The following is a 446,988-nucleotide window of genomic DNA, read 5'->3' as shown; positions in this document are numbered from 1 at the left end:
CGCCGATCGCGTCCGGTTCGCACGTTCCGGCCCTGGTGATCGGCACCGGGTACGGCGGGTCCGTCGCCGCGCTGCGGCTGGCGCAGGCGGGCGTCGACGTGCACATGGTCGAGATGGGCATGGCGTGGGACACGCCCGGGTCCGACGGGAAGATCTTCTCGGGGATGCTGAGCCCGGACCAGCGCGCCTACTGGCTGCGCACCAAGACCAAGCAGCCCCTCAGCAACTTCCTCGGCTTCCCGATCGACAAGACCATCCCCAAGTACACCGGGATCCTCGACGCCGAGGAGTTCAGCGGCATCACCGTCTACCAGGGCCGCGGCGTCGGCGGCGGTTCGCTGGTCAACGGAGGCATGGCCGTCACGCCCAACCGGGCGAACTTCGGCGGCATCCTCCCGTCGGTGGACGCGAACGAGATGTACGACGTCTACTACCCGCGCGCCAACGCGGGGCTCGGCGTCGCCAACGTCGACCCGGCCTGGTGGGAGAGCGCCGCCTGCTACCAGTACGCCCGGGTCGGCCGCAAGCACGCCCAGCGCTCCGGCTTCCCCTTCGTCTTCGTGCCCAACGTCTACGACTGGGACTACATGGAGCAGGAGGCGGCGGGAGCCGCCCCCAAGTCGGCGCTGGCCTCCGAGGTCATCTACGGCAACAACTACGGCAAGAAGACGCTGCAGCAGACCTACCTCGCCCAGGCCAAGGCGACCGGACGGGTGGCGATCTCGCCGCTGCACAAGGTCGCCTCGGTCGCACCCGCCGCAGGCGGCGGCTACACGGTGACCATCGAGCAGATCAACACCACCGGCGACACCGTCGCCACCAAGACGGTGACCGCCGACCGGGTGTTCTTCGCGGCCGGAAGCGTCGGCACCAGCAAGTTGCTGGTGAAGCTGAGGGCCACCGGCGCGCTGCCGAACCTCAACGGCGAGGTGGGCAAGGGCTGGGGCGACAACGGCAACGTCATGTGCGGCCGCGCCAACCACATGTGGGATCCGACCGGCAGCGTCCAGTCGTCCATGCCCACCGCCGGCATCGACAACTGGGCGGCCGGAGGGGCGTTCGCCGAGGTCGCGCCGATTCCCGCCGGCCTCGAGACCTACGCCTCGCTCTACCTGTCGATCACCAACAACCCCAACCGGGCGGAGTTCTCCTGGAACGCCGCCGCGGGCAGGGCCGACCTGAACTGGCAGACCGCCTGGAAGCAGCCGGGCATCACCATGGCCAAGACCATCTTCGACAAGATCAACTCCAAGGAGGGGACGATCTACCGGACCGACCTCTTCGGCACCTACAAGATCTGGGGCGACCACCTCACCTACCACCCGCTCGGCGGCGCCGTGCTGAACAAGGCCACCGACAACTACGGCCGCCTCCGCGGCTACTCCGGCCTGTACGTCATCGACGGCGCCCTCATCCCCGGCAACACCAGCGTCAATCCGTTCGTCACCATCACAGCGCTCGCGGAACGGAACATAGAGAAGATCATCGCCACGGACCTGTGACGATGACCTGAGGACGGAGCCGGCCGCGGGCGCGTGTGGCCGGCCTTTTCCATTCCCGGGAAGTCCCCGCGCGTTCAGCCCCGCGATCTCCCGCCGGCTGCAGCGCGCGTCATGCGGTGAGCCGGCCATTGTCCGCCTGTTCCGGCGGTCCGGCATCGGGGAGACCACCGGCCTCCACGCCCGGGGGCAGAGGTCTATGCCGGCGAACACCGAGCCGGGCCACACGCTGTTCCGCGGAACAGGGCTTTTCCACCGGGATCCTTTGAGAATGGCGGCGTCGCACTCCACCCCCCTCCAAAGGAGAGAACATGCGGCTTTTCCGCCTTCTCATGGGCACGGCCCTGGCGGGCCTGGCGTCCTCGCTCTTCCTCGCGCCCGCGCAGGCCTCGGCACCCGAGTACGTGGCGCTCGGCGACTCCTACTCGTCCGGGACGGGCGCGGGCTCGTACACGAACCTGCTGTGCACGCGCAGCGCCAACGCCTACCCGGCCCTGCTCGCGGCCGGCCGTCCCGGAACGACGTTCAAGTTCGTCGCGTGCGGTGGCGCCACCATCCCCGACGTCGTCGCCGACCAGCTCTCGGCGCTCAGCGCGAACACCACCCTGGTGACGATCAGCATCGGCGGCAACGACGCCGGTTTCGCCAACACCATGCTCTCCTGCAAGTACAGCACCACCACCCAGTGCCGGTCGGCCCTGGAGGAGGGCCAGGAGTTCGTCCGAGAGGAACTCCCCGCCAAGCTCGACTCGCTGTATTCCCAGATCCGCTCCCGCGCGCCCCAGGCCGAGGTGGTCGTCGTCGGTTATCCCCACCTCTACAAGCAGGGCGGCCTGTGCCTGGGCGGTCTCGGCTCCACCAAACGCGACATGATCAACGCGGCTTCCGACGTCCTGGCGGAGGTCCTGGCCTCCCGCGCCGCCGCGGCCGGCTTCACCTTCGCGGACGCCCGCCCCGGCTTCGCAGGGCACGAGATCTGCACCGCCGACGAGTGGATCGACGCCTCCAACGTCCACCCCACCGCCACCGGCCACGCCCGGGGCTACCTCCCGGTCGTCACCGCGGCCGAGGGCTGACGCCCGTCACGACGAGACGGCCGCCTCACCCGTGTCCCGGGTTCTGGGACACGGGTGAGGCGGCCGGCCTTTCTCATGCTCAGGGAGGCCGCTCACCGTTCCAGTTCGCGAACGACGTACTGGTGGGAGTTCGGCTGTACGGCCAGGTCGCCCTTGAACGGGTGGTTGAGCTGCACCATGAGGAACAGGTTGACGGCGATCACGGTCGTCACTCCGGCCACCATGAGGTAGTGCAGGCGGGCGTTCTCCAACCCGAAGAGCAGGCAGAACGCGAGGGTCGCCGAGCTGGAGATGAGCATCGCCACCCACAGCGACGTGTCGAGGTAACCTTCGCGGCCCCCGATGTCGAGCTCCTGGTGCGCGACGCTGACCTCCATGAGCTCGCGGGTGGCCTCTGCGACGAACGCCGCCTGCGTCGCGTTGGTCGGCTGGAGCCTCGAGATCTCGGTGAGCAGCCGGTCCAACGCGTGCAGGGGCGCCATGGGGCTTCCTTTGCCGGGAGGCCATGACTCGACCACCGCCTTCTCGTAGGCGAGCACGTGCTCGACGATCCGCTGCTGGGCGTCCTTCCCCATGACCTGGCTCGTCTGCGCGATGGCCATGAGCGAGAAGGCCTCGGAGCGCGCCGCGTTCTTCGCCTCGACGCGGTTCTCGTGCAGGTCGACCAGGATGAACCCGGCCGACACCGCGTAGATGACACCGATCACAGCGAGAAGGAATCCCGCGACGTCGTTGTGGCGCCGCTCGCCCAGCACCGGGAAGTGCCGGCGGATCAGTGCCTGCAGCCCGGCGACCAGCATGGGCAGGCCGACGATGAGCAGCAGGCCGGAAAGCCAGGCCGGCAGCGTGGCCAGGAACGAGGTGATGCGGACCAGTTCGCGAAAGGCAACGGCCGTCTCCACTGTCCCTCCGGTGGTTCCTGGCATGGTCACGATCGCGGTGCCGGTCCGGCTTCCCGGGCGGGCGCCCGGCGGACGGGAACGCTGATGTCTCTTTCCGTAATGGTATCGGCGCTGTACGTGATGATCGGAGGTGGGGGCTCCGGCAGCCGGCCGCGGCACCGCCCGGCAGCCTGCCCGGACCGCTATCGGAACGGTCCAAAGGGGCGGACGGGCGAGTGCCGGGAGAAGGGCGCGGTCAGGGTCTTCCGACGAGGGGAGCGGCGCGGCGGCGGATGAGGGAGGCGTGGGGGCAGAGGGCGGGGGGCTGGAGGCGGGCCGGGTCGTTGGCCTTGATGGCGAGGCTCACCAGGGATTCCAGGAGGGAGAGGTCGCTGTCGGAGTCCAGGCGGACGCGGATCCAGGAACTGTGCGGGGGGATGTCGACGCGGCCGGAGTCCAGGAGAGCCGGGGTGAGCCGGTGGATGAGGGGATGGGCGAGGCGGACCTCCGCCCGGTCGTCGTGGTGGAAGTGCACGATCTGGCGGCCGGAGAGGGACAGGGCCTGGCCGGGGGGCGCGTCTGCGCGGCACAGGACCAGGGGCCAGTCGCGGAAGCGGTCGATGGCCGGTTCGGTGAACGGAACGGGGGTGGGGAGGCGTCCTCGACTCATGCCGCCAGCGTGGCCGAAGACCGGGGGGAGTGGTCGGTGAGCAGGCGTCTTGGTGGGATTTCGCGGTTCCAGGTGCCTTCCAGGAAGGCCTGATCCGGCGGAGAAGGCGTCCTGGAAGAGGTGGAGAACCGGCGGAGAGATGTCCGGTCGGTGAACTTCCGACCAAGTAGATGATCTCTCCCCGAAGCGGAGGGCATCCTGATGTATCACATCGGGGTGGCAATGATCCGGGGGACGGGCGAGAGGGATAGATAGGGCGTTGACTTCCTATCTCGACCTTAAAGCGGAGTTTTCCCGCGATCTGGTCGCATGTCTGGACGGCGTAGAGCCGGGCGTGCTGACCGAACGCACCGGGCTGCTGGAGACGACGGTCCGGTCCCTGCTGGCCGGGCACGGCGAACTGATGTCTTGGGAGGTCGTCAGCGCGTGCCTGGCCGCAGCCGATGACGAGGCCGCCGGCCGGATGCGCGGCCGGTGGGCGGCGGTCGAGCGGGCCATGTGGGACGAGCGGGGGGACGGGCCGCGCGCCGCGTTCGAGAAGGACCCCCGCGGCAGGCCGGCGAAGATCGTCGAGATGTTCCAGCCGAAGGTCCCGTGGCGGCGGTTGACCGCGCGGCACCCCGTGACGTTCGAACCGTGGGCCGAACCGGCCTTCGAGGCCGTCCGGAGCCTTCCCGACCCGGCCTCGGCCGGCGACCTCCGGGAGTTCTACGGACTGCTGGCGCGGCTGCGGACCTGGGCGGGGTCCCCGCCCCAGACCGAGCTCGAACGCAGGTCGTGGGGCGCGCTGCCCGACGCCACCGTCAGCGCGATGCTCCAGAAGGACCGCTGGCGGACGCCCAGCGACCGGGAGCGGCGCAGGATCGGCTATTTCGCGGCCGCCTGCGGCCTGCCCGAACCGGAGGTCGCCCGCTGGGTCGAGGGCTACGACCGGCTCCGCTACCTGCCCCCGCCGGACGACCCGGTCCGCGCCCGTGCCGAGGCCGCTGAGGCGGCAGAACAGCTGGCCGAGGCCCGCGCCGAAAGCGACCGCCTCAAGAAGGCCCAGGCCGAGACCCTCGAGCGGCTGGCCGAGGCCCGCGCCGAGGCGGCCGAGCTGCGCGAACGGCTCACGGCGGTCCGGGCCGAGGCGGCGGAGCTGCGCGGACGCCTCGCCGCGGACGAGGAGGCCCGGCCGGGCCGGTGGCGGCACCCGTACGTCCGCCGGACGGCGTCCGCGGTGATCGGGGCGGCGCTGTTCGCCTCGGGCGCGCTGGCCGGCGTCGTCGTGGACAACCCGCCGGGGGGCTCCTGCTTCGAGGGCACCCTCCGACTGGTCGGTTCGACCGCCTTCGAGCACATGGCCCGGACCGTCGCGTCCGGTTACGAGGAGCTGTGCCCGGACGCGACGGTCGAGGTGGAGGCGATCGGCTCCAACGAGGGGGCGCGCCTCCTGGCCGACCCCGGCACCGACGCCGCGACCACGATCGCGATGCACGACGGCCATCTGCGGGCCGACTCCGCCGAGGTCAGGCTCCGGGGCTTCCAGGGCCTGGCGGTCTCCCTCGTCTCGTTCGCCGTCGTCGTCAACAAGGACACGGACGTCGCCGGGCTGTCGGCCGCGGACCTGCGCTCCGTCTACGCCGAGGACGCCGGCCCCGTGAACTGGAGGCGCCTGGGCGGCGCGGACCTGCCCATCCGCCTGATCGGCAGGAACGAGGGCAGCGGCACCCGCACGATCTTCGAGGAGCGGGTCCTCACCGGACCCGAGCCGCGCCTGTCGTCCCGGGACTGCCTGACCAGGGACGAGCTCTACGCGGGTTCCCGCCTCATCCGCTGCGAACGCAGCAGCCAGAGCCAGGTCCTCGACCTGGTCGGCAGGACTCCCGGCGCGATCGGCTACTCCGAACTCCAGGAGGCCGCCGACACCCGAAGGCACCCGAACCTGCGTGTCCTGGCCCTGGACGGCCGGAAGCCGGACGCCTCCGCCGAGCCCGGCGGCTACCCCTTCATCGCCCCTGAGGTCTTGTACACCCGCGGCGTCCCGGCCAACGGGACCCCCGCCTCGGCCTTCCTCACCTTCCTCACCACCGGTACCGCCAGGAGCCTCCTCGAGCGGCTCGGCGCCCCTCCGTGCGTCGGCCCCACCGAGCCCATGGCGGCCCTGTGCGGCCCCGCCTGACGGCGCGGCCCGCAGCTTCCCGGAGGCCTCGGACCAGCGGATCCGCGGGCGGGCCTTCTTGAAGGGGCCAAGGTCCCTCGGCACGGGGACCTTGGGGTCTGCGGCCGGAGAAGGGGAGGTGGGAGGCTCAAAAGCGGAGGAATGGGTAGAGGAAGAAGGAGGCAGGTCATGGCGCCGTTGACCGAACAAGAGGTCCTGACCTGTGTGGAGGCCGCTGGAAGGGCGCCCTCCATCCACAACACGCAGCCCTGGTTGTTCCTGCCCGAAGGGGACAGGATCGAAGTGCACGCCGACCCGTCGCGGAGGCTGCCCTCCGTCGACCCGCAGGGGAGGGCGCTGCATCTCAGCCTGGGGGCCGCCGTCCTGAACCTCTGCCTCGCGGTGGCGGCGACGGGCCGCCGGCCCTTCCTCGACCTGCTGCCCACACCGGGGGACACGCGGCACGTCGCCACCGTCACGGTCGACGGGCCCTACACGATGGACGACGACGAGCGGGGGCTGTACGCGGCGATCGGGGAGCGGCGCACCAACCGGCACCCGTTCCTCGATACCCCGGTCCCGCCCGAGGCGTCGCGCCGGCTGGAGGAGGCCGCGCTGCTCCAGGGAGCGGTGCTGAAATTCGTGGGGGCGCCCGAGAGGGAGCTGCTGCTGGGCCTGGCGCGGACCGCGGACGAGCGCAAGCGGGACGACGCGGCCTACCGGGCCGAGCTGCGCAACTGGACGACCGACGACCCCTACCGGGAGGACGGGGTCCCGCTGGACGCCCTGGGCCCCTGGAACGAGGACGACACCGTTCCGATCCGGGACTTCACCCCCGATCTGGAGCGGTCCGGGACGCCGGGCCGGGAGTTCGAGTCCGAACCGGTGATCGCCGTCCTGTCGATCATCGGCCAGGACACGCCGGCCGACTGGCTGCGCGCGGGGCAGGCGCTGGAACGCGTCCTGCTGGAGGCGACCCGGCTGGGGCTGGCGATCAGCCTGTTCACCCAGCCGCTGGAGCACTCCGACCTGCGGGCGCTGCTGGCCGACCCCACAGGACGGACGCACGTCCAGGCGATCCTGCGGTTCGGCTACGCGGCGGAGACGACGCCGCTCACGGCGCGCCGTCCGGCGGAGGAGGTCATCGCGCACGGCAGGCCGCTGCCGCTGCGCCCGACCCGGCTGGGCTGAACGTCCGGACGGGCCCGGCCGTGCCGGGCCCGTCCGGAGAGCGGATCAGCGCATGTCGCGCGGGTCGCGTGTCTCGTGGCGTCCCCGGGGCGCGGCCGAACCGGGAGGCAGGCCGCCTCCGGCGCGGCCGCCCTCGACGGCGGCCATGGTCTTGCGCGCGGTCAGCAGCCCCAGCGCGATCATGCCCGCGCCCAGCACGAAGTGCAGCCAGTCGTCCGCGCTGTTGACGGGCACGAAGTTGGCGGCATGGTCCTTGTTGATCAGCAGGCCGTAGATCCACAGGGCCAGGTAGGCGGCGCCGCCCCAGACGAGGAAGGCCTTGGCGGTGCCCGGCGAGCGGCCCAGGGTGAGGCCCAGGACGCCGAAGAGAATGTGGACCAGGTTGTGCAGGATCGACACCTGGAAGATGCCGAACAGCATGGCCCCGGATGTGTGTCCGGCGAGTTCCATGGACCCGTAGTTCGTGGTGATGCCGGGGATGAAGCCGAGGATCCCCACGAGGAGGAAGAGCGCGCCCACCGCCATCGCCGCCTTGCAGACGGCCGGCTTCGTGCCGCGGCGGGTGATCGTTGATCCGGTTGATCCCGATGTTCGAGCCATGATGACCGACCTCCGGTGAATTCAGATCCTTTAATTGTAGCTAAATCGGGTTGATTTCCCAGAAAGCCGGTTCGTGGATTTTTATTTTGCCTTTATGGGGGATGTTTTTGGTGGGCCGGGTTCCATGAACATAGAGTCGGCTCCCTGCGGGCTCGACGGCTCCGCACCCTGTCCCACCTGCCGACGAGGTCCCCATGACCCATCTCGCCGCCGTCCGCGGCGCACTGCCCGGGCACCGCTACACGCAGTCCGAGATCACCCGGACGTTCGTCCGGGAGTGGGGCCTTCGGGACGGGAGCCGGGCGCTGCTGGAGCGGCTGCACCGGAACGTCGGAGTGGAATTCCGGCACCTCGCCCTGCCTATCCAGCGTTATATAGAAATCTCCGATTTCGGGGAGGCGAACGACGCCTACGTCGACAGCGCCCTCGACCTCGGAGCCGAAGCGGCCGGGACGGCGATCGCGGAGGCGGGGCTCGACCCCCGCGACATCGACCTGATCCTGCTGGTGTCGACGACCGGCGTCGCGGCGCCCTCCCTGGACGCACGGCTCGTCGAACGGCTCGGGCTGCGCCACGACGTCAAACGCCTCCCGCTGTTCGGGCTCGGCTGCGCCGGCGGGGCCGCAGGGCTCGCCCGCGCCCACGACTACCTGCGCGGCTGGCCCGAGCACACGGCGCTCCTGCTGTCGGTCGAACTGTGCTCCCTGACGCTGCAGCGCGACGACTTCTCCGTCGCCAACTTCGTGGGAAGCGCCCTGTTCGGCGACGGCGCGGCGGCCGCCGTGGCCTGCGGCGCCGCCCGGAAGACCGACGGCCCCGCCGTGGTCGCGACCCGGAGCCGCTTCTACCCCGGGACCCGGCACGTGATGGGCTGGCAGGTCTCCGCGAAGGGCTTCCAGGTGATGCTCGACCCCGGCATCCCCGACCTCGTCCGCGCCCACCTCGCCCACGACGTCGACGACTTCCTCGCCGAACACGGCCTGACCGCCAAGGACGTCACCGCCTGGGTCTGCCACCCCGGCGGCCCGAAGGTCCTCGAGGCGATCGCCGAGACCCTGGACCTGCCCGACGGCGCCCTGGACGTCACCTGGAGCTCCCTGGCCCGCAACGGCAACCTCTCGTCCGCGTCCGTCCTGCACGTCCTGCGCGACACCCTCGCTCTGCGTCCCGAACCCGGCACCCACGGCCTCCTGATGGCCCTCGGCCCCGGATTCTGCGCCGAACTCGTCCTCCTGCGCTGGTGACCCCGTGTCCTTCTGGTATCCGGCCCTCATCCTCCTCGTCGCGGCGGAACGCCTCGCAGAGCTCGCCGTGGCCCGCGCCAACACCCGCTGGAGCCTCGCCCACGGCGGGATCGTCGTCGGCCGCGCCCACTACCCGTGGCTCGTCCTCCTGCACACCGGTCTCCTGGCCGGCTGCCTCCTGGAGACGGCCCTGGCCCACCGCCCCTTCATCCCGGTCCTCGGCTGGCCCATGCTCGCCCTCGCCGTCGCCGCCCAGGTCCTGCGCTGGTGGTGCATCCTCACCCTGGGCCGCCAGTGGAACACCCGGGTGATCGTCGTCCCCGGCCTGCCCAGGGTCACCCGCGGCCCCTACCGCCTCTCCCGGCTCCCCCACCCCAACTACCTGGCCGTGGCCCTGGAGGGCGTAGCCCTCCCCCTGGTCCACACCGCCTGGATCACGGCCCTCGTCTTCACCGCCCTCAACACGGCGGCCCTGACCGTCCGCATCCGCTGCGAGTCCCAGGCCCTCCGCACCCACCTGCGCCCGGCACCCCCTCCCGAACACGCCTGACCGCCGGCCCCCGCCCTTCCTCACCCGCGGGACGGCCGGCGCGGCCCCGCCCGGTGAGGACGGGCCCGGTCAGGACAGGGGGAGGTAGCTCCGGAGGGTCTCCTGGAAGCCGTCGCGCGCCCTGATCCGACGGACGACGAGAGGCTCGCTCCGCCCGAGGACCGCCCGGAGCGCGATCTCGGACGGCAGCGGGAGAACACCGCCGCCCAGGAGGAGCGGATCGGCCAGTACGGTGCGGACGCCCTGTTCACCGGAGACGAAGCGCCCGGCGGTCCAGCCGTGCGTCTCGTTCCAGACCAGTGCGTGCGTCCCGGTGACGATGGTCGCGTCGACGGGCCCGCTGGGATCGAGCCAGACCCTGTCGATGTCGACGCCTTGCAGAACCAGTTCCCTGGTGACGGCGGTGATGTAGCCCCTGGACTCGTCGACCTCGGGGTCGGGATGGGGCAGCGGTGTCTTCATGGTCACGTTGATGCCTCTCTGCGGGGTAAGAAGCCAGACCTTGAAGAAAAGATACAGGTGTCTTGATTGTTCGTCTATATCATTCAATGCACCCTATTTGTACTTTACTCATTTGTGTGGGTATTTTGTCCGATAATGCGATACGGGTTGGCCGAAAGGCCGGTTGAGATCCCGGGCCCCGCAGCACATCGGGATCTCGCATGTCCGGGTGGTTTCGCGTCACCTCGGTCCGGCCTTCCGGCGTCCTCGCCCCCGCTGGATTCGAAGCGAGCCGATGCCCGAACCTATCGGCGGACGACCGTAAGGTCGGCGCGGTCGGTGGGTGCCTCCTCGGACAGGTCGAGGTGCTCCACCTCCGCCACTTGGCTCGCTTCCTTCTTGCTCACGGTGCCTCTCCTTACTCGGCGGCTGTGCGCGTACGGCTCGGTTGACCTCTTCCGTATTTTGCCTCAGTCGACCTATACCAACAACTGGCTTATGCCAAACTCTGTACCGGCCGGGCATGTTGGACCTTTATGCTGGGTACCTCATCGGTAGGGGTCGGAGGTCCGGCGGGCCTCGGGGAAGTCCGAGACGAAGGAGCGAGCGGATGGCCAGACATGCGAAGTGGCGTGTGGTCGCGGAGGACCTGCGCAAGCGCATCGAGGCCGGAGAGTTCAACGTGAAGACGGGGCGGGCTCAGCTCCCCAAGGAACTGGACCTGCAGAGTCATTACGACGCGTCCCGCAACACGATCCGCGACGCCCTCCGCTGGCTGGCCGACCAGCGCATGGTGGAGACGGAGGCGGGCAAAGGCACTTTCGTGGTCTTCAAGCCCGAGCCGTTCCACGTGACGCTTTCGCCGCGCCGTCTGATCCCGGGCAAGGACGAGATCACCGTGCCGGGCGGTGGTGAAGGCGTGGACTACAGCAAGGACGCCTCGGTACAGGGCCGCACTCCCTCCGACACCGAACCCCGGGTGGAGGTGCAGTTCGCCTCAGGGAGGGTGGCGCACTGGCTCGACGTGAGCGTCGAGAGCCAGGTCGTCCTCAGGCACCAGACCCGTTATATCGAGGGCAAGCCGTGGCTGATGCAGACCAGCTACTACCCGTTGGAGTTCGTCACCCGGGGTGCCACCAGGCTGCTGGAGGCCAAGGACATTCCCCAGGGGGTGGTGGCCTACCTCGGAGAGACCGAGCTCGGGATCACCCAGGTGGGTTACCACGATGAGATCAACGTCCGTCCACCGAACCGGACGGAAGCGGATTTCTTTGGACTTCCGGAAAGCGGGTCCATTCCCGTTTATGAAACTTTCCGCACGGCCTACGATCAAAACGGAAAGGCTTTCCGTTTCACTGTTACGATATGGCCTGCAGACCGCAACCGTCTCCACTACAACGTCGGTAGGGTGCCTCAGCGGGTGATCGACGAACCTGGTCAGGCGAGTTTCGACGGCTGACCCTTTTCCGCTGCGCCCTTCTCGAAGAGGAGACGGGCCTCGATCGCCTTTTGAGAAGATGACCAGACCGTTTCTGCTCCATCTCGCGACCGCCGAAGACGTCGGAGAGATCACCCAGCTCATCGACGAGACGGGAGCCTGGCTGCGCGACAAGATCGGGACCGACCAATGGAACCGTCCCTGGCCCGATGAGAAGGCCAGGGACGCACGGGTGCGGGACGGAGTGGACAGGGGGCGGACCTGGCTGCTCCACGACGGGAGGACCCTGGTCGCGAGCGTCACCGTCGAGGTGTCGGGAAAACCGGGACTGTGGAGTGAGGAAGAGCTCAGGACCCCGGCCGTCTACCTGCACCGCCTGGTGATCAACCGCCATTACAAGGGGATGCGGATCGGGTCGTTTCTGATCGACTGGGGAGCGCACCGAGGTCTGGCGGAGAAACCGTCGGCCGAAGAACTGCGCATCGACACCTGGAGCACCAATCGCAGGCTCCACGCGTATTACATCGGCCAGGGCTTCACCAAGATCCCCGGTATTCGCGTCACCGAGGACGAGACCCCGTCAGGGCAGCTTCTCAGCAAACCGATCGGTGCCGTACTCCCGCGGGAGGAGCTCGCCGGGATCCTCCAGGTGGTGGAGGAGGAGAGCGTGCCGGTGCGCGCCGAGCAGGCAGAGCCAGCCGGTCAGCTCTGACTCCTTCACCCGGGCGATGATCCTCTGGTAAGAGGCGGGCCGCAGCTCGTCCAGAGAGTGTCGGACGACCGTCTCGTAGACCAGCGAGGAGACGACGAACGTCAGGTCGGCGCCGGTCCTGCGCTGCTCGTCCTTGGCCGGTCCGGCGTTCAGGAGCCGTGCGGCGTGGATGATCGCCTCACCTGTCACCCCGTTCGGGACGGACTTCACCGGCCCGACGTGCAGGGCCACCCTCAACTGGATCCGTGTGCCTTCCGCGGCCCGGTGGTTGTGCTCCTGTAGGAGTTCGGCCAAGGGGAGGAGGAAGGGGCCCAGCGCGTTCCTGGTGGGAGTGCGCAGGGGAAGGACCAGCAGCATGCCGTCGCCTCTGTCTTCCAGGTGGCAGCGGGGCCAGGGGATGCCGGCCCGCGAGCAGGCCTTGCGGACGGTCTCGTACATGGCGTCACGGGCGACCTCCCGGTCCGCGTCGGTGCGGTGAGGAGAGCCGAAGCCCACGATGTCGACGAACAGGACCGAGGCGAACTGCCAGGCGAAGTGCGGCCGGCCGGTCGGCGGCCGACCGGCGGGGAGGTCGAATCGGCCGATGAGGGACATGCTCCACAGCAGGAGTGAGAGCAGGAGCAGGAGCAGGAACGGGAGCAGGCTCAGGGCGGGGATCGCCGACCGGGGATCCCGCACGATGACACCGCCGAAGAAGACGGTTCCGTTGGTGAGCGCGACCACGGTCAGCACTCGCAGCCTCCGTCGCCTGACCCGGGGTTCGACTCGGGTGGCGGGCGGACCGGCCTTCTGTTCCCCCATGGCGTGGATCCCCTTCCGGTACGGGTCCCGCCTCCTAGACAGCGATCAGGCGGGCTTCGTACATCCATCATGCATATGATGTATGTATAGAAGGCGTGTATCGTGACACTTATAGCTGAGTAAGTGAACAGAAACCTGTGTTTGCTTTGTCGGCGATGTGGCAACAAGACATACTGAGCGTGCCTATGGTCCGCAGTCGGCCTGCCGGCGGGCGGAGACGAACCAGTGCCCGGCAAAGGAGCCCGCATGTCGAAGGCCGAAGCACCCATCAAGGAACGCATCACGGTCAACCTCACGCCCAAGGCGGCGCAGGCCCTCGAGGCGCTCACGAAGAGCACCGGCGACACCAAGACCGACGCGATCAACCGCGCCCTGCAGGTCTACGACTTCCTCGACAAGATCATCCGGGACGGTGGCAGGGTCTACGTCCAGGAGCCGGGATCGGACGTCCAGGAACGGGTGCGTTTCCTGTGACCTGGTGATCTGTCCCTCCCGGGAGCGGAGGGGGGCCGGGACACGGGTCCCGGGTGGTCGGGCAGGGCGGGTCCTGGTGCTCAGGTGTTCTTGTACCCCGATGTCGGATTCTGGGTTCGGTCGTGGAAGGAGACCGGACTCATGGACGGTTGGGACGTGCCGGGTTACACGGCGCTGAGGGAACTGGGGGCGGGGGCTTTCGGGCGGGTGGTGCTGGCCACGCGGGACGCCGACGGGCGGCGGGTCGCGGTCAAGTGCCTGACGGACGCGGGGCGTCGGGAGGAGTTCGCGGAGGAGGCGCGGCTGCTGGGGGCGGTGCGCTCGCGGCACGTGGTGCGGCTCGTCGAGTACGTCGATCACGGCGGATCGCCGGCGATCGTCATGGAACTCCTCTCCGGGCGCACCCTCAAGGAGGTGCTGGCCGCGCAGGGGGCGTTGCGGCCGGAGACGGCGCTCGCGCTGTTCCGCGAGATCCTGCGCGGGCTGTCCGACGCGCACCGCGCCGGGGTCGTGCACCGGGACTGCAAGCCGAGCAACGTGCTGATCAGCGAGCGGGGCGCGGCGACGCTGGTGGACTTCGGGGTCGCCGGCCGGGTCGGCGAGGAGGCCGCCTCGATCGGGACGCCCGCCTACATGCCGCCGGAGCAGTGGCAGGGCATGCCCGCCTCGCCGTCCGGCGACCTGTACGCGGCGACGGCCGTCCTGTTCGAATGCCTGACCGGCCACCGGCCCTACCAGGGGCGCTACCTGCCGCATCTGGCGGCCCAGCACCTGCACGCCCCGATCCCCGACGAGGAGGTGCCCGAGTCGCTGCGCCACCTCGTCCGGCGGGGCCTGGCCAAGCTGCCCGAGGACCGGCCCGCCGACGCCGTCGGCCTCCTGTCCGACGTGGAGTCCACCGCCCGCCGCGCCTACGGACGCTTCTGGGACCGCAGGGGCCGTGCCGCCTTCGCCGAAGTCCCCACGTACGGACGCCTGCGCACACGCTTCTTCCCCACCGGCCACTGGGCGCTGGCCGCATGAGGAGGGAGCCCATGGCGGGGAAGAAACCCGCGGATTCAGGGAGTATGGGGGGAGGCATCGGCCTCCTGATCGCGGGCGGGCTGTGGCTCTGGCTCGGCCTGGCGTCACTGTGGTACGGCTGGCCGGACATTCGGCTGGCGTTCGGTCTGACCGGGCAGCCCGGAACGGCCGCGGTGGAGAAATGCGTGACCACGGGTTCGGGTAAGCAGACCCGCACGGACTGCCGGGGCTGGTTCACTCCCGACGAGCCGAGTCTTTCGCCGCGGTACGTCCAGCTTCCTCCGGAGTCAGGGGAGGGGCAGGAGTTCCGCGCTCAGATGCGTCCGGACGGCGAGTGGGCGCGCCCGTCCGGCACCGCGGGACGGCTCGCGACCCTGGCGCTTCCGGCGTTCGGCCTTCTCGTCCTCACCCCGGTGCCTCTGGTCCTGGCCTTCCTGCTCGGAAAAGAGCGCCGCCCGGGCAAGGTCTTCGTCCGCACGACGATCGTGCTCGCGCTGGCCGCGACCGCCCTGTGCGTGGCCGGGATGGTCGGGGCTGAGATCTGACCGCTGCATACCCTGGGAGGACGGGAGGTTCTTGATATGACCGAACGGATCACCTATCGCCGGGTCCAGGAGGAGACGGCGTCTCAGGACGGCAAGCGCGTGCTCGTCGACAGGATCTGGCCGAGGGGCGTGAGCAAGGAGAAAGCGCATCTGGACGAGTGGCTGAAGGACGTCGCGCCCTCGACCGAGCTGCGCCGCTGGTACGGCCATGATCCGGACCGGTTCGCCGAGTTCCGCCGCCGCTATCTGGAGGAGCTCCACGACGCCGACCGCCGGGAGGTTGTCGAGCATCTGCGCGACCTCGCGGCCCACCATCGCCTCACGCTCCTGACCGCCGCCCGCGACGTGGACCACAGCCAGGCGGCCGTCCTCGCGGAGTGGCTGAGCTCTCGCTGAACATCCCCTCTGCTGGATCGGGCGGTGTCCGATCGGGGACGGAAGTCTTCAGGGGCCCGACCGGCCACTGCGAAGGGGGAAGAACGCCAGTCACCAAAATGATCGAGACGTACCCGGCCGAGATCAACGCCGACGTCACCCGCGCCCAGCTGCAGGCCTGCTCGGTCTGCGCCGCGGAGTGCGAGCGCCACGCCGACCACCACGAGCACTGCCGCGTCTGCGCCGAGACCTGCCGCCGCTGCGCCGAGGCCTGCCGGGCGCTCCTCGCCGAGATCGGCTGACCGCGGTCTGGTTGTTCTTTTCTCCTTTTGGTCAGCTGCTGCTTTCGGTTTCGGTGGGGGATTTCTCGGGAGAGGGGTCGCGGGCCGGGGGTGAGGGGGAGTGGGAGATCACCCAGAGGGTTCGCTTCTGGCGGCGGGAGGGGCGGGTCTCGCGGTCGGTGCGGAAGACGGTTCGCCTGGTGCGGAGGCCGAAGGTGAGGACGAGCCAGAGGTAGAAGGTCAGGAAGAGGAAGGAGATGCAGGTGATGGCTATTATGGCGATCATTTTCTTCTCCGCGTGGACGGTTTGAAGAGCGATACCTCCCTGGGGTTCGGGTAAACCGGATGGAGGGCCTTGGGCTCAGGCAAAGAGGTCAGGCGACATATTCGGCGGGGGTTCTTTTGCGGGAGGAGGACCCAAGGGTGGAAGAAAAGGCTGAGGCGGGGATTAATCGGTGGCCTCGGGGCGGGGGGACGGTTTAGAGTCCGCGCGGTGAGGACCAGCGAGGAGATCTACCACCGGGTCAAGTGGGATCCGCGGTTCGACCCTGCGCGGTTCGTGCTCGGGGTCGCGACACGCGGGGGACCGCTCAAGCGGGTGGCGCTGGCGGGGTTCACGCCCGGCGGGGACATCCCCTGGCATCGGATCGTGTACATCGAGGCCGACGGTGAGGTGGTGTGGGACCGGGAGAGAGGAGTGGACCTCGTCGGGGCCTCCCCGGCGGGGCTGGTGCGGGTCTCCCGGTTGCTGCCCGCCCGGTTCTTCGAGACGGGCAGGGCGTTCTCCTGGGCGGAGGGCGGCTGGCAGGCGGGGGAGAGCGGGCGCAAGGGCGTCGCCGGGCCGCTGCGGGTGCTGACGTGGAACACGCTCTGGGACCGGTACGACAGCGACAAGGTGTTCACGGGGCGGCGCAGGCCGCGGCTGCTGGAGGAGCTGGAGCGGGTCGACGCGGATGTCGTCGCGCTGCAGGAGGTCGAGAAGCCGCTGCTCGAGATGCTGACGCGGGCTCCGTGGGTGCGGGAGAAGTACACGCTCAGCACGGGGAAGGCACGGCTGGACGTGGCGGACAGCGGGTTGCTGCTGCTGAGCCGGCTGCCCGTACGGGAGGTCGGACGGCATTCGCTGGGGCCGTACAAGGCGGTCGCGGCGATGACGGTCGAGACGGCCGGCGGGCCGGTGGTGGTCGCGACGACGCATCTGAGCAGCGACCATTCCTACCGGGGGGAGGTCCGGAGGCGGGGGCAGCTCGGGCGGCTCGCGGAGATCCTGGCGGGGCTGGACTGCGACGTCGTCCTGATGGGGGACTTCAACGACAAAGGCCCGCTGCCCGCCGAGGTGCTGGGGCTGCGGGACGTCTGGGGCGAGGCGCACGGGCGGGAGGACACGACTCCGACGTTCGACCCGGTGGTCAACCCGCTCGCCGCCCTGTCATCGATTTCGGGGGTGCCCGCCCGGCTCGACCGGGTGCTGTTGCGAGGGCCCGATCTGCACGTCGGGACGGCGCGGTTGGTGGGGGACGCCCCGGACGGAGAAGGGCTGTACATCTCCGACCACTACGGGGTGTTCGCGGAGCTGTACGCCGAGGACGTGGGAAGCGCGGGCGTGGGGGCGCGGCCCACGGCGCGTACGGCGGTGGCCTGGATCCCTGACGAAGAGATGCAGGAGGCGGTCCAGCCGATCCGGCGGCAACGGGACCCGCAGGTGGACCGTTGGCCGCCGCACGTCAACGTACTGTTCGGGTTCGTGCCGGAATCCTCGTTCGAGGACGCCCTGCCGGGGCTGTGCGACGCCGCGGGTGAAGTGGCTCCGTTCACGGCTCGCCTGGAAGGGGTCCGGACGTTCGCGCACCGTCAGGACGCGACGCTCTGGCTGGATCCGGCGGCGGGGGGAGCCGGACCCTGGAAGGACCTGCGGCGGGCGATGGAGAGCCGGTTCCCGCAGTGCACGGGCCGGGCGGAGGGCTACACGCCGCATCTGACGCTGGGGAAGGTGCCGCTGGGAGAGCCCGTCGGGGTGCGGATTCCCCCGATGAAGGCCCGGGTGGGGGAGCTTCTCCTGCTGTCGCGACGGGGGGACGAGCCCATGCGGGCACGTGCTTCACTGCCGCTGGGCGGTGGGGAACCGCGTTGGCTGGACCCGCTGGGCGGTCCTCTGCCGGGGAAGCCGCGCGGCGACGGGCGGGTCGAGGACGTCCTGCGCCGGTTGCGTGAGGCGGCGCCGGAAGGCGTCTTCGAGCTGACGGGTTCCCGGCGGATGGGTTGTGAGCTGGAGGGATCGGACCTCGACCTCGTCGTGAGCCTGCCGGAGGAAGTCGATCTCCGGCCGCGTGTGGAAAGGGCGTTCCCCGGGGAACGCGTGACGGCCGTCGAAGGGGCCAAGGTGCCGGGGCTGCGGTGGCGCGCCGCGGGGCTCGGGGTGGACCTCGCCGTCGTCCGGGCCGGGACGGAACCCGGCGAAAGCGAGAGGATCGCGCTCAGCGCCGTCACCGACGCGGACGAGGTGACCGCTTCGGTGGGAGCTCGACGGGAGGAGTTCGCCTCGTTGGCGCGGGCCGTGAAGGCGTGGGCGCGGGCCCGCGGGCTGGATTCGGCGCCCTTGGGCGGGCTGCCGGGACTGGCGTGGGCGATCCTGGCCGCACGGACGGTCCGGGAAGGCGGCCCGGCGGAAGAACTGCCGGCCCTGTTCTTCGCCACCTGGGCGGCCTGGGACTGGCGGCGTCCGATCACCTTGCACCCGGACGAATTCGCCGCGCCGGACGGCTCCGCGCTGCGGATCCTGACGCCGACGGCGCCGGTGCGCTCCTGCACCGATCAGGTCGGACCCGGCACCCTCGACCTGCTGACGAGGGAGTTGTTCCGGGCCTGGGAGCTCCTGGAGTCCGGCGGGGATCCCTGGCCGGAGCTGCTCGCTCCGCCGCCGATGCACCGTCGTCACGCGGCCTGGGCCGTCCTGACCGTCCGGGAAGAGGCCGTTGGACGGGCGAGGGGGCGTTTCCGGGCGCTGCTGACCCTCCTGGAGGAAGCCGGGGCCCGGGACGTCCACGCGTGGCCGCGGCCGTTCGAGTCGGGCTCCGGCGTGAGCCGGTACGCCATCGGGCTGGGCCGCGACCCCCTGGACGCGGCGGAACTGGCCGAAGCGGCGGAGCGCTGGACGGTGCCGGGCGCGCGGGTCACATGGGCGGACAACGGGGAGGTCCCCACCCTGCGGTGAGCGGGAATGTCAGACGGGGCTCCTAAGGTGCGGTCATGGCAGAGCGCAGGCACGGCGTGGCGGCTCCCCCCACGGAGACGACGATCAGATCTCGTGAGTGGGAGTTCCGGGACCTGGAGAAGGAGACCTTCCGGCGGGTGCTGTTCGTCGACGTCGACCTGACGGAGACGGTGAACCGGGGCTCGGTGTTCGAGGAGTGCACGTTCCGCGGAGTGCGGTTCAACTGCTCCGTGCACGAGGACGCGGCCTTCCTCAACTGCACGTTCACCCGGTGCGGGTTCTTCGATTCCGCGTTCACCCGGTGCAAGCTCACCGGGAGCATGTTCAGCGATTGCACGTACGGCGCCCTGAAGGTCTCCGGCGGCGACTGGTCTTTCGTCGGCCTGCCCGGGGCGGATCTGCGGGGAAGCGATTTCTCCTCGGTCCGGCTGCGGGAGGCCGATCTGACCGGGGCGCGGCTGGAGTCGGCCGAGGTGCGCGACTGCGACCTTTCGGGGGCGTGGCTGCACAGCGCCGACCTCACCGGCTGCGACCTGCGAGGCAGCGACCTCACGGCGTTCGACCTGGAGAACGCGCGTTTCCGGGGAGCCGTCATCGACCAGTACCAGGCGACGACGGTCGCGGCGATGTTCGGTTTCGAGGTGCGTCCGGACTGACCCGGCCGGAGCCGGGCCGTCCAGGAGCGCGGGCTACCAGGCGTCGTTGCCGGTGTCGGAGGCGACGTCGCGGTCTCCGGGTTCCAGCAGGCTCCTGACGTCCTTGGGCAGTTGGTCGAAGGCGTGGTCGAGCGCGCCGCGGCCGAGGTGGCGGCGCATGCAGCGGGTGACGGAGGCCAGGGCGGGCGCGGCGGCCGGGCCCCGGATGGCCGCGGAATTGCAGAAGGCCTCGAGGAACTGCTCGCGGTTGTACTTCACCGGGACGTTGGACGGTGACCAGCCGTCGTAGTAGACACCCCGGAAGATCTCGGGAAGCTGGGCGGCGAAGTGGGCGCCGGCCTGGATCGTCAGCCGGTCCCTGAGCGTGTGGAGCCAGCCGCGCAGTGCCCGGTAGGCCTCCCGGCGCTCCTGTGTGCCGAGTTCCTCGGCGAGGTCGTCCAGCCAGCGGTTGGTGGTGTCGATGCTGTGGTCGAGGTGCTCTACTCCGGTGAAAGGCATGAATCTTCTCCTGGGCCGTTGAACGAGCAGGAAAAAGGGCGCCGGAAGGCCCCGACGCCCTGGTGGCTGATCATTTCTTCGAGGACTCACCCGATTTCTTTGACTCGCCGGATTCCACTTCGGCGGCCTTCTTCACGGTGATCCGCTGGGCTTCGGGCTTGTCCTGGGGCAGCGGCATCCGGACGGTCAGCACGCCCTGGTCGTAGTCGGCCTGGACGTCCTTGGCCTCGATCCCGTGCGGCAGGACCAGGGAGCGGGTGAAGGAGCCGTAGCGGAACTCCGAACGCTGGCCCTCCCGCTGCTCCTGGCGGCGTTCGGCGTGGATGCGCAGCACGTCGTCGTCGGAGACGGTGATCTCGACGTCGTTGTCCGGATCGATTCCGGGCAGTTCCGCGCGCACCACGTAGTGGCCGTCGTCGATGTAGTCCTCGACCCGGATGGCCTGGACCTGCTCGGCCAACGGAGAGAGAAGCGACTGCCAGTCACTGAAAGGGAAGTCCAGCAGCTCTGACATCGGGAAGAGCCGACGTGTCTGCTGTGCTGGTAGAGCCATGAGAACCGAACCTCCTGACAGGACCTCCAAGGGTTTCCTCTCACTGTATTAATACGGCTTAAGGCTTAAGTGGGAACAAAAGTCATAAAATTCTAGAAAGGGATGATGCAAGGGAACTTTGCCCAGTCCAGAAGATCGTTCGGGGTTGGATCCGCCCCCGCGCTCGACCTGTAGGGCCATGGGGCTTTGGCGACGATTGCCCGATTAGGTAGGGGCTGGACGGGCAAGGCAATACCTAGACGGCCGTCGACACGGGAGGTGAAGGTGGCGACCACAGAGGAGAAGAAGGCGCGGCTCAAGGAGATCGAGGAGGACATCGCCGGGCTGCTCCGGGAGTTCCCCGACCGCACGGACGACCCGCAGGACTACGGGGACGCGGGAGCCGCCCTGGCCCAGCGCGAAGAGCTCTCGACCCAGCTCGAGGTGCTGGCGATCGAACGCGACCGGCTCAAGCGGGAACTCGGGCTCGATTGAGGCTCCCCGAGGGGCGGACGCCTCTCGCCCCGGGCTTCCGGGACCGCCGCCGGGCCGCCGAGAGAGCCCGGCGGGCGTGACGGCTCTGCGCGGCCCGCCTTCGACCCTGAACGGCCCCGGATAAAGGCCCTCTGAACAGGTGTTTCGGAATATCCGAAAAAAATGAGGGTGATCTCTATTTAGAATAGACCGGATGCGGTGATAAGTTGCGGCCAATCTGAAGGGGCGGTCTCCGACGCGGAGGAAGAGTCCTTGGCATTGCGCAGAGGTAGCCGGGCCATGGCCTGGACCGTGGCCGCAGCGGTGGCTCTCAGCCTCGCCATCATCCTGTCCGTCGCCTACTTCGTCGGCCCTCCGGGGCCGGAGGGCTGCCCGGGCGCGCCGAAGGGCATCAGGCTGAACGGCGCCGAGCACGGCGAATGCATCGGGGTCACCGACGGCGATTATCTCTTCAACGCCAGCGAGAAGGGCGGCGAGGAATCCGATTTCCTCGCCGCTGAGGAGAGCAATGCGGTCCAGCGGAGGATCGCGGAGGAGAACCGCCGGGTCGCCGGGACGAAGAACTACGTCAAAGTGGTGCTGCTCTCCCCGCTGACGGTGTCGAAGAGCATTCCGTCCGCCATGTCCCTCCCGCAGATCCGGAACACGCTGCAGGGCTCCTACACCGCGCTCATGCGGGCCAACCACACGTCGGTCTTCAGTGATCCGTCGGCCGTGCAGATCCAGCTCATTCTGGCCAACCAGGGCAGCAGGCAGGAGGCCGGTCCCGAGTTCGTCGAGGAACTGCTCGCGGTGTCCGAGCCGGACCATCCGCTCGTGGCCGTCGTCGGGCTCGGCTCCAGCGTGGAGAACACCGAGAAGATCGCCAGGGCCCTGGCGGCGCGGGACATCCCCCTGGTCAGCGCCGTCGCCTCGGCCGACACCCTCACCGGCGTCCCGGGGCTGTGGAGCGTCTCGCCGGGCAACACCCAGTACGCGCAGGCGCTCAAAGCGTTCCTCGACCGGCCGGACCAGAAGGCGCTCAGGACGGGGATCATCGTCCACGACCTGAACAAGGACCCGTACACCACCACGTTGAGCGCCGCGTACCAGACCGTCCTCGGCGCCTACACGCAGACGTACCCGAGCCAGAGCTACGCGGGCAGCACCGCCGAGCAACCGCTGGCGGCCAACGCGTTCAAGCCGGTCATCGACAACCTCTGCGCGGCGACGGGAAGGCGCGAGAAGCCGCTGGACATGGTGTTCTACGCCGGCCGGCTCGCGGACTTCGAGGTCTTCGTCGACTATCTGGCGGAGCGCATCTGCCGGGAGGACCCGCTGACGATCCTCGTCGGCGCGACGGGGTTCGCGTGGGCCGAGCGCCACGAGAAGGTCCTGCGGGAGGCGAACGTCACCGTCGTCTACGCGACCTCCTCCGACTCCGACGTCTGGGCCAAGGGAGCCCCCGGAACGCCCCGGCACTACGCCGCGTTCCAGGAGGCGTTCCTGTCCCACGGGTTCAGCGCCGGCCTGCTGAGCGACGGATACGCGATCGCCCACCACGACGCTCTCGCGACGGCGGCGACGGCGATCGGGCTGGCGGCCGTCCCCCGCAGGCAGGACGTGGACGCGCAGGTCATGCCGGTCCCCACCCCGCAGGACGTGAAGGCGCAGTTCAGCAGGATGAACCTGGCCAACGTGGTGCGCGCCGCCTCAGGCGAGCTGAGCTTCGGGGCGCAGGGGGGAAGGGCCGCCGGCCGCACCATCCCGATCCGGCAGATCGCCGGGAACTCCCAGCTGCCGACGCTGCCCGAGGACCTCGCCCCCTATGTGGTGCCCGGCTCCTGACCGGAGGGGAAGGAGGTCGCCTTGCGCCGGCACATGATCCTGGAGGACCGGTACGAACTGCTCGACCTGGTGTCGCGCGGCGGCATGGGCGAGGTCTGGAAGGGCTTCGACCTGCGGCTGAACCGGCCGGTGGCGATCAAGGGCATCCGGCTGGGCCTGGCCGCCTCGGACACCGTGGTCGCGCTGTTCCAGCAGGAGGCCAAGATCGGCGCCACGCTCCGGCACCCCGGCCTCACCGTCATCCACGACCTCATCGAGTACCGGCTCGACGACGATTTCGCCGCCCGGGAGAAGGGCCTGGCCCTGGTCATGGAGTTCCTCGACGGCGAGGACCTGGGCAGGCTGCTGGAGGAGCGCGCGTTCTCCGTCCGGGAGACCCTGGAGCTGGGCGCGAAGATCATCGACGCGCTGCGGGCGGCGCACTCCGCCGAGGTGATCCACCGCGACGTCAAGCCGAGCAACGTCATGGTGCTGCCCGACGGCAGGGTGAAGATCTGCGACTTCGGCATCGCCAAGGCCCGCGACTCCACCAAGGGGCTGACCGCCGACGGCATGCTCGGCACCTACGCCTACATCGCCCCCGAACGGATCCGGCGCGCCAAGACCGACGCGAGGGTGGACCTCTACTCGTTCGGCATCATGATGTACGAGCTGCTGCGGGGCCGGCCGCCCTTCGAAGGCGAGCCCCCGGCCGTCCTGCACGCCCATGTGGAGGAACGCCCCCAGAGCCTGCGCTCCGCCGGGCCGGCGGACCTGCCCGAGGAACTCGACCGGCTGGTCCTGCAACTCCTGGAGAAGGACCCCGACGACCGCCCCCCGGACGCGGAGACCGTCCTGCGCCGCATCAGGCTGATCGAACGCTCCCTTCCCCGCCTCCTCCAGGGCCGCTACGAACTCGTCCGGCGGCTCTCCTCCACGGACCTGGCCGACACCTACCTCGCCCGCGACGTCCGCCTCCACCGCGACGTCGCCCTCAGGCTCCTGCGTTCCGACCTCCTGGGCGACGTCTCCTCACGGGAGGAGTTCCTCCGCGAGCTGGAGACGGGACTCTCCCGTCCCGGCCCCGTCATGGGGGTCGAGGAGACCGGCGAGAGCCCCGTCACCGTCACGCTGCCCTTCGCCGTCTTCGGCCTGGAGCAGGCCCGCCCCCTGCGCGCCCTTCTGACGGACGGCCCCGTCCCCGCCCAGGAGGCGGTGAAGCTCGTCGACCGCGTCCTGCGAGCCCTCGAACGCGGCCACGCCGACGGACTCACCCATCCCGGCCTCACCCCCGACACGGTCCTGCTCGTCGGAGGGGCGGCGCGGGAAGAGGTCCGGTTCCTCACCTTCGACTCGCGGCCGCCGGACCTGACCGCTCCCGACGGAGCTCCGCCGCACCCCGACCCCCGCGACGACCTCTACGCCGTGGCCTGCCTCTTCCACGAGCTCCTCACCGGCTCGCCGCCCTTCCCCGGCCCGTGCCCGAGCCTCCGGGCGGGCCCGCCGCCGTCCCTGCCCTCGCAGCTCAACCCCTTCGTCCCCGGATGGTGCGACGAGATCGTCGGAACGGCCATGGCCTCCGACCCCGGGCGGTCGTACCGGACCGCCGCGGAGTTCCGCGAGGCTCTGCGGGAACGCCCCCTCACGGACCGTACTTCCGAGCGTTCCGGGCGTTCCGAACCTTCCGGGCCTCGGGCTCCGGGCGCCTCGCCGTTCCTCTACCTCGGGGTGGGCGTCATGATCGTCATCACCCTCGTCTCCACCGGGCTCCTGCTGCTCACTCAGTTGCGCGGCTGAGCGAGCATGCGCTGCGCGGCCGAGAGGACGGGGTGCAGCAGATGCCGGCGGAGGGCGCCGTCGGCTCTGAGGGCGGCGCGGGCGGCGTTGGAGCCGCAGGCGCCGTGCACGCCGCCGCCTGGGTGGACGGAGGAAGAGGCCAGGTAGAGGCCGCGCACCGGAGTCTCGGGACGGCCCGTGCCCGGAACGGGACGGAAGACCAGCTGCTGGTGGATGTTGGACGTCCCGCCGTTGATGGAGCCGCCGACGAGACTCGCGTTGTGCTGCTCCAGCGTGCGGGGGGACAGGATGCGGCGTTCCAGGATGCGCCGCCGGAAACCCGGGGCGCGGCGTTCCACGATGGCCTCGACGCGGTCCGCCATCGCCTGCTCGTCGCGTTCGTCCCAGACGCCGGTGATGCCGTCGGGGCCGCGGTCGCCGGTCGTCCTGTGGGGGACGTGCGTGTAGGCCCAGGCCGACTCGGTGCCGGCGGGGGAGCGGGTGTCGTCCGTGGTCGTCATCTGGCCCAGGAGCAGGAACGGGTCGTCGGGGACCTGGCCGGTGACGATCTGGGAGTTGTACTCCGTCATGGAGTTCACGCTGTCGGCGACATGGACGGTCCCGGCCCGTGAGGCCTCCTGGGACGTCCACGGGATGGGGCCGGACAGCGCCCAGTCCACCTTGAACGCGGGCGCGTCCCACTGGAAGCGGCGCATGTCGTCGCGCAGCCGCGCGGGCAGGTGCTCCCAGCCGACGAGACCGCCGTACAGGCTGGTCGCGGGGACGTCGGCGAACACGCCTCTGAGGGCGCGTACGGCCTCGCCGTCAGCGGTGCGCACTCCCAGGGCGCGCCCCTCCCGCACGATCACCGACGTGACGGGGGTCGAGCACTGCACCTTGCCGCCGCGTTCCTCCAGCCTGCGGACGAGCGCCTTGGTCAGCTCGCCCGCGCCGCCCGCCGGAGCGGGCCACCCGAACTGCTGGCCGAGCATCGTCAGGATCCAGCCGAAGGCCGCGCTGCCGGGAGAGTCGGGGAACAGGTCGGTGTGCAGGGCCGAACCGGCGAACAGGAGCCGTCCGCCCTCGCCGGTGAACTCCTCCTCGCCCAGCCGCCGGACGGGCAGCGTCAGGAAGCGCATCAGCCTCAGCCCGCCCGCCGTCCGGAGCTTCGCCGCCAGAGCCAGCCCCGACCGCACCGGAGGGAAAGGCGTGAAGAGGGCCCGCAGCAGGTCGTCGGAGAGCAGTTGCCACTGCCCGTAGAGGCGCAGCCACGCGTCCCCGTCGCCGGGGCTGAGCGCGTCCAGCCCGGCGGCCGTCCGGTGCGGGTCGCGTTCCAGTACCGCGCAGCGCCCGTCGGACAGCGGATGGGCCAGGACGGCGGGGGCGTGCCTCCAGCGCAGCCCGTACCGCTCCAGCTCCAGGGCCTGCATGGTGGGGGAGGCCACGCCGAGCGGATAGAAGGCGCTGCAGGTGTCGCTCACGAAGTCCGGATGCACGCCGCGGTCGCTGCGGACGGCTCCGCCGGGCACGTCCTGCGCCTCCAGCACCAGGACGTCCCAGCCCGCGTCCGCCAGGACGTTGGCGGCGACGAGCCCGTTCGGGCCGGCGCCTATCACCACCGCGTCAGGCACAGGTGCCTCCCTCTCCCCACGGACCCCGGTTCTCCCCAGGGGGCATGCCCGCCCTGCTCCGGTTTCGCACGTGCCAATCCGGGTCCGCGGGCGACTGGTGATTTCCCCGATGCGCGGATCTGACGGGAGGGCCAGACTCCTGGTCACGGCCCGAGGTTCCCGCCCGCCCGGGCCACGACCCCCCAGAGGAGCCCCCATGTTCGGCAAGAAACTCAGAGCCCTGCGCCTGGCCCCGCTCGCCGTGGCCGTGGCCGCCGCCGGCCTCGTCGCCGCTCCGCCCGCCCACGCCGCCAACCCCTACGAGCGCGGCCCGGCTCCGACCAACAGCAGCATCGAGGCGTCCCGCGGTCCTTACTCGGTCTCGCAGACCTCGGTGTCCTCGCTCGCGGCGGTCGGCTTCGGCGGTGGCACGATCTACTACCCGACCACCACCAGCGACGGCACGTTCGGCGCGGTCGCCATCTCGCCCGGCTTCACCGCCTACGAGTCCAGCATCGCCTGGCTCGGCCCGCGCCTGGCCTCCCAGGGCTTCGTGGTCTTCACGATCGACACCATCACCACGATGGACCAGCCGGCCAGCCGCGGCGACCAGCTGCTGGCCGCCCTGGACTACCTGACCCAGCGCAGTTCCGTCCGCTCCCGCGTCGACGCCACCCGTCTGGGCGTCATGGGCCACTCCATGGGCGGCGGCGGCACGCTCGAGGCGTCCAAGGACCGGCCGTCCCTGCAGGCCGCGATCGGCATGACGCCGTGGAACCTCACCAAGAACTGGTCGGGCAACCGGGTCCCGACGTTCATCATCGGCGCGGAGAACGACACGATCGCCCCCGTCGCGACCCACTCCGAGCCGTTCTACAACAGCCTGTCGTCGACCTATGAGAAGGCGTATCTGGAGCTGAACGGCGCCAGCCACTTCGCGCCCAACACCTCCGACACGACCATCGCGAAGTACTCCATCTCCTGGCTGAAGCGCTTCATCGACGACGACACGCGCTACACCCAGTTCCTGTGCCCCGGCCCGAGTCGGAGCCTGGACGTCGAGGAGTACCGCTCCAGCTGCCCGTTCTGATCGCGCCGAGGTCAGAGCTCACTGATCGGCGATCCGCGACGGCCGTCCCTCCCCGGGACGGCCGTCGTCCGTTGGGGCGCCCGGGGCCCTGTGCAAAGTCCATACTTACAAGTATGGTTCCATACCATGGAGTATGGAGCTGAAGTGATCAGTCGGGTGCGGAAGCTGACGCCGGTGCTGGCCGAGCGGGCACAGGCCGCCGAAGAAGCACGGCGGGTGCAGGACGAGACCATCGCGGACCTGGCCGGGACGGGGGTGTTCGACCTGCTCGTCCCCAAGCGTTTCGGCGGAGGGGAACAGGACTTCGCCGCCATGGTCGAGGCGTGCCGACAGATCGGGGCGGGCTGCGCCTCGACGGGATGGCTGAGCGCGATCTACACGCTGCACAACTGGATGCTCGCCCTGTTCCCCGAGGAGGCGCAGCAGGAGGTGTGGGCGGAACGCCCGTACGCGCTCATCCCGTGCACGCTGTCACCGGGCGGCACCGCCGAGGCGGTCGACGGCGGCTACCGGGTCACCGGGCGCTGGTCGTGGGGCACCGGGGTGATGCACGCCGACCACGTGATGGTCATGGCGCTGGTCACCGTCGGCGACACCCTCGAGCCGAGGCTGTTCCTGCTGCCCCGCGAGGACGTGAACGTCCACGACGTGTGGCACACCAGCGGAATGCGGGCGACCGGCAGCAACGACATCGAAGTGCCGGACAGGTTCGTGCCGACGTACCGGTCGGTGCCGCTGCTCGATCTCTCCGAAGGCCGGTCGCCCGGCTCGCAGGTTCACTCCGGTTCGATCTACCGCGTCCCCCTCGTCCCGGCGTTCGTGCTGACAGGGGCCGCACCCATACTGGGAGCGGCCGAGAGCGTGCTCGCCCGGTTCGCCGAACGGATGCAGGGCCGGGTGATGGCCTACACCGGCGTCAAGCAGCGTGACCTGATGAGCGGCCAGATCCGTCTCGCCAAGGCCACCGCCGACCTCACCGCCGCGCGGCTCCTGCTGGAGGACGCAGTGCGACACCTGGCCACGACGTACGAGGAGGGCGGCCACTACGACATGTCGCAGAGGGCGCACGCGCGTCTGGTCGCGGCGCACGTGGTCGGCGTCGCCCGTACTGTGGTGAACGAGCTGTGCGCGGCCGCCGGGGCGAGCGTGCAGCTCATGCACTCGCCGTTCCAGCGCGCCCAGAGGGACGTGAACACGATCTCGGGCCACGTGGTGTTCGACGCGGACGCGACGTACGCGCTGTACGGCAGGGTCTCGCTCGGAATCGCCCCCGACTCGATGACCCTGGTCTGACAGGGCGCAGGAGGACGCGCGTGGAAGCGGTGAAGCGCTCCCGACCCAGGGTGAGCAGACGCGACTGGGTCGAGGCCGCCTATCAGGAACTCGTCAAGGCGGGCGAGCCCGGTGTCGGCATCAACGCGCTGGCCGCGCGCCTGGGCGTCACGAAGGGCAGTTTCTACTGGCACTTCCGCGACCGCTCCGAACTCCTGCGCGCCCTCCTCGACCGCTGGGCCCATGAGCGCACCGGCGAGGTCCTCTCCCTCGCCCTCGGCACCACCTCCGACCCCAGGGAACGCCTCCGCCGCGTCCTGCTCCTGGGCCGCGAGGTGGCCCCCCTCGACCGGGCGATGCGCCTGTGGGCCCAGCACGACCCCGAAGCCGCCGAAGCCGTCCGCCTCGCCGACCGCACCCTCCTGGACCATCTCGCCGGCTCCCTCACGGGCGTCGGCTTCCCCGAACCCGACGCCCGGATCCGCGCCCTGCTCATGCTCCGCGCCTGGGTGGGCGGCTACCTCGTGCCCTCCCCGGACGAGGACACCCCGCAGACCGACCCGGACGACCTGCTGGACATCTTCCTCGGGCGTCCCGGAGAACGCCCGTTAAGCATATTTTCATGAGAAATGCGCTGATCTGAATCGCGGGCGTTGGGCGCGAATGGGGCGCATGTCAATTCCCCTCGGACGTATTGTTGAAATAGTGATGCGCTTGTTATGCTGCGTTCGGCATGTGAAGGGGGCAGCGGCCGGGCGCCTGTGAAGACCTCGGCATTCTCTGGGCTGCGAGTGCAAATCCGGCACCACATGCTAGAAGCATTCAAGCGGGGGGAATCGCATGAGGAAAAAGGGTAGAATGTCCATGATGGGCTTGATTTCAAGCCTGGTGCTGGCATTCTTCGTGGCGGGTTTCGCCGCTCCGGCGAACGCCGAGATCATCGGGCCGCAGCCACTGCCGGGGAACACCTGTCCCCAGTCGTACTCGCCGTACGGCGGTATCAAGGTGGACACCGAGGGGGACCCGCTTACGGTGACCGTGACGGCTCCCGAGGGCTTTCTGATCTCCGGATACTGCGTGAAGGCGGGGTCTGCGGGGCAGGGGGACGGCCCCGAGTTCTATCAGGTCGTCCCGCCGCAGAAGACGGTCGTCATCTCCCACTCCAGTGGTAAAGCGGTCTCGCACTACACACCCCAGTACATCCCTGACGAGAACGGCAATGGCACGCCACCGAAGCCATGTCACTGCAAGTGCTACTGCAAATGCTACTGCAAGCACTACTGCAAGAAGCCTGCCCCGTGCAGTGAGATGAGGATGGCGACGAAGGCGAGAGAGGCCCGTTCCGTTCGCTAGGAAAAAGGAGCGGTCTCCGCTTCTGTCCTTCCTTCGAAGGCCCTTCGGCGCGATTCCGAAGGGCCTTCTGTCAATTCTCGGCCGAGATGGTCCGAACGCAGGTCCCGGCGCATCACCGGAAATTTCTCGTCGGCGTCCTCTCCGCTATGCGCGAGGCCCGCCCGCCGGGACCCGCGGGCCCCTGTCCCCTTCGCCCCGCGCGGTGAGACCCCCGTGCCTTGCCGGAAAGGGCCAAGTCGCCTGTTCGACTGAAATTTTCATTGTGTCTCTGGTCACATGAGTGGTACGGATCTCTCTGCCGATCAGCGAGGCCGGGACACGGAGGTCGGATTGACGAGCGGGCCGCAGCCGGGCGACGAGGTGGGGGGATACCGGCTGGTCGAGGTGGTGGGCGCGGGAGGAGAGGGCGAGGTCTGGCTGGCGGTGGGGCCGTCGGGCGAGAAAGTCGCCCTGAAGCTCCTCTCCGGGCTGGGGGAGGAGACCCGCAGGCGGCTTCTGAAAGAGGTGGCGCTGATACGGCGGGTGCCGCCGGAGTACACCGCGAGGGTGCTGGAAGCCGACATCGACGCGATGCCTCCCTACCTCGTCCGGGAGTACCTGCCGGGGCGCACCCTGAGCGAGGTCCTCGAGGAGGACGGAGAGCTCTCGGGGGCGGTGCTGACGCGGGTGGCGATCGACACGATCACCGCGCTCGAGGCGTTCCACCAGGCCGGGATCGTGCACCGGGACTTCAAGCCGGCCAACGCGATCGACGGGCCGGACAGGGTGCGGGTGATCGACTTCGGGATCGCGCGTGCGCTGGACGCCACCGTGACCCAGCGGGACTCCCCGATCGGCACCCCGGCCTTCATGTCTCCGGAACAGGTGAGATGCGAGCAGGTCGGGACGGCGTCGGACGTCTTCAGCTGGGCTTCCACGATGGTGTACCTCGCGACCCGCACCTACCCCTTCGGCTCGGGTTCGCTGGAGGCGGTCTACCACCGGGTCCAGCGGGGAGATCCCGGACTCGGCTCCCTGCGGGAGCCCCTCCGCTCCCTGCTCCTGGACTGCCTGGAGAAGGAGCCGGCCAAGCGTCCCTCCGCCGGCCAGGTCCGGAGGCGGCTGGAGGGCTTCAGCCGCGAGCCCCGGTGGTCCCTGCGGCTGAGAGCGGGCCTCCTCCGCCGGGCCCGGACGTCCGCCGTCGCCGCGGGAAGAGCGGTGAGGGCCGCCGGGACGCGGCTGCGCCCGCCGGCCCGGCGGTTCGGAGGACGGCTCTGGCAGCCGCCTGCGGCGGGGTTCCTCACGGGCTTCCTGGCGGTCGGCCTCGTCTCGGGGCTGGTGCTGTGGATCAAAGAAGAAAGGGCGGGATGTCCGCCTCCGACGGAACTGCGGGTCATGGTCCCGTCCGAGTCCCTGGAGCTGTTCCGCGAGCTGGCGCGGGGCTTCGAGGACGAGGAGGAGAAGGAGGCCGACGACGCGTGCAGGCCCGTCCGTGTGACGGTGTTCCCGCAGCCCTCCCTGGAGGCGGTGCGTTCGGGGGTGGGGAGCGGATGGGCCGACCGGCTGCTCACGGACCCGCAGCCCGACGTGTGGGTGCCGATGAGCAGGGCCGAGGCGGAGTACGTCCGGTCGTCGTCGAGGAGCGAAGACGTGTTCGGTGAGCCTCCGCCGGAAGTGAGGTTCGCCGGGGACACCGGGCTGAAGTCCACGATGGTCGCGGTCGCGACGAGCCAGGCATGGGAGGACCTGGACGTGGACCGGAGGTCCGGAGCGTGGCGGGACTGGACCGGACTGCTGAGGCGGGCCGAGGCGCGGGACGTCACGGTGCTGCGCCCCGACCCCGACACGGCGGCCTCGGGAACCCTCGGGAGCGTGGGCTTCTACACCGACTCCGAGACCGTGCGGAGCGGCATGCTGAAGACCTTCGAGAACCAGGTGGCGGACTCCTCGCTCACCGACGCCAAAGCCGCGCTGTGCGCGGCCGTCGAGCTGGACAGGGCGGTGGCGATCGTGCCCGAGCGGGTTCTGGCCGAGTACAAGGCCGGTTCCGAGGCGGGCGAGGACTGCGGCGGCTCCGGCGGCCCCGGCAGGCTGTCCGTTCTGGAGGTGGAAGGGGCCCACCGGCTGGACTACCCGTTCGTGCGCGTCGTCTGGCCCGGAGCAGGGAAGGAGGACCGAGACCGCTACGCCGGGCGGTTCCGGCTCTGGGTCGCCGGGCACCCGCCCGAGGGCGACTCATGGCGTCCGGGCTCCCTTCCCCTCGAAGCCGGCATGGTCGAGGCCACGCAGCGGCGGTTCAAGGAGGTCCGCGGCGGACGCGCCGTCGAGCTCCTCTTCGACCGGTCCGGCTCGATGGAATGGAGCGTCGAGAACGGGGTGCCGCTGCTGGCCGCCCAGAACCTGGCCCGCGGCATCCTGGACGAACTGGGAGAGAAAGACCGGGTCGGGCTCTCGGTGTTCCCCGGCCAGGGCGAGGACACCGGGGTGCTCCTGCCCCCTGGAGCGGCTGACGAGACACGCTCCCGAGTGCAGGACGAGGTGAACGGCCTCGAGGCGGACAGGGACTCCATCCCGCTGTACCGGGCCATCAAGGCCCGGGTCAGGGCGTTCGATTCCCGGAGGCTTCCGGGCACGCTCGTCGTCTTCACCGACGGGCGTGAGAGCGAGCTCGGTCAGGACGAGGGGGACGAGGAGGCCGACGAGGTGCGGGCGGAGTTCGACGAACCGGGGGCGCCCCGCGTCGTCGTGGTGGTGCCGGCCGGCGGCGGGTGCGCGGGATTCCTCCGGACGCTGGACAGACTCGACGACTTCGCGTGCGTCGAGCACGGGAGCCTGAAGTCCGATGGCGAGCTGCGGGCCGAGCTGTCCCGCGAGATCTGGAGGGACTGAGCATGCGGCACCGGTTCCTCAACTCCAGGACGCTCATCGGAGCGCTGGTCGCGGCTCTCATCGTGTGGGCCTTCCTGTTCGTCTCCTCCCGGCCCTGGGGGGACGGCGGCTGCCCCGAGCGTTCCGACCGCACGCTCACCGTGCTGGGGGACAAGGACGTCAGTTTCGGCAGGCAGCGCAGGGAGGAGATCCGGAACTGGTCCGAACCCGGCGGGATGAAGGCCGAGTTGCGCGAGCTGTCCGGAGTGGCCGACCTGCAGCACGCCCAGATGGCGGCGACGGCGCAGGACGGCGGCTGCGGCGTCGACGTCTACGTCCTCGACGGCCCGTGGGCCGCGGAGTTCGCCGAGGCGGGCCATCTCCACCCGTTCGCGGAAGGGCCGCTGGAGGAGCTGGAGAAGAAGGAGCCGCTCAGATCGTTCCTCGCCGGAGACCTGCGCAGGAGCGGATACCACGGCGGAAAGTTGTGGGCCGTGCCCTTCAGCGCGGACGCCCCCCTGCTGTACTACCGGAAGGACCTGATCGGAGACGACGAGGACTTTCAGAAGTCCCCCACCTGGGACGAGGTGTGGAAACGCTCCGAGGACCTGCTCGACGAGCCCGCCGGTGACCTCAGCGCCGGATACGCCGCCCAGCTCGCCCCCTACGAGGGCTTCACCGTCAACCTCCTCGAACTGATGCGGGCGCACGGGGGTGGCGGGCCGGTCCACGACGGACAGGTCACGCTCGACCAGAACGCGCTGCGGGAGATCCGGGACAAGCTCCTGCTCACCGGCGGCCGTTCGCTCATCGCGCGTGACTCCTTCGAGTGGTACGAGGGCGACGCGACCGAGGCGTTCTCCTCCGGAAAGACGTTGTTCCTGCGCGGCTGGCCGACGGCCTACCGGAGCCTGGCCGAGGGCTCGGGCCCCGGGAACGAGGGGCGGCGGACCGACAGGTACGGCGTCACCGTCCTTCCCGGCGGGGGAGTCCTCGGAGGGCAGAGCCTGGCCATCGCCGCGAACTCTCCGTACAAGGACGAGGCGCGGAGGCTCATCCTGGAGCTGACCGGTGCCCCGGTCCAGCGGAAATTGTTCTGGTGCGGGGGATTCGCCCCCGTCCGCACCGAGGTGTACGCCGAGCCGACTCCCACGGCCTGCGGCTCCTCCGATTCCGGTGAATCAGAAGAACACGTCGTCCGCCACCTGCCGGAGGAGTACCTGCCCACGCTGCGCCGGGCCGTCGAACAGGCCCATGCCCGTCCGATCAGCCCCTACTACCCCGAATTCAGTCGGATCTTCCAGAAGACCCTGCACTGCAGCCTTCGGGATGCGTGCACCGAGCGGCTCGGCCTGGAGGAGATGGAGAGCCGTCTCACCGAGGCGCTGAAAGGCCGGTGACCGTCAGCGCGCGGGGCGCAGCAGGGTCTCCTGGGCGATCGACGCGACGAGGGTGCCGTCGAGGGTGCGCATGGTGCCGCGGGCCAGGCCGCGGGCGCCGTGGTTGATGCTGGAGTCCATGGAGTAGAGCAGCCACTCGTCGGCGCGGGCGGGACGGTGGAACCACACCGCGTGGTCGAGGCTGACCGCCGTGGCGTACCGGACGGCCGAGCCGGGGGCGCGGGAGGAGTCGACGACGGCGACGTCGGAGACGTAGGTCAGGACGCACGGGTGCAGCGCGGGCTCGGCGACCTCGTCCAGGGAGCGGAACCAGAACGGGTGGCGCAGGGGGAACTCCTCGTCGCGCAGGGGGTTCACCGGGCGGATGTCGAAGTTCGGGATGTCGCCGAACCAGGAGGGAAGCCGGTAGGAGGGGAGCTCCTCGGGCCGAGGCACGTCGAGCGGCTCGGACGGCTGCCACTCCTCGCCGTCCTCGGGGTCGTGGAAGGACGCCACCAGTTCGAAGATCGCCTTTCCGTCCTGGACCGCGGTGACGTGCCGGGTGGAGAACGTCCGGCCGTCGCGGGTGCGCCGCACGTCCAGGTGGAGGGGCTTGGCGGGCTGCCCGCCGCGGATGAAGTAGGCGTGCAGGGAGTGCGCCGGGCGTTCGGCTCCCACGGTCAGCTGGGCGGCCCGCAGGCTCTGCGCCGCGACCTGCCCGCCGAACGTGCGCTGCATCTCGGAGTCCACGGGCTGGACCACGAAGTGGTCCTCGTCCTGCCGCTCCAGCGCGAAGATCTCCGCCAGTGCCTCGTTGATGCCCATGCGCCCCGTACCTTTCCTCAGCTTTCGTGGGAATCGTACGGAACGCCGTTCGGTCGGGAGGCGGCGACCCCCGAATTTATAACCTAACGCTCATTAGGTTCAGTGCTCAGAACGGGGGCTCGTCGTCGAGGTCGGGCTCGCCGACCGCCGAGGCCACCGCCTGGGCCAGGCCCGTCACCGGCGTCTCGTTGAGGATCTCCCCGGTCCGCGGGTCGATGAGCACGCCGTCGACCTCGATCGGCCCCGCGTCCGTCGCGTGCCGGTCGGGGCACCAGCGGGCCACCGGGCAGGTCGCGCAGTGCCGTCCGGGCCGTGGACGGAACTCCACGTCGGTGTGCCAGTCCCCGGTGAGCCGGGCGAGCTCCGCCCGCGCCCGGGCGACGACGCCCGCGTCCCCGGTGTCGAAGGAGAAGAGGGACGCCCCGGCGGGCGACATCACCTCCAGCTCGACCGTCCCCGCCACCGGCGCCTCACCGCCGAACGCCCCGTCGGCGATCAGGCAGACGGCCAGCGCGAGCTGCGGCACCCGCTCCAAGAGAGTGTCGGCGTCCCACGCGGAGCCGCCTCCCGTGGTCTTCTGCTCCCGGTAGAAGGTGCGTCCCCCCGAGACGTACACGAGGTCCGGATGGGCCACGACCAGCACGTCGGCCGACGGGTCGTAGGCGGCCATCGAGGGCTCGGCCGTCACGGAGGTGACGTCCCGGCGCAGCGGGCACACCTCGAGGTGGCTCAGCAGGAAGGGCCGAGCCTGGCGGTACTCGTCGGGCGTCATGAACTCCGCGGCGAACCCCGGGTCGTCCTCGGGAAGGTCCTCCTCGGAACAGGCCCGGTAAGGGAACCGCGAGTGCGCCGCCTCCAGCCAGGAGTGCACGAGCGTCCCCCGCCGGATCGCGGGATGGTCGCTCCAGTCCCCGGGAAGCCGCTGGTCCCGCAGATGCGCCTGCGCCGGGCAGATCCGGTACTGCCCCGCCGTGGCCGCCGACCACACCCGCCGATGCGTCCCGGCGCCATCCAGCCCCAGCAGCCCCGGCACATGCGGCAGCGCGTCGCATTCGGCCCGCAGCTTGCACTGCGCGCAGTCCGACCCCGGCTGCCTGCGCCCCCCGAACACCACGTCCGCGGCCACCGGCTGGGCCCGCTCCCGGTACCTCCGCGCGACCTCCTCAGGCGCGGCGTCCACGACGACCTTGGGCACCCGCTCGTCGCTCACCACCACCTCGACGACCCGCACCCGCCGCGCCGGCCCCGGATCCCCTTGCACGTCCACCGGCACATCCCGGTAGACGGACCCGACGGCCCGCGCCCCGAACGCGGCCAGCTGCGCCAACGCCAGATTGGACGGGTCGTCTCCCGACCCCACCCGGCTCACCCGCGGCCGCCGCACCTCCCGCACCGCTCCGTCCGCGGACGAGTACCAGCGCCCCCACCCGGTCAGTACCCGTGCCTCCAGAGGGGAGGTGACGTGCTGCAGCACCCGGGACTCCCGCTGCGGCAGCAGAACGCCGTCGCCGATCTCATCGGCGAGCCACCGGGCGTCCTCCAGATAGGTGGCCACCGCGTGCCGGACCCAGACCTCGACCCCCGGATGCACGGTCTTCCGCGCTTCTTCCAGCACCTTGTGGACGGCCACCTCGGCGTCGAGCCCCCCGAACTCCACCTCGTCCAGGGCCGCCATCACCAACCCGAGCGGAAACCCCTCCCAAGGCGAATCCCGCCGCTCCTCGAACCGCTGCGGCCACACCCTCGGCCGTGCCTTCAACGCCGCGAACTCCGCACATTTCCCCTCGCCGGAGTCGAGCTGCCCGGCCGACAACCGAACAAGCCCGGCGGGCCCTTTGAGACTGGCGTGAGGGATGAAGGACATCATTCGTCTCCACAGTTCCGAATGAACGGGTTTCAGTGAGAGGCCGCGAGCGGCGGCTCATCTGTTCTACGAGCGGAGGCGTCGGGTGAAGGCCGCCCACTCGGCGCGCGTGAACTCCAGGATCGGGCCGGTGCCGTGGGCTTTGGTGTCTCGGACCCCGACGGTTCCGGCCTGTGAGCGACCGGCTTCGACACAGGAGGCGTTGGGCTCGCTGCGACTTGACTTACGCCAACTCGTGAACTTCTGGGTCATCGGTGATGTCAGACCTTGTCTGTGATCTTGTCGGCGAGTTCGGTGAGCAATTCCCTGCTGCTCACCTCTGATAGTGCCGCATTGCGCACCGTTTCGTAGCGCTTCATGTGCTTGGCCACCTCAACGGGACTGGTGTGGATGAAGTCGTTGGAGAGGGTCTCGGTCATGGCCAGGGGCGGGTCGGACGGATCGGGGAAACCGAAGATGATCGTCTGCGACCTCGGCATCAGCGTGGGTACCCGGCCGATGTCGACGGGGAGGACGCGCATGGTGAGCTTCACGTGAGTTTCGATGGATTCGACCATGTGGTGAAGCTGGGCTCTCATGACGGCCGGCGGGACGCTGAACCGACGAATGCTGATTTCGTCGAGGATGACCTCATAAGTCGGGCCGTCCAAGCGGAAAGCGGTCTGCTGGCGCTTGGAACGGGCTTCCATCAAACGGTCGGGCACATAGGTGATGGGGCCTTCGGCCTTGGCGTGTTCGATGAGCGCCCAGGTGTACTCGGGCGTCTGGAGCAGACCGGGCATGGTGCCGGGCTGGTACTCGCGGATGGTGGCCGCGCCGGATTCGATGTCGGCGTAGAGGCGTTGGCGGTCGCCCATGGTGTCGCCGTAGGCATCCCACCAGCCTTTGGCGGCGGCCTCGCGGGCGATCTTGATGATCTCGGCGCGTTCGTCGTCGGTGGCCCGCAGGAGGTCGAGCAGGTCCATGATCTCGGCGAGGTCGGGCCGGATCTGGGCGTTCTCCAGTCGTGAGATCTTCATCCGCGACTGGTGGAACAGTCCGCTGAGCTGTTCGGCGGTGAGTCCGCGCCGCCGCCGCAGCGCGCGCAGTTCGGCGCCGAGCCGCAACCGGCGGACGAACGGACTGGACAAGGGCGTTCCTCCTCACGAACCGTCATCCGTGCAGGTCGGGGGGCCGTCCGGTCGCTCTTCCGGCTACTCTCCGCATCGAACAGCAACGCTCCGCGTCCACGCAACCGCTTCGCCGATCCCGCCCGAGAAAGTGCGCACCCCTCCCGCACGCTCGCCGTCCGTGCGCACCCCTCCCGTGCGTGCGGAGGCCGAACGTTCGGCGGGTGTGCGCACTTTCTCGTTCGGTCAACGGGTTCCGCTGATTATTCGGCGACGAATGGTGACGATGGGCTTCGTTCCGCTTCTTCTGTGTGAGGTGAGTGATGTTCATCGAAACCAGGGACGGTGAGTGCTGGCGCCGGGAGTTCCCCGGCGACCCGGAGCAGGCGCGGGCGGTGCGCCGGTTCGTGGGCGCGCTGCTCGCGGACTGTCCGTTCGCCGACGAGGTGCTGCTCGGGTGCGGGGAGCTGGTCGCCAACACCGTCCGGCACACCCGTTCGGGCCTGCCCGGAGGCCGGTTCACCGTCGAGGTGCGGCGCTGGCGGGGGACCTGCGGGGCGTACGACAAGGAGACCGAGCTCGTGGCGCTCTGCGTGTCCGACCAGGGCGGGGACGGCGAGCCGAACACGTCCTTTCCCGAGGACGAGTACTCCGAGACCGGGCGGGGCCTGTGGACGGTCGCGCAGACGGCGGCGAGCTGGGGCTGGTTCGGCGGCCCCGCCGGACGGTCCGTCTGCGCGGTCTTCGCACCCCTGGAGTTCAGGGTCGTGTGAACGGCCCGTGTGCCGTCGGGGTGCTCAGAGGGGCAACGGCGTCGGGGGGTTGAACTTGGAGTAGCCGGGGGCGGTCCAGGTCAGCGGCACGGCGGAGGTGGCCTCGCGTACCTCCTCGATGGTGAAGTCGACCAGGCGCTGGGCGCCGGGGAAGGCGGCGGCCTCGTCCTCGTCCCAGACGGTTTCGGCGGTGCCGGTGAGGTGCAGGAGGGAGCCGTTGGCCCAGTCGGGGACGACGAGGCCGGCGGCGGGGTTGAGCTCCAGGTTGCCGAGGGTGAGGAACATGGTGTTGCCGGGGTAGTCGGGCCAGCGCAGGCGGGTGGGGGAGAGCGCCTGCAGGAAGCCGGGGTTGCCGCCCCGGTGGGAGGCGTCGGCGTCGCCTTCGGGAGAGGCGGTGGCGATGAAGAAGGTGTCGGCCTCCTGGACGGCGCGTCGCTGGCTCGGGGTGAGTTCGGAGCCGCGCAGGACCTCGCGGGGGCCGGAGGGCGCCGGGGCCGGGGCGGGGGTGCGCTGCTGGATGTACTTCGGGCAGTTGGCGATGACCTGGTCGAAGGCGACGAGCAGGCCGCCGGGCACGGGGGAGGAAGTGCCGTTGATGCGCATCCGGCGGCGGGTGTCGGGCTCGATGGCGATCATGCCGACCTTCGCGGGGGCGGCGAGGGACTCGGCCAGGGGGTCCTCCGGATGGGGGAGGGCCTTGACGAAAAGTTCCGTCTCGGTGGGCTGGAGGAAGCCGGGCTCGCCGGTGAGCAGGGTGGCCCAGAGGCGGCCGGACGGGTCGGCGGCGCCGACGACGATCATCGGCTGCTGGGAGAGGAAGGCCATGGCGACCTCCGGGAGGGCGGTCTTGATGGCTCGGAGGGCGGATTCGGCGCGGCCCTGCAGGCCCGCTCGGCGTTGCACGGAGAGCTCTCCGCTGTGGTAGGTCGCCATGGCCGTGACTCCTAGAAGAAACCGCAGGTGGGGGCGCCCGCGACGGGGGCGGGGACGGTCTCGGCCCCGGACGGGGCGTAGATCTCCAGGCGGATGCCGTCGGGGTCGGTGAAGAAGATGCCGCCGGAGGAGGCGCCCTCGCCGTGCGGGACGACGCCGTCGTAGGCGAACCGGGCGCCCAGGCCGCGCAGGGTCTCCTCGGCCTCGCGGACCTCTTCGATCGTGTCGACCTGGAACGACAGGTGGTGCAGGCCCGCCACGTCGGTGCGGGCCGGGGTCTCGGTCTGCCGCCACAGGGTGACGGTCAGCCGCCCGTCCTTGCCCAGGAGGGCGTAGGTGTCGGCGAGGTTGACCACCTCGAAGCCGAAGACCTGCGTGTAGAAGGCGACGGACCGGTCGAGGTCGGTGATGTTCAGGCCGACATGGCCGGTTTGCAGCGTGCTCATGGGCGTGGTCCTTCCTCCGGTCAGAGGCCTTCCCTAACCGGTGATTATGACTTTAAAGGTTAGAGAAATGATCGTCAACCGGTCGTGTGGACGTGAGTGGTTAGCATGGGAGGCATGGACCCCCGCCCACTGACCGGTGAACCGATCTCCGTAGAGCTGCTGAACACCCGGTGGATACAGGGCGGGGAGCCGCAGGACCTGCTCACCTCGCCCGACGGCCTGGCGATCTGGCTCGCCTCGCCCACGGTCGCCTCGGAACTGGAGGAACATCCCGTCCGGGCCGACGAGGCGACGCTCGCCGCAGTGCTGCGGGCGCGGGACGGGCTGGCGGAGCTCCTGGAGGACCCCGCGGACACGGCGACGGCCGACGCCGTGCTCGCCCACGGGGCGCTCAGGCTCTCCGCTTCACCGAGCGGCCCCGTGGAACGCCTCGAACTCGACGATCTCGCCTACTACCCGGCATGGACGGCGGTCCGGAACTACCTGCTCCTGATCGGCGGCCGCCCCGACAGGCTCCGCAAATGCGCGCACAACGCCTGCGTCCTGCACTTCTTCGACATCTCGAAGAACGGCACCCGCCGCTGGTGCTCCATGACGGCCTGCGGCAACCGTGCCAAGGCCTCCCGCCACTACGCCCGCACCCGCTCCGAGCAACCCTGACCGTCCGCGCCCGTGGCGGATGCCGAAGGTGCGCATGTGGCTACCGGTTCTGCCCCTGGTAGCCGGGTAAGGGGTGAGATATGACGACGACGAAAGCGAACACCCTGCTCAAGACGTCGGTAGCGGTCGGGGTGGCAGCCGGGGCCGGGGGGCTGGCCACCGACCCGGAGTCCGACTGGTACCGCGAACTCGAGAAACCATCCTGGCAGCCGCCGCCCCAGACGTTCGGCATCGTGTGGCCCGCGCTCTACAGCCTGATCGCCTACTCGGCGGGGCGCGCCATGGACCTCGGGTCCCAGGACGAGCGGCGGGGCGTGGCCCAGGCGCTCGGGATCAACCTGGCGCTCAATGCGGGCTGGTCGCTGCTGTTCTTCGGGGCGAAGTCGCCGCGCGCCGCGTTCGGCGAGATCATGGCGCTCAACCTGTCCAACGTGCTGCTCGTCCGACGCGCCTGGCTCGTCGACCGCCGCGCGGGCCTGCTCCTGCTGCCGTACGCGGGCTGGACGGCCTTCGCGACCCTCCTCAACGGCGCGATCGCCCGCCGCAACCGCTGAGCGGCCGCGATGCCGTCGACGGACCCCCGCCCCCGGACCTCCGGGGAACACGGGAGCGCGCGGAAGACGAGGGCGAAGACCCTCCTCCTGACCGCGCTGGCCGTCTTCGCCACCGCGCTCATCGGGAACCTGGCCAACGACACCGGCTCCACCTGGTACCGGGAGCTGGCCAAGCCTTCCTGGCAGCCGCCGGGACCGGCGTTCGCCCTGGTGTGGACGCCGCTGTACATCCTCATCGCCTACGCGGGCGCGCGTGCGATCGACCGGGCGCGACCGCACGCGCGGCGCGGCGTGATCCTGGCCCTCGCCGTCAACCTGGTGCTCAACGCCGGCTGGTCGGTGGTGTTCTTCGCCTTCGAGTCGCCCGAGGCGGCCCTGGCCGAGATCCTGCTGCTCAACCTGGCGAACGCGCTGCTCGTCCACCGGGCCTGGAGCGCCGACCGGACCGCCGGGATCCTCCTGCTCCCGTACGCGGCGTGGGTGGTCTTCGCCACCGCCCTCAACGGGGCGATCGTCCGGCTGAACTGACGGGGCCCGACGAAGGCGCACCGGACCTCTCAGGGGACGGATTCCAGGACGGTGACGCGCGGCTTGAGGAGGAACTCCACGTCCTCCTGCTCGGGCGGGTGCGTCAGCGCCATGTCCGCCTCGTAGTAGAGGGCCAGCTGCATGGGACGGCCGTGCGCGGACCACAGGGCCGTGCGGTCGGTCAGCGGCAGGTCCAGCAGGCGGACGGTGAGCCTGCGCAGCCGGGATGCCAGGCCGGGCCCCAGGTCGTCGGGGCCGAGGGAGGGCACCGAGTGGAAGATCTGCGCCACCCTGCCCAGCCGGGCCTGCAGTTCCAGCGGCTGGAAGCCCGGGCCGGTGACCACATAGGTCAGCCGCAGGCCCAGCGGCGGGCGCTGGAGCCGTCCAGGCGGCCCGGTGAGCGGGGCGTTGCGCAGATAGGGGTGTTCGGTGATGCCGCACAGGCACAGGTGGATCTGGTGGGGGGTCAAGGCGGTGCCGGCGTCCAGGGAGCTGATCGCCACCCAGTCGGGGTCGCCGCCGCGGACGCGTAGTAGTTCGGCCAGTGCCGAGGTGACCTCGTCGATCATGACGGCCACCGGGATCCTCGTTCGCCCATCGGGCGCACCTCCTCCTGCGGCGTGCGGCCGGAGAACACGAAGGTCGTCACGCCGAGTAACTTCTGATAAGCAGAATGTAACAGCAGGGGGCGGGTGCTTCCGGCGAGGGGTCCGAATCGGACGAAGCGGCGACGGCGGCGTTCCGCCGAGTGGCCGCGGCGGGTTCATGGGTACGGGCGGGATATGAAGACGTTGCTCAAGATCTCGCTGGTCGCGCTCCCCGCGGCGGGGGTCGGCTCTCTGGCCGCGGACACGAACTCGGCCTGGTACCGGGCGCTGCGCAAGCCGTCCTGGCAGCCGTCCGCCATGGTGTTCCCGGTGGTGTGGACGCCGCTGTACGGGCTGATCGCCTACGCGGGGAGCCGGGCGATGGACCGGGCGTCCGAGCCGGAGCGGCGGGCGCTGGCCCGCGACCTCGGAGGCAGCCTGCTGCTCAGCGCGGGATGGAGCTGCCTGTTCTTCGGAACCAGGTCTCCTCGGAGCGCCCTGGGCGAGATCGCGTGGCTCAACCTGTTCAACCTCGCGCTGGTCCGGAGGGCGTGGCGGGTGGATCGCGGAGCCGGGCTGCTGATCGCGCCGTTCGCGGTCTGGACGCTGGTCACGACCGGCCTCAACGGGACGGTCGTCTGGCTCAACCGGTGAGGGCCCGGGACGCGCCGCGGGCCCTCACCGCCGATCGGATCAGCCGGTCACCTCGATGCCGCTGTTGACGGCATCGGCGTAGTCGTCGTCGACGACCACGACCCGGCGTCCCGCGGCGCTCAGGATGGAGCCCGCGATGGCCGCCCGGTAACCCGAGCCGCAGTGCGTCCACAGCTCGCCGTCGGGCACCTCGTCCATCCGGGACAGCAGCTCGTGCAGCGGGATGTGCACGGCCCCCGGCAGGTGCGACTGCCTCCACTCGTCGTTCCGCCGGACGTCCAGGACGACGACCGGACGGTGGTGCCGCACCGCGGCGAGCTCGGTGAAGCTCGCGAGCTGGAACTCCCGCAGGGGCTCGCCCCCCGCCCAGGCGGAGGGGCCTCCGTCGGCCGCCGAAGCCGGACGGTCGATGCCGATCCGGACGAGTTCGCGCTGCGCCTCGGCGATCTCCTCGGGGCTCTCCCCGAGCAGGCTCACCGGAGTGCCCCAGGGGATCAGCCACCCCAGGTAGGTCGAGAAGGCGCCGTCCAGGCCGAAGTTGAACGTCCCGCCCAGGTGCCCGGCCGCGAACGCCTTGCGGGAGCGCAGGTCGACCACCCATTCCCCGGCCTCCAGGCGGCGGCGGAGTTCGGCGGCGTCCGCCCTGCGCGGCTCCGACAGGTCGGGAGCGTCCGGGCCCTCGGCGTTGCGCGGGCCCATGTGGGCGTAGTAGGCGGGGTAGGCGTCGAGCCCGACCAGCAGGGTCTCCACGTACTCCTGCTCGTCCTGGGTGAGCACGGGGTTGGTCCGCCGCTCCTGCCCGATCGTGGACGCCGAGGCCTCGGACTGGGTGGAGGAGCAGAAGCTGCCGAACCCGTGCGTCGGGTAGACCTCGGTGTCGTCGGGGAGTTCGGAGGCCAGGCGCCGCGCCGTCCGGTACTGGGCGTGCACCAGGGTGTCGGTGTGGTCGGGGCCGAGCAGGTCCGGGCGGCCCGTCGAGCCGTACAGCAGGGAGCCGCCGGTGAACACGGCCTTGGGTTCGTCCCCGTCGAGCAGGACGTAGGACAGGTGGGTGTGGGTGTGGCCGGGGGTCGACATGGCCCGGACCCGCATCCGCGGGCCCACCTCGATCACGTCGCCGTCGTGGACGGGGGAGTGCTCGAAGGCGACGGGGTCGTCGTCGTTGACGTGGTAGGCGGCCCCGGTCTCCCGGGCGAGGGCCAGGCCCCCCGTCACGTAGTCGTTGTGGATGTGCGTCTCGAACACGTGCCTGATCGCCACGCCCCTGTCCCGGGCGAGGTCCAGCATGCGGTCCATGTCCCGCTGCGGGTCGACGACGAAGGCGCTTTCGCCGTCGGTCACCAGGTAGCTGCGATCCCCCAGGGTCGGAGTGTCCACGGGAATGATCTCGATCATGTAAATCGCCCCCTTTTTTTCCACTCTAGGCGGGGCCGGCACCCCGGGTGATCGGGCCTCCGGCGCGCATCCAGGCGCCGGTGCCTCCGGCGACGGACCAGGCGTCGACGCCCTTGTCGTTCATCCATTCGGCCGCGGTCAGGCTGCGGTTGCCGCTGGCGCAGATCACGTACACCGGCCGGTCCGTCGGCAGTTCGCCCATCCTGGCCGGGACCTGGCCCAGCGGCATCGGCACCGCGCCCGTCACGTGGCCCGCGATGTACTCGTGGGGTTCCCGGACGTCCACCACGTAGGCCCCGTTTCCGTGGGCGGTGGCGAACGAGGACAGATCAACCTCGTGAATCATGTTCTTGCTCCCTTCGTTTCGTCCAACATACCCCAGGGGGTATTTCTTCCCGCGCGTCGGGCCGGGCCCGGAATCCGGGCGGCGGCCCCGCCGCGACCCGGTTCGGAGAGGCCGCGAGGGCATGGCAGTATGACGGGCGAGATGAACGTCCTGCCCCCGCTGCGCCTGGTGCGCGCCTCGGTCTTCGCCGCGGTGTGCGTCGTCCTGGCGTCCGCCGGGCACACGACGGCCTCCGGGCGGCCGCTGGGCCCGGGAGCCGTGCTGGCCGGGTTCGCCGGGGCCCTCGTGGTCGCGATCATCCTGGCCGAGCGGGAACGCTCCCTCGCCGTGATCACCGGAGGGCTGCTGGGCGGGCAGTTCATGCTCCACTCGCTGTTCACCGCGGCCGCCGACCACCACGAGAACCTCGCGCAACTCGACCCCGCCGTGAACGGCGCCGAGATGACGGCGGCGCACCTGCTCGCCGCGCTGGGCTCCGGTTGGTGGCTGCGCCGGGGCGAGCGCCGGGTCTGGCGGCTGGCCCGGCAGGCGGCCAAGGCACTGATCCGGCCGCTTCTGCCGATCATCTCCGTGCTCGCCGAGCCCGTCCGGCACGTCGCGGCGCCTTCGGACGTCCCGCCGCCGCGCGCCATCTCCGAACTGAGGCACGTCCTCGTCCTCCGTGGTCCGCCGCGGGGTTTCCCGGCGCTCTCCACCGTCTGAGCGCCACCGGAGCCACCGGCCTGCCAAGGCCGCTCTTCACACCCGCCGCGCGGGTGAATCGGAAACCCTTCACACAGACCTTTCACGGAGAATCCGCATGTCTTCTCGTCTTCTCTCCCTGTTCGCCGCCCTCGCCGTGGGTTCGGTCGCCCTCACCGGCTGCGGCGAGGACGCCACGGACAAGGAGGCCTCCCCCTCCCCCTCGGCCCCCGCATCCAGCACCGCCTCCAACCCCGCCTCCGCCCCGCTGGCCTTCGAGAACGCCTGGGTGAAGGCGGCGGAGTCGGGCATGACCGGGGCGTTCGGCACCCTCGTCAACTCCACCGGCGCCGAGATCAACCTGGTGTCCGCCACCACCCCGGCCTCGAAGATGGTCGAACTGCACGAGGTCGCCGGAGCCGGCGGCCAGACCCAGATGCGGGAGAAGGAAGGCGGATTCGTCATCCCCGCCGGGGGCAGGCTGGAGCTCAAGCCCGGCGGCTACCACATCATGCTCATGGGCCTCACCCAGAAGCTCGAGCCGGGCAACGAGGTCGCCTTCACCCTGACCCTGAAGGACGGTGCCAAGGTGGACGTCACCGCCGTGGTCAAGTCCTTCATGGGCGGCAACGAGACCTACGCTCCGGGACACTGATGTCCGGGCGGAGACTGAGCCGGCGGGGGCTCCTCGCCGGCGGCGCGGTGGCGGCGGGCGGGCTCGCCGCCACCGGCGGCTACCTCACCGGCAGGGGGACGGCGCCCGGAGAGTCCGAGGCGAACGCGGCCGAACAGCCCGGCACCGTCCCGTTCCACGGCGTCCACCAGGCGGGCGTCGCCACACCCCCGCAGACCTACGGGGCCTTCGTCGCCTTCGACCTGCGCGCCGGGACCACGAAGGAGTCGCTGGGACGGCTGATGCGGCTGCTCACCGACGACGCCCGGCGGCTCACCGAAGGACGGCCCGGGCTCGCCGACGCCCAGCCGGAACTCGCCGGCCTCCCGGCCCGGCTGACCGTCACGTTCGGCTTCGGGCCGGGTCTGTTCACCAAGACCGGCCTGGAGCATCAGCGCCCGATCACCGACCTGCCGGACTTCAAGGTCGACAGGCTGGAGGACCGCTGGAGCAGAGGCGACCTCCTGGTCCAGCTGTGCGGGGAGGACGCGGTCACCCTCGCCCACGCGCTCCGGCTGATCGTCAAGGACGCGCGGGACTTCGCGACGGTCCGCTGGGTCCAGCGCGGTTTCCGGCGCAGCCCCCAGGCCCAGCCGCCAGGGCAGACCCAGCGCAACCTCATGGGCCAGCTCGACGGCACCGTCCAGCCCGCCGACCTGGACAAGGCGGTGTGGATCTCCGGCGGCGGCCCGGCCTGGCTGAAGGGCGGCACCCTCATGGTCCTCCGCCGCATCCGGATGGACCTGGAGAAGTGGGACGCCGCGGACGAGGCGGCCAAGGAGTTCTCCATGGGCCGGAAACTCGCCGACGGAGCCCCCCTGACCGGCGGAAAGGAGACCGACGACCCGGACTTCACGGCGAAGGACGAGGTGGGCTTCCCCGTGATCGACGACGACGCCCACATCCGCCTGGCCCGGACGGGCGACCCGGCCCTGCGCATGCTGCGCCGCGGCTACAACTACGAGGAGGACGTCTCGCACGACGGCGTGGTCGACTCCGGCCTGCTGTTCGTCGCCTACCAGGCCGACCTGGCCCGCCAGTTCGTCCCGGTCCAGAAGCGCCTGGCCGAGTCCGACCTCCTCAACGCGTGGACGGTCCCGATCGGCTCGGCGGTCTTCGCGATGCCCCCCGGCTGCGACGAGAGGGGCTGGATCGGCGAGACCCTCCTGGCCTGATCAGGTGACCGGGCGGCCTCAGGCCCCGGCCGGAGGCCGCCCGGTCACCCCCTGGCCTCGAGTACCTCGATGGCCCGCAGGCACCAGTGCAGGGTGTCCTGCTCGAACATCCGGCCGCGCATGCAGGCGAGGTAGGGGCCGACGCGGGAGGAGCCGCCGAGGAACTCGGTCTCCTCGGCTCCGTCCCGGAGGCGCTCCAGTACCTTGTCGAGCATCGCGGCCCTGCTCCGCGACTGAGCGGCCCGCTCGCGCAGCTGCGCGATCAGGGAGGCGGCGTCGACCGCGTCCGCCGCGTAGACCTTCACCAGCAGGTCGTCCCGGTGCGCCGCCGGCCTGGCCGAGTCGGCGGCGAACCGTGCGAGCTCGGCGTATCCCGCCTCGGTGGGCACGAAGACCCGCTTGGTGGGCCGCCCCTGCTGGGGGACCTCCCTGCCGCGGATCAATCCGCTCCGCTCCAGCGTGTTCAGCTCGGCGTAGACCTGCTGCGGCCGGGCGTTCCACAGCTCGCCCACTCCCCGGTCGAACCGTTTTCCCAGCTCGTAGCCGCTGGCCTCACCGTCGAGCAGCGCGGCGAGGACGGCGTGGCGTAGTGCCATACGGACTCCTATGTGGCTCTTGTCACGAGAGATGGTCATTGATATGAATACTCAAGTTCTTGAGTAATAAGTAGGGGGTTATTCGGATGGGCGGCTACCTTACGCAGGGTCTGCACCGGGCCTTGCAGCAGCGTCCCGACGCGGTCGCGACGATCTGCGGCGAGCGGACCAGGACCTTCGCCGAACAGGCCGACCGGGTCGCCCGCGCGGCCGGCGCGCTCCTGGGCCTCGGCGTCCGGCCGGGGGACAGGGTCGCGATCCTGTCCCAGAACTCCGACCACTACGCCGAACTGCTGCTGGCCGTCGCGTGGGCGGACGCCGTCGTCGTCCCGGTCAACATCCGCTGGAGCGCCGCGGAGATCGACCTGTCCCTGCACGACTGCGAGGCGGGCGTCCTGTTCGTCGACGAGGCGTTCGCCGGGCTGGTCCCGCAGCTCACCCGGGAGCTGACCGTCATCGGCATGGGCGAGAACCGCGACGGCCGCCACCTGGACGACCTCATCGCGGAGGCCGGACCGGTGCCGGACGTCCGGCGCGGCGGGGGCTCCCCGGCCGGGATCTTCTACACGGGCGGCACCACCGGCACCCCCAAGGGCGTGGTGCTCAGCCACGACAACGTCCTGGCCTCGGCGATGGGCTCGGCGGCCACCGGCCACCTGCACAACAGCCCCGACGACCGGGTGCTGCACGTCGCGCCGATGTTCCACATCGCGTGCTTCACCTCCTGGCTGATCGGCTCGCTCGCGGGCGCCACCCATGTGATGGTGCCCGGATTCCAGCCGGACGCCGTGCTCGACGCGATCGAGCGGCACCGCGTCACGGCCACGTTCCTCGTCCCCACGATGGTGACGATGCTGCTCGCCGACCCCACCCTGCCGAAACGGGATGTGAGCACCCTGCGCCGCGTCCTCTACGGTGCCTCCCCGATGCCGCAGTCCACCCTGGAGACGGCGATGTCCGTCCTTCCGGGGACGCGTTTCACCCAGGCCTACGGGATGACCGAACTGTCGCCGGTCGCGACGCTGCTCGGCCACGAGGACCACGTCCCCGGGCGGCTGCGCTCGGCCGGCCGCGCCGCCCCGCACACCGAGGTCCGGGTCGTCGGCGAGGACGGGACGGTCCTGCCCGTCGGCGAGGTCGGCGAGGTCGCGGTCCGCGGCGCGAACGCGATGATCGAGTACTGGAACCGCCCGAAGGAGACGGCCGAGGCGCTGCGCGACGGCTGGATGCACACGGGCGACGCGGGCTACCTCGACGCCGACGGCTACCTGTTCGTCGTCGACCGGTACAAGGACATGGTCATCACCGGCGGGGAGAACGTCTACTCCGTCGAGGTCGAGAACGCGCTCGCCGGTCATTCCGCGGTGGCCATGTGCGCCGTGATCGGGTTGCCCGACCCGCGGTGGGGCGAGCGGGTGCACGCGGTGGTCGTGCTCGCGGAGGGCGCCGCCGCGACCGAGGAGGAACTGCGGGAGCACGTCCGCGGCCTGATCGCCGGGTACAAGGTTCCGCGGAGCGTCGAGTTCGTCGACGCGCTCCCCATCTCCGGCCCGGGCAAGATCCTCAAGCACGAACTGCGCTCGGCCCGCAGCCAGGGCTGAGCCGGCCGGCAGACGGGGACGCCGGCGTTGACCCGGCGCCCGGCCTGGAACTCGAGGAGGGCTCCAGGCCGGGCGCGGCGCGCTCAGGAGGCCAGGCCGTGCCGGTCCAGCCAGCCGGTGATGAGGCCGACGGCCTCCTGGAGGTGGGGGCGCTGGTCGGGGCCCGCGTAGTAGTGGGTCGCGCCCTTGATCTCGTGGATCTCCTTGTCCTCGTGGGTGAAGGCCTCGTAGATGCGGTTGGTGTGGCTGGGCGTGCAGGCGTCGTCGGCGGAGTTGCCGATCACCAGCACGGGGACGGAGACGCCGGGGGCGCAGCGCTCGGCGTCGGCGTTGGCCTCGTCGTAGCTCCACTGCGACAGCCAGCTGCGCAGGGTGGTGAACCGGGCCAGTCCGGTCGGGCTCATGTTCACCACGCGCGGGTCGCCCTGGTAGCACCAGTTCGGGCGGCGGTCGTTGGGGTCGACGGCCGGGTCCAGCCAGCGCGGGTCGGCCATCGTGCCGTGGACGACGAAGGCGAACTCGTCGTGCGGACGCCCGGCGGCCTTCAAAGAGGCGAGCTTGGCCTTCACCCACCTGGTGATCCGCCGGTTGCGGGCGATCTGCGCCTCGCGGTAGCGGTCCAGGAACTCCTGGCCGTACGGGGGCTGGTTGGGGTTGTCGGGGTTGTAGAGATCGAGTTCCGGGTCCCGGACGGACGGGTCGTGCTCGTCGAGGATGGAGGCGTCCATCCACTCCGTCAGCGTCTGGTGGCGGCTGACGTGCGCGGCCAGCAGCATCAGGCCGTCGGCGGGGATCAGGCCGAGCGAGGTGAGGTCGGGGGCGTCCCCGGCCGGGGTGCGGGTGACCGTGGGGTTCTCGGCCTGCGCCTGGTAGAAGGCCGACAGCGCGCCGCCGCCGCTCCAGCCGGCCAGCACGACCTTGCCGTAGCCGAGCTTCTCCTTGGCGTGGCGGACGCACGCGCCGAGGTCCTGGGTGACCTTCTCCATGATGAGGGCGCTGTCCACGCCCCGGTAGCGGCTGTTGCAGTAGATGACGTGGTGCCCGGCCTTGGCCAGCGCGACGGTCATCGGCAGGTACGCGCCGCCGCCGATCGGGTGCATGAAGATGATGACGGTGTCCGACGCCTTCTGCGGACGCAGCAGGTGCGCTTCGAGCACGACGAACTCGCCGGTGCCGCCGTAGGTGTCGCGTACGGGCGAATCGTCGAGGAACGTGACGAGCAGGGGGATGCGGTCGTAGGGCCTGGCCGGCGCGGTGTCGCTCATGCGTTCTGGCTCGCTTCGGGGAGGAGGGCGGGGTTGACCTTGAGCGGGCGGCGCACGTCGATCGACATGACCACCCAGTTGATCTCGTCGTACTGGTCGAACTTCCGGCGGGAGCGCTCGCGCGCCTTCTCCGGCGGGCCGTGGTGGATGCCCTGCGGCGAGTGGGTGATGAGCCCGGCGGGCATGTCGATGCCGAACAGGCTGCCGTCGTGGAAGAGCGCGACCTCGTCGTAGTCGGCGTTGCGGTGGTACCAGGGCATGCGCTCGGCGCCGGGCCGCGTCTCGGCGGGCCGCGGCATGAAGTTCAGCACGACGACGCCCTCGGCCTGCAGGAAGAGGTGGACGGTCGGCGGCAGGTGGATCGACGCCGACGTGATCGCGTTGTAGTCCCGGATGTTGTACTTGAACGGGAAGTAGTCGCCCTTCCAGCCCTCCACGTCGCAGGGGTTGTGGGGGTAGAAGATCGAGCCCTGCTCCTCCCGGCGGGTCAGCCGGATCTCCCATTCGGGGCCGCCGTCGGTGAGGACCTCCGCCTCGGGCACGAAGACGGTCGAGGAGTCGAACGGGAAGTGCCTGCCCAGGATCCCGGCGGGCGGGGTGCGCAGCTCGTCGACGGTCTCGACGATGAGGAAGGCGCCGTTCGAGCCCTCGTCCGGGAGCTGCCGGTAGGTGACGGCCTTGGGCAGCAGCACCCAGTCGCCCGGCTCGTAGGGGATCGAGCCGAACTCCGTCTGGAAGACGCCGGTGCCGCGATGGACGAAGAACAGCTCGTCGCCTCCGACGTTGCGCGCGAAGAACGGCATCGCCTCGGCGCGGCGGCTCAGCAGGAACCGGACGTCGTCGTTGTGGTACAGGACCACGGGGTTGCCGCGCGGGTCCGTCAGGTCGGTGGGCTCCAGCCGGTCGACGAACGTCGCGTGCATCTGGATCGGGCCCTCGGCCCGGTAGACGGTCGGGTCGTTGCGCCGGTAGAGCTGGGCCTGCCTGCCGGTGAAGCCCATCCGGCCCAGCTCGTCGTCCTTCAGGCCGTCGAGGTCCCGGTGGACGTGGTCGGGCGTCCTGCCCTTGCGGAACTGCACGAACGATTCCATGTGCCTTACTCCTCGGGTGCGGGGTGGGGCGGGAGCAGGACTCCGCGCAGGAAGATGTCGCAGTACAGGTCGGCGATCCGGTCGGTGTCGAGCCGTCCGTCGGCCTCGATCCACAGGTACGAGTAGTTGAACATCCCGAGGATGCCGAGGACGGCGACGCGTGGTTCGGCCGGCTGGAACAGCCCGCGCTCCACGCCGGAGGCGTAGACACGCTGCCAGATCTCGGAGTACCGGCGGCGCAGCTCCAGCACGTGTTCCAGCCGTTCGCCGGTGAGGGCGTTGAAGTCGCGGTAGTGGACCGTCCACTCCAGCCGGTGGTCGGCGATGTTGCGCAGGAGGGTGCGGGCCAGCCGCCGGAAGCACTCGGTCTCGTCGGGCGTCTCTTCGACGATTCGGGAGGCGATGCCGACCATGTGCTCCAGCTGGGTGCGGCTGATCTCGTAGAGCAGGGACTCCTTGTTGCCGATGTGGTGGTACAGCGCGCCGCGCTTGAGGCCGACCTCCTGTTCGAGCTGCGCCATGCCCGCGCCGTGGTAGCCGTCCCGTGCGAAGAGGTGGGCTGCTGCCTTCAGGATGCGTTCACGCTGCGGGGACAACTCAGACCAGGCCTTTGATCGTGCGTACAGGGATCTATCACACATTGCGTACCGACCGATCGGTACGGTACAAGTGGCATCATTTCCTCGTCAATAACCTATTGATCCGTTGGAGACGCACTGTGAACACACAGCCTGAGAACGCCTTCCCGACGGGGCCGGGCTCGCTCACCGCCGACCTGTCCGGCCGGGTCGCGGTCGTCACCGGGGCCTCCAGCGGACTCGGCTCCCGGTTCGCCGAACTGCTCGCCCGCTCCGGCGCCACCGTCGTGGCCGCCGCGCGGCGCAAGGACCGGCTCGAGGAGCTGGCCGAGCGGGTGCCCGGCATCGTCCCCGCGGTCTGCGACGTGACGGACGACGCCTCGCGACGGGAGCTGCTGCGCACGTCCCTGGCTCAGACCGGCCGCGTCGACGTGCTGGTGAACAACGCGGGCCACGGCTACCAGAAGGCCGCGCTGGACGAGACCGTCGAGGAGTTCGAGGGCATCGTCGCGCTGAACCTCACCTCGACCTTCGCGCTGGCGACGCTCTTCGCCCGCGAGATGATCGCCGCGGGCGGGGGCAGCATCATCAACCTGGCCTCGATCCTCGGCCTGGTCGCCGCCTACCCCTCCTCCCAGGTCTCCTACGTCGCGGCGAAGTCCGGCGTCGTCGGCCTCACCCGCGACCTGGGCGTGCAGTGGGCCCGGCAGGGCGTGCGGGTCAACGCGCTGGCCCCGGGCTGGTTCCCCAGCGAGGCCACCGACGACATGTTCTCCGACGAGCAGAGCCACCGCTGGATGGTGCGCAACACGCCCATGGGACGGGGTGGCCGGACGGGCGAGCTGGACGGCGCGCTGCTCCTGCTGGCCAGCGACGCGTCCTCCTTCATGACCGGGCAGACCATCACGGTCGACGGCGGCTGGACCGTACGCTGATCCCTCCGGGAACAAATTCCGCCCCGCAGGTGTTCTCATACCCGTAGGGGTATTCTGAGAGGAGAGAACATGGCGACCGTGGAACTGACCAAGGACACGTTCCAGGAGGCTGTGGACCAGGGTGGCGTCCTTCTGGTGGACTTCTGGGCGTCCTGGTGCGGCCCGTGCCGCCAGTTCGCGCCGGTCTTCGAGCGGGTCTCGGAGCGGCACGACGACGTGGTGTTCGCGAAGATCGACACTGAGGCGCAGCCGGAACTGGCCGGCGCCTTCCAGATCACCTCGATTCCCACGCTGGCCGTCATCAAGGACAAGGTCGTGGTCTTCGCCCAGCCGGGCGCGCTCCCCGAGCGCGCACTGGAGGACCTCGTCGACCAGGCCAAGCAGCTGGACATGGACGAGGTGCGTCGCCAGATCGCCGAGTCCGAGCAAGCCTGAGCCCCACCCGGGGGCAGGAGTCCGGCCCCCGGAGGAAACCGCCGCCGGACGGTCTCCGTCCGGCGGCGGTTCCATATACCCCCGCGGGTATCATGAGAATTCAAGACGGAGCCTGTTACAGGAGGTCCACATGAAAGTCGACGAGGAGGTCGTCGGTTCGGTCCTGAACCGGCTCCGCCGTGCCCAGGGCCAGCTGGCCGGGGTCATCGCGATGATCGAGGCGGGTCGTGACTGCAAGGACGTCGTCACCCAGCTCGCCGCGGTCTCCCGCGCCCTCGACCGGGCGGGATTCAAGATCGTCGCCAGCGGCATGCGCCAGTGCATGGCCGCCGCCGACGGAGACGCCCCCCCGATGACGGAGGAGGAGCTGGAGAGGCTCTTCCTCGCCCTGGCCTGACCCGCCTCCGGGCGGGGACTCAGCCGTCGGCGGCCGCGGCCGGATGGGCCGCGCCGCCGTCGGCCGCGTCCACCAGGTCGTGGCCGACGCCGAGGCGTTCGGCGGTGGCCGCGGAGGCGTCGTCGATGAACTTCAGGCTGCGGCGCAGCTTGCGGTCCAGCTCCCCGGGGATGAGCCGCTGGAGCTCGTTGAAGACGAAGACCGGTGGGGCCAGCACGGCCGGCAGGTGGCGCCAGACGTTGCGCTCGACGTTCAGCAGGTCGGCGGTCCGGTCTCCGGTGAAGGCGCGGGAGAGGCCGTGGCCCATCGGGCGGGCGGCCCTGCGGACCAGCGGGGCGAGCCTGCCGCTCTGGTCGGCCAGGCTGTCGGGCATGATCGTGTCGAGCAGTTCGGCGACCAGCTCGCGGCTGTAGTCGCTGGGCTCCGAGCCGGTCAGATGGTAGATCCGCTCCAGCTCGACGAACTCGTCCTCGGTCTTGGGCAGGACGCGCTCGTCGATGCCCATGAGGTGGCCGACGTACCGGAACAGGTGGTAGACCGCCTCCCGCTCCCGCGCGGTGTGGCGGATGCCGAAGCTCTTCATCACCCGCAGCGGGATGAGGCTGAACTCGATCAGGGTGTAGGCCGAGTCGGCCTGGTTGATCGGGTGGCCGAGCCGCTCGGAGTCCCAGGGCAGGCCGTCGAGGATGTGGTGCCTGACGAACGCGTGGATCAGTCGCACCCGCACGGTGGTGGCGACCCCGGACGCGAAGCGCTCCAGCCCGCCTGGGCGGGTGGTGGCCCACAGCCAGGAGGCGGTCTCGAACGTGCGCACCTGGCCCTGGTCGGTGAACCTGCGGGTGAGCGCGAGCGGCTCGACCGCGGCGCCGTTGACGTAGCTGCCCACCAGGGAGGCGGGCCCGAGCGCCAGCCCGATCGTGACCGGGTGCCGGCAGTAGGCGCGGGACGCCTCGTCCAGCAGGTCCTGCCGCAGCCATTCGGGCCGGTGGTCGATCTCGGCGAAGAGCTTCTTGATCGACTCGGGCGGATCCTGCAGGCTCTCGACGCCCTCGGCCAGGCCCTTGCGGATCATCTTCATGCCCTTGCCGCGCCCCATGGCCACCAGGTCGGCGACGACGGCGTCCGCGGTGGGGTCGCCCCAGGTGAGGGCGTCGAGAAAGACCTGCGCGCGCTCCCCGTACCGGGCCAGCGCGACCTCGGGCTGGGCGACCCGCCCGGGCGCGGAGATCGACGGTGTGCTCATGGCCCAGCAGCCTAGGTCAGTAAGTGATTGCTTTCTAGGGGTAAGGCGGGGTTTCCGGGGGCGAAAGGCAGGTGGTCACCAGTGCGGGCAGAGAACACCGGGCCGGTTCCTTGACCGGGACGTAGCCCGCCGGAAGGCCGTTGCGGCGGATGATGCCGCGGTAGGCCGCCACGGCCTCCGTGGGGCGGCGCTCCAGAGCCGGATCGCTCTCCACGTCCACCGTGTAGAGGCCGAAACGGGGACGGTAGGAGCCCCACTCGTAGGCGTCCAGAAGGGCCCAGTAGTTGTAGCCGATCACGTTGATGCCGTCCTTGATGGCGCGGTGGATCCAGTAGACGTGATCGCTGATGGAGTGGGAGCGCTGGTAGCCGTCCGCCTGCGGCCTGCCGCCGTCGGTGGCCGCGCCGTTCTCGATGATGTAGATCGGCAGGTGGGGGAGCCTGCGGTGGTAGTCGTGCAGCACGTGGTACAGCCCGTCGGGCTCGGCCTCGATCCGCCAGTACTCGCCGCCGAAGACGCGGAGCACCGTCAGGTTCGCGGCGCTCATGCTGAGGTAGTAGTCGAGGCCGATGTAGTCGAGCTTGTCCGGCACCTCGGTGAAGAGGGCCCGGTCGAACAGCGGGTTGAGCACCGTGCTGTAGGCGACGTTCGCGGTCACCATGGCGTCGTCGTCGATCCGGTGGATGAGGTCGTAGGCCCTGCGGTGCGCCTTGATGAGATTGGCGCTCATGACGGGCGCCTCGGACAGCCTGATCGCCTTGTTCCGGACCTCGTCCAGGATGTAGTAGCTCGCCTCGTTGAACGTCACCCACAGGACGTCGTACTTCGCGTAGCGCCTGACGACGAACCGCGCGAAGTCCAGCCAGTCCTCGATGGTCCGCTCGTTCTTCCACGCCCCCTGGTCGTGCACCCATCCGGGGTGCACGAAATGGCTGAGGCTCAGCATCGGACGCATTCCGTGGGAGGCCATCCGCGCGACGAGGTCGTCGTAGTAGCGGACCTCCTTCCAGTCGATCCTCCCGCGCTCGGGCTCGATCCGGGCCCACTCGAGCGAGGCGCGGAAGACGTCGACGCCCAGCGAGGCCGCGCGCTCCAGGTCCTCCCGGTACCGGTGCCGGAAGTCGACGCTGTCGCGGTACGGAGCCTTGTCCTTGCGCGCGGCCAGGTACCGCTTCCAGTTGCTGTCCGGAAAATGCCCCTCATGCTGGAATCCCGACACCCCGACGCCCCACATGAACCCCTTGGGGAATCCGCCCCCGGCTTCCGCCGCGGCGGGCAAGGGGGCCAGAAGAACCGCCGTCATCGCCAGGAGTACCGCGAACGTACGCGTCATCGTTCCGCCTGAGACTCTCGCCATCGGAGTTTCCCGGATGGTACGGGCGAACGGCGGCCGACGCCATGACAAGGGATTGTCAGCGGGAGTCAGCGGGTCGGGGCGAAAAAGGAAGATGCGGAGGTTCTCGCGGGGCTTATGCTCCGCTCATGCGGATCTTCACGGCCGACGGATCGGATGTCGCCTTCGTCGCGGTGGGGCAGGAAGCCACTGGGATCATCGCGATCGGGCAGATCGCGAACGGGGTGGTCGCGATCGGGCAGGTCGCCACCGGAGTGGTCGCGATCGGGCAGCTCGCGCGGGGGTTCTTCGCCGTGGGCATGCTGGCGGCGGGGGTGGTGTCGGTGGGGATGCTGGGGATCGGCGTGGTGTGGACGTCGGGAATGCTGGCGGTGGCGCCGTTCGCCGGGCCCGGCATGCTCGTGCTGGGTCTTCTCGGCAGGCTCTCGGTGACGGAGGCGTTCAGCCCGCACACGCGGTGGAGTCCACCGTGGAAGGCGCTGCCTCCGTGGCGGGTCTTCCTCGGCACGGCGGGGCTGGTGCTGCTCGCCGTGCTCTGGTGGTACACGACGGGCATGGGCCTGATGCTGCCGCGGATCGTCCTCGGGTTCGGCTGAGCGGTGCTCAGGAGGTTCCCGAAGCCCAGGCCAGGAACAGCACGAAGACCGTCAGCGCCAGCAGGAGCGCTCCGATCGCGTTGACCCAGCCGGGGACGCGGGAGAACAGCAGGTGGCCGCCTCGGGAGAATCCCGCGCTGGGGTCGTGTCGTGAGGGGGTCCGCTCGGCCATCGGTCAGCTCGCCTTCGTGTCGGGGACCAGGGACAGCCCGGCCCGGCGGGCCTTGGCGACGCTGGCGCGCAGCGCCTCCTCGACGATCCGCGCCTGCTCGGTCAGGCCGCCGAGCTCGGCGACGGCCAGCTCGTCGCGGACGGTGCGGGCCAGCAGCTCCTGGTATGCGTCGCCGTTGGAGGCGAGCCGCTGGATCGTCCGCCACTGCTCCAGCGCGTCATCGGCGGCCCGCGTCTGCGCGGCGTACCTCTCCAGCGCCGCGATCCGCTCGGTCACCGACGCGGTGGCCAGACGCAGGACCTCCTTCTGCGGGGCCAGCAGCTCGGCCACGCGGGGGTCGTCGGTACGCGCGCCCTCGTGCTCGTCGGTGAGGCGGTCGAGCTCCATCAGCGTCTGGGCGATCTCCCACTGCTGAGCGGGCAGCGTGACGGTGTTGCGGACATCGTCGAGCAGCCCCTGGGCGTTGACCTCCGAGTCCAGGACGGTCTCGACGGCTTTGACGGCCCGGTACAGCAGCGAGCGGTACTTCTGGGCGAGGTCGCCGTACTGCACGTAGTGCCCGTGGCGGTGCCGGGCGAGCCTGGCCGCCGCGTCCTCTCCGCAGAGCGCGAGGAGCACCAGCCACGCCGCCGGCAGGACCGCGAACACCAGCGCCGTGAAGACGAGCTGGGCCTGCCAGAACAGCGCTCCGATGAGCACGGCCTGGGCGGCCAGCCCGGCCGCCCTGACCTTGGGGCCGTGGAAGGTGCCCATGAGGCCGGGCAGGAACGTCCACACCGGCGCCTGCCAGAGCGCGAAGACCGCGTCGCGTCCCGTCCGCCCGCCGAAACGCGGCTCCGGGACCTTCTCCACAGGGCCGTACAGAGCCTCGGGCGCGCTCTTCAGGATCCGCTGCTCCTGGAGGGGCAGCTGCGGATCCACCACGACTTCGAACCTGGTCATGCCACCCTCCCGCGGGACTTCTCACAGGTAGACGCGGGAGAGCGGCACCTGGTTCTGGACGGGCCCGGTTCCGCCCGTGTCTCAGAGCAGGGACTTCAGGAGGGCGCGGGTGCGCTCCTTGTCCTTGCCCGAGAGGAAGCCGCCCGCGACGAAGTCCGTCACGCCCGCGTCCCTGAGGTCCTCGATGGCGGCGGTGACGGTGTCCTCGTCGCCCACGAGGGGGAGGTCGGCGGGCCCGGCGACGCCCTCGCGGTCCATCATCGCGCGGTAGGACGGGAGGTGCCCGTACATCGCGAAGATCTCGCCGGCGCGAGCGCGGGCGGCCTCGACGTCGTCGGTGACGCCGACGGGGAGGATGCACACGACGCGGGGGGCGGGGCGGCCCGCGGCCTCGGCGGCGGCCCTGATGGTCGGGACGATGTGCTCGCGGACGGTCTTGGGGCCGGTCATCCACAGGATCGTGCCGTCGGCCTGCTCGGCGGCGACCTTCAGCATCTTCGGCCCGAGCGCGGCGATGACGAGGGGGACGCGGCCCTCGTTCGGGACCGACAGGGAGATCTGGGCCTTGACGGTCTCGCCGGAGAAGGAGGCGGGCCGACCGTCCAGGAGGGGGGCGAGCACCGACAGGTACTCCTTCATGTGCCGGACGGGACGGCTGAAGTCGTAGCCGAACATGTCCTCGATGACGACCTTGTGGGAGAGCCCGACGCCGAGGGTGAGGCGCTGCCCGCCGATCGCGAGCGCGGTGGTCCTGGCCTGCTGGGCCAGCGCCGCCGGATGCCGGGGGTAGGTCGGCACCACGGACGTGCCCAGTTCGATGCCGGGCACCCGGCTGCCGGCGATCGCGAGGCCGGTCAGCGCGTCGAGGCCGAACACGTGGGTCATCCAGACGGAGGCGAACCCGTCGTCGGCGGCCTGACGCACGTCGGCGGTGAAGCGCTCCAGGGCGTCAGGTCCGCCGCGCTCGATCATCGAGATCCCGATCCGCATTTCCGTCTCCTCGTTTCCCCGGCCCGATGGCTCCGGCGATCTTCCTCGTCGGATTCTGCCGGATCGACCGCTCGGCGCAGCCTCCGGCCCGCACGTCGTATCGTCCCCCGAACCGCCGTATTCAAGTGTTCGAATGGTTACCATGCGCGATGGTTTCCCGTTCAAGAGCACGGCGTGCGCCACCGCCGCGGCCTGCCTGCTGCTCGGCTCGCAGGTCCCGGCGGGAGCGAAGGCCGGTACGCCCCTGCGTTATGTGGCGCTCGGAGACTCCTACACCTCGGCACCCTACGTCTCGCGGATCCGTCCGGGCTCGCCGCTGACGTGCCGCCGTTCCGCGCTCAACTATCCGGGACGGATCGCCCGCAAGCTGCGTCCCCGCAGCTTCACCGACATGAGCTGCTCGGGCGCCTCCCTGCGCCACCTGACCGCCCCGCAGGGCGCGAATCCGCCCCAGCTCAGCGCGCTCAGGCCGAACACCACGCTGGTCACCCTCACCCTGGCAGGCAACGACATCGGTTTCGACAGGTGGAAGACCTGCGCTCTGGTCAGCCTCATCGACTCCGAGGGCGCGCCGTGCCGCAGGAAGCTGCGACGCGAGGAAGGAGGCGACCCCTTCGCCCGGGCCGTCGCCCGGACGGGGCCGAGGTTCGGGGCGGCGCTGCGCCGGATCCGCGAACGCTCCCCGCTGGCCGAGGTCTACGTGCTGGGCTACCCGAGGCTCGTCCCGCCCACGGGCGGGGGCTGCTATCCGCGTGTGCCGCTGGCCCGCGGCGACGTCGGGATGGTGCGGAACGCGCAGCGCAGGCTGAACGCGATGCTCGCCTACCAGGCGCGGGTCAACGGCGCGGTGTTCGTCGACATGTCCAGACCTGGCCACGACATGTGCCAGCGCGACGACCGGAAGCGCTGGATCGAGCCCTTCTTCCCGGCCAGGCGCGGCGCGCCCCTCCACCCCAACGCCAGGGGCGCGGCGGCGATGGCCAGGGCCGTGCTGCGCGCCATGTGGTTCTCTGCGGACGTCTGAGCCCCTTCTCCCCGCCGGGTCGCGCGCCTAACATGGCCGCCGTGGAGGAGCTACCGAATGAGATTCGGCCCGTGTTGGCGGGCCTGGCCGAGGCCTACGGGCCCGGGGTGCGGGTCGAGGGGCTGCGCCGCGACAGCGGCGGGGCGTCCCGGCTGACCAGCGTGTTCGAGGCGGTGACCGAGGCGGGCGAGCGGCACCGGCTGGTCCTGCGGCTGGCCACGCCCGGCGCGAGCGAGGCCAGCAGCCCGCTCTCCCGGGAGGCGGCGCTCATGCGGGCGGCGCGCGCGGCGGGCGCGCCGGTGCCGGAGGTCATCGCGGCGGGCGACGGATCCTCGGGCGAACCCGAGTACATCGTGATGCCCTTCGTCGAGGGCGAGACGATCCCGCGCCGCGTCCTGCGCGCCCCCGAGCTGGCCGGGGCCAGGGAGGGGCTGGCCGCCGAGTGCGGGCGGATCCTCGCGGCGATCCACCGCATCCCGCCGGAGGCCGTGCCGGACCTGCCGGACGAGGACCAGCTGGAGGCCTGGGCGCGGATCCTGGACGGGCTCGGCACCCCCTACCCCGCGCTGGAGCTGGCGCTGCGGCGGCTGTCGCTGGACCGTCCGGACGCCGTCCGCCGGGTCGTCGTGCACGGCGACTTCCGCAACGGCAACCTCATGATCGGCCCGGACGGGGTGCGGGCCGTCCTGGACTGGGAGCTGTCCCACCTGGGCGACCCGCTGGAGGACCTGGGCTGGCTGTGCGCCAAGGCCTGGCGGTTCGGCTCGCCCCTGCCCGTCGGCGGGTTCGGCGAGTACGAGCAGCTCGTCACCGCCTACGAGGAGGCCTCCGGCACCGCCGTCGACCGGGACGCGGTGCGCTGGTGGGAGCTGTTCGGCGTGTTCCGCTGGGGCGTCATCTGCGCCCTGCAGACCCACCGCCACCTGACCGGCGGCGAGCGCTCGGTGGAACTCGCGGCGCTCGGCCGCCGGGTCGCGGAGAACGAGTGGGACCTGCTCCAGGCACTGGCCTGAGGGGGCGCCCGGACGTCAGAACGTCCAGCGGCCGCCCTTCTCGTACTCCTTCAGGATGCGCTGGCCGGTCCGGCTGATGTGCACCTCGTCCGGGCCGTCGTAGATGCGGCCGGCCCGGGCGTGCCGGTACATGCGGTCCAGCGGGGTGTCCTCGGTCAGGCCCTCGGCGCCGTACACCTGGATGGCGCGGTCGATGACGTTGTGCAGCATCCGCGCGCCCGCCACCTTGATCGCGGCGATCTCCACCCGGGCCTGGTCCCCGGAGTCGATCTTGTGGGCGGCGTGCAGGGTGAGCAGCCGCGCGGCCTGGATCTCGGAGTAGGACTCGAAGACGTGCTGCTGCAGCAGCTGCTTGCCGGCGAGCGGGCCGCCGAACGCCTCACGCTGGTGCAGCCGCTCGCACATCAGGTCGAAGGCGCGCTGGGCCTGGCCGAGCCAGCGCATGCAGTGGAAGATCCGGCCGGGCCCGAGCCGCTCCTGGGCGATGACGAAACCGTGGCCGCGCGGCCCGAGCAGGTTCTCCTCCGGCACCCGGACCTCGTCGTAGAACACCTCGTAGTGGCCGTCGTGGAGGCCGAGGACCGGGGTGTCGCGGACGATCGTGTAGCCGGGGGTGTCGGTCGGCACGAGGATCATGCTGAACGACAGGTAGGGGCTCGCGTTCTCCTCCGTGCGGCACATGACGGTGGTGTACGCGGCCCGCTCCGCGCCGGTGGTGAACCACTTGCGGCCCCGGATGACCCACTCGCCGTTCTCCAGCGTGGCCGTCGTCTGGAGCTGCGTCGGGTCGGAGCTGGAGATGCCCGGCTCGGTCATGGCGAAGCTGGGCGAGATGTCGCCCTGGACCAGCGGCAGGAGGAAGCGCTCCCGCTGCGTCCGGGCCGCGTACTTGTGCAGCATCAGCGAGTCCTGGAGCGTGTACGTCCCCAGGACGATCTGGCCGTACTCGCTGCGGCCCTGGATCTCGTTGACGTAGACGTAGTCCAGGAACGGCAGGCCGCCCCCGCCGATCTCCTTCGGGTGGCCGAGCGCCCACAGGCCCTCGGCCTTGGCCTCCCGCTGCAGGGAGCGCAGCAGGTCCACGTCCCCCTGGTGGAGCGCGTTCTCGTTCGGCTCCACCCGCTCGGTCATGAACGCGTAGACCGCGTCCCGCAGCGGCCGCACCGACGCCGGTACCTCAAAGCTCATGGCTTCACCCTCCTGTGACTAGAATCGCATTCTGTCTCGTGAAGGGAGAGCGCGCCATGCCCGGACCGCACGATGTGCCCACGGCGGGTCAGCTGGTGGAGTCCGTCAGGGAGTTCCTGGAGCGGGACGTCCTGCCCGCGGCCTCCGGCCGGCAGCGGTTCCACGCGCTGGTCGCGGCCAACCTGCTGGCCATGGTCGAGCGGGAGCTGGCCGACGGGCCCGCACAGGCCGAGGAGCACCGGGAGCGCCTGGCCGCGCTGGGTTTCGGCTCCGACGCGGAGCTGGCCCGCGCGATCCGCGCGGGGGAACTGGACGAGCGGTACGAGGAGGTCCGCGCGGCGCTGCTGGAGGCGACGGCGGCGAAGCTGGCCGTGGCCAACCCCGCCTACCTGAAGTCGGCGGAGAGTGCATCGGCTATAAGTAAGCCATGACTTACGCCGTTACCGTCGCCGACCTCAGCGCCCCCGGCGGGCCCTTCGAGCTGCGCCAGCGGGAGATCTCCGAGCCCGGGCCCGACGAGGTCCTGGTCCGGCTGGTCGCCACGGGCGTCTGCCACACCGACCTCGTGACCGCGGCCCGGCCCATCGTGCCCGGCCAGATCCTCGGCCACGAGGGCGCCGGCGTGGTGGAGGCCGTCGGAAACGACGTCGGGGCGGTCGAGCCCGGCGACCACGTCGTGCTCAGCTACTCCTGGTGCGGCGAATGCGCCAACTGCTCGCGTGGGCGCATGGCCTACTGCGCGCGCTTCCTGGAGCTGAACTACGTCGGAGAACGCTTCTTCGGCCAGTCCTCCTTCGCCACCTTCACCCTCACCAGCGAGCGCAACGTCATCCGCGTGGCCAAGGACCTGCCCTTCGAGTTCCTCGCCCCGCTCGGCTGCGGCGTGCAGACCGGCGCGGGAGCCGTCCTCAACGTGCTCAAGCCGGAGAAGGGCTCGGCCCTGGCCGTCTTCGCGCTCGGCGCGGTCGGGCTCAGCGCCGTCATGGCCGCGAACATCGCGGGCTGCGACCGGATCATCGCGATCGACCCCAACCCCGCCCGCCGCGCCCTGGCGCTGGAGCTGGGCGCCACCGAGGCCGTCGACCCGGCCGACGCGCCGCGCGGCGCCATGGACTACTCGGTGGAGTGCGTCGGCCACCCGGACGTGGTGAAGGCCGCGGTGAAGTCGCTGGCCAGCCCCGGGCAATGCGTCACCCTGGGGTTCAAGGGGCAGCGCAACCCGGTGGAACTCGACCAGATGGCGCTGATGAACGGCCGGGGCGTCCGCGGCTCCATCGAGGGCGACGGCATCCCGCAGCGCTTCATCCCCGAGCTGATCAAGTACCACCGGCAGGGCCGGCTGCCGGTCGAACGCATGGTGCGCACCTACGCCTTCGCCGAGATCAACGAGGCGGTCGCCGCCGCGGGCCGGGGAGACGCGATCAAGCCGGTCCTGGTCTTCTGACGGTCCGTGGGCTGTCCCCTCCGGGCGGCGAGTCAGTCGAGGAGCACGCGGTCTGCGGGGGCGGAGGCGTCCTTCACCCAGCCGTCCTCGCCCTCCTCGGGGGTCCAGCTGTACCCGCCGTGCCGCACCCGGGTGAACCCGTAGGTCCTGGCATGGGCCATCGCCCAGGTCGCCACCGACCAGCCGGTGGCCTTCGACGCCTTCTCGGGAAGCCCGATGGCCTGCCCCTCCAGGGCGAACCGGTCGCCGAACGTGCGGCGCAGCTCTTTGACGGCCTCGGCGGGCCGGGGGGCGGCGGCGTCCGCCTTCACCGGATACCAGCAGGTGATCGCGGCGGGGGACTCCCCGGCGAAGCCGGTGGTGAGGATCTCGGCCATCGTCTCGTGCTGGGCGTAGAGGCTGCCGTCGAAGCTGCGCTGGACGCGCTGGGCGGCGTCGTGCACCTCCCGCTCGGTGTAGTCCTCCACCTTCACCAGGGCGGCGAAGAAGCGGGTGGCGGCGTACACCGGGTCCTGGAGCTGCTCGGGCGTGCCCCAGCCCTGGGACGGGCGCTGCTGGAAGATGCCGACGGAGTCGCGGTCGCCGTAGGCGAGGTTCTCGATGTGCGACTCCTGCTCGGCCGTCGCGTAGGCGATCACCAGCGCGCGCCGGGGGAGCTTCTCGCGGTGGGCGACCCCCGCGATCGTCGCGGCGTTCGCCGCCTGCGGCACCTCGAGCTGGATCTCGCCGCCCTCGGCCGTGGCCGAGCAGCCCTCACCCATCAAAGCCTTGTCGATCTTGGAGAACAGCTGGTAGCCGCCGAGGCCGATCACCAGAACCACCACGACGACAATGGACAAGCCCCGCCAACCCATGACCAGACCGTACCTTTTTCCCGCCACAGTTCAGGACAGCCAGGCGCGCAGGCGCCGCTCGCAGGACCGCACCGAGTCCAGGGAGACCCGCTCGTCCTTGTGGTGGGCGAGAGTCGGGTCGCCGGGACCGTAGTTCACGGCGGGGACGCCCAGCGCGGAGAACAGCGACACGTCGGTCCAGCCGAGCTTGGCCCGCACCCGTCCGGCCTCGACCGCCGCGGCGGGCTCCAGGCCCGTGACGGCCCGGACGAAGTCCTGCGCGGCGGGGTGCAGCAGCCCCGGACGGGCCGATTCGCTGCGGTCGACGACCTCGACCTCGTAGCCGCGGCCCTCGAACAGCTCCCGCAGCCAGGCCTCGGCGGCCACCAGGTCCCGGTCGGGCGCGAAACGGTGGTTCACCGAGACCACGCACTCGTCCGGCACCACGTTGCGGGCGATGCCGGCGCGGGCGAAGACGGCGTTCAGCCCCTCGTGGTAGGTGATGCCGTCGACCACGGGGCGGCGCGCCTCGTAGCCGTCCAGCAGGTCGAGCAGCGGCTTCATCGCGTGGATGGCGTTGGAGCCCATCCAGGAGCGCGCGGTGTGCGCCCGCGCCCCGCGCGCCGTCACCTCCACCGTGACGGTGCCCTGGCAGCCGCCCTCGACCTCTCCGTCGGTGGGCTCCATGAGCACGGCGAAGTCGGCGGCCAGCAGCTCCGGCCGGGTCTCGGCCAGCCGCTTCAGCCCGTTGCGGTCGGCGGAGACCTCCTCGCACTCGTACGCCACGAACGTCACGTCCCGGGTGGGCTCCTCCAGGACCGCGGCCAGGTGCAGCAGGACGGCCAGACCGCCCTTCATGTCGCAGGCGCCCAGGCCCCACAGGGTGTCGCCGTCCACCCGGGAGGGCAGGTTGCCGTTCACCGGCACCGTGTCGGTGTGGCCGGCCAGAACGACCCGCTCGGCGCGGCCCAGGCGGGTGGCGGCGACCAGGGTGTCGCCGTCCCTTACGACCTCGAGCCAGGGCAGCGCCCGCAGCCCGGCCTCGATCTCCGCGACGACCGCCTTCTCGTTGCCGCTCACCGACTCGATGTCCACCAGGGTGCGCGTCAGCTCGGCCACGTCCATCGAGAGATCCATGTTCACCGAGCTTACTTCCGCGCTCGGCCCGACGGAGCCGCCCGGCGGCTACCGTGATCGGATGGATGAGATGCGGAAGAGGAGCCACCGGCAGGGCCCCGCGGTGCTGAGCGGCAAGGCGCTGCCGGGCAGTACCTACGACCAGAGGCTGCTGGACACCCGGGGCACGGTGGACTGGCTGCACCAGGACCCCTGGCGGGTGCTGCGCATCCAGTCGGAGTTCGTCGAGGGCTTCGGCCTGCTGGCCGAGGTGGGACCGGCGGTCAGCGTGTTCGGCTCGGCCAGGCTCAAGCCCGGCTCGGAGTACTACGAGCTGGCCGAGCGGATCGGCGGGGGCCTGGCGGCGGCCGGGTACGCGGTGATCACGGGCGGCGGCCCCGGGATCATGGAGGCGGGCAACAAGGGCGCCAACCCCGAGGGCCTGTCCGTCGGCCTGGGCATCGAGCTGCCGTTCGAGCAGAAGCTGAACGAGCACCTCGACATCGGCATCTCGTTCCGCTACTTCTTCGTCCGCAAGACGATGTTCATCAAGTACTCCCGGGCGTTCGTCGTGCTGCCCGGGGGGTTCGGCACCCTGGACGAGCTGTTCGAAGCGCTCACCCTGGTGCAGACCGGAAAGATCACCCGCTTCCCGATCGTCCTCGTCGGACGCGCCTTCTGGACGCCGCTGCTGGACTGGTTCCGCGGCACCCTGGTCGCCGAGGGCACGGTCTCCCCGGAGGACCCGGAACTGCTGTACCTCACCGACGATCCCGACGAGGTCGTCCAGATCGTCGTCGACGCCCACCGGGGGTCCCGGCAGGGCGAGCTGGAGGCCCAGGTCCAGACCGCCGCCGCGGAGGAGGCGGGCACGTGAGCGGCGGGGACGACGCCGCCCCTGCCGAGGTTCAGGGGACGGTGACGAGTCGGCGGGCCACCTCGTCCGCCCAGGCCTCGATCTCCGCCCAGTCGCGGTAGTCGCCGTACCGGCCGCCCACGACCCGAAAGAGCAGGCGGCCGGGGCGGGGGATGTGCTCGGCGCGGAAGACCCCGGAGAACAAGCGGTGGCCGCGCGGCTGCAGCGACTTGCGCAGCTCGGCCGAGAGCGCCGCCTCCTCCTTGGTCGCGAATTTCTTCCACGGCCCGCGCAGCGCGGCGGGCATGCCGACGCTGAAGAGCCAGACCGGCCGTTCGACGAGCACGGCGTGGTGGCGGCCGAGGAAGTCGGAGGCCTCCGGCAGCCAGGCCTGGTCGTGGACCGCGCTGCCGAGGACGAACGCGTCGTAGGGCTGGAGGTCCCGCACCTCCGTCATGGCGCGGACCTCGGCCGCCACCCCGGCCGCCCGCAGGCGTTCGCCGACGCGTTCGGCGATCTCCTTGGTCGATCCGTGCTGTGTCGCGTAGCTCACCAAGACGGTCACGAGGTCTCCTCACTGGAACGGGCGGCTCGTTTTCCAGCATGGAATCCGTGCCTTCCGGCGTTCAGGGGCGAAGGTCCCTCCGTCGCCCGACCTTCAGGTGTTCCCGGGCAAGGACCTGTAGGCGAATTGTCGATTAATCGTCATCTTTGTCTTCTATATAGATGGATGTTAGCTATGGAATGATTTCGAGATCATGATGACGCGTAAGAAAATGCCGGCCGTCGCGGTACTGACGGTCCTGGGCCTGGCGGCGGGCTGCTCCGTCGAGGACACCGCGCTGCGCCAGATCGAACCGAACACCACCGTCTACATCGACGGATGGGACGAGAACGCCGACAAGGGCGACCAGGCGCTGGTGGAGCAGAAGCCCTCGGGCATGTGGGTCCTGCCCATCGACGCGCCCTTCCGCGCCAAGCGCACCGGCGACTTCACCGTCAAGGTGACGCTCGACCCCGGGCGCGGCTTCGTCGTCACCGACCTGGGCGGCACGAAGGCCGGCAAGGACCACGACAACTGCCTCGAGGCGGGGGAGACCTACGCCTTCGTCGACGTTCCGGCCACCGGCCTGCAGTGGGAGCCGCAGTCGAAGAACGCCGACACCAGCAACGACGACTGCGAGGTCATCCCCTCGGAATGAGCGAAGGGCCGGCCGGGATTCCGGGCCGCCGGTTCTATGATCCTGGAACCGGCAGGCCGAAGGACGAGGAGGAGCCCGCGGTGCCCATGACGATCACCGTCTTCTGCGCGTCGAGCACGCGGATCGACGCCAAGCACGTCGAGGTGGCGGCCGCGGTGGGCGCCGAGCTCGCGCGGCGGGGCCACACCCTGGTCACCGGCGGGGGCACCAGGTCCTGCATGGGCGCGATCGCCAGGGCGGCACGGGCGGAGGGCGGCCGGACCGTCGGGGTGGTCCCGGCGGGCATGCCCGACTCGCAGGAGGGCGCCGACACCGAGAACGACGAGCTGATCCGCACCCCCGACATGCGCTCGCGCAAGGCGGAGATGGACCGGCGGGCCGACGGGTTCCTCATCCTGCCCGGCGGGATCGGGACGCTGGAGGAGCTGCTGGAGGTCTGGACGGCCCGCAGCCTGAACTTCCACACCAAGCCGATCGTGGTGCTGGACCCGTACGAGGTGTACGAGCCGCTGCGCACGCTGATGGACCATCTGCTCGCCGAGGGCTTCAACCGGCCCGCGGCGGCCGAGGCCGTCTCCTACGCCACCGAGGTGGGCCAGGCCCTGGATCTGCTGGAGGCCGAGTTCCGGCGGGTCCGCGAGGAGCTCCTGGAGTTCTGAGGGCCTTTCCCCGGCTTTCACGGCGGGTTCATCTCCCTCGGTCAGGCTCCGCAGGATCGACAAGTCACCTGCAAGGAGCCCTGACCCCATGAGTGTCTCCCGTCGCGGTTTCGTGGCCGGTGGAGCAGTCTCCATCGCGCTGGCCGGAAGCCTTGATTCCGTTTTCATGACCGCCGCGGGCGCCGCCGAGGGCGAGGCCTACGGCTACGGCCCGCTGGTCCCCGACCCCGCGGGGATCCTCGACCTGCCCCGCGGCTTCGAGTACAAGATGCTCTCCACCGAGGGCGACACGATGCCGGACGGCAACCGCGTCCCCGGCAGGGCCGACGGCATGGCGGTCTTCCCCGGCCGCCGCCACGACGACCTGCGCCTGGTGCGCAACCACGAGCAGACCGCCAGCGGCGTCAAGGCCGTGGCGCGTCCCGAGTGGACCTACGACCCGGCCGCGTTCGGCGGCACCACCACCCTGCACGTGGACGACAAGGCCGAGCTGCTCGGCCATTACGTCAGCCTGGCCGGCACCTCCACCAACTGCGCGGGCGGCGCCACCCCCTGGGGCACCTGGCTGACCTGCGAGGAGACCGAGGGCTTCAACGGCCAGACCAAGTCCCACGGCTGGGTGTTCGAGGTCGACCCGACCGGCCGCCGGACCGTCGCCGAGCCGATCGAGCCGCTCGGCCGGTTCGCGCACGAGGCGGTCTGCATCGACCCGCGCGACAACACCGCCTACCTGACCGAGGACGCGTCGCGGCCCTTCGGGCTCTTCTACCGCTTCCTCCCCGAGGCCCGTAAGGGTGGTTACCACTCCTACCGGGCGGGCGGCACCCTCCAGGCGATGCGGGTGCCGGGCGTCTCCGACTTGTCGCAGGTGCTGGAGGCTGGAACGGTCCTCAAGGGCGTGCAGTGGGTGGACGTGCCCGACCCGTCCGCGGCGGTGACCTCGACCCGCAAGCAGTTCGACGACATCACCCGCTCGCAGAAGCTGGAAGGCGCCTGGTGGAGCAGGGGCAAGGCGTACTTCGTCGCCTCCTACTCGCGCACCGCCAGCGGCGCGGCCGGTGACCACGCCGGTCAGGTCTGGGCCTACGACCCGCGCCGCAACACGCTTGAGCTGGAACTGGTCTTCAAGCCGGGCGGGAAGTTCGACTCCCCGGACAACATCACCGTCTCGCCGTACGGCGGCGGGGTGATCCTCGCCGAGGACGGCGACGGTGAGCAGTTCCTCGTCGGCACCACCCGCCGGGGCGAGCCCTTCGCGCTGGCCCGTAACGCCGCGAACGGGTCGGAGTTCGCCGGTGTGACGTTCTCGCCCGACGGGCGGACGCTCTTCGCCAACCGGCAGAGCGCGGGCGTGACCTTCGCGATCCGCGGCCCCTGGCAGCGGCTGCGGAACCGCTGACCCGGACCTCCCCTCAGGCCAGAGCCCGTCTCCCCAGTGTGGGGGGACGGGTTCCGGCCATCGAGGCGACCATGTCCAGGACCTGGCGCAGCTCGCCGGGGTCGCCGGGGAAGCGGAAGGCGCTCACACCCAGCCAGGCGTAGACGGCGGCGGCGGCCAGGGCACCGGAGTCGGACCCGGTGACGGTGACCTTCACCGGGCGCCCCTTGGCCAGGAGGGCCTCGACCTCCTCGGCGGACGGGTCGATGCCCGCGTCCAGCAGGTCCTCCGGGTCCGCGAGGGCGCCGGCCCACACCAGATCACTGCGGTTTCGCGCGTCCATACCCTTGAGCATGGCACGATCGTCGTACCGGTGAAGGAGGACCCCGTGCCCGTAGTGCTCTTGCTCGCCGCCGTCGCGGTGGTCGCGGCCACAGCCGTCCTGGCCTCGGGACGGGGCGGTGAGCTGCGCGAACCCGCGGAGCGGCTGCCGACGGGGCTGCCGGAGGACCGGCTGCCGACCGGGATGGACGGGGCGATGCTCAGGCTGCCCAAGGGGTTCTTCGGCTACGACATGGCGGTCACCGACGAGGCGCTGGGGCGGCTGGTGTACGCGCTGATGCAGCGGGAGAACGAGGTCGCCGAGCTGAGGCGCAAGGTCGCCGAGCTGAGCGCGTACGGGGCCGGGGGAGAGCTGAGCGCCTCCTGGCTGAGGAAGCCGGAGGAGACGCGAGAGGACGACACCGGCCGGCTGCTGAAGCCGGAGGAGCCGGCCGAGCCGCGCAAGCCCGATGAAGGTGGAGGCTTCGCTTGACCGTCCGGTGCGCCTGGGAGACCTCTCTTCCGGACTATGTCGCCTACCACGACGACGAGTGGGGCAGGGCGGTCCGCGACGACCGGGGCCTGTTCGAGCGGTTGTGCCTGGAGGGCTTCCAGTCGGGCCTGTCATGGCTGACGATCCTGCGCAAGCGGGAGGCTTTCCGGCGGGCCTTCGCCGGGTTCGAGCCCGCCCTGGTGGCGGCCTACGGCGAGACGGACGTGGAGCGGCTGATGACCGACGCCTCGATCGTCCGGAACCGCCGCAAGATCGAGGCGGTGGTCGGCAACGCCCGCGCCGTGCTGGAGTTGCCCGCGGGGTTGGCGGAGCTGGTGTGGGAGTACGCGGACCCGGAGGCGCCGGCCCCGCGAAAAAGGTCGGACATTCCCTCACGGACTCCTTCGTCTCAGGCCCTGGCCCGAAAACTCAAAAGTCATGGCTTCCGCTTCGTCGGCCCCACCACCGCCTACGCCCTCATGCAGGCGTGCGGGCTGGTCAACGACCACCTCCTGGACTGCCCGGCCCGGCCCGGCTCGGGGCCGGGACCGATCTCGCGGGTCTGATCGTTACCACTTCGCGCCCGGAACACGGGATAATGGACCACTACTGCTAGACGCGGACGCTTCGGCGGCCAGCGGCTCGCATGGGCCCGAACGGCCCTGGGCCGGGAAGGAAGGGGATGCACGCATGGCGGCGATGAAGCCGCGGACAGGTGACGGTCCGCTCGAAGTGACCAAGGAGGGCCGCGGCATCGTCATGCGCGTGCCGTTGGAAGGCGGCGGCCGGCTCGTGGTCGAGCTGACTCCCGATGAGGCCAAGGAGCTGGGCGAAGCCATCGGCGGAGTGGTCGGCTGACCCACCCCCGAGGGCGGGCGTCCTCACGACCGTGCGGTCCCGGCCGGTTTACGCCGCCGGGACCGGGTCGTTCTCTTTGTCTTTCCGTTTTCCGCCGGTTCGCCGGTCTTCCGGTCCATCTCCGTCTTCTGTCTTAGGGGGCCCTCATGCCCGTCCTGACCCGTGTCCGCGCGTCCGAGGGGCAGCTCGCCCAGGTGCCCGGCGCCCGCCTGCTGGCGGTGCCGCAGGGCGGCGACCCCGGATTCGACCCGGGCCTGCCGGTGGAGGAGCTCCTGTCCTTCCACGAGGCCAAGGGAGAGGCCGGGGAGATCGTCTCCCTGCCGGTCCGGCTGGAGGGCACCCTGCGGGAACTGCTGCTGTACGGCACCGGAGACGGCTCGCCCGCCGCGCTGCGCAAGGCCGGGGCCGCGCTGGCCCGCCGCGCCAAGGGCAAGGACCTGCTGGCGGTACGGGTGCCCGAGGGCGACCTGACCGCCTTCACCGAGGGCGCGCTGCTGGCGGGCTACGACTTCAGCATGAAGACCGGTGAGGCCAAGAAGCCGGTCGGAGAGATCGTCCTGGTCGGCGGCGAGCCGTCCGCGCGGGGCGAGGTGCTGGCCGCCGCGGCCGCGCTGGCCCGCGACCTGACCAACACCCCCTCGGTCGAGAAGGGCCCGGCCTGGATGGCCGAGCAGGCGGTCGCGCTGGCCCGGGACGCGGGCCTGGAAGTGCGGATCAGGGACGAGCGGGAACTGGAGGCCGAGGGCTTCGGCGGGCTGCTGGCCGTCGGCTCCGGCTCGCCCCGGCCGCCCCGGCTGATCGAGCTCACCTACGCGCCCGAGGGCGCGACCCGCCACATCGTCCTGGTCGGCAAGGGCATCACCTTCGACACCGGCGGCATCTCGATCAAGCCGAGCGCCGCGATGCAGACCATGAAGACCGACATGGCGGGCGGAGCCGTCGTCATGGGCGTCATGTCGGCGCTGCGGGCCCTGGACGTCCCGGTCAAGGTCACCGGGCTGGTCCCCTCCGCCGAGAACGCGTTCTCCGGCTCGGCCATGCGCCCCTCCGACGTGATCACCCACTACGGCGGCATCACCTCCGAGGTGCTCAACACCGACGCCGAGGGCCGCCTGGTGCTGGCCGACGCGCTCGCCTACGCCGACAAGGTGCTCGACCCCGATCTCGTCGTCGACATCGCCACCCTCACCGGGGCCGCCAAGCTCGCCCTCGGCCTGAGGCACGGCGCGCTCTTCGCCACCGACGAGGAGCTGGCCGCCGCGCTGCTGGAGGCCGCCGGCCGGGCCGACGAGCCGCTGTGGCGGATGCCGCTGACCGACGACTACCGGGTGGCCATCGAGTCGCAGATCGCCGACGTCTCCAACATCGAGAAGCGGGGCTTCGGCGGCGGCGCGATCATGGCCGCGCTGTTCCTGGAGAGGTTCACCGGGGGCCGGTCCTGGGCGCACCTGGACGTCGCGGGCCCGGCTCGGGGCGGCGAAGGCGCCACCGGCTACGGGGTGCGGCTGTTCCTGGAGTGGCTCACTTCCGCTTCGGCCTGACGACCCGGCGCCGCTTGGGCAGCCCGATCCGGCGGTCCTCGAACGGCGCGTCGGACAGGGCGCGGACCGCCTTGATCACCTCGTCCTGAGGCACCGTCCAGCCGGCCAGCACCGGGACGTTCCAGCGCAGCACCGCCACGCCCGGCAGCCCCTGGGTCTTGACCCGCAACATCTCCGCGCCGGAGGTGTGCCGGGCGTGCGGGCTCTCCTCGCAGGGCAGGAAGGCCAGCCGGTGGGCCAGGCCCTTGCCGCCGGGCACCCCGTCGGTCCAGGCGCAGACCGAGGCGACCTCGGCCCACGGCAGGAACCTGTCCCTCGAGCGCGGCAGCGGCCACTTGGCGGGGACGCTCACCCCCGTCCCGTCCAGGACGAGCAGCGGCCTGCGGCCCAGCAGATGACCGGTGATCACCACCAGCGAGAGGCCGAAGGCGATCACCCCGGTGATCCCGAGCACGAGGAAGACGATCCCGCCCGGGCTGGCGGGGTCGGCGATCCCGCCGACGATGAACATCGCCGAGCAGAACAGCAGGATCAGCACCGCGAGCGCCTGGCCGGAGCCGCTGAAGGACGGGCGCAGGCGGACCTCGGTGGGGGAGGCGGGGCGGGGGGACGTGGACGTCATGGTCATCCTTGTTTCTGTGCGACGAGCAGGCCGTCCCCGAGCGGCAGGAACAACGGGATCAGGTTCTCGTCCTCGGCGACGAGCCGGGCCACCGCGCGCACGCCGTGCGCGTCGGCCGGGTCCGGCAGGGGGGTGAGGGCGTCGTCGAAGGCGATCACACCGCCGGGCCGCAGCAGGCGCAGCGCGGCGGACAGGTAGTCGGGGTACTCGCGCGGCATCGCGTCGCAGAACACCAGGTCATAGGCGGCGTCGGTGAGCCGGGGCAGGACGTCCAGCGCCCGGCCGCTGATCATCCGGGTGCGGCTCGCCGCGAACCCGGCGTCGGAGTAGGCGATCTTGGCGAGCCGCTGGTTCTCCGGCTCGACGTCCACGCTGGTGAGCACCCCCTGGGGGTGCATGCCGCGCAGCAGCCAGATGCCCGACACGCCGCAGCCCGAACCGATCTCCACCACGGTCCTGGCCTTGATCAGCGACGCGATGAAGCGGAGCGCCGCTCCGCCGGTGACGCCGATCGGCTCGGCGCCGAACTCCTCGCCCAGCCGCCGGGCCTCGCGCAGCGGCTCATCCTCCGGGGAGAACCACTCCCCGTAGGTCTGCACCTCGTTGATGGCCGCCTCCAGCGTCACAGAACCCTCCGGGGGCAAAACGATAGCGCCGACAGGGAACGTCGTCGCGGTCCGCGACGTTCTAAAAAACACCAGCCGGAGGAAACGATGCTCCCTCGGCGCGGAAGACGAGAGGGTGATCTGAGACACCATGTCTGTCTCAGCGGTTCCATTCCAGGGCGCGGCCGGAGGGGTCGTCGGCAGGGAGAACGCCCCGGCGGCACAATGGTCCCCGCCTTCGTGGGACCAGGTCGTCCGCGACCACTCCGCGCGTGTCTACCGCCTGGCCTACCGGCTGACCGGTAACCAGCACGACGCAGAGGACCTCACCCAGGAGGTCTTCGTGCGGGTGTTCCGCTCGCTGGCCAACTACACGCCCGGCACGTTCGAGGGCTGGCTGCACAGGATCACCACCAACCTCTTCCTCGACACCGCGCGCCGCAAGCAGCGCATCCGCTTCGAGAACCTGGCGGACGACGCGGCGGACCGGCTGCCCGGCCGGGAGAAGACCCCCGCGCAGGTGTACGAGGACACCAACTTCGACGACGACGTCCAGGCCGCGCTGGACGCCTTGGCGCCCGACTATCGTGCCGCCGTCGTGTTGTGCGACATCGAGGGCCTGTCGTACGAGGAGATCGCCGCGACGCTCGGGGTGAAGCTCGGCACCGTCCGCAGCCGCATCCACCGGGGCCGCGGGCAGCTGCGCGCCGCCCTCGCCCATCGTGCTCCGGCGGAGAAGGGGAAAGGGATCACCAAGTGAGCTGCCTTGGCGACCGTCTGACCGCCCTGGTCGACGGCGAGCTCGACCATGACGGCAGGGACCGGGCGCTGGCCCATCTGGCCGGCTGCGACGGTTGCCGCGCGGAGGCCGAGGCGCTGCGCCGCCTCAAGCGCCGGCTGAGCTCGCTGAAGGACCTCTCGGCCGGCGACGGCCTGCTGGGCCGCCTGTACGAGATGGGGGGCGCGCCGTCCGCCCCGCCGAAGCCGGATCTGCTCTGGCCGCCTCAGGTCAAGCTGGACGGGCCCAGCCCGTCGGACGAGCTGATCCGGCGCCTGTACCGGATGGACGGGCAGGACCAGCGCGACGCGGAGCCGCAGCCGGCCGGTCACCGCAGGCCGAAGGACAACCGCCCGGTGAGCGGCGTGCAGCGGACGGCCCACCGCCGGAGGCTGCCGCGGGCCCGTTATCTGGTGGCGGGCGCCGCCACCCTGGCCGCGTTGGGCGCCGGCTCGGCCCCCTACGTCAACACCGGCCCGGTACGGGCTCCGAAGGTGTCGCCGAGCTGGAGCCCGGTCACGGTGCACAATGGTGGGGTCTCCCAGGTGAGGCTGCCCCGGCGCCAGGACGAGCAGAAGCGCTGAAAACAAGCGCTTTCGGCATTATCCCGGCCTACCGTCTAAGGTGCTTACGGCAATCACACGGCGGGCGGGCCACGATAAGCCCGTACATCTCAGGCTCGTCAAGGAGTGGGGTAATGACGGACGAAAGCCGAGGCTCGGTCGAGTCACCGGGGGAACCGGGGTTCACTCCCCCGGACGCGCCTGCCGAGCCGCCGGCGGACAAGCTGGTGGTCTCCCGGGAGGCGGCGCAGGCCGCGGCCCCCGCGGCCACCATGCTGGACGGCATGAGCGTCCGGCAGGACGACGGCGAAGCGCAGTGGGCGTCGGGGGGACAGCCACTGCCCCAGCAGCAGAAGTCCGAACCCCAGCCGAACTTCGCGAAACCGGACGCCTTCCGGGAGGCCGAGAACGCGGCGCCTCCCCCTTACCAGGACAGCCCTCCCCCCTACGGTGAGCCCGCGCCCTACGCGGAGCAGCGGCCCGGGTTCGCCCCGCACCAGCAGGGCGCCTTCTGGCCGGGCACCCAGCCCCCGCCTCCGCCGCCGCAGCAGCCTCCGCTGCTCGTCCCCGGCATGGGCGGACCGCCGCCATCGGTCCCCGGCCAGGGCGGCCCCTCCGGCCCCGGCGGCCCCAACTGGGCGCCGGTCCCCGGGCCTCCGCCCAGACCCAAGCGCACCCCCGGCCTCGGCCTCTTCGCGATCGCCGCGCTGGTGATCGCGCTGGTCGCCGGCTCGGTCGGCGCGGGGCTGGCCGTGACGCTGACCGAGAACAGCACGTCCGACCGCATCTCCCTGGGCGGCGACAACAGCGACGCCTCCCAGGCCCGCGACCCCGAGTCCGTGGCCGGCATCGCCCAGCGGGTGCTGCCCAGCGTGGTGACGGTCAAGGTCAGCATGGGCAACGGCGAGGGCGGTTCGGGGACGGGCTTCGTCGTCGAGGGCGGCTACATCATCACCAACTACCACGTGGTCTCCTCCGGGGGCCTCGGCCAGGCGTCCAGCGTCGTGGTCGTCACCAACGACGACAAGCAGCTCAGCGCCAACGTGGTCGGCAGCTCCTCCCAGAACGACGTGGCGGTGCTGAAGACCCAGAGCGACCACGGACTGCCCGCGCTGGAACTGGGCAACTCCGACGCGCTGGCCGTCGGCGACCAGGTGATGGCGATCGGCTCGCCGCTGGGCCTGTCCGGCTCGGTGACCACCGGCATCATCTCGGCCAAGGACCGGGTGGTGCCCACCCAGAGCGAGAACGGCGCCGAGACCAGCATGATCACCGCGCTGCAGACCGACGCGGCGATCAACCCCGGCAACTCCGGCGGCCCGCTGATCGACCTCTCTTCAGGACGTGTGATCGGCGTGAACACCGCGATCGCCAGCCTGAGCAACGGCAGCGGGGAGAGCGGCAGCATCGGCCTGGGCTTCGCCATCCCCAGCAACAAGGTCCGCCAGGTGGCCAAGACCCTGATCCAGGGCGGCACGGTCAAGAAGACCGTGATCGGCATCAGCATGGACCGCCAGTACGTCGGCGAAGGCGTGCAGATCCTCAAGGACGACCGGGAGGGCATCGTGAAGAACGGCCCCGCGGACAAGGCGGGACTGCGCCCCGGCGACATCATCCTCAAGGTCGACGACAAGGTGATCACCTCGACCGAGTCGCTGGTCGTGGTCATCACCTCGCACGCGCCGGGCGACACGGTGACGGTCACCTATCGCCGAGGTGGCCAGGAGAAGACGGCCAAAGTGACCCTCGGCCAGGGCTGACCTGCGACTTGTCAGGCACTGCACGGCGGATACTCTAAGGGGGCCGGGACCGATCCCGGCCCCCCCCGTCCATGGAGGCGCAAGTTGTTCGACGTCGGACTCGGTGAGGCTCTGCTCCTGGCCGTGCTGGCCCTGGTCATCTTCGGGGAGAAACTGCCGGCCGCGGCGCAGCAGGCGGGCCGCACCCTGCGTCAGCTCCGCCAGATGGCGCAGTCGGCCCAGGCCGATCTGCGCGAGGGGCTGGGGCCCGAGTTCAAGGACTTCGACCCGCGCGACCTGAACCCCAAGAGCTTCGTCCGCAAGCACCTGTTCGAGGGCGACGACGACCCGATGGGCGTCAAGACCCTCGGCCGCGACCTCGACGACGACTTCGACGCACCGCCCGGCCGCGGCCGCTCCGAGCTCGGCCAGGACGAGCGTCCGCCGTTCGACGACGAGGCCACCTGAGCCCGGACGCCGAAGGCCGCGGACGGAGAGAGACGAAAAAGATCCCGCGCCCCTCAGGGGCGCGGGATCTGCGTTTTCGGGGAACTCGGCCGTGCGGTCAGCGACCGGCCGGGGTGACGCTCAGCTGGCGGCCGAGCAGGCCGCGGCTGCGTCCGGCGAGGTTCTCGGCGATCTTCCTGAGCTCGGCCGCGGCGGGCGCGTCCGGGTCGGACAGCACCAGCGGCTTGCCGGCGTCGCCGCCCTCGCGCAGGCGGGTGTCCAGCGGGACCTGGCCCAGCAGCGGCACCCTGGCGCCGAGGGTCTTGGTGAGCTCGTCGGCCACGGTCTGGCCGCCGCCCTCACCGAAGATGTACTGCTTCTCACCGCAGTGGTCGCAGATGTGGTACGACATGTTCTCGATGACGCCCGCCACCTGCTGGTGGGTCTGGGCGGCGATCGCGCCGGCCCGCTCGGCCACCTCGGCGGCGGCCTGCTGCGGGGTGGTGACCACCAGGATGTCCGCGGACGGCAGCAGCTGGGCCACCGAGATGGCGATGTCGCCGGTGCCGGGCGGCAGGTCCATCAGCAGGATGTCCAGGTCGCCCCAGTAGACGTCGGCGAGGAACTGCTGGAGCGCGCGGTGCAGCATCGGGCCGCGCCAGACCACCGGCTGGTTGCCCGCGGTGAACATGCCGACCGAGATCACCTTCACGTCATGCGCCGACGGCGGCATGATCATGTCCTCGACCTTGGTGGGCCGGTCGTCCACGCCGAGCATGCGCGGGACGGAGTGGCCGTAGATGTCGGCGTCCACGACGCCGACCTTGCGGCCGAGGGCGGCGAAGGCGGCGGCGAGGTTGACCGTGACGGAGGACTTGCCGACGCCGCCCTTGCCGCTGGCGACCGCGTAGACCTTGGTCAGCGAGCTGGGCTTGGCGAACGGGATCTCCTTGGCGGGCTGGCCGCCGCGCAGGGTGTTCTGCAGCTCCTTGCGCTGCTCGTCGCTCATGACGTCCAGCTCCACCTTGACCGACGGAGCGCCGATCCGGGTGACCGCCTCGGTCACGTCCCTGGTGATCCGGTCGCGCATGGGGCAGCCGGCCACGGTCAGGTAGACGCCTACGGTGACCGCGCCGTCCGCGGCGATCTCGATGTTCTTGACCATGCCGAGGTCGGTGATCGGACGGCGGATCTCCGGGTCGTTGACCGTGGCGAGTGCCGCGGTCACCTGCTCGGTCGTCAAAGGGGAGGCCATGGGTCCATGGTATGGAACGTTCGGGAGCGCGGCGAACGCGGGGCCGGTAGATCGTTCCCGCGAGAGGTCACGCGCCGTCCGGGGCGGGCAACGTTTCGGAAACATCGACGAAGTGAATCTCACCGGGAGACCTGGCGTTTTACGATCGTTTGCGTGACTGACGTGAGCGCCCTCCCCGGGGCGACGATCTCTCCCGAGGAGCTTGCGGTCTGGCGGGGCCTCCTGCGGGCCCAGGTCCGGATCTCCCGACATCTGCACCAGGACCTGCTGCTCGAACACGATCTCGCGCTCGGTTCCTACGACGTGCTGCAGCATCTGGCCGAGCAGCCGGACGGCCGGCTGCGGATGAACGACCTGGCCGACCGGGTCCTGCTGTCGCGCAGCGGCCTGACCCGGCTGGTCGACCGGCTGCAGCGGGACGGCCTGGTCCGCCGGGAGACCTGCGCCAGCGACGCGCGAGGGCTGTTCGCCGTCCTGACCATGCAGGGCAGGGAGCGGCTGCACAAGGCGACCGCCACCTACCACCAGGGCATCCGCGAACACCTGCTCGGCAGGCTCGACGCCGCGGAGAAGAACCAGTTCATGGCGCTGCTGCACAAGCTCTCGGAGGACGATCAGCCGGTGGCGTTGTCGGCCTGAGGACGCCCGTCGCCTCTCCGTCCGTCCTCGCGCGCGGCGTCCAGCTCCTTCAGCAGCTGCTGCAGCTCCGAGCGCAGGAAGTCGCGGGTGGCGACCTCGCCGAGGGCCATGCGCAGCCCGGCGATCTCCCGGGTCAGGTACTCGGTGTCGGCCATCGTGCGCTCGGTCTGCCTGCGGTCCTGCTCGTACTGCACCCTGTCCCGGTCGTCCTGCCGGTTCTGCGCGAGCAGGATGAGCGGGGCGGCGTAGGAGGCCTGCAGCGAGAGCATCAGCGTCAGGAAGATGAACGGGTAGGGGTCGAACCGCCACGACGGCGGGGCGAGGAAGTTCCAGAGCACCCAGCCCGCGACGAAGACCGTCATGTAGACGAGGAACCGGGCGGTGCCAAGGAAGCGGGCGATCTTCTCGGAGATCGCGCCGAAGACCTCCGGGTCGTATTGCGGGCGGGGGAAGCGGCGGCGGACCTCTCGGGGCTGGTCCAGGCGGACCCGGGGACTGGTCATCGGCCGCCCCGCAGCGGCTCGGCCCCGGAGCCGAACAGCTCGGAGCCTCCGGCTTCGTCCTCGGCGTCCATGACGGTGTCGCGCCAGTCCGTCGGCAGCAGGTGGTCGAGCACGTCGTCGACGGTGACCGCGCCCAGCATGTGCCCGTCCTCGTCCACGACGGCGGCCGAGACCAGGTTGTAGGTGGCCAGGTGCCCGGCCACGGTGTGCAGCGACATCGACGGGCGCAGCGGGGAGAGCGCGGGGTCGACGATCGCGCCGATCATCGTGGACGGCGGTTCGCGCAGCAGCCGCTGGAAGTGCACCGTGCCCAGGTAGCGGCCGGTCGGCGGCTCGGTGGGCGGACGGCAGACGTAGACCTGCGCGGCCAGCGCCGGGTTGAGGTCGGGGTTGCGGATCTGGGCCAGGGCCTCGGCGATCGTGGTGTCCGGCTGGAGGATCACCGGCTCGGTGGTCATCAGCCCGCCCGCGGTGTCGTCGGCGTAGCTCAGCAGCCGCCGCACCGGCGCCGCCTCCTCCGGCTCCATCAGGGCCAGCAGCCGCTCGCGCTGCTCGGGCGGCAGCTCGCCCAGCAGGTCGGCGGCGTCGTCGGGGCCCATCACCTCCAGGACGTCGGCGGCCCGGTCGACGTCGAGCTTGCCGAGGATCTCCACCTGGTCGTCCTCGGGCAGCTCCTCCAGGATGTCGGCGAGCCGCTCGTCGTCGAGGGCGGCGGCCACCTCGCCGCGGCGCTTGGGGGACAGTTCGTGGATGACGCTGGCGAGGTCGGCGGGCTTCAGCTTCTCGAAGGCGTTGATCAACCCGATGGCGCCCTGCTGCTCGGCCGCCACGTGCAGCCCACGGACCTCCTCCCAGTCCAGGATCAGCGTCTCGGCGCGGCGGCGCCTGACCGCGCCGGTCCGCCGGACGCGGCCGGGCCGCTGGACCGCCACCTTCGTGATGCGCCACTCCCGGCCCCTGATCGGCTCCATCCCGATGTCGATGACGATGTACTCCTCGCCGTCCTCGCCCCGCACGTGGAGGTCCAGCATCTCGGCGATCGCCAGGGTCTCGGCGGGCCGCTGGGAGAAGCGGCGCATGTTCAGCCGCCCGTCGAAGATGACGGCCTTGGGGTCGAACGTCGTGACCCGGGTGATCGGCAGGAAGACCGGGCGGCGCGGCGGGACGTCCACCACCAGCCCGAGCACCCGGGGACGGCCGGTGCCCGACCACAGCGCGACCACGACGTCCCGCACCCTGCCGACCTGGTCGCCCGACGGGTCGAAGACGGCGATGCCGGCGAGGCGCGCGAGGAACACACGTGACGACCCCGAACTCATGTTCCTGACGTTACCCAAGATCGGGACTTGTCAACGCTAAAGGTCTGCTTTGCGACGTTTGCCACCCAGCATGAACGGTTTGCGGGTGGTGTTCACCGCGGGAGTCGGCACCGGACGGACCGAGGAGTAGGACTCGTACTCGCCCGGCGTCTCCGGACACAGGCCGGTGGGGGTGAGCTTCATCAGGTACGACTCCCTGGACCAGCGGGGGACCGGGCTGTAGGACTCGCCCTCCTCCACCGCCTCGTCCGGCTGCGGCACGGCGTTCAGCCGCTCCTTGAACAGCAGCGGAGCCACCTCCTCCCATTCGGGGTCGTCCGAGGGGACCTCGCTGACCGCGGCCCGCCACGACACCAGCCGCCCGCCCTTGTCCTTGCTGCGCACGATCACGGTCACCCGGTCGGCCTCCGGCAGCCCGGGCAGCGGCTGCTCACCGGACCCGCCGGTCAGGACGTAGGCCGCGCCGCCGTACCACAGATGCCAGGCCGGGCGGGGACGGGAACCGTCGGGAAGAGCGATCCAGACCAGGCCGGACTTCTTCATCGCCTCATCCACCAGAGCTTCGGTCATGCGTCCATCATGACGGTCCCGCCCGCTCCGGGAGAACCCGGCCGCGCACCGGCGGACCGCACCTCGGTAATCTCCGGACCATGCAGCGTTCCCGACGTACCACCCTGGCCGTGCCCGGCAGCAACCCGCGCTTCATAGAGAAGGCGCAGGGACTGGCCGCCGACGAGATCTTCCTGGACCTCGAGGACGCCGTCGCGGTCGACGCCAAGGCCGACGCGCGCAAGCTCGTCGTGGAGGCGCTGAACCAGGGCGACTGGGGGAACAAGGTCCGGGTCGTCCGGGTCAACGCGCTCGACACCGAGTGGACGTACCGCGACGTCATCGAGGTGGTCGAAGGCGCGGGCGAGCGCCTGGACTGCGTGATGCTGCCCAAGGTCACCGACCCCTCGGACGTGCGGTGGCTGGACAAGCTGCTCACCCAGATCGAGAAGGCCAACGGCCTCCCCGTCGGCGGCATCGGCATCGAGGCGCAGATCGAGGACGCCCGCGGCCTCATCAACGTGGACGACATCGCGGCGTCCTCGCCGAGACTGGAGACCCTCGTCTTCGGGCCGGGCGACTTCATGGCGTCCATCAACATGAAGACGCTGGTGGTGGGGGAGCAGCCGCCCGGCTACACCGAGGGCGACGCCTACCACTACATCTACATGCGCATCCTGATGGCCTGCCGCGCGTACGGCCTGCAGGCCATCGACGGGCCGTACTTCAACGTCCGCGACACCGAGGCGTTCACCCGCGCGGCCAGGCGGACGGCGGCGCTCGGCTACGACGGCAAGTGGGTGCTGCACCCGTCGCAGATCGAGGCGGGCAACGAGGTGTTCTCCCCGGCGCAGGAGGACTACGACCACGCCGAGCTGATCCTCGAGGCCTACGAGTACTACACGACGGTGGAGAAGCGCGGCGCGGCGATGCTGGGCGACGAGATGATCGACGAGGCGTCGCGGAAGATGGCGCTGGTCGTCGCGGCCAAGGGCCGGGCCGCGGGCCTGGCCCGCACCCGGCGTTTCGAGGCGCCCTGACACGCTGAGACGGGCTCGCCCGGTTCGCAGGGCGGTGCGGGTGCGTAGGCTCCTCCTCATGGAGCCGCCATCCGCCACCCCGCCCCCCGGGTCGGACGAACCGGACAGAGACCAGTCGGACGAGTCGGGCCGGGAGGAGCCTCCGGGCGCCTGGCACCCGCCGGACTCCGGACGTCCGCTCTTCGCCCCTCCCGAACCGCAGGCGTCCTGGCCGGCGGAGCACACCTACCCGGTGCGGCCGTCGCCCCCGCCCCCGGCCCCGTCGGGACCCGCGCCCACCCCGCACGCCCCCGGCTACCTGCTGCCGGGGCAGGTCGCCCCGGGGGCCGGCCCGGCCGGGCCGTTCCAGGGCTACGACGTGCCGGGGCACGTGCCGCAGGGCCCCGGCTACGGGGCGCCGGAGCATCTGACGCCCGGCCACCCGCAGGGGTATCCGCCGCAGGGCTACCCGCAGGGGTATCCGCCGCCCGGCTACGCCGTCCCCGGGTATCCGCCTTACGGCTACCCGGCCACGCGGGGGCCGGGGGTCGTCGCGGCGCCTCCGGGCACCCCCTTCCATCAGCAGGACCGCACCGAACGGCACCGCTGGTGGCGTCCGGTGCTGGGGACGTTCTCCCTGACGGCGGCGGTCTTCGTCACGGTCATCGTGGTGTTCGTCGCCTGGATGGTGGGGCATGCCGTGGTCACCGGGGAGCCGCCCCAGGTCGCCGAGAAGGAGAACCAGCTCGTCGGCGGCCCGCTGGAGGACCTCGCCCTCCAGCTCACCCTGCTCGGCGCGCTGATCCCGCTGGTGCCGCTGACCGTCTGGATCTTCTCCCGCCGCCCCATGGGCACGGTGATCTCGGTGCTGGGCCGGATGCGCTGGCGCTGGCTGGGCGCCTGCCTGCTGGCGGCGCTGGTCTACATCGCGGTCTCCCTGGTGACCGGCATGATCGTGACGGCCGTGTTCACCGACGATCCCCTGCTGGGTGACTGGGTGGGATGGCGGGCCTTCCTGGGCCCTGCCCTGGTGATCCTGCTGCTGGTGCCGTTCCAGTCGAGCGCCGAGGAGTTCGTCTTCCGGGGCTGGGTGCTCCAGGCGATCGGCGGCTGCACCCTGCGCCGCCCCGACGGCACCTACCGCAACGCCCTCACCCGGGTCATGGGCCGGGCGTTCGGCACCCCCTGGCCCGCCATCGCCATCAGCAGCGCCCTCTTCGTCGCCGGGCACGGCTACCGCAGCTGGGCCATGGTCGACATCTTCGTCTGGGCCGTGGTCTGCGGCTGGCTCGCGGTCAAGACCGGAGGGTTGGAGGCGCCCATCGCACTGCACGTCCTCAACAACCTGCTGGCCTTCGGCGTCACCGCCGCCGCGGGCGAGCTGGAGGACTCCCTCCAGCAGGGCGCGGCCCCCTGGTACTACCTGCTGGCCGACCTGCCGCCCCTGTTCGTCTTCGCCGCGCTCGTCCTGTGGCTGCGCCGCCGCATGAACATCTCCACCGTGACCCCGGGCTGATCACGGAGGCCTGAGCCGTCAGGCCGGGGGGTTGTTGTTCCCCGCGCCGAAGACCTGGGTCCACTCGCCAGGGGGCTGCTGCTGCGGCTGGCCCTGGGGCTGGCCGTACTGCGGCTGGGCGGGCGCGGGCGGCTGGCCGTAGCCCTGCGGCTGCTGCTGCGGGTAGGGAGGCTGCTGGCCGTAGGCAGGGGGCTGGGGCTGACCGTACTGGGGGGCGGGCGGCTGCTGCGGAGCGCCGAAAGGCTGCTGGGGAGCAGGGGCGCCGAAGGGCTGCTGCGGGCCGCCGAACGCCTGCTGCGGGGCGCCGAAGGCCTGCTGGGGAGCGCCGAACTGCGGCTGCGGGGGCTGGACGGGCGGCATGCCGGAGTACTGGGCGTGCCACTGCTGCAGGCCCTGGAGCTTGAGGTCGAACTCGGGGTCGGGCATCGAGAAGTAGTGCAGGGGAGCCCAGGCGCGGCGGCTGGTGCCGTCGGCGAAGCGGAGCAGGACCCGGTCCTGGAACCACCACTTCTGCTTCTCCACCGACTGGATCTGAGCCCAGGGGTAGGTGTGGGTCTGCCAGCCGTTCATGGTCACGCCCTGCGGGGTGAGGGTCAGGCCGAACTTCGCGAACTGGAAGTAGTAGAGGACCATCATGCCGGCGACGACGAAGGCGACCACGGCGCTGCCGACGCTGTTGAACAGCCGCAGCAGCCCGAGCACACCCCACACCCCCGCCAGGATCAGGTAGAGGCGCCGCTGGCGCTCCTCCAGCCGGAATTCGATCTGCTGCATCGGGTGAGTCCCCTCGAAACGACGTGGCCTGCTCCAGGCCTCCGCGGATCCGTCCGGCCCGGTTCGGGCACGGATCTCGATTTTACTCCGGTACGACCTTCCAGGAACTGAGCGTTTCGAGGAGGCCCGCGGTCACCGGAAGTCCTCCCACTTCGGCGAGGGGAACCCATCGGACGTCCGCCGCGTCGTCGCCGGCCTCCAGGTGCCCGCCGGTCACCGTGCACAGGTAGTCGTGGACCTCGAAACCGGAGATCTTCACTGATCCCAGGAGTTTCCCGACGACGACCGCCAGGCCGGTCTCCTCCCGCATCTCCCGGACGAGCGCCTCGACGTCGCTCTCGCCGGGCTCCACCCGTCCGCCGGGGACCGACCACAGCCCGGCGCCCGGCGGACGGCCCCGCAGGACCATCAGCAGTTCCCCGCGGCGCACGACCACCCCGCCCACACAACGCGAACCCTCGGCCATATCTCCAGTAAAGACTCCTGGGGGAGTTGATGGGTTCCTCTGTCTTGACTTGACGGGCCGTGACAACGACTGTGGGTAAGCGTGAGATCGGAACCCACCTGTCCCCGCTGCGGTAGAACGGCAGTGCCGCCGAACGCCGGGTCCGCCGAGTGGACCTGCGCGGTGCACGGCGCGGTCCTGCCGCTCCAGCCGCCCGCCAGCCCGTCCGAGGAAGGCCTGGCGGTGGTGCGGGCCCAGGCGCGGGTCCCGATCTGGCTGACCTGGCCGCTGCCGGCGGGCTGGCTGGTCACCGGTTTCCTGCACGCGGGGGACGAGCGCACGGGCGCCCGCGCCATCGCGGTGGCGCTGTCCGGACCCGGCCTGACCGCCGGGCCCGCCGACCTGCTGCTGATCTCCGAGGAGGTCGGGGTGGGGCTCGGCGCGCGGTTCGCGGGGCTGCGCGGAGCCGACCCTGGCCCCGGGTTCGACGAGGGTCCGCCCCACGCCAAGATCCAGGCGGAGGGCAGGCCGGTGCCGCTGTGGTCGGTCGACGCCGGGCCCGGCCGCGCCGTCTACGCCGGTGAGGCCAGGGGCCGCTGGCTGTGGGCGATCCTGTGGCCCGCGGAGGCCGGCGCGCTGATGGCCGACCACCTCCAGCTCATCGACCTGAGGGAGCCGGGCATGGACCTCGACCTCCCCTTCGGCGCGCCGTGCCCCCGGCTGGGCGGTCTCTTCGAGACATGACGGGATCAGAGGCGACAAGACGCCCTCACAGTACGCACGCTCTCCGCTCAGGCCGTGCGTTCATTCGGCAAGGAAGGATAGGCTTCGCGGGTGACTGCGCGCATTGAACAGATTGTGACCAGTGGCCCCGTGACCGTGGACGACGAGGTCTTCACCGCGGAGGTGAACACCTGGATCGTCGGCGACGATGAGGCCGTGATCGTCATCGACCCGGCCAACGACGCCGAGGCCGTCCTCAAGGCGGTCGGCGAGCGCGAGGTCATGGCAGTGGTCTGCACGAACGGTAGGGACAACATCGTCAGCACCGTCCTGGAGGTCTCCGCGGACGAGGAGCTCGGGGACGCCCCGATCCTCATGCACCGCGGCGACCGCAGCCTGTGGCGGGACCACTTCCGCAAGCTGGCCAAGGAGACCGACGACGAGGAGCTCCGCTCCCTGGAGCCCGACCAGTACCTGGAGGAGGGCGGGACCTTCGAGATCGCCGGGATCCAGCTGGAGGTGCTGCACACGCCGGGCTTCACCCCGGGCAGCGTCTCGCTGTACGGCGAGAGCGACGGCATCCTGTTCACCGGCGGCACCCTGTGGCGGGGCCGTCCCGGCGCCCACGGCGACGTCTTCCTGGACCTGCACACCCAGCTGAACTCCATCACCGCCCAGTTCGGCCAGCTTCCGGCCGACACCCGGGTCCTGCCGGGCAGCGGCGAGGAGACCACGATCGGGGACGAGGCCGACCGCTGGGAGTCCTGGTACTCCCTGCAGCAGACCTCCTCCGAAGAGGAGTGACGTCCGGCCCGTGGAGCAACTCGGGCTCGAAGGGATGCCGCGCAGGCTGTACCCGTGCACCCCGTCGCGGCTGAACACCTGGCTGGACTGCCCGCGCCGGTACCGGATGACGTATCTGGACCGGCCGCAGCCGTCCAGGGGTCTGCCGTGGGCGCACAACAGCCTGGGCGCGGCCGTCCACAACGCCCTGGCCGGCTACTGGCGGCTGCCGGTGGCGGCGCGCACGCCGCAGGCGGCGGGCGCGCTGCTGGTCAGGGGCTGGCTGACCGACGGGTTCCGCGACGCCGAGCAGTCACGTACGTGGCGTGAGCGGGCCCGGGTCATGGTCGAGGAGTACGCGGCGGGGCTGGACCCGGAACGGGAGCCGGCGGGCGTGGAGCGCACGGTGGCCACCCGGACCGAGGCGATCGCCTTCTCCGGCCGGATCGACCGGCTGGACCACCGGGGCGACGGGCTGGCCGTCGTCGACTACAAGACCGGGCGCCGTCCGCTGACGCAGGACGACGCCCGCGGTTCGCTGGCGCTGGCCCTGTACGCCGTCGCCGCCTCGCGGGTGCTGCGCCGTCCCTGCCGGACGGTCGAGCTGCACCATCTGCCGACCAGGACGGTCGCGGTGTGGGAGCACACCGAGGAGTCGCTGGCCCGGCAGCTGGGCCGGGCCGAGCAGATCGCCGCCGAGTGCGCGGACGCGGACGAGTCCTACCGGGACGGGCCCGCGCCGCGCAGGGTGAACGGGGTCGTCGAGCACGCCCCGTACGACGAGGTGTTCCCGCCCCGCACCGGGCCGCTGTGCGGCTGGTGCGACTTCGCCCGGCACTGCCCCGAGGGCAGGGCCGCCGCGGAGCTCAAGGAGCCCTGGGCGGCCCTGGCGGACGGGGAGAGGGCGGTCAGGCCGGAGTGAGCGTCCTGCCGGACGGCCAGCGCCGGGGATCGCGCAGGCCGATCAGCCCTCCGCCGAGGTCGTAGCCCTCGGCGGCCAGCGCCTGCCGGCTGCGCTCCAGCATCTCGCGGGTCGGCTTCATGAACGCGAGGTCGTGCACGCTCTCGGGGATCGAGTTCATCGCCATCCGGAACGAGCGCAGCGCCGCCGTCACCGCCGGCTGGGGCACCTCCGGCAGCAGCCCGTACATGTCGCGGGCCCACTTGGGCAGCGAGTAGTAGCACAGCGCGCCGAAGGGGAACCAGGCGGGCTTGCCGGGGGCGAGGAACTTGAGGTTCTCGGGCATCCTCGGCCACAGCAGGAACTTGACGGTCTCCCGGGCCTCGTCGGTGACGCGCAGCCGGGGCCGCATGTCCTGGAAGTAGGCCTCGGTCTCGGCCACGGTCGCCGGGACGTCCTCGGCGTGCAGCCCGACGTGGGCGGCGGCCTCGCGCTGCTCCTCCAGGTACTGGTCGGCCATCCTGTCGGTCAGGGGCAGCCCGGCCCGCCGCGCCGTCTCGAGGTAGGAGAAGACCTCGGCGCAGTGCACCCACAGCAGGAACTCGGGCTGGTCGAGCGGTTCCTTCCTGCCGGTGTCGTGGTTGAGGATCCGCAGGCTGCGGTGGATCTGCCGGACCCGCGCGGCGAGCGTCTCGATCTCCTCCCGCGACCCGAACGTCGCGACCCCCACGAAGTCGGCCGTGCGCTGCAGCCGCCCGAACGGGTCCTCCTGGAAGTTGCTGTTCTGCCAGACACCCCACATCGCCATCGGGTGCAGGGCCTGCAGCATCAGGCTGCGCACCCCGCCCACCCACATGGTCCGATCGATGTGCACCCGCCAGGTGACGCTCTCCGGTGCCATCACCGTAGCCGCCATCACTCACCTCCTGTGAGACAAAGCTCGGTAAATGTATCATTACTGAACTTCCCCTCCCGGATCACCCCTCTCCACCGGGTTCCACGGTGGAGAGGGCGGGTCAGCGGCGTTCGGCGGAGTTCCAGAAGTCGGTGAGGGCGTGGGCGGTGGTCTCCGGGGCCTCCCATGCGGGGGAGTGGGCGGCGCCGGGGATGACGACGCGGGACGCGTCGAGGCGGTCGGACATGGCGGCCTGGACCTCGGGGGGCCAGGCATCGTCGTCCTCGCCGTACAGGACCATGAGGGGCAGATCGGTGTCGTCGGCGACCTTGGCCAGCTCCGCGGTCCTGTCGGGGGCCGACAGCAGCTCACCGGCCATGGCGACCAGGCCCGTCACGCAGTTGCCCAGGGAGCGGCGGTAGAGGAAGTCGATGATCTCTTCGGCCCAGCCCGCGGCGCGGGCGTCGGGGCCGAGCTTGATCTCCCAGATCTGCTCCATGGTCAGCGCGCCGGTCAGGGCGTCGCGCAGGGCCGCGGCCTGCTGGGCGCTCGGGCCGCCGATCGCGGCGGGGCCCGACGACATCAGGGTGTAGGAGGCGATCAGGGTGGGTTCGGCCAGCACCGCCTCCCGGGTGACCAGCCCGCCGAAGGAATGGCCGACCAGGTGCACCGGCTCGGGCCCCATGGACTCGATGATCTCCACCAGGTCGGCGCCCAGCTCGGGCAGCAGGTAGCGGGACGGCTCGTCGCAGCCCGGGGAGTTGTGCTGGCCGCGCATGTCCAGCGCCAGTACCCGGCGGCCCGCCCTGGTGAGGGTCTGCAGCACCCCGAGGAAGTCCTCCTTGCTGCCGGTGAATCCCGGGACGAGCAGGGCCGGCTGCCGTTCCGGCTCGCCCACGGGCAGGGCCTCGAGGACGGCGAAACGGCCGCGGGGCGTCCGCACGGTCGCGCGGCGCACGACGGGGGGAAGATCCAGAAACCTGGGCGTGCTCACGATGACTCAACCTACCAACGGCGGGGCACCCGACAGGTACCTTGAAATCTCTATGAAACCAGCAGAAGCGAGGGTCTCCGCCCATCGTCGCGACACCGACGACGAGGCGGCCGCGCTGGTCCGCGCCCTGGACAGCGGCGCCGACTACGTCGAACTGGACATCCGGCGCTCCCAAACCGGCGAACTGGTCGTCCGGCACGACCCGCTCTCCGGGGACGGCCACCACCGGCTCGCCGACGCGCTGCGGGCGGTGCGGGGAAGGGCCAAGGCTCATCTGGACCTGAAGGAGCCGGGGTACGAGGAGGAGGTCCTGGCCCTGGCCCGGGAGGTCTTCGGCGAGGACGGCCGGGACGAGTACGTGTTCACCACCGGGTTCGCCGGGTCCGTCGCCCGGGCCAAGGAGCTGGATCCGGGGGTCCGGTGCGCGCTTTCGGTGGGCCGCTCGCCGTGGCGGCCGGGTTTCGCCGCCGACCTCTTCCCCGTCGGCCGGATCCGGGACTGCGGCGCCGACTGGGTGGCGCTGGAGTACCGGCTGGCCGGGCTGGGCGTGCTGGAACGCTGCGCACGGGCGGGAATCCCCGCGATGCTCTGGACGGTCAACGATCCGCGGGCGCTACGCCGGTTCCTGGCCGACCCCCGGGTCGCGGTGGTGATCACCGACCTGCCGCGGACCGCGCTGGAGCTGCGCGGCCGCAACAGAAGATCCGCCTGATCGCGGAGACCAAGCGGATCCGTCGTCTCGCGGGACGGCCTCAGGCCGTCTCTGCGGTCTGCCCCTCCTGACCGGTGCCGGAGCCCCCGGCGGGGCGGCGGCGGGTGCGGGTGCGCCGGCGGGAGGCGCTCCTGGCGGGAGGCTCCTCGGCCCCCGCGGCCTCGGAGGTGCCGGGCGCGGCGGTCTCGGCGCCGTCGGCGGACGCGGAGGCCCCTTCTTCGACGGGGACGCCGCGGCGGGTGCGGGTCCGGGTGCGCTGGCGGCGCTTGCGGGCCGGGCGCTCCTCGTCGTCGCGGCTGCCGCGGTCGTCGCGGGAGGAGGTCTTGGGCGTCCGGGAGCGTCCGGTCTCGCCGATGTCCTCCAGTTCCTCGGCGGCCAGGCCCTCGCGCTCGCCGCGCTGCTCCTTGGGCAGCGTGCCCTTGGCGGTCTTGGGGATGTTCAGGGCCTCGAACAGGTGGTCGGAGGTGGAGTAGGTCTCCTCCGGGTCGGCGAAGTCCAGGTCCAGCGCCTTGTTGATCAGCTTCCAGCGCTGCAGGTCGGACCAGTCGACCAGGGTGACCGCGATGCCCTCGTGGCCGGCCCGGCCGGTGCGGCCGATCCGGTGCACGTGGGCCTTCTCGTCCTCGGGGCACTCGTAGTTGATCACGTGCGTGACGTCGTCGATGTCCAGGCCGCGGGCCGCGACGTCGGTGGCGATCAGCACGTCGATCTTGCCGTGGCGGAAGGCGCGCAGGGCCCGCTCGCGCTGGCCCTGGCCGAGGTCGCCGTGCACGGCGGCGACGGCGAAGCCGCGCCCGGCCAGGTCGGTGGCCAGCCGGTCGCAGGTGCGCTTGGTCTGGCAGAAGACCATGGTCAGACCGCGGCCCTCGGCCTGCAGGACGCGCGCGACGATCTCGGGCTTGTCCATCTGGTGGGCCTGCCAGACGTGCTGGACGACCTTCGGCTGGGCCTCGGACTCGGCGTGCGACTCGGCCCGGACGTTGGTCGGCCGGGTCAGGTAGCGCCGGGACAGGCCCACGATCTCGCCCGGCATGGTGGCCGAGAAGAGCATGGTCTGCCGCTGGGCGGGCACCTTGGCGATGATCCGCTCGATGTCGGGCAGGAAGCCCAGGTCGAGCATGCGGTCGCCCTCGTCCAGCACCAGGACCGAGACCTGCGAGAGGTCGAGGTGGCGCTGCTTGACCAGGTCGAGCATGCGGCCGGGGGTGCCGACGACGACGTCGACGCCGTCGCGCAGGGCCTCGATCTGGGGCTCGTAGGCGCGCCCGCCGTAGACCGACAGGACGCGGGTGCCGAGCTTGCCGCCGGCCAGCACCAGGTCGTCGTGGACCTGGATCGCCAGCTCGCGGGTCGGGACGACGACCAGGCCCTGCGGGACCTTGCCGCCGTGGGTGATCCGCTGCAGCAGCGGGATGCCGAAGGCGAGGGTCTTGCCGGTGCCCGTGCGGGCCTGGCCGATGATGTCCTGTCCGCCGAGCGCGATGGGCAGCGCCAGGGACTGGATCGGGAAGGGCGAGGTGATGCCCTCGGTCGCGAGGGCGTCGGCTATTTCGGGGATGACCCCGAGTTCGGTGAAGGTAGTCAGGACGTTCAGCCTCCGTAGTTCTGGCGGCGGCGAGGTCTTTCCGAGAGGCGCCGTGATGAGCGCGGCGCAGCAAGGCCCGTTTTCGTTACGGCCGCGCGCTCGCGCGGGAGGGACCAGCCGTCGTTCTTGTTCTGGGGCGGACCGCGACGGCGCGGGGTGGGCGCCTGAGTGGGCGGTAGTGCGCGCCACACAAGTGCGCGGTCACACTCTGCAACACAGTCTACCGGCTGTGGGCCAGTCCTCGCTATAGCAGAAAAGCCCGAGCCCTTACAGGGAATCCGTCTTCGTGAGAGAACCTGGAATTTGCGGGATTTCTCCGTAGATCGTGGGCTAACAGCCGAATCCCCGCTCGCAGAGGTGATCGGAAAGGGCCCGCGCGTCCTTCTCCAGGTCGCCGAGCTCCGGCATCTGCCCGAGATCCCGGGCCTTCTCCCGCATGTAGATCGCGACGACCGGCCCCTGGCGGAAGACCACGGCGTTGGTGACGTGGAACGGCCTGTTGGGCTCCTCGGGCTCTTCCTCGGCCTCGATCCGGTATCCGTCGTCGCCGACGTCCACCTTGGAAGGAGCCTCATGGCAGGCTTTGGTGTTTGTGTGGAGCGCGTCGAACCAGGCGGTGGCCCGGGCCGGGTCGGAGAAGACCACGACGATCTCCTGCGGGCCGGAGAGGAAGAAATCGCCCAAGGGGTCGCCGGTGAACTCCAGGCCCAGATGCCGGACCCAGCCCTGCGCCTTGATCTCCCGGTCGGGGCAGCCCGGCAGGATGTTCCCGAGATGCGGAGCGTCCTCGGAGATCGACCAGCCCTCCGCACCCTGGCGTTGAGCCTTCGGCCAGTACACCAGGTCGGAGAGTTCCAGCCTCGGCTGGGCGCTGGCGGTGGCCGTCGGCCGGACGGCCGGACCGGCGTGCTCGTCGCGGGGAGAGCCGAGGAAGAGCACGCCTCCCAGCGCGATGACGGCGGCGGTTCCGGCGCCCAGGGCGCGGCGGCGGTTCCGGCGGGCCCCGCCCAGGCGGGCGATCCGCTCCGCGGGGGGTCCGGAGGCCCCCGAGGCGAGGTCGGAGCACAGGTCGTCGAAGAGGCGGTCGAGGTCAGGCATGGGCGTCCTCCTGATCGTTGTGGTCGGTCAGCAGGGTGGACAGCCTCTGGCGGCCTCGGGACAGCCGTGCCTTCACGGTCCCGTCGGCGACGCCTTCGGCGGCGGCGATCTCGGCGATGGAGTAGCCCGAGAGATGGTGCATGATCACGGCGCGGCGCTGGGCGTCGGGCAGTGTCCGCAGCGCGGTGGCCAGGGCGATCGAGGCGGCGGAGGGTTCGGGGACCTCCGGGGGAGGTCCGTGCCGCACCAGCGAGGCCAGCGCGGTGCGGGCCCTGCGCCAGCGGCTCACCGCGAGGCGGTAGCCGACGCGGGCCACCCAGGCGCGCGGCCGGTCGTACTCGGAGACCTTCCTCCAGTGGGTCCAGGCCCGGATGAACGCCTCCTGGACGATCTCCTGGGCCTCGCCGAGGTCTCCCGTGTAGGCGTAGAACTCCGCGACCAGCCCGGGACGGGCCGTCTGATAGAAATCCGCGAAGTCCGGTGGGTCCGGTGACACGCGGTCCCCTTTCGTCGGGTCACCGGATACACGCGGCATCTGGGTCACAGGTTGCCTGGATTTTCAGGACAATGGGTTTCTCATCCGATCTTCCCGACATCTTGTGAGCTGAGGGCGCGCATGGACTGGCAGGTTCCCGGTTACGACGAGCTCCGTGAGCTGGGCGGCGACACCCGGGGGCGGGTGGTGCTGGCGTCGGAACGGAACGGCGGCGGGCTGCGGGTCATCAGGTACGTGAACCGGGCAGCCGACTCGCTCCCGCGGGAAGCGGCGGCCCTGGAGCGGGTGGACGACCCGCACGTGGCGCGGATCCACGGCTACGTCCCCGAACCCGACGGGGAAGGCGGCGCGCTGATCACGGAGGCGGTGCGGGGATACGGCCTCGGAGAACTGCTCGCGTCCCGCGTGGCGCTGGAGCCCACGGCGGCGCTGGCGGCGCTCAAGGGCTCACTGCTGGGGCTGGCCGCCGCGCACGCCGCGGGAGCCGTGCACCGCGACGTCAAACCGGCGAACGTGATGGTCCGGCCCGACGGGACCACCGGGCTGGTCGGCTTCGGCGGCGCGGTCCCGGAGGAGGACGGCGGACGGGAGGGCACCCCCGCCTACCTGGCCCCGGAGCAGTGGACCGGAGCACCCGCCACCTCCGTCACCGACCTCTACGCGGTGACCTGCGTCTTCTTCGAGTGCCTGACCGGTGCGCCGCCCTACCTGGCCGACACCGAGGCCGAACTCCAGCAGTTGCACCAGAACGCATCCCCGCCGATCGAGCGGGTGCCCGAGGCGCTGCGCCCGCTCGTCCTGCGGGGCCTGGCCAAGTTCCCCGCCCAGCGACCCCTGGACGCCCTGACGTTCGCGGCCGACCTGGAGAAGGCGGCCCGCCGCGCCTACGGCCGCAAGTGGGAGAAACGCGGAAGGGCGTCTCTCACGGGGCTGGTCGCGGCCATGGCCGACACGGGGGCGCACCCGGTCGTCGCCCATGTCCCGCGCCGGGGCGGGATCTTCCGGAGCAGGGCCGCGCTGCTGTGCGGCGTCGTCGGCCTGACGGCGATCGTGGCGGGCGGCACCGCCGTCTACTCGGCGGGCGGGGACCGGCGGCAGGAGAGGCCCGCCGCCGTCCCGGAGGCGGCCCGCTCCACCCCCGCCCTGGTCGAGGTGCTGCTGGTGGAGGAGAACACCCCCGTCGGGCAGGTCGTGGTCGCCACCGTGAAGGGCCTGCCCGAACCGCTGGGCCGCAAGGCCAACGCCTCACTGCGCGCCAGGGTGGACACCCTGCTGCAGGAGAGCCGCCCGAACCTCGCGGGGACCGGGGACCGGATCCGGGTCAGGGCCTCGCTCGGCATCCAGTCGGCGGGCCTGGTGTCGGTGCGCTACACCTTCTCGGCAGGGCCGGGGAACGCGGACGGCGGGCAGGGGCGGGACTCCCGCTTCGCCGTCACCGTCGACCTCACGACCGGGGAGGAGATCACGCCGTCGAGGATCTTCCCCGAGACCGCGCTGCCCGAGCTGAACCGGCGGATCATGAAGGTGAGCCGGGATCCCGCGGGCTGCTTCGAGTCCGAGCCGCTGCGGCTGACCGGAGCCAACCTGGAGAACGTCCTGGACCCGGCGTTCGCCAGGAAGGGCATGCGGGCCACCCTCCACCTGGCGGAGAGCGGCCCGGACTGCCGGGAGATCGAGGAGCTCGTCCCCTACCGGATGCTCCTGGACCTGATGGCCCCGGAGTTCCGCGCCAAACTGGGCCGTTAGCGGGCCGGGCTCAGACGCCGGTGCGGGGGAAGCCGGAGATGCCCCGCCAGGCGAGCCTGGCGATGACGTTCTCCGCGGTCTCCTTGGGGATGGACTTCTGCTGGGAGAGCCAGTAGCGGGCGCTGACCTCGGCCATGCCGACCAGGCCCATGCCCAGCAGGTAGGCCTCGTCGACGGTCGCCTTGGTGTCCTCCTGGATCACCTTGGCGATCATCTCGGCGCACTTGTGGTTGGCGCGCTCGACCCGGGCCCGCACCTGCGCGACGTTGCGCAGGTCGGACTCGAAGACCAGCCGGTAGGCCTCGCCGTCACCGGAGACGAAGTCGTAGAAGGCCTGCATGCTGGCCTGCACCCGGAGCTTGTTGTCCGTGGTGGCGGCCAGCGCCTCCCGCACGGTGTTGACCAGGCCCTCGGTGTGCTCGTCCAGCAGCGCCAGGTAGAGCTCGAGCTTGCCGGGGAAGTGCTGGTAGAGCACGGGCTTGCTGACTCCGGCGCGCTCGGCGATCTCGTCCATCGCCGCGGCGTGGTAGCCCTGTGCGACGAAGACCTCCTGCGCGGCGCCGAGCAGTTGGCGCCGGCGGGCCATCCGCGGCAGCCGGGTGCCCCGGGGCCGGGCGTCCGGAGTAGCGGTCACGACCATGCTCCTCTTGGCTACTGGAACGAACTTGAGCGGCCTTTACCGTGCCGCTGCCCAATCCCATCATCCTACGCGCCAGTAACCTCACCGGTCACCTACCCGAGACTCAGCGGTACTCGTCCTCATCGAGCTCGACCTCGACCCGCTGCTCGGCCGCGTCGGCCTCGTCGGCCTCCAGCGGTACGGGGGCGTCCTCTTCCAGGACTTCCTCGTCCTCGGCCGCGGGCGCCTGATCCTCCTGCTGTTCCAGGACATCTTCTCGCGGAGCCTCCTCGAACGGGGCAGCTTCGAACTTTTTCAGGTCGCCCATGACTTCCTCCCGTGGATCTCGATGTCTGGGGGCCGCGATCTCTCTCTACCCCGGTCCGCCCCGTCCGCTCACCCCATCGCACCGGCGAGCTCCCGCAACGAGGGTTCGATGGCTTCACCGTACGTCGCCACGGCGCGGACCACGTCGGCGAGGGCGGCCACCGGAAGCCCGGCCCGGATCGCCAGGGCCACCTCGGCCATCCAGTCGGCGGCCTCCGGGCCCACCGCCGCGGCCCCCGCCAGGACCCCGAGTTCGGGATCGGCGTACAACTCGACCCTGCCGAGCACCCCGGGGGACAGGCAGGCCCGCACCGTCTCGGACAGGTCCCGGCCCGCGGTGACCAGCCCGCCGGGCCCCGGCGAGGGGACGGCGCCGGCCGCCCACACCGGAGGGGAGGTCCGGACGGTCCTGGGCAGCGCCCGGTAGTCGGCGGTCCGGTCAAGGCCGAGCAGGTTGTCCAGGACGACCCTGGCCTGCTCCAGCGAGGCGTGCCGGTGCCCGGTGGCGCTCCCGGCGGCCCAGACGCCCTCCCGGACCCGGCAGCGCCCGTCCACGGGCAGCACGGAGGCTCCCGCCAGGTCCAGGTGCTCCAGGCCCAGCCCGGCCGTCCGGGGCCTGGTCTCCGCGGCCAGCAGGACCCGGTCGGCGGTCAGCACCGTCCCGTCGCAGAACACCAGGCCGGCCCCGGCCTCGGCGGGCTCGGCGACGGTCAGCCGCAGCCCCGTCCGCACCCTGACCCCGGACCGCCGCAGGATCCCGGCCAGCAGGTCGCCGGTGAAGGGCGCCTCCTCGGGCAGCAGCCGGGGGGACTCGGCGACCAGGGTCACCTGGCTGCCGTACCGGGCGTAGATCTGGGCGAGCTCGCACCCCTCGGGCGTCCCGCCCAGCACGACGAGGCGGCGCGGCAGCTCGTCGCGGGCGACGGCCTCGGCCGGAGTCCAGACCGGCACGTCCAGCAGGCCCGGCACCGGCGGCGGCGCCGGCTCGCAGCCGGTGGCCAGCACCAGCTCCCCGTAGCCGTGGACGCGGGCGGCCCCGGGCGTGAAGACCTCGATCCGGCCGGGCCCGTCGAGCCGTCCGACGCCGTGCAGCACGGTGACCCCGGGCGGCAGCGGGACGGGCGGCAGCGCCAGGTCGCGCACCGCCACCGCCCTCCGCCAGGAGTCGGCGCGGTCGGCGGCCTGCTGGAGGGCGGCGCACCTCTCCCGCACCCGGTCGCCGCCGACGGTCCGGTGCTCCACGAGGGCGACCTCGCGGCCGCCCCGGGCCAGCCCGGCCGCGATCCGGGAGCCGGCCGTGCCGCCACCGAGCACCACGACGTCGAATTTCTCAGGGATCCTGGGGACCATGAGGACATGGTGACCATCCGTGACCGATGATCCCGGCGACTTTGCTCAGTCGAGAAGAGGGGCCATCAGATCGCCGTGCTCGCCCACCCGCTCCAGCACCTCTTCGGGACCGAACCGCACGGTCCTGCCCGCCTCGACCTCCTCCCAGGTCAGCGGGGTGGAGACGGACGGCGCGTCGAGGGCGCGCAGGGAGTAGGGGGCGACGGTCGTCTTGGAGAGGGAGTTCTGGGACCAGTCGAGGAAGACCTTGCCGGTGCGCAGTCTCCGCTCCATCCTGCTGGTGATCAGCCTTCCGTAGTCGGCCTCCAGCCGTTCGGCGGCCCGCTTGGCGTACCCGGAGGTGTCGAGGTCCCGCACGGGCACGTAAAGGTGCAGGCCCTTCTTCCCGCTGCTCTTGGGGTACGCGGTGAACCCGTCGGCGGCCAGCAGCTCCCGCAGCAGCAGCCCCGCCACGCACGCCTCGGTGAACGTCGCCGGGGCGCCCGGGTCGAGGTCGAAGACCATCAGATCGACCTTCCGGGTGCTGATCCGCCACTGCGGGACGTGCAGTTCCAGCGCGGCGAGGTTGGCGCACCAGACGAGGGTGGGCAGGTCGTCGACGACCACGAAGTCCAGCGACTCCTGCTGGCCCCCGGGTGTGCGGATCCGGGCGGTGCGCACCCATTCGGGGGTGCCCTTGGGGGCGTTCTTCTCGTAGAAGCGCAACGCGCCGACCCCCTCGGGGAACCGGACGCGGGTGAGGGGGCGGTCCCGGAGGTGGGGGATCAGGACGGGGGCGATCCGGGTGTAGTAGTCGATCATCTCGCCCTTGGTGAACTCCGGGTACATCGGCTTGTCGAGGTTCGACAGCGTCAGCGTCCGGCCGTCCACCCGGACCTGGATCCGGCTCATGCGGCTCCTTCCCGCAGGGCGATGACCTCGCGGGGGTCCTTGTCCGAGCGCAGGCCCCGCCAGGACGGGTGGCGGACCCGTCCATCGGCGGTCCACTCGGTGAAGGCGACCTCGCCGACCAGGACCGGCTCGACCCAGTGGGCGTCCCTGGCCACCTCCCAGGGGGGATCGCCCTCGCACGGCCAGTCCGGGCGCTCCAGCGGCCCGAGGCGGGCCGTCAGGTCGTCGAGCATGGCGTCGTCGAATCCGGTGCCCACGTGCCCGGCGTACCGCAGCCGCCCCCGGACGTGGACGCCGAGCAGCAGCGAGCCGAGCGTGCCCTCCCTGCGGCCCTGGCCGGGGCGCCAGCCGACGACCACGACCTCCTGGGAGCGGAAGTTCTTGATCTTCTGCCAGTCGGCGACCCGCCTCCCGGGCCGGTAGCGCGAGTCGAGCCTTTTGGCGATCAGGCCCTCCAGCTCCTCCTGCGCGGTGTAGGCCAGCAGTTCCTCGACCTGCTCCCGGTCGGCGGCCGGGAGGTAGGGCGGGACCTCGATCGGGCCGGCGGCCAGCTCCAGGTCCTCCAGGAGGGCGCGGCGCTGGACGTAGGGCAGGTCCAGCAGCGACATGCCGTCCAGTTTCAGCAGGTCGAAGACCACGTACCGGACCGGCACGGAGCGGACCAGGCGCGGCGGGGGGTGCGGGACGTGCATCCTGCGCTGCAGCCGCTCGAAGGACGGCTTGCCGTCGGCGAACGCGACGACCTCCCCGTCCAGGACGGCGCGGTGCCCGGCGAGCAGGTCGGCCAGCGCGCTCAGCTCGGGGTAGGTCGAGGTGATGAGGACGCCGCGCCGCGCGTACACGCGGACCTCCCCGAAGGCCACCTCGGCCAGCGCGCGGACCCCGTCCCACTTGAGTTCAAGGGCCCAGTTCTCCGGATCGTCGGGCAGTCCCCCGGAGACGGCGAGCATGGGTTCGATCACGTCCACGGTGATGTTCGTACCCCGCTGTCCGAATCGAACCCCTGTGCCCTGGGTACGGGCCCGGTATGCGCAGCATCTGGAAGGGCGCCGTCTCGTTCGGGCTCGTGACCATCCCCGTCAAGCTGTACTCGGCCACCGAGCAGCGCGACGTGTCGTTCCACCAGGTCCACCGCGAGGACGGCGGGCGGATCAGGTACAAGCGCGTCTGCCAGGTGTGCGGCCAGGAGGTGCCCTTCGCCGACGTCGCCAAGGGCTACGAACTGGCGACCGGCGAGATGGTCGTGCTGACCGACGAGGACCTCGCCGACCTGCCGCTCACCACGTCCCACCGGATCGAGGTGCTGCAGTTCACCCCGCTGGAGCAGGTCGATCCCATCTACTTCAGCAAGACCTACTACCTGGAGCCCGACCCGATGGGCGCCAAACCCTACGTCCTGCTGCGCGACGCGCTGTCGGGGTCGGGGCAGGTCGCGGTGGTGAAGGTCGCGCTGCGCTCCCGTGAGGCGCTGGGCACGCTGCGGGTCAGGGAGGGGGTGTTCGTCCTGGAGACCATGTTGTGGCCGGACGAGATCCGCGCCGCCGACTTCCCCTTCCTCACCGAGAAGATCGACGTCCGGCCGCAGGAGCTGGCCATGGCCACCTCGCTGATCGAGAGCATGCGGGCCGACTTCGATCCCGACGAGTACAAGGACGTCTACCGCGAGGCGCTGCTGGACGTCGTCGAGGCCAAGGCCGAGGGCCGCGAGGTGGTCCAGCCCGCGGAGGCCGAGCAGCCCGCCGCCACCGACCTGCTGTCCGCGCTGCGCGCCAGCGTCGAGGCCGCCAAGAAGGGCCGGAGCGCGGCCAAGGGCGCCGCGGAGGAGGAGAAGCCCCCCAAGAAGACCTCCCGCCGGAAGACGGCCTAAAAGCCCAGGCGCAGGGCGATGTCGTCGAGGGTCAGGGCGAAGAGCGGCTCGGCGTCGGGCAGGGCGAACTCCAGGTGGCCGAAGACCTCCAGGCTGACCGCGCCCTGCAGCAGGACCCAGCACTGCAGGTAGACCAGCAGGCAGCCCAGCGGCAGGGGGATCTGCATGCTCTCGCGGTATGCGGTGAGCTGGGCGCGCAGGCCCGGGTCGATGCGCTCGTCGGGGACGATCGGGAACGGCTTCTGCGCCCACAGCTCCTGGAACAGCGCCAGGAACGTCATGCCGAACCGGGCGCCGCACTCTTCGGCGTAGTCGCGCGGGTCTGAGCCCTCGGGCCGGGGGAAGGGCGCGCCGAACATCAGGCCGTACTCGCGGGGGTGGTCCAGGGACCAGCGCCGGAACCAGTGGCCCGCGGTCCGGAACCTGGTCTCGATGTCCTGGGAGGCGACGGCCTCCAGCCGGGCGACGAGGCTGCCGGTGAGGTCGTTGTACAGGTCGCCGATCAGATGCCGGAGCAGGTCCTCGTGGCTGGGGAAGTAGCGGTAGAGGGCGGGCGCCGTCATGCCCATCTCCCGGGCGATCGCCCGCAGGGTGACCGCCTCGGCGCCCTGCTCGACCAGGAGCCGCCGGGCGGTCTGGGTGATCTCCGCGATCGTCGCGGCCCGCAGCCGCTCCCGCCGTCCCGTGCCCACTGACTCCTCCTGGTGTGACCTAACTCGCATTGACCGTACCTTCCCGACAAGAGACGGTTAACACCGTACGTTAAGTAAACGGCATTAACCAAAGTTGTCGATAGTCACGAAGGGATCGAGGATGTTCGAGACCTGGGGGCGGCTCGTCTACCGACGGCGCAAACTCATCCTCTGGCTCTCCCTGGCGGCCGTCCTGTTCTTCGGAGTCTGGGGAACGGGGGTGTTCGGCGCGGTCACCACGGCGGGCGGCTTCGACACCCCCGGCAGTGACAGCCACAAGGCGGCCCAGCTCATCGAGGACGGCTTCGGCCGCTCCGAACCCGACGTCGTCGTCCTGTACTCGGGACGCGACGTCGACGACCCGGCCGTCAAGGACGCGGTGACCGCGTCCCTGGCCGCACTGCCCAAGGACGCGGTCGTCAGCACCGCCACCTACTGGTCCACCGGCTCGCCGCAGTTCGTGAGCGAGGACAGGACCTCCACCTACGCGGTCCTCAACCTGGCGGGGAAGACCCCGCAGGAGCGCACCGACACCTTCACCGAACTCGAACCGAAGCTGCGCGACGCGCAGGGGCTCCAGGTGCGGCTCGGCGGGCAGGTCGTCACCGAGGACGCCATCAACTCGCGCGTCTCCTCCGACATCGCCTTCGCCGAGACCATCTCCATGCCGGTCCTGCTCGTCCTGCTGCTGATCATCTTCGGCGGGCTGGTCGCGGCCTCCCTGCCGCTGGTCATCGGCGGCGTGGCGATCCTCGGATCCTTCACCGCCCTGCACGTCCTGACGTACTTCACCGACGTCTCGACGTTCTCGATCAGCATCACCACCTTCCTCGGCATGGGCCTGGCCATCGACTACGGGCTGTTCATGGTGTGGCGGTTCCGCGAGGAGCTCGCCCGGTCCGACGGGGACGTCGAGACGGCCGTCGTCCGCACGATGGGCACCGCCGGGCGCACCGTCGCGGTCTCCGGCGTGACCGTCGCGGTCTCCCTGGCCGGGCTGCTTTTGTTCGAGCAGCTGTTCCTGCGGTCCATGGGCATGGGCGGCGTCGCGACCGTCCTGGTGGCGATGCTCGCGGCCGTGGTGGTGCTGCCCGCGCTCCTGGCCGTCCTCGGCCCGAAGGTCCGCTCCCGCAAGGCGAAGAAGACCGGCCAGACCGGCGGAGGCGAACACTGGCAGCGCATCGCCCAGGGCGTCATGCGCAGGCCCGTCGTGGTCAGCCTCTCCGTCGTGGCGCTGCTGCTGGTGCTGGGCGCGCCGTTCCTGCGCATCAACTGGGGCGGAGTCGACACCAGGGTGCTGCCGGAGGGCACCGAGACCCGCGCCGTCGCCGAGGTCCTCGAGGCGGACTTCCAGAGCAGCGCCGTCAGCCCCATCGACGTCGTCGTCAAGGGAGCCCCGGCGGAGCCGTACCTGGCCGAGCTCACCAAGGTCGAGGGCGTGACCGGCGGGACGATCGTCGGGACGTCGGGGGACCTCACCCGCATCCGGCTCACCTACGACGGGGATCCCTACTCGTCCGAGGTGCGGGACCTGGTGCGCGAGGTCCGGGCCGTGCCCGCCCCCGGCGACACCTACGTCGGCGGGGCCACCGCCACCCTGGAGGACCAGCTCGCCAGCCTCGGCGACAACCTGGTGCCGCTCGCCCTGTTCGTCGGCATCGCCACGTTCATCCTGCTCTTCCTGGCGTTCGGCTCGCTCGTCCTGCCGCTGAAGGCCATCCTGATGAACCTGCTGTCCCTGACCGCGACCTTCGGGGCGATCGTCTGGATCTTCCAGGACGGCCACTTCTCCGGCCTGCTGGACTTCACCGTCACCGGCGACATCGCCCCCGCCATGCCGATCCTCATGCTCGCCATGCTGTTCGGCATCTCCATGGACTACGAGGTGTTCCTGCTCTCCCGCGTCCGCGAGCAGTACGACCTGACCGGCGACAACACCGAGGCGGTCGCGACCGGCCTGCAGCGCACCGGATCGATCATCACGAGCGCCGCGCTGCTGTTCGTCGTCGTGGTCGGCGCGTTCGCCACCTCCGGCATCACGTTCATGAAGCTCACCGGCGTCGGCATGTTCATCGCCGTCGTGGTGGACGCGACGATCATCCGGGTGCTGCTCGTCCCGGCCACGATGCGGCTGCTGGGCGGCGCCAACTGGTGGGCGCCCGGCCCGCTCAAACGCCTGTACGCCCGCTACGGCATCCGGGAGGAGGACGAGCCGGCCGAGGTCCGCGAACCGGCGGCCGTCTAAGGGCCGGTCGTCTCCCGGAAGGCGTCGGCCACCTCGGTGACGAGACGCTCGGCGGTGGTGATCCCATAACCCATGGACGGGTTGTGGCTGGTCATCACCGCCACGAGCAGGTCATGGCCGTGGCCCTCGATCCGGCCGACGCTGTTGACGGCCCAGCGGTCGCCGTCACGCTGGTGCGTCATCCACCCGTTCTTGTTGTAGACGGCGTCGCCCTCGAGCGCGCCGGCGCCCACACCCCACCTCTGCTCCTCGATGACCTCGCGCATGAGGTCGAGGACGAACCCGCGGTTCGCCTCGCTGAGGGGGCCGGTGAACAGCCTCTGCAGCAGCCGCACCTGGTCGGCCGGAGTGGTGGAGGTCAGGCTCCAGCACAGCAGGTCCAGGCACTGGGCGTCGATCGCGGTGGTGTGCTTCAACCCGAAGGAACGGCGGTTGACGGCGTTGATGGACGTCGCGCCCCCGGCTCTGAGGAAGAGGCGGTCGGCGGACTTGTTGTCCGACTCCCGGATCATGATCCCGGCGTCGTACCTCTCGTCCGCGCTGAGCTTCTCCCCGGCCTTCTGGCGCCGCTGCAGCAGCACCATGAGGATGTCGAGCTTGGCCGCGCTGGCGGTGACGAACTCCTCGTCGCGCCGGAACCCGTAGGACAGGCCCGTCACCCGGTCCACCACCATGATCCCGGCGCCGCTGGCCCGCCCCGCCAGGTACTTCTTCAGCCTGCGGTCGAGCCCCTCGGAGTCGAGCGCCCTCGGCTGGACCTCGACCTTCGGGGGCTCTGGCGCCTCGGCCACGGCCACCTCGGGCCTGACCGCCTCCAGCAGGGGCGTCCCGCCGTCCGGCCCCCCGAACGCCAGCGCGGCGACGAGCACGGCGCCCAGCGCCACCCGCCTGAGGATCATGCGGGCCCGCCCCTCCGGAGGCCGCTCACGGCCCCTCCGCCGGCAGGGGCCCCTCCCAGCGGGCGCGCCGCAGGTCGACGCGGTCCTCCCCGCGCAGCGGCGTGCCCTCCCTGGCATAGGCGTCCCGCGCCCGCGCCTCGTGCCCGGGGAGCATCCGCCCGTCCGCCCGGATCACCCGCCACCACGGCACCCCGCCCCCGTGCGTCGCCATCACCCGCCCCACCTGCCGAGGCCCTCCGGCTCCCAGATACTCGGCCACGTCACCGTACGTCATGACGCGCCCCGCAGGGATCCGCTCCACCAGCCCCAGCACCAGCTCCGCGTAGTCCTCCATTTGGTCCACGCTCCCATCCTGCCGTCCCCGGGTCACGGGGAGAGCGCTCGCGCTCGGACAGAGGGACATCGCCTACTGAGCTGTGAAATACGGAAGAGCATTGCCGTTTCTACTGGACGCGGTACTCAGAGCCGTCTCGCCTTCCGTAGGGCGACGGGATCCGTTGTCAGCGCTCGTGGGCGCGGATCCCGCTGAACAGGGCTCCGAGAGCTTCGCTTCGGAAGGACATGACCGTCCCGGCGGGGTTCTTGGAGTCGCGGACGAGGAGACGGCCCGCGGCGGCGGCGATCTCGACGCATTCGCCGCCGTTCCCGCCGCTGTGGCTACTCTTGCGCCATCGAAGCGTCGCATGATTCAGGCTGCTCATTGGAACTCCTTTTGGGCCCGGCCCATCAACTCGATGGACTCTGTTTGAGACAGAGCCTCACCCATCACCGTGTCGAAATCTACCTCGGCTTTGAAGACCGTCTCCTTGCACTCCGTCAGATTGCCGACACCGCCTGCTTCGGTGTAGAGCAGGTCGGTTCCCTTCGCAAAGCTGAGCAGCATGAAGTTGCCGACCAGTGCAGGTGGCGTGACCCTTTCGAAAGGCATCAGACGCACTGAGACGTGGGGAAGCCGTGACATTTTGATGAGGTGATCGATCTGATCGAACATGACCTGAGGACCGCCAATCGGTCGGCGGAGCACTGATTCGTCTAGGACACACGTCAGTCTCGGCGGTTTGGGCCGGTCGAAGATAGCCTGGCGCTTCATGCGTCCGGAAACTCGGGCATCTAGCGTTTCTGCAGGTTCACCCGGGTCCATGAGGGCGCGGGCATAGCCCTCGATTTGGAGCAGCCCAGGGACGAGTTGCGCTGAGAAGTATCGGATGCCGATAGCTTCGGCTTCGTGCTGCAAGTACGCCTCGAAACCAGGCAGCAGTACGCGGCGGCGGCCTGCTCGCTGAATCGCCCGGTAGATCCGTACGAACAGCCCGTCGCTCTCCTCCCAGCCTTCGGTCTTGAAGTACGTGTCGAAGTCGAGGGCGGTCTGTTCGGGGACGGCCTTGTCGACCTGTTCCATCTGGTAGATCCATTGCGGGGTGCAGCCGATGGCCTGGGCGAGCTGGTTCATGGACAGGCCGGCCCGGGTGCGCAGCCGCCGGAGCTCGATCGCGAAATGGGCGCGCAGGGCGTCGGGGTCGGACTCGTAGGAAGCGGGAGCCATGCGGTGTCCTCCGGCGCGAGACGGCGAATGTCGCGGGGAGCGAGCACTCACGTGCTCACGCTCTGCGGCGAAGCGTAACTTCGGGCGTCCGGCCTGTTCGCTGTTTCCACGTAACCGTTGACCTCGGCTTTCGGCCACGGTGAAGCTGTCCGGAATCTCCGAGGCACCTCGTCTACACGGTCGGTGCCGCCACCGGACGGCGCGGGGCCGCCGTGGGGGGGTCGCGGCGGCCGTGGGTCTGGTCGCGTTCCGGCGGCGGGACCTGCGTTGAAGTCCGCGACGGCCTGACGCCCCGTAGGGTCGCTCGTGGTTCACCCCGGGTTGGGTGCCGGTCCTCCAGGGGAGGACCGGCACACGGGATGATCTCCGGTGAGACGGTGGCCTGCGAGTGGGAGCGTGATGGAAGAGACGATCGCCGAGGGGCGGATCCCGGTCGGGGGGCTCAAACGGGTCATCGGACGCAAGGTGCTCGTGCTCTTCGTCATCGGGGACATCCTCGGGGCGGGGATCTACGCGCTGGTGGGGCAGGTCGCAGGGAAGGTCGGCGGGGCGATCTGGGTGCCGTTCCTCGCGGCGTTCGTGCTGGCCTCGCTGACCGCCACGGCCTACGCGGAGCTCGTCGGCAAGTACCCCAAGGCGGCCGGGGCGGCGCTGTACACCAACCGGGCGTTCAGGATCCCGTTCCTGACGTTCATGGTGGCGTTCGCGGTGATGATGAGCGGCATCACCTCGGCCAGCACGGTGGCCAGGGCCTTCGGGGGACGTTACCTGGCGGAGTTCGTCACGCTCCCGGTCCTGGTGGGCGCGCTGGGCTTCCTGGCCATCGTGACGCTGGTGAACCTCGCCGGGATCTCCGAATCGGTCAAGGTGAACGTGGTGCTCACGATCATCGAGGCCTTCGGATTGCTGGTGATCATCGCGATCGGGGCGTGGGCGCTGCTGCAGGGGGACGGCGACCCGGGGCGGGCGCTGGAGTTCCACTCCTCCGACGGGGTCTTCCTCGGGGTCATGGGCGGGACGGCGCTCGCCTTCTACGCGCTGCTCGGCTTCGAGGACTCGGTGAACCTGGCGGAGGAGGCCAAGGACCCGCAGCGGGACTTCCCCCGCGCGCTGTTCGGCGGTCTGGCCGTCACGGCGCTGATCTACCTGGCCGTCTCCTTCACCGCCACGATGCTGGTGGACACCCGCACCCTCGAGCAGTCCACCGGGCCGCTGCTGGAGGTGGTGAAGGTCGCGGGCGTTCCCTTCCCGCCGAAGCTGTTCGCGCTGATCGCGCTGCTGGCCGTCGGGAACACCGCGCTCATCAACATGATCATGGCCTCCCGGCTGGTGTACGGGATGGCGCGGGAGGGCATCATCCCGCCCGTCTTCGGCGTGGTGCACGCCCGCCGCGCCACCCCCTGGCCGGCCATCCTGTTCACCGTCGCCATCGCGGTGGTCCTGGTGAGCACCGGCGACATCGGCGGCCTCGCCGACACCACCGTCCTGCTGCTCCTGCTGGTGTTCGCGCTGGTGAACGTCTGCGTGCTCGTCCTCAGGCGGGAGAAGGTCGAGCACGCCCACTTCCGCGCCCCCACCTGGATGCCCGCGCTGGGCGCGGTCGTCTGCCTGGTCCTGGCCTCGCCCCTGACCGGACGGGACGCCGCGGTCTACGCCCGCGCGGGGATCCTGCTGGCCGTCGGCGTCGTGCTCTGGTTCCTCAACCACCTCGTCTCCCGGCGCCGCGCCAGGGCATGAAACATCCCCAGATTGGGGAAAGCGGACAGGTGATCGATGAGTCCGCTTTCCGGGAAGGGCCGCCATGGAGTTCGAGGAACTGGTCGAGGGCGTCGGCAAGACGGTCGACCTCACCGGGGTGGCCGCCATCGTGCTCGGCGGTGTGCTGGCCACCTTCCTGTTCGCCCGCAGGCTCGTGCGCCGCGAGGAGTTCCCCGCCGCCTACCGCGCCTACCGGCAGAGCCTCGGCCGCGCCATCCTGCTGGGGCTCGAACTCCTGGTCGCCGGGGACATCATCCGCACCGTAGCCGTCTCGCCCACCTTCACCAGCGTGGGAGTCCTCGCCGCGATCGTCGTCGTCCGGACGTTCCTCAGCTTCTCCCTCGAAGTGGAACTGGAAGGCCACTGGCCCTGGCAGCGCCGCGCACGAAGCCCCGAGCCCGCACCCGGCCCCGAGATCAAGAAGAACTAGCGCGGTGCCCTCCGTCCTCGATCCGGAGAAGCAGAATCCCGGGCGAACCGGAGAATTCTTCGTTTCCCCGGTTGCAGGGAGGCGTATTCAAGGTCGGATCGAATTTCCGTAAGTCTGTTTCCGGAGGGTCGGAAAGGGGGGCAGGGCTGTCCTTAATGGCCCTGTTCTCATTCCACGGGAATGATGGCGATGCGATCATTGGAAGCGGTTTGTATGATCCCATCATCCTCGATGGGGGCTGGACGGGCGGGGCGGATGAAACGGATCGTCGACTGGTCGCTGGGATACGCCGATGTCCTTGTGGCGCTGACGCTCGCCATCGTGGTCAGCGTGCTGGGGATCCTCGGGGACACCTCACCCGAGGTCATGCAGAACGCGACGATGGCGACCCTGGCGGTGGTCACCTTCGTGCTGTTGCGGGACCGGCTGCGCGGTGACGGGAGCGCCGCCTCGGTGCAGCGGTCCGTCCAGGAGATGGCGCTCCGGCTGGAGCAGTTGTCCGACGGGCTGCAGCGGCGCTCGGACGTGAGGGTCGTCCCGGGAGCGGAATGCAACCGCATTCTCGCGGAAACGCGGAGAAACGCGATCCGGTGGGTGTTCAAAGGGTCGACGGGCGCTTATGTGAGGGCGGTGACCCTGCCGGAATGCGTCGACCGCGCACGCCGTTTCCGCCGCCCTGTGACGTTCCGCCTCGAAATCCTCGACCCCATGGACGAATCGTTGTGCGCGCGCTTCGTCGGGCTCCACCAGAGGCTGGCGACGAGACCGGACAGCCCCGAGCGCAGTTGGACGGTGGACGGTACCCGGAGGGAGCTCTTCGCCACCGTCCTGGCGGCCTGCTGGTACCAGCAGAAGTACGACCTGCTCGATATCGACATCAGGCTGTCGTCGTCCTTCTCCATCTTCCGCTACGAGCTCTCCACCGACCGCCTGATCATCACCCAGCGGGGCCCGGAGTTCCCCGCCGTCATCGTCGACGGCGGCACCCCGACCTTCGACTGCTGGGAGTCGGAGCTCCAAATCAGCCTGCAGCAGGCCAGACGTATCCCCATCCAGGCGGTTCGGGACCAGCGGCTCGGTGACCCGCCGGACGTGGAGGAGATCAGGTCCATCTTCCGCGCCCTCGGTATGGAACTCCCGCCCGGGTACGGCGACGAGGACGTGATCGATCTTCGGGAACTGGCCCTGAACTCCTCCGACCCCTACGGGCAGTCGACCTCCTGGGACTGACCCGCCCGGAGCGGATCGGCTATCCGCAGACGCTGGATCCGGAGCCGTTCGGCAGGGCTCTCACCCGGAGAAGAGCTTGTCCAGGTGGTAGTGGAGGAGGCGCATGGCCTCTTCGGAGGCGCGCTGGCCGAGGAGGACGCTGGTGCCCAGGCCGGCGGAGACGGCGAGCAGGAGGGCGGCCTCGGCGGCGGGATCGAGGGAGGCGGGGAGCCGTCCCGCGCTCCGGGCGGTCTGCAGCAGGCCGGTGAGGAAACGCTCCATCTCGTCGGGGGCGCGCAGGAAGGGCTGGGCCGCCAGGACGGGATCGGTGGCGGCGAGGACGGCGTAGGCCGTGTAGACGAGGTGGAAGACGCGGCTCTCGTAGTCGGTGGGGAGGGCCTCGGTGAGGACGGCCTCGATGACGGTGCGGGGGTCCTCGCGGTCGTCGGCGGAGGCCAGGCGCGCGGTCAGCCGGCCGGTCATCAGGGTGGCGAGGTGCTCCAGTCCGGCGACGAGCAGCTTCTCCTTGGTCTCGAAGTAGTACTGGACGAGCCGTAGCGACACTCCGGCCTCGGCGGCGACGGTGCGCATGCTCGCGGTGTGCAGGCCCTGGCGGCCGGCCAGACGGATCAGGCCGTCCAGGATCTGGGTGCGTCTGGCGTCGGGGCCGCCGGGCATCGGTGTTCTCCTCGGTTCTTCTCCGCGAACGGGTTGATACGATCGTACCAATCATTGATACGATCGTATCAACCCTGGTGGATCCTCGAGGAGGAGCACATGACGCGAACGGAGATCGGCCGCTTCGCCAGTGAAGCGGCGAAGGCGAGATTCCTGGAGGCCTACGAGGAGGCCATGCGGCTGTGGCCGAGTCCTCGCAGCGGAGTCGAGGTCGAGACCTCTTACGGGACGGTTTACGTGCACCGCCACGGTCCGGAGTCCGGCGAGCCCGTCGTCCTGCTGCACGGCCACGGCGCCAACGCCTCGACGTGGTACCCCCAGGTCGGGGAACTGGGGGAGCGGCACCCCGTCTTCGCCATCGACACCCTCGACGACCCCGGGCGCAGCGTGCAGCGCGCTCCGGCCGTCGGCTCGCGGGACAACGCCCGCTGGCTCGACGAGACGCTCGCCGCCCTGAAGGTGGACGGGGTCCACCTGGTCGGCCACTCCTATGGCGGCTGGCTGGCGCTCAACCAGGCGATCCACGCCCCCGAGCGCCTGGCGTCCGTCACCCTTCTGGATCCGGGAGGCCTGCAGAAGGTCCCTTTCCGCTTTCTGGTGAACCTCATGGTGGGAGTTCTGGCGATGCAGGCCCCGCGCCGGTTCCGTCCCCGCCTGGCGCGTCTCCTGGCCAACGTGGCGCTCGTGGCGCCGCCCGAGCTCATGAAGCCCACGATGTTCGCCGCCCGCGCCTTCAAGCCGAACTCTCGTCCTCCCGCCCGCCTCTTCACCGACGAGGAGTTGCGCTCGGTCGGCCTCCCGGTCCTCGCGTTGCTGGCCCAGCGCAGCACTCTGCTCGATCCGGTCTCCGCCGGGGCCCGCCTGCGCTCCCTGGTCCCCTCCGTCCGCGTCGAGATCGTGCCGGGCGTGGGTCACGGGCTCCCTCTGGAGGAGCCGCGCCTGGTGAACGAGCGGATCCTGCGCTTCGTCGAGAGCGGCGAGTGAGAGATGGTCCTCTCTGCGCTCGGGAAAGTACTTGAATCTTTGGAAAGTAGAAAGTACTTTCCTTATAGGAAAGTACTTGTGGAGGTGTGAAGATGACCGAGTACGACCCGGCGGAGGCGCTCGCGGAGATCGAGCGGACGCAGCAGAAGACCCGAGCCGAGCAGCGGCTGCCCCTGTGGTACGCGCCCGCCTACGTCGCCCTGCTCACCTTCGGGCAGATCGGCATGGACTCCGAGAACATCGCCGTGAACCTGGTGTGCTCAGGGGTGGCGATCATCGGATTCCTCACCCTGATCTGGCTGGAGTTCCGCCTCAGCCGGGTGCGTTGGGCGGTGTCCACCTCGGACGTCCCCGCCATGGCCGTTTACACCGCGTGGGCGCTGCTCGGGGTGGCGACGGCGATCGGCGTCCACACGCTCGCGGACGGGCTGGACGAACCGTGGCGCAAGGTGCTCGCCGGGGGTGTCACGATGGTCCTGATGGCCGCCACCACCCGTCCGACGGAGCGTCTCGTGCTGCACCGCGCCAAGGGGCGGGTCACGAAGTGAACCTCGACCCCGTCATCCACGCGCCCGCGCGCCTGCAGATCATGTCCCTGCTGGCCGCCGCGACCGAGGCGGAGTTCTCCTTCGTCCGCGACACCCTGGAGATCAGCGACTCGGCCCTGTCCAAGCACGCCTCGTCCCTGGAGGCGGCCGGCTACATCGAGATCCGCAAGGGCCACGTCGGCAAACGCCCCCGCACCTGGCTGAAGCTCACCGACCGGGGCCGGGAGGCCTTCGGATCCTACGTCGAGACCCTCCAGCGGATCGTCGGCCGATCCCTCACCTGACGGGAACACGACGGCGGGCGCCCGCCGGGGGCGTCAGCCGCCGAGAGCGGCGAGGATCGTGGTGATGTCGGGGCGGTCGGCGGGGTCCTTGGCGAGCGCGGCTGAGACGAGGGGGCGCAGAGGGGCGGGGAGGGCGGTCACGTCGGGTGCGGCGAACAACGCCTGGTAGATCAAGGCGGGGCCGGTGTCACTGGGGAAGACATGACCGCCGGTGGCGGCGAACAGGACGACCAGCCCCCAGCCGTAGACATCGGCCGCCGGGGTGGAATCCTCCATCCGGAGGAGTTCCGGCGGCATCCACGAGATCCACGAGTAGACGGCGTCGTCTCTGAGCGCCCGCCTGACATCCCAGGCTTTGAAGGTGATGCCCAGGCCGGTCAGGCGGGGTCCTTCGCGGTTGAGGATGACGTCCATGGGTTTGATGAATCCGCAGACGTAGCCTTCCTTGTGGAGGGCGGCCAGTTCCTCCGCCGTTTCCAGTGCCAGTCGGTGTAGTCCGGGTTCGGGCATGGGTCCGTGTTCCCGGGCTGTTTCGAAGAGGTTCGGGCCTTCGATGAGCCGGGTGACGATGTAGGGCCGGGGAACGTCCAGCCGCGAGTCCAGGACCCCGCCCGCACACCGTTCTCCCGCCCGCATCACCGCGGAGATCTGGGCGGCGAGCTTCTCCGGTGTCCGCTCCTCGTAGTCGTCCGCGTGCAGCGGCCTGGCGACGTGCAGAAGCTTGACCGCCACCGGCGCCCCTTTCGGTGAGCGGCCGGCATAGACCACCCCTTGTTCTCCCTCGCATATGAAGCCGGTCAGCCGGTAGCCGTCCATCCTGCGCGGGTCGTGTTCCCTGAGCGGCTCGACCATCCTGTTTCCTCCCCGCGCACGCCTCGCCCTTGTGACGCTCCCGGCCCCTGCGGAGTTTTCCGTCTTCTCCCGGAGGATCCTCGGCAGTCCGGCGTCCGGGCTCGGAAAGAGCGGAGCCGTGCCCTTCACCCGACGGCTTGATCCTCCAGAGGGACGGCGTCCACGACGACGCAGGTGATGCCGCCGGGGGCGCCCTCGGCGGCGGCGAAGTCCAGGAGGCGGCGGACGGCGTCGCCGGGGGTGGCGCAGGTGGTCAGCGCCTCGTGGACGGACTGGGCGGGGACCGCGTCGGTGAGGCCGTCGGTGCACAGAGGGTAGCGGTCGCCGGGCATGGCGTCCCGCGAGGACTTGTAGGGGCGGAGCCCGGTCCCTTCTCTGAGGAGCGGGGAGTGACCGCGCTGGGGAACGGCCTTCGCGAAGCCTCGATGGAGTTGTCCACGTCCGGCCGGGAGCCGCCGGAGCCGACCGGGAGTTCGTCGGGTCGAGCGGAGACCGGTTGTGTGATCCTTCTTTCATGATCGGTCACATCGGGATCAACGTCCCGGATCTCTCCGCGGCCAAGGCTTACTACGACGAGATCATGCCGCTGCTGGGTTTCGAGGAGTTCTTCAGCGCCGAGGACGAGTTCTCCTACCGTCCCGCGAACGGCAAGCCCGGTACCTTCCTGTTCGTCTATCCGGCACTCGAGAGCGGCGACTACTCGCGCCACCGGACGGGACTGCAGCACCTCGCCTTCATGGTGAAGACGCGATCGGCGGTGGAGGCCGTGCACGGCCGGGTGAGGGAACTCGGGTCCGAGGTGCTGCACGAACCGCGGCATTTTCCGGAGTACGCGCCGCCTTATTACGCGACGTTCTGGCTCGACCCCTTCGGGATCATGCTGGAAGCGGTGTGCCATCACGACCGCGACTGAGGCATCGCCTCTCGAGAGAGAGGCGCAAAGCGAAGCCCCGGACCTTGAAAGGTCCGGGGCTTCGGTGATCGGGTCAGCCGGTCAGTAGGTGGGCTGGCTGGGGTCGATCTGGCGGATCCAGGCGAGGATGCCGCCGCCCACGTGGACGGCGTCGGCGAAGCCGGCGCCCTTCACCACGGCGAGGGCCTCGGCGGAGCGGACGCCCGACTTGCAGTGCAGGACGATCTTCTTGTCCTGGGGGAGCAGCGACAGGGCGTTGCCGTTGAGGAACTCGCCCTTGGGGATCAGCGTCGCGCCGGGGATGGAGGCGATCTCGTACTCGTTGGGCTCGCGGACGTCGACGAGGAAGATGTTCTCGCCGTTGTCCTGCATCTCCTTGAGCTCGACGACCGTGATGGTGGAGTCCTGGGCGGCCTCGGAGGCCTCCTCGGAGACCGCGCCGCAGAAGGCCTCGTAGTCCTCCATCAGCTCGGTGATCGTCGGGTTCTTGCCGCACAGCGGGCACTCGGGGTCCTTGCGGACCTTGACCTGGCGGTAGGTCATCTCCAGTGCGTCGTAGATCATCAGACGGCCGACCAGCGGCTCGCCGATGCCCGCGATGAGCTTGATGGCCTCGTTCACCTGGATGGAGCCGATGGACGCGCACAGCACGCCCAGGACGCCGCCCTCGGCGCAGGACGGGACCATGCCGGGGGGCGGGGGCTCGGGGTAGAGGCAGCGGTAGCAGGGGCCGTGCTCGGCCCAGAACACGCTGGCCTGGCCGTCGAAGCGGTAGATCGAGCCCCACACGTACGGCTTGCCCAGCAGGACGGCCGCGTCGTTGACCATGTAGCGGGTGGCGAAGTTGTCGGTGCCGTCGACGATCAGGTCGTACTGGGAGAAGATCTCCATCACGTTGTCGCGGTCGAGCGCGACGTTGTGGACCTGGATGTCGATCAGCGGGTTGATCTCGCGGACCGTCGCCGCCGCGGACTCGGCCTTGGGCAGGCCGAGGGTGGACTGGCGGTGGATGATCTGGCGCTGCAGGTTGGACTCGTCGACCACGTCGAAGTCGATGATGCCCAGGGTGCCGACACCGGCCGCGGCCAGGTACATCAGGGCGGGGGAGCCGAGGCCGCCCGCGCCGACGCAGAGCACCTTGGCGTTCTTCAGTCGCTTCTGCCCGGCCATCCCGACGTCGGGGATGATGAGGTGCCGCGAGTAGCGGTTGACCTCGTCGCGGGTCAGCTCGGCCGCGGGCTCTACCAGCGGTGGCAGTGACACGGTTCACTCCTGGTGAATGGGGCGCTTTTCGTTCAGGCAGAACCAAGAACGGGGCCTGAACATTCCCCAATCTACCGGCAGGTCAGGCGGTGCGGCCGAGCAGGGCGGCGCCCAGCAGCCCGGCCCGGTCGCCGAGCGCGGCCCGGACGATCTGTACCGGCCTGTGGTAGGTGGTCCGTTTCTCGACGGAGGCGCGCAGCGGGGCCAGGAGGGTCTCGCCGCTCTGGGCGAGCCCGCCGCCGATGACGACCCGGGTGGGCGCGCAGATCGTCATGTAGGCCAGCAGCGCCGTGGCCAGCGCCTCGGTCGCGTCCCGCCAGATCTCCAGGGCCAGGGGTTCGCCGGCCTCGACCCGCAGGGCGACCTCGCGGGCGCTGACCTGCTCGCCGGCCCGCCGCGAGTAGCGCCGCGCGACGGCCGAGGCGGAGGCGAGGGTCTCCAGGCAGCCGCGGGAGCCGCACCCGCACGGGTGGCCGCCGGGGTCGAGCTGCATGTGCCCGATCTCACCGCCGTATCCGCCGCCGCTGAACGGCCGCCCCTCCAGGATCATGGCTCCGGCGATCCCGGTGCCCAATGCGAGGAAGAGAAGGTCGCTCTGGCCGCGTCCGGCGCCCAGCACCGACTCGGCGAGCCCGCCGGCCCGCACGTCGTGGCCGATCGCGACGGGCAGTTCGGTGTGCTGGGCCAGGTGGCGGCGCAGCGGGAAGTCCTGCCAGCCGATGTTGGCCGAGGAGCGCACCACCCCGGTGTCCTCGTCGATGATCCCGGGGATGACGACTCCGGCCCCGGACGGCCGCAGCCCGCGTTCGCGGGCCCCTTCGGTGAGCTGCTGGACGACGCCGACGAGCCGTTCGGTCACCGCGGCGGGTCCGTCTTCACGCCCGGTGTCGTAGAGCCGTTCGGTGATCACGTGGGCGCCTTCGCCGACCAGTCCGGCCTTCATCCGGGTACCGCCCACGTCGAGTGCGACCACACAGGACCCGGCCATGGGGGGCTCCTCCTCGGGGGGCGGTGATAAGGCGCCTTTCCTGCGAATGATGCCTTGTCCGGTCAGACGGACGGTAATCGAGGCCCCGAAAGACCTTGAAAGTGGGATTATGCGGGCATCACGGGAGGAGAGCAGGAGTGAGCGAAGCTGTCGTGCTCGGCGGGCGTTACCAGCTCGAGGGGCAGATCGGCAAGGGGGGCATGGGCCAGGTCTACCTGGCCGTCGACACCCGGCTGGAACGCAAGGTCGCGGTGAAGGTACTGCCCCAGGCACCCGACCAGGACCCCGAAGGGGTCACCCGGTTCCTGCGCGAGGCCAGGCTGGCCGCGACGCTCCAGCACCCGGGCATCACGGTCGTCCACGACATCGACGTGGACAACAACGTCCTGTACCTGGTGATGGAGCTGCTCGACGGGCGGGACCTGCAGAAGCTCCTGGAGGAACGGCCCGGGGGGCTGCGGCTGGACCAGGCGGTGGACCTGGCGGTCCAGATCACCGACGCGCTCGGCGCCGCCCACGCCCAGGGCATCGTGCACCGCGACCTCAAGCCCGCGAACGTCATGGTCGTCGGGGGCGGCCGGGCCAAGCTGTGCGACTTCGGCATCGCCAAGCACCTGTCGTCGGCGACGGGCCTGACCGGCAGCGGGGTGCTGGGGACCCCCGTCTACATGGCGCCCGAGCAGTTCCTCGGCAAGAACATCGACGCCCGCACCGACATCTACCTGCTCGGCGGCATGTTCCACGAGATGTTCTGCGGGCAGCCGCCGTTCCCGATCGACGAGGGCCTCGAAGCGCTCGTCCAGGGCCACCTCAAGTACCAGCCGAAGGGCCCCAGGGCGCACAACGGCGCACTCCCGCAGGAGATCGACCGGCTGGTCCTGGACATGCTCGCCAAGGACCCGGCGCAGCGCCCCGCGGACGCCGCCGAGGTGATCCGGCGGCTCAAGGCCGTCGACCTCGCCTCCGCACCCTCCGCGCCGGAGCGGCGCGCCCCGGACGTCTCGGCGGCCGGCGCGCAGGCCGCTCTGGCGGCCCTGGGCGGTTCGCTTCCGCCGGCCCCCGCTCCCGCCGCCGGCTCGCCCGCCGAGGAGTACGAGCAGCTCAACAAGCGCGCCGCGCGGTACTGCCACGAAGGCCGCTACGCCGACGCGGTGACCGCCGCCGAGCAGGCCGCGCAGGGACGCGCCGCGCTGCTGGGGCCCGAACACCCCGACACCCTCAGCAGCCGCAACATCATGGCCTCCGCGCTGTACCTGGCCGGACGCGCGCAGGAGGCCGAGGGCGTCGCCCGGACCGTCGCGCAGGGCAGGGCCCGCGCGTTCGGCCAGGAGAACCCCAAGACCCTGCGGAGCTGGCTGCTGCTCGCCAAGATCCTCTACACGCTCGGCCGGGCCTCCGAGGCGCTGCCCGTCGCCCAGGGCGTCGCGCGGGATCGCAGCCGTCTCTTCGGCCCGGAGAACGCCGAGACGCAGGAGGCGCGCAACACCGAAGGCTGGTCGCTGCACGCCCTGGGCCGCCACCCCGAGGCGCTCACCGTCGCGTACGAGACGGCGACGGCACGGGGACGCCTCCTGGGCAACGAGCACCCCGACACCCTGGAGACGCGCCTCCTCCTGGGCCTGTGCAACCAGGCCGTCGGCCAGTTCCCCAGAGCGCACGCCATCGCCACGGCGCTGAAGCTCGACTGCACGAAGGTGCTCGGCGCCGGCCACCCGCTGACCACGCGCGCCGAAGCGTTGTGCCAGGCGCTCAACACGCCCGGCCCCGCCCCCCACGTGCCGCACCCGATGGCCTCCCCCCACCCGATGGCGGTGCCGTCCTGGCCCGCGCAGCCCGCGCCTCCGCCCGTCCCGTACTACCGATGACCTGACGGAGACCGACCGTCACCGCACCGGCCGCACAGTGGGCGTTCGTGGGGCCGGTGCGGAGAAGCACGCGTTCTTTCCCGCGCAGATGGCCGGAGGAACGCTGATCTTCCGCTTGAATCTCAAGGGTGGTCAGTGCTCCCTATCGTCTCGTGCGTCGCGGTGGCGCCGCGGGTGCCGTGGAGCCTCCGTCCCTGGACGAGTACCAGCGGCGGGTGGTCGAGCACGGGGGCGGGCCGCTGCTCGTGCTCGCGGGGCCGGGGACGGGCAAGACGGCGACGGTCGTCGAAGCGGTCGTCGACCGCATCGCCGGCCGGAACACCGATCCCGAGCGCATCCTCGTCCTGACGTTCAGCCGTAAGGCGTCCGAGGAACTGCGTCATCGCATCACCGGACGGCTGGGGGCGACGACGAAGACGCCGATGGCGATGACGTTCCACTCCTACGCGTGGGCGTTGCTGCGGCGTCAGTCCGTGCTGGAGGGGATGGAGCCTCCGCGACTGCTGACGGGCCCCGAACAGCTGCTGGAAGTGCGTCGGATGCTCACCGGCGAGATCGACGACGGGGCGTTGCACTGGCCTGAGCGGCTGCGCCCGGCGCTGAACACCAAGGGGTTCGCCGAAGAACTCCGCGACTTCATGTTGCGGGCCGCTGAGCGCGGCATCACCGCGCAACGGCTCTTCGAACTGGGCCGTTTCAACGCACGCGACGACTGGGTGGCCGTCGCGCACTTCATGCGCCGCTACGAGCAGCGGTTCGACCTCGATCCGGTGCCCTCCTACGACTACGCGGAGATCATCCGCGAGGCCGCGGGGCTGCTCGCTTACGACGAGGACGTACGCGAACGGGAACGCAACGCCTACGACGTGGTGTTCGTGGACGAGTACCAGGACACCGACCCCGCGCAGGAGGACCTCCTGCAGCAGCTCGCGGGAGGCGGACGCGACCTCATCGTGGTGGGCGACCCCGACCAGTCCGTCTACGGGTTCCGGGGCGCGGACGTCCGGGGCATCCTGGAGTTCCCGACGCGCTTCCCGCGGCTGGACGGGACGCCCGCGCCGACCGTCTCGCTCCAGGTGTGCCGCCGGATGAACGCGGCCCTGCTGGAGGCGTCACGGCGTATCGCGCGGCGTCTTCCGGGTCCGGCCGAGCACCGCGCGCTCGTCACGCCCGACGAGAGCCCGGTGGAGGCGCCGGAAGAGGAGAGCGAGAAGTCCTCGCCCGAGGTGCGTGTCGTCGTCGCCGACACCGCGAGCCAGGAAGCCGCGCTCGTCGCGGACGAACTCCGCCGCGCACACCTGCTGGAAGGCGTGCCGTGGTCGCGTTGCGCGGTGCTGATCCGGGCGGTCAACCAGGTTCCGACGGTGCGGCGTGCGCTGGCGCAGGCGGGTGTCCCCGTGACCGTCCTCGGTGAGGACGTGCCGCTGTACGCGGAGCCCGCGGTACGCCCGCTGATGATGGTGCTGCTGGCGGCCCTCAAACCCGGCTACCTCGACGAGGTCGTCGCGGAGGAGCTGCTGACGGGCCCGCTCGGTGGCGCGGACGCGCTCGGCATGCGCCGTCTGCGCCGTGCGCTGCGCGACCTGGAGGAGATGGCGCAGGGCGCGCGCTCAGGCAACGAACTGCTCGTGGCGGCTCTCAACGACTCCCGTGAGCTGCTGTTCGTGCACGAGAAGGTCAAGGCCCCCGCTGAACGGATCGCCGCGCTCATCCGGACGGCCAGGGAGAACGGCGGGACCGCCGAGGACGTCCTGTGGGCGGTCTGGGAGCAGTCCGGGCTGGCCGACCGCCTGCTGGCCGACAGCCAAAGGGGCGGCGCGCGCGGAGCCGCCGCCGACCGCGACCTGGACGCGGTCGTGTCGCTGTTCGACCGCGCGGCCCGGTTCGTGGACAGGCTCCCGAAGGCCGGCGCCGTCCTGTTCGCCGAGGACCTCGCCGCCCAGGAGATCGCCGGCGACTCCCTGGCCGAGCACGCCCCCGAGGGCGAGACCGTCCGGCTCCTGACCGCCCACCGCGCCAAGGGCCTGGAATGGGACGTCGTGGTCGTGACGGGCGTCCAGGAAGGGCTGTGGCCCGACCTGCGGCTGCGCGGCACCCTCCTGGGCGTCGACGAGCTCCTGGAAGGCTCCGACATCCTCGATCCCGTTTCGGGCGCGACCATCGCGGCCAGGATGATGTCCGAGGAACGCAGGCTCTTCTACGTCGCGGTGACGCGCGCGCGCAGACGGCTGGTCGTCACGGCCGTCGGGGGAGAGGACACCGAGGACCGCCCGTCCCGCTTCCTCAACGAGCTCCTGCCGGGCGCGCTGGAAGAGGCGCAGCTGGACGAGAAGACCCGCTGGCTGTCGATGCCCGCGCTGGTCGCCGACCTGCGCGCGTCCGTCGTGGACCCCTCCCGTCCCGAGGCGTTGCGCCGCGCCGCCGCGGCGCACCTGGCCCGGCTGGCCCGCGCCGGGGTGCGCGGCGCGCGTCCGGAGAACTGGTACGCCATCACCGCGCTGTCCACCGACAGGGCCCCCTTCGCCGAGGACGAGCAGATCGTCATCTCCCCTTCGCAGGTGGAGACGTTCACCACCTGCGGGCTGCGCTGGCTGCTCACCTCCGCGGTCGGCGCGCGGGAGGGCGGCCCCGGCGAGTACAGCGTGATGGGCAAGGTGATCCACGCCGTCGCGGAGCTGGCCGGCTCCGTGCCGGAGGTCACCGAGGCGCACCTGGCGGGGAGACTGGACGAGATCTGGTCGGAGCTGGACTTCCGCAGCGCCTGGTACAGCGACAAGCAGCGCTCCCAGGCCACCGAGATGGTGGAGAAGTTCCTCGGCTGGCACCGGGAGAACCCCAACGAGATCGTCGCGCTGGAGGAGTCGTTCAAGGTCGACCTGGGGCGGGTCGTCATCCGCGGGCGGATCGACCGCGCCGAACGCGACGAGCATGGCCGCGGCGTCATCATCGACATCAAGACCGGCGGGATGCCCGTCCCGGCCGACGAGCTGGCGCGCAATCCCCAGCTGGGCGTCTACCAGTACGCGGTGATGCTCGGCGCGTTCGCCCGGCACGGCCTGCTGGAGCCCGGCGGGGCCAAGCTCGTGCAGGTCGGCAAGGCGTCCTTCGCGCGCCGCGCGCGTGAGCAGGCGCAGGGCCCGCCGTCGGAGGACTCCGACCCGCTGTGGCCCAAGAAGCTCGTGGAGATCGTGGCCGAGGGCATGGCCTCCCCGGTGTTCGAGGCCAAGGCGGGGGACGACTGTCGCACGTGCCCGGTACAGTCCTGCTGCCCGGTGCACGAGAACGGCGGTGAGGTGGGTCGGTGATCTCTCCGGCGGAACTGGCCCGGCGTCTGGGACTGCCCGAGCCGACCCCGGAGCAGGCCGCGGTCGTCCAGGCGCCGCTCGGGCCGATGGCGGTGGTGGCGGGCGCGGGCTCGGGCAAGTCCGAGACGATGGCCGCGCGCGTGGTGTGGCTGGTCGCCAACCGCCTGGTGCGGCCCGAACGGGTGCTCGGCCTGACGTTCACCCGCAAGGCGGCCGCGGAGCTGGCCGCGCGGGTCCGCAGACGTCTGGACGGGCTGCGCGAGCACCCCGATCTCGTCGAGCCGGAGCTGCTCGACGGCGAGCCGACCGTCTCCACCTACCACTCCTACGCCGCGCGTCTGTTCGGCGACCACGCCCTGCGCGAGGGCCTGGAGCCGACCATGCGGCTCATCTCCCCGGCGGTCGCCTGGCAGATCGCCACCCGTGCCGTGGACTCCTACGACGGTCCGATGGACGAGATCGACTGGTCCCCGGACACCGTCACGAGGGCCGTCATCGACCTGTCCGGCGACCTCGCGGAGCATCTGCGCGGCCCCGAGGACGTCCGGAGCGTCGGGAGGTGGCTGGACGAGCGGTTCGCGCTGGTGGACAAGCCGATGGCCAAGCAGCGTGAAGTCCTGGCCAAACAGGCGGTCCGCGAGCGGCTGCTGCCCATCATCGAGGCCTATTCGCGGGCGAAGGCGCGGCGTGAGGTCGTCGACCACGGCGACCAGATGTCGCTCGCCGCGCGCATCGCGTCCCGTCATCCGGAGGTCGCCGCGATCGAACGGTCGCGTTATGCGGTGGTCCTGCTGGACGAATACCAGGACACCAGCCATGCCCAGCTCGTCCTGCTGAAGTCGTTGTTCGGCGACGGCCATCCGGTGACGGCGGTGGGCGACCCGTGCCAGTCCATCTACGGGTGGCGGGGGGCGTCGTCGGGCAACCTCCTGGGTTTCCCGCACGACTTCCCGCTCGCGGACGGCCCCGCGCCGATGCGGGAGCTGACCCGCAGTTTCCGCAACGGCGAGCGGATCCTGGACGCCGCCGCCCGCGTCCAGGCCGAGCTCCGCGCCGAGATGCGCAGGGTCTCCCCGTTGCGGCCCGCCGAGTCCAAGACGGGACGGGGCTGGGTGGAGTGCGGGCTGTTCCCGACGATCGAGGACGAGGCCGGGCACATCGCCGAGCGTGTCAGCGCGGTGATGGCGAGCGAGCGGGCACCCGACGGCGGCGAATGGGACGAGGGGCGGCTCAGGTACTCCGACGTCGCGGTCCTCGTTCGCAAACGTTCGCAGTTCACGCTGATCCGCCAGAAGCTCGAGGAGCGCGACATACCCGTGGAGGTCGTGGGCCTGGGCGGGCTGCTGACCGTCCCGGAGGTCCAGGACGTGGTGGCCACCCTGCGGGTCATGCACGACCCGACGGCGGGAGCGTCCCTGGCCCGGCTGCTCACCGGGCCGCGCTGGCGGATCGGCCCCCGCGACATGGTCGCCCTCGGCAGGCGGGCCAGGGAGCTGGCCCGCGAGGCCCGGCGCGACATCACCCGCGAGGAGCCCGCCGCGGCGGAGCCTCCTTCGGACCCCGCAGCCGCCGAGGCCGCCGGGCACGCCGGGAATACCGACGACCCGCTGGGCAGGCTCGTCCGGGAGCTGAACGAGGAGCAGGGCAGCCTCGTCGACGCCCTGGACGACCTCGGCCCGCCCGACGGCTACTCCGAGGAGGGGTGGCGCCGCCTGGCCCGGCTGCGGGACGAGCTGCGCCAGCTGCGCCGCCAGGCGCAGCTCCCGCTGCCCGACCTGGTCTCCGAGGTCGAGCGGGTGCTCGGCCTGGACATCGAGGTCGCCGCCCGCACCGGCCTCGACCCGGTGACGGCCCGCGCCGACCTCGACGCGTTCATCGACGCCGCCATGGCCTTCGCCGGGGACCACGAGGACCCCACGCTCGGCGCCTTCCTGGCCTATCTCAGCGCCGCCGAGTCCGAGGAGTTCGGCCTGGAGGCCGGCCGGGTCGGCGAGAGCGACAGCGTGAAGCTGCTGACCGTCCACGCCTCCAAGGGCCTGGAGTGGCCGGTCGTCGTGGTGCCCGGGCTGGCTTTCACCCCGCAGAAGAACGGCAGGCCCGGCACGGGCTCGGTCTTCCCGGCGCGCCCGGCCGGCGCGGGCACCCGGTGGACGGGCAACCCGCGCATGATCCCGTTCCCGCTGCGCGGCGACCGCCGTGACCTCCCGGAGCTCGCCGGCCTGGCCAAGGAGGACCTCGCCGCGTTCGACGAGGCGTGCGCCGACCGCGACGTGCGCGAGGAGCGGCGCCTGGCGTACGTGGCCGTCACCCGCGCCAGCCAGGTGCTCATCGCGACCGGGTACCGGTGGGGTTCGGCGTCCAAGCCGCTCGGCCCGTCCCCGTTCCTGGAGGAGATGCGCGAGAGCGCCGACGCCGTCCCGTGCTGGGCGGATCCGCCGGAGGAGCACGAGCGCAACCCGCTGCTCGCCGAGCCCAGGACGGGCGCGTGGCCGCTGCCGCCGCTGGGCGAGGGCCCGGTCGTCGAAGGCGCGCGGCTCGTCCAGGACGCCGTCGTCGGCCGTCCCTCGCCGTGGACTCCCACCGGCGACCTCACGCAGGCCGAACGCGGACGGCTCGTCGCCTGGGCGCGTGACGTCGAACTGCTGCTGGCCGAACGGGACAAGGGGCGCGGAGGGGACGGCCTGACGGTGGAGCTCCCCGACAAGCTGACCGTCACGTCCCTGGTGACCCTGGCCCGCGACCCCGCCGCGCTGGCCGCGCAGATCCGCCGCCCCATGCCGCGCCCGCCCGCGCCGTTCGCCAGGCGCGGCACGTCCTTCCACCGCTGGCTGGAGTCCCGTTGGGGCCAGCAGCGCCTGCTGGACCCCGAGGACCTCATGGGCGCGGCCGACGACGACCTGGACGACGACGGCCACCTCGCGCGGCTCCAGGAGCGTTTCGAGGCGTCCGAATGGGCTTCCCGCGAGCCCATCGAGGTGGAGGTGCCGTTCGAGACGCTCATCGGCGACCGTCTCGTGCGCGGGCGCATGGACGCGGTCTTCCGCCGCGGAGACGGATCCGCCGGCTCCGCTGGATCTGACAGCTACGACAGTTACGAGGTCGTCGACTGGAAGACGGGCAACCCGCCGTCCGCGGAGGAGCAGCGGCAGGTGGCCGTCCAGCTCGCCGCGTACAGGGTCGCGTGGGCGGCGCTCGCCGGCGTCCCGCTGGAGCGGGTCAGCGCCGCCTTCCACTACGTGAAGGCGGGCCGCACCATCCGCCCCGCGGACCTGCTGGACGCCGAGGGCCTCGCCGCGCTCTTCGCGAAGGTCCCGCTGGCCGGGGGCTGAGCGCCGGACGGGCACGCGTCCGGGTGATACTGCTCACCGAGGGGTGTTCACGGGGCGTCGTACACGGCATGCTCCTGTGAACGACCATTGAGCGGGAGGCTGCGTGGCAGTGACGCATGAGGAGACGACCCGGGGCGCGGTCCGGCATTTCTTTGCTTTCGCCGAGCCTGAGCTGGATCTGGATGACATCTGCTTGGAGGTCCACGCCGGTGAGGCCGAGGTGTCCAGGGCCCTGGCGCACCGGGTCCGCCAGATCACGGTCGTGGACTCCTCCCTCGACGCGCTCACTGAGGGTAAGCGGCTGGCCGACCGGGAGGCGCAGACCAACCTCATCTTCCAGCGCGGCGACGCGGCCGCCCTGCCGCAGCTGAACCGCACCTTCACCCTGGTGCTGTGCCACGACGCGCTGGGGACGGACGAGAACCCCGAAGCGGTGGTACGGGAGCTGGTACGGGTCAGCCGCCCCGGCGCGGCGATCCTGCTGGCCGACTCCCGGCTGGGCGTGGAGGAGCTCAGCGGCCTGCTCAGCGGGGCGGGGGCCGAGGTCAAGCGCACCGACACCGCCGAGGGCCACGCCTACGTCGAGGCGTTCGCTCCCTGAGCCTCCGGGGGCGGACGGGGTTCGAACGTACTGTTGAGGCGCGGGGTGATCAGCGGCTAGGCTCTCGAACATGGGTTCTACCGCTGATTCCCCCGCCGTGCTGGCGATGCGCATCGGCGTCGTCGCAGCCGAGACGGCGCTGAGCACCCTGCTGCACCACGTGGACTTCGAGGCCGCCGCCGAGGAGGACTTCGACCTGCGCGGCTTCATCGCCCCCGCCGACTGGCCGGTCTTCTCCCTGGTCCTGGACACCCTGGCCGCTCCGCGGCCCGGCGACGAGCGACCCCTGGCCGAGCGCCGCTCCCAGGCCCTGCTCGACCTGGCCAGGCTCTGCCGCGCCGCCCGCGAGTCCTCCCTGGACGCCGTCGCCTGACGGCCCGCCCCTCGCGGGGCGGGCCGGGCTCAGACGGCCGCCAGCGGCCTGGGCGGGGTGCCGCGCCGGATCTTGTCGCGGGGCACGCCCCCGCGCACCGCCTGCTCCAGCCGCTCGAGGTTGCGCACCGGGGCGCGCAGCTCGAACGAGCGGTCCCCCTCCAGCTGGAGGATGAGCCGCTTGCCCGGGGTCAGGTAGGCCAGCTCGACCTCCCGCCAGGAGACGGCCTCGAGCCCCTCGCCGACGGCGTGCACGAACCCGTCGGCGAACAGGGCGACCGAGGGTTCGGCGAGTTTGCGCAGCAGGGCGAACCGCGTCCCGGCGAACGCCAGCAGCCCCAGCACCAGCAGCGCCCAGGCGGCGGCCAGGAGCGGGTGCAGGGTCGGCGCGAAGGCCGCGGCGGTGCCCGCGGCGGCCACGCCCAGCAGCGAGATCCCGATCAGCAGCTTCAGCGTGCGCTCCCGGGGGTCGGGCTCGTCGGGGACCGGCTCGCCCAGGGCCGCGCCCGCCTCCAGCACGTCCTCGCTGAAGACGCCCTCCTGCGGGGCGGCCTCCTCGGGCTCGGCACCGTCGGGGACGGCGTCCGCGGTCGCGGTGTCCTCGGTCGTCATCACAACTCCTCGTTCCGTGAACGAATGTTCGACTCCTGCTCCGGGGGTCGGCGGCGCGTCCGGCGGGGGCGGACGGCGAACTCGCCCGGACTTCGGCTGCGGAGCAAGAGCCTATGCGCACCACGACCGCGGTGTCTTCCGCGAGGAGGATCCCGGCATCAGGCGCCCTTGAGGTCCTTCCGCCTGACCTTGCCGGTGGTGGTGCGGGGGAGCGCCTCGACGAAGGTGACGTCGCGGGGCACCTTGTAGCGGGCCAGCTGCTCGCGGACGTACGCCTTGAGATCGGCCTCGGTGATCTGCGATCCGGGGGCGCGGACGACCCAGGCGGCCAGGCGCTGGCCGAACTCCTCGTCGTCGACGCCCGTCACCGCGACCTCGGCGACCTCCGGATGCTGCTCCAGGAGGTCCTCGACCTCGCCGGGGAAGACGTTCTCGCCACCCGAGACGATCATGTCGTCGGCGCGGCCGTCGATGAACAGGCGGCCCTCCTCGTCGGCGTGCCCGAGGTCGCCGGTGCTGATCAGGCCGTCCACGAACTCCTTGGTGCCGCCGCCGGTGTAGCCGCGGAACTCCAGGCCGCTGTCCAGGTAGAGGGTGCCGATCCCGCCCCGGGGCACCGGCCTGCCGTCGGAGTCGAGGATGCGGGTCTTCACCCCCAGGGTGGGCCTGCCGATGGTGCCGGGGGCGGCACGCAGGTCGTCGGGGGTGGCGATGGACGCCCAGCCGGTCTCGCTGGCGCCGTAGGCGTTGTAGAGCACCTCGCCGAAGCGGCGGCGGAACCGGCGGACGAGGTTGGGGTGCAGGGCGGCGCCGCCGGAGAGCACCACCCGCAGCGACGGCAGGCGGGGCGCGTTCTCGACGTTCAGCATGCGCTGCAGCATGACGGGGACGGCGATGACCGCGCCCGCCCGGTGCCGCGCGACGGCCTCCAGCGCCGCCCTGGCGTCGAAGCGGCGCAGCAGCACCAGCGGGGAGCCCAGGGCCAGGCCGGTCAGCAGGTAGGTCAGGCCCAGGCCGTGGAAGAGCGGCGGGCAGACGAGCAGGGGCTCGCCCGAGCGCAGCGGGAGCCGCAGCAGATGCCCGAAGCCCTGGCTGACCAGCACGGCCGGGCCGAACTCGTGGGCGGCGCCCTTGGGAGGGCCGGTGGTCCCGGAGGTGAGGATGACGATCCGGCCGGCGCGTCCGGCGACCAGCGGTTCGGCCTCGGTCCGCGCGAGGTCGTCGAGGGTCGGCAGGGCCGGCTCCTCGGCGTCGTGCCAGGCCAGGAAACGCGCCCCGGTGAACGCGCAGGCGTCCACGACGGGAGAGAACTCCTCGTCGTGGACGAGCACGGCGATGCCCTCGTTCTCCAGGACGCGGGCCAGCTGCGGGGCGGAGAAGTCGGTGTTGAGGAAGACCACGTCGTGGCCGAGGCGCGAGCCCGCCGACACGGCCTCGACGAAACCCCGGTGGTTGCGGCACAGGATGCCGATCTTCCCGTCCGGGCCGAGCAGTTCGCGCAACGCGGTGGCCTGAGACGCGGCACGCGCCTCCAGTTCGCCGTAGGTGATCGCGCCCCGCTCGTCGATCACCGCCACCCGGTCGGGGTAGCGCAGCGCGGACATGGCCCCGGCCACCGCCGGAGTGAAACCGAACCGGGCGACCTGCAACGGGATCCGGGCCAGCCTGATGGGCGTGATGGGCGTGAGGATCCCGATGTCGCGGAGCACGCGGACGGTGCCGGTGGCGAGGTTCACGGCTTCACGGAGATCGGTCACCGGGGTCACTCCTGTCTTTCGGGGGGCGATGGCTAAGTCACGTAACGGAAGGCGGGCTTGGGATGCATCAGGAAGTCATGATGGGAGATGTTCCACGCGTAGGCGCCCGCCATGTCGAAGGCGACGAGGGAACCGGGTGCGAGATTCCTCACGGGGACGCGGGAGGCGAAGACGTCCTTCGGAGTGCACAACTGACCGACGAGCGTGGCGGTTCCCCGGTGGCCGCGGTCCCCGAAGACGGTGAACGGCTGGTCGTGGCCCTTGGTGACGGGTGTGCGCAGGTGGTGGGTGCCGCCGCGCAGGATCGCGTACGTCTCGCCACGGGTCTGCTTGACGTCCAGGACGTCCGTGACGTACCAGCCGTGATAGGCGGTCATCGCCCGTCCGGGTTCGATGCGCAGCCGGAAAGACACGTCCGGGATGCCTTCCGCATAGGCCTTCCAATTGAAACGCCACAAGGGATCACCGTAGTCCACGGCCATTCCGCCCCCCAGATTCACCTCCTCCGGAGCGAATTCCGCCACCCAGTCCAGGACTTGACGGTGGACTTTCAGCAGGTCTTCGACATCCAATCCGGAGGCCAAATGAGTGTGGAAACCGCGTAGTCGGACGTCCGAGGGCAGAAGGGAGAGGCACCTGCGCAGCTCGGGTTCGTCCATGCCGAACGGGCCGCTCATCGCCAGCGCCGCGCCCTCCACGCCGAACGGGAGGTTCGCGCGCAGCAGCACGTCGGCGCCGGACAGGCGGGGGAGCTCCCGGGGGCTTTCCACATGCACCCGCTCCACCTTCAGACGGACGGCCAGGGCGAGTTCCTCGTCGGTCTTGCCGGGGCCGCCGAACGCCAGCCTCGCCCCCGGCACCGTCCGGTGGACGTGGTCGAGTTCCCCTCCGGAGGCGACCTCGAACCCGTCCACATGGGGACGCAGGGCCAGCAGGATCTCCGGGTCGGGGTTGGCCTTGGCCGCGTAGAAGATCTCGTGCGGGAACTCCGCGCGGATCCGTGCCGCGTGCTCCGACAGCCCCGGGAGGTCGTACACGTACGCGGGGAAGGTGTTGAGGCGGGAGATCTCCCGTAGGACGCGCTCTTGCACCAGTTCACCCGACCAGAGGATTGGAGACCGTCACATAGTCCGCGGCCCGGTCGGCCGAGCGGTTCCACCGGGCGAGCAGGTTGGCCTTGGCGGGCAGCGGCGCGCCGTCCAAGACCTCGCGCATCCGGCGGTGCCCCGCGAACTGCTCCAGGAGCCTCGCCGCCGTCTTCCACAGGACGGGTTCGCAGTCGGGCTCCCGGTCGGCCAGTGCCGCGGCGATCTCGGCGAGGTGGTTGACGAGCAGGCAGTACGCGACGCGGTTCCAGCCCCGTTCCTCGTCGTAGGTCACCGATTCGCGGACGCGTGGCGGCAGTCCGTCCAGCTTCCATCCGGGCAGCAGCTTGGTGCCTTCCAGGTCCCGGAAGATCGCGCGTACCGGGACGCCGTCGGGGCCTGGAACGATGAGGACGTTCTGAAGGTGCGGCTCCAGGACCACGCCGTGCTCGAAGAAGAGACGCAGGACGGGCAGTGCCACCGCCCGCACGTACGCCTCCCAGTAGACGACCGGATCGAGCCCGTCCGGAAGGAACCGCCCGCACGGGTCGGCCAGGGCCGCCGCCAGGACGGATTCCTCAGGCGCCCCCTCCCGGAGGATCACCCCCAGACCTTCGTACAGCGCCCGGTCGGCCAGCGTGACGGTGCGGTAAGCGGGCTCGCCGAGCAGCGCGTCCCCCAGCAGGGGCTTCAGCAGCCCGGTCAGTACGGGCGCCGCTGCCAGCTCGTACCAGGAGTTCTTCCGCACGCAGTTGGTGATCCGCACGTCCAGGCTGAACTTGGCGAACACCCCGGAAGCGGGGACGAAGACCGTCCGTACCGACGACGTCGGGACCACTTCCTCGCCCTCGCCGAGGTCCCGCAGCATGCCTCGGGACAGGGCCTCCCGCAGCAGGGGACGTTCCCGCAGCAGCCGCCACTGCCAGGGATGGACGGGCAGCACTCCCGGTTCCGCCAGCGCGGAGAAGTCGCCTGACCCGGCCAGGAACCCGGGATCCACCCCGAGCAGCCGCAACGGGAAACGTGCCCCGGCCTCCGGCGCGTACGGCAGCCAGGCCCCGGGAGCCCCCTGCCGCGACTTGGGCGACGGGTGGAACCGGTGGCCGGTGCGCAGCGACTGCTCCGAGGCCAGCAGCGGCCGGATGCCCGGATCCGGACGGTCCGAGCGGTGGAACACGCACATCGCCTCATGGCTGGAGACGACCTGCTGGAGGAACTCGGGGTTGTCCGCGCCGGTGCGGCCGGCCAGTTCGGCGGCGACCAGATCGGCCAGCTCCCGCCAGCCGAGGTCGGCCCCGCCGGCGGTGAACGGGCCCGCCAGCCGGGGTGACGGACCGTGGGACGGGCGGGCCAGCCTGGCGGTCACCGTGGTGTGCGCCAGGTCTATCGCCAGCCGGTCGCCCTCGTCGCGCACCCGTCCCGCCGGTCCGCTGACTTCGCGTACCAGGCAGTTGAGCAGGGCGACGGCCGTCGCCTCGTCCGCGGGTTCCACGCTGTGCAGCTCAGCCAGTCCGGTTCCCCCCGATGGGCCGGTCGAGGTCAGCGGCACGGAAGCTCCTTCAGGTAGTTGGGGCCCGGTGGGCCGTAGTGTTTGTTGATGTCGGCGGCCCCGGTGCGCTCTTTGGGGACGAGCGTCCCGGCGGTGAGCATCGCCTTCGTGGGCAGCCTGTCGGCATCCAGCGTCCGGGCCCGCAGGAAAGGGTCCGTCACGGCCTCGTCCAGCCGGTCCCGGACGAGCGCCAGCGCCCGTCCCAGCGGCAGCAGCCCGCGTTCGGCCAGCCCGAAGGCGAGCGCGCCCGCGCACAGATGCAGGGTGATCGTGACGAAGACGCGTGCCCGCGCCTCCCGGTCTCCGATCATCCGGGGATCGGTGAAGTCGCCTTCGGACAGCAGCGCCCCGTCGTTGTCCTTCAGGAGGAGTTCCAGGCGGGGCGTGACGGCCACGTTCTGCTGGTGGGCCTCCAACGCGATGCCGTACTTCTCGAAGAGCGTGACGTTCCAGGCGAACAGCACGCGCAGGTAGCCGTCGAAGAACTCCGCCACGCCATCGGTGCCGCCGGCGAGCTCCTCGATGACGTACTGGCCTTCCGGTGTGCGGGCCGGCAGGGCCGCGACGGGAACGGCGTCGGCGACGGGCATCCTGCGGACGAGGAAGCCGAGGTACGGGTCATGGGCGTGCCCGTAGGTCTGTTCGTCGGCGAGCAGGACGGGCAGCCCTTCCTCTGCGGCGATACGCGTCAGCAGCGCCTGCACGCGGGCGCCGTCCACCAGCGTTCCGGGCTTGATCGAGCGGGTGTTGCGCTTGCCGAGCGTGCTGGTGGGAAGCGGGACCTTGAGATGTTCTTCCGGGGTCACGAACAGAGTCCGCATCGACAACGTCGGCCGCACCCGGAGATGGGAGGCCGGAGCGCGGACGATTCCCCGGCCGGCCGTCAGCGGGTGGACGGGGAACGGCGTCATGTCGTCCGGGAGGCCGAGTTCACCGGGTTCAGGCCACCAGGGAGGCAGCTCTCCGGCCAGCACGGGCTCCCGTACGCCCGTCCACCGCAGCTTGAACGACGGCTGGTACTCCGGCGCGTAACGCCGAAGCTCCTCGCCGGACAATCCGAGCCTGCACCGCCCCAGGGGGTGGACCGGATGCCCCAGCCGTGCGGCCAGCGCGTCGTGGCGGTCCGTCCCCGGCCGGACGGGCGGCAGCTCGGCACGTTCGGCTTCCAGGGCCTCCCGGCACTCCCGCTCGAACGTCTCCACGTCGTCTCCAGGTTCGGCCGACTGGCGTACGAGCTCCCAGAGCCGGGCGAGAGTGACTCCCGCGCTGATCCGATCATCGGCGAGAAAACCGTCCCGCTCCATCCGCACGCCCTCTATCGGCCACCGGACGTACTCTTCGCGGACGAGCGCCGACAGCACGCGCGCGGCGAATTCCTCGTCAGTCAACGGACCAGGCCCGCTCTCGCCGGAAGTCCGCGAGGGCGCCTTCCACGGCGGCGCGGTCGGGTCCGACCACCTGGATCGTCCCGAGGTAGTCCCGGTTGGTGCGGGTGAGCGTGATGACGTCGCCGGGGGAGCGCTGCGGCCGGTAGGTGACCGTGGCCTCGCCGTACCGCGTCACGCCGGGTTCGGGCGCGGCGCTCAGCACTCCGGAGCGGTCCGCGACGAGGTAGTCGACCGTCGCCTCGGCCTTCGGGACGGGTTCGAACGCGGGCGGTTCGCCGAGATGAGCCAGCAGGATGTCGGTGAAGAGGTCGCGTCCCAGCAGTTCGGCGAGCAGGAAGTCGCAGTGGTCGCCGATGACCCTGTAATTGACCTCGACGATCCGGGCGCGGCCGTCCTGGACGATGAACTCGGTGTGGCAGGCCCCGAATCCGACGCCCAGCGACTCCAGCTGCTCCACCACCTGCGGTGTCTCGGGTGGGGGAGGGGCCCAGTCCAGACGTTCCTCGATGAAGTACGGCTCCGGCGAGACCGTCGTGTGGAAGGACCCGAGCACCTGCCCGTTCAACGTCTCCAGGGTGTGCAGCTCGCCGCGCAGGTACTCCTCGGCGACCATGGGGCGCCGGGGCGGGGGGAGCAGCGCCAGTTCCTCCGCGGAGCGGACGAGTACGACGTCCTCGCTGGCCACCCCTTCACGCGGTTTCACGACCAGCGGGTACGGCGCGTTCGCCGGCACCGGGAACGGCGAGGACCACACGTCTCCCAGATGCGCGCGCATCAGGTGCTTGTTCTTGCAGCGCAGCGCGGCCTTCCAGTCCTTGCCGGGGAGTCCGTAGAACTCGGCGGCCAGCGCGGTGGCGGCCTGGAGGTGGTCGCTGTTGGAGAAGTAGGCGTCGGGACGCCCCGCGTGGACGATCTCCCGGTAGTCCGTGACGTCGCAGGCGACGGCCCGGCGCCCCGGATGCTCCTGCGGCCGGTCGGTGAGGATCGTGACGTCGAGCCCGAGCCGGTCGGCGGCGGGCAGGAATCCGTGCGTCACCGAGTCCGTCGCCTTGCCGGCGATGAAGAAAACCCGCACCCGTCCCCCTTGGTTAGGCAAGCCTTGCCTAAACCTAGCGAGGGAGGCTCGGAGAACGTGGGATATTGGGCCGATGGATCTCGTGGCTCGTTGGACGACCCTGGCCGGCGAGGGCACCCGGCGGCTCGGCGAGGAACTCGTCGAGCGCTACGCCGAGCCGCACCGGCGCTATCACACGCTCCGGCACCTGGAAGCGGTGCTCGACCTGGTGGACGAGTTCGCGGAGGAGGCCGACGACCCCGACGTCGTCCGCCTCGCCGCCTGGTTCCACGACGCGGTTTACGACCCGCAACGCGACGACAACGAGGAACGCAGCGCCGTCCTCGCCGAGCGCATGCTCACCGACACCTCGCTGGGCCTCGAACGGGCGCGGGAGGTGGCGGCCCTGGTGCGCATGACCAAGACGCACGATCCCGACGACCGCAACGGCCGGGTGCTCTGCGACGCCGACCTGGCGATCCTGGGCGCGGACCCCGAGACCTACGCCGCCTACACGCGCGCCGTGCGGGAGGAGTACGCCTTCGTCCCTGACGAGTACTTCGCCGCCGGACGCGCCGCCGTCCTGGAGCAGCTCCTCGCCCTGCCGTCCCTCTTCCACACCCCGGCGGGCCGGGCGCGCTTCGAGGAGAAGGCGCGCGCCAACCTCCGCGCCGAACTCAGAGAAACGACCCGGGGCGGCTGAACTTCGGGCGGCGCAGACCCGAGCTGCGCAGGTACCCCAGCACCTCCTGACAACTCACCGCCTGCGCCCCCAGCAGCACCGCGCGGTCGTACGCCTCTTCGGGGATGTCGTAGTGGTCGCGTTCGAAGGCGCGCGGCGGCGCGCCCAGCACCCCCGCGAACTCGTGCAGCTCGTGGAAGGACAGGTCGCTGATCAGATGGGACCACAACAGTCCCCGGGCCCGCCAGATCGGCGGATCGATGTAGATGGCCACCCCGACAGAGTAGACAGGCGAGACATGACGTCAGGGGAGCCCCGCGTGCTGGATAGTTTGTAGTCTCCCCCGTCGTAGGAGAGTGGAATGTCTCTGGGTTGGCTGGCGTTGGCACGCGGAACGCTCGACCGGGTGGCCGAGCGCCGTCGGGACGAGGACTGGGTGACCGCGGCCTGGGCCGGCTCCTACGTCCTGGTGGTGGACGAGCGGGGAAGGGTGCCGGTCCGGCTGTCGGAACGGCCCGAGCTCGCCTTCACCTCGGCCCGCAGGGCCCCGGCGGGCGAAAGGGTGCTGCTGGGCGTCGACGAGGACAAGAACGCCTACTTCGCGGTGGTGGCGCCGCTGCCCGAACAGGAGGGCGTGGAGGTCTCCGACCTGCGCCGCATCGGAGCGCTGCTGAACGACCTGGAGTCCAGCCTGGTGACCCACGCCGTGGCGATGGCCGCCTGGCACTCCACCCACCGGCACTGCCCGCGCTGCGGCGCCCCCACCAAGACCGTCGCGGCGGGCCACGTCCGGGTCTGCCCCGAGGACGGCATGGAGCAGTACCCGAGGCTGGACCCGGCGGTGATCATGCTGGTGGTGGACGACGAGGACCGGGCCCTGCTGGCCCGGGGCGCCTCCTGGCCCGAGCGCCGCGCCTCGGTGCTCGCCGGCTTCATGGAGCCGGGCGAGTCCCTGGAGCAGGGCGTGATGCGCGAGGTCAGGGAGGAGGTCGGCCTGGTCGTGGAGGACGTGCGCTACCTGGGCAGCCAGCCCTGGCCGCTGCCGCAGAGCCTCATGCTCGGCTTCACCTGCCGGGCGGCCGGCGTGCAGGAGCTGCGCCTGGAGGAGAGCGAGATCGCCGACGCCCGCTGGTACGACCGCGAGGAGCTGCGCGCCGCCGTCCTCGCCGGTGAGCTCGTCCTCCCGGGCAAGGTCTCCATCGCGCGCCAGCTCCTGGAGCACTGGCACGGCGGCGAGCTCCCCGGCAGCTGGGGCCTGTAGCGCATCAGAGCACGGACGGAGCCGGGACCGTCGGACCGCGGAGCCGCGACGGTGACCGATTCCCCGTGAGCCGGGACCTTCGTCCATCCCGTCGGGGTATGCCCGTGACAGACGCTGTCAGTGGCAGGAAAGCGAAGCAATGCCGACCTGGACTCCCCATGGCTCTGCTGGAAGGACGACCATGCTCCCCACCCGCGTCATCGCCTCCGTCACCACCGCGGTCCTGGCAACCGGTCTGGCCGCGGCGCCGGCCACCGCGACGCCCTCGCAGCAGGACCAGCCGACGCTGGTGGCGGTCAAGGCCTCCCACCAACGCGGTTACGACCGCCTGGAGTTCCGGTTCCGCGGCGGACTGCCCGACCAGCGCAGCGCCCGCTACGTCAGCCGGGTCATCGCGGACCCGTCAGGACTGCCGATGACGCTGAGCGGCGGGGCGTTCCTGCGGATCCGGTTCGCCGACGCCGTCGGTCACGACGAGGAGGGGAACGTCACCTACGGAGCGGTCCGGCGGACCTACAAGCTGCCGCAGGTGATCCAGCTCGCCAACGCCGGTGACTTCGAAGGAGTGCTGAGCTTCGGCCTCGCGGTCTCGCGCAAGGAGCGCGTACGGGTCTCGACCCGGCCCGGCCGTGTCTTCGTCGACATCTCCACACCGTTCCGCACGGTCGCCGTCAAGGACTACTTCCTCGACTCCGACCGCTTCGCCACCGGCCAGGAGCCCTATACCCGCGGAGTGAGGCGGCCCGTTCCCGCGTCCTCCCCCGCCAAGGGCGCGCTGCAGAGGCTGTTCGCCGGGCCCACCGCGTCCGAGCGCGCGAGGGGCCTGAGGTTCGTCTCCTCCCGAGCCACCGGGTTCAAGAACCTCTCCATCCGCAAGGGCGTCGCCAGGGTGACCCTCACCGGCGGATGCTCGAGCGGCGGTTCGACCTTCACCGTCGCCGACGAGATCACCCGCACCCTCAAGCAGTTCTCCGGCGTCCGCTGGGTGAAGGTCTACGACCCCTCCGGCCGCACCGAGCGCCCCGCGGGCCGGTCCGACTCCATCCCGACCTGCCTGGAGCCCTGAGACGAAGGCACGCCGGGCGGGCGGCGGGCTCCCCTGCAGCCGGGGCCTGTGCTCCCCGGTCAGGTGGAGCTGGTGGCGCCGAGGCGCTCCAGCTTGGCCTTGACCGCCTTGGCGCTGGGGTTGGTGGCGGCGCTGCCGTCGGGGTAGACAATGGTCGGAACCGTCATGTTTCCGTTGTTGACGCTCATGACGAACTCGGCGGCGGCGGTGTCCTGCTCGATGTCGATCTCGAGCATCTCGATGCCCTCCCTGGCCAGCTGGGCCTTCAGCCGCTTGCAGAAACCGCACCACGGGGTGGTGTACATGGTCAGCCGGCCGGTCGTGCTCATGGGAGATCCTGTCCTGTAGGGGGTTTTCATCCTGCCAGAGCCGGAACACGCCTGAGCTGCGGATCATTCCCTCCACAGCCCGGTCCCGGCTGTCGGTGACGGCTGGGAGTATGGAGGCATGGACGCACAGGCCGTGCTCAAGGGGCTGGATCCGGAGCAGCGGGCGGTCGCCGAGGCCGTCACCGGGCCCGTCTGCGTGCTGGCCGGGGCCGGGACGGGCAAGACGCGGGCGATCACCCACCGGATCGCGTACGCGGTGCTGACCGGGCGGGCCAAGCCGCAGAACGTGCTGGCCGTGACGTTCACGACCCGGGCCGCAGGCGAGCTGCGCGGGCGGCTGCGGGCGCTGGGCGCGCCGGGCGTCCAGGCCAGGACGTTCCACGCCGCCGCCTACAAGCAGCTGCTCTACTTCTGGCCCCGCACGATCGGCGGGGAGCCGCCCCGGCTGATCGACTCCAAGCTCCCGCTGGTGGCCGACGCCGCCCGCGCCTGCCGGCTGTCCCTGGGCCGCACCGAGCTGCGGGACGTGGCGGGCGAGATCGAATGGGCGAAGGTCACCCAGACCCGCCCGGAGGACTACGCGGGGACCGTCGCCAAGCAGGGCCGCAAACCGCCGGCGGACGTGGTGGACGTCGCCCGGCTGTACGTCATGTACGAGGAGCTGCGCCGGGAGCGCAACCTCCTGGACTTCGAGGGCATGCTGGAGATCACCGCCGCGATGCTGGCGGACTACCCGGAGATGGCCCGGGCCGTCCACGACCAGTACCGGTACTTCGTGGTCGACGAGTACCAGGACGTCAACCCGCTGCAGAAGATGCTGCTGGAGGGCTGGCTGGGCGGGCGCAGGGAGCTGTGCGTGGTCGGCGACCCGAGCCAGACGATCTACTCCTTCACCGGGGCCACCCCCGGTTTCCTGCTGAACTTCACCGCCGAGTACCCCGAGGCGACCGTGGTGCGGCTGGTGCGCGACTACCGCTCCACCCCCCAGGTGGTGCGGCTGGCCAACGAGGTGCTGAAGAAGTCGCCGCAGCGCCTGGAGCTGGTGGCCCAGCGTCCGGACGGCCCCGATCCCTCCTACGCCTCCTACGACGACGAGGTGGCCGAGGCCCAGGACGTCGCCCGCAGGGCGGCCGGGCTCATCGACGGGGGCGTCCCGGCCCGCGAGATCGCGGTGTTGTTCCGCGTCAACGCCCAGTCGCAGGCGTTCGAGCAGGCCTTCGCCGACGCGGGGGTGCCCTACGTGCTGCGCGGCGCCGAGCGGTTCTTCGAGCGCCCCGCCGTCCGTGAGGCCGTGGTGCGGTTGCGCGGCGCGGCCCGCTCGGGGGGCGACGCCGAGCTGGACGGGATGGGCCTGATCCACCAGGTGCGGGCGGTGCTGGCGGGGTGCGGGTTCACCGACCGGGCGCCGGAGGGCGGCGGCGCGGTGCGTGAGAAGTGGGAGTCGCTGGCCGCGCTCGCCCAGCTCGCCGAGGACATGGCGATGGCCGAGCCGGACGCCGGGCTGCCCCGGTTCGTGGCCGAGCTGGAGGAACGGGCGGCGGCCCAGCACGCCCCGCCGTTGGAGGGCGTCACCCTGGCCTCCCTGCACGCGGCCAAGGGTCTGGAGTGGGACGCGGTGTTCCTGGCCGGGCTCGCCGACGGCACGCTGCCGATCGTCTACGCCGAGACCCCCGAGCAGATCGAGGAGGAGCGGCGGCTGCTGTACGTCGGCATCACCCGGGCCAGGGAGCACCTGACGCTCTCCTGGGCGCAGGCCCGTTCGCCCGGCCAGCGGCGCAACCGCAGGATCTGTCGTTTTCTCGAGGGTATTGCGGGCACGGCGGGTGCCGCGTCCCGGACGGACACCCCGATCCCGCCCAGGACCGGGGCCGCTGCCCGTCCCGCGCTCTCGCGCGGTCCGCTGCCGTGCCGGATCTGCGGCCGGTCGCTGCTCAAGCCGGTCGAGCGCAAGCTGGGCCGGTGCGAGGGCTGCCCGGCGGAGGTCGACGAGGAGCTGCTGGAGGCGCTCAAGGACTGGCGGGCCCGGACGGCCAGGGCGGAGAAGGTCCCGGCCTTCGTGGTCTTCACCGACGCCACGCTCCAGGCGATCGCCGAGCAGCGCCCCTCGACCCCGGCCGGGCTGGCCGGGGTCGGCGGGATCGGCGCGGTCAAGCTGGAGAAGTACGCCTCGGCCGTGCTGGCGCTGTGCCGGGGCGAGGAGCCGGGCGAGATCTTCGTCGCGGACCCCTGAGGGCGACGCATTCGGCTGAGACCTTTGTCGCAGACCCCTGAAGGCGACGAAGGCCGCGCTCTTTGCCAGACTGGCCCTTGTGAACACGCCGTTGAAGAACCTGCTGGACATTCTCGACCTGGAGCAGATCGAGGACGACATCTTCCGTGGCAACAGCCCCGAGGACCCACAGCAGCGGGTCTTCGGCGGCCAGGTCGCGGGCCAGTCCATGGTGGCCGCGGGCCGTACGGTCCCGGTGGGACGCCATGTGCACTCCCTGCACGCCTATTTCATCCGGCCGGGCGACCCGCTGGTGCCGATCGTCTACACCGTCGAGCGGGTCAGGGACGGCCGTTCCTTCAGCACCCGCAGGGTCAGCGCGATCCAGCACGGCAAGACGATCTTCACCCTGTCGGCGAGCTTCCAGGTCCCCGAGCCGGGCCCGGAGCACATGGTCGAGATGCCGGCCGCGCCGGACCCGGAGTCCCTGCCCACCACCCGGGACAGGTTCGCCGCCATCTTCGGCGAGAAGGTCGCCAACGAGTACGAGCGCCGCCGCCCCTTCGACCTGCGGCACGCCACGCCGCTGACGTACGAGGCGGTCGGCAAGCCGGAACTGGCGACCCGGGAGTCCCTGGTGTGGCTGAAGACCATCGACAAGCTCCCGGACGACCCGCTGCTGCACGTCTGCCTGATGACGTACGCCTCGGACATGACGCTGCTCGACACCGTCCTGCTCAACCACGGCCTGGCCTGGGGTGACGCCCGCACGATCGGGGCCAGCCTGGATCACGCCATGTGGTTCCACCGGCCGTTCCGCGCCGACGAGTGGCTGCTGTACGCCCAGGAGAGCCCGACGGCGGGCGGCGCGCGCGGTCTGGCCCGGGGCCAGGTGTTCACGCGGACCGGCGAACTGGTGGTCTCGGTGATGCAGGAAGGGCTGGTCCGGGTCAAGGGTGAGCCGAGTGCTCTACGGCATCCCTTCGATGCGTGAAATGCCGTAAAAGTTCGGTACATCGCGAGTGCGATCGGCCACAAAACCGCAGCTCAAAAATAGCTTGATTGATTTCCCCGGCTTCTCGTAGGCTCAACGCAGCACTGAAGACAGGTCCGCGCCCGGCGCGTGGGACCGCGAACCCCGAAGGAGGTGGCGAGATGGGAACCCTGAACAAAGACACCCGCATCGCCGCTTTCGCCGTGGGCGCGCAGCAGTCATGCCTGTTCGGAAGTGACCTTGCCTATGGCGGTTCCGCCCTGCTGGGCGGCGATGTCGTGATGTCGCAAAGGTGGCGTGGACTGAACGAAACGATCATGGAACACGTGATCGTCGACGCTCTCGCCCACCCCGCCCCGGCGCCCATCGAGCGCCGTACTGTGCTGGCTCCGTATCCGGAGAGACCACCGGTTTAGCCACCGGCGAAGACTCCCGGGCCGCGGATCCAGACACAGGATCCGCGGCCCTTTTGTTTCTCCGAAAACAGCAAGGCCCGGAAAACCTCGAACGACAAGACGTTGAGATCCAACGAGAGGACCGAGGGTGAACCTCATCCAGGGGCTCGAGCCGACCTTCCCGGCTGTGGACGACCTGCCCTGCCGTACCGACCCCGAGCTGTTCTTCGCCGAGTCTCCCGCCGATGTGGAGCTCGCCAAGGCGCTGTGCGTGGACTGCCCGGTCCGCAAGAGCTGCCTGGCCGGCGCGCTCGAGCGGCAGGAGCCGTGGGGCGTCTGGGGCGGCGAGCTGTTCGTCCGGGGCGAGATCGTGGCCCGCAAGCGGCCGCGGGGGCGTCCGCGCAAGAACCAGGCTCCCGACGAAGTGGCCGCGTGATGACCCGCGGCACCGACACAGACCTGCGGGTGACGGCCGCCAGGCCGTCACCCCTCCCGCCGAAGGAAGAGAAGAAGATGAGCTTGCTCAGTGTAGAGATCAGCCGTGAACGAATACGCGCGCTGGAGGAGGAGATCGCCTCCCTCCAGTGGGCCGCGGAAGTGCGGCGCACCCGCAGGGAGACCCTGCGCAAGGTGGTCGCCGACACCGGCCGCGCCACCCGTCAGGAGGCGGGGATCACCCTGCGCCGGATCGTGGGCCTCGTGACCCGGGGCTGATGATCCGAAGGGCCTTCCCGCGAAGGACCACCCGAAGAGAGAACGGCCCCGGCGGATCCGCCGGGGCCGTTCTCTCTTCGGGTCACTCGCCGGCGAAGCCCTTCACCCAGGTCAGGGCCTCGCCCCGGAACGGGCCCTCGGCCTCCAGCTGGCACAGCACCCCGGTGCCCAGCCCCACCGTCCGGTGCACCAGGACGTAGTCCTTGGGCAGGTTGAGGTAACGCACGACGTTGTCGGGCCGCAGGTCGGTGACCCGGGCGGCCTGGTCGCGCAGCCACTCCCGGCTGAACTTGAAGGTCTCGGACTTCAGCGGGACGGCCATCGGCTCGATGAACGCGGCGAGCTGCTCGCCGTTGATCTCCACGCCCTCGCGGATGATGCCCTCGGCCCGGCAGGCCTCCACGATCTCCTCGGGACCGCCCAGCGTGCCGATCCGCATGAGGGCGCCGATCTCCTCCTGGAATCCGCCCTCCATCCGGTCGACGGCGCCGAAGTCGATGACGCCCAGGCGCCCGTCCTCCATCAGCCGGAAGTTGCCGGGGTGGGGGTCGGCGTGCAGGTGGCCGCAGCGGGTGGGGGCGGAGAACAGAAAGCGGGCGAACAGCAGCCCGGCCCGGTCCCGCTCCTCCTGGGTGCCGTCACTGATGATCTTCGACAGCGGGGTGCCGTAGATCCACTCGGTCACCAGGACGGTGCCCGACTGGGCGATGACCTCGGGGACGAGGAAGTCGGGGTCATCGGCGTAGGCCTCGGCGAAGGCCCGCTGGGAGGCGGCCTCGACGGTGTAGTCGAGTTCCTCCTGGACCCGGACCTTCAGCTCTTCCAGAATGGTCTTCATGTCGGCTCCGGGGAAGAGCACCCCGATCAGCTTGCCCATTCTGGCGAGCTGGTTGAAGTCGCCGATCAGCGCCTTTCCGGCACCGGGGTACTGGACCTTGACCGCGACCTCGCGCCCGTCCTTCCAGACCGCCTTGTGCACCTGTCCGATGGAGGCGGCGGCGGCCGGCCTGTCGTCGAAGGACTGGAATTCCTCCCGCCAGTCCGGGCCCAGGCTCTCGGCCAGCACTTTGTGGACGGTCGCCGCGGGCATCGGCGGCGCCGACTCCTGCAGTTTGGTCAGGGTGGCCCGGTAGGGTCCCGCGATCTCGGCCGGCAGGGCGGCCTCGAAGATCGACATCACCTGGCCGAACTTCATGGCCCCGCCCTTGAGCTCGCCGAGCACCTTGAACAGCTGCTCGGCGGTACGGGCCTGGATCTGCGTGGCGACGGCCTCCGCCGACTTGCCGAAGGTCTTCTTGCCGAGGCCCAGAGCGGTGCGACCGGCGAAGCCCAGGGGGAGGGTGGCCAGCTTGGCGGTGCGCGTGACCGCGCGAAGTGGAAGATCGCTCACAGGATTCATTGTCCGCGATAAAGGGCTGTTCACGCCACAATCACGGGAAGTAGATGTAAGTGATCATTTACTGCCGAAGATCGCTTCCTGTGGACAACCATTGGGGATACAGGTCTCCCATCAAGTTTGACCTGCAAAAACGTGTTCCGCCCCCTGTGGAAAACGCAAAGTTTCGGCTACGGTTGCGCATGTGCCCCCCAACGTCGAGGTCCGTCGCAGCCCCCGACGCCGGAGAACCGTGTCGGCTTATCGTGACGGCGAGAAGACCATCGTGATGCTGCCCTCCCGCCTGACCAAGGCCGAGGAGGAGTACGAGATCGCCCGCATCCTGGAACGCCTGGACGGCAGAGAGCGGCGCAGCCGCCCGCCGACGGGCGACGAGGAACTGATGGAACGGGCCATGGAGCTCTCCCGCCGCTACCTGGGCGGCAGCGCCGTGCCCAGCAGCGTGCGCTGGGTGGGCAACCAGCGCAGCCGGTGGGGCTCGTGCACCCCCGAGGACCGCACCATCCGCATCTCCAGCATGCTGCGCGGCATGCCGGTGTGGGTGGTCGACTACATCCTCGTGCACGAACTGGCCCACCTCCTGGAACCCAGCCACAACGCCGCCTTCTGGAAGCTGGTCAACCGCTACCCCAAGACCGAGCGGGCCCGCGGCTACCTCGAAGGGGTCACCGCGGCGCGGGACCTGAAGGCCACCGGTTGAGGCACGTGGCGGTCCTGGCCGGATCCGGCCCGGTCCAGGCCCCGCCGGGCGTCGACCCCGACGCCTACCGGCGGGCCCTGCTGGAGGACGTCTACGAACTGGCCGAGAGCCTGGAGCAGGTCCGGGCCGTCATGGCCGCGCCCGCGCCGCTGCGCGCCGAGGCCGAGGAGCTGACCTGGCCGGGCGCCCCGGTGCTCACCGCGCGCACCCCGCTGGAGGTGCTGGAGGCCCTGGCCGCGACCGGACACGCCACAGAGGCGGCGGTCCTCGCCCCCGACGCGCCCGACCTGCCCGGACTGATGGTCGGCAAGCTCTTCCGCGCCCTGGCGCTGGCCCCCGCCGCCGTCTGCCCCGCGCCCGAGGGGCTGGTCGCCCTGGCCGTCCGCCTGCCGCTGCCGTCCTGGCTGGCGGCGGCGCTCGGCGGACTCACCCTCGACACGCCCGACGCGCTGGCGCGGCTGCGGGCCGCCGCCGACTTCCCCGGCCAGGTCCAGCGGGTGCCCGGCTGGCACCGGCTGCGGTCGCCCTCCGACGTGCGCCTGCTGGACCCCGGCCTGGAGGGCTGGGAGAACACCAGGCTGCTGCTCAGTGCTCCAGCGCGCGGGTGACCAGCGACCGGACCACGTGATCGACGGACTCCGGAAGGCCGTCCACCGGGAACCAGCGCAGGTCCTCGGACTCGTCGCTGATCCGGTGCCGCGCGCCCTCCGGGGCGAAGGCCAGGTACTCCACGTCCAGATGCCAGGAGCCCTCCGGGTGGCAGCGCACCCGGTGCCGGTCGAGCTGGACCGGCCCGTCGGAGAGGATCAGCCCCTCGATCCCGGACTCCTCGACCGCCTCCCGCAGCACCGCGGCGGCCAGCGAGGAGTCGCCGGGCTCGCAGTGGCCGCCCAGCTGCAGCCAGCCCCCGATCTTGCGGTGCAGCGTCAGCAGCACCTCGGTGCGCGCCGCGTTGACCACCAGGGAGCTGGCCGTGATGTGGCCGGGCCGGCACTCCCGCCACACCCCGTCGGGGTGGCGGGCCAGATGCTCCAGGAACTCCAGCCTGACCCCGTCCTGGGCCGCGGAGGGGGCCTTCCATCCCTCCAGGACCCGGACGGCGTCGGCGTGCAGGTCGCTCACCTGTCCTCGGGGGAGCCGGGTCCGCCCTCGCCGGCGTCCGGGCCGTTCGCGCCGGGCTCTTCGGGCGCGGGGGTCTGGTGCAGCTCCGACAGGTCGAACTCCAGCTCCTCCGAGCCGAGGAAGGAGTCGGGGTTCTCCAGATCGTCCGCGGTGGGCAGCAGGTCGGGGTGCGACCACAGCCGGTCCCTGCCCTCGGCGCCCTTGAGCTCGGTCAGTGACCGCCACAGCGTCTCGGCCTCGCGCAGCCGCCGGGGCCGCAGCTCCAGCCCGACCAGCGTGGCGAAGGTGCGTTCGGCGGGGCCGCCGGTGGCACGGCGCCGCCGCACCGCCTCGGCCAGGCTGCCCGCGCTGGGCAGCCGGCCCTGCGAGGAGGCGGCCACGACCGTGCCCACCCAGCCCTCGACCAGGGCCAGCAGGGTCTCCAGCCGGGAGAGCGCCAGCTTCTGCTCGGGCGTCTCCTCCGGAGCCAGCTGGATCTCTCCGCCCAGCGCCTCCTGGATCGCCTCGGGGTTGCTCAGGTCCAGGCCCGCGATCTTCTCCTCCAGGCCGGACAGGTCCACCTTGATGCCGCGGGCGTAGTCCTCGACGGCGCTCAGCAGCGCCGGGCGCAGCCACGGGACATGGGCGAACAGCCGCTGGTGGGCCGCCTCCCGCAGGGCCAGGTAGAGCCGGACCTCGTCCGTCGGGATCTCCAGCCCGTCGGCGAACGAGGCGACCCCGGCGGGCAGCAGCGCGCCGACCCCGTCGGGGGCGAGCGGCAGACCGATGTCCGCCGAGCCGATCACCTCCCGGGCCAGCGCGCCCAGCGCCTGCCCGGCCTGGCCGCCGACCATCGCCCCGGACATCTGCTTGACCATGCCGATCAGCGGGCCGGCCATCGCCGCCATCTCCGGCGGCAGCTCGCCGCCGGGACCGCCCATCGCGCCGCCCATCGTGTCGACCATGCGCGCGGCGATCGGATCGACCAGCTTCTCCCACACCGGGAGTGTCGCCTCCAGCCACTCCGACCTGCTCCAGGCCTGGGGGGTGAGGATCCCGGCGGGGAGCACCGTGCCCTCGTCCAGCCACAGGTCGGCCAGCCGCAACGCCTCGGTCACCTGGGTCCGCTCCGCCGCCACGATCGACGGGTCGCCGCTCTCGACGACCACGTGCCGGGCGATGTTCTTGACCATCTCCCAGTTGACCGGGCCGCCGCCGGAGGAGGAGCCCATACCGCTCAACATGTCGGCGAACTGCCGGAGCATCGCCGCGAACTGGTTCATGTCACCACTGCCGGGGATACCGCCCCCGAAACCCATCCCGAACGGATCACCGCCGGGCTTGCCGTCGCCCTCGTCGTCGGAGGGCCGGTTGAAGCCGAAAGGAGTGTCACCCATCAGAATCGCCTTAGGCTGCGAGGAAAGGCCATAACCTCAAGGTAGTCGTTCTTGAGAGCGTGCAACGTCCGGGGGAAGGAACGTTCGCCATGAGCACAGGAGCCGGGAGGACCGTCGCGGTCACCGGCGCGGCCTCCGGGATCGGCCGGGCGCTCACGGCCCGGCTCGCCGAATCGGGGCGCTTCGCCAAGGTCGTCGCCCTGGACGCCGAGCGCGGTGAGCTGCCCGGGATCAGCGGGGTCACCTGGCGGATGGTGGACGTCCGGGACCCGCTGCTGACCCGGCGGCTGGAGGACGTGGACGTCCTGGTGCACACCGACGTGGACCGCTCGCCCGACACCGACCCCAAGGAACGCCGCACCTACAACGTGCGCGGCGCGCAGACCGTCCTCGCCGCGGCGGCGGCCTCCGGGGTCGGCCGGCTCGTCCTGGTCACCTCGGCCGCCGTCTACGGCGCGGACGCCGCCAACCCCGTCCCGCTGCCCGAGGACTCCCCGCTGCGGGCCGAGCCGGACAGCAGCGTCGTCGGCGACTTCCTGGAGATCGAGGAGTTGGCGGCCGCCACCCCGCACCCCGGCGTGGAGATCACCCTCCTGCGCCCGGCGGTGCTGGCCGGACCGGGCGTCGACACCGTGGCCACCCGCCACTTCGAGGCGCCCCGCCTGCTCGCCGCCAAGGGAGTGCCGCCGCACTGGCAGTTCTGCCATGTGGACGACCTGGTGAGCGCGCTGGAACTGGCGGCGCACGGCGAGGTCGCCGGCGCCGTCGCGGTCGGCTGCGACGGCTGGCTGGAGGCCGCCGCCATCGAGGAGATCACCGGCAAGCGCAGCTTCGAACTGCCCGCCTCCCTCACCTTCGGCACCGCCCAGCGGTTGCACCGGCTCGGCCTCACCCCGGCACCCGCCACCGACCTCTACTACGTCGTCTATCCGTGGGTCGTCGACTGCGCCAGGCTGCGCGAGGCCGGCTGGCGCCCGGACTACGACAACGAGACGGCCCTGAAGGCCCTGCTCCAGGAGTCCAGCGGACGGCACGCGGTGGTCGGCCGCAGGGTCGGCGGCAAGGAGGCCACCATGGCCACCGCCGCCGGCGCCACCGTCGCGGTGATCGGCGCCGCGGCCGCGGTCCGCCGCGCCCGCAAGAAACGCCGCCTCTGACGGTATTTTCGATTCCGTGACTGTCATCAGACTGCTGGACATCCGTGACGAGCCGCTCTCGGTCGACGAGGTGGTCGGCGCCGTGAAGGATCCCGCAGCGGGGGGAACCGCCTTCTTCGTCGGTTCTGTCCGCGACCACGACCGGGCCCAGGGCGAGCAGGCCGACAGGGACGTCACCCGGCTGACCTACAGCGCGCACCCCACCGCCCCCGAGCGGCTGCGCGAGGTCATGGAGAAGGTCGCCGCGGACTTCCCGGTGACGGCGCTGGCCGCCGTCCACCGGGTCGGCGAACTGGAGATCGGCGAGCTGGCCGTGGTCGTGGCCGCGGCCGCGCCGCACCGGGCCGAGGCGTTCGCGGCCTGCCGTCGGCTGATCGACGACCTCAAGCACCAAGTCCCGATCTGGAAGCACCAGGAGTTCGCCGACGGCGGCTCGGAATGGGTCGGTGCCTGCTGAAACGGGCAATAAGCTTGCCCGCATGGTCACCCAAGCCGTGGAGAAGGACAACGGTCGGCGCTCGCACCGCAGGGCGCTGACGCTCGGGCTGGTCGCCGTGCTGGTGCTGGCGCTGGCGGTCGCCGGAGCGGTCATGCCGGTGCCGTACGTGTCGCTGAGGCCGGGGCCGACCATGAACACCATCGGCGCCAACCCCGAGACCGACAAGCCGCTGATCGAGATCAACGGCGCGCAGACGTACCCGGCGGGCGGGCACCTGAACTTCACGACCGTCGCCTACACCGGCGGTCCCAAGCGCCCGCTGAGCCTGTTCACGGCGCTGCGCGACTGGCTGAACGGCGACCGCGCCGTGGTCCCGCAGGAGACGATCTTCCCCAAGGACGAGACGGTGGAGGAGGTCGAGCAGGAGAACACCCTCCAGATGGAGGACTCCCAGCAGACCTCCGTGGCCGCCGCGCTGGTGCAGACGGGGCGGAAGCCGTCCACCGTCTCGGCCGTCCAGTCGACCGAGAAGGGCCTGCCCGCGGACGGGGTGCTCAAGCCAGGCGACGAGATCCTCGCCGTCGCGGGGAAGAAGACCGACCGGACGACGGCGGTCACCACCGCGCTCAAGGAGTACAAGCCGGGGGAGGCCGTCACGCTGACCGTCCGCAGGGACGGCAAGGAGCAGAAGGTCTCCCTGACCACGGCGCCGGCGCCCGACGACGCGAACCGGGCGGTCATCGGGGTGGTCCTGCGCGACCGCTACGTCTTCCCGATCGACGTCAAGATCAGCGTCGGGGACATCGGCGGGCCCAGCGCCGGCCTGATGTTCTCGCTGGGCATCTACGACCTGCTCACCCCGGGCGACCTGAGCGGCGGGAAGTTCGTCGCCGGCACCGGCACGATCACCCCGGAGGGCCGGGTCGGCGCGATCGGCGGCATCCAGCAGAAGATGATCGGCGCACGCGAGGCCGGGGCCACGGTCTTCCTCGTCCCGGCCGGCAACTGCGACGAGGCCTCCGCCGCGGCCCCCGACGGCCTGCGCCTGGTCAAGGCCGAGACGCTGGACGGCGCGGTGAAGGCGCTGCAGTCCCTGCAGAGCGGTCAGGGCACCGTCCCGAGCTGCCCCTCCTGACGTCGGCTCACTCGTCCGGCAGGAACGTCTGAGCCAGGGCCTCGGCCAGGTCCGGCACCAGGTCCTCGGCCGACAGCAGCTCGTCCTCGTGGCGGCGGATGCGCAGCACCGCGTGCCTCGTGCCGTCCCGCAGCACCCCCACCACGATCTTCAGCTCCTCGTGCAGCGGGTGCGCGGTGGCCCAGGCGACCGCGTCCCCCTCGTCGGGGATCTGCTCCTCCACCTCCGGCGGCAGCGTGATCCGCACCATCGCCAGCGCGCACCCGGTGACGCTCTCGGGCCACACGATCCCCGGCAGCAGCGCGCCGATGTCGTCGTCGGGCAGCTCCCCCTGGTCGACCGCGGTGAGCCCGTCCCCGTCCGCCGGTCCGAGCTCTCCGGCCAGCTCGGGCTGGACGCGCAGCAGCTCCGCGGTCTCCACGAGGGCGAACAGCTGCGGAGGCCCGTCCCACCCGGTCTGCTGCTCGATGCTCTTCACGGTCTCTTCCAGTGAGGTCATAGTTGTTATTCTTCCGCCGCCCGAGCGGTGGTTCGATCGGGAACCGTATGAGCTGTCGATAAGTTGCGTAGTAGAGCCGACAGGAACTTGAGAATCGGAGGGAAGCGTTGAGCTTCCGAAATCCCGGCCCGGGACGGCGTCTCCCCGGCCGCGGCCCCAGACTGCTGGCCCCCGTGCTGATCACGTTGGCGGTGCTGATAGCGCTGTTCTTCGTCTTCGCCGGCGTATGGACGGACCTGCTGTGGTACCGATCGCTCGGTGACGGGTTCTCCAAGGTCTTCACGACCCAGCTGAAGACCAAGCTGCTGCTGTTCTTCAGCGGGGGCCTGCTGATGGCCCTGGCCGTCGGCGCCAACATGGTGATCGCCTACCGGCTGCGGCCCGCCTACCGGCCGGTGTCGGTGGAGCAGCAGGGCCTGGAGCGCTACCGCGCCGGAGTCGACCCGCACCGCAGGACCGTGCTGTTCACGCTGCTCGGCGCGATCGGCCTGTTCAGCGGGCTGTCCGCGGCGGGCCAGGTGGGCACCTGGCTGGCGTTCATGAACCGGACGCCGTTCGGCGAGAAGGACGCCCAGTTCGGGATGGACGTCTCGTTCTTCGTGTTCGTCTACCCGTTCCTGCGGCTCATCCTCGGCTTCGTGTTCGTCATGGTCGTCCTGTCGATCCTGACGGCGGTGGCCGTCCACTACCTGTACGGCGGCCTGCGGCTGCAGGGCCCCGGGGACAAGGCCAGCTCCTCGGCCCGCGCCCACCTGTCGGTGCTCGTCGGCCTGTTCGTGCTGCTGAAGGCCATCGCCTACTGGTTCGACCGGTGGGGCCTGGCCTACTCCGAGCGCGGCCGGGTCACCGGCCCCGGCTACACCGACGTGAACGCGGTGCTGCCGGCCAAGACCATCCTCGCCGCGATCGCGCTGATCTGCGCGGTGCTGTTCTTCGTCAACATCTGGCGGCGCGGCATGATGCTGCCGGGCGTCGGGTTCGGCCTGCTCGTCCTGTCGGCGGTCCTGCTGGGCGGGCTCTACCCGCTGCTGATCCAGCAGTTCCAGGTCAAGCCGAACGAGCTGGCCAAGGAGACCCCCTACATCGAGCGCAACATCAAGGCGACACGGAACGCCTTCGGCGTCAGCGGACTGGACGGGCAGAACTACACGCCCACCAAGCAGCCGGGGAGCAAGGAGGTCGAGGAGTACTCCAAGACGCTCCCGAACGTCCGGCTGCTGGACCCGGCGCTGCTGTCGCCCACGTTCCGCCAGCAGCAGCAGCTCCAGGGCTTCTACGACTTCGCCAACCCGCTGGACATCGACCGCTACCCCGACAAGGACGGCAACAAGCAGGACACCCTCGTGGCGGTCCGCGAACTGACCGGCCCGCCGAGCACCGCCTCCGGCTGGGTCAACGAGCACCTCACCTACACCCACGGCTACGGCTTCGTCTCGGCCAAGGGCAACGAGGTCGACCCCGAGAGCAAGGGCCCGGTCTACCAGTCCTACGGCATGCCGCAGGACTGCTCGGACAAGCTCGAGGACGGCTCCTGCCGACTGAAGATCGACAAGCCGCAGGTCTACTTCGGCGAGCAGTCGCCGCGGTACTCCATCGTCGGCAACCAGAAGGAACTGGACTACCCGCCGGCCCAGGAGACCGTCTACACCGGCATCGGCGGCGTGAAGATGGACTCCTTCGTCAACCGGATGGCCTACGCCCTGAAGTTCCAGGACCGCAACATCCTGCTGTCCGGCCAGATCAACGAGAAGTCCCGCATCCTCTACGACCGCTCGCCCCGCGAGCGGGTCCAGAAGGCCGCCCCGTGGCTGACCGTGGACAGCAACGCCTACCCGGTCGTCGCCGGAGGCCGCGTCGTCTGGGTCGTGGACGCCTACACGACCTCCTCGGGCTACCCGTACTCCGAGCGGGTCAACCTGCAGGACCTCACCCGCGACAGCAACACCGAGCGGCCGTCCGTCGGCACACAGCGCCGTGACGACATCAACTACATCCGCAACTCGGTGAAGGCCACGGTCGACGCCTACGACGGCACCGTCACGCTCTACGCCTGGGACGAGAAGGACCCGGTCCTCAAGACCTGGAGCAAGGCGTTCCCCGGCACCGTCAAGAGCAAGGCCGAGCTGAAGACCGTGATGGAAGGGGCGATCCAGTCCCACATCCGCTACCCCGAGGACATGTTCAAGGTCCAGCGGGGCGTGCTGTCCAAGTACCACGTGACGGACGCGGCGGGCTTCTACAGCGGGCAGGACTACTGGGAGGTCCCGGTCGACCCGACCGAGAAGGACATCACGGAGCCCCCGTACTACCTGACCATCCAGATGCCGTCGAAGGACGGCAAGAGCCGGCCCGAAGCCCCGAACTTCGCGCTGACATCGACCTACGTGGCCCGTAACGGTAACAACCTGACCGGTTACCTGTCGGCCAACAGCAACCCCGAATCCCCGGACTTCGGACAGCTGAGGCTGCTCCAGGTGCCACGAGAAGTGCCCATCTGGGGCCCCACCCAGATGCAGAACGCCTTCAAGGGCAACGAGCAGGCGGCGCCCATCCTCAACCGGCCCCAGGGGAGCACCACGCAGGTCGTCTACGGCAACCTGCTGACACTGCCCTTCGCCGACGGCTTCATGTACGTCCAGCCCGTCTACCAGCAGGCCGCTTCCGGAGCGCAGTACCCCGTCCTCGGCTGGGTGCTCGTCTCCTTCGGCGACCAGATCGGGTTCGCCACCACCTTCGAGGACGCGCTGAAGCAGATCCTCAAGCCCGGCACCGACGTCCCGGAACAGGACTCCGGCTCCCCGGACACCGGACAGAAACCGCCGACGACCACGTCGCCGAGCATCCAGCAGGCCGTCAACGACGTCAAACAGGCCTTCACCGAGGCCCAGAACGCCCTGAAGTCCGGAGACCTGAAGAAGTACGCCGACGCCCAGGACAAGCTGGAGGCCGCCATCAACAAGCTGGTGGAACTCCAGAACCAGGCCGGCCAGCAGCCCCAGCAGCCGACGAGCACCCCGACCCCGGGAGACTGAGCACCCGAATTGCGTAAGCGGGCTCCACCCCATAGTCTTAAGACACAACGACGCGGGGTGGAGCAGCTCGGTAGCTCGCTGGGCTCATAACCCAGAGGTCGCAGGTTCAAATCCTGTCCCCGCTACGAGTAAGGGCCCCTCGTGGTCGCGAACCGAAGGTTCGCTTCCGCGGGGGGCCCTTCGCCATGCCTGCCCGGGGGACGACCCCCGGATCCCCCGATGTGGGGGCTGCGCCCCCACACCCCCCTGCGGTGGTGCCGCTGGTTCGGGGCCGGGGTGGAAAGTGGCTGTGTTCCCGCACCCCCTTGCAGGGGTGCGGCTGGTCCGGAGCGGGGTGGAAAGTGGCTGCGCCCCCGCATTTCCTGCTCGTGCTGGGACGGGTCAGGGGAGTTCGGCGGCTACTTCCCGGGTGAGGGCTGCCAGGTCGGCTGGGAGTTGGTCCAGGCGGGAGTCGAGGTCGTCGCGGAAGTGGTGACGCTCCAGCCGGGGGGCCGGGAGGCAGGTGGGCATCCAGGCTGAGTGGATCATGAAGGGGACGGTTTCGCCCCGGGGTGGGGCGAGGACGGCTACGGGGCCCCGGGAGACGGACGCGGCGTCGAAGACCTCCAGGCGGAAGCGGTCGTCGTTGTGGACCAGGACCAGCAGGTAGCCGTGGTGGCCGCCGGGGGAGGTGCCGGCGTAGCGGGAGCGGCCCGCGGCGTTCAGGGGGCCCCTGGGGACGAAGCTGGGAGAGGTGGGGTAGTCGTCCAGGGCGAAGGTCCACTCGCTCAGGGGGTTCAGCGACTCGTGGTCCAGAGTGGTGAGGATCGCGGGGGTCTCCTCGGGGGGGAACAGGGACGGGTCCACGCGGTCGCCGTAGTTGCGCAGGGCGCGCTGATTGACGGCCTCGGGGTGGAAGCCCAGATGGATCAGGTGGTGGCGGGTGGGAGCGAGCAGCCCCTCGAAGGACCAGTCGACGGCCGAGAGCTCGGCCTGCCAGTAGCGCTCGGGATCGTGGGCGCGGGCACGTTCGGTGATCTTGCCGGTGTCCGGGTCGAACCGCAGCAGGGTCGTCGTGGCGGGGGACATGCCATGGCAGTACATGCCGCGCAGGGCGGGGTCGATCGGCCGGCCGTGGAGGTCCAGATCGTCCTCCTTGAGGTACATGCCGATGTCGACGCCCTCGGAGTGCTCCATGATGATCTCCACGCCGTCCGAGTCGTCGTACCTGGCGTAGAAGTGGTTGACCTCCGGAGCGAGCCGGAACTCCCTGCACGTGACGGTCCGCGCCCCCGGGACCAGGGCGTCCTTGCGGATCAGGAGGACCGGCCCGTCGGGATTGTTGGCGACGGTGCGGTCCCCGCCGAAGACCTCCTGGACGTCGACCTTGTAGGCGGTGTCGGCGAGCACCAGCCAGTCCCGGGTCTGGGTGATCGTATGCGTGGCCTGCGGCAGGACCGCGTTCTCCACCTCCCAGCGCTGGACGTGCTTACCGGAGCCGTCGTAGCGGATCACCGAGACCGCGCCGCTGAGGACGTCGCGGCTGACCGTCCACAGGCAGTCGCGCTCCGGATCGATCACGGGATGGGCGGAGGAGGAGACCAGCGGCAGGACGGGCTGGTCCATGGCGGGCTTCCAGTCGTCGCGGTGGCCGACCTCGGCGACGAAGCCCAGGGTCACCGGGTCCACCTCCACCGGGCGGCCCGCGTCCCAGGTGGCGAACAGCCGGTCGCCCCAGGGCAGCGGGGCGGTGTTGGCGGCGTTGACGACCCCCCACGGAGAGTTGGTGCCGACCGGCCCCGGGACGAACAGGTCGGGGCGTTTGCGGCGGAGCCGGACGGAGGGGGTGTCGATCACCCGGGGCCGCCAGGCGAAACGGCCCTCCGCGTCGGGCCTCAGGTCCAGCCGGACCAGGATGCCGTCGCCGAAGAAGGCGTGCAGCGGGCGGGTGCGCTGGTCGGAGGTGCTGATCAGGAGGTGGCCGCCGAGGTCGTCGGGCCAGCGGCCCGAGACGACGGTCAGATCCAGGTCCTGCGGGTCGTCCTTGGTGAGGATCGAGCGGGGGATGGGCATGCCGCCAATCAAGCGCCGCAGGGCCGGTGCGTCAATACTTCTGAGGACAAATGTCGTCAGAATTGCCCGCCCCCCGAATCCCCCTGAAGAACGGGCGTCCCGCCGGTACGGCCGCGTCCAGGTGGGTACTTTCCCGACCAGCGTGCTCGACGGGCCCCGACAAGAGGATCTGAGGTCGACTTGACGCTCGAGGAACTGGACGTGGCGGCCGAGTCCGGCCGGATCGACACCGTGGTCATCGGATTCACCGACATGCAGGGCCGGCTCCAGGGCAAACGCCTGACGGCCCGCTACTTCCTGGAGGAGGCGGCGGGGCACGGCGCGGAGGCCTGCGACTACCTCCTGGCCGTGGACGTCGATATGAACACCGCCGACGGCTACACGATGTCCTCCTGGGAGCGCGGCTACGGGGACCTGGTGCTCCGGCCCGACCTGTCGACCCTGCGGACGGTCCCGTGGCAGCCGGGCACCGCCCTCGTCCTGGCCGACCTGCTCCGGCACGACGGCACCGAGGTCGAGGCCTCGCCCAGGCGGATCCTCCAGCGCCAGCTCGCCCGGCTGGCCGAGCGCGGCTGGACCGCCCAGGTCGGCACCGAACTGGAGTTCGTCGTCTACCGCGACACCTACGAGGACGCCTGGCGGCGCGGCTACCGGGAACTGACCCCGGCCAACCTCTACAACGTCGACTACTCCCTGCTCGGCGGAGCCCGGGTCGAGCCGCTGCTGCGGCGCATCCGCAACGAGATGACCGGCGCCGGGATGTACGTCGAGTCCGCCAAGGGGGAGTGCAACCGGGGCCAGCACGAGATCGCCTTCAGATACGCCGAGGCGCTGCGGACCTGCGACAACCACACGATCTACAAGACCGGGGCCAAGGAGATCGCCGCCCAGGAGGGCATGGCCCTGACCTTCATGGCCAAGCCGGACGAGCGGGAGGGCAACTCCTGCCACATCCACCTGTCGCTGCGCGACCGGTACGGCACCCCGGTCATGGCGGGCGACGGGCCGTACGGCCTGTCACCGCAGGGCGCCGCCTTCATCGCGGGCCAGCAGGCCTGCATGCGCGAGCTGACCCTGATGTACGCGCCGAACATCAACTCCTACAAGCGCTACCAGCCGGGCAGCTTCGCGCCGACCGCGATCCGCTGGGGACTGGACAACCGGACGTGCGCGCTGCGGCTGGTGGGGAACGGATCCTCCCTGCGGGTGGAGAACCGGGTGCCCGGCGGCGACGCGAACCCCTACCTGGCGGTCGCGGCGATGATCGCGGCGGGACTGCACGGTGTCGAGAACGGTCTGGAGCCGGGCGAGCCCTGCGAAGGCAACGCCTACGAGATCCAGGGGCCCGCGGTCGCAGGGACGATGCGCGAGGCGCTGGAGGACTGGGAGGCAGGCACCCTGCCCGCCGAGCTGTTCGGCGCGGAGGTGGCCGCGCACTACGCCAACTACGCGCGGGTGGAGCTGGCCGCCTACGACCGGGCCGTCACCGACTGGGAACTGGCCAGGGGATTCGAGAGGCTGTAGATGCGGGTGATAGACCCGGCGACCGAGCAGGTCGTCCAGACCGTGGCGGAGACCTCCGCCGAGGAGACCGACGCGGCGGTCGCCCGCGCGGTGGCCGCCTCCGCCTCCTGGCGGGCGGTCGCGCCCGGAGACAGGGCGAGGCTGCTGCGGGCCTTCGCCGCCGAAGTGGACGCCCACCTGGAGGAACTGGCCCGGCTGGAGACGCGCAACGCCGGGCACCCGATCGGGCAGGCCCGCTGGGAGGCGGGCAACCTGCGGGACGTCCTGCTGTACTACTCCGCCGCCCCCGAACGGCTGACCGGGCTGCAGATCCCCGTCCCCGGCGGGGTGGACGTCACGTTCAAGGAACCCGTCGGGGTGGTCGGCGTGATCGTCCCGTGGAACTTCCCGATGCCGATCATGGGCTGGGGCCTGGCCCCCGCCCTGGCCGCGGGCAACACCGTGCTGGTCAAACCCGCCGAGTGGACCCCGCTGACCGCGCTGCGCGTCGCCGAGCTGGCGCTGGAGGCCGGACTGCCCGACGGCGTGCTCCAGACGCTGCCCGGCAGGGGCCCGGTGACGGGCCGCAGGCTGGCCGAGCACCCCGACGTGAGGAAGATCGTCTTCACCGGCTCGACCGAGGTCGGCCGGGAGCTGATGGCGGTCTGCGCGCCGGAGATCAAACGACTGACCCTGGAACTGGGCGGCAAGAGCGCCAACATCGTCTTCGCCGACGCCGACCTGGAACGCGCCGCGGCGACCGCCCCGTACGCGGTGTTCGAGAACGCCGGCCAGGACTGCTGCGCCCGCTCCCGGATCCTCGTCCAGGCCCCCGTGTACGAACGCTTCCTCGAACTGCTGGAACCGGCCGTCAAAGGAGTCGTCGTAGGGGACCCCTCCGCCGAGGAGACCGAGGTCGGGCCGCTGATCAGCGCCGAACACCGGGCGAAGGTCGCCTCGTACGTGCCCGACGGCGCACCCGTGGCCTTCCGCGGCACCGCCCCCGACGGGCCCGGCTTCTGGTACCCGCCGACCGTCCTGGCCACCCCCGACTACCGGAACGTCCGCGCCTGGCACGAAGAGGTCTTCGGACCGGTCGTCACCGTCGTCCCGTTCACCGACGAGGCCGACGCCGTCGGCATCGCCAACGACACCGCCTACGGGCTGTCCGGCTCCATCTGGACCCGCGACCTCGGCCGCGCCCTCCGCACCGCCCGCGCCGTCCAAGCGGGAAACCTGTCGGTCAACTCCCACTCCTCAGTGCGCTACTGGACACCGTTCGGCGGATTCAAACACTCCGGACTCGGCCGCGAACTCGGCCCCGACGCCCTCGACGCCTTCACCGAGACCAAGAACGTCTTCCTGGCAACCGAACCCTGAACGGCCCCGAGAGGCCGCGAAACCTCCGTACCTAGGAGCCCATCAGCATGCAGCGTCTCGCGGGCCGCACCGCCGTCGTCACCGGCGGCCTGGGCGGCATAGGACTGGCCACCGCCCGCCGCCTCACCGCCGAAGGAGCCACCGTCGTCCTCGCGGACCTCGCCGACCCCGCCGAAGGCGGCAGATACGCCGAAGACCTCGACGGCCTGTACATCAAAACGGACGTCACCCGCGAAGACGAAGTCAAAGCACTCTTCCAAACCACCCACGACACCTACGGCACCGTCGACATCGCCTTCAACAACGCCGGCATCTCCCCGCCCGAAGACGACTCCATCCTCGAAACCGGCCTCGAAGCCTGGAAACACGTCCAAGAAGTCAACCTCACCAGCGTCTACCTGTGCTGCAAACACGCCATCCCCTACATGCGGGCCCAAGGCAAAGGCTCCATCATCAACACCGCCTCCTTCGTCGCCAGAATGGGCGCCGCGACCTCCCAGATCTCCTACACCGCCTCCAAAGGCGGCGTCCTCGCCATGACCCGCGAACTCGGCGTGCAATTCGCCCGCGAAGGCATCCGCGTCAACGCCCTCTCCCCAGGCCCCGTCAACACCCCCCTCCTGCGCGAACTCTTCGCCAAAGACCCCGAACGCGCCGCACGACGCCTCATCCACGTCCCCATGGGCCGCTTCGCCGAAGCAGACGAGATCGCCGCCGCCGTCGCCTTCCTCGCCTCCGACGACTCCGCCTACATCACCGCCACCGAGTTCCTCGTCGACGGCGGCATCACCAGCGCCTATGTGACGCCCCTCTGACCAGCGGCACCGCCCCGGTTTGCGTAAGCCCCACGCCTCACATAGTCTTAAGACACAACGACGCGGGGTGGAGCAGCTCGGTAGCTCGCTGGGCTCATAACCCAGAGGTCGCAGGTTCAAATCCTGTCCCCGCTACGAGTAAGGGCCCCTCGTGGTCGCGAACCGAAGGTTCGCTTCTGCGGGGGGCTCTTCGCCATGCCTGCCCGGGGGACGACCCCCGGATCCCCCGATGTGGGGGCTGTGCCCCCACACCCCCCCCTGCGGTGGTGCCGCTGGGTTGTGGCCGGGGTGGAAAGTCGCCTTTGGCCTTACGCCCCCGCATCCCCGCGCTCTCTGCGGTGACCCCGCCCTCATGCCTCTCCTGTGGTGGGTGGCTTATGGGTTGGGCTCTTCTGCAGGGTCGATTTGTGGGGGGAGGGTTTCCTGGTCGGCCTTTGAAGGAGGGGGCTTCGGGGGGTCGGGGAGGAGGGGGCGGATCCGTACGGTGAAGGAGTCCTGGTTGTCCTTCTCCAGGAGTTCCGGAGTCTCGGAGGTGACCTGGAGGGTGACTTTGGGGCGGGAGAGGGGAGCGTCGGACTTTCGTAGGCGGGCGGCCTTCAGCTTCAGGGGTACCAGGCGGTGGTCCACGGGTTTGATTCGTCTCCAGCGGCAGGTGATGGTGGTGGTTCCCTGCGGGGTGAGGCTGGAGGCGGCCTGGCGGCAGCCGGACGTGTCGGACGCGGACAGTTGCTTGGGGAGGGCCACGGTGAGGACCGGGTTCCGGGCCTCGGCGGGGCCGCCGTTGGCCACGCTGATGTAGGCGGTGCCCGTTTTGCCCGGGCGCAACGACCACAGGCCTCCGACGACGGTCAGGTCGGCGGAGGCGGGGTCCGGCGGTTCGACGTGCTCGAACGCGTTGCGCGCGGGGGCGGGCGGAACCGTTTCCGGCAAGGCCGTCGCTGTTCCGGGCAGGGCCAGGGCCGCGGCGGACCACAGGGCCGGCCGGAGAATCCATCCGCTCACGACATCGAGTCGTAGCAGAGTGTGACGGTGGTGTCTCCTCGCCGCTCCGGGTGCGGTCGCCTTCGCGAGGCCCTACTTGTACCGGGGGGCGGACCGGAAGGAGCGGCCCGCGGGGGTGGGCGAGCCGTCGGGGTTGTACAGGCCGGTGCCGCTGCGGTTCGTGGGCAGCGCGAACCACGCGTAACGCTTGATGTAGTGCTCGCCTCGGAGCATCTTGACGGCCTCGCGGAGGAACGCCGCCTGCTGCTTCTGCGACGGGTAGCGCGGCGCGCCCTGAGTGAAGTCCGTCAGCGCGAACTCGGTCAGCCAGATCGGCTTCTTGTAGCGCTTGTAGACCTTGCGCAGGTAGCCGCGCAACTGCATCGCGGCGGGCTTGGCCCGGAAGTCCGCGCCGTACCAGTGCAGGGTGATGAAGTCGACGCGCAGGTTGCGCTTCTTGGCGCCCTTCATGAACCGGTCGAGCCAGCCGCCGGGCACCTCGCCGCCGGTCGCGACGGACGGGCTGCCGAGGACCAGGCCGGTCTTCACCAGCCGCGGCCACAGGTCCAGCGCCTGCTCGACCGACATGTTCGCCTGGTCGCCCAGGTCGGGCTCGTTGAAGCCCAGCAGGTAGCGGTGGCCCCGGCCCTTGACCTTGGCCACGTCGCCGATGGTGGCCGCACGGTGGATCATCGGGACGAACTCCACGCCCTTGGGCGCGGTGATGCCGGCGCGGTCCGGCCCCCAGCTGTAGAACCAGCACGCCCCGGAGTCCTTGATGGAGGCCTTGGACCGGGGGTAGGCCCAGGTGGCCACGCCCTTGAGGCAGGACCTCTTGCGGGAGGCCTGGTCGACCGGGTCGCCGCCCTGCTTGGCGAGCAGCGGCGGGACCCCGGCGTCCGGGGAGCCTGGAGCGTCGCCCTCGCCGGTCTTCGGGCTGCTCTCGCCGGTGCCGGCCGGCTGTTCGGGGGCGGGGGCCGCGGCGGGCCGCTGCGGGTCGCCCTCCTTGCGCCGGACGTCGGGCAGCGGTTCGCCGGTGCCTGCGGGAGCAGTCGTCTTCGGGCCGAGCCACCCGACCGGACGGGAGTCCTGCCGGTCGGTGATGGCGTATCCGGCGAGGCCGGTGACGGAGGCGGCGAACAGCCCGACGGCGGCGGCCTCCAGAGAGCGGCGTTTCGTGCGGGCGGAGGGCACTCGCATAGTGGCTTTCGACTCCGGGGGTGATCGGTATCCGGGGGACTGCAACTGTCTCATAGATCATTAAGTTCCGTCCGCTTCCATCCGAAACGGTGCCGTGTAAGTTGACTGTCCGATGCTGGAAGGGGGAGGACCGGATGCGGGTCTGGGTGCCGGGTGCCATCGGTGTGGCCGCGTTGCTGACCCTCTCCATCGACCTCGCGGTGGTCGCCGCACACCACGACCAGAACGCAGGGCTCGACGAACTCCAGGTCTCCCATGAGGTGGCGCACACGCCGGACCAGGTCACCCAGACCATCAGCGTCGCGCCGCTGCGCCGCCGCCACACCCCCCACCTGCTGGCGGCCGGGACCGCCACGCTGCCCGCGGACGTGGTGGAGAAGGTGCGGAAGCTCAAGGGCGTCAAGGCCGTCGAGGTGGTGGACGGGGCCCGCACCCGGGTCGCCGGAAGGCAGGTCGGGCTGCTGGGCGTCGACCCGTCGACGTTCCGCAACCTCGCCCCCAAGCAGACGGCCAAGCTGGACGAGTTGTGGCGCAACGTCGCGGGCGGGGACGCGGTCATCTCCTTCCAGGGCGCGAAACTGGGCACCGTGGTCGAGGCGGGTGCCACCGATCGGGGGGCGAGCGTCCGGGTCGGCGCGATCGCCCCGATCGGGGTGCCGGGCGTCGAGGCCGTCGTCTCCCGGGATCAGGCGCAGCGGCTCGGCCTGGCCAGCGGCAACGCGATCGTGGTGAGCGCGCCGAAGACGGATCTGCAGAAGCTGCGCGGCCGGTTGAGGAAACTGCTGCCCGACCAGGTCAAGGTCACCGTGCTGCCGCGGGGGACCTCCGGTTCGGTGCAGGTCGCGGGCACCGCCAAGTCCCCGCTCAGCGGGACGGTGGGCTGCTCGGTGCACATGCAGGCGGTCCGCAACGAGGTGGACGCGCTGATCGGCCCGTTCCTGGCGATCGGCTGCGCCCGTCCGGGCGACCCCCAGGACCACGGCACCGGCAACGCCTCGGACTTCATGCTGAGCTCGGGCGGCCGGATGCCGGGCGCGGCCTGGATGGCCGTGGGCGACCGCACCGTGAGCTACCTGATAGCCAACTACGGCCGGCTGGGGATCAAGTACATCATCTGGCGCCGGCACATCTGGAACGAGCGCGTCTGCAAGTGCTGGCGGCTGATGGAGGACCGGGGCAGCATCACCCAGAACCACTTCGACCACGTGCACGTCTCGGTGGGCCGTTAGCCCTGGCGGAGACCGGGGAAGGGGCGGAACATGACTGTTCCGCCGATTCCCGAGAGGCCGACTCCCATGCCTCCGCCCAGCCCGATGCCCGATCCGGTGCCCGAACCCGATCCGGTGCCGCCCGCGCCGGTGCCCGAGCCGCCTCCGCTGCCCGAGCCTCAGCCGACGCCGCCCGAGCCCGGCCCGGGACCGCCCCCGGAGCCCGAGCCCCGGCCGGTATGAGCCCCCTGTTCTGTCGGTGGCCGCCTCTAGGCTTCCGGCATGCCACTGAGCTCGACCACCCGCGCCCGCACCGTCCCGGCCGGGGGAGTCCCGCCCGCGGAGCTGAGCCTGTCCGCCGACGAGGCCCGGCGGATCGTGTTGCGCGCCCAGGGGTTCCTCGGCGCGCCCGACCGGCGGGCGGGGGTGCGCGGGGTGCTGCGCGCGCTGGGCGCGGTGCAGCTCGACACGATCTCGGTGCTGGCCCGTTCACACGAGCTGATCCCCTACGCCCGGCTGGGCGCGGTGGGGAGGCCCGCGGTGGAGGAGGCCTACTGGGGGCGCGGCACCTCCTTCGAGTACTGGTCGCACGCCGCGTGCATCCTGCCGATCGAGGAGTGGCCGCTGTTCGCCTTCCGGCGCCGGGAGTACGCGCGGCGCGGGCACCGCTGGCACCGCATGGAGGACAAGGAGCGCTCCTGCGCGCTGGTGGCGCGGCGGCTGCGCGAGGAGGGTCCGCTGACGGCGTCGGACCTGGGGGGCAACAGCGTGCCCGGCGGCACCTGGTGGGACTGGTCCGAATCGAAGATCGCGATCGAGTGGCTGCTGGACGTCGGCGAGGTCGTCTGCGTGGAGCGGCGGGGCTGGAAGCGGGTCTACGACCTGGCGGAGCGGGCGGTCCCGGAGGAACTGCGGCGGGAGGAGCCCGACGACGAGGCCTGCCTGACCGCCCTGGTCGCGCGGGCCGGGCGGGCGCTGGGCGTGGCGACCCGGGCCGACCTGGCCGACTACCACCGGCTGCGCGCCGCGCAGGTCGACCGGGTGATCGAGGGCACCGGGCTGGTGCCGGTGCGGGTCGAGGGCTGGGGCCGTCCGGCGTGGGCCGATCCCGCGGCGCTGCAGAGCCCGCCGCGCGGCAGGCACCGCACCACCCTGCTGTCCCCGTTCGACTCGCTGGTGTGGGACAGGCCGCGCGCCGAGCGGATCTTCGGCTTCACCCACCGGCTGGAGGCGTACGTGCCCAAGGCCAGGCGGGTGCACGGCTACTTCGCGATGCCGCTGCTGGCCGGCGGCCGGCTGGTCGGCCGGGTGGACCCGGCCCGCGAGGGCTCCACGCTGGTGGCGAGGCAGGTCTCGCTGGACGGGCCGAAGCACGCCGAGTCCGCCGTGAAGGCGTTGGAGGAGGCGGCCGGGTGGGTGGGGTGCGACTCCGTCCGGATCGAACGGGTCGTGCCCGAGTCGCTGGGGCCGGTGCTGCGTTCCTTGTCATGACCGGACGAAAAGCGATCTGGGCAACTACCGCACCCTTGAGTAACATCGGCCCGGCCCGGATGGCTACCCTACGGTTCGGTAACCCCGTCGGTGACCCTGCGGCGGCGATCGCGCACACACCCCTTTGGCGTTGGAAGGACCTTCGATGACCTCGTGGCTCCGTGACTGGTTGGACAAGCCGAACCCGGAACGGGGGGTGTATCTGGCCAATGAGGACGGCGGCTGGGACTACCGGAGCTACGACCAGATCGCATCCTCCGCCAAGAAGGTCTCCGCCGCGCTGGCCGAGGAGGGGGTGGGCACCGGCGACGTCGTCTGCGCCATCATCCCCACCGACCACGCGCTGATCTCGACGTACTTCGGCGTGTGGGCGTCCGGCGGCGTGATCTGCCTGATCACCCCGCCGCTGTTCCAGACCGGCGAGGAGTACGTCGACCACGTCGCGGCGATCCTGCGCCAGGCGAAGCCGAAGCTGACCATCGCCAGCACCGACCTCAAGGACCTCACCGCCCAGTGCATGGAACGCGCCGGGCTGGAGGGCGAGCCGTGGGTGCCGCGCGAGGCCGAGGCCGAGGCCCCGCTGCAGCCGGCCTCCGACCTGGCGCTGCTGCAGTTCACCTCGGGCTCCAGCGGAGAGCCGCGCGGCGTGCGGGTCACCTGGGACAACCTCCAGGCCAACTCCGACCTCATCATCCGCCTCACCGGTTACCAGGACGGCGACGAGGTCAACTCCTGGCTGCCGCTCTACCACGACATGGGCCTGATCGGCGCGTTCCTCACCCCGCTCGTCCGGCAGGCGACCCTGCACCTGATGCGGCCCGACCAGTGGATCCGCGACCCCAAGCGCTGGCTGGAGCGCTTCTCGGTGGCCCAGCACGCGGCCTGCCCGCCCTTCGCCTTCTCCTACATGGCCCGGCGGCTCAAGCGCGAGCAGGTCGAGGGCCTGGACCTCTCGCGCTGGCGCAGCGTGATCGTGGGCGCCGAGCCGATCGACCCGGCCGGCCTGGAGGCCTTCGCGGAGCTGCTGGAGGGCACCGGCTTCGAGCGCACGGTCTTCCGCCCCGCCTACGGCATGGCCGAGACCACCCTGTGCGTGACGATGTTCGACGGCAGCTCCTCGCCGCTGGCGATCCGGGTCGAGACCGACTCGCTGAACTTCGGCGAGAAGGTGCGCATCGCCGAGGAGCGCCTGGTCGGTCCGGACTCGCTGCACGACAAGGCCGGCTGGATGGTCGGCTGCGGCACGCCCGACCCGGCGCTGCCCGTCCGCATCTGCGACGAGGACGGCAAGGAGGTGCCCGAGGGGCATCTCGGCGAGGTCGTGGCCGGGGGCGCCTCGGCCTGCGACGGCTACTACGCCGGGGCCGAGGGCAAGTCCACCCGCTTCATCGACGGCGAGGTCTGGACGGGTGACGCGGGCTTCATCTACAAGGACCAGCTGTTCGTGCTGGGCCGGATGGGCGACAGCCTCAAGGTGCGCGGCCGCTCGGTCTACGTCGAGGACCTGGAGACCAAGCTCTCGGAGGTGACCGGGCTGCACAAGGGCCGGCTCACCGTGGTCGCGGTGCCGGGGGTCGGCAGCCGGGGCGTCGCGCTGTTCGTCGAGGCCGACGAGGGCGAGTGGACCGCCGAGGCCCGGCGTTTCCTGGCCCGCCGGCTGGACGACGCCGAGCTGACGATCGTGACCGGCCCGCGCGGCCTGATCGAGCGGACGTCCTCCGGGAAGCCGCGCCGCCGCTACATGTACGAGCGTCTGCAGGCCGGGACCCTGGAGAACGTCCAGGTCCTCGCCTGAGCGGGGGGAGCGGCGCCGACCGGGTGGAAGAGACCACCCGGTCATTCCCCTCGGGGCCGATGCCCGGACCGTCACGGCCGGCGGCTATCGTAAGCATTGACTTACATTCCGGGGGACGTCAGGGTCGGGGAGGAGGCGAGATGTCCGTACTCGACTCGCGCCCGTCCCCCGAGGGCGGCCTCCCCGTGACACTGGAGCGTGTGAAGTGAAAGTCGCCATCACCGGAGCAGCCCGCGGCATCGGTTTCGCCACCGCCAAGGCGCTGAAGGCCAAGGGCGCCGCCGTCGTCATCGGTGACATCGATGAGGAGGCCGTCGAGAAGGCCGCCGAGGAGCTCGGTGTGCGGGGCGTGAAGCTGGACGTGACCGACCGGGAGTCGTTCACGAACTTCCTCGCCGAGGCGGGCGACTACGACGTCCTCATCAACAACGCCGGCATCATGCCCATCGGGCCGGTCCTGGGGGAGACGGACGCCGACGCCCGGCGCTGCCTCGACATCAACGTGCACGGCGTGATGCTCGGCACCAAGCTCGCGCTGGAGAAGTTCATCCCGGCGCGCAGGGGCCACGTCATCAACGTCGCCTCGGTGGCCGGCGTGCTGCCGACGCCGGGCCTCGCCCTCTACAACGGGAGCAAGGCCGCCGTGGTCATGTTCAGCGAGGCCGTCCGGCAGGAGGTGAAGCAGCACGGCGTCCATGTCAGCGTCGTCATGCCGTCCTTCACCAACACCGAACTGGTCGCGGGCACCCGCAGCCCCAAGGGGCAGAAGAACTGCGAGCCGGAGGACATCGCCGCCGCGGTCGTCTCCGTCATCGCCCGCCCCCGGCCGCGGACCGTCGTCCCGGCCAAGCTCGCACCGCAGCTCGCGGTGATGGGGCTGATCCCGCAGAAGGTGAAGGACCTGCTCAACCGCCGTCTGGGGCTCGACACGATTTTCCTGGAGTTCGACCAGGGGGCACGTAAGTCCTACGATGAGCGCATCCGCTCTTGAAGTATCACGTTTCGGCGGCTCGCGTCGCATTTGCGACGTGAGCAGCCTAAACTCTCCCGCGTGACTGATGAGCAGCCGGTCTTCGTTGACGGCACCGGCAAACGCCGCAAGCTCTTCCAGGTCGCGGGGGTTATCCTGGGGGTCATCATCGCGGGATACGCAATCGCGCTCGGGGTGAGTTTGGGGACGGGGGCAGCGGTGCCGCTCACCACCTGGGTGGTGCCGGAGAAGAACAAAAAGATGGCGGAGCAGAAAGCGAAGTTCCGCCCCAAGAGCGTGGTGCCCACCGCCGTTCCACAGCCCTCTGTTCCCGTTTACATCCCTCCGACGGTGACTCCTTCGGTTACTGTCGCACCAACGGAAAAACCGACGAAGACGGCTACCGCCCGTCCCACCGTCATCATCAAGACCCCCAAACCCACTAAGACCACCACCCCTGAACCCACCACGCCGCCGTCCCCCGACGCCACACCGACGGTGACGGCCGTGCCGTCCGACGCAACCGACCCGGGTAACCAGCCCACTGTGCCGCCCGGCCAGGAGAAGAAGATCGTCGAGGAATGAAACAACGCGACCCCCGCGCGCACTGGTTCCTGCTCGCATTCGGATGTTTCCTGCTCGCCTGCATCCTGCTGATGAACGGCTATGTCAACGGAGCCGTGGGCGAGGTGCCCCGGAAGCCGGCGGACGAGTCCGGCCAGGCGCCGCCCGAAGTGACCCGGGGCGGGCCGGTGGTCAACGCCAAGGAGGACGACCTCCGTTCGGTCCGGATGCCGCGCAAGACGGTCGCACTGACCTTCGACGACGGACCCGACCCGCGATGGACCCCGCAGATCCTGGACGTGCTGAAGAAGCACGACGCCAGGGGCAGCTTCTTCATGGTGGGCGGCAACGTCGCCAAGCACCCGGAGCTGGTGCAGCGGGTCCTGGCCGAGGGGCATGAGGTCGGCAACCACACCTACACCCACGCCGACCTGGCCGACTCGCCCGACTGGCGGATCAGGCTGGAGCTCAACCTCACCCAGCGGGCGCTGTCCGGCGCCGCCGGGGTCAAGACGAGGCTGATGCGCATGCCCTACTCCGGCAGCCCCCTGGGCACGACCGGCGCGCAGTGGCAGGCCGCGAAGGTCGTGGGAGACGCCGGCTACCTGGTCGTCTTCACCGACGGCGACACCCAGGACTGGCAGCACCCCGGCGTCGACAAGATGGTCCAGTCGGCCCTCGACTCCACCAAGGGCGGCCGGGGCGCGATCATCATGCTGCACGACGCGGGCGGCGACCGCTCCGAGGTCATCGAGGCCGTCGACCAGATCATCGCCACGCTCAAGCCGCAGGGCTATGAGTTCACCACGCTCGCCGAGGCGCTGAAGCTGCCCAAGGCCGAGGTGCCCGCCACCGACCAGGAGCAGTTGGTCGGCCAGACGCTGGTGTTCACCCAGAACTTCGCGCAGTGGCTCGTCACGGCGCTGTGGGTGCTGTTCGGGATCGCCGGCGCGGCCGCCGTCCTGCGGCTGCTGGTCCTGCTGGTCTTCGCGCATCTGCACGTGCGCAAGGTCAAGGAACGCAACCAGGGCAGAAGACCGATCAGCCCCTCCATGACGGTGATCGTCCCCGCCTACAACGAGGAGGTGGGGATCGCGGCCACCCTCCGCTCGCTCCAGGACAACGACTATCCGGGCGAGCTGGAGATCATCGTGGTGGACGACGGCTCCACCGACCGCACGGCCGAGATCGTCCGGGGTCTGGAGGGGGACGGGCTCAGGCTGATCCACAAGCAGAACGGCGGGAAGCCGTCCGCGCTCAACGCCGGCATCGCCGCGGCCCGCGGCGAGATCATCGTCATGATGGACGGCGACACCGTCTTCCAGCGCGACACCCTGCGCAACCTCGTTCAGCCCTTCTCGGACCCGAAGGTCGGCGCGGTCAGCGGCAACGCCAAGGTCGCCAACCGCAAGGGGCTGTGGGGCCGCTGGCAGCACATCGAGTACGTGATCGGTTTCAACCTCGACCGGCGCATGTTCGACCTGCTGCAGTGCATGCCCACCATCCCCGGGGCGATCGGCGCGTTCCGCAAGGAGGTCCTGGACGCCGTCGGCGGGCTCAGCGAGGACACCCTCGCCGAGGACACCGACCTCACGATGTCGATCAGCCGGTCCGGCTGGCACGTCGTCTACGAGGAGACGGCGATCGCCTGGACCGAGGCCCCGTCCTCGCTCCACCAGCTGTGGAAGCAGCGTTACCGCTGGTGCTACGGCACCATCCAGGCGATGTGGAAGCACCGCTCGTCCCTGCGGGAGCCGTTCGGCCGGCGCTGCCTGAGCTACCTGACGGTCTTCCAGGTGCTCCTGCCGCTGATCGCGCCCGCGGTCGACGTCTACACCCTCTACGGCGTCCTCTTCGGCGACCCGCTCAAGTCGCTGGTCTTCTGGGTGGTGGTCGTCCTGCTCCAGGCTCTGGCCGCGGCCTACGCCCTGCGTCTGGACCACGAGCGGGTGCAGCCGCTGTGGGCGCTGCCGCTGCAGCAGTTCGTCTACCGGCAGCTCATGTACCTGGTCGTCATCCAGTCGCTGGTCACCGTGATCACGGGCAACCGCCTGGCCTGGCAGACCATCCGGCGTACCGGCACCTTCGCCGACCCGAACTCGGCGGCCGGCAGGCGCCTGGCCTCCGACAGCAGGGCCGCCCAGAAGGAAGAAGAGGACAGGACGGCCACGCACGCGTAGCCATCCGGCACCTCCGGGGTCCGGGGCGCGGATTCAGTGATGCTCCTGGACCCCGGAGATCACCGCGAACTGGGCGTGCCAGGGGTCGTGGACCACGGCCAGGCGGCCGGCCGGGCTGTCGATGAACGGGCTCATCTGGCCGCCGTCCAGTTCCTTCACCTTCTCGACGGCCTGCTCGACGTCTTCCACGGCGAAGTAGACCATCCAGCTGGGCGGGACCTCGGCGGGGATGTCGACGGGCATGGGGAGCATGCCCGCGACGGCCTTGTCCTCGATCTGCCAGCGGGTGTAGTAGGCGTCGCCTCTGGCGGTCCAGCCGAACACCGCGGGGTAGAACTCCTGAGCGGCGGCGGGGTCGCGGGTGTTGAGCTCGCTCCAGCTGAAGGCGCCCGGCTCGTTGACCAGTTCGCAGCCCTGGTGCTGTCCGGCCTGCCACAGCAGGAGGAAGGCGTTCTCCCGGTCGCGCAGCCCGGCCATACGCCCGGCGTGCATGACCTGGGTCTGCGGCAGGGTGACCCGCCCGCCGGCCGCGATGGTCTTCTGGAGGGTCTCGTCGAGGTCGGCGACCGCGACGTAGCTGTGCCAGCCCGCGGGCACGTCCTCGTGGAACACGGGCCCGACGCCGGCGACCTTCTTGCCGCGCAGGTGGAACATCCCGTACCCGTGGGCCTCGGGCTCGGCCTCGAAGCCGGCCCGCCAGCCGAACAGCGCGCCGTAGAACCCGGCGGCTCCCTGGGGGTCCGGGGTGGACAGGTCGACCCAGCAGGGCACGCCCGGCGCGTAACTTCCTCGTTCGGACATGCCTTCATCCTCACCGGGGGCCGTCCCAGCGAATCGGGCCTTGTGCGAAGCTTTACCGGTTTTACGGAAGTGTCAGTGCCGCCGGACGGGCGCGGCGGGCCCGGATCAGGGGCCCAGGCGCTTCCTGCCCTGGTGCCGGACCCGGCGGCGCTGGGACGGGTCGAGCATGAGGTAGGCGGCGACGGGGACCGCGATCAGCCCGAGGATGACCAGGGTGGCCACGAAGTTCGGCAGGAGCCACCACAGGAACAGGGCGGCGGCCCCGCCGCCGAGAACGATCTTGGTGCGCGGGGACATGGGTCCACCTTTCCTTGACGCTGTCCTGGAAACGGACAGGTCCCGGCGGGGGTTCCCCGGGGTCAGGGGGCGAGCATGCGCAGGACCTCGTCGTGGAGGAGCCCGTTGGTGCACACGACGCTGCCGCCGTCGGGAGTGGCCTCGCCGGACAGCGAGGTGAAACGGCCGCCGGCCTCCTCGACGATCACCTGCAGGGCCGCCAGGTCCCACAGGCTGACCTCGGGTTCGGCGGAGATGTCCACCAGGCCTTCGGCGACCATCATGTGCGACCAGAAGTCCCCGAACGCCCTGGTGCGCCAGCAGGCCCGGGTGAGGTCGAGGAAGCGGTCGAGGGAGCCGCGCTCCTCCCAGCCGCTGAGGCTGGAGTAGGAGAAGGAGGCGTCGGCCAGGCCGGAGACCTGCGAGACCTGGAGGCGCTGGGCCCTGGCCAGGCTGCGTCCGCTCCAGGCGCCGCCGCCGCGCGCCGCCCACCAGCGCTTGCCCAGGGCGGGCGCGGAGACGAGGCCGACCACGACCTGGTCGTCCTCCATGAGCGCGATCAGGGTGGCCCAGGCGGGCACGCCCCTGACGAAGTTCTTGGTGGCGTCGATCGGGTCGATCACCCAGCGGCGCCGGCTGGAGCCGCTCTGGCCGTACTCCTCGCCGAGCACCGCGTCGCGGGGCCTGGCCCGCTTCAGGGTGCCCCGGATCTGGTCTTCGGCGGCCCGGTCGGCGTCGCTCACGGGGGTGAGGTCGGGTTTGGTCTCGACGCGCAGGTCCAGAGCGCGGAAACGCCGGGTCGTCAGGTCGTCGGCCGCGTCCGCCAGGACGTGGGCGAGACGGAGATCATCAGAGTATCCATCGGCCACGACGTGAAAATCTACTGTATCCGGCCGTTCTCGTCGCGGGGTGACCTGCTGTTCCCCGGTGCGGCGGGAGATATACCAGGGGCCGTGATGGAACCGCAACCTACTGATCGGTAAATCGGCGTGGAGGCTCCGCGGGGGCGGCCGAAGTGGGAGCATGACGGGATGCCTTATGTGTTGCCGGACTGGGTGGCGGAACTGACCGACCCGCGCAGGGCCGAGACGATGGAGGAGCTGGCGGACCGGCTCGTCCCGCTCGCCGAGCAGGCCATCGACGTGTCCAAGCGGCTCCAGGAGCAGCTCACCGTGATGAACGCGCCCTTCGAGACCGAGGCGCTGCACGGTCTGGTCGAGGCGCTGCACACCCGGACGGCCCAGGCGTTCACCGAGGTGGACGCGGAGATCGAGGGCAGCGTCAGGGAGCGGCTGGAGCGCATCCTCGAGCACGCGGGCGGCAGGCCACGCCTGCGCGAGCTGCTGGCCGCGGAGCTGCTCCCGGCGCTGGAGAAGCAGCAGCGGCTGACCCTCGAGCGCATCGGCGCGCGGACGGCCGGGGCGGTGCAGAGCGCGGCCAGGACCCTGCTGGACCGCACCGGAGAGCTGTCGGAGGCGGTCACCGAGATGGTGCACCAGGTGCTGCCCGCCGCGCAGGAGGGGCTGACCCTGGCGGGACGCGTCTCCCAGCTGACCGGGAGGGTGCGCAAGGCGGGGCGCGGACCGATTCCCGAGGCCCTGGCGCTGGAGGCGGCGGAGCTGGCCGGCGTCTGCGAGGAGGCGCTGGCCCGGCTGGAGCTGGAGTGGTCGGTGGTCGGGGCGCGGGCCTCGACGGTGCGGGCCGCGTTGCGCGGGGTGGAGGAGAGCGCGTTCAGCGAGGTCACCCAGGCGATCGCGGAGTGCGTGGCGGAGCTGGCGCCCGAGCACATCAGGGTGCTGAACGAGACGGAGAACCGGGCACTGGAGCTGATCGCGGAGAGCTGACGCCCTCTTCCCGAAAAAGCGGGCAATGCGGAACAATCTGGAGCGCTCCCGACAAAAGGATCGTTCATGTCCGCCGAGTTCGAGGTCCATCACTTCACCTACGGCCCCCTCACCCCGATGCTCGCCTACGGGATGTCGGTGCTGGGCTCGCTGCTGGGACTGCAGTGCACCGCCCGGGCCCGGGCGGTGCAGGGCCTGCGCGAACGGTGCTGGTGGCTGGCCGGCGGATCGGTGGCCCTCGGCGGCACCGCGATCTGGGTCATGCACTTCGTCGGGATGCTCGGCTTCAGCGTCTCCGGCGCCTCCCTCGCCTACGAGGTGCCGCTCACCCTCTTCAGCGCCCTGGTGGCGGTGCTGTTCGTCGGCGCCGGCCTCTTCCTCGTCGGGTTCGGGCTGCCCGTGACGACCGGCGGGCTGCTGGCCGGATGCGGAGTCGCGATCATGCACTACACCGGCATGGCCGCGATGAACCTGAGCGCGGAGACCTCCTACCAACCGCTGCTCGTCCTGCTGTCCGTCCTCATCGCCGTGGTCGCCGCGACCGCCGCCCTGTTCTTCGCCACCCGGCTCCAGGGCTGGACCTCGACCGTGGCCGCCTCCCTGGTGATGGGCGCCGCGGTCAGCGGCATGCACTACACCGGGATGTTCGCGCTCGACGTCCATACGGTCTCCGCCGAGCCGGTGGAGGGCGCCGACCCGATTCACCTGCTGGTGCCGCTGACCGCGGTCGTCGGCCTGGTGACGGCGGTCCTGTGCGTCCTCGTCGGCGGCTCGGCCAGCACACGGGAGCGCGAGAAGGAGGCCGAGTTCATGGCGGGCCTGGAACGGGAGATGGGGACGGACTGACCACCGGACACCGCCGCGCCCTCAGTCGGCGGTCTCGTCCCGGTTGGTGAGGAACCTGCGGAAGGACTCCAGGCGCTGGGGCGAGGAGCGGCCTTCGGTGACCCAGGCGTCCAGCGCGCACCGCTCGTCCAGATGCGAGCACTGGGGCGGGCAGGCGGTGGAGCCCTCCACCAGGTCGGGGAAGCCGAAGATCAGCTCCTCGGGCGGGATGTGGGCCAGCCCGAAGCTGCGCACCCCCGGGGTGTCGATGATCCAGCCGCCGTCGGGGAGCTCCAGGGCCAGCGCCGAGGAGGAGGTGTGCCTGCCCCGGCCGGTGACCGCGTTGACGTGGCCGACCGCTCGGTCGGCCTGCGGGACCAGCGCGTTGACGAGGGTGGACTTGCCCACTCCGGAGTGGCCGACCAGGACGCTCATCCTGTCCTTCAGCAGCGCGCGCAGCGCGGCGGGGTCCTCGCCGCGCCGGGTGACCACATGGGGCACGCCGAGCGGGCCGTAGATCTCCAGCAGTCCGGCGGGGTCGGCCAGGTCGGCCTTGGTGAGGCAGAGCAGCGCGTCCATGCCCGCGTCCCGGGCGGCGACCAGGCAACGGTCGATCATCCCGGTCCGGGGCTCGGGATCGGCCAGCGCGGTGACCACCACCAGCTGCTCGGCGTTGGCGACGATGACGCGCTCGACGTCGTCGGTGTCGTCGGCGGTGCGGCGCAGGACGGACGTGCGGGGCTCGACCCTGACCACCCGGGCCAGCGCGTCGGGTTCGCCGGACACGTCGCCGACCAGGCCGACGGTGTCGCCGACGACCACGCCCTTGCGGCCGAGCTCACGGGCGCGCATGGCGGTGACCGCCACCTGCCTGCGCCGGCTGTGCCGCACCAGGCAGCGGTAGCGGCCGCGGTCCACGGCGATCACCAGTGCGGTGACCGCGTCCTCGTGGGCGGGCCGCTGTCGGGTACGCGGACGGGAACCGCGTCCGGGCCGCACCCGGACGTCGTCCTCATCGAGGTGTTTCCAGTGGCGTGCTATCTCACTGCTCCAGCATGTTCGTCCAGAGGTCGAGGAACTCCGGAAGGGTCTTGCCCACCGTGGCGGGATTCTCCACCTCGATGCCCGGTACGGCCAGCCCCAGGGTGGCCGCGGCCATCACCATCCGGTGGTCGTCATAGGTGTGGAAGACGCCGCCGTGCAGCGGCTTCGGCCGGATCTCCAGCCCGTCGGGCAGCTCCTCGGCGTCGCCTCCCAGGCGGGTGAGCTCGGCGACCAGCGCGGCGAGCCGGTCGGTCTCGTGGCCGCGGATGTGGGCGATGCCGGTGAACCGGGACGGGCCGTCGGCCAGCGCCGCGACCATGGCCAGCACCTGGGCCAGTTCGGGGGCGTCGGACAGGTCGGCCTCGATGCCGCGGATGCGCCCGGTGCCGCGCACGGTCAGGTCGCCGCCCGAGTAGGTGACCTCGCCGCCCATCCGGGGCAGCAGCTCCCGCAGGCGGTCGCCGGGCTGGGTGGTGACGGCCGGCCAGTCGCGCACCGTCACCGTGCCGCCGGTGACCAGGGCTGCGGCCAGGAACTGGGCGGCGTTCGACAGGTCGGGTTCGATCATGTACTCGCCGCCGCGCAGCGGCCCGGGGGCCACCCGCCAGACGTCGGGACCGGTCTCGACCGTCGCGCCCGCCTCGCGCAGCATCCGGACCGTCATCTCCAGGTGCGGGGTGGACGGCACCGGCGGCCCCTCGTGCCTGAGCTCTATGCCTCTGGCGTACCGGGGCGCGCTCAGCAGCAGCCCGGACACCAGCTGGGAGGAGCTCGAGGCGTCGATCGTCACGCTGCCGCCCTCGACCCCGCCGGTCCCGATCAGGGTGAAGGGGAGCAGGCCGCGCCCGCCGTCCTCGACGGTGACGCCGAGGGCGCGCAGCGCCTCCAGCAGCGGCCCCATCGGGCGGACCCGGGCGTGCGGGTCGCCGTCGAAGGAGATCTCGCCGTCGGCCAGGGCCGCCAGCGGCGGCACGAAGCGCATGACGTTGCCCGACAGGCCGCAGTCGACCGCGGCGGGCGCGGCGGGCGGGGCGGGGGTGACCGTCCAGTCGACGCCTTCGTCCTGCACCCCGATGCCCAGGGCGCGCAGCGCGGCGGCCATGAGCAGGGTGTCGCGGCTGCGCAGCGCGCCCCTCAGCACGCTGGGCTCCTCGGCCAGCGCGGCCAGGACCAGGGCGCGGTTGGTCATCGACTTGGAGCCGGGCAGGCGCACCACGGCCTTGACAGGCCCCCCGGATACAGGGGCGTTCCACCTCGTCATACCCTCAGCCTATCGGGAGGACCGTCAGGTCAAATCCCGGCAATGTGAGGACGATTACGGTTTGGCAGGGACTTTGGTCCTTGGGGGCTAAGGTTACTCTCGAGTAAATTTAGAGATGTAACTTTTGTCCTCCCTGGGAGGTGACGTGGACGAGCTGTTGCTCGCACGCCTTCAGTTCGGCGTGACGACGGTTTACCATTTCCTTTTCGTTCCGGTCACCATCGGCCTGTCTCTGCTGGTAGCGGTCCTGCAGACGGCCTGGTACCGCACCGGTAAGGAGCACTACAAGAAGGCCGCGAAGTTCTGGGGAAAGCTCTTCACCATCAACTTCGCCCTTGGCCTGGTCACGGGAATCGTGCAGGAATTCCAGTTCGGCATGAACTGGAGCGATTATTCCCGTTTCGTGGGTGACATCTTCGGCGCTCCGCTGGCGATCGAGGCGCTTCTCGCCTTCTTCCTGGAGTCGACCTTCCTCGGGCTGTGGATCTTCGGCTGGGACCGGATCCCCAAGAAGCTGCACCTGCTGAGCATCTGGCTGGTCGCGATCGGCACCATGCTGTCGGCCTACTTCATCCTGGCCGCCAACTCCTGGATGCAGAACCCGGTCGGCTACACCTACAACCCCGAGACCGGCCGCGCCGAGCTGGAGAGCTTCACCGCGGTCCTCACCAACGACGTCCTCAAGTGGACCTTCCCGCACACGATCTTCGGCTGCTGGGTCACCGGCGGGATCCTCATGATCGCGGTCGCGGCCTGGCACCTGGCCCGCAAGCGCAACAAGGACGTCATGGCCACCTCGCTGCGGCTCGGCCTGGTCACCACCCTCATCGGCACGGTCGGCTTCTTCGCCTCCGGCGACCTGCTGGGCAAGGTCATGACCGAGACCCAGCCGATGAAGATGGCGGCCGCCGAGGCCCTGTACGAGACCTCGGCCCCCGCCTCGTTCTCCCTGTTCACCATCGGCACCCTGGACGGCCGGGAACCGGTCTTCTCCCTCGAGGTGCCCTACGCGCTGTCCTTCCTGGGCACCGGCACCTTCGACGGGGAGGTCCAGGGCGTCAACGACCTCCAGGCCGAGTACGAGCAGAAGTACGGCCCCGGCGACTACCGGCCCTACATCCCGATCACCTACTGGGGCTTCCGGATCATGGTCGGCGCCGGCATGGCGATGGGCCTGATCGCGGTGCTCGGGCTCTGGCTGACCCGCAGGGGGCGGCTGCCCGACAAGCCGTGGATCTGGAAGCTCGCGATCTGGTCGGCGGTGCTGCCCTTCGTCGCCAACTCGGCCGGCTGGATCTTCACCGAGATGGGCCGCCAGCCCTGGCTGGTGTTCGGCCTGCTGAAGACCGAGTCCGGGGTGTCCCCCGAGGTCTCCGGCGGCACCGTGCTGACGTCGCTGCTGGTCTTCACCGCCCTCTACGGCGTCCTCGCGGTGGTCGAACTCGGCCTGATGCTCAAGTTCGCCAAGAAGGACCCCCCCGAGGAGCCGGAGCCCTCGGACGAGAAGTCCGCCGAAGAGCGCCAGCTCACCTTCGCTTACTAGGACGGATCCGATGCACCTCTACGACCTCTGGTTCATCGCCATCGCGGTCCTCTGGATCGGCTACTTCTTCCTGGAGGGCTTCGACTTCGGCGTCGGCATCCTCTCCCGCTTCCTGGCCCGGAACGAGACCGAGCGGCGAGTGACGATCAACACCATCGGGCCCGTGTGGGACGGCAACGAGGTGTGGCTGCTCACCGCCGGCGGCGCCACGTTCGCCGCGTTCCCCGAGTGGTACGCGACGCTGTTCAGCGGCTTCTACCTGCCGCTGCTGATCATCCTGCTGGCCCTGATCGTCCGGGCGGTGGCGTTCGACTACCGCGGCAAGGGCGAGACGGACCGCTGGCGGCGCAACTGGGACCACTGCATCTTCTGGGGCTCGCTCATCCCGGCGTTCCTGTGGGGCGTGGCCTTCGGCAACATCGTCCGGGGCGTGAAGCTGGACGAGGACCACCACTACGTGGGCACGTTCTTCGACCTGCTCAACCCGTACGCGCTGCTCGGCGGGCTGGTGACGCTGTCGCTGTTCACCTTCCACGGCGCGGTCTTCCTGGCGCTGAAGACCACCGGGGAGATCCGGACGCGCGCCAACCAGCTGTCGATCAAGCTCGGCGCGGTCGCGGCCGTCCTCGCGGTGGCCTTCCTGGTCTGGACCCAGGCCGAGCGGGGGACGGGCTGGACGCTCGCCACGTCCGTCCTGGCCGCGCTCTTCCTCGTCGGGGCGATCGCCGTGTCGTTCCGCGTCCGGGAGGGCTGGGCGTTCGTCCTGTCCGGTCTGACGATCATCGCGGCCGTCGCGACGCTCTTCCTCGGCCTGTACCCGGACGTCATGCCGTCCACGATCGCGCCGGAGAACAGCCTGACCGTGCAGAACGCGGCGGCCACGCCCAAGACCCTGGGCATCATGACCTGGGTGGCGGTGATCTTCCTGCCGCTGATCCTGCTCTACCAGAGCTGGACGTACTGGGTCTTCCGCAAGCGCATCGGCGTCGAGCACATCCCGGCGGCGGTGTGAGGCCGTTCGACCCGAGGCTGGCCAGGTACGCCCGTTCCACGGTGCCGTACCTGGCCACCTGCGTCCTGCTCGGCGCCCTCGGCGCGGCCTGCGTGATCGCCCAGTCCTGGCTGCTGGCCCACGCGATCGCCACGCTGACCGTGCCGCTGCTGCTCCTGGGCGTCTTCGCGCTGCGCGCGCTGCTCTCCTGGGCGCAGGAGATCGCCGCCCACCGCTCCTCCGCGGGCGTGAAGGCCGAACTGAGGGAGGCGGTCCTGAAGTCGGCGATCGACGGCGAGACGCCCCCGCGTTCGGGCTCCCTCGCAGCCCTCGTCACCCGCGGCGTGGACGCGCTGGACCCCTATTTCTCGCGTTACCTGCCGCAGCTCGTGCTGGCCGTGATCGTGCCCGTCTCGGTGCTGGTCGTGCTGTTCCTCGCCGACCCCGGCTCGGCGGCGATCGTCGCCGTGACACTGCCGCTGATCCCGATCTTCGGGGCGCTGATCGGCACGTACACCGAGGCCAGGACCAAGCGCCAGTGGCGCACGCTGGAGGCGCTGGCGGGGCACTTCGCCGACGTGGTCTCCGGACTGACGACGCTGAAGGTCTTCCGGCGCGCCGAGTTCCAGATCAAGGAGATCGAGAGGGTCTCGGGCGAGCACCGCAAGGCGACCATGAGGTCCCTGCGGATCGCCTTCATGTCCTCCCTGGCCCTGGAACTCGCCGCGACCCTCTCGGTGGCGATCGTGGCGGTGTCGGTCGGGCTGCGCCTGGTCCACGGGGGCATGGCCTTCGAGACCGCGCTGTTCGTCCTGATCCTCGCGCCCGAGGCCTACCTGCCGCTGCGCCTGGTCGGCACCCACTTCCACGCGGCCCAGGAGGGCCTGGCCGCGGCGGAGGAGATCTTCTCCTCCCTCGGCGGGGAGCGCCCGGGCCCGACCGCACCGGCTCCCCGCGGCACCGGGGCGCCGCGGGTGGACATCCGCTCACTGGTCGTCCGGGAGGGCCTGGCCCCGGCGACCCTCACCCTGGAGCCCGGCCAGACCACCGCGCTGGTCGGACCGTCCGGAGCGGGGAAGTCCAGCCTGGTCGCGGCCCTGCTGGGCTTCACCCGGCCGGCCTCGGGACGGATCGGCGTGGACGGCACGGACCTGGCCCCCGAGACCGACTGGGCGGCCTGGCGCGAGCAGATCGCCTGGATGCCGCAGAGCCCCTACCTCTTCCCCGGGACCGTCGCCGAGAACATCGCGATCGCCGTCCCCGGCGCCTCCGAGAAGGCGGTGCGCGCCGCGGCGGAGGCCACCGGCGTCCTCGGCTACACCACCCTGGACGCGCCGCTGGGGGAGGAGGGGCACGGACTGTCGGCCGGGCAGGCCCAGCGCATCGCCCTGGCCCGCGTCCACCTGCGCTGCGCGCTCCTGGACGTCCGACTGGTCCTGCTCGACGAGCCCACCGCCCATCTGGACCCGGCCACCGAACTGGACCTCAGAGAGGCCCTCGAACCCATGACCCGCGACCGCACCACCCTGCTGATCACCCACCGCCGCGCCCTGGCGGCGCACGCCGACACCATCGTGGAGTGCCGGCCAGGACCGAGCCTCGCCGCCGCGGGAGCCGGGCCATGAAGGGCATCGGGACGCGGCTGGCGCTCGGCGCCCTGCTCGGGGCGGCCACGCTGATCTGCGGGATCGGCCTGATGGCCACCTCCGGCTGGCTGATCTCCCGCGCCTCCCAGCAGCCGCCGGTGCTGTACCTGATGGTGGCGATCGTCTCGGTGCGGGCGTTCGGGATGGGCAGGGCGGTGCTGCGCTACGCCGAACGCCTCGTCTCCCACGACGCCGCGCTGCGGCTGCTGTCACGCACCCGCGTGCGGGTGTTCGAGAAGCTCATCGAACTGGCCCCCGGACGGCTGGGGGCCTCAGAGACCCTCGGCCTGGTCGTCTCCGGCGTCGACGGCACCGCCGACCGCTGGCTGCGCGCCCGGCTGCCCATGGCGAGCGCGGCCCTGGCCGGCCTGGCCGCCGTCGCGCTGCAGTCCTGGCTGCTGCCCCCGGCGGGACTGGTCCTGCTCGCCGGGCTGCTCGTGGGCGGGATCGCCGCACCCTGGCTGGCGGGACGGGCGGCGAAGCGGGCCGCCGTCCGCGAGGCGCGCGGCCGCGACGAGATGTCGGCGCTGACCGCCCAGACCCTGCGAGGGCTGCCCGAACTGCTGGCCTACGGGGCGGCGCCCGGCAGGCTCGACCAGATCAGGCGCGCCGACGAGGAGCTGAACCGGGCGGCGGGCCGCTCGGCCTGGTCCCTCGGCCTGGCCACGGCCCTGACCACCCTGGCCTGCTGCGCGTCCGTCTTCGGCTCGCTGGCCCTGGCGGTCCCCGCGGCCCGGGCGGGGGATCTCGACGTCCTGCTGGTGGCGGTCCTGGTGCTCACCCCGCTCGCCGCGTTCGAGGCGGTCACCGCGCTCTCGGCGGGGGCCCAGCAGCTGCTGCGCTCCCGCGCCGACGACGAGCTGCTGGACCGGGTCCTGCGGGCCGAACCGCCGGTCCGGGAGCCCGAGGCCCCCGGGGGCGAGCCCGAGGGCACCGCGATCACCGTCCACGGCCTGGACGTCCGCTGGCCCGACGCCGACGAGGACGCGCTGACGGGGTTCGACCTCGACCTCCCGCCGGGCCGCAAGGTCGCGCTCTTCGGGGCCAGCGGCTCGGGCAAGTCCACCCTCGCCGCAGCCCTCCTGCGGTTCGTGGAGTACCGGGGGAGCATCACCCTGGGCGGCGTGGAGCTGAGGGACCTGCCCGCCGACCGGGTCCGCGGGCTGATCGGCCTGTGCGCCCAGGACGCCCACGTCTTCGACACCACCGTCGCCGAGAACATCCGGCTGGCCCGCCCCGGCGCGTCCGACGAGGAGGTCGCCGGGGTCATGCGCCGCGCCGGCCTGGACGGGCTGCCGCCGGACCGGCGGGTGGGCGAGCACGGCGCGTCGGTCTCCGGCGGGGAGCGGCAGCGCATCGCGCTGGCCCGCGCCCTGCTGGCGGACTTCCCCGTCCTCATCCTGGACGAGCCGGACGCCCACCTGGACGTGGATACCGCCGACCGGGTCCTGACCGACCTGCTCACGGCGGCGGGGGACCGCACCGTCCTGCTGATCACCCACCGCCCCGGAATCCCGGGCGCGGACCCCGTCCTGGGCCACGTGGACGAGGTCCTCACCCTGGTCCAGGGGGACTCACCTGAAACCGTCGCCGCCGCTGCATAGGCTGGAGGCATGTGCGGGCGTTACGCGACGGCGCGATCGCGCCAGGAGCTCCTGGAGGAGTTCCACATCGAGGTGGACGAGACCTGGGGCCAGGACGGCCAGGACCTGCTGAGGGCCGACTACAACGCCGCCCCGACCAAGCAGCTCCCCGCCGTGCTGGAGCGGGCGGAGCCGACGGCGGAGGAGAGCACCCCCGTCCGCCGCCTGCGCATGCTGCGCTGGGGGCTGGTCCCGTCCTGGGCCAAGGACCCCTCGATCGGCAACCGGATGATCAACGCGCGGGTGGAGACCGCGGACGAGAAGCCCTCCTTCCGCCGCGCGTTCGCCAAGCGCCGCTGCCTCCTGCCCGCCGACGGCTACTACGAGTGGTACACGGGGGAGGACAAGAAGAAGCAGCCCTTCTTCATCACCCCCAAGGACCACGGCATCCTGCCGCTGGCGGGCCTGTACGAGCTGTGGAAGTCGCCCGAGGACGAGTGGGTGTGGACGTTCACCATCCTGACCACCCAGGCGGTGGACCAGGTGGGCCACATCCATGACCGCATGCCGATGACGGTCACCGATCCGGACGCCTGGCTGGACCCCGGCTTCAAGGATCCGAAGTCCGTGCTGGTCCCCGCGATGTCCGGGGAGCTGGAGGCCTTCCCCGTCTCCAAGGCGGTGGGGAACGTGAGGAACAACGGCCCCTCCCTGATAAAGCCCCTTTCCCACGGGAACGACGAGGGGGAAGCCCTGTTCTGAGCGAGCAGGCTCCCCGCGGCGGCCGCCGGCACGGCTTCACCGGTGGGCGCACGAGAGACCGGAGTCCTGCTCGTCGAGATCGGGACGTCCGGGGCCCGGACCCCGGACGTAGGAGTCGAAGGGGTGGCGCACCGGGGCGATCACCGGTGAGCGGGGCGGGCGCGGACGGAGCGAGGCGGGCGGTGGAGAGGAGGGGTAGGGCTTGGGCTTCAGGCCGGGGAAGTGCCGGGGGCACCAGGTGCGGAGACGGCCCGCGATCTCCTTGGCGGGGCGGCCCTTCAGCGCCCGCAGGGCGGGGACGGAGGAGGAGAGCGCCGCTTCCTCCGCGGCCCTGCTCTGAACGGCCGCCTCGGCACGGTGGCCCGTCTGGCGCAGGGCCGTCGCCTGGATGAGGGCGCTGCAGGCGGTCTGGGCGGCGCCGTCCGTTCCCGGGGGAAGGGGGGCGGCGGGGTCCGTGGGCTTTTCGGATGGTTCCCTGCCGGAACGTCCGGTGGGGTCGACGGGGGTCCTGGTGACCGTCACGGTGACCGTGACGGGAGGCGGGGCGGCCGGACGGGCGTCCGGGGGCTGCGGCCGGGAGGCGGTGAAGGACTTGAGCCAGGCGCCCAGGGCGAGCAGCAGGAAAACGGCGGCCAGAAGGAGACAGCCCAGGAGGAGCCTGCGGGTGAAGGTACGGGCGGGATCGCGGTAGGGCTGGTGCACGATTCGCTCCCTGGGCGCGTGGCCACCTCCGTGGCCACCTCGTTGAAGGCCAGGTCGTCAGCCGAGGTGATAGAAGAATGGCTACCCAGGGTCATGGAGGGTCACACGCCGGAGAGCTGGGGGGCGTGAGATTCTCCCGGGAGAAGAACGGTCACCAGCGGTAGGTGCGGCGTTCCAGGACGGTGCCGAGCGATTCCACCACGGCCGGGTCGTACTCCGAGACGGAGTCCAGCCGCAGCCGCTCCAGGACCGCGGCGGCGCGGTCCCGGTCGGTGGAGTCGCCGACCAGGTCGTCATAGGCGTTGGCCACCTTGATGATGCGGCCGGCCAGCGGGGGGGCGGGATCGGCCGAGTAGGGGTCGGACTGGCAGCGCACGATGTGGGCGACCCTGTCCAGCACCCCGGTCTGCTCGATGACGTTCGCGCCCAGCTCCGCGATCCGGCGCTGTTCGGTGGGGGAGGCGAACACGGTCGCCCCGCCGGGGATCGGGTCGGGCAGCGAGAGCTGCCCGATGTCGTGCATGAGCGCCGCGTACTCCAGCTCCAGCGACTGCTCCTCGGTCATGCCCAGCTCGCGGCTCATCGCCACGGCCAGCCTGCTGACCCTGCGCGAGTGCCCCGTCTCGACGTACCCGCCCACCTCGGTGACCCGCGACAGGGCGCGTACCGTCTGCAGGTAGGTGGTGCGCACCGCCGCGTAACGGCGGAAGGCGAACTGGGTGGTGAGGATCGGCGCGGTGAACAGCAGCAGCGCGGCCAGCCCCATGACCGACGTGGCGACCGCGATGAGCATGCCCGTCGCGGTCTTGGCCGCGCACAGCAGCACGCCCGCGCGGAACTCGTCGAGGAAGGCGATGCCGAACCGGACGCGGACGGCCTCCGCGCGGATCGCCGCGGCGACCACCATGTCGGAGCAGCCCGCCGCGCACGCGATGACCGTCATCAGGCCCAGCGCCGTCCACCATTCGCCGAGGGTGAGCCGCTCGTCGAACAGCAGCCCCGTCAGCGGGCGGAACAGGAACGCCACCGCCGCGGCCACGACCAGCCTGCGGGCCATCGCGTCGAGCTGGGGGGAGCGGCCGACCGCGATGTGCGGCAGGGTGCCGGCGAACATGCCGGCCGCCGTCACCGCCACCACCTGCAGCGCGGAGTAGGTGACGGGCTCGCCGCCGACGCTCAGCAGCATGCCGTAGCCGAGTGCTCCGGCGGTGCTGATCGGCGCGACCTCGCGCCCGCCCGGCATGTTCATCCGGAACAACTCGCCCAGCGCGATGAGCGCGCCGAAGATGACGGCGGGCTTGGGCTCGTCCACCGTTCCCGCCGCGGCCAGCGAGACCGCCGCCGCGACGGTCAGCGTCGCGGCCGCGCCGAGCAGCACCAGCTGGGCGGAGTCCAGATGCTGCCAGGCGGGTTTCTCACGTGCCACCTGAAGGCGGCTGCCGGTCACCATGGTTTCTCGCCCATCACCTTCAGCGGAGCGCTCGGATCGTCGTGGTCCTGCCGGGTGGTCTGGACGTGCTCGCCTTCGGGCACGACCACCGGCTTCGGCGGGTCCCAGGGCGTCTTCTCCAGCGCCCGCAGGAACGCCTCGACCATCTGCGGGTCGAAGTCGGTGCCGCTGCACTTGCACAGCTCGGCGACGCCCTCCTCGACGGAGCGCGCCGGACGGTAGGACCGGGTGGAGGTCATCGCGTCGAAGGCGTCGGCCACCCCGATGATGCGGGCGAACTCCGGGATCTCGTCCCCGGCCAGCCCCATCGGGTAGCCGCGCCCGTTGAGCTTCTCGTGGTGGTACATGATGCCTTTCAGCGCCTCGTCCAGGAAGCCGATCTCCTGGACGATCTCGAGCCCGCGCATCGGGTGGAGCTGGATCGCCGCGAACTCCGCCTCCGACAGCGGCCCGTCCTTCTGCAGCACCTTGGTGGGGACGCCGAGCTTGCCGACGTCGTGCAGCATCCCGGCGAACCGGATGGCCTCCAGCCGCGCCGGGCTCATGCCGATCTCCTCGGCGATCATCACCGCGCCGCGCGACACCCGTTCGCTGTGCCCCCGGGTGTAGTAGTCCTTGGTCTCCACCGCCTGGCACAGCGCGGCGAGCGTGGCCTCGTGGGCGCGCTGCTGGTCGCGGGTCTGGGCGAAGGCCCACCGCGCGACGAACAGCGGCAGCAGCACCAGCACCGGGGCGAACATCCCGATGGCCTGGTAGACCCCGGCGATGAGCAGCCCGAACGAGCCGTACCCCAGCAGCCCCGGGGTGAGCCGCCGGATCTCGTCGATGAGCGCGCGCACGGTGGCCTGCCTGCTCAGCAGCAGGATGCCGCCGACCATCATCAGGTTGCAGGCGACGTAGGCGACGAGCGCGCCGAGGAACGGCAGCAGCTCCAGGTCGACGGCGGGCCGCCAGTGGGCGTGCGGGCTGAGCAGCTCGTAGACGGTTCCGGCGATGTACCCGCACAACACGAACTGCGCGGCGTTGTAGACGCGCTTGATGAGGGCGACGCGCTGGAAGGCGGCGATGGCGCACGCGCCGACGAGGGCCGCGCCGTCGGGCCCGAGCAGGACCACGGACGCCAGCGACGCCGAGAAGCTGAGGGAGACCCTGGCCCGCTCCAGGTTGAGCAGGGCGGGGGCGGAGTCGCAGATGAGGAACAGCGCCGCCAGGACGACGAGGGTCGACCGGCGGACGTCGTCGTAGGAACCGGTGGACAGGACGAAGGCCGCGCTCGCGACCACCGTGCCGACATACCCCCAGGCGGCGGGGGGAAGACCGGGAAGTCCGCGCATGTCGCCGCCTCTCGGGACTCGCTCTGGGGCTCGGATGAACCGTGGCGCCTCCTGGCTGGAAGCGCCGCCGGCCGCTCAGACCCAGGAAACACCCATGGGTTCGGTCAGCAGCACCGTCACGGTCGCCGCCGCGTAGAGCGTGACGAACGTCAAGTACCTGAGCATGGTCGTTCTCCCCCCGAAGAAGATCCGGGGAATTCCCCCGGATCTGGTACCTTGCTCCCCGCCACTGGCCGGTTAGCCCCAAGACTAACCAACGTGACGTTGCTCCCACAGCGACACGAAAAAACGAGAGCAAAGCGTGAACTGATCGTCACGCAATGTTGAGCGATCTACCGGCCGCGCGCCCACGCGACCGTGGCGGCGAGCCCCTCCTCCAGCGGTGTGCGCGGCTTCCAGCCGAGCCCGGCCAGCGCGGGCGCCGGGTCGAGCGCCATCGCGGGCAGGTCGCCGAGCCGGAACGGCGCGGTGTCCGGTCGGTCCGGCGCGCCCGCGGCCTCGGCGACGAGGGTGTGCAGCCGGCGGTCGGAGGTCTGCACGCCGGTGCCGATGTTGAAGCGTTCGCCCGAGCCCGTCTCCAGCGCCCTGACGTAGGCGTCGACGACGTCGGCGACGTACACGTAGTCGCGGGTGTTGCTTCCGTCGCCGTACACGATGGTCGGGCGGCCCTCCAGCAGCGCGGCGGTGAAGATGGAGATGACGCCCGCCTCGCCCTCCGGGGTCTGGCGCGGGCCGTAGACGTTGGCCAGCGCCAGCGTCGTGTAGTCCAGCCCGTGCAGTTCGCGGTAGGCCTTCAGGTAGATCTCGCCGGTCGTCTTGGACGCGGCATAGGGGGACTTGGGGCGCAGTTCGGCGTCCGCGCCGACGGGCAGAGAATCGGGGACGCCGTAGACCGCGCAGCTGGAGGTGAAGACCGTCTTGCGGGATCCCGCGGCCCGGGCCGCCTCCAGCACGTTGACGGTGCCGACGACGTTGGTGCGGGCGTCCAGCAGCGGGTCGGACACGCTGACCCTGACGCTCACCTGGGCCGCCAGATGGCAGATGACCTCGGGGGAGCGGGACGCCGCGAGTCGGCTCAGGGCCGGGTCGGCCACGTCGAGATCGTGGAACTCGACCCGGTCGGTGAGGTTGTCCCTGCGCCCGGAGGCGAGATTGTCGACGGCGATGACTTCATGTCCGTCGGCCAGGAGCCGGTCCACGAGATGTGAGCCGATGAAGCCGGCCGCGCCGGTGACGAGGATGCGCACCCGCGCAAGCCTACTGCTCCGACTCCAGGGGTGGAGGCGAGGCCAGCAGTTGCTCGATGCGGCCCAGGACCTTGGCCTTCAGGTCGGTGGGCACCGGGTCGCAGCCGCAGGACTTGCCGACCAGCTTCTTCACCGACTCCTCGAGCCCGTACTCGCGCAGGCAGGGCCCGCACTCGTCCAGGTGCTGCTGGATCTCGGCGCAGCCCACGTCCTCGAGTTCGCCGTCGATGTAGGTGTAGACCCTGGCCAAGACCTCGGTACACGGGGTCTGGTGCTCGTTTCCACAGCTCATTGCGAACCCTCCCGAGTGAGGCCTCGTTCGACGGCGTAGTCCTCCAGCATGGAGCGCAGCTGCCGCCTGCCCCGGTGCAGCCGCGACATGACCGTGCCGATGGGGGTGTTCATGATGTCGGCTATCTCCTTGTAGGAGAAGCCCTCGACGTCGGCGAGGTAGACGGCGATGCGGAAGTCTTCGGGCAGCTCCTGCAGAGCCCTCTTGACGTCGGAGTCCGGCAGGTGCTCCAGCGCCTCGGCCTCGGCGGACTTCAGGCCGCTGGAGGTGTGCGACTCGGCACGGGCCAGCTGCCAGTCCTCGATGTTCTCGGTGCCGGTGTTCTTGGGTTCCCGCTGCTTCTTGCGGTAACTGTTGATAAAAGTGTTGGTAAGGATGCGGTAAAGCCACGCCTTGAGATTCGTCCCCTCCTTGAACTGGTGGAAGGAGGCGAAGGCCTTGGCGAAGGTCTCCTGGACGAGGTCCTCCGCGTCCGCGGGGTTGCGGGTCATCCGCAGCGCGGCCGGATAGAGCTGGTCCAGGAAGGGCAGCACATCTCGCTGGAAGCGCTCGCTGCGCTGGGCCATCGTCTCGGTGGAGCCCGGTACTGTACCCACCCCCTGAGAAGGAACCGGTGCACGCTGAGAAGGAACCGGTGCACGATCTTGCGGATACGACAATAGCCGTCCGCCCCGCCCTTCACCGTCACGGACCCCTGCGAGTACCGGCATTGACCACCTCTCACGCGATGTACCTTCGAGGCAACATCGAAATGCGGATGCACATTCCCGGAAGATGACCCTTCCCGATGCGGTCCAGGGGTGACGAGACGGCCGGTACGGGGAAGGATGACCCGTACACGTAGACAGGAGTCCCCCTTTTGCTGCCGCTACCGGGCAGATCCCCCGCTCTCAGCCAGGATCAAGATCAAGACGAGCTGTCGGGCTACTGGGCGTTCTACCAGGCCGTGGCCTCCGCCCAGCTGGCGCGCTGGCTTCCCCGGCGCAGTTCCACGATCCTGGACGTGTCGGGAGGGGAGAGCCGGTCGGCGCGGCAGGCCGCGGAGGCCGGGCACCACGTGCTGGAGGTGGTCACCACCCCGGAGGCGGCCGCGGACGGCCCCCAGCGGATCGTGGCCGACCCGTCCACCCTCGACTTCCTGGTCGACGGCAGCATGGACGCGGTGATCGCCGAGGACGGGGTGCTCTCCCGCTGCCTGGCCACCGAGGAGACGGTCCAGGAGATCGCCCGGGTGCTGCGGCCCGGCGGCAGGCTGCTGCTGTGCGTCGACTCGCTCACCCTGGGCCTGGCGGTGCTGGCCGAGCAGAACCTGTGGCCGCACCTGTCGGACGTGCCGCGCGCCGAGGTGGTGCTGGTGCCCTGGCCGGACGGGACGATCACCCGCTGCTTCTGGTCGGACCAGGTACGGGAGTTCCTGACGGAGGCGGGCCTGGAGGTGGAGTGGATCAGGCCGCGCACGGTGGTGTCGCCCTCCACCGCGGAGCACGTGCTGAGCCAGGACCCGCAGGCGTTGTCCCGGCTGGTGCGCACCGAGCTGCAGACCCCCTACGACTGTCGCGTCGAGGACGAGTCGGTCGGGATCCATCTGCTGGCGAGCGCGATCAAGACGGCCGAGACGGCCAGGAGACGGTGACGCGCGCCACAAATTTCACGGGCGTCGTTTTGTCGGTCGGCTCGATCCCCGGGGCCCCGCCGCCTCGATAGGTTCGGGAGATCCGTTGATCGCGGACGGGCCCGCCGCGCCGGCCGGGCCGGGGGGATGCCGAGCGAAGGGAGCCGTCGTGGCCGAGGTCCGCGCGGAACTGGTGTCGAACGTCTGGAAGGTGCTGGTCTGTGAGGGGGCGGCGGTGGCCGAGGGCGAGCCCCTGGTCATCCTGGAGTCCATGAAGATGGAGATCCCGGTCCTGGCCGAGGAGGGCGGCACCGTGACCAGGGTCGCGGTGGACGAGGGCGACGTGATCCAGGAGGGCGATCTCATCGCGGTCGTCGAGTAGGCATCGAGTAGGTTGTCCGGCTATGGAGACGTACTGCGAGCACTGCGGCGAGCCGGGTGAGCACCCCGCCTGCCGTCAGGCACTGCGGCTGGAGCCGCCCCGTTTCTGCGCCCGCTGCCGCCGCCGCATGGTGGTGCAGGTGACACCCCGCGGCTGGACCGCCCGCTGCGTGGAGCACGGCACCCTGACCTCGGCCTGAACCGCCCGAACCCGGGTTACAAGCCGGACGCCTGTTTTCTGTGGGATTCCGCGAGGTGGCCGTCGAGGCCCGGGGTCTAGTGTCGGGGCCGTGAGTGTGCTCATCGTCACCGGAACCGATACCGGAGTCGGAAAGACCGTGGTCACCGCGGCCCTGGCCGCGCTGGCCGCGGCCCGCGGGGCGTCCGTCGCGGTGGTGAAGCCGGCCCAGACCGGAGTGGGCCCCGAGGAGCCCGGCGACGTTCAGGAGGTCCGGCGGCTGGCCGCCGTCACCGACCTGCACGAGGTCGCCCGTTTCCCCGATCCGCTGTCGCCCGCCGCCGCGGCCCGGGTCAGCGGACTGCCCCCGGTCCAGCTGCCCCAGGTGGCCGGGCTGGTCGGCGAGCTGGCCCACACCCGGGACCTGGTGCTGGTCGAGGGCGCGGGCGGGCTGCTGGTGCGCTTCGACGAGGAGGGCAACACCATCGCCGACCTGGCCCGCTGGCTGGGCGCGGCGATCGTGGTGACGGCCAGGCCCGACCTGGGCACCCTCAACCACACCGCGCTCACCCTGGAGGCGATGGCGCACCGCGGAGTCCAGCTCGCCGGGCTGGTCGTCGGATCCTGGCCCGCCGAGCCCGACCTGGCGCAGCGCTGCAACCTCCGCGACCTGGAGACGCTGGCCGCCCGGCCGCTGGCGGGGGTGCTGCCGTCGGGCGCGGGAGCCCTGCCGGCCCCCGAGTTCCTGCTCGCCGCGCGCGCTGGGCTGTCCCCGGCGTTCGGCGGGATCTTCGACGCTGGTACTTTCCGAGAGACCCACCAGAAAGGCACAACCCCGTGACTGACATCCTGACGATCGCCAGGCAGCAGGTGCTGGAGGAGGGCCGGGGGCTCGACCGGGCGCAGGCCCTGGAGTGCCTCTCTCTCCCCGACGAGCGGCTGGAGGAGCTGCTCGGACTGGCCCACGAGGTGCGCATGCGCCACTGCGGCCCCGAAGTCGAGGTCGAGGGCATCATCTCGGTGAAGACCGGCGGCTGCCCCGAGGACTGCCACTTCTGCTCGCAGTCCGGCCAGTTCTCCTCGCCGGTGCGGGCCGCCTGGCTGGACATCCCCTCGCTGGTCGAGGCGGCCAAGGAGACGGCCAAGACCGGCGCCACCGAGTTCTGCATCGTGGCCGCCGTGCGCGGGCCCGACGAGCGGCTGATGGACCAGGTGAGGAAGGGCATCGAGGCGATCAACGCCGAGGTGGACATCCAGATCGCCTGCTCCCTCGGGATGCTCACCCAGGAGCAGGTCGACGCGCTGGCCTCCTGGGGCGTGCACCGCTACAACCACAACCTGGAGACCGCGAAGTCGCACTTCTCCAAGGTCGTCACCACCCACACCTGGGAGGAGCGCTGGGACACCCTCCAGATGGTCCGCGAGGCCGGCATGGAGGTCTGCTGCGGCGGCCTCATCGGCATGGGCGAGACCCTGGAGCAGCGCGCCGAGTTCGCGGCCCAGCTCGCCGAGCTGGACCCGCACGAGGTGCCGCTGAACTTCCTCAACCCCCGTCCGGGCACCCCGTTCGAGTCGTTCCCGCTGGTCGAGGGCGCCGAGGCGCTGAAGACCATCGCCACCTTCCGGCTGGTGCTGCCGCGCACGATCCTGCGCTACGCCGGCGGCCGCGAGCTGACCCTCGGCGACCTGGGCACCAGGGAGGGCCTGCTCGGCGGGATCAACGCGATGATCGTCGGCAACTACCTGACGACGCTGGGCCGGGACGCGGACCGGGACCTCGACCTGCTGACCGACCTCAAGATGCCGATCAAGGCGCTCAGCCAGACTCTGTAGGGCCTCAGGCGTCCGGGGACGCCCGTTCTTCCACGAAAAGCCCGCCAGGGCGACCCCGGACCCGGGTCGGTCGACCGCAGCGAAGCGAGGACCGGCTGTCGCCTTCGCGGGGGTCCGGGGGTCGCCCCTCAGATGGACGGGACGCTCAGCCGCCGGGACGGCGCAGCCGGGTGACGAACTTGTAGCGGTCGCCCCGGTAGAACGACTGGGCCCACTCCACGGGCTCGCCCGAGGTGTCGAAGGACTGCCGGGAGATCAGCATCAGCGGCAGCCCGACGTCGACGCCGAGCACCTGCGCGTCGTACGGGGTGGCCAGCACCGTCTCGATCGTCTCCTCGGCCTCGGCCAGGTGCACGTCGTAGGCGGCGGCGAGCGTCTCGTACAGCGACAGGTTGCGGGACAGCTCCTTGCGCAGGCCGGGGAACCGGCGTGCGGGCAGGTGCGTGTAGTCGATCGACATGGGGTCGCCGTCGGCCAGCCGCAGCCGGTGGATGCGCAGCACCCGGCCGCCGGGCCTGATGCCCAGCAGCGACGCGAGCCGCTCGTCGGCGGTCAGGTACGCCACGTCCAGGATCTTGGTCTCCGGGCGGAGGCCGTGGTGGCGCATGTCCTCGGTGTAGCCGACCAGCTGGAGCTGGTGGGGCACCTTGGGCTTGGCCACGAAGGTGCCCTTGCCCTGGATGCGCTGCAGCCGCCCTTCGACCACCAGCTCGGCCAGCGCCTGGCGCACCGTGGTGCGGGAGGTGCCGTACCGTTCGGCCAGGGTGCGCTCGGGTGGCAGCGGGCTGCCCGGGGGCAGCGAGGTGATCAGCTCGACGAGCAGTTCCTTGAGCCGGTAGTACTTCGGGATCCGCGGAGCGCTCGCCAAAGGCGAGCCCGGGCTCTGCGGCCTGCCGGGAAGCGGGCCGAGCCCGAAATCACCTAGGGCGTGTTCGGCTGTCAACGAATCTCCTTGTTCACCGCCGGTTTGGCTCGATGTTACGCGAGCAGATTACGGGGCCACATCCTGGGCGACCGCACGCAGTCCCTGGTCGAGACCTGTGAGTTCCGCCTCGTTGAGGCTCGCCCGTGCGGTGATCCTCAAACACGCGCGGCCCGCGGGCACCGAGGGTGGCCGGAAACAGCCAACCCTCAGTCCTCTTTCCGCGCAGATCTCGGCCCCGCGCAGCGCCGCCTTGGCCTCCCCGAGGAACACCGGGACGACCGCGGCGTCGGGGACGGAGCTCTCCAGCCCGTGCGACTCGGCGATCTTGACGATGGCGCGGGCGTTGGCGCGGGCCCGCCCGGGCAGCTCGGGGGACGACTCGATGACGTCCAGCGCGGCCAGCGCCGCCCCCAGCGCCGCCGGGTTCAGCCCGGTGTCGAAGATCATCGTCCGGCCGGTGTCGACCAGGGTCTCGATCACCTCGGGCGCGCCCAGGACCGCTCCTCCCTGCGAGGCCAGCGACTTGGACAGGGTGAGGGTGAGCACCACGTCGGGCTCTCCGGCCAGTCCCGACGCCCAGGCCGCGCCCCGGCCGTGCTCGCCGACGACGCCCAGGGCGTGCGCCTCGTCGATCACCAGCAGCGCCCCGTACCTTCGGGCCAGCCGGTGCAGCTCGGCCAGCGGCGCCAGGTCGCCGTCCACGGAGAAGACGGCGTCGGTGACGACCAGCGCGTGCTCCTCGGAGCGCTCCCTGAGGGCCTGCTCGACGGCGGCGGTGTCCCGGTGCGGGGCTATCCGCACCCGCGCGCGGGACAGCCGGCAGGCGTCCACGATCGAAGCGTGGTTGACCTGGTCGGACACCACCAGCGTGCCCGGCCCGGAGAGCGTCGCCACGGCCCCCAGATTGGCCAGGTAGCCGGAGGAGAAGGTCAGGCCCGCCGCGGCGCCGCAGAACGCGGCCAGGCGCTCGTCGAGCTCGGCGTGCAGCCGGGTGGTGCCGGTGACCAGGCGCGAACCGGTGGAGCCCGTGCCGTACTCGCGGACGGCCCGGACGGCGCCCTCGATCAGCCGCGGGTCGCGGGACAGCCCGAGGTAGTCGTTGGAGGCCAGGTCGATCAGGCCGTCGTGGTCGGCGCTCCGCGGCCGCAGCCTCCGCCGCAGCCCGTCCCGCTCCCGCCGCTCGGTCGCCTCGCGCAGTCGCTTCAAGGGGTTCACCTGCCCATCCTCCCAGGCGGCCCTGCTGCGATGATGGGCAGGTGCCTACCCTGTCCGATCTCGTCCGTCAGCAGACCGACCTCGACCAGCAGGACCTGGAGTGGCTGCACTCCCTGGTCTCGGACTGGCAGCTGCTGGCCGACCTGTCCTTCGCCGACCTGGTGCTGTGGGTGCCGCAGCGCGACCCGCGCCATCCGGTGAGTCCTGAGGAGTGGCCTCCGCGCACGGTGGAGGGCTGGGTGTGCGTGGCGCAGATGCGCCCCACCACCGGGCCGACCGCCTACCCCGACGACCTGGTCGGCAAGATCGTCCGGACGGGCAGGCGCGGGCTCATCGACGTGGCCTGGCGGGAGCGCCGCATCGTCAGGGAGGGCGACCCGGAGTGGGGGAGCGGCATCCCGGTCCGGGAGGAGTCGATCCCGATCCTGGCCCGCAGGGGCGACCAGGCCAAGATGATCGGGGTGATCCAGCGCAGCACCAACCTCAGCTCCGCGCGCACCCCCTCCCGGCTGGAGCTGACCTACCTGCAGAGCGCCAGCGACCTGGCCCAGATGATCTCCGAGGGCCGGTTCCCGGTGCCGGGCGCCGAGCCCAACCTCATCCGTTCGCCCAGGGTCGGTGACGGGCTGCTGCGGGTGGACCTGGCGGGCCGGGTCGTCTACGCCAGCCCCAACGCCCTGTCGGCCTTCCGTCGGCTGGGCCTGGCCACCGACCTGGTCGGCGTGCACCTGGGCGAGACCGCGGACCGGCTGACCGCCGACGGCACGCCGATGGACGAGTCGCTGGTCGGCGTGCTCAGCGGCAAGGCCGACCGCGAGGTCGAGATCGAGTCCAACGGCTCGGTGGTGCAGCTGCGGATGATCCCGCTCATCATCTCCGGGGAGCGCATCGGCTCGATCGCGCTCATGCGCGACGTCACCGAGCTGCGCTGGCGCGACCGCGAGCTGATGAGCAAGGACGCCACCATCCGCGAGATCCACCACCGGGTGAAGAACAACCTGCAGACGGTCGCGGCGCTGCTGCGGCTGCAGGCGCGGCGGCTGCGCATCCCCGAGGGCAGGGCGGCGCTGGAGGAGGCGGTGCGCCGGGTCGGCTCGATCGCCATCGTGCACGAGACCCTCTCGCACACCCCCGACGAGCTGATCGACTTCGACGACATCGCCGACCGGGTGATCGCCATGTCGGGGGAGGTGATGGCGGTGGAGACCCGGGTGCACCCCAAGCGGCGCGGCAACTTCGGGGTGCTGCCCGCGGCGATCGCCAGCCCGATCGCGATGATCCTCACCGAACTGCTGCAGAACGCGCTGGAGCACGGGCTGGCGCGGCGGGGCGGCACGCTGGAGGTGCTGGCCTCGCGCACCGAGGGGCGGCTGCGGCTGGTGGTCTCCGACGACGGAGTGGGCCTGCCTCCGGGTTTCGACCCGGAGAAGGCCGACAGCCTGGGCCTGCAGATCGTCCGCACGCTCACCGAGAGCGAGCTGGGCGGCACCCTGGAGTTCGGGGAGCGGCCCGGCGGCGGCACCGAGGTCACCCTGGACCTGCCGCTGGGCCAGAACGCCCCCAGATAGCCGTAACGCTTCTGAGAGACCGTAGGTCTGTCAGAAGCGTCGACTGGTCCGCGTCCCGGGAGGGGTCCCGGAGGTTCCAGGCCCCTTGTGAAAGTCCCGAGAAAAGCCGAGGAGAAGTGAACCGGCGGGGAGCCCGGCGCGTCCTACTCCTGGGAAATGCGCTTTGGAAAGGGCGGTACGACTAGACGGAGGCGTTCATGTTGGCGCGGGTGCGGGCACGGGCCGCGCGGCGCTTGAGGGCGCGGCGCTCGTCCTCGCTCATGCCGCCCCAGACCCCGGCGTCCTGGCCGGACTCCAGAGCCCAGCGGAGGCAGCCGGCGGACACGTCGCACTTGCGGCAGACCTGCTTGGCCTCTTCGATCTGCAGCAGGGCCGGGCCGGTGTTTCCGATCGGAAAGAACAGCTCGGGGTCCACGTCACGGCAGGCTGCGCGGTGGCGCCAGTCCATGCGTCCACTCCTTCTCGAAATGAAACTTAGTGAAGTGTTTCACGATGTGAGATGCGACCCGAGCCACTTCGGCGTCCTCGGGGTCACGCCCGCAGATGCGGGCCCGGATCGGGATCCCTGCCCTGCTTGATGGCGCACTTTGAGCGTGTCAGGGGGGCAATGGACGGCGCAAGTACTTTGAGAAACGTTTCTCAAAGTATGGATGTCGTATGTGTCACACCGTTGGAACGTGGCCGTCACATTAGTCGTTTAGACGGTTGCGCATAGATGTTCTCGCAGCTCAGTGCAATGAGAGTTTCATCTCAGATGACCACTCGTACTGCTTTGGGCACGCTGCGGAACTTGAAATGATCACGCAGCCCCAGATAATCCCCGTCGACCTGCAAAGCCGTGGGCCGGGAGGCCTTGATCGTCAGTTCCGGCGCGTCGTGCAATTCCACCACGTGACGTCCGCGCGGGCCGCCGGTGGCCGGGATCAGCATCTGCGCCAGCGCGCCCAGCACCGGCAGGACGTCCAGGCTGCGCATGCCGAACAGGTCGAGGCCGGTGCTGAACCCCGCCCGCGGGCTCGGAACGACCGGGCGCGGGCCCAGGTACGTCCAGGGCGAGGCGTTGGAGACGAAGGCGAGGTAGAGGCCGCGCGCCACCCGCCCCCGATGGTCGTGCACCTCCAGTGCGGGATGCTCGCGGTCGGTGCCGGAGAAGAACTGGCGCAGCGCCCCCTGCACGTACATCAGGTTCGTGGCCTTCCCGCCGCCCCGCAGCCCCTCGACGGCCCGCACCACCTCGGCGTCCAGGCCGATCCCGGTGGTGAAGGTGAAATAGCGCTCCTCCAGGCCGGTGGAGACGTGGCCCAGGCCGATCGTGCGGGTGCGCCCGGTGCGCAGGGCCCCCAGGATCGCCGCGATCGAGCGCAGCGGGTCGTTCGGCAGGCCCAGCGCGCGGGCCAGCACGTTGGCGTTGCCGCCGGGCAGGATCGCCAGGGCCGGCCGGTCGGAGGCCTCCCTGCCCTGGCTCATCAGCCCGTTGACCGTCTCGTTGACGGTGCCGTCGCCGCCCAGGGCGATGACGAAGTCGTACCGCTTGGCCGCCGCGAGGGCTCCCAGCTCCATCGCGTGGCCCCGGTGCGCGGTCTCGACGGTCTCCACCTCCAGGTCACCGGCGAACGCGCGGGTGAGCAGCTCCCTGGCCCGCAGGGTGGTGGAGGTGGCCTTCGGATTGGCGATCAGCATGGCGCGCACGGCGCCAGCGTATGTCACGCGGCCCGGCGGTACTCTGGGGAGCGTGTCGAATCGTCCACCCCGCACCCTGCTTCTGGCCGCCGCGCTGGAGGCCGTCGTGGGCCTGATCGCCGTCGGCGGCGGGCTCTACACCGCAGTGGAGACCCTCGTGGGCGACCCGCAGAACACGGTGACCGCGCTGGCGGTGGCCGGGCTGGCGATCATCGGCGGCGCGGCGATGCTCAAGGTGGCGCACGGACTGGCCACATGCGAACGCTGGAGCCGCTCTCCCGCGGTGCTGACCCAGCTGTTCCTGCTGCCGGTGGCGGTGTCGCTGGTGCAGAGCGACCAGTCGCAGTGGGGCTATCCGCTGGTGGCCGTCGGGGTCTGCGCGCTGGTCGCGCTGTTCAGCAGGCCGGTCGGCCTGGCCCTGTACGGGAGCGAGGACCAGGAGGAGGAGCGGCCGGACTGACCGGCGCCCCTCCTCGGCGGTCTCTTCTCAGTCCTCGGCGGTCAGGCCCTCGCGCAGCTGGGCCAGGGTCCTGGCCAGCAGGCGGGAGACGTGCATCTGGCTGATGCCGAGCTCGGTGGCGATCTGGGACTGGGTCATGTTGCCGAAGAAACGCAGCAACAGGATCTTCTTCTCACGGGGCGGGAGCTTCTCGAGCAGCGGCTTGAGCGACTCGCGGTACTCGACGCCCTCGAGCGACTCGTCGATCATGCCGAGCGAGTCGGCGACCGCGGGAGCGTCCTCGTCCCCGGAGTCGGGGGCGTCCAGCGACACCGTGGAGTAGGCGTTGGCGGACTCCAGGCCCTCCAGCACCTCCTCCTCGCTCATCTGCAGGTGGGCGGCCAGCTCCGCGACGGTCGGCGCGCGGCCCTCCTTCTGGGCCAGCTCGCTGATCGCCTTGGTCAGGCTGAGTTTGAGCTCCTGCAGCCTGCGCGGAACGCGGACCGCCCAGCCCTTGTCGCGGAAGTGGCGCTTGATCTCGCCGACGATCGTCGGGGTGGCGTAGGTGGAGAACTCCACCCCCCGCTCCAGGTCGAAGCGGTCGATCGACTTGATCAGCCCGATGGTGGCCACCTGGACCAGGTCGTCCAGCCACTCGCCGCGGTTGCGGAAGCGGCGGGCGAGGTACTCCACCAGCGGGAGGTGCATCTCGACCAGTTGGTCCCGGATGCGCTGCCGCTCGGGGTCGCCCTCGGGCAGGCTCTGCATCCGGTGGAACAGTTCCTTGGCCCGGGAGCGGTCGGGAACTGCTGCGGCACGCTGCGGCTCGGGCACCACGACCTCCTCGGCCAGGATGCCCTCTCCCTCGGAGGTGCGCTCGGGGGACGTCACGGAGTTCCGCCCGAGCCCCGCCGCTTCTGCAGCGTGACGGTCACCCGGTCGTCGGGTCCCGCGGTGGCGTCCACCTCGCCGGCGAGTGAGGACAGCACGGTCCAGGCGAAGGTGTCGCGGCTGGGCGTGCGCCCGTCCACGGTCAGCACCGAGACCGCGATGCGCATCGCGTCGCCGGTCAGTTCGAACTCGCAGACCAGGTCCGTTCCCGGGACGGCCTGGGCGAGAAGCATCGCGCACGCCTCGTCGACGGCGATCCGCAGGTCCTCGATCTCATCGATGGTGAAGTCGAGCCTGACCGCGAGCCCGGCCGTCGCGGTGCGCAGCACCGACAGATAGGCACTCGCGGCAGGCAGCTTCACGGTCACCACATCACGCAGGGTGAGTTTGGTGCCTGCCGTCATGGCAGCGGTTTCCTCAGTCACGTATCTCCCTCTTCGGGGTTGTCTCGCTCCCTTGAAACTACCCTGCCCTGCACTCTTCGGTGTGAAGCCACGCTTACTCGGCGACCGCCCGGAGCGCACGTCCGCTGAGCCGGTAGCCGGTCCATTCGCTCATGGCCTCGGCTCCCAGGGACTTGTAGAACCGGATGGAGGGCCCATTCCAATCCAGGCAAGACCATTCATACCGGGCATAGCCCCGTTCTGTTGCGATCCGGGCGAGCTCGGACAGCAGGGCCTTGCCGTGCCCGCCGCCGCGGGCCTCGGGCGTGACGTAAAGATCTTCCAGATAGATACCGTGACGGCCGGTCCAGGTGGAGAAGTTGAGGAACCACAGGGCGAACCCGACCGGTTCCCCCCGCTCGTCCTCGGCGAGGTGGGCGAAGACGGCGGGAGAGGGGCCGAACAGGGCCCGCCGCAGGTCCTCTTCGCTCGCCTCGACCTGGTCCAGCGCGCGCTCGTAGTCGGCGAGCTCGCGGATGAAGCGAAGGATGGTCGGCACGTCTTCGGGAAGAGCAGGGCGGATCATGGCTCCAGCGTAGCCACGATCCGCCCTGCTCCGTCGTGCGGGTGATCCGGGGGTCAGTCCTGGCCGAACCACAGGTCGGGGCCGAAGACCTCGTAGTGCACGTCCCGGGCGGGGACGCCGAGGCCCAGGAGGTCGCCGCGCACGGTCCGCATGAAGGGCAGCGGGCCGCACAGGTAGGCGGTGACGCCCTCGGGCAGGTTCAGGACGCCCAGATCGGCCTGGCCCACCCGGGCCTCGGGCGCGCCGGCCTCCTCATACCACAGGTGCAGCTCGCCGTTCGGAAGCGCCTCGACGAGGGAGCGCAGCTCGTCCCGGTGGGCGTGGGCGGCGTCGGAGCGGTCGGCGTGGACCACGATCACGCGGCGGGTGGAGCCGGTGGACACCAGGTGGTCGAGCATGGCCAGCATGGGGGTGCTGCCGATGCCGGCCGAGACCAGCAGCAGCGGCCCGTCGCCGTCCGGCAGGACCAGGTCGCCGAAGGGCACGGAGACCCGCAGCCGGTCGCCGGGCATGGCGTGCTCGTGCAGCCAGGAGGACACCTCGCCCTCGGGGGTGCCCGCGGCGGCCCGCACGCGCTTGACGGTGATCCGCCACTCCGGGCGGCCCGGGGCGCAGGACAGGCTGTACTGGCGGATCTGGTGGGCGCCGTCGGGCAGCTCGACCTGGACGCTCACGTACTGGCCGGGGCGGAAGGGCGGCAGGGCGGAGCCGTCGGGGGAGCGCAGGAGGAAGGAGACGACGTCGGAGGTCTCCTCACGGCGGTCGGCGACCTCGAGTTCCCGCCAGACGTTCCCGCCGGGGGCGCCGGCCTCCTGGTAGAGCGCGGCCTCCGCGGCGATCAGCGCGTTGCCCATCAGCCAGTAGACCTCGTCCCAGGCCGCGGCCACCTCGGGGGTGACGGCCTCGCCGAGCACGTCGACGATCGCGGCGAAGAGGTGCTCATGGACGATCTGGTACTGGTCGGCGGTGATGCCGAGCGAAGCGTGCTTGTGGGCGATCCGGCTGAGCAGCGCGTCGGGCCGCTCGTCGGGGCGCTCCAGCAGCATGGTGGCGAAGGCGGCGATCGAGCCGGCCAGCGCCTTGGGCTGGTCCCCGCTGGCCTGGTTCCCGCGGTTGAACAGGTCCCGCAGCAGCTCCGGGCGGGCGGTGAACATCTTCTTGTAGAAGAGCGGGGTGATGTCCCCGATGGCGCCGCCGACGGCGGGAAGGGTGGCGCGGATGACCGGGACGGACTGCTCGGACAGCATGGGGACTCCTTATTGGTAAGTGATCTTCATATTTTGGCATGGGGGTGTCCCCGGGCCGGTTCGATGGATCTTCGGGAGTTCGTTCAGCCGGACGGGCGGACGGAGAGTCCGACCAGCACCGGACCGCCGGAGCCGGAGGAGGAGACCAGGTCGGCCACGGTCACCCTGTCGAGGGAGGCGTAGAAGGCCTCCTGCGCGTCGCGGAGGGCCCGCCGCAGCCGACAGTCCGCCCGCAGGGGGCATGGGGTGTCGCCCTCACAGGCCACCACCTCTCCTTCGCCTTCCAGCTCCCGCACCAGCCAGCCGATGGAGGCGCGACGGCCGAGCACGGTCAACCCGAGCCCTCCGCCGCGGCCCCGCCGGGCCTCCAGCACCCCGAGGCGCTGGAGGCGGCTGACCGCCTTGGCCATGTGCGCGTAGGGCACGTCCACTGCCTCGGCCACCTGACGGGTGGTCAGGGGGCCGTCCTCTCCGGAGACCGCCAGGCGCATCACGGCACGGAGAGCCAGGTCGGTGAACTTCGTCAAGCGCACACCATGAAGGTAGCAAATACGCATCTCTGATGCGTATTTAGGAACGCCCTTGGGAGTGTGGCATATCTCACCGAGCCCGGAAATGCACATGCCCGGCCCTCGCGGACCGGGCATGTACGGACAGACCGAAGGCGGTTCAGGCCTTCTTGGTCTCCCAGAAGATCGTGTCGATCTCCGCGATCTTCTCCAGCAGCTGCTCGGCGACCTTCACGTCGAAGGTGCCCTTGGTGCCGCCGGCGCCGGCGAGCTTGGTCGCCTCGTTGAACAGCTCGTGGAGCTGCGGGTACTTCTCGAAGTGCGGCGGCTTGAAGTAGTCGGTCCACAGCACCCACAGGTGGTGCTTGACCAGGTCGGACCGCTCTTCCTTGATGACCGTGGCCCGGGCGCGGAACGCCGGGTCCTCGTTGGCCGCGTACTTCTCCATGATGGCCTTGACGGACTCGGCCTCGATGCGGGCCTGAGCGGGGTCGTAGACACCGCAGGGCAGGTCGCAGTGCGCGGAGACGACCGTGCTCGGACGAAGAAGGCTCACCGTGTGGTTCCCTTCGTGAGTGGGCGGACTCGGATCATGCTGTAGATCAGACATTACTCCGAGGACGGGTGTCCGGATGCGAGAGGTGAGGCGACGTGCGCTGGAAGGCGGTCCGGGTGGAGGGCCTCTCGATGCTGCCCACACTGAGCCCCGGCGACCGGCTCCTGGTGCGCGAGGGCCCGGTGCGCGAGGGCGACGTCGTCGTGGCGCGCCATGACGGGCTGATGCTGGTCAAGCGGGCGGTGTTCCGCCAGGACGGCGGCTGGTGGCTGGAGAGCGACAACCAGCGGGCTCCCGGACGGCGCGACAGCTGGGACTTCGGGGCGGTTCCCGAACAGGACGTCCTGGGCCGGGTGGTGCTGCGTTATTGGCCGCCGTCCCGTTTGGCGCAGTGATCGGAACAATGAAGCTGACTTCTGTCGGGGCCCGTGTGGAAAAAGATGTTCCGGCATTCCGGTGAAGCGCACAGGCCCAGTGCGTCCAGCCCTTTCTCGCCGATGAGGACGGCCAGTCCCATCGCCGCTCCGGCGGCGTAGCGGTCGGGGACCGAGCCGTCCTCGGTCAGGTGCAGATGCCAGCGGTGGCCGTCGTGGTCGGACAGCGCCGGGCGCACCGGATGGCGGATGAGCAGGGCGTTGAGCCCCTCGGCCGCGCGGTCGCCCTCGCCCGCGACGGCCGCCTCGACGATGGCGCGCAGCTCCTGCCGCAACTGGCGCATCGCCTCCAGGTCCCGGTAGGTGAGCCGGCCCAGCAGATGGGGGCGCGTGGTCAGCAGCGCCCGCAGGGAGTCCAGGTCGCGCAGGGCGTCCTCTGCCGGATCGTGGGTGTTGACCAGTTCGACGACCAGGTCCGCGTATGAAACGAGGTCCACTTCCGCCCCTCGCGCAGTGAGGCCCGATGTGATGAATTCGGTTTATCTGCGGCGAGTATGACACGCGATGGGGGGACCGAACCCAATTCAGGCCGGTCCCCGGCGAATTCCCCGCCTCCCGGACGGGCCCCGTTCCCGCCGCCCGCGCGGCGAAGGCGCAGGTGAAGGCGTCCGGACGGGAGCGGAGGCTTCAGATGGTGAAAACAATCTTTCCGAACAGCTCGCCCTCGGTCATCGCGGCGAAACCCTCCCGGGCCCGAGCCAACGGCAGCACCCGGTCGACGGGCGGGCGCAGCCCGGTGGTCTCCAGGAAGGACGCCAGCCGGACCAGCTGCTCGCGGGTGCCCATGGTGGAGCCCACCACCTGCAGCTGGAGGAAGAACACCCGGGTGAGCTCCGCCGGGGGCATCGGACCGCTGGTGGCGCCGGAGACGACGATGCGCCCGCCGGGCCGCAGCGACTTCACCGAATGCGCCCAGGTGGCCTGCCCGACCGTCTCCATGACCGCGTCGACCCGGGCGGGCAGCCGCGCCCCGCTCTCGAACACCGCGTCCGCGCCCAGCTCCAGCGCCCGCTTGCGCTTGGCCTCGCTGCGGCTGGTGGCCCAGACCCGGTACCCGGCCTTGGCGCCCAGCGCGATCAGCGCGGTGGCCACCCCGCCGCCCGCGCCCTGCACCAGGATGGTGGAGCCGGGCTGGACCCCCGACTTGTCGAACAGCATCCGGTAGGCGGTCAGCCAGGCCGTGGGCAGGCAGGCCGCCTCCTCGAAGCTGAGAGCCGAGGGCTTGGGGACGAGGTTGCGCCGGGGCACGACGACCCGTTCGGCGAAGGTGCCGTCGTGCACCTCCGACAACAGCGAGCGCTTGGGGTCGAGGGTCTCGTCGCCCTGGCCCCGGTCGGGATCCCCGATGACGGAGTGGACGATGACCTCGTTGCCGTCCTCGTCGACGCCCGCGGCGTCGCAGCCCAGCACCAGGGGCAGCTGCTCGGGGCGGATCCCCACCCCGCGCAGCGTCCACAGGTCGTGGTGGTTCAGCGCCGCCGCCTTCACGGTGACGGTGGTCCAGCCCTCGGGGGCCACGGGGTCGGGGCGCTCGCCCAGCTCCAGCCCGTTCAACGGTCGTTCGGCGTCGATACGCGCCGCGGTCACAGCGAACATGCCCCCGACCCTAACCACAGGCCCTCACTTGCGACCGAAGTACCCCTTCTTCAGGCCGGTCTTGAAGGCGGTGACCCCGGCCTTGCTCTGCTCCACCCGGTAGTCGCCGTTGGGACCCTCGTTCTCGCGCTGGTCCTTGTTGAACCAGATGAAGCCGATGACCCCGGGGTCGGCCGCGACGTTCTTCAGGAAGTCCCTGATCTGCCTCGGACGGTTGCCGCCGGGCCGAGTGCTGACCTCGCCGATGAGGATCGGCTTCCTGGTGAACCTGCGCAGCTGCCTGACGCTGGGCTTGAAGACCTTCGCGTAGGTGCTGGAGGTGCTGCGGTAGTAGCCGATCAGACCGATCCAGTCGACGTAGGCGTCACCGGGATAGAACTGCTTGAGTCCCACCTCGGCGCGGGGGCCGGTCTCGTTGGGCGACCACATCCAGATGGCGTTGGTCGCGCCCGCCTTGGTGAAGATGTTGTGCATGCGTTTCCAAGCCTTCTTGAAGTCCGAAGGCCTGTTCTTGTACTTGCACGCGGCGGCGGGAGGGTTGTTGTTCGGCCGGCTGCAGTAGCCCCACTCGTACCAGTCGCCGTTGAACTCGTGGGCGAAGCTGAGTGCCACCGGCACCTTGGCGGCCCGGATGCTCTTGGCCAGGCCTCTGATGTAGGCGTCGCCGGCGCCGTTGGCGATCTTCTTGATGGTGATCTGGCCGTTCCAGTCGACCGGGTGAGCCTCCAGCTCCCACTGCGGGATCGCGCCGGCCTTCCAGATGTTCTTGGCCCAGGCCTGGTCGAAGGGCGCGCCCCAGTTGGCGAAGCCCTTGATGACGTTGGGCTTCTTCTTGCCGACCAGGCCGCCGAAGTACCTGGCTCCGGAGACGGGGGAGCGGTTGTCGTACTGGGTGAACACGCCCACGTACTCCCGGCGGGGGTAGAGGTACTTGTTCACGTTGGTGACGCCCTTGGCGTTCTTCCGTTTGAAGCCCTTCGGCGCCTTGGCGTTGTACTTGGCCGTCCTGTCGACGGCCGCGGAGACGCTTTGCGCGGGCATGACACTGGCTGTGAGGGCCAGTGGAAGGGACAGGACGGCGAGGCGTTGCAGGGCCTTCTTCATACGCTGAGTCGCTCCAGACGGAGTGAGTGCCTTACAGGAGTTCGGCACGTTACCAGCGCTTTGCGAAGTATGATCTTGTTGTAGGACTTGTTTGCCTAAATGTAACCAATATTCATGCAACCCCAACGTTTCGGACGTGTCTGGCGAAAGCCTCTGAAAAAGTTCGGCGCCGCTCTCCCTCCGGGGCGACGGAGGGAGAGCGGCGCCGACATCCTGCGGCCGGATCAGATCCGGTTGACGCCCTCCGCCCTGGCCTGGGCGGACACCGCGGCGATGACCGCCGGAGCGACCCGCGGGTCGAAGGGGCTGGGGATGATGTAGTCGGCCGCCAGCTCCTCGTCGGTCACGACGGCGGCCAGCGCCTCGGCGGCGGCGACCTTCATGCCCTCGGTGATCGAGTGCGCCCGGACGTCCATGGCGCCCTTGAAGATGCCGGGGAAGGCGAGCACGTTGTTGATCTGGTTGGGGTGGTCGCTGCGGCCGGTGGCGACGACCTTGGCGTACTTGGCGGCCACGTCGGGCTCGACCTCGGGGGTCGGGTTCGACAGGGCGAAGACGATCGCGTTCTCGGCCATCGTGGCGATGGCGGACTCGGCGACGGTGGAGCCCGACAGTCCGATGAAGAAGTCGGCTCCGCGCAGGGCCTCCTCGGTCGAGCCGGTCAGGCCCGCCTTGTTGGTGTCCTCCGCCAGCGCCTGCTTGACGCTGTTCAGGCCGTCCCGGCCCTGGTAGATCAGGCCCTTGCTGTCGGCCACGGCGATGTCGCCGACGCCCGCGTTGAGCAGGATGCGGCAGACGGCGACGCCGGACGCGCCCGCGCCGGCGATCACGCCGCGCATCTGCGAAAGCGGCTTGCCGAGCAGCCGGGAGGCGTTCTTGAGCGCGGCCAGCGACACGATGGCGGTGCCGTGCTGGTCGTCGTGGAAGACCGGGATGTCCAGGGCGGCGCGCAGCCGGTCCTCGATCTCGAAGCAGCGGGGGGCGCTGATGTCCTCGAGGTTGATGCCGCCGAAGGACGGGGCCATCCGGATGACGGTGTCGACGATCTCGTCGACGTCGGTGGTGGCCAGGGCGATGGGCACCGAGTCGACGCCGGCGAACTCCTTGAACAGGAGCGACTTGCCCTCCATGACCGGCATGGACGCGGCGGGGCCGATGTCCCCCAGGCCCAGGACCGCGGTGCCGTCGGTCACGACGGCGACGACCTTGGAGGTCCAGGTGTACTCGTGGGCCAGTTCCGGGTGGTCGGCGATCGCGGTGCAGACGCGGGCCACTCCGGGGGTGTAGGCCATGGAGAGGTCGTCCTTGTTCCGGACGGGGATGGTGGAGCGGACCTCGAGCTTGCCGCCGACGTGCATGGCGAAGACCGGGTCATTGGAGTAATCGGGAAGGTCAGTAGCCACAGCGACCCCACTCAGACGAAAGTTACGGAAGTTCGGGCAGGCGCCGCATCGACACCCTGCCTTGCGGTGTTCGGGGGGTGTGGGCGGTCGCCTCTCGACGTACACGGGGGTCACCCGTCAAGCGATTGTGGCATACGGACGCTCGACTTCAAACTTTGGGGGGGCGGTGTGAAGTATGTCACCTTTGTCCGGTTCCTTAAGGTCGCCCCGAGGAGTTGATCCAGGCGGCGGTCCAGGCCCCGCCGACGCTCGGCTCCATACCGGCCGCCTGCTTCGCCTTGAACGCCCGCAACCAGGGCAAGCCCCGCTGGGGGGGGGGCAAGAGGCCCTCGCACGCCTGGAACCGGCTCGGCTACGAGCCCACCGGCGTCCGCGTCCCGGTGCCCAGGGACCGGATGAAGGAGTTCCGCCGGATCCGCTCCAACCGCACCAAGCAGGTGCGCAAGCGCCGGCTGGTCGAGGTCAAGCGCATGATCACCTACCGGCGCACGTCAGCCGACCAGACCCGCACCGGAGCCTGAGACCCTCCGGAGACCGCGGGGGCGTGCCGGAGCCCCGACGACTCCGGCACGCCCCCGCGACATGGGGATCAGGGCGGCTCAGCCGTCCTCGTCCTCGTCGTCATCGTCGAGCCGGGCCAGCCAGGTGGCCAGCCGCTCGACCGGGATCTCGAACTCAGGGTTGAGATCGACGAACTCGCGCAGCCGCTCGGCCACCCAGGTGAGGGAGACCTCCTCCTCGCCGCGCCTGGCCGTCAGTTCCTCGATGCCGCGGTCGGTGAAGTACACGGCGGCCCCTCCTTCCTGTCGTGCCCGTCTGTCGTATTCGTGCCGCCGTCCGGACGGCGAAGAACCAGAAGGCCCCGGCGGCTCCGCCGGGGCCTTCTGGTTTCTTCCACTTCCGAGGTCAGCCGCTGGGGAACAGGCGCGAGAGCATCGCCTCCTGCTCGGCCTGGTGCGTCTTCGCCGAGCCCACCGCCGGGGAGGAGGAGGCGGGGCGGGAGACCAGGTTCAGCTTCCGGCCGTCCAGGTAGTTCCACAGGACCAGGGCGAAGAAGGGCCAGGCGCCCATGTTCTTCGGCTCGTCCTGCGCGTAGATGAGCTCGACGTCCTGCGGGTACTTGGCCAGTTCGGCCTTGATCTCGTCGATCGGCGACGGGTAGAGCCGCTCGATCCGGACCACCGCGGTGTCGTCGGCGCCCACCTTGTCACGGGTGGCCACGACGTCGTAGTAGATCTTGCCGGTGGTGAAGATCACCCGCTTGACCTTCGACGGGTCGGCCTTGGCGTCGCCGATGACCGGCTGGAACGCCCCGCTGGTGAACTCCTCGGTCGGCGAGGTGGCCGCCTTGGAGCGCAGCAGCGACTTGGGCGTGAAGACGACCAGCGGCTTGCGGCGGCCCGACAGGGCCTGCCAGCGCAGCATGTGGAAGTAGTTCGCCGGCGTGGTCGGGTAGACGACCGTCATGTTGTCCTGGGCGCACAGCTGCAGGTACCGCTCGATGCGGGCGGAGCTGTGGTCCGGGCCCTGGCCCTCGTACCCGTGCGGCAGCAGCAGGGTCACCGAGGAGCGCTGGCCCCACTTCTGCTCGCCGGAGGAGATGAACTCGTCCACGATCGACTGGGCGCCGTTGGCGAAGTCGCCGAACTGGGCCTCCCACAGCACCAGGGCGTCCGGCCGCTGCAGCGAGTAGCCGTACTCGAAGCCCATCGCCGCGAACTCGCTGAGCAGCGAGTCGTGGACGTAGAACTTCGTGGTGCCCTGGAAGAACCTGCTGAGCGGGGTGTGGGTCTCGCCGGTCTTGCGGTCGACCAGGACGGCGTGCCGCTGGCCGAAGGTGCCGCGGCGGGAGTCCTGGCCCACCAGGCGGATCGGGTGGCCGTCGATCAGCAGGGAGCCGAAGGCGAGCAGCTCGCCGGTGGCCCAGTCGATGGCGTCGTCGTCGATCATCTTGACCCGCCGGTCCAGGACCGGCTGCAGCCGCGGGTGCACCGTGAAGCCCTCGGGCAGGTCCACCTGGGTGTTGATGATCTCCTTGACGGACTCCAGCGGGATCGCCGAGGAGACGGCCCCGTGGTCGATGGGGATGCGGTCCTCGTCCTGCGGGCGGACCACCGAGCCGGGTACGTTGGGCTGCCCGGCGGCCTCCCGTACCTCGGTGAAGGCCCGCTCCAGCTGCTGCTGGTAGTCCTGCAGCGCCTGCTCGGCCTCCTCGACGGTGATGTCGCCGCGGCCGATGAGGGCCTCGGTGTAGAGCTTGCGCACCGAGCGCTTGGCGTCGATCAGGTCGTACATCAGCGGCTGGGTGAACGAGGGGTTGTCCGCCTCGTTGTGGCCCCGGCGCCGGTAGCAGACCATGTCGATGACGACGTCCTTCTTGAACGCCTGCCGGTACTCGAACGCCAGCCGCGCGACCCGGGCGCAGGCCTCGGGGTCGTCGCCGTTGACGTGGAAGATCGGCGCCTGGATCATCCGGGCCACGTCCGTGGAGTACACCGACGAGCGGGAGTACTCGGGGGCGGTGGTGAAGCCGACCTGGTTGTTCACCACGATGTGGACGGTGCCGCCGGTGCGGTAGCCGCGCAGCTGGGACAGGTTGAGGGTCTCGGCGACCACGCCCTGCCCGGCGAACGCCGCGTCGCCGTGGATGAGGATCGGCAGGACCGAGAAGCCGGCCTCACCGGTGTCGATGACGTCCTGCTTGGCGCGGACGACACCCTCCATGACCGGGTTGACGGCCTCCAGGTGGGAGGGGTTGGCCACCAGCGAGGTGCGGATGGTGTGCCCGTCCCAGGAGTTGAACTCGCCCTCGGCGCCCAGGTGGTACTTCACGTCACCGGAGCCCTGCGCCGAACGCGGGTCGAGGTTGCCCTCGAACTCGCCGAAGATCTGCGAGTAGGACTTGCCGACGATGTTGGCCAGGACGTTCAGCCGGCCGCGGTGGGCCATGCCGATGACGGCCTCTTCCAGCCGGTCCTTGGCCGCGGCCGAGATCACCGCGTCCAGCAGCGGCACCAGCGACTCGCCGCCCTCCAGCGAGAACCGCTTCTGGCCGACGAACTTGGTCTGCAGGAAGGTCTCGAACGCCTCGGCGGAGTTGAGCCGCCGCAGGATGTGCAGCTGCTCCTCACGGGTCGGCTGCTCGAGGGGTACCTCGACGCGCTCCTGGATCCAGGCGCGTTCCTCGGGGTCCTGGATGTGCATGTACTCGATGCCGATGGTGCGGCAGTACGAGCTGCGCAGCACGCCGAGGATGTCGCGCAGCTTCATGGTCGGCTTGCCGCCGAAGCCGCCGGTGGCGAACTCGCGCTCCAGGTCCCACAGCGTCAGCCCGTGCTGGAGGATGTCCAGGTCGGGGTGGCGGCGCTGCCTGTACTCCAGCGGGTCGGTGTCGGCCATGAGGTGGCCGCGGACCCGGTAGGCATGGATCAGCTCGTGGACCCGGGCCACCTTCGCGATGTCGTTCTCGTGGCTCGCGGAGATGTCCTGGACCCAGCGGACCGGCTCGTACGGGATGCGCAGCGACTCGAAGATCTCGTCGTAGAAGCCGTCCGCGCCCAGCAGCAACTGGTGGATCCGGCGCAGGAAGTCGCCCGACTGCGCGCCCTGGATGATGCGGTGGTCGTAGGTCGACGTGACCGTCATGATCTTGCTGATCGCGGCGCGCGCCAGGTTCTCCTCGGAGGCCCCGGAGAACTCCGCCGGGTACTCCATGGCGCCGATGCCGATGATCGTGCCCTGGCCCGGCATGAGGCGCGGCACCGAGTGCACGGTGCCGATGGTGCCGGGGTTGGTCAGGCTGATCGTGGTGCCCTGGTAGTCCTCGATGGTGAGCTTGTTGGCCCGCGCCTTGCGGACGATCTCCTCGTAGGCGGCCCAGAACTGGCGGAAGTCCAACGTCTCGGCCGACTTGATGGAAGGCACCACCAGCTGGCGCTGGCCGTCGGACTTCTTCAGGTCGATCGCCAGGCCGAAGTTCACATGCTCCGGCTTCACCAGGGTGGGCTTGCCGTCCACCTCGGTGTAGTAGGCGTTCATCTCAGGCATCGCCTTGAGCGCCTGGACGACCGCGTAACCGATCAAATGGGTGAAGGAGATCTTGCCGCCGCGACCCCGCTTCAGGTGATTGTTGATCACGATGCGGTTGTCGATCAGCAGCTTGGCCGGGACGGCCCGCACGCTCGTGGCCGTGGGGACGGACAGGCTGCTCTCCATGTTGGTGACGGTCCGCGCCGCGACTCCCCGCAGTTTCACCTCCTCGGCGCCTGCCGCCACCGGGGAGGGTGGCTGTGCCGCCTTGGGCGCCGCGGGGGCGGGCGCCTTGGGGGCGGCTTGGGGTGCCGCGGGGGCCTTGGGGGCCGGGGCCGCCGTGGAGGCGGCGCCGTTCAGGGGAGTTGGGGGCTTGACGCCCGGCTGATAATCCGCGAAGAAGCTCCACCAGGCCTTGTCAACCTTCTCAGGGTCTTCCAAGTACTTCTGGTAGAGCTCATCGACCAACCACTCGTTTGCGCCGAAATCACTTAGATCGGCAGGGGTGTGCGACTCGCTCGACACGGCGGAGATCGCCCTCTTCCGCAGCTCGCAGGTGGGTTCTAAACGCTCATAAGGCTACTCGCCTCGGCGGGCATGTGCGGCGTCGTTCCCTCTGCGCAGGGATCGCCGGCCCGAAGTGACGCGCTGGTAGAAGGATAAAAGGCGCTTTCGGATGGTCGGGACGGGACTTCTCACGGGGAGAGGGGGCCGGACGGAGGACACCTTCGATCCACAGGCCCGGGGAAGGCTCCGGCGGGTCAGGGCTCGGCGAACCTGCCCGGGAGCAGGGGAAGGTCCAGCGACGTCCGGATGCCGGGCGGCGCCGCGCACACCGCGGCGACCGAGTTCAGCGCGTGCCCGGCGGCGGCCGTGACGCCGTTGGTGAGCCAGTCCTCACCCAGGGAGAGCGCCATCGAGGGAGATCCTTGTATGCGCAATGCGTATCCCGGCTCATACCAGGCGTCGATGCGGCGGGCGTCGGCCTTGTGCGCCACCTCGATGGTGATCATGGGCACTCCGCCCACCCGCCCGGTGAGGGTCCAGCGGTCGGCCGCGACGGTGCCCCGGGCGATGGGCCCGGACGCGATGGTGAAGTCCTCCTTGGCGTGCAGGCGCTCGTGGTCGAGGTCGACGTCGTCGAGCTCCACCCGCAGCCCGGCGGCGAGCAGGTGCATGCTCTCGGTGTAGAGGTCGCGCATCATGCCCCTGGCCCAGGGGAGCATCGCCAGGTACTCCTCCTCGGTCCTGCCGAATCCGGCCAGGCCGCGGACGAAGCTGCGGGAGGGGTGGCCGGCGAAGTCGAAGCACTCCCGGACGTAGAGGTGGTCGATCCGGCGGGTCAGCCCGGACAGGACGAGGGGGAGCTTCTCGCCGGTGAAACCGGGGCTGATGCCGGTCCCGTGCACGGACGTCCCTCCGGCGACGCAGGCCTTCTCCAGGGTCTCCACGAACTCCGGGCCGCGGGCGTAGGGGTAGACGAACCCGGTCAGGGAGACGACGTTCTTGCCCGCGGCCAGCAGGCGGCAGACGGTCGCCAGGTCGTCGCCGCCGTACCGGGAGCCGGGCAGGGGCGCGTAGACGACGCAGTCGGCGTCCAGGTCGAAGACCTCCTGCGGGTCGCCGGTGGCGAGGACTCCGACGGGGCCGCGCCCGATGATCGTCCCTGCGTCCAGGCCCTGCTTGGCGGGGTCGTAGACCCGTACTCCCGCGAGTTCGAACTCCGGCCGGTCGAGCAGCCCGCGCAGGACACCACGGCCTACGGCTCCGGTGCCCCATTGGACGACCCGCAGCGGTGCTGTGTCCAAGGTCCTCTCCTGGGGTGGAAGATCTTCGGACCTTATCCGAGATTTTCAGGGATCGTCTCGGCATCCGAGACGGAAGGGACTTTGGACCCGAACCGTGCGCCTTTCCTTCGGGGTCGCATTAGAGCAGGATTCGGTTTGCTGCTACCAATGGGTATTCCCCAGGTGGTTAGCTGGACAGCGAGTCCACCAAGAGGTTGATCGGCCCAACGGCTTGACATCAGGAGCGCACTCATGAGTGAACTGCGGTACGACGGCAAGGTCGCCATCATCACGGGCGCCGGGCACGGCCTGGGCCGCCAGCACGCGCTGGAACTGGCGGCGCGCGGCGCCAAGATCGTCGTGAACGACCTCGGCGGCGACCTCCACGGCGACGGCTCCTCCACGGGCCCGGCGCAGGAGGTGGTGAACGAGATCGTCAAGAACGGCGGCGAGGCCGTCGCCAACGGCGGCAACGTCGCCACCGAGGAGGGAGCGGCCTCCATCGTCCAGACCGCGATCGACACCTTCGGTCGGGTCGACATCCTCATCAACAACGCGGGCATCCTGCGTGACAAGTCCTTCAAGAACATGACCGTCGCCGAGTGGGACGCGGTCATCGCCGTCCACCTGCGCGGCGCGTTCCTGGTCACCAAGGCCGCCTGGCCGCACCTGGTCGAGTCCGGCGCGGGCCGGGTCGTCAACACCTCCTCCCCGGCCGGCCTGTTCGGCAACTTCGGCCAGGCCAACTACTCCACCGCCAAGATGGGCCTGGTCGGCTTCACCAGGACCCTGGCGGCCGAGGGCGCCAAGAAGGGCGTCAAGGCCAACGCGATCGCCCCGGTGGCCTACACCCGGATGACCGCCGACCTGTTCCCGCCGGAGTTCGCCGACAAGCTGGGCGTCGAGCTGGTCACCCCGCTGGTGGCCTACCTGGCGCACGAGAGCGTGCCCGAGAGCGGCCAGACCTTCACCGTCGGCGGCGGCCGCATCGCCAAGATCTTCGTGGGCGAGGGCCCCGGCTTCACCAAGAAGGACGGCCTCTCCGTCGAGGACATCCGCGACAACTGGCAGGAGATCGCCGCGCAGGACCCGATGGTGGTGCACGCCGACATCAACGCGCAGACCATGGCCACCTTCCAGGCCCTGCAGTAGCGGTGGTCGAGTTCGTCAAGCGGGACGGGGTGGCGGTGATCACCCTGTCCCGGCCCGAACGCCTCAACGCCATCACCTACGACGACACCGTGGACCTGCTGGCGATCCTCGGCGGGCTCAAGGAGGACCTGGAGACCAAGGTCGTCATCCTGACCGGGGCGGGCCGGGCGTTCTGCGCGGGGATGGACATCCAGCAGGGCGACGAGGGCCGGTCCGGTGAGGCGGCCGAAGGCGCGGTCCAGCGGATCTACCGCGACATGGTCCGGGCCGGAGAGCTGGTGCTGGGCCTGCGGGAGATCCCGCAGCCGGTGATCGCCGCCCTGCACGGGCCGGTCGTCGGCATGGCCTTCTCGCTGGCGCTCGCCTGCGACCTGAGGGTGGCCTCGCCGACGGCGAAGTTCATCTCGCCCTTCCTGAGGCTGGGCTTCTCGGCCGGCGACCTGGGCCTGTCCTGGATGCTGCCCCGGCTGATCGGCACCGCCCGGGCCGGGGAGATCTTCTACCGGGCCCAGACGGTCGACGCCGAGCGCGCGCTGGACCTGGGCCTGGTCACCGAGATCGCCGAGGACGACCTGGCAGGGGCGCACGCCCTGGCGGCGGAGCTGATGACGCGTTCGCCGTTCGGGCTGCGCCACACCAAGGAACTGCTCAACCTGGCGATGGACGCGCCGGGGCTGCGCACCCACCTGGCCACGGAGAACCGCACCCAGACCATGGCGTTCCTCACCGAGGACCTCAAGGAGGGCATGGCGGCGACCATGGAGAAGAGGGAGCCGAAGTTCCGCAACCGCTGAACGACGGCAGAGCCGGAAAGGGGCGCCCCCTTCGCGGGGGCGCCCCTTTCGCGTGTCCTGCGGACCGGGACGGGTCAGCTCATTCGGTGATGGAGAGGGCGGCCTTGGGACAGGAGCGCACGGCGTGCCGGACCTTGTCCTGCTGGTCGGCGGGGACCTCGGGGAGCAGGACGTGGAGGTTGTCCTCGTCGTCCAGATCGAAGACCTCGGGGGCCAGCCCGACGCAGACGCCGTTCGCCTCGCAGACCAGGTAGTCGACGGTCACCTTCATGTGCGTTCCTTTCGGATCAAGGGTTTGACCACCTCGGAGGCCGTTTCGGCCACTTGCCGAATCATATTCGGTTTCGTTGGGGTCCGGGCGATCCGGGGTCTGGAGCCCCCATGGGCATCCTCTCCCGGACCCAAAGTAGAACACGTTCTACCTCCCTACAAGGGAGGCGCCCACCGGGTCCCGGACGTCGGGTGAACGGGGGGACATAGGGGGATGTTCCGGCTTCCCTGTACAGTTCCCGGCGGAGGTTGATCAGATGACCGGAACGTTGCCCGCCATGCCCCCCGAACTGCTCCGCGCGGCCGAGACGGCCAAGGGGTTCATGCCCCCCGCCGAGGGCAGGGCCCTGTACGAGACGGCGCTGGTCTACGGCCGGGTCGGCCCGCTGCTGGAGGTGGGCACCTACTGCGGCAAGTCCGCCATCTACTTCGGCGCCGCCGCGCGCGAGGCCGGCACCGTCCTGGTCACCGTGGACCACCACCACGGCTCGGAGGAGAACCAGGCGGGCTGGGAGCACCACGACCCGACCCTGGTCGACCCCGTGACGGGCCGCATGGACACCCTGCCGACCTTCCGCAAGAACATCGAGCGGGCGGGCCTCGAGGACGTCGTCGTCGCCGTCATCGGCACCTCCGAGACGGTCTCGAAGCTGTGGAGCACCGAACTGGGCCTGCTGTTCATCGACGGCGGCCACAGCGAGGAATTCGCCAGCGCCGACTATGAGAACTGGGCCGCCAAGATCAAGATCGGCGGCGCCCTGGCCATCCACGACGTCTTCCCCGACCCCGCGGACGGCGGCCAGGCCCCCTACCGCGTCTACCTCCGCGCCCTGGCGTCCGGCGCCTTCGAGGAACGCCGCGTCGAGGGCTCCCTGCGCATCCTTGAGCGCACCTCGGCCGCCGACCCCCTCGCCCCGGCCTCCTGACCACCGTGAAACGCCCCGGAGAACGTTCTCCGGGGCGTTTCGGGTGTTTCGGGGCGGGCGGACCGCGCGTCAGGTGCGGGCGGGGACCTGGGCGCAGCCGCAGGCGAGGGGGTCCGACGGGGCCGAGGGGCCCAGGGGACGGCCCGCGATCTCCTTGAAGATGCGCGCGGCGGGGGTGGCGCCGGACAGGGCGTCCGCGGCCAGGATGACGGCGGCGGCGGTGTAGGTGGACCGGTCGCCCGGGAAGTGCCGCTGGTCGCGGAACTGCCAGCCCGTCCAGTAGGAGCCGTCCTCGTGGCGCAGGAACTGGATCTCGCGGAACACCGACCGGGCGCGGGGGTCGCCGATGGCGTCCAGCGCCATGACGAGCTCGCAGGTCTCCGCTCCGGTCACCCACGGCTGGTCGGAGACGCAGCGGCAGCCCAGCTCGGGCACCATGAAGGTGTCCCACTGGGACTCCACCAGGGCGGCGGCCTGCTCGCCCCGGACCGCTCCACCCAGCACCGGGTAGTACCAGTCCATGGACCAGCGGGACTTGTCGGCGAACGCCTCCGGGTGGTGGGCGATCACATGGCCGAGCTGGTCGGCGGCGAGCTCCCAGTCGGGCTGGGGCTCGCCGAACCGCTCGGCCAGCGCCACCGCGCAGCGCAGGCCCTGGTAGATCGAGGAGCAGCCGGTGAGGAGGGACTCCTCGCCGACCCTGCCGTCCTCGTACCTGATCCACTTGATGTCGCCGCGTTCGGTCTGCAGGCTCAGCACGTAGTCGACCGCCCGGCGGACGGTCGGCCACATGCCCCGCACGTACTCGTCGTCGCCGGTGATGAGGAGCTCGTGCCACATGCCGACCGCGATGTAGGCGGCGTGGTTGGACTCGCCGCCCGTCTCGGTGACCTGCTCGGACTCCCACTTGGCGGGCCAGGAGCCGTCGGGGCGCTGCTGGTCGCGCAGCCACGCGTAGGCCCGCCGCGCGGGCTCGGTCAGCCCGGCGACGGTCAGCGCCATCGCCGCCTCGACGTGGTTCCAGGCGTCGACGTGGCCGGCCGGGTAGCCGTCGAACTCGGCGTACCAGGGGATGGCCCCGGAGGGGTACTGCTGGCGGGCGATGGACTGCGCGGTGGCCTGGATCTGTTCGGGGGTGAGGATCGGATCAGCCGGCATAGGAGGGTTTGGTGAGGTAGACGACGACGCTCTTGCCGATGAACGGGTTCAGCAGCTGCTCGGTCAGCCGGGTGGCCAGAGGCTGCTTCATGATGTCCCAGACCAGGATCTGGTGGTAGGCCTTCACCAGCGGGTTGGCGTCGTTGTCGATGCCGACCGCGCACTTGATCCACCAGTAGGCGGAGTGCAGGCCGTGCGCGTGGTGGTGGCCGTCGATGCGGAAGCCGATCGACTTGAGCTTGGCCTCGAGTTCGGCGCGCGTGTAGATGCGCACGTGGCCGCCGGGAGAGGTGTGGTAGGCCTCCGAGAGCAGCCAGCAGATGCGCTCGGGCAGCCAGGAGGGCACGGTCACGGCGACCTGGCCGCCGGGCTTGAGCACTCGGAACAGCTCCTTCATCGCCAGCATGTCGTTGGGGATGTGCTCCATCACCTCGGCAGCGATGATCTTGTCGAAGGTGCCGTCCTCGAACGGCAGCTCCAGCGCGTCCCCGACGACGGTCTCGGCCGAGGAGCCCTCGGGCACCTCGCCCTCCAGTTCCATGGCGCCGAACATCGTCTGGACGGTCTTGAGCTCCTCGGCGTCCATGTCGAAGGCGGTGACGCGGGCGCCGCGGCGGTACAGCTCGAAGGCGTGCCGTCCGCCGCCGCAACCCATGTCGAGGACGCGTTCACCCACGGCGATGGGGAACCGCTGGAAGTCAACGGTAAGCAGAGGGGGGCTCCTTCCACGGGCGGCCTGTGCGGGGCCGCGGTACGAACGGGGTCAGCGTGCGGTCTTGATCGCTGCCCGGTAGTGCTCGACGGTCGCCAGGGCGACCGCCTTCCACGTGTAGCGCTCCTGGACGCGCCGGTAGCCGGCCTCGCCGAGGCGGGCCCGCTCCTCCGGGGAGTCGTGCAGGCGCTTGATCGTGGCGGCGAGGTCCTCGACGTCGCCGGGCTTGACCAGCACCGCGGCGTCGCCGACCACCTCGGGCAGCGCCCCGGCCGCGCTGGCAACCAGCGGGGTGCCCGAGGCCATGTGCTCGACGGCGGGCAGGGAGAACCCCTCGTAGCGGGACGGGACGACCGCGATCTCGGCGGAGGCGAGCAGCTCGCCCAGCTCGTCGTCGGAGATGCCGGAGACGAACCTGACCTTCTCGCCGAGCGCCAGCTCGCGGACGAGCTTCTCGGTCGGCCCGTCCTCGCGCGGCTTGCTGACGATGACCAGGTGCACGTCCCGCTCGGTGGCGATCTTGGCGACCGCGCGCAGCAGCACGTCCACGCCCTTGAGCGGGGAGTCGGCGCTGGCCATCGCCACGATCCGGCCGGGCACCCGCTCGCCGCGGGGGTGGAAGATCTCGGTCTCGACGCCCAGCGGCAGGACGTGGATCTGCGACGGGTCGGTCCTGAAGTCCTTGGCGATGTCCCGCTTGGAGGAGCTGGAGACGGTCAGGACGCGGCCGATCCGGGCGGAGACGAAGGCCTGCATGCGGACGAACCCGTACCAGCGGCGCTTGCCGAGGTTCTGCTTGATGCCCTTGGCCGCGTCGAGCTCGATCTTGCGGTCCTGGCTGATGGGGTGGTGGATGCTGGTGACCAGCGGCATCAGCTTGGGGATGCCGAGGTTGCCCAGGCCCAGCACCTGGTTGTCGTGGACGACGTCGAAGTCGCCGCGGCGCTTCTTCAGCGCACGCAGCACCCGCAGGCTGAAGGTCAGCGGCTCGGGGAAGCCGCCGGTGCGCATGTGCAGCCACTCCAGCACGTCGATCCAGTCCCGGAACTCGTTCAGGGCCGGGTTCCGGAAGGGGTCGTCGTCGTTGTAGAGGTCAAGGCTGGGGACCTTGGTCAGCGTGATCTCGTCGCGGTCCAGCACCGGGTAGGGCTGGCCGGAGAAGACCTCCACCTTGTGCCCCAGGTCGACCAGTTCCCTGCTCAGGTGCCGCAGGTAGACGCCCTGGCCTCCGCAGTGGGGCTTGCTCCGGTAGGAAAGCAGTGCGATTCGCAGTTGCTGCTCGTCCTCAGCGCTCACGCCCACCTCTTAGTAATTCGCACCTGATCGGTCCCAGTTGTACTGGATGTCTGACTGTAGCCTGCTCATGTTACCCACCGGTTCCATGGGTCCCGGTTACGTTTCCTTGACGAAAGGTGCCGTTCGCGCCGATGGCGGGCCATCGGTGACGGCCCGCCATGAAACCCCTGATGAGGGGCGCTCTACCCGCGCTTGGGGGTCGGGGTGAACCGGACCGGGATCTCCTTGTAGCCGTTCACGAAGTTCGACCGCAGCCGCCGGACCTCGCCGTCGAGCCGGATGTCGGGCAGCCGGTCGACCAGCGCGCCGAACAGGATGGTCAGGTTCAGCCGGGCCAGGTGGGTGCCCAGGCAGTAGTGCGGGCCGCCGCCGCCGAACCCGATGTGACCGCTCTGGTCCCGGGCGACGTCGAAGACGAACGGGTCCTCGAAGACGTCCTCGTCCCGGTTGCCCGAGGGGTAGAACATGACGACCTTGTCGCCCGCCTTGATCGTCTTGCCGCGCAGCTCGACGTCCTGGGTGGCGGTGCGGCGGAACAGGTTGAGCGGGCTGGTCCAGCGGACGATCTCCTCGGCCGCGGTCGGCATCAGCTCCGGGTTCGCCTTGAGCCGCTCCCACTGGTCGGGGTGCTCGAAGAAGGCGAGGATGCCGCCGGCCGTCGCGGTCCGGGTGGTCTCGTTGCCGGCGATCACCAGCATCAGGATGAACAGGTTGAACTCGTCGTCCGTCAGCAGGTTGCCCTCGTCGTCGGGCTGCAGCAGCTTGGTCGCGATGTCGTTCCGCGGGTTCGCGCGCCGGTCCTCGGCGATCTGCTGCGCGTACATGTAGACCTCGGCCGCGGCGTTCTGCGCCACGGTCAGCCCCTCGCCCTGCAGCTCGGGGTCGTCGAACCCGACCAGTTGGTTGGACTTCTCGAACAGGAAGTCGGCGTCCTCGATCGGGGCGCCGATGAGCTCGCAGATCGTCTGCAGCGGCAGCGGCGCGGCCAGGTCGCGGACGAACTCCGCCTGCCCCTTCTCGCACACCTTGTCGATCAGCGCGTGGGTGATGTCCTCGATGTGCCCGCGCAGCTGGGCGATCATGCGGGGGGTGAAGCCGCGGTTGACGTAGGACCGCTGCCGGGTGTGCTTGGGCGGGTCCATGAAGAGCATCATCTGCTGCTGCAGCGCCAGGTCCTCGTCGGAGTACTCCGAGAACATCGAGGTGCGGAGCGCCGAGGAGAAGAGCTCCGGATGGCGGGAGACGAAGACGATGTCCTCGTGCTTGGTGACGGCCCAGAAACCGGGTACCCCTTCGTTGGGGTCGTAGTGCCAGTGCACCGGGTCGTTCTTGCGCAGCCAGGTGAACTGCTCGTGCGGAGTGCCGCTCTGCTCGTACTGATCGAGGGAGATGATGTCGATCTTGGGAATGTCAGGGGCGGACATACCGGTCTCCTCGTGCTGGCTTCGGGGTGAGGGATGGCCCAGCGGCTGCGATCTAACGCTTGCTTGGTGTGGTGACGCCCTTTCAGTCAATAGTGAGACTCCAGTCTCGTCAAGAGTCTCATCCGGGTAAGTGATGTGTGTCGCACTTCACTCGGTAGGTGTATGACCACGGGTTTCCGGGGAACACCGAGCCGGACCCGAGGGCACGACGACTCGAGGAGGCTCTCGCAGGCATCCCCCGCTGGGGGGCGGCGAGGGCCTCCTCGATCCGGCGGAGGCGGGCGCCTACCGCGTGTAGCTCAGCGGCAGGCCGCCGGTCCGGCGGGCGTGGCCGCGGTTCTCCAGGGTGCGCAGGTGGGCGGCGGTCTCGCCGATGGCCAGGTGGTGGCTGATCGGCTGCATCTTCTCCCACGCGTAGCTCCACACGCAGCGGGTGGCGATCGTCCAGAGCGTCTGCGGCTCGTCGGTCAGCAGGTCGCGGATCTCGGTCAGCCGCTCCTCGTGGTGTTCGATGATCTCCTTGGCCCGGCGGGGGATGCCGCTGAAGGAGTACTGGTGGGCCGGCATCGCGTCCTCGATGCCCAGCTCGGCGGTGCGCTGCAGAGAAGCGATGTAGCCGCCCAGCGGATCGACGTCAGGGCGGTCGTAGGGGTAGAGGCCGACGTGCGGGGTGATCTCCGGCAGGACGTGGTCGCCGGTGAAGAGCAGGTTCCGGTCCTCCAGGTGCAGGCAGATGTGGCCGGGGGAGTGGCCGGGGGTCCAGATCGTGCGCAGCGCGCGGCCCGGCAGGTCGATGAGGTCGCCGTCCTCCAGCAGCCGGTCGGGCCGGGCCGGGGGGTCGGGGCGGCCGTCGTTCCGGCGCAGCGCCGCCTGCTCCTCGGGGGAGGCCCCCGCGCGCGCCAGCCAGTCGCCCAGGTTCTCGCCGGACGGGTTCGCCAGGTCGTCGCGCATCTTCTGGATGAGGTCGGCGTCGGCGCGGTGCATGGCGACCCAGGCGCCCGAACGCTCCCGGATCCGCCCCGCCAGGCCGGCGTGGTCGGGGTGCATGTGGGTGACGACGACCCCGTACACGTCCTCCACGCCCACGCCGATGCCGCCGAGTCCCTCCTTCAGCGCCTTCCACGCCTCGGGGTGCTCCCATCCGGCGTCGATGAGCACCGGACCTCTCTCGCTCTCCAGGACGTACACCAGGGTCTTGCCCAGGGGGTTGCCCGGAATCGGTACGGGAACGCTCCACAGGCCGCCACCGTGGTCGGTGGCGCTGACCCCGCCGGTGCCTCCGGCGCTGCTGGAACTGTCGGCCACGCGGTACTCCTTGAACTCATGGAACGAGCCGGGGGCGGAGCGCCCCCGGCGGTGATGCCGAACGTCAGACCCGTTCCAGGATGGTGGCCGTCGAGAGCGCCCCGCCGCAGCACATGGTGATCAGGGCGGTCGAGGCGTCGCGCCGCTCCAGCTCGTGCAGGGCGGTGGTGATGAGCCGCGCGCCGGTCGCGCCGACCGGGTGGCCGAGCGCGATGGCCCCGCCGTTGACGTTCACCCGGTCCATGTCGGGCCGGTGCACCGACGCCCAGGACAGGACGACGGAGGCGAAAGCCTCGTTGATCTCGACGATGTCGAGGTCGCCGATACTCATCCCCGTGTTGTCGAGGACCTTCTGGGTCGACTGCACCGGGCCGTCCAGGTGGTAGTACGGCTCGCCGCCGACCAGCGCCTGGGACTTCAGCACGGCGCGGGGCCTGAGGCCGAGCTGCCGGGCCTTCTCCTCGGACATGAGCAGCACGGCCGAGGCGCCGTCGGAGATCTGGGAGCTGCTGCCCGCGGTGTGCAGCTTCAGCACCGGCTTGAGCCTGGACAGGCCTTCGAGGGTGGTCTCGCGCAGACCCTGGTCGCGGGTGACGGTGAGGGTCTCACCGGTGGGGTTCCCCTCCTTGTCGACCTGCGGGACGTCCTCCAGCGGGAGGATCTCGCGGTCGAAGCGGCCGTCGGCCCAGGCCTCGGCGGCGAGCTGCTGGGAGCGCAGGCCGAAGGCGTCGAGGTCCTCGCGGGTCAGCCCGCGCCGCTCGGCGATGCGCTCGGCGGCCTCGAACTGGTTGGGCATGTCCAGCGACCAGTCGTCGGGGCGGGGCCTGGCGGGCAGGACATTGCTGCCCAGCGGGGAGCGGCTCATCACCTCGACGCCGCAGCCGATGGCGACGTCGACGATCCCGGCCTCGATCATCGCGGCGGCCAGGTGCACGCTCTGCTGGGCCGAGCCGCACTGGGCGTCGATCGTGGTCACTCCGGTCTGCCAGGGCAGTCCCGCGTACAGCCAGGCCTGGCGGCCGACGTGGCCGCCCTGCTCCCCGGCCTGCGTCACGCAGCCGGCGAAGACCTGCCCGACCTCGGCGGCGTCGATGCCGGCCCGGTCGATCAGGCCCTTGAGCGTGCGTCCGAGGACGGCCTGGGCCTTCATCCCGGCCAGCCATCCTCCGCGCTTGCCCTGCGCGGTTCGCACCGCTTCCACGATCACCGGCCGGCCCATGCGCACTCCTCGGAAGGGATTTCTAGAACGATATTCAAATATGAATGTAACCCGTTCCCCTTTGCCGGGACAGTGGCGGGTCTCACTCTGCGGAACCCGGCGGGATCCCCTGGGCCAGCCGCACGGTGAGCGACCGGTAGGAGGGGACGAGCACCCGCCGAGCGGGTTCCCGGGAGACGATCCGCCACGGCCGCCCGGGCTCCGCCAGGGCCTCCAGCATGCGTGTCACCTGCGTGCGGGCCACCGCCGCGCCCAGGCACAGGTGGCGTCCCGCGCCGAACCACAGCTGCCTGGTCTCGGGGATGTAGTCGCGGGTGATGTCGAAGGGGCCCGCCCCGTTGTTGGCCCGGTACGTGAGGACCATCACTCTCTCGCCGTGCCGCAGCCGCTTCCCCGCGACGGTGACGTCGCCGGCGACGTGGCGGCCGATCACCGGGGCCGGGGTGGAGACGCGCAGCCCCTCGCGGACGGCGTTGGGCATCAGCGAGGGGTCCTCCAGCAGGAGCCGGTGCTGGCCGGTGTCGTGCAGCAGGGCGACGGTGCGGGAGGTGCCGGACGCGCCCGTCTCGGTGCCCGCGATCGCCAGCAGCGTGGTCAGGCCCCGGGTGAGGTCGAGGCTGAAGCCCAGCTCCCGGCAGCGTCCGAGGACGGTGTCGGGGCCGGCCGCGGCGTAGGCGCCGGGGACGGCCGCGGTCAGCCGTCCGGCCAGGGCCTCCGCCTCCTCGATCTTGTGCCGGGGCAGTTCGGTGGAGGAGGTGGTGCCCAGCGCCAGGGAGGCCAGGCGCTCCCCGACGGCGAACAGCTCCGCGTACGCGGCGTCCCCGGTGCCGAGTTCCAGGCCGAGCAGGTCGGCGACGAGCCGTCCGGCCAGCACCCTGGTCTCGGCGGCCAGGTCCACGCTCTCTCCGCCGGCCAGGCGTGCGGCCAGCCTCCGGTAGTGCGCGCCCTGGGCCCGCTCGACGAGTTCGGCGGCCGCCTGTTCGGTGAACAGGTCACGGGCGGCGGTCCTCACCTTGGTGTGGGTGGCGCCGTCGAACAGGTCGGTCATCTCCGGGCCGAACAGCTGGCCCCACATGTGCCCGACGCCTCCCTCCCCGCTCATGCTGAAGTTGCGGTGGTCGTTGAGGACCTGCCGGGCCAGCACCGGGTCGGTGACGAGCCATCCGACGCGGGGCACCCGGCCGATCGGGGGAGCGAGGCGGGAGGCGCGCAGCAGGGCGTAGAGCCAGGGATTTCCCCGGCGTAGAAGGCGCGCCTCATGGCGGTTCATCGTTCGGCTCCCAGGTGTGGTGGCAATCATCGACTGGCATCTGTGATGATGGCGCGACAATTCATGACGAATATGAGTATTTTCCCTTAAACCGGACTGAGTATCGGCGCTCATCCGGGGGCACGGGACGACGAGACAGGCTGGGCGTATGAGAGCAAGGATCGCGGGGGCCGCCGCCTACCTCCCGGAGCGCACCGTGACGAGCGCCGAGGTGGAGGCGCGGATCGGCCCCTACCGCCCCCACCCCACGATCGTCGAGCGCATGACCGGCATCCGGAGCCGGCACGTGATGCGCGACGACCAGCAGGCGTCCGATCTCGCGGTGGAGGCGGCCGCGAAACTGCTCGCGGAGACCGGCGCGGAACCCGATCTATTGATCTTCGGTTCCGCTTCCCAAGATCTGATCGAACCCGCCACCGCGCACATAGTGGCGGCGAAACTCGGGCTCACCTGTCCCGTCTTCGACGTGAAGAACGCCTGCAATTCCTTCCTCAACGGCATGCAGGTCGCCGACGCGCTCATCCGCACCGGGCAGTACCGGCGGGTGCTGGTCTGCAGCGGGGAGACCCCGTCCCGGGCGATCCGCTGGGAGATCCGCGACCGCGCCCAGTTCGTCGACGCCTTCGCCGGCTACACGCTGTCGGACGGCGGCGCGGCGATGCTGCTGGAGGCCGCGCCGACGGGGCTGTTCGAGTTCGGCTTCGACGCCGTCTCGGCGGCCTGGCGGATCGGGACGCTGCCCGCGGGCGGCTCGATGCACCCCAGGGATCCCGAATACTCCTACTTCTCCGGCGACGGCCGCAAGCTCAAGGACGCCTTCCTCGGCAAGGGGCCCGAGCTGTGGCTCAACGCCCTGGAACGGCACGGGCTCACCTGGGAGGACTTCGCGGTGGTCCTCGTCCACCAGGTGACGCTGCCCTACCTGGAGATCATGCGGACGGTCCTCGACATCCCCGCCGACAGGCTCGTCGTGACGCTGCCCGAGCACGGCAACGTCGCCTCGGCGTCGATGCCGCTCCAACTGGCCACCGCCGTCGCGGAGGGGCGGCTCGCGCCCGGCGACAAGCTGGCCTTCGTGGGGCTGGCGGGCGGGGTCAGCCTCGGCGTCGCCTTCGCCGAGTGGTCCTGAAAGGATCGTCCTTGAATCTCTGGGTGGTCATCCCCGCCTACAACGAGGAGAAGTCGATCGGCGCGACGCTGAGGCGCCTCGCGCAGCAGACCGACCGCGACTTCACGCTGCTGGTGGTGGACAACAACAGCACCGACGGGACGGCGGACATCGTGCGTTCCTTCCCCGAGGCACGCCTGATCTCCGAGCGGGAGAAGGGCACAGGAGCCGCCTCGGACACGGGTTTCCGGCACGCCATCCTCAACGGGGCGACGCACATCGCCCGTACCGACGCCGACTGCCTGCCGGACGACGCCTGGGCGGCCGCCGTGCGCAAGGGCTTCGAGGACGGCCTGCGCATGCTGAGCGGCCCGCTGCGTCCCCGCACGGACGAGTTCCCGCTGAAGTTCTGGGAGCGGCGGCTGCTGCCGGCCGTCGTCCAGGTCGCCGCGACCTTCGGACGGTTCCGTCCGGGCAACCGCGACGCCGCCTACCTGGGGCCGTACGTGATGATGCCCGGCTGCAACATGGCGATCACCGCCGAGCTGTACGAGAAGGCCGACGGGTTCCCGCGCACCCGGATCGAGGACGTCCACGAGGACCGAGCCCTGGTCAACCGGGTGCGGAAGCTGACCCCGGAGTACGGGCTGCGCAAGGACATGGTCGTCTACGGGTCGGTGCGGAGGCTGCGCGCCTACGGCCTGGCCGGCACGCTCGGCTGGTACGCCGACCACCGCTACACCCCCGAAGTGGTCGACATCCGATGAGCCTCCGGAACTGGGAACGCCGCCTCTATCTGACCGCGCACCCCTTCGCCTATCCGCTGCTGCGCGGCCTGGCCCGGATCGGCCCCGCCGTGAAGGTGCCGGGCGTCGGGATCGTCGTCAACGACGCCGCGCTCGCCCGCGCGGTGCTGCTGGACGGGGAGGCCTTCCGCAAGGACGGGCCGGGCTCTCCCGGCGACCTGTGGACCCCGATCCTCGGCCCGTCGGTGCTGCTCAACATGGAGGGCGAGGCCCACCGGGCGCTGCGCCGCAGGCTCACCGAACTGTTCACCGCCTCCTCCACCGCCGCGCTGTGCGCCCGGGTGCTGGACTCCCCGCTCAAGGAGCTCTCCGCACGGCTGGAGCGCGGCGAGGCCGTCGACCTCGTCGACACCATGCGGGTCATGGCGGGCGCGGTGATCTGCGAGGTCATCGGGCTGCCCGACATCGACGAGGCGGCGTGCCGGGAGATGTTCGAGCGCGGCGAGCGGATCGTCGCCATGGTCAAGCTGCGCACCCGCACCCTGAACCCCGCGCAGGTCGCCCGCGCCCGCGAGGTCCTCGACCCGATTGGGGACGTCGCGGCCCGCGCTTTCCACCGCGGCGACGAGACCACGGTCATGGGACGGATGCGGGCGCTCGGCCTGTCCGAGGAGGAGGCCAGGGGAGCGGCCGGGGCGTTCTTCCTCACCGGCACCGAGACCGTCGCGACGCTCGTCCCCCGGCTGGTCGCGCTGCTGCACGACACCGGGGAGCTGGAGCGGGTCGCCGCCGACCCGTCCCTGCTGGATCCGGCGATCGACGAGGCCATGCGGGTCACCACCCCCACCCCGGTGATGCTGCGCAGCGTCCACGCCGAGACGGCGATCGGCCCGGTGACGGCGAGGCCGGGGGACCGGGTGCTGATCGCCACTCACAACTGCTGCCGGGCGGCGGGCCCGTTCGCGCTGGACGGCGCTCCCGGCAAGGCCGAACTGCGGCGCCTGTGGTTCGGCGCCGGCCCCCACTTCTGCATCGGCTACCCGCTGGCCCTGGCGGAGATCCGGGCCGTGGCCGAGACGGTGCTGCGCCACGCCCCCGTGCGGGTGGTATCCCGCCGGGCCGCGCGGGGCGTGCTGATTCCCACCTACGCCGAACTCACCATCCAGAAGGCGGCATGAGCCTCGTACGAAGCGTGCTCGACCAGGCCGAGCGCGTCCCCGGCAGGGTCGCGCTCATCGCGGGGGACGGCACTCCGCTGACCTACGGGGAGCTGCGCCGCCGGGTGCTCGCGGTGCGCGACGGCTTCCTGGCCGCGGGCCTGGAACCGGGGGACGGGGTGCTGTTCTCCGTGCGGCCCTCCCCGCAGGCGCTCGTTCTGGCCCTCGGAGTGGTCGCGGCCCGGGGAGTCGTGGTCTTCGCCGATCCGGGGGCGGGCCCGGAGATGTTCGAGGCGCGGCTTCGGCTGGCCGCGCCGCGCTGGTCGGCGGCCGAGTCGCTGCTGTACGCCGCGAGCAGGGTCGGCCCGGTGCGCTCCTACGCGCGACGCAGAGGACTTCTGCTGCCAGACCTGTCGGAGCTGCCGTTGCGGCACGTCTACACGGGCCGGTGGCTGCCCGGGGTGCCGCGAGGCGCGCACTCCTTGCAGGGCTGGCTCAAGGTCGCACCGGATCCGGGCCCGGTGCCCGAACCCGACGCGGACGCGCCCGCCGTCGTCATCTTCACCTCCGGGACGACCTCCGCGCCCCGGGCCGTCGTCCACACGCAGTCCTCTCTGGCCGCGGGGCTGGAGCTGTTCCGGGCGAAGGTCCCCCTGGGGCCGGGGGACGTGGTGCACACCGACCAGCTGATGCTCGGGCTGCCGACGCTGATCGCAGGGGCGTGCTGGTCGATGCCGCCGCTGTTCTGCTCTCCCGGGGACTTCCTGCGCCAGCTGGAGGAGCGGAAGGCCACCCACACGTTCTGCGTTCCGGTGCACCTCGCCGAGATCCTGGACGCCGCTGACGAACGGCGGCTCGCCGGGCTGCCCGCCGGGCTGCGCCACGTCCTGCTCGGAGCGGCTCCCGCGCCCGCCGGGGTCCTGCGCCGCGCGGTGGCCGCCGCGCCGGGGGCCGAGGTGCTGTCGGTCTACGCGATGACCGAGATCGTTCCGGTGGCCGTCGCCTCGGCTCGGGAGAAACTCGGCCACGAGGGTGGCGGGGACCTGCTCGGCGAGCCGCTGCCGGGCGTCTCGGCGCGGATCGCCGAGGACGGCGAGCTGCTCCTGAGCGGGCCCAACCTGTGCCGGGGATACCTGGGCGAGCCCGAGCACACCGAGCTGGCCACCGGGGACCTGGCCCGGCTGGAGGACGGCCGGCTGGTGCTGCTCGGACGTAAGAAGGACATGCTGATCCGCGGCAAGTTCAACCTCTATCCGGGCCTGTACGAGCCGGCCGTCACCGCGCTGGAAGGGGTGCGCGAGGCGGCCATCGTGGGGATCCCCGACCCGGAGACGGGGGACGAGGAGGTCGTCCTCGCCGTGGTCGGGACCGTCCAGGAGGCCGAGCTGAGGCGGAGGCTGCGCGGGATCCTCGACGCCGAGGCGCTCCCCGACCGCGTCGTGTACCTGCCGGAGCTGCCCTTCTCCGGCCGGGGCCGCAAACTCGACCGGTCCGCGCTTCGAAGTCTTCTCTCCTGATGCGACAATCCCGGATGACCCTTGCAAAGTCTTGATAAGGGTTGATTCTTTGGCGAATTCCGGGTGAGAGAGTGGGGCCGGGGTGCGGGTGGCGGTGACGGGGGCGTCGGGCTTCGTCGGAGGTGCGGTCTGCCGGGAACTGGCGGCCCGGGGAGCACGGGTCCACGCCTACGGGCGGCGCGAGACCGTCGACCCCGAACACGTGGGCAAGGCCCCCTACCGGTCCTGGGACATCAGAAGCGGACCGCTGACGGACGCGCCCCGCGTGGACGTGGTGGTGCACTGCGCCGGCACGGTCACCGACTGGGGGCCGATCGGGGAGTTCTTCGCCGTCAACCTGGACGGCACCAAGAGCGTGCTGGCGAGCTTCCCGAAGACCCGCTTCGTCCACGTGAGCACCGCGAGCGTCTACGACCCCGAGAAGCCGACGGTCATGGCCACCGAGGACCAGGCGCCCGTGAAGCGTTACGTCAACGCCTACGGCGCGTCCAAGGCCGCCGCGGAACGGGCCGTCATGAACTCCGGGGCGGAGAGCGTCATCCTGCGGCCCCACGCCGTCTACGGGCCCGGCGACACCACGCTGCTGCCGCGCGTCCTGTCCTCGCTGCGGGGGGCGACGCTGGTCGCCGTCGGGACCGGGCGCCAGCTCGTCAGCCTGACCGGCGTCGGAAACCTCGTCCAGGCCTGCCTGCTGGCCTGCGAGTCGGACGTGACGGGCGTCTACAACATCACCGACTCCGAGCCGCTGGAACTCGACGCCGCCCTGGCGATGATCCTGAAGGAACGGGGGATCAGGGCCCGCCGGGTGTACCTGCCGTTGAAGCCCGTCCTGCCCGTGGCGGCCGCGGTGGAGGGCGCGTTCCTGCTGGCGGGCAGCAGAAGGCCGCCGAAGCTGACCAGGTACGCGCTGGGCCACCTGGCGGTGGAGCGCACCCTGGACCTCTCGGCGGCCCGCAGGTTCCTGGGCTACCGGCCCCTTCCGACCTCGTTCGCCGGCGCCTCCTCCTGGTAGCCGTCTTCGGGCAGGTCCTCCAGCAGGTCGTCGAACTCGCCGTCCTTGACGCCCGCGACGAAGGCGTCCCATTCGGCCTGGGTGAAGTAGAGGACGGGCCCGTCGGGCTCCTTGGCGTCCTTCATCACGATCGCCTGCTCGCCGGGGAGGAAGATCTTGTTGTCCTGGCGGATCTCGTCGGGAACTTCCTCGGCCGGGATGAACTCGATGATCACGCCGTCCTCGTCGTCACCGTAGATCTCGGTGCGGCGGGTAAGAGGCTCTTCATTGGAGTGTTCGCGCACGCCGCCAGCGTAACCCTCAGAAGCCGGCGAGCAGGCGGTTTGCGGCCAGTTCCAGCCTGACCTGGATCTCCTCGGCGGTGGTGCGGCCGCGCAGCAGGTCGATCATCTCCATGACCCAGACGCTGTTGAGCGAGCGGACCAGGGACTTCTGCTCCTCGCCGGCGCTCTCCTCCTCGCCCATCACCCGCAGGATCATCCCGGTCATCCTGCCGTGGAAGTCGATCTTCACATCGGACAACATCAGCGAACGGGTCAGCGCGTCGGCCAGCTCCGGCTCGCGCACCAGGCCCCGGGTGGCCCGCATCAGCAGCTCCACCGCGCGCTCGGCGCCGGTGGAGGAGCCGGGCGGACGCCGCCGCATGCTGGCCTCGAGCAGGTCGAGCTCCTCGCCGACCACGGCCACGACCAGGTCCATCTTGGACGGGAAGTAGCGGTAGAGGGTGCCCAGCGCGACCCCGGCGCGCTCGGCCACGGTGCGCATCTGCATCGCCTCCACGCCGCCCCGCGAGGCGAGGGCCGCCGCGGCCTGCACGATGCGCTTGCGGCGCTGGTGCTGACTGCGGGAGCGGGTCGGCGATTCGGTCTGCTCTGCGGTCATTCGTGATCCCTGGTCGGCCTGGTCGAGGCGGGAGGTGGTGGCGCAAGCCTAGCGCTTTCACAAGAACCTGTTATTTCGAAGCGGGTGGCCGAAGGCGTGAGTTCTACCGCATCGAGCACTGCATATATCGCTCTCTGGACAGTAAATAGAATCTGTTCTACTTTTCCCTTCAGGGTTGTCTTCGCCGGGCTCGAGGAGGGGTCATGGGCACGCTCACCGCTCCGCGCGGGACGCGCACGGCCCGCGCCGTTCCCGCCCTGACCTCCCCGGACCGCGCCTGGAGCTGGGCGAAGACGTCCACCGGACGTCCGGAGTGCCCGCCGGGGACGCACGCGCTCCCCGCGGCCGGAACCGGCCTCCCGGCCCCCGGGAGGCGCCCGCCCGCGCCCGCCCCCGAGATCGTGTTCCAGCCGGACGACGCATCGCCCGCCCCAGAACCGGAAGGACGTCCATGAACTTCACCCTCGACGAGGACCAGCAGCAGCTCCAGAACCTGGCGGCGGGACTCCTGGCCAAGGAGGCGAGCCAGGAGCGGCTGGAGGCCGCCGAGAAGTCCGGCGACGCCTACGACCGGGCGCTGTGGCGGGCCTTCGCGCAGGCCGGGCTGCTCGGCGTCACCCTGCCGGAGGCCGCGGGCGGCGCGGGCCTCGGCGCGATCGAGTACACGGTGCTCCTGCGCGAACTGGGCAGGGCCGTCGCGCCGATCCCGGTGCACGGGTCGCTGGCCGCCGCCGCCGTGATCGGCGCGCACGGGGACGAGTCGCAGGTCGCCGCGCTGGCGCCGCTCGCGGCGGGAGAACTGGTGCTGACGGTCGCGCCCCGGATCCTGCGCGAGATCACCGAGGACGGCGGGAGGCTGACCGGAGTCGCGGCGTTCGTGCCCTTCGCGGAGCAGGCCGAGAGCATCCTGGTCCCGGTCGGCGAGGACGCCTACCTGGTGCGGATCGCCGACGCGAAGGTCGCCCCGCAGCCCTCGGCGTCCGCCGAGCCGCTCTACCGCGTCGAACTCGCCGGGATCCCGGGGGCGAAGGTCGGCTCCGGGGCCGCGGCAACATTGCGGCGCTACGTCACCATGGGCGCGGTCGCCATCGCCTCAGGCGCCCTCGAAGGCGCGTTGAAGCTGACCACCGAATACATCAAGACGCGGGAGCAGTTCGACCGCAAACTGGCCCAGTTCCAGGCCGTCACCATGCAGGTGAGCGACGTCTACATCGCCGAACTCGCGCTCAAGGTGAGCGTCTGGGCGGCGGCCTGGCGGCTGGCCAACGACCGGGCGGACACCGACGAAGTGCTCGCGATCGCCGCCTACAACGCCACCGACCAGGCGGTGAAGTCGCTGTACACCTGCCAGCACCTGCACGGCGGCATCGGCCTGGACGTCACCTACCCGCTGCACCGCCACTTCGCCTGGACCAAGCAGTGCAGCCACATCCTGGGCGGACCCGAGACCCAGCTGGACGCGCTCGGCGCGCTCGTCCGCGACCCCGCCCCGCAGGACGAGAGCACCCCCGACACCGAAGGCCTGCTCATCGACCTCACCGACGAGCAGAAGGCGCTGCGCGACGAGCTGCGCGAGTACTTCACCAACTGCCTGACGGCCGAGGAACGCGCACGCATCGACGAGGACCCGTTCGGCGAGGCCTACCTCGAGCACACCAGGAGACTCGGACGTGACGGCATGCTCGGCGTCGCGTTCCCCGAGGAGTACGGCGGCCGCGGATACGGGCCGATGGAGCAGCAGATCTTCGCCAACGAGATCGCCCGCGCCCAGGTGACCTACCCGCTCATCACCCTCAACTCCGTCGCGCCGACCATCATCCACCACGGCACCGAGGAGCAGAAGGCGTTCTTCCTGCCGAAGATCCTCGCGGGCGAGTGCCACTTCGCGATCGGCTACTCCGAGCCCGGCGCCGGCACGGACCTGGCGTCGCTGCGCACCAGCGCGGTCCTGGACGGCGACCACTACGTCGTCAACGGCCAGAAGATCTTCACTTCCGGCGCCCACACGTCCGACTACGTCTGGCTGGCCGCGCGCACGTCCGACGAGGGGTCCAAGCACAAGGGCATCACGATGCTCATCGTGGACTGCGAGGACCCCGGCTACTCGTGGACGCCGATCATCACGATGGACGGGCGGCACCACACCAACTCCACGTACTTCGAGGACGTCCGCGTCCCCGTGGAGAACGTCATCGGCCAGGTCGGCAGGGGCTGGGACCTCATCGTCGACCAGCTCAACCACGAGCGCGTCACGCTCGGCCCCGCAGGGAACATCGGGGGCCGCTTCGAGAGGTTCGCCCGCTGGGCCCGCGAGACCGGCACGATCGACAAGCCGGACGTGGCTCGCGAACTCGGCCGGGTGTACGCCTACTACCGGGTCAACGAGCTGCTCAACTGGCAGGTCGCCGCCAACGCCTCCCTCGGCTGGCTGGCCGCCGCGGACGCCTCCGCCACCAAGGTCTACGGCTCCGAGCGCATGCAGGACGTCGGCCGCATCGTCGCCGAGGTCCTGGCCCGCCACGGCGACCCCGCCGACCCCGGCACCGCCGACCAGATGGAGCAGATCGACCAGCTGGTCAAGGGCGCGCTCGTCCTCACCTTCGGCGGCGGCGTCAACGAGGTGCAGCGCGAGATCATCGGCATGCTCGGCCTCGGTCTGCCCCGCGCTCCCAGGTAGCGGGACCTCCCCGCCACCGGCGACCGGGCCGCGCGTAGGAAGGACGCCATGCACGAGAAACTGGTAGAGACGGCCGAACGGCTCGCGGCTCTGGGAGAGCGGCCCGCTCCCGAGCCCCCGGACGAGGTCAACGCCGCCATGATCCGCAACTGGACGCAGGCGCTCGGCGACACCCGGGACTGGGGCGACGAGGCCCCGCCCGCCATGGCGCAGGTGTGGTCCATGCAGGGCCTGAGCTCCGCGGGGAAGGACTCGCCCGCCGCGGAGATCCTGCGGATGCTCGACGACGGCGGCTACACGGGCGTGCTCGGCACCAACTGCGAGCACGCCTACGACCGCCCCGCCAGGCTCGGGGAGCGGCTGCGCGCGACGATGCGCTTCGGCGGTGTCGCGGGCCCGAAGAGGACCGCGATGGGCGAGGGCTACTTCGTCACCTGGTACGAGAGCTGGTACGCCGGGGACGAGCGCGTCGCCGAGATGCTCTTCCGGGTCCTGAAGTTCCGGCCCATGGCGTCCGCGCCGACCCTCACGGTGGCCGGTCCTCCCGCCACGCCCGTCGTCCCCCCGAGCGACCGGCCGCCGCTGACCATCGAGCTGACCCCGACGTTCGTCATCTCCACGGCCATCGCGACCCGCGACTTCACCCCCGTCCACCACGACCCGGCGCTGGCCCGGGCCCAGGGATCGAAGGACATCTTCCTCAACATCCTCACCACGATGGGCCTCGTCCAGCGCTATGCCCTGGAGACCCATCCGGACGCGGCCCTCGCCGGCATCAGGCTCCGCCTCGGCGCCCCCGCCTACGCGGGCGACACCCTCACCCTCACCGCGACCCGTGAGGGGGACTCCCTCGAGGTCCTCGGCACGGTCGGCCTCGGCACCCACGTACAGGCCACCGTGACCTTCCGCTGACCGTTCCCGGGGAGGCGCCCGGCGTTCGCCCCGCTCCCGGCCCGGGAAGACCGGGGAAGGGGCGAGGGAGTGCCGTGTACAAGCTGCGGGATCGGGGGCGCGAGCTGGCGGTGACCGTCTGGAAGGTGGGGCGGCGGCAGCGGGTTCGGCTGCTGCTGGACGGCGAGTTCTTCGCCGAACGGACGGTCCGGGCGTTCGGGACCGTCGTCTTCGAGCTCGGTGAGGCCGAGGGCGACGGCCCGCGCGGCGAGCCCGTCCGGGAGCGGGTGCGGGTGCGCCTGCTGTGGGGCGGGCGGGTGTGGGCGTGTGACCTCGTGGACGCCCGGGCGCGCAGGAGGCTGCGCCGCCGGTCCGTCGTGACGGGCTTCGAACCGCCGGCGGGGACCCTGGCCCGCAGGCTGTACGAGTTCCGGCAGAGGCACCCGAACGTCTACGCCCTGCGGCACGTGGCGAACGAGATGGTCGTGGTCACCGCCGCGTTCCTGGGCATCAGCGCCCTGGTCACGGCGTTCGTCGAACGCCTGCTGCCGAGGATCGACTGGTCGTGGCTGCCGGACGTCCGCCTGCCCGGCTGGGAGCTCCCGGACCTGCCGGACCTCGACTGGCTCAACTACGCGATCCCGCTCCTGATCGCCCTGGTCATCGCCGTCCGGGAGATCGCACGCCACCGCAGGCGCCGGGAACGGGAGCGGAACTTCGAGGGAGGCCGGAAGGACGGAGCCGGAGAGGACGTCCGGTAGCGGCCTTCGAGGGCCGCCTTGGTCAGCCGTACCAGCGGACGGCCCACTCGCGGTCGATCTCCTTCTGGTCGGGCAGGGGCTCGGAGTGCTCCAGGACGGGCTGGGAGGCGATGGTGTCGGACAGCCGGACGGGTTCGGGGAGAGTCTTCCAGCGCTCGGGATCGCTCATGTGTCCATCTTGCCCCGTGGAAAAAGGCATGAGTGGTTTCGTCGCTCGGCGATTATTATTGGAGTGTGCATTCCAATAATGAACGGGTGGCGCGCTACACGCTCAGGGACCGCGGGCGTGAGCTGGCGGTGGAGGCATGGGAGGCGGACGGGAAGCAGCACGCCCGCCTGCTGGTGGACGGGGAGGTCCGCGAGGAGAAGGCCGTCGGGGTGCTGGAGGAGGCCAAGTTCGACCTCGGGGAGGTTGAGGACGGGGACGGGAAGGTCTTCAAGCAGCAGGTGAAGGCCGCGTTCTGGTGGGGCGGCAGGCTGCGGGGATGCGATCTGCTGGAGACGCGCGCCGGTGTCGACGAGGTGCGCAAGCACTCCCTCAAGACGCCGTTCGTGCCGCCGGAGGGGACCAGGGCCCGCAAACGGTACGAGATGCGCGAGCGGCATCCGCACCTCTACGCCATGCGGCACGTCGCCCTCGAAGGAGCCGCGATCGTCATCGGTTTCCTGGGGATCGGCGCGCTACTGTCGGCCTTCTTCGGAAGGCTGCTGCCGAGCCTCGACTGGTCCTGGCTGCCGGATCTGCCGGATCTTCCGAACCTCGACCCGCCGGACTGGCTGCGCTACCTGAGCCCCGTCTACTGGGTCCGCCGCCTCTGGCCCGACGACTGGACGCTGCCGGACCTCGACCTCCTGGCCTGGCTGCCCGACTGGGACCTGAGCCGGCTCAAGTTCGTCGGCCCCCTCCTGATCGCCCTGGGCGTCGGAGCGCGGGAGATCGAACGCCGCCGCAAACGCCGCGCTCGGGAGCGCCGCTTCGACCAGGGCGAGGAGGCACCGGCCCGGACCGTCACGCCGTCCGAGCGGCCCGGCTCGGCATCGGAACGGGACCGCGAGGCCGCCGGACAAAGCGGCGCGGCGCCCGACTCGGACGGCACGGCGCCCGACCGGGACGGCACGGCGTCCGGGTAAGGCGGCAGGCCGGGCCACGCGGCGGCCCGGGTCGAGGCCCGGACGCGGGGATGCGGGGCGAAGGTTAGGGTTGGGGTGGTGCGAACGGTTGATCCGGCGAAGCACGCGGCGCGCCGTCGGCACATTCTCGACGCGGCCGCGGAGGTCTTCGCGGCGAAGGGATTCGAGGCCGCGACGGTGGCGGAGATCTGCCGGGCGGCCTCGGTCGGCTCCGGCACGCTCTTCCACTACTTCCCGGACAAGGCCGCGATCTTCCGGGCGATCTTCCAGGAGGACGCCGAGCGCCTCTCCGCCGAGCTCACCGCGCTCGACACCGCCGACGCGGCCGCCGCGTTCTGGGCGGTCGTCGACCTGATGGCCCGGGACGTCAGGGACCCGGCGGCGGGTGGCCTGGTCATCGCCCTGCTCGGCAGGCTCCCCCAGGACGCGGAGCTCGCCGGTGTCCTCGTCGCCGCCGACGAAGCGGCACTGTCCCGGCTCACCGAGTGCGTCACCCGGTTGCAGAAGGACGGCCTCGCCGACCCGGACCTGCCCGCCGCCCACGCGGCCCGCTGGGTCGGCTCCATCATCGACGGCCTCTATCTGCGCTGCGGGGACGAGGGCTTCGACGCCGAACTGGAGCTCCGCACACTGCGCACCGTGCTGACCCGCTTCCTGTTCCGCTAACTTGACGGGCATGGCGGACAAGCGACGGTTCGTGCAAGACGCGGCGTTGTTCGCCGTCCTCGCCCTCCCCGTCGCCGCCGCACTGCTGGTCTCCCCGGAGCCGGAGGAGGTCTGGACGCAGGTGCCGGGCCTGGCGGGGCTGGCCCTGGCCGTCGGGATCTCGCGGCGGCTGCCCGCGGCGGCGCTGGCCATCGGGTTGTCTCTGACGGCCCTGCACGGGAACTTCGTCTTCGGGGCCCCGGTCTTCGCCTGCCTGGCGGGGTTGCGGATGGAGCGGACCAGACCGGTCGCGTGGGCGCTCGCCGCGGTGTTCGCGGGCGGGGTGGTGCTGAACGTCGGGCGGGGCGTCGAGGTGACCACCTGGTTCCCGCTGACGGTCTGGCTGGTGCTCCTCGGCGTGCTGCCGTGGCTGGCGGGCCGCTGCTGGCGGCTGTACACCGAGCTGGTCGCCGCCGGATGGGAGCGCGCCGAGCAGCTCGAACGCGAACAGCGCATCATCGGGGAACGGGAACGGCTGCGGGAACGCTCCCGGATCGCCGAGGACATGCACGACGCGCTCGGCCACGAACTGAGCCTCCTCGCCCTGCGCGCCGCGGCCCTTGAGGTCGCGCCGGAGCTGCCGGAGCGCTACCGGGAGTCCGCCCGCGAGCTGCGGGAGGGCACGGCCGCGGCCACCGAGCGGCTCCAGGAGATCATCGGCGTGCTGCGGGAGGACCCGGACCCCGCGCGGACCCGGCCCGCCGGGGAGACCGTCGCCGACCTCGTCGAACGGGCGGCCGACTCCGGCATGACCGTCGAACTGGAGGAGACCGGCGTCCCCGCCCCGCTGCTGGCCGACCGGGCCGCGCACAGGATCGTCCAGGAAGCCCTCACCAACGCGACGAAGCACGCCCCCGGCGCGGCCGTCCGCGTCCGGCTGGCGCGGGGAGAGGACGAGACCGCCGTCGAGGTCGTCAACGCCCGCCCTCCGGCGGGGCCGCTGCCGTCCGCGCCCGGCGGGCGGCTCGGGCTGACCCGGCTGCGGGAGCGGGTCCGGCTGACGGGCGGCACCTTCGAGGCGGAGAGCACCGAGGACGGCGGTTTCGCCGTCCGGGCGTGGCTGCCGCACCACGCGGCCCCCGTCGCGGAACGGACCGAACCCTCGGAGTCGGCCGCCTACCTGGCGTCCAAGCGGCAGCGGTTCCGGCGGGGCCTGAAGACGGCCGTCACCGTCCCGGCCGGGCTCCTCGCGCTCCTCGCCACGATCATGGCCGGGTATGAGCTGTACGTCGTCCAGACCTCGGTGCTGCCGCCGGACGACTACGCCAGAGCCGGGCTCGGGAGTACGCTCGCGGAGCTGGAGCCGCTGCTGCCACCGAGGCAGGCGGGGATCCCCGAAGGGCGGTGGCGTCCCGGCTGCCGCTATTACCGGGCCCGCGTCGAGCTGCCCGGCAACGGCGACGTCTTCCGGTTGTGCTTCACCGGCGGACGTCTCACGTCCAAGGAGATCCTGCGCGGAGGAAACCGTTGATCCGTGTCCTGCTCGCCGACGACGAGCCCCTCATCCGGGCCGGCGTGCGCGCCGTGCTGTCCGCCGACCCCGGCCTCGAGGTGGTCGCGGAGGCGTCCGACGGGCATGAGGCGATCACGCGGACCCTGGAGCACCGTCCCGACGTGGTGCTGCTCGACATCCGCATGCCGCGCATGGACGGCCTGGAGACCGTCGCGGAGCTGCGCCGCGTCGCCCCCGGCACCGCCGTGGTGATGCTGACGACGTTCTCCGAGGACGCCTACATCGCCCGTGCCCTGGCCGACGGCGCGGACGGCTTCCTGTTGAAGACCGGCGACCCGAAGGAACTCCTGTCCGGTATTCGCGCCGTCGCCGAGGGCGGCGTCTGCCTGGCCCCGAAGGTCGCGCGCCGGGTCGTGGGGGAGTTGGCGGGCGACCGCCTGTCCCGGGGAGCCGCCGCCCGCGAACGGGTGGAGCGGCTGACTCCCCGGGAACGGGAGGTGCTGGCGCTGCTCGGCGAGGGTCTGTCGAACGCCGAGATCGCACGGCGCCTCCACCTGGTCGAGGGCACCGTGAAGATGCACGTCAGCTCGATCCTCGTCCGGCTGGAGGCGCCCAACCGCGTCCGTGCCGCGATCACCGCGCACGAGGCGGGCCTGGTCTAAGCGTCGCGAGCCTTGAGGAACCGAGCCCCGGCCAGGACGGAGGCCGCCGTCCAGGCCAGGACGATGAGCAGCGCGGCGGCCAGGGGATATTCGGTGGTGTCGCCGCTCATGAAGTGGTCGCCGGCGATGCTCGGGAAGAAGTCGGCGACGGGGCTGTCGGCCGCGCTCAGCAGCACGGGCAGCAGCAGGAGCACCACGAAGACGGCGGTGAGGGTCGTCGCGGTGCTGCGCAGCACCAGGGCCGGTCCGACGGTGAGGACGCCGCCCGCCGCCGAGTAGACGCCCATCGCGAACGCGTCGTACGCCAGGCCGTCCAGGGTGCCCCAGTCGCCCAGCAGGGGCTTGGCGGCGAACGCGCCGAGCAGGCACATCGCGGTGCCCGCGACGAACATGACGGGCGCGACGACCAGGGCTTTCGCCAGCAGGACCCGGCCGCGGACGGGCACGGCCTGCAGCGTCCAGCCGATGCTCCGGCTGGAGTACTCGCCGGTGACCGCGAGGATCGCCACGGTGAACAGCACGAACTGCAGCATCGCGAACGACTCGATGGCGATGGCCCCCGCCGTCGTCACCCCGAAGTCGTCCGTGGTGATCTCGTTGGTGTTGTTGTTCTCGTGGGCGATGCCCAGCTGGGCGCTGACCAGCACCATGAGGACGGCCGAGGCGGCGAGGGTCCCCCAGGTGGAGCGGACCGACCACAGCTTCGTCCATTCGGCGGCGACCGCCGCGCGCAGTTCCGGCATCATCGGGTCGCTCCGTATTCGACGGCGTGCTCGGTCAGCTCCATGTACTTCTGCTCCAGGGACACCTCGTTCTCCCGCAGCGCGTGCAACCGGACCCCCAGCTCGTACGCCAGGTCACCGACCTGCCGCGTCGTGACGCCGGGAACGCGCAGCTCGTCCCGGGAGACGGCCCGCGCCCCCGGCAACCGGGCTTCGAGCGCCGTCAGCCCCGCCGGATCCGGGCACACCACGGAGACGGAGCTCCCACCGGAGATCAGCTCCCGCATCGGAGTGTCGGTGATGAGCCGCCCCTTGCCGATGACGACGAGCTGGTCGGCGGTCAGCTGCATCTCGCTCATCAGATGGCTGGACAGGAAGACGGTCCGCCCTTCGGCGGCGAGCGTCCGCATGAGCTGGCGCACCCACCGCACCCCGTCAGGGTCGAGCCCGTTGACGGGCTCGTCGAAGAGCAGCACGGGCGGATCGCCCAGCAGCGCCGCCGCGATCCCGAACCGCTGACTCATCCCGAGCGACAGCCCACAGGCCCGCCGCCCGGACGCCTTGCCCATGCCGACGGTCTCGAGCACCTCGTCCACCCGCCGTGCGGGGATACGGTTGCTCCGCGCCAGCGCCAGCAGATGGGCCTTCACGCTCCTGCCGGGGTGCACCGCCTTGGCGTCCAGCAGCGCGCCCACCTCCCGCAGCGGCCACTTCAGGTCGGCGTACCGCCGCCCCCCGACCAGCGCCTGGCCCGAGGTGGGCAGGTCGAGCCCGACGACCATGCGCATGGTCGTGCTCTTCCCGGCCCCGTTCGGCCCCAGGAACCCGGTGACCTTCCCGGCCCGGACCTCCAGGTCCAGGCCGTCCACGGCGGTCAGCTCCCCGTAGCGTTTGGTCAGATTCCGCAGAGTGATCATTCTTCCTCCGTTTCCCCAGAGAACCTAGGAATCAGGAGGACCCCGGCACCTGTACCGGAAGGCAGCGACGATCCCCGACTTTCGTCAGGGGCGCAGAGGCTTCGGGCCAGGGGGGTGAATTCCGGCGGGCGGGTTGCTTGACTGCCGACATGGACGATCTCCTCGCCGAAGCCGGTGACGCCGCGGCCCCGCTGGAACTCGTACTCCGGGCCGCGGGCCCCTACCTCGACGGCCTGCCGGACCGCAAAGTGCACGAACGGTCCGCCGACGTGCTGCTCGCCGAACTCGACGGCCCGCTCCCCGAGCGGGGGGACGGCGCCCTGCACAGCGTGGAACGGCTGCTGGACGTCGGCACGCGGGCCGCGACCCACTCCTCCGGCCCACGCTTCTTCCACCTGGTGGTGGGCGGCTCGACCCCGGCGGCCATGGCAGGGGACTGGACCACCTCCCTACTCGACCAGGCCGCCGGGATGTGGGTTTCCTCCCCGCTGGCGGCCCAGGTGGAGACGACCGTGCTGCGGTGGCTGAAGGACCTGTTCGGGATCCCGCGGTCCTACGGCGGCGTGCTCACCCCCAGCGCGACGTTCGCGCACGTCACCGGGCTGGCCTGCGCGCGGGCCTGGTGGGGCGAGCGCCACGGGGCCGACGTGGCCTCCCAGGGGCTGGCGGGGCTGCCGCGGCTTCCCGTGTTCAGCAGCGGGCTGGTGCACCCGAGCACACGCAAGGCCCTGCAGATCCTCGGCCACGGCAGGAACAGCGTCCGCACGTTCGCCCGCGACGACGCCGGACGGATCGACCTCGCGGCGATGGAAACGGCCCTGGCCGGTCTCGACGGCGCCCCCGCGGTCATCGTCGGCAACCTGGGCGAGGTCAACAGCGGAGACAGCGACCCCCTCGCGGACCTGGCGGACCTGGCCGACCGGTACGGCTGCTGGCTGCACGTCGACGCCGCGTTCGGCATGTTCGCCGCCCTGTCCCCCCGCACCGCGCACATGACCGCCGGCGTGGAGCGAGCCGACTCGATCACCGCGGACGGCCACAAATGGCTGAACGTCCCTTACGAGAGCGGTTTCTCGTTCGTCCGCGACCCGGCGATGCAGTCCCGCGCCTTCGGCGACTGGGGCGTCCCCTACCTGCCGGGGGCCGAAGGCGAGCAGGTCAACTACAACACCCTGGGTCCCGAGTCCTCCCGCCGCGCCCGGGCGCTGCCGATCTGGGCGACGCTCAGAGCCTACGGCCGGGACGGCTACCGCACGATGGTCGAACGCCACCTCGACGTCGCCTCCCACCTGGGCGCACTGGTCGAGGAAGCCCCCGACCTGGAACTCCTGGCACCGGTGAAACTGTGCATCGTGTGCTTCCGCTACCGCCCGCCGGGAGTGCCCGAGGACCGCCTGGACGAGCTGAACATCCGGCTGGGGGAGGCCCTGCTCGCCGACGGACGGGTCTACGCGGGAACCTCGACGTACCGGGGGATGAAGGTGTTCCGGCCCGCCATCGTCAACTGGCGCACCACGACCACCGACGTCGAACTCCTGCTCACGGTGCTCCGAGAACTGGGCCCCGACCTCGTCCGGGAACTCCGCTGAGGACCGTCTACGAGCGCCCGAGACGACCTCTACGCCGCCGGGCTGCCGGGCTGGCTCGGACGCCGGTAGGACTTCAGGCCGACGACGGCGTGGAAGGCCGACAGGCCCAGAATGCTCGCGGCGACGGCCAGGGAGCCGGGAATCACCACGGCCACCGCTGCTCCCGTCAGGCTGATGACCCCGAGCACGAGACCGGTGCGGCCGACGGCGGGGCCGAAGGCGGGGGAGTCCAGCATGGCTCTGCCCAGGGCGATCAGGGCGAAGGGGACCAGGGCGGCTCCGGTGACGAGCAGCGTGTCGAAGATGCTCTGCACTCCCTGCCAGACCAGGACGACGGTCGTCTTGTCCTCGGGCGGGGCGTCGCGGTGCAGATCGGCGAGGGGGGCGGTCGCGACGTGCAGTAGCGCTCCGCAGATCAGCACTGTGAAGCCGAGGACGCCGACGGCGCCGCCGAAGAACGACGCCGCGGGGCTCGTCCGGCGCAGCGTCCGGGAGAGAGCGAGGGTGTGGAGCGCCATCAGGACGAGAGCCGCCAGGTAGAGGGTGTTCTCCACGACGCGCGCCGTCTTGATCTCGGGGAACCTCAGCAGGCTCTCGGTGGTGGACGGGTCGGGGAGCCCGAGGGCGGCCACGAAGACGAACGTGCCGAGGAGAAGGGCGCTGCCGAGTGCCCCGGCCGCGCCGCCCAGGCGCAGCAGTCGTGTCTCCTCGGTCTGCCCGACCGGGTCGGTACTCGCCAGGGCCATGGTCTGCCTCCATCGGTGCGGAGTGGATGAATGGCCACAGCCTGTGGCTCGGCGGCGTGCCGGCGGCTCACCCTGCGACGGATCTCACCCGGGTGAGATCCCGGCGCCTACAGCAGGCCGAGTTCTCGGGCCCGCTGTACCGCCTGCTTGCGGCCGTTCACTCCGAGCTTGCGGAACAAGCTCCGCGCATGCGTCTTCACGGTGTTCAGCGAGATGTAGAGCGCGGCGGCGATCTCCCGCTGGTTCAGCCGGCTCGGCAGGTGGCGAAGCACCGCCAGTTCCCGGTCCGTGAGCTGCTCCACCAGCAGCGGCGACGTCGGCGCGGCGTCCTCGTACCCGTGCCGGGACAGCACACGGGCCAGTCGGGCGCCGACGGTTCCGGGGTCGCGGCAGACCGCCACCAGGCTTCGGGCCCGCCGCAGCAGCTCGGCTCCGCTCGGGTCGCCGGCGGTGAGACGGACGTCGGCGGCCACGGTCATCACGTACGCCTCATCGAGGATGCCGAGCGGCCGTCGGCTCAAGGCCAGGGCGCGGTCGAGGTCGGCGGCCGCCTGCGCGGGGTCGCCGGTGGCGGACGCTCGGACGGCGTGGGCCACCGCTATCCGGTGGTACCGGGCAAGATGTCGCGAGGCGGCCAGTTCGATGGCTCGGGTGGCGGTGCTCCGGGCGGCTTCCCGGTCGCCGACCTCGGCTTCGGCCAGGGCGAGGAACATCGACGCCATGACCTCGTTGGTGATGACGCCGTCCTGACGCGCGCGGCGTCGTGCGACGGCCATGGCCTCCCGGGCCTGCGCCAGTCGACCCGCCCACGCGTACGCCAATCCTGCCACGGTGGACATCGGGGACAACTGGGCGCTGAGTGTCCCCGACGCCAAGGCCGGGTCCGCGATGGCGACGGCGGTGCTCACGTCGCCGCGGCCGAGCGCGAGGTTCATCTCAAGCGCGTCGAACAGGGGATTCGCTTCGGTCAGCGAATCGGAGCGCATGGCGCGGGCCCTGCTGAGGCGCTCTTCGGCGACGTCGATGTCGTTGCGGAGGAACGCGCACCAACCGGCTTGGAGTACGCAGCCCGTCACGTCGTCGGCGGCGCGGCCCAACCCGTCCAGGATCCGGCTCAGGGCTTCGGGCTCGCCGTCGGCGATCAGCCGCCAGCCGAGCCCGTCCGAGACCAGTCCGGCGGCCTGGGACACATCCCCGGCGGCGACCCGGTGGCGGACGGCCAGTTCGGTCTCGCCGTGCCGCTGGAACCAAGCGGCCGCCCGGCGGTGCAGTTCCGGCAGCCGGTCGCCGAGGGTGCGGGCCGCGTCCGCCCGGAGCAGTTCCAGGACGAGTTGGTGGTGGCGGAACCAGGTGCGCCGGGCGTCCAACGGGATGAGGAGTTGGTCGGCCGCGGCCAGCCCCGCCAGCCAGGGGCCGCCGCCGTCCCGTCCGGTGAGGTGGTCGACGAGCGGCCCTGACAGCCGGTCGACGACGCTGGTGCTCAGCAGCCTTTCCCGCTCGTCCTCGCCGAACGAGGCGAGCAGTTCGTCGCTCAGGTAGTCCGCCACCAGAGGGTCGTCGCCACCGAACGACTCGGCGTACGCCACCGGGTCGGCGGTCCGGCGCAGCGACAGCCCCGCCAGCACCAGCCCCGCGGCCCACCCCTCGGTACGGCGGCACAGCCGTTCGACGTCGATCCCTCCGGCCGCCTCTCCGAGGAGGACCGCCGCGTCGGCGGGAGCGAAACTCAGGTCGGCGCTGCGCACCTCCACCAGTTCCCCTCGCGCCCGCAGCCGGCTCAGCCGCAGCGGCGGATCGCCCCGCGTCCCGAAGGCGAGCGTGACCGAGGGCGGAAGCCGTTCGAGGAGCAGATCCACCCCGGCGTGGATCTCGCCGGTCCCGACCAAATGGTAATCGTCGAGGGCGATCACCAGAGGAGGTCCGTCGACCAGCAGGTTGACGAGGACGGGCACCACGGCGTCGGCACCGCCCCGAGTCGCCCGCGCCACCCCGGTCACCTCGGCGGCCACCCCCGGCCGGATCCGGTCGACGGCGTGGGCGACGGCAGCCCAGAACCGCGCCGGGTCCCGATCGGCGGCCTCCAGCTGCAACCAGACCAGCTCGAACGCCTCCCGCGCGTGCGCCTCGCGCCGCAGCCCCGGATCCCCCAACGAGGCGAGCAGCGTCGTCTTCCCCCACCCGGCCGGGGCGCTGACGAGAAGCACCTTGGTCTGAGGCGCGGACACCGCTTCGGCCAATGATCGGACGAGGCCGCCGCGGACGACGTGACGGGCGGGCAGCACGGGGGGAACCAGCTTCGTGGCGGCGAGCCCGCCCACGGTCTGGAGCCCCCTGCCCGGCTGCGTGACCACGATGTCCTCCTCGATGGAACCGGCCGCTGACACCTCGCTCCGGCGCGCGGGAGCCAGAGAAATCGTGGCAGAACAATCGGCTTTGCGGACGACCGGTCATCCTCACTACTTCAGGCTGTCTTGATGATGGCCGGTCCCCGGCCGCCGTTGTCGTCGAAGTCCTCCTCGCTGAGGCGTTGCTCCACAGACGCGGTACGTCACGCTCTGCGGGTCTGTAGTGTGCGGAGCGTGAAGTACTTCAACACGGCCGGTCGCTGCCGGGAGAACCTGCACTACATGCTCCCGCCGGAACCCCGCCTGCCCGAGGCACGGGAGTACATCGAGCGGGGCTTCTACTTCGTGGTGCACGCTCCCAGGCAGTCGGGGAAGACCACCGTGCTGGAGACGCTGGCCCGCACCCTCAACACCGAGGGGAGATACGCCACCGTCTGGTTCTCCTGCGAGCAGGTGCGCATCGCGCAGACCGTCGAAGCCGCCGAAGACCAGCTACTCGAGATCATCGCGAAGGCGGCCGAGAAGCAGATCACATGCGAATGCCGCCCGCCCCGCCCATGGCCGGACGCCAGACCTGGCAACCGGCTGTACACGGCGCTTCAGGAGTGGGCGACGCGCTGTCCGATCCCGCTGGTGCTGTTCTTCGATGAGATCGACTCCCTGCAGGACGGCGTCCTGATCAGCGTGCTCAGCCAGCTGCGCAACGGCTACCAGAGCGGCGAGCGAGAGGAGTTCCCGTACTCGGTCGTGCTGTGCGGGATGCGCAACGTCCGCGACTACAAAGCCGCATCGGGAGGCGACCCGAACCGGCTGGGCACCTCCAGCCCGTTCAACATCAAAGTGGAATCCCTGCGCCTGAGTGACTTCACCCATGACCAGGTCGCGGAACTCTACGAGCAGCACACCCGGGCCACCGGCCAGAAGTTCTCCCCCGAATCCGTCCAACGCGCCTTCGAAGCGAGCCAAGGCCAACCCTGGCTCGTCAACGCGCTCGCCCGCGAAGTCATTGAGAAGATGCGGGTTCCGGTGTCCGAGCCGATCTGTGACGAGCACATGGACCAGGCGGTGGAACGCCTCATCGTCTCGCGCGCGACGCATCTGGACTCCCTCGTCGCCCGGCTGCACGAACCCCGCGTCAAACGCATCATCGAACCCATGCTCGCCGGCACCCAGACCACCACCGACGCGGCCTACGACGAGGACCTGTCCTACGTGCGCGACCTCGGCCTGATCCGGCCGGACCGCTACATCCAGATCGCCAACCCCATCTACCAGGAGGTCATCGCCCGCGTCCTGACCGGACACGTCGAGAGCAACATCGACGTCGACCCCCGCTCGTTCATCACCGCCCAGGGCCGCCTGGACTTCCGCAAGCTCCTGAGGGAGTTCCTCGACTTCTGGCGGCTCAACGGCGAGATCCTCGCCCGACAGCAGACCTACTCCGAAGCCGCCTGCCAGTTGGTCTTCATGGGCTGGCTGCACCGCGTCGTCAACGGCGGAGGCCTCATCGACCGCGAATACGCCCTCGGCCGCGGCCGCATCGACCTCTTCATCCGCTGGCCCCTCCCCGACCGCACCTGGCAGTGGGAGGCCGTCGAACTCAAAGTCCACCGCCCCGGCCGCCCCGACCCCACCGCCCAGGGCCTCATCCAACTCGACGCCTACCTCGACCGCCTGGCCCTCGCCCAGGGCACGCTCGTCGTCTTCGACCAGCGGTCCGAGCCGCCTTCCCTCACCGAGACCACCAGCCCGTCCGGCCGCACCATCACCCTCCTCCGCATCTGACGATCCGTCGGGCGAATCGACCCGCTTGGCCCGACGGCTGGAGAGCTCGGCCACAACTTGTAGCCGATCTTGTTTATATGGTGCTAGCTTCTGGGGCGCGGGCCCCGGTCCTGCCCGCGCACCCCCCCCGGACGAGGAAACATCGATGCGATCGCTCCTGCGGCGCGGCCGCCTTCACCGACTCGGCTCGAGCACGAGCCGGAGCACGCTTCAGGCCGCCCGGCGATCGCATGGCGGCCTCCGGGCGGGGGCGGTCGCTCTGGCAGTCGCCGCGCTGGTCTCCGGATGCGGGGAACCGCCCGAACTGAGGTTCGGGGCCGCGCAGCCCTCCGGAGAGAAGCTGGACCTGCCGAGCGGGGGGCGTTCCGGGTTGCCCGGCGAGCAGTGGCCGGACGCGTGCGAACTGGTCGACGACGCCGAGCTCAAGGCGATCCTCCCCCAAGCCGAGAAGATCGAACGCGAGAGGCAGAGCCTCACCCTCCACAAGGTCGATTTCCTCGGAGGGGGTTTCGACACGGAGGAGATCCCGGCAGCCGGATGCCAGATCGACCTCCGGCTGCCCGACGACTACGACGGCGTCAACACCTTCATCACCTTCTCCATGCGCCAGATCGCCGATCCGTCGGTCATCCGCGAGGAGTACCGCGAGGACCGGGGGAGGGACAGGGACGAAACGCAGAGCCTCGGCACCTCCTGGGGCGCCGACGAATGCCACGCGGAAAAGAGCGGCCTTCGCAGCGTGTACTGCCGTCTGGGCCAGTACTACTTCGAAATCCGGGGCCGCGGCCCCTCCTCTCGCATCACGGAGCAGGACTTCACCGACAAGGTCCTCTCCCAGATCGTCCAGACGGTGACCGCGCGGATGCGTTGATCCGCTCGACGGCGTCCTGGTAGCGAAGAGAGGAAGAACAGCGTGCAGGCCCCACTCCCGGACGGTCCTCACCAGGTCGGCCCGTACCGTGTGCTGGCGCTGCTCGGACAGGGCGGCATGGGACGGGTCCTGCTGGCGGCCGGACCCGACGGGCGGCTGGTCGCGGTGAAGCAGGTGCTGGGCGAACTCGCGGAGGACACCGGGTTCCGGGCGAGGTTCCGGCGGGAGGTCGCGGCCTCCCGGAGGGTGTCGGGGGCGCGCACGGCCCCGGTCGTGGACGCCGACCCGGAGGCGCCGTCACCGTGGCTGGCGTCCGTCTTCGTGCCAGGCCCGTCCCTCGACCACGTGCTGCGGACGGTCGGGCCGCTGCCGGAGGACGCGGTGCGCCGTCTGGCGGCCGGTCTGGCGCAGGCGCTCCTCGACGTGCACGGCGCCGGGCTGGTCCACCGCGACCTGAAGCCCGCCAACGTCCTGCTCGCCGACGACGGCCCCCGCGTGATCGACTTCGGTATCGCCCGGGCGCTCGACGGCGGCGACACCGAGCTGACCGGCACGGGCGCGCTGATCGGTTCGCCGAGCTTCATGGCGCCCGAACAGGCCCTCGGCCGGGAGGCGACGCCCGCGAGCGACGTCTTCTCGCTGGGGGTGACGCTGGCGGCGGCCTGTACGGGCCGCACGCCGTTCGAGGGCAGGTCGGCGCCCCAGGTGCTCTACAACGTCGTCCACGCCGATCCCGACCTGACGGAGCTTCCCCCGGCTCTGCGCGAGATCGTCGAGCCGTGCCTGGCCAAGGACCCGGCGGCCAGACCGAGTCCCGCGCAGCTGCTGGAGCGTATCGGCGGCATCACGCCGACGACCCGTCCCTGGCCGTTGGAAGTCCATCGCCTCACCGCCGGCCGGCAGGCCGAGATCTCCCGACTGCTGTCCGCAGCCCCGGTGACCTTCCCGGTGTCATCCCCCGCGGCTCCCCGCCGTCGGCGACGCGCCGGGCTCGTGAGCGTCGCGGTGCTCGCCGCCGTCGGCCTGCTGGGCGTCACGGCGTTCGCCCTGACCCGCCCGGACGGCCCGCCCGGCGCGGCGCTGGCACGCGTCGCCGACCGGTACACCGAGAACATCCCGTCCTGCGAGAAGGCGGACCCCGCGCTGAAGGTGCCTTCCGGTTTCGAGGCGCCCCTGGGGTATGAAGACGAGAGGTACGAGAGCGATACAAGGCCCCATACCAACAGCAGGTGCATATGGCAGAGCCGGAGCGGTGACAGGATCGACCTGTCGTGGATGCTCTTCCGCACCGGCGACGGTCCCGGAAGCGGCGCCCAGAAGGCGAAAGACCACTTCGAGGAGTTCTACGACGGCGCCGGCATCAAACGTGAATCCGCCCTCGGCTTCGCGGAGGAGGGCATGTGGGCTGAGCCTTCCGGCTCCGGTCCGCGCTGCGTCCTGTGGGTCCGCGACGTCAATCTCGTGATCTTCATCCTGCTCGAGGGCCTCACCTACCCCTCCGGCAGGTGTGAGCCCGCCGCGCTGGCGGTGGCCGAAGAGGCCATGAGGGCGGTGAGGCCTCGGTGAGGCCGCTCAACGCCTCGGACCCGCGAGAGGTCGGGCCGTACCGGGTGGTGGCCGAGCTCGGGCGCGGCGGCATGGGCCGGGTGCTGCTGGCGGCCGCGCCCGACGGACGGCTGGTCGCGGTCAAGCAGGTGCATGCCCGGCTGGTCGGCGAGGAAGGGTTCCGGGCGAGGTTCCGGCGGGAGGTCGCGGCTTCCCGGAAGGTGTCGGGGGCGTTCACCGCCGCCGTGGTGGACGCCGACGCGGAGGCCGGGTCACCGTGGCTCGCCTCCGAGTTCGTGCCGGGGCCCTCGCTGGCAGCCGCGGTCGAGACGGCCGGGCCGCTGCCCGAGGAATCGGTGCGGCGGCTGGCCGCGGGCCTGGCGACCGCCCTGACGGAGATCCACCGGACGGGGCTGATCCACCGCGACCTCAAACCCGCCAACGTCCTGCTGGCCGAGGACGGCCCCCGCGTCATCGACTTCGGCATCGCCCGCGCCGCCGAGGGCGGTGACACCGAGCTGACCCGCACCGGACTGGTGATCGGCTCGCCCGGCTTCATGTCGCCCGAGCAGGCCGACGGGCGTGACCTGACCCCCGCCAGTGACGTCTTCGCCTTCGGCGCGGTCCTGGTCGCCGCGCTCACCGGCCGCAGTCCGTTCGTCGGCTCCTCGGTCCCGCAGATGCTCTACAACATCGTCCACGCCGTCCCCGACCTGACCGCCGTCCCGCCGGGCCTGCGCGCCGTCGTCGAACCCTGCCTGGCCAAGGACCCCGCCGCCCGTCCCACCCCCGCCCGGATTCTGGACATCTTGGGCCCGCGGCCCCCGAGGCAGCGTCCGTGGCCCGCCGCCGTCCACCAGTTGATCGCCGCCCAGCGCGCCGACATCGACCGCCTCCTGGGCGACACCGACCGGACGATCGTCCACGCACCCGTCCGCGCCGGGTCGCCCGCGGTCCCGGCAGGGCCCGCCGGGACACGACTCGCCAGGACGCTCCTGCTCCCTCCCGGCCGTCACCTCGCGGCGGTCGTGACCGCGGTGGTCGTGACCGCGGTGGTCGTGGCGGCCGGCGCCGCCTTTCTCCTGTGGCCGGGCGAGGACCGGAACGTCTCTGCGGGCCCGGCCGACAAGTACGTGAAGATGGTGGTCTGCCAGGAGGCGGCGCCGCGACTTCCCCTGCCCGCCCGCGACCCCGAGAAGGACGGGTACACGGAGGGCTCCACCGAAGCGGACACACAGTGCAGCTGGGACTCGGACTCCCTCGCTCCGGACACCTTGGTCACCTGGGAGCTGAAACGCACCCTGGGCGGACCGAACGCCACCCTGGCCCAGCGGGCGACCTTCATGGAGGGCCAGGCGGACGGCACCCACGAGTCGGAGCCGGGAATCGGGGACGGCGCGTACTGGTCCGCACCCAACCCGTTCGCAGAGGACTTCTGCCGCCTCTACGTCCTGGACGCCAACCTCATGGTCTCGGTCACCGTGGGGGAGGCCGACTACAGCTCCCGGACCTGCCGTCCGAAGGCCAAGAAGATCGCCGAAGCGGCCCTGGCCGCCATGCCGCGCTGACGGCGGCCTGCGTTCCGTCGCTCCGCACCGTCGCTCCGGTGGTGCGGGGCGACGCCTGATGCCGGGCGGTGCGGCTTCGGAGGGTCAGGAGGCCCGGTGGTCGGGCTTGATGTCGGTGAGGAAGAACTCCCGGACGTCCTCGGCGAGCAGTTCCGGCACCTCCATCGCGGCGAAGTGGCCGCCGCGTTCGAACTCCGACCAGTGCCTGATGTCGTACAGCCGCTCGGCCAGGGGCCGTACCGACTGCGTGATGTCGTGCGCGAACACCGCCACGCCGACCGGCACCGGGCACGGCTCAATACGCCGTGGGGCCTCGCGGTGAAGTCGTGCCGAGGAGGCCGCGGTGGCGGTCAGCCAGTACAGCGAGATGTCGGTGAGCATCCGATCGGCGCTGATCTGCGAGCGGGGGTCCGTCCACTGGGCGAAGCGCTCGGCGATCCAGGCCAGCTGGCCGACCGGTGAGTCGGTCAGCGCGTAGCCGATGGTCTGCGGGGTGGTGGCCTGCAGGGCCTGGTACGGCGGACGGTTCGCCATCAGCTGCCTGACCTTGTCCAGCCGGGCTTCGTCTGTGTCGGACAGTTCGATGCCGGCGTCCGGGTCCGGCCGGGTCGGCAGGTAGTTGACGTGCACCCCGGCGACCTGTCCGGGTGCCACCGCGCCGAGCGCCAGGGAGATGCCCGAGCCGAAGTCGCCGCCCTGCGCGCCGTAGCGTTCGTACCCCAGACGGCGCATCAGCTCGGCCCAGGCCCGCGCGACCCGGACGACGTCCCAGCCGCGCTCGTGGGTCGGCCCGGAGAAGCCGTAACCCGGGATGGACGGGATCACCAGATGGAAGTCGCGTGACAGCGGCTCGATCACGTCGAGGAACTCCAGGAACGAGCCGGGCCAGCCGTGGGTGAGGATCAGGGCGAGAGCGTCCGGTTTCGAGGACCGGACGTGGACGAAGTGGATGTTCTGGCCGTCGATCTCGGTGGTGAAGTGCGGCAGCTCGTTGAGCTTCGCTTCGTGCACGCGCCAGTCGTAGCCGGTGCGCCAGTATTCGGCCAGCTCCTTGAGCCGCGCCAGCGGGAAGCCGTAGTCCCACCCCGCGTCGGCGACCTCGTTGGGCCAGCGGGTGTGGGAGAGCCGGTCGGTCAGGTCGTCGAGGTCGGCCTGGGGGATGTCGATGCGGAACGGCTTGATCATGGTCTCGGCTCCAGGGATTCGTTCGGCGCCAGAACGCAGGTCGATGGTCAGGCGTTGGGGCGCGCCCCCTCCGACCGTTCGTTGGTGACACCAACGTTGTTGTCGCCAACTATACATAAATTCGTTGGCTACACCAATGACGTGATGGCCGTCGTGGAGGCCCACCACGGCCAGGCCCGCCGCCTCGGGCGTGTCGGCGCCTCCACCGATCACGCGCTTGCCGGGGGAGCGGGACGCCCTCGCCTGCGTGATCGCGGTCCGAACGAACCCGGGCAAAGGGGAGGGCGTCCGCGACGATCAGGTTTTGAGCCGAGCCCAGACGACCTTGCCGCCCGAGGCCAGCGGAGTCACTCCGCAGGTCTCGGAGAGGGCCGTGATGATGCTCAGCCCCCAGCCGCCGTTGTCGTCGAAGTTCTCCTCGTCGAGGTCCAGGTCGTCGAGGTCCGGTTCGACGAGCGGCGCCGGTGCCCGGGGGAAGCCGGGACAGGGGTCGGCGACCCCGATCGTCACGCCGTCCTCGTCCCGGCGGCAGTGGACGGTGATGCACTGCCCTGCGGGCGTGACCGCGACGGCGTTGGCGGTGATCTCCGCCAGGATCAGGTGGGCGTCGTAGCGGGCGTCGTCGTTCAGCCGCCACGTGATCAGCCGCTGTTCGACCAGGCTCCAGGCGAGGCCGACGCAGGCCGGGGAAGCCGCCATCGGTATCCGCAGCTCGTCTCCAGGCGTCGCAGGGGTCGTTCGCAGTATCTTCGTCATACCTCTCCTGTGAGGGGTGAAGCCGCGCGGCCGGGCCAGGCCGGTAAACCGAACTCCGGCCGCGCGGCGGCTCTCATGCGATCGTTGTCGCCACTTGTAGAAATCTCTTGCAGGAGGACCTCGCGCCACGACGGGCGTGCCAGCGATACCGCAACAGGTCATCCAGTGCGAATCTCTGGCGAACTGCGTTCCCTAGCGTCTTTGGGACGTATCCCTCGTAATGCCCTCTTTCAAGACCCCCCGATGTGTTCTGTGATCGCTCTGTGGTGTGCGGGGTGATGGCATCTCTTGGCGCTATTGGTCACACAGCGGCGTTCATTCGTGACAACCTGCTGTCAGCATGGAGTGTCCGGCCGTCGTTGGCAAGTCTCCAATGGCAAGATGCCAAAATCTAAGGAGTGGGTATGTCTGTCCGGCCGAGTCCGACTGTTCGTAGCAAGCGCCTGGCGCGTGAACTGCGCCGTTTGCGAGAAGCGCGAAATCTGACCATCGAACAGGTGGTCGCGCTGGCGGGCGATGAGTGGAATCCCAGCACGCTTGGCAGATGGGAGAACGGAGACCGCCGCATCCGTCCAGCCGACCTACGAGGGCTCTTGGATGTTTACGAAGTCGCGGACGAAGCTCGGGAAGCGCTGATGACCTTGGCCCGGGAAGCCAGGCAGAAGGGGTGGTGGCAGGTATACGGCGACGTCCTGCCCTCCGAGTACAGCTCGTATATCGGCCTGGAGACCGAGGCCCGATCGATGCGGACTTACCAGCAACAACTCATCCCCGGCATCGTCCAGACCGAGGACTATGCCCGGGCTGTCATACGGGCCACGCGACCAGATGACGACGGTGCTGCGATCGACCGCAGGGTCGCCGTGCGCATGGATCGTCAAGCCGTGCTCGAAGGCGAGCTTCCGATGAACCTGTGGGCGGTGCTGGACGAAGCGGCCGTCCGCCGTGTGGTCGGCGGTCCTCAGGTGATGAGAGCCCAGCTTGATCGACTTGCGGAGATCGCTGAGCGCCCCGGGGTCCAGCTCCAGGTACTTCCGTTCAGTGCAGGAGCGCACGCCGCCATGGCCTCATCGTTCGTCATCCTCGGCTTCGAGTCTCCCGATCCGGATGTGGTGTACATCGATACCGGTACGAGTGCGCTGTTCATCGAAGCGACGACAAACGTATCCGCCTATAGACTGACGTTCGACCACTTGAGAGCGTCGGCGTTGGCTCCGAGTGAGTCGCAACGGCTGTTCCGCGCGGCGGCTCAGGAGTTTGCGTAGGCGCTGGAACGAAGGAGATACGGGATGGCCGAGACCGAGCACCCCGTTGATTTCTCCCAGGCGACATGGCGCAAGAGCAGCCACAGCAGCGGAAACGGCGAATGTGTCGAAGTCGCATTTCATCGGACCGAGGTCGCCCTTCGCGACAGCAAGTCACCTGGCGATCCCTTCCTGAGGATGGACGAGGTGCAGTGGGCACGGTTTCTCGCTGAGGTGAAGGCCGGCTTCCTGGACAAGCTCTGACCGATCAGTCTGATCACACTGGTCAAGGCATAAAGGACTGCTGAGCCTCCTTCGAAGGAGCTCGGAGGCTGTTGGCGGTTGGTCGCGAGGCAGGACGGCTTGGTACGGCGTAGGAGCTTGGCGCCGTTACGCCGAACGATTCAGGCTCTTCTCGATATCCGCTCCCTGCCGGAGGCATGCGTCTTCGCCGCAGTCCGTTCGGAGCCGTCGAGGGCACTCGGGCACTGCCCGGAAGCCGTACCGGGTGGACGCTCAGTCGGCGGGGCCCTGCCAGACCTTCAGGTCGATGGTCAGGTAGTCATCGTCGATGGACTTGACGGTGATGATCCCCAGGAGGCCGGTGTCGGTGTAGACGCACCACATCGATCCCTTCGCTGGACTGCCAAGACCGTCTTCGATGTACTTCGTATTCGCGTGGCAGGTCTCGTAGTCGGCGGGCTGGCCGGCTTCGATGGCGCCGAACTTGCTCTCACCGGCGATACCGCTCGTTCCGAAAGCCAGGTCGCCCTGGTAGTTGCCGGAGGAGTTCCAGTCGAGCTTCTTGGGACGCAGCGGGTCGTCGGTGAAATAGATGGAATAGCCGTTGGTGATGTCGATGCCTTTGTGCTCGCCCAGGAACGTCCCTGCGGGCTTCGTCGTGCCGGGAGCGTTCGTGTCGGAGGCCGAGGGGCCGGCGGGGGCCGTGGATTCGCCGGGAGTCTCGGGGGGCGGGGTGTTCTCGGAGGCCGGTGGCCGTGCGGAGGCCTGGGTGCCGGGCTGCTGCGCGAGGAGGTCGTCGGGGGACTCCCGGTCGTCCTTCTGGGTGAGGACGAAGAGCAATGCGGCCAGGAGGACCAGGACGACGCCGGCTCCACTTCCCAGCAGTAGGGCTGTCCGGCTTCCGCTGGACGCGGGCCGGGGAGGGCCGGGCTGGTGAGGGGGTTGGAGCGGGACGTGCGGAGCGCTCGGCGGGTGGCCGGGAAACCCGCTGGAGAAAGTGTTCCCGGGTGCCGTGGGCTGGAGGGCGACGGGCGGGGCGGGTTCGGGGACGGCCGAGTAGCCGCGAAGGACGGCGGTGAGCGGTTCGGGGAGCCAGTCGGTCGAGGTCTGCGCCGGGACGCCGGTGAGCTCGGCCAGGAGCTGCTCTGTGGTGGGACGGGCCGCGGGGTCCTTGTCCAGGCACCGCAGGATGAGGGGTTTCAGCTCGTCGGGGCAGCCGTCGAGCCGGGGCTCGTCCTGGACGATGCGGTACATGACGGCCTGGGCGGGGCCGTCCCCGAAGGGGCTGCGGGCGGTGGCGGCGAAGAAGAGCAGGGCGCCGAAGGCGAAGACGTCGAGTGCCGGGGTGGGTTCGCCGCCGCGGATCTGCTCGGGGGCCATGAACTGGGGTGAGCCGACCGCGCTGTTGGTGCGGGTGAGCGGGGTGGCGTCGGCGGCGCGGGCGATGCCGAAGTCGATGACGCGGGGGCCGTCCGCGGCGAGCAGGACGTTGGACGGTTTGAGGTCGCGGTGCACGATGCCGGCGCGGTGGATGGCCTGGAGAGCCTCGGCGACTCCTGCGGCGAGCGTCCGCAGGGTGTCCACCGGCAGGGGGCCGGATTCGTGGATCGCGGTGGCGAGGGAGGGGCCGGGGATGTGGGCGGTCGCCAGCCACGGCACCGGGCCGGTCAGGTCGGCGTCGATGACGGGTGCGGTGTAGAAGTTCTGGACCCGCTGGGCGGCGGCGACCTCCTGGGCGAACCGGCGGCGGAACTCGGGGTCGTCGGCGAACTCGGGCCGGACGACCTTGACCGCCAGTCTCCGCCCGCTCTGGGTGGTGGCGAGGAAGACCCGGCCCATGCCTCCGGCGCCGAGCCTGGCGATGATCCGGTAGCCGCCGATCTCGCGGGGATCATCGTTCGACAGCGGTTCGTAGACCGGGGATCGCATGCTCGCCTCCAGGGGTTCGGCTCGCTTGGCGGGCGCACGAACCGCTCGCGGAATTCTCAGGCCGCGACGATCATAGGCGGCGGAAGATCAAGGATCGAGAGGTTGTTGCGGCGTTTTCGGGTTTTTCAGGCGGGGCCGGTTCGCCAGGTGCGTGGGGTGTTCGTCCTTGATTCAGCAAATTTTTGGGGTTTGGGGGGATAGCTGATCCGGTTCACCAGGGAAGGTCCGTAGGACCAGATGGACCGGGAGGAAGCATGGCCCTGAGTGAGGACGAGGTACGCGAGCATGTGCGGGGGGTCTGCTTCAAGAAGGGGCCTCCGGGGTTGGTGGGGGCCGAGACCGAGTGGCTGGTGGTGGATCGGGGGAGGCCGAAGGAACCCGTGCCGCTCGGGCGGCTGCGGGGGCCGTTGACGCGGAGGCCGCTGCCGGGCGGCAGCAGGGTGACGTTCGAGCCCGGAGGGCAGCTGGAGCTCAGCTCGCGGGCGCTGCCGGGGGCCGAGGCGGTGTGCGCGGCGCTGACCGCGGACCTGGCCGAGGTGCGGCGGCGGGTGCCGGGGATCGAACTCGTGGGGGCCGGGGTGGATCCCGTCCGGCCGTCGCGGATGCAGCTGGACGAGCTGCGCTACCGCTGCATGAGCGGGTATTTCGGGGATCTGACGATGATGTGCTCCACCGCTTCGGTCCAGGTCTGCCTGGACATCGGGACGGCGGAGCAGGCAAAGCGCAGGTGGCGGCTGGCGCACCGGCTCGGGCCCGTGCTGATCGCGGCGTTCGCGAACTCCCCGCTGCACTGCGGGCGGCGGACGGGGTGGCGTTCGACGCGCCAGGCCGTGTGGGCGCGGCTGGACCCCACCCGCACCACGGCCCCCCTGGGGGACGACCCGGAGGAGGCGTGGGCGCGGTACGCGCTCGACGCCCAGGTCATGCTGATCCGGGGCGAGAGCTGGATCATCGGGCCCGGCATCACCTTCCGGGAGTGGATGCGCGCGGGGGAGCCCACCCTGGACGACTTCGCCTACCACCTGACCACCCTCTTCCCGCCGGTCCGGCCGCAGGGGTGGCTGGAGCTGCGCATGATCGACGCGTTGCCCGAGCCGTACTGGAGGGTGCCGATCGCGGTGGCCTCCGCCCTCGTCGACCTCGTTCCGGACGCCGCCGAGGCCGCCGCCGAACCCGTTGCGGACGCGTGGGTGCGGGCGGCGCGGGACGGGCTGCGGGATCCCGCCCTGGCGAAAGCCGCCCTGGCCTGTTTCGAGGCGGCCTGCTCGGTGCTCACCGGGCCGTTGAAGACCCTCACCGAGCAGTACGCCGAACGTTATGTCGCCCGCGGCCTGTGTCCGGCCGACGACATCGAGGAGTACGCGTGGACGCGCTGAAGGAACGCCTCGCCGCGAAGCTGACCGCGGCGAGGGAACGAAGTCATCTGCTGACCTCCCTGGACGACGCCGACCTGGTCGCCCAGGTGTCGCCGCTGATGTCCCCCCTGGTGTGGGACCTGGCGCACGTCGGCAACTACGAGGAACTGTGGCTGCTGCGCGAAGCGGCCGGTGTCGAGCCGATGCGCCCGGAGATCGACACCCTCTACGACGCGTTCGAGCACCCCCGGGCCACCCGCCCGTCGCTGCCCCTGCTGCCGCCCGACGAGGCCCGCGCCTACATCCGGACGGTCCGGGACAAGGTCCTGGACTCCCTGGACGGGCTGCGTCCGGAGAACGCCTTCCTCTTCGAGATGGTCATCCAGCACGAGCACCAGCACGGCGAGACCATGCTCGCCACCCACCAGCTCCGCAGGACGTCCTCTCACCTGGTCGAGAAGGACCTCGCCGCGGCCGTCACGCCCTGCCCCCCGGAAACGTACATTCCGGCGGGAACGTTCATCATGGGCACGTCGGACGACCCCGCCGCCTACGACAACGAGCGCCCCGCGCATCAGGTGGACCTCCCGGCGTACTTCATCGACACCGTCCCGGTGAGTAACGGCGACTACCTGGCGTTCATCGAGGCCGGCGGCTACGACGACGAACGCTGGTGGCACCCCAAGGGATGGGAGTGGCGGCAGAACAAGAAGATCGGAGCGCCCGCCTTCTGGTTCAAGGAGGGCGTGTGGTTGCGCCGCCGTTTCGGCACGGTGGAGCCGGTGCCGTTCGACCAGCCCGTCCAGCACGTCTGCTGGTACGAGGCCGACGCGTACGCCCGCTGGGCGGGCAAGCGCCTGCCGACCGAGGCGGAGTGGGAGAAGGCGGCCCGCTGGGACCCCGGACGCCAGGAGCCGCGCAGATACCCCTGGGGCGACGACCATCTGCCCGGCCGCGCCAACCTCGGGCAGAGGAGCCTGCAGCCCTCACCGGTCGGCTCCTTCCCCGAAGGAGCCTCCCCCTACGGGGTACGGCAGCTCCTCGGCGACGTGTGGGAGTGGACGTCCACCGACTTCCACGGCTACCCGGGTTTTCGCGCGCACCCCTACAAGGAGTACTCCGAGGTCTTCTTCGGCCCCGACTACAAGGTCCTGCGCGGCGGCTCCTGGGCCACGGACCCGGCGGCGTGCCGGGCGACGTTCCGCAACTGGGACTACCCGATCCGCCGCCAGATCTTCGCCGGTCTCCGCTGTGCGAGGAGCGCCTGAGTTGTGCAGACACCTGGCCTACCTCGGGCCGCCCCGCAGCCTGCACTCCCTGGTCTACGGTCCCCCGCACTCCCTGGAACGCCAGTCCTACGCCCCCAGGATGAACATCGGCAACATCCTGAACGCCGACGGTTTCGGCGCCGGCTGGTACGTCGGGGACAAGGCCGTCCGCTACCGCAGGTCGCAGCCGATGTGGACGGACACCTCGTTCGCCGAGCTCAGTGAGATCCTGCAGGGCTCGTGCGTGCTGGCGGCGGTGCGCAGCGCGACGGTCGGCTTCCCGGTGGACGAGTCCGGCGCCCAGCCGTTCCGCTGTGAGAGCTGGCTGTTCAGCCACAACGGCAAGGTCGAGGGCTTCGGCGCGGTCGAGGCCAAGCTCCGTGAGCTCGCCGGCGACCTGTCGCTGGTGCCCGAGGCCCGCGCCCCGCTCGACTCGGCGCTGCTGTTCGCCCGCGCGGTGCGGGCCTGGCGGGGAGGCCTGAGCCTGGCCGAGGGCCTGGCCGAGACGGTCCGCACGGTCGCCGCGATCGCGCCGGGCCGCTACAACCTGCTGGCCGCGGACGGGTCGTCGCTGGCCGCGACGACCTGGGGCGACAGCCTGTTCGTCCGGTCGGCGGAGAACGCCGTGGTCATCGCCTCCGAGCCCTATGACGAGAGCCCGGCCTGGCAGCGGGTTCCCGATCGTTCCGTGGTCGCCGCGGACCGCCACGGCGTCGTCATCCACCCACTCCTTTAGGGGGCACACAGATGAAGCTCTTCGAGATCGCACAATTTCTGAAACCGGAGGAACTGGACGAGGCGTTGCGCGCCGACGTCTCGGCGGGGCTGACGTCCCAGCCCAAGACGCTGCCGCCCAAGTGGTTCTACGACGACCGGGGCAGTGAGCTGTTCACCGAGATCACCCGGCTGGAGGAGTACTACCCGACCCGGCGGGAACGCGCGATCCTCGCGGCGCGCGCGGGCGAGATCGCCTCGGCGACGGGCGCGCGCACCCTCGTCGAGCTGGGCGCCGGTTCGGGGGAGAAGACCCGCCTGCTGCTCGACGCGCTGGGCGCGTCCCTGGAGGCCTACGTCCCGGTGGACGTCAGCGGCGAATACCTGCGGGACGCCGCGGAGAAGATCGCCGCCGAGTACCCGGCCCTCGCCGTGCGCCCGGTGGCGGCCGACTACGAGCGGCACCTCTCCCGGATCCCGGGCGGCCCGCGCAAGCTCGTCGCCTTCCTGGGCGGGACGATCGGCAACATGGTCCCGCAGGAGCGGCACGGGTTCCTGTCCGCGATCCGCGCGACGCTCGGCCCGGACGACGCCCTGCTGCTCGGCGCGGACCTCGTCAAGGACGAGAAGCGCCTGGTCCGCGCCTACGACGACGAGCGGGGCGTCACCGCGGAGTTCAACCGCAACGTGCTGAGGGTCATCAACGCCCGTCTGGGCGCCGATTTCGTGCCTGAGGCGTTCGAGCACGTCGCCGTCTGGGATCCGGACGACGAGTGGATCGAGATGCGGTTGCGGTCCCGTGGCCGCCAGGAGGTCAGGGTCGAGGCCCTGGACCTGACCGTCCGTTTCGCCGACGCCGAGGAGATGCGCACCGAGATCTCCGCTAAGTTCCGTCCGGAACGCCTGGAAGCCGAGCTCGACGCGGCGGGCTACACGCTCGCCGGGTTCTGGACGGACCCCGACGGTGATTTCTCTCTCACCCTGGCCAGGCCACAGAAAGATCACGATTCCGAGGAAATGTCACCGGGGCGACTTACTGTGGGCTGATGCCGCACTCGCGACGGAGGGTCACGATCCGTGAGGTGGCCCGGGTGGCGGGCCTGTCCCCGGCGGCCGTCTCCTACGCGTTGCGCGGCATGCACACCTCGGCCGAGACGCAGGAGCGGGTGCGCAAGGTCGCCGCGGAGCTGGGCTACCAGGCGCACCCCATCGCCCGCGCCCTGGCGGGCGGGCGGACGGGCACGGTCGGCCTGCTGTGCGGTTCGCTGGCCGACTTCTGGCAGCAGGAGCTCGCCGTCCGGATCGGCAGGGCCCTGCTGGCCGAGGGCAGGTACGCCATCATCCTGGACGCCGCCGACGATCCGAGGCGGGAGCCGGAGCTGGCGGAACGGCTGCGCGACCAGCGGGTGGACGGTCTGATCGTGCAGCCGGTCGACCCGTCCTCCCCGGCCTGGGCCGAGCTGGCCGGGGAGCTCCCGCTGGTGTCGATCGGCGACGCGCTGGCCGGCAACCCGCACGGCGAGGTGGTCTTCGACAACCGCGCGGGCGTGACGCTGGCGCTGGAGCACCTGCACGGTCTGGGCCACCGCCGGATCGGGGTGCTCACCTCGACCCTGGAGCACACCCCGGACCGTCCGGCCGACGTGCACGTGCGGGCCGAGGCGCGGAGGCTGGGGATGTCCGTCGAGGTCGCCGTCACCCGCTCCGCGTTGGAGGAGGCCACCGTCGCGGCCCGCGAACTGCTGGTCCGCCGGGACAGGCCGAGCGCGTTCTTCTGCTTCTCCGACTCCATCGCCTACGGCGTCTACGTGGCGGCGGGGCAGCTCGGTCTCACCGTCCCGGACGACCTGTCGGTGTGCGGATACGACGCCCACGCCCTGTCCGTGCTGCCGACGCCGCCGCTCACCACGGTCGACTGGGATCTGCCGGGGGTGGCGGCGGAGGCGGTCGCGCTGATGGTGGCCGCCATCGAGGGGCGCTCTCCCGGGAGGATCGTGCGCTCCCCGGTGTTGTGTCCGAGGCGGTCGACCAGCAGAATTCCCGAGTAAAGCCACTGATTTTATTGACATATAGCGAGAGACCAGGGACCGGGTAGAAACCTTGATCACCTTCAGCGGTGTGAGCAAACGGTACGCCGACGGCACGGTCGCCGTGGACGGGCTGGACCTCACCCTGGCCACCGGCGAGATCACCGTCCTCGTCGGCCCGTCCGGCTGCGGCAAGACCACCATCCTGCGCATGATCAACCGCATGGTCGAGCCGAGCGCCGGGACCATCGAGATCGACGGCGTGGACGTGCTCGGCCGGAACCCGGCCGAGCTGAGGCGCGGCATCGGCTACGTGATCCAGCACGGCGGCCTCTTCCCGCACCGCACCGTCGTCGACAACATCGCCACGGTGCCCAGGCTCCTGGGCTGGGGCCGCGAGAAGGCCCGCGCCCGGGCCCTGGAACTGCTCGCGCTCGTCGGCCTCGACCCCGCCCTGGCCCCCCGCTACCCCCACCAGCTGTCCGGCGGGCAGCAGCAGCGGGTCGGCGTGGCCCGGGCGCTGGCCGCCGACCCGCCCGTCCTGCTGATGGACGAGCCGTTCAGCGCGGTCGACCCGATCGTGCGGAACACGCTGCAGGAGGAGTTCCTGCGCCTGCAGGCCGAACTCTCCAAGGGCGCGGGCACCCCCAAGACCATCGTGTTCGTCACCCATGACATCGAGGAGGCGCTGCGGCTGGGCCACCGCGTCGCCGTCTTCGAGCAGGGCGGCAGGCTCGCCCAGCTCGCCGCCCCCGAGGAGCTGCTGGCCGCCCCGGGCAAGGGCTTCGTCACCGAGTTCCTCGGTGGCGGGCACGGGCTGCGCAAGCTCCGCCTCTTCCGCGAGCTGGAGCTCGAACGGGAGCGGGGATGAACGAGGACGAACCGCTGGTCCGCTGGGACTGGGTCCGCGAGCACTACGGGTTGTTCGGCGACCTGACCGCCGAGCACCTGAAGCTCTCGCTGCTGCCGGTCCTGCTCGGCCTGCTGGTGTCGGTGCCGCTGGGCGTGCTGTGCGCCCGCTGGCGCGGCCTCTACCCGCCGGTGCTGACGGCGGTCAACGTCCTGTACTCGCTGCCGTCCCTCGCCCTGTTCCTGGTGCTGCTCGACTACACCGGGCTCAGCATCTGGACGGTCGTCATCCCGCTCACCCTCTACACCCTGGCCGTGCTGGTGCCCAACGTCGTCGACGGGCTGCGCCAGGTCCCCGACGGCACCCGGCAGGCGGCGACCGCGATGGGCTACACCCCGCTGCGCCGCCTGGTGGCGGTCGAGCTGCCGATCGCGGTCCCCGTCATCATCGCGGGCCTGCGGGTCGCCACCGTCTCCAACATCAGCCTGGTGAGCGTGGGCGCGCTGGTCGGCATCGGCGGGCTCGGCTCCCTGTTCAAGACCGGCTTCGACCTGCAGTTCACCACCCCGGTGCTGGCCGGGATCGTGCTGACCGTCGCCCTGGCCGTGCTGTTCGACCTGGCGCTGGTGCTGCTCCAGCGGCTGCTCACCCCCTGGAGCCCGCGATGAACGACGGCTGGCGCTGGTTGACGGACGGCGCGAACTGGCAGGGCCCCGACGGCATCCCGGTCCGGCTCGCCGAGCACCTCGGCTACACCCTGCTGGTGCTCGCCGTGGCCGTGTTGGTCGGGCTGCCGGTCGGGCTGCTCCTGGCGCACTCGGGGCGGCGCACCGCCTTCGCCGTGATCAACGTCGCGAACGGCTTCCGCGCGCTGCCCACCCTGGGCCTGCTGGTGCTGATCTTCCTGCTGAGCGAGGGCGGCGACCTGGCCGCGCTCGTCCCGCTGGTGGCGCTGGCGATCCCGCCCGTGCTGGTCAACACCTACGAGGGCGTCCGCCAGGTCGACCCGCGGGTGCGGGACGCCGCCCTGGGCATGGGCATGACCGGACGCCAGGTGGTGGTCCGGGTGGAACTGCCGATCGCGACACCCCTGATCATGGCGGGGGTGCGGACCGCGGCGGTCCAGGTGGTCGCCACCGCGACCGTCGCCGCCTACATCAACCTCGGCGGGCTCGGCGGCTACCTCCTGGACGGCATCCTGCTGCGCCAGTACGGCACCGCGGTCGGCGGCTCGCTCCTGGTGGTCCTGCTGGCGGTCGCCGTCCAGATCCTCTTCACCCACGCCGGCCGGCTGCTCACCCCCCGCGGGCTGAGACCGGAAGCGAACAACCGAAAGGAAATCCCCCGATGAGACCCTTGAAGATCCTGCTGGGCGCCGTACTGCTGACGACGTTCGCGGCGGGCTGCGGCGGAGGAGAGGACAACCCCCTCGACAGCAAGGGGAGCACCGGCGGCAAGACCATCGTGGTGGGTTCCGCGGCCTTCCCCGGCAACGTCCTCCTCGCCGAACTGTACGCCGGAGCCCTGGAGGACAAGGGCCTGAAGGTCGAGCGCAAGCTCGGCATCGGCGAGCGGGAGGTCTACTACAAACTCTTGGAGAACGGCGATCTGACCGTCCTGCCGGAGTACAACGGTGCGCTGCTGGCCTACCTGGACCCGAAGGCGGCCCTGCCCGCGACGACCGAGGAGACCGACAAGGCGGTCTCGGCCAAGCTTCCGGACGGGCTGAAGCTGCTGCAGCCGGCCGCCGCGCAGGACAACGACTCGCTGACCGTGACGTCCGAGACGGCCGCGAAGAACGGCCTGAAGACGATCGAGGACCTCAAGCCCGTGGCCGGAGGCCTCGTCGTCGGCGGGCCCGCCCCGTTCGAGCAGCGTTTCAAGGACAAGCTGAACACCGTCTACGGCCTGACGTTCAAGGAGTGGGTCCCGGACCGCTCCGGCGGCGGGAACATCCCGACCTGGCTGAAGAGCGGCAAGGTCCAGGTCGGCAACGTCTTCACGACCAACCCGGCGATCGTCCTTGACGATCTGGTGGTGCTGGAGGACACCAAGGGCGTCTTCGGCCTGCAGAACATCGTCCCGCTGGTGCGCGAGGACGGCGTCGACGCGGCGGCGGAGGAGGCGCTGAACAAGGTCTCCGCGCAGCTCACCACGGAGGGACTGCTGGAGATGATGAAGAAGGTCGCGGTCGACAAGAACGACCCGGCGAAGGTCGCCGCCGAGTGGCTGGACGCCCACCCCGTCTGAGGCGCGGCTCCGGGGCTCCTGAGAAGAGATCAGCCGGCCGGCTGACCACCCCAGATCAGCAGGCCGGCTGATCGGCCGGTGCGCCGTGTTCGCGGGCCCGGGCAAAGCCCGCGAACACGGCGTCCTTCCGCCGGAACTCCTTCGCGCGACCAGGAGGCCGCTCGCACGGACGGGAACGCTGCACCTTCTGGACCGGAGGGCGCTGGGAGTTCCGGCAGTTCCGGACGTCGTGGTTACGGGAACGGGGGCAGAACCCGTGAGTGACGTCCGGAGTCTTCGGTTCTTCAGTTGTTCTTCTGGTCTTGCCGCGGCCAGAGCTCGAGCTCAGGCCACCCTTCGGGCCAGAGGGACTGGCGTTCGGCGCTGCCTTCGCCCCTGGCCTTGCGTTGTTGCTTGTCCTGCTTCAGGTCGGGGGGCCGAACCCACTCCTTCGGCAGTTCCCCGGGCCATTCGGTCGGCCAGCCCCGGTCCAGGGGCCAGGAGGTCGGCCAGTCCGTCGGCCAGCCCTGCGGCGGCCACTGGCCGTTCGGCTTGTTCTTGTCCCAGCCCAGCAGCGCGATGCAGAAGGCGATCACCTTCTTGCGCCCGCCGGCCGCCTTGACCAGAGGAGCGAGGTGCTTGTCCTGCCCGCCCTGGGTGATGTAGGCCCGGCACAGGTCGGCCGTGGAGGGCGTCGCCGCGGGGGCGGGTGCGGGCGGCGCCGCGTACTTGCGGGTGAGGGTCGGGGTGCTGGTCACCGAAGGCGGCTTCCTCGGCTTCTCTTCCTTGTGTCCGGGTACTCCGCCATTGGCCGCGATCGCGACCCCGCCGACCGCGCCGATCGCCAGAACCACCCCGATGACCGGGGCGGTCAGCGTTTTGGCGAGCAAGGAGCGGAGTGATGGCTTCTCCCGGTGTTCCTCTGACAGGGCCGACAGGACTGGTGCGTCGACGCGCGCGGCCTGGAAGGCGGCCACCGCCTCCATCTCGCCGCTCAGCTCTTCCGCCCGGCCTGGGGCGGCCGCGCTGTTGAGCAGTTCGGTGACGGGATGGCCCGCCGAACTCCCGCAGAGCATCTGCTCCGCGGTCCTTCGGCTGATCCGTTTCGCGCTCATCTCATCTCTCTCAGCGTCGAGGTGCGCCAAAGTGTCACTCGATTTCCGCAGCGAGTTTTTTCAGGCCCCGGTACGCCGCGGTGCGCACCGCACCGGCCCGCTTGCCCAGCACCTGACCTGCGGTTTTGGCGTCGAGCCCGATGACGACCCGCAGCAGCACCGCCTCGGCCTGGTCCTTGGGCAGCCGCAGGATCATCCGCAGCGCCCGCTCGGTGCCCAGCCCGCCCAGCGCGCTCAGCTCGGTGTCGTGTTCTCCGGCGACCTCGGTCAGTTCGTCCAGCGTCGTCTCGGCCTGAGGCCGGCGGCGGCGCCGGCGGACGTGGTCCAGGGCCCGGTTGCGGGCGATGGTCGTCGCCCAGCCCCGGAACCCGTCGTACTCGCCCCTGAAGGAGGGCAGATCGCGGACGATCTGCAGCCAGGCCTCGGAGGCGACGTCTTCGGCATCCTCGGCCACGAGCGCGCGCAGGTAGCGCAGCAGGCGCGGTTGCAGATCCCGGTACACGGTACGGAAAGCCGTTTCGTCTCCCTGTTGAGCGGCTCGGACGCATGCCGACAGCTCGGCCTCGTCCGGAGGGGTCCGCTGGGCCACCTTCCGATCCACCCGCATAACTATGGTGGCTTCTCAGGGCAGAAGTGAACAAGACTGTACTTTTCTCGACTCTTTTCCTTCCGGTTTCCTGCCGGAGACCTCAGTTCAGCCCCGCCCAGGACGGGCAAGGACAAGGGCAAGGGGGCACGCGAGGCCGGGTGAGGCGGGCACGGCGCTCCCGCAGGCACCCACCCTCACAGGAGGACCGCATGGAACACTTCCCGGTCCGCGCCGCCCGCGGCACCGCGCTGAGCGCCCGCGGCTGGCCGCAGGAGGCCGCGCTGCGGATGCTCGCCAACAACCTCGACCCCGAGGTGGCCGAGCACCCCGAATCGCTGATCGTCTGCGGGGGGAGCGGCAAGGCGGCCCGCAGCCCGGCCGCGTACGCCGCGCTCGTGCACTGCCTGACGGAGCTGGCCGAGGACGAGACCCTGCTCGTCCAGTCCGGCAAACCCGTCGGGATCTTCCGCACCCACGAGTGGGCGCCGCGGGTGCTGCTGGCCAACTCCAACCTGGTGCCCGAGTGGGCGACCTGGGAGGAGTTCCGGCGGCTGGAGGAACTCGGGCTCATCATGTTCGGGCAGATGACGGCGGGCTCTTGGATCTACATCGGCACCCAGGGCGTCCTGCAGGGCACCTACGAGACCTTCTCCGCCATCGCCGACCGGCGCTTCGGCGGGACCCTCGCCGGGACGATCACGCTCACCGCCGGGCTCGGCGGCATGGGCGGGGCGCAGCCCCTGGCCGTCACGATGAACGGCGGGGTGGCGATCTGCGTCGAATGCGACCCGTCGCGGATCGCCCGCCGCATCGACCAGGGCTACTGCGACCTGAGCACCGACTCGGCGGCCGAGGCGCTGTCCCGGGCCCTGGCCGCCAGGGACGCCCAGCGGCCCCTGTCGATCGCGCTGCTGGGCAACGCCGCCGAGATCGTCCCGGAGCTGCTGGCGGCCGGCGCGCCCATGGACATCGTCACCGACCAGACCCCCGCCCACGATCCGCTGCGCTACCTGCCGGCCGGAGTCCCCTTCGAGGAGTTCGCCGGGCTGCGGGAGAACGACCCCGAAGGGCTCGCCGTGCGGGCCCGCGAATCCATGGCCCGGCACGTCGAGGCGATGGTCGGGTTCCTCGAGGCCGGAGCCGAGGTCTTCGACTACGGCAACTCGCTGCGCGGCGAGGCGAGGCTGGCCGGGTACGAGCACGCCTTCGCCTACCCCGGCTTCGTGTCCGCCTACCTGCGCCCGCTGTTCTGCGAGGGGAAGGGGCCGTTCCGCTGGGTGGCGCTTTCGGGGGACCCGAAGGACATCGACGTCACCGACCGGGCGGTCCTCGACCTCTTCCCCCACGACGAGTCCCTCACCCGGTGGATCCGGATGGCGCGGGAGAAGGTGCGCTTCCAGGGGCTGCCCGCCCGGATCTGCTGGCTCGGCCAGGGCGAACGCGACAAGGCGGGGCTGCGGTTCAACGAGCTGGTGGCGCGGGGCGGGATCAGCGCTCCGGTCGTCATCGGCCGCGACCACATGGACTGCGGGTCGGTGGCGTCCCCGCACCGCGAGACCGAGGGCATGCTCGACGGCTCCGACACGATCGCCGACTGGCCGCTGCTCAACGCCATGCTCAACACCGCGTCGGGCGCGTCCTGGGTGTCCATCCACCAGGGCGGCGGCGTCGGGATCGGACGTTCGGTGCACGCCGGCCAGGTCGCGGTCGCCGACGGCACCCCGCTGGCCGCGCGGAAACTCCAGCGGGTCCTCACCAACGACCCCGGCATCGGGGTGCTGCGGCACGCCGACGCCGGCTACGCGCGGGCCGTCGAGGTGGCCGAGGAGCACGGGTTCGAGATCCCGATGGAGCCCCCCGAGCCGCGCGGAGCCCGGGAGGCGGACGAGTGAGCGCGCCGGGGCTCAGAACGTGAACGGCTGGCGGACCACCCCGTTGTCGAAGTTGGACAGCAGGTACTCCGGCTCGCCCGTCGTGCGGATGTCCGGCAGCCGGGTGAACAGCTCCCGGAACATGATCTTCAGTTCCATGCGGGCGAGGTTGGCGCCCAGGCACAGATGGGCGCCGGGCCCGCCGAACCCGACGTGAGGGTTGGGGGAGCGGGTGATGTCGAACCTGTCGGGGTCGGGGAACACCTCGGGGTCGCGGTTGGCGGCCGGATACAGCAGCACCACCTTGTCGCCCGGCTCGAGCCGCAGGCCGTTCAGCTCGTACGGCCGGGTCACCGTCCGCCGGAACTGGATGATCGGGGAGGCGTACCGCACGATCTCCTCGATGGCCGGGCCGATCCCGGCGTCGTAGTCCTCCAGGAGCAGTTCGCGCTGGTCGGGGTTCTCGGTGAACAGCCGGATGCCGTGCGACAGCGCGTTACGGGTGGTCTCGTTGCCCGCCACCAGCAGCAGGTCGAAGAAGCTCCCGAGCTCCCGGACGGTCAGGGACTCCCCGTCGACGTTCGCGTTGACCAGCGCCGAGACCAGGTCGCCCCGCGGGTTCCCGCGGCGTTCCCGCGCCATCCCCGCGACCAGCCGGTGCAGGTCGACGATGGCCTTCAGGTTGCCCGCGAGCAGCCGCAGCGTCCGGGGGTCGAACAGCGAACCCCGCACCCCCGAGTACTCCGTCATGACGTCGATGCGTTCGAGCACGTACGGCCGCCGCTCGGGCGGGATGCCCATCATCGCGCAGATGACGTTGATGGGCAGTTTCGCGGACACCTGCTCGACGAAGTCCCGGGGCCCCTCGCGCTCCACGTCGTCCACGATGCGGGTGGCGGTGGCCTGGATGTCGTCGGCGAGGCCCGCCAGCATCCTCGGGCTGAACGCCCGCGACACGATCCGGCGCAGCCGCCCGTGCCGGGGGTCGTCCATGTTGACCATGGGGCGGCCGAACAGCCACGCGATCCACGGCGGCGGCTCCGGCGACGTCGCCGCGGGCTCGCTGGAGAACGCCTTGGTGTCACGGCTGACCTCCACGACGTCCGCGTGCCGGACGAGGGCGTAGAACCCCTTGCCCGCCCGGACCAGGGGCACGCGGGGCTCGGTGAAGAAGACCGGCTCCTTCAGCCCGCGCAGCCGGGCGAACTCGGCGTACCGCTCTTCGTGCGGCCGGGACCAGAAATCGACACCGACGATGTCCGTGCTCGCGTTCAACTGGCGATCCATGTGATCTCGTAGGGCTGGAGGGAGAGCCGTCCACCACCGACCGTAGCGGTCAGGCTCCGGTTCGTGGCGTTCACCACGAGCAGTTGCTCAGGGGAAGCCAGTACTTTCAGGTCCTTTGCCGAGCCGCCGGAGACGTCCGACACCGGCGGCCGCACCAGCTCGGTGCCGGGCGGGAACCAGCGGGCGAAGTTCTGCTGGAGTTCCAGCGACGGCAGTGCCCGGCCCTCCCGGCTCCACAGGCAGCCCGTGCAGGTGCCGGGGCTGCCCTGCGGGCTCCAGTACAGCGCCCCCGCCGCGCCCGACCGGGCGAACTCGATCATCGCGGCGGCCTGGACGGCGTGCAGCCGCTCGGCGCTCCACCCCGAGTTCTCCGGCTCGACGTACCACTCGGCCCACACCACCGGCAGGTCCTCCTTGGCGCGCAGCCAGCGGGTGAGCGCCCCGAACTTGGCGTTCGCGGCGAACTCGTCGCCGTGCGACGTCCGGTCCTCCGGCAGGGACGAGCCGTCGACCACGATGAAGTCCGCGCCGTCCTTGTGCTCCAGCCAGTACTCGACGGCCTCCAGACCGCGCCGGTCGGCCGCGCCCCACGGACCCTTCACCTCGTCTGACGACTCGGAGTGCGCGTCGGCGTAGCTGTTGAGCGGGATGTAGGGGCCGCCGACCTGGAGGCCGGGGTTCACCTCCTTCAAGGCCGCGTAGACCTTGTTGTAGAGCCGGGTGTAGCCCTCGTAGTCCCATCGGTTCTGGCCGCGGTTGAAGAAGCCCTTGAACTCGTTCCAGACGAAGAAGTACCGCACGTCCGGGTAGCGCCGGGCGACCGCGGCCGCCTGCTCGGCGAACGCGTCGTGGAACTCCGGCAGCGGCGCGTCCTCCAGGTGGGCCCAGTCGGTCGCGCCCGCCGGGCCGCCCTTCATCCAGTCGGGCGCGCAGCACAGCGTGACGACCGGGACGCCGCCGGTGTCGCGGATCGCCTTCATCCGCCGGTCCAGCGACGACCAGTCGTACCGGCCGGGATCCGGCTGCGGGTTGTTCGCGCCGAACCCCATGACGTGCTGCGCCTGCAGCATCGGCTGGGCGCGCACCGCGGGCACGGCCGCGGGTTCGGCGTCCAGGCTGTTCTGGGTGTGGGTGAACCCCCAGGCCGTCCAGTCGCCGGGAGGCCCCGCGGCGATCCTGCCGACGGGCTCGCCGTCGAGGACGGCCGAGGGGTCGGATCCGCGGCCGAAGTAGAGCACGGCGGAGGAGACGGCGACTCCGAGGAGGGCGGCGACCAGCGCGATCATCCAGGCGGGGGAGCGGCGGCCGTGACGGCCGCGGCGTGGGGAGACCAAAGGGGGAGTGGCGGAGGTCGGAGACGGCTGGCCTTTCACTGACCCTCCAGAGTCGGTTGCTTTCCTCTTAGAACGTTCAACCGTTTGCTCTGGTTCGCGAAGAGCCTTCTTTGGCCGAGCGTGAACGCTTACCTTGACCGTACTCTTTTGTCACTTCGGCCGCGGGAAAGAACACGCGTGACGGCCCCGGCCCCTCCGCCCCTGCCTCGCGGACGGGCCGGGCACCCTCCTTCTCCTCCGTGCCGCCGCACCCGGTCAGGGGCCGGCGGTGTCCACCCGGGCCTGCTCGTCCAGCCGGCGCCGCAGGCCCGCCTCGTCGTCGGCGGCCAGGGTCATCGCCAGACCCGCGTCGAGCTGGGCGTCGGTCAGATCGCCGCTGCGGGTGGCGTACCACCGGCCCGCGTCGCTCCGCCACACCACCCAGCCGGGGTGTTCCGTCTCGATGTTCGCCTTGAGGTCTGCGAAGTCCACCATCAGGGTGGTCCCTTCCCCGAACAACTCATTCCGTATACAAAAGTGATGCGTATGGAGAGAACCGTCAAGCTTCAAGTAACAGCAACATTCCCCGGCGGTCCGACAGGGAGGTGTCGCCGGTGCCGAAATCCGCTTATATACGGATCGCCGATGAGTTGAGAAAGGGAATAAGGGACGGCACCTATCCTCCCGGTTCGCGGCTCCCCACCCTCGCCGTGCTGGCAGCCGCCCACGGGGTCTCCGACATCGTGGTCAGGCAGGCGATCGCGGTCCTGCGCGGAGAGGGACTCGTGGAGACCCGGCGCGGCGGCGGCACCCTCGTCCGGATCCGGCCACCGGTCCGGCGGATGGCGATGGAGCGCTACCGGGTGGAGACCGGGCCGCTCACCGCACCCGCCACCTCCTTCACCCACGACCAGCGCATCGGCTGGAACGAGTACCGGCTCGACCGCGACTACCGGAAGGTCCGCGCCGACGCCGAACTCGCCGCGCTGTTCGCCCTCCCCGCCGAGACCGACCTCCTGCGGCGCCGGTTCGTGTTCTTCGCGCGCGGCGAACCCCAGCAGATCTCCGTCAACTACCTGCCGTGGGACCTCGTCGGAGGGACGCCCGTCGCCGACCCCGAACGGGAACCGTGGCCCGGAGGCACCCCGGCCCAGCTGGCCTACCTCGGCCGCCCGCCGACCCGCGTGGAGGAGTCCGTCCGGGCCCGGATGCCCGCCCCCGAGGAGGCCGAGACGCTGCGGATGGCCAGCGGGGTGCCCGTCATCACCATCACCCGGCGGATGTTCTCCGGCGAACACGTCCTCGAGGTGTGCCGGGACATCGTCATCCCGGCGGACCGGGTGATCCTGGACTACTCCCTGGACCTGTGAGACCGGGCCGGCGAACCCGGCTCAGCCGATCCTGTCCAGCAGCCAGCGCGGGCCCACCACCTCGGCGCCCGCCTCCTCGCACCGGCGGCGCAGCTCGCGGTCGGCGGTGACCACCACGTAGTGCGCCCCGTCGTGCCCGATCTGCCGGACGATCTCGTCGTCCCCGCTGCCAGGGGCGGCGACCACCCGCACCCCGCCCGCGCCCTCCAGCGCCCGGGCCGCGCCCTCCACCACCAGCACCAGCTCCGGATAGGCCTCGTCGAACGGGCCGAACGAGACCGGCCCCAGCCCGGCCAGCGCGTCACGCAGCCGCCGGGCCGCCCCCAGCCGGTCGCGCCACCAGCCGTCGGGGCGGGAACCCATGACGTTGGCGGCGTCCACGACCAGGACCACACGGGTGAGCATGGAACGCAGCGTAGGCCACGCCTCACCGAACGGAGCGAACAGGCGCAGCGCGTCGACCTCCTGGACCGGGACCCAGCGGGCCGCCTTCGTCTCGCTGGACACCCCGCGCACCCGCGGGAGGTCCGGGGCCGAACCGATCATCGTGGTGTAGGACCAGCCGCCGTGATCGTCCAGGATCCGCCCGTGCAGACGCACGATGGAGACGTCCAGAGAGCTCTCCTCCGTGGTCTCCCGCAGCGCCGCCGCCACCGGATCCTCGTCGGCGTGCCGACCGCCGCCGAAAAGACACCACGTGCCGCCGCCGTTGCACCACCACGCGCGCTGCTGGAGGAGCACGTGGCCCTCGCTGAACAGCAGCAGGCCCGCGGCCCCGAACCGACCCCAGTGCATGTGGCCGCGCTCGCACCGGGTGAAGCCATCGCCGTCCACGTCCGCAGAGTAGCCGAGCCGTGATCGAAGATCAGGCCGGACGCCTACCTTGTAACGCCGAGGACAGGGCAAGCTGGAACCGAATGAACCCTGGAGGCGTCCCATGACCGCGATGGCCGAACCACTCAGACCCGATGACCCGCGTGCCCTCGGCCGGTTCTTCCTGCTGAAGAGGCTCGGCGAGGGCGGCCAGGGCATCGTCTACCTGGGGCGCGACTCCCAGAGCCAGGAGAAGGTCGCGGTCAAGGTGCTCAAGGCCGCCGACGCCGAGGCCCGCGAGCGGCTCGAACGCGAGATGAACGCCGTCCAGCGGGTGCGGCTGCAGTACTGCATCTCCCGCGTCATCGACTACTCCTTCGAGGGCACCAGGCCGTTCGTGGTCAGCGAGTTCGTCGACGGGCCGTCCCTGTTCGACCGGGTCGCCGCCCAAGGGCCGCTGCGCGGCGGCGACCTGGAACGGCTCCTGGCCTTCACCGCCCAGGCGCTGGTGACCATCCACGGCTCCGGGGTGGTGCACCGCGACCTCAAGCCCGCCAACGTCCTGCTCGGCCCCGACGGGCCCCGCGTGGTGGACTTCGGCATCGCCCGCCCCGTCGACCAGCACACCCAGGGCGGGCAGCTCGTCGGCACGCCCTCCTACATCGCGCCCGAGCAGCTGCAGGGCCGGCCCGCGAGCAAGGCCTCCGACGTGTGGGCGTGGGCCTGCACGATGGTGTTCGCGGCGACCGGCCACCCGCCGTTCGGGCCGTTCGACGGCGACGGCGACAACGTCGCGGTCATCCTCGGCCGGATCATGCACGCCGAGCCCAGGCTGGGGCACGGACTCGAGGCGTTCGAGCCGCTGCTGCGACGCTGCCTGGACAAGGACCCGGCGTGCCGCCCCACCGCCCGGCAGCTGCGGGACGAGCTGGAGTCGGATCTGGAGCACGACGGTCCGGACGAGGGCCCGGCGACCCCGCCTCCGGCGCCTTCCTTCTCCCCGCCGTGGCCGGGGAGGGACGCCACCGTCGACCACACGCCGCCGTCCACCCCGCCGCCGTTCGCCGGTCCGCCGCCGACGAGCCCGCAGCCGTTCTACCCGCCGGGCGTGCCCGTGCCGCGCCGGAGGCGCTCCAAGCTGCCGCTGGTGCTCCTGACGCTGGCCGCGGTGCTGGCGGCGGGCGGCTGGCTCGGGTTCCAGGCGCTGCGGGAGGACGGCGCGCTACCGGGCGGCGGAGGGGAGGCCACGATCCCGTCGGCGTTCGCCGGGACCTGGTCGGGCGGCCTGGAGATCCTCGACGGGCAGGGCGGCAGCCGGTACTACGAGGTGCAGCTGGTCCTCTTCGAGGGGCAGACGTCCGGGGACGCGCAGTTCCTGGGCGACGGGGCCTGCAACGGGACGCTGGGGGTCAAGGCGGTCGAAGAGGGCCGGCTGGAACTGGACCTGACCGACGAGGACCCCGACTGCCCCGACGGCACGCTGCGGCTGAGCCCCGAGGGGGAGGGGCTGTCGCTGGCGTACTCGGCGAGCCCGGCCTTCAGCGGGCGGGCCGACCTCAGCCGGGCGGGGTGACCGGGGGCGGCGGGGATGCGGAGAACGGTCATTAGTTACCCTCGCGTACGTGTCAGAAGCAGAACTCTGGGACACCCTGACCGGGGCCGAGCTCATCCAGGCCATCGGTGACGGAAGGTTCCCCCAAGTGACCGACGTGTCCGACTACATCGGGCAGAAGATCGTGAAAGCCGAGCCCGGCCGGGTCGAACTGGCCTGGAACCCCGACGCGAAGCTCTGCAACCCCGGAGGGATCGTCCACGGCGGATTCATCGCCACGATCCTCGACAACGCCGTCTGCCTGGCGGCCGCCAGCCTCGGAGACGTCTTCATCCCGCAGCTGACCCTCAACCTGAACGTCGACTACCTGCGGGCCGTGCAGGCCGGAGCCTCCTACTCCGTCATCGGCACGGTCACCCACTCCGGCCGCTCCCGCACCGTCTCCGCCGCCAGACTGCTCGACTCCGACGACGTGCCCTGCGCGGTCGCCACGGCCAGCGTCACCGGAAACCAGGTCTTCGCCCGGACCCGGAAGGTCATCGACGACGCGTAGTGTTGGGTCATGGTGGATCCGCTGAAGGCACTGGACACGGTCAAAGACCTGCGTGAGCGACGCCACGCCCCGCTGGTCCTCGAACTGGACCTCTCGGACGGACTCGTCGAAGGCACCCAGCCCGACCCGCTGAGCGCGCTGATGGGCGCCCGGCGCGTCCACCTGCGGGACGTGCTGGACGGGCTGCGCAAGGCCCGGCGCGACCCCCGGGTCAAGGCGCTGGTCGCCAAGGTCAGCGGGCAGGTCGGGCTGGCCCTCGCCCAGGAGCTGCGCGAAGCCGTCGCCGCGTTCCGGGCGGCCGGGAAGCTCACCGTCGCCTGGACCGAGACCTTCGGGGAGACCGGGCAGGGCACCTCCGCCTACTACCTGGCCACGGCCTTCGAGAAGGTCTACCTCCAGCCTTCGGGCGACGTCGGGATCACCGGCGTGGCGTTGTCCGAACCGTTCGTCAAGGACGCGCTCGACAAGGCCGGCGTCACGTTCCGGTTCGGGAAACGGGCCGAGTACAAGACCGCGCCCAACACCTTCCTGGAGAACGCCTACACCGCCGAGCACGCCGAGGCGTCCCAGCGGATGGTCGAATCCATCGGAGAGCAGATCGTCGCCGGCGTGGCGGAGGCCCGCGGGCTCCCCGAGGACAAGGTGCGCGAACTGATCGACCGGGCGCCGCTGACCGCGTCCGAGGCGCTCGATGCCGGGCTGGTCGACGAGCTCGGCTACCGGGACGAGGTGTACGCCCACGTCCGGAACCGGGCCGGAAGCCAGGCGCGGCTGCAGTACGTCTCCCGGTACAACCGCTCCGGGCTCTCGGGACGGATCCACACTCCCGGGGCGAAGGACGCCGTCGCGCTGGTCCAGGCCCACGGGATGATCAGGCTGGGACGGTCGGGCCGGAGCGCGGTGCCCGGGCAGGGCGGCGCCGTCGGGTCCGACACGCTCGCGACGGCGATCCGGGCCGCGGTCAGGGACCCGAGGATCAAGGCGATCGTCATGCGGGTGAACAGCCCCGGCGGCTCCTACGTGGCCTCCGACGTGATCTGGCGCGAGGTGAACCTGGCGCGGCAGGCGGGCAAGCCCGTCGTGGTGTCGATGGGCAACCTCGCGGCGTCCGGCGGGTACTTCATCGCCATGGCCGCCGACACGATCGTCGCGCAGCCCGGGACGCTCACCGGGTCGATCGGGGTGTACTCCGGGAAACCCGTCGTCAGCGAACTGATGACGCGGCTCGGTGTGAGCTTCGGGAGCGCCGCGTTCGGACGGCACGCGCAGATCGACTCCCCCACCCGGGACTTCACCGAGAGCGAGTGGGAGCGGCTCGACCACTCCCTGGACCGGATCTACGCCGACTTCACCGCCAAGGCCGCGCAGGGGCGGGGCATGGACCTCCCCGACCTGGAGAGGCTCGCCCGCGGACGCGTCTGGACCGGGGCCGACGCGGCGGAGCACGGGCTCGTGGACGAGCTGGGCGGCCTGGACCTGGCGCTGGACCTCGCCCGCGGGAAGGCGGGGCTGCCGCCGGACGCGCCGGTGCGGTCGCTGCCGCACGTGTCGCCGCTCGACCGGTTCCGGCCCGCGGAGTCCAGCGAGGACCGGACCGCCGCCACCGCACGCTTCTCCGGGTGGGGCTCGCTCGCCGGGCTCGCCGCGCAGCTCGGACTGCCCGCGGCGGGACCGCTGGTACTGCCCGGGGTGTGGGAACCGCGCTGAACGGCACCGCTGACGACGGTCGACGCCGGGGAGGCGAAGGTTGATCACACCGCAGGACTTCACCGCCGCGCTGGCCTCCTTCGCCACCGGTGTCACCGTGGTGACGGTCAAGGAGGGGCGCGACGACATCGGGACGACCGTCACGGCGTTCACCTCGGTCTCGATGGATCCGCCGATGGTGCTGATCAGCGTGGCCGCGGCGTCCTACCTGTGCGAGGTGCTGCACCGGAATCCGCGTTGGGCCGTCACCGTGCTCTCCGCGGCCCAACGCGCGCTGGCGGGCCGGTTCGCCGCCGAGGGACGGCCCTCGGCCCGGCTGCTGCTGGGAGGGCACGCCTTCCACCGGGGGCTCAAGAGCGAGGCGCTGGTCATCGAGGGCGGGCTGGCGGCGGTGGAGTGCGAGACCCGGCTGCGGATGCCGGCGGGGGACCATGTGCTGTTCGTCGCCGAGGTGCTCGGGGTCGATTATCTGGAGAAGGCCGAGCCGTTGATCCGGGTCAACCGGCGGTATCGCTCCTGAGGGCTTCGGGCGGTCCTCAGGACCGGACCCGCCCGAACCGGGCCAGGACGATGTTCTCGACGACGCCGATCAGCGAGTAGATCAGCAGCGACGCGAGGGTGATGGCGACGACGGACGTCCACAGGTCGTCGGATTCGAAGGTGCTGACGTCCTGGAGCATCCGGTAGCCGAGGCCCTTGCCGGTGGCGAGCCATTCGGCGAGCATCGCGCCGATGATGGCGCCGGGAGCCGAGATGCGGGCGGAGGTGAAGAAGGACGGCAGGGCCGACGGGATGAGCACCTTGCGCAGGGCGGTCCAGGTGCCGCCGCCGTAGGCGCGGATCAGGTCGACGGCCTGGGGGGACGCCGAGCGCAGGCCCAGGACGATGTTCACCAGCGCGGGGAAGAACACCACGATCCCGCAGATGACGGTGGTCGCCAGCAGCTCACGGCCGAAGACCAGCGTGATCACCGGTGTCATCGCGACCAGCGGCACGCTCCGCATGATCATCGCGATGGGCAGGAAGGCCTGCTCGGCGGTGGTCGACAGGACGAAGAGCATCGCGACGACGGTGGCGGCGACCAGCCCGGCGACCAGGCCGAAGCCCGCGTCGACCAGGGTGATCTTCAGCCCCTCCCAGACGAGGGAGCGGTGCTCCGCGGCCTCCTCCTGGGTGAACAGGTACGCCCAGACGTCCAGGGGGCTGCGCACGACCATCGGGTTGATCGAGAAGTACTCGATGAAGGCGATCCACGCGCCGAGGACGAGCGCCAGCGAGACGCCGATCGACGACAGGGTGCCCAGGGTTCTCTTCCAGATCACGAGGCTTTCCGTTCCCAGGGGGCCGCGAACCGGGCGATCAGCGCGACGACCGCGTAGCCGCCGCCGGCGAGCAGGCCCGCCACGAGCGCGACGCCCCAGGTCCGTTCGGTCGCGAGTTGCTGCTGGGCGACGACCATGGCCAGGCCGAGGCCCTGGTCGACCCGGCCGAGGAACTCGCCGATCATCGCGCCGAGGACCGCCGACGGCGCGGCGATCTTCAGTGCGGCGAAGCTGGACGGCAGGGCCGCGATCAGCCGGACCTTCACGAGTTGCGCCCACCGTCCGCCGCCGTAGGCCTGGACGAGTTCCAGGCAGGTCCTGTCCGCGGCGCGCAGCCCGGCCAGGACGCCGATCAAAGTGGTGAACAGCACTTGGAGGGCCGCCATAGCGACCATGGGGGCGTCGTCTTCGAGGACGATCGTGAGGATCGGCCCGACGGCGATGATCGGCAGGCAGTAGGACGCGACCCCGATCTGGGTGATGACGCGTTCCAGCGGCGGCACCAGGATCACCAGGACGGCCAGCCCGATCGCGATGAGGTTGCCCCAGAAGAAGCCGCGCAGGGCCTCCCAGCCGGTCCCTTCGATGTGCGGTCCGTAGTACTCCCAGCCGTCTTCGACGAGTCGGCCGAAGGTGTCCCTCGGGTTGGGCACCGCGTTCCCCGCGACGGTCAGCGCGGCCAGTTCCCACGCGAGGTAGAGGCCGAGAAGCCCGAGGAGCCCGGCGGTCGGCCTCCTCATGCTTCTTCTCCCGGTTCGGTGCCGGGCCCGAACAGCAGCTCCGAGAGCTTGTCCTGGTAGGCGTGGAACTCGGGGGTCCGCATGACGTCGGGTGTGCGGGGCCGCGGCAGCTCGATGGGGACCTCGGCGACGACGGTGCCCGGCCGCGGGCTCATGACCGCGACGACGTCGCTGAGGAAGACGGCTTCGGCGATGCTGTGGGTGACCAGCAGGGTGGTCACCGCGCGTTCGCTCCAGATCCGCTGCAGTTCCAGGTTGAGCCGCTGGCGCGTCATGTCGTCGAGCGCGCCGAAGGGCTCGTCGAGCAGCAGCACCCGCGGTTCGACGACCAGCGCGCGGGCGATCGCGACGCGCTGCCGCATGCCGCCGGAGAGCTGGGCGGGCCGGGCCTTCTCGAACCCCTCCAGCCCGACCAGCTTGATCAGATCGCTGATCTGGTCCTTGGCCGGCTTGATGCCGGCGACTTCCAGCGGGAGGCGGATGTTGGCGGCGACGGTGCGCCAGGGCAGCAGGGCCGAGTCCTGGAAGGCGATGCCCAGGTGGTGCTTGTCGCGGGCGGTCGCCGGGGGTTCGCCGTGCAGCAGGGCCTCGCCGGACGTCGGCTTCTCCAGGCCCGCGAGGATGCGCAGGACCGTGGACTTGCCGCAGCCGGACGGGCCCAGCAGCGACAGGAAGGAGCCCTGCGGGGTCCGCAGGTCCACGCCGCTGAGGGCGGTGACGGACCTGCGGCCCAGCTTGAACTCCTTGGACAGGCCGGTGAGGCTGATGCCCTCGGAGCTCTCAGAGTCCTGCGACAAGGCTCGGGTCCTCCTTGTAGACCTCTTCGAGGACGCTCAGGTCGAAGAGCTGTTCGGCGGTCACCTCGAGGCCGGCGAACTTGAGGGTCTCGATGTTCTTGGCGACGAGTTCCGGCGTGATGGTGAACAGGCCGTTCTTCTTGGTGTCCTCGGTGAGGATCAGCTCGTTCTGGTCCTTGGAGGACAGGATCTGCTCCTTCAGGTCGAGCCCGAGGTCCTTGCCGTACTTGTCGACGGCGAGCTTGGCGCCGGCCTCGGGGTCCTTGAGGCTGTCCCGCCAGCCCTTGGCCTGGGCGCGCAGGAACGCCTTGAGCGCCGGCCGGCGTTCGGAGATCGTCTTGTCGGCGACGACGAAGACCTCGCTGACCAGCGGGTACTTCTCGTCGGCGAACAGGAACGTCTCGACCTCGAAGCCCTTGACGCGCAACGCGTTGGGCTCGTTGGTGACGAAGGACATCCAGCCGTCGACGGTGCCGGTGGTCAGCGGCAGCGGGTCGAACTGGACGGGCACCTTGGTGATGCTCGCGGGGTCGATGCCGTTGGCCTTGAGGAACGCCGCCCAGATCGCCTCGTTGGTGGCCTGGACGCCGATCTTCTTGCCGATCATGTCCTTGGCGCTTCGGATCGGGTTGTCGGCCATCGACATGATCGCGAACGGGTTCTTCTGGTACTCCGCGCCGATGATCTTCAGTTGGGCGCCCTTGGCGAGCGCGGCGGCCACCGTGTCGGGGGCGCTGATGCCGACCATCGCCTTGCCGGTGAGCACGTCGGTCTCGGCCGGGGTCGCGGTCGGGCCGCCGCCGATCAGCTCGAAGCCGCTGAAGCCCTCGGCCTTGTAGTAGCCGTTGGTGTCGGCGAGGTAGGCGCCGGCGAACTCGACGTTCTTCACCCAGGAGAACCGCAGGCTTCCCTCCCCGATCCCCCCGGTCCCGGCGGAGGCGTCCTCCTCGTCGTCCCCGCAGGCGGCCAGCAGGGGGGCGGCGACGAGCAGCCCGGAGGCGAGCAGACCGCCGCGCAGGAGCGCGCGGCGGTCGAAGCGGCGGTCGAGGCGGTCGAGGTGATGCGTCACGGGGAGGGCTCCGATCAGGGGGGTCTCACATGCTGCGTGAGGCGACGCTAAGGAGACCCTGTTGCATCGGATGGCCCGCATTGATTCGCGCTCGTTACACGAACCTCACCTTTTGTAGGGTCCGCCAAGCCCCCGTATGAGCGTTGTTCTCGTTTGGTGTGATCCGCTCAGCGGGGCCCGGCGGACCCTCGTGTCCCGCCCGTCTCTAACGCAGCGCGGCCAGCGTGCCCTCTCCACCGGGGTCGCCGTCCACGGAGGCGGGGACGAGGGCGACCTCGTCGACCCCGGCGCGGGCGTACTCGGCGAGCTTCTCCTGTACGGTCGCCTCGTCGCCGACCAGGCCGATGGACTGGATCAGCTCGACGGGGACGGCCGCGAGCAGCTCCTTGGGATGCGGCCGGGTGCGGGCGAACGCGACGACGTCTCCGAAACCGGCTTCGGCGAACATCTCGCCGTATCCGGGGGCGGCCAGGTAGCCGACGACGGCCCGGCGGAGCTGTTCGACGGCGTCCTCGGACGGGTTCACCGCGGCGGGGACCCAGGCCGCCACCTTCGGCGCGGGACGGCCGGCTTCGGCGGCGGCCTCCCGGAGCCTGCGCACGAGGAGCGCCGCGGACGCCGGGGTGATCAGGTTGAGGACCATCCGGTCGGCGCTGGTGGCGGCGGTCTTGACGGCGGAGTCGCCGAACGCCGCCACGGTCAGCTCGGACTTCGGCGCGTCCAGCCGCAGGTGGTATCCGCGCGTGCTGACGGTCTCTCCCGCGAAGGAGGGCTTGCCGCCGTCGAGCAGTTCCCGCAGCACGGTGGCCGACTCCCGCAGCCGGGTCACCGACCGGCCGCGGTCGCGTCCGTGCCAGAACTCCACGACCATCGGGCTGGAGGTGCCGATCGCGACGTCGACGCGGCGTCCGGTGAGGTCGGCGACGGACGCGACGCCCCGGGCGATCGTCATGGGGTCCCGCACGGCGACGGCGAGCGGGCCGACGGTCAGCCTGATCCGCTGCGTCCGGACGCCGATGACGGAGGCGAGCGCGAAGGCGTCGTAGGTGGCCATCTCGCCCACCCACAGTTCGTCGTAGCCGAGCCGGTCGGCGGCGCTCGCGGTGAGCAGGGCCTCGCCGGGCGGCCGGTCCTGCCAGAAGCCCAGGGAGACCGTGAGGCGGGGGGAAGTCTGTTCTGTCATGAGATGTTCTCCACTACCGTGGCGCTTCCGGTTCCGGCGGCGCCGCTGACCGCGACCACCCCATAGCGTCCTCCAGTCCGTTCCAGTTCGTCCACACAGGAGGCGAGCAGGATCGGGCCGGTGGCCCCGAAGGCGTGGCCCATGGCGATGGTTCCGCCGTTGGGGTTGAACTGTTCGTCGCCGACGCCCAGATCGCGCTGGAAGCGCAGGCAGGTGGCCGCGAAGGCCTCGGCGACCTCGAAGACGTCGATGTCGCAAGGGGAGAGGCCCGCCTGCTTCAGCGCCTTCTCCACGGCGGCCTGGCCGGCGGTGAGCATGACGACCGGGTCCACGGCGGCGGTGGCGGCGGCGACGATCCTGGCCCGGGGGCGCAGGCCGGTCGCCTGTGCGGCGGCGGCGTCGCCGAGCACGACGAGGCCCGCGCCGTCCACGAGGGCGGGGGAGGTCCCGGCGGTGTGCAGGTGCCGGATCTCGCCGACCTCGGGGTGGTGGCGGCGGACCAGGTCGTCCTGACCCTGGGCGCCGAGCCCGGCGAAGGCCGGCCGCATGGCGGCCAGGCCCTCCAGGGTGGTGTCCGGCCTGATGGCCTCGTCCCGGTCGAGGACGATCTCGCCCTCGTGCCGGACGGGCAGCAGGGAGCCCGCGTACCGGCCCTGCTCCCAGGCCGCGGCCGCGCGCCGCTGGCTGCGCAGGGCGTAGGCGTCGAGCTGCTGGCGTTCGAAGCCCTCCAGGGTGGCGATCAGGTCGGCGGCGATGCCCATCTGCACGGCTCCGGCGCGCTCCACGACCTGCGGGTCCCGCCAGATCGGCGCCTGGTCGGAGAACATCGGCACCCGGGAGACCGACTCGACGCCGCCGGCGGCCAGCAGGCCCGCCGAGCCGAAGGCGATCCGGGCCGTGGCGGTGTTGACCGCGTCGACGCCCGAGGCGCAGAACCGGTTGAGGGTGATGCCGGAGGCGTTCCAGCCCGCCAGGATCGCGGCGGTGCGGGCCAGGTCCCCGCCCTGCTCGCCGGTCTGGCTCGCCGAGCCGACCACCAGGTCCTCCACCGCGTCCGGCAGCGTCCCGGCCCGTCCGGCCAGGCCCCCCAGCAGCTGCGTCACCAACTCCAGCGGGGCGACCCCGGCGAGGCCGCCGCCCGGCCTGGCCTTCCCGCGCGGGGTGCGCAGGGTGGACAGCACATAGACGTCGGTCACAGGGAGCCGCCCTCGCGGAGCTGGTCGGCGCGGACCCAGGTGGCGTGGAAGCCCGGCGGCACGCGGCGCGGCAGCAGGACCCGTCCGACCGGCCCCGCGGAGACGTCGGCGGCGTCGAAGATGGCGCACTCGGCGCGGTTCTCGCGCTCGTCGTTGATGAAGCTGACCAGGTAGCCGTCGGTCTCCCCGGTGGAGCCGTCGCGGGCGGCGAAGGGTGATTCCGAGCCGTAGCGGCCGGGACCGAAGAAGTGCTCCTGCTTCTGCCCGGTCTGGGAGTCGAACCGGACGAGCCCGTCGAACAGCAGCGTCTGCTCGGTGGCCAGGTGCATGTCGTAGGAGTAGCGGTGGGGACGGCCCATGACGCGCGAGTCGACGCTGGGGAACTCGATGTTGTCGTCGTCCAGGGGGCCTTCGGTGGTCTGTCCGGTGCGCAGGTTGAACCGGTAGCGGTAGATGTGGGCGTTGAGCCGCAGGTAGGCCAGCATCTGGGCGAGCTTGGAGGTGTAGGTCGCCTGGTGCTGCGGGTTCTTCACCCGGCAGACGTCCAGGACGATCTCCTCGCCCTCCTCCCAGGAGTTGACGACGTGGTAGATGTAGCACGGGTCGGCGGTGAACCAGCGGATGGCGTCGCCGTTCCCGTGCCGGGGGATCACGCCGAACCTGGCCGGCAGCGAGCGTTCGAAGAAGATGCGGTACTTGCCCGCGGCCCGCGCCTCCTGGTCCTGGATGAGCGGCAGGTCCATGAGGATCGAGTAGTTCGGGGTGATCGCCATGTCGTGGGGCAGGCGTGGCCCGGGGATGTCGACGCCGGTGACGTGGGTGACGGTGCCCTCAGGGCCGACGACGCCGTAGCGCATGTAGGGCGGTCCGTCGGGTCCGTAGTCGAACCACAGCAGTTCGCCGGTCTCCTCGTCGACCTTGTTGTGGGCCATCATGTCGCCGTCGAGGGTGCCCAGGAAGTTCTCCGCGCCGAGGGTCTCCAGGGACAGCGGGTCGATCGCGTACGGGGAGCCGCACAGGTACCAGGTGGCGAGCACCTTGCCGCGGTGGAAGAGCACGTCGGTGTTGGCGGAGTCCTTGATGCCCAGGCCGTGGGTGTTGCCGAAGGGGTTGTTCGCGGGGTTCTCCATGACGCCGGTCCACAGGGCCTTGCCGGCCTTGGACTCCTCGTGGAAGGCGGCGGTGCGGACGTACCGGTTGCGGTAGCGGGCCTTGCCGTTCTCGAAGTGCATCGCGTGGATCATGCCGTCGCCGTCGAACATGTGGTAGCGGCCTTCGGCGGGGAACCGGCGGTTGGGGCCGTTGCGCAGGAAGACGCCGTTGAGGTCCGCGGGGATCTCGCCGATCACTTCGAGGTCGTCCAGGGTCAGCTCGTCCTGCACCGCCTCGAACACGCCCATCAGGTAGGGGTTCGGCTCGTCTTCTTCGGTGCCGGCGGCCACCCTGGCCACCGCGATCGGCTGCTCGTTCCGGGTCATCTCCGCGCTCCTCTTCAGGTGGGTTCTCGCACTGGAGTGGAAACTACTATAAGAAAAGTCAGCCCTCAAAGTAGCATGTGGTCGACCCGGAGAGAAGAGGGACGAACGGCATGAGAGGCGGACCATCGGTGGGTGGGCAAGCGCAGGGGCCGCGGCCCAGCGCGATCGGACAGGCGCTGCTGGCGATCAGCGACCAGTGGACCCTGCTGATCCTGCAGCGGGCCTTCCTCCTGCGCACCAAGCGGTTCGCCGACTGGCGGGACGACCTGGGCATGTCGGAGTCGGTGCTGTCCAACCGGCTCAAGGAACTCGTCGCCGGAGGACTGCTGCTGCCCTCCCCCTACCGCGAGGAGGGCCGCACCCGCACCGAGTACCTGCTCACCGAGCAGGCCAGGGAGCTGTGGCCGCTGCTGGTGCACGTCTGGTCGTGGGAACGGGCCTGGGTGCCGCGCCGCGCCGGGCTGCCCGAACTCGTCCACGAGACCTGCGGCAACCGCACCGACGTCGAACTCGGCTGCGCCGCCTGCGGCGGGGCCCCGGTCACCGCCCGCGACACCGAGACGCTGCGCGGCGAGGCCACCTTCGCCCAGGTGGCCGTACCGCGCCTGCACCGCAAGACGGTCCGCGTCAACGCGGAAGACGATCCGCTGTCCTACTTCCCCGAGACGTTCGAGCTGCTCGGCGACCGGTGGGGGACGGTGCTGCTCGCCGCGGCCTTCCTGGGCGTGCGGCGGTTCGCCGACTTCCAGGCCGAGCTCGGCGTCGCCCCGTCGGTGCTGTCCAACCGGCTGCGGCGCTTCACCGAGCTCGGAGTGCTCACCACCGACGAGAGCGAAGGCGGCAGGCCCCGCTATCGGCTCACCGACAAGGGCCTGGCCTTCTTCGGAGTGTTCGCCTTCCTCATCGACTGGGCGCAGCGCTGGTACACCGGCCCTCCCGGCACCGATCTGCGCCTCCTTCACCGCGCCTGCGGCAAGCCCTTCCAGCCGTACCTGCGCTGCCTGTCCTGCGGCGAGCCGCTGGAACGCCCGGCCGTGGCCTTCCTGGTCGGAGCGGACGGCGAGCTCAGGCCGGCCGCCTCGACTGGGTGACGCGGAACCGGCCGGCGACGAAGGAGTCGTCGGTGAGGGAGGCGTTGCCGGCGGGGTTGAGCCCGGTGACGTGGTAGTCGCTGTAGGCGGCCGAGAAGTTCAACGGCATCGGGCCGGTGAGGTTGCAGGTCACCGCCGCGCCCGCGACGGCGTAGGCGGCCTCCACCCGGTCCAGGTAGGACTCGTCGGTGGAGTAGGCGAACGCGGTGATCGCGCCGTGCTCCCGGGCGTCCCGCGCGGCCCGCTCCAGCGCCTGGTCGGCGTCGTCGCACTCGATCACGAACGCGATCGGGCCGAACCGCTCCTGGCCGTACAGGTCGTGGTCGGCGACGTCCACCTGGACGAGCAGCGGTCCGCCGGTACGGGCCCCGGGGTATTCGGGGTGGATGTAGGAGGCGGGTTCGAGCACGACCCGGCCTCGGCCCGCCATCAGCCCGATCACCTCTTCCTGCAGCCGCAGGGTGTTCCCCGACTGCACGGCGCCCATCACCGCGGCGGCCCGCTTGGGCACCGTCGAGATCGCCTTGACGGCCTCGGCGAGCGCGTCGGCGAAGTCGGAGGCGCTGACGACGCCGTCGCCGGTGGGCACACCGCCGCGCGGAACGTAGATGTTCTGCGGGCTGGTGCACATCTGGGCGGAGAACAAACACATCGAGCCCGCCAGGGCGCGCAGCACCGGCTGGAGCTCGCCGACCGAGTGGACCAGGACGGAGTTGGTGCCGGAGGTCTCGGTGTAGGCGACGGCGGGGAAGGCGTTGGCCTCCACCCAGGAGCCGAAGGCGGCCGAGCCGGTGAAGTCCACGATCCGGGTCAGCGGGTGCCGGACGAGGTCCTTGGTGACGGGTTCGGCGACCGTGTCGACGGCCAGGCCGACGAGGTCGGGGGAGAAACCGGCCTCGGCCAGGACCTCGCGGCAGACCCGCACGGCCAGCGCCATCTGCAGCACCGAGGTGGGGTGCGGCTTGACGATCACCGGGTTGCCGGTGGCCAGGCTCGCGAACAGCGCCGGGTAGACGTTCCAGGCGGGGAAGCTGGCGCAGGCGATGACGACGGCGACGCCCTTGGGGATCAGCCGGTACCGCTTCACCATCTCCACGTCGGTGGTGCCGAACCTGCGGGACCAGCGGGCGGTCTCCGGCACCCGTGACATCGCGGCGTGGGCCTGGGCGATCGCCTCGACGCCCCGGTCGAGCGCGTTGGTGCCGCTGCCGGTGCAGCTCATGCCGAAGCTCTGCCCCGCGGTGTGCATCGCCGCGTGGGCGAACTCGAAGTTCTTCAGGAAGATCCGCTCGCAGATCTCCAGGCAGAGGCCCGTCCGGGTGGCGGGGGAGGCGTCCCGCCACCGCGGCCAGGCCTCGGTGGCGGCGTCGAACAGCTCGTCCGCCCCGGCGCGCGGATAGGAGATGCCCAGGGGTTCGCCGGTGTAGGGGGAGACCTCGTCGTCCTGCACGGCGAACACGCCGGGGGCGTCGAGCTCGAAGGGGCGGCCGAGCTGCCGCTCGAACGCCGCCTCGCCCTGTTCGCGGGCCTGTGCTCCGCCGGGGTGGGCGGAGGGGGAGTCGGGGAAGGCGGTCCAGCTCTCCCGGGAACGGCAGGCCGCGACCGCTCGGTCGAGCAGTGCGCGGTGCTTGTCGAATGTCTCATGGTTCCTGTCGGACGTCTGACGGTCGAACGGGTCCGTTGCCATGCGTGTACTCCTCCGGCGGGTGGGCGGTCACTACCCTTGACCAGCTGACTTTTTTTATCATAGTGTCCGGGGCTTCGAGGATTTGGAGGGAAAATGACTGTCTTCGCCCCTGGACAGCCCCGATCGCTGCACCCCGCCGACAAGGTCGCCCGCCACCGCGAGCTCGGCTGGTGGACCGACGAGACCGTCGACGGGCTGCTGCGCGGCCACCTGGCCGAACGCGGCGACGTGCTCGCGGTGCTCGACCCACCGGACAAGCAGGCGCTGTGCGGCCTGGAGCCGCTCCGGCTGACCTGGTCGCGGCTCGACTCCGCGGTCGACCGGGTGGCGGCGGCGCTGCTGCGCGCGGGCGTCCGGGTCGGAGACGTGGTCGGACTGCAGCTTCCGAACACGGTCGAACTCGTCGTCTCCTACCTCGCGGTGATCCGCATCGGCGCGATCGTCTCGCCGCTGGCGGTGCAGTTCCGCGACCACGAGATCGGCACCGCCGCCCGCGTAGCGGGCTTCGACGCCTTCATCAGCACGGCCCGGATCGGGGACCGGGCCGCCGTAGCCGACGCCGCGGCGGTCCTGGCGGAGCTCGGCCGGGTACGGGCGGTCCTGGGCTTCGGCTCCGGCCTGCCCGAGGGCGTGTCCTCCCTGGAACTCGGCGAGGCGTCCGAAGCCGACCGCGTCCTCGTGGCCGAGCACCTCACCGGCTACCGGGCGGACCCCGGCCACTGCATCACCATCTGCTGGACCTCCGGCACCGAGAGCATCCCCAAGGCCGTGCCCCGCGCGCACTACGAGTGGATGGCCATCGCCCGGGTGACGCAGGAGGCCCCGGGTCTCACCGAAGACGACGTCATCCTCAACCCGTTCCCCCTGGTGAACATGGCCTCGATCGGCGGGACGCTGCTGCCCTGGCTGCGGTCGGGCGCCCGCCTCGTCCTGCACCAGCCCTTCACCCTGCCCACCTACCTGGAGCAGATCGCCCGGGAACGGGTGACCTACACCCTGGCTCCCCCCGCGGTCCTGACGATGCTGCTGCAGAACGAGGCGATCCTGGAGCGGGCGGACCTCTCGTCGGTCCGCACGATCGCCTCGGGCTCGGCCCCGCTCGCCCCGTCGATGGTGCGCGGCTGGCAGGAGCGCCACGGCATCGGCATCATCAACATGTTCGGCTCCAACGAAGGGGTGTGCCTGCTCAGCGCCCCCACCGACGTGCCCGACCCCGAGCAGCGGGCCCGCTTCTTCCCCCGCTACGGCACGCCGGGCGTGCAGTGGTCGTGCCGCGCGATGGACCCGGTCTCGCTGCGGCTGGTCGACCTGGAGACCGGCGAGGAGATCACCGGGCCCGGGCGTCCCGGCGAGCTGCGGATCGGAGGACCGACCGTGTTCTCCGGCTACCTGGCAGGCACCACCGACGCCGACCCGTTCGACGAGCGGGGCGACCTGTGTACCGGCGACGTCTTCGAGATCACCGGTGAGAACGACGAGTTCCTGCTGTACGTGGACCGGGCCAAGGACCTCATCATCCGGGGCGGCATGAACATCGCCCCCGTGGAGATCGAGAACCTCATCATCAGGCACCCCGCCGTCGCGGAGGTCGCGGTGATCGGCTATCCGGACGAGGTGCTGGGCGAGAAGTCCTGCGCCGTCGTCGTCCCCGCGCCCGGGGCCGAGGTCACCGGGGAGGAGATCGTCGCGCATCTGCGGGAGCAGAAGATCGCCTCGTACAAGCTGCCGGAGAAGGTGGTCTTCGCCGACGCGCTGCCGCGCAACCCCGTAGGCAAGGCGCTGAAGCGCGTCCTGCGGGACCGGCTGCGCGACGGGGCGCTGAAGGAGTCCTGAAACCGGCGAGGACACGGCGTTCCGGGGCCCGCGCGGGGACCCCGGAACGCCGCGTCTCCAGGACCGGTCAGGGCCAGAAGATCAGCTGTGTGCAGCGGAACAGGGCGATCCTGCGGCCGGCGCCGTCGCTGACCTCGGCGTCCCAGATCTGGATCCGGCGTCCGCCGTTGGCGAGGGTGGCGACGGCGCGGACCGTGCCCTGTCTGGCGGTTCCGGTGTAGTTGGTGGTCAGCTGCGACGTGGTGAAGCCCTCGGCGCCCTCGGGGAGGGCCAGGCGGCAGCCGATGCCGCAGGCGGTGTCGGCCAGGGCCACCACCGTCGCGGCGTGCAGATAGCCGTTGGGGGCCAGGAGCTCGGGGCGCACGTCGAGTTCGGCGACCACGCGGTGCTCCGACAACTCGACCACCCGGAAGCCGAGCAGGCCGGGGAGTCTGCCCTCGGTCATCCGGGTGAGGCTTTCCGGGGTCGGGTCCTGCGGGGTGGGGCGGGGCGCGGTGTCTTCCATCTTCAGACCTCCAGGACGAGGGCGATGCCCAGGCCGACGCCGATGCAGGCGGACGCCACGCCGAGGCCGCCGCCTCTGCGGTGTAGTTCCCGGGCGCAGTCCACCACGATGCGGGCGGCCGACGCACCCAGGGGATGTCCCAGGGCGATCGCGCCGCCGTGCGGGTTCACCTTCTCCTCGGGGACCTCGAGTTCGTCCACGCAGGCCAGGACCATGGCGGCGAAGGCCTCGTTGAGCTCCAGCACCGAGACGTCGGACAGGTGCCGACCGGCTTTGCGCAGGGCTTCGCGGATCGCGGGGACGGGGGCGACGGCGAAGCGGTGGGGCTCCAGCGCGACCACGGCGCTGGAGAGGATCCGGGCGATCGGGGGCAGTTCCAGTTCCTCGGATGCGCGGCGCGAACCCATGAGGACGGCGATCGCGCCGTCGCTGATGGGGGAGGAGTTGCCCGCCGTGACGGTGCCGTCGGGGGTGAAGGCGGGGCGGAGGCGGGCGAGCCCGTCCGGGGTGCTGCCGGGGCGGATCGACTCGTCCCGCGCCACTCCTTCCAGCGGGGCGACGGCCTCGTCGTGCAGGCCCTTCTCCCAGGCGGCGTGCGCGCGCTCGTGGGAGCGGGCGGCCCACTCGTCCTGCCGGGCCCGGCTGATGCCGCGTTCGGCGGCGACCAGGTCGACCGAGCCGCCGAGCGAGGCGGTCCACTGCGGGGGGAAGGCGGGGTTGGGCATGCGCCAGCCGACCGTGGTGGGGGTCAGGTCGAGCCTCCGGGGGAGCGCTTCGTCTATCGGCGGCAGCACGTAGGGGGCACGGCTCATGCCTTCCACGCCTCCGGCCACGATGAGTTCGGCGTCGTCCGCGGCGACCGCGCGTCCGGCCTGGACGATCGCCTCCGCGCCGGAGCCGCACAGCCGGTTCACCGTCACGCCCGGCACCGTCACCGGCAGCCCGGCCAGCAGCACGGCCATCCGGGCCACGTTGCGGTTGTCCTCTCCCGCGCCGTTGGTGTCCCCGTAGACGACGTCGGCGATCCGCGCCGGGTCCAGCCCGGGGTGGCGTGCCACCAGTGCGCGCAGGGGGTGCGCTGCCAGGTCGTCGACCCGCACCCCGGACAGCCCGCCCCTGTTCCTGCCGAACGGGGTGCGCTGGGCGTCCAGCAACAGGACCTCTGCCATGCTGACTCCTTCTAGCTGACTTCGTTTATAGTACTAAACCCGTCCCACGCCCATCCGAGGACCCCGGAGGCATCCCCGTGACCATCGGCCTGCTCGTCCACCGCGCCGCCGCCCGCTTCGGCGACCGCCCCGCCGTGCTCGGCCCGGACGGCGTCCGCGGCTTCGCCGAACTCGCCGACCGCGCGACCCGGCTCGCCCGCGGCCTGCTCGGCCTCGGCCTGTGCCCCGGGGACCGGGTCCTGGAACTCCAGCCCAACAGCTGCGCGCTGCTGGAATGCGACCTCGCCCTGGCGCTCGCCGGACTGGTCCGCGTACCGCTGAACCCCCGCCTCGGCCCCGCCGAGTGGGAACGCATCGCCGACGACTGCGGCGCGAGCGCACTGCTCTACGACGCGCGCTTCACCGAGGCGACCGAGGCGCTGCGCGGCGGGCTCGGCGCCGCACGTACCGTCGTCACCGGTGACGGCCCCGGGCACCGCCTGGACGAGCTCATCGCGAAGAACTCCGGCGCCAGGCTCGCCGTGGGCGCCTCCCCCGACGACCTGGTGGGGCTGGCCTACTCCTCGGGGACGACCGGCCGCCCCAAGGGCGCGATGCGCACCCACCGCAACCGCGTCTCCTCGGCCCTGGCCATGACCCACGAGGTCCTCGGCGGCCCGCCCGCCCCCGGCTCGGTCTACCTGCACGCCGGTCCCGCCATCCACACCAGCGGCCTGTTCACCCTGCCGTTCCTCATGGCGGGCGCCCCTCAGGTGATGCTCGACCACGCCGACGCCGAGCGGATCCTCGCGGCCGTCGACGAGTACCGGGTCACCCACACCGCCCTCGTCCCCACCATGGTCGACCGCCTGGCCCACGCCGCGGCCGCGCCGCCGCCCTCGCTGCGCCTGCTCGCCTACGCCGGCGCCCCCATGCCCGCCGAGCACATCCGCCGGGCGAGCGACCGCCTGACCCCGCACCTGGTGCAGTACTACGGCCTGGTGGAGGCGATGCCCCCGCTCACCGTGCTCGACGAGGACGACCACGCCCGGGGCCTGTCCGCCGACCCACGTCTGCTGACGTCGGCGGGCCGCGTCTGCCTGGCCGTCGACCTGCGCGTCGTGGACGAGGAAGGCGACCCGGTACCCGACGGCGAGTCCGGTGAAGTGGTCGTCTGCGGAGACCCCGTGACCCCCGGCTACTTCAACGCCGACAAGCGCGACGACCTCGGCAAGTCCTTCCTGAACGGCTACCTGCGCACCGGCGACGTCGGCCACCTCGGAGACGGCGGACGCCTGTGGCTGACCGACCGCAGGAACGACATGATCATCACCGGCGGCTACAACGTCTACCCCCGCGAGGTGGAGGAAGCGGTCACCCGCGTCGGCGGAGTGGCGGACGCGGCGGTGGTCGGCCTGCCGGACCCGCAGTGGGGCCAGCGCATCACCGCCGTCTACACCTGCCTCGAGGGACATGACGTCGAGTCGGCGAAGGTCCTGGAGCACTGCCGTGCCGCCCTGCCCGCCCACAAGCGTCCCAAGAACGCCCACCGGGTCACCGACCTGCCGCTGAACGCCACCGGGAAGATCAGCCGCCGCGAGGTCGCCCGCCGCCTGGAATCCGGCGAGCCCTGGTGAGATGAGCCCCGGTGAAAGCGGCTCCTCCCGGGTTCACCGAAGCGGTTCGTAGCAGTCGTAGTTGCGCTGCGCGGTGATCAGCCCGTCGTGGAACTCCAGGAACGTCGCGATGTGCGCCCGCAGGACATGTCCCGCGGGGAGCGCGCCGAGGGGCCGGGCCAAGGTGCCCGTCCAGCGGACCTCGAGAGCGACGGTGTCGCCCGTCGCGACCGCGTTGAGCACCTCGAACGTCTGGTCGCTCAGCCTTTCCCGGCCCGCCTCCGCCCCTTGGAGGATCGCCGCCAGATCGCGGACCGCGCCGTCGGGGAACAGGGCGTTGGGGAGTTCGCGGTGGACGGCGTCCGGAGTGAAGAACGCGGCGAGTTCCGCGCCCGTCGCGCCCTTCGCGACGGCCTCGTGGTAGGCGACCGCTCTCTCGACGTTGCGCTCTGCGGTGCCGTCCGTGAAGCTTTCCATGACCACGACCATAGGCGTACGGCGAACAGAGCACAACCATGGTTGTGTAATTCGGGAGGGGGACCATGGAGCTCCCCGGGGGCCTGGACATCGGCAGCCTGGCGCTCTTCGTCGGCTTCGCGGCGGCCGAACGCGTCAGGGAGGGCATGGCCGGGGAGGGGTACGGTGACCTGCGCTTCTCCCACGGGTACGTCTTCCAGCACCTCATCGAGGAGGAGCCCGCGATCTCCGAGCTCGCGGCCCGCCTGGAGATGACCCAGCAGGGGGCTTCGAAGGTGGTGGCCGAGCTGGAGGGCCGGGGCTACGTGGAACGTTTCCCCAGCCCCTCCGACGCTCGGGTCCGCCGGGTGCGTCTCACCTCGCGGGGAAGGGACGCGGTCGCCGCGGCTCGCCGGATCCGGGCCGGCCAGGAGGAGGCCCTGGCCGCCGAGTACGGCGCGGAGCGTCTGGCCGAGGCGCGTGCGCTGCTCGTCGGGCTCCTCGAGACACTCGGCGGCGCCGAGGCCGTCAGACGGCGCAGCGTGTCTCCCCCGTAAGGGGCGGAGCCGGTCGGCGCGGGGTCAGGCGGAGCGGCGCAGCTCGCGGCGGGCGCGGTCGGCCAGTTCGTAGATCTTCGCTTCGGTCTCGCGCAGGTCGACCTCGGCCTTGGCGGTCCGGGCCGCCGCGGCGCGCTCGCGACGGGTGGGCTCGTAGGGGCGCTGCTTCCGGGCGAACTTCTTGAAGAGCTTCATGCATGATCAATGCCCGACCTTGAGCGGGAACATGCCGAAATGTGGTCGGGCTCTCACTCTCCGGCACGGTGACCGGTACGAAGCCCTCAGGCGAACGGATCCGTCCCAGGGGCGGGCACGCTCGCCTTCTCCCACTCAGGACACCTCAGGTAGGGCCCGTCGTCGAAGTTCTCCTCGTACTGACGGTGCACCCGCGGGTCGACGATCCGCAGCAGGGTCTCGTCGTTGTTCCTCAGCGCGGCCCGCCCGTAGTTGTGGCTTCCGGTGAACACCACCTTCTGCCCGATCCTTCCCTCGAACGTCCCGGCACCAGTCGAGATCGCCATGTACTTGGAGTGGACGGTCATGGCTCCCGAACATCTCCTGACCCCCGAGAGCCGGCCCTGGAACAGGTCGCTCACCTCCGTGCTCAGCCGCCGGAAGGCGAGATGCACCCGGCAGCCCTGGTCCTGCAGTGAGACGAGCTTCTCCGCCAGCTCGGTCCGGTTGAACAGCAGGGCCGTCACCCGGATCCGCGTCGGCCGCGCGGGGTCGGGGCTGCACCGGAGCGCGTCGAGCTCCTGGACCAGCATGTCGGGCCCCTGGTAGGGATTGGTGTAGAGCCGGTACGGGCCGCTCTCGCTCATCTGGTACTCGTCGTCGTCCGGAGGCGTCGTCCGCCCGATCCCCGTCTCCAGTCGCCGGAAATAGTCGTCATAAAGCCGGTACAGCCCTGCATCGGCCGCAATATAGGCATTGTTCCAGAACTTGATCCGGTCGTGATAGGTGAGATTCGCGGAACTCTGGACAACGACATTCCTGCTCGTCCCCACCTGAGAGAAGAGAATGAACTTGTTGTGGTTGATCCCCGTCCCGAGGCAGCCCCATCCCTGAACGCACTGGGCGGCCCAGGACTCCTTGCCGGGCTCGTACTCCCCGAGTGCGCCGACGAGCTTGGAGTGGATCGCCTCGGACCCGGTGTCCGCCGCGTGGTTCATCAGGACCTTGACCCGGACCCCGCGCTCGTGGGCTCTGAGCAGGGCGTCCTTGACGGCCTCCTCCCGCCAGGCGTAGATCGCGACCTTGATCTCGGCTCCGCCCGGAGTGTGCCGGATGAGGGTGAGCAGGCGGTCCTGGATGGTGTTCTCCTCTCCCGTTCCCGCCGCCGAGGGCCGATTGAAGACCGCACCTTCCGGTACCGCGTATCCCGCGGAGGCGGCCCCGCTTCCAACCCACCAGAAAACCAGAACAAATGCCCAGAAAACCCTTGGCGGGAATGCCATCTCACCCCTTTCTCCGACGGCAAGGGACTCCACGCTAAAACAAGACCGCTGCTTTTTCCGTGACTCCAAGGACACAGCCCGGTGTGCCCCGAGGACGCCGCGGCCGCCCGGAAACGTTTGGTGCGGACGATCGGGCAGCGCCTACAGTGGCTCCATGGCAGAAGAGCCGGTAAGCGCCCGAGTCGACACCTGGCTGTGGTCGGTCCGTCTGACCAAGACCCGCTCCCTGGCCTCCGAGGTCTGCCGGGCCGGCCACGTCAAGGTCAACGGCACCCGCGTCAAGCCCGCCCGCACGGTCAAGCCGGGCGACGAGATCCACTTCCGCCACGACGGCCGCGACCGCGTCGTCGTCGTCACCCGTGCCATCACCAAGCGGGTGGGCGCCCCCGTCGCCGCCGAGTGCTACATCGACAAGAGCCCGCCGCCTCCCCCCAAGGAGGCGATGCTCGGCGTCCCCGTCCGCGACCGCGGCGCGGGCCGCCCCACCAAGCGCGAACGCCGCAGCATCGAGAAGCTCTTCGGCCGCCCCACCGCCTGAACCGCCGTCCGCGCCGCGAAGGCGGAACCCGTGAACAGGCCGAATCACAGAGATACGTGAACGTTTATTTAAGCGGTGATCGCCGCTATGATCTCGCGTGCCCGGGGGCCTCCCCGCCCCCGGGATTTCACCGACCCTCCCGTTCGCAGCCCTGCCCCGCCACCCGTGAGAACGGCCATGTCCTCATGAATGAGCGGTCCGGCAGGCCTCCGACTCCTTCCCGAGGACCCGAACCACTCGAGGAGGCACCCCGTACCGGGTGACGGTCAGGACGCGGCGGCGGCAGGGGCGTCGTCGTCATCGGGGAGGAAGCCGCCGGACTGGTGGTGCCAGAGGCGGGCGTAGGGGCCCCGCGCCTCGAGGAGTTCACGGTGCGAGCCCTGCTCGACGACGCGTCCGCGGTCGAGGACCACGAGGCGGTCCATGCGGACGACGGTGCTCAGGCGGTGCGCGACGACCAGGGCGGTCCGGCCCTGCATCAGACGCCACAGGGCCTCCTGGACGAGGATCTCGCTCTCGGAGTCCAGGGCGCTCGTCGCCTCGTCGAGCAGCAGGATGGGGGCGTCCCGCAGGATGGCGCGGGCGAGTGCGACCCGCTGCCGCTGCCCTCCCGACAGTTTGACGCCGCGCTCCCCGACCAGCGTGTCCCATCCGGAGGGCAGGGTCTCGGCGAACTCGGTGACGTGCGCCGCCCGCGCGGCCCGCAGCACCTCGGCGTCGGTGGCGTCCGGCCGGGCGAAGGCGATGTTGTCCCGGATCGACCGGTGGAACATCGCCGGCTCCTGCGGGACGTAGGCGATCAGGCTGCGCAGGTCCCGCTGGCGCACCCGCGCGATGTCCTGACCGCCGATGAGGATCCGGCCGCCGTCGACGTCCATGAGCCGGAGCAGCAGCCGGGTCAGGGTGCTCTTGCCGCCGCCCGAGCGGCCCACGAGCCCGATCTTCGACCCGCTGGCGATGTCCAGGTCGAGCCCGTCGAACAGGGCGGACGCGCCGCCGTGCGCGAACCGGACCTGTTCGAAGCGGACCGCCGCGTCGGCCGGCCGCAGCGGTTGGGGATCGTCCGGGTCGACGACGGCGGGCGGCTCCAGCAGCAGCTCGGTGAACTGGGAGGCCTCGGTCAGCGTGCTCTCCATGCGCCGGTACACCTGGTTGAACTCGAACATGATCCGGATCGCGTTCGAGTAGTACGCGAACGTCACCACGATGGCCTCGGCCCCGAGCCCTCCGCGCAGCGCCACCGCCAGCAGCAGCCCCACCACGCTGGTGAGGACCGACATGGGGGCGACGATGGCGTCGACCCGCAGGTTCCCGTAGTCCCACGACCGCAGCGACAGCCGGTTCTGCTCGACCAGCCTCTCCCGGTACTCGGCGGCCTCCCTCTCCTCGGCCGCGAACGCCCGCACGGACTCCATGTTGGTCAGGATGTCGGCGACATGCCCCGACACCCGTACCTTCACGGCCTCCCGGGCGTTCACCAGCGCCTGCCTCCGCCGGATGAACGGCGTCACCATCAGTCCGGTGACCACGATGAGGCCCACGAGCACCAGGACCAGCAACGGGTCGTAGTGCCACAACACCACCGAGGCGAACAGCACCGGGATCACGTTGGCCATGATCGAGAAGACGAGGATGCCGGTGAAGTCCTCGAATCCTCCGGAGAACCCCAGGACCCGCTTGGTCAGCGACCCGGCGAAGGAGTCCTGGAAGAACGCCGCGTCCTTGGCCAGCAGCGCGTCCATCCCCTGCACGCCGAGCCGCTCGACGCCCCGGGCGTCGGTCCGGTTGAGGAAGTGCAGCCCGATCCGCCACAGCACCTCCCCGGCGAGCAGCATCCCGCCGAAGCCGAGCACATACGGCAGCAGCTCGCCCGCAGAGCCCTCGCCGTCCCCGGCCAGCCGCCCCACGAGCGCCGCCACGAACAGCGGAGCCAGATAGAACAGGCAGACATTGCCCAGCGCCGGAAGCGTCAGCGCGGGCAAAGCCACCCGCCACTGGCGCCTCATCTCCTCGAGATACCGGCGCAGCGCCAGCAGCACCGCCCTCTTCCGGACGGATCTGGTCCCCCCGGCCTCCGCCATCAGCCCTCCCCATAGCCGCCACCCCCATGCTGCCCCCGCCCCGCAGCCCCGGTCGACTCCTTTAGGGACGAACACCGGCCTGCGGAACACAGCACTATCCGGCGGAGAGAGGTCGTGGAGCCGGCCCGGGCTCCTCGCTCAGGAAGGCGAGGGCCCGGGACGGCCGGGCGCGTGCCGTGTTCGTCCATGACCGGGCGCGGTGCTCGACGGTCCGGCATCAGTAGCTGAAGGTGGTCGCGCCCTCGTCGCCGATCCACTCCCACCTGGGAATGCACTCGCACCAAATATCGCCGGTCGGTGCACGACGCGCCGATCGCCGCAGGCTCGGGGCCGGCGGCGTGAACGCGGCCGTCACGGACGCGCCGCGCATGAAGTAGAACTGTCGCCATGTCCACCCCCGTGCCCGATGCCCTGATCAGCGCGGCCGAGCGGCTCTTCGCCGAGCGCGGCTCCGACGCCGTCAGCCTGCGGGAGATCAACACCGCGGCCGGTTCCACCAACGCCAGCGCGATCCAGTATCACTTCGGCGGCCGAGGGGGGCTCATCATGGCGGTGCTCGAGAAGCACGAGGTCCACATCGAGCGCCGCCGGCACGAGATGCTGGACGCCTACGAGGCGAACGGCGACGCCGGGTTCCGCACGCTGTGCGCCACGCTGGTGGAACCGCTCGCCGCCGAGCTCGCGACCGACGGAGGGCCCGGCTACCTGCAGCTGATCGCAGACCTCTACAACCAGCCCGACCCGAAGTTCGACCTCGACGCCATGGAGGACCGGATGTCGAGCTACGTGCGCTGGCGGGCCCTCGCGCTTCCGCTGCTGAGCCCCGAGGCGGTCCGGCTGCACCGCCGGTTCGACGCCACCCGGTTCGCGGCCTCGGAGCTGGCGCGCCGTGCCCGGACGGGACGACGCGACCACCGGCTCTTCATCAGCCAGCTCACCGACCTCGTCGCGGCGCTGCTGAGCGCACCCGTCTCGGACGAGACCCGGCGACTCCTCAAATGTTAGGGTCAATGCACTCGCATTATAGGGACCGGGGAGTGCTGCCATGGCCTGGGATTTTCACACTGAACCGGAGTTCCAGGAGAAACTGGACTGGATCCAGCGGTTCTGCGAAGAGAAGGTCGAACCGCTGCACCACGTGTTCCCCCACGCCGTCCGCCTGCCGGATCCGGTGGTGAAGGCCTACGTCAGGGAACTGCAGCAAGAGGTCAAGGACCAGGGGCTGTGGGCGCTGTTCCTTGACGAGGAGCTCGGCGGTCCCGGCCTCGGGCAGCTGAAGCTGGCCCTGGTCAACGAGATCCTGGGCCGGTACCCGGCCGCGCCGCAGCTGTTCGGCGCCGCCGCGCCCGACACCGGGAACATCGAGATGCTCGCCGCCTACGGCACCGAGGAGCAGAAGAAGCGGTGGCTCGAACCGCTCCTGAACCAGGAGATGTTCTCCGCTTACTCGATGACCGAACCCCAGGGCGGATCCGACCCGAACCTGTTCAGAACCCGCGCCGTGCGCGACGGCGACGAGTGGGTGATCAACGGCGAGAAGTGGTTCACCTCGGCCGGGGGAGTGGCCGACCTCCTCTTCGTGATGTGCACGAACGGCATGTTCGTGGTGCCGCGCAAGACGCCGGGCGTCGAGATCATGCCGGAGCCCCGCAACCACAACCACATCGTCTACCGGGACGTCCGGGTGCCTCTCGACCACCTCCTCGGCCCCGAGGACGGCGCCAGAACGCTGGCCCAGCGCCGGCTGGGAGGCGGCCGCATCCACCACGCGATGCGCACGATCGCCCAGTGCAAGCTGGCTCTCGACATGATGTGCGAGCGGGCGTTGTCGCGCGAGTCGCACGGGGCGGTCATCGCCGAGCACCAGATGGTGCAGGAGAAGATCGCCGAGTCGTACGTGAAGCTCAAGATGTTGCGGCTCTACGTGCTGGAGACCGCGTGGAAGATCGACCGGACCTCGACGCGTGAGGCCCGCACCGACATCGCCGGGGTGAAGTTCACCATGGCGCGGGTGCTGCGCGAGATCTCCTTCGACGCCCTCCACATCCACGGCTCCCTCGGCACCACCGACCTCACTCCTCTCCGTGACATGTACGCGTCCGCGCCCACGATGGGTCTGGCCGACGGCCCCGACGAGGTGCACAAGGCCACCGTCGCCCGCCGGCTGCTCAAGGACCACCGGCCCCACGAGGGCCACTTCCCCCGAGAGTTCCTCCCCTACAGGCGGGAGCAGGCGTGGGAGAAGATGCAGCCGGTCTTCGCCGACCGGCCCGAGCTGGCCAAGGCCGCGGAGAACTGGAAGAAGTTCTTCGCGGCCCGCCGCTCGTAGCCGCATACCGGCCCGCCGACGGCCACGGAGACGACGATGGGCACACCGGCCGACGACATCGCCAAAGGCTCCGCAGGGCTCGGCGCGTGACAGGAGCGCCCGAAGGAGAAGCGGCACCGGTCGCCGTCTGTTGCCTGGGTCACATTATCCCGTAATCTTCAATGCAGGTGCATTCGGACATCCGTGGACGTCCAGAGCTGTGCCGCTCGATGCGAAGGCCCAGGGAGGAACTATGAAAGTGCCGGGTTCCAACGGTCCGCTGACGCGCGAGACGGAGCCTGCGATGCCGTGGCCGGAGGTGGAGGCGACGCTCACCGCTCCCGGGAAGATGTTCGAGATCGCGGAGGCGGAGGTGCGCGGGGCGCGATTGCGCGTGTGGAAGAACGCGCCGGCCAGCCTGCGGGATCTGCTCGAGATATCGCGGCTGCACGGCGACAAGACGTTCCTCGTGTACGAGGACGAGCGGACCACGTTCGAGGAGCACTTCCGGCAGGTCGCGGCGCTCGCGCACCGTTTGATGGAGCACTACGGAGTGCGCAAAGGTGACCGCGTCGCGATCGCGATGCGCAACTTTCCGGAGTGGTCGGCGGCGTTCTGGGCCGCTGCCGCGGTCGGCGCCGTCGTCGTGCCGCTGAACGCGTGGTGGGCCACGCCGGAGCTGGTGTACGGGCTCACCGACTCCGGTTCGAAGGTCGTGTTCGTCGACGGCGAGCGGCTCGACCGGCTCGTGCCCGAACTCGCGGAACTGGACCTGGCGGTGGTGGTCGCGCGTGCGGAAGGCGAGGTGCCGGACGGCGTCGCGCGGTACGAGGACGTGCTCGGCGAGGTGCCGGACGGCGTCGCGCTGCCCGCGGTGACGCTCGAGGCCGAGGACGACGCCACGATCTTCTACACATCGGGTACGACCGGCGCACCCAAGGGTGTGCTCGGCACGCACCGCAACATCTGCGGCAACCTCCTTTCGCTCGCGTACGCGCGGGAAGCCGCGGCGCTGCGGTCGGGGACGTCGGCGGGCGGGTCCGCCCCCGACACTTCGCAGCCGTCGTACCTGCTGTCGGTGCCGTTCTTCCACGCGACCGGCTGCCACTCGGTCCTCGTCGCGAACCTCGCGGCCGGCGGGAAGCTCGTGCTGATGCACAAGTGGGACCCCGAGCGCGCGCTGGAGCTGATCGAGCGCGAGCGGGTGACGACGTTCGGCGGCGTGCCGACGATGGTGTGGCAGGTCCTGCAGTCGCCGGATTTCGGCAGGCGCGACACCTCCAGCGTCACCTCCGTCGGGTACGGCGGCGCGCCGGCGCCTCCGGAGCTGGTGCGGCGGATCGAGGAATTGCTGCCGGGACGGATACCGAGCAACGGTTACGGGCTGACGGAGACATCGTCGGTGACGACCGTGAACGTCGGGATCGACTACCTGCGCAGGCCGGACAGCGTCGGCCGCCCCGTGCCGGTGGTCGACGTGCGGGTCGTCGACCACGACGGCCGCGCGCTGCCGGCAGGGGAGGTCGGCGAGCTCTGGATCCGCGGGCCGAACGTCGTGAGGGGATACTGGAACAGGCCCGAGGCGACCGCGGCGGCCATCACCGACGGCTGGCTGCGCTCCGGCGATCTCGCGCGCCTCGACGACGAGGGCCTCGTGTACATCGTCGACCGCGCGAAGGACATGCTGATCCGCGGCGGCGAGAACGTGTACTGCGCGGAGGTCGAGGCCGCGCTGTTCGAGCACCCCGCGGTGTACGACGCCGCCGTGATCGGGATCCCGCACCGGGAGCTCGGCGAGGAGGTCGGCGCGGTCGTCCGCCTCAAGGAGGACGCGTCGGCGTCGGCGGACGAGCTGCGCCGACACGTCGGGGAGCGGCTGGCGGCGTTCAAGGTGCCGGTGAAGGTGTGGTTCGTCGACGACGAGTTGCCGCGCAACCCCGCCGGCAAGCTGCTCAAGCGTGAGCTGCGCGACCTCCTGCTCGGTTGAGCCGGCGCGGTTCCGCCCTGTGGCACGGATCCTCTTCGCAAGGACGTGGCGTTCGCCGTCCGGTCGGGAGGAGCCTCAGGAGATGGTCCAGTCGGGTTGGAGGAGGTCGGCTACTCGCACGGGATTGCCGAGAAGGGCGGCCTCGCGGAACTGGAGGAGGATGGCACCCGTGGGTGCGTGAATGGTGGTGCCGGGGCCGAGGCGCATCTGCAGGAGTGGGCCCTGAGGGGTGTCGAGGAAGTGGACGGCGTCGTCGGCGGTCAGACGGGCCAGGGGTATGAGCTGTTGCCGGTTTGGTGTTCAGGAGCGTCCGTGAGGTTTCTCTGGTCGTCTGTGGCCTCGTCCGTGGACCTCGCGGCGTATCCCGTGGGGCCGGTCTCGGCGGCCGGGTGTCGGTCGCTGGTCTCTCCGGATGCTGGAAGGAGGGGTTTCCGGGTTTCCCGTCCGTGCCCGCCGCACCGGGGGTAGGTTGTCTCGCGGTCACACCCGGTGACCTAGGGCAGGTGGGAAGGGGTGCGGTATGCCGGTGATCCACGACTGCCGCTCTGCTTCGCGGACGGCCCGGCATGGCTGAGCGAGTGGGGCCGCTGCGGCCGGTCACCCCGCCGTTCGTCGTCGCACAGCCCCAGGGCGTGTCGGTCCGCACCCGTCTCAAGGGCCTCACCTCCCGGGACGAGGAGGTGCTGCGCCGGGTGGGTGCGCATCTGGGGTCGTTGGCGGGCCGTGATCTGGCCGTCCGCTGCGCTGACGGCCTGGCCCACACCCCGCAGCGGTGGGCCGAGCGCAAACGGAACCTGACCGGCCAGTCCTCCTCGCGGTGGGCGGGGGCGATCACCAAGGCCACCCACGACCAGTGGGCGCTGTCCCGGCGCTCCCAGGCCGCCCACCTGACCGGCCTGGACGCCGCCATCGACACGATCGGCCGTCGTCTGGCCCTGCCCCTGGGCGAGAAGGGGAACAAACGCGCCCCGGGCGGGTATCGGTCGCGGAGTGAGTGGTTCGCCAAGTCCCGCCGCCTGGCCGTGCTGAAGGAACGCCGCCAGAAGGTCGCGGCCGACTTCGCCGCCGGGCGGGTACGCGTGGTGCGCGGCGGCCGCGCTCTGGCCCGCACCCGCCACCACCTGCGGGAAGCCGGCCTCACCGCCGAGCGGTGGCGGAAGCGGTGGCAGGCGGCCCGCTGGTTCCTGTCGGCCGACGGCGAGAGCGGCAAGCGGTACGGCAACGAGACCCTGCGCATCACCCCCGACGGGCAGCTCAGCCTCAAACTCCCCGCACCCCTGACCGGCCTGGCCAACGCCCCCCACGGCCGGTACGTCCTGGCCGCGAAGGTGTCCTTCGCGCATCGGGGCGGGGAGTGGGCGGACCGGGTGGAGGCCGACCGGGCCGTGGCCTACCGCCTGCACCTGGACGCCGACCGGGGCCGCTGGTACGTGGACGCTTCCTGGCAGCGCCCGCCCGTGCAGATCCTGCCCCTGGAGGCGGCGAGATCGGCCGGGGTGGTGGCGGTGGACACCAACGCCGACCATCTGGCCGCCTGGCGGCTGGACGTCCACGGCAACCCGATCGGCACGCCGGAACGCTTCGACTACGACCTGTCGGGCACCTCCCAGCACCGGGACGCCCAGGTGCGGCACGCCCTGACCCGGCTGCTGCACTACACCCGCCGCAGTGGCGCGAGAGCGATCGCGATCGAGGACCTGGACTTCACCGAGGCCACCACCCGCGAGAAGCACGGCCGCAACCGCCGCTTCCGCCAGGTCATCTCCGGCATCCCCACCAGCCGGTTGAAGGCCCGCCTGGTCTCGATGGCCGCCGAGCACGACCTCGCCGTGGTCGCGGTGGATGCGGCCTACACCAGCGTGTGGGGAGCCCAGCACTGGCAGCGGCCGACCAGCACTCCCACCCGTAAGACGACCCGGCACGAGGCCGCGAGCATCGTGATCGGCAGACGCGCCCTGGGACACGGCGCCCGGCGTCGGACGGCACCACCCCCACACCACCGGAGTGATGGTGCGGGGCATCGGACCGCCCAGGCCGAACGCCGCGTCCCAGGGCGCGAGGGAACCCGCCCCACCCGCAAGGCTGCACAGACGCGATCCGCGCAGCCGCCGGGTGCGTGAAAGCAGGGGACCAGCCTGTCCAGCACCGTTCGGGGCAGGCCGCTGATCACAGGGACACTCCTGGACAGTGTTGAGGAACGGTATGTGGTGGACCGAGCGGACTTCGTCGGGGTTCGGGACGAAGGGGCCGAGGGCGTCCGGGATCGCGACGATCGGGCTGATGGCGAATCCGGAGAAGGCGGGGAAATCGTCGAGGCGGCCCAGGAGGTCGGTCGGGGCGAGGGCGACGCGGAGTTCTTCGTGGAGTTCGCGCAGGGCGGTCTGCTCCACCGTCTCCCCGGGTCTCTTCGTCCGCAGGGCAGGGCCCATTGCCCGGCGTTGCGGCCGCGCAGGGCGCGGCGGATCAGCAGGACACAGGGCTCGCCGTCCTGCTCGGTGACGCAGATGACGACGGCGGCACGACGCATACCGGGACTGTCACCGATCTCGACGTGACCGAACTTCGTCAGGCCCTGGGCTATGCGCCGCCGTGTTTCCATCATGTGGAACATTGTCCACCTACGCCTGGATCGGCCCCGGCGTCCTGGCGAGGATGGGACGGAGCGTCTCGGCATGGGCTTCGCCATGCAAAGCCCTGTCGGGGTACCGGGAGCCCGCTCAGAACAAAACCGACCAGCGCGTTCCCGATGATCAAGAACGCGCTGGTCAGAGATGGTGCGCCGCCAGGGACTCGAACCCCGGACCCGCTGATTAAGAGTCAGCTGCTCTAACCAACTGAGCTAGCGGCGCGGGTTGTGTCAGGGGCGGCTTGCGCCCCTTTCGACATGAGAACAGTACCAGGAGGCGGGGATGTGCGCGAACCGGTAATCGGGGGAAAGGATCTCAATCGGGCACGTCGAAGACGTGATCATGAAAGGGGAGTCCGGTGAAGAATCATCAGCTGGCGAGCATGGGGATGGGGCTGGCCATGGGGGGCGCGGTGGGCTTGTCCGCAGGGAACCCGGGACTCGGTGTCGGGGTGGGGGTCGCGATGTGGCTGGCGGCCTCGGCGGGGTCGGGAAGGCGGGCAGGGAGCCCGGCGGGCTAATCGGTGAAGTTCGGGGGGCGGGAGTCCTTGCGGGCGCGGATGGACTCCTCGAAGTTACGGGTGGTCAGGCGGACGAGGAGTTGGGCGGTTCCCTCGTGCTCCAGGTGGGACTGGAGGCCCGCGGTGTCCAGGCTGGACCAGAGCATGCGCTTGGTGAGCTCGACGCCCAGGCGGCTGTAGGCGGCGATGCGGGAGGCCAGGGCGTAGCACTCCTCCAGGAGGTCCTCGGCGGGGACGGCGCGGGAGACCAGGCCGATCCGTTCGGCCTCGGCGGCGCTCACGTCGCGGCCGGAGAGCATGATCTCGAAGGCGCGGGAGGCGCCGATGGCACGGGGGAGCAGGTAGGACAGGCCCAGTTCGGCGGCGGTGAGGCCGTTGTTGATCCCGGCGGCGCGGAAGCGGGCGGTCTCGGAGGCGAGGCGGATGTCGGTGGCCAGGGCCAGGCACATCCCGCCGCCGATGGCGGGGCCGTTGATCGCGCCGATGACGGGCTGGTGGGCCTTGCGCAGGGCGAGGACGACGTCCTCCAGCTCCTCCATGGCGCGCCGGGCGATGGACGGGAGGGTGAGGCCGTCGATGTCGGGGAGGGGGCCGGGGTCCTCCAGGTCGGCGCCGGAGCAGAATCCGTCGCCCGCGCCGGTCAGGACGATGACGCGGACGTCGTTGTCGCGGCTGACGCGCTCGATCGTCTCCCGGAGCGGGATCATGACGTCGAAGGCCATGGCGTTCCTGCGCTCGGGCCGGTTCATGGTGATCAGCGCGACGTGCTCGCGGGGCCGGTCCAGCAGAACGAAGCTCATGCCCGCGAAACTAGAACACGTTCTACACGGGTGGCAAGGTGCTGCCGCCTTTCGCTTCGGTCGCGTTCCGGCACCGAATGCCGGCCGATTCAGCCCGGTGCCGTCCTGAATCCTGCGTTTCCCTTCAGGGCGGTGCCTCACCGAGTGGCGACCCGATACCAACTCGGCATAAGACGTGATATTTCTCGAAAAAGTTGATTACGATCCTGCATCGAACCGGTAAGTTCTCAGGGGTGGGAGGGGCTATCTGGAAATCGGTGATGTGCGTCGGAGCGCTGGCCGGAGCGGCGGGGCTGGGGGCGGCGGCGGTCGCGTGCGGGCGGAGGCGTTCGGAGCGGGTTCCGTCGCTGGGGCGGTGGATCGCCGGGGCGGGCTCGGGCTGCGTCAAGGACCTGGCCGTCCATCTGGGCGGAGAGTACGTCGAGAACGCGCCGAACGCCGGCATCGTCCCCACCCTTGACGTGCTCGAAGGGCCGGGCTGCATCCCCGACCGGGTGGATCCGCTGGTGCGGGAGTTCTACGAGCACACCGGCCGGTTCGCCTTCGACGTCGAGCCGCGGTGGAGGCCGGGCACGAGGCTGGGCAACCTCCTGTACCGCGTGCTCGTCGCGAGGCCGCTCTCCAGGGCGGACGTCCCGATGAACCAGCGGGAGGCGCAGCGCGGAGTGCGGGGGAGGATCCACACCGTCAATCTCCCCGACCACCAGCTCCGCGGATGGCTCAGGGCGCACTCCGACACCGGCGAACCCTTCCACGTCGGCATCTACACCACCTACCGGCAGTCCGGACGCGGCTATGTGGGCGTCGGCTTCCCGCTTCCGCGCGGCGCGTTCACCGCCACGCTGGTCCCGCTGACGCGGGAGGACGGCGGCCTGACGCTCACCAGCGAAAGCGCTCTCGCGCACCCCGGCCACCACCTGACGTACGAGGACCCCGGCACCGGGGGGCTCATCACGAAACCGGTGAAGCGCCTCTCCGAACGTCTGGACGTCTACGTCCGGAACGGCGGGCTGGAGGCCGACCATTTCTTCGAGTTCTTCGGCGTCCCCTTCCTCCACCTGCACTACCGGATGAGGCGCAAGTGATCCCGCGTCACCAAAGGTTGGTGCGCATCAGGACGAGCTTGCCGGTGGTCTCGTAGATGAGGACTTCGAAGGCCTTGCGGCACTCGTTGACGAGGCCGGCGGTCCCCTCTTTCACGGCCCGCTCGGGGTTCCGGGTGAGCAGGATGAAAGCGGCCTGGTAGAGGACGACCGTCTTGCGCGGGACGGGCTCCGGCAGGAGGTGCTGGAACTCGTGCAGCACGGCCCTGCCGCCCTGGACGGGCCGGCTCTTCAACGTCCCCGCCGACAGGGTGGAGACGCCCTTCAGCCGCCCGGCGCCGAGTTCGTCCTTCTCGTGGATGTGGCGGTGCAGGCTGCGTGTGCCCCTGCGGTGCCCGCCGGTGAGGTCGTCCGTGATGATGACGAGGAAGTCGAAGACGTCCTTGTAGCTGGTCTTCAGCCGCCCGAACACCAGCGGCGTCTGGATGTGGAGCGGCGTCTCCCCCGAAGGCGCGGGTTCGACGGGAAGCGTTCCGGCTCCCGTCTCGGGGCTGAGGTAGCGGCCGTCATCCCGGATGAGGAAGACGTGGTCGTACGTCGTCGGTCCGTCGGCGAAGCCCACAGGAACCTCCCTGAGATTCTCACTAGGAGGTTTTATCGATCACCCGTCCCTGTCAAGCCCGGTGGCGGAGGGCGGCCGGGACCGTCCGGGCGGCGAACTCATGATCTCTATTGACGCCTCTGTATCCGTGAGCGAAACTTTGTCTGCCTTAGTGGAACAGAGTTTCCCTCTATTGGAGGACCCATGCGTCTTCGCGGTCCGGCGGCCACCGCCGCTCTCCTCACCTCCCTCCTGGCCGGCCTCACCGTCGGCCTCCCCGCTCCCGCCTCCGCCGTCGCGGGCGTCTCCCACTACTCGTCGCAGATCGAGAACGACGGGACCGACGTCTACTACCCGTCCGGCGCCACCGGGGAATTGCCCGTCGCGCTGATGCTCCAGGGCGCGCAGGTCCACCGGATGCACTACGCGCAGTACGCGCAGGAGGTCGCCTCGTACGGCTTCATCGTCGTGGTGCCCAACCACAAGCGGCTGCTCTTCTTCGACAACGACTACTACGCCTCGCAGAGCCAGCCCGCCGAGACCCTGGACTGGATGGACGACGAGAACGCGAACACCTCGTCGCCGCTGCGGGGCAGGATCGACACCGACACGCTGGTGCTGCTCGGCCACTCCTTCGGCGGCGCGACGGGCCTGGCCGTCTCCGAGAGCACGTGCGTCACCCCGTTCTGCACGAGCCTGACCTACACCATGCCTCCGGAGGTCAAGGCCGGCTCGTTCTTCGGCACGAACAACAAGCTGCCGGGCATCGGGCTCTTCCCCGAGGTCGACAACCTCATCCCCGTGCAGCTCGTCCAGGGCACCGCCGACGGCGTGGCGCTCCCGGCCGACGCCGAGACCACCTACGGCAGGATCAAGGACGAGCCGAAGCAGATCGTGCGGCTGTCCGGCGCCAACCACTACGGCATCACGGACGCGCAGAACCCTTCGGGCGCCGACCCCGACGGCTCGGTCCAGACGATCACCCAGGCCCAGAGCATCCAGACCTCCGCGCGCTGGGCCGCGCGGTTCCTCAAGGCGGCGCTGGGCGACGCCTCCGCGGCGGACTACGTGTGGTCGACGGGTGACGCCTCCGACCCGCTGGTGACCGTCACCGGAGCCCAATAACCCTGACAATTCGGACAATTAGGTGGTTTTGGCGATTCTGTCAGTTCCGCCGGGTCCGGTCGACATGGCCCGCCGTGTAGGAGAGTGATGACACATCGCTCGACACGGCGGGTCGATTTGGTTTAGATCTTGATCATTAAGGTTGATCTCTTTAGGGTGGTATTGGCAAAATGCGCCTTCTGAGAGGTTTATTATGGGGTCTGAAATACCCGATATTCTGTCCGCCGAATTCGCCGCCGACCCCTACCCGGCGTACAAGATCCTGCGTGACGAGGCTCCCCTGTACCACCACGAGGCGATGCAGTCCTACATCGTCTCCCGGTACGAGGACGTCGAGCGGGTCTTCAAGGACCAGGTCTTCACCACGGCCAACTACGACTGGCAGCTGGAGCCGGTGCACGGCAAGACCATTCTCCAGCTGAGCGGCCGCGAGCACTCCGTCCGGCGGGCGCTGGTCGCCCCGGCGTTCCGGGGAAGCGAACTGGAGGAGAAGTTCCTCCCCGTCATCGAGAAGAACGCCTCCGAGCTCATCGACGGCTTCCGCTCCGCCGGGTCCGTCGAGCTGGTCTCGCAGTTCGCCAACCGCTTCCCCATCAGCGTCATCGTGGACATGCTCGGCCTCGACAAGTCCGACCACGACCGCTTCCAGAAGTGGTACACCTCGATCATCGCCTTCCTCGGCAACCTCTCCCAGGACCCGGACGTGGCCGCGGCCGGAGTGCGCACCAAGGAGGAGTTCGCCGAGTACATGATCCCGATCATCCGGGAGCGGCGCTCGAACCTCGGCGACGACCTGCTGTCCACCCTGGTCACCGCCGAGATCGACGGCGAGACCATGAGTGACGAGGACGTCAAGGCGTTCTGCAGCCTGCTGCTGGCCGCCGGAGGCGAGACCACCGACAAGGCGCTGGCCAGCATGTTCGCGCTGCTCCTGCAGCACCCCGAGCAGCTGGAGGCGGTCCGCGCCGACCGGAGCCTCATCGACCGGGCCTTCGCCGAGTCGCTGCGCTTCTACCCGCCGGTCCACATGATCATGCGGGAGCCCTCGGAGGACGTGGAGATCGCCGGCGGCGTGATCCCGGCCGGCAGCACGGTCACGGCGCTGATCGGCGCGGCCAACCGCGACGAGCGGCACTACAAGGACCCGGACACCTTCAACATCTTCCGGGACGACCTGAACGTCACCAGCGCCTTCTCGGCTGCCGCCGACCACCTGGCGTTCGCGCTGGGCCGCCACTTCTGCGTCGGCGCGCTGCTCGCCAAGACCGAGGTCCAGGTCGCCTCGAACATGCTGCTCGACGCGATGCCCGACATGGAGCTCGAAGAGGGCTTCACCCCGCAGGAGAAGGGCGTGTTCACCCGCGGTCCGGCCGAACTGCGGGTGAGGTTCACCCCCGCGTGACGCTAACCGCGTGAGACGCGCGTGGTGGGCGTGAAGGTGACGGGCAGGGCGAACAGTCCGCGCATCCACAGCGACGGACGCCACTGCAGCTCCTTCACGTCCACCGCGAGGCGGACGTCGGGCAGCCGGTCCAGCAGCACCTCGACCGCCGTCTTGGCCATGATCTCGCCCATCTCGGGGCCCGGATAGGTGCAGCCGTGCTCCCCGTGCCCGAACGACATGTGGGCGCGGTTGGTACCGGTGTCGTGGAAGGACGGCCGGACCTGCGGGTCCCGGTTGGCCGCGGCGAACCCCAGCACCAGCAGGTCGCCCCGGCGGATGCGCCGCCCGCCCAGCTCGCAGTCGTGCACCGCCCAGCGTCCGATGAAGTTCTGGGTCGGGGTGTCCTTCCACAGCACCTCGTTCAGCGCCTGCGCGACGCTGCTGCGCCCGCCCTGGAGGCTGACGGAGAAGTCGTCGTCGATCAGCATCAGCCGCAGCGCGTTGCCGATCCAGTTGCCCGTCGGGGCCTGCGCGGCGGCGAGCACCACCAGCAGGTCGATGACGATCTCCTCCTCGGTGAGCCCCGTCGGGTGCGTCAGCAGCCGGGACGGGACGTCCGGGCCCGGCTGCTCGTGCTTCTCCTTGACCAGCCGCTGCATCCGGGCCTGCACCCGCCCGTAGGCGTCGGCCGCGCCCTCTCCGACGTCCAGGGACTCGGCGATGTCCTGGACGAGGACCGGCACGTCCGCGTCGGGCAGGCCGAAGATCTTCGCCAGGACGTAGAGCGGCATGATCGTGGCGTACTGCGCGACCAGGTCGGCCTCACCGTTGCCGGCGAAGGTGTCGATGAGAAGGTCCGAGGCCCGTTCGCAGATGGACGTCAGCTCGGTGCGGTCGATGACGTCGAGCGCGTCGCCGATCGCCCCGGCCCTGCGCTGGTGCTCGGCGCCCTCGGCGAACATGACGGAGGGGTTCCAGCCGACGTAGGGCAGCAGCGGCCAGCCCTCGGGGATGTTCGGCCACTGGTTCCAGCGCCGGGAGTCCCGCGCGAACAGCTGCGGGTTGGCGGTGACGTGGTGGACCTCCCGGTAGCCGAGCACGAACCAGGCGGGCACGTCGTCGTCGAGCAGGATCGGCGCGACGCTGCCGTGCCGGCTGCGGATCTCCTCGTACAGCTCGGCGGGGTCGGCGGCGATGTGCGTGCCGTAGAGGCGTACGGGCTCTTCCGCGATCATGGCATGCGCTCCGAAAGACGGGTCAGGTGACGGACCAGCGTGACGAGGACGAACTTGCAGGACTCCCGCAGCCGGGCGTCGCACTCGATCAGGGGCACATCCGGGGAGAGGGAGAGCGCGTCGCGGACCTGGTCGAGACCGGGCCCCTGGTTCTCGAACCGGTTGACCGCCACCACGAACGGCATGCCGTGGTGCTCGAGTCGGTCGATGGCGTACCAGGACTCCTCCAGGCGGCGCGTGTCCACCAGGACGATCGCGCCGAGGCTGCCGGCGAACAGCTGGTCCCACAGGAACCAGAAACGCTCCTGGCCGGGGGCGCCGAAGAGATACAGGATGTTCTCGGCGTTCAGCGTGATGCGTCCGAAGTCGAAGGCGACGGTGGTGGTCCGCTTGTCGCGGACCTGGCCGATGTCGTCGACCCCGACCCCCGCCTGCGTCATGATCTCTTCGGTGCTCAGCGGGCTGATCTCGCTGACGGAGCTGACCAGCGAGGTCTTGCCGACCCCGAAGCCGCCCACGATCACGATCTTCAACCCGGTGGTGGCCGTGCTGCTCAGCGGTGCGCGCGCGACCACGTCAGAGACTCTCGAGTCCAATGAGTACCTGCTTCAGGATTTCCATGTCGGGAAGTTGCGCCTTGCCCGACGGGGGCGCCGGCCGTCTCAGGGACAGCCGTCCGGTGTCGAGCAGATCGCCGACCAGGATCTTCACGACGCTCACGGGGAGGCGGAGTTCGGCGGCCAGCTCCACGATCGCGATGGGCCTCTGGGAGAGTTCGAGGATCCGCACGTGTTCTGACTGCATGCCCGCCGCGGGCTCGAACTCCGCGATGACCAGGCTGACCAGGTCCAGTTCGATGTCGCTGGCGTCGCTCCGGCCGCCTGTCACGGTGTACAGGCGGTCGGGGCTCTCGTCGTCGAGCCGGCGGCGGTTCATGAGACCGGTTCTGGTCCGCGCGGGGCGGCGGTCAGGAAGCCGCCGATCTGCTCCACCAGTTCGTTCATGTTGTGGCCGACGATGCCGACGTCGGCGTCCTCGGCCGCCACGACCGCCAGGTGGGCGCCTGCCCCGGCTCGGACGATCAGCAGCAGCCCGCCCGCGAACTCGACCATGGCCTGGCCGGGCCCGAGCCGGTTGCCGAACTCCGCGGAGGCGCTGAGCGACAGGCTCTGGATGCCCGCCGCGATGGCCGACAGGTGGTCGGCCTTGTCGACGGTCAGGCCGGGGGTGAAGCACATCTTGAGGCCGTCCTTGGACAGCACGAGGATGTGGCGTACGCCGGGGGTCCGCTGCCGGAGGCTCTCCAGCAGCCACTCCAGGGTCTGCTCTGTGGTGCCGGGTGAGTCGATGGTGCTCATATCTGGGAAGCCAGTCCCTATCTGTCGTCCTGAGTTGTAGAGGCGTCTGTGCCCGCCGCTTTGCGGAACGCGGCGAACCGCGCTCCGGTGTCACGGGGTGCCGGAGGGGGCTCGGCCGCGGCGGCGGGCAGGCCGTTGTGCTCGGCCGCCGCCAGGGCCGCGCCCCTGGGGCGCTTGGGCAGCCCGGCCCAGCCTCCGGTCCCGCCGGAGTCGCCGGCGGACGGTGCGGGAGGGTCGGCGGGCAGCGGTGTCATGACCTCTTTGGGGGGAGTGGGGGCGGGCTTCGGCTGGGTGACGAGCTGGCGGGGGATCATCAGGACGACGCCGGTGCCACCGCGGGAGGAGGGCCGGAAGCTCACCGACAGGCCGTACTTGTCGGCGAGCCGGCCGACCACGGCCAGGCCCAGCCGGGTGCCGGCCAGGGTCTTCAGGTCGCTCGGCTCGGTGACCAGGGTCTCGGCGCGCTGGCGTTCGCGCTTGCGCATGCCCAGGCCGCTGTCCTCGATGGTGATGATGACGCCCGCGTCCTCCTCCTCGAGGTAGACGTGGACCTCGCTGCCGTGCGCGGAGAACGTGGTGGCGTTGTCCATGAGTTCGGAGAGGGCGTGCATGACGCCTTCGGCGGCGTAGCCGACGATGGCGGAGTCGCTGGTGGAGTGCAGGCGGACGCGGCGGTAGGCGTTGATGCGGCCCATCGCGCCGCGCAGGATGCTCTCCATGCCGATCGGCTTGGTCCAGCGGCGGCCGGACCGGCCGCCGCTGAGCAGCGCGATGCTGTCGGCGAGCCGGCCGAGCTGGGAGATCCGGTGGTCCAGGTCGAGCAGGTCGGCGAAGATCTTCTCCTCGCCGGCCCCGCCGTAGCGGTGCTGGAGCTCGCGCAGTTCGGCCAGGAGGCTGGTGGTCTGCGCCTGGACGCGGGCCGCCGCGTTGGAGCAGGCGGCCATCGCGGCGGTGCCCCGGCGCTCTCCGGCGACGATCTCCCGGGCGACGGACTCCAGGAGTTCGGCCAGCACGGGGTCGTCGGGCCGGGGGGTGGCGGCGACGGCGGTCTCCAGGGAGGCGTTCTCCTCGCGGATCCTGCGGACGAGCTCGGGCAGGGTCTCCTCGGCGAGCCGGGTGACGTTCTGGTGCACTCCGGTGCCGTTCTGGATCGCGGCGGCGGTCCGCCGCTCGGCGGCGACCAGTTCGCTGGCGGTGGAGTGCAGCAGCCGCTGCAGCTGGAGGTTGGCGGGAGGCCGGGTCTCGGCGAGCAGGAGTTCCAGCGAGACGCCCTCCCTGGCCCGGTGGACCAGGGAGGGGAGGGTCTCCTCGCAGATGCGCTGGAGTTCCTGTTCGGCTCCGGCCAGTTCACTCCTGGCCTGATCGAGCTGCAGGCGGGCCCAGCTCTCCTTGGCGGCGAAGTAGACGGCCAGCGCGCTGGCGAGGCAGAAGGTCAGCGCGGCGGCGCCGCCGGCCCAGCCCGCCACCGGCCTGTCGTCGGTGGAAACGGACATCACCGCCCACAACCAGATCGCCCCGGCGCCCAGGACGCAGACCAGCCAGGTGATCAGGGCCTTCTCCACCGGCGGGCGGGGGGCCCGCGCGGGTCGGGAAGCGTGTGACATCTTTCAGGGTCCTCATCACAGGCTGAAGACGGAAGTAATCGGTGCAGGGAAGCTTGCCTTATTTACGGGTTTGGGCGATACCGTTTGATGTAACTGACGGCATGATGAAAATCCCTCTCCCGGCAACCCTGCTGGACAAACCGCCCATTCCGGTCATTTAGGAACAAACCCAATGGCCAGGGCTGGTCAGCCAGGAGGAATATACAGGTGAGAGATGATTGTTGCTATCTAGCACCCTATGAGAGTTTTGTCGGGGCGAGGTTCGTTCCCCGTCCGGGAGCCCCGGCAGCCTGCGCCCGGACGCGGGGCCGGTGCCGAAGCCCCGCGTCCCGTGCGGAGAGCCGCGACACGGATGACGAGACCGTGATCAGACGTCTTTCCGGGAGATGGTCCGATCGGAACGGGATCGGGCGGCGTCAGAACAGGACATGAAAAAGTTTCCGTTTGTGCTGGGTCTGCTGGGACTGATGGCGTCGACCGCCGGGTGCGGCCCCCTCGCCGCTCCGCTGGACCAGGGGACCGAACCCCCCATCCGGATCCTGCTGGGAGGTGAGGCCTTCCAGGGTCGTCCGCCCGCGTCCCTGGACGAGGCCGACCTGACCGTCGTCAGCGGCGACCCCGCCACTCTGGGAGCGGCGGGCGTCGACGTCCTGGTCGCCGACACTCCCGCGGACGGTTTCACCACCGTCTCCGGCACCGTCCCGTACAGCAAGGAGATCGGCGGCCACGAGGTGGCGGTCTTCGGAGCGACCTCCCCGGAGCGGGACAAGAAGGCCCTGCTCCGAGCGGTGCGGACCACCGCGGACACGACCGACTTCGTCATGGTCTACCTGCTCTGGCCCCGGACCGGGACCGCCTGTCCGGACGACGCCCGCCGCTCCCTCACCGCCGCGCTGGTCGAGGCCGGCGCGGACGCCGTGGTCGGCGCCGGAGGCCCCGTCCAACCCGGCGGCTTCCTCGCCGAAGGCCTCGGTTTCGTCCACTACGGCCTCGGCTTCCTGAACGGCGGCAGCGGCGGACTCCTCGACCTGAAGGTCGGCGGTACCACCGTCCTCAAGGCCACGTGGAACCCGAGCACCGCCCGAGGCCCTCTCACCGGCCAGGCGAAAGAGCACGCCCGCCGCCAGTGGAGAGACGGCCTCACGTCCTGCCCCGGCCTGGACGAAGGCCCGGCCGCCCTCAGAACGTCCTGACGGTCGTATCCCTGCTCGGCCGGAGGGACGCGCCCGGCGCCCGCCATGCGGGTGGCGCGGGTGCCGCGCTCAGGGCAGGATCTTGCGTCGGGTCGGCCACCACATCTTCGGCCCGAGGTCGTAGGCGAGGGCCGGGACGAGCAGGGAGCGCACGACCAGGGCGTCCAGCAGCACCCCGAACGCCACGATGAAGGCGAGCTGGACGAGGAAGACCAGCGGGAGCACCGCGAGGGCGCCGAAGGTCGCGGCCAGGACGACCCCCGCGGAGGTGATGACACCGCCGGTGGCGACCAGCCCCCGCAGCACGCCCTGCCGGGCCCCGTGCCGGAGGGTCTCCTCGCGCACCCTGGTCATGAGGAAGATGTTGTAGTCCACTCCCAGCGCCACCAGGAACACGAACCCGAACAGGGGCACGGACGGGTCGGAGCCCGCGAAGCCGAAGACGTGGTCGAAGACCAGCGCGGACACGCCGAGCGTCGCGGCGAACGACAGCACGACCGTCAGGATGAGCACGATCGGCGCCGTCACGGCCCGCAGCAGCACGCCGAGGATGACGAGGATCACCAGCAGCGCGATGGGGATGATGATCGTCCGGTCGTGTTCGGCCGTCAGGCGGGTGTCGTACTGGGAGGCGGTGTAGCCGCCGACGAGGGCGTCCGCCCCCGGAACCCGGTGCAGGGTCTCACGCAGCGCGGCCACGGTGTCGATGGCCCGGTCGGAGTCGGGCGAGGCGGCCAGGGTCGCCAGCACCATCCCCCGGCCGTCGACGACCGTCGGCTTCCCGGACTCGTCCGTCAGCGGCCGGACGGAGTCCACGCCCTTCACGGACCGCGCGGCCTGCGCCACCGGCTGGAGGGCGTCGGCGTCGGCCAGGATGACCGCTGGGTTGCCCGACCCCGCGGGGAAGTGCCGCTGCAGCGCCTCCTGCCCCGTGATCGAGGGGGTCTTCTCCAGGAACACATCGGTCTGCGCGATCCCGTCGGCCTTGAGCGTCGGCATGAACGCGGCCAGCGCGACCAGGACCAGGGCGGTCAGCACCCAGGTGCGGCGCGGTCTGCGGGAGATCACTCCGGCGAGCCTCTCCCACAGCTCGTGGCCGCGGTCGAGGCGGCGTGACGGCCAGTAGGCGGCGCGGCCGAGCAGCGCCAGCGCGGCGGGCAGGAAGGTGAGCACCGCGACCAGGGCGCAGCCGACGCCGATGGCGGCGACGGGGCCGAGGGAGCGGTTGGAGTTGAGGTCGCTGAGCATCAGGGTCAGCAGGCCAGCCGCGACGGTGAAGGCGCTGGCGGAGATGGGTGCGAGGGAGCGCCGCCAGGCGTGCCTGATGGCGTCCCACCGGTCGGCTCCGATGAGTTCCTCCCGGTACCGGACGGCCAGCAGCAGCGCGTAGTCGGTGGCCGCGCCGACCACCAGGATGAACATGATCCCCTGGGTCTGCCCGTCGAGGGCGAGCGTGCCGCGGTCGGCCAGGAAGTAGACCAGGGCGGAGGCCAGGGCGAGCGCCAGCACCGCGGTGACGATCACGATGAGGGGCAGCAGCACGCTGCGGTAGACCAGCAGGAGGATGAGCAGGACGACGCCGAGCGCGACCATGAGCAGCAGCCCGTCGATGCCGGCGAACGCCGCGGACAGGTCGGCGCCGACGGCGGCGCTGCCCGTGATGTACAGGTCGAGGCCGGGCACCGCGGCGAGTTCCCCGAGCCGGTCGATCGGGGGGTCGTCGAGGTCGGCGGGCAGGGGCACGACGGACTGGAGCGCCAGCCCGTCGGAGGACCTGACCGGCGGGGAGGGGGCCTCGGCCGTCAGCCCCGCCCGCTGGATCCTCTGGACCGCCGCGGCCGCCTGCTTCTCGGCGTCGGCGGTGATCTCCGTGCCGGACTCCCAGACGAGCACCGCGGGGGTGGTGCTGCGGTCCTCGAAGTCCTTGCGGAGTTCGGCGACCCGGGTGGACTCGGCGGTGGCCGGCAGGAAGGTGCTGCTGTCGTTGCTCTGGACTTCACCGAGCTTGCCGGTGAACTGGCCGAGGGGGCCCACTCCGGCGATCCAGACGAGGAGGACGAGGGCGAGCGGCAGCCAGAGTCGGCTCTTTTTCGACATATCGTCAGGCTCTTCCCGCAATAGTGTGTTCCTCGTCGCGCGGACCGGACGGAGACGGTCACCGGAAGTGACGGCCCGGCACGGTCGGCGACGAGGTGGAGGGCTTGTAGGGTAGTTATTGCTAGCTGGTCTAGTTATTAAACCATTTAGCTAGATGGTCTAGCTAATCGAAGGGGTGGGGCGACCATGAACGACGGCGCGGCGGAACGGCGGCGTCTGATCACGCTCATGCGCCGGCTGAACGGCGAGCTCGACCAGCTGGGCCATGCCTTCGCCAAGAAGCACGCGCTGCACCCCACCAACGTCCGCGCGATGTTGCTGATCATGGAGTCGGGGCTGGCGGGAACCCCCATCACCCCGGGCGAGGTGGCCCGCAAACTGGGTCTGACCACCGCGGCGGTCAGCTCGCTGCTCGACCGGCTGGAGCAGGCCGACCACCTGGTCCGCCGCGCCGCGCCCGGCGACCGCCGCCGCGTCCACCTGGAAGTGGCCCCCGAGGCCATGGAACTGGCCGGTACGTTCTTCCACCCCCTCAACGCCCGGCTCACCGAGGCCATGAAGGACTACTCCCCCCAGGACCTGGCGGCCATCGAGAGATTCCTCACCGACATGACCCGGGAGATCTCGGGGTACCGGGAAGAGGACCCCTAATCCTCGGGCTTCTCCGACGGCCTGCGTCCCAGGAGCCTCGTCCAGTCGATCCGGGCCAGCAGCACCACGCCGACCAGCAACACGATCTGTGCCGCCACCCCCCACGGGGAGGTCAGGGACGAGGTGAGGGCCTCGCCGAACGTCGCCTCGGCCGCGGTGGCCGCGCCGAGGTAGAAGGAGTAGCTGACCAGCCGCGCCGCGAAGAAGGCGAGGGCGGCCGGGACCAGCCGGACGCCCAGCAGCCCCGCGGCCTCGAAGAGCTGCGCCGACGGCAGGGGCGAGAACACGAACAGGGAGAGGCCCAGCAGCGACCTGCTCCTGTGCTCGGTGAGGTACTCCTTGGCGACCGCCAGGCTCTCCTGGCGCGCGGGGCTGAGCCGGTGCCGGATCCTGCCGGTCGCCACGGCCAGGCAGTACCGCCCGCCACTGGCCGCGACGGCGGCCAGCAGCACGAGCGGGACCAACTCCAGGCCCCAGTGCAGCTTGATCAGGACGAGGAGGAAGGCGGTGGGCGGCCCGAACGCCGGAAGCAGGTTGACGCCGAAGACCAACGCGAAGGCCGCCAGATAGTACAAGTCACCCCCTGGAGTTCCCGGGGTCGCGCGCCGCCTGCCGCGCGGCGGGGCCGGGATGGATGGCCCGGTCGAGCCGGACCGCGGCGTAGCCCAGGACGGACAGCGCGCTCACGATCAGGAGGTCCGGCAGTGCCAGGGGCTCGGTGCCCAGGAGGTTCTGCAGCGGCGGCAGGTAGAGGCCGGCGAGCTGCAACAGCAGCGCCCCCGCGACGGCGGCCAGGAGCATCGGGTTGGCCAGGGAGCGCGGACGGGCCCGGGATCCGAGGGCCGCTCCCAGCTGCAGGGCTCCCAGCGCGAAGAACGCCATGCTCTGCCAGGGGCGCCCGGTGTGCTCGCCCCACACCGCGACGCCGAGGGTGACGGCGGTGAGCACGACCGCGATCCGCACGATCCGCTGCCACAGGCCGGCGCCGAGGATGCTCTGCTCCGGCGGCCGGGGCGGCCGGCGCATCGCGGTCTCCTCGGCGGGCTCCCCGCCCAGCGCCACCCCGGGCAGGCCGTGGGTGAGCAGGTTGATCCACAGGATCTGGGCGGGCAGCAGCGGAAGCGGCAGCCCCACGAACGGGCCGATGAGCATGACCGCGATCTCGGCGACACCGCCGGACAGCCCGTAGACCAGGAACCTGCGGATGTTGGAGTACACCCGCCGCCCCTCCTCGACGGCGGCCACCACGGTGCCCAGCTCGTCGTCGGCCAGCACCAGGTCGGAGGCCTGGCGGGCCACCTCGGTGCCCCGGCGCCCCATCGCCACGCCGATGTCGGAGCGGCGCAGGGCGGGCCCGTCGTTGACGCCGTCGCCGGTCATCGCGACGATCTCGCCGCTGGCGCTCAGCGCCTCGATGATGTCGAGCTTGTGCCGGGGGTTGGCGCGGGCGAAGACCGTGATCTCGTGGAGGTTCTCCGGGCGGGGGCCGCGGCAGTCGACCACCTGGGCGGAGTCCTCGGCGATGCCGAGTTCGGCGGCGACGGCACGGGCGGTTCCGGGATGGTCGCCGGTGATGAGGACGAGCCGGATCCCGGCGTCCTTGCAGGCGCCGATGGTGCGGGCGGCGGCCTCGCGCGGCGGGTCGAGGATGGCGACGAGGCCGAGCAGGCGCAGCCCCCGCTCCAGGTGGTCGCCGAGCTCGTCGTCGTTCCGTTCGGCCTGGGTGACGGCCAGGACCCGGAAACCGCCGCGGGCGTACTCGTCCGCCTCGGCGGCGGCCCGCTCGATCACCGTCCGGTCGTCGGTGAGGAGATCGGGGTCCAGCAGGACCTCGGGCGCGCCTTTGCAGACGACCCGGTAGCGGCCGCCGGAGAGGCGGTGGACCGTCGTCATGCGCTTGCGGTCGCTGTCGAAGGGGAGTTCGGCGGTGCGCGGGAACTCGTGCTCCAGTTCCTCGTGGTCGAGGCCGAGCTTGGCGGCGGCGACGAGGAGGGCGGCCTCCGTGGGGTCTCCGAGGGCGGCCCACTCGCTCCGGCCGCCGTCCGGCGGGGCGAGGCGGGCGTCGTTGCACAGGGCCGCGGCGGTCAGCAGCTCGGTGAGGTCCGGCCGGTCGGCAGGCCCGATCGTGCCGCCGTCCAGCAGGACGTCGCCTTTGGGGGCGTATCCGGTGCCGGTGAGCTCGACCTCCACGTCCGAGGGGGTCCAGGCGTGCTGCGCGACCATCCGCCCCTCGGTGAGGGTGCCCGTCTTGTCGGTGGCGAGGACGGTCACCGAACCCAGGGTCTCGACGGCGGGAAGCTTGCGGATGAGGGCGTTGCGCGCCGCCATGCGCCTGGCTCCCAAGGCCAGGGCGAGGGTGACGACGGCGGGGAGGGACTCGGGAACGGCCGCGACCACCAGGCTGATCGCCGTGACCACCATCAGTTCGAGCGGCTGCCCCCGGAGCAGCCCGAGCACCAGGACGACGACGCACAGGACGACCGCCAGTGCCGCCAGCAGCCGTCCGACGCCCGCGAGCCGCTTCTGCAGCGGGGTGAGGCCCGCCTCCCGGCCCAGCATCGAGGCGATCCGCCCCGCGGCGCTGTCCTCGCCGATCGCGGTGACGAGGGCCTTGCCCCGCCCCTTGGACACCACGGTCCCCGCCGAGACCTTCGAGACGTCGGCCTCCTCCGTCTCGGGGGTACTGGAGGCCATCTTGTCCACCGGGACCGACTCGCCCGTCATGGACGACTCGTCGACCAGCAGTCCGCCCGCGTCGACCAGGACGCCGTCGGCCGGGACGATGTCCCCCTCGCCCAGCACCAGGAGGTCGCCCACCACGACCTCCTCGCTGGGGACCTCCCGCTGCCTCCCGTCCCGCACCACGCGCGCGGCCGGGGCGGTGAGCTCCGACAGGGCCGTGATCGCCTGGTCGGCCCGCACCTCCTGCCACACCCCGACCGTGGTGTTGGCGACGACCACCAGCAGGATCACGGCCATGTCGGTGTAGTCCCCGGTGAGCAGCGTCAGCGCCGCCGCCACCAGCAGCACGATCATCAGCGGATCCCGCAGCTGCGCCGCGATCCGCCGCCACAACGGCGTGGGAGGCCGCCTCGGCAGGGCGTTGGGGCCGTCCCGCCCGAGCCGTTCCACCGCCTCCGCCGTGGTCAGGCCCTGGAAGGCGGTCCTCACCGCTCCTTCGCCGTCGCTCACCGTTCCCCCTGGAACCCGTCCAACGTCCTGTTCATGGGCGTTTCCCTTCCCTGTATGGGTATGCCCGATGTCAAAGATTCCGCGGAAGGGAAGTGATCCGCATGACGAGAGCACGTCTGGTGCCGCTCGTCCTCCTCCTCGCCGCCGCCCTGACGGCATGCGCCGCGGGCCCCAACAACGTCGCCCACGTCGACGCCCCCCAGGAGCTCGCCGGTTTCTGGCAGGGTCTCTGGCACGGCCTGATCACCCCCGTCACCTTCATCGTGTCCCTGTTCGACGACGACGTGAACATCTACGAAGTCCACAACGACGGCAACTGGTACAACTTCGGATTCATGCTCGGAGTTTCCACGATCTTCTCCGCCCTCGCCCGTCCCGCCGTCTCGGCGGGCAAGTCCTGACCTCTCGGCGGTCAGGGGGTGCCGGTGGCGATGAGGGTGGTGGCGTCGAAGACGGTGACGTTCTCGGTGGTGAGAGAGCCGAGGAAGCGGTCGCGGACGCGGGCGACGGCGTCGTCGGGGAGGCCGAGGAGCAGGGCGTGGAAGCCGGTGCCGGTGACCAGGGGCCAGGCGGTCTCGGGAGTCAGCGGGACCTCGTGGACGTGGCGGTGCACACTCACGTCCCTGAGACCGAGGCCCGTCATCCACTCGCCGAGGGCGTCTTCGGTGTTGAGGCGCATACTGGCCAGCTGGGCGGGGTTGGGTTCGTCGGGTAGGCCGGGGACGGCGCGCTCGGAACGCACCGTGCGGTGCAGGAGGCCGGCGAAGTCCGCCATGGAGCCCCGCGCCCAGGCGGAGACGGAGAAGCGGCCGCCGGGGCGGACGAGGTCCGCGAGGCGGCGTGCCGAGGCGTCCATGTCGGGCAGGAAGAAGACACCGTAGGAGCACAGGAGCAGGTCGTAGGGCTGAGGGGACGACCACGCCGTCACGTCGGCCACGTGGAAGCGGAGCGGGGACGGTCCTTGCGCCGAGGCCTGACGTCGGCCCAGCTCCACCAGGCCCGAGGAGACGTCCACCGCGTCGACCAGGCCGGTCGGCCCCACGGCTCGGGCTGCGGGGAACGCGGTGGAGCCCGCCCCGCAGCAGGCGTCGAGCACCCGCTCGCCCGGAGCGGGACGGACGTGCCCGACGTAGGCCTCGCCCAGCGGCTCCCAGAGGAGAGGGGCCGCCGCGTGGTAGCCGAGGGCGGCGGCGTCGAAGATCTCATCGGTCTGCGGAGCGCGCGGTGCGGACATCAGGGCTCTTTCTGCTCGGGGTCAGAGGCCGAAATCGGCGGCGCGGAGGCCGGCCTGGAAGCGGGAGTCGGCCTGGAGGGCGGTCATCAGGTCGGCCACGCGGCGGCGGTAGGTGCGCAGGGACAGGCCGAGACGGCGGGAGGCGGTCTCGTCGGTGGCGCCGGAGGCGAGGGCGCGCAGGACGGCGCGGGCGTCCCCGTCCAGGTGGGGGAGGTCGCCGGGCAGCCAGGACGTGAAGTCCCGGGAGGTCTCCCAGGCCGCCTCGAAGAGGGAGAGGACGCCGGCGACCAGGGAGGGCGAGGAGGTGACGGTGTACTCGCGGCCGGCGGGCGCGGCGGGACCGGCCAGGATCACGAGGCGGCGGTCGATGACGATCGTCTCGTGGGGGAGCGGCGCCGCGCTGATCCGCACACGCGCGCCCGCCGCGGAGACCTCGCGGAGGTGGGCGCGGGTCGGCTCGTCGGCCAGAGCGGAGGGGCTGAAGAGCTTGCGGACCTCGAAGCGTCCGGGCCCCGCGGCGCGCATGCGGTCGCGGACCGCCGCCTGGGCCGCGGGCTGCGACCAGGTGTCGGGGTCGCGGGCGGCGCAGGCGAAGTCCTCCCGCACCGAGGCGAACAGGTGGCCCGCGCGGGCGACGAGCTCGTCCTCGCCTCGCACGGTGATGATGCGGTCCGTCGTCTCCACCCGTCCAGTCTCTCCGACGGGCGGGCCGGATGGCAGCTTGCTGCCAGACCTTGGCGGCGTCGGGCTCCAGGGGCCAGGTTGGAGGCATGGACATCAAGACGAACGCCTCGGGACGGTTCCCGCTCGGCGGCGACCTGAAGATCAACCGGCTCGGGTTCGGGGCGATGAGGCTGCCCGCGTCCTTCGGCTTCGCCGGGGACGTCCGAGACCCAGAAGAGGGCATCGCGGTGCTGCGCAGGGCCGTCGAACTGGGCGCCGACCACATCGACTCGGCGGGTTTCTACAGGCGGGGGGACGTGCGGGCGCACGACCTGATCCGGCGGGCCCTCCACCCCTACGACGGGCTGGTCGTCGCGACCAAGGTGGGGCCGCTCCTGGGCGACGAGGGCGTCCCCACGCACCAGGCGCCGCCCGAACGGCTGCGTGAACTGGTGGAGCAGGACATGGAGGCGATCGGCGTGGAGCGCCTCGACCTGGTGTATCTGCGGGTGGGCGGCCTGAGCGAGCCGGGAGGCGAGCGGGTGGGCGAACGCTTCGCGGCCCTGGCGGAGCTCCGAGAGGAAGGGCTCATCCGGCATCTGGGCCTCAGCAACGTCGACTCCGCCCAGCTCGCCGAAGCGCGGGGGATCGCCCCGGTGACCGCCGTGCAGAACAGCTTCAACCTGATGAACACCCGTCCCGCCGACGCCGAGTTGCTGGCCGTGTGTGAGCGCGATGGCATCGCCTTCGTCCCGTTCTTCCCGCTGGGAGGCGGTTTCGACCCGCTCGCCGCTTCCGGTCTGGACCGTGTCGCCGCCCGCCACGGGGCGACGCGGCCCCAGGTGGCGCTGGCCTGGCTGCTGGCCCGCTCCCCGGTGATGCTGCCGATCCCCGGCACCGGCTCCCTGGCCCACCTGGAGGAGAACATGGGCGCCGCGGGACTCTGCCTCACCGGCGAGGACCTGGCCGACCTCCGGGCGTGACGTTCAGCCGCCCGTCCTCGCCGCGGGACGGGCGGCGCGCCGCATCTCGCGGGGAGTCGTTCCGTAACGGCGGCGGAAGGCGGTGCTGAGAGCGCTGGGGGAGGAGAAGCCGGCGGCGTAGGCGAGGTCGGTGATCGGCAGGTGGGCGTGGGACGGGTCCTGCAGGAGGCGGCGGGCCAGCCGCAGCCTCTCCTCGCGGATCAGGTCGCGCGGAGTGGTGCCGACCTGCTGGAGGGCCAGCTGGACCTGCCGCAGGGACCAGCCGAGGTCCAGCGCGATCGTCGTGCCGCTGAGGTCGGGGTCGGCGGCGTGGGCGCGGACGTACCGGCGGACGAGGGTCGCGACCTCGGTCAGGTGGGCGGGGGCGTCGGGGCGGTCGTCGCCGAGGGAGAGCATGCACAGCAGTTCCGTCAGCCGGTCGCAGGCCGCGTCGAACTGGAGGTCGGCCAGCGCTTCGCGTTCGCGGACCAGGCCCTTCATCAGGTCGGAGACGATCCGGCCGAGCCCGGTGCGCAGGTCGAGCCGGACGGCCAGCGGAGAGGAGCGTCCGAGCGGCTCGTCCACCTGCCGGGCGGGGATGGTCAGGACGAGCCCGTGCGTGCCGGAGGCCTGGCCGAGCTCCAGCGGCGAGGTGAGGGTGACCAGGACGCCGGCGCCGGGGGTCAGCCTGGTCCGTCTGCCGTCCTGGCGCACCGTCAGCTCGCCGGAGAGGGGGAGCAGGAACCGGTAGTCCTCGTCGGGTTCGCTGCGGATGTGCGCGGGGGTGCGCAGGTAGGCGACCTCGTCGGAGCGGAACTCGACGAGGTGGTAGGCGGTGCTGCGCTGGTGGACGGTCATCCCGCTGAAGCCGGGCCGGAGGAACCGGTAGTCCAGGGCGGTCTGGGTGGCGGTGATGTGCTCGCGCCAGAAGTCCGCGCGCTCGTGCGGAGGCAGTTCGTCGGTCGAGACGGTGGTGACCGTGTAGGCGTTGCATGGCACGGCTCGAGCACACTCCAGAAGCCGGGAATAGGAACTTCGGCAAGAAGTTCCCCGACGGTTTCGGCAGATTAGTACAAGATCCGCAAGCAACTAGGTTTTTGTCGCTGCGTCTGGCGAAAAGTTCTCTGCGCGTGACCACAAGTGTGCAGGAGGCGTGGGTTCTACTGTCTCTTAATTCCCATGTGTCCCGGAAATTACTGAGAGTGACAGAGATCTGATGGAGCACCTGTCCCTCCTCGCGTTCCTCTGCGCGAGTATCGCCTTCTTCGCCGTCTCACTGGTGCTGGTGCGCCAGAGGCGGCTCACCGCGCGGCTGGAGGAGGACGGCGCCCTGATGGCGGCGCAGCTGGCCGCCCGCGACCAGGCACTGCGCCACCTCGTGACGATCGGGCTGCCGCAGATGACGGCCTCCTCCGCCCGGCCGCCCGCCGCCCCCCACCGCGCGCTGCTGCAGCACACGGACTTCGCCCGCGACCTCGACGCGGTGACCGACCTGTTCGCCGCCTCCGCCGAGGAGATCAGGGCCCACGCGGACCAGTCCGCCAAGGCCACGCTCCGGGCGATGATGCGCACGGTGCAGAGCCTCGCCAACGAGCAGCAGGTCGTCATCACCGAGATGCAGGAACGGCACGACGACCCCGACGTGCTGGCGGACCTGCTGCGGATCGACCACATGAACGCCCAGCTCGGCCGGCGCGTCCAGGCCACCGCGGTGCTCTGCGGCTCCTGGCCGGGACTGCAGCGCCAGGCCTCCTCGCTCAGCGACGTGGTGCGCGGCGCGACCTCCCGGATCCGGGACTACCTGCGGATCAAGCTCTACTCCGAGCCGAACGTCGCGGTGGTCAGCCGGGCCGTGGAGCCCGTCGTGCTGGCCGTCGCCGAACTCCTCGACAACGCCGCCCGGCACTCCCAGCCCAGCACGTCGGTCGAGGTCAACTTCCAGCCGACGCACAACGGCATGGCCATCATGATCGACGACGCGGGCGTCGCGATGGACACCGAGGAGCTCGAGCGCGCGTCAGCGCTCCTCGACGGGCGGCAGTCCGTGGACATCCACCGGCTCGGCGACCCCCCGCAGGTCGGTTTCGCCACCACCGGAGTCCTGGCCGGCCGCTACGGATTCCGCGTCTCGGTGGACAGCCGCTCACCGTACGGCGGAGTCCGCGCGGTGGTGTTCCTGCCGTCGGAACTGCTCACGACGGTCCCCGTGGACGAACCGCCCCACGCCGAGGCGGCCGCACCGGCCCCGGTGCTGACCTCCGGCGGGCTGCCCAGACGGCGGCGGGCGGACGAGCCCGCGCGGGAACAGCTCCTCCCCGCCTCCGCCCCCGCCGAGCCCTCCCGGCACAAGGCCGCGGGCCTCGGCGCCTGGCAGCGCGGCTCCCGGTCGGGCCGGACCGTCTCACCCTCCGCAAGCGAAGAGAAGGACCAGCGTTGACAGAGGTCACGAACAACAAGCTCGGCTGGATGCTGGACGACGCGCTGCGCATGCCGGAGACGCGGTACGCGATCCTCCTGTCGGCCGACGGGCTTCTCATCGCGCACTCCGAAGGCATCCACCGCGACGACGCGGAACGGCAGGCCGCCGGGATGTCCGGGCTGCAGTCCCTCGCCCGCAGCACCGCCGAGTTCTGCGGCAGCCCCGACACCGTCTGGCACCAGACCGTGACCGAGTTCGAGGCCGGCTACGTCTTCCTGGTCGCGGCGGGCGCGAACGCCTACCTGGCGGTGTCCGCGAGCCCGAGCGTCGACATGGAAGTGGTCTCCTACCGGCTGCAGGAACTCGTCCAGCGGCTGGGCAAGGAGCTGATGAGCCCGACCCGCCAGGGGAGCGGCGTCGCCTCATGAGGCCTCCCAAACGCCCTCTCGTCCGCCTGCACGTGGTGACCGGGGGCCGCGCCCACCCGAGCCGCAACGTGTTCGACCTGGTCACCCTGGTGACCGCCGTCCCCACCGCCACCACCACGGGGATCACACCGGAGCAGCGGAGGGTGCTGGAACTGTGCCGGGGAGGGCCGCTGTCGGTCGCCGAGGTCGCCGGCCACCTCCAACTGCCCGTCAGCGTCACCAAGGTGCTGCTGTCCGATCTCGTGGACAGCGGTCATCTCGTCGTCCGTTCCCCCGCATCGTCGTCCCAGCGGCCTTCGGTCGGTCTTCTTCAGGAGGTGCTCGATGGGCTCCGTGCTCGCCTCTGACGGGCTGTATCTCAACGACTCGGTGAAGACCGCCGTGAAGATCCTGATCGTCGGGCACTTCGCGGTCGGCAAGACGACGTTCGTCGGCACACTGTCGGAGATCCGCCCGCTGCGCACCGAGGAGCGCATGACGAAGGCCGGAGAGTTCGTCGACGACCTGGCCGGGATCGAGGACAAGACCACCACGACCGTGGCGATGGACTTCGGCCGCCTCACCCTCAGCGACCACCTCGTCCTCTACCTGTTCGGGGCGCCCGGACAGCAGCGCTTCACGCAGCTGTGGCACGACCTGTCCCTGGGCGCGCTGGGAGCGCTCGTGCTGGTGGACACCAACCGCCTGGAGATGTCCTTCGACGTGGTGAACCTGCTGGAGAAGCGCGGGCTGCCGTACGCGGTGGCCGTCAACCAGTTCGACGGGGCCCCGACCTATCCGCTGGAGGAGATCCGCGAAGCGCTCGACCTGCTTCCCCGGACACCTCTCGTCGCCTGCGACGCCCGCGACCACGACTCGTCCGTACGGGCGCTGATCGCGCTGGTCGACCACCTTCTCGTTCTCGGACAGGACAAAGCATGACGGCTGAGACGCACCAGGAGCGCGTCAAGATGTACGACGCGCAGTTCGCGGCGGACCCCGCGGGCGTCTACGAGATGCTGCGCTCCAGGTACGGCGACTACGCTCCGGTCGAACTGGCTCCCGGGGTGCCTGCGACGCTCGTCCTGGGCTACGACGCGGCGCTCGGGGTGCTGCGCGACCCCGGGACGTTCCCCAAGGACCCGCGGCGCTGGCAGCAGACCATGCCGCCGGACTGCCCGGTCATGCTGGTGATGGGCTACCGGCCCAACGTCCTGTACACCGACGGCAGCGAACACGCCAGGTTCCGCAGGACGATCACCGACGCCTTCGAGCGGGTTCCCCCCGCCGCCATGCGCGAGTACATCGAGCAGAGCGCCGACGTCCTCATCGACGGTTTCGCCGCCGACGGTGAGGCCGATCTGTGCGCCCAGTACGGCGTCAGGCTGCCGCTCCTGGTGTTCAACCGGCTCTTCGGCTGCCCGCCCGACATCGCCGACCGGCTCGTCCGCGGTCTGATCGCGATGGCCGAACTGGTGGACGCCGAGAAGGGCGGCGCGATGTTCACCCAGGCCGCCCGGGACCTGGTCGCGCTCAAGCGGGTCAGTCCCGGCGCGGACCTCACCACCTGGATGGTCGAGCATCCGGCCGGGCTCACCGACGAGGAGCTGGGCGACCAGATCGGGCTGCTCATGGCCACGGGGACCGAGCCCGTGTCCAACCTCATCACCAACGCGCTGCACCTGCTGCTGTCGGACGACCGTTTCGCCGGCGACCTGTCCGGCGGCAGCCTCCCGGTCGAGGACGCCCTGGACGAGGTCCTGTGGACCGACCCGCCCATCGCCAACTTCGGGTTCACCTACCCGGTGCGGGACGTGGAGCGCGACGGGTACGTCATGCCCGCGGACCAGCCCGTCGGCATCGCCTACAAGGCGGTCAACACCGACCCGTCCAAGAACACCGGACAGCGGGTCGGCAACCGCGCGCACCTGGCGTTCAGCGCGGGCGCGCACACCTGCCCGGCCAAGAACCCCGCCCGCAGCATGGCCTCGATCGCCATCGAGAAGCTCCTGGACCGGCTCCCCGACCTCGACCTGGCCATCTCCGCGGACAAGCTCCAGTGGCGTCCGGGCCCCTTCCACCGGTCGCTGGCCGCCCTCCCCGTCCGGTTCGCCCCCGCCGCCGTCCTGGTCCCCACCCCCGCACCCGTCCCGGCCCCCGCCGTGCCGGCCGTTCCGGCGCGCGTTCCGGTGTCGGCGCCGGCCCCGACGGCCCCGTCCGAGCCGGCCCCCTCCTCCTTCTGGGCCCGCGTGGCGGCCTGGTGGAAGGTCTGACCGTTCTGAGAGGACCATCCGTGACCGCTGAGGCGCACCAGGACCGCGTCAAGATGTACGACGCGCAGTTCGCGGCGGACCCTGCGGGCGTCTACGAGATGCTGCGCTCCAGGTACGGCGACTACGCTCCGGTCGAGCTGGTGCCCGGAGTGTCCGCGACGCTCGTCCTGGGCTACGACGCGGCGCTGGAGGTGCTGCGCGACCCCGTGACGTTCCCCAAGGACCCGCGGCGCTGGCAGCAGACCGTTCCGCCGGACTGCCCGGCCCTGCCGATCATGGGTTACCGGCCCAACGTCCTGTACACCGACGGCGACACGCACGCCCGGTTCCGCAAGGCGATCGTCGACGCCTTCGGGCGGGTCGACGCCGTCGCGCTGCGCGCGTACGTCGAGCAGAGCGCCGACGTCCTCATCGACGGGTTCGCCGCCGACGGGGAGGCCGACCTGTGCGCACGGTACAGCGGCCGGCTGCCGATCCTGGTGTTCAACCGGATCTTCGGCAGCCCGCCCGACATCGCCGACCGGATCATGCAGGCGATCATCGGGATCGCCGAACTGGTCGACGTGGAGAACGCCAGCGCGATGCTCACCCGGGGCGTCGAGGACCTGATCTCCCTCAAGCGGGCGGCCCCCGGCGCGGACGTCATCTCCTGGATGATCGAGCACCCGGCCCGGCTGACCGACGAGGAGCTGACCGACCAGATCAGCCTCCTCGTGGGCAAGGGCATCGCCCCGATCCACAACCTCATCGCCAACGCGCTGAGCCTGCTGCTGTCGGACGGCCGTTTCGGCGGCGACCTGTCCGGCGGCAGCCTCCCGGTCGAGGACGCCCTGGACGAGGTCCTGTGGACCGACCCGCCCATCGTCAACTTCGGGTTCACCTACCCGGTGCGGAACGTGGAGCGGGCAGGGTACGTCATGCCCGCCGACCAGCCGGTGGCCATCGCCTACAAGGCGGTCAACACCGACCCGTCCAAGAACACCGGCCAGCGGGTCGGCAACCGCGCCCACCTGGCGTTCAGCGCGGGCGCGCACACCTGCCCGGCCAAGAACCCTGCCCGCCTCATCGCCTCGATCGCCATCGAGAAGCTCCTGGACCGGCTCCCCGACCTCGACCTGGCCGTCTCCGCGGACAAGCTCCAGTGGCGTCCCGGTCCCTTCCACCGCGCCCTGGCCTCACTTCCCGTCCGGTTCGCCCCCGCCGCCGTCCTCATCCCCACCCTCGTCCCCGCGCCCCGCTTCTCCGCACCCCCGCCGCCCACCCCGCAGCAGTTCCACGCGGAATCGGGCGACTCCTCCCTGTGGTCCCGCCTGACCTCCTGGTGGAGCGTCTGACCCGCCCATACCGACCGTCTGCCCTCTTGAGAACAGGTTGGACATGACCGCTGACAACTCCCCGGGACGCCTTCCGATCTACGACGCGGAGTTCGCCGCGGACCCGGCCGGCTCCTACGCCCGTCTGCGCGCCGCTTACGGGGACTTCGCACCCGTCGAGCTGGCCCCCGGAGTGCCGGCGACGCTCGTCCTGGGCTACGACGCGGCGCTGGGGGTGCTGCGCGACCCCGGGACGTTCCCCAAGGATCCGCGGCGCTGGGAGCAGACGATCCCCCCGGACTGCCCGGTACGGCCGATGATGGGCTACCGGCCCAACGCTCTCTACACCGACGGCGGCGTCCACGCCCGGGTACGCGGGGCGATCTCCGACGCCCTGGGCCGGGTCGACACCGTCGCGCTGCGCGCGTACGTCGAGCGGAGCGCCGACGTCCTCATCGACGGGTTCGCCGCCGACGGGGAGGCCGACCTGCGGGCCCAGTACACCAAGGTCCTGCCGCTGCTGGTCTTCAACCACATGTTCGGCTGCCCGCCCGCCATCGCGGACCGGCTCGTCCAGGGCATGATCGGCATCTTCGAACTGGTCGACACCGAGAAGGCCGACGCCGAGCTCACCCGGGGCGTCACCGAGCTGATCGAACTGAAACGCGCGGCCCCCGGCGCGGACGTGACCTCCTGGATGATGGGCCATCCCGCGCGGCTCACCGACCAGGAGATGGCCGACCAGCTCGTCCTGCTCATGGGCGCGGGCACCGAACCGCAGCAGAACCTCATCGCCAACACCCTGCGCCTGCTGCTGTCGGACGACCGCTTCGCCGGTGACCTCTCCGGCGGCAGCCTCCCGATCGAGGACGCCCTGGACGAGGTCCTGTGGACCGACCCGCCCATGGCCAACTTCGGCTTCACCTACCCCGAACGCGACCTGGAGCGCGACGGCTTCGTCCTCCCCGCGAACCAGCCCGTCGGCGTCAGCTTCGCCGCGGCCAACACCGACCCGTCCAAGCGGGCCGGCAACCGCGCCGGCAACCGCGCCCACCTGGCCTTCGGCGCGGGCCCGCACACCTGCCCGGCCAAGAACCACGCCCGCCTCATCGCCTCGGCCGCCATCGAGGGGCTCCTCGACCGCCTCCCCGACCTCACCCTGGCCGTTCCCGCGGCCGAGCTCCAGTGGCGCCCCGGCCCCTTCCACCGCGCCCTGGCCTCGCTTCCCGTCCGCTTCACCCCCGTTCCCGTTCCCGTCCCCGTCCAGGTCCCCGCTCCCGCCCCGGCACCGGTCTCCGCCCCCGCTCCCGATCCGCTCCCCGCCCCTTCCGAGCCCCGCCGCTCCCGCCTGCTGAACCGATGGCGCACCTGACCGGCGTCCCGCAGGGACGGCCGGGGTTCATGAGGGCGCGTAGCCCCAGGTGCGGGCGATCGGGAGCAGCGCTTCGGGGATCTCGTCGGGGGAGGGCAGGGGGCGGCCGGGCTGGACCCGGCCGGTGACGATCTTCTCGCGCCAGTCGCCGATGCCCTTGGCGAACTCGCCGTGGTCGCGGGAGCCGTAGTCGAGCATCGCCGGGTCCCACGGGAGGTCCAGAGCCGAGCAGAGGCGGCGGGTCTCGGCCTCAGGGTCGGCGACGAGGTCCTCGTAGCGAAGGGTGGGGCCCGGCAGCCTCCGGCGGGCCCGTTGCAGGGTCTTCATGTAGTGGAGGGTCCGCTCCACCGCGAGGTCGAAGGGCCGGTTCTCCGGGTCGGCCTCGTGCCAGGAGAGGGCGATGGACATCGGGTGGCGGATGAGGAAGACGAACCGGGCATCGGGCCAGCATTTCCTGATCCGCTGCCAGACGAAGATGTTGCTCGGGGTCTTCTCCACCAGGACCCGCTTCCCGCTCCGGACGAGTTCCCGGTGCAGGACGCGGTCCCACAGGAGGTGTTCGAGATCCGTCCGGCGGTGGCCGCACGCCTCCATCGCCTGCTTCACCGGAGGGGTCTCGAACTGGACGACCAGCCTGCGCACATGTGTCTCGTGCGGGGCGTGGACGTCCGGATGGCTGTCCAGCATGAGCCGCAGCAGCGTCGAGCCCGACCGTACCGACGACAGGAGGAAGACCGGGGCCCTGAGCAGCCGGTCGTGCTCAGGGTCCGCGGGCGGCCGGGGGACGTCGTGTTCGGTCTTAGGTCTCGGGACGGGGACCCTGCGGATCTCGTATCCCGTGCGGTGCGCCATGGTGGCGCGGACCTTCTGCTTCCAACTCACCCGGAAGAACCTAGGGAGCCTTCGTTAACGAACGGAGGCTCCCCGGGAAACAAACGAACGGCGCGGGAGGCTCAGCCCCCGGTCCGCTCCACCGGGATCCACAGCTGGGAGTCGGCCCTGGTGCCGTCCTCCGACAACACCGTCTGGAGCATCTCCGGGCCGGGCCGGCTCCGGTAGGGGTTGGACGGGAACCACTGGGTGAACACGTCGCGCCACAGGTACTGGACCGACAGCGGGAACTCCCCGGAGTTCTCGAAGACGGCCCAGGTGCCCGCCGGGACGACGAGCTCGTCCATGTCCTCGGGCGTCTCGGCGCCGGTGACCACCCCGCAGTAGTAGTCCAGCTCGGCGCCCTCCTCCCGGTTCTCGCCGAGCCCGGCGCTCACGTTGAGCAGACCCCCGGGCTCCTGGTCGGACAGCGCCGCCAGACGCTGCCTCGTCTCCTCCGGGATCCCCCGCAGGAACTCGACGATCGCCGGGTTCATCCCCTCGTGGACGAGGGGGACGCGGGCCTTCCTGCCGACGAGGCGGAACTCTTCCTTGTCCACGACGCGGTAACGCATGCTGCTGCTCCCTTCGACGATGAGGCGGAAGGACATCCGGGGCTGGGAGTTCAGCACCGCGCCGTTTCGCCGGGCCGCTCCGGGGCCGACCCCGTGGACGGCCCGGAAAGCCCGCGCGAACGCCTCGCCGGAGCCGTAGCCGTAGCGCACCGCGATCTCCAGCAGTGTCCGCTCCCCGGCGAGCACCTCGGCGCCCGCCAGGGTGAGACGGCGCCGGCGCACGTACTCCGACAGGGGCATCCCCGCCAGCGCGGAGAACAGCCGCCGGAAGTGGTACTCCGACGTGAGGGCGATCCGGGTGAGCTCGACCATCTCGATCTCCCGATCGAGGTGCCGCTCGATGTACTCCATCGCCTGGTTCAGCCGCTCCAGCACTCCGGGCTCCTTCCTCTTACGCCTTCAAGTTAGGGAGGGAGCCCCCGTCCGGACCCGACATCCCGTGCCCGCCTCGGTCAGGCCGCGGAGGCGGTCCAGTCGATGTGGTGGGCGTAGGTCCGGCGGGTCTGCTCGCCGCCGGCGGCGAGGCGGAGGATCAGCGGGAGGAAGGCGTCGATGAAGACGCGGCCGACGGGGCCCGCCGCCTTGCTGGAGTTGACGCGGGCCGCGGCCTTGATGATGCGTTCGACCCGGGGGCGGCGGAGCTCCTCGAAGCGGGCCAGCGGAAGGTCGGGGACGTCGCGCAGGCAGCGGGCGAGCTCGACGGCGTCCTCGATCGCGAGGGAGGCGCCCTGGCCGGAACTGGGGGAGGGCGCGTGGGCGGCGTCGCCGATGACGACCATGCGGCCATGGTGCCAGCGCGGCAGGTGCGGGAGCAGGTGCAGGGGGCTCGCGCGCATCACGTCGTCGGGGGAGGTGGCCTCAAGGATCCGGACGGCGGGCCCCGCGTCGTCGGCGAAGAGGTCCTTCAGCCGGTGCAGCCAGGCCTCGGCGGAGACGGGTTCGAGCTCCGCGCGGGCCGGTTCGTCGCGTCGCGGGACGTTGGCGAACCACCAGACCTCGCCGTCGGGGGAGAGGACGTAGCCGAAGAACGCCTTCCGGCCGAAGATCATGACGTAGGAGCCGGGGTCGGCGTCGAGCTTCACGCCGCGGGCGTAGCCGCCCAGATTGAGCAGCTTCCCGTAGACGGGGGAGGGCGCTTCGGGGTCGATGAGCCGACGGACGGTGGAGTGGACCCCGTCGGCCCCGACCAGCAGGTCGGCGGTGGCCTCGGACCCGTCCTCGAACAGGGCCCGGACGGACGGGCCGGTGTCCTGGGCGTGCACCAGGCGCTTGCCGTGCTCGAAGCGGATCCCCTGGGCGGCGGCCTCGCCGTAGACCGCCCGGTACAGGTCGGAGCGTTTGACGGTCCGGCTCACCGGGCCGTCCTGCGGCGCGGCGCTGATGGCGCTGACGCCCAGTTCCCTGCCGGTGCTGCTGCGCAGCAGGATGCCCGGGGTGGGGAATCCGGCGGCCAGCGGGCCGGTGTCCGCGCCGAGGGTGCGCAGGGCGTCCAGCCCGTTGGAGCCGAGGGTCAGGAAGACGCCGACGCCGTCGGCGCGGCCGGGACGCGCCTCGCAGACGGTCGCCTCCACGCCGATCTTCCGGAGCGCCATCGCGGCGGCCGGTCCGGCGATGCCGCCGCCGACGACCAGGGCGGTGCGTACTCGGTTCATGGATCCTGCCTTTCGTGGAACCGGGCCCACGCCGGGGCCCAGCCGTCCTCCGGGTCGGTGATCTGGGTGATGAACCGTTCGGTGAAGGCCCGGTCGGCGGCCAGGAGCGCCAGCCGGTACTCCTCCTCGACGAGGAACAGCGGGTGCACCCCGGCGGAGACCGTTCCGTCGATCATGGCGCGGACCTCCGCGCCCTGCTCGTCGAGCCGCTCCAGCCGGCGGCGCAGCAACCCGACCGCCTCGTCGGGGTGCAGCGCGCCGATCAGTGAGAGCGCGGCCACGAACCGCGGGTACTCGTGTTGGGGCTCTTCGACGAGTTCGCGCAGCCAGTCACGCTGCTCCTTCCTTCCGGCGTCGGTGAGCGCGTAGACGGTGCGTTCGGGCCGTCCTCCCTCCCTGGTCGTCTCCTGCTCGGCGACGAAGCCCGCTTTGGCCAGCTGCTGGACCACCATGTAGAGCGATCCGTGGGTGAACTTGATGCTGCGTCCGTCGTCGTTCTCCCGCAGCATCCGGCTCAGCTCGTAGGGGTGCCGCGGGCCTTGGACGAGGTACGACAACACCGCCAACGCCAGCAGATTCGAGACCTTGCGCTTCTTCGCCTTCTTCTCCGTCACGGTTTCATCATAGTCACTATCAATTAGAAAACTCTGATTAGTCAACCCTGACTATTGGCTCAGGGGTGTCCCCGAGAGATCTCGGGGATGGGATGCGCCTCGGACGGAGAGCGGGTGAGGCGTCCGCGTTCAGGAGGCCGGCTGCTGGCGGGCCTGGAGCTCGGCGTTGATGCGCTGGGCCTCGGCGAGCTGGTCCTCCAGGATGATGATGCGGCAGGCGGCGTCCAGCGGGGTGCCCTGGTCGACGAGTTCCCTGGCGCGTGCGGCGATCCGCAACTGGTAGCGGGAATAGCGGCGGTGCCCGCCTCCGGAGCGTTGCGGCGAGATCAGCCTGGCGGTGTCCAGGCTGCGCAGGAACGCCTGGGTGACGCCGAGCATCTCGGCGGCCCGGCCCATGCTGTAGGCGGGATAGTCGTCGTCGTCGAACTTGTCCGTGGGTTTGCCGATTGAAGCCATGGTCACCTGCCCCATAGAACCTTCCAGAACGCATACGGGGCCCCGGCGCATGTGCGCCGGGGCCTGACTGGGTCTAACACCATCTATCGGCCGTCGGGCCGATCTTCTTTTCCGCGCCTGCCGTCCGCTGTGCACGGGAGCGCGGGGATCGCGAATGCGTGACCGTAGACCACCTTCCCATCTGTGGAACTGCGGCACCCGGGCGGTTCGACCACCGGCCGGGCGATCCTGATGGCGCCGTTCACCCCTTTCTCTCGACCTCTGACCTGATCTTCATCCGGGTGGTTCGTCCTTGACCCGGTTTCTGGACCCTTCGTTTTCGACAAGAAGAACTCTAGTCGCCGTGCAATCGAATGTCTACAACGGCCACGGGAGATTTCATGTCGGGAGCGTCACAGGTCCAGCCGGGTCAGCCGGCGGGGCGGGCGTCGGGGCGGGCGTCGGGGTGCGCCGCGACGAACCGCTCGTACACCTCGTCGTCGATCTTGCTCCTGCCCACCTCGATGCCCTGTTCGGCGGCCCAGGCGCGGACATCGGTGTTGGTGTAGCCCTGGAGCCGCGGCGTGGTCTCGGCGCTGCTCTTGCGCGTGCGCCCGGCCTGTTTGACCACGGCGGCCCTCTCGACGAACGGCGCGAGCTCGGCGAGGAGTTCGCCGAGCTTCTTGTAGTTGGCGTCGCCCAGGTCGATGGCGTACTTGCCGCCGCCCACCTCGAACTCCCGGCGGGCCACGTCCTCCCCGTCATATCCGTCGATGTCGTCCACCACGATGGTCTTGGTTGCCACTGAGTGTCTGCTCCAATCTTTGTGCCGGTGAAGGAGCATAGAGGCTTGATCCCGGCCGTGCGGGCAGGTCGGGAGGGTCGGGGAGCCGGTGGCCGTCACGGCCCTTTCCCCCGGGGTTCCGGGTATGGCGCGGCATACCCTCAGGGGTATTTGGAGTTTCGGCCTTCCTTCGGATACTGTGTGGGACATACCCCCCGGGGTATCCACGGAGCCGGATCACGGGATCCGGACCACATCGCCGAGAAGGAGGCCCGATGAAAGACATGACCGCGAGGCTGAACGCAGAAAGCCTGCGTGCCCGCCTCGCCGGCCCGAACCCGCCCCGCCTTCTCGATGTCCGGACACCGGGTGAGTTCGCCACGTCCCACATCGCGGGCTCCTACAACGTTCCGCTCGACATGCTGCGCGAGCACCGCGACGAGCTGCGCAACCACCTCAACGAGGAAGTGGTGCTCATCTGCCGCTCCGGCGCCCGCGCCGGTCAGGCGGAGCAGGCGCTGGCCGACGCCGGTTTCCGCAACACCCGCGTGCTGGAAGGCGGGGTCATGGCCTGGGAGGCCGCCGGAGCCCCCCTCAACCGGAGCGAGAAGCAGCGCTGGGACCTGGAGCGCCAGGTCCGGCTCGTCGCCGGATCGATCGTGCTGACCGGCGTGCTCGGCAGCCTGGTCGTCCCCGGCCTGCAGTGGGTGTCGGCCTTCGTCGGCGGCGGCCTGGTGTTCGCCTCCCTGACCAACACCTGTGCGATGGGCATGATGCTCTCCAAGCTCCCCTACAACCGCGGTGCGACCTGCAGCCTCGACCAGGTCGTCTCCCAGCTCGCAGGGGACAGGCGATAAGCATGACCCTCGTGCTCACGCTCGCCGCAGCGGTGATCATCGGGGTCACGCTGGGACTGCTCGGCGGAGGAGGTTCGATCCTCACCACCCCGGTGCTGATCTACCTGGCCGGCGTCGACCCCAAGTCCGCCATCGCGATGTCGCTGTTCGTCGTGGGCGCGACGAGCGTGGCGGGAGTCATCCCCCATGCCCGGGCCGGCCGGGTCCGGTGGCGCACCGGACTCCTCTTCGGCCTCGCGGGCATGGTCGGTGCCTACGCGGGCGGCAGGCTCGCCGAGTTCATCCCGGCGAACGCGCTGCTGGTGGCCTTCGGCATCATGATGGCCGTCACCGCGGCCGCCATGCTGCGCGGCAAGAAGGCCCCGGAATCCGGCGCCCACGCCGGAGACCGCCCCATCGCCAAGATCTTCATGGAGGGCGGCGCGGTCGGCCTGGTCACCGGCCTGGTCGGCGCGGGCGGCGGCTTCCTGGTGGTGCCGGCCCTGGCCCTGATGGGCGGGCTGCCCATGCCGGTCGCCGTCGGCACCTCCCTGCTGGTCATCGCGATGAAGTCCTTCGCCGGTCTGGCCGGCTACCTGCAGAGCGTCCACATCGACTGGTCGCTGACCCTGGCGGTCACCGCCCTGGCGATCGTCGGCAGCCTCCTGGGCTCCCGGCTCTCCGGGATGGTCGACCCCGACCGGCTGCGCAAGGGCTTCGGCTGGTTCGTCGTGGTCATGTCCGTCTTCGTCCTCACCCAAGAGCTCCCCGCGGTGGTCCGGCCCTACTTCCTGGCCGCCGTCGCGCTCGCCGCCCTCACCGGGGCGGTCACCCTGATCATCCGGCGGTCCCGGAGCACCGGACCCGCCGCAGCCCCCGCAACCGTCGCTACCCGAAAGGACCCTGGAGCAATGGAGCCCAAGGAGACCCGGATGTACTTCGCACAGCACTACCTGGACTGCCTGTCCCAGGCGTCCTACCTGATCGGTGACAAGCAGACCGGGCGGGCCGTCATCGTCGACCCCCGCCGGGACATCTCCGAGTACCTCGACGACGCCGAGGCCAACGGCCTGCACATCGAGGGCGTCATCAACACCCACTTCCACGCGGACTTCCTGTCCGGCCACCTGGAGCTGGCCGCCCGCACCGGCGCCTGGATCGGCTACGGCTCCCGGGCCGAGGCGGAGTTCCCGATCCGCAAGCTGTACGACCACGAGCGCATCAGCCTCGGCGACGTCACCCTGGAGATCCTGGAGACCCCGGGCCACACCCCCGAGTCGATCAGCGTCCTGGTCTTCGAGCACGAGGACGACACCGTCCCCTACGGCGTCCTGACCGGTGACGCCCTGTTCATCGGCGACGTCGGCCGCCCGGACCTGCTGGCCTCCATCGGCGTCACCGCCGACGAGCTCGGCAAGATGCTGTACGACAGCATCCAGCACAAGCTGATGGCGCTGCCCGACCAGACCCGGGTCTTCCCGGCGCACGGCGCGGGCTCGGCCTGCGGCAAGAACCTGTCGACCGAGCTGCAGTCCACCATCGGCGCGCAGAAGCTGAGCAACTACGCCTGCGTCCCCATGGGTGAGCAGGAGTTCATCGACATCGTCACCGAGGGCCAGCCGGCGGCTCCGAGCTACTTCGTCTACGACGCGATCCTCAACCGCAAGGAGCGGGACCTGCTGAAGATCGAGGAGCACCTGAAGGCGCTGCCGCTGGCCGAGGTCCTGGCCCGCCGGGACGCCGGAGCCGTGGTCATCGACGCCCGCGACCCGCAGGAGTTCGCCGCCGGCCACCTGGTCGGTTCGATCAACGTCCCCGCCGACGGCCGGTTCGCCGAGCAGGCCGGCATGGTCGTCGAGCCGGGCAAGGAGATCGTCGTGATCGCCCCCGAGGGCCGCGAGGAGGAGACCATCACCCGCCTCGCCCGGATCGGCCTGGACACCGCCGTCGGTTACCTGGCCGACCCGGAGGACGCCCTGACCTCGGCTCCCGACCAGGTCGCCAAGGCCGCGCGGATCACCTTCGCCGAACTGGGCGAGGCCCTCGAAAGCGCCGAGCCGCCGCTGCTGATCGACGTCCGCAACGTCGGTGAGCTGGAGAACGGCAAGATCGAGGGTTCGGTCAACATCCCGCTGGCCGAGCTGCCCAAGCGGCTGGACGAGGCCCCTGCCGGACGCCGGATCGTCGTCCACTGCGCCGGCGGCGCCCGCTCCTCGGTCGCGGCGAGCCTGCTGCGCCGGGCCGGCCGCCCCGAGGTCTCCGACCTGCTCGGCGGCTACGGCGCCTGGGCCGCGGCCCACGCCCCGGCCGACGCCTGATCCGAACGGCACGACACCGCTCCACGTGGGGGTGGGACACCCCGGTGTCCCACCCCCGCGCCTATGGGGGGCGACCTCCCCCGAACCCCCGACGACCTGCGGGAATGTTTTTACCCAAGACTTCCCAGGGCGAGTTGGCCGGGCGCCGTCCGGCGGCCTACCTTGGAAGGTGAGATACCCCTAGGGGTATTAATCGCGCTGTTTGAAAGGAAGCACCGGATGACCTCCGCACCCACCCCCGGAAACGATCGGCACCACGTCCTGATCATCGGCGGCGGCACCGCCGGGATCACCGTCGCCGCCCGGCTGCGCCGCCAGGGCATCGGCGGCATCGCGATCCTGGAGCCCTCCGACACCCACTGGTACCAGCCGCTGTGGACCCTGGTCGGCGGCGGCCAGGCCCCGGTCGAGGTCAGCCGCAGGCCCGAGGCGTCCGTCATCCCGCGCGGCGTCCGCTGGATCCGCGACGCCGCGGTGGCGGTCGACCCCGACGCGCAGGTGGTCACCACCGTGAACGGCGCCGAGATCGGCTACGAGTACCTGGTGATGGCCACCGGCCTCCAGCTCGACTGGGCGGGCGTCCCCGGCCTGGCCGAATCGGTCGGGCACGACGGCGTATCCAGCAACTACTCCCCGGAATACGCTCCCAAGACGTGGGAGTTCATCCGGAACCTCAAATCCGGGACCGCGGTGTTCACCTACCCGGCCGGCCCGATCAAGTGCGGCGGGGCCCCGCAGAAGATCGCCTATCTGGCCGCCGACTACTGGCGGCAGCAGGGCCGGTTGAAGGACATCCGCGTCATCCTCGCCGTGGCGGAGCCGACGATGTTCAAGGTGCCGGTCTTCGCCCGCGAACTGGAGAAGGCCGTCGCACGCTACGGCATCGAGACCCGCTTCCGGTCGGAGCTCCTGTCCGTCGACCCCGAGCGCCATGAGCTGACGCTCGCCGACCACGGCTCCGGAACCAAGGAGACGCTCTCGTACGACCTGCTGCACGCCGCGCCGCCGCAGAGCGCCCCCGACTGGGTGAAGAAGAGCCCTCTGGCCGACCCCGCCAGCCCCTTCGGCTACGTCGAGGCCGACAAGCACACCCTCGTCCACCCGCGTTACCCGAACGTCTACGCGCTCGGAGACGTCGCCAACCTGCCGACCTCCAAGACCGGGGCCGCCATCCGCAAGCAGGCGCCCGTCGTCGTCAAGAACCTCGTAGCGGACATGAAGGGGCATCCGCGCACCGCGGCCTACGACGGCTACACCTCCTGCCCGCTCGTCACGGCCCGTGACAAGATGCTCCTCGCCGAGTTCGACTACGACGGCAACCACACGCCTTCCTTCCCCCTCATCGACACCGCGAAGGAACGCAAGGACATGTGGTACTTCAAGCGCTACGGCCTCCCCGCCATGTACTGGCACGGGATGCTGAAGGGCCGCGTCTGACCGGGCTCCCCGTTCAGACGGCGCGGCGGTAGGCGGTGGCGGTGCTGCGGGTGTGCCGCCAGGCGACGTGGTGCGGGCTCGAGCCGACGGGGACCCACTCCCGGTCGAGGAGCTCGAAGAAGCCCTCGTCGGCGCAGTGGCCGTCCCTGCCTTCGCCGATGTAGACGAGCAGGTCGCCGGAGTAGGCGCGCAGGGCTTCGGCGGCCCAGGGATCACCGGAGGAGGGCCAGCACAGCAGCAGCGCCCGGTCGGGATGGCGCCGGGACGCGGTGTGGCCTCCGGGGCGGATGGCGAGGTACTCGATGCCGTCGGTGTAGGAGTTGGTCGCGGGGTCGGTGGGGTCGTAGGCGATGACATCGATCCCGGCCTGCCGCGCCTGCCAGGCCCAGTAGCCCGAGCCGGCTCCGATCTCGACCAGCCCGCGGCCGCCGAGGATCCCGGCGAGCCAGACGATGTCCCCCGGAGAGGGGATCGCCCACGCGTAGCGTTTGGTCAGCAGGTGATGGCCGACGGGAAGCTCGCGGGCGAAGCCGTCCGGGACGAGGCCGAGCCGCCCGTGGCGCACCGAAGGCAGCTGCCTTACGAGCTCCCAGTACGGGTTGTCGATCCCCGCGGGGGTGAGCTGGTCGTCCGGCCCGCCCGCGATCCGCTGGACCCGCTCACGCGGTCCGTCGAGCAGCGTTTGCCGCACCCACCACTGACGGATCTCCGCGAGCTCGGCCGAAACGGTCACGACGGTCTCCTCGGCGGACTGGACCCGCTGTCCCGGCCACTATCGCAGCTTCGCCCCCGGGCCACCAGAGCCCGGACACGTCCGTCCAAAGGCGGGGTCAGCGGGTGCGGGTGTGCTGCCAGGACTCGGCGAGGACGCGGATCTGGGCGCGGCTGAGGGCGCGGCCCCTGGCGAACCAGGTGTCGAACTCCTCCGGAGGGAGGGAGTCGCGGACCTGCTGGGCCTGGCGGGGGGCGTCGAGGGGGTCCATCTCGGTGGGGGAGAAGCCGACGCGGGAACCGTGGTGGGAGGCGGCGCCCAGCAGCATGGCGCCCTCGGTGGGGCTGCCGGTGAGCGCCAGTGCGGCGGCGAGGCTGTGCACGGCGACGACCCAGGAGGTGATGTCGCCGTTCTCATCCAGATGCAGCAGCATGTCCAGGCCGGCCTCCAGAGCCCGGTCGTACTCGCCGAGATCCAGGTCGATTTTCATGGTCAGCCACTGGGATGAGGAGCGGACGAACACGTAGCTGCAGCGTTCGGCGATCACGGCGGACTCGGCGAGGGTGACGCGGGCCTCGGAGATCAGGCCCGCGAAACGCAGCAGCATCCCGGTGATCATGAGGGCCTCGGCCTCCAGCCAGGCCATGCCGAGTGAACGGGCCTGCTCCAGGCCGGCCCTGGCCAGCTCCATGAAGTTCGTCTCCCCGCACAGGGCGCCGAACAGCGCGCGGTGCAGCACCGCCTGGGCCTCGAGCTCCGGGTCGCGGAGCATCCGCGCCGCCTGCACGGCGTCGCCCGCGGCGTCCTTGGCCGTCGGGAAGTCCCCCGCCAGGTACAGCAGGCGGCACTTGGCGAGGAAGGCCGGGCCGGTCAGCTCGGGACCGGCGGCCGGGCTGAGCTCGATCGCCGCGCTGATCCAGCCGAGGCCCTCGGCGACGACGCCCTGCCCGTACCAGAACCAGCTCAGCAGCCCGGCGAGCCGCAGCGCGTAGTCGCCGTCGCCCAGCAGCAGAGAGGACGTCAGCGCGACCCGGTGCTCCGGCTGCTGGGCGGCCAGCCTGCGGACGGTGGCCGCCGAGCGGGGGCCGCGCAGCAGCGGGGCGGCGGCCTCGGCCTCGGCCAGGATCCAGGCGCGGTGCGCGGCCTGCGCGCCCGGATCGACCCGGGCCCGGGTGAACTCCTTGATGGTCTCCAGCAGCCGGTAGCGGCGCGGGGACGTGCCGGCCTCCACGCTCACCAGCGACTTGCGGACCAGCGCGCTCAGCTCGGCGAACACCGGCCGCTCGCACACCGCCACCGCCGCGTCGAGGTCGAACCCGGACGCGAAGACGCCCAGCCGGTGCAGGACCTCCCGCTCGGCGGGGGAGAGCAGGCCGTGGCTCCACTCGACGGTGCTCCACAACGTCTGGTGCCGGTCGGGGCCCGGGCCGTCGCGGAGCACGGCGAACCTGTCGTCCAGGCCGGCGGCGATCTGCTCGACCGACAGGACCCGGCACTGCGCGGCGGCCAGCTCGATCGCCAGCGGCAGGCCGTCCAGCTCGCGGCAGAGCCTGCGGACGACCAGCTCCTCCGCGGCGTCCGGGGTCCAGCCGGGGACGGCCGAGGCGGTGCGGGAGAGGAAGAGGTCGCGGCCGTGCTCGACGGGCAGCGGGCCGACCTCGTAGACGGCCTCGCCCGGCAGGTTCAGCGACTCCCGGCTGGTGGCCAGGACCCGCAGTCCGCCCGCGCGGGCCAGCAGCGTCCGGACGGCGTCGCGCACCACGTCGACGAGGTGTTCGCAGTTGTCCAGGACGAGCAGGACCTCCCGGTCGCCCAGTACGTCGCCGAGGCGTTCGGCGGTCGTCGCCCCGGCGATCCCCAGCACTCCGGCGAGGGTGACGGCCAGCAGCGACGGGTCCTCCAGCTCGGCCAGCTCCACCAGCCACGGCCCGTCGCCGTCCGGGCGGGCGCGCGCCGTCTCCAGCGCGAGCCGGGTCTTGCCGATCCCGCCGGGGCCGGTGAGCGTGACGAGCCGGTGCTCGGCGAGCAGTGCTTCGATCTTCGCGGGTTCGGACGTCCGGCCGACGAACCGGGACAGGGCGTGCGGCAGGTTCCGCTTCCTCCCGGCGGGGGCGGCGGGACGCGCCCCGGCGGTCTCCCGCCGGGGCGCCGGGGCGTCTCCGACGTGCTCCTCCTGCGCGAAGATCGCCATTTCCAGCCGGCGCAGGCCGGGACCGGGGTCGATGCCCAGCTCGTCGGCGAGGACCCGGCGCGCGCCGCGCAGCGCCGCCAGCGCGTCGCCCTGCCGTCCGCTCCGGTACAGGGCGGTGGCCAGCAGTTCCCAGCCGCGTTCGCTGAGCGGGTGCTCCAGGGTGTGCTTCTCCAGGTCCCCGATGAGCGCGGCGTGCCCGCCGAGCGCCAGCCTCGCCTCGAAGAGGTGCTCGAAGGCGGAGAGCCGCAGACCGCCCAGCCTCGCCTGTTCGGGCGCGGCGAATCCCATGTCCCCGAACTCTCCGTAGGGTTCGCCCCGCCAGAGCGCCAGCGCCTCGTCGAGCAGCGGCAGCGCCTCCTCGGGCCGGCCGCTCCGCAGCAGGTCCTCGCCGCGTTCGGCGAGCTCGCCGAAGAGTTCGGCGTCGATCCGGACGGCGTCCGTGCGCAGGCAGTACCCGTTGCCCTCCCGGACGATCAGCCGCGCCGGGGCGTTCGTGTCCCGGCCGGGCTCCAGGAGCCGCCGCAGGACCGATACGTAGGACCTGAGCGTTCCCGTCGCCGGGGCTCCCTCGCCCCATACGTCCGCCAGGATCCTGTCCTCGGAGACGGCACGGCCCCGTGCCGCCACCAGCACCGCCAGCACCGCGCGCTGGCGCAGGCCTCCCAGTGCCACCTGCCGGTCGCCCGCTGTCGCCGTCATCGGCCCGAGCACGCCGATGCTCACCACGGCAGCCTCCGCCCTTCCCGTCCTGCATCCGTAAGGATGCCAGCTCAGAGGGCTTATTTACCAGTATTGACCATTCGCCGAGAAAAAGATCTTCAGAGGGTCGCATTGAGAATTGTCCTTAAGCGGACTTATGTCGTCCTTGCAGTGGAATTCTGTGGCCGATCATGATCTTTTTGAATCTTTCACCCGCGGCACCGGAAACCGGAACGATGCGATGGGGCCGGGCGGGTAATGACCGGATGGACATCGGGGGAAGGGAACGGCGATGACGGAGTCCGTGGACGTCGTGGTGGTGGGTGCGGGACTCGCGGGGCTGGTGGCCGCGCGGGAACTCGTCCGGGACGGGCACGAGGTGGCCGTGCTGGAGGCGCGGGACCGCGTGGGCGGAAGGCTGCTCAACGAGGAGATCCCCGGAGGCGGGGTCATCGAGATGGGCGGTCAGTGGGTCGGGCCGGGGCAGGACCGGGTGCTCGCCCTGATCTCCGAACTCGGACTGGAGACCTTCCCGACCTACGACGAGGGGAAGTACCTCACCGAACTCGCCGGAGGGCGGAGCCTGCACACCGGGCGCATACCGCGGCTCAGCCCGCTGACGCTCGCCGACATCCAGCAGGGCCAGTGGCGGCTGGACCGGCTGGCGTCGCGGATCCCGCTGGAGGAGGCGTGGAGGGCCCCGGACGCGGCCCGCCTCGACGGGCAGACGTTCGAGACCTGGGTGCGCCGCAACTTCCGCACGCGGGGCGGGCGGGCGTTCATGGGCGTGCTGATGCAGGCCGTCTTCGCCGCCGGGCCCGAAGACCTGTCGGCGCTGTGGGCGGCGTTCTACATCGGCGCGGCCGGAGGGACGGACGCGCTCATCGACACCGCCGGTGGAGCCCAGCAGGACAGGCTCGTCGGAGGCTCCCAGCGCATCGCCCTGACCATCGCCGAGCGGCTCGGCGACGTCGTCCGGCTCGGCTCGCCCGTGCAGGGGATCGCTTGGACGGACGAGCACGTCGTGGTGCGCACCGCGCACACCCGGATCCGCGCCCGCCGCGCCGTCGTCGCCCTGCCGCCGCCGCTGGCCTCCCGGATCCACTACAGCCCCGGCCTGCCCGGCGACCGCGACCAGCTCGTCCAGCGCATGCCCATGGGACGCGTCATCAAGATCAACGTGGTGTACGAGGAGCCCTTCTGGCGCCGGAAGGGGCTCAGCGGCCAGGTCGTCAGCGACCGGCACCCCTGCGGTGTCGTCTTCGACAACACCCCGCCCGAAGGGGCCCCCGGCGTCCTGCTCGGCTTCCTGGAGGGCCGCCACGCCGATATCGCGGCCCGCCTGGACCCCGAGACCCGCCGCCGCCAGGTGCTGTCCGACCTGGCCTCCTACTTCGGCCCCGCCGCCCGCGAGCCCATCGCCTTCCTCGAACGCGACTGGGCGGAGGAGGAGTACTCGCGGGGCTGCTACGGCGCGTTCGCCACTCCCGGCACCCTCACCCGTTTCGGCCCCGCGCTGCGCGCCCCCGTCGGCTCCCTCCACTGGGCCGGCACCGAGACCGCCACCCGGTGGCCCGGCTACATGGACGGCGCCGTCGAATCCGGCCTCCGCGCAGCCCGCGAGATCAGCGGATCCCTCACCGGGACGGCCGCCCGCGCGCAGAACTCCGCCCGCCCCTGACCCGGCCCGGAAGATTTCTCGAAGAAAAATCCGGGAGGCCGTCGAAACCGGAGCCGGGTGTTCGTGGCACTGGTGAACGGGCCGGAGAGACCGGGCCGGGAACGAGGAGAAGACCATGAACGCCACCGTCACCGCCCCCGTCGCGACCTGCGCTCCGGAGGAGGCGGTCACCCGGTCGCTGCTGGGGTACGGGATGCTCGCGGGCCCGTTCTACGTGGCCGTCTCGGTGGGACAGGGGATCCTCAGGGACGGGTTCGACTTCGGACGGCACGCCTGGAGCATGCTCGCCAACGGGCCTTACGGATGGATCCAGTCGGCCAACCTCGTGCTGACGGGGCTGATGGTCATGGCGTTCGCGGTGGGGCTGCGCCGGAACGGGGCCGGAAAGGCCGCGGCGTCGCTGGTCGGGGTCTTCGGCGCGGGAACGGTCGGGGCGGGGATCTTCCGGGCGGACCCGGGACGGGGATTCCCCGAGGGCGCCCCGGAAGGCGCCGCGGAGGCGAGCCTGCATGGGATGCTGCACTTCGTGACGTCCGGGGTCGGGTTCGTGTGCCTGGTCGTCGCGATGCTCCTGCTGGCCCGCAGGTTCGCGCCGGGGGCGTCCCGGGCCGTCGCCGTCGTCTTCCTGGCCGGGTTCGGCTGCATGGCGGCGAGCGGCGGGGCCGCCTGGTCCATCCTCTTGTTCACCGGGGCGGTCATCCTGGCCTGGGGCTGGGTGGCGGCTCTGGCCGCCGTCGAGTACCGGCGCTGAACGGTTCCCCTGAAGTTCTCACAGAAGGAGAAGGGCATGCGCTACCTCGTCACCTTGAAGAGCGGTTCCCCCGCCTCGCCGCCGCCCCCCGAGCTCATGGACGCGATCATGGCGCTGGGGGACGAGGCCACCAAGTCCGGAGCGCTGCTGGACACCGCCGGGCTGATGCCCAGCGCGGCGGGCGGGGCGCGGGTCTCCCTCTCCGGCGGGGAGCTGACCGTCACCGACGGGCCGTTCGCGGAGACCAAGGAGCTGATCAGCTATGTGGTCTACCAGGTGCGCGACAAGGAGGAGGCGGTCGAGTGGGCCAGCCGGTTCCTGCGCCTGCACCGCGACCTGTGGCCGGGATGGGAAGGCGAAGCCGACGTCCTGAGGGTGTTCGGCGAGGAGTGAACGGTGGCAGGATCGGTGACCGTGACGGCCACCGATCCTGCCCGTGTCGTAGAAGCGGTGTGGCGGATGGAGGCGGCGCGCATCATCGCCGGCGTCGCCCGGATCGTCCAGGACGTGGGGCTGGCCGAGGAGCTGGCGCAGGACGCGCTGGTCGCCGCGCTGGAACGCTGGCCGCGGGACGGCGTCCCGGACAATCCCGGCGGATGGCTGATGCTCACCGCCAAGAACCGGGCGATCGACCTGCTGCGCCGCCGCACCGTCTACGAGCGCAAGCTCGCCGAGGTGGGGCGCGACCTCCTCCAACAGCCGGAACCCGACCCGGACGGGGAACTCGACGACCCGGTCGGCGACGACCTCCTGCGGCTGATCTTCACCGCCTGCCATCCGGTGCTGAAACCCCAGCAGCGCGCCGCCCTGACCCTGAGACTGCTCGGCGGCCTCACCACCGACGAGATCGCCCGGGCCTTCCTCATCCCCGGTCCGACCGCCGCCCAGCGCATCGTCCGCGCCAAACGCACCCTGGCCGTCAGGAACATCCCCTTCGCCCTGCCGACCCCCGACGACCTGACCGACCGCCTCCAGTCCGTCCTCGGCGTCATCTACCTGATCTTCAACGAGGGCTACTCGGCCACCGCGGGCGACGACTGGATCCGCCCCGCCCTGTGCGAGGAGGCCCTGCGCCTGGGCCGCATCCTGGCCGGCCTCGTCCCCGGAGACCCCGAGGTCCACGGCCTCGTCGCACTGATGGAACTCCAGGCGTCCCGCTTCCCCGCCCGCACAGCCCCCGACGGCACCCCCGTCCTGCTCCTCGACCAGGACCGCCGCCGCTGGGACCACCTCCTCATCCGGCGGGGACTCGCCTCCCTGGAGCGCTCCGTCGCCGCGGGCCCGCCCGGCCCGTACACGCTCCAGGCCGCGATAGCCGCCTGCCACGCCGAGGCGAGGGATCCCGCCGACACCGACTGGTTCCGCATCGCCGGCTTCTACACGCTCCTCCTCCGCCGGACGGACTCACCCGTCGTCCGCCTCAACCACGCGGTCGCCGCAGGCATGGCCGAAGGGCCCGCCGCGGGACTCGCCCTCCTGGACGGGCTGGCCGACGACCTCCCCGGCTATCCGCACCTGCCCGCCGCCCGCGCCGAACTCCTGGCCCGCCAGGGCCGACGGGACGAGGCCCGCGCCGAGTTCATCCGGGCAGCGTCCCTGACCGCCAACGCCCGTGAGCGCGCCCTTTTCGAGGGCCGTGCCGCCGACCTCTGACTCCGCCCGGGCGGGGTCTCAGTCTCCCGGCCGAGCCGGGCGGTCCGGGGTGTCGAGCTGGGCGAGGATCGGGTCGAGGAGGGCGTTCAGCTCGCGGGTCACGACGACCAGGGCGCGGTGGGCGGTGCCGGGCAGATCGGGGCGCGGCTCCTCCGGGGCGGGCGGCAGGTCGGCGAGGGGGAGCGGGGCGTCCATGCGCAGGACCGTCCGCAGGTAGGGGACCTTGGCCAGGTCCTGCTCGGCGGGTTCGACGAAATGGCCGAAGATCTTCGGCCAGTCGCGCCAGCCGCGGTCCCGCCACCACCGGCGGCTCGCCGTCAGTTCGACCGGGAGCGGCGCGGCCAGTTCGACGCGGGCCAGGAGGGAGCCGTCCCAGGGGTTGCGGACGCACTCGGCGGAGAGGATTCGGCGGTGGCGTCGCACCTGTCCCGGGTCCGACAGGGGAGGCGTCGCCACCCGCCACGCGGCGCACGCGAACTCGACCGGGGAGATGTCGCCCCAGCTTGCTGCGAATTCGGCCACATGCCGATGTACGTCCTGGGCGTAGCGGTCGATCCCGTCACGCGACCGGTCGATCCAAAAGGGCTCCACCATGTCCGGGCGCTCACTCCTTCGGCAGCGGGATCGGGGCCGTCCTCCCTGCCACGGTAACCGGGCGACCCCCGCTTCTGAGCCCGCCCGCAGCGCACCGGACGCCCCGTTTCACGGCTCGAGGACGGTTCGCACTTCAGACACCGCCTCGGGACAGCGCTTGATCACGATTTCGTGGGCCGGCGTCTTGGACGGCGTCCGGCAGGACCGGTGGTCTCGGGGCGCGGGCTATGGGCACGCCGCTCATCGGTCTTGTGGACCGCGTCCGCCGCGTGGGCCTTCACGCGGCGGACGCGGTCTGCGGGGGCGTCAGCGGAAGAGGCCGGACGGGTCGTGGGCGGTCTTGATGCCGACGAGGCGCCGGGCGGTCTCGGGGGTGCGGGCGACGGGGGTGGCGCCGCGGAAGTTGGGGAGGGCCTCGCCGCGGAGCCAGGGGCGCATCGCCTTGAGAAGAGCGGGGCCCGAGGGGTCGTCGGGGAGGCCGACGGCCATGAGGATGTAGGCCGCGTCGCGGCCGTCGAGGGCGCTGGGGTGGCGTGGCGGGCGGGCGAAGGCGCCGCCCAGGGCGCGCAGCTCGATCATGAAGGGGGCGCTCTGGGCCTCGGGGCCCGCGGTGGCGATCAGGGTGTCGAGGGCGTCGTCGGGCAGGGCGTCGCACAGGTCGCCCTGCTCCCAGATCGGCATGGGGTCGGTCGGGTCCATGTGGATCATGGCGAGGGCGTCGATCGGGAGGTCGCCGACGGTGTCCATGACGGGCTCGACGACGGCGCGCATCGGGGCCAGGAGGCGGGCGCCCTCCTGCGCGTCGTACGGGTGGGCGAAGCGCAGTGCCACGACGAACCGGCCGCGCAGCGGCTCGGGCAGCTCGGGGTCCGGGGGCAGGCGCAGCAGGGCCAGCGAGGTGCAGGCCTCCTCGGGCAGGGACGCGTTCCAGTCGCGGTAGGCGCGCAGGACCGTCCCGGCCTGCTCGCCGGGGAAGAAGACGGCGCCGGCGTAGAGGCTCGGCACGGAGAGGAGGTCGACCTCCAGGGCGGTGACGACGCCGAGGCCGCCGTCTCCGCCGCGCAGCGCCCAGAACAGGTCCGGCTCCTGCCCGGCGTCCACCCGTTGGGTCTTGCCGTCGGCGGTGACCAGCTCGATGGCGCGGACGTGGTCGGCCGCGAAGCCGAAGGCCCGGCCGAGCGGGCTGACCCCGCCGCCCAGGGTGTAGCCCACGACCCCGACGAGCGGGGAGGAGCCGGCCAGGGGCATCAGGCCGAACGGCGAGGTGGCCGTGAGCACCTCGCCCCAGCGGCAGCCGGCGCCCAGGCGGGCGGTCCGGTTCTCGGCGTCGACGGAGATCTCCCGGATCCGGCTGGTGTTGACCAGCAGCGCCCCGTCGGCGCGTCCGGCCGCGGTTCCGTGCCCGGTCGACTGGACGGCCACGTTCAGGCCCCGCTCGGCGGCGAACCGCACCGCGGCCTCCACGTCCCGGACGTCCAGCGCTCCGACGACCAGCGCGGGCCGCGGGGTGACCGCCAGGTTGAAGCCGCCGCTCTCGGCCGCGTATCCCGCGTCCGCGGGGCCGAACACCGGTCCGGCGACGACTTCCCGCAGCGCTTCCATCAGGTCTTCGTTCTCACTCATGCACCTTTTGTCCCATTAGGTGGTTGGAAGGCTGTTTGAAGTTGATGGAGGCGATTGTGAATCCGTGGGATCCGCCCTCCGGGGGCGGCCGGAGGGCGGCCCGGCTCTGACGGGATCCCGTCAGTCCTTGGCGGGATTCAGGGCGACGCCGTCCTCCACGGTGTTCAGTGCGACGCATTGGGCGGTGGGCGGGCAGGCGTCGCCGCCCCAGACGACCATCTCCTTGTCCGTCCACACGGCGGTGTGCGAGATGCGGGAGGGGATCGGCGCCCGTTCGATCGTGCGGATGGGACCGGCGGCGGACTCCGGATTCCGCGCCGGAGAGGGATCGGAGCAGCCCGTGAGGGCGAGCAGTACCAGTGTCGTGAGTCCCAACCGCCGCATGTGTGGCTCCTCTCGGTCTCTTTCAGGACGGTGCGGAACCACGGACGCGTTGCATGAATTCTGAAATGCACTACACCGAGAGATATGCACTTCTCCGGGCGGCGTCGAGGAGTACGAGTATGCTTACCTGCACCGATGAGGCCGGGTGCTCGTCCCGGATGTCGGGCGGCAGTGCGGACGTCCTCTGAGATCCGGCCTGCTGTGCTGTTGGAAAGGACGCACCCATGCCCGAATCCTCCCTCGACGGACTTCTCGAGCGGGTACGGCAGATCGAGGGGCTCGCCATGGGCTGCCTCATCGACGCCTCGACGGGCATGGTGCTGGAATCCACGCGAGGCGAGCGGGAGGTGAACATCCCGGTCGCGGCGGCGGGCGCGACGGACATCGCCCACACCGTCTCCCTCATGAGCGGGGAACTGGCGGTGGAAGGCGGCCTCGAGGACGTCATCATCACCCTCAAAGGGCACTACCACCTGATCCGGCGGTTCAGCCCGGCGCCGAAGCTGGACTTCCTGCTGCTGGTCGTGCTGGACCGGGCCGGGACCAACCTCGCCATGGCCCTGCGGCAGCTCCGCGACCTCGACGTGAGCTTCGTCGTGCCGGAGCCCGTCACCGGCGGCGTCTGACCCGCGGACCACCAGACCCAACGAGCACAAGGACGGGAGCGTCGTGTACTTCGCCAGGGAACCGCTCGTCGCCCGGCTGGGCAGGCTCGCCGACTCCGGTCAGACCGGGGCGCTGCGGGTGCCGGGGGACTTCGGCGGGACCATCTACCTCGACGAAGGCCGGATCGTCTACGCCGAGTCCAGGCGCACCCCCGGCCCCGTCCGGTCGTTCGCCCGGCCCGGTACACCCGGATGGGGCTACGCCGTACGGGAGGCGACAGCCGACGCCGCGCTGGAACTGCTGTCGGGCAGGCCCCGCCCCGCGCTGCGCCAGCCGTTCCGCGAAGGCGAGAAACCGGAGATCGGGGAGGTGGGCGGCATGTCGTACGGAGATCTGCTCACCGAGGTGGAACGGCGCCAGGACGTCCTGCACCAACTGGCGGAACACCTCACCGCGGACACGGCGGTCGTGCGCAACGCGCTGATCGACGCGCCTCGCGTGCAGGTGTCGGAGCTGCAGTGGGCGCTGCTCGTGCGCGTGGGGGACAAGGCGACGCCCCGCGAACTGGCCTGGGAGACGGGGAACAGCGTCTTCGGCACCACCGTCGAGGTGTTCCGGCTGCTCGTCCTGCGGCTTCTGGCGTCCGCGTCCGGTCCGGCTCCCCGGCGCGACACGCTGTCGTTCCTGCGGGCGGTCACAGAGTGACGCCGCACCGGAGCCCCGAGCAGCTCATCCACGCGGAACTGCGCCGGCTGCGCGACCAGGTCATGGGCGTGCACGGCAGCATGGTCGCCACCAGCGACGGCTTCATGGTCGCCCAGGACATCCCCGACCTGGAGCCGACCCGGATCGCCGCGCTCATCGCCACGACGCTCGGGCTCGCCCGCCAGGCCACGCTGACGACGGGACGCGGCAGGTTCCGCGAGTCGCTGACGCGGGGCACCGACGGCTACCTGGCGGTGTTCGCCGCCGGGGACAGAGCCGTCGTCGCCGTCCTCGGCACCAACGACATGAACGTCGGGATGCTGCACTACCAGATCCGCGACCTGACCGAGCGGATCGCCCACCAGGTGGAGCAGTCCGTGCAGAGCAGAAGGTTCCTGACCCCGGACGGCTCTTAGTCCATGTCCTGGAGCGCCTGGATGAGGCGCTTCATGAGGTCCGTGCTGGGGACGGCGAACATCGTCTTGCCGTCCGGGACGCTGCGTGTCAGACCGGTCTCGACGGGTGTCCTGTCCCAGATGGTCGCGCCGGGCTCCCGGCGGGGGAGCAGCGCGTCGTCCGCCTCCACGGGCGCGGCTCTCACGGGCGCCTCCGGCTCCGGTGTGCCGGGCGCGGGCAGGGTGCACAGGCCCGCCCGGACGAGTCCCCGCACGCTCTCGAAGGTCTCGTACAGGGAGAACCCGTTGCGCCAGGCCAGGTCGCGCAGGGTCGTGACGCCGTCTATCCGGCAGGCGACGGCCCACTGACGGTTCTCGACGATGCCCCACGGGGCGTCGAGGTCGGACAGCCTCGGGCGCACGTCGAGAGGGATGTCGTGTTCGGCGCGGCGGGAGACCTCCTCCTTGAGGAAATCGACCTCCAGGTCGAGCACGGAACTGATCCATGGGCGTTCCAGCGGGGCGAACCGGGTGCCGGGTTCCCCCTCGTCCGCGGTCAGCACCGTGACGGCGTCCAGGAAGGCCGAGTGGAGGACGGCCGTCAGGTCCTCCTCGGTGATGACGCCGCGTTCCACGAGGAGGGTGCCGAACTCGCCCGGACGTCCTTCGGTGCGCAGCGCGTTCCACTGCTCCGCGGTGAGCCGGCGTGCTCCTATCAGGCGGGACGCGAGGTCAGGGACCCCCGTCGCCTCGGCGAAGATGAAGCGTCCGTCGTCGAGGTAGACGGTGCCCCGCTGTCGTCCTTCGACCTTCAGCGCTCCTGAGGCGCCGTCACCTGCCAGGACGCCGAGTTCGTCTATGACCGACACCTGCACCCCTTCGCCTCTGGAGGTTTCTTTTCTAGGGACATAAGTCCCCGGATTTACCGTATTTGGCTATAGTCGCAGCGTATCGCCGACGTGGTATCGCCGCCAGGGGCCCATCGGGCACGGATATGGAACACCGGGCAGGGCGTAACCGCGACTCAGTGCGATCACCCACGAGCTGTACGTTCCGCTCAGCGCGTCATTTTCCTCGGAAATGGTGTGCTTGTCTCAGAAAGCCGCAGATGAATCTCACGCACGTCGTCAACAACGCCATGAAGACGTTCCGCCAGAACGTCCCCGACTACGTGGGAGCGGGCGTCGTCGACATCTCCACCGGCATGCTGCTGGCCGTCGACACCGTGGACAACCACCCCCGCGAGATCCTCGACGTCGTCGCCGCCGCCACCGCCGACCTCTTCCAGGGCCGCACCGTCCTGCAGATCGAGGAGATGTGGAAGCAGAACCGCGGCGCGGTCGACAACCGCCGCTACTTCCACGAGATCCTCGTCAACAGCGAGAACCTCGTCCACCTCTTCATGCGCAGCAAGAGCAACCCCGACATCGTCTGCGTGGTCATCTGCACCCGGCACGTCAACGTCGGCATGCTCTTCGCCCAGTCCCGCGCCGTCATGCGCGAACTCGAAGGCAACTGACCCCTCCCCGCACGCTCCCGCCGGCCGCACCCGGCGGGAGCGCACCTCCCGGCCAAGCGACCGGTCGGGTGCGCGGCCCGCGCCGACGGGGAAGGTCTCCTACCGCACGGTGTCCGGCGGACGGAGGAGAAGATGGCGGTCCCATCCGAGACCTGGCCCTCGCTGCCCGTGGCGGAGTGGCAGGCCACCCGCGACACCCTCACCCTGTGGACGCAGGTCGTGGGAAAGATCTGCATCGCCCGCACCCCGCTGGTCAACCACTGGTGGAACGCCGCGCTCCACCTCACCGCCCGCGGCCTCACCACGTCCCTGATCCCCGACGCGTCCGGCCGCTGCTTCAGCGTCGACTTCGACTTCCACACCGACCGGCTCGACATCTCCGTCACGGACGGCACGGGCGGCGGCTTCCCCCTCACGTCCGTGCGGAACATCGCGGACTTCCACCGCCGCGTGATGACGTCCCTGGACGCCCTGGACCTGGCCACCCACATCTGGCCCGTCCCCGTCGAGCTTCCCGACGCGATCCCGTTCCCCGAGGACGACGTCCACCACGAGTACGACCCCGACCAGGCCCGCCGCTTCTGGCTGCTCCTCGTCCAGGCCCACCGCGTCTTCACCGAGTTCAGGTCCCGTTTCGTCGGCAAGGCCAGCCCCGTCCACCTCTTCTGGGGCGCCCTGGACCTGGCCACGACCCGCTTCTCCGGCCGCACGGCCCCTCCCTACCCGGGTGAGGTCCCCAACTGCGGCCCCCACGTCATGCTCGAGGCCTACTCCCACGAGGTCAGCAGCTGCGGCTACTGGCCCGGCGGCGACGGCGAAGGCGTCTTCTACTCCTACGCCTACCCCGAACCCCCCGGCTTCCGCGAAGCCCCCGTCACCCCGCCCGAAGCCCGCTACGACGAACCCCTGGGCGAGTTCGTCCTCCCCTACGAGACCGTCCGCACGTCTCCCGACCCGGACGCCGTCCTCCTCTCCTTCCTCCAATCCACCTACGAAGCCGCCGCCGACCTGGCCGCCTGGGACCGCCCCGCCCTGGAACGCCACCCCTGACCAGGCAAAACGGATTCAGGTGCGTCCTGAGAACAGGCCCCGCCCGTGCGTACGGGCCCTCGGCGTCACCAGATCCCCGCCCACCGGTACGGCTCCCACCGTACCGGTGGGCTTGATCATCTATGCCCTCGCGCATCGCATGGGAGAGCGCCATGAACAGCGGGTCTCGGCTCCGATGCGATCCTTCCCCGGCGGGTCAGGGGGAGGTCAAGGTCTGGAGGAGGCGGACGGCCTCCTTGGCGGGGCGGGAGGAGCGGGAGGACGGGGTCCAGGCGGCGAGGGCGGGCAGAGGGGCGCGGACGCGGTGGAGCTCGGCGGTGGTGGCGGCCAGGGAGAGGAAGGGGGCCAGGCCGGTGCGGGCGGGGGTGCCGGGCTCGGGGAGGAGGGCGGGGATCGCCTCGGCGAAGAGGGGCCAGAGGGGGGCGCCGGCGCGGACGGCGTCGGTCAGGGGCGGGAGCAGCCGGGTGAGGGGGAAGGCGTCGGCCTCCAGCAGGCGCGGGAGGAGACGGCCCAGGTCGGCGGCGGGGAGGGCGTCCTGGGCGGCGAAGGACAGGAGGGCGTCGACGGCTCCGGCGCGTCCAGAGGCCTTTTCGGAGCCCAGGCCGTGGAGGAGGACGGCGGCGGTGGCGGGGCCGGTGGGGCCGGTGGTGTCGGCCAGGGCCGGCAGGACGAGGCCGTGGTCGTAGGAGTCGTGGGTGCTGGAGGCGGTGTGGTCCAGCAGATGGGCGGCGACGAGTTCGCGGTGGGAGGGCAGCAGCGACGGCCACCAGGGGATCTGCGGGCTGTGGTAGCCGGTCCTGGTGTTCTCCTCAGGGGGCGGGGTGATGGTGCCGAGGAGGCGGGCCGAGCGCAAAGGGGAGTCGCAGGAGGATCCGGCGTGGAAGCGGGGGACCTCCACCCAGGTCGGGCCCGGACCCCAGGGGTACTGGCGGCTTTTGACCCCGACGAAGCCGTAGGCCAGGTCCGGGGCGTGGAAACCGCCCCGGGCCAGCCAGTCGCGGGCCTGGCCGGCGGCGGGGGAGGACAGCCGGTCCAGGCCGGGGATGCGGACGGTGCCGACGGGAAGGCGCAGCAGGGCCTGCTCGAGGTCGTAGGTTCCCGGCTCCTCCCCGGCCTCCTCCAGGAGGCGCAGGCGGGCGGCGAAGACGTCGGGGTCCACATGGCCGGTGGAGGAGGTGGGGGTGGCCAGAAGGACCGGAGCGCCGAGGTGGGCCGCGGCGTCGACGAAGCGCAGGTGCAGCAGGCGCGCGGGGGCGGGGAAGTCCTTGCCTCTCTGCTGGTGCTGGGAGAACACCCGCAAGCGGTGGTCGAGGCGGGCCGCGGCGTCGATGAAACGTCGGCGCGGCGGACGAGGGGAAACGGAAGAGTCACTGCCTTGCCGCTCGGCCTTCTTGCGGGCTCGGCGCATGCGGCGCAGAAAGCCCGCGTGCTGCTCCAGCAGGATGTGGACGAGGAGGGAGGGCCCGAAGAGATGGGAGACGTAGCTCTTGTGCAGCAGGTACGGCGCATCGGCGTGGACGTGCTGCTGAAGCTCCTCGACGATGGCGGGGCCCATGGTGACCAGGCCGGCCGTCAGGCGTTCCGTCTCCGCCCAGCCCATGTCGTGGTTCCGCAGGTGGAGCACGGTCTCCTCGAAGAGCTCGGCGGGTGAGGAGATCGGTCCGGGCAGGTCCGTCGGGACGGGCGCGTACAGGACGGGCGGGGCCTCGGGCTCAGCCGCCTCGACGGCGCCGAACGCCCCGGTGACCAGCGGCAGGAGCGTGCCGGGCAGGACGGCCGCCGCCGCCCGGACGGCCTCGGCGGTGAGCGGGTCCGCCTTCCCCGCGTACTTCACCGCGAGCTTCACCGCGCGTTCCCGCAGTTCGGGTCGCTCGTGGCCGAACAGGGTCGCGGCGAACCCGACGGCGGCGGCCTCGCCTCCCCGGGCGCGCGCCGTGCGGTCCAGCCAGACCAGCGCCGCCTTGACGAGCTTGGCCTCGGGCCGGAACAGCAGTGCCTCGACCGTCTCGGTGAAGAGGTCGCCGGGGAGGGGCGTCCGCCCGTCGACGGCCTTGACCCGGCCGAACGCGAGCTCCGCGACGGCGGGCGGCGCCGACGGCAGCAGCCGCACGTAGTCGCGGAGCCGGGCGGCGTCCTCCTCGACGGTCGGGGCCAGCGCGTGGTGCAGCCGGATGAACCAGGCGAGGTCCCGGGCCCGCCCGCCGCGCAGGAACCTCCGGATGCACCCGTCGAGCAACGCCTCCCTGCACACCGGCGACTTCGCCGCCGTACGCGCGCCGTCCGCCGCGCCCGCGGTGTTCGTCATGTCCGCCGCGTCTGTAGCGGCCGCCGCGAGGAGCTTGCCGATCCAGGAACCGGTGCGGCTCCACGTCCCGTTCTCCTCGGGCCGTTCGTCGGCGAGCCTGGCACCGGCTCCTTCGGCTTCGAAGACGAACGGCACGAGCGCGGGGAAGAACGGGTCCTGTTCGCGCGGGGCCGTGCGCCGCCAGATCAGCCAGCCGACGACGAAGGCGTCGTCCGTCGGAACCTCCCCGGCGGAGGCGAGCAGTTGCGCCGCGATCTCCCAGTTCAGCTCGCCCTCACCGTCCCAGGGGTCCATGTCGCGGAGACGCAGCTTCCCGGCCAGCCGACGCCCGACGTCGGCACGCCACGAGGCGGGCCGGTGGGAGGAGGCCTGCAGCACCGCCCGCTCCGCCCGGTGCTCGGACCGCCACACCCGCAGGTCCCGGCGGACGAGCCAGGAGGCAGCGGCGGCGGCGGGCAGACACGCCGCACCGGCGGCTTTCAACGCCACGCTCTGCCCGTCGTGAAAATCGCTCCGGGACCTGTCGCCGCGCGAGCGCACGTAAACGGGCAGTTCGCGGGCGACCTCTTTGCGTTCCGCGTCGTCGAGCGGCTCCAGCAGACCCAGGACCGCAGGGACGTCTCCGGCGGTGATCCGCTCGCTCAGCCCTTCCCAGACGGACATGTCAGTTCTCCTCGCGGGTGTGGATGCGGACGGCCAGGACGTGCTTGCAGGGCCCCCGTCCGCCCCGGTGCCCCGTCCACCAGGGGCAGGTGCAAGACCAGGTCTCCGACCGCACCTGGTACACGCCCGTGTCACCGGTCACCTGCGCCACCCCGGGGGAGACGATCCGGACGCCGTCCTGCTCGGCCAGCGCGCGGGCGGCGCGCAGCCGCGGGTTCATGGCGCTGACGCGGGCGGCGTCGTAGGGCAGCTCCCGGTGGAAGAACGCGGCTTCGGCGGTGTCGTAGCCGACCTTGCCGCCGGTGCCGAGCTGGGTGAGGGCCGCCCGGACCCGGGACGGGTCGAGCCCCGCCCGGACGGCGAGGTCTCCGGGTTCGAGCCGGGGCTCGAACGCCAGCAGCGCCGCGACGAGCTCGGCGTCGGCCTCCGTCTCGTCCTCGGCGAGCGCGTCCAGCACCGCGCCCTCCCCGGAGAAGCCCCGGTTGAGCTCGGGCGAGAGCGTGAGGACGTACCGCATCCCCGGAAGCTCCAGCTCCCACGCGCTCGCCACCGGCGGCGACCCGGCGGCGACGGCGGGCCCGTAGACCCTCAGCCCTTTGGCGAAGCGCAGCAGCGGCGCGAGGGTGGCGAGCCGTTCGGGCCCGGAGAGGCAGACGCCGCCGGGCATCGGCCGGGCCGAGATCCGCAGCCCCCGTCCGGCGGGCTGGGCCCACAGGGTGCGGCCCCGCCGAGGCAGCCCCCGCACGAACCGCACGGCCTCCGCGGCGGGCAGTTCGGCCCGCAGGTCGAATCCGGACGCGATGGCCTGCACCTCGGCGAAGGACCGCAGCCACCGCTCCGGCAACGGCACCTTCTTCTCGACGGTCGAGCCCTCCAGCGTGGTGACGACGAGTTCGTCCTCCCCGACGGCCAGGTGCATCGGCTCGGATCCGCCGACCCGGGCGAGCGCCTCCCGCAGCGGCCCGTTGACGTCGACGTTCGTGGTGCCGAGCGACGTCACCTCGCCGTCGAGCGCCTCGGAGAGCACATCGAGCCGGGCGTAGACGCCGGCGCAGGCCGAGAAGGACTCCATGCGCAGCCTGTCGCCGTTGCAGGTGACCACCGGGTCCCGGAAGCCGGTGGGCCGCGGCTGGAAGTACCGCGTCTGCGCCACGTCCGCGAGGGCGAGCAGCCCGGCCGCCCCCACGTCGCCCCGGGCGAGCAGCCCGCTGAAGAAGTGCGGGTGCGCCACCGCTCCCCGGCTGGTCACCCCGCCCGAGGTGGAGAGCCCCAGCCGTCCTTCCACCAGCCCTGAGGGAGCCGCATACGAATACGCCTGCGTCGTCATGCCAGGCAACGTAGATCACTCCACCGACAAAACGATCGGTTCGCCGGGGCGGGCGCCTGACGAGGGAGGAGGGCCGGACGGACCGGCCCTCCTCCCTCGTCACCTGATGGAAGGCGTGCGGGACGCGCGGGTCAGCGCCGGGTGTAGAGGAAGCCGACCTTGTCGACCGCGGCGCCGGAGCGTCCGTGGAAACCGGCGATCTGCCGGCCCGACGGCGCGGTGCGGGTGACGCAGTCGGAGGTGGTGGTGCCGCCCGCCAGCGTACGTCCGAGGTTGGTGGTGAACTTCGCGTAGAAGATCCGCGTCTTGCCGTTGTACTTCCCGCGGCACAGGTACGCCGTCGTCACGTATTCGCCTCCGCCCATGGTGAGCGACCGGGCGGTACCGCCGGTGCCGCCGTGGGACAGGACGGTGCCGTTCGCCAGAGTCGCCCCCACCTGGTCGACGCGCGAGCCGCTGCGCAGCGAGACCGTGCTGATCGCGGCCCCTTCGGGAACGGAGGGCAGGTCGGTGTAGTAGGAGCCGTGCGGCCCGCCGAACTGCTCGCTGAGCTGGAACGCGGAGTTCTGCGTCCAGGAGAAGCCGACGGAGATCGGGTAGTGGTCGGAGAGGGCGAGGCCGGTGCCGTCCTCCAGGAACGCGGCGTGGTCGTTGCTGTAGGAGGTCGCGTTCAGGGCGATGAGCTTGTTGCCCCGGTAGAGGACCTTGTCGACGACCTCGCAGGTGTCGGTGACGGCGTTCTCGTCACACGTCAGAGCGGGAGAGCCCTTGGCGGGGGCGACGCCTCCGCGCTCGTGCTGCACCCACGCGTCGGTGAGCCCGTTGGCGGCGGCGAACTCGGCGATCGTGTCGCCGGTGCGCGTGTAGCGGGTGTTGGTGTCACCCATGACGATCACCGCGTTGCCCGCGGAATGGGACTGGATGAACGCGGTGAGCTGGGAGAGGTTGGCCGCGCGGGCGGCCAGGTCGCCGCTCTCGCTTCCCGCGTCGGTGTGCAGGTTGTAGAGGTCGACGTAGGCGCCTTCGGCCAGCCGGACCCGCATGAAGGTGAACCCCTTGGGCGTCAGGCAGTCACCGGAGCCGAGCGAGCAGTCGTTCCACTTGACGCGCTCGAAGTCGTCGACGTCGAAGGGGCGGTCGGACAGGGTGTTCAGACCGCTGCCGATCCCGGCGCCACCGCTGGTGGCCGTCCGGTACGGGTGACCGTCCGCCGCGTAGAGGTACGCGTGGTAATTGAAGTCTTCCTGCACGTTGACGATGGAGTACGGTCCCAGGCGCTCACCGATCGCGGTGGTGCTGCTCTTGCGGTCGGTCGACGCGCTGGACAGGATCTCCGGAAGCCCCGCCACGTTGTAGGTGAGGGCTTTGAACGTCCCCCCGACCGCCGCCGACGCGGGCGCGGCGACGCCGAAACCGGTGAGGCAGGCCAGAAGGAGCATGAGGGCGAACGCGGCGGGACGCCGCTTGCGGGGGCTCATGCTCACATCGGAATATATGTGAAACTCTTTCGCAAGAGCCCCCGGCCGACCTTCGTGATCCCTTCACCGCCTGGACGTCGATGGCCGGACGCGGTCAGATGAGGAAGACCTCCAGGGTGCGGGGGCCGTGGACGCCTTCCACGCGGGACAGTTCGATGTCGCTGGTGGCGGACGGGCCGGAGACGAAGGTGAGGGGGCGGGTCACGTCGAGCCGGGCGAGGGCGCCGGGCACGTCGGCGGCGATGCGGTCGGCGGGGACGACGACCAGGTGGTGGTCGGGCACCAGGGTGAGGGCGCGGCGGCCCTGGCCGTGCCCGTGGTCGAGCACGAGCGTGCCGGTCTCGGCGATCGCGACGGCGCAGCCGGTGATCACTCCGGCGACTTCGGTCAGGTCGGCGTCCTCGGCGGCGCGGCGGTCGGGTCCGATCCGGCTCACCCATGCGGCGGGCAGGCCGTCCGGGATGACGTACTCGCCCTCGCGCAGGGACCTGGCCAGGACGCGCGGCAGCTCGCCTTCCGGGACGACGTGGACGACGGCCCGGTAGTCGGCGACGCGCTCGGCGAGCAACTCGACGAGGTCGGCGTCGGGGTGGTGCTGCGTCAGATAGCCGCGCCGGATCGCCGCGTACTCGGCGGACGGGTCGCCGCCGGGCGGGCCGGGCGGGCCGAGCCGGGCGAGGATGGCCTCACGTGCTGTCGTCATGGGTGCTCCTCCACCAGGCACGGAAGGACTGGACGGGCGGGACGGGCAGGTCGCGGGTGTCGGCCCACGCCCGGGGAAAACGAACATGCCGGACGAACCGGCGGCCCGCCGAGGCGGCGCGTTGCGCGGCCCTCAGCCGGGTGGGCGAACGCAGCGTCCAGCCGGCGGCGCCCATCACGGCCCGCTCGACGGGCTTCTTGGCGGCCTTGGCCCGCAGGTGAACCAGCACCTCGGGAATGTCGATCGCGACGGGGCACACCTCGTAGCACGCCCCGCACAGCGAGGAGGCGAACGGCAGCGAGGCGTCGATCTCGGAGCCGATGCCCCGCAGCTGCGGCGAGAGGATCGCCCCGATCGGCCCCGGGTAGGGGGAGCCGTAGGCGTGGCCGCCCGCCCGCGCGTACACGGGGCAGACGTTCAGGCAGGCCGAGCACCGGATGCAGCGCAGCGCCTGCCGTCCCACCTCGTCGTCGCGGACGCGCGTGCGCCCGTTGTCGAGCAGGATCAGGTGGAAGTTCCGCGGCCCGTCCCCGGGATGCACGCCCGTCCACGCGGACGTGTAGGGGTTCATCCGCTCGGCCGTGGACGACCGGGGCAGCACCTGCAGGAAGACCTCCAGGTCCCGCGCGGTCGGCACGACCTTCTCGATGCCCATCACGGTGATGAGGGTCTCGGGCAGCGTCAGGCACATCCGCCCGTTGCCCTCGGACTCCACGACCAGGACGGTGCCGGTCTCGGCGACCGCGAAGTTGGCGCCGGAGACGGCGACCTTGGCCGACAGGAACTTCGCCCGCAGGTGGCGCCGCGCCGCCTCGGCCAGCGCCGCCGGGTCGTCGGTCAGGTCTGCGGGCGCCGAGGGCATCTCCCGCAGGAAGATCTCCCGGATCTCCGCCCGGTTCCGGTGGATCGCCGGGACCAGGATGTGGGAGGGCCGGTCGTGCCCGAGCTGGACGATGAGCTCGGCCAGGTCGGTCTCGTAGGCGGTGATCCCCTCCTCCTCCAGCGCCTCGTTGAGCCCGATCTCCTGGGTGGCCATCGACTTGACCTTGACGACCTCGTTCTCGCCGGTCTCCTTCACCAGCCGCGTCACCAGCGCGTCGGCCTCGGCGGCGTCGCGCGCCCAGTGCACGGTCCCGCCCGCCGCGGTGACCTTCTCCTCCAGCTGCCGCAGGTAGTGCCCGAGGTGGGCGAGGGTGTGGTCCTTGATCTGCCTGGCGGACTCGCGCAGTTCGAGCCAGTCGTCGAGTTCCGCGACGGCCTTGGCGCGCCGGTCGCGGATCGTGCCGGTGGCGTGGGCGAGGTTGCCGCGCAGCCGGGTGTCGGCCACGGCCGACCGGGCAGCCTCGGGGAAGGAGGGCATGCCCAGGTATGTCGGCATCGTCATGCTCGTTCTCCCGTCAGCCCGTGCTCGCGAGGATCTCGGCGAGGTGCATCACCCGCACGCCCGAGCGCTGCCGCGACAGGGCGCCGCCGAGGTGCGTCAGGCAGGAGTTGTCGGCCGCGCACAGCACCTCGGCCCCGGTCTGCTTGACGCGGGCGACCTTGTCGGCGCACATCGCGGCCGAGACGTCGGAGTTCTTCAACGCGAACGTCCCGCCGAACCCGCAGCACTCGGTGGCATCGGGCAGGTCGACCAGGTCGATGCCGCGCACCTCGCGCAGCAGCCGCAGCGGCCGGTCGCCGATCTTCAGCATGCGCAGCGAGTGGCAGGTCGGGTGGTAGGTGACCCGGTGAGGGAAGGACGCCCCGACGTCGGTGACGCCCAGCACGTCCACCAGCAGTTCCGACAGCTCGTAGACGCGAGGAGCCAGTTCCTCGGCGCGACGGGCGAGCCCGGGACGCCCCTGGCGGGCGGCGAGCTTGGCGTGCCAGTCGCGGACCATGGCCGCGCACGACCCGGACGGGGCGACGACGGCCTCGTAGCCGGAGAACGTGCGGGTGAACGACTCCACCATCGGCAGGGCCTGCTCGGGGTAGCCGGTGTTGAGGTGCATCTGCCCGCAGCACGTCTGCGCCTCGGGGAAGACCACCTCGTGGCCGAGCCGCTCCAGCAGGGAGACGACCGCCCTGCCCGTCCCGGGGAACAGGGTGTCGTTGACGCAGGTGACGAAAAGCGCGATCTTCACAGTGCCGTCGACTCCCTGATGACGAGTTCCGGCTGGAACATTACCCGCGGAGCCGCCGGACGGCCTCCTGCCCGGCGCGGCTCCGGTTCGAGTGCGGCAGGGTGAGCGACACCGAACCGGTGCGGCCCGCGGACCGTCCCAGGAAGGCGGGGGCGGATCCCGCATCGAAGGCACCACTCCTCCTCCCGGACCGTCCGCAACTCGCTGGAGAGAGCATGACCGACCCCGACACGCTCGTCATCGGAGCCACCGGACGCATCGGGCGTCGGCTGGTGCCCGAGCTCACCCGGCAGGGCCGCCACGTCGCCGTCCTCATCCGCAGGGCCGGCGAACCCACCGGTTACCACCCCTCCCGCGAGGCGGAATACAGGGAGTATGTCGACGGGTCGGGCGGAGACGCGGAGCGGCTCACCGTCCTGGACGGCGACCTTACCCTTCCCGGGCTCGGGCTGCCCGCCGGGCTCGATACCGTCCGCGACGTCTACAACCTCGGGGCGCTCTCCGGCTTCGACGCCGACCGGGAAGAGGCGTACCGGGTCAACGTCGGGGGAGCGCTCGCAGCGGTGCGCTGGACGGCCGGGCTGCCCCGGGCACGGCGGCTCGTGCACGTCGGTGACCTCCGGGTGCCGCCCGTGGACGGGCATCTCGGCGTGGCGGGGACGGACCTTCCCGGCCGCGGGCTCGACCCGTACGAAGCCGACAAGATCGCGGCGGACAGGGCCGTCAGGGAGGAAGCGTGCGCCCTCGGTGTTCCGTACAACGCGGTCAATCCCGCCACCGTCATCAGCGACGACTTCCAAGGATTCGGGATTGGGGACAGGTTCCGGGGATCCGATCTGGACGGCCTGGTACACGCCTTGAACTCGGGATGGCTGCGCGCACTGCCCGGCGACCGCGACACCCGGATACCCCTGGTCTGCGCCGGGCACCTGGCGCGCTTCCTGGCGGCGGTGCCCGAGCACGCCGCGCCGGGGGAGGCGTTCTGGGTGCTGGACGACGCCACGCCGCCGCTGCACGACCTGCTGCGGCTGATCGCCGGCCACCTCGGGGTGCGCGCGCCCCGGTGGCACGTGCCGGCGGGCCTGCTGCACCGCCTGCCCCGCCGGTTCGCCGAGTTCCCCCGGATCCCCCCGGAGGTGCCGGGCCTCCTGTCGTCCGGCCGCCACCCGACCGGCTCGGCCCGCAGACTGGAGGCCGCGGCCGGCCTGCGAATGCCGGACTTCGACCACGCCCTCCGATCCTGGATCGACCGCCTCATGCCGCCCGGACGCCCTCCTCTGCCGGGCCCCGTCTCCTGCCTGTGCGGGCTGCACCAGGAGCTGAAGACCTGAGCGGAGGTCACCAGGCCTGCCGGGCGGTCGGCGTCTGGGACTCCGATGATGGAAGGGTCCTTCCTACCCGGTGACGCCGCCACCAGGGCCCGACCGCGCGGCTTCGGGGGCTAACCGAAGTCGGCTTCGGGCTCTTCGGCGCGGTGGGATGAGGCCAGGTCCCAGGCGGTGACCATGACGAGCACCAGCAGCGCCGCGAACGCCAGCAGGATCGGGGACAGCAGCGGGTACACGAAGGCCAGCGCGGCCAGCAGCCCCAGAGCCGTCAGCCTCGGGCGGGACCAGCGGCCGAAGACCGTCCGGGTGAACAACAGGTGCCCGGCGAGGAAGAGGCCCGCGCCGCCCAGGACGGCCGCGGCCGTCCCCGCCGTGGTGTGGCCGGTGGGGTGGGCGATGACGAGCTCGTCGGCGACCGCGGCGACGATGATCCCGGCGACCATCGGGAGGTGCCCGTAGGTGTAGGCGTTGCGGCCGATCCGGCCGGGGTCGGGGCAGGCGGCGATCGCCTCGGCGGAGGCCTCCGCCGTCTGGTGGAAGTAGATCCACCAGAAGGCCACGGAGGAGAGGAAGGCCAGGGCGAAGGCCGCGGTCTCCGCGCCGCCGGGGTGCTCGGCGTAGGTCACTCCGGTGAGCAGCACCGACTCGCCGAGCGCGATGATGATGAAGAGCTGGCACCGTTCGGCCATGTGGGCGCCGTCGATCGACGACCAGTCGGAGGTGGTGGAGCGGCCGAGGCCGGGGACGAAGTACCCGCTGGGCGGCCCGGCGAGGTCGATGAGGGCCGCGAGGACCCACAGCACCACGAGGGAGGTGCCGCCGAGGGCGCCGCCGGCGATCCACAGCGCGCAGGACGGCGCGAACCAGCAGAGGATCCGCTGGAAGGTGGGTCCGAGCGGAGTTCCGCGGGTGACCCAGACCCCGTAGAGGGTGCGGCCGACCTGGACGGCGGTGTAGGCGAGCGCGAACCACAGGGCCCGCTCCTCGAACGCCTCGGGAATGGCCGTCGCCATGAGCAGACTCGCCAGCATCACCCCCGTCAGCACCATGCGGAAGACCGGATGGTCGGGATCGAACCAGTTCGTGGCCCAGGTGGTGTACATCCAGCACCACCAGACCGCCAGCAGCAGCAGCCCGGTCTGCAGGGCGTTTCCCGGCGTCAGCTCTCCCAGGAGGCGATGGGACAGCTGGGTGATGGCGAACACGAAGACGAGGTCGAAGAACAGCTCGAAGAACGAGACCTTCGTCGAGTCGGCGACCGCGCGATGACGCAAGGGGGACGGCATTCCCTCAACCTAACGGGTCGCCGGAGATCGCTCATCTGCTCGAAGACCGCGCCGACACCCGCCGGACTTCGTCCTCATCGTCAAGGCTTGTCGTAGACGGTGACGGGGATGCCCCTGGCCGTGAGCTCGGCGGTGACGAGGGGCTCGACGCGCTCCCAGCGGCCGCCTGCCAGGCCGCAGCCGATACGGGGCATGTGGACGCTCGCCTCGAGCCGGACGGCTTGGGCGGCGAGGCCGTGCAGGCATCGGCGTACGGCGTCGTAGCGGATGGGCGGTCCGGAGCTCCGGCTCGTTCTGACGCCGTGCTGGCCGACCATGTTGGCGACCCAGATGTCGGCGCGGACCTGGACGACCTGGACCGCGCCCAGCCCGAAGTCGTTGCGGGCGCGTTCGCGGTGCCAGCGCCGGTAGGCCGCCTCGGGCTCCGGCCAGTGCCGAGAGACCGCCAGGACGAATCCCTTTCCCCAACCGCCCCGGTCGTTGCAGACATGCGCGATGACCTTCGGCCCCTTGGCCTGCGGACAGGTCGCGTCGCCTTCCACATACCGGATCTGCGCCATGATCGCCACGATAGCCCGGCATACCGACAGAACTCTCGGCGGAAGAGCTGAGGCGGTCCATCAGCCGCTGGAGGTTCGATCGGCCGGCGGCTAAAGGCGGAGGGAGCGGCCCAGGTCCGTCAGGTATCGGGCGAGCGCGACGCGGTGGGCGAAGAACTCGCGCAGAGCGTCGTCCGGTTCGTCGGTGAGGAGCTGGATCGGGACGGCGGTCCACAGACTGCGGATGATCAGCGCGCCGATGTGGCCGTCGTGTCTCATGACGCCGCCGTAGCCGTCGGTGATGGCCTCGTGGACGGCGGGGAGCTCCTCGACCGGCATCGTTCCGTCGTGGGCTCTGCCGATGAGCAGTTGGCCGAGGTCGAAGCCGACGGCGGCGGGGGAGTTCCAGCCCCAGTCGACCGCGACGAACTCGGCCGAGCCGTCGGCGGGGACCAGCAGGTTGTGGGGGCTCGCGTCGCCGTGGACGCCCGTGTGCGGAAGCCGGTCCTGGGCGTCCAGGAGCACGTCGAGGCGGTCCGCGAGGAAGGCGATGTCCTCCCTGAGCCGGCCGTCCGCGTGCGGGGCGACGAGCGGGTGCCGCCAGACCGCGTCGTCCATCAGCGGCGGCAGCATCACCTGCCGGACGACGGTCGAGGCGAACACGCGCAGCGACGTGTTCGGGCCGCCCGCCGGACGCATCGCGGCCAGCTCGCCCAGCAGACGTGCGGCGCGGTGGTACCGGTCCAGATCCCAGCCGTCCGGCGCCTGCCGGACGTCCTCCAGCCACATGACGAGCCGGTCGTCGTCCAGAGCGTCCAGGCGGTAGAGCCGAGGCACGCGCATGCCGTCCGGCAGCGGCTCGCCGGCCAGGTAGGCGTCGGCGTCCGTCCGCCACGGGAAGAACTCGCCGATCAGCGGCCGCGTGTGCTCGGGGAACCGGCAGAGTCCCTCCCAACCGCGGAGCGACCGGATGGACTTGACGAAGAACGACCAGCTCGCCCCCGCGGTCGTCGTCCCGCGCACGCGGTGCAGGCCGACCGTCGAGAGCGCGTTCGAGACGCATTCGACGGGCTCGACGTGCTGCTCGGCGATCTCGGCGGCGGGATCGCCGAGCGCCTTCCTGACCAGGTCGGTGAGGTCGTCATCCATGGTCCGAGCATGCCGACGGCGCATACGCCTCGCATGAGTATGGGTTACTCGAATATCTTCGCGGTATGTCTGGGCCCTGGCCTTTCGCCGGACGCGCGGCGCAGCTCGCGGAGCTCGGGTCGGCGCGGGAGGGGGCCGTGGTGCTCGGGCCGGCGGGCGCGGGCAAGAGCCGGCTCGTCGCCGAGGCGGTCCTCGGTCGGCGGGGCGTCGCCTGGGTCAGAGCCACGAAGGCCGCGGCCGAACTGCCGCTGGGCGCCTTCGCGCATCTGCTCCCGGCCTCGCCTCCGGCCGCCAACCTGCTGAAGTGGGCTGCGGACTCCATCGAGGCCGAGGTCCTCGTGGTGGACGACGCGCACGCCCTCGATCCCGTGTCGGCCGCGCTCGTGCACTTCCTGGCCGTCCACGCCCGGGTCCGGCTGCTCGTCACGGTGCGCAGCGGGGAACGGCCGCCCGACACCATAGTGGCGCTCTGGAAGGACGATCTGCTGCCGCGGCTGCCCCTGGAGGCCCTGAGCCTGGACGACACGGCCGAGGTGCTGGCGGGTGCGCTGGACGGCCGGGTGGAGTCCGGGTCGCTCGCCCGGCTCTGGCACACCAGCCGGGGCAACCCACTCTACCTGCGTGAACTCGTGCTCTCCGGCGTCCTGCGGGACGTCGGCGGCCTGTGGCTCTGGCACGGTCCGCTCGCCATGAGCACGACGATGCGGGAGACGATCGCCGCCCGGATCGGCGATCTCACCTCCGCGGAACGCTCCGCGCTGGAGTTCCTGGCCCACGGCGAGCCCCTCGGAGCCGAGCTGATGGCCTCGCTGGGTTCCGGACCGGCCGTCGAAGGACTGGAGGAGCGGCACCTGGTGACCGTCCAGGCCGACGGGCGCAGGCTTCAGGTCCGGCTGGCCCACCCGCTGTACGGGGAGGTCGTCAGGTCCTCCTGCGGCGTCCTTCACACCCGGACGATCCTGCGTTCGCTGGCCGACGCCGTGGCGGCCTCGGGGCTCCGGCGGAGGGAGGACGTCCTGCGCGTGGCCGTGTGGCGGCTCGACGCGGGGGACGGCGCCGACCCGTCCCTGCTTCTGCAGGCTTGCGGTCACGCCCGCGCGGTGCGGGACCTGCCGCTCGCGGAAAGGCTGGCACGGGCCGCGGGAGATTCGGGGAGGGCATGGCTGGCGCTCGCCAGCGCGCTCCATCTTCAGGACCGCTACGCCGAGGCCGAGGAGTTCTTCGCCAGAGCCTGGTCCGCCCCGCTGGATCCGGTGAGCCGGATGGAGTGCGCGGCGATGCGGACCCTCAACCTGTTCTGGGGTCTGGGGCGTTACGATCACTCGGTCGTCGAGGAGGCGCTGCGACAGGCGTCCTCGCCCGACCAACGTCAGATCCTGCGGGCTTTCGCGGCCACCGTCCGGTTCGGTACCGGTGACTTCGACGCGGCCGTCGCGGAGGTGGAATCGGCCCGGCGGACGGCGTCCTTCGGGCGAGCGGCCCGAGGTTCGCTGCTCGTGCTGGAGACGCAGGTGCGCGCGGCCGCCGGAGAGACCGCCCGGGCGCTGCGATGTGCCACCGAAGCCCTGGAGATGGTCGCCGGCGAACCGCAGGCGAAGCCGAGCATCACCGCGGTCCTCCTCGACACCGCCGCACTGAGCGCCGCGATGTCCGGGGACCTCGACCGGGCGGACGGCCTCGCCGCGCGGTTCGGCGAGGACGACGAGATCGGCGCGTGGAACAGGGCCGCGCTGCAGGCGAGTGCGAGGAAGAGCCAGCTGCTGCGGTTGCGGGGCCGCCTGCGCGATGCGTTGGAAGTCGGCGAAGAGTCGATGTTCCGGCTGCCTCCCTTGCGGACCTTCCATGCCGGTCCCTGCCTGGGGGAGATCGCCCACGCGCACGCGTTGCGTGGTGACGTCGAGGCCGCTGAGGCCGCCATCGGGCGGGCGCGGGAACTGATGTTGCCGGTCGGGCCGGTGACCGATCTGCCGGTGGGGTTCGCGCAGGTCTGGACCATGGCGGCGCGCGGGGACCTGGACGGCGCGGTCGCCCGCGCGCTGGAGATCGGCGAGACGCCCTACCTGACGTTCGCGCTCTTCGCACTCCATGACGTCGTCCGGCTCGGGCGGCCCGAGCTCGTCGCGGACCGTCTGGCGTCCCTGCGGGTCGACGGCGTCCTGGCACCGCTGTTCGCCCGCCACGCGGCCGCCCGCACCGGATCCGAGCTGCTGGAGGTCTCTGCGTCCTTCGCCGGACTGGGATTCACGCTGTACGCCGCGGAGTCCGCCGCCCAGGCAGCGGCCCGCCACCTGGAGGCGGGCGAACCCCAGAAGGCCACCGCCGCGGAGACCCGCGCCTGGGCGCTCGCCCAGCGCTGCCAGGGCGCCGGCACTCCGGCCCTGGTCGGCCTGTCCCTGCCCCGGCTCACCCCGCGCCAACTGGAGATCGCCACGCTCGCGGGGCAGCACCTCACTAACCGGGAAATAGCGTCTCGTCTTCACGTCTCGGTGCGAACCGTCGCCAACACGCTCTACGCCGTCTACCAGAAGACAGGCGTCACGGACCGTACGGCCCTCGCCGAGATCCTCCGGTCACTCAGGAGCTGACGGCCGTATACCGGTCCTTCGCCGCGGACCTCCTTCTCCGGCTCATCGGAAGATCCGAGTAAGGGCTACTCATGCGCTGACGGGCGCGCCACCGGACGATGCGTTCAGTACGTGAAAGCCGCCGGGAGGAGACCGTAATGGCACAGACGCGACCCCAGTCTCGGGGGAGTTCGATGTCGCGAGTACTGCGCGCGCAATTCATCGAGGCGGTCATCGGCCTCGTCATCACCACCCTGCTCTCGAGCCTGGGAGATGCGGCGACCCTTCTGGGCCTCACCGGCACCGGCCTGGTCATGGCGCTGACGGCGTTCATGACGGAATCGGGCGGGGCCGTCCTGGCGGTCCTGGCGCTGCTCTTCCCCTTCCTGTCCGCGGAGGCGCTGGAGAGGTCCCTCGGAAGACCGCTGGCGGCGATCGTCAACAACGAGTCCGGGAACGGCGAAACGACCCTCACGCAGATCTACGACAAGTACAAAGGCGACAAAGAAGGAAATCCGCCCTCTGTGAAGGTTCCTCCCACGATCGATCAGGAGGCGCGCGCCTCGGTGCACCCGGCCTCGCTCACCCTGGACTGCTTCGGCAAGGACTGCCGACGTGAGGTGACCGTCCAGAGCACCGGAACCTCGAAACTCCGGCTCTCCTGGAGCGAGTTCACCGGTCCCGGCCGCGCGGCCTGGCACTACAGCGACGACTGCGAGAAAGAGAACATCGATCCCGGCGATTCCTGCACCTTCCGCGTCTGGGCGGACGAGACCGCATACCCCGACGCCCGGCTCGTCATCCACGACAACACTCCGAACCCCGCCTCCCAGGTGGCCTTGACCGTCGGCGGGTCGACCCCGCCGCCCGAGGAACAGGGCACCCTCGTCGCACAAGGCTCAACCGGCATCAACCCCGCCACCTGCGACGCCCTCGACGGCTCGGTCACCGTCCTGGCCTCCAACGGGCCGGTCGAATGGAACGCGGCCTCCGACGACGGGGCCGGAGACGTGGCCATCTCGCCCCCGTCAGGCTCGATCCCTTCCGGGCAGACCCAGACCATCTCCGTCCGGGGCTCCCACCCCGGCCCCGGATTCACGTTCACCGTCTCGAACATCCACAGCAGCGTCGGTTTCCAGGTCATCTGCTGACCTCGAGCGGAACCGCCGACCGCGGTTCTGCTTCCGGAGCTCGACGATTCCGCCGCGGGCGAGGTGGTCACCGCCGGCATCGGCTGCTCTCCCGGGGGACGGCCCGGCTGCGGACAGGGGTCGGGTGGAGGTCGTTGTGCAGCCCTCGGCCGGGGCCGGGTAACGGCGGTGAGGCGGGCCTCGCGGTGGGACGCCGGGCCCGGAGAGAGCCTTCACAGGTCGGGTGTGCACCTCCTTGGCCGGTATCTACGGTTCTGGCTCTGTTGAGTTGAGGCGGGTCGGAGGCACCGTGGCGGGGGAGTCGGCGTCGCGGCCGGTCCATTCGGCGGCGAGGCCGCGGTAGTAGCCGCTGGAGGCCACCAGGTCGTGATGGGTGCCGGACGCGCTGACGACGCCCTGGTCGAGCACGATGACCTGGGCGGCGGTGCGGATGGTGGTGAAACGGTGCGCGATGACGATGAGCGCGCACTCGGCCGCCACCTGGTCGATCGTGCGGCGCAGCGCCGCCTCGTTCTCGGCGTCCAGATGGGCGGTCGGTTCGTCGAGGAGCAGCAGGCGGGGCCGGGCCAGAAGGGTCCGGGCGATCGCGACCCGCTGGCGTTCGCCGCCGGACAACGCCGCACCCCGCTCGCCCACCGGGGTGTCCAGTCCCAGCGGCAGCCGGGTGACGAGCTCCCCGAGACCGGCCAGTTCGATCACCCGCTCGACTTCGGCTCCGCTCGCCTCCGGGGCGGCATAGGTGAGGTTCTCCAGGAGCGTGCCGTGCAGGACCGGGCAGTCCTGGTCGACCAGGCCGATCCCGGACCGGTGGACGGTCCGGTCCAGCCGGCGCAGATCGGCCCCGTCGGCCAGGATCCGGCCGCGGTCGGGGTCGTAGAAGCGCTCGATCAGCGCGAACACCGTCGACTTCCCGGCTCCGGACGGCCCGATCAGCGCGAGATGGCCGCGCCGGGGCACCCGGAAGGACACCCCGCGCAGCACCGGCCGCCCCGGTTCGTAGCCGAACCACACGTCGTGGAACTCCAGCACCGCCGAGCCCTCGCGCGGCGTCGGCACCGCGGCACCGCTCTGTCTCGAAGTCTGGTCACAGGTGGATCGGTGGATGGGCCCGAAAAGGAATTCTGGCGTGGTTTACCGGACCCCGGAAAGAACTTTGGTGACTCTCTGCGTTCTGTCGGTCGCTCATGGCAGGATCCAGGTCATGCAGACCACCGCCGCCACCAAGCCGGGGCCGCCGGATACCCCCGGCGGTTCCGAGGGCGGTGTACGCCGGACGCGGGGTGCGAACAAGGCTGCGGCGTGGCGGTGGGACGGCCCGGTCTCGGTGGTCCGCCTGCCGCTGGCGGTGGACGAGCAGACCGCGGCGCGTCTGGAGTCGTTGTTCTTCGCGATGTTCTGCCTCAAGCGTGCGGTGCAGCGTGAGGCCCGCTCCCGGACGGAGGCGTTCTGGAAGGGCGCACGTCGCCGGGAGGCGGACGCGGCGGGCTGGCGGCGTGAGGTGGGCTTGACCCGCCCGGCGTTGGAGCGGGCCGCCTACGCTCATCTGGACGCCTCGGGCTGGCTGCGCCACCACGCCTCCAAGGCGCTGGCGCTGCACCAGGCCGACGAGGTGTGGACCGGGGTGGAGCGGCACCTGTTCCCCGACTCCTCCGGCAGGCGGGCCGGGTGCCCTCGGACGGGTTCGTGGTGGGAGTACACGCGCATCCCCGGCCGGGCCCGCTCGCACACGCAGGTGCGCAAGTGGGAGACGTTCCGACTGCACGGCAGCCTGCAGGGCCATCTGGGCGCCTGGCGCCATCCCGCCCTGCCCGCCCACGTGGCCACCCCGGCGCAGGCGGCGCGGCTGGCGCCGGGCACTCCGGTGCTGGCCCAGCCGCGCCGCATGCCCGCGCCCCGGCCTGCGGCCGGCCGCGGGGGCAAGAGTTCGTGGTGGGAGCACGACGGGCCGCTGACGGTGGTGTTCACCGGCGGACCCGACAGCAAGCGCGGCGAGATCGTGCTGCCGGTGCGGCTGCCGCAGGGCGCGGGCCGGTGGCGGTGGCTGCGGCACTTCCTGGACCGGCCCGAGCTGTGGCACAAGATCGATCTGGTGCGCAGGCCGCATCCGGCCGCTCCCGGAGGGTGGGTGTACGAGGCGCATCTGATGGTCTTGGACGGCGGCTACGCCTCCCCGGCCGCCCTCGAGCGCAGACGTCAAGCAGCTGCGGTGGGGCGGGTCGGCGGGGTGGACCTCAACGTCGGAAATCTGTCCGTCGTCTCCCTGCCCGCCATGCTGGAGCCCGGTGACGGGCGGATGCTGGCCGACCAGATCACCCTCACCGACCTGGAGCGCGCCGCCGTGCAGCGCCAGCGGCGCACCGCCCGCCGACGCGCCCGGGCGCTGGAGCGCTCCCGCCGCGCCAACAACAAGGCCCGCTACGAGCTCTCCCGCCGCCAGCGCAGACGCCAACAGCGCAGGCAGGCCGCCGGACTACCCGAACGGCACGTCGACCTGCCCAAGGGACCACGCCTGGCCGACGCGGCGGGCCGCCCCCTGACCTCCTACCGCAAGGACCGGACCACCGGCGCCTACCGGGCACTGCGCACCCGCACCCGCGCGGAGCAGGCCGGACGCACCGAGGCCAGGCGTGCTCGCGCCCGGCGGGTGGCGGAGCGGATCACCGCCGCCCACGGGGTGCGGCTGACGGTCGAGGACGGGCCGGTCAGCGCGTGGTTCCGGTTGTGGGGGCGGGCGTGCGCGGTGTTCACCCCCGGCATGTTGAAGGCGGCGCTGGCCGCCGAATGCGCCGCAGTCGGCGGGCGACTGGGGCGGGCGGCCACGTTCACCACCGCGCTGTCCCAGCACTGCCTGTGCGGGCACAGAACCCCCAAGACCCTCGCTGACCGGGTGCACCACTGCCCGTCCTGCGGGCTGAGGGCCGACCGGGACCTGGTCTCGGCCGCACTGGGCGCGTTCGTCACCTGGACCGATGCGGCCGACCCCCGCACGGCGTCGGTCGACTTCTCTTCTTCCCGGCACGCCCTGGGCGTGTTCGGGCTGGGGCTGCAAGGAGCCCTGGCCGAGTCAACCGCCACCCGCACCCGCCCCGCCCCAACAGGCGGGGAAGGGAGGCGAGGCGGCAGCCGCCCCGAAGGGGAGGCCTCTGCTCGGCCGCATCCGGAACGCCAGCGGCGCCGACCCCGGACCGGGACCCACCACGGATCCCGCCGGGCAGACGCCGCCGGGCACCGGACTGTCTCGACTTCGAGACAGGCCTTAGTTCTTGCTGGGGATCAGGCGGCGGTCGTTGCCGTGCCTGCCGAAGAAGCCGGTCGCCTTGTGGAAGGAACCGGCGGCCACTAGGAAGGGGGTCTCGTAATGCTTCATGATCTTCCTTTCCGGGAAGACGTGAAGGAAATTCCACACTTCTCCTGGGTCGTATCCGATGGTCCTTGACCAGTGCATTCGGTGGAGGTTGTAAAAGGAGTCTTGCAGGCCCGGGCGGCACCATCTAATTTTGGAATTTTCTCGATTCTCGTCACTCGGAAGATCGGATAGGGTGTTTAATTCGGAATTAAAGCGCATTTGGTCGTCAAAATTTGACCGCAGGATGAATCACCACGGCCGTCTAAACGCTCGTGGCGGTGACATTTGTTTGGCGTCTTCGCGGCCCGCGTCTGACCGGTGAAAGAAGATCTTGGCGGATGAGGAAAGCCCCGTCCTCGGAAGAAGACGGGGCTCGAAGGAAGGGGAACGAAGTCAGGCGGGCCGGGGAGCCTCGTCGGGGGCGGACTGTTCCTGGCGGGGGGCGTTGATGGCCGTCACGGTGATGACGAAGCCGGCCATGAAGAAGAGGGAGGCCACCAGGAAACCGGTGGTGTAGCCGTGGGTGAGGGCGTCGGCGGCCTTCCGGAGGAGGGGGAGGTCGCCCTGGGCGGCGGCCTTGAAGAAGGTCTCCGAGGCGTGGGGGAGCCGGTCGTCGGCGGCGGTGACGGCGACGGTGCTCAGGGTGGCGAGGCCGAGGGCGCCGCCGATCTGCTGGGAGGTGTTCAGCAGGGCCGAGGCGATGCCGGCCTCCTGGTCGCGGATCCCGCTGACGGCGCCCAAAGCCATCGGCAGGAAGCCGCTGCCCAGGCCGACGGAGGTGAGGAACATCGCGGGGACCACCTGGGTGAAGTAGCCGGAGCCGGGTTCCAGGGTGGAGAACCAGAACATGCCGCACGCGCCTATGACCAGGCCGGGCCCTGCGATCGCGCGCGGGGGGACGCGGGTGAGGAGCTTGGAGCCCACTCCCGTGGCGAGGCCCACGCCGACGCTGAAGGGCAGATAGGACAGGCCGGTCTTGAGCGGGCCGTAGCCGTGGATCTGCTGCATGTAGAGGGTGAGGAAGTAGAAGGTGGCGAACATGCCCGCGCCGATGCACATCATGGTGGCGTAGGACCCGGCGCGGTTGCGGTCGGCGAACAGGCGCAGCGGCATCATCGGGTGCGTGGTGCGGCTCTGGACGAGGAGGAACACGGCGAGCAGGACGAACGCGACTCCGAACGAGGCGAGGGTGGAGGTGTCCGTCCAGCCTTCGTCGCCGCCGCGGGTGATGCCGTAGACGAAGGCGAGGAGGCCGCCGGTGCCGGTGATGGCGCCGGGGATGTCCAGGCCGCCGGTGCTGCGTTCGCCTTCGGCCAGTACCTTCGTCCCGGCCAGCACGACGAGGCCGATGGGGACGTTGATGAACATGACCCAGCGCCAGTCCAGGTAGTTCGTCAGCGACCCGCCGAGCAGCAGGCCGATGATCGAGCCCATGCCCGACATGGCGGCGTACACGCCCATGGCCTTGTTGCGCGGCTTGCCTTCGGGGAAGTTGACGGTGATCAGCGACAGTGCGGTGGGTGCGGAGATCGCGGCGCCGACGCCTTGGAGGATGCGGGCGGCGATGAGCTGCATGTCGTTTTGGGCGAGGCCGCCCAGGAGTGAGGCGATGGTGAAGACGGCGAGGCCGATGCGGAACATGCGGCGGCGTCCGAAGATGTCGCCGGAGCGTCCGCCGAGCAGCAGTAGGCCGCCGAAGGCGAGCGCGTAGGAGTTCACGACCCAGGCCAGGCCGGAGGCGGACATGCCCAGGTCCGTCTGGATGCTCGGCAGCGCGATGTTGGTGATGGTGCTGTCCAAAGCGACCATCAGCTGAGCCGCCGCGATCACCACCAGCGCCAGTGCCGCGTGAGGGGGAGAGGGTGCTTCGTCCGACGTGTGGGACAGGCTTTTGGGGGATACGTCGGACATAGATGCTCCTGGGGGTCATGCCGAGTTTGATGGCACTCTACAAGCCGCCTCTCGTGCATCCCAGAGCCGGAACCCGAACTCGAGCAAGAGTCACATGATGTTTATGTCTGACTTCTGAAGTCCCCGCGTTCCTCCTCTCGGGGAGAGCAGACGGGCCCCCGCCCTCCGGGAAGGGAATGGGGACCCGTCGTTCGCCGCGCCTGCGATTCAGCGGCACCGCTTGAGGTGCGAATGGGTGAGGTTGGTGCTGTGGCTCAGGACGTATCCCTTGCGGCGCAGGTCGTCGTGCTTGACCCAGTAGTACCAGGCCCCGATGTCGGCGCTCCATCGCTTGCAGGTGGCGAGCGCGTCGCTGCCGTTGCCGTCGGTCCTGCCGAGGATCCTCCCGTCGACGGGGACCTTGCTCCACAGCGGCGCGTTCGCCGCGACACGGATGTCGTAGCTCGCCGCGGACGCCGGGGAGGCGGACAGGACGGTCCCGGCGGTCACCGCGCCGATGGCCGCCATCACGGCGGCTTTCTCCTTGAGCGTCTTCGTCAACGTGTTCCCTTTCGATGGATGAGACCCGGTCGAAGCGGTGAGGGGCGGTCGGCCGGATCATGATCGACTCGTGATGCAGGAGTGTGGCATGCGCCGAATTGGTGGTCAATTAAGGGGAAATGTATTTCTCCTTTCCTCTCGGCCGGGGAAATCGTGGCGGGGAAATCGTGGCGGGGAAAGCAGCCGAGTCCCCACCCCGGGGAAAGGGATGGGGACTCGGCTGAAGGAGACGGACGTCAGCCCATGTGGACGGCGGTGCCGTTGTCGGACTGCTCCTGGCGGGGGGTGTTGATGGCGGCGGCGGCGATGACGAGCGCCGCGACGAACAACGTCGAGGCCACGAGGAAGGCGCTGGTGTAGCCCTCGGTGAGAGCGTCGGACGCCTTCTGGAGCAGCGGCAGGTCGCCCGTGCCGATGGCCTTGAAGAAGCTCTCCGAGGCGTGGGGGAGTTCGTCGTTCGCCACCGTGGCGGAGATGGTGCTCAGCGCGGCCAGGCCGAGGGCGCCGCCGATCTGCTGGGTGGTGTTCAACAGGGCCGAGGCGATGCCGGCGTCCTGGTCCCGCACCCGGCTGACGGCGCAGAGGGTCATCGGGACGAAGCTGATGCCGAGGCCGACGGCGGTGATGAACATCGCCGGGAGGATGTGGGTGAGATACGGCGAACCGGGCTCCAGGGCGGAGAACCAGAACATGCCGAGCGCGGCGACCACCAGGCCGGGAGCGGCGATCACCCGGGGAGCGACGCGGGTGACGAGCTGGGAGCCCAGACCCGCGGAGAGACCCATGCCGAAGCTGAAGGGAAGGTACGCCAAGCCGGTCTTGATGGGGCTGTAGCCGTGGATCTGCTGGAGATAGAGGGTGAGGAAGTAGAAGGTGGCGAACATGCCCGCGCCGATGAACATCACGGTGGCGTAGGAGCCCGCGCGGCCGCGGTCGGCGAACAGGCGCAGCGGCATCATCGGGTGCGTGGTGCGGCTCTGGACGAGGAGGAACACGGCGAGCAGGACGAACGCGGCCCCGAACGAGGCGAGGGTGAAGGTGTCCGTCCAGCCGTGCTCACCACCGCGGGTGATGCCGTAGACCAGGGCGAGCAGACCGCCGGTGCCCGTGATGGCGCCGGGGATGTCCAGGCCGCCGGTGTTGCGTTCGCCTTCCGCGAGCACTCTCGTCCCGGCCAGCACGACGAGGCCGATGGGGACGTTGACGAACATCACCCAGCGCCAGTCCAGATAGTCCGTCAGCACGCCGCCCAGCAGCAGGCCGACGGTGGAGCCGATACCCGCCATCGCGGCGTACACGCCCATGGCCTTGTTGCGCGGCTTGCCTTCGGGGAAGTTGACGGTGATCAGGGACAACGCCGTCGGTGCGGAGATCGCGGCGCCGATTCCCTGGAGGATGCGGGCGGCGATGAGCTGCATGTCGTTTTGGGCGAGGCCGCCCAGGAGTGAGGCGATGGTGAAGACGGCGAGGCCGATGCGGAACATGCGGCGGCGTCCGAAGATGTCGCCGGAGCGTCCGCCGAGCAGGAGCAGGCCGCCGAAGGCGAGCGCGTAGGAGTTGACCACCCAGGCCAGGCCGGAGGCGGACATGCCCAGGTCCGTCTGGATGCTCGGCAGCGCGATGTTGGTGATGGTGCCGTCCAGGACGACCATCAGCTGAGCCGCCGCGATCACCACCAGCGCCAGGCCCGCATGGGATGACGCGGGTTTCTCACCCTCCTGTTCAGGACGGACTTTCAGCATGGTCTCGGACACGGGGGAACTCCTGAAGATCGGCACTCTGTTCGAAAGAAGGAACGTTACAAGGACTCTCGGACATTCACCGAACGGTTTTCGTCCCCGGCCGTCGAACAGGGAGGGGCGCCGACGGCGGCCGACGCCCCTCCGGGGGGTCAGTGCCGCCGACCGCCGAAACGGTGCAGCATGCCCCGGACCCGGGCCTGGGTGCGGGGGTCACGGGCGAGCTGCTCGGCGCGCATCCTGGCCTGCCGCCCCTGCGGGCTCGCCAGGAAACGCCGGATACGGGTGATGAGAGATGCCATGTCTTCCCCTTTGGCGACGACCGGATGGCGAAGGCGCACCCACTTGTTCAACGGGGCTTCTCCCCTTCCGGTTCCCTGCGGCGTGCGCGTCCGACGACGGCCTTGGCCGCGGTGTCGACGGCCAGCACGGCGGGGACCACCGTCAGAGCCATCAGCCAGCCGAGCGGGCTGGGCGGACCGCCGCCGAGGAGGTCCGCGACGGGCGGGACACCCAGGAACAGGGCGAGTACCAGCAGTTCGACGGCCAGGGCGCCGAGGAGAAGCGGGTTGCCGGGCCAGGACATGCGGCCGATCCAGCGGGTCTCGCTGCGGCAGGCCAGGGCCGTGGCGAGCTGGCCCAGGACGACGGTGGTGAAAGCGGTGCCGGAGGCGGTGAAGAGCAGGACCGCGGAAGGCTCCTGCCCCCACGTCCAGCCTCCGGCGAGCAGGACGGCGACGAAGGCCGCCATCTCGAACAGGGCCTCGGTGGGTCCGAGGACGCCGAAGACCCGGATCAGGACCGCCCGGTCGACGAGCCCGCGGGAGCGGACCTTGCCGCTCATGGTGTGCTTCCCGGGCGGTTCGGCGCCCAAGGCGAGCGCGGGCAGCAGGTCGGTGCCGATGTCGAGGGCGAGGATCTGCAGGACGCCCAGGGCCAGCGGGATGTTGCTCCCGGTGATCGCCCACGCGGCGAACGGCACGAGTTCGGCGACGTTGTCGGTGAGGTGGTAGGTCAGGAAGCGGCGGATGTTGGAGAAGGTGGCCCGGCCGAGTTCGACGGCGGCGACGATCGTGGAGAAGTGGTCGTCCAGGAGCACCAGGTCCGCCGCCTCACGGGCGACGTCGGTGCCGGACGCGCCCATCGCGACGCCGATGTCGGCCTGGCGGAGCGCCGGGCCGTCGTTGACGCCGTCACCCGTCATCGCGACGACATGGCCGCGTTTCTGCAGGGCGCGGGCGACACGGAGCTTGTCCTCGGGCGTGACGCGGGCGAGGACCACGCCGTCCTGCTCCAGGAGCGCGCCGAGTTCGTCATCGTCTCGGGGAAGGTCGGCTCCGAGGAGGACCGTCGGGTCGGGGCCGGCCAGCCCGACCGCGGTGGCCACGGCCCGCCCCGTCGCTGGGTGGTCGCCGGTCAGCATGGCCAGGCGGATCCCGGCGGCCCGGCAGGAGGCGATCGCCTCGGCGACGTCGTCGCGGGGCGGGTCGATGAGGCCGACCAGGCCCAGCAGGGTCAGGTCCTGTTCGGCGGTGTCGGCGTCCGGCGGAGGGGAGTCGCAGGGCTTCCACGCGACCGCCAGGACCCGTAGGCCCCGCGTGGTCATGTCGGCCAGCGCCGCCTCGGCGCCTTCGACGTCGTGGCAGCGGGGGAGCAGGGAGTCGGGCGCGCCCTTCACATGCAGCCCGGAAGGGGTGGCGACGGACATGCGGCGACGCCGGGGGTCGAACGGGAAGCGCGCCAGCAGCGGTTCAGGGGACAGGTCGGCTTTCACCCGCAAGGCGAGGGCGTGCAGGGCCGCCTCCATCGGATCTCCCGAAGGGTGCCATCCGCCGTTCCGTTGCACGACCCTGCCGCCCGAACACCGGTAGGCCGTGACGGCGAGCCCGCGTGCCTCGTCGACGGCCCCGGTGACGAGTCCTTCGGGGGAGTATCCGGCGCCTTGGACGTGCGCGGTACCCGACGGCGTCCACACTTCGACGACCGACATCTCGTTCCGGGTCAGCGTGCCGGTCTTGTCGGTGCAGATGAACGTCGTCGCCCCCAGCGTCTCGACCGAGTCGAGCCGCCGGACGAGCGCGTTGCGGTGCGCCATCTGCTGGGCGGCCCGCGACAGGGAGAGCGTCACGGTGGGCAGCAGGCCCTCGGGCACCAGCGCGACGGTCACGCCGACGGCGAGCAGGAACCCTTTGGACGGCTCCATGCCGAGGAGCAGCGCGATGCCGAAGAAGACCACGCCGATGGTGATGGCGATGACCGCGACGCTCGTGACGACCCGGCGCAACTGGAGCGACAAGGGCCCCGGGCGGCGCTCGGCCTGCCTGGTCAGCGCCGCGATGTCCGCCAGGCGGGTCCGTTCCCCCGTGGCGACGACGCGGGCTTCGGCCTCGCCTTCGGTGACGAACGTCCCCGCGTAGAGACCGTCCCCGGTGTCCCGCCGCACGGGCACGCTCTCCCCGGTGAGCATCGACTCGTCCACCGCGAGCCCGTGCGACTCGAGCAGCTTCAGATCGGCGCTGATCTTGTCACCGGCTTCCAGCAGCACGATGTCCCCGTGCACGAGCTCATCGGCGTCGATGACCTTCCGGGCGCCGTCCCGTCGCACGGTCACCCGCGTCGGCAGCAGATCCCGCAGCCGCCTCCCGGCCCTGTCCGCCCGGTACTCCTGGAAGAACGCGAACACGCCGTTGATGACCACGACGGCCACGATCGCGACGGCCAGCTCCGGCATGCCCCCCACGAAGGCCAGCCCGGCCGCCGCCCACAACAGCAGCGCGAAGAAATGCACCATCTGCTGCGCCAGCAGCAGCACCGGTGACGGAGGCCGCGGAGAGGGCAGCGTGTTAGGCCCTTCCACCCGCAACCTGCGCGCTGCTTCCACCGTACTGAGCGACTCGACCGCCATGCGTCCCTACGTTCCCCGATTCACACGGTTCGCGCAGGCTCTCCGAGTGTCTCCCGTCTCAAGCCCCTCCCGAGGGCCGCATACGGACGAGGCGGTGCTCACGACAGCTGTAGATCGTCAGCCCATGGCCGTCAGGAAACCAGCGAAGCGGGCCGGATGTTCTGGTTGATGTGGAAGACGTTCTCGGGGTCGTAGCGGGCCTTGACGCGGGCCAGGCGGTCGTAGTTGCCGAGGTAGGCGGCTCGGATGCGGTCCTGGCCTTCGCCGCTCATGAGGAAGTTGACGTAGGCGCCGCCGGCGGAGGTGGAATGGAGTTCGTTCCAGTAGGCGCGGGCCCATTGGGTGATGGCGGGGGCGTTGGCCGGGTCGGGGTCGATGCCGACGATGACGCCGGCCCAGCCGCCGTTGCGGTAGGCGAAGGCGGTGGCGTCGGAGGGGACGCGGCTGACGGCTCCGTCGATGGGGTAGAGATGCATGGTGGACAGGCTGGTGGGAAGCAGTTCGCCGTATTTGAGGTGGACGTCGATGGCGGCGTCGGAGATCTCCTCGAAGAAGTCGGCCTTCCAGTACCACTGCAGGCCCGCCGGGAGAAGGGCGTCGAACGCGCTCTGCAGGACGTCGAACGGCATGGGGTGCAGGCCCGTCAGTAGGGGCGAGCCGTAGGACCTGACCGGTTCGAGTACTTCGTCAGCCTGGTCGTGGGGGCCGGTGTAGCACCACATGATGAGGCAGACCTTGCGTCCCCACAGGGACTCGGGGAACGGCGGGGCGGGCGCGACGGTGGTCAGGCCGATCCAGCCGCTCAGGGTCTCGGGCAGGGACGGGAGCAGCTCCCGGTACCAGCGCATGACGTCGGGGGTGTCCTCCAGGGCGTACAGGACCGGGCCGCCGATGATCGTGCCGTGTTCGCCGATCTCGTGGCAGCGGAACAGGAACGACGTGACGACGCCGAAGTTCCCGCCGCCTCCGCGCAGAGCCCAGAAGAGGTCTTCGTGGGAGGTCGCGTCGGCGGTCACGAAGGAGCCGTCCGCGAGCACCACGTCGGCGGAGAGCAGGTTGTCGACGGAGAGGCCGAACCGCCGGGAGAGGTTGCCGATGCCGCCTCCGAGTGTCAGGCCGCCCACTCCGGTGGTCGAAACGAAGCCCGACGGGGTCGCCATGCCGAATTCGAGGGTCGCGTGATCGACGTCCCCCCACACGCATCCGCCGCCCACACGGACCGTTTGCTCGTCCGGTTCGACCGTGGTGTCGCACATGCGCGAGAGGTCGATGACCAGCGCGTCGTCCCATACGCCCAGGCCGCCGGCGTTGTGGCCGCCGCCGCGGACGGCGAGCTCGAGGTCGTGTGCCCGGCCGAAACGCACGCAGGTGACGACGTCGACGGCGTCCCGGCAGCGCGCGATCGCGGCGGGCCGCTTGTCGATCATCGCGTTGTAGACGGCGCGTGCCTGGTCGTAGCCGGGGTCCTCCGGCAGGATCAGTTCGCCGTGCAGGTCGGCGCCCAGCTCTTGGTACGGCGCGGTGGCCATGGTCTCCCCTTCCCGCGGTCCATCCCTTGGGGCATCCCCGGGCGTCCACCGCCTACGCCCAGAGAAACTGCATATATAGGTCTATTCCGGTTAAATAGGGGCAAGTGGGATGCCGTGTTCGGCGGGCTTCACAGATACCCCGGCCCGGTCGCCCGCCCGCGGAAAGCCCACCGTGTGAGCGCCTGAGCCCCGATGAGAAGGGGGAGGAGGGCGGTCACGAACACCGTCACCACCTTCAGCGTGGCGGGTTCGGCGAGCATCGCCTCCAGGTCGAGCCGGACCCCGGCGACCACCGTGACCGCCCCCAGCGCGAAGGTGCTCACCCAGTAGCGTCCCAGCCTGGCGGCGCGGTCCCGCAGGACGCCTGTGAGCCGCCGAGCGCAGAACCCCGCACCGTGAAAGGCGAACAGCAGGGTCAGGAACGGCGCGAGCAGCCGGTTGCCCAGCAGGGCGCCGAGGATCTGCCCCAGTGCCAGGGCGAACGTCCAGCTCCCCACGAAGATCATGCCGTCGCATCCGGCGGCCCAGCGGGGCGAGTCGACCCGGCTCCGCCACCACAGCCCGGCGTCCCGGACGATCCAGCCGGCGAGCAGGACGACGAACGCCGTCCGCTGCCCGAAGAACAGCTCGTGCTCCAGCCCCGGGAACGCCCCGACCAGGATCCCGGCCAGCGCCACCAGCCAGACCTCGTCCGCGAGGAAGAACGGCCCGAACGCGGCGATGACCGTCCGCCGCTCGGTCCGCGATCGGCCGAGCCACGGCAGCAGCATCCCGACGCCCGCATCACCTCCCGCGAGCGTCAGGGAACCGAAGGCGAAGAACGCGAGCAGCGCGATGGCGAGGATTTCCATGGCGGCGACCTCAGAACGTCGGGACGGGAAGGGGCACCGTCTCGGGCGCGGCGTCGGCGCCTTGGCCGGGCCCGCGCCGCGCCTGGCGGAACAGCAGCCAGAAGTTGACCGCGGCCAGCACGGCGAACAGTGAGACGAACGCGGCGAAGGACGCCTGGGCGGCCCCGGGGCCGAGCGGTGAGACGGCGTCCTCGGTGCGCAGCAGGCCCTGGACTGCCCAGGGCTGACGGCTGACCTCACGGAAGACCCAGCCGGAGATCATCGCGAGGTAGGGCAGGGGCAGCGCCGCCATCGTCAGGAAGAGGAAGACCCGGCCGAAACGCCCGGGACGGAAGACGAACTTCACCAGGAACGCCCAGGACAGGAAGAACATGAGGCTCCAACTGGTCGTCATGAGCGTCTCACCGCTCCGGGCCAGGGCGGACAGCTCCGGAGCCCGTTCGTTCTCCGGGACGAGGCCGAACTGGGTGCCGCCGAACGCCGCGGCCGGGAAGACCGCGAGGATCACGGTGAGCATGCCGATCCGCAGGGAACGCCGGAAGAACTCCGTCTCGGCGGTCTTGCGCCACAGGTGGTGGGCGCTGACGGCGGCCATGAACAGCCCCGCCGTCAGGAAGGCCGCGCAGACGACGTGTCCGAAGGCCAGCAGCGCCGTCGGATTGGTGAGGATCGCCGTGAAGTCGGTGAGCCGGGCGTGGCCGTCTTCCATCACGTAGCCGACGGGGTTCTTCAACCAGCCGTTGGCGACCAGGATGAAGAACGCCGACGCGTACGCCGTCAGCGCGACCACCCAGATCATCGCCAGATGCGCCCAGCGGGAGAAGCGGTCCCAGCCGAAGATCCACAGTCCGAGGAAGGTGGACTCGATGAAGAACGCCCCGATGGTCTCCAATGCGAGGGGGACGCCGAAGACCTCGCCCGTCAGCTTCAGCAGGCCCGTCCAGTTCATACCGAACTGGAACTCCATCACCAGTCCGGTGACGACGCCGACCGCGTAGTTGATCACATAGAGCCCGCCCCAGAAACGCACCATCCGGGCATGGAGCTCGTCGCGGGAGAAGGCCGCACGGGTCTGGAGCAGAGCCACCATCGTGACCAGACCCAGGGTCAACGCCACGAACAGGAAATGGATCCCGGCCGTCAAAGCGAACTGCAACCGGGCTGTGAACACCGGATCATCCATGCTGGAACCCTCCTCTCAGAAGGGTTCCTGGCGCATCGGGCCGAAGTTGTCATCTCGCCTGGGACTTCAGGCGGAGGCCGGATCCCGCCTTACATCCCGGGATGTACGTCGCCCGGCCATCCCGGTCTGACCAGCCCGCTCTCGTAGGCCAGGACGACGAGCCGGAGGATCTCCCGCTCGCGTGCCGTGAGCGACTCCAGCCCCGGAGTCGACCTCGCCGGCGGGGTCCGCACCCGGGAGGCGAACTCGGGGATGAGCCGCCGGGTGACGCCCGGCGCGAGCAGCGTCCCCGCGCGCCACCACCCGCACGGCGTGGACGAGTTCAGCGGGCCACCGTACCGCCTACCGTGTCCACGGGCTCTCTCCGACGATCACGGCCGCCAGCAGCCCCGTCAGCCCTCCGGCCAGCACCGTCAGGTTGGCCAGCGCGAACGATGAGACCGCCGTCAGCACCCCAGGCCCCCGGCGGCCACCGCCCTCGTCTTCGCCTCCCACCACCACGAGGTTGACCGCCGGCACCGCGAACACGGCCCCCACCAAGGCCCAGTCCCGAACCCGCGGATTCTTCACGCCGCCACCTGGACACCCGAGTCCCGACGCGGGAGAGGAGTTCCACTCCTTCCGCCGGTGGGGCCCGCAGATCCTGGAATGAGAGCTCAGGTGACGGACGAACGAACCTGTCGGACCCCGTGGAGCGGGCGGCCTAGATGAAATTATTTTTGTACGTCATTTTCGGCAAACAAAACGCAGCTATGCGAGAAGCTGCACAATCTGGCAACCTTGGTATCTGCTATCTTGCGGAAACTTCCGGACTGTCAGGAGTCGGTCATGCCCCCCGAAGACCCTCAGGCGGTGAGCGGTGACGCGGATCTGTACCGCCTCCTGCTCGGCGATACCCGGCTTTCTCCACCGCCTGGGAGCGCCAATCCCGCTCCGCCTCTCACCGAGCAGCAGCGCGACCTCAAAAAACTTCTCCAGCCCTGGACCCAGCCCAAACAGGACACTTCGCTGCCGCCGACACTTCTGCCTTTGGTCGCGGGATCGGGAACGCTCGGCTATGAAGACCTGGAAAAGCTCAGAAAAGCCGCGGCCGCGGCCGACGACCTGGCCGAAGGGCTTCGCAGGGACCTCGGCCGGGCCGGTAAACCCACGGATGCCGCGGCCGTCGGCCTCAAGGCGGCGTCCTTCGCCTCGGGCGCGGCCCTCGAAGCCCTTCTGACGTCCTGGGAGAAGGGGGCCAAGGGGTTCGCGGACCGTGTCGAGAGCGTCTCGCCCAGGCTCAGAAAGACGGCCGCAGCCTACCGTGGGACCGAGAGCCACATCCGCGACGAGCTTTCCAGGATCTGGTTCGGAGGATAGGCATGGTGAGCGTCTCCCAATTGAAGGGCGCGGATTTCCGCGGGCTCGAGGCTGCGGAGGAGACATGGCAGGGATTCGTCGGCCGGCTCAACTCCGGAGCGACGGCCTTCAAGGACCGGATACAGGCGAACGTCCAGCAGTCCGGCTGGAACGGGCTCGCGGCGACGGCGGCCGAAACCGAGATCGCGCCCATGTACGACCGGTACCGGCATATCGCGTTCAGCGCGAAGAGCGTTCAGGGGGCGCTTTTCGCGGCGTATACGGACTTCAAGCAGGCGCAGGACGACCTCAACGACGCCCTGGCCGACGCCTTGTTCTGGAATCTGACGGTGGCTGAGGACGGGACGGTCGGCCCTCCGCCGTTCAGCGGTGATGACTTCGTCTCCAGGTACACGCAGGAGGAGATATTCGAGGAGTATCCACAGCTCAGAGGCGAGATAAAAAGGATCGAGCAACTGGCCAAGGACGCTCTGCGCCTTGCGGAGACTGCCGATCGGAGCCTGGTCGCGGCACTGGGGCACCTGTCTCCCGAAAAGGCGTGGAACGAGCAGGGGCTTCCGCTCGACCTTACCGATCTGCCGCCGAACTGGCCGGGTACGGACTACGATCGCCCGCACGGAAGCGAGGAGGCTACCCCTAGAGACGCGTGGACCAAGACCCAGCTCTACGGCATGGCCGGGTACGGGGCCATCAAGGACTGGCCGACGGCGAAGAAGCTCCTGCTGCACTGGCTGGGGAATTCCGGAGACCGGGTCGATCCCGATGTCGCGGTAATGCTGAAGAATAGTCCGAGCATGCGGCAATCACTCAACGAGCTTCTCGAGAACGCCCCCAGGAACGGGGGAAAGCCATGGGACACGGGGTGGACGAGCCATAACTTCGCTCCTCAGGAGCTCGACAACTACTACGCTTACAACGGATATCAAATGCGTGTCCGCGGAGACGGGGATGGCGGCTACACGGTCGAGTTCTACAAGAGGTACAACTTCGGTACGTCTGAGGAGAACCGGAGCCCGATCGGTCCGCTGAACCTTTCGCAGGCCGATATCTCGCACCTCCACGCCTCGGGGAGCGCCCAGGATTTCAATGTCTACGGTGCGCTGAAGGTCCCGTGAGAAAACGACTGGCATTCCTCGCGGTGCTCCTTCTGGCTCCGCTGGCGCTCTACTGGTACTGGTCGTGGACGTCGGGCCATCCCGACTCCCGGGCTCTCGAATCGACGGACGCGGACATCTCGATCGAAGAAGTGCAGGCGAGGATCGGGCTCCGGCTTCCGGACGGGGCCCGAGAGGTGCGGTTCACCGGCTACCACGGCTGGGACGGGGTGGACTCCTACGCGCTGGCCTTCGTGGCGCCCTGTGACAGGGTCGGGACGCTTCTTGACGAGGCCGACTTCGATGTGGACCCGGCGGAGAAGGAAGCCCTGCGAAGAGGGGTCCGGGGCCCCTTCTTCGAGAGCGTGGCCCTGGCGTTCGGCCTTACGATCGACGACAACCGGAAAGTGGAAAGAGTCCCCGAGAGCAGCGGGGATCGTCGGCGGCGGGGAGCGGTGTACTTCCCCTTGGAGGGCGAAGGCTGCCGGGTCCTGGCGTCGGCCGAGAGGAACGACAGCTGAGCCGGTCCGGCAGGCCGGTCAGCGGTAGGTGAGGAGTTCCCGCCGGCTTCCGGCGAAGTGCGCGTGGTCGTTGAAGGCGAGCAGGCTGGTACCCGAACGGCCCGCCGTGATCGTGGTGATCGCGGCGTTGACGACGACCCGGTGCAACGCCACCGTTCCCGAGGCGGGAACCGACAGCAGGGCACCGCACAGGGCGGCCAGCACGCCTCCCGAGGTGACCACGACGGCGTCCCGTCCCGACCCGAGCTCGGCGACCAGCTCTTTCAGCGCGGTGTTGGAACCCGACCGGAAGCTCTCCCACCCGTCGTGCTCGGCATCGTTGATCCACGCTTCCAACGCCACGTCCAGCACCAGCTGGAACCCCCGGATGTCTCCGGAGGACTCGTCCGGTTCCATCCCGTAGCGGCGGAGGAGCTCGAGGGAGTCGTACTCGTTCCACCGGGAGTCGGTGCGCGGACGCCCGTCCAGGTCCGCGGCCTTCATGAGGAGTTCGGCCGTGTCCCGCTGCCGTTCCAGCGTCCCGCAGACCACCAGGGGGTCCCGGAGCCCGCGCCGCCCCAGTTCGGCCCCGACGACCTCGGCCTGCCTGCGCCCCAGCTCCGACAGCACGTCGTAGTTCTGCGCCCCGAACGACGCCTGCCCATGACGGACCAGATGGATGACCGGCATCCCGCCCCCTAGCTGACATTCCATCAGTTACCAGTCCGCACCGTAGCGGGTCCTCGCTGGTGAGAGGACCCACGGCCCCGTTGCGGAAGATGGTGAGCGAGTCCGGGTACGGGCGGCCGCGACGGAACCTGGGCCTCGCCGGTCTTCCGTTCTCTTTCTGCTGTAGCCGGTCCCGTCAGGAGGGGTGCGGGGATCCGGGCTGGGCGATGACCGACAGTTCGGTGATCTTTCCGCAGGACGAGGGCAGCCCGGCGGATCTGAGGCTCTCGCCCAGGCCTGCCGGGCTGCCCTGCGGTGCGCCGCCGAACGTGTCGCCTTCCAGGATCGTGTGGTCGCCGGCAGCCACGCCCCGTCGGCCGTTCTTGACCAGCGGTCGTATGGAGGTCCCCAGTCCGGCCCACACCGGTACCGAAAGCCTGTCGCCTCCGTTCTCGGCCCGCCCGGTCTCCACCACGTAGAGGCACGCCGCGTCCGGGTCGTAGCGCAGGACGTACTGGCCGTACGGCATGATGGCCATCTCCTGGTGCCCGAGCAGGATCCGGGGGTCGTCCCCCACCGCGGAGTAGCGGACGCCGTCATGGGTGGCCGCCGGCTCCGGCGCGGCCTTCGACGCGCCGCACGCCGCGGCTCCGAGACCGCACAGGATGATCGCCGCCGTCAGTGCTCTCATGGTCCGCCTCCCGACTGCGGGGCCCGTGGGGGCGGACCCTCCTCACCTCATATTGATCTTGCAGTGCTTGGAACACTACAGGCGGGAGCGGACGGTCCCGGCGGGAGGGGCTCCCGCCGGGACCTGGGAACGGGGCTCGGTCGATGTCGGGTCGGCCGAGCCCCGGAGGATCACACCTCCGAGAAGACGTACGTGGCGCTGACGGTGGCGGAGCCGGGGCAGAAGAAGCCGCTGATCTTGTTGACGGTCACATCGGAGAAGGTGACGGTGGCCGGGAGGGTGGAACCGCTGAGGGAGCCGGTCAGGGTGCCGCCGTAGGTGCAGCCGATGGCGCTCATCCGGAAGCCGTTGATGGTGGCGGTGGAGCCGCTGAAGCTGCCGCTCCAGGGCAGGTTCGAGGCTGTGACCGTGACGCCGCAGCCGCTGACGGAGGCCGAGGTGATGGTGAGCGCGCCGTTGCTGTCGATGGTGCCGTTCAGGGTGGAGCCGGTGCAGGTGGCCTCGACGCCCGCGTCGATGACCATGTTCCCGGAGAGGACTCCCGAGACGTCGGCGTTCGGCCAGGCGGCGGCGGGGGCGGCGGTCATCGCGACGGCGGCGGCGGAGGCCGCGGCGATGGCGGCGAGTTTGGCGGTGCGGGACATGGGGTCTCCTCTTGCGGAGCGGGCGCGTGAACGCCCAGGGGTGGGAACGGCCGCGCGCGGCCGTGCCGGCTCCGCCTGGCGGCGAGGCCGGTGGGACCCCGTTTCCGCCCATGTCGGGTGGGCGGAGATGGGGGGTAGGGGGTCGCGGTCCGGGCAGGACCGGCTGATGTCGGGTCAGCCGCTCCGCTCCGGGTGCCGCGGGTTTCTCACAGCGCTCGTCGGGTGAAGTGAATTCTAAAAATGAAGGTATCAGCGCTCGTGGGGCGGTCAATACCCACGTGTTTGTTTGGTATGGCCGGATTGTGACGCGCACAACATTGCGCATGGATCTTGGGGAAGCGCCGCCGATCCTCCCGTGGGAGTTCATGATCGTCACAGAATCAGCGGTGTCCGGGGACCGTACGTCAAAAGTGGCCACCCGTGCTGCCCTCGACGGGCGGCGGGGGATGCTCGGCCACTGGCCGCACCGTCCATGAAATTCATTTCATGATCGGTGGAGATGGGCGGTCCCGGTCCGGCCCGCGGCAGGAGCGCTCCGCCGCTTCGGCGGGTACGGGAAGGACCGGTGCGCCGCCGCGGGCGGGCCGGTCGTAAGGTCGCGGGAGACCGAGACGAACCCCGCCCTGACCTTCCCGGAGGACGCACCGTGACCGAAGCCGAGGCAGCAGCGCCCAGCCTGTTCAGCCTGATCATCGCCGGAAGGATTCCCGCCCGGTTCGTCTGGCAGGACCCGGACGTCGTGGCGTTCCTGGACATCCGCCCCTTCTCTCCCGGCCACACCCTGGTCGTGCCGCGCCTGGAGATCGACCAGTGGCTCGACGCGCCCGCGGACCTGCTGGGCAAGGTGACGGCGGTGGCCCAGACGATCGGCCTGGCCCAGCGCGAGGCGTTCCAGGCCCCGCGCGCGGCCCTGATGGTGGCGGGCTTCGACGTCCCTCACCTGCACATCCACGTCTTCCCCGCGGAGACGATGGAGACGATCCTGTCGCTGTCCTCGGCCCGGCCGGCCTCCGACGCCGACCTCGACTCCGCCGCCGACCGGCTGCGCGAAGCCCTGCGCTCCCTCGGCCACGGCCGGTACGTCCCCTGACGGTCCGGGCCCGTGCCCGTCGCCGCGTCGCGGCCTCTCAGACGGGCCCGGTCGCGGGCAGGGGAAGGGGACGGTGGCCGAGGGCGTCGAGGAGGCCGGTCATCAGAGCGGTCTCCTTGCGCTGTTCGGTGGCCATGAGGACGGCGAGGTCGCGGACCTGGGGGACCGTCGCACGGCGGGCGGCGGCGGTGGCCATGGCCACGCCCCCCTGATGGTGGCGGATCATGAGCTGGAGGAACCAGACCTCCAGGTCCTCGCCTTCGGCCTCGCCCAGGCGGTCCAGTTCGTCGAGGGACGCCATTCCCGGCATCACGTGGTCCGCGTCGGCCGAGGTGCTCGCGTGGTCGTGGGAGCCGGGCGCCATCCAGGCCATGGGCGGCCCGGAGGAGACCTGGGGGGCGTCCCAGAGGGCGAGCCAGCCCTGCAGGAGGCCGATCTCCTTGAGCTGGCCGAGCTCGATCGTGCCGGCCACCTGCGACACGGACGGGCCGACCCGGCCCCGGACGGTCTGGGCCATCGTCACGGCCTGCTGGTGGTGCACGACCATGTCCTGGCTGAAGCCGATGTCGACGGCTCCGGCGGGGGAGACCCGCGCGGCGCCCGGCGAGGAGCCGAGGCCGGAGAGCAGCAGCGTGGCCACCGCTCCGATCACCATGAATCCGACGGCCGAGAACACCCGGCCGGCACGGGACCGCCCGCTCACCGCAGGGGGAAGGTGTGGCCGGTGAAGCGCAGCAGCAGCGCGCCGTTGTCGTCGCAGGACACCCACAGCCTGCCGCGGTCGAAGCGCGGCGGCGACATGCACCAGTCGGCGGTCATGTCGGGCTCGCCGGTGTGCAGGGACAGCCCGTCCGGGCCGCCGTTGAGGATGTCGGAGAAGTAGGCGCCGAAGGGAAGGAAAGCGTGCGCGGAGTTGGCCAGTTCGTGGCGCCTGCCGACCTGGGCGGGCGGGTTGAAGTAGGCGATCTCGCGGGGGCGCTTCAGGTCGCGGACGTCGAACACGCGGATCCCGGACTGCGCCCAGCCGCAGGCCAGCGCGGTGGGGTCGACGGGCCGGTCGAGGGTGCAGTAGTGCGAGTCGTAGCCGAAGATGCCGTTCCGGGCGTTGTCGGCGGCCCGCAGCTTCAGGTGCTCGGGGCGGTTGACCTCCAGCCTGAGCTTGCGGATGGTCCGGGGCCTGCGCTCGTTGGAGAGGTCGAGGATCCGCACTCCGCCCGAGCCGAGTTCGTCGGCCACCGCCAGGTACGGCTTGCCCCGGTCGGTGAACGGGATGGCGTGCTGGGTGACGAGGCCGTCGTTCCAGGTCGTCTCGGAGATCTGGCGCAACCGCGGGTGCTGCGTGCGGCGCTGGATGTCGCTGGAGTCGAAGGCGACGATGCCGGCCGGGATGTTGGCCGCGTAGAGCCGTTTCCCGTCGGCGCTCACCCCGATGCCGTGGTTGACCAGGCTCGTCGTCCCGTTGTAGATGACCCGCGGGGACCTCGGGTTCGTCATGTCGAGGGCGGCGATGGTGCCCCCGACGGTCCCGGTCGTCCAGTAGGTGCGGCCGTCGGGTGACCAGCCCGCCTCATGGCCGGGGAACGCGCCGGGCATGGTCAGCTTCGTGCCCTTGATCCCGTTGAGCAGCCGGGGATGGGCGCAGTCGGTCTTGACGTCGTACACGGAGACGAAGAACCCGCCGCTCAGGGCGCCGACGGACACCGCCGCCAGCAGCCCCCGGCCTTCGTGGACCTTGAGGGTCTCCCAGGTCCCGCCGAGTGTCGCGGGGCTGACGAGGGAGGTACTCAGCCTGGGCCGGCGCGGGTCGGAGAAGTCGACGACGTTGACGCCGGGCCGCTTGGCGGTCACCGCGCCGGGCAGGATCGTCCCCAGGTACTGGCAGTGCCCGTAGGATGCGCCGACCGTCGCCTGCCCCTGGCCCTGGTACCGGCCGACCAGTTCCAGGTTGCAGGAGTAGCCACGCTTGCTGCGCCCGCTCCTGCGGTCCTTGAGGGGGACCTGCCCCTGCAGTCCGGTCTCCGGTGACGAGCCCGGACCGCACTCGGCCCGTGGCACCTTCGCGTCGACCGCCGGGGCCGCCGCGGCCTGCCCGGCGGCCCCGGCCGCCAGTACCAGGGTGAGGGCGGCCATGGCCGCTCCTCCGACGAAGGACGGCGTCTTCCCACGGGCCAGAGGTTTCATGACCGCTCCTCAAGAGAATGTTTCTCGCGAGTAACGTAAAGCGCCGTCCGCCCCTCGACAAGACTCAAATACATCATGATTCTCGTGAGAAGAGAGTGTTGATCTCATCGGGGTAAGCGGGTGCTGGCCGTGATGGCGCTGTCGAGGAGGGCGATGACGACCTCCTTGACGGAGTCGCGCCGGCGGGCGTCGCAGGGGACGAGAGGGACGCGGTCGGGGAGGCCCAGGGCCTCGCGGACCTCCTCCACGTCGTGCTCCTTGGCGTCGGGGAACCGGTTGATGCCGACGGCGAAGGGGATCCCCATGTCCTCGAAGAAGTCGAGGGAGGCGTAGCACTGGTCGATGCGGCGGGTGTCGACCAGGACGACGGCGCCGATCGCGCCCTCGATGAGGTCGTCCCACAGGAAGGCGAAGCGCTCCTGGCCGGGGGTGCCGAAGAGGTAGAGGACCAGGGAGCGGTCCAGGGTGATCCGGCCGAAGTCGAAGGCGACGGTCGTGGTCGTCTTGCGTTCGACGCCGGTCGTGTCGTCGATGCCGGCCGAGGCGTCGGTCATCGCGGCCTCGGTGGTGAGCGGTTCGATCTCGGAGATCGCGCCGACGAACGTGGTCTTGCCGACCCCGAACCCGCCGGAGACGATGATCTTCGCCGAGACCATGGACGGGTCAGAGGGCACGGACACCTTCACGGATCCTCTCGAGCAGTTCCCTGGACCGCGTGTCGTGCAGGTCCAGATGGTCGTGGACGGCCACCAGCCGTTCGGACACCAGGTCGGCGATGAGCACCCGGACCACCCCGACGGGGACGGTGAGCCGCCCGGCGACCTCGGCGACCGAGACCGGCCGCTGGCACAGCCGCACGATCTGGCGGCGCTCGAAGGTGAGCGGGGCCGACAGCGCGGCGGGGGCCGCGCTGACCAGCGTCTCGACGCGCAGCCGCTCGTCCACCGGACGGGTCCGCCCGCCGGTGACGATGAACGGGCGGACGATCGATCCCGGGTCCTCCGGGCCCTCCTCGTCCGGCGGCACCGGCACGGTCGGGGCTCCGGCCGGCACCGGCCGGCGGGGCTCCTCCCGGATCTCGATCATCCTGGGGTCGGGCAGGCGCGGCCAGCTCTCGTCCCGCCGGCCGTTCACCGCAGTGCCTCGGTCTTCAACCGGGCGACGATCTGCGGGGTGAGCAGCCCGCCGAACCTTTCGCACAACAGGGCTATCTCGTGCCCGACCAGGCCGAGGTCGCACTGGGAGCCGGCGACGACGCCCAGGCAGCTGCCGTCGGAGATCGACGACACCAGCAGGAAGCCGCGCCGCATCTCGATCATGACGAGTTTCAGCCCCTCGAACCCGTACTGCCGGGACGCGCTGTGCGCCAGGCTCGTCATGCCGGAGACGATCGCGGCGAGCCGTTCGGCGCCCTTGCGGTCCAGTCCTTCGGAGCGGGCCATGAGCAGCCCGTCGGAGGAGACCGCGACGGCGTCGGCGACCCCGTCGGTGCCGCGCACGAAGTTGCCGAGCAGCCAGTTGAACGACTGCACCTCGGATACCGCCTGCGTCATGCGCCTAGCTCTCCCTTCCGGGCTCGGTGTCGCGTTGTTCCGCCCGCTGGAAGCCGGACCGGAAGTTGTTCAACATCGTCTGGACCTCGTCAGGCGTCCGATCGGCCGGCGGAGGCGCGGGCTCCCTCGGCGGCTCGGGCGCCGTCCGGCGGCCGCGGTGCACGCCGGGGGTGCGGGGCGGTCGTTTGGCCAGCCCTCCCGCGGTCCGTCCCGCGGAGGCGGGTGGCGGACTCGACGGTTCCGGCCTCGGTACCGGCCGGGTCGCGCCGCCGGACGGAGCGCGTTCCGCCGCGACGCCCGCTCCGACGAGCTCCGGTTCCGGTTTGGCCCGCTCGGGCAGGTCGAGCATCGAGCCGGGCAGCACGATCCGGGCGGTGACGCCGTTGAGCGGCGAGTCGTGCAACCACACCCTGACGTCGAGCCGGGCCGCGAGCCTGCCGACCACGTAGTGGCCGAGGTCGCGGGTCGGCTGCATCAGGAAGCTCTGCTGCCCGCGCAGCCGTGCGTTGGCCTCGGCGAGCGCCTCGGCGGACATCCCGATCCCCTGGTCGACGATCGCGATGTGGTACTCCGAGCCGGTCGACCGGGCCGATACCTCCACCTCCTGGTCGGGCGGGGAGAACGACAGGGCGTTCTCCACCAGTTCCGCGAGCAGGTGGGAGATCTCCGCGGCGACCGCGCCGCGCACCATCCCCTCGTCGACGCGGCGCAGCACGACCCGCCGGTAGTCCTCGACCTCGGCGAACGCCGACCGCAGGATGTCCCCGACGGAGATGGAGCCGCTCCAGCGGCGGGGGCTGTGCTCGCCGACGAGGACCAGCAGTGACTCGGCGTTGCGGCGCATGCGGGTGGCGAGGTGGTCCAGCTCGAACAGGTTGGCCAGCTGGTTGGGGTCGGTCTCCTCCTTCTCCAGGGAGGAGATGAAGCCGAGCTGGCGGCGCACGAGGTTCTGGTTGCGGCGGCCCAGGTTGGCCAGCGACTCGGCGGTGTTGCGGCGCATGACGGCCTGCTCGACGGCGAGCCGGACCGCGGTCTCCTGCAGGTGGTCCAGGGCCGTGGCGACCTCGGCGAACTCGTCGTCCCGCTGTGCGAGGGTGGATCTGGAATGTTCCAGCACGACGCCTCCGGGGTCGTCGGCCGCCTGGATCCGGGCGACGGCCCGGGGGAGCCGCTGCTCGGCGGCGTCGTGCGCCTCGCCGGTCAGCATCCGCAGCGGCCGGATGATCGAACGGAAGGTCATCAGGCCGAGCCCGAACGCCATCAGCAGCATCACGGCCGCGCCGCCGCCGTACAGGAGCAGGGTGTCGCGCGCCCGGGTCTTGACCTCGGCGGCCCGCGCCCGGACGTCCTCGGCGACCTCCAGCTGCACCCCGTACAGGCCGTCGATGAATCCGGTCGCGGCGTTCCACCAGTTCTCGGGCACGACGTTCAGCCGCCTGGCCGCGGGGGCGGCGAGCGCCCGCTGCTCCAGCGCCAGCATGGTCGTGGCCTGCGGGGTGCGCTGCGCGGTGGAGAACGCCTGCGTCCAGGCGGGGGTGGCGAGCCGGGAGAACTCCTCGAAGCCGGCGAGCCGGGCGGCCCGGATCTCCGAGACCAGCGCGTACTCGCCCTTGCTGAAGAAGCCCGTGGAGAACACGCCGTTGAGCGCGGCGCGCTCCTGGCCGGTCGCCTCCTTGCCCGCGCTGAGGGCGCGCAGCGCGGCGAGCCCGGTGCGCAGCAGGGGGTCGTCCTGTCCGACGCCGCCCGCGAACATCGCCTCGCCGAGCACGGCGATCGAGGAGGTGTAGAAGGTGAACACCCCGGACTTGGTGGCCTGTCCGGCGTCGACGGCGCTGCGGGTGATGGTGAGCTGCTCCAGCCGGGACAGGGAGGAGCGGATCCGTGCGGAGTCCGGGGAGTCGGTCGCGGCGAGCAGCCGGTCCAGCGCGGTCCGGGCGGCGTTGGACTCCTTGCGGATCTGGTCGAGCGGGCCCCGATACCGGCTCTCGCCGCCGACCAGGCCGACGCTCAGTCCGCGTTCGCGCTGCAGCGAGTGGACGAGCTCCTGCGCGGCCAGGACGAGTTCGACGTTTTGGGCCGTGGCGTCGGCGTCCCGGGAGACCCCGAGCTGGCCGAGGACCCCGAACGCGGCCACCAGCACCAGCAGGACCGTCGGTACCGCCAGGATCAGGGCGATCCGGGCGCGGATGGTGCGCAGTCCCCAGCGGCGTCGCGTTCGCCGCGGCGGGACGGGGATGGCGGAAGAAGACGCGGTGACCGCGCGCCGGCGCCCGCTCACGGCCGTTCCCAGTGCTTGGGGTTCATGACGCCGGAAGCTAGGGGCGCGGTGTTTCGGGGTCGTTGCCGGGCAGTGTGCGAGTGGTTCGGGTCGTGTCACTCACGGGACCCGCCCGAGTGAGACCGCGCGCACGGGCACGGGTGGGGACGGGCGGCTCCAGAGGGCTCAGGCGGCGTCGAAGAGCGACGGCCCGCTCCTGGGGTCAGGAACGGGCCGAACGGCGGCACTTCACCCGAAACTGCCCGGTCGTGCGGGGAGCGCCGCAGGCCTGCGGCCGACGGGGTCAGGCGCCGCGCTTGGGCAGGATCCGCTTGACCGCGAGGCAGGCCGACACCAGGGTGAAGGTCGCCAGGCCGATCCAGACGGCCTGGAGCCCCAGCCACGGCGCGGACGCCAGGGTGCCCCCCGCACCGGCCGCGAGGCTGCCCATCGGTGCGCTGTTGTACACGCTCACCACTTCCTTTCTGTTCTCATGGCGGCTTCCCAGAACGCTTTCGCCTGGGCGAACTGAAGAAAGACATCGAAGATCATCTCGATCCAGATGGTGGCGGCGATCACCATCTGGACGGGGCCGCGCCGCCGGACGGAGACGACGCGCTCCACCATGAAGATCACGGTCACCCCGATCCAGAGCGGATGGAGGTGGATCTGCCCGGTCACCGCCGAGTAGGCGAGGGTGAGCAGGTAGGCGGCGATCACGAGGATGCCGAGCAGCGACAGCGCCTGGCGGCCCCAGTAGGGCCGGGTGATGGGCGTCCAGCCGTAGTCCACGAGGTTCTCCAGCGCGCCGCGCTTCCAGCGCAGCCGCTGCCGGAACAGGTCGCCCCAGGTGAACATCACCTCGGTGGTGAGCGTGCACTCCGGCGGGCACAGGATGCGGAACCCCAGGTGCAGGATCGCCAGGGTGAGCTCGTTGTCCTCGGTCAGCACGCGGACGTCGTAGACGGTCGGCTTGCCGGGCAGCCTGTCCTTGGCCCTGGCCTCGACGACCTCGTTGAGGACACCGGCGCGGAACAGGGTCGCGGTGCCGGTGAGCACGAGGGCCTGCCCGTCCAGGCGGCGGACGTCGCGGGCGTAGCGGGCGTACTCGTTGCGCTGGAACATGCCGACCAGCCCGCCGCCGGGCTTGCCGGTGAAGGTCCCGCCGACCGCGGCGTAGTCGCCCGAGGCCAGGTATTCCACTCCGTGGTGGATGAATCCCGGGTCCAGGGAGGAGTCCGCGTCCATCACCATGATCACGTCGTGGTCGTCGCAGACGTCCAGCAGCCGGTCGAGGACCTGGTTCAGCGCGCCGGCCTTCTTGTGCGGGTTGTCGCGGGTCTCGACGATGTCGGCCCCGCACAGCTGCGCGAGGGCGGCGGTCTTGTCGCTGCAGTTGTCGGCGATCACCACGATGTGGTCGGGCTGCCGCAGTTGCGCCCGCAGGGAGGCGATCGTCTCGGTGATCTGCTTGACCTCGTTGTGCGCCGGGATCAGCACCGTCACGCGCAGGGCCGCCGGATCCATCGTCGGCAGGTCGCGCTTGCCGTCGTTACCGGCGGGCCGTTTCCTCTTCCTCGCGGGCGGTGCGGCGGGAGCCGGCGCGACGGGAACCGCCCCGGTGCGTCCGGGGGGAAGGGGCCGGCCGCGCTGCGGGGAACGTCGCGGCAGGATCGGGGCGCCGGGGTGTTGCGGGACGTGCCGCGGCGGAGCGGGCGCGGCCGGGCCGGACTGCCCGGGGATCGGCCCGGGCCATGGCGGAGCCGGGTGCCGCGGAGCCGGGGCGCGCTGCGGGGCGGAGGGACGCGGCGGTGGCTGGACGGGCCGCGGAGCCGGGGTGCGCGGAGGTCCGGGGGCGTGATGCCGGGGAGGAGGGGGAGCGGTCTGGTGGAACCGCCGGGGAACGTCGTGTCCCGGACCGCTCTGCGGGGGAGGAACGGCACCGGGAGGTTCCGGGGGGCGGTGGGCGCGGGCCGGCGTGGACCGGACCGGGACGAAGCCTTCGGGCCGGGTCACCAGGGGGTCGTCGTCGAACCGTTGGTCCAGCCGGGGGACCCAGGTGGCGATGGGCTGCGGCCGGGGCACCGGGGGCATGCCGGAGGGGGGCTCCTGCTCGCCCATCGTGCACCACACTCCATACCGACCACTCTCGGAGCAAATGCCCCAAACGATATGTAGCGTACATTCCCTACCAAAGGCATGTTTTCGGGAAGAGCGTTTCGTCACCATCAGGAAAGATCTTGAAAAGCCATCTGCGGACACTGGGAATGATCATTTTGGTGGCGGTGTGCGGGATGGTCGCCGTGGTGGTGAACCTGGGGCCACCTGCGTGGATGCGAGAGCTGCTGGAGCAGGGGCCCGGCAAGGCCGCGCCGACCGAGGAGTCCGCCGAGGGTTCCCGGACCGTTCAGAAGGGTGTTGCCCCTGAAGGGACGCGACTCGTCTGGAAAGACGACTTCTCGGGGCCTTCGGGTTCGGCTCCCGATGCCGGCCGCTGGAAGATCGAGACCGGTACCCCGGGAACCGGAGAAGTCGAATACAACACCCGGAAAAATGTGATCTTGAATGGCAAGGGCCAGTTGGTGATCACGGCCCGCCGGCAACATTTCCGCGGCGCCGAATACACCTCAGCCCGGATCACCAGCGAGGGCCGTTTCGAGACCACCTACGGCCGTATCGCCGCCCGGATCAAGACCCCCAACGGCCAGGGTCTGTGGCCGGCGTTCTGGCTGCTCGGCACGAACTTCCGCGACCGCCCCTGGCCTGACTGCGGCGAGATCGACATCATGGAGCGCCGGGGCGACCGCCCCGACCACTACCAGGCCACGGTCCAGGGGCCCGGCTACTCCGGTGTCGGCATCACCGAGCACTACTCGCTGGGACCGGGAGGCGACTTCAGCGACGGCTTCCACGTCTTCAGTCTCGACTGGACGCCGGACAAGCTCATATTCATGATCGACGGCTATGTGGTGACCACCGTCGAGCGCGCGACCCTGCCCGGCGAATGGGTCTTCGGCAACCCGTTCTTCATCGTGCTGAACCTCGCCGTGGGCGGCCCCTACCCGGGCGACCCCGACGCGAGCACTCCTTTTCCAGCGAAGATGGTCGTCGATTACGTCCGCGCCTACAGCTTCCCGGAGACGAAGATCACGAAGCTCTCCCCCGAGGGGGCGCCGGCCCTCCGGCGGTGAACGCGGCGGCCGCTCACCGGTGGAGGGGAACCCGGGGACCGGCTGATGTCGGGTCAGCCGGTCACCGGGGGTCTGCGGGTCCGGTGACCCCTCCTGTGGTGAAGTGAATTCCAGAAATGAACGTAGGCAGCCCGCACCGGCCGGTCAAGGTCCGGGTGTTGCCGGTTTTGGCCGGATCGTGACGCCTGCTCCATCGTGAACGAGTCCGGTGGAACGTGCCCGTTCAGCACCCATCGGGACGTGATCGTTCCGGGTGCCGCCGGATCGGCGGGTTCGCTGATGTCAATGATCGTGAAATTTGTTTCATTCATGGGCGGGGTTTTGACGAGAACGCGATTCTAGTTTTTCATTAGAGCATGACTCTAGTGAAATCTCCGGACGGGCGGATCCTCGTCGTCGGCGGCTACGGCGCGGTCGGCGCCGTCGTGACCGGCGCCCTCGGCGAGTGGTTTCCCGGACGGGTCGTCCCGGGCGGCCGGAACGAGACCAGAGCACGGCGCCACGGCGGCGTCCGCGTCGACCTGGCGAAACCGGGGGACTTCAGCCGGACGCTCGGAGAACTCGGCGACGTGGCCGCCGTGGTGCTGTGCGCCGAGCCCCCGGACGACGGCGTGGCCCGGGCATGCCTGGAGAACGGCGTCCACCTGGTCGACGTCGGCGCCACGCCACGGCTCCTGAACGCGGTGTCCGGCCTGCACGAGACGGCCTCCGCCGCCGGAGCCACGGCCGTGCTCAGCGTCGGCGTCGCCCCGGGCCTGACGAACCTGCTCGCCCGCCGCGCCCACGAGGAGGTGGGAGGCGCGGAACGGCTCGACCTGACGGTGCTGCTCGGCTCGGGCGAACGGCACGGGCTGGACGCGGTGCGCTGGACCGTCGAAGGGCTGGCCGAACCCGTCACGGCCCGCCCACGCCGCACCGTGCTCCCCGGCCACGGCACCCGGACCGCCCATCCGTTCCCGTTCTCCGACCAGCACACCCTGCCGAGCACCCTCGGCGTCCCGCAGGTGACGACCCGTCTGTGCCTGGACTCCGCGCCCCTGACGGCCGCCCTCTTCGCCCTGCGCCGCGCCGCCCGCAAGCCGGGCGTGCGCCGCCTGCTGACCGGAACCTTCCGCCGCGTCCACCTGGGCGGAGACGGTTTCGCGATCCGGGCCGACGCCCGCAACGGCGACCGCCGGGCGTCCCACGTCCTCACCGGCCGAGGCCAGAGCCGTGTCACCGGCCTGGTCGCCGCCCACGTCACCCGGGAGTTGATGACCGGCACCCTCCCCGTCGGCGTCCACCACATCGAGCAGCTGCCGTCCCTGTCCGGTCTCCCCGAGACGCTGCTCGACGCTCGGGCCGTCATCCTCCATCGGCCGACGGCGCAGGGGGATCTCCGGTGAGGAGCGGAGGCGTGGCCTTACTCCGCCTTCGGGCGGGCGGTTCGCGTCTGCCGGGTCCTACGAGCCGGGGCCGCGGTGTCGGCCTGCGGGGCCTCCGGCGCCGCGGCGTCATCGGACGGCTTCTTCGTGCTCGTACGCGTCGTGCGGGTGGTGGAAGTCCGCGACGTCGTGGTGCTCCGCCGACCGCGCCGGGGCGGGAACGGCCAGAGCGCCTCGGCTCCGTCGAGAGAGGGCTCCTCGCTCTGGGAAGCGGCGGACTGCCGCTTCTGCGCGGCGGCCGCCATGGAGTCGGCGACCACGGTGGCCGCCTGCGCGGCCTTCGCCACGGCTTCCGCCGCGGAGGGCGCCGACCGCTCCGCCTCGGCCGTCACGGGCTCCGCCGCGGGACGCTTCGCGCGCCTCACCACCCGCTCCGTCTCCGGAGGAGCCGCCTGCGGAGGAACCACCACGGGGGCCGCCTCCTGGGCGGGAGCCGCCACGGGATCCGTCGTCCGCGGAACGGTCTGCGGAGCCGCAGCCTCGGGGGCCGCGGCCTCCGTCTGCGAGAGCGCCGCCACAGGGGCCACCGTCTGCGGAGGCACCGCCACGGGGGCCGTCTCCTGGGGGACTACCGTCACGGAAACGGGGGTGAGGGCGGGAGCAGGGGGCGCCCACGGGGCGGGAGGCTGCAGGTCGAGCAGCGACTCGGTGTTGTAGAGCACCGCCAGGCGGCCGACGAGGATCTCCTCCGGGGCCTGCGGACGGCTGGAGTCGGTGCCCAGCCCGGTCAGCTCCGCCGCCCGGTCCATCGCCTTGTCCAGCTTCCGCAGCGCTTTGGCGTAGGCCTTGCGGTCACCGCTGTCACGGGCGATCCGCGCCTTCTTGGCGGCCAGGGCCAGCCGCATCAGCCGGTGCTGCGAGCCGGCCTCCGAGGCGGTGCGGTCGGTCGGGTCGGCCAGCCCGAGCCTGGTCAGGATCCGCTCGGGCGTGAGCGTCCAGTTCAGCCCGCCCCTGCCGGTGCGGCGCCGCCGCTCCAGCTTCATCTCCCGCTCCCACGCCCAGGCCGCCGCGAGCGGCACCGACAGGCGGAACAGGGTCTCCCCGAGCCCGTGGGCGTGGGTGGCGGCCAGGACCGACGACAGGATCGTGAACGTCCACATCGCGATCCCGTCGATCCCGGCGCTGTACTTCTCCTGCATCGACGCCTTGGCCCGCAGCGCCGACCCCAGCACCATGATCTCCAGGAACGCGAAGAACACGATCCGCAGGACGGGCGGAACCTCCACGGAGTCGCGGAAGAACACGTACATCCCCTGCGCGGACAGACCGGTGGCGATCGCCGCGCCCAGCAGCGTCACCACCCGCTGCCCCTCGACCCGGCCGCGGCGCGCGGCGCGCAGGCCCCGGACCACCAGGCCGGTGACCAGGAGCACCGCCGCCAGCGCGCAGACCGCGACGACGGCGGCCTCGACCGGGTGGCGTTCGAACGCGTCCAGCAGCTGCATGATCAAGTTCCCCCTCCCAGAGCACCGTAGCCACGCGTGGGGAAGGGAGCCGTCAGCAACCGGCTTGGCAAGCTTAAAACCAAGGCCAGGCCTTGGAGTATCACGAGCGGGAAGGCGGGGCCCGGGCGGCCGGACCCTCCCTACCGGCGGCGGCCCTGCTCCGGGATCCCCGGCCCCGACCGGGCCGCGGCCCTGACCCTCTCGGCGATCAGGTCGAGGTCCGCGGGCCGCAGAGCCGCCATTCCGGCGGGAAGCGCGGCCTCGAGGTCGGTGAGGACGTCGAGCACGAGTTCGTCGAGCACCGGCTCACCGAGGGCGGGGTCGTCGCCGGTCTTGGAGCGGGCGCTGGCCAGACGGACCCCGCCGACCATCCGGGCGGCGAGCTCGCAGAGCTCCGCGAGCGGAACCGGACGGCGCGGGTCGAACGGGAGGGCCTGGTCGAACATCTCCTCGCGCATCTGGGGGATCTTCCGCTTCCAGGCGCGCAGGGTGCCGAGCGTGGCGGGACGGTCCGGCCACAGGACGAGGCCCTCCGCGATGTTCCCCTCGATCACCGGGAGCCCGTCCCGTCCCGGCGTGGACGGGGGGCGGCCGACCGGCAGCTCGGCCACCTTCCGGTGGGCTTCACGGCGGGCGACGACCGGTACGGAACTGATCCCCGGACAGTCCTCGACCAAGTGGCTCATCTCGGACGGGGCCAGCAGTTCTCCGTCGCCCTCGCCGGGCGGGGCGAGCAGGATCGCGAAAGCCGCCACCCGAAGGTCGGGGCCGTACCAGACGCCCGTCTGCACCGGGCTGACGGAGGCGAGCGCCGGCACGTCGGGATGCGGATAGCCGCCGCCGTGGAGTTCCGCGTAAACGACCAGGTCGCGGCCGTCGGAGCGGGGAAGCCGCGACGCGATCTCGCGCAGGGACTCGGTCAGCCGCTGCCGCAGCGTCTGCCAGCCGAAGAACGGCTCGTCGTCCGCGAGCCACGCCTTGCGCTTGCCGAAACGGATGGAGCCGTCGGCGCCCAGCCCCAGAACGAGCTGGGCTCCGTGCACCTTCTCGAAAGCCGACCACTCTCCGGCGGGAGCGTCCGGCGGCGCCACTTCGGGAAGCTTGGGAAACTGCCGGAACCTCACGCGCTCTCGCCTTTCTGAAAGACCTCCGAGGCCTCGCCGCAGGCGGATGCCGGACACGGGCCACGCGCCGACCATGTTGTCGGCCGACGCGGGCGCCGTCACCTGATTTTCCGGCCCGCCGAGCGGTTCGGTGGAAGCCCTCCGTCCCCGGCGGCCTCGCTCACCCGACGGCTTGGAGTTTCCCGGCCGGTGGCGCGGTCTCCTCCCGCCGAGGGAGTGCGGGTCCCGGGAACGCCAGCCGCGTGATGCGTTTCCAGACCGAAGCCGTCTGCCGTGCCAGCGAACCGGAGTTGTAGGGCAGCCCGAACCGTTCGCACAGCGCACGGACCCGGGGTGCGATCTCCGCGTACCGGTTGCTCGGCAGGTCGGGGAAGAGGTGGTGTTCGATCTGGTGGCTCAGATTGCCGCTCATGAGGTGCAGGAGAGGGCCGCCGTCGATGTTGCACGAGCCGAGCAGCTGGCGGACGTACCAGTCACCGCGTGTCTCGCCCTCGATCTGCTCCTCGGTGAAGAACGCGGCGCCCTCGGGGAAGTGCCCGCAGAAGATGATGGTGTGACCCCACACGTTGCGGGCCAGGTTCGCGGTGAGGTTGCCGAGCAGGGTCGGCAGGAAGCACGGGCCCGCCAGCAGAGGGAACGCCACGTAGTCCTTGACGACCTGACGCCGTATCTTGCCGGCGATGGCGCGCAGCTGGCGCAGCGCCTCCTTCGGGTCCTTCCCGCCCTTCGGCAGGCGTTCGAGCTCCACGTCGTAGACGGCGATGCCGTATTCGAAGAACAGCGCGAGCAGCGCGTTGTAGAACGGCTGGGCGAGGTAGACCGGGTGCCAGCGCTGCTCCGGGCTGACGCGCATGGCCGAATACCCGATGTCGCGGTCCTTGCCGAGCACGTTCGTCCAGGTGTGGTGGACGAAGTTGTGGGAGTGCTTCCACTGCTCGGAGGGCGAGGTGTTGTCCCACTCCCACGTCGTCGAATGGATCTTCGGGTCGCGCATCCAGTCCCACTGGCCGTGCATGACGTTGTGCCCGATCTCCATGTTCTCCAGGATCTTCGCGGTGGCCAGCGCCGCGGTCCCCGCGGCCCAGGCGGGCGGCAGCCAGGAGGCGAAGAGCAGCGCGCGGCCGGCCAGCTCCAGCCGGCGCTGCAGCGCGATGACGCCGCGGATGTACCTCCCGTCCTCCTCGCCCAGGCTTGCGAGCACCTCATCCCGGATCTTGTCCATTTCACGGCCGAACGCCTCGACATCGGCGCGGGCCACGGAGACGGTGGTGGACATGGTCGCGTTCTCCTCTCAGAGTTCTATCTCCACGGGGCCCGCGGCCGCCGACACGCAGGCCTGGACGAGGTCGCCCGCTTCACCGTGGACCAGGCCGGTGCGCAGGTCGCGTACCCGCCCCGACGAGAGCCGCACCAGGCAGCCGCGGCAGATGCCCATGCGGCAGCCGCTCGGCATGAGCACCCCCGCGTTCTCCCCGACCTCCAGCAGCGGCGTGCCGCCGTCGGCGTCCGCCTTCCGGCCGCTCCTGGTGAAACGGACGGACCCGCCCTCGCCGCCGGACGACGGGGCCGCGGGACGGAAGTGTTCGACACGCAGCCGGTCGGCGGGCCCGGTCCAGTGCGCCGTGACCTCCTCGAGCATCGCGGTCGGCCCGCACGCCCACAGGTCACGTTCCGAGAAGTCGGGGCACAGGTCGGGCAGATCCGCAGGCTTGAGACGTCCCTCGGTCCGTGTGTGCCGTTCGTGCAGCCGCAGGTTCGGGAACCGTGCCGCCAGGCTCCGGAGCTCTTCCCCGAAGATGACGTCCTCGGGCGTGGGAGCCGAGTGCACCAGCACCACGTCCGGCGCGTCCGCGGCTCCTTCGGCCAGAAGCCCGCGCAGCATCGCCATCACCGGAGTGATCCCGCTGCCGGCGGTCAGGAACATCAGGCGCGGTGGCAGGGGGTCGGGGAGCACGAACTCCCCGTCGGGCCGTGACAGGTGAAGGATCGTCCCGGGTTCCGTCCGCCTCGTGAGATGGCGGGAGACCAGCCCGTCCGGGACCTCTTTGACGGTGATGGTGAAGCGGTGGCCGGGAAGTCCCGGCGGGGAGGACAACGAGTAAGCGCGCCAGTGCCGCACCCCTTCGACATCGATCCCGACCCGGATCCACTGCCCGGGCCTGTGCGGGACCCAGCCGCGACCGGGGCGGATCACCAGGGTCGCCGCGTCCGAGGTCTCCCGGCGCACGTCCTCGACCCGGCCGCGGAGTTCTCCGGCGGACCAGAGCGCGTTCAACGACCCCAGGTAGTCATCGGGAGCCAGCGGCGTGGTCAGCCACCGCGCGGCACTCGCGAGCCGCGACCGCACACCCCGCCGCGACACGGCGTCCAGCACGGTCATGTACGGAGCCGCCATGGCACCCCCTCCTGGAAACATCGCTCCGTTCACCCATTGTAATCAAACTACTACCTGGGGTGATACGCGTCGATGGCCGTATCGGGTGCCGCCCGGTCTCCGTATGCGGCTCGTCAGGGTCGTTCTCGGGCCGAGTCCGGATGGGCGCGGCCGGTGATCAGGGGGAGGTCGAAGTAAGTCTTGATTCCCGGTTCGGTGGCGCACACGTACGGGATCGAGTTGACGCAGCGCGCCGAGGCGACCACGACTCCGGGATTGCGCGCCGTCCTTCTTCGAGGGTCCTGACGTGCCGGCCGTGGATGGTGGTGAGCGCGGGCGGGTCGTCTTGGACCTCGACCTCGAACCGCTGGCCTCCGGGCCCGAGTGCCCGGGCGGGGTCCAGGTTCTCCTCGCCCATGAGCCAGGTGGCCCCGACCCGGTCGGCGACCCTGTCGCCGACCACGGTGTCCCAGCCGCCTGTCGCCCACTGGATCATGCTGCCGACGGGACTCGGAGCCGTCCTCTGTTTTTCGGCGCCATTCTTCAAACCCGGCGCGTGAGTGATCGATCTCTCAAAACCAAAAATACACTGCTGTCTTTATGGTGGTTACACTGCGCAATGATCATGTGAGTTCCTCCCACCCCTTTTCAGGAGCGTCATGAGAACCAGATGGTTCAGCGTCATCGCCGCGGCGTGCGGGCTCGGCCTGCTCGCCGGCCCGGCCCCGGCGACCGCCTCCGTCCCCTCCGCCGCCACGATCCTGCAGGCGGGCACCGCCCAGGGCGTCACCAATGGCTATCCCGGAGTGATCGGCCTGGTGCGCGACGACGGCCAGGCCCAGTACGCCCATGCGGGTGTCGGCAACCGCGACAACAACACCCCCGCCGACCCCCAGGCGAAGTTCCGCATCGGCAGCAACAGCAAGGTCTTCACGGCGGCCACCATTCTGCTGCTCGAGGCCGACGGCGTGCTCTCCCTGGACGACACCGTGGCCAAGTGGCTGCCCAACGCGGTGACGACCAACGGGTACGACGGTTCGAAAATCACCATCCGGCAGCTGCTCAACCACACGTCGAACATCCCGAACTACACGATGAACTACGATGGCTATCTTCCGGTCGGCGGCTGGGCGCCCCAGAACCTGGTCAACGGCGGCCTCAAGAAGCGCCCGCCGAACGCCGAGCCGGGCACCAAGTGGGAGTACTCCAACACGAACTACATCCTGGCGGGCATGATCATCCAGGCGGCCACCGGCAACACCCCGGCCGTCGAGATGAAGAACCGGATCTTCGACCCCCTCGGGCTGAGCAACACCAGCCTCCCCACCGGCGTCAACATGACGGGGAACCACCTGCGCGGCTACTTCTACGTAGGCCCGGTCATCACGAACTTCACCGCGATGAACGTCGAGGCCATCTGGACGGCCGGCGCGGTGATCTCGACCCTGGACGACATGGCGACCTTCACACGCGCCCTCGTCGGCGGCACACTTCTTCCGCCGGAGCAGCAGGCCGAACTGAAGACGACCGTGCCCGCGAGCTCGTCCACCGCGACCTACGGGCTGGGCCTCTTCAAAGTGCAGCTGTCCTGCGGGAAGGTGGCCTGGTACCACGACGGCATGGTGCCCGGTTACGTGAGCTTCCAGGCCACCAGCGACGACGGCGCCCAGCAGGTGATGAGCGCCGCCAACGAGGCTCACCTCGCGTCCGGGACGAACGGCCAGAAGAACCTGCAGGCCGCGGTGCTCAACGCCTTCTGCGCGGTCTGATCCCACCGGAGGCGAACCCCCGGCCCGTCGAGGGCCGTCGGGCCGGAGGTTCCCGTCCGCAGGAGCCGAGGGCGATCCGGCCGACCCGTCCGACGGCGCTTCAGCGGGGCCGTTCGCGGGCCAGGTCCGGATGGGCGCGGCCGGTGATGAGGGGGAGGTCGAGGTAGGTCTTGATCCCCGGCTCGGCGGCGCACACGTACGGGATCGAGTTGACGCAGTGCGCCGAGGCGACCACGACGCCGGGGTTGCGCGCCAGGCCCTCCGCGATGGTCCTGGCGTGCCAGCCGTGGATGGTGACGAACGCGGGCGGGTCGCCCTGGACCTCCACCTCGAACCGCTGGCCGCCCGGGCCGAGCGTCCAGGCCGGGTCCAGGTTCTCCTCGCCCATGAGCCAGGTGGCCCCGACCCGGACGACGACCCTGTCGTCGACCACGGCATCCCAGTGGAACCGCTCGCCGGCCACCTGGCCCGGCTGGATCGTCCCGAAGGGGCAGTCGATCGGCGCGGTCGCCACGGCCAGGTCGAGGGTGGGCCGGATCTCGGCGTCGGCGAAACCGAGCGCGTCCAGGCACATCCGTACCGACTGGGTGTATCCGTGGCCGATCCGCTCCAGCAGCGGGCTTTCGCGCACGTACTCGGGGGAGTGCCCGAAGCCCATGACGTCGCGCAGGACCTCAGGGGTGTTGTAGTCGCGGAGGTCGCTGAACTCCTCGCCGCGCACGAACGTCACCGCCGACGACAGGGCGGCGAACATCAGCGGGTGCAGGTCGGTGGCGCCGCCGGGGTCGACGCCCGTCCCGTGGAGTGTGGAGCCGCCCTCCAGGCAGGCGTCCCGCACCCGCGCGGCGTCCTCGGGCGTCGGGTAGAACCAGCTCAGCGGCGTGACGACGTTCTTGCCCGAGCGCAGCAGGGCGGCGATCTCCCTGGTGCGGGAGAACATCGGCGCGTAGATCACGGCGTCGGCCTTCAGCGCCAGGATCTCCTCGACGCTGTTGGTCGCGATCACCCCGATCGGTCCGGTCCCGATGATCTCGCCGACGTCCCGGCCGTGCTTGTCCTCGGAGTGCACCCAGCAGCCGACCAGTTCGAGCTCCGGGTGCTTGAGGATCATCTCGACGGCGGCCTTGCCGACACCGCCTGTCGCCCACTGGATGACGCGCAGGGTCAACGGACACTCCTCAGCAGCAGGGGCGAATCGTGCTCACATACTTTATTGCGGCATATTCCTTACTTCTAGAGTTTTCTAGAACGTGTTCTAGTATCGGGGTATGCGCCATGGCATCGTCCTGTTCACCAGCGACCGGGGCATCACGCCCGCCGCCGCGGCGAAGGCCGCCGAGGAGAACGGGTTCTCCACGTTCTACGTGCCCGAGCACACCCACATCCCGGTCAGGCGCGAGGCGGCCCACCCCGGAACGGGCGACGCTACGCTCCCCGACGACCGCTACACGCGTACCCTCGACCCCTGGGTGTCGCTGGCCACGGCCGCCGAGGCCACCTCGAGGATCAGGCTCGCGACGGCCGTGGCACTGCCCGTCGAGTCCGACCCGATCACCCTCGCCAAGACCATCGCCACGCTCGACCACCTGTCCGGCGGCCGCGTCACGGTCGGCGCCGGGTTCGGCTGGAACACCGACGAACTCGCCGACCACGGTGTTCCGGCGGGCAGGCGCCGCACGGCGCTGCGCGAGTACGTCGAAGCGATGCGGGCCCTGTGGACCGAGGAGCAGGCGTCATACTCGGGGGAGTTCGTCTCCTTCGGCCCGTCCTGGGCCTGGCCGAAACCGGTCCAGCGGCACATCCCGCTGATGATCGGCGCCGGCGGCGGCCCGAAGACGTTCGCCTGGATCTCCGCCCACGCCGACGGCTGGATGACCACCCCGATCGAGCGGGACATCGTCGCCAAGGCCTCCGCCCTGCACGCGGCGTGGGCGGAAGCGGGCCGCCCCGGCCGTCCGGAGATCTCCGTCCTCGCCGCCGCCCGCCCGTCACCCGAGGACCTGGCGGCCTGGGAGGAGGCCGGCGTCACCGAGGTCATCTGGGGCCTCCCCGACAAGCCCGCCGACGACGTCGCCGCCTTCCTCGCCCGCCACGCCCGCCGCCTGGGCCTGTAGCGCCCCCGATCGCCGCGGCTCTGATCCTCCCGTCCCAGGGACGAGGCCTTCCGCGATTTCCTGCTGCGCATCAAGATCTCTCGATATGGCTTTGTGGGAACCGCTCCCTGGGAGGAGCCAGCCGGAAAGATGCCAGAACAAGCCGTCCAAGGACGGCGAATGGGTGCCCGGAGTGCGGCGGCCCCAGGTCTGGAGACCGGCCCTCTGGCGTGCGGCCGTCAACGAGAAGAACGAGTGCATACCCGAGGTGAACGTTCCCGAGGTGACGGTTCCCGAGGCGACCATCCCGGAAGTGGTCGTGCCGGAAGCCGTCCTCAAGGACGCTCCGCCGAACACGTCCATCCGGGTGGAAGGCCACACCGACGCGGAGGGCGAGGACGCCTTCAACCAGGACCTGTCCGACCGCCGCGCCAAGGCCATCGTCGAATGGCTGGCCACACGGGGCGGGATCCCCCGCGACCGTTTGAAGGCGACCGGCTACGGCGAGACCAGACCGGCAGCCGACAACAAGACGTCCGAGGGCCGGGCCAGGAACAGGCGCGTCGTCATCTCGGTCGACACCTGAGGGGTTCCTCCCGGAGCGTCCGCGCTCGGGCGCGGCCGCCCCTCCGCCGCTTCCGGGAGTGGCTACGATCAGGGCCACGGTTGCTCTGGTGGAAGGGAATCATGTCCGATCAGTACGGCGAGGTGTTCGCTCGATACGACACCGATGGTGATGGGCGGCTCACCGTGGACGAGGTGACCGCGGCGATCGCGGGAATGTTCCCGGCCGCCGAGGTGAACGACCTGTCGGGGCTCGTCAAGGCGCTGTTCGCCGAGTACGACGTCGATCACGACGGGTTGTTGTCGGTGACGGAGTTCGTGCCGCTGGCCGAGAACCTTCCCGAACTCGGCTCCGAGGACTGAACACCCTGGCCGTGCGGACGGGACGGTCCACCCGTCAGGCCCTCTCGGGCCGCGGGATCCGCACGGCCCGGCCTATCGGCCGATTATGATCGGCTATCGCCCCGAAGCGGCGGGGGAGTGCGTTCTCCCAGTTCATCCGGGTCGGCCTGGGGGTGAGGCCGGCCCCGCCGGATGACCGCCGTTCATCGGGCGGACATGAAGCGCTGTTCTGCTCTGCGCCATGAGTGGAATTCGCATGGAAGGGCTGACCCGCCGGTTCGGGTCGGTCGCCGCCGTGGACGACGTCTGGCTGGACGTCGCCGACGGTGAGTTCCTGGTGCTGCTGGGGCCGAGCGGGTGCGGCAAGTCCACGCTGCTGCGGATGATCGCGGGCCTGCTCGAGCCGTCCGGCGGACGGGTGCTCCTCGACGGCGCCGACATCACCCACGTTCCGCCGCAGCGGCGGGATCTGGCGATGGTGTTCCAGAGCTACGCGCTCTACCCGCATCTGTCGGTGGCCCGCAACATCGGCTTCCCGCTGCGCGCGAGGGGTCTGTCCAAGGCCGAGATCCGCGCCAGGGTGGGCGAGGTCGCGACGATGCTGGGCCTGACGGACCTGCTGGACCGCAGGCCCAGGGAGCTGTCCGGCGGGCAGCGGCAGCGGGTGGCGCTCGGCCGGGCGCTGGTGCGCGACCCCGGCGCGTTCCTGATGGACGAGCCGCTGTCGAACCTCGACGCCGCGCTGCGCACCACGACCCGAGCCGAGATCGTCGAGCTGCACCGCAGGCTGGCGGCCACCGTGGTCTACGTCACCCACGACCAGGTCGAGGCGATGACCATGGCCACCCGGATCGTGTTGCTGAACGAGGGCCGGGTGGAGCAGGTCGGCGCGCCCGCCGAGGTCTACGACGAGCCGGCCTCGGTGTTCGTCGCCGGGTTCCTCGGCTCTCCCGCGATGAACCTCATCGACGCCGTCGTGCGCGCCGACGGCGCCGTCCACGGCTGCGACCTGGAGCTGCCCCTCGGCTTGGACGCCGGGGTCCCCGAGCGTCCGGTGACGCTGGGAGTACGCCCCGAGCACCTCGTGACCACGCCGCTGGAGCGGGCCGGGCTGCGAGGCGTGGTCACCGCGGTGGAGAACCTGGGCGGCGAGGAGGTCGCCCACTGCCTGGTGGGGGCCGCCCGGGTCGGTCTGCGAGGCCCTCGTCCGCTCGGGCTCCGCCCCGGCGACCGCGTGGGACTGACGGCGGCGCCCGAGCACCTTCATCTCTTCGATCCCGACAGCGGGCGCAGATTGGCCTGGCAGCCCGCGGCCGCGTCCACGAACGCCTGACACCGGCAAGAGGAGCAATCCATGAGAAGGATCCTGTCCAATGCGGCCGCGCTTTCGGCGCTCGCCGTCACGGCGGCCTGCGGGCTGGGCGCCGACCCCGACGCGGCGGACGCGCCGGTGAACCGCGTCCCCGAACTCGCGTCCGGCCAGAAAGTCTCGATCGTGCTGGAAAGCTATAACTTCGGGCAGGCGGGGCCCTGGACGGACACGTTCAACGAGCTGGTCGGGGCGTTCCAGAAGGCGCACCCGAACATCAAGGTCACCGCGCAGAAGCCTCAGGGCAACAGCGCCAACCCGGCCACCGACACCATCCCCAGCCTGCAGAACCAGCTCGCCACCGGGAACCCGCCCGATGTGGTGCAGCTCGGTTTCAGCGACCTGGACTTCACGGTGAACCGGCTCAAGGCCGTGCCCCTGGACGACATGGTCGGCAGGGAGGAGGTCGACGCGAACTTCGACGGAGCCGAGCACCCGTACGCGCCCGCCGTGCGGACGCTCGGGGACTGGAACGGCAAGACCTACGGGGTTCCGTTCGTGCTCTCGACCCCCGTCCTGTACTTCAACACCGACCTCTTCCGCAAGGCCGGGCTCGACCCGGAAAAGCCGCCGAAGACCTGGGACGAGGTCAAGGCCGCCGCCCAGGCGATCAAGAGCAAGGGCGGCGAGGACGGCGTCTACGTGGACTGCCTCACCAAGGCCGCCAAGGACTGGTGCTTCCAGGCGCTCGCGCTGTCCAACGGCGGCCGGGTGATCTCCGAGGACCGCACCAGGCTGACGTTCGCCGAGCCGCCCGTCGCGGACACCGTGCGGGCCATGCAGGACCTGGTGAAGTCGGGTCTGATGCCCAACCGCACCCAGATGCAGGCGGTCGAGGCCTTCTCCCGCGGCGACCTCGGCATGATCCTGGAGACGAGCGCGGTGCAGGGCACGTTCCTGAAGGGCGCGGCCGGCGAGTGGGAGCTGGGCGCGGCGGCGATGCCGGGCTTCGGGGACGAGCCCGCGCAGCCCACCAACTCGGGCGCGGCGCTGTACGTCTTCGCGAAGGACCCGGCCAAGCGGCGCGCCGCCTGGGAGCTGATCAAGTTCCTGACCGGTGAGGAGGCCTACACCACCATCTCCACCAAGATCGGCTACCTGCCGCTGCGCACCGGCCTGGTCGACGATCCCGACGGGCTCAAGCCATGGGCCGAGAAGAACCCGCTCATCAGGCCGAACCTGGAGCAGCTCGCCAGGATGCGGCCGTGGACGTCCATGCCGGGCGACCACTACCTCCAGGTGCGGGACGAGATGATGTCCGCCGTGGAGAACGCGGTCTTCCAGGGCGCGGACGTGGACTCCACGCTGAAAGCCGCGCAGGACAGGCTGACCGGACTGCTGCCGGCCGGTCGCCCATGATGCGGCCGGACATGACCTTCCTCCAGCTCACCGACACCCACATCGCGCCCGGGGGAGAGCCGGCGCACGAGGCCGTCGACACGACGGCGAACCTGCGCGCCGCGCTCGACATGATCGAGGCGTCCGGGGCATCGGCCACGGCGCTGCTGCTCACCGGCGACCTGGCCGCCGACGGCGAGCCGGACGCCTACCAGCGGCTGCGCGGGCTCGTGGAGCCGGCGGCACGGCGGATCGGGGCCGAGGTCGTGTACGCGATGGGCAACCACGACGAGCGTGCCGCCTTCCGCGCCGAACTGCTGGGCGAGCCGGAGGGCTCCGCATCCCCGTACGACGCCGTGCGCATGTTCGGCGGGATGCGCGTGGTGGTCCTGGACACCACCGAACCGGGTAGCCACGACGGGCATCTCGAAGAACGGCAACTGCGGTGGCTGGCGGAGGTGCTGGCCGTACCCGCGCCCCTGGGCACGATCCTGGTCTGCCACCATCCGCCCGTCCCGTCTCCGGTGCCCAGCGTGAACCTGCTGCGGCTGCGCGGCGCGGAACGGCTGGCGGCGGTGATCAGCGGAAGCGACGTGCGGCTGATGGTGACGGGCCACGCCCACCACGCGGGCTGCGGCTCCCTGGCGGGCGTGCCCGTCTGGGTCGGGCCCGCCCTGGCCTACGGCGTGGCCCCGGTCCCGCCCGCGGGCAGGCTCCGCGCGGACGCCGACGCCGCTTTCAGCCGCATCGACGTCTTCGGCGGGCGGGACGGGCAGATCGTCGCGACCGCCGTCCCGCTCTCACGGGCCGACCGGGTGTACGACGTCGCGGAGGCGGAGCGGCTGCGGTTCATCGAAAGCCTGGTGGAGGCATGGTGACGGGTGCCTTCGTCGAGGTCGCGCCACCGCGTCCCCGGGGGGAGGCCGCGCCGTCCGCGGCGCGGCCCTCCCCGGCCCTGCGGCTGGTGCGCGCGGCTCCGCCCTACCTGTACCTGGCGCCCGGGCTCGTCCTGCTCGTCGTCTGGACGTACTGGCCGCTCACCCAGACCTTCTACCTGTCGTTCCACTCCTGGAACCTGGTGCCGACCTCGCCCATGACGCCGGTCGGGACGGACAACTACGAGCGGCTGCTGACCACGCCCGCGCTCGCCGACTCGGTCGGACGGACCTTCCAGGTGATCCTCGGCCTGCTGCCGTTCACGGTGGTGGTCCCGCTGGTGGTGAACCTGCTGGCCCGCGGGGTGGGCGGCAGGATGGGCGCCGTGTACCGGGGCGTGGTCTTCGCGCCCATGCTCGTCGCCCCGGTCGCAGGGGCGGCGGCCTGGATGTTCCTGCTGGATCCGGGCGCGGGCATGGTCAACGCGGTGCTGGGAACCGACGTCAACTGGCTGAACAGCACCGCGACGGCGCAGTGGGCGATCATCGTCATCACCGGCTGGCATCTCGTCGGGTTCGCCGTCCTCGTGGTCGCGGCGGGACTGGCCGGCATCGACTCCGAGTACACGGCGGCGGCACGGGTGGACGGAGCGTCCCCGGGCCAGATCACCCGGTGGATCACGCTGCCGCTGCTGTCGCCGACGCTGGCGTTCCTGGCGCTGATGACCGTGCTGCTGTCGGCGCAGTGGACGTTCCCGCTGATCGACACGCTGACCCAGGGCGGCCCCGCCGGCTCGACCACCACCATCCACTACCTGCTGTGGGAGTACGGGTTCCGCAGCCACGACGCCGGTCTCACCGCCGCCGCGGGAATGATCTTCTTCGTGGGCTTCATGCTGCCGGCGATCCCGCTGGCGCGTCTCGCCGACCGGACGACCCGAGAGGAGGGGAGATGAGGCTTCGTCGTACGGCGGGGCACGTGGCGCTGGGCCTGCTCGGCCTGGCCTGCCTCTTCCCGATCTACTGGCTCTACGCGGCGTCGCTGCGGGCGCCGGGCGACGTCCACGACCAGTCCCCGCTGCCCTGGCCCCTGTCGCTGGAGAACTACGCCGACGCGTTCGCCAAGAACGACGTCGCGGAGATGCTGCTGAACACGGTCACGGTCGCGGTGCTCACCGCGCTCGGCCAGCTGCTGGTCGCCCTGCTCGCCGCGTACGGGATGGCCGCCTGGCGGTTCCGGGGCCACCGGCTCGCCCATCTGATGTTCGTGGGGATCTGGCTGGTGCCCTTCCAGGTCACCATGCTGCCCAACTACGCGCTGCTGGCACGGCTCGGGCTGCTGGAGACGCTGGCCGGGGTGATCGTCCCGATGTCGTGCTCGGCACTGGGCGTGCTGCTGCTCCGCGAGCACCTGATGAACTTCCCGAAGGAACTCCTCGACGCGGCGAAGATGGACGGGCGCTCCTCCTGGGCCACCCTGTGGACGGTCGTCGTCCCCGTCCTGCGCCCGGTGCTCGCCGCGCTGGGCGTCCTGCTGTTCATCAACGCGTGGAACGAGTACTTCTGGCCCGCGATGGTGCTGCAGCGCTCCAACGCGGTGATCCAGCTCGGCCTGCGCAGCTTCATGGGGACTGAAGGCAACGACTGGGGCCCGCTGATGGCCACGGCGGGCCTGGCGAGTCTGCCCGTCCTGGCGCTCTACCTGTTCCTGCAACGGCACATCGTGGACGCGTTCGTCCGGTCGGGACTGAGGTGAGGCGGGTCAGGCCTTGAGCGTGCCGGCCGCGGGCAGGCAGGTGAGGAAGGCCTCCACCAGCGGCCCGGGGTCGGCACGCCACACGGCGTACAGGTCCAGGATCGGCACCGGGTCGTACAGCCGCACCGAGGTGGTCCGGGGCCCGCCCGGGACCGCGCCCGCGAACCCGCCGCGCAGCGCGGAGGCGAACCCGACCACCGGCCGGATCGCGGTGATGATCGCGGTGGCGCCCGGATCGTTGATCTCCTCCTGCACGTTCAGCTCGATGCCGGCGGCCCGCGCGGCGGAAGTGATCGCGTCGTACATCGCCGACGACTGGGAGCGGTGGAACAGGATGCAGGCCTCCTCGCCCAGTGCCTTGAACGGCACCTCGTCCCGGCCCGCCCAGCGGTGCCCCGCACCGACCACCGCCACCAGCGGCACACGCAGCAGCAGCCTGCTGCGCAGCTCCCTCGACGCGGGCCTGCCGTACACCATGGCGACGTCGAGCCGGCCTTCCCCGAGCGCCGCGAGCTGCGGCCCGGTCCGCAACTCGACCATGTCCACCTCGACCCCCGGCCGACGGTCGGCGAAGCGGGCCAGCGTCCCCGGCAGCACCCGCTGCGCGGCGGGAAGGTTGTAACCCACCCGGATCCTGCCCGTCCTGCCCTCCGCGGCGGCCCTGGCCGCCTCACCGGCCCGCTGCACGCTCCGCATGATCTCCTCGGCCTGCTCGCGGAACGCGACCCCCGCGGCCGTCAGCCGCACCTCGTGCGAAGTGCGGGTGACCAGTTCCACCCCCAGCGACCGCTCCAGCCGCTGGAGATGCTGGCTCAGCGAGGGCTGAGCCAGATGGAGCCGTGCGGCAGCCCTGCCGAAGTGCAGCTCGTCGGCGAGGGCCAGAAAGGAGACGACATGGCGCAGTTCCACGAGCCGAGGCTAAAGGCAGAGAACAAGCATCCGGTGAACACCTCGAAACCGTTCCCGAACCACGTCCGGAAGCGCTCGGCCGGCACGCTCACCGGGGTGTCACGCTCAACCCGCGTCTCGGTGCTTCTTGTTCGCCCGCCTGTTTCGCCCGGTTGCATATAAACGTTATTGTTTCTCTGTGGTGGAGGGGGTCCGTGGACAGAAGGTCGTCCAGGACCCATCGGTGCCGAAGCCGAACTCCGCCGCTGTCGCCGACGAATCGGGAGTTCGTGTTGCCCGCGTCCCAGAGCGAGGGCCCTGAGCCGTCTCCGCGTATCTCTTACGTCCATCCACGGCGTCATCCACCGGCGGCCCGTCCCGTACCCGAGCCCCGGCCGGCTCCTGCGGGCGGCGGCGCCGACCTCCTCCGCGACGCCCAGGCCGGTGACGGCTCGGCGATGCTGCAGCTCGGCATGCGACGTGAGGGCGAGGCGGCTTTCCAGGAGGCGATCGAGTGGTACCTCAAGGCGGCCGAGGCCGGCAACCCGCAAGGCCTCACCCGGATCGGGTCGCTCCTGCAGGCGGTGGGCAAGCTCGAGGAGGCCGAACAGGTCTACCGTGAAGCCGAAGCGGCGGGCGACCCTTCGGCCACGACACTGCTGTCGTATCTGCGGACCTCCCGGACCCCGTCTCGTGAGAACGAGCGTCAGAACCGCGGCGGCCGACAGGAGAACGACGGTCTCGGCCGCGTCAGGGGATTCGCCTGGCTGGGCATCGCCCTCCTGGCCTTCGGCTTCTTCCTCGTCATGGCGGCCCGTCCCGGCTCCGGCACTCCCGAGTGCGACGGCGAAACCATGGAACCGGGAGACAAATGCATCTCCTTGACCGGCAACCGGAGCTCCTACACCTACGAAGAAGTCATGGAGAGATACGAGGCGAAGGAAGAAGCCTGGGCCGACGGCCCACCGCCCCAGGCCCTGATCGGCTATGGGCTCATGGCGGTCAGCCCCGTTCTTTTCGTGGCCGCCGTCGCCCGCTACCGGCAGGTGAAGGACGCAGAGGGGTAGGTCCCGGCGGGTGCAGTCCTCAACGCGCCGAGCGTGCCGCCTCAATGAACGAGGTGATCAAAGCGGGGTCCTTGACGCCGCGGCTGCTCTCGACTCCGCTGGAGACGTCCACGCCCCACGGGAGGGCGGACCTTACGGCCTCCTGGACGTTCCGCGGCGTCAGACCGCCGGCGAGGAGCCACCGTTCTCCGGGGCCGGCGAAGCCCTTCACCGTCCAGTCCCAGGCGGTGCCGGAGCCGGGAACCGGCGCGTCGAGCAGAAGCAGGTCCTCGCCGAGTTCACCGCAGCGCGGCGCGGGCTCCCGGTAGGCGGTCCCACGGATCAGCGTCAGCCCTTCGCGCCGGAGCGCGGCATAGTGGTCCGGGCCTTCGCCTCCGTGGAGCTGGACTCCGCGGACCCCGGCGAGGCCGGCCAGCCGCCGCACCTCGGCCACCGGCTGGTCGCGGAACACCCCCACGGTGAGCACGTGCTCCGGCACCCGCCGCGCCAGTCTCGCCGCCGCGTCGGCGTCGACACGCCGGGGGCTCACGGCGAAGACGAATCCGATGGCGTCCGCCCCGGCCTCGACCGCGGCGTCCACATCCCGCTCCAGCCGGAGCCCGCACACCTTGATGAACAACTTCTCCATGCCGCCATCGTTCCTCCACCACCCCGCGGACACCAACTTCCCCCGGCCTCGCCGGACGCATCAGAGGACCGGCCGCCTCCGCCATGAGGTCGTGGTCCGCGTCAGGGCCGTTGCCCTTCTGGCAAGGTCGCCGTCGCCCACGCGCAGATCGCGGCCAAGGGCTCCTGGAGGGTCTTGCCGAGAGCGGTGAGGGAGTACTCGACGTGCTGCGGCGCGCTCTCCTTGAGGACCTCGCGCCGCACCAGGCCGTCCGCCTCCATGCCGCGCAGCGTCTCCGTCAGCATCTTCTGGGTGATTCCGGGAATCCGTCGGCGCAGCTCCGAGTGGCGCTGCGGTCCTGCCAGGAGCCCGTAGACGAGCAGGATCCGCCACTTCGAGCCCAGTCGCTCCAGGGCCTGACGCGTGGAGCACGCCTCTTCGAGAATGTCCGGTATCACCAGCGCCATGGGGCCTCCCGGCGGTGAAAGGCACTTGAAAGTGCCCTCTTTCTGGTCGGGAACAGATCATCTAGCGTCCCGTTCATGACAGAGCTTAAGGCCCGCCTCTCTACGGCTGCCGATTCCGGCATCCACGTCAACGGCGTCCACCCCCACTCCTCGAACGGCTTTTTCCCGACCCGGCCGGCCGCCCCGGGCGCGGACTTCGTCGCCACCGGACCCGCAGGGGAGCGCTGATGGAACGCCTCGTTTTCGGATCAGCCGGACTCGTGGGAGTCCTGCGGCTCCCCTCGGGGCCGGGGCCGTGGCCCGGCGTCGTCCTCACCGGGCCGTTCACCGGCGTGAAGGAGCAGGTCGTCGGGGTGTACGCCGAGCGCCTGACGGCCGCGGGGTTCGCGACGCTCGCCTTCGACCACCGGGGCTTCGGCGAGAGCGGCGGACGACGCGGGCACGAGGACACCCAGGGCAAGCTGGAAGACCTCCGAGACGCCGTGAGCCTCATGACGGCCCGGCCCGACGTGGGCGAGATCTCCGTCGTCGGCATCTGCCTGGGCGGCGGGTACGCCGTTCGGGCCGCCGCCTCCGACCCGCGGATCAAAGCCGTCGCGGGCATCGCGGGCGCCTACAACAGCCCGGCTCACATCGTCGAGGCGATGGGCGTGGAGAACTACCGGGCGGCCCTCACCGGTTTCCTCGACCGCTACGACGAGTTCCTGCCCGCCGTGGCCCCCGACGGGGGAGAGGCCGCGATGGGCGGCGACGAGCCCTACGCCTACTACGGAACGTCCCGCTCTGCCTCCCCGCACTGGGACGGCCGGGTCACCCGGGGCTCGCTCCACTCCTTGATGACCTTCGACGCGCTGAGCGCCGCAGACCTTCTCGGCGCCACACCCCTGCTGGTCGTCCACGGTCGGACCGACGCCTACTGCTCTCCCGACCTGGCCCGCGAACTCCACGCCCGCGCCCCCGGCCCCAAGGAGATCCACTGGCTCGACACCCGGGAGCACATCGACCTCTACGACGTGGAACCCCACGTCACCGCCGCGGCCGACGCCACCGCGACGTTCCTGCACCGCGTCCTTGCGGACGACCCTGGCCGCGTAGGAGAAGAAATCGAGGACGCGATGCGGCCTGCTACCTACGGGTGAGTCCTCCATGTCGATACGTCGAGCAAAAAGCAGGGTTTTCGCTGCCGTGCGGCGAACGGCAGCGGGCCTGACCAGTTGCCCGGGGCCGGAGGACCATCAGGCGTACATGCCGAGCATGCGTTCGACGAGTTCGTGAAGGTGCTTCCGGACCCGGCGCAGGGCCTTGGGATCCTGCGGCCTTCGTGTCCGCCCTTTCTCGTCCATGAAGCCGCCTTGGACGAAGCCGTGAATGCACCACACGGTGGTCCATCCCACGAGTTCCAGGTCGAAGGGCGGTTCTCCCTCGTAGGCCTCACCTTCGCCGATGGCCTTGCTCACCGCACCCAGAAGCAGGGACTGGATCTTCCCGGAGAATCGTTCTTCCAGCTCGGTGATGTCCGCGGCGTCCGAGAGCCAGCGGTGCATCCACAGCGCGGGAACCTCCGGATGCTCGACGCAGAAGTCCAGATAGGCGTCGGTCAGCAAGATCATTCCCGCCATTCCGGGCTCGGCCTCGGCGACCTTCTGCTGGAGGAAGTCGTATTCGATCCCGGTGATCCTTTCCAGCACCGCGATGTAGAGCTCGCGCTTGCCTCCGACCTGATCGGTCACCGTGGCGACGTCGAGTCCCGCGGAGTCCGCGATCATCCGGACGGTGATCGCGTCGTAGCCGAGACGGGAGAACAGGCGCGTGGCCACATCAAGGATGTGGTCACGCGTGTTCTCGGAGCCGGAGTCGGAGATGGTCATAGCACGGTGTCACTTCGGATGATTTGCTACGTGGCTACCCGGTCAACAGGGGTGTACCCGCCGACCCGACACGTAAGCGTTGCCTCGACAGCACCAAAGAACACAAAGGGGGAATTGACCTGCCCGTCGGTTCCGGACGGCTGAATCGTGTTCAGGAGAAGGGGACATCGGCGAGAATCGCGAGCAGGCTCCTGTCCCGTCGTCGGTCGGTCAGGCAGCGGGAATGCGTCAATGGGCGAGCGCTGGCGATGCGGCCTCCCACGCGAATCCGTCCGGGGCGGCGATCGGTGCTTCTTGATTCCTGATCGGCCTGGTCACCTGTTTCGCCACACACGGTGGCATTCCTTCCGCCGGGTGGGCCGTCTGGTCGCGGTAGGCGCTGGGTGGCATGCCGACCAGTTCGGTGAAGCGGGTGCTGAAGGTGCCCAGGGATGAGCAGCCGACGGCGAAGCAGACTTCGGTGACGCTGAGGTCGCCGCGGCGCAGTAGTGCCATGGCGCGTTCGATGCGTCGTGTCATCAGGTAGGAGTAGGGGGATTCGCCGTAGGCGCGCCGGAATTCGCGGCTGAGGTGTCCGGCTGACATGTGGGCGCCGCGGGCGAGTGCCTCGACGTTCAGTGGCTGGGCGTATTCCCGGTCGATCCGGTCACGGACACGGCGCAGCCGTGCGAGGTCGTCCAGGCGCTGCGCCGCGGCGCGTGCGCGCCCCCATGAGGGGTGACACATGAGAAGGCTCCTTTCATCGACGTCGGCGGCCGCACCTCTGTGATGGTGCGGCCGCCGAGGACGGAGGCTTGGAATCATCGGCCGCCGTGTTCTTCGCAGGTGGTCGCGACGCCGGCCGCCATGGCCGGATCGCTGACCGGACGGATCAGCGAAGCTCCTGGATGCGGACCAGGTTGCCCGCGGGATCGCGGAAGGCGCAGTCACGGACGCCGTACGGCTGCTCGGTCGGCTCCTGGACGACCTCGGCGTCGCAGGCCTGCACCTTCTCGAAAGTGCCGTCGAGGTCCCGGGTGGCCAGCTGGATCCAGCCGTAGGTGCCCTTGGCCATCATCTCGGTGATGGTGCGGCGCTCGTCCTCGGTGAGCCCTGGGTCGACGGTCGGCGGCGCCAGGAGGATGGACGTGTCGGGCTGGCCGACGGGGCCGACCGTGATCCAGCGCATCTTGCCCTGCCCGACGTCGTTGCGGACCTCGAAGCCGAGGATGTCGCGGTAGAAGGCCAAGGACGCGTCCGGGTCGTCATGCGGGAGGAAGCTCGTGTGAATGGTGATGTCCATGAAGATCATGCTAGGTCGGCTCCGTGACCAGCGCTTCTCGATTCCTGACCGATCCGCACCCATTTCCGGACGACCGGTCACCGATGATCGTCTCTGGTGACTCACTCGTGGGCCGGAGAGCCCGCGGTGCGCACCTGCGGAAGGGTAGGAGCTGTTGCCGGTTGAGTGTTCAGGAGTGTCCATGGGGATTTCTCTGGTCGTCTGTGGCCTCCGGATGCTTGAAGGAGGGGTTCCCGGGTTTCCCGTCCGTGCCCGCCGCACCGGGGGTAGGTTGTCTCGGGGTCACACTCGGTGACCTAGGGCAGGTGGGAAGGGGTGCGGTATGCCGGTGATCCACGACTGCCGCTCGGCTTCGCGGACGGCCCGGCATGGCTGAACGAGTGGGGCCGCTGCGGCCGGTCACCCCGCCGTTCGTCGTCGCACAGCCCCAGGGCGTGTCGGTCCGCACCCGTCTCAAGGGCCTCACCTCCCGGGACGAGGAGGTGCTGCGCCGGGTGGGTGCGCATCTGGGGTCGTTGGCGGGCCGTGATCTGGCGATCCGCTGCGCTGATGGTCTCCGGCACACCGCGCAGCGGTGGACGGAGCGCAAACGGAACCTGACCGGCCAGTCCTCCTCGCGGTGGGCGGGGGCGATCACCAAGGCCACCCACGACCAGTGGGCGCTGTCCCTGCGCTCCCAGGCCGCGCACCTGACCGGCCTGGACGCCGCCATCGACACCATCGGCCGTCGTCTGGCCCTGCCTGTGGGCGAGAAGGGCAGCAAACGCGCCCCAGGTGGCTACCGCTCCAGGAGCGAGTGGTTTCACAAGTCCCGCCGCCTGGCCCTGCTGAAACAGCGCCGCGAGAAGGTCGCGGCCGACTTCGCCGCCGGGCGGGTGCACGTGGTGCGCGGCGGCCGCGCCCTGGCCCGCACCCGCCACCACCTGCGGGAAGCCGACCTCACCGCCGAGCGGTGGCGGAAGCGGTGGCAGGCGGCCCGCTGGTTCCTGGCCGCCGACGGCGAGAGCGGCAAGCGGTACGGCAACGAGACCCTGCGCATCACCCCCGACGGGCAGGCCAGCCTCAAACTCCCCGCACCCCTGACCGACCTCGCCAACGCACCCCACGGCCGGTACGTCCTGGCCGCGAAAATCTCCTTCGCGCATCGGGGCGGGGAGTGGGCCGACCGGGTGGCCGCCGACCGGGCCGTGGCCTACCGCCTGCACCTCGACACCGACCGGGGCCGCTGGTACGTGGACGCCTCCTGGCAGCGCCCGCCCGTGCAGATCCTGCCCCTGGAGGCGGCACGCGCGGGCGGGATGGTGGCGGTGGACACCAACGCCGACCACCTGGCCGCCTGGCGCCTGGACGTCCACGGCAACCCCGTCGGCGCACCGGTCCGCTTCGACTACGACCTGTCGGGCACCTCCCAGCACCGGGACGCCCAGCTGCGGCACGCCCTGACCCGGCTGCTGCACTACACCCGCCGCACCGGCGCCAAAGCGATCGCGGTCGAGGACCTGGACTTCGCCGAGGCCAAGACCCGCGAGAGGCACGGCCGCAACCGCCGCTTCCGCCAGGTCATCTCCGGCATCCCCACCAGCCGGTTGAAGGCCCGCCTGGTCTCGATGGCCGCCGAGCACGACCTCGCCGTGGTCGCGGTGGATGCGGCCTACACCAGCGTGTGGGGAGCCCAGCACTGGCAGCGGCCGACCAGCACTCCTACGCGTGAGACCACCCGGCACGAGGCCGCGAGCCTGGTGATCGGCAGACGCGCCCTGGGACACGGCGCCCGGCGTCGGACGGCACCACCCCCACACCACCGGAGTGATGGTGCGGGGCATCGGACCGCCCAGGCCGAACGCCGCGTCCCGGGGCGCGAGGGAACCCGCCCCACCCGCAAGGCTGCACGGATGCGATCCGCGCAGCCGCCGGGTGTGTGAAAGCAGGGGGACCAGCTTGTCCAGCACCGTTCGGGGCAGGCCACTGATCACAGGGACACCCCTGGACAGTGCCGAGGAACGGTAGGAGCTCTGACATGGGTGAGACGGGGCGGGGAGCCGCGGGCGATGATCGCGGGGTCGAGCGGATGCTGACCGGGCTGCTGGAGGCCAGCCATCTGGCGTTCTTCGAGCAGTTGCCCGAGCTGGTCGCCGAGCACGCGCGTCACGCCGGCCTGGAAGAGGTGCTGATCTATCTGGTCGATCTCCAGCAGAACGTGCTGCGCCTGCTGCCCGGCCCCGAGCGGAACACCGGAAAGGCCGCGGGGGAGGACACCGACGAGGCGGCGGACGAATTGCGGGTGGACGGCACCCTGGCCGGAAAAGCGTTTCAGCAGGTGCGCGTCCTGGCGTCCAAGGGGCCCGATGGGACGGAGACGGGGTACTGGTGGGTGCCGTTGCTGGACGGCACCGAACGCCTGGGCGTGATGCGCGTGCGCGCCGCCGAGCGGGCGGGTTCGCAGATGGCCGACCGGATGCGGCATCTGGCCTCGCTGGTGGCGCTGATGCTGGTGAGCGTGCGGCCCTACAGCGATTCCTACGCGCGGCTGGTGCGCACCCATCGGATGAACGTCGCTGCGGAGATGCAGTGGGCTCTGCTGCCGCCGTTGACGGTCTCCGGCGACCGGGTGACGATCGCGGCGGTGCAGGAACCGGCGTACCAGATCGGCGGGGACGCCTTCGACTACTCCATCGCCGACGACACCGTCCATGTGGCGGTCTTCGACTCGATGGGCCATGACGTGGCGTCCGGGCTGGCGGCGGACCTGGCGATGGCCGCCTGCCGCAACCAACGCCGCAACGGCGTTCTGCTCGCCGAGGTCAGCCAGGGCATAGAGGCCACCCTGCTGGAGGAATTCGGGTCCGAAGCCCGCTTCGTCACCGCGATCCTGGCCGAGTTGGACACCACCACCGGCATGTTCACCTGGATCAACCGCGGCCACCCCTCTCCGATGCTGATCCGCGGCGGACGCTGGGTCACCGCTCTGAACTGCCCGCCCGCTCACCCGATGGGCATGGACCTGGGCCTGCCCGTGACGTCGTGCACCGAGCAGCTCGAACCGGGCGACCGCGTGCTGTTGTACACCGACGGCATCATCGAAGCCCGCGACCGTCACGGCCAGGAGTTCGGGATGCACCGGTTCATCGACTTCGTCATCCGCCACGTCACCGACGGCTTCCCCGCCCCCGAGACCCTGCGTCGCCTGATCCGCACCCTGCTGGAGAGCCACGACCAGCATCTTCAAGACGACGCCACCGTCCTGCTCCTGCAATGGCATGGCCCGCCTCCTTGAGACGAGGTGGGCTTCCCGCCTGGCCTTCGGTGCGGCGGCGGAGCGTCCGGACGGGCCGGGCGCTCCGCCGCGATCAGCGGGTCAGAACAGGTCGAACTGGGTTTGGGCGTTCAGCTCCCGGTAGGTGTGGCGCTTGGCGCGGTCGTTGAGCGGATCGGTGAGGTTCAGGACGTCGAAGCCCTTCTGGATGTCGTTGGAGAAGATGTAGCCGTTGTAGTAGTACGACGACCACGAACCGCCCAGGATCAGGGACGTCGCCGACAGCGGCCCGCGCTCGAAGAACGCGATCTCCTTCGGCTTGCTCGAGTTGGTGAAGTCCCAGACCGAGATCCCGCCCTGGTACCAGGCCTGGACCATGATGTCGCGGCCCGGGACGGGGAGCAGGTTGCCGTTGTGCGCGACGCAGTTCTCGGTGTCGGCGTTCGCGCGCGGGATCTTGAAGTAGCTGCGGAAGCGCAGCTTGCGGCGGTCTCCCTTGCCGACGATGTCGTAGACGGCGTTGGCGCCCTTGTCCGGGCCGATGGCCGCGTTGCAGGTCGCCGTGCCGCCGCCGCCGAGCTCGTCGGTGAAGACGACCTTGTTGGCCTTGTTGTTGAAGGTCGCGGAGTGCCAGAACGCGAAGTTCGTGTCGTCGCGGACCGCGGTGATGAGGCGCGGTTTCTCCCGGTCGGAGATGTCGAACAGCGCGCCGTCGCCCATGCAGGCGCCGGCCATCAGGTTCTTCTCGGGGTAGACGGTCAGGTCGTGGCAACCGGTGGTCTGGGCGGTGCCCTCGGGGTAGGGCAGGCCGTCTCCGGGGTTGCCTCCGTCGCTGAACAGGACGGGCTCGGCGACCAGCGAGGCGGTCGTCGGGGCCTTCACCGGCACCTTGATCACGGAGATCTTGTCATGCGGGTACGCGCAGTCCGGACCCACGCCCGACGCGCCGAGCAGGTAGGACGAGACGTACAGGTAGACGGTCTTCTTGCTCTTGGCCGGCACCAGGGTGTGGGTGTGCGACCCGCACTTGGTCTCGACCGACTTGACGTACTCGGGGTTCGCCGGGTCGCTGATGTCGAAGATCTTGATTCCCTCCCAGGCGGTCGCGTCGGTGACCGGTTTGGCGACGCTCTGGCAGGAGTCGTCGCTGCGGGAGGAGTCCGTCGACAGGAACAGCAGGTTTCCGCTGACGGAGATGTCGTTCTGCGATCCGGGGCAGAGGACCTGGCTGACGACCTTGGGCGCGGTCGGCTCACCGATGTCGTACACCGTGAAGCCGTTGTAGTTGCCGGCGAACGCCAGATCTCCCTTGAAGGCGAGGTCGGAGTTGTAGGCGTTGGCCGAGGCGAACGGCCCCTGCTTGGGGATGTTCGCCACGTGCTGGAGGTTGGGGCTCGACACCATCTCGTCGACGCCCGGGATGGGCGGGGCGGCGGACGCGGGGGCGGTGCCGAGGACGAGGGCGAGTGCGGCGAGCACGGCGGTCAGGATTCGGGCGGTCGGTCTGTGCTTGACTCTGGAGGCCATACGGGAGCTCCTTTGGCGGACACTGATCGATCGCCGCGAGTATCACCCGGTTTTTCTCTTTAAAGAGATGCCTTACAAGCTTGTAATGATGTTGGTACGACACGGAATGTCGTTTGGAGGGTCGGCGGACTGTACCTTTCACGTCGTCGAAGGACGAAGAGGAGTGCTTCATATGAGCGTCTCTGAACACGGTCTCCGCGCCCTCGCCGTCGCGGCGCTGACGGCCTCGCTGCTGAGCGGTTGCAGCGGAGGCGACGCCCCGGTCGAGGGCCCCACCGCGACCATGCTGGCCCCGGGCCGTCCCGGCGAGCCGAACGCGACGGTCACCGCCGGCCCGACCGCCCCGCCCGCCCCCGCCGAGGCCGACGTCACCTTCATGCGCATGATGATCGTCCACCACGGTCAGGCGGTCGTGATGTCCGATCTGGCCCCCACCCGCGCCTCCGATACCCGAGTGAAGTCCCTGGCCTCCCGCATCCGCGCCGCCCAAGCCGGCGAGATCACCCTGATGCGCGACTGGCTCCGCCGCAACAAGAAGCTCCCCGCCACCGGCCACGACCACCACTCCATGCCGGGGATGATCACCCCTGAGGAACTGGAGACCCTGGAGTCGTCCCGCTCCACCGCCTTCGACCACCTCTACCTCACCCTCATGATCAGGCACCACGAGGGCGCCCTGACCATGGCGAACACCGTCCTGGCCACCGGCACCGACACCGACACCCTCCAGTTGGCCAAGGACGTCGTGGCCACCCAGCAGGCCGAGGTGAACCGCATGCGCGCCCTGCTCTGAAGTCCGTCTTGGACATCGTGCGCAAACCCGCCCGTCTTATATAGATAAGATTGTCTTGCTGGGTGGAAGCCGGTCCATGGAGATGACTGGTTTCTTCGGGGAATCCCCATCCTCGTGGAGGAGTCGTCATGGATACGTGCTGTGACGTCGGGATAGAGGCGGCGTTTCGGGACGCGGCGTCCGGCTGTGTGTTCCAGGTCGGCGATCCCCGGACCCGGCCTGAGCTGTGGGACCGATTCCTTCGCGGGGCCTTGGCGGCCTACCGGCGCTTCGGGGTGGAGTCCGCCTTGGAGTACCAGGCGATCCGCGACGGCGGCACGACGTCCTGCTTCATCGTGGGGCTGGACCCGGACGGCGAAGCGATGGCGGGCGTGCGGATCCTCTGGCCGTATCACGGCCTCGACGAGGTGCACGCACTGCGCGCATGGGCGGCACGTCCCGGCGAGCAGAGCTTCCGCGACACGCTCGCCGAACGGCTCGCGGACGGGATCGTCGAGGTCAAAGCGGTGTGGGTGGACCGGCAGACGCGGCTGCCCGGGCTCGGCGCGGCCGTGGCCCGGTGCGTGGCACACGCGGCATGGCTGCACGACGTCCGCTACAGCCTCATGACCGCTTCGGCTCACGCGGTCGCGCGGTACGTCGGCGTGGGAGCCGGCGTGGCGGCGGAGGTGGCGCCCGTGCCCTACCCGGACCGGCGTTACACGACCGTCCCGCTGTGGTGGGACGCGCATTCCTACCGCAGGGGGGCCGTCCCCGCGCAGGCGGCGCTGATCGATGACGAGCGCGCCCAGCTGATCCGATCCGCACCGCGGAGCATGAGTGAGACGACGAGACGAGGCAGCCGGAGATGACCGCCGGAACAGCAGATGAGCAGGGATACCGGCCCCTGATACTCGACCCGGCCCAGGCCGGTGACGCCGCGGTGCTCGACGGTCTGCGCTCGCGGGCGGACATCGCGGTCCTGGACCTGCGAGACCCGATCCGGGCCGAGCTGGCGGGTCTTCTCGACCTCCCCGATACCGGCGAGGGCCCGGAGCACGACAGGTGGGTCTACTACCCGTGGCGGCACCGCGTCGTGGCGGTACCGGGTCCGCGCACCATGCGCCTGGTCCGGCTCGACCGCAACCGCAACAAGCTGACCCGCGAGGAGCAGGACCGGCTCGGGTCCCTGGCCGTGGGGGTCGTCGGCCAGAGCGTCGGCCACGCCATCGCCCACACGCTCGCGCTGGAAGGCGTCTGCGCCGAGCTGCGGCTGGCCGACTTCGACACCCTGGAACTGGCGAACCTCAACCGCATTCCGGCCTCCTTGCTCGACATCGGCCTCAACAAGGCAGTGATCGCCGCGCGGCGGATCGCCGAACTCGACCCCTATCTGCCGGTGACCGTCTACCCGATGGGCATCACGGACGAGGTGATCGACGAGTTCTTCGACGGCCTGTCGATCGTCGTGGAGGAATGCGACTCGCTCGACGTCAAACTGGCCGTCCGCGAGGCCGCGCAGCGGTACCGGGTCCCGCTGCTGATGGAGACCAGCGACCGGGGCCTGCTGGACGTCGAACGCTACGACCTGGAGCCGGACCGCCCGCCGTTCCACGGCATGCTGAACGGCGCGAGCCGGGCGGACCTGCGCGGGCTGTCGACGCGGGACAAGGCGCCGTACGTCATCCGGATCCTCGACGCGCAAGGCCTGTCGACGGACTTCGCCGCGAGCCTGGTCGAGATCGACCAGACGCTTTCGAGCTGGCCGCAGCTCGGCGGCGACGTCCAGCTCGGCGGCGCCACCGTCGCCGCCGCGGTGCGGCGCATCGGCCTGAGCCTCCCGCTGCCCTCGGGCCGGACGCGCGTCGACGTCCAGCGGTGCCTGGACGAGCTGGCCCCTCCGGTCGCCGCGGCGGAGCCGGACTGGAGCGGTGTCGCCGCGCCCGAACCTCCGTCCGTGGCCGGCCTGTCCGCCTTGCCGGTCACCGAAGCCGTCGCCGTCTGTGCGGGCCTGGCGCCGTCCGGGGGAAACGTCCAGCCCTGGACCATCACGTCGGACGCCGAGAACGGGATCCGGATCGAGCTGGACCCGAAAGCCGGCACCGGCATGGACATCGGTTACCGCGGCAGTGCCGTCGCCGTCGGCGCGGCGCTGTACAACGCGCGGGTCGCTGCGGCCGCGTACGGCGTCCTCGGCGACGCCGAGATCATCGAGGCCCCGGCCACGCTGGCCGCCACCCTGCGCTGGGGCACTGGAGCGGACCACGACCTGGCCCGCGACCTCCCCGGCGTGACGACCCGCCACACGAACCGGCACCCGGGCACCGGGGCCGCGCTCGACCCCGAGATCCTGGAAGCCCTGGCCCGAGCGGCGCACCCGGCCGGCGGCGCGGTCCGCGCGATCACCGAACCGCAGGCCCTGGAAGCCGCGGCCACCCTGCTGGCCGCCTCCGACCGGATCCGCTATCTGACCCCCGCCCTGCACGCCGAGATGTTCGCGGAACTGCGCGGGCCTGAAGACGACCTGGACAGCGGACTCGACCTGCGCACCATGGAGCTGGCCCCGGACGAGCTCGTCAAGCTCGCCATCGCCCGGCGCCCCGACGTGATGGCCCGGATCCGCGCCTTCGGCGGCGGCGTCGCGCTGGGCGAATACTCCCTGGACCGCGTCCGCTCCTCCTCCGCCCTGCTGGCGGTCTGCTTCGGCTTCAACGGCCCCGAACCCACCCTGACCGACTACGCGAAGGCAGGCGCCGCCGTACAGCGCGTCTGGATCGAGGCCGACCGCCACGGCCTGGCGGTCCAGCCGATGTCACCGGTCTTCCTGTACGCGAACACCCACGACGAGATCGCTGAAGCCACCCCGGGTTTCGAAAGCGAGGCGGCGGCACTGCGGGAACGCTTCTTGAAACTGCTGTCCGTCCCCGCCACCGAGGCCGTGGCCCTGGTCCTGCGCCTCGGCCACGCCGCACCGGCCGCCACCCGCAGCAGCCGCAGGGACCGGTCGACGCGGAAACCGCGGTAGCCGCCGCGGCGGGCCCTCTTGCTCCTCAGAAGCCAGCCGTACCGGGCGGACCAGCGTTCCACCGAGAAGTTTTCGAAATCACCTGCGGCTTCGCACTCCAGCAGCCATTCCAGTGCGCCGTCCGCCTTCGGGCCGGGAGACAGATGCTGCAGGAACGCCTTGGTCTCGGGCAGACCGGCTCCGCAAAGGAGCTGGACGTCGATCGAGCAGCCGGCATCGAAACTCGATGTCTTCGCGTCCCAGATCAGCAGCACGTCTTCAGGCCGCAGGCCGAAGCGGGCAAGGCTGCCGGCGACACTCATGACGGTCATGGTCGTGAGTGCATGAGATCTCTGTGAAGCGCCCCGGGTTTGGCTGAGAAGACAGGTCGGAACGCGCTGGTTCTCGTGATACTGGGAGGAACAGGCCGTGCCCCCGAACTCCTCGGAGTGTTCATGTCCAGGAAGCTCTCATATGCCGATGCGGTCAAGCTCCTGGGCGGGGAGAGCAGGGTCGTCGCTGCGCTGGATCGGCTGACCGGCGGGCTGTTGCTTGCGGCCACCGGAGTCGGCGGCGAGTTCGTGCTGAGTCTGTTCGACGCACGGAGCGAGCTGGCCAGGCTCAGCCGCGAACTCGTCACAGGGCTCAGCGATCGGATGCGTGGTCTCAGCCGGTTCGACCGGACGTCCCGCCTATCCGCGGCGCAGAGTGTCCTGGTGATCACGGCCTATTTCGAGGCGGTGCGTGACGCGCCGCTGCCGTTCGATTCAGGAAAACTGCGGCTGGGACGGTCGGAGTCCGTCAGACTCGCGACCGGGCGGGAGCTTGATTCTGCCCGTCTGCCTGCGCTTGCGCGGATCCTTAATGACAGTGACCTGCCCCGGCCCATGCCGCGTGATGGCAGAGACACCATGACCACTGAACTGCGGCTTTTCTACACCTCGCTGGGTGAAGACCTTGTCGGCTACTTCACAGGGCATCCGCTCTGGGAGAGCCTTTCTGAGGGCGAACGTGCAGAGGTCGCGGATGTCATGGGCAGCGTGGTTCCCGACACCGCGGTGGCACGGTATGAGGAGTTGTTCCGGGCGCTCGCCGTGGAGTTTCCCGAGGTGGCGTTCTGGTCCAACCGGCTTGACCACGCGGCGACCCATACCGGCATCGATGAACTGCGCACCGGACTGGCCGGGCTGGGGCGGGTACTGGAACAGTTGGCGATCGGTCAGCCGCCGGACGAGCGGCGAGCGGCTCTGGCCCGGCGGTACTTGCGCCAGTTGGAACGGCCCGTCGTGGCCGCTGGAGAGATCCCTGAAGGATTGACCCTGCCCTCGCTGGTCAGCGCCTACGTCAATCCCAGCTTCCGCGTGGCCCCGGTGATCCGGGCCGACCGGCTTGATGAGGAAGGGTGGTGGGAACGCCATCCCGTCCGTGACGACCTGCAGGAGTTCCTGCTCGGCCATCTGACCTCGCCGCACGCTACGGCCAGCCCGTTGATAGTGCTGGGACAACCGGGATCGGGTAAGTCCGTGCTCACCAAGGTGCTGGCGGCGCGCCTACCCCCGAGTGACTTCCTCGTCGTTCGGGTGGTCCTGCGAGAGGTCCCCGCCGACACGGACCTGCAGTCCCAGATCGAGTATGCGGTGCGGGACGCGACGGGTGAGGCCTTGTCATGGCCCGCGCTGGCCCGTAGCGCCGGGGACGCTCTCCCCGTGATCCTTCTGGACGGTTTCGACGAGCTCCTTCAGGCAACCGGCATTGGGCAGACCGACTATCTCGAACAAGTCGCTCGTTTCCAGGAACGAGAGGCTGACCATGGACGCCCGGTCGCGGTCCTGATCACCAGCCGCACGGCTGTAGCGGACCGGGCCCGCATCCCTCCCGCAGGCGCGGTCGCCGTCCGGCTCGAACCGTTCAGTGAATCACAGATCGCGCGCTGGCTGGAGGCTTGGAATGCGGCCAACGCCGGCAGCCTTGCTCGTCGCGGGTTGGAGACCTTGTCCGTTGAGTCCATTTCTCAACATCCGGAACTGGCCTCGCAGCCGCTGCTGCTACTCCTGCTCGCCCTTTACGATGCGACCGACAATGCATTCCAGCGGTCCGCTGAAATGCTCGCTTCCACGGAGCTGTACGAGCGGATCCTGACGGATTTCGCTGAGCGGGAGATACGCAAATCAGCTCCTGGTCTTCAGGGAGGAGAGCTGAAGGCCGCAGTCGAGGATGAACTGCTCCGCTTGTCGGTAGCCGCGTTCGCGATGTTCAACCGGGGTCGCCAGTGGGCTACCGAGGAGGAGCTCACCGCTGATATCACCGCGTTGTTGCCTGCCGGACCCGCACCGAGAACGGACCGATTCGCCGTGCCCTCTACCCCGGGCCAGATGATCATCGGAAGGTTCTTTTTCGTCCACCAGTCGCAGGCTTTGCTGGCCGACACACGGCTGACAACCTGTGAGTTCCTTCATGCGACGTTCGGTGAGTTCCTCGTTGCCAGACTCATCGCCAGGGAACTGGCGGACCTCGGTGAGCTCCAAGCCGTTGCCACCGCACGTACCCGGCAGACCGCCGATGAGAGCTTCCTGCGAGCACTCCTGTCCTTCGCCCCCCTGACGTCACGTGATCAAGTTGTCGAGTTCGTTCTGTCTCTGAGCGCCGAGTTGGAACGGCCAGAGATACTCCGCGATCTGCTCCTCGGCTGGTTCAACACTGCGTTGGAACCGGGTCGAGATATCGCCGCCTACCAACCATCCACACTCAGTGTTACTGAGCGCCACGCTGCATGGTCGGCGAATCTTCTGCTGCTGGCAGTTGGGCTGGGTGATGGTCCGATCGCCGGTGGAATCCTTTTCCCCAACGCCCCTTATCCTGCACGGGAATGGCGCCGGTACGCCCTGTTGTGGCGTTCGCAACTCGAGATCGCAAGCTGGTCCGCCCTCACCCGCTGGCTTCGGCTGGATCGACTCTGGACAGGCGACGATCGTGATATATCCGTTAGCCTGGGCCCTTGGCATGAGCCAGACCATGACCCGTTCTGGATCCACAGGATTCCGCCTGGCGACGGATTGAGAAGCGGCGGTTGGCGGCTGATCGCGGCCCAAAGCCTCCGACGTGAGAGCTACTTCACCTGCGATACCAGTGAGGACATCGCCTGGCATGCCCTCGAACCCTTCAAACGCAATCTCCTGTGGCGTGCTGAAGACGGTGATCATGACGAGGCGACGACCGAGTTCGGTCAGGACTCGGCAGCTCATGCTCTGATTCGGCTCTGGCTGATCTCAGGCCAACCCAGCACGTGTGAGGAACTGTCTGACGCCTATCGAAGTTGCCTTTCGGTCATCCAGCTCAGTCGGCCTTCGGAAGAGACCTCAAGCCGAGACATGTATCTCACCATGGTCCTGCGCCAGCTCGCCGCTGACGCGGACCGTGTTCTTGAGGAGACGCTTTCCCTGGCTCGCGGCATTTTCGAGAGGACCCTCATGGCCGATGGCACGGCTTCCCGTGATCAGCTCGCCTGGTTCCGCCAGGCGTTCGGAGAACGCTGATCCCGGTCCTGAGAAGATATGAGTGGCCTCCGTTTTTGCGGGAGCTGCGGTCTCACCGCCAGATGTGGACCAGTCCGGCGTGGGGTGTTATTTCTGGGTTTTGATGGCTTTGGTCAGAGCGGAGAGCTTGTCGGCTCCCTGGCCCTCGGGGAGGCAGGCGCGGAGGTCGGCCAGGAGGGCGGGAGTGTCGGCGGGGTCGGGGTCGTCGAACTCGACGGTGATCTCGTTGAGGCCCTCGACCCTCGACCTTCGAGCCGTGGAGTATCTCGGCGGGTTCGAGGGCGACGCCGATGAAGCCATGGGTGTCGCCGCCGGTTTCCCAGGACGCGGGTCTCCCTGACGCGGGCGGCGAGGACGAGCGTCGACTCCCGGACGCCCTCGGCCAGGCCCTCCGACTCGGGGCGCCGGCCGGCCATGAGGTGGAGCCGGTGGAAGAAGGCCGCGTAGAAGGGACACCGCTGCGGCGGCGATCGCCCTGTTCATGCTCGTGGGATTCACGTGTTGCCTCGTCATCGGTAATGGGCGTTCAGTTCGTTGACCTCACCATGACGCGGGAACCGGGAATCGAGTAGGGCGTGCATGTACGAAATGGTCCCAGTCCGCGTCGATGTAGTGGTTGTGCCGCAGGGGTCTGACCGGTCGAAGTAGGCCTGGACGTTGGTCTGATCGCTGAAGCTTTACTGCAGCTCGTCCCGGATTTCACACCATATATCTGGAATGTCATATGTGTTGTCCGACGGCTCCCGTCGAGGAGTCCGGAACGACGGCGAGCATGCCGAGAGCAGCGAGTGCGCCGAGAAAGGCCACGGCCGTTCTTCGAACGGCTCACATGGTCTCCTGTATCTCTTTCCGGCGGAAAACCATGGTTCTTTATGGGGAGGGATATCAATGTCCTCCCGGTGTCCGAGTCGGGCCCGGCCGTGGCCGCCGGGTCCTCGACGGGAGCAGGGAAGAGTCGGTGGGCGGCGGCGAGGGGCGAGGAAGGGTGCTGTGAACTGCGCGTTCTCCTCCGACCGCTTCGTTCCGCCTCCCGTCGACAACGGTTCTCGTGGAACGGGTCTTGTGATGGGAGACACGTTGTGCTCTTATTGGACGCACCATGCAAGATACGCAGATACGGATCTTGTTTCATTGCATCATCGTCTCGGTTGAGGAGCGGACATGAACAACCCCAGCAGGCGCAACGTGTTGCTGGCGGGTGGCGCGCTGGGCGCGCTGGGCGCGCTGAGCGCGGCGACACCGGCGTGGTCGTGGTCCCCGAAGGGCTCGGTCGTCGGCGAGGGCGACGGCCTCGACCCGAAGACCGTGTGGGACCCGGAGGCGGACCAGGTGGTCGCCGCTGTGATCGACAGGGGCGAGACGTCCAAGGTCAACGAACTTCTGAAGAAGTGGACCAAGAACGGACAGCCGCTGCCGGACGGGCTGCCCGCGGACCTGAAGGCCTTCATGGAGAAGGCCCGCCAACTGCCGTCATGGACGGACGAGGGCAAGCTGGCCGCGGCGGTGAACTTCAACGAGAAGCGCGGCCTGTACCTGGGCGTCACCTACGGGTTCGTCAGCGGGATGCTGAGCACCGTCATCCCCAGGGAGGCACGGGCGGTCTACTACTCCAAGGGCGGCGCGGACATGCGCGACCGCATCACCAAGACCGCGAAGCTGGGCTACGACGTCGGCTCGGCGAACGCCTTCAAGCCCGACGGCGAGATGATCGTGACGTGCGTCAAGACGCGCCTGGCGCACGCGGGCGTGCGGCACCTGCTGCCCAAGTCCCCGTACTGGGACAAGGTCGCCGACGAGCCGATCCCGATCAGCCAGGCGGACATGATGGTCACCTGGCACAGTCTGCCCACGACGGTGATGCAGCAGCTGAACGGGTGGAAGGTGCCCATCGACCCGGCGGAGTCCGAGGGGTTCCTGCACTCCTGGCAGGTCACCGCGCACATGCTCGGCATCAAGGACGAGTACATCCCCGCCTCGTGGGCAGAGGCGAACTCCCAGGCCGCGCAGGTCCTCACCCCGATCCTGGGGCCCACCCCCGAGGGCGTCAAGCTGGCCGACATCCTGCTGAACCTGGCCGACTTCATCGACGGCGGCCACGTGAGCGCTCCTGTGCTGTCGGCGCTGACGCGCTACACCCTGGGCGATGAGGTCGCCGGCTGGCTGAAGATCCGCGAGACGCCGTTCTGGACCGGCATCCTGGAGACCGCGTGGGAGCCGTTCATCGCCGTGCGCGAGGGCCTGCTCTCCCTGGAGAAGGCGCCGGGCCCGGTGCAGAAGTTCTACTGGCTCTTCGACGAGATCCTCCGTCTGGGCGTGCTGCTCGTCCTGTCCGGAGCGAAGTTCCCGATCAGCATCTCGATCCCCGAGATGAACAACCCGAACTACCCGAGCAACTCGAGCACCCCGAGCAGCCCGAGCTACCCGAACTGACCGGCCGGGGCCGTCTCCGGCCCCGCCGACAAAGGCCCGGAACCCCTGGTTCCGGGCCCGATTAGTCTGCGCTTCTCCTTGCCCGCACCCGCTGTTTCCGCTCCGCTCGGCTCAGCCCGTCAGCCGCGCATGAAATGTCCGCCCCGCCTGCCATGATCCGTCCCCATGACGATCAAGACCATCGCGGACGACCTCGAGCAGGCCCGCGCCGCGCTCGGCGAGGACACCTGGGAATGGCTCCGCACCCTGGCGCTGAAGGGCGAGCACGACTGCCCTGTCTGCTTCGACGAGGGCGCCTACGGCCTGTGAGATGACGCCCGGACGTCGCAGGACGGGTACGTGCGCCGCCATGCCGTACGCGCAGCCTCCTGCGGGCCCGCGCCGGACGTCCTCCCGGTGGTGCGCTCGTTGTGGAACGACCCGGGCCTCGACGAGGGGACTCGGGCCGAAGCGCTGCGCGCCTGGCTGCTCCTGGAGCCGAAGGAGGCCCGGCCGGTCGCGACCGAGGTCGTGAGAACGGGCTCCGCCCCGAGGACGCGGAGATCCACGGCTATGCGGCCCGCAGGCTCGGCGCGGACGCCACCGAGGACGTGGTGGCTGAGGCCTTCCTGACCGCTTACCGCAAACGCGGCTCCTACGATCCCGCCAAGGGAAGTGCCCGCGCCTGGCTTCACGGGATCACGACGAACCTCGTCGGCCGGCACCGCGGGTCCGGTTGCCGGTGCCCAGATGCGCGCACGGTACGCCGAATGGTTTCTTCCCCGGCCCGGAAGGCTGATCATCGGCCGGGTGATCGTGTCGGACGGGCGGCGGTCGAACCGACACGGAGCTGACGCGGGGACGAACCCACCCGCGCCCCGCGGCTCGGAGGTTCGAGCCGCGGGGCGCGGGTGGGGGTCGGCGGCTCAGGCGCCGGGGCGGTTCGCCGAGGGGAGGGTGATGGGAGTGTGCGTCGTCGACGTGCCGTTGTTGAGGTACAGCATGGAGATGCCGCGTACGAATCCGTCGAACAGGTTGAGGCTGCCGGGGGCGATGAGCGACAGGCCCTCGCGGAAGGCGACGTAGAGCGGCCAGTCGACCTTGATCATGGCGCGTGCGATGAGGTCCCTCGGCAGCTCGAGCCAGCTCCAGTAGGTGTCGCCGATGAGGTAGCGGACCATCTCGCTGACGAAGCCCGTGCTCAATTCCGTGCCGAGCCCCGCCACGGCGTCGAGCAGCATCTCGGCCAGGGCGTTGCCCTCGACCGTGGCGGCGATCCTGGGCCACAGCATCTGCTGCGCCTGCTCCTCGGCGTCGTACCAGGTCTGCGGGATGAACTGGTCCTGGACGCCGAGCAGGGAGAGGGCGACCTGCCAGGCGTGCAGGTCCGCGGCCTGGTCGGCGGACCAGTACCGGACGCCCCACTTCCTCAGGTTCTTCCACGCGACGGTGCCCACCGAGTGGAAGGTGACCAGGATGTCGCCGTTGCTGATCGGCGACGGCTGATCGGCGGTCGCCTGGAACTGGGGCGAGAGCGGGAGCAGGTTGCGCACCATGGCGTGCACCAGGCGCGTCTTGTTGGCGGAGGTGATGAAGGCGCCATCCGGGTCGAAGGCGTCCTCGTGGTGCAGGTCGTACCCGAAGGTGAAGGTCTTGGCCGCGCGGTCCTGCATGTCGGCGCCGCCCGCGGACCAGTAGACCGAGCGGGCCTCCCGCGGGATCACGGTGCTCAGGAACCCGCTGCCGAGGCTCTCGGAGACGAACAGGTAGCCGCTCAGGCGCTTGTAGAGCGCCTGGGCCCGGGCGAGCTTGGCGGGGTCGGCCCACGAGGGGAGCTTGTTGACCTGCTGGAGGTACGAGACCAGGTAGTCCGGCATTCCGGACGGCAGCGGGTCCTTGTTGAAGCGCCACGAGTTCCAGGCGGTGTTGACCGCCGGGATCGAGCCGTCGGCGAGCAACCGGGCCGCCACCTGGTCCGCCGTGGGGTCCCACACCTGGAACGGGTCGGTGACCGTGTCGGCCTTGGCGATCGATCCCAAGGACGACCACGACCACAGCGTGGGTGTTTCGAGCGCCAGGCTCGTGAGCCCCAGGGCGGCGCCGAGCGAGATGGCACGCCTTCTGCTGAGATTCTCCATTTACTTACCTACTTCCGCGTAGAGCCCAGACGGCAGCACAGCACGTCTGTAACCCGGGGGGTGGGGGCGGATCGAACGGCTGGAGGAGGGGAATGTGGGGTGAATCTCAATTAACATAACTAGGCGGATCAAGGGCGGCAAGGGTCTGTTTTGGACGATTTTTCTGGTGGAGTGATGGCATGCGGCCGACCGAATCGGGGTACTTCACAAGGCCTGCGTCGGGACGATCCCGCCCGGGCCGGGCACCTCGCACCACGTCCGGAAGGCGGGTCGTGTCCCACTCGGCGGCGGGCCGCTTCCGTACCAGGGGCTTATCCACGCATGGTGATCGACGTTGTGCGCATGGCCATCACCGTGTGATTGACTGCGGTATGGCCATGTTCGTCTGCAGGTCTCAGCGAGTGCCGCCGTGACGCCGACGACGGGCGTGGCGACCCGCCCGCGCAACCGCAAACAGCTGATCATCGAAGCCGCCGGCCCTGTGTTCAGCGAGCGGGGTTACCACGCGGCCTCCATGGAGGAGATCGCCGGCAGAGTGGGCATCACCGCGGCCGCCCTGTACCGGCACTTTCCGAACAAGTACGCGCTGTTCGCGGAGTGCGCGAACTCGATGGTGACGAGGCTCGCCGGGACGCTCGACGAGGTGCCACCCGAGGCTTCGCTGGCGGAGGTGCTCGGCGCGGTCGTCCGGGTGACGGTGGAGCGCCGGGCGTCGGGCGGCTTGTACCGGTGGATATCCCGGTATCTGGAAGGCGAAGACCGCCGGCGGGTCAGGGCCAAGTTCGCGCAGGTCGTCGAGAAGGTGACGGTGGCGGTGCGCCGCGAGCACCCGTTGCCTCTGGAGAGGCTGCGCACCGCCGCGGCGCTCGGCGCGATCGGGTCCGTCACGACGCACCACACCTCCATCGCGCAGCGCCGCCTCGAAGAGGTGCTCCTTTCGGCCGCGCTCCGGGTGGCGGCGGCCGACGCGGTTCCGGGCGGGCGCGTGCGTTCGGTCGACCTGCCCGCCCGGCCCGTGCCGCGCACGCGACGGGCGGAGATCCTCGCGGCGGCCATTCCTCTGTTCGCCCAGGACGGGTTCGCCGATGTCACGAGCGGGCAGATCGCGAAGGAGGTCGGACTGGCCCCTTCCGCGCTCTACCGGCACTATTCCAGCAAGGTCGACATCTTGGCCGCGGCCTGCCTGCAGGCCGCCGGAATCCTGGGCCAGGCCGTCGAGCAGAACCTGCACGATGTGGCAGACCCCCACGAGTCGTTGCACGCGCTGGCGGCGACCTATGTGGCCTACAGCTTCGAGTACACCGAGATGACCAGCGTCGCCAGTGCCGAGATACCCGGCCTGCCACCGGACGTCCGCCGGCCGCTCGCCCTCGCCCAGCGCGACCACATCGCCGTCTGGGAACAGCAACTCCGCCTGGCCCGCCCCGATCTGGACCCCCGCCAGGCACGAGTCCTGGTCCACGCGGGCCTCGGCGTGGTGGTCGAAACCGGCCGCGCCCTCCGCTGGGAGGACACCCCCGACCACCGGAACACCGTCACCGCCCTGGTTGTGGCAGCCCTGGGCCTGTAACGGGCCCCGAAGCCGAATCAGGACGACGAGTGCTGTGATGCCGCGCGCCGGTCCTGGCAGCGGTGCCGTGACAGGCCCGGACCGGCTTGGCGATGCGCTCTTTAAGCGTTCGCCAAGCGCTGCGGCGCACAGTGGGAGCCGACCGGGCGGAGAAGCCGTCCGGCGGTGGCGAAGGGAACGAGAATGAGCACTTTCGGGGTCCCGGCGGCCCGGGGGTTGGGTGCTGGGCTGGTGGGCGGCGGGGGAGTCCTGTTCGCGATCGGGAACGTCCTGCACCCGCTGGAGCACAACGCCGCGGCGCACGCGGCGCCCACCTGGGAGGCCGCGCACATGATCTTCGCGCTCGGCGGACTGCTCATCGCGGCCGGGCTGCCGCTGCTCCTGGCCGTCGGAGGGGTCGTCAAGCCCTCGCGGATCATCGCGGTGGGCGGGACGCTTTTCGCGCTCGCCTTCGCCGCGCTCGGGCCGGGCGCGTGGTTCGAGGCGTTCGTCGCGCCGCTTCCGGGGGACACGGCGGCCGGCCTGGAGAAGGGGGCGGGCGGCGCGGTCAACGCGGTGGCGGGATTCGTGTGGATCCTGTCGATGCTGGTCCTGGGCGGCGGACTGGCGCGGAGCGGGGCGCGGGGATCGGCGCGTCTGGCGGGGGCCGGTCTCATCCTCACGGCCGTCGTCATGATCGGCGGCCCCGGCATCCCGGTGAAGGAAGGCCTTTGGATCATCCCGGGGACCGTGGTGGCCGGGCTGTCCCTGCTGCTCCTCTCGCTGGCAGCGGTCCGGCGGCCGGAGCGGGCGGTCGCGGAGGTCCTCACGGGTGGGCGTTCCTGACGGCCGAGACACGGGGGTGGCCGGAAGCGTCCATGACCGTCCTGTCCCGGCGGGTTCCGCCGCCGGCCCGCGCCTCACTAGACTCGCGGGCCGGTGGCGTCGCCGTCGGAGGAGGCACGGGGCGTGGACTTGCGGGTACTGGGTCCCGTCGAGGTGTGGCGGGACGGCGCGGTGGTCGACGTGGGCAGCCCGAAGCAGCGGACCGTCCTGGCCCTGCTCGCCGCCGCGGCGCCGAGCCCGGTCTCGGTGGACCGGCTCATCGAGGAGGTCTGGGAGGGCAGTCCGCCCCCGCGCCCGCTCGGATCCCTCCAGGTGTACGTGTCCAACCTGCGCCGCGCCCTGGAGCCCGCCCGCCGGCCGGGAGCCCCCGCCACCGTCCTGGTCACCGCGCCTCCCGGATACGCGCTGCGCGTGGATGAGCGGCTGGACCGGATCCGGTTCGAGCGGGCGGCTTCGCGGGGGCACGACCTGCTCGTGGCGGGCGCGAACGCGGAGGCGCGCGGCTCGCTCACCGAGGCCCTGGACCTGTGGCGCGGTGAGCCGTACGCCGACGTGCCGGTCTCGGGGCTGGGACTGGAGTCGGAACGGCTCCTCGAGCTGCGGATGCTGGCGGCCGAGGACCTGTGGGCCGCGGAGTTGGCCCTCGGCCGCCACCGGACGGCCGCGCCCGCCCTGCGCCGCCTGGCCAGGGAGCATCCGTTGCGCGAGCGGATCTGGGAACTGCTCGTCGTCGCGCTGTACCGGTCCGGCCACCAGGACGAGGCGCTGAGCGCGCTCCGCGAGGTGCGGCGCCGCCTGGCCGACGAGCTGGGCGTCGATCCCGGCCCGGCGCTGCGTTCGCTGGAGACCGACGTCCTGCGTCAGGCTCCCCGCCTGGACCCGCCGCCCGTCACCGGGCCGGCTCGGTCGACACCGCAGGGAGAGACGGCGGCCGAGCCCGCCGACGTCCTCGTCGGCAGGGACGACGCCCTCGCGGAACTCGCGGCGGCCGGAACCGCCGCGCTCGCCGGACGCGGCAAGCTCGTGGTCGTCTCCGGCGAACCCGGCATCGGCAAGAGCCGTCTGCTGCGCGAATTCGCCCGAGGCGGGCACGACACGGCCGGGCATGACACGGACGGACCGGCCCGACCGCGGCCGATCACGGTGGCGGGAGACCCGGAGGGGACGCCGCCGTGGCACGGGTGGCGCGTCCTCCTGGAGGGTCTCGGCGTCGCGCTGCCGGAGGTGTCCGGAACCGATTCCGACGCGGCCCGTTGGAGCGTCGTCCAAGCCGTCAGGGCCGCGTTGGCAGCCGCGCCCGAGCCCGTCGCCTTGGTCTTCGACGACCTGCAATGGCTCGACAGCCCGTCGCTCCAGGTCTTGGCGGCGCTCGCCGGTGAGATCGCGGACCTGCCCTGCTGTGTGCTGGCGGCGGTGCGCGACACGCCTCCCGACGCCGACAGCCCGTTCGCCGCGGCCTTGGCCGCGCTCACCCGCGCCGGGGCCGTGCGGCTGGGCCTCGGCCGCTTCGAACTCCCGGAGACACTCCGCTACGTGCGGGCGGTCACCGGCCGTGCGCTGTCCGACGACCACGCCGCGGTCCTGCACGAGCGAACCGGAGGCAACCCGCTGTTCCTCCGCGAGATGACCCGCCTGCTCGCCGACGCCTCGCGGGACGGCCGAGCGCCCGAGGCCGTGCTCGCAGAGGTCCCCGACGGCGTCCGCGACGTGGTCCGCGTCCGGGTCGCCGCCCTGACCGGCGAGGTGAGCACGATACTCGCCGCGGCCGCCGTGCTCGGGCAGCGGGTCGATGTGGACCTCCTGGGACGGGTGTGCGGGCTGGACCCCGAGCGGGCACTGGACCTGGTGGACGTCGCCGTCATCCACCGCGTCCTGGAGGAGGACCCGGAGGCGATCGGGCAGGTCCGTTTCGGGCACGCGCTGGTGCGGGACGCGATCCTCGCCGACATGAGGCCGGGCCGGAGGGCGGCCCTGCACCTGAAGGCCGCCGACACGCTGGCCGAGGACGGCGGGCCCGCCGCCGCGCTCGCCGCCCATCTGGACGGCGCCGCCGCACGGATGCCGAGGCTGGCGGGCCGGGCCGTCAAGGCCGCGGAGGACGCGGCCGCCGAGGCGACCCGGCACAACGCCCCGTACGAGGCCGCGCGCTGGCGGGAGCGGGCGCTGCGGCTGGCGGAGACGGACCGGGAACTGGATCACGCGCGTCGGCACGAGCTGCTCGTCGCGCTCGCCGCCGCCCGCCGTGACGCCTCGGATGTCGCGGGCGCGCGGGAGGCGATGCTCGCGGCGGTCGGCATCGCCGAGGAACTGCGCGACGAGAAGGGCGTCGCCGAGGCCCTCGTCGCCTACGGCGCGGCCGTCGCCCCGGTCTGGCCGGGCCCCTTCCCCGATCCCGTCGTGCTGCACCGGCTGGAGGCCAGCGCGCGGAACCTCGACGCGCTCGACGACGGGCTCGGCAGCCTCCTGCTGGCGTGCCTGGCCGCCGAGACGGCCAAGACCGGCGACGTCGCCGCCACCCGGACCGTCTCCGGACGGGCCGTCGCTCGTGTCCGCGCCGCGGGGGACGTCGGTCTGCTCGCCCGGATCCTCGGCGCCCACCTCGTCACGACCTGGGCCGCCGACACCGTCGAGACGAGGATCGCGGAGGCGCGCGAACTCGCCGCGCTGCCCGCGGGCCCGGCCGCCGAGGCGCTGGGCTGCTGGTTCGCGGGGGTCTCTCTGCTGGAGGCCGGACGCCGGCGGGAGAGCCGCGCCGAGGTGGAGCGCAGCGGCAGGCTCGCCGAGCGGCTCGGCCTGCCGGCCCTGCTCGCCCAGCAGGGCTGGTTCGCCGCGATGGAGAGGTTCGTCGAGGGGGACCTGGCGGCGGCCGAAGCGGCGACGGCCGAGGCGGCGGCGCTGCACCGGAGGACCGGCATGTGGGGGGCGGACGAGTCGGTCGCCAGTCAGCTCTTCGCGCTGCGCGACGAGCAGGACCGGCTCCCAGAGTTCGTGCCCGCCCTCACCGCGGTCGCCGACGCCGGAATGCCGGGGATGATCGAGGGCGCCGCGCTCGGACTGCTGCGCGCGGGCGACGAGGACGGCGCGCGTTCGGCCCTGGACCGCGCGTTCGTCGGCCCCCCGCTGCCCGCCTGGGGGATGGTGCACTCGTGGGCGGTGCGCGCGGAGGTCTGCGCGGTGGTGGGCTCCCCGGCCCAGGTCGCCGAGGTCGAGCGGGTCCTCACGCCGCACTCGGGCCGGATCGCCCTCGCCGGGACCGGCGTGCTGTGCCGTGGGGCGGTCGACCGCCTGCTCGGTCTGCTCGCCGAGAGCCGGGGAGACCTCGCGGGGGCCGAGGCCGCCCTGAGGTCCGCCGTCGCGCTGGAGGACACAACGGGGCTCGCCGTCTGGGCGGCGCACTCCCGCGTCGCCCTCGCCAGGGTGCTCCGCCGCTCCGGCGTCCCCGCAGAAGCCGAACCGCGGACGCTCCTCGACCAGGCGGCCGCCACCGCCTCCCGCGGCCTCCCGCGCCTCGTCCGCGCCGTCACGACGGGCGGGAGCCCAGACCCCGGCCGTTGGTGGTAGACCCGCGACCGCGGCGTCTTCGCAGTTCGCCGAGCGGCCCAAGGTCGGAGAAGCGTGGGTGGAGTCAGGGCTGGTGCTCACCGCCGAGATCGGTGGACCGCTGTTTCCCAGGTGGGTGACCGAGCAGTTCGAACCGCTGGAGATGGAGGCGGGTCTGCCGCCCCCAGCCGCCTTTCGCACGAGACCACAGGCCAAGACCGTGCTGAAGGATCAGCGGCCATCTCGACTCGGCGGCGGAAAGGGCCTGCTGAGAGCAGTCCGGCCGCCGTCCGGGTGATCGTTTGTGCCGGACGGGCGGCGGTCGAGCCGGCATGGAGCTAACACGGGGGACGAACTATCCCATAAACGAAACCAGCGCGCCCATGATCGGAATCGTGAACGCGCTGATGGACGGGTGGTGCGCCGCCAGGGACTCGAACCCCGGACCCGCTGATTAAGAGCCCGCTCGACGCATGATCCATGGATGTTAGCCGGTGACCAGTTGTGTTGTTCTGTATAGCCTTGGGCGTCGTTTGCCAGGTTCGCGGGCCGGGTGCTGACGGTCGGTGATCAGCCGTTGGAGCCGACATGGAGCGAACAGGCTCCGGTGACGCGCACCGGATGGGCACGCGTCCGCTTGTACGGCGACGCGGTTCGGGGCCACGCGGCGGTATCGGTGGATCGGTCGCACCATCGCCCGGCCGCTGGGCCACCCTGCCCGGCCGTCCGCTACGGCCTCTGCCCGCCGCTTTCCTCGTCCCCGACGCAGCTCTGATCTGCCAAAAAGAAACTCTCTCGGATCACGACATATGGGACATGCTCTTACTGGGCTTTGACGGCTTTGGCCAGGTTGGAGAGCTTGCTGGCTCCCTGGACGTCGCGGGCCAGAGAGGCCCGGCCGGGGGGAGGGGAGTGGTCGGCGTCGGCCAGGGGGGTGATGATGCCCGAGGGGCCCTGGACCGCGAGGCCGCCGAAGGGGTGGATCAGCCGGTAGTAGGCCTTCTCGTCGGGGTTGATGCGGACGTCCTTCTTCGCCGTGGGGGGAAGCGTGCCCTTCCAGAGCAGGAACCACAGGGCCTGGCCCTCGGGGAGGGAGGCGCGGAGGCCGGCCAGGAAGGCGGGGGTGTCGGAGGGGTCGGGGTTGTCGAACTCGACGGTGATCTCGTCGAGGTCTTGGACCTTCGAACCGTGGAGTATCTCGACGGGTTCGAGGGTGACGCCGACGAACCCGTGGGTGTCGTTGCCGGTTCCCAGGACGCGGGTCTCCCGGACGCCGGTGACGCGGGCGGTGAGGACGAGCGTCGACTCCCGGACGCCCGCGGCCAGGCCCTCCGGCTCGGGGAGCCAGCTGGCCATGAGGTGGAACCGGCGGAAGAAGGCCGCGTCGGAAGGGCGCGGAGCGTCCAGGTCCCCGCCGGCTGAAGGGCCCGCCGCCGGCGCGACGGGAGGCGGCGCGCCCCTCTCGTCCCCGCAGGCCGCGACACCGCAGAGGAGGAGGGACGCCGTCGCCGCGGCGGCGATGACCCTGTTCGTGCTCGTGGGATTCACGTGTCGCCTCGTCATGGGTAGTGGGCGTTCAGTTCGCCGATCTCACCGGAGCGCAGGAGCCGGGCGTCGAGAAGGGTGTGCATGCACGAGATGGTCCCGTCCGCGCCGACGTAGTAGTTGTGCCGCAGGCCGAGCGTGTGCCCGAGTTCGTGGCAGGCGACATGGTGCCGCACCGTCCAGTCCTGCATCACGGTGTTGACCCAGTAGTAGTAGGCGTTGAACTTGATGAGCTGACCCCGGCACCACCGGTCGGGGTGGTTGCCCCCGGTGCCGGTGTTGTTGGAGGGGCAGTAGGTCGCGCCCAGCCAGTTGGTGTTGCCCCAGTCGTAGTCCGCCACCCGGACGTCGGGGTAGGGGTCCGACTGGTCGAAGTATGCCTGGACATTGGTCTGGTCGGTGAAGCTGTACTGCAGCCTGTCCCGGACCGCGTACCACATGTTCGGAACGTCATATGTGTTGTTCGAACCGAAACTGCCGTCAGTCTGAACCGAGTGGTATTTGTTGTTGCCCAGGCTGAT

432 protein-coding genes, 3 tRNA genes and 5 pseudogenes (2 of these 440 running past the window's edge) are annotated in these 446,988 nt (G+C 70.7%); 226 read left to right on the top strand and 214 right to left on the bottom strand.

Annotation, left to right across the window (positions count from 1 at the left end; genetic code table 11):
• Both ABGB12_RS03260 and ABGB12_RS03255 read left to right on the top strand, forming a co-directional pair.
• On the top strand, positions 1–1,502 hold the 3' portion of the coding sequence (locus ABGB12_RS03260) for a GMC oxidoreductase (protein WP_347674448.1). 58 nt of this gene lie to the left of the window's left edge; the window shows 1,502 of its 1,560 coding nt (coding positions 59–1,560); its start codon lies off the left edge, out of view; the stop codon is at positions 1,500–1,502.
• Positions 1,503–1,810: 308 nt separating this feature from the next.
• Positions 1,811–2,575 (top strand): SGNH/GDSL hydrolase family protein, encoded by a 765-nt coding sequence (locus tag ABGB12_RS03255; protein ID WP_347674447.1) that lies wholly within the window; start codon positions 1,811–1,813, stop codon positions 2,573–2,575.
• 92 nt (positions 2,576–2,667) lie between these two features.
• On the opposite strand, the gene ABGB12_RS03250 is transcribed toward ABGB12_RS03255, so the two are convergent.
• Complete coding sequence (locus ABGB12_RS03250) at positions 2,668–3,477, bottom strand: hypothetical protein (RefSeq protein WP_347674445.1); 810 nt, start codon at positions 3,475–3,477, stop codon at positions 2,668–2,670.
• Between the two features lie 235 nt (positions 3,478–3,712).
• On the bottom strand, positions 3,713–4,126 hold the full coding sequence (locus ABGB12_RS03245; protein WP_347674444.1) for a luciferase family protein: 414 nt from the start codon (positions 4,124–4,126) through the stop codon (positions 3,713–3,715).
• A 334-nt stretch (positions 4,127–4,460) separates the two neighbouring features.
• Between ABGB12_RS03245 and ABGB12_RS03240 the strand changes: the two genes are divergently transcribed.
• Both ABGB12_RS03240 and ABGB12_RS03235 read left to right on the top strand, forming a co-directional pair.
• Positions 4,461–6,287: a substrate-binding domain-containing protein gene (locus tag ABGB12_RS03240; RefSeq protein WP_347674442.1), complete on the top strand. Its 1,827-nt coding sequence runs from the start codon at positions 4,461–4,463 to the stop codon at positions 6,285–6,287.
• 168 nt (positions 6,288–6,455) lie between these two features.
• Positions 6,456–7,457: a hypothetical protein gene (locus ABGB12_RS03235; protein ID WP_347674440.1), complete on the top strand. Its 1,002-nt coding sequence runs from the start codon at positions 6,456–6,458 to the stop codon at positions 7,455–7,457.
• A gap of 45 nt (positions 7,458–7,502) precedes the next feature.
• On the opposite strand, the gene ABGB12_RS03230 is transcribed toward ABGB12_RS03235, so the two are convergent.
• Positions 7,503–8,057 (bottom strand): DUF4383 domain-containing protein, encoded by a 555-nt coding sequence (locus ABGB12_RS03230; RefSeq protein ID WP_347674438.1) that lies wholly within the window; start codon positions 8,055–8,057, stop codon positions 7,503–7,505.
• A 194-nt stretch (positions 8,058–8,251) separates the two neighbouring features.
• Here ABGB12_RS03230 and ABGB12_RS03225 point away from each other — a divergent pair, with 194 nt between their 5' ends.
• Both ABGB12_RS03225 and ABGB12_RS03220 read left to right on the top strand, forming a co-directional pair.
• A complete protein-coding gene (locus tag ABGB12_RS03225) occupies positions 8,252–9,301 on the top strand; it encodes a 3-oxoacyl-[acyl-carrier-protein] synthase III C-terminal domain-containing protein (protein WP_347674436.1) in 1,050 nt (349 codons plus the stop codon).
• 4 nt (positions 9,302–9,305) lie between these two features.
• On the top strand, positions 9,306–9,851 hold the full coding sequence (locus tag ABGB12_RS03220) for an isoprenylcysteine carboxylmethyltransferase family protein (RefSeq protein WP_347674434.1): 546 nt from the start codon (positions 9,306–9,308) through the stop codon (positions 9,849–9,851).
• 69 nt (positions 9,852–9,920) lie between these two features.
• Here the strand turns inward: ABGB12_RS03220 and ABGB12_RS03215 are convergent, their stop codons facing one another.
• Positions 9,921–10,313 (bottom strand): DUF6292 family protein, encoded by a 393-nt coding sequence (locus ABGB12_RS03215; RefSeq protein ID WP_347674433.1) that lies wholly within the window; start codon positions 10,311–10,313, stop codon positions 9,921–9,923.
• Positions 10,314–10,902: 589 nt separating this feature from the next.
• Between ABGB12_RS03215 and ABGB12_RS03210 the strand changes: the two genes are divergently transcribed.
• The 7 genes and pseudogenes from ABGB12_RS03210 to ABGB12_RS03180 form a co-directional block, all read left to right on the top strand.
• The gene (locus ABGB12_RS03210) at positions 10,903–11,751 is read left to right on the top strand and encodes a GntR family transcriptional regulator (protein ID WP_347674431.1); all 849 of its coding nucleotides are present in this window, start codon (positions 10,903–10,905) and stop codon (positions 11,749–11,751) included.
• 58 nt (positions 11,752–11,809) lie between these two features.
• The gene (locus ABGB12_RS03205; protein WP_347674429.1) at positions 11,810–12,442 is read left to right on the top strand and encodes a GNAT family N-acetyltransferase; all 633 of its coding nucleotides are present in this window, start codon (positions 11,810–11,812) and stop codon (positions 12,440–12,442) included.
• A 1,047-nt stretch (positions 12,443–13,489) separates the two neighbouring features.
• Complete coding sequence (locus ABGB12_RS03200) at positions 13,490–13,717, top strand: hypothetical protein (RefSeq protein WP_347674428.1); 228 nt, start codon at positions 13,490–13,492, stop codon at positions 13,715–13,717.
• 141 nt (positions 13,718–13,858) lie between these two features.
• Positions 13,859–14,740 (top strand): serine/threonine-protein kinase, encoded by an 882-nt coding sequence (locus tag ABGB12_RS03195; RefSeq protein ID WP_347674426.1) that lies wholly within the window; start codon positions 13,859–13,861, stop codon positions 14,738–14,740.
• A 44-nt stretch (positions 14,741–14,784) separates the two neighbouring features.
• Positions 14,785–15,285, top strand: a complete 501-nt coding sequence (locus ABGB12_RS03190) for a hypothetical protein (RefSeq protein ID WP_347674424.1) — start codon at positions 14,785–14,787, stop codon at positions 15,283–15,285.
• Positions 15,286–15,321: 36 nt separating this feature from the next.
• Positions 15,322–15,681 (top strand): DUF488 family protein, encoded by a 360-nt coding sequence (locus ABGB12_RS03185; RefSeq protein WP_347674422.1) that lies wholly within the window; start codon positions 15,322–15,324, stop codon positions 15,679–15,681.
• Between the two features lie 152 nt (positions 15,682–15,833).
• Positions 15,834–15,962: pseudogene (locus ABGB12_RS03180) on the top strand (four-helix bundle copper-binding protein); the annotation flags it as partial.
• 31 nt (positions 15,963–15,993) lie between these two features.
• Here the strand turns inward: ABGB12_RS03180 and ABGB12_RS03175 are convergent.
• Entirely contained in the window at positions 15,994–16,227 is a 234-nt protein-coding gene (locus ABGB12_RS03175; protein ID WP_347674421.1) for a hypothetical protein, read from the bottom strand.
• A gap of 207 nt (positions 16,228–16,434) precedes the next feature.
• Here ABGB12_RS03175 and ABGB12_RS03170 point away from each other — a divergent pair, with 207 nt between their 5' ends.
• Together ABGB12_RS03170 and ABGB12_RS03165 are read left to right on the top strand one after the other, a co-directional pair.
• Entirely contained in the window at positions 16,435–19,152 is a 2,718-nt protein-coding gene (locus ABGB12_RS03170; protein WP_347674419.1) for a poly(A) polymerase, read from the top strand.
• Positions 19,153–19,187: 35 nt separating this feature from the next.
• Positions 19,188–19,808 (top strand): pentapeptide repeat-containing protein, encoded by a 621-nt coding sequence (locus ABGB12_RS03165; protein WP_347674418.1) that lies wholly within the window; start codon positions 19,188–19,190, stop codon positions 19,806–19,808.
• A 33-nt stretch (positions 19,809–19,841) separates the two neighbouring features.
• On the opposite strand, the gene ABGB12_RS03160 is transcribed toward ABGB12_RS03165, so the two are convergent.
• Both ABGB12_RS03160 and ABGB12_RS03155 read right to left on the bottom strand, forming a co-directional pair.
• The gene (locus tag ABGB12_RS03160; RefSeq protein WP_347674416.1) at positions 19,842–20,306 is read right to left on the bottom strand and encodes a DUF2267 domain-containing protein; all 465 of its coding nucleotides are present in this window, start codon (positions 20,304–20,306) and stop codon (positions 19,842–19,844) included.
• A 70-nt stretch (positions 20,307–20,376) separates the two neighbouring features.
• Entirely contained in the window at positions 20,377–20,820 is a 444-nt protein-coding gene (locus ABGB12_RS03155; RefSeq protein WP_347674414.1) for an Hsp20/alpha crystallin family protein, read from the bottom strand.
• Positions 20,821–21,123: 303 nt separating this feature from the next.
• Here ABGB12_RS03155 and ABGB12_RS03150 point away from each other — a divergent pair, with 303 nt between their 5' ends.
• The 3 genes from ABGB12_RS03150 (at position 21,124) to ABGB12_RS03140 (ending at position 24,936) form a co-directional block, all read left to right on the top strand.
• Complete coding sequence (locus ABGB12_RS03150; RefSeq protein ID WP_347674412.1) at positions 21,124–21,333, top strand: hypothetical protein; 210 nt, start codon at positions 21,124–21,126, stop codon at positions 21,331–21,333.
• Between the two features lie 279 nt (positions 21,334–21,612).
• Complete coding sequence (locus ABGB12_RS03145; RefSeq protein ID WP_347674411.1) at positions 21,613–23,160, top strand: hypothetical protein; 1,548 nt, start codon at positions 21,613–21,615, stop codon at positions 23,158–23,160.
• Between the two features lie 21 nt (positions 23,161–23,181).
• Complete coding sequence (locus ABGB12_RS03140; RefSeq protein ID WP_347674409.1) at positions 23,182–24,936, top strand: protein kinase; 1,755 nt, start codon at positions 23,182–23,184, stop codon at positions 24,934–24,936.
• Here ABGB12_RS03140 and ABGB12_RS03135 read toward each other — a convergent pair.
• Positions 24,921–26,546, bottom strand: a complete 1,626-nt coding sequence (locus tag ABGB12_RS03135; protein WP_347674407.1) for an NAD(P)/FAD-dependent oxidoreductase — start codon at positions 26,544–26,546, stop codon at positions 24,921–24,923. The two genes, ABGB12_RS03140 and ABGB12_RS03135, sit on opposite strands and share 16 nt — an antisense overlap.
• Before the next feature lie 196 nt (positions 26,547–26,742).
• On the opposite strand from ABGB12_RS03135, the gene ABGB12_RS03130 reads away from it, so the two are divergent.
• The 6 genes from ABGB12_RS03130 (at position 26,743) to ABGB12_RS03105 (ending at position 34,487) form a co-directional block, all read left to right on the top strand.
• Complete coding sequence (locus ABGB12_RS03130; protein ID WP_347674405.1) at positions 26,743–27,615, top strand: alpha/beta hydrolase; 873 nt, start codon at positions 26,743–26,745, stop codon at positions 27,613–27,615.
• 144 nt (positions 27,616–27,759) lie between these two features.
• Positions 27,760–28,908, top strand: coding sequence for an acyl-CoA dehydrogenase family protein (locus ABGB12_RS03125; RefSeq protein WP_347674403.1), 1,149 nt, complete (start codon positions 27,760–27,762; stop codon positions 28,906–28,908).
• Between the two features lie 20 nt (positions 28,909–28,928).
• On the top strand, positions 28,929–29,513 hold the full coding sequence (locus ABGB12_RS03120; protein ID WP_347674401.1) for a TetR/AcrR family transcriptional regulator: 585 nt from the start codon (positions 28,929–28,931) through the stop codon (positions 29,511–29,513).
• Between the two features lie 214 nt (positions 29,514–29,727).
• Complete coding sequence (locus ABGB12_RS03115) at positions 29,728–30,240, top strand: hypothetical protein (RefSeq protein WP_347674399.1); 513 nt, start codon at positions 29,728–29,730, stop codon at positions 30,238–30,240.
• 330 nt (positions 30,241–30,570) lie between these two features.
• Positions 30,571–33,108, top strand: a complete 2,538-nt coding sequence (locus ABGB12_RS03110; RefSeq protein WP_347674398.1) for a protein kinase — start codon at positions 30,571–30,573, stop codon at positions 33,106–33,108.
• A gap of 2 nt (positions 33,109–33,110) precedes the next feature.
• Positions 33,111–34,487: an extracellular solute-binding protein gene (locus ABGB12_RS03105; RefSeq protein ID WP_347674395.1), complete on the top strand. Its 1,377-nt coding sequence runs from the start codon at positions 33,111–33,113 to the stop codon at positions 34,485–34,487.
• A 3-nt stretch (positions 34,488–34,490) separates the two neighbouring features.
• On the opposite strand, the gene ABGB12_RS03100 is transcribed toward ABGB12_RS03105, so the two are convergent.
• The 4 genes from ABGB12_RS03100 to ABGB12_RS03085 all read right to left on the bottom strand — a co-directional run bounded on the left by ABGB12_RS03100 (position 34,491) and on the right by ABGB12_RS03085 (position 38,285).
• The gene (locus tag ABGB12_RS03100) at positions 34,491–35,291 is read right to left on the bottom strand and encodes an acyl-CoA thioesterase domain-containing protein (RefSeq protein ID WP_347674394.1); all 801 of its coding nucleotides are present in this window, start codon (positions 35,289–35,291) and stop codon (positions 34,491–34,493) included.
• Between the two features lie 106 nt (positions 35,292–35,397).
• A complete protein-coding gene (locus tag ABGB12_RS03095; RefSeq protein ID WP_347674392.1) occupies positions 35,398–37,155 on the bottom strand; it encodes a PD-(D/E)XK nuclease family protein in 1,758 nt (585 codons plus the stop codon).
• A gap of 66 nt (positions 37,156–37,221) precedes the next feature.
• Complete coding sequence (locus ABGB12_RS03090) at positions 37,222–37,407, bottom strand: DUF397 domain-containing protein (protein WP_347674390.1); 186 nt, start codon at positions 37,405–37,407, stop codon at positions 37,222–37,224.
• 8 nt (positions 37,408–37,415) lie between these two features.
• Positions 37,416–38,285, bottom strand: a complete 870-nt coding sequence (locus ABGB12_RS03085) for a DUF5753 domain-containing protein (protein ID WP_347674389.1) — start codon at positions 38,283–38,285, stop codon at positions 37,416–37,418.
• Between the two features lie 302 nt (positions 38,286–38,587).
• Between ABGB12_RS03085 and ABGB12_RS03080 the strand changes: the two genes are divergently transcribed.
• On the top strand, positions 38,588–39,037 hold the full coding sequence (locus ABGB12_RS03080) for an ATP-binding protein (protein ID WP_347674388.1): 450 nt from the start codon (positions 38,588–38,590) through the stop codon (positions 39,035–39,037).
• 24 nt (positions 39,038–39,061) lie between these two features.
• Here the strand turns inward: ABGB12_RS03080 and ABGB12_RS03075 are convergent, their stop codons facing one another.
• Positions 39,062–39,970, bottom strand: coding sequence for a pyridoxamine 5'-phosphate oxidase family protein (locus ABGB12_RS03075; protein ID WP_347674387.1), 909 nt, complete (start codon positions 39,968–39,970; stop codon positions 39,062–39,064).
• 11 nt (positions 39,971–39,981) lie between these two features.
• Positions 39,982–40,416 carry a VOC family protein gene (locus tag ABGB12_RS03070; RefSeq protein ID WP_347674385.1) on the bottom strand — a complete coding sequence of 145 codons (435 nt, stop codon included), beginning with the start codon at positions 40,414–40,416 and terminating at the stop codon, positions 39,982–39,984.
• 114 nt (positions 40,417–40,530) lie between these two features.
• Here ABGB12_RS03070 and ABGB12_RS03065 point away from each other — a divergent pair, with 114 nt between their 5' ends.
• From ABGB12_RS03065 to ABGB12_RS03055, 3 genes are all read left to right on the top strand, one after another.
• On the top strand, positions 40,531–41,076 hold the full coding sequence (locus ABGB12_RS03065) for a CGNR zinc finger domain-containing protein (RefSeq protein ID WP_347674383.1): 546 nt from the start codon (positions 40,531–40,533) through the stop codon (positions 41,074–41,076).
• A gap of 80 nt (positions 41,077–41,156) precedes the next feature.
• Positions 41,157–41,630, top strand: a complete 474-nt coding sequence (locus ABGB12_RS03060) for a TspO/MBR family protein (RefSeq protein WP_347674382.1) — start codon at positions 41,157–41,159, stop codon at positions 41,628–41,630.
• A gap of 9 nt (positions 41,631–41,639) precedes the next feature.
• Complete coding sequence (locus ABGB12_RS03055) at positions 41,640–42,158, top strand: TspO/MBR family protein (RefSeq protein WP_347674380.1); 519 nt, start codon at positions 41,640–41,642, stop codon at positions 42,156–42,158.
• A gap of 29 nt (positions 42,159–42,187) precedes the next feature.
• Here ABGB12_RS03055 and ABGB12_RS03050 read toward each other — a convergent pair whose 3' ends face one another.
• A complete protein-coding gene (locus ABGB12_RS03050; RefSeq protein ID WP_347675030.1) occupies positions 42,188–42,727 on the bottom strand; it encodes a Pvc16 family protein in 540 nt (179 codons plus the stop codon).
• A 213-nt stretch (positions 42,728–42,940) separates the two neighbouring features.
• Here ABGB12_RS03050 and ABGB12_RS03045 point away from each other — a divergent pair, with 213 nt between their 5' ends.
• The gene (locus ABGB12_RS03045) at positions 42,941–43,399 is read left to right on the top strand and encodes a TspO/MBR family protein (protein WP_347674379.1); all 459 of its coding nucleotides are present in this window, start codon (positions 42,941–42,943) and stop codon (positions 43,397–43,399) included.
• A 39-nt stretch (positions 43,400–43,438) separates the two neighbouring features.
• Here ABGB12_RS03045 and ABGB12_RS03040 read toward each other — a convergent pair whose 3' ends face one another.
• Positions 43,439–44,794: a rhodanese-like domain-containing protein gene (locus tag ABGB12_RS03040; RefSeq protein WP_347674377.1), complete on the bottom strand. Its 1,356-nt coding sequence runs from the start codon at positions 44,792–44,794 to the stop codon at positions 43,439–43,441.
• A gap of 25 nt (positions 44,795–44,819) precedes the next feature.
• Positions 44,820–45,140, bottom strand: coding sequence for a rhodanese-like domain-containing protein (locus ABGB12_RS03035; protein WP_347674375.1), 321 nt, complete (start codon positions 45,138–45,140; stop codon positions 44,820–44,822).
• A gap of 141 nt (positions 45,141–45,281) precedes the next feature.
• Between ABGB12_RS03035 and ABGB12_RS03030 the strand changes: the two genes are divergently transcribed.
• The 3 genes from ABGB12_RS03030 (at position 45,282) to ABGB12_RS03020 (ending at position 47,669) form a co-directional block, all read left to right on the top strand.
• The gene (locus tag ABGB12_RS03030) at positions 45,282–45,842 is read left to right on the top strand and encodes an MFS transporter (protein WP_347674374.1); all 561 of its coding nucleotides are present in this window, start codon (positions 45,282–45,284) and stop codon (positions 45,840–45,842) included.
• 97 nt (positions 45,843–45,939) lie between these two features.
• The gene (locus ABGB12_RS03025; protein WP_347674372.1) at positions 45,940–46,476 is read left to right on the top strand and encodes a copper chaperone PCu(A)C; all 537 of its coding nucleotides are present in this window, start codon (positions 45,940–45,942) and stop codon (positions 46,474–46,476) included.
• Positions 46,476–47,669, top strand: a complete 1,194-nt coding sequence (locus ABGB12_RS03020) for a Dyp-type peroxidase (RefSeq protein WP_347674370.1) — start codon at positions 46,476–46,478, stop codon at positions 47,667–47,669. Before ABGB12_RS03025 ends, ABGB12_RS03020 begins: the two co-directional genes overlap by 1 nt.
• 44 nt (positions 47,670–47,713) lie before the next feature.
• Here the strand turns inward: ABGB12_RS03020 and ABGB12_RS03015 are convergent, their stop codons facing one another.
• Positions 47,714–48,265 (bottom strand): PadR family transcriptional regulator, encoded by a 552-nt coding sequence (locus ABGB12_RS03015; RefSeq protein ID WP_347674368.1) that lies wholly within the window; start codon positions 48,263–48,265, stop codon positions 47,714–47,716.
• Positions 48,266–48,351: 86 nt separating this feature from the next.
• Here ABGB12_RS03015 and ABGB12_RS03010 point away from each other — a divergent pair, with 86 nt between their 5' ends.
• A complete protein-coding gene (locus tag ABGB12_RS03010) occupies positions 48,352–49,866 on the top strand; it encodes a long-chain fatty acid--CoA ligase (RefSeq protein WP_347674367.1) in 1,515 nt (504 codons plus the stop codon).
• 83 nt (positions 49,867–49,949) lie between these two features.
• On the opposite strand, the gene ABGB12_RS03005 is transcribed toward ABGB12_RS03010, so the two are convergent.
• The 3 genes from ABGB12_RS03005 to ABGB12_RS02995 are packed head-to-tail and all read right to left on the bottom strand — an operon-like array spanning position 49,950 to position 52,818.
• Positions 49,950–51,131, bottom strand: a complete 1,182-nt coding sequence (locus ABGB12_RS03005) for an alpha/beta hydrolase (protein WP_347674365.1) — start codon at positions 51,129–51,131, stop codon at positions 49,950–49,952.
• Positions 51,128–52,222 (bottom strand): homogentisate 1,2-dioxygenase, encoded by a 1,095-nt coding sequence (locus tag ABGB12_RS03000; RefSeq protein ID WP_347674363.1) that lies wholly within the window; start codon positions 52,220–52,222, stop codon positions 51,128–51,130. Before ABGB12_RS03000 ends, ABGB12_RS03005 begins: the two co-directional genes overlap by 4 nt.
• A 5-nt stretch (positions 52,223–52,227) precedes the next feature.
• Positions 52,228–52,818 carry a TetR/AcrR family transcriptional regulator gene (locus tag ABGB12_RS02995; RefSeq protein WP_347674361.1) on the bottom strand — a complete coding sequence of 197 codons (591 nt, stop codon included), beginning with the start codon at positions 52,816–52,818 and terminating at the stop codon, positions 52,228–52,230.
• A gap of 122 nt (positions 52,819–52,940) precedes the next feature.
• Here ABGB12_RS02995 and ABGB12_RS02990 point away from each other — a divergent pair, with 122 nt between their 5' ends.
• The 3 genes from ABGB12_RS02990 (at position 52,941) to ABGB12_RS02980 (ending at position 54,567) form a co-directional block, all read left to right on the top strand.
• Complete coding sequence (locus ABGB12_RS02990) at positions 52,941–53,735, top strand: SDR family oxidoreductase (RefSeq protein ID WP_347674360.1); 795 nt, start codon at positions 52,941–52,943, stop codon at positions 53,733–53,735.
• Positions 53,736–53,804: 69 nt separating this feature from the next.
• Positions 53,805–54,170 carry a thioredoxin gene (gene trxA / locus ABGB12_RS02985; protein WP_347674359.1) on the top strand — a complete coding sequence of 122 codons (366 nt, stop codon included), beginning with the start codon at positions 53,805–53,807 and terminating at the stop codon, positions 54,168–54,170.
• Positions 54,171–54,300: 130 nt separating this feature from the next.
• Positions 54,301–54,567 carry a metal-sensitive transcriptional regulator gene (locus tag ABGB12_RS02980; protein ID WP_347674357.1) on the top strand — a complete coding sequence of 89 codons (267 nt, stop codon included), beginning with the start codon at positions 54,301–54,303 and terminating at the stop codon, positions 54,565–54,567.
• A 19-nt stretch (positions 54,568–54,586) separates the two neighbouring features.
• Here the strand turns inward: ABGB12_RS02980 and ABGB12_RS02975 are convergent, their stop codons facing one another.
• Together ABGB12_RS02975 and ABGB12_RS02970 are read right to left on the bottom strand one after the other, a co-directional pair.
• Positions 54,587–55,810 (bottom strand): oxygenase MpaB family protein, encoded by a 1,224-nt coding sequence (locus ABGB12_RS02975; protein ID WP_347674355.1) that lies wholly within the window; start codon positions 55,808–55,810, stop codon positions 54,587–54,589.
• Between the two features lie 34 nt (positions 55,811–55,844).
• The gene (locus tag ABGB12_RS02970; protein WP_347674353.1) at positions 55,845–57,143 is read right to left on the bottom strand and encodes a family 1 glycosylhydrolase; all 1,299 of its coding nucleotides are present in this window, start codon (positions 57,141–57,143) and stop codon (positions 55,845–55,847) included.
• A 149-nt stretch (positions 57,144–57,292) separates the two neighbouring features.
• Here ABGB12_RS02970 and ABGB12_RS02965 point away from each other — a divergent pair, with 149 nt between their 5' ends.
• Positions 57,293–57,760: a hypothetical protein gene (locus ABGB12_RS02965; RefSeq protein WP_347674352.1), complete on the top strand. Its 468-nt coding sequence runs from the start codon at positions 57,293–57,295 to the stop codon at positions 57,758–57,760.
• Positions 57,761–57,767: 7 nt separating this feature from the next.
• Here ABGB12_RS02965 and ABGB12_RS02960 read toward each other — a convergent pair whose 3' ends face one another.
• From ABGB12_RS02960 to ABGB12_RS02950, 3 genes are all read right to left on the bottom strand, one after another.
• Positions 57,768–57,932, bottom strand: coding sequence for a hypothetical protein (locus ABGB12_RS02960; RefSeq protein WP_347674350.1), 165 nt, complete (start codon positions 57,930–57,932; stop codon positions 57,768–57,770).
• 3 nt (positions 57,933–57,935) lie between these two features.
• On the bottom strand, positions 57,936–58,874 hold the full coding sequence (locus tag ABGB12_RS02955) for a hypothetical protein (RefSeq protein WP_347674349.1): 939 nt from the start codon (positions 58,872–58,874) through the stop codon (positions 57,936–57,938).
• 81 nt (positions 58,875–58,955) lie between these two features.
• Positions 58,956–59,864 carry an LLM class F420-dependent oxidoreductase gene (locus ABGB12_RS02950; RefSeq protein WP_347674348.1) on the bottom strand — a complete coding sequence of 303 codons (909 nt, stop codon included), beginning with the start codon at positions 59,862–59,864 and terminating at the stop codon, positions 58,956–58,958.
• A gap of 142 nt (positions 59,865–60,006) precedes the next feature.
• Here ABGB12_RS02950 and ABGB12_RS02945 point away from each other — a divergent pair, with 142 nt between their 5' ends.
• Together ABGB12_RS02945 and ABGB12_RS02940 are read left to right on the top strand one after the other, a co-directional pair.
• Positions 60,007–60,888 carry an SGNH/GDSL hydrolase family protein gene (locus tag ABGB12_RS02945; RefSeq protein WP_347674347.1) on the top strand — a complete coding sequence of 294 codons (882 nt, stop codon included), beginning with the start codon at positions 60,007–60,009 and terminating at the stop codon, positions 60,886–60,888.
• Positions 60,889–60,959: 71 nt separating this feature from the next.
• Entirely contained in the window at positions 60,960–61,901 is a 942-nt protein-coding gene (locus ABGB12_RS02940) for a phosphotransferase family protein (protein ID WP_347674345.1), read from the top strand.
• Positions 61,902–61,916: 15 nt separating this feature from the next.
• Here the strand turns inward: ABGB12_RS02940 and ABGB12_RS02935 are convergent, their stop codons facing one another.
• Positions 61,917–63,089, bottom strand: coding sequence for an acyl-CoA dehydrogenase family protein (locus tag ABGB12_RS02935; protein WP_347674343.1), 1,173 nt, complete (start codon positions 63,087–63,089; stop codon positions 61,917–61,919).
• Positions 63,090–63,145: 56 nt separating this feature from the next.
• Here ABGB12_RS02935 and ABGB12_RS02930 point away from each other — a divergent pair, with 56 nt between their 5' ends.
• The gene (locus tag ABGB12_RS02930) at positions 63,146–63,520 is read left to right on the top strand and encodes a DUF6285 domain-containing protein (RefSeq protein WP_347674342.1); all 375 of its coding nucleotides are present in this window, start codon (positions 63,146–63,148) and stop codon (positions 63,518–63,520) included.
• Positions 63,517–64,533: an NAD(P)-dependent alcohol dehydrogenase gene (locus tag ABGB12_RS02925; protein ID WP_347674340.1), complete on the top strand. Its 1,017-nt coding sequence runs from the start codon at positions 63,517–63,519 to the stop codon at positions 64,531–64,533. The genes ABGB12_RS02930 and ABGB12_RS02925 overlap by 4 nt, the downstream gene beginning before the upstream one ends.
• Positions 64,534–64,565: 32 nt before the next feature.
• Here ABGB12_RS02925 and ABGB12_RS02920 read toward each other — a convergent pair whose 3' ends face one another.
• Positions 64,566–65,357 (bottom strand): hypothetical protein, encoded by a 792-nt coding sequence (locus ABGB12_RS02920; RefSeq protein WP_347674339.1) that lies wholly within the window; start codon positions 65,355–65,357, stop codon positions 64,566–64,568.
• 60 nt (positions 65,358–65,417) lie between these two features.
• Entirely contained in the window at positions 65,418–66,503 is a 1,086-nt protein-coding gene (gene dapE / locus ABGB12_RS02915) for a succinyl-diaminopimelate desuccinylase (RefSeq protein ID WP_347674338.1), read from the bottom strand.
• Between the two features lie 70 nt (positions 66,504–66,573).
• Here dapE and ABGB12_RS02910 point away from each other — a divergent pair, with 70 nt between their 5' ends.
• The gene (locus ABGB12_RS02910) at positions 66,574–67,359 is read left to right on the top strand and encodes a TIGR00730 family Rossman fold protein (protein WP_347675029.1); all 786 of its coding nucleotides are present in this window, start codon (positions 66,574–66,576) and stop codon (positions 67,357–67,359) included.
• A 31-nt stretch (positions 67,360–67,390) separates the two neighbouring features.
• Here ABGB12_RS02910 and ABGB12_RS02905 read toward each other — a convergent pair whose 3' ends face one another.
• A complete protein-coding gene (locus tag ABGB12_RS02905; protein ID WP_347674336.1) occupies positions 67,391–67,903 on the bottom strand; it encodes a flavodoxin domain-containing protein in 513 nt (170 codons plus the stop codon).
• A 196-nt stretch (positions 67,904–68,099) separates the two neighbouring features.
• On the opposite strand from ABGB12_RS02905, the gene ABGB12_RS02900 reads away from it, so the two are divergent.
• The 3 genes from ABGB12_RS02900 (at position 68,100) to ABGB12_RS02890 (ending at position 70,598) form a co-directional block, all read left to right on the top strand.
• Entirely contained in the window at positions 68,100–68,540 is a 441-nt protein-coding gene (locus tag ABGB12_RS02900) for a hypothetical protein (protein WP_347674335.1), read from the top strand.
• 86 nt (positions 68,541–68,626) lie between these two features.
• Positions 68,627–69,199 (top strand): TIGR00730 family Rossman fold protein, encoded by a 573-nt coding sequence (locus tag ABGB12_RS02895; RefSeq protein ID WP_347674334.1) that lies wholly within the window; start codon positions 68,627–68,629, stop codon positions 69,197–69,199.
• Between the two features lie 88 nt (positions 69,200–69,287).
• Positions 69,288–70,598 carry an alkaline phosphatase PhoX gene (locus tag ABGB12_RS02890; RefSeq protein ID WP_347674333.1) on the top strand — a complete coding sequence of 437 codons (1,311 nt, stop codon included), beginning with the start codon at positions 69,288–69,290 and terminating at the stop codon, positions 70,596–70,598.
• 13 nt (positions 70,599–70,611) lie between these two features.
• Here the strand turns inward: ABGB12_RS02890 and ABGB12_RS02885 are convergent, their stop codons facing one another.
• A complete protein-coding gene (locus tag ABGB12_RS02885) occupies positions 70,612–70,920 on the bottom strand; it encodes a hypothetical protein (protein ID WP_347674331.1) in 309 nt (102 codons plus the stop codon).
• Positions 70,921–70,965: 45 nt separating this feature from the next.
• On the opposite strand from ABGB12_RS02885, the gene ABGB12_RS02880 reads away from it, so the two are divergent.
• The 4 genes from ABGB12_RS02880 to ABGB12_RS02865 all read left to right on the top strand — a co-directional run bounded on the left by ABGB12_RS02880 (position 70,966) and on the right by ABGB12_RS02865 (position 73,790).
• Entirely contained in the window at positions 70,966–71,391 is a 426-nt protein-coding gene (locus ABGB12_RS02880) for a hypothetical protein (protein ID WP_347674329.1), read from the top strand.
• The gene (locus ABGB12_RS02875) at positions 71,388–71,957 is read left to right on the top strand and encodes a DNA-3-methyladenine glycosylase I (protein ID WP_347674328.1); all 570 of its coding nucleotides are present in this window, start codon (positions 71,388–71,390) and stop codon (positions 71,955–71,957) included. The genes ABGB12_RS02880 and ABGB12_RS02875 overlap by 4 nt, the downstream gene beginning before the upstream one ends.
• Positions 71,958–72,081: 124 nt before the next feature.
• Positions 72,082–72,249 (top strand): DUF3117 domain-containing protein, encoded by a 168-nt coding sequence (locus ABGB12_RS02870; RefSeq protein ID WP_347674327.1) that lies wholly within the window; start codon positions 72,082–72,084, stop codon positions 72,247–72,249.
• Positions 72,250–72,395: 146 nt separating this feature from the next.
• The gene (locus tag ABGB12_RS02865; protein ID WP_347674325.1) at positions 72,396–73,790 is read left to right on the top strand and encodes a leucyl aminopeptidase family protein; all 1,395 of its coding nucleotides are present in this window, start codon (positions 72,396–72,398) and stop codon (positions 73,788–73,790) included.
• On the opposite strand, the gene ABGB12_RS02860 is transcribed toward ABGB12_RS02865, so the two are convergent.
• Both ABGB12_RS02860 and ABGB12_RS02855 read right to left on the bottom strand, forming a co-directional pair.
• Positions 73,771–74,412, bottom strand: a complete 642-nt coding sequence (locus tag ABGB12_RS02860; protein ID WP_347674322.1) for a hypothetical protein — start codon at positions 74,410–74,412, stop codon at positions 73,771–73,773. The two genes, ABGB12_RS02865 and ABGB12_RS02860, sit on opposite strands and share 20 nt — an antisense overlap.
• 2 nt (positions 74,413–74,414) lie before the next feature.
• Entirely contained in the window at positions 74,415–75,038 is a 624-nt protein-coding gene (locus tag ABGB12_RS02855; protein WP_347674319.1) for an O-methyltransferase, read from the bottom strand.
• Between the two features lie 130 nt (positions 75,039–75,168).
• Here ABGB12_RS02855 and sigE point away from each other — a divergent pair, with 130 nt between their 5' ends.
• The 4 genes from sigE to ABGB12_RS02835 all read left to right on the top strand — a co-directional run bounded on the left by sigE (position 75,169) and on the right by ABGB12_RS02835 (position 78,565).
• Positions 75,169–75,777 (top strand): RNA polymerase sigma factor SigE, encoded by a 609-nt coding sequence (gene sigE / locus ABGB12_RS02850; RefSeq protein ID WP_347674317.1) that lies wholly within the window; start codon positions 75,169–75,171, stop codon positions 75,775–75,777.
• A complete protein-coding gene (locus ABGB12_RS02845) occupies positions 75,774–76,379 on the top strand; it encodes a zf-HC2 domain-containing protein (RefSeq protein ID WP_347674314.1) in 606 nt (201 codons plus the stop codon). The genes sigE and ABGB12_RS02845 overlap by 4 nt, the downstream gene beginning before the upstream one ends.
• Before the next feature lie 113 nt (positions 76,380–76,492).
• On the top strand, positions 76,493–78,118 hold the full coding sequence (locus ABGB12_RS02840; protein ID WP_347674312.1) for a trypsin-like peptidase domain-containing protein: 1,626 nt from the start codon (positions 76,493–76,495) through the stop codon (positions 78,116–78,118).
• 84 nt (positions 78,119–78,202) lie between these two features.
• Positions 78,203–78,565 (top strand): sec-independent translocase, encoded by a 363-nt coding sequence (locus tag ABGB12_RS02835; RefSeq protein WP_347674310.1) that lies wholly within the window; start codon positions 78,203–78,205, stop codon positions 78,563–78,565.
• A gap of 97 nt (positions 78,566–78,662) precedes the next feature.
• Here ABGB12_RS02835 and ABGB12_RS02830 read toward each other — a convergent pair whose 3' ends face one another.
• Positions 78,663–79,799, bottom strand: a complete 1,137-nt coding sequence (locus ABGB12_RS02830; RefSeq protein WP_347674308.1) for an Mrp/NBP35 family ATP-binding protein — start codon at positions 79,797–79,799, stop codon at positions 78,663–78,665.
• 153 nt (positions 79,800–79,952) lie between these two features.
• On the opposite strand from ABGB12_RS02830, the gene ABGB12_RS02825 reads away from it, so the two are divergent.
• The gene (locus tag ABGB12_RS02825; protein WP_347674306.1) at positions 79,953–80,438 is read left to right on the top strand and encodes a MarR family transcriptional regulator; all 486 of its coding nucleotides are present in this window, start codon (positions 79,953–79,955) and stop codon (positions 80,436–80,438) included.
• Here ABGB12_RS02825 and ABGB12_RS02820 read toward each other — a convergent pair.
• Genes ABGB12_RS02820 through ABGB12_RS02810 form a run of 3 tightly spaced genes read right to left on the bottom strand, consistent with a single transcriptional unit; the run spans position 80,414 to position 82,830 of the window.
• Entirely contained in the window at positions 80,414–80,941 is a 528-nt protein-coding gene (locus ABGB12_RS02820; RefSeq protein WP_347674304.1) for a DUF1003 domain-containing protein, read from the bottom strand. The genes ABGB12_RS02825 and ABGB12_RS02820 overlap by 25 nt on opposite strands.
• Complete coding sequence (locus ABGB12_RS02815; protein WP_347674303.1) at positions 80,938–82,260, bottom strand: CBS domain-containing protein; 1,323 nt, start codon at positions 82,258–82,260, stop codon at positions 80,938–80,940. The genes ABGB12_RS02820 and ABGB12_RS02815 overlap by 4 nt, the downstream gene beginning before the upstream one ends.
• Before the next feature lie 36 nt (positions 82,261–82,296).
• The gene (locus tag ABGB12_RS02810) at positions 82,297–82,830 is read right to left on the bottom strand and encodes a hypothetical protein (protein ID WP_347674301.1); all 534 of its coding nucleotides are present in this window, start codon (positions 82,828–82,830) and stop codon (positions 82,297–82,299) included.
• 80 nt (positions 82,831–82,910) lie between these two features.
• Here ABGB12_RS02810 and ABGB12_RS02805 point away from each other — a divergent pair, with 80 nt between their 5' ends.
• Complete coding sequence (locus tag ABGB12_RS02805; protein ID WP_347674299.1) at positions 82,911–83,849, top strand: CoA ester lyase; 939 nt, start codon at positions 82,911–82,913, stop codon at positions 83,847–83,849.
• Between the two features lie 58 nt (positions 83,850–83,907).
• A complete protein-coding gene (locus ABGB12_RS02800; protein ID WP_347674297.1) occupies positions 83,908–85,344 on the top strand; it encodes a CPBP family glutamic-type intramembrane protease in 1,437 nt (478 codons plus the stop codon).
• 18 nt (positions 85,345–85,362) lie between these two features.
• Here ABGB12_RS02800 and ABGB12_RS02795 read toward each other — a convergent pair whose 3' ends face one another.
• Positions 85,363–86,118, bottom strand: a complete 756-nt coding sequence (locus ABGB12_RS02795; protein WP_347674295.1) for a hypothetical protein — start codon at positions 86,116–86,118, stop codon at positions 85,363–85,365.
• 82 nt (positions 86,119–86,200) lie between these two features.
• On the bottom strand, positions 86,201–86,584 hold the full coding sequence (locus ABGB12_RS02790; RefSeq protein WP_347674293.1) for an NUDIX domain-containing protein: 384 nt from the start codon (positions 86,582–86,584) through the stop codon (positions 86,201–86,203).
• 81 nt (positions 86,585–86,665) lie between these two features.
• On the opposite strand from ABGB12_RS02790, the gene ABGB12_RS02785 reads away from it, so the two are divergent.
• The 3 genes from ABGB12_RS02785 (at position 86,666) to ABGB12_RS02775 (ending at position 88,991) form a co-directional block, all read left to right on the top strand.
• Positions 86,666–87,307 (top strand): DUF6758 family protein, encoded by a 642-nt coding sequence (locus ABGB12_RS02785; protein ID WP_347674291.1) that lies wholly within the window; start codon positions 86,666–86,668, stop codon positions 87,305–87,307.
• A gap of 114 nt (positions 87,308–87,421) precedes the next feature.
• Positions 87,422–88,090, top strand: coding sequence for an MBL fold metallo-hydrolase (locus tag ABGB12_RS02780; RefSeq protein WP_347674290.1), 669 nt, complete (start codon positions 87,422–87,424; stop codon positions 88,088–88,090).
• A gap of 10 nt (positions 88,091–88,100) precedes the next feature.
• Positions 88,101–88,991, top strand: coding sequence for a PD-(D/E)XK nuclease family protein (locus ABGB12_RS02775; RefSeq protein ID WP_347674288.1), 891 nt, complete (start codon positions 88,101–88,103; stop codon positions 88,989–88,991).
• Here ABGB12_RS02775 and ABGB12_RS02770 read toward each other — a convergent pair.
• Both ABGB12_RS02770 and ABGB12_RS02765 read right to left on the bottom strand, forming a co-directional pair.
• Positions 88,978–89,886, bottom strand: coding sequence for an oxygenase MpaB family protein (locus tag ABGB12_RS02770; protein WP_347674287.1), 909 nt, complete (start codon positions 89,884–89,886; stop codon positions 88,978–88,980). The genes ABGB12_RS02775 and ABGB12_RS02770 overlap by 14 nt on opposite strands.
• Before the next feature lie 100 nt (positions 89,887–89,986).
• Complete coding sequence (locus ABGB12_RS02765) at positions 89,987–90,859, bottom strand: alpha/beta hydrolase (protein WP_347674286.1); 873 nt, start codon at positions 90,857–90,859, stop codon at positions 89,987–89,989.
• Positions 90,860–90,911: 52 nt separating this feature from the next.
• Here ABGB12_RS02765 and ABGB12_RS02760 point away from each other — a divergent pair, with 52 nt between their 5' ends.
• Positions 90,912–91,571 carry a glycerophosphodiester phosphodiesterase gene (locus ABGB12_RS02760; RefSeq protein ID WP_347674285.1) on the top strand — a complete coding sequence of 220 codons (660 nt, stop codon included), beginning with the start codon at positions 90,912–90,914 and terminating at the stop codon, positions 91,569–91,571.
• 40 nt (positions 91,572–91,611) lie between these two features.
• Here ABGB12_RS02760 and ABGB12_RS02755 read toward each other — a convergent pair whose 3' ends face one another.
• The 3 genes from ABGB12_RS02755 to ABGB12_RS02745 all read right to left on the bottom strand — a co-directional run bounded on the left by ABGB12_RS02755 (position 91,612) and on the right by ABGB12_RS02745 (position 94,750).
• Positions 91,612–93,129, bottom strand: coding sequence for a DEAD/DEAH box helicase (locus ABGB12_RS02755; RefSeq protein ID WP_347675027.1), 1,518 nt, complete (start codon positions 93,127–93,129; stop codon positions 91,612–91,614).
• 357 nt (positions 93,130–93,486) lie between these two features.
• On the bottom strand, positions 93,487–94,254 hold the full coding sequence (locus tag ABGB12_RS02750; protein ID WP_347674283.1) for a hypothetical protein: 768 nt from the start codon (positions 94,252–94,254) through the stop codon (positions 93,487–93,489).
• Complete coding sequence (locus ABGB12_RS02745) at positions 94,247–94,750, bottom strand: SigE family RNA polymerase sigma factor (protein ID WP_347674282.1); 504 nt, start codon at positions 94,748–94,750, stop codon at positions 94,247–94,249. Before ABGB12_RS02745 ends, ABGB12_RS02750 begins: the two co-directional genes overlap by 8 nt.
• A 120-nt stretch (positions 94,751–94,870) precedes the next feature.
• Between ABGB12_RS02745 and ABGB12_RS02740 the strand changes: the two genes are divergently transcribed.
• Entirely contained in the window at positions 94,871–96,496 is a 1,626-nt protein-coding gene (locus ABGB12_RS02740) for a serine/threonine-protein kinase (RefSeq protein WP_347674281.1), read from the top strand.
• Between the two features lie 10 nt (positions 96,497–96,506).
• Here the strand turns inward: ABGB12_RS02740 and ABGB12_RS02735 are convergent, their stop codons facing one another.
• The 5 genes from ABGB12_RS02735 to ligD (ABGB12_RS02715) form a co-directional block, all read right to left on the bottom strand.
• Positions 96,507–97,130, bottom strand: coding sequence for a TetR/AcrR family transcriptional regulator (locus ABGB12_RS02735; RefSeq protein ID WP_347674279.1), 624 nt, complete (start codon positions 97,128–97,130; stop codon positions 96,507–96,509).
• Positions 97,131–97,239: 109 nt separating this feature from the next.
• Positions 97,240–97,443: a hypothetical protein gene (locus ABGB12_RS02730; protein WP_347674278.1), complete on the bottom strand. Its 204-nt coding sequence runs from the start codon at positions 97,441–97,443 to the stop codon at positions 97,240–97,242.
• A 68-nt stretch (positions 97,444–97,511) separates the two neighbouring features.
• On the bottom strand, positions 97,512–98,792 hold the full coding sequence (locus ABGB12_RS02725; RefSeq protein ID WP_347674276.1) for an NAD(P)/FAD-dependent oxidoreductase: 1,281 nt from the start codon (positions 98,790–98,792) through the stop codon (positions 97,512–97,514).
• A 45-nt stretch (positions 98,793–98,837) separates the two neighbouring features.
• A complete protein-coding gene (gene ligD, locus ABGB12_RS02720; RefSeq protein ID WP_347674275.1) occupies positions 98,838–99,683 on the bottom strand; it encodes a non-homologous end-joining DNA ligase in 846 nt (281 codons plus the stop codon).
• Positions 99,680–100,651: a non-homologous end-joining DNA ligase gene (gene ligD / locus ABGB12_RS02715; protein ID WP_347674274.1), complete on the bottom strand. Its 972-nt coding sequence runs from the start codon at positions 100,649–100,651 to the stop codon at positions 99,680–99,682. Before ligD (ABGB12_RS02715) ends, ligD (ABGB12_RS02720) begins: the two co-directional genes overlap by 4 nt.
• Before the next feature lie 59 nt (positions 100,652–100,710).
• Between ligD (ABGB12_RS02715) and ABGB12_RS02710 the strand changes: the two genes are divergently transcribed.
• Positions 100,711–101,550, top strand: coding sequence for a Ku protein (locus ABGB12_RS02710; RefSeq protein WP_347674272.1), 840 nt, complete (start codon positions 100,711–100,713; stop codon positions 101,548–101,550).
• Here the strand turns inward: ABGB12_RS02710 and ABGB12_RS02705 are convergent.
• Positions 101,547–102,242 (bottom strand): TetR/AcrR family transcriptional regulator, encoded by a 696-nt coding sequence (locus ABGB12_RS02705; RefSeq protein WP_347674270.1) that lies wholly within the window; start codon positions 102,240–102,242, stop codon positions 101,547–101,549. The genes ABGB12_RS02710 and ABGB12_RS02705 overlap by 4 nt on opposite strands.
• Positions 102,243–102,363: 121 nt before the next feature.
• Between ABGB12_RS02705 and ABGB12_RS02700 the strand changes: the two genes are divergently transcribed.
• Complete coding sequence (locus ABGB12_RS02700) at positions 102,364–104,487, top strand: MMPL family transporter (protein WP_347674266.1); 2,124 nt, start codon at positions 102,364–102,366, stop codon at positions 104,485–104,487.
• Here the strand turns inward: ABGB12_RS02700 and ABGB12_RS02695 are convergent.
• The 4 genes from ABGB12_RS02695 to ABGB12_RS02680 form a co-directional block, all read right to left on the bottom strand.
• A complete protein-coding gene (locus ABGB12_RS02695; RefSeq protein ID WP_347674264.1) occupies positions 104,484–105,386 on the bottom strand; it encodes a serine hydrolase in 903 nt (300 codons plus the stop codon). The genes ABGB12_RS02700 and ABGB12_RS02695 overlap by 4 nt on opposite strands.
• 25 nt (positions 105,387–105,411) lie before the next feature.
• The gene (locus ABGB12_RS02690) at positions 105,412–105,720 is read right to left on the bottom strand and encodes an MGMT family protein (protein WP_347675025.1); all 309 of its coding nucleotides are present in this window, start codon (positions 105,718–105,720) and stop codon (positions 105,412–105,414) included.
• A 166-nt stretch (positions 105,721–105,886) separates the two neighbouring features.
• Positions 105,887–106,087, bottom strand: a complete 201-nt coding sequence (locus ABGB12_RS02685; protein ID WP_347674263.1) for a DUF397 domain-containing protein — start codon at positions 106,085–106,087, stop codon at positions 105,887–105,889.
• Positions 106,084–106,929, bottom strand: a complete 846-nt coding sequence (locus ABGB12_RS02680) for a helix-turn-helix transcriptional regulator (RefSeq protein WP_347674261.1) — start codon at positions 106,927–106,929, stop codon at positions 106,084–106,086. The genes ABGB12_RS02685 and ABGB12_RS02680 overlap by 4 nt, the downstream gene beginning before the upstream one ends.
• A gap of 399 nt (positions 106,930–107,328) precedes the next feature.
• Here ABGB12_RS02680 and ABGB12_RS02675 point away from each other — a divergent pair, with 399 nt between their 5' ends.
• From ABGB12_RS02675 to ABGB12_RS02665, 3 genes are all read left to right on the top strand, one after another.
• Entirely contained in the window at positions 107,329–108,666 is a 1,338-nt protein-coding gene (locus tag ABGB12_RS02675; RefSeq protein WP_347674258.1) for an APC family permease, read from the top strand.
• A gap of 64 nt (positions 108,667–108,730) precedes the next feature.
• Positions 108,731–109,117, top strand: coding sequence for a DUF1622 domain-containing protein (locus ABGB12_RS02670; protein WP_347674256.1), 387 nt, complete (start codon positions 108,731–108,733; stop codon positions 109,115–109,117).
• 231 nt (positions 109,118–109,348) lie between these two features.
• Entirely contained in the window at positions 109,349–110,347 is a 999-nt protein-coding gene (locus ABGB12_RS02665; RefSeq protein ID WP_347674254.1) for a hypothetical protein, read from the top strand.
• A 60-nt stretch (positions 110,348–110,407) separates the two neighbouring features.
• Here ABGB12_RS02665 and ABGB12_RS02660 read toward each other — a convergent pair whose 3' ends face one another.
• Positions 110,408–111,004, bottom strand: a complete 597-nt coding sequence (locus ABGB12_RS02660; RefSeq protein ID WP_347674252.1) for a TetR family transcriptional regulator C-terminal domain-containing protein — start codon at positions 111,002–111,004, stop codon at positions 110,408–110,410.
• Between the two features lie 99 nt (positions 111,005–111,103).
• Between ABGB12_RS02660 and ABGB12_RS02655 the strand changes: the two genes are divergently transcribed.
• The 3 genes from ABGB12_RS02655 to ABGB12_RS02645 all read left to right on the top strand — a co-directional run bounded on the left by ABGB12_RS02655 (position 111,104) and on the right by ABGB12_RS02645 (position 112,820).
• Positions 111,104–111,988, top strand: coding sequence for an alpha/beta fold hydrolase (locus ABGB12_RS02655; RefSeq protein WP_347674250.1), 885 nt, complete (start codon positions 111,104–111,106; stop codon positions 111,986–111,988).
• A 92-nt stretch (positions 111,989–112,080) separates the two neighbouring features.
• Positions 112,081–112,536: a hypothetical protein gene (locus tag ABGB12_RS02650; protein ID WP_347674248.1), complete on the top strand. Its 456-nt coding sequence runs from the start codon at positions 112,081–112,083 to the stop codon at positions 112,534–112,536.
• Positions 112,533–112,820 (top strand): transcriptional regulator, encoded by a 288-nt coding sequence (locus ABGB12_RS02645; RefSeq protein ID WP_347674246.1) that lies wholly within the window; start codon positions 112,533–112,535, stop codon positions 112,818–112,820. Before ABGB12_RS02650 ends, ABGB12_RS02645 begins: the two co-directional genes overlap by 4 nt.
• A gap of 33 nt (positions 112,821–112,853) precedes the next feature.
• On the opposite strand, the gene ABGB12_RS02640 is transcribed toward ABGB12_RS02645, so the two are convergent.
• On the bottom strand, positions 112,854–113,672 hold the full coding sequence (locus ABGB12_RS02640; protein WP_347674244.1) for a protein kinase: 819 nt from the start codon (positions 113,670–113,672) through the stop codon (positions 112,854–112,856).
• Between the two features lie 125 nt (positions 113,673–113,797).
• A complete protein-coding gene (locus ABGB12_RS02635) occupies positions 113,798–114,004 on the bottom strand; it encodes a hypothetical protein (RefSeq protein ID WP_347674243.1) in 207 nt (68 codons plus the stop codon).
• 182 nt (positions 114,005–114,186) lie between these two features.
• Between ABGB12_RS02635 and ABGB12_RS02630 the strand changes: the two genes are divergently transcribed.
• Entirely contained in the window at positions 114,187–114,585 is a 399-nt protein-coding gene (locus ABGB12_RS02630) for a VOC family protein (protein ID WP_347674242.1), read from the top strand.
• A gap of 81 nt (positions 114,586–114,666) precedes the next feature.
• Here the strand turns inward: ABGB12_RS02630 and moeZ are convergent, their stop codons facing one another.
• Both moeZ and ABGB12_RS02620 read right to left on the bottom strand, forming a co-directional pair.
• On the bottom strand, positions 114,667–115,848 hold the full coding sequence (moeZ, locus tag ABGB12_RS02625) for an adenylyltransferase/sulfurtransferase MoeZ (RefSeq protein ID WP_347674240.1): 1,182 nt from the start codon (positions 115,846–115,848) through the stop codon (positions 114,667–114,669).
• An 82-nt stretch (positions 115,849–115,930) separates the two neighbouring features.
• On the bottom strand, positions 115,931–116,836 hold the full coding sequence (locus tag ABGB12_RS02620; RefSeq protein ID WP_347674238.1) for an ROK family protein: 906 nt from the start codon (positions 116,834–116,836) through the stop codon (positions 115,931–115,933).
• Between the two features lie 137 nt (positions 116,837–116,973).
• Here ABGB12_RS02620 and ABGB12_RS02615 point away from each other — a divergent pair, with 137 nt between their 5' ends.
• The 5 genes from ABGB12_RS02615 to ABGB12_RS02595 all read left to right on the top strand — a co-directional run bounded on the left by ABGB12_RS02615 (position 116,974) and on the right by ABGB12_RS02595 (position 126,309).
• The gene (locus ABGB12_RS02615; protein ID WP_347674237.1) at positions 116,974–118,701 is read left to right on the top strand and encodes a serine/threonine-protein kinase; all 1,728 of its coding nucleotides are present in this window, start codon (positions 116,974–116,976) and stop codon (positions 118,699–118,701) included.
• A 152-nt stretch (positions 118,702–118,853) separates the two neighbouring features.
• On the top strand, positions 118,854–122,006 hold the full coding sequence (locus tag ABGB12_RS02610) for an ATP-dependent DNA helicase (protein ID WP_347674235.1): 3,153 nt from the start codon (positions 118,854–118,856) through the stop codon (positions 122,004–122,006).
• Positions 122,003–125,335, top strand: coding sequence for an ATP-dependent DNA helicase (locus ABGB12_RS02605; protein WP_347674234.1), 3,333 nt, complete (start codon positions 122,003–122,005; stop codon positions 125,333–125,335). The genes ABGB12_RS02610 and ABGB12_RS02605 overlap by 4 nt, the downstream gene beginning before the upstream one ends.
• A gap of 103 nt (positions 125,336–125,438) precedes the next feature.
• Entirely contained in the window at positions 125,439–125,936 is a 498-nt protein-coding gene (locus tag ABGB12_RS02600) for a class I SAM-dependent methyltransferase (RefSeq protein WP_347674233.1), read from the top strand.
• 70 nt (positions 125,937–126,006) lie between these two features.
• On the top strand, positions 126,007–126,309 hold the full coding sequence (locus tag ABGB12_RS02595) for a hypothetical protein (protein WP_347674232.1): 303 nt from the start codon (positions 126,007–126,009) through the stop codon (positions 126,307–126,309).
• A gap of 29 nt (positions 126,310–126,338) precedes the next feature.
• On the opposite strand, the gene ABGB12_RS02590 is transcribed toward ABGB12_RS02595, so the two are convergent.
• From ABGB12_RS02590 to ABGB12_RS02565, 6 genes are all read right to left on the bottom strand, one after another.
• Positions 126,339–126,920 carry a hypothetical protein gene (locus ABGB12_RS02590; RefSeq protein ID WP_347674231.1) on the bottom strand — a complete coding sequence of 194 codons (582 nt, stop codon included), beginning with the start codon at positions 126,918–126,920 and terminating at the stop codon, positions 126,339–126,341.
• 158 nt (positions 126,921–127,078) lie between these two features.
• Positions 127,079–128,677: an AMP-binding protein gene (locus ABGB12_RS02585; RefSeq protein ID WP_347674229.1), complete on the bottom strand. Its 1,599-nt coding sequence runs from the start codon at positions 128,675–128,677 to the stop codon at positions 127,079–127,081.
• Between the two features lie 32 nt (positions 128,678–128,709).
• Positions 128,710–129,768, bottom strand: coding sequence for a type III PLP-dependent enzyme (locus tag ABGB12_RS02580; RefSeq protein ID WP_347674228.1), 1,059 nt, complete (start codon positions 129,766–129,768; stop codon positions 128,710–128,712).
• A 4-nt stretch (positions 129,769–129,772) separates the two neighbouring features.
• Positions 129,773–131,311: an IucA/IucC family protein gene (locus ABGB12_RS02575; protein ID WP_347674226.1), complete on the bottom strand. Its 1,539-nt coding sequence runs from the start codon at positions 131,309–131,311 to the stop codon at positions 129,773–129,775.
• Positions 131,302–132,699: an IucA/IucC family protein gene (locus ABGB12_RS02570; protein ID WP_347674225.1), complete on the bottom strand. Its 1,398-nt coding sequence runs from the start codon at positions 132,697–132,699 to the stop codon at positions 131,302–131,304. The genes ABGB12_RS02575 and ABGB12_RS02570 overlap by 10 nt, the downstream gene beginning before the upstream one ends.
• Entirely contained in the window at positions 132,692–133,774 is a 1,083-nt protein-coding gene (locus tag ABGB12_RS02565) for a siderophore biosynthesis protein (protein ID WP_347674224.1), read from the bottom strand. Before ABGB12_RS02565 ends, ABGB12_RS02570 begins: the two co-directional genes overlap by 8 nt.
• Positions 133,775–133,847: 73 nt before the next feature.
• Between ABGB12_RS02565 and ABGB12_RS02560 the strand changes: the two genes are divergently transcribed.
• Positions 133,848–134,456, top strand: coding sequence for an HD domain-containing protein (locus tag ABGB12_RS02560; protein WP_347674222.1), 609 nt, complete (start codon positions 133,848–133,850; stop codon positions 134,454–134,456).
• Here the strand turns inward: ABGB12_RS02560 and ABGB12_RS02555 are convergent.
• Positions 134,431–134,709, bottom strand: coding sequence for a DUF4031 domain-containing protein (locus ABGB12_RS02555; RefSeq protein WP_347674221.1), 279 nt, complete (start codon positions 134,707–134,709; stop codon positions 134,431–134,433). The genes ABGB12_RS02560 and ABGB12_RS02555 overlap by 26 nt on opposite strands.
• Before the next feature lie 87 nt (positions 134,710–134,796).
• Here ABGB12_RS02555 and nudC point away from each other — a divergent pair, with 87 nt between their 5' ends.
• Together nudC and ABGB12_RS02545 are read left to right on the top strand one after the other, a co-directional pair.
• Positions 134,797–135,696, top strand: a complete 900-nt coding sequence (nudC, locus tag ABGB12_RS02550) for an NAD(+) diphosphatase (RefSeq protein ID WP_347674219.1) — start codon at positions 134,797–134,799, stop codon at positions 135,694–135,696.
• Between the two features lie 181 nt (positions 135,697–135,877).
• Positions 135,878–136,762 carry a GerMN domain-containing protein gene (locus ABGB12_RS02545; protein ID WP_347674217.1) on the top strand — a complete coding sequence of 295 codons (885 nt, stop codon included), beginning with the start codon at positions 135,878–135,880 and terminating at the stop codon, positions 136,760–136,762.
• A 59-nt stretch (positions 136,763–136,821) separates the two neighbouring features.
• On the opposite strand, the gene ABGB12_RS02540 is transcribed toward ABGB12_RS02545, so the two are convergent.
• Positions 136,822–137,091 (bottom strand): mycoredoxin, encoded by a 270-nt coding sequence (locus tag ABGB12_RS02540; RefSeq protein WP_347674214.1) that lies wholly within the window; start codon positions 137,089–137,091, stop codon positions 136,822–136,824.
• Between the two features lie 118 nt (positions 137,092–137,209).
• Between ABGB12_RS02540 and ABGB12_RS02535 the strand changes: the two genes are divergently transcribed.
• The 5 genes from ABGB12_RS02535 (at position 137,210) to ABGB12_RS02515 (ending at position 141,403) form a co-directional block, all read left to right on the top strand.
• On the top strand, positions 137,210–139,321 hold the full coding sequence (locus ABGB12_RS02535; protein WP_347674212.1) for an ATP-dependent DNA helicase UvrD2: 2,112 nt from the start codon (positions 137,210–137,212) through the stop codon (positions 139,319–139,321).
• Positions 139,322–139,400: 79 nt separating this feature from the next.
• Entirely contained in the window at positions 139,401–140,294 is an 894-nt protein-coding gene (gene tesB, locus ABGB12_RS02530; RefSeq protein ID WP_347674208.1) for an acyl-CoA thioesterase II, read from the top strand.
• Positions 140,295–140,455: 161 nt separating this feature from the next.
• Positions 140,456–140,710 carry a hypothetical protein gene (locus tag ABGB12_RS02525; protein ID WP_347674204.1) on the top strand — a complete coding sequence of 85 codons (255 nt, stop codon included), beginning with the start codon at positions 140,456–140,458 and terminating at the stop codon, positions 140,708–140,710.
• A gap of 136 nt (positions 140,711–140,846) precedes the next feature.
• Positions 140,847–141,125 (top strand): WhiB family transcriptional regulator, encoded by a 279-nt coding sequence (locus ABGB12_RS02520; RefSeq protein WP_347675023.1) that lies wholly within the window; start codon positions 140,847–140,849, stop codon positions 141,123–141,125.
• Positions 141,126–141,202: 77 nt separating this feature from the next.
• Positions 141,203–141,403 (top strand): hypothetical protein, encoded by a 201-nt coding sequence (locus tag ABGB12_RS02515; RefSeq protein ID WP_347674202.1) that lies wholly within the window; start codon positions 141,203–141,205, stop codon positions 141,401–141,403.
• Between the two features lie 82 nt (positions 141,404–141,485).
• Here the strand turns inward: ABGB12_RS02515 and ABGB12_RS02510 are convergent, their stop codons facing one another.
• Positions 141,486–142,793: an AarF/ABC1/UbiB kinase family protein gene (locus ABGB12_RS02510; RefSeq protein ID WP_347674199.1), complete on the bottom strand. Its 1,308-nt coding sequence runs from the start codon at positions 142,791–142,793 to the stop codon at positions 141,486–141,488.
• Positions 142,794–143,031: 238 nt separating this feature from the next.
• Here ABGB12_RS02510 and ABGB12_RS02505 point away from each other — a divergent pair, with 238 nt between their 5' ends.
• A complete protein-coding gene (locus ABGB12_RS02505) occupies positions 143,032–143,499 on the top strand; it encodes a M48 family metallopeptidase (protein WP_347674197.1) in 468 nt (155 codons plus the stop codon).
• 5 nt (positions 143,500–143,504) lie between these two features.
• Complete coding sequence (locus ABGB12_RS02500; protein WP_347675021.1) at positions 143,505–144,107, top strand: hypothetical protein; 603 nt, start codon at positions 143,505–143,507, stop codon at positions 144,105–144,107.
• Here ABGB12_RS02500 and ABGB12_RS02495 read toward each other — a convergent pair.
• Both ABGB12_RS02495 and ABGB12_RS02490 read right to left on the bottom strand, forming a co-directional pair.
• Positions 144,085–144,621, bottom strand: a complete 537-nt coding sequence (locus ABGB12_RS02495; protein WP_347674195.1) for an NUDIX hydrolase — start codon at positions 144,619–144,621, stop codon at positions 144,085–144,087. The two genes, ABGB12_RS02500 and ABGB12_RS02495, sit on opposite strands and share 23 nt — an antisense overlap.
• Entirely contained in the window at positions 144,618–145,997 is a 1,380-nt protein-coding gene (locus ABGB12_RS02490) for a zinc-dependent metalloprotease (RefSeq protein WP_347674193.1), read from the bottom strand. The genes ABGB12_RS02495 and ABGB12_RS02490 overlap by 4 nt, the downstream gene beginning before the upstream one ends.
• A gap of 89 nt (positions 145,998–146,086) precedes the next feature.
• Here ABGB12_RS02490 and ABGB12_RS02485 point away from each other — a divergent pair, with 89 nt between their 5' ends.
• Genes ABGB12_RS02485 through ABGB12_RS02475 form a run of 3 tightly spaced genes read left to right on the top strand, consistent with a single transcriptional unit; the run spans position 146,087 to position 148,728 of the window.
• Positions 146,087–147,154 (top strand): NAD-dependent epimerase/dehydratase family protein, encoded by a 1,068-nt coding sequence (locus ABGB12_RS02485; protein WP_347674191.1) that lies wholly within the window; start codon positions 146,087–146,089, stop codon positions 147,152–147,154.
• Positions 147,155–147,170: 16 nt separating this feature from the next.
• Entirely contained in the window at positions 147,171–147,611 is a 441-nt protein-coding gene (locus ABGB12_RS02480; RefSeq protein WP_347674189.1) for a molybdenum cofactor biosynthesis protein MoaE, read from the top strand.
• Between the two features lie 22 nt (positions 147,612–147,633).
• Complete coding sequence (locus tag ABGB12_RS02475; RefSeq protein ID WP_347674187.1) at positions 147,634–148,728, top strand: PDZ domain-containing protein; 1,095 nt, start codon at positions 147,634–147,636, stop codon at positions 148,726–148,728.
• Between the two features lie 7 nt (positions 148,729–148,735).
• Here the strand turns inward: ABGB12_RS02475 and ABGB12_RS02470 are convergent, their stop codons facing one another.
• Complete coding sequence (locus tag ABGB12_RS02470) at positions 148,736–149,227, bottom strand: PPA1309 family protein (protein WP_347674185.1); 492 nt, start codon at positions 149,225–149,227, stop codon at positions 148,736–148,738.
• Between the two features lie 173 nt (positions 149,228–149,400).
• Between ABGB12_RS02470 and ABGB12_RS02465 the strand changes: the two genes are divergently transcribed.
• Together ABGB12_RS02465 and ABGB12_RS02460 are read left to right on the top strand one after the other, a co-directional pair.
• Positions 149,401–152,259: a UPF0182 family protein gene (locus ABGB12_RS02465; protein ID WP_347674183.1), complete on the top strand. Its 2,859-nt coding sequence runs from the start codon at positions 149,401–149,403 to the stop codon at positions 152,257–152,259.
• A 51-nt stretch (positions 152,260–152,310) separates the two neighbouring features.
• Positions 152,311–152,384, top strand: a tRNA-Met gene (locus ABGB12_RS02460).
• Positions 152,385–152,640: 256 nt separating this feature from the next.
• Here the strand turns inward: ABGB12_RS02460 and ABGB12_RS02455 are convergent.
• Positions 152,641–154,311 carry a carotenoid oxygenase family protein gene (locus ABGB12_RS02455; protein ID WP_347674181.1) on the bottom strand — a complete coding sequence of 557 codons (1,671 nt, stop codon included), beginning with the start codon at positions 154,309–154,311 and terminating at the stop codon, positions 152,641–152,643.
• Between the two features lie 180 nt (positions 154,312–154,491).
• On the opposite strand from ABGB12_RS02455, the gene ABGB12_RS02450 reads away from it, so the two are divergent.
• The 4 genes from ABGB12_RS02450 to ABGB12_RS02435 all read left to right on the top strand — a co-directional run bounded on the left by ABGB12_RS02450 (position 154,492) and on the right by ABGB12_RS02435 (position 158,144).
• Positions 154,492–155,835, top strand: a complete 1,344-nt coding sequence (locus ABGB12_RS02450; RefSeq protein WP_347674179.1) for a glutamine synthetase family protein — start codon at positions 154,492–154,494, stop codon at positions 155,833–155,835.
• Entirely contained in the window at positions 155,836–157,194 is a 1,359-nt protein-coding gene (locus ABGB12_RS02445; RefSeq protein ID WP_347674178.1) for an aldehyde dehydrogenase family protein, read from the top strand.
• Between the two features lie 47 nt (positions 157,195–157,241).
• Complete coding sequence (locus ABGB12_RS02440) at positions 157,242–158,009, top strand: 3-oxoacyl-ACP reductase (RefSeq protein WP_347674177.1); 768 nt, start codon at positions 157,242–157,244, stop codon at positions 158,007–158,009.
• Between the two features lie 61 nt (positions 158,010–158,070).
• Positions 158,071–158,144 (top strand) — tRNA-Met (locus tag ABGB12_RS02435).
• Positions 158,145–158,384: 240 nt separating this feature from the next.
• Here ABGB12_RS02435 and ABGB12_RS02430 read toward each other — a convergent pair.
• The gene (locus ABGB12_RS02430) at positions 158,385–159,011 is read right to left on the bottom strand and encodes a hypothetical protein (RefSeq protein ID WP_347674175.1); all 627 of its coding nucleotides are present in this window, start codon (positions 159,009–159,011) and stop codon (positions 158,385–158,387) included.
• 72 nt (positions 159,012–159,083) lie between these two features.
• Positions 159,084–160,190 (bottom strand): glycoside hydrolase family protein, encoded by a 1,107-nt coding sequence (locus ABGB12_RS02425; protein ID WP_347674174.1) that lies wholly within the window; start codon positions 160,188–160,190, stop codon positions 159,084–159,086.
• Between the two features lie 134 nt (positions 160,191–160,324).
• Between ABGB12_RS02425 and ABGB12_RS02420 the strand changes: the two genes are divergently transcribed.
• The 7 genes from ABGB12_RS02420 (at position 160,325) to ABGB12_RS02390 (ending at position 168,398) form a co-directional block, all read left to right on the top strand.
• Positions 160,325–161,419, top strand: coding sequence for a hypothetical protein (locus tag ABGB12_RS02420; protein ID WP_347674173.1), 1,095 nt, complete (start codon positions 160,325–160,327; stop codon positions 161,417–161,419).
• 30 nt (positions 161,420–161,449) lie between these two features.
• Positions 161,450–161,641 (top strand): hypothetical protein, encoded by a 192-nt coding sequence (locus tag ABGB12_RS02415; protein WP_347674172.1) that lies wholly within the window; start codon positions 161,450–161,452, stop codon positions 161,639–161,641.
• A 39-nt stretch (positions 161,642–161,680) separates the two neighbouring features.
• Complete coding sequence (locus ABGB12_RS02410) at positions 161,681–162,889, top strand: crosslink repair DNA glycosylase YcaQ family protein (protein WP_347674171.1); 1,209 nt, start codon at positions 161,681–161,683, stop codon at positions 162,887–162,889.
• A 145-nt stretch (positions 162,890–163,034) separates the two neighbouring features.
• Positions 163,035–164,684, top strand: a complete 1,650-nt coding sequence (locus ABGB12_RS02405; RefSeq protein WP_347674170.1) for an AMP-binding protein — start codon at positions 163,035–163,037, stop codon at positions 164,682–164,684.
• A 205-nt stretch (positions 164,685–164,889) separates the two neighbouring features.
• A complete protein-coding gene (locus tag ABGB12_RS02400; protein ID WP_347674169.1) occupies positions 164,890–165,675 on the top strand; it encodes an SDR family oxidoreductase in 786 nt (261 codons plus the stop codon).
• Positions 165,676–165,735: 60 nt separating this feature from the next.
• Positions 165,736–166,239: a hypothetical protein gene (locus tag ABGB12_RS02395; protein ID WP_347674167.1), complete on the top strand. Its 504-nt coding sequence runs from the start codon at positions 165,736–165,738 to the stop codon at positions 166,237–166,239.
• Positions 166,236–168,398, top strand: a complete 2,163-nt coding sequence (locus ABGB12_RS02390; protein ID WP_347674165.1) for a glycosyltransferase — start codon at positions 166,236–166,238, stop codon at positions 168,396–168,398. Before ABGB12_RS02395 ends, ABGB12_RS02390 begins: the two co-directional genes overlap by 4 nt.
• Positions 168,399–168,431: 33 nt before the next feature.
• Here the strand turns inward: ABGB12_RS02390 and ABGB12_RS02385 are convergent, their stop codons facing one another.
• The 3 genes from ABGB12_RS02385 to hisN form a co-directional block, all read right to left on the bottom strand.
• On the bottom strand, positions 168,432–169,199 hold the full coding sequence (locus tag ABGB12_RS02385; protein ID WP_347674163.1) for a VOC family protein: 768 nt from the start codon (positions 169,197–169,199) through the stop codon (positions 168,432–168,434).
• Positions 169,200–169,304: 105 nt separating this feature from the next.
• On the bottom strand, positions 169,305–169,496 hold the full coding sequence (locus ABGB12_RS02380; protein WP_347674161.1) for a hypothetical protein: 192 nt from the start codon (positions 169,494–169,496) through the stop codon (positions 169,305–169,307).
• A gap of 62 nt (positions 169,497–169,558) precedes the next feature.
• Positions 169,559–170,344 (bottom strand): histidinol-phosphatase, encoded by a 786-nt coding sequence (gene hisN / locus ABGB12_RS02375; protein WP_347674159.1) that lies wholly within the window; start codon positions 170,342–170,344, stop codon positions 169,559–169,561.
• Between the two features lie 162 nt (positions 170,345–170,506).
• Here hisN and ABGB12_RS02370 point away from each other — a divergent pair, with 162 nt between their 5' ends.
• Both ABGB12_RS02370 and ABGB12_RS02365 read left to right on the top strand, forming a co-directional pair.
• The gene (locus ABGB12_RS02370) at positions 170,507–171,319 is read left to right on the top strand and encodes a hypothetical protein (RefSeq protein WP_347674157.1); all 813 of its coding nucleotides are present in this window, start codon (positions 170,507–170,509) and stop codon (positions 171,317–171,319) included.
• Positions 171,320–171,385: 66 nt separating this feature from the next.
• Positions 171,386–172,165: an MHYT domain-containing protein gene (locus ABGB12_RS02365; RefSeq protein WP_347674154.1), complete on the top strand. Its 780-nt coding sequence runs from the start codon at positions 171,386–171,388 to the stop codon at positions 172,163–172,165.
• 21 nt (positions 172,166–172,186) lie between these two features.
• Here the strand turns inward: ABGB12_RS02365 and rsgA are convergent, their stop codons facing one another.
• Positions 172,187–173,143 carry a ribosome small subunit-dependent GTPase A gene (rsgA, locus tag ABGB12_RS02360; RefSeq protein WP_347674152.1) on the bottom strand — a complete coding sequence of 319 codons (957 nt, stop codon included), beginning with the start codon at positions 173,141–173,143 and terminating at the stop codon, positions 172,187–172,189.
• 43 nt (positions 173,144–173,186) lie between these two features.
• Positions 173,187–174,449 carry a 3-phosphoshikimate 1-carboxyvinyltransferase gene (gene aroA / locus ABGB12_RS02355; RefSeq protein WP_347674150.1) on the bottom strand — a complete coding sequence of 421 codons (1,263 nt, stop codon included), beginning with the start codon at positions 174,447–174,449 and terminating at the stop codon, positions 173,187–173,189.
• Between the two features lie 145 nt (positions 174,450–174,594).
• On the opposite strand from aroA, the gene ABGB12_RS02350 reads away from it, so the two are divergent.
• The 5 genes from ABGB12_RS02350 to ABGB12_RS02330 are packed head-to-tail and all read left to right on the top strand — an operon-like array spanning position 174,595 to position 180,974.
• Positions 174,595–175,992, top strand: coding sequence for a cytochrome ubiquinol oxidase subunit I (locus ABGB12_RS02350; RefSeq protein ID WP_347674147.1), 1,398 nt, complete (start codon positions 174,595–174,597; stop codon positions 175,990–175,992).
• Between the two features lie 10 nt (positions 175,993–176,002).
• Complete coding sequence (gene cydB, locus ABGB12_RS02345; RefSeq protein ID WP_347674144.1) at positions 176,003–177,004, top strand: cytochrome d ubiquinol oxidase subunit II; 1,002 nt, start codon at positions 176,003–176,005, stop codon at positions 177,002–177,004.
• A complete protein-coding gene (gene cydD, locus ABGB12_RS02340) occupies positions 177,001–178,608 on the top strand; it encodes a thiol reductant ABC exporter subunit CydD (protein WP_347674141.1) in 1,608 nt (535 codons plus the stop codon). The genes cydB and cydD overlap by 4 nt, the downstream gene beginning before the upstream one ends.
• Entirely contained in the window at positions 178,605–180,233 is a 1,629-nt protein-coding gene (gene cydC / locus ABGB12_RS02335) for a thiol reductant ABC exporter subunit CydC (RefSeq protein WP_347674139.1), read from the top strand. Before cydD ends, cydC begins: the two co-directional genes overlap by 4 nt.
• Before the next feature lie 9 nt (positions 180,234–180,242).
• Entirely contained in the window at positions 180,243–180,974 is a 732-nt protein-coding gene (locus ABGB12_RS02330) for an SOS response-associated peptidase (protein ID WP_347674137.1), read from the top strand.
• A 36-nt stretch (positions 180,975–181,010) separates the two neighbouring features.
• Here ABGB12_RS02330 and ABGB12_RS02325 read toward each other — a convergent pair whose 3' ends face one another.
• The 6 genes from ABGB12_RS02325 to ABGB12_RS02300 all read right to left on the bottom strand — a co-directional run bounded on the left by ABGB12_RS02325 (position 181,011) and on the right by ABGB12_RS02300 (position 186,565).
• Entirely contained in the window at positions 181,011–181,676 is a 666-nt protein-coding gene (locus tag ABGB12_RS02325) for a hypothetical protein (protein WP_347674136.1), read from the bottom strand.
• 151 nt (positions 181,677–181,827) lie between these two features.
• Entirely contained in the window at positions 181,828–183,102 is a 1,275-nt protein-coding gene (locus ABGB12_RS02320; protein WP_347674134.1) for an HD domain-containing phosphohydrolase, read from the bottom strand.
• 17 nt (positions 183,103–183,119) lie between these two features.
• Positions 183,120–184,460: an HD-GYP domain-containing protein gene (locus ABGB12_RS02315; RefSeq protein ID WP_347674132.1), complete on the bottom strand. Its 1,341-nt coding sequence runs from the start codon at positions 184,458–184,460 to the stop codon at positions 183,120–183,122.
• Positions 184,461–184,792: 332 nt separating this feature from the next.
• Entirely contained in the window at positions 184,793–185,707 is a 915-nt protein-coding gene (locus tag ABGB12_RS02310; protein ID WP_347674130.1) for an NAD-dependent epimerase/dehydratase family protein, read from the bottom strand.
• 10 nt (positions 185,708–185,717) lie between these two features.
• Positions 185,718–185,999: a mycothiol system anti-sigma-R factor gene (rsrA, locus tag ABGB12_RS02305; protein WP_347674128.1), complete on the bottom strand. Its 282-nt coding sequence runs from the start codon at positions 185,997–185,999 to the stop codon at positions 185,718–185,720.
• The gene (locus ABGB12_RS02300) at positions 185,996–186,565 is read right to left on the bottom strand and encodes a sigma-70 family RNA polymerase sigma factor (RefSeq protein ID WP_347675020.1); all 570 of its coding nucleotides are present in this window, start codon (positions 186,563–186,565) and stop codon (positions 185,996–185,998) included. The genes rsrA and ABGB12_RS02300 overlap by 4 nt, the downstream gene beginning before the upstream one ends.
• 293 nt (positions 186,566–186,858) lie before the next feature.
• Here ABGB12_RS02300 and ABGB12_RS02295 point away from each other — a divergent pair, with 293 nt between their 5' ends.
• The 5 genes from ABGB12_RS02295 (at position 186,859) to bioB (ending at position 190,003) form a co-directional block, all read left to right on the top strand.
• The gene (locus ABGB12_RS02295) at positions 186,859–187,632 is read left to right on the top strand and encodes a methyltransferase domain-containing protein (RefSeq protein ID WP_347674126.1); all 774 of its coding nucleotides are present in this window, start codon (positions 186,859–186,861) and stop codon (positions 187,630–187,632) included.
• 148 nt (positions 187,633–187,780) lie between these two features.
• Entirely contained in the window at positions 187,781–187,993 is a 213-nt protein-coding gene (locus ABGB12_RS02290; protein ID WP_347674125.1) for a biotin/lipoyl-binding carrier protein, read from the top strand.
• 22 nt (positions 187,994–188,015) lie between these two features.
• Entirely contained in the window at positions 188,016–188,192 is a 177-nt protein-coding gene (locus ABGB12_RS02285) for a hypothetical protein (protein WP_347674123.1), read from the top strand.
• 90 nt (positions 188,193–188,282) lie between these two features.
• Positions 188,283–189,011, top strand: coding sequence for a dethiobiotin synthase (bioD, locus tag ABGB12_RS02280; RefSeq protein ID WP_347674122.1), 729 nt, complete (start codon positions 188,283–188,285; stop codon positions 189,009–189,011).
• Positions 189,008–190,003, top strand: coding sequence for a biotin synthase BioB (bioB, locus tag ABGB12_RS02275; protein WP_347674121.1), 996 nt, complete (start codon positions 189,008–189,010; stop codon positions 190,001–190,003). The genes bioD and bioB overlap by 4 nt, the downstream gene beginning before the upstream one ends.
• 145 nt (positions 190,004–190,148) lie before the next feature.
• Here the strand turns inward: bioB and ABGB12_RS02270 are convergent, their stop codons facing one another.
• Both ABGB12_RS02270 and ABGB12_RS02265 read right to left on the bottom strand, forming a co-directional pair.
• Positions 190,149–190,871 carry a GntR family transcriptional regulator gene (locus tag ABGB12_RS02270; protein ID WP_347675019.1) on the bottom strand — a complete coding sequence of 241 codons (723 nt, stop codon included), beginning with the start codon at positions 190,869–190,871 and terminating at the stop codon, positions 190,149–190,151.
• Between the two features lie 123 nt (positions 190,872–190,994).
• Complete coding sequence (locus ABGB12_RS02265) at positions 190,995–192,143, bottom strand: 8-amino-7-oxononanoate synthase (protein WP_347674119.1); 1,149 nt, start codon at positions 192,141–192,143, stop codon at positions 190,995–190,997.
• Between the two features lie 41 nt (positions 192,144–192,184).
• Between ABGB12_RS02265 and ABGB12_RS02260 the strand changes: the two genes are divergently transcribed.
• Positions 192,185–193,711 (top strand): histidine kinase N-terminal domain-containing protein, encoded by a 1,527-nt coding sequence (locus ABGB12_RS02260; RefSeq protein ID WP_347674117.1) that lies wholly within the window; start codon positions 192,185–192,187, stop codon positions 193,709–193,711.
• Between the two features lie 181 nt (positions 193,712–193,892).
• Here ABGB12_RS02260 and ABGB12_RS02255 read toward each other — a convergent pair whose 3' ends face one another.
• The gene (locus ABGB12_RS02255) at positions 193,893–194,159 is read right to left on the bottom strand and encodes a WhiB family transcriptional regulator (RefSeq protein ID WP_347674115.1); all 267 of its coding nucleotides are present in this window, start codon (positions 194,157–194,159) and stop codon (positions 193,893–193,895) included.
• Positions 194,160–194,461: 302 nt separating this feature from the next.
• Positions 194,462–195,391 carry a diacylglycerol kinase family protein gene (locus tag ABGB12_RS02250; protein WP_347675017.1) on the bottom strand — a complete coding sequence of 310 codons (930 nt, stop codon included), beginning with the start codon at positions 195,389–195,391 and terminating at the stop codon, positions 194,462–194,464.
• A 52-nt stretch (positions 195,392–195,443) separates the two neighbouring features.
• Here ABGB12_RS02250 and ABGB12_RS02245 point away from each other — a divergent pair, with 52 nt between their 5' ends.
• Complete coding sequence (locus tag ABGB12_RS02245; protein ID WP_347674114.1) at positions 195,444–195,851, top strand: hypothetical protein; 408 nt, start codon at positions 195,444–195,446, stop codon at positions 195,849–195,851.
• 27 nt (positions 195,852–195,878) lie between these two features.
• Here ABGB12_RS02245 and ABGB12_RS02240 read toward each other — a convergent pair whose 3' ends face one another.
• From ABGB12_RS02240 to sodN, 6 genes are all read right to left on the bottom strand, one after another.
• Positions 195,879–196,598 (bottom strand): RNA polymerase sigma factor SigF, encoded by a 720-nt coding sequence (locus tag ABGB12_RS02240; RefSeq protein ID WP_347675015.1) that lies wholly within the window; start codon positions 196,596–196,598, stop codon positions 195,879–195,881.
• Positions 196,599–196,717: 119 nt separating this feature from the next.
• Positions 196,718–197,146, bottom strand: a complete 429-nt coding sequence (locus tag ABGB12_RS02235) for an anti-sigma factor (RefSeq protein ID WP_347674112.1) — start codon at positions 197,144–197,146, stop codon at positions 196,718–196,720.
• Positions 197,147–197,219: 73 nt separating this feature from the next.
• Positions 197,220–197,690 carry a GNAT family N-acetyltransferase gene (locus ABGB12_RS02230; RefSeq protein ID WP_347674110.1) on the bottom strand — a complete coding sequence of 157 codons (471 nt, stop codon included), beginning with the start codon at positions 197,688–197,690 and terminating at the stop codon, positions 197,220–197,222.
• Positions 197,691–197,743: 53 nt separating this feature from the next.
• A complete protein-coding gene (locus tag ABGB12_RS02225) occupies positions 197,744–198,937 on the bottom strand; it encodes a globin domain-containing protein (RefSeq protein ID WP_347674108.1) in 1,194 nt (397 codons plus the stop codon).
• An 83-nt stretch (positions 198,938–199,020) separates the two neighbouring features.
• A complete protein-coding gene (locus ABGB12_RS02220) occupies positions 199,021–199,470 on the bottom strand; it encodes an Rrf2 family transcriptional regulator (protein WP_347674106.1) in 450 nt (149 codons plus the stop codon).
• A 136-nt stretch (positions 199,471–199,606) separates the two neighbouring features.
• Positions 199,607–200,056 (bottom strand): superoxide dismutase, Ni, encoded by a 450-nt coding sequence (gene sodN, locus ABGB12_RS02215; protein ID WP_347674104.1) that lies wholly within the window; start codon positions 200,054–200,056, stop codon positions 199,607–199,609.
• Positions 200,057–200,097: 41 nt separating this feature from the next.
• Here sodN and ABGB12_RS02210 point away from each other — a divergent pair, with 41 nt between their 5' ends.
• Entirely contained in the window at positions 200,098–200,397 is a 300-nt protein-coding gene (locus tag ABGB12_RS02210; protein WP_347674103.1) for a S24 family peptidase, read from the top strand.
• Here the strand turns inward: ABGB12_RS02210 and ABGB12_RS02205 are convergent.
• The 4 genes from ABGB12_RS02205 to ABGB12_RS02190 form a co-directional block, all read right to left on the bottom strand.
• Positions 200,367–200,873 carry an ABATE domain-containing protein gene (locus ABGB12_RS02205; protein WP_347674101.1) on the bottom strand — a complete coding sequence of 169 codons (507 nt, stop codon included), beginning with the start codon at positions 200,871–200,873 and terminating at the stop codon, positions 200,367–200,369. The genes ABGB12_RS02210 and ABGB12_RS02205 overlap by 31 nt on opposite strands.
• Positions 200,874–201,063: 190 nt before the next feature.
• A complete protein-coding gene (locus tag ABGB12_RS02200; protein WP_347674099.1) occupies positions 201,064–202,032 on the bottom strand; it encodes a zinc-binding dehydrogenase in 969 nt (322 codons plus the stop codon).
• A 24-nt stretch (positions 202,033–202,056) separates the two neighbouring features.
• Positions 202,057–203,136, bottom strand: coding sequence for a glycosyl hydrolase (locus ABGB12_RS02195; RefSeq protein ID WP_347674097.1), 1,080 nt, complete (start codon positions 203,134–203,136; stop codon positions 202,057–202,059).
• Between the two features lie 224 nt (positions 203,137–203,360).
• On the bottom strand, positions 203,361–204,494 hold the full coding sequence (locus ABGB12_RS02190) for an NADP-dependent malic enzyme (RefSeq protein WP_347675013.1): 1,134 nt from the start codon (positions 204,492–204,494) through the stop codon (positions 203,361–203,363).
• Positions 204,495–204,754: 260 nt separating this feature from the next.
• On the opposite strand from ABGB12_RS02190, the gene ABGB12_RS02185 reads away from it, so the two are divergent.
• The gene (locus ABGB12_RS02185; RefSeq protein ID WP_347674095.1) at positions 204,755–205,060 is read left to right on the top strand and encodes a hypothetical protein; all 306 of its coding nucleotides are present in this window, start codon (positions 204,755–204,757) and stop codon (positions 205,058–205,060) included.
• A 78-nt stretch (positions 205,061–205,138) separates the two neighbouring features.
• On the opposite strand, the gene ABGB12_RS02180 is transcribed toward ABGB12_RS02185, so the two are convergent.
• The 3 genes from ABGB12_RS02180 to ABGB12_RS02170 form a co-directional block, all read right to left on the bottom strand.
• On the bottom strand, positions 205,139–205,327 hold the full coding sequence (locus tag ABGB12_RS02180) for a DUF6104 family protein (RefSeq protein ID WP_347674092.1): 189 nt from the start codon (positions 205,325–205,327) through the stop codon (positions 205,139–205,141).
• A gap of 118 nt (positions 205,328–205,445) precedes the next feature.
• Positions 205,446–209,093 (bottom strand): multifunctional oxoglutarate decarboxylase/oxoglutarate dehydrogenase thiamine pyrophosphate-binding subunit/dihydrolipoyllysine-residue succinyltransferase subunit, encoded by a 3,648-nt coding sequence (locus ABGB12_RS02175; RefSeq protein ID WP_347674090.1) that lies wholly within the window; start codon positions 209,091–209,093, stop codon positions 205,446–205,448.
• A gap of 236 nt (positions 209,094–209,329) precedes the next feature.
• Complete coding sequence (locus ABGB12_RS02170; RefSeq protein ID WP_347674088.1) at positions 209,330–210,376, bottom strand: dihydrodipicolinate reductase; 1,047 nt, start codon at positions 210,374–210,376, stop codon at positions 209,330–209,332.
• A gap of 231 nt (positions 210,377–210,607) precedes the next feature.
• Between ABGB12_RS02170 and ABGB12_RS02165 the strand changes: the two genes are divergently transcribed.
• Both ABGB12_RS02165 and ABGB12_RS02160 read left to right on the top strand, forming a co-directional pair.
• On the top strand, positions 210,608–211,507 hold the full coding sequence (locus ABGB12_RS02165) for an SDR family oxidoreductase (protein WP_347674084.1): 900 nt from the start codon (positions 210,608–210,610) through the stop codon (positions 211,505–211,507).
• A 2-nt stretch (positions 211,508–211,509) separates the two neighbouring features.
• Positions 211,510–212,301: an enoyl-CoA hydratase-related protein gene (locus ABGB12_RS02160; protein ID WP_347674081.1), complete on the top strand. Its 792-nt coding sequence runs from the start codon at positions 211,510–211,512 to the stop codon at positions 212,299–212,301.
• Between the two features lie 79 nt (positions 212,302–212,380).
• Here ABGB12_RS02160 and ABGB12_RS02155 read toward each other — a convergent pair whose 3' ends face one another.
• A complete protein-coding gene (locus ABGB12_RS02155) occupies positions 212,381–212,572 on the bottom strand; it encodes a ferredoxin (RefSeq protein WP_347674079.1) in 192 nt (63 codons plus the stop codon).
• Positions 212,573–212,828: 256 nt separating this feature from the next.
• On the opposite strand from ABGB12_RS02155, the gene ABGB12_RS02150 reads away from it, so the two are divergent.
• The gene (locus ABGB12_RS02150) at positions 212,829–213,497 is read left to right on the top strand and encodes a class I SAM-dependent methyltransferase (RefSeq protein WP_347674076.1); all 669 of its coding nucleotides are present in this window, start codon (positions 212,829–212,831) and stop codon (positions 213,495–213,497) included.
• Between the two features lie 69 nt (positions 213,498–213,566).
• Here ABGB12_RS02150 and ABGB12_RS02145 read toward each other — a convergent pair whose 3' ends face one another.
• The 7 genes from ABGB12_RS02145 to ABGB12_RS02115 form a co-directional block, all read right to left on the bottom strand.
• Complete coding sequence (locus ABGB12_RS02145) at positions 213,567–214,655, bottom strand: prenyltransferase (RefSeq protein ID WP_347674074.1); 1,089 nt, start codon at positions 214,653–214,655, stop codon at positions 213,567–213,569.
• On the bottom strand, positions 214,645–215,367 hold the full coding sequence (locus tag ABGB12_RS02140; RefSeq protein WP_347675011.1) for a methyltransferase domain-containing protein: 723 nt from the start codon (positions 215,365–215,367) through the stop codon (positions 214,645–214,647). The genes ABGB12_RS02145 and ABGB12_RS02140 overlap by 11 nt, the downstream gene beginning before the upstream one ends.
• 51 nt (positions 215,368–215,418) lie before the next feature.
• Positions 215,419–216,663 carry a glycosyltransferase family 4 protein gene (locus ABGB12_RS02135; RefSeq protein WP_347674073.1) on the bottom strand — a complete coding sequence of 415 codons (1,245 nt, stop codon included), beginning with the start codon at positions 216,661–216,663 and terminating at the stop codon, positions 215,419–215,421.
• 182 nt (positions 216,664–216,845) lie between these two features.
• Positions 216,846–218,087: a cytochrome P450 gene (locus tag ABGB12_RS02130; protein WP_347674072.1), complete on the bottom strand. Its 1,242-nt coding sequence runs from the start codon at positions 218,085–218,087 to the stop codon at positions 216,846–216,848.
• Between the two features lie 285 nt (positions 218,088–218,372).
• Positions 218,373–219,392, bottom strand: coding sequence for an MBL fold metallo-hydrolase (locus tag ABGB12_RS02125; RefSeq protein WP_347674070.1), 1,020 nt, complete (start codon positions 219,390–219,392; stop codon positions 218,373–218,375).
• 64 nt (positions 219,393–219,456) lie between these two features.
• A complete protein-coding gene (locus tag ABGB12_RS02120) occupies positions 219,457–220,611 on the bottom strand; it encodes a steroid 3-ketoacyl-CoA thiolase (protein ID WP_347674069.1) in 1,155 nt (384 codons plus the stop codon).
• 82 nt (positions 220,612–220,693) lie between these two features.
• The gene (locus ABGB12_RS02115; protein ID WP_347674068.1) at positions 220,694–221,881 is read right to left on the bottom strand and encodes a cytochrome P450; all 1,188 of its coding nucleotides are present in this window, start codon (positions 221,879–221,881) and stop codon (positions 220,694–220,696) included.
• 148 nt (positions 221,882–222,029) lie between these two features.
• On the opposite strand from ABGB12_RS02115, the gene ABGB12_RS02110 reads away from it, so the two are divergent.
• The 5 genes from ABGB12_RS02110 to ABGB12_RS02090 all read left to right on the top strand — a co-directional run bounded on the left by ABGB12_RS02110 (position 222,030) and on the right by ABGB12_RS02090 (position 227,421).
• On the top strand, positions 222,030–223,010 hold the full coding sequence (locus tag ABGB12_RS02110; RefSeq protein WP_347674066.1) for a ketoacyl-ACP synthase III: 981 nt from the start codon (positions 222,030–222,032) through the stop codon (positions 223,008–223,010).
• A gap of 11 nt (positions 223,011–223,021) precedes the next feature.
• A complete protein-coding gene (locus ABGB12_RS02105; RefSeq protein WP_347674065.1) occupies positions 223,022–223,756 on the top strand; it encodes a glycosyltransferase family 2 protein in 735 nt (244 codons plus the stop codon).
• Complete coding sequence (locus ABGB12_RS02100) at positions 223,753–224,913, top strand: cytochrome P450 (RefSeq protein ID WP_347674063.1); 1,161 nt, start codon at positions 223,753–223,755, stop codon at positions 224,911–224,913. Before ABGB12_RS02105 ends, ABGB12_RS02100 begins: the two co-directional genes overlap by 4 nt.
• Positions 224,910–226,409, top strand: a complete 1,500-nt coding sequence (locus ABGB12_RS02095) for a class I adenylate-forming enzyme family protein (RefSeq protein ID WP_347674061.1) — start codon at positions 224,910–224,912, stop codon at positions 226,407–226,409. The genes ABGB12_RS02100 and ABGB12_RS02095 overlap by 4 nt, the downstream gene beginning before the upstream one ends.
• An 82-nt stretch (positions 226,410–226,491) precedes the next feature.
• Positions 226,492–227,421, top strand: coding sequence for an NAD(P)-dependent oxidoreductase (locus ABGB12_RS02090; protein ID WP_347674059.1), 930 nt, complete (start codon positions 226,492–226,494; stop codon positions 227,419–227,421).
• Here the strand turns inward: ABGB12_RS02090 and ABGB12_RS02085 are convergent.
• Complete coding sequence (locus ABGB12_RS02085) at positions 227,376–227,705, bottom strand: DUF397 domain-containing protein (protein WP_347674058.1); 330 nt, start codon at positions 227,703–227,705, stop codon at positions 227,376–227,378. The genes ABGB12_RS02090 and ABGB12_RS02085 overlap by 46 nt on opposite strands.
• A 16-nt stretch (positions 227,706–227,721) precedes the next feature.
• Positions 227,722–228,303, bottom strand: a complete 582-nt coding sequence (locus ABGB12_RS02080) for a TetR family transcriptional regulator (protein WP_347674057.1) — start codon at positions 228,301–228,303, stop codon at positions 227,722–227,724.
• A gap of 203 nt (positions 228,304–228,506) precedes the next feature.
• On the opposite strand from ABGB12_RS02080, the gene ABGB12_RS02075 reads away from it, so the two are divergent.
• From ABGB12_RS02075 to ABGB12_RS02055, 5 genes and pseudogenes are all read left to right on the top strand, one after another.
• Positions 228,507–228,758 (top strand): hypothetical protein, encoded by a 252-nt coding sequence (locus ABGB12_RS02075; RefSeq protein ID WP_347674056.1) that lies wholly within the window; start codon positions 228,507–228,509, stop codon positions 228,756–228,758.
• A pseudogene (locus ABGB12_RS02070) lies at positions 228,755–229,747 on the top strand (acyl-CoA dehydrogenase family protein); the annotation flags it as partial. The gene ABGB12_RS02075 and the pseudogene ABGB12_RS02070, both read left to right, overlap by 4 nt.
• A gap of 78 nt (positions 229,748–229,825) precedes the next feature.
• Positions 229,826–230,980 carry an acyl-CoA dehydrogenase family protein gene (locus ABGB12_RS02065; protein ID WP_347675009.1) on the top strand — a complete coding sequence of 385 codons (1,155 nt, stop codon included), beginning with the start codon at positions 229,826–229,828 and terminating at the stop codon, positions 230,978–230,980.
• Positions 230,981–231,028: 48 nt separating this feature from the next.
• On the top strand, positions 231,029–231,892 hold the full coding sequence (locus tag ABGB12_RS02060) for a MaoC/PaaZ C-terminal domain-containing protein (protein WP_347674054.1): 864 nt from the start codon (positions 231,029–231,031) through the stop codon (positions 231,890–231,892).
• 74 nt (positions 231,893–231,966) lie between these two features.
• The gene (locus ABGB12_RS02055; RefSeq protein WP_347674052.1) at positions 231,967–232,632 is read left to right on the top strand and encodes a hypothetical protein; all 666 of its coding nucleotides are present in this window, start codon (positions 231,967–231,969) and stop codon (positions 232,630–232,632) included.
• 22 nt (positions 232,633–232,654) lie between these two features.
• On the opposite strand, the gene ABGB12_RS02050 is transcribed toward ABGB12_RS02055, so the two are convergent.
• Positions 232,655–232,801 carry a hypothetical protein gene (locus ABGB12_RS02050; protein WP_347674051.1) on the bottom strand — a complete coding sequence of 49 codons (147 nt, stop codon included), beginning with the start codon at positions 232,799–232,801 and terminating at the stop codon, positions 232,655–232,657.
• 65 nt (positions 232,802–232,866) lie between these two features.
• Here ABGB12_RS02050 and ABGB12_RS02045 point away from each other — a divergent pair, with 65 nt between their 5' ends.
• The 4 genes from ABGB12_RS02045 to ABGB12_RS02030 all read left to right on the top strand — a co-directional run bounded on the left by ABGB12_RS02045 (position 232,867) and on the right by ABGB12_RS02030 (position 236,583).
• The gene (locus tag ABGB12_RS02045) at positions 232,867–233,763 is read left to right on the top strand and encodes a hypothetical protein (protein WP_347674049.1); all 897 of its coding nucleotides are present in this window, start codon (positions 232,867–232,869) and stop codon (positions 233,761–233,763) included.
• A gap of 78 nt (positions 233,764–233,841) precedes the next feature.
• Positions 233,842–234,429, top strand: coding sequence for a TetR/AcrR family transcriptional regulator (locus tag ABGB12_RS02040; protein ID WP_347674048.1), 588 nt, complete (start codon positions 233,842–233,844; stop codon positions 234,427–234,429).
• A gap of 10 nt (positions 234,430–234,439) precedes the next feature.
• Positions 234,440–235,939 carry a histidine kinase gene (locus ABGB12_RS02035; RefSeq protein WP_347674046.1) on the top strand — a complete coding sequence of 500 codons (1,500 nt, stop codon included), beginning with the start codon at positions 234,440–234,442 and terminating at the stop codon, positions 235,937–235,939.
• On the top strand, positions 235,936–236,583 hold the full coding sequence (locus ABGB12_RS02030) for a response regulator transcription factor (RefSeq protein WP_347674044.1): 648 nt from the start codon (positions 235,936–235,938) through the stop codon (positions 236,581–236,583). Before ABGB12_RS02035 ends, ABGB12_RS02030 begins: the two co-directional genes overlap by 4 nt.
• Here the strand turns inward: ABGB12_RS02030 and ABGB12_RS02025 are convergent.
• Both ABGB12_RS02025 and ABGB12_RS02020 read right to left on the bottom strand, forming a co-directional pair.
• Positions 236,580–237,329, bottom strand: coding sequence for an ABC transporter permease (locus ABGB12_RS02025; RefSeq protein ID WP_347674043.1), 750 nt, complete (start codon positions 237,327–237,329; stop codon positions 236,580–236,582). The two genes, ABGB12_RS02030 and ABGB12_RS02025, sit on opposite strands and share 4 nt — an antisense overlap.
• Positions 237,326–238,222, bottom strand: a complete 897-nt coding sequence (locus ABGB12_RS02020) for an ATP-binding cassette domain-containing protein (RefSeq protein ID WP_347674041.1) — start codon at positions 238,220–238,222, stop codon at positions 237,326–237,328. Before ABGB12_RS02020 ends, ABGB12_RS02025 begins: the two co-directional genes overlap by 4 nt.
• Before the next feature lie 149 nt (positions 238,223–238,371).
• Between ABGB12_RS02020 and ABGB12_RS02015 the strand changes: the two genes are divergently transcribed.
• A complete protein-coding gene (locus ABGB12_RS02015; RefSeq protein ID WP_347674039.1) occupies positions 238,372–239,811 on the top strand; it encodes a pyridoxal-dependent decarboxylase in 1,440 nt (479 codons plus the stop codon).
• Between the two features lie 29 nt (positions 239,812–239,840).
• Here ABGB12_RS02015 and ABGB12_RS02010 read toward each other — a convergent pair whose 3' ends face one another.
• The gene (locus ABGB12_RS02010) at positions 239,841–240,557 is read right to left on the bottom strand and encodes a hypothetical protein (RefSeq protein WP_347674037.1); all 717 of its coding nucleotides are present in this window, start codon (positions 240,555–240,557) and stop codon (positions 239,841–239,843) included.
• Between the two features lie 107 nt (positions 240,558–240,664).
• Positions 240,665–242,908, bottom strand: a complete 2,244-nt coding sequence (locus ABGB12_RS02005; RefSeq protein WP_347674035.1) for a LuxR C-terminal-related transcriptional regulator — start codon at positions 242,906–242,908, stop codon at positions 240,665–240,667.
• A 228-nt stretch (positions 242,909–243,136) separates the two neighbouring features.
• Between ABGB12_RS02005 and ABGB12_RS02000 the strand changes: the two genes are divergently transcribed.
• From ABGB12_RS02000 to ABGB12_RS01985, 4 genes are all read left to right on the top strand, one after another.
• Positions 243,137–244,687 carry an ATP-binding protein gene (locus tag ABGB12_RS02000; RefSeq protein ID WP_347674033.1) on the top strand — a complete coding sequence of 517 codons (1,551 nt, stop codon included), beginning with the start codon at positions 243,137–243,139 and terminating at the stop codon, positions 244,685–244,687.
• A gap of 145 nt (positions 244,688–244,832) precedes the next feature.
• Positions 244,833–245,558 (top strand): hypothetical protein, encoded by a 726-nt coding sequence (locus tag ABGB12_RS01995; protein WP_347674032.1) that lies wholly within the window; start codon positions 244,833–244,835, stop codon positions 245,556–245,558.
• Between the two features lie 42 nt (positions 245,559–245,600).
• Complete coding sequence (locus tag ABGB12_RS01990; RefSeq protein WP_347674030.1) at positions 245,601–247,124, top strand: serine/threonine-protein kinase; 1,524 nt, start codon at positions 245,601–245,603, stop codon at positions 247,122–247,124.
• The gene (locus ABGB12_RS01985) at positions 247,121–248,671 is read left to right on the top strand and encodes a serine/threonine-protein kinase (protein WP_347674027.1); all 1,551 of its coding nucleotides are present in this window, start codon (positions 247,121–247,123) and stop codon (positions 248,669–248,671) included. The genes ABGB12_RS01990 and ABGB12_RS01985 overlap by 4 nt, the downstream gene beginning before the upstream one ends.
• 84 nt (positions 248,672–248,755) lie before the next feature.
• Here ABGB12_RS01985 and ABGB12_RS01980 read toward each other — a convergent pair whose 3' ends face one another.
• Entirely contained in the window at positions 248,756–249,856 is a 1,101-nt protein-coding gene (locus ABGB12_RS01980) for an epoxide hydrolase family protein (RefSeq protein ID WP_347674025.1), read from the bottom strand.
• A gap of 297 nt (positions 249,857–250,153) precedes the next feature.
• Positions 250,154–250,612: an ATP-binding protein gene (locus ABGB12_RS01975; RefSeq protein WP_347674024.1), complete on the bottom strand. Its 459-nt coding sequence runs from the start codon at positions 250,610–250,612 to the stop codon at positions 250,154–250,156.
• A 404-nt stretch (positions 250,613–251,016) separates the two neighbouring features.
• Here ABGB12_RS01975 and ABGB12_RS01970 point away from each other — a divergent pair, with 404 nt between their 5' ends.
• A complete protein-coding gene (locus ABGB12_RS01970; RefSeq protein WP_347674022.1) occupies positions 251,017–251,877 on the top strand; it encodes a helix-turn-helix transcriptional regulator in 861 nt (286 codons plus the stop codon).
• Between the two features lie 24 nt (positions 251,878–251,901).
• Positions 251,902–252,120 (top strand): DUF397 domain-containing protein, encoded by a 219-nt coding sequence (locus ABGB12_RS01965; protein WP_347674020.1) that lies wholly within the window; start codon positions 251,902–251,904, stop codon positions 252,118–252,120.
• 252 nt (positions 252,121–252,372) lie between these two features.
• On the opposite strand, the gene ABGB12_RS01960 is transcribed toward ABGB12_RS01965, so the two are convergent.
• Positions 252,373–254,028: a protein kinase gene (locus ABGB12_RS01960; protein WP_347674018.1), complete on the bottom strand. Its 1,656-nt coding sequence runs from the start codon at positions 254,026–254,028 to the stop codon at positions 252,373–252,375.
• Between the two features lie 254 nt (positions 254,029–254,282).
• Here ABGB12_RS01960 and egtA point away from each other — a divergent pair, with 254 nt between their 5' ends.
• The 9 genes and pseudogenes from egtA to ABGB12_RS01915 all read left to right on the top strand — a co-directional run bounded on the left by egtA (position 254,283) and on the right by ABGB12_RS01915 (position 262,492).
• Positions 254,283–255,404 carry an ergothioneine biosynthesis glutamate--cysteine ligase EgtA gene (gene egtA / locus ABGB12_RS01955; RefSeq protein WP_347674016.1) on the top strand — a complete coding sequence of 374 codons (1,122 nt, stop codon included), beginning with the start codon at positions 254,283–254,285 and terminating at the stop codon, positions 255,402–255,404.
• The gene (egtB, locus tag ABGB12_RS01950) at positions 255,392–256,651 is read left to right on the top strand and encodes an ergothioneine biosynthesis protein EgtB (protein WP_347674014.1); all 1,260 of its coding nucleotides are present in this window, start codon (positions 255,392–255,394) and stop codon (positions 256,649–256,651) included. The genes egtA and egtB overlap by 13 nt, the downstream gene beginning before the upstream one ends.
• A 1-nt stretch (position 256,652) precedes the next feature.
• Complete coding sequence (gene egtC, locus ABGB12_RS01945; protein WP_347674012.1) at positions 256,653–257,387, top strand: ergothioneine biosynthesis protein EgtC; 735 nt, start codon at positions 256,653–256,655, stop codon at positions 257,385–257,387.
• 11 nt (positions 257,388–257,398) lie between these two features.
• Entirely contained in the window at positions 257,399–258,412 is a 1,014-nt protein-coding gene (gene egtD, locus ABGB12_RS01940) for an L-histidine N(alpha)-methyltransferase (protein WP_347674010.1), read from the top strand.
• Complete coding sequence (locus ABGB12_RS01935; RefSeq protein ID WP_347674009.1) at positions 258,412–259,413, top strand: LacI family DNA-binding transcriptional regulator; 1,002 nt, start codon at positions 258,412–258,414, stop codon at positions 259,411–259,413. Before egtD ends, ABGB12_RS01935 begins: the two co-directional genes overlap by 1 nt.
• A gap of 52 nt (positions 259,414–259,465) precedes the next feature.
• Positions 259,466–260,221 (top strand): annotated as a pseudogene (locus ABGB12_RS01930) (ATP-binding cassette domain-containing protein); the annotation flags it as partial.
• 38 nt (positions 260,222–260,259) lie between these two features.
• Complete coding sequence (locus ABGB12_RS01925) at positions 260,260–260,910, top strand: ABC transporter permease (RefSeq protein WP_347674007.1); 651 nt, start codon at positions 260,260–260,262, stop codon at positions 260,908–260,910.
• The gene (locus ABGB12_RS01920) at positions 260,907–261,593 is read left to right on the top strand and encodes an ABC transporter permease subunit (protein WP_347674005.1); all 687 of its coding nucleotides are present in this window, start codon (positions 260,907–260,909) and stop codon (positions 261,591–261,593) included. Before ABGB12_RS01925 ends, ABGB12_RS01920 begins: the two co-directional genes overlap by 4 nt.
• The gene (locus ABGB12_RS01915) at positions 261,590–262,492 is read left to right on the top strand and encodes an ABC transporter substrate-binding protein (protein WP_347674004.1); all 903 of its coding nucleotides are present in this window, start codon (positions 261,590–261,592) and stop codon (positions 262,490–262,492) included. The genes ABGB12_RS01920 and ABGB12_RS01915 overlap by 4 nt, the downstream gene beginning before the upstream one ends.
• A 284-nt stretch (positions 262,493–262,776) precedes the next feature.
• Here the strand turns inward: ABGB12_RS01915 and ABGB12_RS01910 are convergent, their stop codons facing one another.
• Together ABGB12_RS01910 and ABGB12_RS01905 are read right to left on the bottom strand one after the other, a co-directional pair.
• Positions 262,777–263,586 carry a hypothetical protein gene (locus tag ABGB12_RS01910; RefSeq protein ID WP_347674003.1) on the bottom strand — a complete coding sequence of 270 codons (810 nt, stop codon included), beginning with the start codon at positions 263,584–263,586 and terminating at the stop codon, positions 262,777–262,779.
• 34 nt (positions 263,587–263,620) lie between these two features.
• Entirely contained in the window at positions 263,621–264,187 is a 567-nt protein-coding gene (locus ABGB12_RS01905) for an RNA polymerase sigma factor (protein ID WP_347674001.1), read from the bottom strand.
• Positions 264,188–264,384: 197 nt separating this feature from the next.
• On the opposite strand from ABGB12_RS01905, the gene hutU reads away from it, so the two are divergent.
• Positions 264,385–266,067 carry a urocanate hydratase gene (gene hutU, locus ABGB12_RS01900; protein ID WP_347673999.1) on the top strand — a complete coding sequence of 561 codons (1,683 nt, stop codon included), beginning with the start codon at positions 264,385–264,387 and terminating at the stop codon, positions 266,065–266,067.
• 12 nt (positions 266,068–266,079) lie between these two features.
• Here hutU and ABGB12_RS01895 read toward each other — a convergent pair whose 3' ends face one another.
• The 3 genes from ABGB12_RS01895 to ABGB12_RS01885 all read right to left on the bottom strand — a co-directional run bounded on the left by ABGB12_RS01895 (position 266,080) and on the right by ABGB12_RS01885 (position 269,141).
• Positions 266,080–267,333, bottom strand: coding sequence for a cytochrome P450 (locus ABGB12_RS01895; protein ID WP_347673997.1), 1,254 nt, complete (start codon positions 267,331–267,333; stop codon positions 266,080–266,082).
• Entirely contained in the window at positions 267,318–268,667 is a 1,350-nt protein-coding gene (locus tag ABGB12_RS01890) for a xylan 1,4-beta-xylosidase (RefSeq protein WP_347673995.1), read from the bottom strand. Before ABGB12_RS01890 ends, ABGB12_RS01895 begins: the two co-directional genes overlap by 16 nt.
• Before the next feature lie 255 nt (positions 268,668–268,922).
• Positions 268,923–269,141, bottom strand: a complete 219-nt coding sequence (locus tag ABGB12_RS01885) for a hypothetical protein (RefSeq protein WP_347673993.1) — start codon at positions 269,139–269,141, stop codon at positions 268,923–268,925.
• Between the two features lie 110 nt (positions 269,142–269,251).
• Between ABGB12_RS01885 and ABGB12_RS01880 the strand changes: the two genes are divergently transcribed.
• Positions 269,252–270,016, top strand: coding sequence for a GntR family transcriptional regulator (locus ABGB12_RS01880; RefSeq protein WP_347673991.1), 765 nt, complete (start codon positions 269,252–269,254; stop codon positions 270,014–270,016).
• Between the two features lie 21 nt (positions 270,017–270,037).
• Here ABGB12_RS01880 and ABGB12_RS01875 read toward each other — a convergent pair whose 3' ends face one another.
• Complete coding sequence (locus ABGB12_RS01875; protein WP_347673989.1) at positions 270,038–270,850, bottom strand: NUDIX hydrolase; 813 nt, start codon at positions 270,848–270,850, stop codon at positions 270,038–270,040.
• A gap of 112 nt (positions 270,851–270,962) precedes the next feature.
• On the opposite strand from ABGB12_RS01875, the gene ABGB12_RS01870 reads away from it, so the two are divergent.
• Genes ABGB12_RS01870 through ABGB12_RS01855 form a run of 4 tightly spaced genes read left to right on the top strand, consistent with a single transcriptional unit; the run spans position 270,963 to position 275,161 of the window.
• Positions 270,963–272,402 carry a serine/threonine-protein kinase gene (locus tag ABGB12_RS01870; protein ID WP_347673987.1) on the top strand — a complete coding sequence of 480 codons (1,440 nt, stop codon included), beginning with the start codon at positions 270,963–270,965 and terminating at the stop codon, positions 272,400–272,402.
• Between the two features lie 49 nt (positions 272,403–272,451).
• Positions 272,452–272,934: a PaaI family thioesterase gene (locus ABGB12_RS01865; protein ID WP_347673985.1), complete on the top strand. Its 483-nt coding sequence runs from the start codon at positions 272,452–272,454 to the stop codon at positions 272,932–272,934.
• A 9-nt stretch (positions 272,935–272,943) separates the two neighbouring features.
• Positions 272,944–274,641: a signal peptide peptidase SppA gene (gene sppA, locus ABGB12_RS01860; RefSeq protein ID WP_347673983.1), complete on the top strand. Its 1,698-nt coding sequence runs from the start codon at positions 272,944–272,946 to the stop codon at positions 274,639–274,641.
• Between the two features lie 40 nt (positions 274,642–274,681).
• Positions 274,682–275,161 (top strand): flavin reductase family protein, encoded by a 480-nt coding sequence (locus tag ABGB12_RS01855; protein WP_347673980.1) that lies wholly within the window; start codon positions 274,682–274,684, stop codon positions 275,159–275,161.
• A gap of 16 nt (positions 275,162–275,177) precedes the next feature.
• Here the strand turns inward: ABGB12_RS01855 and ABGB12_RS01850 are convergent, their stop codons facing one another.
• The 7 genes from ABGB12_RS01850 to ABGB12_RS01820 all read right to left on the bottom strand — a co-directional run bounded on the left by ABGB12_RS01850 (position 275,178) and on the right by ABGB12_RS01820 (position 282,426).
• Positions 275,178–275,963: an ABC transporter permease subunit gene (locus ABGB12_RS01850; RefSeq protein ID WP_347673978.1), complete on the bottom strand. Its 786-nt coding sequence runs from the start codon at positions 275,961–275,963 to the stop codon at positions 275,178–275,180.
• Positions 275,960–276,703, bottom strand: a complete 744-nt coding sequence (locus tag ABGB12_RS01845) for an ABC transporter permease subunit (protein WP_347673976.1) — start codon at positions 276,701–276,703, stop codon at positions 275,960–275,962. The genes ABGB12_RS01850 and ABGB12_RS01845 overlap by 4 nt, the downstream gene beginning before the upstream one ends.
• Positions 276,700–277,500 carry an ABC transporter ATP-binding protein gene (locus tag ABGB12_RS01840; protein ID WP_347673974.1) on the bottom strand — a complete coding sequence of 267 codons (801 nt, stop codon included), beginning with the start codon at positions 277,498–277,500 and terminating at the stop codon, positions 276,700–276,702. The genes ABGB12_RS01845 and ABGB12_RS01840 overlap by 4 nt, the downstream gene beginning before the upstream one ends.
• Positions 277,484–278,569: an ABC transporter substrate-binding protein gene (locus tag ABGB12_RS01835; RefSeq protein ID WP_347673972.1), complete on the bottom strand. Its 1,086-nt coding sequence runs from the start codon at positions 278,567–278,569 to the stop codon at positions 277,484–277,486. Before ABGB12_RS01835 ends, ABGB12_RS01840 begins: the two co-directional genes overlap by 17 nt.
• Before the next feature lie 205 nt (positions 278,570–278,774).
• Positions 278,775–279,752, bottom strand: coding sequence for an LLM class F420-dependent oxidoreductase (locus ABGB12_RS01830; RefSeq protein WP_347673970.1), 978 nt, complete (start codon positions 279,750–279,752; stop codon positions 278,775–278,777).
• Positions 279,749–280,948: an acetyl-CoA C-acyltransferase gene (locus ABGB12_RS01825; RefSeq protein ID WP_347673968.1), complete on the bottom strand. Its 1,200-nt coding sequence runs from the start codon at positions 280,946–280,948 to the stop codon at positions 279,749–279,751. The genes ABGB12_RS01830 and ABGB12_RS01825 overlap by 4 nt, the downstream gene beginning before the upstream one ends.
• Complete coding sequence (locus tag ABGB12_RS01820) at positions 280,945–282,426, bottom strand: carotenoid oxygenase family protein (protein WP_347673966.1); 1,482 nt, start codon at positions 282,424–282,426, stop codon at positions 280,945–280,947. Before ABGB12_RS01820 ends, ABGB12_RS01825 begins: the two co-directional genes overlap by 4 nt.
• Positions 282,427–282,554: 128 nt before the next feature.
• Here ABGB12_RS01820 and ABGB12_RS01815 point away from each other — a divergent pair, with 128 nt between their 5' ends.
• Positions 282,555–283,517 (top strand): helix-turn-helix domain-containing protein, encoded by a 963-nt coding sequence (locus ABGB12_RS01815; protein WP_347673964.1) that lies wholly within the window; start codon positions 282,555–282,557, stop codon positions 283,515–283,517.
• On the opposite strand, the gene paaN is transcribed toward ABGB12_RS01815, so the two are convergent.
• On the bottom strand, positions 283,492–285,204 hold the full coding sequence (gene paaN, locus ABGB12_RS01810; protein ID WP_347673962.1) for a phenylacetic acid degradation protein PaaN: 1,713 nt from the start codon (positions 285,202–285,204) through the stop codon (positions 283,492–283,494). The two genes, ABGB12_RS01815 and paaN, sit on opposite strands and share 26 nt — an antisense overlap.
• A 93-nt stretch (positions 285,205–285,297) precedes the next feature.
• Between paaN and ABGB12_RS01805 the strand changes: the two genes are divergently transcribed.
• Positions 285,298–287,037 carry a class I adenylate-forming enzyme family protein gene (locus ABGB12_RS01805; RefSeq protein ID WP_347673961.1) on the top strand — a complete coding sequence of 580 codons (1,740 nt, stop codon included), beginning with the start codon at positions 285,298–285,300 and terminating at the stop codon, positions 287,035–287,037.
• 67 nt (positions 287,038–287,104) lie between these two features.
• Here ABGB12_RS01805 and ABGB12_RS01800 read toward each other — a convergent pair whose 3' ends face one another.
• Both ABGB12_RS01800 and ABGB12_RS01795 read right to left on the bottom strand, forming a co-directional pair.
• Positions 287,105–287,542, bottom strand: a complete 438-nt coding sequence (locus ABGB12_RS01800; RefSeq protein ID WP_347673959.1) for a PaaI family thioesterase — start codon at positions 287,540–287,542, stop codon at positions 287,105–287,107.
• Positions 287,543–287,544: 2 nt separating this feature from the next.
• Complete coding sequence (locus ABGB12_RS01795; protein ID WP_347673957.1) at positions 287,545–288,711, bottom strand: thiolase family protein; 1,167 nt, start codon at positions 288,709–288,711, stop codon at positions 287,545–287,547.
• Positions 288,712–288,788: 77 nt separating this feature from the next.
• Here ABGB12_RS01795 and ABGB12_RS01790 point away from each other — a divergent pair, with 77 nt between their 5' ends.
• Positions 288,789–290,327, top strand: coding sequence for an AMP-binding protein (locus ABGB12_RS01790; RefSeq protein WP_347673956.1), 1,539 nt, complete (start codon positions 288,789–288,791; stop codon positions 290,325–290,327).
• Positions 290,328–290,360: 33 nt separating this feature from the next.
• Here ABGB12_RS01790 and ABGB12_RS01785 read toward each other — a convergent pair whose 3' ends face one another.
• A complete protein-coding gene (locus tag ABGB12_RS01785) occupies positions 290,361–290,783 on the bottom strand; it encodes a nuclear transport factor 2 family protein (RefSeq protein WP_347673954.1) in 423 nt (140 codons plus the stop codon).
• 65 nt (positions 290,784–290,848) lie between these two features.
• Between ABGB12_RS01785 and ABGB12_RS01780 the strand changes: the two genes are divergently transcribed.
• Complete coding sequence (locus ABGB12_RS01780; RefSeq protein WP_347673952.1) at positions 290,849–291,319, top strand: MarR family transcriptional regulator; 471 nt, start codon at positions 290,849–290,851, stop codon at positions 291,317–291,319.
• Positions 291,320–291,343: 24 nt separating this feature from the next.
• Here ABGB12_RS01780 and ABGB12_RS01775 read toward each other — a convergent pair whose 3' ends face one another.
• Both ABGB12_RS01775 and ABGB12_RS01770 read right to left on the bottom strand, forming a co-directional pair.
• Positions 291,344–291,514, bottom strand: a complete 171-nt coding sequence (locus ABGB12_RS01775; protein WP_347673951.1) for a hypothetical protein — start codon at positions 291,512–291,514, stop codon at positions 291,344–291,346.
• 86 nt (positions 291,515–291,600) lie between these two features.
• A complete protein-coding gene (locus ABGB12_RS01770) occupies positions 291,601–292,776 on the bottom strand; it encodes a phospholipase D-like domain-containing protein (RefSeq protein ID WP_347673949.1) in 1,176 nt (391 codons plus the stop codon).
• A gap of 154 nt (positions 292,777–292,930) precedes the next feature.
• Between ABGB12_RS01770 and ABGB12_RS01765 the strand changes: the two genes are divergently transcribed.
• Positions 292,931–293,314 (top strand): RNA-binding S4 domain-containing protein, encoded by a 384-nt coding sequence (locus tag ABGB12_RS01765; protein WP_347673948.1) that lies wholly within the window; start codon positions 292,931–292,933, stop codon positions 293,312–293,314.
• Between the two features lie 266 nt (positions 293,315–293,580).
• Here ABGB12_RS01765 and ABGB12_RS01760 read toward each other — a convergent pair whose 3' ends face one another.
• Positions 293,581–295,395 (bottom strand): ABC transporter ATP-binding protein, encoded by a 1,815-nt coding sequence (locus tag ABGB12_RS01760; protein ID WP_347673946.1) that lies wholly within the window; start codon positions 295,393–295,395, stop codon positions 293,581–293,583.
• Positions 295,396–295,782: 387 nt separating this feature from the next.
• Between ABGB12_RS01760 and ABGB12_RS01755 the strand changes: the two genes are divergently transcribed.
• From ABGB12_RS01755 to ABGB12_RS01735, 5 genes are all read left to right on the top strand, one after another.
• Positions 295,783–296,400, top strand: coding sequence for a helix-turn-helix domain-containing protein (locus ABGB12_RS01755; protein WP_347673944.1), 618 nt, complete (start codon positions 295,783–295,785; stop codon positions 296,398–296,400).
• A 40-nt stretch (positions 296,401–296,440) separates the two neighbouring features.
• Positions 296,441–297,724, top strand: a complete 1,284-nt coding sequence (locus ABGB12_RS01750; protein ID WP_347673942.1) for an acyl-CoA dehydrogenase family protein — start codon at positions 296,441–296,443, stop codon at positions 297,722–297,724.
• A gap of 232 nt (positions 297,725–297,956) precedes the next feature.
• Positions 297,957–299,690, top strand: a complete 1,734-nt coding sequence (locus tag ABGB12_RS01745) for an AMP-binding protein (RefSeq protein ID WP_347673940.1) — start codon at positions 297,957–297,959, stop codon at positions 299,688–299,690.
• Between the two features lie 45 nt (positions 299,691–299,735).
• Positions 299,736–300,158, top strand: a complete 423-nt coding sequence (locus ABGB12_RS01740) for a hypothetical protein (RefSeq protein ID WP_347673939.1) — start codon at positions 299,736–299,738, stop codon at positions 300,156–300,158.
• A 98-nt stretch (positions 300,159–300,256) separates the two neighbouring features.
• On the top strand, positions 300,257–301,810 hold the full coding sequence (locus ABGB12_RS01735) for an IS200/IS605 family accessory protein TnpB-related protein (protein ID WP_347673937.1): 1,554 nt from the start codon (positions 300,257–300,259) through the stop codon (positions 301,808–301,810).
• 216 nt (positions 301,811–302,026) lie between these two features.
• On the opposite strand, the pseudogene ABGB12_RS01730 reads toward ABGB12_RS01735, so the two are convergent.
• The 3 genes and pseudogenes from ABGB12_RS01730 to ABGB12_RS01720 all read right to left on the bottom strand — a co-directional run.
• A pseudogene (locus tag ABGB12_RS01730) lies at positions 302,027–302,217 on the bottom strand (NUDIX domain-containing protein); the annotation flags it as partial.
• Between the two features lie 245 nt (positions 302,218–302,462).
• Positions 302,463–302,539 (bottom strand) — tRNA-Lys (locus ABGB12_RS01725).
• Between the two features lie 294 nt (positions 302,540–302,833).
• Positions 302,834–303,637: an enoyl-CoA hydratase gene (locus tag ABGB12_RS01720; protein WP_347673936.1), complete on the bottom strand. Its 804-nt coding sequence runs from the start codon at positions 303,635–303,637 to the stop codon at positions 302,834–302,836.
• Positions 303,638–303,897: 260 nt separating this feature from the next.
• Here ABGB12_RS01720 and ABGB12_RS01715 point away from each other — a divergent pair, with 260 nt between their 5' ends.
• Positions 303,898–304,722 (top strand): hypothetical protein, encoded by an 825-nt coding sequence (locus ABGB12_RS01715; RefSeq protein ID WP_347673935.1) that lies wholly within the window; start codon positions 303,898–303,900, stop codon positions 304,720–304,722.
• A 7-nt stretch (positions 304,723–304,729) separates the two neighbouring features.
• On the opposite strand, the gene ABGB12_RS01710 is transcribed toward ABGB12_RS01715, so the two are convergent.
• Positions 304,730–305,302: a hypothetical protein gene (locus ABGB12_RS01710; protein ID WP_347673934.1), complete on the bottom strand. Its 573-nt coding sequence runs from the start codon at positions 305,300–305,302 to the stop codon at positions 304,730–304,732.
• A 183-nt stretch (positions 305,303–305,485) separates the two neighbouring features.
• Here ABGB12_RS01710 and ABGB12_RS01705 point away from each other — a divergent pair, with 183 nt between their 5' ends.
• Both ABGB12_RS01705 and ABGB12_RS01700 read left to right on the top strand, forming a co-directional pair.
• Positions 305,486–306,406, top strand: coding sequence for a hypothetical protein (locus tag ABGB12_RS01705; RefSeq protein ID WP_347673932.1), 921 nt, complete (start codon positions 305,486–305,488; stop codon positions 306,404–306,406).
• Positions 306,407–306,599: 193 nt separating this feature from the next.
• Positions 306,600–307,808 (top strand): cytochrome P450, encoded by a 1,209-nt coding sequence (locus ABGB12_RS01700; protein ID WP_347673930.1) that lies wholly within the window; start codon positions 306,600–306,602, stop codon positions 307,806–307,808.
• A gap of 2 nt (positions 307,809–307,810) precedes the next feature.
• On the opposite strand, the gene ABGB12_RS01695 is transcribed toward ABGB12_RS01700, so the two are convergent.
• From ABGB12_RS01695 to ABGB12_RS01675, 5 genes are read right to left on the bottom strand one after another with little or no spacing between them, the layout of a single operon-like run.
• Positions 307,811–309,025 carry a cytochrome P450 gene (locus tag ABGB12_RS01695; RefSeq protein ID WP_347673929.1) on the bottom strand — a complete coding sequence of 405 codons (1,215 nt, stop codon included), beginning with the start codon at positions 309,023–309,025 and terminating at the stop codon, positions 307,811–307,813.
• The gene (locus tag ABGB12_RS01690) at positions 309,022–309,600 is read right to left on the bottom strand and encodes an ATP/GTP-binding protein (RefSeq protein ID WP_347673927.1); all 579 of its coding nucleotides are present in this window, start codon (positions 309,598–309,600) and stop codon (positions 309,022–309,024) included. Before ABGB12_RS01690 ends, ABGB12_RS01695 begins: the two co-directional genes overlap by 4 nt.
• Position 309,601: 1 nt before the next feature.
• Positions 309,602–309,961, bottom strand: a complete 360-nt coding sequence (locus tag ABGB12_RS01685) for a DUF742 domain-containing protein (protein WP_347673925.1) — start codon at positions 309,959–309,961, stop codon at positions 309,602–309,604.
• Positions 309,958–310,383, bottom strand: a complete 426-nt coding sequence (locus ABGB12_RS01680; RefSeq protein WP_347673923.1) for a roadblock/LC7 domain-containing protein — start codon at positions 310,381–310,383, stop codon at positions 309,958–309,960. The genes ABGB12_RS01685 and ABGB12_RS01680 overlap by 4 nt, the downstream gene beginning before the upstream one ends.
• Before the next feature lie 17 nt (positions 310,384–310,400).
• Positions 310,401–311,987, bottom strand: coding sequence for an ATP-binding protein (locus ABGB12_RS01675; RefSeq protein ID WP_347673921.1), 1,587 nt, complete (start codon positions 311,985–311,987; stop codon positions 310,401–310,403).
• Positions 311,988–312,454: 467 nt separating this feature from the next.
• Here ABGB12_RS01675 and ABGB12_RS01670 point away from each other — a divergent pair, with 467 nt between their 5' ends.
• Complete coding sequence (locus tag ABGB12_RS01670; RefSeq protein WP_347673920.1) at positions 312,455–313,180, top strand: CapA family protein; 726 nt, start codon at positions 312,455–312,457, stop codon at positions 313,178–313,180.
• A gap of 69 nt (positions 313,181–313,249) precedes the next feature.
• On the opposite strand, the gene ABGB12_RS01665 is transcribed toward ABGB12_RS01670, so the two are convergent.
• Complete coding sequence (locus tag ABGB12_RS01665) at positions 313,250–315,277, bottom strand: MMPL family transporter (RefSeq protein ID WP_347673919.1); 2,028 nt, start codon at positions 315,275–315,277, stop codon at positions 313,250–313,252.
• Positions 315,278–315,463: 186 nt separating this feature from the next.
• Here ABGB12_RS01665 and ABGB12_RS01660 point away from each other — a divergent pair, with 186 nt between their 5' ends.
• A complete protein-coding gene (locus tag ABGB12_RS01660) occupies positions 315,464–315,928 on the top strand; it encodes a MarR family transcriptional regulator (RefSeq protein WP_347673917.1) in 465 nt (154 codons plus the stop codon).
• On the opposite strand, the gene ABGB12_RS01655 is transcribed toward ABGB12_RS01660, so the two are convergent.
• On the bottom strand, positions 315,925–316,503 hold the full coding sequence (locus ABGB12_RS01655; RefSeq protein ID WP_347673914.1) for a hypothetical protein: 579 nt from the start codon (positions 316,501–316,503) through the stop codon (positions 315,925–315,927). The two genes, ABGB12_RS01660 and ABGB12_RS01655, sit on opposite strands and share 4 nt — an antisense overlap.
• A gap of 1 nt (position 316,504) precedes the next feature.
• Entirely contained in the window at positions 316,505–319,120 is a 2,616-nt protein-coding gene (locus ABGB12_RS01650) for a cation-translocating P-type ATPase (RefSeq protein ID WP_347673912.1), read from the bottom strand.
• A gap of 101 nt (positions 319,121–319,221) precedes the next feature.
• Between ABGB12_RS01650 and ABGB12_RS01645 the strand changes: the two genes are divergently transcribed.
• Entirely contained in the window at positions 319,222–319,521 is a 300-nt protein-coding gene (locus ABGB12_RS01645; protein WP_347673909.1) for a hypothetical protein, read from the top strand.
• 11 nt (positions 319,522–319,532) lie between these two features.
• Here ABGB12_RS01645 and ABGB12_RS01640 read toward each other — a convergent pair whose 3' ends face one another.
• Together ABGB12_RS01640 and ABGB12_RS01635 are read right to left on the bottom strand one after the other, a co-directional pair.
• Positions 319,533–320,354: a methyltransferase domain-containing protein gene (locus ABGB12_RS01640; RefSeq protein WP_347673906.1), complete on the bottom strand. Its 822-nt coding sequence runs from the start codon at positions 320,352–320,354 to the stop codon at positions 319,533–319,535.
• A 21-nt stretch (positions 320,355–320,375) separates the two neighbouring features.
• Positions 320,376–321,038: a DNA-binding response regulator gene (locus ABGB12_RS01635; RefSeq protein ID WP_347673905.1), complete on the bottom strand. Its 663-nt coding sequence runs from the start codon at positions 321,036–321,038 to the stop codon at positions 320,376–320,378.
• An 86-nt stretch (positions 321,039–321,124) separates the two neighbouring features.
• Here ABGB12_RS01635 and ABGB12_RS01630 point away from each other — a divergent pair, with 86 nt between their 5' ends.
• Positions 321,125–322,000, top strand: a complete 876-nt coding sequence (locus ABGB12_RS01630) for an aldo/keto reductase (RefSeq protein WP_347673904.1) — start codon at positions 321,125–321,127, stop codon at positions 321,998–322,000.
• Between the two features lie 3 nt (positions 322,001–322,003).
• Here the strand turns inward: ABGB12_RS01630 and ABGB12_RS01625 are convergent, their stop codons facing one another.
• Positions 322,004–322,978, bottom strand: a complete 975-nt coding sequence (locus ABGB12_RS01625; protein ID WP_347673902.1) for an AraC family transcriptional regulator — start codon at positions 322,976–322,978, stop codon at positions 322,004–322,006.
• A gap of 217 nt (positions 322,979–323,195) precedes the next feature.
• Here ABGB12_RS01625 and ABGB12_RS01620 point away from each other — a divergent pair, with 217 nt between their 5' ends.
• The 7 genes from ABGB12_RS01620 to ABGB12_RS01590 are packed head-to-tail and all read left to right on the top strand — an operon-like array spanning position 323,196 to position 329,763.
• A complete protein-coding gene (locus tag ABGB12_RS01620; protein ID WP_347673901.1) occupies positions 323,196–324,416 on the top strand; it encodes an ATP-binding protein in 1,221 nt (406 codons plus the stop codon).
• The gene (locus ABGB12_RS01615; protein ID WP_347673900.1) at positions 324,413–324,826 is read left to right on the top strand and encodes a roadblock/LC7 domain-containing protein; all 414 of its coding nucleotides are present in this window, start codon (positions 324,413–324,415) and stop codon (positions 324,824–324,826) included. The genes ABGB12_RS01620 and ABGB12_RS01615 overlap by 4 nt, the downstream gene beginning before the upstream one ends.
• Positions 324,823–325,173, top strand: a complete 351-nt coding sequence (locus ABGB12_RS01610) for a DUF742 domain-containing protein (protein WP_347673899.1) — start codon at positions 324,823–324,825, stop codon at positions 325,171–325,173. The genes ABGB12_RS01615 and ABGB12_RS01610 overlap by 4 nt, the downstream gene beginning before the upstream one ends.
• Positions 325,151–325,747, top strand: coding sequence for an ATP/GTP-binding protein (locus ABGB12_RS01605; RefSeq protein WP_347673898.1), 597 nt, complete (start codon positions 325,151–325,153; stop codon positions 325,745–325,747). The genes ABGB12_RS01610 and ABGB12_RS01605 overlap by 23 nt, the downstream gene beginning before the upstream one ends.
• Positions 325,744–327,078: a cytochrome P450 gene (locus tag ABGB12_RS01600; RefSeq protein ID WP_347673896.1), complete on the top strand. Its 1,335-nt coding sequence runs from the start codon at positions 325,744–325,746 to the stop codon at positions 327,076–327,078. Before ABGB12_RS01605 ends, ABGB12_RS01600 begins: the two co-directional genes overlap by 4 nt.
• Positions 327,079–327,098: 20 nt before the next feature.
• A complete protein-coding gene (locus tag ABGB12_RS01595; protein ID WP_347673894.1) occupies positions 327,099–328,412 on the top strand; it encodes a cytochrome P450 in 1,314 nt (437 codons plus the stop codon).
• Between the two features lie 43 nt (positions 328,413–328,455).
• Positions 328,456–329,763, top strand: a complete 1,308-nt coding sequence (locus ABGB12_RS01590; protein ID WP_347673893.1) for a cytochrome P450 — start codon at positions 328,456–328,458, stop codon at positions 329,761–329,763.
• Positions 329,764–329,790: 27 nt separating this feature from the next.
• On the opposite strand, the gene ABGB12_RS01585 is transcribed toward ABGB12_RS01590, so the two are convergent.
• The 6 genes from ABGB12_RS01585 to ABGB12_RS01560 form a co-directional block, all read right to left on the bottom strand.
• On the bottom strand, positions 329,791–330,645 hold the full coding sequence (locus ABGB12_RS01585) for a sulfotransferase (protein ID WP_347673891.1): 855 nt from the start codon (positions 330,643–330,645) through the stop codon (positions 329,791–329,793).
• Between the two features lie 71 nt (positions 330,646–330,716).
• Complete coding sequence (locus ABGB12_RS01580; RefSeq protein WP_347673890.1) at positions 330,717–331,583, bottom strand: AraC family transcriptional regulator; 867 nt, start codon at positions 331,581–331,583, stop codon at positions 330,717–330,719.
• A gap of 77 nt (positions 331,584–331,660) precedes the next feature.
• On the bottom strand, positions 331,661–332,860 hold the full coding sequence (locus tag ABGB12_RS01575; RefSeq protein WP_347673889.1) for an NAD(P)/FAD-dependent oxidoreductase: 1,200 nt from the start codon (positions 332,858–332,860) through the stop codon (positions 331,661–331,663).
• Positions 332,857–333,474 carry a PadR family transcriptional regulator gene (locus ABGB12_RS01570; RefSeq protein ID WP_347673887.1) on the bottom strand — a complete coding sequence of 206 codons (618 nt, stop codon included), beginning with the start codon at positions 333,472–333,474 and terminating at the stop codon, positions 332,857–332,859. Before ABGB12_RS01570 ends, ABGB12_RS01575 begins: the two co-directional genes overlap by 4 nt.
• Before the next feature lie 129 nt (positions 333,475–333,603).
• Positions 333,604–333,930 carry a MerR family transcriptional regulator gene (locus tag ABGB12_RS01565; RefSeq protein ID WP_347675007.1) on the bottom strand — a complete coding sequence of 109 codons (327 nt, stop codon included), beginning with the start codon at positions 333,928–333,930 and terminating at the stop codon, positions 333,604–333,606.
• Positions 333,931–334,339: 409 nt separating this feature from the next.
• Positions 334,340–334,714, bottom strand: coding sequence for a histone-like nucleoid-structuring protein Lsr2 (locus ABGB12_RS01560; protein ID WP_347673885.1), 375 nt, complete (start codon positions 334,712–334,714; stop codon positions 334,340–334,342).
• Between the two features lie 254 nt (positions 334,715–334,968).
• Here ABGB12_RS01560 and ABGB12_RS01555 point away from each other — a divergent pair, with 254 nt between their 5' ends.
• From ABGB12_RS01555 to ABGB12_RS01545, 3 genes are all read left to right on the top strand, one after another.
• Positions 334,969–335,550 (top strand): rhodanese-like domain-containing protein, encoded by a 582-nt coding sequence (locus ABGB12_RS01555; protein ID WP_347673884.1) that lies wholly within the window; start codon positions 334,969–334,971, stop codon positions 335,548–335,550.
• Positions 335,551–335,552: 2 nt separating this feature from the next.
• Complete coding sequence (locus ABGB12_RS01550; RefSeq protein WP_347673882.1) at positions 335,553–337,847, top strand: TSUP family transporter; 2,295 nt, start codon at positions 335,553–335,555, stop codon at positions 337,845–337,847.
• A gap of 219 nt (positions 337,848–338,066) precedes the next feature.
• Positions 338,067–339,284: an FAD/NAD(P)-binding oxidoreductase gene (locus tag ABGB12_RS01545; protein WP_347673881.1), complete on the top strand. Its 1,218-nt coding sequence runs from the start codon at positions 338,067–338,069 to the stop codon at positions 339,282–339,284.
• A gap of 13 nt (positions 339,285–339,297) precedes the next feature.
• Here the strand turns inward: ABGB12_RS01545 and ABGB12_RS01540 are convergent, their stop codons facing one another.
• Positions 339,298–340,017, bottom strand: coding sequence for a hypothetical protein (locus tag ABGB12_RS01540; protein WP_347673880.1), 720 nt, complete (start codon positions 340,015–340,017; stop codon positions 339,298–339,300).
• A 97-nt stretch (positions 340,018–340,114) separates the two neighbouring features.
• Positions 340,115–342,910: a BTAD domain-containing putative transcriptional regulator gene (locus ABGB12_RS01535; protein ID WP_347673878.1), complete on the bottom strand. Its 2,796-nt coding sequence runs from the start codon at positions 342,908–342,910 to the stop codon at positions 340,115–340,117.
• Positions 342,911–343,178: 268 nt separating this feature from the next.
• Here ABGB12_RS01535 and ABGB12_RS01530 point away from each other — a divergent pair, with 268 nt between their 5' ends.
• The 4 genes from ABGB12_RS01530 (at position 343,179) to ABGB12_RS01515 (ending at position 346,971) form a co-directional block, all read left to right on the top strand.
• The gene (locus ABGB12_RS01530) at positions 343,179–344,567 is read left to right on the top strand and encodes a flavin monoamine oxidase family protein (RefSeq protein WP_347673876.1); all 1,389 of its coding nucleotides are present in this window, start codon (positions 343,179–343,181) and stop codon (positions 344,565–344,567) included.
• A gap of 115 nt (positions 344,568–344,682) precedes the next feature.
• A complete protein-coding gene (locus ABGB12_RS01525) occupies positions 344,683–345,318 on the top strand; it encodes a DUF998 domain-containing protein (protein WP_347673874.1) in 636 nt (211 codons plus the stop codon).
• Between the two features lie 36 nt (positions 345,319–345,354).
• Positions 345,355–345,711, top strand: a complete 357-nt coding sequence (locus tag ABGB12_RS01520; protein WP_347673872.1) for a YciI family protein — start codon at positions 345,355–345,357, stop codon at positions 345,709–345,711.
• Positions 345,712–345,777: 66 nt separating this feature from the next.
• Positions 345,778–346,971: an RNA polymerase sigma factor gene (locus ABGB12_RS01515; protein ID WP_347675005.1), complete on the top strand. Its 1,194-nt coding sequence runs from the start codon at positions 345,778–345,780 to the stop codon at positions 346,969–346,971.
• A gap of 18 nt (positions 346,972–346,989) precedes the next feature.
• Here the strand turns inward: ABGB12_RS01515 and ABGB12_RS01510 are convergent, their stop codons facing one another.
• The 3 genes from ABGB12_RS01510 to ABGB12_RS01500 all read right to left on the bottom strand — a co-directional run bounded on the left by ABGB12_RS01510 (position 346,990) and on the right by ABGB12_RS01500 (position 349,572).
• Complete coding sequence (locus ABGB12_RS01510; protein WP_347673871.1) at positions 346,990–347,565, bottom strand: hypothetical protein; 576 nt, start codon at positions 347,563–347,565, stop codon at positions 346,990–346,992.
• A gap of 306 nt (positions 347,566–347,871) precedes the next feature.
• Complete coding sequence (locus ABGB12_RS01505) at positions 347,872–349,188, bottom strand: FAD-binding oxidoreductase (protein WP_347673869.1); 1,317 nt, start codon at positions 349,186–349,188, stop codon at positions 347,872–347,874.
• Positions 349,189–349,308: 120 nt separating this feature from the next.
• A complete protein-coding gene (locus ABGB12_RS01500; RefSeq protein WP_347673868.1) occupies positions 349,309–349,572 on the bottom strand; it encodes a hypothetical protein in 264 nt (87 codons plus the stop codon).
• A 224-nt stretch (positions 349,573–349,796) separates the two neighbouring features.
• Here ABGB12_RS01500 and ABGB12_RS01495 point away from each other — a divergent pair, with 224 nt between their 5' ends.
• Genes ABGB12_RS01495 through ABGB12_RS01485 form a run of 3 tightly spaced genes read left to right on the top strand, consistent with a single transcriptional unit; the run spans position 349,797 to position 351,299 of the window.
• Positions 349,797–350,198: a hypothetical protein gene (locus tag ABGB12_RS01495; protein ID WP_347673866.1), complete on the top strand. Its 402-nt coding sequence runs from the start codon at positions 349,797–349,799 to the stop codon at positions 350,196–350,198.
• A gap of 43 nt (positions 350,199–350,241) precedes the next feature.
• Positions 350,242–350,883, top strand: a complete 642-nt coding sequence (locus ABGB12_RS01490; RefSeq protein WP_347673864.1) for a hypothetical protein — start codon at positions 350,242–350,244, stop codon at positions 350,881–350,883.
• Positions 350,880–351,299 (top strand): roadblock/LC7 domain-containing protein, encoded by a 420-nt coding sequence (locus ABGB12_RS01485; RefSeq protein ID WP_347673862.1) that lies wholly within the window; start codon positions 350,880–350,882, stop codon positions 351,297–351,299. The genes ABGB12_RS01490 and ABGB12_RS01485 overlap by 4 nt, the downstream gene beginning before the upstream one ends.
• Here the strand turns inward: ABGB12_RS01485 and ABGB12_RS01480 are convergent.
• A complete protein-coding gene (locus ABGB12_RS01480) occupies positions 351,296–352,147 on the bottom strand; it encodes a DUF4388 domain-containing protein (RefSeq protein WP_347673861.1) in 852 nt (283 codons plus the stop codon). The two genes, ABGB12_RS01485 and ABGB12_RS01480, sit on opposite strands and share 4 nt — an antisense overlap.
• A 239-nt stretch (positions 352,148–352,386) precedes the next feature.
• Between ABGB12_RS01480 and ABGB12_RS01475 the strand changes: the two genes are divergently transcribed.
• Together ABGB12_RS01475 and ABGB12_RS01470 are read left to right on the top strand one after the other, a co-directional pair.
• On the top strand, positions 352,387–352,797 hold the full coding sequence (locus ABGB12_RS01475) for a hypothetical protein (RefSeq protein WP_347673859.1): 411 nt from the start codon (positions 352,387–352,389) through the stop codon (positions 352,795–352,797).
• A 132-nt stretch (positions 352,798–352,929) separates the two neighbouring features.
• Positions 352,930–353,847, top strand: coding sequence for a DUF5996 family protein (locus ABGB12_RS01470; RefSeq protein ID WP_347673857.1), 918 nt, complete (start codon positions 352,930–352,932; stop codon positions 353,845–353,847).
• Between the two features lie 196 nt (positions 353,848–354,043).
• Here ABGB12_RS01470 and ABGB12_RS01465 read toward each other — a convergent pair whose 3' ends face one another.
• From ABGB12_RS01465 to ABGB12_RS01440, 6 genes are all read right to left on the bottom strand, one after another.
• Positions 354,044–356,815 carry a DUF6493 family protein gene (locus ABGB12_RS01465; RefSeq protein ID WP_347673855.1) on the bottom strand — a complete coding sequence of 924 codons (2,772 nt, stop codon included), beginning with the start codon at positions 356,813–356,815 and terminating at the stop codon, positions 354,044–354,046.
• A gap of 1 nt (position 356,816) precedes the next feature.
• Positions 356,817–358,142, bottom strand: coding sequence for an SWIM zinc finger family protein (locus tag ABGB12_RS01460; protein WP_347673853.1), 1,326 nt, complete (start codon positions 358,140–358,142; stop codon positions 356,817–356,819).
• 131 nt (positions 358,143–358,273) lie between these two features.
• Positions 358,274–359,620, bottom strand: coding sequence for a jacalin-like lectin (locus ABGB12_RS01455; protein ID WP_347673851.1), 1,347 nt, complete (start codon positions 359,618–359,620; stop codon positions 358,274–358,276).
• A gap of 94 nt (positions 359,621–359,714) precedes the next feature.
• A complete protein-coding gene (locus ABGB12_RS01450; RefSeq protein ID WP_347673849.1) occupies positions 359,715–360,323 on the bottom strand; it encodes an LUD domain-containing protein in 609 nt (202 codons plus the stop codon).
• Positions 360,307–361,707 carry a lactate utilization protein B gene (locus ABGB12_RS01445; protein ID WP_347673846.1) on the bottom strand — a complete coding sequence of 467 codons (1,401 nt, stop codon included), beginning with the start codon at positions 361,705–361,707 and terminating at the stop codon, positions 360,307–360,309. Before ABGB12_RS01445 ends, ABGB12_RS01450 begins: the two co-directional genes overlap by 17 nt.
• Before the next feature lie 13 nt (positions 361,708–361,720).
• Complete coding sequence (locus tag ABGB12_RS01440; protein WP_347673844.1) at positions 361,721–362,449, bottom strand: (Fe-S)-binding protein; 729 nt, start codon at positions 362,447–362,449, stop codon at positions 361,721–361,723.
• Positions 362,450–362,664: 215 nt separating this feature from the next.
• Here ABGB12_RS01440 and ABGB12_RS01435 point away from each other — a divergent pair, with 215 nt between their 5' ends.
• Positions 362,665–363,780 (top strand): SDR family oxidoreductase, encoded by a 1,116-nt coding sequence (locus ABGB12_RS01435; protein ID WP_347673842.1) that lies wholly within the window; start codon positions 362,665–362,667, stop codon positions 363,778–363,780.
• 110 nt (positions 363,781–363,890) lie between these two features.
• Here the strand turns inward: ABGB12_RS01435 and ABGB12_RS01430 are convergent, their stop codons facing one another.
• The 3 genes from ABGB12_RS01430 to ABGB12_RS01420 form a co-directional block, all read right to left on the bottom strand.
• Positions 363,891–365,063, bottom strand: coding sequence for a low temperature requirement protein A (locus ABGB12_RS01430; RefSeq protein ID WP_347673840.1), 1,173 nt, complete (start codon positions 365,061–365,063; stop codon positions 363,891–363,893).
• An 80-nt stretch (positions 365,064–365,143) separates the two neighbouring features.
• Positions 365,144–365,623 carry a macro domain-containing protein gene (locus ABGB12_RS01425; protein WP_347673838.1) on the bottom strand — a complete coding sequence of 160 codons (480 nt, stop codon included), beginning with the start codon at positions 365,621–365,623 and terminating at the stop codon, positions 365,144–365,146.
• A gap of 90 nt (positions 365,624–365,713) precedes the next feature.
• Entirely contained in the window at positions 365,714–366,751 is a 1,038-nt protein-coding gene (locus tag ABGB12_RS01420; protein WP_347673837.1) for a hypothetical protein, read from the bottom strand.
• 65 nt (positions 366,752–366,816) lie between these two features.
• Here ABGB12_RS01420 and ABGB12_RS01415 point away from each other — a divergent pair, with 65 nt between their 5' ends.
• Positions 366,817–369,336 (top strand): LuxR C-terminal-related transcriptional regulator, encoded by a 2,520-nt coding sequence (locus ABGB12_RS01415; protein WP_347673835.1) that lies wholly within the window; start codon positions 366,817–366,819, stop codon positions 369,334–369,336.
• Positions 369,337–369,509: 173 nt separating this feature from the next.
• Positions 369,510–370,466: a hypothetical protein gene (locus tag ABGB12_RS01410; protein WP_347673833.1), complete on the top strand. Its 957-nt coding sequence runs from the start codon at positions 369,510–369,512 to the stop codon at positions 370,464–370,466.
• Between the two features lie 246 nt (positions 370,467–370,712).
• On the opposite strand, the gene ABGB12_RS01405 is transcribed toward ABGB12_RS01410, so the two are convergent.
• On the bottom strand, positions 370,713–371,522 hold the full coding sequence (locus ABGB12_RS01405; protein ID WP_347673831.1) for an ABC transporter ATP-binding protein: 810 nt from the start codon (positions 371,520–371,522) through the stop codon (positions 370,713–370,715).
• Between the two features lie 145 nt (positions 371,523–371,667).
• Between ABGB12_RS01405 and ABGB12_RS01400 the strand changes: the two genes are divergently transcribed.
• On the top strand, positions 371,668–373,809 hold the full coding sequence (locus ABGB12_RS01400; RefSeq protein ID WP_347673829.1) for a hypothetical protein: 2,142 nt from the start codon (positions 371,668–371,670) through the stop codon (positions 373,807–373,809).
• 396 nt (positions 373,810–374,205) lie between these two features.
• Here ABGB12_RS01400 and ABGB12_RS01395 read toward each other — a convergent pair whose 3' ends face one another.
• The 10 genes and pseudogenes from ABGB12_RS01395 to ABGB12_RS01350 form a co-directional block, all read right to left on the bottom strand.
• Positions 374,206–375,723, bottom strand: a complete 1,518-nt coding sequence (locus ABGB12_RS01395) for an MFS transporter (RefSeq protein ID WP_347673827.1) — start codon at positions 375,721–375,723, stop codon at positions 374,206–374,208.
• Positions 375,724–375,930: 207 nt separating this feature from the next.
• A complete protein-coding gene (locus tag ABGB12_RS01390) occupies positions 375,931–376,263 on the bottom strand; it encodes a hypothetical protein (RefSeq protein ID WP_347673825.1) in 333 nt (110 codons plus the stop codon).
• 236 nt (positions 376,264–376,499) lie between these two features.
• Complete coding sequence (locus tag ABGB12_RS01385; protein WP_347673823.1) at positions 376,500–378,017, bottom strand: MFS transporter; 1,518 nt, start codon at positions 378,015–378,017, stop codon at positions 376,500–376,502.
• 137 nt (positions 378,018–378,154) lie between these two features.
• The gene (locus ABGB12_RS01380) at positions 378,155–378,304 is read right to left on the bottom strand and encodes a hypothetical protein (protein WP_347673821.1); all 150 of its coding nucleotides are present in this window, start codon (positions 378,302–378,304) and stop codon (positions 378,155–378,157) included.
• A 47-nt stretch (positions 378,305–378,351) separates the two neighbouring features.
• On the bottom strand, positions 378,352–380,907 hold the full coding sequence (locus ABGB12_RS01375) for a cation-transporting P-type ATPase (protein WP_347673820.1): 2,556 nt from the start codon (positions 380,905–380,907) through the stop codon (positions 378,352–378,354).
• A gap of 131 nt (positions 380,908–381,038) precedes the next feature.
• Positions 381,039–382,436 carry an FAD-binding oxidoreductase gene (locus tag ABGB12_RS01370; protein WP_347673818.1) on the bottom strand — a complete coding sequence of 466 codons (1,398 nt, stop codon included), beginning with the start codon at positions 382,434–382,436 and terminating at the stop codon, positions 381,039–381,041.
• 128 nt (positions 382,437–382,564) lie between these two features.
• Positions 382,565–383,287, bottom strand: coding sequence for a cytochrome d ubiquinol oxidase subunit II (locus ABGB12_RS01365; RefSeq protein ID WP_347673816.1), 723 nt, complete (start codon positions 383,285–383,287; stop codon positions 382,565–382,567).
• Positions 383,288–383,297: 10 nt separating this feature from the next.
• On the bottom strand, positions 383,298–384,470 hold the full coding sequence (locus ABGB12_RS01360; RefSeq protein WP_347673814.1) for a cytochrome ubiquinol oxidase subunit I: 1,173 nt from the start codon (positions 384,468–384,470) through the stop codon (positions 383,298–383,300).
• Positions 384,471–384,559: 89 nt separating this feature from the next.
• Positions 384,560–384,800: pseudogene (locus tag ABGB12_RS01355) on the bottom strand (DNA-binding response regulator); the annotation flags it as partial.
• A gap of 12 nt (positions 384,801–384,812) precedes the next feature.
• Positions 384,813–385,040, bottom strand: a complete 228-nt coding sequence (locus ABGB12_RS01350; protein ID WP_347673812.1) for a hypothetical protein — start codon at positions 385,038–385,040, stop codon at positions 384,813–384,815.
• Positions 385,041–385,298: 258 nt separating this feature from the next.
• On the opposite strand from ABGB12_RS01350, the gene ABGB12_RS01345 reads away from it, so the two are divergent.
• The 3 genes from ABGB12_RS01345 to ABGB12_RS01335 are packed head-to-tail and all read left to right on the top strand — an operon-like array spanning position 385,299 to position 387,444.
• A complete protein-coding gene (locus tag ABGB12_RS01345) occupies positions 385,299–385,829 on the top strand; it encodes a hypothetical protein (protein ID WP_347673810.1) in 531 nt (176 codons plus the stop codon).
• 2 nt (positions 385,830–385,831) lie between these two features.
• Positions 385,832–386,944 carry a hypothetical protein gene (locus ABGB12_RS01340; RefSeq protein ID WP_347673808.1) on the top strand — a complete coding sequence of 371 codons (1,113 nt, stop codon included), beginning with the start codon at positions 385,832–385,834 and terminating at the stop codon, positions 386,942–386,944.
• A complete protein-coding gene (locus ABGB12_RS01335; RefSeq protein ID WP_347673806.1) occupies positions 386,941–387,444 on the top strand; it encodes a hypothetical protein in 504 nt (167 codons plus the stop codon). Before ABGB12_RS01340 ends, ABGB12_RS01335 begins: the two co-directional genes overlap by 4 nt.
• Before the next feature lie 18 nt (positions 387,445–387,462).
• Here ABGB12_RS01335 and ABGB12_RS01330 read toward each other — a convergent pair whose 3' ends face one another.
• From ABGB12_RS01330 to ABGB12_RS01320, 3 genes are all read right to left on the bottom strand, one after another.
• On the bottom strand, positions 387,463–388,113 hold the full coding sequence (locus ABGB12_RS01330) for a histidine phosphatase family protein (RefSeq protein ID WP_347673805.1): 651 nt from the start codon (positions 388,111–388,113) through the stop codon (positions 387,463–387,465).
• A gap of 175 nt (positions 388,114–388,288) precedes the next feature.
• Positions 388,289–388,783 carry a hypothetical protein gene (locus tag ABGB12_RS01325; protein ID WP_347673804.1) on the bottom strand — a complete coding sequence of 165 codons (495 nt, stop codon included), beginning with the start codon at positions 388,781–388,783 and terminating at the stop codon, positions 388,289–388,291.
• A gap of 170 nt (positions 388,784–388,953) precedes the next feature.
• The gene (locus ABGB12_RS01320) at positions 388,954–389,427 is read right to left on the bottom strand and encodes a hypothetical protein (protein ID WP_347673803.1); all 474 of its coding nucleotides are present in this window, start codon (positions 389,425–389,427) and stop codon (positions 388,954–388,956) included.
• A 646-nt stretch (positions 389,428–390,073) separates the two neighbouring features.
• Here ABGB12_RS01320 and ABGB12_RS01315 point away from each other — a divergent pair.
• Positions 390,074–390,517, top strand: a complete 444-nt coding sequence (locus ABGB12_RS01315) for an HIT family protein (RefSeq protein WP_347673801.1) — start codon at positions 390,074–390,076, stop codon at positions 390,515–390,517.
• 37 nt (positions 390,518–390,554) lie between these two features.
• On the opposite strand, the gene ABGB12_RS01310 is transcribed toward ABGB12_RS01315, so the two are convergent.
• From ABGB12_RS01310 to ABGB12_RS01275, 8 genes are all read right to left on the bottom strand, one after another.
• The gene (locus ABGB12_RS01310; protein ID WP_347673799.1) at positions 390,555–391,220 is read right to left on the bottom strand and encodes a DUF305 domain-containing protein; all 666 of its coding nucleotides are present in this window, start codon (positions 391,218–391,220) and stop codon (positions 390,555–390,557) included.
• Complete coding sequence (locus ABGB12_RS01305; RefSeq protein ID WP_347673797.1) at positions 391,217–392,698, bottom strand: hypothetical protein; 1,482 nt, start codon at positions 392,696–392,698, stop codon at positions 391,217–391,219. The genes ABGB12_RS01310 and ABGB12_RS01305 overlap by 4 nt, the downstream gene beginning before the upstream one ends.
• A gap of 104 nt (positions 392,699–392,802) precedes the next feature.
• On the bottom strand, positions 392,803–393,354 hold the full coding sequence (locus ABGB12_RS01300; RefSeq protein WP_347675003.1) for an ATP/GTP-binding protein: 552 nt from the start codon (positions 393,352–393,354) through the stop codon (positions 392,803–392,805).
• 7 nt (positions 393,355–393,361) lie between these two features.
• Positions 393,362–393,832 carry a DUF742 domain-containing protein gene (locus ABGB12_RS01295; protein WP_347673795.1) on the bottom strand — a complete coding sequence of 157 codons (471 nt, stop codon included), beginning with the start codon at positions 393,830–393,832 and terminating at the stop codon, positions 393,362–393,364.
• Positions 393,829–394,251, bottom strand: coding sequence for a roadblock/LC7 domain-containing protein (locus ABGB12_RS01290; RefSeq protein WP_347673793.1), 423 nt, complete (start codon positions 394,249–394,251; stop codon positions 393,829–393,831). The genes ABGB12_RS01295 and ABGB12_RS01290 overlap by 4 nt, the downstream gene beginning before the upstream one ends.
• A gap of 4 nt (positions 394,252–394,255) precedes the next feature.
• The gene (locus tag ABGB12_RS01285) at positions 394,256–396,529 is read right to left on the bottom strand and encodes a nitrate- and nitrite sensing domain-containing protein (protein ID WP_347673791.1); all 2,274 of its coding nucleotides are present in this window, start codon (positions 396,527–396,529) and stop codon (positions 394,256–394,258) included.
• Between the two features lie 283 nt (positions 396,530–396,812).
• The gene (locus tag ABGB12_RS01280) at positions 396,813–396,983 is read right to left on the bottom strand and encodes a hypothetical protein (RefSeq protein ID WP_347673789.1); all 171 of its coding nucleotides are present in this window, start codon (positions 396,981–396,983) and stop codon (positions 396,813–396,815) included.
• The gene (locus tag ABGB12_RS01275; RefSeq protein WP_347673787.1) at positions 396,980–398,629 is read right to left on the bottom strand and encodes a glycosyltransferase family 2 protein; all 1,650 of its coding nucleotides are present in this window, start codon (positions 398,627–398,629) and stop codon (positions 396,980–396,982) included. The genes ABGB12_RS01280 and ABGB12_RS01275 overlap by 4 nt, the downstream gene beginning before the upstream one ends.
• 146 nt (positions 398,630–398,775) lie before the next feature.
• Here ABGB12_RS01275 and ABGB12_RS01270 point away from each other — a divergent pair, with 146 nt between their 5' ends.
• Together ABGB12_RS01270 and ABGB12_RS01265 are read left to right on the top strand one after the other, a co-directional pair.
• Entirely contained in the window at positions 398,776–399,699 is a 924-nt protein-coding gene (locus ABGB12_RS01270) for a glycoside hydrolase family 16 protein (RefSeq protein ID WP_347673785.1), read from the top strand.
• A gap of 356 nt (positions 399,700–400,055) precedes the next feature.
• A complete protein-coding gene (locus ABGB12_RS01265) occupies positions 400,056–401,084 on the top strand; it encodes a saccharopine dehydrogenase NADP-binding domain-containing protein (RefSeq protein ID WP_347673783.1) in 1,029 nt (342 codons plus the stop codon).
• A gap of 17 nt (positions 401,085–401,101) precedes the next feature.
• On the opposite strand, the gene ABGB12_RS01260 is transcribed toward ABGB12_RS01265, so the two are convergent.
• The 4 genes from ABGB12_RS01260 to ABGB12_RS01245 form a co-directional block, all read right to left on the bottom strand.
• Positions 401,102–402,568: a hypothetical protein gene (locus ABGB12_RS01260; protein ID WP_347673781.1), complete on the bottom strand. Its 1,467-nt coding sequence runs from the start codon at positions 402,566–402,568 to the stop codon at positions 401,102–401,104.
• Positions 402,569–402,708: 140 nt separating this feature from the next.
• Positions 402,709–403,692 carry an RNA ligase family protein gene (locus tag ABGB12_RS01255; RefSeq protein WP_347673780.1) on the bottom strand — a complete coding sequence of 328 codons (984 nt, stop codon included), beginning with the start codon at positions 403,690–403,692 and terminating at the stop codon, positions 402,709–402,711.
• Positions 403,693–403,852: 160 nt separating this feature from the next.
• Positions 403,853–404,968, bottom strand: a complete 1,116-nt coding sequence (locus ABGB12_RS01250) for an acyl-CoA desaturase (RefSeq protein ID WP_347673778.1) — start codon at positions 404,966–404,968, stop codon at positions 403,853–403,855.
• Between the two features lie 15 nt (positions 404,969–404,983).
• Complete coding sequence (locus tag ABGB12_RS01245) at positions 404,984–406,087, bottom strand: ferredoxin reductase (RefSeq protein ID WP_347673776.1); 1,104 nt, start codon at positions 406,085–406,087, stop codon at positions 404,984–404,986.
• 638 nt (positions 406,088–406,725) lie between these two features.
• On the opposite strand from ABGB12_RS01245, the gene ABGB12_RS01240 reads away from it, so the two are divergent.
• Entirely contained in the window at positions 406,726–407,835 is a 1,110-nt protein-coding gene (locus tag ABGB12_RS01240; protein ID WP_347673774.1) for a serine hydrolase domain-containing protein, read from the top strand.
• A gap of 100 nt (positions 407,836–407,935) precedes the next feature.
• Here ABGB12_RS01240 and ABGB12_RS01235 read toward each other — a convergent pair whose 3' ends face one another.
• Positions 407,936–409,003 carry a hypothetical protein gene (locus tag ABGB12_RS01235; RefSeq protein ID WP_347673773.1) on the bottom strand — a complete coding sequence of 356 codons (1,068 nt, stop codon included), beginning with the start codon at positions 409,001–409,003 and terminating at the stop codon, positions 407,936–407,938.
• A 100-nt stretch (positions 409,004–409,103) separates the two neighbouring features.
• Here ABGB12_RS01235 and ABGB12_RS01230 point away from each other — a divergent pair, with 100 nt between their 5' ends.
• The 8 genes from ABGB12_RS01230 to ABGB12_RS01195 all read left to right on the top strand — a co-directional run bounded on the left by ABGB12_RS01230 (position 409,104) and on the right by ABGB12_RS01195 (position 416,172).
• A complete protein-coding gene (locus ABGB12_RS01230) occupies positions 409,104–409,949 on the top strand; it encodes an LLM class F420-dependent oxidoreductase (RefSeq protein ID WP_347673772.1) in 846 nt (281 codons plus the stop codon).
• 163 nt (positions 409,950–410,112) lie between these two features.
• The gene (locus ABGB12_RS01225; RefSeq protein WP_347673770.1) at positions 410,113–410,514 is read left to right on the top strand and encodes an OmpA family protein; all 402 of its coding nucleotides are present in this window, start codon (positions 410,113–410,115) and stop codon (positions 410,512–410,514) included.
• Between the two features lie 101 nt (positions 410,515–410,615).
• The gene (locus tag ABGB12_RS01220; protein ID WP_347673769.1) at positions 410,616–410,855 is read left to right on the top strand and encodes an EF-hand domain-containing protein; all 240 of its coding nucleotides are present in this window, start codon (positions 410,616–410,618) and stop codon (positions 410,853–410,855) included.
• A gap of 220 nt (positions 410,856–411,075) precedes the next feature.
• Positions 411,076–412,167, top strand: coding sequence for an ABC transporter ATP-binding protein (locus ABGB12_RS01215; protein ID WP_347673767.1), 1,092 nt, complete (start codon positions 411,076–411,078; stop codon positions 412,165–412,167).
• Positions 412,168–412,188: 21 nt separating this feature from the next.
• Positions 412,189–413,562, top strand: coding sequence for an ABC transporter substrate-binding protein (locus ABGB12_RS01210; protein WP_347673766.1), 1,374 nt, complete (start codon positions 412,189–412,191; stop codon positions 413,560–413,562).
• An 11-nt stretch (positions 413,563–413,573) separates the two neighbouring features.
• Positions 413,574–414,419, top strand: a complete 846-nt coding sequence (locus tag ABGB12_RS01205; RefSeq protein WP_347673764.1) for a metallophosphoesterase — start codon at positions 413,574–413,576, stop codon at positions 414,417–414,419.
• On the top strand, positions 414,413–415,372 hold the full coding sequence (locus ABGB12_RS01200) for a sugar ABC transporter permease (protein WP_347673763.1): 960 nt from the start codon (positions 414,413–414,415) through the stop codon (positions 415,370–415,372). The genes ABGB12_RS01205 and ABGB12_RS01200 overlap by 7 nt, the downstream gene beginning before the upstream one ends.
• On the top strand, positions 415,369–416,172 hold the full coding sequence (locus ABGB12_RS01195) for a carbohydrate ABC transporter permease (protein ID WP_347673762.1): 804 nt from the start codon (positions 415,369–415,371) through the stop codon (positions 416,170–416,172). Before ABGB12_RS01200 ends, ABGB12_RS01195 begins: the two co-directional genes overlap by 4 nt.
• A gap of 6 nt (positions 416,173–416,178) precedes the next feature.
• On the opposite strand, the gene ABGB12_RS01190 is transcribed toward ABGB12_RS01195, so the two are convergent.
• Positions 416,179–417,081, bottom strand: coding sequence for a LysR family transcriptional regulator (locus ABGB12_RS01190; protein ID WP_347673761.1), 903 nt, complete (start codon positions 417,079–417,081; stop codon positions 416,179–416,181).
• Between the two features lie 272 nt (positions 417,082–417,353).
• Here ABGB12_RS01190 and ABGB12_RS01185 point away from each other — a divergent pair, with 272 nt between their 5' ends.
• Positions 417,354–418,127, top strand: coding sequence for a hypothetical protein (locus ABGB12_RS01185; protein WP_347673759.1), 774 nt, complete (start codon positions 417,354–417,356; stop codon positions 418,125–418,127).
• Between the two features lie 19 nt (positions 418,128–418,146).
• On the opposite strand, the gene ABGB12_RS01180 is transcribed toward ABGB12_RS01185, so the two are convergent.
• Positions 418,147–418,755 carry a phosphoribosylanthranilate isomerase gene (locus tag ABGB12_RS01180; protein ID WP_347673758.1) on the bottom strand — a complete coding sequence of 203 codons (609 nt, stop codon included), beginning with the start codon at positions 418,753–418,755 and terminating at the stop codon, positions 418,147–418,149.
• A gap of 101 nt (positions 418,756–418,856) precedes the next feature.
• Positions 418,857–419,201, bottom strand: a complete 345-nt coding sequence (locus ABGB12_RS01175) for a helix-turn-helix domain-containing protein (RefSeq protein ID WP_347673756.1) — start codon at positions 419,199–419,201, stop codon at positions 418,857–418,859.
• 75 nt (positions 419,202–419,276) lie between these two features.
• Here ABGB12_RS01175 and ABGB12_RS01170 point away from each other — a divergent pair, with 75 nt between their 5' ends.
• Together ABGB12_RS01170 and ABGB12_RS01165 are read left to right on the top strand one after the other, a co-directional pair.
• Positions 419,277–419,429 carry a hypothetical protein gene (locus ABGB12_RS01170; RefSeq protein WP_347673755.1) on the top strand — a complete coding sequence of 51 codons (153 nt, stop codon included), beginning with the start codon at positions 419,277–419,279 and terminating at the stop codon, positions 419,427–419,429.
• Positions 419,429–420,340 carry an alpha/beta hydrolase gene (locus tag ABGB12_RS01165; protein ID WP_347673753.1) on the top strand — a complete coding sequence of 304 codons (912 nt, stop codon included), beginning with the start codon at positions 419,429–419,431 and terminating at the stop codon, positions 420,338–420,340. The genes ABGB12_RS01170 and ABGB12_RS01165 overlap by 1 nt, the downstream gene beginning before the upstream one ends.
• A gap of 96 nt (positions 420,341–420,436) precedes the next feature.
• On the opposite strand, the gene ABGB12_RS01160 is transcribed toward ABGB12_RS01165, so the two are convergent.
• The 3 genes from ABGB12_RS01160 to ABGB12_RS01150 form a co-directional block, all read right to left on the bottom strand.
• Complete coding sequence (locus tag ABGB12_RS01160; protein WP_347673752.1) at positions 420,437–421,069, bottom strand: TetR/AcrR family transcriptional regulator; 633 nt, start codon at positions 421,067–421,069, stop codon at positions 420,437–420,439.
• A gap of 228 nt (positions 421,070–421,297) precedes the next feature.
• Positions 421,298–421,795, bottom strand: coding sequence for a helix-turn-helix transcriptional regulator (locus tag ABGB12_RS01155; protein ID WP_347673750.1), 498 nt, complete (start codon positions 421,793–421,795; stop codon positions 421,298–421,300).
• A 145-nt stretch (positions 421,796–421,940) separates the two neighbouring features.
• Positions 421,941–422,351, bottom strand: a complete 411-nt coding sequence (locus tag ABGB12_RS01150) for a VOC family protein (protein ID WP_347673748.1) — start codon at positions 422,349–422,351, stop codon at positions 421,941–421,943.
• A gap of 368 nt (positions 422,352–422,719) precedes the next feature.
• On the opposite strand from ABGB12_RS01150, the gene ABGB12_RS01145 reads away from it, so the two are divergent.
• Together ABGB12_RS01145 and ABGB12_RS01140 are read left to right on the top strand one after the other, a co-directional pair.
• Complete coding sequence (locus tag ABGB12_RS01145; protein ID WP_347673747.1) at positions 422,720–424,273, top strand: IS200/IS605 family accessory protein TnpB-related protein; 1,554 nt, start codon at positions 422,720–422,722, stop codon at positions 424,271–424,273.
• Positions 424,274–424,368: 95 nt separating this feature from the next.
• Complete coding sequence (locus tag ABGB12_RS01140; protein ID WP_347673745.1) at positions 424,369–425,625, top strand: PP2C family protein-serine/threonine phosphatase; 1,257 nt, start codon at positions 424,369–424,371, stop codon at positions 425,623–425,625.
• Positions 425,626–425,706: 81 nt separating this feature from the next.
• Here the strand turns inward: ABGB12_RS01140 and ABGB12_RS01135 are convergent, their stop codons facing one another.
• A complete protein-coding gene (locus ABGB12_RS01135; protein ID WP_347673744.1) occupies positions 425,707–427,131 on the bottom strand; it encodes a hypothetical protein in 1,425 nt (474 codons plus the stop codon).
• 172 nt (positions 427,132–427,303) lie between these two features.
• Between ABGB12_RS01135 and ABGB12_RS01130 the strand changes: the two genes are divergently transcribed.
• From ABGB12_RS01130 to ABGB12_RS01115, 4 genes are all read left to right on the top strand, one after another.
• The gene (locus tag ABGB12_RS01130) at positions 427,304–427,924 is read left to right on the top strand and encodes a DUF305 domain-containing protein (protein ID WP_347673742.1); all 621 of its coding nucleotides are present in this window, start codon (positions 427,304–427,306) and stop codon (positions 427,922–427,924) included.
• 128 nt (positions 427,925–428,052) lie between these two features.
• On the top strand, positions 428,053–428,775 hold the full coding sequence (locus tag ABGB12_RS01125) for a hypothetical protein (RefSeq protein ID WP_347673740.1): 723 nt from the start codon (positions 428,053–428,055) through the stop codon (positions 428,773–428,775).
• A complete protein-coding gene (locus tag ABGB12_RS01120; protein WP_347673738.1) occupies positions 428,772–430,928 on the top strand; it encodes an Rv1355c family protein in 2,157 nt (718 codons plus the stop codon). Before ABGB12_RS01125 ends, ABGB12_RS01120 begins: the two co-directional genes overlap by 4 nt.
• A 434-nt stretch (positions 430,929–431,362) precedes the next feature.
• On the top strand, positions 431,363–434,440 hold the full coding sequence (locus tag ABGB12_RS01115; RefSeq protein WP_347673736.1) for a hypothetical protein: 3,078 nt from the start codon (positions 431,363–431,365) through the stop codon (positions 434,438–434,440).
• An 87-nt stretch (positions 434,441–434,527) separates the two neighbouring features.
• On the opposite strand, the gene ABGB12_RS01110 is transcribed toward ABGB12_RS01115, so the two are convergent.
• A complete protein-coding gene (locus tag ABGB12_RS01110; RefSeq protein WP_347673733.1) occupies positions 434,528–434,740 on the bottom strand; it encodes a hypothetical protein in 213 nt (70 codons plus the stop codon).
• A gap of 861 nt (positions 434,741–435,601) precedes the next feature.
• Here ABGB12_RS01110 and ABGB12_RS01105 point away from each other — a divergent pair.
• The 3 genes from ABGB12_RS01105 to ABGB12_RS01095 all read left to right on the top strand — a co-directional run bounded on the left by ABGB12_RS01105 (position 435,602) and on the right by ABGB12_RS01095 (position 437,703).
• Positions 435,602–436,870 carry an oxygenase MpaB family protein gene (locus ABGB12_RS01105; protein ID WP_347673731.1) on the top strand — a complete coding sequence of 423 codons (1,269 nt, stop codon included), beginning with the start codon at positions 435,602–435,604 and terminating at the stop codon, positions 436,868–436,870.
• A gap of 165 nt (positions 436,871–437,035) precedes the next feature.
• Positions 437,036–437,179, top strand: a complete 144-nt coding sequence (locus ABGB12_RS01100) for a hypothetical protein (RefSeq protein WP_347673730.1) — start codon at positions 437,036–437,038, stop codon at positions 437,177–437,179.
• A gap of 101 nt (positions 437,180–437,280) precedes the next feature.
• On the top strand, positions 437,281–437,703 hold the full coding sequence (locus ABGB12_RS01095; RefSeq protein WP_347673728.1) for a sigma factor: 423 nt from the start codon (positions 437,281–437,283) through the stop codon (positions 437,701–437,703).
• 72 nt (positions 437,704–437,775) lie between these two features.
• Here ABGB12_RS01095 and ABGB12_RS01090 read toward each other — a convergent pair whose 3' ends face one another.
• Entirely contained in the window at positions 437,776–438,987 is a 1,212-nt protein-coding gene (locus ABGB12_RS01090) for an oxygenase MpaB family protein (RefSeq protein ID WP_347673727.1), read from the bottom strand.
• Positions 438,988–439,396: 409 nt separating this feature from the next.
• Here ABGB12_RS01090 and ABGB12_RS01085 point away from each other — a divergent pair, with 409 nt between their 5' ends.
• The 3 genes from ABGB12_RS01085 (at position 439,397) to ABGB12_RS01075 (ending at position 444,943) form a co-directional block, all read left to right on the top strand.
• A complete protein-coding gene (locus ABGB12_RS01085; protein WP_347673725.1) occupies positions 439,397–440,557 on the top strand; it encodes a TetR/AcrR family transcriptional regulator in 1,161 nt (386 codons plus the stop codon).
• A gap of 183 nt (positions 440,558–440,740) precedes the next feature.
• Positions 440,741–441,382, top strand: coding sequence for a hypothetical protein (locus ABGB12_RS01080; protein WP_347673723.1), 642 nt, complete (start codon positions 440,741–440,743; stop codon positions 441,380–441,382).
• A 123-nt stretch (positions 441,383–441,505) separates the two neighbouring features.
• On the top strand, positions 441,506–444,943 hold the full coding sequence (locus tag ABGB12_RS01075; protein WP_347673722.1) for a BTAD domain-containing putative transcriptional regulator: 3,438 nt from the start codon (positions 441,506–441,508) through the stop codon (positions 444,941–444,943).
• 801 nt (positions 444,944–445,744) lie between these two features.
• Here the strand turns inward: ABGB12_RS01075 and ABGB12_RS01070 are convergent.
• Positions 445,745–446,470 carry a hypothetical protein gene (locus ABGB12_RS01070; protein WP_347673720.1) on the bottom strand — a complete coding sequence of 242 codons (726 nt, stop codon included), beginning with the start codon at positions 446,468–446,470 and terminating at the stop codon, positions 445,745–445,747.
• 11 nt (positions 446,471–446,481) lie between these two features.
• A protein-coding gene (locus ABGB12_RS01065; protein WP_347673718.1) for a M57 family metalloprotease crosses the window boundary here: on the bottom strand, positions 446,482–446,988 show its 3' portion. It continues 126 nt past the right edge of the window; 507 of the gene's 633 nt are visible here — the last part of the coding sequence; the start codon falls outside the window, past its right edge; its stop codon occupies positions 446,482–446,484.

The sequence above is a fragment of the Actinocorallia sp. B10E7 genome (genome assembly GCF_039871655.1).
Classification (GTDB): Bacteria; Actinomycetota; Actinomycetes; order Streptosporangiales; family Streptosporangiaceae; genus Actinocorallia.
Note: the sequence above shows the minus strand (reverse complement) of the source record. Positions and strands in the feature narration are given on the sequence as shown.

Bases quoted from the DNA above. Each gene is read 5' to 3' on its own strand.
- ABGB12_RS03255 (WP_347674447.1), top strand. From the start codon at position 1,811: ATGCGGCTTTTCCGCCTTCTCATGGGCACGGCCCTGGCGGGCCTGGCG.
- ABGB12_RS03245 (WP_347674444.1), bottom strand. From the start codon at position 4,126: ATGAGTCGAGGACGCCTCCCCACCCCCGTTCCGTTCACCGAACCGGCC.
- ABGB12_RS03235 (WP_347674440.1), top strand. From the start codon at position 6,456: ATGGCGCCGTTGACCGAACAAGAGGTCCTGACCTGTGTGGAGGCCGCT.
- ABGB12_RS03230 (WP_347674438.1), bottom strand. From the start codon at position 8,057: ATGGCTCGAACATCGGGATCAACCGGATCAACGATCACCCGCCGCGGC.
- ABGB12_RS03225 (WP_347674436.1), top strand. From the start codon at position 8,252: ATGACCCATCTCGCCGCCGTCCGCGGCGCACTGCCCGGGCACCGCTAC.
- ABGB12_RS03215 (WP_347674433.1), bottom strand. From the start codon at position 10,313: ATGAAGACACCGCTGCCCCATCCCGACCCCGAGGTCGACGAGTCCAGG.
- ABGB12_RS03210 (WP_347674431.1), top strand. From the start codon at position 10,903: ATGGCCAGACATGCGAAGTGGCGTGTGGTCGCGGAGGACCTGCGCAAG.
- ABGB12_RS03205 (WP_347674429.1), top strand. From the start codon at position 11,810: ATGACCAGACCGTTTCTGCTCCATCTCGCGACCGCCGAAGACGTCGGA.
- ABGB12_RS03200 (WP_347674428.1), top strand. From the start codon at position 13,490: ATGTCGAAGGCCGAAGCACCCATCAAGGAACGCATCACGGTCAACCTC.
- ABGB12_RS03195 (WP_347674426.1), top strand. From the start codon at position 13,859: ATGGACGGTTGGGACGTGCCGGGTTACACGGCGCTGAGGGAACTGGGG.
- ABGB12_RS03190 (WP_347674424.1), top strand. From the start codon at position 14,785: ATGGGGGGAGGCATCGGCCTCCTGATCGCGGGCGGGCTGTGGCTCTGG.
- ABGB12_RS03185 (WP_347674422.1), top strand. From the start codon at position 15,322: ATGACCGAACGGATCACCTATCGCCGGGTCCAGGAGGAGACGGCGTCT.
- ABGB12_RS03175 (WP_347674421.1), bottom strand. From the start codon at position 16,227: ATGATCGCCATAATAGCCATCACCTGCATCTCCTTCCTCTTCCTGACC.
- ABGB12_RS03165 (WP_347674418.1), top strand. From the start codon at position 19,188: ATGGCAGAGCGCAGGCACGGCGTGGCGGCTCCCCCCACGGAGACGACG.
- ABGB12_RS03160 (WP_347674416.1), bottom strand. From the start codon at position 20,306: ATGCCTTTCACCGGAGTAGAGCACCTCGACCACAGCATCGACACCACC.
- ABGB12_RS03155 (WP_347674414.1), bottom strand. From the start codon at position 20,820: ATGTCAGAGCTGCTGGACTTCCCTTTCAGTGACTGGCAGTCGCTTCTC.
- ABGB12_RS03145 (WP_347674411.1), top strand. From the start codon at position 21,613: ATGGCCTGGACCGTGGCCGCAGCGGTGGCTCTCAGCCTCGCCATCATC.
- ABGB12_RS03130 (WP_347674405.1), top strand. From the start codon at position 26,743: ATGTTCGGCAAGAAACTCAGAGCCCTGCGCCTGGCCCCGCTCGCCGTG.
- ABGB12_RS03115 (WP_347674399.1), top strand. From the start codon at position 29,728: ATGAGGAAAAAGGGTAGAATGTCCATGATGGGCTTGATTTCAAGCCTG.
- ABGB12_RS03105 (WP_347674395.1), top strand. From the start codon at position 33,111: ATGCGGCACCGGTTCCTCAACTCCAGGACGCTCATCGGAGCGCTGGTC.
- ABGB12_RS03100 (WP_347674394.1), bottom strand. From the start codon at position 35,291: ATGGGCATCAACGAGGCACTGGCGGAGATCTTCGCGCTGGAGCGGCAG.
- ABGB12_RS03095 (WP_347674392.1), bottom strand. From the start codon at position 37,155: ATGTCCTTCATCCCTCACGCCAGTCTCAAAGGGCCCGCCGGGCTTGTT.
- ABGB12_RS03090 (WP_347674390.1), bottom strand. From the start codon at position 37,407: ATGACCCAGAAGTTCACGAGTTGGCGTAAGTCAAGTCGCAGCGAGCCC.
- ABGB12_RS03080 (WP_347674388.1), top strand. From the start codon at position 38,588: ATGTTCATCGAAACCAGGGACGGTGAGTGCTGGCGCCGGGAGTTCCCC.
- ABGB12_RS03075 (WP_347674387.1), bottom strand. From the start codon at position 39,970: ATGGCGACCTACCACAGCGGAGAGCTCTCCGTGCAACGCCGAGCGGGC.
- ABGB12_RS03070 (WP_347674385.1), bottom strand. From the start codon at position 40,416: ATGAGCACGCTGCAAACCGGCCATGTCGGCCTGAACATCACCGACCTC.
- ABGB12_RS03065 (WP_347674383.1), top strand. From the start codon at position 40,531: ATGGACCCCCGCCCACTGACCGGTGAACCGATCTCCGTAGAGCTGCTG.
- ABGB12_RS03060 (WP_347674382.1), top strand. From the start codon at position 41,157: ATGACGACGACGAAAGCGAACACCCTGCTCAAGACGTCGGTAGCGGTC.
- ABGB12_RS03055 (WP_347674380.1), top strand. From the start codon at position 41,640: ATGCCGTCGACGGACCCCCGCCCCCGGACCTCCGGGGAACACGGGAGC.
- ABGB12_RS03050 (WP_347675030.1), bottom strand. From the start codon at position 42,727: ATGATCGACGAGGTCACCTCGGCACTGGCCGAACTACTACGCGTCCGC.
- ABGB12_RS03045 (WP_347674379.1), top strand. From the start codon at position 42,941: ATGAAGACGTTGCTCAAGATCTCGCTGGTCGCGCTCCCCGCGGCGGGG.
- ABGB12_RS03040 (WP_347674377.1), bottom strand. From the start codon at position 44,794: ATGATCGAGATCATTCCCGTGGACACTCCGACCCTGGGGGATCGCAGC.
- ABGB12_RS03035 (WP_347674375.1), bottom strand. From the start codon at position 45,140: ATGATTCACGAGGTTGATCTGTCCTCGTTCGCCACCGCCCACGGAAAC.
- ABGB12_RS03030 (WP_347674374.1), top strand. From the start codon at position 45,282: ATGAACGTCCTGCCCCCGCTGCGCCTGGTGCGCGCCTCGGTCTTCGCC.
- ABGB12_RS03025 (WP_347674372.1), top strand. From the start codon at position 45,940: ATGTCTTCTCGTCTTCTCTCCCTGTTCGCCGCCCTCGCCGTGGGTTCG.
- ABGB12_RS03020 (WP_347674370.1), top strand. From the start codon at position 46,476: ATGTCCGGGCGGAGACTGAGCCGGCGGGGGCTCCTCGCCGGCGGCGCG.
- ABGB12_RS03015 (WP_347674368.1), bottom strand. From the start codon at position 48,265: ATGGCACTACGCCACGCCGTCCTCGCCGCGCTGCTCGACGGTGAGGCC.
- ABGB12_RS03010 (WP_347674367.1), top strand. From the start codon at position 48,352: ATGGGCGGCTACCTTACGCAGGGTCTGCACCGGGCCTTGCAGCAGCGT.
- ABGB12_RS03005 (WP_347674365.1), bottom strand. From the start codon at position 51,131: ATGAGCGACACCGCGCCGGCCAGGCCCTACGACCGCATCCCCCTGCTC.
- ABGB12_RS03000 (WP_347674363.1), bottom strand. From the start codon at position 52,222: ATGGAATCGTTCGTGCAGTTCCGCAAGGGCAGGACGCCCGACCACGTC.
- trxA (WP_347674359.1), top strand. From the start codon at position 53,805: ATGGCGACCGTGGAACTGACCAAGGACACGTTCCAGGAGGCTGTGGAC.
- ABGB12_RS02980 (WP_347674357.1), top strand. From the start codon at position 54,301: ATGAAAGTCGACGAGGAGGTCGTCGGTTCGGTCCTGAACCGGCTCCGC.
- ABGB12_RS02975 (WP_347674355.1), bottom strand. From the start codon at position 55,810: ATGAGCACACCGTCGATCTCCGCGCCCGGGCGGGTCGCCCAGCCCGAG.
- ABGB12_RS02970 (WP_347674353.1), bottom strand. From the start codon at position 57,143: ATGACGCGTACGTTCGCGGTACTCCTGGCGATGACGGCGGTTCTTCTG.
- ABGB12_RS02965 (WP_347674352.1), top strand. From the start codon at position 57,293: ATGCGGATCTTCACGGCCGACGGATCGGATGTCGCCTTCGTCGCGGTG.
- ABGB12_RS02960 (WP_347674350.1), bottom strand. From the start codon at position 57,932: ATGGCCGAGCGGACCCCCTCACGACACGACCCCAGCGCGGGATTCTCC.
- ABGB12_RS02955 (WP_347674349.1), bottom strand. From the start codon at position 58,874: ATGACCAGGTTCGAAGTCGTGGTGGATCCGCAGCTGCCCCTCCAGGAG.
- ABGB12_RS02950 (WP_347674348.1), bottom strand. From the start codon at position 59,864: ATGCGGATCGGGATCTCGATGATCGAGCGCGGCGGACCTGACGCCCTG.
- ABGB12_RS02945 (WP_347674347.1), top strand. From the start codon at position 60,007: ATGCGCGATGGTTTCCCGTTCAAGAGCACGGCGTGCGCCACCGCCGCG.
- ABGB12_RS02935 (WP_347674343.1), bottom strand. From the start codon at position 63,089: ATGAGCTTTGAGGTACCGGCGTCGGTGCGGCCGCTGCGGGACGCGGTC.
- ABGB12_RS02930 (WP_347674342.1), top strand. From the start codon at position 63,146: ATGCCCGGACCGCACGATGTGCCCACGGCGGGTCAGCTGGTGGAGTCC.
- ABGB12_RS02925 (WP_347674340.1), top strand. From the start codon at position 63,517: ATGACTTACGCCGTTACCGTCGCCGACCTCAGCGCCCCCGGCGGGCCC.
- dapE (WP_347674338.1), bottom strand. From the start codon at position 66,503: ATGGATCTCTCGATGGACGTGGCCGAGCTGACGCGCACCCTGGTGGAC.
- ABGB12_RS02910 (WP_347675029.1), top strand. From the start codon at position 66,574: ATGCGGAAGAGGAGCCACCGGCAGGGCCCCGCGGTGCTGAGCGGCAAG.
- ABGB12_RS02900 (WP_347674335.1), top strand. From the start codon at position 68,100: ATGACGCGTAAGAAAATGCCGGCCGTCGCGGTACTGACGGTCCTGGGC.
- ABGB12_RS02895 (WP_347674334.1), top strand. From the start codon at position 68,627: ATGACGATCACCGTCTTCTGCGCGTCGAGCACGCGGATCGACGCCAAG.
- ABGB12_RS02890 (WP_347674333.1), top strand. From the start codon at position 69,288: ATGAGTGTCTCCCGTCGCGGTTTCGTGGCCGGTGGAGCAGTCTCCATC.
- ABGB12_RS02885 (WP_347674331.1), bottom strand. From the start codon at position 70,920: ATGGACGCGCGAAACCGCAGTGATCTGGTGTGGGCCGGCGCCCTCGCG.
- ABGB12_RS02870 (WP_347674327.1), top strand. From the start codon at position 72,082: ATGGCGGCGATGAAGCCGCGGACAGGTGACGGTCCGCTCGAAGTGACC.
- ABGB12_RS02865 (WP_347674325.1), top strand. From the start codon at position 72,396: ATGCCCGTCCTGACCCGTGTCCGCGCGTCCGAGGGGCAGCTCGCCCAG.
- ABGB12_RS02860 (WP_347674322.1), bottom strand. From the start codon at position 74,412: ATGACGTCCACGTCCCCCCGCCCCGCCTCCCCCACCGAGGTCCGCCTG.
- sigE (WP_347674317.1), top strand. From the start codon at position 75,169: ATGTCTGTCTCAGCGGTTCCATTCCAGGGCGCGGCCGGAGGGGTCGTC.
- ABGB12_RS02840 (WP_347674312.1), top strand. From the start codon at position 76,493: ATGACGGACGAAAGCCGAGGCTCGGTCGAGTCACCGGGGGAACCGGGG.
- ABGB12_RS02830 (WP_347674308.1), bottom strand. From the start codon at position 79,799: ATGGCCTCCCCTTTGACGACCGAGCAGGTGACCGCGGCACTCGCCACG.
- ABGB12_RS02820 (WP_347674304.1), bottom strand. From the start codon at position 80,941: ATGACCAGTCCCCGGGTCCGCCTGGACCAGCCCCGAGAGGTCCGCCGC.
- ABGB12_RS02815 (WP_347674303.1), bottom strand. From the start codon at position 82,260: ATGAGTTCGGGGTCGTCACGTGTGTTCCTCGCGCGCCTCGCCGGCATC.
- ABGB12_RS02810 (WP_347674301.1), bottom strand. From the start codon at position 82,830: ATGACCGAAGCTCTGGTGGATGAGGCGATGAAGAAGTCCGGCCTGGTC.
- ABGB12_RS02805 (WP_347674299.1), top strand. From the start codon at position 82,911: ATGCAGCGTTCCCGACGTACCACCCTGGCCGTGCCCGGCAGCAACCCG.
- ABGB12_RS02800 (WP_347674297.1), top strand. From the start codon at position 83,908: ATGGAGCCGCCATCCGCCACCCCGCCCCCCGGGTCGGACGAACCGGAC.
- ABGB12_RS02795 (WP_347674295.1), bottom strand. From the start codon at position 86,118: ATGCAGCAGATCGAATTCCGGCTGGAGGAGCGCCAGCGGCGCCTCTAC.
- ABGB12_RS02790 (WP_347674293.1), bottom strand. From the start codon at position 86,584: ATGGCCGAGGGTTCGCGTTGTGTGGGCGGGGTGGTCGTGCGCCGCGGG.
- ABGB12_RS02770 (WP_347674287.1), bottom strand. From the start codon at position 89,886: ATGGCGGCTACGGTGATGGCACCGGAGAGCGTCACCTGGCGGGTGCAC.
- ABGB12_RS02760 (WP_347674285.1), top strand. From the start codon at position 90,912: ATGAAACCAGCAGAAGCGAGGGTCTCCGCCCATCGTCGCGACACCGAC.
- ABGB12_RS02750 (WP_347674283.1), bottom strand. From the start codon at position 94,254: ATGCCTGACCTCGACCGCCTCTTCGACGACCTGTGCTCCGACCTCGCC.
- ABGB12_RS02740 (WP_347674281.1), top strand. From the start codon at position 94,871: ATGGACTGGCAGGTTCCCGGTTACGACGAGCTCCGTGAGCTGGGCGGC.
- ABGB12_RS02730 (WP_347674278.1), bottom strand. From the start codon at position 97,443: ATGGGCGACCTGAAAAAGTTCGAAGCTGCCCCGTTCGAGGAGGCTCCG.
- ABGB12_RS02725 (WP_347674276.1), bottom strand. From the start codon at position 98,792: ATGGTCCCCAGGATCCCTGAGAAATTCGACGTCGTGGTGCTCGGTGGC.
- ligD (WP_347674275.1), bottom strand. From the start codon at position 99,683: ATGAGCCGGATCCAGGTCCGGGTGGACGGCCGGACGCTGACGCTGTCG.
- ABGB12_RS02710 (WP_347674272.1), top strand. From the start codon at position 100,711: ATGCGCAGCATCTGGAAGGGCGCCGTCTCGTTCGGGCTCGTGACCATC.
- ABGB12_RS02700 (WP_347674266.1), top strand. From the start codon at position 102,364: ATGTTCGAGACCTGGGGGCGGCTCGTCTACCGACGGCGCAAACTCATC.
- ABGB12_RS02695 (WP_347674264.1), bottom strand. From the start codon at position 105,386: ATGATCCTCAGGCGGGTGGCGCTGGGCGCCGTGCTCGTCGCCGCGCTG.
- ABGB12_RS02690 (WP_347675025.1), bottom strand. From the start codon at position 105,720: ATGGAGGACTACGCGGAGCTGGTGCTGGGGCTGGTGGAGCGGATCCCT.
- ABGB12_RS02685 (WP_347674263.1), bottom strand. From the start codon at position 106,087: ATGAGCAGCCTGAATCATGCGACGCTTCGATGGCGCAAGAGTAGCCAC.
- ABGB12_RS02680 (WP_347674261.1), bottom strand. From the start codon at position 106,929: ATGGCTCCCGCTTCCTACGAGTCCGACCCCGACGCCCTGCGCGCCCAT.
- ABGB12_RS02675 (WP_347674258.1), top strand. From the start codon at position 107,329: ATGGAAGAGACGATCGCCGAGGGGCGGATCCCGGTCGGGGGGCTCAAA.
- ABGB12_RS02670 (WP_347674256.1), top strand. From the start codon at position 108,731: ATGGAGTTCGAGGAACTGGTCGAGGGCGTCGGCAAGACGGTCGACCTC.
- ABGB12_RS02665 (WP_347674254.1), top strand. From the start codon at position 109,349: ATGGGGGCTGGACGGGCGGGGCGGATGAAACGGATCGTCGACTGGTCG.
- ABGB12_RS02660 (WP_347674252.1), bottom strand. From the start codon at position 111,004: ATGCCCGGCGGCCCCGACGCCAGACGCACCCAGATCCTGGACGGCCTG.
- ABGB12_RS02655 (WP_347674250.1), top strand. From the start codon at position 111,104: ATGACGCGAACGGAGATCGGCCGCTTCGCCAGTGAAGCGGCGAAGGCG.
- ABGB12_RS02650 (WP_347674248.1), top strand. From the start codon at position 112,081: ATGACCGAGTACGACCCGGCGGAGGCGCTCGCGGAGATCGAGCGGACG.
- ABGB12_RS02640 (WP_347674244.1), bottom strand. From the start codon at position 113,672: ATGGTCGAGCCGCTCAGGGAACACGACCCGCGCAGGATGGACGGCTAC.
- ABGB12_RS02635 (WP_347674243.1), bottom strand. From the start codon at position 114,004: ATGCCCGGCGACCGCTACCCTCTGTGCACCGACGGCCTCACCGACGCG.
- ABGB12_RS02630 (WP_347674242.1), top strand. From the start codon at position 114,187: ATGATCGGTCACATCGGGATCAACGTCCCGGATCTCTCCGCGGCCAAG.
- ABGB12_RS02620 (WP_347674238.1), bottom strand. From the start codon at position 116,836: ATGGCCGGGTCCTGTGTGGTCGCACTCGACGTGGGCGGTACCCGGATG.
- ABGB12_RS02595 (WP_347674232.1), top strand. From the start codon at position 126,007: ATGGGTTCTACCGCTGATTCCCCCGCCGTGCTGGCGATGCGCATCGGC.
- ABGB12_RS02590 (WP_347674231.1), bottom strand. From the start codon at position 126,920: ATGACGACCGAGGACACCGCGACCGCGGACGCCGTCCCCGACGGTGCC.
- ABGB12_RS02560 (WP_347674222.1), top strand. From the start codon at position 133,848: ATGGATCTCGTGGCTCGTTGGACGACCCTGGCCGGCGAGGGCACCCGG.
- nudC (WP_347674219.1), top strand. From the start codon at position 134,797: ATGTCTCTGGGTTGGCTGGCGTTGGCACGCGGAACGCTCGACCGGGTG.
- ABGB12_RS02545 (WP_347674217.1), top strand. From the start codon at position 135,878: ATGCTCCCCACCCGCGTCATCGCCTCCGTCACCACCGCGGTCCTGGCA.
- ABGB12_RS02540 (WP_347674214.1), bottom strand. From the start codon at position 137,091: ATGAGCACGACCGGCCGGCTGACCATGTACACCACCCCGTGGTGCGGT.
- ABGB12_RS02535 (WP_347674212.1), top strand. From the start codon at position 137,210: ATGGACGCACAGGCCGTGCTCAAGGGGCTGGATCCGGAGCAGCGGGCG.
- ABGB12_RS02525 (WP_347674204.1), top strand. From the start codon at position 140,456: ATGGGAACCCTGAACAAAGACACCCGCATCGCCGCTTTCGCCGTGGGC.
- ABGB12_RS02515 (WP_347674202.1), top strand. From the start codon at position 141,203: ATGAGCTTGCTCAGTGTAGAGATCAGCCGTGAACGAATACGCGCGCTG.
- ABGB12_RS02490 (WP_347674193.1), bottom strand. From the start codon at position 145,997: ATGGGTGACACTCCTTTCGGCTTCAACCGGCCCTCCGACGACGAGGGC.
- ABGB12_RS02485 (WP_347674191.1), top strand. From the start codon at position 146,087: ATGAGCACAGGAGCCGGGAGGACCGTCGCGGTCACCGGCGCGGCCTCC.
- ABGB12_RS02475 (WP_347674187.1), top strand. From the start codon at position 147,634: ATGGTCACCCAAGCCGTGGAGAAGGACAACGGTCGGCGCTCGCACCGC.
- ABGB12_RS02470 (WP_347674185.1), bottom strand. From the start codon at position 149,227: ATGACCTCACTGGAAGAGACCGTGAAGAGCATCGAGCAGCAGACCGGG.
- ABGB12_RS02455 (WP_347674181.1), bottom strand. From the start codon at position 154,311: ATGCCCATCCCCCGCTCGATCCTCACCAAGGACGACCCGCAGGACCTG.
- ABGB12_RS02445 (WP_347674178.1), top strand. From the start codon at position 155,836: ATGCGGGTGATAGACCCGGCGACCGAGCAGGTCGTCCAGACCGTGGCG.
- ABGB12_RS02440 (WP_347674177.1), top strand. From the start codon at position 157,242: ATGCAGCGTCTCGCGGGCCGCACCGCCGTCGTCACCGGCGGCCTGGGC.
- ABGB12_RS02425 (WP_347674174.1), bottom strand. From the start codon at position 160,190: ATGCGAGTGCCCTCCGCCCGCACGAAACGCCGCTCTCTGGAGGCCGCC.
- ABGB12_RS02420 (WP_347674173.1), top strand. From the start codon at position 160,325: ATGCGGGTCTGGGTGCCGGGTGCCATCGGTGTGGCCGCGTTGCTGACC.
- ABGB12_RS02415 (WP_347674172.1), top strand. From the start codon at position 161,450: ATGACTGTTCCGCCGATTCCCGAGAGGCCGACTCCCATGCCTCCGCCC.
- ABGB12_RS02410 (WP_347674171.1), top strand. From the start codon at position 161,681: ATGCCACTGAGCTCGACCACCCGCGCCCGCACCGTCCCGGCCGGGGGA.
- ABGB12_RS02405 (WP_347674170.1), top strand. From the start codon at position 163,035: ATGACCTCGTGGCTCCGTGACTGGTTGGACAAGCCGAACCCGGAACGG.
- ABGB12_RS02390 (WP_347674165.1), top strand. From the start codon at position 166,236: ATGAAACAACGCGACCCCCGCGCGCACTGGTTCCTGCTCGCATTCGGA.
- ABGB12_RS02385 (WP_347674163.1), bottom strand. From the start codon at position 169,199: ATGTCCGAACGAGGAAGTTACGCGCCGGGCGTGCCCTGCTGGGTCGAC.
- ABGB12_RS02380 (WP_347674161.1), bottom strand. From the start codon at position 169,496: ATGTCCCCGCGCACCAAGATCGTTCTCGGCGGCGGGGCCGCCGCCCTG.
- ABGB12_RS02370 (WP_347674157.1), top strand. From the start codon at position 170,507: ATGCCTTATGTGTTGCCGGACTGGGTGGCGGAACTGACCGACCCGCGC.
- ABGB12_RS02365 (WP_347674154.1), top strand. From the start codon at position 171,386: ATGTCCGCCGAGTTCGAGGTCCATCACTTCACCTACGGCCCCCTCACC.
- aroA (WP_347674150.1), bottom strand. From the start codon at position 174,449: ATGACGAGGTGGAACGCCCCTGTATCCGGGGGGCCTGTCAAGGCCGTG.
- cydB (WP_347674144.1), top strand. From the start codon at position 176,003: ATGCACCTCTACGACCTCTGGTTCATCGCCATCGCGGTCCTCTGGATC.
- cydC (WP_347674139.1), top strand. From the start codon at position 178,605: ATGAAGGGCATCGGGACGCGGCTGGCGCTCGGCGCCCTGCTCGGGGCG.
- ABGB12_RS02330 (WP_347674137.1), top strand. From the start codon at position 180,243: ATGTGCGGGCGTTACGCGACGGCGCGATCGCGCCAGGAGCTCCTGGAG.
- ABGB12_RS02315 (WP_347674132.1), bottom strand. From the start codon at position 184,460: ATGCGCGGACTTCCCGGTCTTCCCCCCGCCGCCTGGGGGTATGTCGGC.
- rsrA (WP_347674128.1), bottom strand. From the start codon at position 185,999: ATGAGCTGTGGAAACGAGCACCAGACCCCGTGTACCGAGGTCTTGGCC.
- ABGB12_RS02300 (WP_347675020.1), bottom strand. From the start codon at position 186,565: ATGGCCCAGCGCAGCGAGCGCTTCCAGCGAGATGTGCTGCCCTTCCTG.
- ABGB12_RS02285 (WP_347674123.1), top strand. From the start codon at position 188,016: ATGGAGACGTACTGCGAGCACTGCGGCGAGCCGGGTGAGCACCCCGCC.
- ABGB12_RS02255 (WP_347674115.1), bottom strand. From the start codon at position 194,159: ATGGACTGGCGCCACCGCGCAGCCTGCCGTGACGTGGACCCCGAGCTG.
- ABGB12_RS02250 (WP_347675017.1), bottom strand. From the start codon at position 195,391: ATGCTGATCGCCAATCCGAAGGCCACCTCCACCACCCTGCGGGCCAGG.
- ABGB12_RS02240 (WP_347675015.1), bottom strand. From the start codon at position 196,598: ATGCAGAGCCTGCCCGAGGGCGACCCCGAGCGGCAGCGCATCCGGGAC.
- ABGB12_RS02230 (WP_347674110.1), bottom strand. From the start codon at position 197,690: ATGATCCGCCCTGCTCTTCCCGAAGACGTGCCGACCATCCTTCGCTTC.
- ABGB12_RS02225 (WP_347674108.1), bottom strand. From the start codon at position 198,937: ATGCTGTCCGAGCAGTCCGTCCCGGTCATCCGCGCCACCCTTCCCGCC.
- sodN (WP_347674104.1), bottom strand. From the start codon at position 200,056: ATGTCTGATCTACAGCATGATCCGAGTCCGCCCACTCACGAAGGGAAC.
- ABGB12_RS02200 (WP_347674099.1), bottom strand. From the start codon at position 202,032: ATGTTCGCTGTGACCGCGGCGCGTATCGACGCCGAACGACCGTTGAAC.
- ABGB12_RS02195 (WP_347674097.1), bottom strand. From the start codon at position 203,136: ATGAAGAAGGCCCTGCAACGCCTCGCCGTCCTGTCCCTTCCACTGGCC.
- ABGB12_RS02190 (WP_347675013.1), bottom strand. From the start codon at position 204,494: ATGCACGTCGGCGGCAAGCTCGAGGTCCGCTCCACCATCCCCGTCCGG.
- ABGB12_RS02165 (WP_347674084.1), top strand. From the start codon at position 210,608: ATGAGTGAACTGCGGTACGACGGCAAGGTCGCCATCATCACGGGCGCC.
- ABGB12_RS02155 (WP_347674079.1), bottom strand. From the start codon at position 212,572: ATGAAGGTGACCGTCGACTACCTGGTCTGCGAGGCGAACGGCGTCTGC.
- ABGB12_RS02150 (WP_347674076.1), top strand. From the start codon at position 212,829: ATGACCGGAACGTTGCCCGCCATGCCCCCCGAACTGCTCCGCGCGGCC.
- ABGB12_RS02145 (WP_347674074.1), bottom strand. From the start codon at position 214,655: ATGCCGGCTGATCCGATCCTCACCCCCGAACAGATCCAGGCCACCGCG.
- ABGB12_RS02130 (WP_347674072.1), bottom strand. From the start codon at position 218,087: ATGTCCGCCCCTGACATTCCCAAGATCGACATCATCTCCCTCGATCAG.
- ABGB12_RS02120 (WP_347674069.1), bottom strand. From the start codon at position 220,611: ATGGGCCGGCCGGTGATCGTGGAAGCGGTGCGAACCGCGCAGGGCAAG.
- ABGB12_RS02115 (WP_347674068.1), bottom strand. From the start codon at position 221,881: ATGAACCGCCATGAGGCGCGCCTTCTACGCCGGGGAAATCCCTGGCTC.
- ABGB12_RS02110 (WP_347674066.1), top strand. From the start codon at position 222,030: ATGAGAGCAAGGATCGCGGGGGCCGCCGCCTACCTCCCGGAGCGCACC.
- ABGB12_RS02100 (WP_347674063.1), top strand. From the start codon at position 223,753: ATGAGCCTCCGGAACTGGGAACGCCGCCTCTATCTGACCGCGCACCCC.
- ABGB12_RS02095 (WP_347674061.1), top strand. From the start codon at position 224,910: ATGAGCCTCGTACGAAGCGTGCTCGACCAGGCCGAGCGCGTCCCCGGC.
- ABGB12_RS02080 (WP_347674057.1), bottom strand. From the start codon at position 228,303: ATGACCGCAGAGCAGACCGAATCGCCGACCCGCTCCCGCAGTCAGCAC.
- ABGB12_RS02075 (WP_347674056.1), top strand. From the start codon at position 228,507: ATGGGCACGCTCACCGCTCCGCGCGGGACGCGCACGGCCCGCGCCGTT.
- ABGB12_RS02060 (WP_347674054.1), top strand. From the start codon at position 231,029: ATGCACGAGAAACTGGTAGAGACGGCCGAACGGCTCGCGGCTCTGGGA.
- ABGB12_RS02050 (WP_347674051.1), bottom strand. From the start codon at position 232,801: ATGAGCGATCCCGAGCGCTGGAAGACTCTCCCCGAACCCGTCCGGCTG.
- ABGB12_RS02035 (WP_347674046.1), top strand. From the start codon at position 234,440: ATGGCGGACAAGCGACGGTTCGTGCAAGACGCGGCGTTGTTCGCCGTC.
- ABGB12_RS02025 (WP_347674043.1), bottom strand. From the start codon at position 237,329: ATGATGCCGGAACTGCGCGCGGCGGTCGCCGCCGAATGGACGAAGCTG.
- ABGB12_RS02020 (WP_347674041.1), bottom strand. From the start codon at position 238,222: ATGATCACTCTGCGGAATCTGACCAAACGCTACGGGGAGCTGACCGCC.
- ABGB12_RS02015 (WP_347674039.1), top strand. From the start codon at position 238,372: ATGGACGATCTCCTCGCCGAAGCCGGTGACGCCGCGGCCCCGCTGGAA.
- ABGB12_RS02010 (WP_347674037.1), bottom strand. From the start codon at position 240,557: ATGGCCCTGGCGAGTACCGACCCGGTCGGGCAGACCGAGGAGACACGA.
- ABGB12_RS01995 (WP_347674032.1), top strand. From the start codon at position 244,833: ATGCGATCGCTCCTGCGGCGCGGCCGCCTTCACCGACTCGGCTCGAGC.
- ABGB12_RS01980 (WP_347674025.1), bottom strand. From the start codon at position 249,856: ATGATCAAGCCGTTCCGCATCGACATCCCCCAGGCCGACCTCGACGAC.
- ABGB12_RS01975 (WP_347674024.1), bottom strand. From the start codon at position 250,612: ATGACGAAGATACTGCGAACGACCCCTGCGACGCCTGGAGACGAGCTG.
- ABGB12_RS01970 (WP_347674022.1), top strand. From the start codon at position 251,017: ATGTCTGTCCGGCCGAGTCCGACTGTTCGTAGCAAGCGCCTGGCGCGT.
- ABGB12_RS01965 (WP_347674020.1), top strand. From the start codon at position 251,902: ATGGCCGAGACCGAGCACCCCGTTGATTTCTCCCAGGCGACATGGCGC.
- ABGB12_RS01960 (WP_347674018.1), bottom strand. From the start codon at position 254,028: ATGCGATCCCCGGTCTACGAACCGCTGTCGAACGATGATCCCCGCGAG.
- egtA (WP_347674016.1), top strand. From the start codon at position 254,283: ATGGCCCTGAGTGAGGACGAGGTACGCGAGCATGTGCGGGGGGTCTGC.
- egtD (WP_347674010.1), top strand. From the start codon at position 257,399: ATGAAGCTCTTCGAGATCGCACAATTTCTGAAACCGGAGGAACTGGAC.
- ABGB12_RS01935 (WP_347674009.1), top strand. From the start codon at position 258,412: ATGCCGCACTCGCGACGGAGGGTCACGATCCGTGAGGTGGCCCGGGTG.
- ABGB12_RS01925 (WP_347674007.1), top strand. From the start codon at position 260,260: ATGAACGAGGACGAACCGCTGGTCCGCTGGGACTGGGTCCGCGAGCAC.
- ABGB12_RS01920 (WP_347674005.1), top strand. From the start codon at position 260,907: ATGAACGACGGCTGGCGCTGGTTGACGGACGGCGCGAACTGGCAGGGC.
- ABGB12_RS01915 (WP_347674004.1), top strand. From the start codon at position 261,590: ATGAGACCCTTGAAGATCCTGCTGGGCGCCGTACTGCTGACGACGTTC.
- ABGB12_RS01910 (WP_347674003.1), bottom strand. From the start codon at position 263,586: ATGAGCGCGAAACGGATCAGCCGAAGGACCGCGGAGCAGATGCTCTGC.
- hutU (WP_347673999.1), top strand. From the start codon at position 264,385: ATGGAACACTTCCCGGTCCGCGCCGCCCGCGGCACCGCGCTGAGCGCC.
- ABGB12_RS01895 (WP_347673997.1), bottom strand. From the start codon at position 267,333: ATGGATCGCCAGTTGAACGCGAGCACGGACATCGTCGGTGTCGATTTC.
- ABGB12_RS01885 (WP_347673993.1), bottom strand. From the start codon at position 269,141: ATGGTGGACTTCGCAGACCTCAAGGCGAACATCGAGACGGAACACCCC.
- ABGB12_RS01870 (WP_347673987.1), top strand. From the start codon at position 270,963: ATGGCCGAACCACTCAGACCCGATGACCCGCGTGCCCTCGGCCGGTTC.
- sppA (WP_347673983.1), top strand. From the start codon at position 272,944: ATGGTGGATCCGCTGAAGGCACTGGACACGGTCAAAGACCTGCGTGAG.
- ABGB12_RS01845 (WP_347673976.1), bottom strand. From the start codon at position 276,703: ATGAGGAGGCCGACCGCCGGGCTCCTCGGGCTTCTCGGCCTCTACCTC.
- ABGB12_RS01830 (WP_347673970.1), bottom strand. From the start codon at position 279,752: ATGACAGAACAGACTTCCCCCCGCCTCACGGTCTCCCTGGGCTTCTGG.
- ABGB12_RS01820 (WP_347673966.1), bottom strand. From the start codon at position 282,426: ATGACCCGGAACGAGCAGCCGATCGCGGTGGCCAGGGTGGCCGCCGGC.
- paaN (WP_347673962.1), bottom strand. From the start codon at position 285,204: ATGGCAACGGACCCGTTCGACCGTCAGACGTCCGACAGGAACCATGAG.
- ABGB12_RS01805 (WP_347673961.1), top strand. From the start codon at position 285,298: ATGACTGTCTTCGCCCCTGGACAGCCCCGATCGCTGCACCCCGCCGAC.
- ABGB12_RS01800 (WP_347673959.1), bottom strand. From the start codon at position 287,542: ATGGAAGACACCGCGCCCCGCCCCACCCCGCAGGACCCGACCCCGGAA.
- ABGB12_RS01795 (WP_347673957.1), bottom strand. From the start codon at position 288,711: ATGGCAGAGGTCCTGTTGCTGGACGCCCAGCGCACCCCGTTCGGCAGG.
- ABGB12_RS01785 (WP_347673954.1), bottom strand. From the start codon at position 290,783: ATGGAAAGCTTCACGGACGGCACCGCAGAGCGCAACGTCGAGAGAGCG.
- ABGB12_RS01780 (WP_347673952.1), top strand. From the start codon at position 290,849: ATGGAGCTCCCCGGGGGCCTGGACATCGGCAGCCTGGCGCTCTTCGTC.
- ABGB12_RS01775 (WP_347673951.1), bottom strand. From the start codon at position 291,514: ATGAAGCTCTTCAAGAAGTTCGCCCGGAAGCAGCGCCCCTACGAGCCC.
- ABGB12_RS01770 (WP_347673949.1), bottom strand. From the start codon at position 292,776: ATGGCATTCCCGCCAAGGGTTTTCTGGGCATTTGTTCTGGTTTTCTGG.
- ABGB12_RS01765 (WP_347673948.1), top strand. From the start codon at position 292,931: ATGGCAGAAGAGCCGGTAAGCGCCCGAGTCGACACCTGGCTGTGGTCG.
- ABGB12_RS01760 (WP_347673946.1), bottom strand. From the start codon at position 295,395: ATGGCGGAGGCCGGGGGGACCAGATCCGTCCGGAAGAGGGCGGTGCTG.
- ABGB12_RS01755 (WP_347673944.1), top strand. From the start codon at position 295,783: ATGTCCACCCCCGTGCCCGATGCCCTGATCAGCGCGGCCGAGCGGCTC.
- ABGB12_RS01750 (WP_347673942.1), top strand. From the start codon at position 296,441: ATGGCCTGGGATTTTCACACTGAACCGGAGTTCCAGGAGAAACTGGAC.
- ABGB12_RS01745 (WP_347673940.1), top strand. From the start codon at position 297,957: ATGAAAGTGCCGGGTTCCAACGGTCCGCTGACGCGCGAGACGGAGCCT.
- ABGB12_RS01735 (WP_347673937.1), top strand. From the start codon at position 300,257: ATGGCTGAGCGAGTGGGGCCGCTGCGGCCGGTCACCCCGCCGTTCGTC.
- ABGB12_RS01720 (WP_347673936.1), bottom strand. From the start codon at position 303,637: ATGAGCTTCGTTCTGCTGGACCGGCCCCGCGAGCACGTCGCGCTGATC.
- ABGB12_RS01715 (WP_347673935.1), top strand. From the start codon at position 303,898: ATGTGCGTCGGAGCGCTGGCCGGAGCGGCGGGGCTGGGGGCGGCGGCG.
- ABGB12_RS01705 (WP_347673932.1), top strand. From the start codon at position 305,486: ATGCGTCTTCGCGGTCCGGCGGCCACCGCCGCTCTCCTCACCTCCCTC.
- ABGB12_RS01700 (WP_347673930.1), top strand. From the start codon at position 306,600: ATGGGGTCTGAAATACCCGATATTCTGTCCGCCGAATTCGCCGCCGAC.
- ABGB12_RS01695 (WP_347673929.1), bottom strand. From the start codon at position 309,025: ATGATCGCGGAAGAGCCCGTACGCCTCTACGGCACGCACATCGCCGCC.
- ABGB12_RS01685 (WP_347673925.1), bottom strand. From the start codon at position 309,961: ATGAACCGCCGCCGGCTCGACGACGAGAGCCCCGACCGCCTGTACACC.
- ABGB12_RS01680 (WP_347673923.1), bottom strand. From the start codon at position 310,383: ATGAGCACCATCGACTCACCCGGCACCACAGAGCAGACCCTGGAGTGG.
- ABGB12_RS01675 (WP_347673921.1), bottom strand. From the start codon at position 311,987: ATGTCACACGCTTCCCGACCCGCGCGGGCCCCCCGCCCGCCGGTGGAG.
- ABGB12_RS01670 (WP_347673920.1), top strand. From the start codon at position 312,455: ATGGCGTCGACCGCCGGGTGCGGCCCCCTCGCCGCTCCGCTGGACCAG.
- ABGB12_RS01665 (WP_347673919.1), bottom strand. From the start codon at position 315,277: ATGTCGAAAAAGAGCCGACTCTGGCTGCCGCTCGCCCTCGTCCTCCTC.
- ABGB12_RS01660 (WP_347673917.1), top strand. From the start codon at position 315,464: ATGAACGACGGCGCGGCGGAACGGCGGCGTCTGATCACGCTCATGCGC.
- ABGB12_RS01645 (WP_347673909.1), top strand. From the start codon at position 319,222: ATGACGAGAGCACGTCTGGTGCCGCTCGTCCTCCTCCTCGCCGCCGCC.
- ABGB12_RS01640 (WP_347673906.1), bottom strand. From the start codon at position 320,354: ATGTCCGCACCGCGCGCTCCGCAGACCGATGAGATCTTCGACGCCGCC.
- ABGB12_RS01630 (WP_347673904.1), top strand. From the start codon at position 321,125: ATGGACATCAAGACGAACGCCTCGGGACGGTTCCCGCTCGGCGGCGAC.
- ABGB12_RS01620 (WP_347673901.1), top strand. From the start codon at position 323,196: ATGGAGCACCTGTCCCTCCTCGCGTTCCTCTGCGCGAGTATCGCCTTC.
- ABGB12_RS01610 (WP_347673899.1), top strand. From the start codon at position 324,823: ATGAGGCCTCCCAAACGCCCTCTCGTCCGCCTGCACGTGGTGACCGGG.
- ABGB12_RS01605 (WP_347673898.1), top strand. From the start codon at position 325,151: ATGGGCTCCGTGCTCGCCTCTGACGGGCTGTATCTCAACGACTCGGTG.
- ABGB12_RS01600 (WP_347673896.1), top strand. From the start codon at position 325,744: ATGACGGCTGAGACGCACCAGGAGCGCGTCAAGATGTACGACGCGCAG.
- ABGB12_RS01590 (WP_347673893.1), top strand. From the start codon at position 328,456: ATGACCGCTGACAACTCCCCGGGACGCCTTCCGATCTACGACGCGGAG.
- ABGB12_RS01575 (WP_347673889.1), bottom strand. From the start codon at position 332,860: ATGAACCGAGTACGCACCGCCCTGGTCGTCGGCGGCGGCATCGCCGGA.
- ABGB12_RS01565 (WP_347675007.1), bottom strand. From the start codon at position 333,930: ATGGCTTCAATCGGCAAACCCACGGACAAGTTCGACGACGACGACTAT.
- ABGB12_RS01555 (WP_347673884.1), top strand. From the start codon at position 334,969: ATGAAAGACATGACCGCGAGGCTGAACGCAGAAAGCCTGCGTGCCCGC.
- ABGB12_RS01550 (WP_347673882.1), top strand. From the start codon at position 335,553: ATGACCCTCGTGCTCACGCTCGCCGCAGCGGTGATCATCGGGGTCACG.
- ABGB12_RS01545 (WP_347673881.1), top strand. From the start codon at position 338,067: ATGACCTCCGCACCCACCCCCGGAAACGATCGGCACCACGTCCTGATC.
- ABGB12_RS01530 (WP_347673876.1), top strand. From the start codon at position 343,179: ATGACGGAGTCCGTGGACGTCGTGGTGGTGGGTGCGGGACTCGCGGGG.
- ABGB12_RS01525 (WP_347673874.1), top strand. From the start codon at position 344,683: ATGAACGCCACCGTCACCGCCCCCGTCGCGACCTGCGCTCCGGAGGAG.
- ABGB12_RS01520 (WP_347673872.1), top strand. From the start codon at position 345,355: ATGCGCTACCTCGTCACCTTGAAGAGCGGTTCCCCCGCCTCGCCGCCG.
- ABGB12_RS01515 (WP_347675005.1), top strand. From the start codon at position 345,778: ATGGAGGCGGCGCGCATCATCGCCGGCGTCGCCCGGATCGTCCAGGAC.
- ABGB12_RS01510 (WP_347673871.1), bottom strand. From the start codon at position 347,565: ATGGTGGAGCCCTTTTGGATCGACCGGTCGCGTGACGGGATCGACCGC.
- ABGB12_RS01505 (WP_347673869.1), bottom strand. From the start codon at position 349,188: ATGAGTGAGAACGAAGACCTGATGGAAGCGCTGCGGGAAGTCGTCGCC.
- ABGB12_RS01500 (WP_347673868.1), bottom strand. From the start codon at position 349,572: ATGCGGCGGTTGGGACTCACGACACTGGTACTGCTCGCCCTCACGGGC.
- ABGB12_RS01495 (WP_347673866.1), top strand. From the start codon at position 349,797: ATGCCCGAATCCTCCCTCGACGGACTTCTCGAGCGGGTACGGCAGATC.
- ABGB12_RS01475 (WP_347673859.1), top strand. From the start codon at position 352,387: ATGAATCTCACGCACGTCGTCAACAACGCCATGAAGACGTTCCGCCAG.
- ABGB12_RS01470 (WP_347673857.1), top strand. From the start codon at position 352,930: ATGGCGGTCCCATCCGAGACCTGGCCCTCGCTGCCCGTGGCGGAGTGG.
- ABGB12_RS01465 (WP_347673855.1), bottom strand. From the start codon at position 356,815: ATGTCCGTCTGGGAAGGGCTGAGCGAGCGGATCACCGCCGGAGACGTC.
- ABGB12_RS01460 (WP_347673853.1), bottom strand. From the start codon at position 358,142: ATGACGACGCAGGCGTATTCGTATGCGGCTCCCTCAGGGCTGGTGGAA.
- ABGB12_RS01455 (WP_347673851.1), bottom strand. From the start codon at position 359,620: ATGAGCCCCCGCAAGCGGCGTCCCGCCGCGTTCGCCCTCATGCTCCTT.
- ABGB12_RS01450 (WP_347673849.1), bottom strand. From the start codon at position 360,323: ATGACGACAGCACGTGAGGCCATCCTCGCCCGGCTCGGCCCGCCCGGC.
- ABGB12_RS01445 (WP_347673846.1), bottom strand. From the start codon at position 361,707: ATGACGATGCCGACATACCTGGGCATGCCCTCCTTCCCCGAGGCTGCC.
- ABGB12_RS01435 (WP_347673842.1), top strand. From the start codon at position 362,665: ATGACCGACCCCGACACGCTCGTCATCGGAGCCACCGGACGCATCGGG.
- ABGB12_RS01430 (WP_347673840.1), bottom strand. From the start codon at position 365,063: ATGCCGTCCCCCTTGCGTCATCGCGCGGTCGCCGACTCGACGAAGGTC.
- ABGB12_RS01425 (WP_347673838.1), bottom strand. From the start codon at position 365,623: ATGGCGCAGATCCGGTATGTGGAAGGCGACGCGACCTGTCCGCAGGCC.
- ABGB12_RS01420 (WP_347673837.1), bottom strand. From the start codon at position 366,751: ATGGATGACGACCTCACCGACCTGGTCAGGAAGGCGCTCGGCGATCCC.
- ABGB12_RS01415 (WP_347673835.1), top strand. From the start codon at position 366,817: ATGTCTGGGCCCTGGCCTTTCGCCGGACGCGCGGCGCAGCTCGCGGAG.
- ABGB12_RS01410 (WP_347673833.1), top strand. From the start codon at position 369,510: ATGTCGCGAGTACTGCGCGCGCAATTCATCGAGGCGGTCATCGGCCTC.
- ABGB12_RS01400 (WP_347673829.1), top strand. From the start codon at position 371,668: ATGCAGACCACCGCCGCCACCAAGCCGGGGCCGCCGGATACCCCCGGC.
- ABGB12_RS01395 (WP_347673827.1), bottom strand. From the start codon at position 375,723: ATGTCCGACGTATCCCCCAAAAGCCTGTCCCACACGTCGGACGAAGCA.
- ABGB12_RS01380 (WP_347673821.1), bottom strand. From the start codon at position 378,304: ATGGCATCTCTCATCACCCGTATCCGGCGTTTCCTGGCGAGCCCGCAG.
- ABGB12_RS01375 (WP_347673820.1), bottom strand. From the start codon at position 380,907: ATGGCGGTCGAGTCGCTCAGTACGGTGGAAGCAGCGCGCAGGTTGCGG.
- ABGB12_RS01370 (WP_347673818.1), bottom strand. From the start codon at position 382,436: ATGGCCACCGCGCCGTACCAAGAGCTGGGCGCCGACCTGCACGGCGAA.
- ABGB12_RS01365 (WP_347673816.1), bottom strand. From the start codon at position 383,287: ATGGAAATCCTCGCCATCGCGCTGCTCGCGTTCTTCGCCTTCGGTTCC.
- ABGB12_RS01360 (WP_347673814.1), bottom strand. From the start codon at position 384,470: ATGGATGATCCGGTGTTCACAGCCCGGTTGCAGTTCGCTTTGACGGCC.
- ABGB12_RS01345 (WP_347673810.1), top strand. From the start codon at position 385,299: ATGCCCCCCGAAGACCCTCAGGCGGTGAGCGGTGACGCGGATCTGTAC.
- ABGB12_RS01340 (WP_347673808.1), top strand. From the start codon at position 385,832: ATGGTGAGCGTCTCCCAATTGAAGGGCGCGGATTTCCGCGGGCTCGAG.
- ABGB12_RS01330 (WP_347673805.1), bottom strand. From the start codon at position 388,113: ATGCCGGTCATCCATCTGGTCCGTCATGGGCAGGCGTCGTTCGGGGCG.
- ABGB12_RS01325 (WP_347673804.1), bottom strand. From the start codon at position 388,783: ATGAGAGCACTGACGGCGGCGATCATCCTGTGCGGTCTCGGAGCCGCG.
- ABGB12_RS01320 (WP_347673803.1), bottom strand. From the start codon at position 389,427: ATGTCCCGCACCGCCAAACTCGCCGCCATCGCCGCGGCCTCCGCCGCC.
- ABGB12_RS01305 (WP_347673797.1), bottom strand. From the start codon at position 392,698: ATGAAACCTCTGGCCCGTGGGAAGACGCCGTCCTTCGTCGGAGGAGCG.
- ABGB12_RS01300 (WP_347675003.1), bottom strand. From the start codon at position 393,354: ATGGTCTCGGCGAAGATCATCGTCTCCGGCGGGTTCGGGGTCGGCAAG.
- ABGB12_RS01290 (WP_347673793.1), bottom strand. From the start codon at position 394,251: ATGACGCAGGCGGTATCCGAGGTGCAGTCGTTCAACTGGCTGCTCGGC.
- ABGB12_RS01275 (WP_347673787.1), bottom strand. From the start codon at position 398,629: ATGGGCGAGCAGGAGCCCCCCTCCGGCATGCCCCCGGTGCCCCGGCCG.
- ABGB12_RS01270 (WP_347673785.1), top strand. From the start codon at position 398,776: ATGATCATTTTGGTGGCGGTGTGCGGGATGGTCGCCGTGGTGGTGAAC.
- ABGB12_RS01265 (WP_347673783.1), top strand. From the start codon at position 400,056: ATGACTCTAGTGAAATCTCCGGACGGGCGGATCCTCGTCGTCGGCGGC.
- ABGB12_RS01260 (WP_347673781.1), bottom strand. From the start codon at position 402,568: ATGCAGCTGCTGGACGCGTTCGAACGCCACCCGGTCGAGGCCGCCGTC.
- ABGB12_RS01250 (WP_347673778.1), bottom strand. From the start codon at position 404,968: ATGTCCACCACCGTCTCCGTGGCCCGCGCCGATGTCGAGGCGTTCGGC.
- ABGB12_RS01245 (WP_347673776.1), bottom strand. From the start codon at position 406,087: ATGGCGGCTCCGTACATGACCGTGCTGGACGCCGTGTCGCGGCGGGGT.
- ABGB12_RS01240 (WP_347673774.1), top strand. From the start codon at position 406,726: ATGAGAACCAGATGGTTCAGCGTCATCGCCGCGGCGTGCGGGCTCGGC.
- ABGB12_RS01230 (WP_347673772.1), top strand. From the start codon at position 409,104: ATGCGCCATGGCATCGTCCTGTTCACCAGCGACCGGGGCATCACGCCC.
- ABGB12_RS01220 (WP_347673769.1), top strand. From the start codon at position 410,616: ATGTCCGATCAGTACGGCGAGGTGTTCGCTCGATACGACACCGATGGT.
- ABGB12_RS01215 (WP_347673767.1), top strand. From the start codon at position 411,076: ATGAGTGGAATTCGCATGGAAGGGCTGACCCGCCGGTTCGGGTCGGTC.
- ABGB12_RS01210 (WP_347673766.1), top strand. From the start codon at position 412,189: ATGAGAAGGATCCTGTCCAATGCGGCCGCGCTTTCGGCGCTCGCCGTC.
- ABGB12_RS01205 (WP_347673764.1), top strand. From the start codon at position 413,574: ATGACCTTCCTCCAGCTCACCGACACCCACATCGCGCCCGGGGGAGAG.
- ABGB12_RS01200 (WP_347673763.1), top strand. From the start codon at position 414,413: ATGGTGACGGGTGCCTTCGTCGAGGTCGCGCCACCGCGTCCCCGGGGG.
- ABGB12_RS01195 (WP_347673762.1), top strand. From the start codon at position 415,369: ATGAGGCTTCGTCGTACGGCGGGGCACGTGGCGCTGGGCCTGCTCGGC.
- ABGB12_RS01180 (WP_347673758.1), bottom strand. From the start codon at position 418,755: ATGGAGAAGTTGTTCATCAAGGTGTGCGGGCTCCGGCTGGAGCGGGAT.
- ABGB12_RS01175 (WP_347673756.1), bottom strand. From the start codon at position 419,201: ATGGCGCTGGTGATACCGGACATTCTCGAAGAGGCGTGCTCCACGCGT.
- ABGB12_RS01170 (WP_347673755.1), top strand. From the start codon at position 419,277: ATGACAGAGCTTAAGGCCCGCCTCTCTACGGCTGCCGATTCCGGCATC.
- ABGB12_RS01165 (WP_347673753.1), top strand. From the start codon at position 419,429: ATGGAACGCCTCGTTTTCGGATCAGCCGGACTCGTGGGAGTCCTGCGG.
- ABGB12_RS01160 (WP_347673752.1), bottom strand. From the start codon at position 421,069: ATGACCATCTCCGACTCCGGCTCCGAGAACACGCGTGACCACATCCTT.
- ABGB12_RS01155 (WP_347673750.1), bottom strand. From the start codon at position 421,795: ATGTGTCACCCCTCATGGGGGCGCGCACGCGCCGCGGCGCAGCGCCTG.
- ABGB12_RS01150 (WP_347673748.1), bottom strand. From the start codon at position 422,351: ATGGACATCACCATTCACACGAGCTTCCTCCCGCATGACGACCCGGAC.
- ABGB12_RS01145 (WP_347673747.1), top strand. From the start codon at position 422,720: ATGGCTGAACGAGTGGGGCCGCTGCGGCCGGTCACCCCGCCGTTCGTC.
- ABGB12_RS01140 (WP_347673745.1), top strand. From the start codon at position 424,369: ATGGGTGAGACGGGGCGGGGAGCCGCGGGCGATGATCGCGGGGTCGAG.
- ABGB12_RS01135 (WP_347673744.1), bottom strand. From the start codon at position 427,131: ATGGCCTCCAGAGTCAAGCACAGACCGACCGCCCGAATCCTGACCGCC.
- ABGB12_RS01130 (WP_347673742.1), top strand. From the start codon at position 427,304: ATGAGCGTCTCTGAACACGGTCTCCGCGCCCTCGCCGTCGCGGCGCTG.
- ABGB12_RS01125 (WP_347673740.1), top strand. From the start codon at position 428,053: ATGGATACGTGCTGTGACGTCGGGATAGAGGCGGCGTTTCGGGACGCG.
- ABGB12_RS01120 (WP_347673738.1), top strand. From the start codon at position 428,772: ATGACCGCCGGAACAGCAGATGAGCAGGGATACCGGCCCCTGATACTC.
- ABGB12_RS01115 (WP_347673736.1), top strand. From the start codon at position 431,363: ATGTCCAGGAAGCTCTCATATGCCGATGCGGTCAAGCTCCTGGGCGGG.
- ABGB12_RS01110 (WP_347673733.1), bottom strand. From the start codon at position 434,740: ATGGCTTCATCGGCGTCGCCCTCGAACCCGCCGAGATACTCCACGGCT.
- ABGB12_RS01105 (WP_347673731.1), top strand. From the start codon at position 435,602: ATGAACAACCCCAGCAGGCGCAACGTGTTGCTGGCGGGTGGCGCGCTG.
- ABGB12_RS01100 (WP_347673730.1), top strand. From the start codon at position 437,036: ATGACGATCAAGACCATCGCGGACGACCTCGAGCAGGCCCGCGCCGCG.
- ABGB12_RS01090 (WP_347673727.1), bottom strand. From the start codon at position 438,987: ATGGAGAATCTCAGCAGAAGGCGTGCCATCTCGCTCGGCGCCGCCCTG.
- ABGB12_RS01080 (WP_347673723.1), top strand. From the start codon at position 440,741: ATGAGCACTTTCGGGGTCCCGGCGGCCCGGGGGTTGGGTGCTGGGCTG.